General features: G+C 71.5%; 410 protein-coding genes, 4 tRNA genes and 2 pseudogenes (2 of these 416 cut by a window edge). 162 read left to right on the forward strand and 254 right to left on the reverse strand.

All coding sequences use genetic code 11. The annotated features are described in order from the left end of the window. Positions 1–432, reverse strand: partial view of a gamma carbonic anhydrase family protein gene (locus tag H4696_RS24540; RefSeq protein WP_086858655.1) — the 5' portion only. The gene continues 99 nt to the left of window position 1, outside the view; only the first 432 of its 531 coding nucleotides appear in the window; it begins with the start codon at positions 430–432; the stop codon falls past the left edge of the window. A 57-nt stretch (positions 433–489) separates the two neighbouring features. Here H4696_RS24540 and H4696_RS24545 point away from each other — a divergent pair, with 57 nt between their 5' ends. After that, a complete protein-coding gene (locus H4696_RS24545; RefSeq protein WP_249026953.1) occupies positions 490–1668 on the forward strand; it encodes a glycoside hydrolase family 27 protein in 1179 nt (392 codons plus the stop codon). Here the strand turns inward: H4696_RS24545 and H4696_RS24550 are convergent. Both H4696_RS24550 and H4696_RS24555 read right to left on the reverse strand, forming a co-directional pair. After that, positions 1655–2134 carry a GNAT family N-acetyltransferase gene (locus H4696_RS24550; RefSeq protein ID WP_086858653.1) on the reverse strand — a complete coding sequence of 160 codons (480 nt, stop codon included), beginning with the start codon at positions 2132–2134 and terminating at the stop codon, positions 1655–1657. The genes H4696_RS24545 and H4696_RS24550 overlap by 14 nt on opposite strands. A 16-nt stretch (positions 2135–2150) precedes the next feature. Beyond that, positions 2151–3107 (reverse strand): thiamine-phosphate kinase, encoded by a 957-nt coding sequence (locus H4696_RS24555; protein WP_086858652.1) that lies wholly within the window; start codon positions 3105–3107, stop codon positions 2151–2153. 124 nt (positions 3108–3231) lie between these two features. Here H4696_RS24555 and H4696_RS24560 point away from each other — a divergent pair, with 124 nt between their 5' ends. Both H4696_RS24560 and H4696_RS24565 read left to right on the forward strand, forming a co-directional pair. Further along, positions 3232–3465: an Lrp/AsnC ligand binding domain-containing protein gene (locus H4696_RS24560; protein WP_086858651.1), complete on the forward strand. Its 234-nt coding sequence runs from the start codon at positions 3232–3234 to the stop codon at positions 3463–3465. Between the two features lie 19 nt (positions 3466–3484). Continuing rightward, positions 3485–4021 carry a DUF3515 domain-containing protein gene (locus H4696_RS24565; RefSeq protein WP_192782511.1) on the forward strand — a complete coding sequence of 179 codons (537 nt, stop codon included), beginning with the start codon at positions 3485–3487 and terminating at the stop codon, positions 4019–4021. On the opposite strand, the gene H4696_RS24570 is transcribed toward H4696_RS24565, so the two are convergent. Beyond that, positions 4018–5112: a D-alanine--D-alanine ligase family protein gene (locus H4696_RS24570; RefSeq protein WP_086858649.1), complete on the reverse strand. Its 1095-nt coding sequence runs from the start codon at positions 5110–5112 to the stop codon at positions 4018–4020. The genes H4696_RS24565 and H4696_RS24570 overlap by 4 nt on opposite strands. 507 nt (positions 5113–5619) lie before the next feature. Next, the gene (pdxR, locus tag H4696_RS24575) at positions 5620–6990 is read right to left on the reverse strand and encodes a MocR-like pyridoxine biosynthesis transcription factor PdxR (RefSeq protein WP_086858648.1); all 1371 of its coding nucleotides are present in this window, start codon (positions 6988–6990) and stop codon (positions 5620–5622) included. 80 nt (positions 6991–7070) lie between these two features. Between pdxR (H4696_RS24575) and H4696_RS24580 the strand changes: the two genes are divergently transcribed. Both H4696_RS24580 and H4696_RS24585 read left to right on the forward strand, forming a co-directional pair. Continuing rightward, the gene (locus H4696_RS24580; protein ID WP_086858647.1) at positions 7071–7712 is read left to right on the forward strand and encodes a pyridoxamine 5'-phosphate oxidase family protein; all 642 of its coding nucleotides are present in this window, start codon (positions 7071–7073) and stop codon (positions 7710–7712) included. 70 nt (positions 7713–7782) lie between these two features. Further along, complete coding sequence (locus H4696_RS24585) at positions 7783–8376, forward strand: dihydrofolate reductase family protein (RefSeq protein WP_086858646.1); 594 nt, start codon at positions 7783–7785, stop codon at positions 8374–8376. On the opposite strand, the gene H4696_RS24590 is transcribed toward H4696_RS24585, so the two are convergent. Continuing rightward, entirely contained in the window at positions 8342–9775 is a 1434-nt protein-coding gene (locus tag H4696_RS24590) for a sensor histidine kinase (RefSeq protein WP_086858645.1), read from the reverse strand. The genes H4696_RS24585 and H4696_RS24590 overlap by 35 nt on opposite strands. Next, a complete protein-coding gene (locus H4696_RS24595) occupies positions 9772–10482 on the reverse strand; it encodes a response regulator transcription factor (protein ID WP_086858644.1) in 711 nt (236 codons plus the stop codon). Before H4696_RS24595 ends, H4696_RS24590 begins: the two co-directional genes overlap by 4 nt. 147 nt (positions 10483–10629) lie before the next feature. Between H4696_RS24595 and H4696_RS24600 the strand changes: the two genes are divergently transcribed. The 6 genes from H4696_RS24600 to H4696_RS24625 all read left to right on the forward strand — a co-directional run bounded on the left by H4696_RS24600 (position 10630) and on the right by H4696_RS24625 (position 15414). Then, positions 10630–11976: a ferredoxin reductase family protein gene (locus H4696_RS24600; protein WP_086858664.1), complete on the forward strand. Its 1347-nt coding sequence runs from the start codon at positions 10630–10632 to the stop codon at positions 11974–11976. Between the two features lie 14 nt (positions 11977–11990). Continuing rightward, positions 11991–12425 (forward strand): FMN-binding protein, encoded by a 435-nt coding sequence (locus H4696_RS24605; protein WP_086858643.1) that lies wholly within the window; start codon positions 11991–11993, stop codon positions 12423–12425. Continuing rightward, positions 12422–13162 carry an FAD:protein FMN transferase gene (locus H4696_RS24610; RefSeq protein ID WP_086858642.1) on the forward strand — a complete coding sequence of 247 codons (741 nt, stop codon included), beginning with the start codon at positions 12422–12424 and terminating at the stop codon, positions 13160–13162. The genes H4696_RS24605 and H4696_RS24610 overlap by 4 nt, the downstream gene beginning before the upstream one ends. Positions 13163–13226: 64 nt before the next feature. Then, positions 13227–13607: a VOC family protein gene (locus tag H4696_RS24615; RefSeq protein ID WP_086858641.1), complete on the forward strand. Its 381-nt coding sequence runs from the start codon at positions 13227–13229 to the stop codon at positions 13605–13607. Continuing rightward, positions 13604–14425, forward strand: a complete 822-nt coding sequence (locus H4696_RS24620; protein WP_086858640.1) for a class I SAM-dependent methyltransferase — start codon at positions 13604–13606, stop codon at positions 14423–14425. Before H4696_RS24615 ends, H4696_RS24620 begins: the two co-directional genes overlap by 4 nt. A 14-nt stretch (positions 14426–14439) precedes the next feature. Further along, a complete protein-coding gene (locus tag H4696_RS24625; protein WP_086858639.1) occupies positions 14440–15414 on the forward strand; it encodes an asparaginase in 975 nt (324 codons plus the stop codon). Between the two features lie 146 nt (positions 15415–15560). On the opposite strand, the gene H4696_RS24630 is transcribed toward H4696_RS24625, so the two are convergent. The 4 genes from H4696_RS24630 to H4696_RS24645 all read right to left on the reverse strand — a co-directional run bounded on the left by H4696_RS24630 (position 15561) and on the right by H4696_RS24645 (position 19000). After that, entirely contained in the window at positions 15561–16451 is an 891-nt protein-coding gene (locus H4696_RS24630) for a transposase family protein (RefSeq protein ID WP_192782512.1), read from the reverse strand. A gap of 146 nt (positions 16452–16597) precedes the next feature. Then, positions 16598–17077 (reverse strand): cysteine dioxygenase, encoded by a 480-nt coding sequence (locus H4696_RS24635; protein ID WP_086865486.1) that lies wholly within the window; start codon positions 17075–17077, stop codon positions 16598–16600. A gap of 187 nt (positions 17078–17264) precedes the next feature. Further along, positions 17265–18281 (reverse strand): NAD(P)H-dependent glycerol-3-phosphate dehydrogenase, encoded by a 1017-nt coding sequence (locus H4696_RS24640; protein ID WP_086865485.1) that lies wholly within the window; start codon positions 18279–18281, stop codon positions 17265–17267. After that, positions 18281–19000, reverse strand: coding sequence for a lysophospholipid acyltransferase family protein (locus H4696_RS24645; RefSeq protein WP_086865484.1), 720 nt, complete (start codon positions 18998–19000; stop codon positions 18281–18283). Before H4696_RS24645 ends, H4696_RS24640 begins: the two co-directional genes overlap by 1 nt. A 348-nt stretch (positions 19001–19348) precedes the next feature. Between H4696_RS24645 and cofC the strand changes: the two genes are divergently transcribed. From cofC to H4696_RS24660, 3 genes are read left to right on the forward strand one after another with little or no spacing between them, the layout of a single operon-like run. Further along, complete coding sequence (cofC, locus tag H4696_RS24650) at positions 19349–19969, forward strand: 2-phospho-L-lactate guanylyltransferase (protein WP_086865483.1); 621 nt, start codon at positions 19349–19351, stop codon at positions 19967–19969. 55 nt (positions 19970–20024) lie between these two features. After that, on the forward strand, positions 20025–22388 hold the full coding sequence (locus H4696_RS24655; RefSeq protein WP_192782513.1) for an RNA degradosome polyphosphate kinase: 2364 nt from the start codon (positions 20025–20027) through the stop codon (positions 22386–22388). Continuing rightward, positions 22385–23338, forward strand: coding sequence for an NUDIX hydrolase (locus H4696_RS24660; protein WP_086865482.1), 954 nt, complete (start codon positions 22385–22387; stop codon positions 23336–23338). Before H4696_RS24655 ends, H4696_RS24660 begins: the two co-directional genes overlap by 4 nt. 79 nt (positions 23339–23417) lie before the next feature. Here the strand turns inward: H4696_RS24660 and H4696_RS24665 are convergent, their stop codons facing one another. From H4696_RS24665 to leuC, 4 genes are all read right to left on the reverse strand, one after another. Continuing rightward, a complete protein-coding gene (locus H4696_RS24665) occupies positions 23418–26228 on the reverse strand; it encodes an AfsR/SARP family transcriptional regulator (protein WP_338078700.1) in 2811 nt (936 codons plus the stop codon). Positions 26229–26802: 574 nt separating this feature from the next. After that, positions 26803–27495, reverse strand: a complete 693-nt coding sequence (locus tag H4696_RS24670; RefSeq protein WP_086856806.1) for an HU family DNA-binding protein — start codon at positions 27493–27495, stop codon at positions 26803–26805. Positions 27496–27722: 227 nt separating this feature from the next. Continuing rightward, entirely contained in the window at positions 27723–28325 is a 603-nt protein-coding gene (gene leuD / locus H4696_RS24675; protein WP_086856807.1) for a 3-isopropylmalate dehydratase small subunit, read from the reverse strand. Positions 28326–28346: 21 nt separating this feature from the next. Then, complete coding sequence (gene leuC, locus H4696_RS24680) at positions 28347–29780, reverse strand: 3-isopropylmalate dehydratase large subunit (RefSeq protein WP_086856808.1); 1434 nt, start codon at positions 29778–29780, stop codon at positions 28347–28349. Between the two features lie 143 nt (positions 29781–29923). On the opposite strand from leuC, the gene H4696_RS24685 reads away from it, so the two are divergent. The 3 genes from H4696_RS24685 to H4696_RS24695 all read left to right on the forward strand — a co-directional run bounded on the left by H4696_RS24685 (position 29924) and on the right by H4696_RS24695 (position 31657). Continuing rightward, positions 29924–30625, forward strand: a complete 702-nt coding sequence (locus H4696_RS24685; protein ID WP_163046815.1) for an IclR family transcriptional regulator — start codon at positions 29924–29926, stop codon at positions 30623–30625. Between the two features lie 150 nt (positions 30626–30775). After that, entirely contained in the window at positions 30776–31021 is a 246-nt protein-coding gene (locus H4696_RS24690; protein WP_086856810.1) for a hypothetical protein, read from the forward strand. Between the two features lie 57 nt (positions 31022–31078). Beyond that, positions 31079–31657: a hypothetical protein gene (locus H4696_RS24695; protein ID WP_192782514.1), complete on the forward strand. Its 579-nt coding sequence runs from the start codon at positions 31079–31081 to the stop codon at positions 31655–31657. A gap of 132 nt (positions 31658–31789) precedes the next feature. Here the strand turns inward: H4696_RS24695 and H4696_RS24700 are convergent, their stop codons facing one another. Then, positions 31790–33841 carry a glycoside hydrolase family 3 C-terminal domain-containing protein gene (locus tag H4696_RS24700; protein ID WP_086856811.1) on the reverse strand — a complete coding sequence of 684 codons (2052 nt, stop codon included), beginning with the start codon at positions 33839–33841 and terminating at the stop codon, positions 31790–31792. A 130-nt stretch (positions 33842–33971) separates the two neighbouring features. On the opposite strand from H4696_RS24700, the gene H4696_RS24705 reads away from it, so the two are divergent. Next, positions 33972–34457, forward strand: coding sequence for a hypothetical protein (locus H4696_RS24705; protein ID WP_086856812.1), 486 nt, complete (start codon positions 33972–33974; stop codon positions 34455–34457). Positions 34458–34518: 61 nt separating this feature from the next. Here H4696_RS24705 and H4696_RS24710 read toward each other — a convergent pair whose 3' ends face one another. From H4696_RS24710 to H4696_RS24725, 4 genes are read right to left on the reverse strand one after another with little or no spacing between them, the layout of a single operon-like run. Beyond that, positions 34519–35490, reverse strand: coding sequence for a hypothetical protein (locus H4696_RS24710; RefSeq protein ID WP_086856813.1), 972 nt, complete (start codon positions 35488–35490; stop codon positions 34519–34521). Further along, complete coding sequence (locus H4696_RS24715; RefSeq protein WP_192782515.1) at positions 35487–38888, reverse strand: AAA family ATPase; 3402 nt, start codon at positions 38886–38888, stop codon at positions 35487–35489. The genes H4696_RS24710 and H4696_RS24715 overlap by 4 nt, the downstream gene beginning before the upstream one ends. A 1-nt stretch (position 38889) precedes the next feature. After that, complete coding sequence (locus H4696_RS24720) at positions 38890–40050, reverse strand: exonuclease SbcCD subunit D (RefSeq protein ID WP_086857248.1); 1161 nt, start codon at positions 40048–40050, stop codon at positions 38890–38892. 35 nt (positions 40051–40085) lie between these two features. Then, complete coding sequence (locus H4696_RS24725; RefSeq protein ID WP_086857247.1) at positions 40086–41834, reverse strand: ATP-binding protein; 1749 nt, start codon at positions 41832–41834, stop codon at positions 40086–40088. Between the two features lie 542 nt (positions 41835–42376). On the opposite strand from H4696_RS24725, the gene H4696_RS24730 reads away from it, so the two are divergent. Together H4696_RS24730 and H4696_RS24735 are read left to right on the forward strand one after the other, a co-directional pair. Then, positions 42377–43036: an HU family DNA-binding protein gene (locus H4696_RS24730; protein WP_086857246.1), complete on the forward strand. Its 660-nt coding sequence runs from the start codon at positions 42377–42379 to the stop codon at positions 43034–43036. Positions 43037–43585: 549 nt separating this feature from the next. After that, a complete protein-coding gene (locus tag H4696_RS24735; protein ID WP_086857245.1) occupies positions 43586–43999 on the forward strand; it encodes a histone-like nucleoid-structuring protein Lsr2 in 414 nt (137 codons plus the stop codon). A gap of 253 nt (positions 44000–44252) precedes the next feature. On the opposite strand, the gene H4696_RS24740 is transcribed toward H4696_RS24735, so the two are convergent. Beyond that, positions 44253–45386, reverse strand: a complete 1134-nt coding sequence (locus H4696_RS24740; RefSeq protein ID WP_169734858.1) for an iron-containing alcohol dehydrogenase family protein — start codon at positions 45384–45386, stop codon at positions 44253–44255. After that, positions 45374–46483, reverse strand: a complete 1110-nt coding sequence (locus H4696_RS24745) for a mandelate racemase/muconate lactonizing enzyme family protein (protein ID WP_086857244.1) — start codon at positions 46481–46483, stop codon at positions 45374–45376. Before H4696_RS24745 ends, H4696_RS24740 begins: the two co-directional genes overlap by 13 nt. A 122-nt stretch (positions 46484–46605) precedes the next feature. Here H4696_RS24745 and H4696_RS24750 point away from each other — a divergent pair, with 122 nt between their 5' ends. After that, the gene (locus H4696_RS24750; RefSeq protein WP_086857243.1) at positions 46606–47379 is read left to right on the forward strand and encodes an IclR family transcriptional regulator; all 774 of its coding nucleotides are present in this window, start codon (positions 46606–46608) and stop codon (positions 47377–47379) included. Positions 47380–47443: 64 nt separating this feature from the next. Here the strand turns inward: H4696_RS24750 and H4696_RS24755 are convergent, their stop codons facing one another. Further along, positions 47444–48115: an HU family DNA-binding protein gene (locus H4696_RS24755; protein ID WP_086857242.1), complete on the reverse strand. Its 672-nt coding sequence runs from the start codon at positions 48113–48115 to the stop codon at positions 47444–47446. Between the two features lie 405 nt (positions 48116–48520). On the opposite strand from H4696_RS24755, the gene H4696_RS24760 reads away from it, so the two are divergent. Genes H4696_RS24760 through H4696_RS24785 form a run of 6 tightly spaced genes read left to right on the forward strand, consistent with a single transcriptional unit; the run spans position 48521 to position 65108 of the window. After that, positions 48521–49507: a hypothetical protein gene (locus H4696_RS24760; RefSeq protein ID WP_086857241.1), complete on the forward strand. Its 987-nt coding sequence runs from the start codon at positions 48521–48523 to the stop codon at positions 49505–49507. 6 nt (positions 49508–49513) lie between these two features. Then, positions 49514–53920: a DUF6603 domain-containing protein gene (locus H4696_RS24765; RefSeq protein ID WP_086857240.1), complete on the forward strand. Its 4407-nt coding sequence runs from the start codon at positions 49514–49516 to the stop codon at positions 53918–53920. Between the two features lie 20 nt (positions 53921–53940). After that, positions 53941–55098, forward strand: coding sequence for a Kelch repeat-containing protein (locus H4696_RS24770; protein WP_086857239.1), 1158 nt, complete (start codon positions 53941–53943; stop codon positions 55096–55098). After that, positions 55095–58145, forward strand: a complete 3051-nt coding sequence (locus H4696_RS24775; RefSeq protein WP_086857238.1) for a hypothetical protein — start codon at positions 55095–55097, stop codon at positions 58143–58145. The genes H4696_RS24770 and H4696_RS24775 overlap by 4 nt, the downstream gene beginning before the upstream one ends. After that, a complete protein-coding gene (locus tag H4696_RS24780) occupies positions 58142–63361 on the forward strand; it encodes a hypothetical protein (RefSeq protein ID WP_086857237.1) in 5220 nt (1739 codons plus the stop codon). Before H4696_RS24775 ends, H4696_RS24780 begins: the two co-directional genes overlap by 4 nt. Continuing rightward, positions 63354–65108 (forward strand): hypothetical protein, encoded by a 1755-nt coding sequence (locus H4696_RS24785; RefSeq protein ID WP_086857236.1) that lies wholly within the window; start codon positions 63354–63356, stop codon positions 65106–65108. Before H4696_RS24780 ends, H4696_RS24785 begins: the two co-directional genes overlap by 8 nt. A gap of 358 nt (positions 65109–65466) precedes the next feature. On the opposite strand, the gene H4696_RS24790 is transcribed toward H4696_RS24785, so the two are convergent. The 14 genes from H4696_RS24790 to H4696_RS24855 all read right to left on the reverse strand — a co-directional run bounded on the left by H4696_RS24790 (position 65467) and on the right by H4696_RS24855 (position 81008). After that, positions 65467–66309, reverse strand: a complete 843-nt coding sequence (locus H4696_RS24790) for a transposase family protein (protein WP_086864916.1) — start codon at positions 66307–66309, stop codon at positions 65467–65469. A 212-nt stretch (positions 66310–66521) separates the two neighbouring features. Beyond that, on the reverse strand, positions 66522–67646 hold the full coding sequence (locus H4696_RS24795; RefSeq protein ID WP_225955797.1) for an MSMEG_0565 family glycosyltransferase: 1125 nt from the start codon (positions 67644–67646) through the stop codon (positions 66522–66524). Further along, positions 67646–68476, reverse strand: a complete 831-nt coding sequence (locus tag H4696_RS24800) for a carbon-nitrogen hydrolase family protein (RefSeq protein WP_086865663.1) — start codon at positions 68474–68476, stop codon at positions 67646–67648. The genes H4696_RS24795 and H4696_RS24800 overlap by 1 nt, the downstream gene beginning before the upstream one ends. Next, positions 68477–69307 carry a carbon-nitrogen hydrolase family protein gene (locus H4696_RS24805; RefSeq protein WP_086865664.1) on the reverse strand — a complete coding sequence of 277 codons (831 nt, stop codon included), beginning with the start codon at positions 69305–69307 and terminating at the stop codon, positions 68477–68479. Next, positions 69304–70674, reverse strand: a complete 1371-nt coding sequence (locus H4696_RS24810) for an MSMEG_0567/sll0787 family protein (RefSeq protein ID WP_086865665.1) — start codon at positions 70672–70674, stop codon at positions 69304–69306. Before H4696_RS24810 ends, H4696_RS24805 begins: the two co-directional genes overlap by 4 nt. A 1-nt stretch (position 70675) precedes the next feature. Next, positions 70676–71746, reverse strand: a complete 1071-nt coding sequence (locus tag H4696_RS24815; protein WP_192782516.1) for an MSMEG_0568 family radical SAM protein — start codon at positions 71744–71746, stop codon at positions 70676–70678. Between the two features lie 9 nt (positions 71747–71755). Continuing rightward, positions 71756–72268: an MSMEG_0572/Sll0783 family nitrogen starvation response protein gene (locus tag H4696_RS24820; RefSeq protein WP_086864132.1), complete on the reverse strand. Its 513-nt coding sequence runs from the start codon at positions 72266–72268 to the stop codon at positions 71756–71758. A 4-nt stretch (positions 72269–72272) separates the two neighbouring features. Further along, the gene (locus tag H4696_RS24825; protein WP_086864133.1) at positions 72273–73109 is read right to left on the reverse strand and encodes an amidohydrolase family protein; all 837 of its coding nucleotides are present in this window, start codon (positions 73107–73109) and stop codon (positions 72273–72275) included. Continuing rightward, the gene (locus H4696_RS24830; RefSeq protein ID WP_086864134.1) at positions 73109–74431 is read right to left on the reverse strand and encodes an MSMEG_0569 family flavin-dependent oxidoreductase; all 1323 of its coding nucleotides are present in this window, start codon (positions 74429–74431) and stop codon (positions 73109–73111) included. Before H4696_RS24830 ends, H4696_RS24825 begins: the two co-directional genes overlap by 1 nt. Positions 74432–74561: 130 nt before the next feature. After that, entirely contained in the window at positions 74562–79418 is a 4857-nt protein-coding gene (locus H4696_RS24835) for an RHS repeat-associated core domain-containing protein (RefSeq protein ID WP_086864135.1), read from the reverse strand. 181 nt (positions 79419–79599) lie between these two features. Next, on the reverse strand, positions 79600–79806 hold the full coding sequence (locus H4696_RS24840) for a hypothetical protein (RefSeq protein WP_143265351.1): 207 nt from the start codon (positions 79804–79806) through the stop codon (positions 79600–79602). A gap of 170 nt (positions 79807–79976) precedes the next feature. After that, positions 79977–80052, reverse strand: a tRNA-Glu gene (locus H4696_RS24845). A gap of 100 nt (positions 80053–80152) precedes the next feature. Further along, positions 80153–80224, reverse strand: a tRNA-Gln gene (locus H4696_RS24850). A gap of 49 nt (positions 80225–80273) precedes the next feature. Further along, positions 80274–81008 carry an HAD family hydrolase gene (locus H4696_RS24855; protein ID WP_169735150.1) on the reverse strand — a complete coding sequence of 245 codons (735 nt, stop codon included), beginning with the start codon at positions 81006–81008 and terminating at the stop codon, positions 80274–80276. A gap of 480 nt (positions 81009–81488) precedes the next feature. Here H4696_RS24855 and H4696_RS24860 point away from each other — a divergent pair, with 480 nt between their 5' ends. Then, positions 81489–82730 (forward strand): FAD-dependent oxidoreductase, encoded by a 1242-nt coding sequence (locus H4696_RS24860; RefSeq protein ID WP_211299800.1) that lies wholly within the window; start codon positions 81489–81491, stop codon positions 82728–82730. Here the strand turns inward: H4696_RS24860 and H4696_RS24865 are convergent. The 6 genes from H4696_RS24865 to H4696_RS24890 form a co-directional block, all read right to left on the reverse strand. Next, positions 82727–83497 carry a fumarylacetoacetate hydrolase family protein gene (locus H4696_RS24865; RefSeq protein ID WP_086864138.1) on the reverse strand — a complete coding sequence of 257 codons (771 nt, stop codon included), beginning with the start codon at positions 83495–83497 and terminating at the stop codon, positions 82727–82729. The two genes, H4696_RS24860 and H4696_RS24865, sit on opposite strands and share 4 nt — an antisense overlap. Before the next feature lie 31 nt (positions 83498–83528). Beyond that, on the reverse strand, positions 83529–85133 hold the full coding sequence (gene cimA / locus H4696_RS24870; RefSeq protein ID WP_192782517.1) for a citramalate synthase: 1605 nt from the start codon (positions 85131–85133) through the stop codon (positions 83529–83531). A gap of 750 nt (positions 85134–85883) precedes the next feature. Next, on the reverse strand, positions 85884–86924 hold the full coding sequence (locus H4696_RS24875; RefSeq protein WP_192782518.1) for a 3-isopropylmalate dehydrogenase: 1041 nt from the start codon (positions 86922–86924) through the stop codon (positions 85884–85886). A 229-nt stretch (positions 86925–87153) separates the two neighbouring features. Further along, positions 87154–90507: a S8 family serine peptidase gene (locus H4696_RS24880; RefSeq protein ID WP_169734884.1), complete on the reverse strand. Its 3354-nt coding sequence runs from the start codon at positions 90505–90507 to the stop codon at positions 87154–87156. Between the two features lie 230 nt (positions 90508–90737). Further along, entirely contained in the window at positions 90738–92336 is a 1599-nt protein-coding gene (gene serA / locus H4696_RS24885) for a phosphoglycerate dehydrogenase (protein WP_086857534.1), read from the reverse strand. Between the two features lie 125 nt (positions 92337–92461). Next, the gene (locus H4696_RS24890) at positions 92462–93025 is read right to left on the reverse strand and encodes a TetR/AcrR family transcriptional regulator (RefSeq protein WP_086857533.1); all 564 of its coding nucleotides are present in this window, start codon (positions 93023–93025) and stop codon (positions 92462–92464) included. Positions 93026–93114: 89 nt separating this feature from the next. Between H4696_RS24890 and H4696_RS24895 the strand changes: the two genes are divergently transcribed. The 4 genes from H4696_RS24895 (at position 93115) to H4696_RS24910 (ending at position 97226) form a co-directional block, all read left to right on the forward strand. After that, on the forward strand, positions 93115–94014 hold the full coding sequence (locus H4696_RS24895; protein WP_086857532.1) for a TIGR03620 family F420-dependent LLM class oxidoreductase: 900 nt from the start codon (positions 93115–93117) through the stop codon (positions 94012–94014). Beyond that, a complete protein-coding gene (locus tag H4696_RS24900; protein WP_086857531.1) occupies positions 94011–94823 on the forward strand; it encodes a TIGR03620 family F420-dependent LLM class oxidoreductase in 813 nt (270 codons plus the stop codon). Before H4696_RS24895 ends, H4696_RS24900 begins: the two co-directional genes overlap by 4 nt. A gap of 146 nt (positions 94824–94969) precedes the next feature. Next, positions 94970–96286: an ankyrin repeat domain-containing protein gene (locus H4696_RS24905; protein ID WP_086857530.1), complete on the forward strand. Its 1317-nt coding sequence runs from the start codon at positions 94970–94972 to the stop codon at positions 96284–96286. A gap of 70 nt (positions 96287–96356) precedes the next feature. After that, positions 96357–97226 (forward strand): nuclear transport factor 2 family protein, encoded by an 870-nt coding sequence (locus H4696_RS24910; protein ID WP_086857529.1) that lies wholly within the window; start codon positions 96357–96359, stop codon positions 97224–97226. Here the strand turns inward: H4696_RS24910 and H4696_RS24915 are convergent. The 4 genes from H4696_RS24915 to H4696_RS24930 all read right to left on the reverse strand — a co-directional run bounded on the left by H4696_RS24915 (position 97223) and on the right by H4696_RS24930 (position 101021). After that, on the reverse strand, positions 97223–97477 hold the full coding sequence (locus tag H4696_RS24915; protein WP_086857528.1) for a DUF397 domain-containing protein: 255 nt from the start codon (positions 97475–97477) through the stop codon (positions 97223–97225). The two genes, H4696_RS24910 and H4696_RS24915, sit on opposite strands and share 4 nt — an antisense overlap. A gap of 94 nt (positions 97478–97571) precedes the next feature. Further along, a complete protein-coding gene (ilvC, locus tag H4696_RS24920; RefSeq protein WP_086857527.1) occupies positions 97572–98585 on the reverse strand; it encodes a ketol-acid reductoisomerase in 1014 nt (337 codons plus the stop codon). Between the two features lie 37 nt (positions 98586–98622). Further along, a complete protein-coding gene (gene ilvN, locus H4696_RS24925; protein ID WP_003080760.1) occupies positions 98623–99129 on the reverse strand; it encodes an acetolactate synthase small subunit in 507 nt (168 codons plus the stop codon). A gap of 2 nt (positions 99130–99131) precedes the next feature. Beyond that, a complete protein-coding gene (locus H4696_RS24930) occupies positions 99132–101021 on the reverse strand; it encodes an acetolactate synthase large subunit (RefSeq protein ID WP_169734883.1) in 1890 nt (629 codons plus the stop codon). A 335-nt stretch (positions 101022–101356) separates the two neighbouring features. Here H4696_RS24930 and H4696_RS24935 point away from each other — a divergent pair, with 335 nt between their 5' ends. Together H4696_RS24935 and ilvD are read left to right on the forward strand one after the other, a co-directional pair. Continuing rightward, positions 101357–101788 (forward strand): PH domain-containing protein, encoded by a 432-nt coding sequence (locus H4696_RS24935; RefSeq protein WP_249026889.1) that lies wholly within the window; start codon positions 101357–101359, stop codon positions 101786–101788. A 95-nt stretch (positions 101789–101883) separates the two neighbouring features. Beyond that, positions 101884–103728 (forward strand): dihydroxy-acid dehydratase, encoded by a 1845-nt coding sequence (ilvD, locus tag H4696_RS24940; RefSeq protein WP_086857524.1) that lies wholly within the window; start codon positions 101884–101886, stop codon positions 103726–103728. Between the two features lie 375 nt (positions 103729–104103). Here ilvD and H4696_RS24945 read toward each other — a convergent pair whose 3' ends face one another. Further along, on the reverse strand, positions 104104–104679 hold the full coding sequence (locus H4696_RS24945) for a DoxX family membrane protein (protein WP_086857523.1): 576 nt from the start codon (positions 104677–104679) through the stop codon (positions 104104–104106). Between the two features lie 45 nt (positions 104680–104724). Next, a complete protein-coding gene (locus tag H4696_RS24950) occupies positions 104725–105633 on the reverse strand; it encodes a 2-hydroxyacid dehydrogenase (protein WP_169734882.1) in 909 nt (302 codons plus the stop codon). A 65-nt stretch (positions 105634–105698) separates the two neighbouring features. On the opposite strand from H4696_RS24950, the gene H4696_RS24955 reads away from it, so the two are divergent. Further along, the gene (locus H4696_RS24955) at positions 105699–106907 is read left to right on the forward strand and encodes a PQQ-dependent sugar dehydrogenase (protein WP_086857521.1); all 1209 of its coding nucleotides are present in this window, start codon (positions 105699–105701) and stop codon (positions 106905–106907) included. A 23-nt stretch (positions 106908–106930) separates the two neighbouring features. On the opposite strand, the gene H4696_RS24960 is transcribed toward H4696_RS24955, so the two are convergent. The 8 genes from H4696_RS24960 to gatC all read right to left on the reverse strand — a co-directional run bounded on the left by H4696_RS24960 (position 106931) and on the right by gatC (position 115004). Beyond that, complete coding sequence (locus H4696_RS24960; protein ID WP_086857520.1) at positions 106931–108073, reverse strand: Gfo/Idh/MocA family protein; 1143 nt, start codon at positions 108071–108073, stop codon at positions 106931–106933. After that, positions 108073–108786, reverse strand: coding sequence for a cupin domain-containing protein (locus H4696_RS24965; RefSeq protein WP_086857536.1), 714 nt, complete (start codon positions 108784–108786; stop codon positions 108073–108075). The genes H4696_RS24960 and H4696_RS24965 overlap by 1 nt, the downstream gene beginning before the upstream one ends. After that, on the reverse strand, positions 108783–109703 hold the full coding sequence (locus H4696_RS24970; RefSeq protein ID WP_086857519.1) for a DUF6807 domain-containing protein: 921 nt from the start codon (positions 109701–109703) through the stop codon (positions 108783–108785). Before H4696_RS24970 ends, H4696_RS24965 begins: the two co-directional genes overlap by 4 nt. Further along, complete coding sequence (locus H4696_RS24975; protein ID WP_086857518.1) at positions 109700–110782, reverse strand: Gfo/Idh/MocA family protein; 1083 nt, start codon at positions 110780–110782, stop codon at positions 109700–109702. The genes H4696_RS24970 and H4696_RS24975 overlap by 4 nt, the downstream gene beginning before the upstream one ends. A 361-nt stretch (positions 110783–111143) precedes the next feature. Then, positions 111144–111680 carry a hypothetical protein gene (locus H4696_RS24980; protein WP_086857517.1) on the reverse strand — a complete coding sequence of 179 codons (537 nt, stop codon included), beginning with the start codon at positions 111678–111680 and terminating at the stop codon, positions 111144–111146. Positions 111681–111688: 8 nt separating this feature from the next. Then, entirely contained in the window at positions 111689–113194 is a 1506-nt protein-coding gene (gene gatB / locus H4696_RS24985) for an Asp-tRNA(Asn)/Glu-tRNA(Gln) amidotransferase subunit GatB (protein WP_086857516.1), read from the reverse strand. Next, on the reverse strand, positions 113191–114708 hold the full coding sequence (gatA, locus tag H4696_RS24990; protein WP_192782519.1) for an Asp-tRNA(Asn)/Glu-tRNA(Gln) amidotransferase subunit GatA: 1518 nt from the start codon (positions 114706–114708) through the stop codon (positions 113191–113193). Before gatA ends, gatB begins: the two co-directional genes overlap by 4 nt. Continuing rightward, positions 114705–115004 (reverse strand): Asp-tRNA(Asn)/Glu-tRNA(Gln) amidotransferase subunit GatC, encoded by a 300-nt coding sequence (gene gatC, locus H4696_RS24995; RefSeq protein WP_003080804.1) that lies wholly within the window; start codon positions 115002–115004, stop codon positions 114705–114707. The genes gatA and gatC overlap by 4 nt, the downstream gene beginning before the upstream one ends. 236 nt (positions 115005–115240) lie before the next feature. On the opposite strand from gatC, the gene H4696_RS25000 reads away from it, so the two are divergent. Then, positions 115241–115894, forward strand: coding sequence for an ACT domain-containing protein (locus H4696_RS25000; RefSeq protein WP_169734881.1), 654 nt, complete (start codon positions 115241–115243; stop codon positions 115892–115894). Between the two features lie 64 nt (positions 115895–115958). On the opposite strand, the gene H4696_RS25005 is transcribed toward H4696_RS25000, so the two are convergent. From H4696_RS25005 to H4696_RS25020, 4 genes are all read right to left on the reverse strand, one after another. Continuing rightward, positions 115959–116453, reverse strand: coding sequence for a GNAT family N-acetyltransferase (locus tag H4696_RS25005; protein WP_192782520.1), 495 nt, complete (start codon positions 116451–116453; stop codon positions 115959–115961). Next, positions 116446–118626, reverse strand: coding sequence for an NAD-dependent DNA ligase LigA (gene ligA, locus H4696_RS25010; RefSeq protein WP_086861582.1), 2181 nt, complete (start codon positions 118624–118626; stop codon positions 116446–116448). The genes H4696_RS25005 and ligA overlap by 8 nt, the downstream gene beginning before the upstream one ends. A gap of 11 nt (positions 118627–118637) precedes the next feature. Beyond that, on the reverse strand, positions 118638–119342 hold the full coding sequence (locus tag H4696_RS25015; protein WP_086861583.1) for a hypothetical protein: 705 nt from the start codon (positions 119340–119342) through the stop codon (positions 118638–118640). An 83-nt stretch (positions 119343–119425) separates the two neighbouring features. Beyond that, complete coding sequence (locus H4696_RS25020) at positions 119426–120463, reverse strand: uroporphyrinogen decarboxylase/cobalamine-independent methonine synthase family protein (RefSeq protein WP_086861612.1); 1038 nt, start codon at positions 120461–120463, stop codon at positions 119426–119428. A gap of 134 nt (positions 120464–120597) precedes the next feature. On the opposite strand from H4696_RS25020, the gene H4696_RS25025 reads away from it, so the two are divergent. From H4696_RS25025 to H4696_RS25045, 5 genes are all read left to right on the forward strand, one after another. After that, a complete protein-coding gene (locus tag H4696_RS25025; RefSeq protein WP_086861584.1) occupies positions 120598–121422 on the forward strand; it encodes an LURP-one-related family protein in 825 nt (274 codons plus the stop codon). A 104-nt stretch (positions 121423–121526) separates the two neighbouring features. After that, a complete protein-coding gene (locus H4696_RS25030) occupies positions 121527–122570 on the forward strand; it encodes an MBL fold metallo-hydrolase (RefSeq protein WP_086861585.1) in 1044 nt (347 codons plus the stop codon). Between the two features lie 79 nt (positions 122571–122649). Beyond that, positions 122650–123051 carry a GNAT family N-acetyltransferase gene (locus H4696_RS25035; RefSeq protein WP_086861586.1) on the forward strand — a complete coding sequence of 134 codons (402 nt, stop codon included), beginning with the start codon at positions 122650–122652 and terminating at the stop codon, positions 123049–123051. Between the two features lie 10 nt (positions 123052–123061). Beyond that, positions 123062–123514: a GNAT family N-acetyltransferase gene (locus H4696_RS25040; RefSeq protein WP_086861587.1), complete on the forward strand. Its 453-nt coding sequence runs from the start codon at positions 123062–123064 to the stop codon at positions 123512–123514. A 230-nt stretch (positions 123515–123744) separates the two neighbouring features. Then, a complete protein-coding gene (locus H4696_RS25045) occupies positions 123745–125019 on the forward strand; it encodes a DUF222 domain-containing protein (RefSeq protein WP_086861588.1) in 1275 nt (424 codons plus the stop codon). Between the two features lie 7 nt (positions 125020–125026). Here the strand turns inward: H4696_RS25045 and mnmA are convergent, their stop codons facing one another. From mnmA to H4696_RS25065, 4 genes are all read right to left on the reverse strand, one after another. Then, entirely contained in the window at positions 125027–126118 is a 1092-nt protein-coding gene (mnmA, locus tag H4696_RS25050) for a tRNA 2-thiouridine(34) synthase MnmA (protein ID WP_086861589.1), read from the reverse strand. 4 nt (positions 126119–126122) lie between these two features. Then, positions 126123–127319 (reverse strand): cysteine desulfurase family protein, encoded by a 1197-nt coding sequence (locus H4696_RS25055; protein ID WP_086861590.1) that lies wholly within the window; start codon positions 127317–127319, stop codon positions 126123–126125. Positions 127320–127383: 64 nt separating this feature from the next. After that, positions 127384–128751, reverse strand: coding sequence for an MFS transporter (locus H4696_RS25060; protein ID WP_086861591.1), 1368 nt, complete (start codon positions 128749–128751; stop codon positions 127384–127386). A 44-nt stretch (positions 128752–128795) separates the two neighbouring features. Next, positions 128796–130079, reverse strand: a complete 1284-nt coding sequence (locus tag H4696_RS25065; RefSeq protein ID WP_086861592.1) for a helix-turn-helix transcriptional regulator — start codon at positions 130077–130079, stop codon at positions 128796–128798. 151 nt (positions 130080–130230) lie between these two features. Between H4696_RS25065 and H4696_RS25070 the strand changes: the two genes are divergently transcribed. Continuing rightward, on the forward strand, positions 130231–131133 hold the full coding sequence (locus H4696_RS25070; protein WP_086861613.1) for an NADP-dependent oxidoreductase: 903 nt from the start codon (positions 130231–130233) through the stop codon (positions 131131–131133). 48 nt (positions 131134–131181) lie between these two features. Here H4696_RS25070 and H4696_RS25075 read toward each other — a convergent pair whose 3' ends face one another. The 4 genes from H4696_RS25075 to H4696_RS25090 form a co-directional block, all read right to left on the reverse strand. Further along, positions 131182–132066: a lysophospholipid acyltransferase family protein gene (locus tag H4696_RS25075; protein WP_086861593.1), complete on the reverse strand. Its 885-nt coding sequence runs from the start codon at positions 132064–132066 to the stop codon at positions 131182–131184. Next, positions 132063–132845 carry a GNAT family N-acetyltransferase gene (locus H4696_RS25080; RefSeq protein WP_086861594.1) on the reverse strand — a complete coding sequence of 261 codons (783 nt, stop codon included), beginning with the start codon at positions 132843–132845 and terminating at the stop codon, positions 132063–132065. The genes H4696_RS25075 and H4696_RS25080 overlap by 4 nt, the downstream gene beginning before the upstream one ends. A gap of 159 nt (positions 132846–133004) precedes the next feature. Next, positions 133005–133964, reverse strand: a complete 960-nt coding sequence (locus H4696_RS25085; protein ID WP_086861595.1) for an electron transfer flavoprotein subunit alpha/FixB family protein — start codon at positions 133962–133964, stop codon at positions 133005–133007. Positions 133965–133993: 29 nt separating this feature from the next. Further along, positions 133994–134779, reverse strand: a complete 786-nt coding sequence (locus H4696_RS25090) for an electron transfer flavoprotein subunit beta/FixA family protein (protein ID WP_086861596.1) — start codon at positions 134777–134779, stop codon at positions 133994–133996. A gap of 243 nt (positions 134780–135022) precedes the next feature. On the opposite strand from H4696_RS25090, the gene H4696_RS25095 reads away from it, so the two are divergent. Further along, positions 135023–135868 (forward strand): DegV family protein, encoded by an 846-nt coding sequence (locus H4696_RS25095; protein ID WP_086861597.1) that lies wholly within the window; start codon positions 135023–135025, stop codon positions 135866–135868. Here H4696_RS25095 and H4696_RS25100 read toward each other — a convergent pair. Further along, positions 135846–136271, reverse strand: a complete 426-nt coding sequence (locus H4696_RS25100) for a hypothetical protein (protein ID WP_169735025.1) — start codon at positions 136269–136271, stop codon at positions 135846–135848. The genes H4696_RS25095 and H4696_RS25100 overlap by 23 nt on opposite strands. 53 nt (positions 136272–136324) lie before the next feature. On the opposite strand from H4696_RS25100, the gene H4696_RS25105 reads away from it, so the two are divergent. From H4696_RS25105 to H4696_RS25120, 4 genes are all read left to right on the forward strand, one after another. After that, complete coding sequence (locus H4696_RS25105; protein WP_086861599.1) at positions 136325–137098, forward strand: class I SAM-dependent methyltransferase; 774 nt, start codon at positions 136325–136327, stop codon at positions 137096–137098. Continuing rightward, positions 137095–138600: a 1,4-alpha-glucan branching protein domain-containing protein gene (locus H4696_RS25110; RefSeq protein WP_192782521.1), complete on the forward strand. Its 1506-nt coding sequence runs from the start codon at positions 137095–137097 to the stop codon at positions 138598–138600. The genes H4696_RS25105 and H4696_RS25110 overlap by 4 nt, the downstream gene beginning before the upstream one ends. A 9-nt stretch (positions 138601–138609) precedes the next feature. Continuing rightward, positions 138610–139098 carry a glutathione peroxidase gene (locus H4696_RS25115; RefSeq protein WP_086861601.1) on the forward strand — a complete coding sequence of 163 codons (489 nt, stop codon included), beginning with the start codon at positions 138610–138612 and terminating at the stop codon, positions 139096–139098. Positions 139099–139316: 218 nt separating this feature from the next. Next, positions 139317–139526, forward strand: coding sequence for a hypothetical protein (locus H4696_RS25120; RefSeq protein WP_086861602.1), 210 nt, complete (start codon positions 139317–139319; stop codon positions 139524–139526). A gap of 50 nt (positions 139527–139576) precedes the next feature. Here the strand turns inward: H4696_RS25120 and H4696_RS25125 are convergent, their stop codons facing one another. Continuing rightward, entirely contained in the window at positions 139577–140806 is a 1230-nt protein-coding gene (locus H4696_RS25125) for a YbiU family protein (protein ID WP_086861603.1), read from the reverse strand. An 86-nt stretch (positions 140807–140892) separates the two neighbouring features. Between H4696_RS25125 and H4696_RS25130 the strand changes: the two genes are divergently transcribed. Continuing rightward, on the forward strand, positions 140893–142008 hold the full coding sequence (locus H4696_RS25130; RefSeq protein ID WP_086861604.1) for an ROK family transcriptional regulator: 1116 nt from the start codon (positions 140893–140895) through the stop codon (positions 142006–142008). Positions 142009–142035: 27 nt separating this feature from the next. On the opposite strand, the gene H4696_RS25135 is transcribed toward H4696_RS25130, so the two are convergent. Beyond that, positions 142036–143799 (reverse strand): glycoside hydrolase family 2 protein, encoded by a 1764-nt coding sequence (locus H4696_RS25135; RefSeq protein ID WP_086861605.1) that lies wholly within the window; start codon positions 143797–143799, stop codon positions 142036–142038. A 112-nt stretch (positions 143800–143911) separates the two neighbouring features. Between H4696_RS25135 and H4696_RS25140 the strand changes: the two genes are divergently transcribed. Then, on the forward strand, positions 143912–145189 hold the full coding sequence (locus H4696_RS25140) for a glycosyltransferase family 4 protein (protein WP_086861606.1): 1278 nt from the start codon (positions 143912–143914) through the stop codon (positions 145187–145189). An 11-nt stretch (positions 145190–145200) separates the two neighbouring features. Here the strand turns inward: H4696_RS25140 and H4696_RS50890 are convergent, their stop codons facing one another. From H4696_RS50890 to H4696_RS25150, 3 genes are all read right to left on the reverse strand, one after another. Further along, the gene (locus H4696_RS50890) at positions 145201–145329 is read right to left on the reverse strand and encodes a hypothetical protein (RefSeq protein WP_264086328.1); all 129 of its coding nucleotides are present in this window, start codon (positions 145327–145329) and stop codon (positions 145201–145203) included. Between the two features lie 118 nt (positions 145330–145447). Beyond that, positions 145448–146227 (reverse strand): class I SAM-dependent methyltransferase, encoded by a 780-nt coding sequence (locus tag H4696_RS25145; protein WP_086861607.1) that lies wholly within the window; start codon positions 146225–146227, stop codon positions 145448–145450. Between the two features lie 56 nt (positions 146228–146283). Beyond that, on the reverse strand, positions 146284–146742 hold the full coding sequence (locus tag H4696_RS25150) for a nuclear transport factor 2 family protein (protein WP_086861608.1): 459 nt from the start codon (positions 146740–146742) through the stop codon (positions 146284–146286). A 90-nt stretch (positions 146743–146832) separates the two neighbouring features. On the opposite strand from H4696_RS25150, the gene H4696_RS25155 reads away from it, so the two are divergent. After that, a complete protein-coding gene (locus H4696_RS25155; RefSeq protein ID WP_086861609.1) occupies positions 146833–147366 on the forward strand; it encodes a TetR/AcrR family transcriptional regulator in 534 nt (177 codons plus the stop codon). Here H4696_RS25155 and H4696_RS25160 read toward each other — a convergent pair. Beyond that, positions 147357–148214 (reverse strand): hypothetical protein, encoded by an 858-nt coding sequence (locus tag H4696_RS25160; protein WP_086861610.1) that lies wholly within the window; start codon positions 148212–148214, stop codon positions 147357–147359. The two genes, H4696_RS25155 and H4696_RS25160, sit on opposite strands and share 10 nt — an antisense overlap. Positions 148215–148224: 10 nt before the next feature. Next, on the reverse strand, positions 148225–148716 hold the full coding sequence (locus tag H4696_RS25165) for a SigE family RNA polymerase sigma factor (RefSeq protein ID WP_086861611.1): 492 nt from the start codon (positions 148714–148716) through the stop codon (positions 148225–148227). A 143-nt stretch (positions 148717–148859) separates the two neighbouring features. On the opposite strand from H4696_RS25165, the gene H4696_RS25170 reads away from it, so the two are divergent. After that, entirely contained in the window at positions 148860–152438 is a 3579-nt protein-coding gene (locus H4696_RS25170; protein ID WP_192782522.1) for a S8 family serine peptidase, read from the forward strand. A 118-nt stretch (positions 152439–152556) separates the two neighbouring features. Here H4696_RS25170 and aceB read toward each other — a convergent pair whose 3' ends face one another. Both aceB and aceA read right to left on the reverse strand, forming a co-directional pair. Beyond that, positions 152557–154164: a malate synthase A gene (gene aceB / locus H4696_RS25175; RefSeq protein WP_086863669.1), complete on the reverse strand. Its 1608-nt coding sequence runs from the start codon at positions 154162–154164 to the stop codon at positions 152557–152559. Between the two features lie 93 nt (positions 154165–154257). After that, positions 154258–155538: an isocitrate lyase gene (gene aceA / locus H4696_RS25180; protein ID WP_086863668.1), complete on the reverse strand. Its 1281-nt coding sequence runs from the start codon at positions 155536–155538 to the stop codon at positions 154258–154260. A 228-nt stretch (positions 155539–155766) separates the two neighbouring features. Between aceA and H4696_RS25185 the strand changes: the two genes are divergently transcribed. Next, positions 155767–157191, forward strand: coding sequence for a short-chain fatty acyl-CoA regulator family protein (locus H4696_RS25185; RefSeq protein ID WP_086863667.1), 1425 nt, complete (start codon positions 155767–155769; stop codon positions 157189–157191). Between the two features lie 42 nt (positions 157192–157233). Here the strand turns inward: H4696_RS25185 and H4696_RS25190 are convergent, their stop codons facing one another. Further along, the gene (locus H4696_RS25190) at positions 157234–158214 is read right to left on the reverse strand and encodes a hypothetical protein (RefSeq protein ID WP_086863666.1); all 981 of its coding nucleotides are present in this window, start codon (positions 158212–158214) and stop codon (positions 157234–157236) included. Next, a complete protein-coding gene (locus tag H4696_RS25195) occupies positions 158211–158699 on the reverse strand; it encodes a SigE family RNA polymerase sigma factor (RefSeq protein WP_086863665.1) in 489 nt (162 codons plus the stop codon). The genes H4696_RS25190 and H4696_RS25195 overlap by 4 nt, the downstream gene beginning before the upstream one ends. A gap of 88 nt (positions 158700–158787) precedes the next feature. On the opposite strand from H4696_RS25195, the gene ilvA reads away from it, so the two are divergent. Then, positions 158788–160044, forward strand: a complete 1257-nt coding sequence (gene ilvA, locus H4696_RS25200) for a threonine ammonia-lyase IlvA (RefSeq protein WP_192782523.1) — start codon at positions 158788–158790, stop codon at positions 160042–160044. A 21-nt stretch (positions 160045–160065) separates the two neighbouring features. Continuing rightward, complete coding sequence (locus H4696_RS25205) at positions 160066–160635, forward strand: NADAR family protein (protein WP_086863663.1); 570 nt, start codon at positions 160066–160068, stop codon at positions 160633–160635. A gap of 1 nt (position 160636) precedes the next feature. Here H4696_RS25205 and H4696_RS25210 read toward each other — a convergent pair whose 3' ends face one another. Beyond that, the gene (locus tag H4696_RS25210) at positions 160637–162067 is read right to left on the reverse strand and encodes an alpha/beta fold hydrolase (RefSeq protein WP_192782524.1); all 1431 of its coding nucleotides are present in this window, start codon (positions 162065–162067) and stop codon (positions 160637–160639) included. Between the two features lie 361 nt (positions 162068–162428). Further along, the gene (locus tag H4696_RS25215; protein WP_086863088.1) at positions 162429–163133 is read right to left on the reverse strand and encodes a FadR/GntR family transcriptional regulator; all 705 of its coding nucleotides are present in this window, start codon (positions 163131–163133) and stop codon (positions 162429–162431) included. A gap of 75 nt (positions 163134–163208) precedes the next feature. On the opposite strand from H4696_RS25215, the gene H4696_RS25220 reads away from it, so the two are divergent. Further along, positions 163209–164084: a carbon-nitrogen hydrolase family protein gene (locus H4696_RS25220; RefSeq protein ID WP_086863089.1), complete on the forward strand. Its 876-nt coding sequence runs from the start codon at positions 163209–163211 to the stop codon at positions 164082–164084. Beyond that, positions 164081–165406, forward strand: a complete 1326-nt coding sequence (locus H4696_RS25225; protein WP_192782525.1) for an APC family permease — start codon at positions 164081–164083, stop codon at positions 165404–165406. Before H4696_RS25220 ends, H4696_RS25225 begins: the two co-directional genes overlap by 4 nt. A gap of 1 nt (position 165407) precedes the next feature. Here H4696_RS25225 and H4696_RS25230 read toward each other — a convergent pair whose 3' ends face one another. The 3 genes from H4696_RS25230 to H4696_RS25240 are packed head-to-tail and all read right to left on the reverse strand — an operon-like array spanning position 165408 to position 166961. Continuing rightward, complete coding sequence (locus H4696_RS25230; RefSeq protein WP_192782526.1) at positions 165408–165785, reverse strand: DUF6234 family protein; 378 nt, start codon at positions 165783–165785, stop codon at positions 165408–165410. Positions 165786–165787: 2 nt separating this feature from the next. Further along, positions 165788–166165 (reverse strand): hypothetical protein, encoded by a 378-nt coding sequence (locus tag H4696_RS25235; protein ID WP_086864486.1) that lies wholly within the window; start codon positions 166163–166165, stop codon positions 165788–165790. 43 nt (positions 166166–166208) lie between these two features. Beyond that, positions 166209–166961, reverse strand: a complete 753-nt coding sequence (locus H4696_RS25240; RefSeq protein ID WP_086864487.1) for an acyltransferase — start codon at positions 166959–166961, stop codon at positions 166209–166211. Positions 166962–167014: 53 nt separating this feature from the next. Here H4696_RS25240 and H4696_RS25245 point away from each other — a divergent pair, with 53 nt between their 5' ends. Then, a complete protein-coding gene (locus tag H4696_RS25245; protein ID WP_086864488.1) occupies positions 167015–167977 on the forward strand; it encodes a nucleoside hydrolase in 963 nt (320 codons plus the stop codon). Positions 167978–167994: 17 nt separating this feature from the next. Continuing rightward, on the forward strand, positions 167995–169113 hold the full coding sequence (locus H4696_RS25250) for a C40 family peptidase (protein ID WP_086864500.1): 1119 nt from the start codon (positions 167995–167997) through the stop codon (positions 169111–169113). 10 nt (positions 169114–169123) lie between these two features. On the opposite strand, the gene H4696_RS25255 is transcribed toward H4696_RS25250, so the two are convergent. Then, positions 169124–169939, reverse strand: a complete 816-nt coding sequence (locus H4696_RS25255; protein ID WP_086864489.1) for an MBL fold metallo-hydrolase — start codon at positions 169937–169939, stop codon at positions 169124–169126. 69 nt (positions 169940–170008) lie between these two features. Here H4696_RS25255 and H4696_RS25260 point away from each other — a divergent pair, with 69 nt between their 5' ends. After that, entirely contained in the window at positions 170009–170536 is a 528-nt protein-coding gene (locus tag H4696_RS25260) for a hypothetical protein (protein WP_086864490.1), read from the forward strand. Here the strand turns inward: H4696_RS25260 and H4696_RS25265 are convergent. Continuing rightward, positions 170521–170904 carry a VOC family protein gene (locus H4696_RS25265; protein ID WP_086864491.1) on the reverse strand — a complete coding sequence of 128 codons (384 nt, stop codon included), beginning with the start codon at positions 170902–170904 and terminating at the stop codon, positions 170521–170523. The genes H4696_RS25260 and H4696_RS25265 overlap by 16 nt on opposite strands. A 59-nt stretch (positions 170905–170963) precedes the next feature. Between H4696_RS25265 and H4696_RS25270 the strand changes: the two genes are divergently transcribed. After that, positions 170964–171593 (forward strand): winged helix-turn-helix transcriptional regulator, encoded by a 630-nt coding sequence (locus H4696_RS25270; protein WP_086864492.1) that lies wholly within the window; start codon positions 170964–170966, stop codon positions 171591–171593. On the opposite strand, the gene H4696_RS25275 is transcribed toward H4696_RS25270, so the two are convergent. Continuing rightward, the gene (locus tag H4696_RS25275) at positions 171570–172727 is read right to left on the reverse strand and encodes an MFS transporter (protein WP_086864493.1); all 1158 of its coding nucleotides are present in this window, start codon (positions 172725–172727) and stop codon (positions 171570–171572) included. The two genes, H4696_RS25270 and H4696_RS25275, sit on opposite strands and share 24 nt — an antisense overlap. A 204-nt stretch (positions 172728–172931) precedes the next feature. On the opposite strand from H4696_RS25275, the pseudogene H4696_RS51295 reads away from it, so the two are divergent. The 4 genes and pseudogenes from H4696_RS51295 to H4696_RS25290 all read left to right on the forward strand — a co-directional run. Further along, a pseudogene (locus H4696_RS51295) lies at positions 172932–173117 on the forward strand (maleylpyruvate isomerase family mycothiol-dependent enzyme); the annotation flags it as partial. 121 nt (positions 173118–173238) lie between these two features. Then, complete coding sequence (locus H4696_RS50280) at positions 173239–173538, forward strand: hypothetical protein (protein WP_249027214.1); 300 nt, start codon at positions 173239–173241, stop codon at positions 173536–173538. A gap of 27 nt (positions 173539–173565) precedes the next feature. Continuing rightward, positions 173566–174138 (forward strand): PadR family transcriptional regulator, encoded by a 573-nt coding sequence (locus H4696_RS25285; RefSeq protein WP_086864494.1) that lies wholly within the window; start codon positions 173566–173568, stop codon positions 174136–174138. 10 nt (positions 174139–174148) lie between these two features. Next, the gene (locus H4696_RS25290) at positions 174149–175573 is read left to right on the forward strand and encodes an FAD-dependent monooxygenase (protein WP_086864495.1); all 1425 of its coding nucleotides are present in this window, start codon (positions 174149–174151) and stop codon (positions 175571–175573) included. Between the two features lie 3 nt (positions 175574–175576). Here H4696_RS25290 and H4696_RS25295 read toward each other — a convergent pair whose 3' ends face one another. Genes H4696_RS25295 through H4696_RS25305 form a run of 3 tightly spaced genes read right to left on the reverse strand, consistent with a single transcriptional unit; the run spans position 175577 to position 177979 of the window. Continuing rightward, positions 175577–176095 carry a GNAT family N-acetyltransferase gene (locus tag H4696_RS25295; protein ID WP_086864496.1) on the reverse strand — a complete coding sequence of 173 codons (519 nt, stop codon included), beginning with the start codon at positions 176093–176095 and terminating at the stop codon, positions 175577–175579. Between the two features lie 10 nt (positions 176096–176105). Then, positions 176106–177035, reverse strand: coding sequence for an SDR family NAD(P)-dependent oxidoreductase (locus H4696_RS25300; RefSeq protein WP_086864497.1), 930 nt, complete (start codon positions 177033–177035; stop codon positions 176106–176108). A 38-nt stretch (positions 177036–177073) separates the two neighbouring features. Next, positions 177074–177979 carry a TetR/AcrR family transcriptional regulator C-terminal domain-containing protein gene (locus tag H4696_RS25305; protein ID WP_249027213.1) on the reverse strand — a complete coding sequence of 302 codons (906 nt, stop codon included), beginning with the start codon at positions 177977–177979 and terminating at the stop codon, positions 177074–177076. Between the two features lie 138 nt (positions 177980–178117). On the opposite strand from H4696_RS25305, the gene H4696_RS25310 reads away from it, so the two are divergent. Beyond that, entirely contained in the window at positions 178118–178828 is a 711-nt protein-coding gene (locus H4696_RS25310) for a DUF2306 domain-containing protein (RefSeq protein ID WP_086864498.1), read from the forward strand. Positions 178829–178831: 3 nt separating this feature from the next. Here H4696_RS25310 and H4696_RS25315 read toward each other — a convergent pair whose 3' ends face one another. The 9 genes from H4696_RS25315 to H4696_RS25355 all read right to left on the reverse strand — a co-directional run bounded on the left by H4696_RS25315 (position 178832) and on the right by H4696_RS25355 (position 186745). Then, positions 178832–179767: a hypothetical protein gene (locus H4696_RS25315; RefSeq protein ID WP_192782527.1), complete on the reverse strand. Its 936-nt coding sequence runs from the start codon at positions 179765–179767 to the stop codon at positions 178832–178834. A 198-nt stretch (positions 179768–179965) separates the two neighbouring features. Next, a complete protein-coding gene (locus tag H4696_RS25320) occupies positions 179966–180718 on the reverse strand; it encodes a GNAT family N-acetyltransferase (protein WP_158104273.1) in 753 nt (250 codons plus the stop codon). 107 nt (positions 180719–180825) lie between these two features. Then, a complete protein-coding gene (locus tag H4696_RS25325) occupies positions 180826–181668 on the reverse strand; it encodes a LysR family transcriptional regulator (RefSeq protein WP_086857607.1) in 843 nt (280 codons plus the stop codon). A gap of 1 nt (position 181669) precedes the next feature. Beyond that, positions 181670–182050 (reverse strand): DUF427 domain-containing protein, encoded by a 381-nt coding sequence (locus tag H4696_RS25330; protein WP_086857588.1) that lies wholly within the window; start codon positions 182048–182050, stop codon positions 181670–181672. 61 nt (positions 182051–182111) lie between these two features. Next, positions 182112–182876 carry an HAD family acid phosphatase gene (locus tag H4696_RS25335; RefSeq protein ID WP_086857589.1) on the reverse strand — a complete coding sequence of 255 codons (765 nt, stop codon included), beginning with the start codon at positions 182874–182876 and terminating at the stop codon, positions 182112–182114. 80 nt (positions 182877–182956) lie between these two features. Then, positions 182957–184117, reverse strand: a complete 1161-nt coding sequence (locus H4696_RS25340; protein ID WP_086857590.1) for a class I SAM-dependent methyltransferase — start codon at positions 184115–184117, stop codon at positions 182957–182959. A gap of 1 nt (position 184118) precedes the next feature. Continuing rightward, the gene (locus tag H4696_RS25345) at positions 184119–185084 is read right to left on the reverse strand and encodes a class I SAM-dependent methyltransferase (RefSeq protein WP_086857591.1); all 966 of its coding nucleotides are present in this window, start codon (positions 185082–185084) and stop codon (positions 184119–184121) included. 4 nt (positions 185085–185088) lie between these two features. After that, positions 185089–185868: an enoyl-CoA hydratase/isomerase family protein gene (locus H4696_RS25350; protein ID WP_086857608.1), complete on the reverse strand. Its 780-nt coding sequence runs from the start codon at positions 185866–185868 to the stop codon at positions 185089–185091. Positions 185869–185923: 55 nt separating this feature from the next. Continuing rightward, positions 185924–186745 (reverse strand): ABC transporter ATP-binding protein, encoded by an 822-nt coding sequence (locus H4696_RS25355; RefSeq protein WP_169734885.1) that lies wholly within the window; start codon positions 186743–186745, stop codon positions 185924–185926. A 332-nt stretch (positions 186746–187077) separates the two neighbouring features. Between H4696_RS25355 and H4696_RS25360 the strand changes: the two genes are divergently transcribed. Both H4696_RS25360 and H4696_RS25365 read left to right on the forward strand, forming a co-directional pair. Beyond that, entirely contained in the window at positions 187078–187623 is a 546-nt protein-coding gene (locus H4696_RS25360) for a cysteine dioxygenase (RefSeq protein WP_086857592.1), read from the forward strand. After that, entirely contained in the window at positions 187620–188015 is a 396-nt protein-coding gene (locus H4696_RS25365) for a rhodanese-like domain-containing protein (protein ID WP_086857593.1), read from the forward strand. Before H4696_RS25360 ends, H4696_RS25365 begins: the two co-directional genes overlap by 4 nt. Here H4696_RS25365 and H4696_RS25370 read toward each other — a convergent pair. Further along, positions 188012–188998 (reverse strand): LLM class F420-dependent oxidoreductase, encoded by a 987-nt coding sequence (locus H4696_RS25370; protein ID WP_086857594.1) that lies wholly within the window; start codon positions 188996–188998, stop codon positions 188012–188014. The genes H4696_RS25365 and H4696_RS25370 overlap by 4 nt on opposite strands. A 184-nt stretch (positions 188999–189182) precedes the next feature. Here H4696_RS25370 and H4696_RS25375 point away from each other — a divergent pair, with 184 nt between their 5' ends. Further along, entirely contained in the window at positions 189183–189377 is a 195-nt protein-coding gene (locus H4696_RS25375) for a hypothetical protein (protein ID WP_086857595.1), read from the forward strand. Between the two features lie 10 nt (positions 189378–189387). Here H4696_RS25375 and glgP read toward each other — a convergent pair whose 3' ends face one another. Beyond that, entirely contained in the window at positions 189388–191919 is a 2532-nt protein-coding gene (gene glgP, locus H4696_RS25380; protein ID WP_086857596.1) for an alpha-glucan family phosphorylase, read from the reverse strand. A 132-nt stretch (positions 191920–192051) separates the two neighbouring features. Between glgP and H4696_RS25385 the strand changes: the two genes are divergently transcribed. Then, positions 192052–193485, forward strand: coding sequence for a neutral zinc metallopeptidase (locus tag H4696_RS25385; RefSeq protein WP_192783069.1), 1434 nt, complete (start codon positions 192052–192054; stop codon positions 193483–193485). A gap of 72 nt (positions 193486–193557) precedes the next feature. On the opposite strand, the gene H4696_RS25390 is transcribed toward H4696_RS25385, so the two are convergent. Then, complete coding sequence (locus H4696_RS25390) at positions 193558–194532, reverse strand: tetratricopeptide repeat protein (protein ID WP_086857598.1); 975 nt, start codon at positions 194530–194532, stop codon at positions 193558–193560. Between the two features lie 92 nt (positions 194533–194624). Here H4696_RS25390 and H4696_RS25395 point away from each other — a divergent pair, with 92 nt between their 5' ends. Then, positions 194625–195032 (forward strand): hypothetical protein, encoded by a 408-nt coding sequence (locus tag H4696_RS25395; protein ID WP_086857599.1) that lies wholly within the window; start codon positions 194625–194627, stop codon positions 195030–195032. Here H4696_RS25395 and H4696_RS25400 read toward each other — a convergent pair whose 3' ends face one another. Then, positions 195033–195335, reverse strand: coding sequence for a thiamine-binding protein (locus H4696_RS25400; RefSeq protein ID WP_086857600.1), 303 nt, complete (start codon positions 195333–195335; stop codon positions 195033–195035). 78 nt (positions 195336–195413) lie between these two features. Here H4696_RS25400 and H4696_RS25405 point away from each other — a divergent pair, with 78 nt between their 5' ends. Then, positions 195414–195914: a MarR family winged helix-turn-helix transcriptional regulator gene (locus H4696_RS25405; RefSeq protein ID WP_086857601.1), complete on the forward strand. Its 501-nt coding sequence runs from the start codon at positions 195414–195416 to the stop codon at positions 195912–195914. 48 nt (positions 195915–195962) lie between these two features. On the opposite strand, the gene H4696_RS25410 is transcribed toward H4696_RS25405, so the two are convergent. From H4696_RS25410 to H4696_RS25465, 12 genes are all read right to left on the reverse strand, one after another. Continuing rightward, the gene (locus H4696_RS25410) at positions 195963–196328 is read right to left on the reverse strand and encodes a DUF3817 domain-containing protein (RefSeq protein WP_086857602.1); all 366 of its coding nucleotides are present in this window, start codon (positions 196326–196328) and stop codon (positions 195963–195965) included. Between the two features lie 214 nt (positions 196329–196542). Next, entirely contained in the window at positions 196543–198930 is a 2388-nt protein-coding gene (locus tag H4696_RS25415; protein WP_249026894.1) for a GH92 family glycosyl hydrolase, read from the reverse strand. A 103-nt stretch (positions 198931–199033) separates the two neighbouring features. Continuing rightward, the gene (locus tag H4696_RS25420) at positions 199034–199468 is read right to left on the reverse strand and encodes a hypothetical protein (protein ID WP_086857604.1); all 435 of its coding nucleotides are present in this window, start codon (positions 199466–199468) and stop codon (positions 199034–199036) included. After that, positions 199465–200577 (reverse strand): hypothetical protein, encoded by a 1113-nt coding sequence (locus H4696_RS25425; protein WP_086857605.1) that lies wholly within the window; start codon positions 200575–200577, stop codon positions 199465–199467. The genes H4696_RS25420 and H4696_RS25425 overlap by 4 nt, the downstream gene beginning before the upstream one ends. Positions 200578–200586: 9 nt before the next feature. Continuing rightward, positions 200587–201531: a hypothetical protein gene (locus H4696_RS25430; RefSeq protein ID WP_086857606.1), complete on the reverse strand. Its 945-nt coding sequence runs from the start codon at positions 201529–201531 to the stop codon at positions 200587–200589. A 22-nt stretch (positions 201532–201553) separates the two neighbouring features. Continuing rightward, positions 201554–202423, reverse strand: coding sequence for a phage distal tail protein (locus H4696_RS25435; protein WP_192782528.1), 870 nt, complete (start codon positions 202421–202423; stop codon positions 201554–201556). Next, complete coding sequence (locus H4696_RS25440) at positions 202405–204042, reverse strand: phage tail protein (protein ID WP_086855845.1); 1638 nt, start codon at positions 204040–204042, stop codon at positions 202405–202407. The genes H4696_RS25435 and H4696_RS25440 overlap by 19 nt, the downstream gene beginning before the upstream one ends. 4 nt (positions 204043–204046) lie before the next feature. Continuing rightward, on the reverse strand, positions 204047–204367 hold the full coding sequence (locus H4696_RS25445; RefSeq protein WP_249026804.1) for a hypothetical protein: 321 nt from the start codon (positions 204365–204367) through the stop codon (positions 204047–204049). Between the two features lie 47 nt (positions 204368–204414). Beyond that, on the reverse strand, positions 204415–204723 hold the full coding sequence (locus tag H4696_RS25450; protein ID WP_086855846.1) for a hypothetical protein: 309 nt from the start codon (positions 204721–204723) through the stop codon (positions 204415–204417). Between the two features lie 23 nt (positions 204724–204746). Next, positions 204747–205325, reverse strand: a complete 579-nt coding sequence (locus H4696_RS25455) for a phage tail tube protein (protein WP_086855847.1) — start codon at positions 205323–205325, stop codon at positions 204747–204749. 32 nt (positions 205326–205357) lie between these two features. Next, positions 205358–205789, reverse strand: coding sequence for a hypothetical protein (locus H4696_RS25460; protein WP_211299581.1), 432 nt, complete (start codon positions 205787–205789; stop codon positions 205358–205360). A 153-nt stretch (positions 205790–205942) separates the two neighbouring features. Then, on the reverse strand, positions 205943–209173 hold the full coding sequence (locus H4696_RS25465; protein ID WP_420831512.1) for a GH92 family glycosyl hydrolase: 3231 nt from the start codon (positions 209171–209173) through the stop codon (positions 205943–205945). Positions 209174–209482: 309 nt separating this feature from the next. Here H4696_RS25465 and H4696_RS25470 point away from each other — a divergent pair, with 309 nt between their 5' ends. The 12 genes from H4696_RS25470 (at position 209483) to H4696_RS25525 (ending at position 221318) form a co-directional block, all read left to right on the forward strand. Next, the gene (locus H4696_RS25470) at positions 209483–210466 is read left to right on the forward strand and encodes a LacI family DNA-binding transcriptional regulator (protein WP_086855848.1); all 984 of its coding nucleotides are present in this window, start codon (positions 209483–209485) and stop codon (positions 210464–210466) included. Further along, positions 210463–211500, forward strand: a complete 1038-nt coding sequence (locus H4696_RS25475) for a class I mannose-6-phosphate isomerase (RefSeq protein WP_086855849.1) — start codon at positions 210463–210465, stop codon at positions 211498–211500. Before H4696_RS25470 ends, H4696_RS25475 begins: the two co-directional genes overlap by 4 nt. Further along, positions 211497–212261, forward strand: a complete 765-nt coding sequence (locus H4696_RS25480) for an ATP-binding cassette domain-containing protein (RefSeq protein WP_086855850.1) — start codon at positions 211497–211499, stop codon at positions 212259–212261. The genes H4696_RS25475 and H4696_RS25480 overlap by 4 nt, the downstream gene beginning before the upstream one ends. Next, positions 212258–213301: an ABC transporter permease gene (locus H4696_RS25485; RefSeq protein ID WP_086855851.1), complete on the forward strand. Its 1044-nt coding sequence runs from the start codon at positions 212258–212260 to the stop codon at positions 213299–213301. Before H4696_RS25480 ends, H4696_RS25485 begins: the two co-directional genes overlap by 4 nt. Before the next feature lie 29 nt (positions 213302–213330). Beyond that, positions 213331–214329: an ABC transporter substrate-binding protein gene (locus H4696_RS25490; protein ID WP_086855852.1), complete on the forward strand. Its 999-nt coding sequence runs from the start codon at positions 213331–213333 to the stop codon at positions 214327–214329. 201 nt (positions 214330–214530) lie between these two features. Further along, positions 214531–215244: a hypothetical protein gene (locus H4696_RS25495; protein WP_086855853.1), complete on the forward strand. Its 714-nt coding sequence runs from the start codon at positions 214531–214533 to the stop codon at positions 215242–215244. 45 nt (positions 215245–215289) lie between these two features. Then, positions 215290–216342, forward strand: a complete 1053-nt coding sequence (locus H4696_RS25500) for a sensor histidine kinase (protein ID WP_169734782.1) — start codon at positions 215290–215292, stop codon at positions 216340–216342. Further along, positions 216339–217094 (forward strand): LytR/AlgR family response regulator transcription factor, encoded by a 756-nt coding sequence (locus tag H4696_RS25505; protein WP_086855854.1) that lies wholly within the window; start codon positions 216339–216341, stop codon positions 217092–217094. The genes H4696_RS25500 and H4696_RS25505 overlap by 4 nt, the downstream gene beginning before the upstream one ends. Then, entirely contained in the window at positions 217091–217438 is a 348-nt protein-coding gene (locus H4696_RS25510) for a hypothetical protein (protein WP_086855855.1), read from the forward strand. Before H4696_RS25505 ends, H4696_RS25510 begins: the two co-directional genes overlap by 4 nt. A gap of 127 nt (positions 217439–217565) precedes the next feature. After that, positions 217566–219290: a sodium/solute symporter gene (locus H4696_RS25515; RefSeq protein WP_086855856.1), complete on the forward strand. Its 1725-nt coding sequence runs from the start codon at positions 217566–217568 to the stop codon at positions 219288–219290. Positions 219291–219360: 70 nt separating this feature from the next. After that, positions 219361–219711: a DUF485 domain-containing protein gene (locus tag H4696_RS25520; RefSeq protein WP_086855857.1), complete on the forward strand. Its 351-nt coding sequence runs from the start codon at positions 219361–219363 to the stop codon at positions 219709–219711. After that, positions 219708–221318, forward strand: coding sequence for a solute symporter family protein (locus H4696_RS25525; protein WP_086855858.1), 1611 nt, complete (start codon positions 219708–219710; stop codon positions 221316–221318). Before H4696_RS25520 ends, H4696_RS25525 begins: the two co-directional genes overlap by 4 nt. A 77-nt stretch (positions 221319–221395) precedes the next feature. On the opposite strand, the gene H4696_RS25530 is transcribed toward H4696_RS25525, so the two are convergent. Together H4696_RS25530 and H4696_RS25535 are read right to left on the reverse strand one after the other, a co-directional pair. Continuing rightward, on the reverse strand, positions 221396–222133 hold the full coding sequence (locus H4696_RS25530) for an isocitrate lyase/phosphoenolpyruvate mutase family protein (RefSeq protein WP_192782529.1): 738 nt from the start codon (positions 222131–222133) through the stop codon (positions 221396–221398). Continuing rightward, positions 222130–222591, reverse strand: coding sequence for a carboxymuconolactone decarboxylase family protein (locus H4696_RS25535; protein WP_086863573.1), 462 nt, complete (start codon positions 222589–222591; stop codon positions 222130–222132). Before H4696_RS25535 ends, H4696_RS25530 begins: the two co-directional genes overlap by 4 nt. Positions 222592–222636: 45 nt before the next feature. Between H4696_RS25535 and pdxR (H4696_RS25540) the strand changes: the two genes are divergently transcribed. Next, on the forward strand, positions 222637–224007 hold the full coding sequence (gene pdxR, locus H4696_RS25540; RefSeq protein ID WP_086863572.1) for a MocR-like pyridoxine biosynthesis transcription factor PdxR: 1371 nt from the start codon (positions 222637–222639) through the stop codon (positions 224005–224007). Between the two features lie 39 nt (positions 224008–224046). Here the strand turns inward: pdxR (H4696_RS25540) and H4696_RS25545 are convergent, their stop codons facing one another. The 3 genes from H4696_RS25545 to H4696_RS25555 all read right to left on the reverse strand — a co-directional run bounded on the left by H4696_RS25545 (position 224047) and on the right by H4696_RS25555 (position 227211). After that, on the reverse strand, positions 224047–224772 hold the full coding sequence (locus H4696_RS25545) for a peptidylprolyl isomerase (RefSeq protein WP_086863571.1): 726 nt from the start codon (positions 224770–224772) through the stop codon (positions 224047–224049). A gap of 285 nt (positions 224773–225057) precedes the next feature. Further along, a complete protein-coding gene (gene meaB, locus H4696_RS25550) occupies positions 225058–226023 on the reverse strand; it encodes a methylmalonyl Co-A mutase-associated GTPase MeaB (protein ID WP_086863570.1) in 966 nt (321 codons plus the stop codon). Then, positions 226024–227211 (reverse strand): acetyl-CoA C-acetyltransferase, encoded by a 1188-nt coding sequence (locus H4696_RS25555; RefSeq protein WP_086863569.1) that lies wholly within the window; start codon positions 227209–227211, stop codon positions 226024–226026. It abuts the gene before it with no gap. A gap of 137 nt (positions 227212–227348) precedes the next feature. On the opposite strand from H4696_RS25555, the gene mce reads away from it, so the two are divergent. Then, on the forward strand, positions 227349–227804 hold the full coding sequence (mce, locus tag H4696_RS25560) for a methylmalonyl-CoA epimerase (protein ID WP_086863568.1): 456 nt from the start codon (positions 227349–227351) through the stop codon (positions 227802–227804). 89 nt (positions 227805–227893) lie between these two features. Here mce and H4696_RS25565 read toward each other — a convergent pair whose 3' ends face one another. Together H4696_RS25565 and H4696_RS25570 are read right to left on the reverse strand one after the other, a co-directional pair. Then, positions 227894–228466 carry a TetR/AcrR family transcriptional regulator gene (locus H4696_RS25565; RefSeq protein ID WP_086863567.1) on the reverse strand — a complete coding sequence of 191 codons (573 nt, stop codon included), beginning with the start codon at positions 228464–228466 and terminating at the stop codon, positions 227894–227896. Positions 228467–228483: 17 nt separating this feature from the next. Then, positions 228484–228852, reverse strand: coding sequence for an SPW repeat domain-containing protein (locus H4696_RS25570; protein ID WP_143265305.1), 369 nt, complete (start codon positions 228850–228852; stop codon positions 228484–228486). Between the two features lie 196 nt (positions 228853–229048). On the opposite strand from H4696_RS25570, the gene ccrA reads away from it, so the two are divergent. The 4 genes from ccrA to H4696_RS25590 all read left to right on the forward strand — a co-directional run bounded on the left by ccrA (position 229049) and on the right by H4696_RS25590 (position 233418). Then, positions 229049–230389, forward strand: coding sequence for a crotonyl-CoA carboxylase/reductase (gene ccrA / locus H4696_RS25575; protein WP_086863566.1), 1341 nt, complete (start codon positions 229049–229051; stop codon positions 230387–230389). A 164-nt stretch (positions 230390–230553) separates the two neighbouring features. Continuing rightward, complete coding sequence (locus H4696_RS25580) at positions 230554–231732, forward strand: coiled-coil domain-containing protein (protein WP_086863565.1); 1179 nt, start codon at positions 230554–230556, stop codon at positions 231730–231732. Positions 231733–231825: 93 nt separating this feature from the next. Continuing rightward, positions 231826–232278, forward strand: a complete 453-nt coding sequence (locus H4696_RS25585; protein WP_086863564.1) for a universal stress protein — start codon at positions 231826–231828, stop codon at positions 232276–232278. Between the two features lie 3 nt (positions 232279–232281). Next, positions 232282–233418 (forward strand): adenylate/guanylate cyclase domain-containing protein, encoded by a 1137-nt coding sequence (locus H4696_RS25590; protein WP_192782530.1) that lies wholly within the window; start codon positions 232282–232284, stop codon positions 233416–233418. Between the two features lie 6 nt (positions 233419–233424). Here H4696_RS25590 and paaE read toward each other — a convergent pair whose 3' ends face one another. The 6 genes from paaE to paaZ form a co-directional block, all read right to left on the reverse strand. Beyond that, positions 233425–234474: a 1,2-phenylacetyl-CoA epoxidase subunit PaaE gene (paaE, locus tag H4696_RS25595; protein WP_086859445.1), complete on the reverse strand. Its 1050-nt coding sequence runs from the start codon at positions 234472–234474 to the stop codon at positions 233425–233427. Position 234475: 1 nt separating this feature from the next. Continuing rightward, positions 234476–234964, reverse strand: coding sequence for a 1,2-phenylacetyl-CoA epoxidase subunit PaaD (paaD, locus tag H4696_RS25600; RefSeq protein WP_086859447.1), 489 nt, complete (start codon positions 234962–234964; stop codon positions 234476–234478). Beyond that, a complete protein-coding gene (paaC, locus tag H4696_RS25605; protein WP_086859449.1) occupies positions 234958–235815 on the reverse strand; it encodes a 1,2-phenylacetyl-CoA epoxidase subunit PaaC in 858 nt (285 codons plus the stop codon). The genes paaD and paaC overlap by 7 nt, the downstream gene beginning before the upstream one ends. Further along, positions 235812–236096 carry a 1,2-phenylacetyl-CoA epoxidase subunit PaaB gene (gene paaB / locus H4696_RS25610; protein ID WP_169734966.1) on the reverse strand — a complete coding sequence of 95 codons (285 nt, stop codon included), beginning with the start codon at positions 236094–236096 and terminating at the stop codon, positions 235812–235814. Before paaB ends, paaC begins: the two co-directional genes overlap by 4 nt. 68 nt (positions 236097–236164) lie before the next feature. Continuing rightward, a complete protein-coding gene (gene paaA / locus H4696_RS25615; protein ID WP_086859453.1) occupies positions 236165–237097 on the reverse strand; it encodes a 1,2-phenylacetyl-CoA epoxidase subunit PaaA in 933 nt (310 codons plus the stop codon). Next, positions 237094–239124 (reverse strand): phenylacetic acid degradation bifunctional protein PaaZ, encoded by a 2031-nt coding sequence (paaZ, locus tag H4696_RS25620; protein ID WP_086859454.1) that lies wholly within the window; start codon positions 239122–239124, stop codon positions 237094–237096. The genes paaA and paaZ overlap by 4 nt, the downstream gene beginning before the upstream one ends. 167 nt (positions 239125–239291) lie before the next feature. Here paaZ and paaI point away from each other — a divergent pair, with 167 nt between their 5' ends. Genes paaI through H4696_RS25635 form a run of 3 tightly spaced genes read left to right on the forward strand, consistent with a single transcriptional unit; the run spans position 239292 to position 241575 of the window. Beyond that, on the forward strand, positions 239292–239702 hold the full coding sequence (gene paaI / locus H4696_RS25625; protein WP_086859456.1) for a hydroxyphenylacetyl-CoA thioesterase PaaI: 411 nt from the start codon (positions 239292–239294) through the stop codon (positions 239700–239702). A 2-nt stretch (positions 239703–239704) separates the two neighbouring features. After that, on the forward strand, positions 239705–240982 hold the full coding sequence (paaK, locus tag H4696_RS25630; RefSeq protein WP_086859458.1) for a phenylacetate--CoA ligase PaaK: 1278 nt from the start codon (positions 239705–239707) through the stop codon (positions 240980–240982). After that, positions 240979–241575 (forward strand): TetR/AcrR family transcriptional regulator, encoded by a 597-nt coding sequence (locus H4696_RS25635; protein WP_086859459.1) that lies wholly within the window; start codon positions 240979–240981, stop codon positions 241573–241575. Before paaK ends, H4696_RS25635 begins: the two co-directional genes overlap by 4 nt. Before the next feature lie 10 nt (positions 241576–241585). On the opposite strand, the gene H4696_RS25640 is transcribed toward H4696_RS25635, so the two are convergent. Continuing rightward, positions 241586–241954, reverse strand: a complete 369-nt coding sequence (locus tag H4696_RS25640; protein WP_086859461.1) for a VOC family protein — start codon at positions 241952–241954, stop codon at positions 241586–241588. Between the two features lie 61 nt (positions 241955–242015). On the opposite strand from H4696_RS25640, the gene H4696_RS25645 reads away from it, so the two are divergent. Then, positions 242016–242462: a MarR family winged helix-turn-helix transcriptional regulator gene (locus tag H4696_RS25645; protein WP_086859463.1), complete on the forward strand. Its 447-nt coding sequence runs from the start codon at positions 242016–242018 to the stop codon at positions 242460–242462. A 3-nt stretch (positions 242463–242465) separates the two neighbouring features. On the opposite strand, the gene H4696_RS25650 is transcribed toward H4696_RS25645, so the two are convergent. Further along, positions 242466–242777, reverse strand: a complete 312-nt coding sequence (locus H4696_RS25650) for a hypothetical protein (protein WP_086859465.1) — start codon at positions 242775–242777, stop codon at positions 242466–242468. A 193-nt stretch (positions 242778–242970) separates the two neighbouring features. Here H4696_RS25650 and H4696_RS25655 point away from each other — a divergent pair, with 193 nt between their 5' ends. After that, on the forward strand, positions 242971–243642 hold the full coding sequence (locus H4696_RS25655) for a TetR/AcrR family transcriptional regulator (protein WP_086859467.1): 672 nt from the start codon (positions 242971–242973) through the stop codon (positions 243640–243642). Here H4696_RS25655 and H4696_RS25660 read toward each other — a convergent pair. Beyond that, the gene (locus H4696_RS25660) at positions 243533–244618 is read right to left on the reverse strand and encodes an AraC family transcriptional regulator (protein WP_086859469.1); all 1086 of its coding nucleotides are present in this window, start codon (positions 244616–244618) and stop codon (positions 243533–243535) included. The genes H4696_RS25655 and H4696_RS25660 overlap by 110 nt on opposite strands. Before the next feature lie 79 nt (positions 244619–244697). On the opposite strand from H4696_RS25660, the gene H4696_RS25665 reads away from it, so the two are divergent. After that, the gene (locus H4696_RS25665; RefSeq protein ID WP_338078701.1) at positions 244698–245792 is read left to right on the forward strand and encodes a winged helix DNA-binding domain-containing protein; all 1095 of its coding nucleotides are present in this window, start codon (positions 244698–244700) and stop codon (positions 245790–245792) included. Here H4696_RS25665 and H4696_RS51300 read toward each other — a convergent pair. After that, positions 245770–246369 (reverse strand): barstar family protein, encoded by a 600-nt coding sequence (locus H4696_RS51300; RefSeq protein WP_086863258.1) that lies wholly within the window; start codon positions 246367–246369, stop codon positions 245770–245772. The genes H4696_RS25665 and H4696_RS51300 overlap by 23 nt on opposite strands. A gap of 87 nt (positions 246370–246456) precedes the next feature. Between H4696_RS51300 and H4696_RS25675 the strand changes: the two genes are divergently transcribed. The 3 genes from H4696_RS25675 to H4696_RS25685 all read left to right on the forward strand — a co-directional run bounded on the left by H4696_RS25675 (position 246457) and on the right by H4696_RS25685 (position 250124). Then, on the forward strand, positions 246457–247920 hold the full coding sequence (locus tag H4696_RS25675) for a flavin-containing monooxygenase (RefSeq protein WP_086863257.1): 1464 nt from the start codon (positions 246457–246459) through the stop codon (positions 247918–247920). Continuing rightward, positions 247920–249578, forward strand: coding sequence for a GMC oxidoreductase (locus tag H4696_RS25680; protein WP_086863256.1), 1659 nt, complete (start codon positions 247920–247922; stop codon positions 249576–249578). Before H4696_RS25675 ends, H4696_RS25680 begins: the two co-directional genes overlap by 1 nt. A gap of 63 nt (positions 249579–249641) precedes the next feature. Beyond that, a complete protein-coding gene (locus H4696_RS25685) occupies positions 249642–250124 on the forward strand; it encodes a pyridoxamine 5'-phosphate oxidase family protein (protein ID WP_086863255.1) in 483 nt (160 codons plus the stop codon). Here H4696_RS25685 and H4696_RS25690 read toward each other — a convergent pair. Both H4696_RS25690 and H4696_RS25695 read right to left on the reverse strand, forming a co-directional pair. Then, positions 250121–251833, reverse strand: coding sequence for a BTAD domain-containing putative transcriptional regulator (locus H4696_RS25690; RefSeq protein ID WP_158104386.1), 1713 nt, complete (start codon positions 251831–251833; stop codon positions 250121–250123). The genes H4696_RS25685 and H4696_RS25690 overlap by 4 nt on opposite strands. A gap of 177 nt (positions 251834–252010) precedes the next feature. Then, positions 252011–253510, reverse strand: a complete 1500-nt coding sequence (locus H4696_RS25695) for a glycosyl hydrolase family 18 protein (RefSeq protein WP_192782531.1) — start codon at positions 253508–253510, stop codon at positions 252011–252013. Positions 253511–253652: 142 nt separating this feature from the next. Here H4696_RS25695 and H4696_RS25700 point away from each other — a divergent pair, with 142 nt between their 5' ends. Continuing rightward, on the forward strand, positions 253653–256031 hold the full coding sequence (locus tag H4696_RS25700) for a Tex-like N-terminal domain-containing protein (protein ID WP_192782532.1): 2379 nt from the start codon (positions 253653–253655) through the stop codon (positions 256029–256031). A gap of 240 nt (positions 256032–256271) precedes the next feature. On the opposite strand, the gene H4696_RS25705 is transcribed toward H4696_RS25700, so the two are convergent. From H4696_RS25705 to H4696_RS25720, 4 genes are read right to left on the reverse strand one after another with little or no spacing between them, the layout of a single operon-like run. Then, positions 256272–256682, reverse strand: coding sequence for a hypothetical protein (locus tag H4696_RS25705; protein ID WP_086855766.1), 411 nt, complete (start codon positions 256680–256682; stop codon positions 256272–256274). Next, positions 256679–257443, reverse strand: coding sequence for a 2-keto-4-pentenoate hydratase (locus tag H4696_RS25710; RefSeq protein WP_086855765.1), 765 nt, complete (start codon positions 257441–257443; stop codon positions 256679–256681). The genes H4696_RS25705 and H4696_RS25710 overlap by 4 nt, the downstream gene beginning before the upstream one ends. Beyond that, positions 257440–257886 carry a nitroreductase family deazaflavin-dependent oxidoreductase gene (locus H4696_RS25715; protein ID WP_192782533.1) on the reverse strand — a complete coding sequence of 149 codons (447 nt, stop codon included), beginning with the start codon at positions 257884–257886 and terminating at the stop codon, positions 257440–257442. The genes H4696_RS25710 and H4696_RS25715 overlap by 4 nt, the downstream gene beginning before the upstream one ends. Further along, on the reverse strand, positions 257886–259592 hold the full coding sequence (locus H4696_RS25720) for an acyl-CoA dehydrogenase family protein (RefSeq protein WP_086855763.1): 1707 nt from the start codon (positions 259590–259592) through the stop codon (positions 257886–257888). The genes H4696_RS25715 and H4696_RS25720 overlap by 1 nt, the downstream gene beginning before the upstream one ends. A 234-nt stretch (positions 259593–259826) precedes the next feature. Between H4696_RS25720 and H4696_RS25725 the strand changes: the two genes are divergently transcribed. Further along, positions 259827–261392: a DEAD/DEAH box helicase gene (locus tag H4696_RS25725; RefSeq protein WP_086855762.1), complete on the forward strand. Its 1566-nt coding sequence runs from the start codon at positions 259827–259829 to the stop codon at positions 261390–261392. 77 nt (positions 261393–261469) lie between these two features. Here the strand turns inward: H4696_RS25725 and H4696_RS25730 are convergent, their stop codons facing one another. The 8 genes and pseudogenes from H4696_RS25730 to H4696_RS25765 form a co-directional block, all read right to left on the reverse strand. Beyond that, positions 261470–262411 (reverse strand): acyl-ACP desaturase, encoded by a 942-nt coding sequence (locus H4696_RS25730; protein ID WP_086855761.1) that lies wholly within the window; start codon positions 262409–262411, stop codon positions 261470–261472. A 105-nt stretch (positions 262412–262516) separates the two neighbouring features. Next, a complete protein-coding gene (locus H4696_RS25735) occupies positions 262517–262732 on the reverse strand; it encodes a hypothetical protein (protein ID WP_086855760.1) in 216 nt (71 codons plus the stop codon). A 287-nt stretch (positions 262733–263019) separates the two neighbouring features. Beyond that, positions 263020–263559: pseudogene (locus H4696_RS50290) on the reverse strand (helix-turn-helix domain-containing protein); the annotation flags it as partial. A 38-nt stretch (positions 263560–263597) separates the two neighbouring features. Beyond that, positions 263598–263939 (reverse strand): PadR family transcriptional regulator, encoded by a 342-nt coding sequence (locus H4696_RS25745; RefSeq protein WP_225955805.1) that lies wholly within the window; start codon positions 263937–263939, stop codon positions 263598–263600. A 42-nt stretch (positions 263940–263981) separates the two neighbouring features. After that, the gene (locus H4696_RS25750; protein ID WP_086855757.1) at positions 263982–264350 is read right to left on the reverse strand and encodes a DUF1761 domain-containing protein; all 369 of its coding nucleotides are present in this window, start codon (positions 264348–264350) and stop codon (positions 263982–263984) included. An 84-nt stretch (positions 264351–264434) separates the two neighbouring features. Beyond that, positions 264435–265319, reverse strand: a complete 885-nt coding sequence (locus H4696_RS25755; protein WP_086855756.1) for an ABC transporter permease — start codon at positions 265317–265319, stop codon at positions 264435–264437. Then, the gene (locus H4696_RS25760; protein WP_086855755.1) at positions 265306–266097 is read right to left on the reverse strand and encodes an ABC transporter ATP-binding protein; all 792 of its coding nucleotides are present in this window, start codon (positions 266095–266097) and stop codon (positions 265306–265308) included. The genes H4696_RS25755 and H4696_RS25760 overlap by 14 nt, the downstream gene beginning before the upstream one ends. Before the next feature lie 19 nt (positions 266098–266116). After that, a complete protein-coding gene (locus tag H4696_RS25765; RefSeq protein ID WP_086855754.1) occupies positions 266117–267175 on the reverse strand; it encodes an ABC transporter substrate-binding protein in 1059 nt (352 codons plus the stop codon). A 314-nt stretch (positions 267176–267489) separates the two neighbouring features. On the opposite strand from H4696_RS25765, the gene H4696_RS25770 reads away from it, so the two are divergent. Next, a complete protein-coding gene (locus H4696_RS25770) occupies positions 267490–267879 on the forward strand; it encodes a hypothetical protein (RefSeq protein WP_086855753.1) in 390 nt (129 codons plus the stop codon). Positions 267880–267942: 63 nt separating this feature from the next. On the opposite strand, the gene H4696_RS25775 is transcribed toward H4696_RS25770, so the two are convergent. From H4696_RS25775 to H4696_RS25785, 3 genes are read right to left on the reverse strand one after another with little or no spacing between them, the layout of a single operon-like run. After that, complete coding sequence (locus H4696_RS25775) at positions 267943–268947, reverse strand: S-adenosylmethionine:tRNA ribosyltransferase-isomerase (RefSeq protein ID WP_086855752.1); 1005 nt, start codon at positions 268945–268947, stop codon at positions 267943–267945. Then, entirely contained in the window at positions 268944–269615 is a 672-nt protein-coding gene (locus tag H4696_RS25780) for an SDR family NAD(P)-dependent oxidoreductase (RefSeq protein ID WP_192782534.1), read from the reverse strand. Before H4696_RS25780 ends, H4696_RS25775 begins: the two co-directional genes overlap by 4 nt. Before the next feature lie 44 nt (positions 269616–269659). Further along, complete coding sequence (locus H4696_RS25785; protein WP_086855750.1) at positions 269660–271027, reverse strand: purine-cytosine permease family protein; 1368 nt, start codon at positions 271025–271027, stop codon at positions 269660–269662. Positions 271028–271175: 148 nt separating this feature from the next. Between H4696_RS25785 and H4696_RS25790 the strand changes: the two genes are divergently transcribed. Beyond that, entirely contained in the window at positions 271176–272702 is a 1527-nt protein-coding gene (locus H4696_RS25790; RefSeq protein ID WP_086855767.1) for a sensor histidine kinase, read from the forward strand. Positions 272703–272754: 52 nt separating this feature from the next. Here the strand turns inward: H4696_RS25790 and H4696_RS25795 are convergent, their stop codons facing one another. After that, positions 272755–274686 carry a S53 family peptidase gene (locus H4696_RS25795; RefSeq protein WP_086855749.1) on the reverse strand — a complete coding sequence of 644 codons (1932 nt, stop codon included), beginning with the start codon at positions 274684–274686 and terminating at the stop codon, positions 272755–272757. A gap of 298 nt (positions 274687–274984) precedes the next feature. Then, positions 274985–276127 carry an ROK family transcriptional regulator gene (locus H4696_RS25800; RefSeq protein WP_086855748.1) on the reverse strand — a complete coding sequence of 381 codons (1143 nt, stop codon included), beginning with the start codon at positions 276125–276127 and terminating at the stop codon, positions 274985–274987. A gap of 59 nt (positions 276128–276186) precedes the next feature. Between H4696_RS25800 and H4696_RS25805 the strand changes: the two genes are divergently transcribed. The 5 genes from H4696_RS25805 (at position 276187) to H4696_RS25825 (ending at position 282760) form a co-directional block, all read left to right on the forward strand. Next, positions 276187–277404, forward strand: a complete 1218-nt coding sequence (locus tag H4696_RS25805) for an MGH1-like glycoside hydrolase domain-containing protein (RefSeq protein ID WP_086855747.1) — start codon at positions 276187–276189, stop codon at positions 277402–277404. 155 nt (positions 277405–277559) lie between these two features. Next, entirely contained in the window at positions 277560–278732 is a 1173-nt protein-coding gene (locus H4696_RS25810) for a hypothetical protein (protein ID WP_086855746.1), read from the forward strand. After that, positions 278722–280413 (forward strand): hypothetical protein, encoded by a 1692-nt coding sequence (locus H4696_RS25815; RefSeq protein WP_086855745.1) that lies wholly within the window; start codon positions 278722–278724, stop codon positions 280411–280413. Before H4696_RS25810 ends, H4696_RS25815 begins: the two co-directional genes overlap by 11 nt. Next, a complete protein-coding gene (locus tag H4696_RS25820) occupies positions 280410–281495 on the forward strand; it encodes a hypothetical protein (protein ID WP_192782535.1) in 1086 nt (361 codons plus the stop codon). Before H4696_RS25815 ends, H4696_RS25820 begins: the two co-directional genes overlap by 4 nt. A gap of 59 nt (positions 281496–281554) precedes the next feature. Continuing rightward, positions 281555–282760 (forward strand): adenylate/guanylate cyclase domain-containing protein, encoded by a 1206-nt coding sequence (locus tag H4696_RS25825; RefSeq protein WP_086865233.1) that lies wholly within the window; start codon positions 281555–281557, stop codon positions 282758–282760. A 1-nt stretch (position 282761) separates the two neighbouring features. Here H4696_RS25825 and H4696_RS25830 read toward each other — a convergent pair whose 3' ends face one another. Further along, complete coding sequence (locus H4696_RS25830; RefSeq protein WP_086865232.1) at positions 282762–284522, reverse strand: alpha-L-fucosidase; 1761 nt, start codon at positions 284520–284522, stop codon at positions 282762–282764. 360 nt (positions 284523–284882) lie between these two features. Here H4696_RS25830 and H4696_RS25835 point away from each other — a divergent pair, with 360 nt between their 5' ends. Then, positions 284883–286070 carry a glycoside hydrolase family 88/105 protein gene (locus H4696_RS25835; protein WP_086865231.1) on the forward strand — a complete coding sequence of 396 codons (1188 nt, stop codon included), beginning with the start codon at positions 284883–284885 and terminating at the stop codon, positions 286068–286070. Between the two features lie 55 nt (positions 286071–286125). Here the strand turns inward: H4696_RS25835 and H4696_RS25840 are convergent, their stop codons facing one another. The 4 genes from H4696_RS25840 to H4696_RS25855 form a co-directional block, all read right to left on the reverse strand. Next, positions 286126–287589 carry a glycoside hydrolase family 28 protein gene (locus H4696_RS25840; RefSeq protein WP_086865230.1) on the reverse strand — a complete coding sequence of 488 codons (1464 nt, stop codon included), beginning with the start codon at positions 287587–287589 and terminating at the stop codon, positions 286126–286128. A 235-nt stretch (positions 287590–287824) separates the two neighbouring features. Beyond that, positions 287825–288451: a TetR family transcriptional regulator gene (locus H4696_RS25845; RefSeq protein ID WP_086865229.1), complete on the reverse strand. Its 627-nt coding sequence runs from the start codon at positions 288449–288451 to the stop codon at positions 287825–287827. A 25-nt stretch (positions 288452–288476) separates the two neighbouring features. Continuing rightward, positions 288477–290048: an alkaline phosphatase D family protein gene (locus H4696_RS25850; RefSeq protein ID WP_086865228.1), complete on the reverse strand. Its 1572-nt coding sequence runs from the start codon at positions 290046–290048 to the stop codon at positions 288477–288479. 33 nt (positions 290049–290081) lie between these two features. After that, on the reverse strand, positions 290082–290738 hold the full coding sequence (locus tag H4696_RS25855; protein WP_169735217.1) for an SH3 domain-containing protein: 657 nt from the start codon (positions 290736–290738) through the stop codon (positions 290082–290084). A gap of 122 nt (positions 290739–290860) precedes the next feature. Between H4696_RS25855 and H4696_RS25860 the strand changes: the two genes are divergently transcribed. The 3 genes from H4696_RS25860 (at position 290861) to H4696_RS25870 (ending at position 296721) form a co-directional block, all read left to right on the forward strand. Further along, complete coding sequence (locus H4696_RS25860; RefSeq protein ID WP_192782536.1) at positions 290861–293794, forward strand: AfsR/SARP family transcriptional regulator; 2934 nt, start codon at positions 290861–290863, stop codon at positions 293792–293794. A 242-nt stretch (positions 293795–294036) separates the two neighbouring features. Next, complete coding sequence (locus tag H4696_RS25865) at positions 294037–295260, forward strand: hypothetical protein (RefSeq protein ID WP_086864102.1); 1224 nt, start codon at positions 294037–294039, stop codon at positions 295258–295260. Between the two features lie 231 nt (positions 295261–295491). Beyond that, positions 295492–296721 carry a glycoside hydrolase family protein gene (locus H4696_RS25870; RefSeq protein WP_086864101.1) on the forward strand — a complete coding sequence of 410 codons (1230 nt, stop codon included), beginning with the start codon at positions 295492–295494 and terminating at the stop codon, positions 296719–296721. A gap of 39 nt (positions 296722–296760) precedes the next feature. On the opposite strand, the gene H4696_RS25875 is transcribed toward H4696_RS25870, so the two are convergent. Beyond that, complete coding sequence (locus H4696_RS25875) at positions 296761–297216, reverse strand: DUF4396 domain-containing protein (protein WP_086864100.1); 456 nt, start codon at positions 297214–297216, stop codon at positions 296761–296763. A 233-nt stretch (positions 297217–297449) separates the two neighbouring features. Between H4696_RS25875 and H4696_RS25880 the strand changes: the two genes are divergently transcribed. Then, positions 297450–298466 carry an autoinducer 2 ABC transporter substrate-binding protein gene (locus H4696_RS25880; protein ID WP_086864099.1) on the forward strand — a complete coding sequence of 339 codons (1017 nt, stop codon included), beginning with the start codon at positions 297450–297452 and terminating at the stop codon, positions 298464–298466. On the opposite strand, the gene H4696_RS25885 is transcribed toward H4696_RS25880, so the two are convergent. The 3 genes from H4696_RS25885 to H4696_RS25895 form a co-directional block, all read right to left on the reverse strand. Further along, positions 298463–300031 (reverse strand): esterase-like activity of phytase family protein, encoded by a 1569-nt coding sequence (locus tag H4696_RS25885; protein WP_086864098.1) that lies wholly within the window; start codon positions 300029–300031, stop codon positions 298463–298465. The two genes, H4696_RS25880 and H4696_RS25885, sit on opposite strands and share 4 nt — an antisense overlap. A 92-nt stretch (positions 300032–300123) precedes the next feature. Next, positions 300124–301401: a DUF6923 family protein gene (locus H4696_RS25890; protein WP_192782537.1), complete on the reverse strand. Its 1278-nt coding sequence runs from the start codon at positions 301399–301401 to the stop codon at positions 300124–300126. After that, complete coding sequence (locus H4696_RS25895; RefSeq protein WP_086864351.1) at positions 301398–302162, reverse strand: bestrophin-like domain; 765 nt, start codon at positions 302160–302162, stop codon at positions 301398–301400. The genes H4696_RS25890 and H4696_RS25895 overlap by 4 nt, the downstream gene beginning before the upstream one ends. Before the next feature lie 410 nt (positions 302163–302572). On the opposite strand from H4696_RS25895, the gene H4696_RS25900 reads away from it, so the two are divergent. Genes H4696_RS25900 through H4696_RS25910 form a run of 3 tightly spaced genes read left to right on the forward strand, consistent with a single transcriptional unit; the run spans position 302573 to position 306374 of the window. Next, positions 302573–303976 (forward strand): family 2B encapsulin nanocompartment shell protein, encoded by a 1404-nt coding sequence (locus tag H4696_RS25900; RefSeq protein ID WP_192782538.1) that lies wholly within the window; start codon positions 302573–302575, stop codon positions 303974–303976. Between the two features lie 2 nt (positions 303977–303978). Then, a complete protein-coding gene (locus H4696_RS25905; RefSeq protein ID WP_192782539.1) occupies positions 303979–305367 on the forward strand; it encodes a family 2B encapsulin nanocompartment shell protein in 1389 nt (462 codons plus the stop codon). Beyond that, positions 305364–306374 (forward strand): polyprenyl synthetase family protein, encoded by a 1011-nt coding sequence (locus tag H4696_RS25910; RefSeq protein WP_086856419.1) that lies wholly within the window; start codon positions 305364–305366, stop codon positions 306372–306374. Before H4696_RS25905 ends, H4696_RS25910 begins: the two co-directional genes overlap by 4 nt. 182 nt (positions 306375–306556) lie before the next feature. Here the strand turns inward: H4696_RS25910 and H4696_RS25915 are convergent, their stop codons facing one another. Next, positions 306557–307681, reverse strand: a complete 1125-nt coding sequence (locus tag H4696_RS25915; RefSeq protein ID WP_086856420.1) for a CapA family protein — start codon at positions 307679–307681, stop codon at positions 306557–306559. Between the two features lie 368 nt (positions 307682–308049). Between H4696_RS25915 and H4696_RS25920 the strand changes: the two genes are divergently transcribed. From H4696_RS25920 to H4696_RS25940, 5 genes are all read left to right on the forward strand, one after another. Then, positions 308050–309024 (forward strand): substrate-binding domain-containing protein, encoded by a 975-nt coding sequence (locus tag H4696_RS25920; protein ID WP_086856421.1) that lies wholly within the window; start codon positions 308050–308052, stop codon positions 309022–309024. Positions 309025–309092: 68 nt separating this feature from the next. Further along, complete coding sequence (locus H4696_RS25925; protein WP_086856422.1) at positions 309093–310631, forward strand: sugar ABC transporter ATP-binding protein; 1539 nt, start codon at positions 309093–309095, stop codon at positions 310629–310631. Further along, the gene (locus H4696_RS25930) at positions 310628–311653 is read left to right on the forward strand and encodes an ABC transporter permease (RefSeq protein WP_086856423.1); all 1026 of its coding nucleotides are present in this window, start codon (positions 310628–310630) and stop codon (positions 311651–311653) included. Before H4696_RS25925 ends, H4696_RS25930 begins: the two co-directional genes overlap by 4 nt. Positions 311654–311668: 15 nt before the next feature. Then, positions 311669–312337: a FadR/GntR family transcriptional regulator gene (locus H4696_RS25935; RefSeq protein ID WP_086856424.1), complete on the forward strand. Its 669-nt coding sequence runs from the start codon at positions 311669–311671 to the stop codon at positions 312335–312337. Between the two features lie 133 nt (positions 312338–312470). Continuing rightward, positions 312471–313487 (forward strand): glycoside hydrolase family 88 protein, encoded by a 1017-nt coding sequence (locus H4696_RS25940; protein WP_225955807.1) that lies wholly within the window; start codon positions 312471–312473, stop codon positions 313485–313487. A 60-nt stretch (positions 313488–313547) separates the two neighbouring features. Here the strand turns inward: H4696_RS25940 and H4696_RS25945 are convergent, their stop codons facing one another. The 6 genes from H4696_RS25945 to H4696_RS25970 all read right to left on the reverse strand — a co-directional run bounded on the left by H4696_RS25945 (position 313548) and on the right by H4696_RS25970 (position 319180). Further along, positions 313548–314861, reverse strand: coding sequence for a DNA polymerase IV (locus tag H4696_RS25945; RefSeq protein ID WP_086856426.1), 1314 nt, complete (start codon positions 314859–314861; stop codon positions 313548–313550). Between the two features lies 1 nt (position 314862). After that, entirely contained in the window at positions 314863–315174 is a 312-nt protein-coding gene (locus H4696_RS25950) for a transcriptional regulator (RefSeq protein WP_086856427.1), read from the reverse strand. Then, the gene (locus tag H4696_RS25955; protein WP_086856428.1) at positions 315171–315791 is read right to left on the reverse strand and encodes a hypothetical protein; all 621 of its coding nucleotides are present in this window, start codon (positions 315789–315791) and stop codon (positions 315171–315173) included. The genes H4696_RS25950 and H4696_RS25955 overlap by 4 nt, the downstream gene beginning before the upstream one ends. Positions 315792–315837: 46 nt before the next feature. Then, the gene (locus H4696_RS25960) at positions 315838–316569 is read right to left on the reverse strand and encodes an ABC transporter permease (protein WP_086856429.1); all 732 of its coding nucleotides are present in this window, start codon (positions 316567–316569) and stop codon (positions 315838–315840) included. Further along, a complete protein-coding gene (locus tag H4696_RS25965; protein ID WP_086856430.1) occupies positions 316566–317465 on the reverse strand; it encodes an ABC transporter ATP-binding protein in 900 nt (299 codons plus the stop codon). Before H4696_RS25965 ends, H4696_RS25960 begins: the two co-directional genes overlap by 4 nt. A 143-nt stretch (positions 317466–317608) precedes the next feature. After that, entirely contained in the window at positions 317609–319180 is a 1572-nt protein-coding gene (locus H4696_RS25970) for an alpha/beta hydrolase (RefSeq protein ID WP_249026841.1), read from the reverse strand. Positions 319181–319313: 133 nt separating this feature from the next. Between H4696_RS25970 and H4696_RS25975 the strand changes: the two genes are divergently transcribed. After that, positions 319314–319718 (forward strand): hypothetical protein, encoded by a 405-nt coding sequence (locus tag H4696_RS25975; RefSeq protein WP_143264920.1) that lies wholly within the window; start codon positions 319314–319316, stop codon positions 319716–319718. On the opposite strand, the gene H4696_RS25980 is transcribed toward H4696_RS25975, so the two are convergent. Genes H4696_RS25980 through H4696_RS26000 form a run of 5 tightly spaced genes read right to left on the reverse strand, consistent with a single transcriptional unit; the run spans position 319703 to position 324433 of the window. Beyond that, positions 319703–320092, reverse strand: a complete 390-nt coding sequence (locus H4696_RS25980; RefSeq protein WP_086856438.1) for an effector-associated constant component EACC1 — start codon at positions 320090–320092, stop codon at positions 319703–319705. The two genes, H4696_RS25975 and H4696_RS25980, sit on opposite strands and share 16 nt — an antisense overlap. Before the next feature lie 53 nt (positions 320093–320145). Continuing rightward, complete coding sequence (locus H4696_RS25985) at positions 320146–321864, reverse strand: aminotransferase class V-fold PLP-dependent enzyme (protein WP_086856432.1); 1719 nt, start codon at positions 321862–321864, stop codon at positions 320146–320148. Then, on the reverse strand, positions 321861–322628 hold the full coding sequence (locus tag H4696_RS25990; protein ID WP_086856433.1) for an amino acid ABC transporter ATP-binding protein: 768 nt from the start codon (positions 322626–322628) through the stop codon (positions 321861–321863). Before H4696_RS25990 ends, H4696_RS25985 begins: the two co-directional genes overlap by 4 nt. Beyond that, positions 322621–323499, reverse strand: a complete 879-nt coding sequence (locus tag H4696_RS25995) for an amino acid ABC transporter permease (RefSeq protein WP_086856434.1) — start codon at positions 323497–323499, stop codon at positions 322621–322623. Before H4696_RS25995 ends, H4696_RS25990 begins: the two co-directional genes overlap by 8 nt. Further along, a complete protein-coding gene (locus tag H4696_RS26000; protein WP_086856435.1) occupies positions 323486–324433 on the reverse strand; it encodes an ABC transporter substrate-binding protein in 948 nt (315 codons plus the stop codon). Before H4696_RS26000 ends, H4696_RS25995 begins: the two co-directional genes overlap by 14 nt. A gap of 96 nt (positions 324434–324529) precedes the next feature. On the opposite strand from H4696_RS26000, the gene H4696_RS26005 reads away from it, so the two are divergent. Further along, complete coding sequence (locus H4696_RS26005; RefSeq protein WP_086856436.1) at positions 324530–325513, forward strand: Gfo/Idh/MocA family protein; 984 nt, start codon at positions 324530–324532, stop codon at positions 325511–325513. Here the strand turns inward: H4696_RS26005 and H4696_RS26010 are convergent. Continuing rightward, on the reverse strand, positions 325474–326055 hold the full coding sequence (locus H4696_RS26010; RefSeq protein ID WP_086856439.1) for an NADAR family protein: 582 nt from the start codon (positions 326053–326055) through the stop codon (positions 325474–325476). The genes H4696_RS26005 and H4696_RS26010 overlap by 40 nt on opposite strands. A gap of 189 nt (positions 326056–326244) precedes the next feature. Then, a complete protein-coding gene (locus tag H4696_RS26015; RefSeq protein ID WP_192782540.1) occupies positions 326245–327450 on the reverse strand; it encodes a family 8 glycosyl hydrolase in 1206 nt (401 codons plus the stop codon). Between the two features lie 156 nt (positions 327451–327606). Here H4696_RS26015 and H4696_RS26020 point away from each other — a divergent pair, with 156 nt between their 5' ends. Beyond that, entirely contained in the window at positions 327607–328002 is a 396-nt protein-coding gene (locus H4696_RS26020) for a TIGR03618 family F420-dependent PPOX class oxidoreductase (RefSeq protein WP_169735219.1), read from the forward strand. Here the strand turns inward: H4696_RS26020 and H4696_RS26025 are convergent. Next, complete coding sequence (locus H4696_RS26025) at positions 327999–328967, reverse strand: alpha/beta fold hydrolase (protein ID WP_086865264.1); 969 nt, start codon at positions 328965–328967, stop codon at positions 327999–328001. The genes H4696_RS26020 and H4696_RS26025 overlap by 4 nt on opposite strands. Positions 328968–329050: 83 nt before the next feature. Here H4696_RS26025 and H4696_RS26030 point away from each other — a divergent pair, with 83 nt between their 5' ends. Continuing rightward, complete coding sequence (locus H4696_RS26030) at positions 329051–330001, forward strand: WYL domain-containing protein (RefSeq protein WP_192782541.1); 951 nt, start codon at positions 329051–329053, stop codon at positions 329999–330001. Between the two features lie 18 nt (positions 330002–330019). Here the strand turns inward: H4696_RS26030 and H4696_RS26035 are convergent, their stop codons facing one another. From H4696_RS26035 to H4696_RS26045, 3 genes are all read right to left on the reverse strand, one after another. Beyond that, entirely contained in the window at positions 330020–330577 is a 558-nt protein-coding gene (locus H4696_RS26035) for a TetR/AcrR family transcriptional regulator (protein ID WP_086865261.1), read from the reverse strand. Continuing rightward, the gene (locus H4696_RS26040) at positions 330577–332121 is read right to left on the reverse strand and encodes a long-chain-fatty-acid--CoA ligase (protein ID WP_192782542.1); all 1545 of its coding nucleotides are present in this window, start codon (positions 332119–332121) and stop codon (positions 330577–330579) included. Before H4696_RS26040 ends, H4696_RS26035 begins: the two co-directional genes overlap by 1 nt. An 81-nt stretch (positions 332122–332202) precedes the next feature. Then, positions 332203–332598, reverse strand: coding sequence for a Rid family hydrolase (locus tag H4696_RS26045; protein WP_192783072.1), 396 nt, complete (start codon positions 332596–332598; stop codon positions 332203–332205). A 94-nt stretch (positions 332599–332692) separates the two neighbouring features. Here H4696_RS26045 and H4696_RS26050 point away from each other — a divergent pair, with 94 nt between their 5' ends. Then, positions 332693–333658: a WCX domain-containing protein gene (locus H4696_RS26050; protein WP_192782543.1), complete on the forward strand. Its 966-nt coding sequence runs from the start codon at positions 332693–332695 to the stop codon at positions 333656–333658. A gap of 111 nt (positions 333659–333769) precedes the next feature. Here H4696_RS26050 and H4696_RS26055 read toward each other — a convergent pair whose 3' ends face one another. From H4696_RS26055 to H4696_RS26065, 3 genes are all read right to left on the reverse strand, one after another. Next, a complete protein-coding gene (locus H4696_RS26055) occupies positions 333770–334972 on the reverse strand; it encodes a GTPase (protein ID WP_086865468.1) in 1203 nt (400 codons plus the stop codon). Continuing rightward, positions 334969–336747 (reverse strand): dynamin family protein, encoded by a 1779-nt coding sequence (locus H4696_RS26060; protein WP_169735238.1) that lies wholly within the window; start codon positions 336745–336747, stop codon positions 334969–334971. The genes H4696_RS26055 and H4696_RS26060 overlap by 4 nt, the downstream gene beginning before the upstream one ends. Before the next feature lie 101 nt (positions 336748–336848). Further along, entirely contained in the window at positions 336849–337859 is a 1011-nt protein-coding gene (locus tag H4696_RS26065; protein WP_192782544.1) for an IniB N-terminal domain-containing protein, read from the reverse strand. Positions 337860–338160: 301 nt separating this feature from the next. Here H4696_RS26065 and H4696_RS26070 point away from each other — a divergent pair, with 301 nt between their 5' ends. After that, on the forward strand, positions 338161–339303 hold the full coding sequence (locus H4696_RS26070; protein WP_192782545.1) for an Hsp70 family protein: 1143 nt from the start codon (positions 338161–338163) through the stop codon (positions 339301–339303). Beyond that, a complete protein-coding gene (locus H4696_RS26075) occupies positions 339300–341708 on the forward strand; it encodes a helix-turn-helix transcriptional regulator (RefSeq protein WP_192782546.1) in 2409 nt (802 codons plus the stop codon). The genes H4696_RS26070 and H4696_RS26075 overlap by 4 nt, the downstream gene beginning before the upstream one ends. A gap of 232 nt (positions 341709–341940) precedes the next feature. On the opposite strand, the gene H4696_RS26080 is transcribed toward H4696_RS26075, so the two are convergent. From H4696_RS26080 to H4696_RS26090, 3 genes are read right to left on the reverse strand one after another with little or no spacing between them, the layout of a single operon-like run. Beyond that, complete coding sequence (locus H4696_RS26080; protein WP_086865580.1) at positions 341941–342684, reverse strand: ferredoxin reductase; 744 nt, start codon at positions 342682–342684, stop codon at positions 341941–341943. After that, positions 342654–343253, reverse strand: coding sequence for a sulfite oxidase-like oxidoreductase (locus tag H4696_RS26085; RefSeq protein WP_086865579.1), 600 nt, complete (start codon positions 343251–343253; stop codon positions 342654–342656). Before H4696_RS26085 ends, H4696_RS26080 begins: the two co-directional genes overlap by 31 nt. A gap of 29 nt (positions 343254–343282) precedes the next feature. Then, complete coding sequence (locus H4696_RS26090) at positions 343283–343891, reverse strand: pentapeptide repeat-containing protein (RefSeq protein WP_086865578.1); 609 nt, start codon at positions 343889–343891, stop codon at positions 343283–343285. 17 nt (positions 343892–343908) lie between these two features. Here H4696_RS26090 and H4696_RS26095 point away from each other — a divergent pair, with 17 nt between their 5' ends. The 3 genes from H4696_RS26095 to H4696_RS26105 all read left to right on the forward strand — a co-directional run bounded on the left by H4696_RS26095 (position 343909) and on the right by H4696_RS26105 (position 346111). Beyond that, complete coding sequence (locus H4696_RS26095; RefSeq protein ID WP_086865577.1) at positions 343909–344814, forward strand: ornithine cyclodeaminase family protein; 906 nt, start codon at positions 343909–343911, stop codon at positions 344812–344814. A gap of 148 nt (positions 344815–344962) precedes the next feature. Beyond that, the gene (locus H4696_RS26100; protein WP_086865576.1) at positions 344963–345217 is read left to right on the forward strand and encodes a hypothetical protein; all 255 of its coding nucleotides are present in this window, start codon (positions 344963–344965) and stop codon (positions 345215–345217) included. Between the two features lie 81 nt (positions 345218–345298). Continuing rightward, a complete protein-coding gene (locus tag H4696_RS26105) occupies positions 345299–346111 on the forward strand; it encodes an LmeA family phospholipid-binding protein (protein WP_192782547.1) in 813 nt (270 codons plus the stop codon). A gap of 123 nt (positions 346112–346234) precedes the next feature. On the opposite strand, the gene H4696_RS26110 is transcribed toward H4696_RS26105, so the two are convergent. From H4696_RS26110 to H4696_RS26135, 6 genes are all read right to left on the reverse strand, one after another. Next, positions 346235–346801: a hypothetical protein gene (locus tag H4696_RS26110; RefSeq protein WP_086862711.1), complete on the reverse strand. Its 567-nt coding sequence runs from the start codon at positions 346799–346801 to the stop codon at positions 346235–346237. Further along, positions 346798–348411, reverse strand: coding sequence for an extracellular solute-binding protein (locus H4696_RS26115; RefSeq protein ID WP_192782548.1), 1614 nt, complete (start codon positions 348409–348411; stop codon positions 346798–346800). Before H4696_RS26115 ends, H4696_RS26110 begins: the two co-directional genes overlap by 4 nt. Next, positions 348408–349535, reverse strand: coding sequence for a toxic anion resistance protein (locus H4696_RS26120; RefSeq protein WP_086862710.1), 1128 nt, complete (start codon positions 349533–349535; stop codon positions 348408–348410). The genes H4696_RS26115 and H4696_RS26120 overlap by 4 nt, the downstream gene beginning before the upstream one ends. Before the next feature lies 1 nt (position 349536). Next, positions 349537–350610 carry a hypothetical protein gene (locus H4696_RS26125; protein ID WP_086862709.1) on the reverse strand — a complete coding sequence of 358 codons (1074 nt, stop codon included), beginning with the start codon at positions 350608–350610 and terminating at the stop codon, positions 349537–349539. Between the two features lie 82 nt (positions 350611–350692). Next, positions 350693–352186, reverse strand: a complete 1494-nt coding sequence (locus H4696_RS26130; RefSeq protein WP_086862708.1) for a carboxylesterase/lipase family protein — start codon at positions 352184–352186, stop codon at positions 350693–350695. Then, the gene (locus H4696_RS26135; RefSeq protein WP_086862707.1) at positions 352186–353604 is read right to left on the reverse strand and encodes an ATP-binding protein; all 1419 of its coding nucleotides are present in this window, start codon (positions 353602–353604) and stop codon (positions 352186–352188) included. Before H4696_RS26135 ends, H4696_RS26130 begins: the two co-directional genes overlap by 1 nt. Positions 353605–353648: 44 nt before the next feature. On the opposite strand from H4696_RS26135, the gene H4696_RS26140 reads away from it, so the two are divergent. Beyond that, positions 353649–354857, forward strand: coding sequence for an RNA-guided endonuclease InsQ/TnpB family protein (locus H4696_RS26140; RefSeq protein WP_086862706.1), 1209 nt, complete (start codon positions 353649–353651; stop codon positions 354855–354857). 14 nt (positions 354858–354871) lie between these two features. On the opposite strand, the gene H4696_RS26145 is transcribed toward H4696_RS26140, so the two are convergent. The 4 genes from H4696_RS26145 to H4696_RS26160 form a co-directional block, all read right to left on the reverse strand. Beyond that, positions 354872–356524, reverse strand: coding sequence for a response regulator (locus H4696_RS26145; protein WP_086862705.1), 1653 nt, complete (start codon positions 356522–356524; stop codon positions 354872–354874). Positions 356525–356534: 10 nt separating this feature from the next. Next, complete coding sequence (locus H4696_RS26150; RefSeq protein ID WP_086862704.1) at positions 356535–357461, reverse strand: ribonuclease Z; 927 nt, start codon at positions 357459–357461, stop codon at positions 356535–356537. A 14-nt stretch (positions 357462–357475) separates the two neighbouring features. Next, a complete protein-coding gene (locus tag H4696_RS26155; RefSeq protein WP_086862703.1) occupies positions 357476–358030 on the reverse strand; it encodes an HdeD family acid-resistance protein in 555 nt (184 codons plus the stop codon). Positions 358031–358174: 144 nt separating this feature from the next. Next, entirely contained in the window at positions 358175–360352 is a 2178-nt protein-coding gene (locus tag H4696_RS26160; RefSeq protein ID WP_225955809.1) for an RICIN domain-containing protein, read from the reverse strand. Between the two features lie 274 nt (positions 360353–360626). Between H4696_RS26160 and H4696_RS26165 the strand changes: the two genes are divergently transcribed. Then, positions 360627–360699: transfer RNA gene (locus tag H4696_RS26165), tRNA-Ala, on the forward strand. A 272-nt stretch (positions 360700–360971) separates the two neighbouring features. Here H4696_RS26165 and H4696_RS26170 read toward each other — a convergent pair. Continuing rightward, complete coding sequence (locus H4696_RS26170) at positions 360972–361622, reverse strand: response regulator (protein ID WP_086862702.1); 651 nt, start codon at positions 361620–361622, stop codon at positions 360972–360974. Then, entirely contained in the window at positions 361610–362857 is a 1248-nt protein-coding gene (locus H4696_RS26175; protein ID WP_086862701.1) for a sensor histidine kinase, read from the reverse strand. Before H4696_RS26175 ends, H4696_RS26170 begins: the two co-directional genes overlap by 13 nt. A 373-nt stretch (positions 362858–363230) precedes the next feature. Between H4696_RS26175 and H4696_RS26180 the strand changes: the two genes are divergently transcribed. Continuing rightward, positions 363231–363653, forward strand: a complete 423-nt coding sequence (locus tag H4696_RS26180) for a hypothetical protein (RefSeq protein WP_143265236.1) — start codon at positions 363231–363233, stop codon at positions 363651–363653. Between the two features lie 46 nt (positions 363654–363699). On the opposite strand, the gene H4696_RS26185 is transcribed toward H4696_RS26180, so the two are convergent. The 4 genes from H4696_RS26185 to H4696_RS26200 all read right to left on the reverse strand — a co-directional run bounded on the left by H4696_RS26185 (position 363700) and on the right by H4696_RS26200 (position 371395). Further along, positions 363700–363771, reverse strand: a tRNA-Glu gene (locus H4696_RS26185). A gap of 176 nt (positions 363772–363947) precedes the next feature. Then, the gene (locus H4696_RS26190; RefSeq protein WP_086862699.1) at positions 363948–368813 is read right to left on the reverse strand and encodes a DNA repair ATPase; all 4866 of its coding nucleotides are present in this window, start codon (positions 368811–368813) and stop codon (positions 363948–363950) included. Next, positions 368810–370819 (reverse strand): flotillin family protein, encoded by a 2010-nt coding sequence (locus H4696_RS26195; RefSeq protein ID WP_086862698.1) that lies wholly within the window; start codon positions 370817–370819, stop codon positions 368810–368812. Before H4696_RS26195 ends, H4696_RS26190 begins: the two co-directional genes overlap by 4 nt. Positions 370820–370825: 6 nt before the next feature. Further along, the gene (locus H4696_RS26200; RefSeq protein WP_086862697.1) at positions 370826–371395 is read right to left on the reverse strand and encodes a hypothetical protein; all 570 of its coding nucleotides are present in this window, start codon (positions 371393–371395) and stop codon (positions 370826–370828) included. A gap of 162 nt (positions 371396–371557) precedes the next feature. On the opposite strand from H4696_RS26200, the gene H4696_RS26205 reads away from it, so the two are divergent. Further along, positions 371558–372037: a hypothetical protein gene (locus H4696_RS26205; protein ID WP_086862696.1), complete on the forward strand. Its 480-nt coding sequence runs from the start codon at positions 371558–371560 to the stop codon at positions 372035–372037. A gap of 70 nt (positions 372038–372107) precedes the next feature. Here the strand turns inward: H4696_RS26205 and H4696_RS26210 are convergent, their stop codons facing one another. Both H4696_RS26210 and H4696_RS26215 read right to left on the reverse strand, forming a co-directional pair. After that, the gene (locus H4696_RS26210; protein ID WP_158104368.1) at positions 372108–372302 is read right to left on the reverse strand and encodes a hypothetical protein; all 195 of its coding nucleotides are present in this window, start codon (positions 372300–372302) and stop codon (positions 372108–372110) included. Between the two features lie 168 nt (positions 372303–372470). Continuing rightward, on the reverse strand, positions 372471–372716 hold the full coding sequence (locus H4696_RS26215; protein ID WP_086862695.1) for a hypothetical protein: 246 nt from the start codon (positions 372714–372716) through the stop codon (positions 372471–372473). Between the two features lie 526 nt (positions 372717–373242). Between H4696_RS26215 and H4696_RS26220 the strand changes: the two genes are divergently transcribed. Beyond that, positions 373243–374016 (forward strand): DinB family protein, encoded by a 774-nt coding sequence (locus tag H4696_RS26220; protein WP_338078702.1) that lies wholly within the window; start codon positions 373243–373245, stop codon positions 374014–374016. A 185-nt stretch (positions 374017–374201) separates the two neighbouring features. Here H4696_RS26220 and H4696_RS26225 read toward each other — a convergent pair whose 3' ends face one another. Then, on the reverse strand, positions 374202–374402 hold the full coding sequence (locus H4696_RS26225) for a hypothetical protein (RefSeq protein ID WP_086862692.1): 201 nt from the start codon (positions 374400–374402) through the stop codon (positions 374202–374204). A 128-nt stretch (positions 374403–374530) separates the two neighbouring features. On the opposite strand from H4696_RS26225, the gene H4696_RS26230 reads away from it, so the two are divergent. Then, entirely contained in the window at positions 374531–374806 is a 276-nt protein-coding gene (locus tag H4696_RS26230) for a hypothetical protein (protein ID WP_143265235.1), read from the forward strand. Here H4696_RS26230 and H4696_RS26235 read toward each other — a convergent pair. Together H4696_RS26235 and H4696_RS26240 are read right to left on the reverse strand one after the other, a co-directional pair. Further along, positions 374785–375372: a GNAT family N-acetyltransferase gene (locus H4696_RS26235; RefSeq protein WP_086862690.1), complete on the reverse strand. Its 588-nt coding sequence runs from the start codon at positions 375370–375372 to the stop codon at positions 374785–374787. The two genes, H4696_RS26230 and H4696_RS26235, sit on opposite strands and share 22 nt — an antisense overlap. 30 nt (positions 375373–375402) lie before the next feature. Further along, complete coding sequence (locus H4696_RS26240; protein ID WP_225955810.1) at positions 375403–376011, reverse strand: TetR/AcrR family transcriptional regulator; 609 nt, start codon at positions 376009–376011, stop codon at positions 375403–375405. A gap of 89 nt (positions 376012–376100) precedes the next feature. Between H4696_RS26240 and H4696_RS26245 the strand changes: the two genes are divergently transcribed. Continuing rightward, complete coding sequence (locus tag H4696_RS26245) at positions 376101–377264, forward strand: epoxide hydrolase family protein (protein ID WP_192782549.1); 1164 nt, start codon at positions 376101–376103, stop codon at positions 377262–377264. A gap of 33 nt (positions 377265–377297) precedes the next feature. On the opposite strand, the gene H4696_RS50295 is transcribed toward H4696_RS26245, so the two are convergent. Further along, positions 377298–379790 carry an AfsR/SARP family transcriptional regulator gene (locus H4696_RS50295; RefSeq protein WP_225955811.1) on the reverse strand — a complete coding sequence of 831 codons (2493 nt, stop codon included), beginning with the start codon at positions 379788–379790 and terminating at the stop codon, positions 377298–377300. Positions 379791–379951: 161 nt separating this feature from the next. Here H4696_RS50295 and H4696_RS26255 point away from each other — a divergent pair, with 161 nt between their 5' ends. Then, a complete protein-coding gene (locus H4696_RS26255) occupies positions 379952–381331 on the forward strand; it encodes an FAD-binding protein (protein ID WP_086855818.1) in 1380 nt (459 codons plus the stop codon). 39 nt (positions 381332–381370) lie between these two features. Here H4696_RS26255 and H4696_RS26260 read toward each other — a convergent pair whose 3' ends face one another. Both H4696_RS26260 and H4696_RS26265 read right to left on the reverse strand, forming a co-directional pair. After that, positions 381371–382117 (reverse strand): GAF and ANTAR domain-containing protein, encoded by a 747-nt coding sequence (locus tag H4696_RS26260; RefSeq protein ID WP_086855823.1) that lies wholly within the window; start codon positions 382115–382117, stop codon positions 381371–381373. Positions 382118–382137: 20 nt separating this feature from the next. Beyond that, the gene (locus tag H4696_RS26265) at positions 382138–382884 is read right to left on the reverse strand and encodes a GAF domain-containing protein (protein WP_086855817.1); all 747 of its coding nucleotides are present in this window, start codon (positions 382882–382884) and stop codon (positions 382138–382140) included. Between the two features lie 291 nt (positions 382885–383175). Between H4696_RS26265 and H4696_RS26270 the strand changes: the two genes are divergently transcribed. After that, positions 383176–384717, forward strand: coding sequence for a B12-binding domain-containing radical SAM protein (locus tag H4696_RS26270; RefSeq protein ID WP_086855816.1), 1542 nt, complete (start codon positions 383176–383178; stop codon positions 384715–384717). Between the two features lie 61 nt (positions 384718–384778). Continuing rightward, positions 384779–385843 (forward strand): fatty acid desaturase family protein, encoded by a 1065-nt coding sequence (locus tag H4696_RS26275; RefSeq protein WP_086855815.1) that lies wholly within the window; start codon positions 384779–384781, stop codon positions 385841–385843. Between the two features lie 48 nt (positions 385844–385891). Here H4696_RS26275 and H4696_RS26280 read toward each other — a convergent pair whose 3' ends face one another. The 5 genes from H4696_RS26280 to H4696_RS26300 all read right to left on the reverse strand — a co-directional run bounded on the left by H4696_RS26280 (position 385892) and on the right by H4696_RS26300 (position 389700). Then, the gene (locus tag H4696_RS26280) at positions 385892–386209 is read right to left on the reverse strand and encodes an STAS domain-containing protein (protein WP_158104255.1); all 318 of its coding nucleotides are present in this window, start codon (positions 386207–386209) and stop codon (positions 385892–385894) included. 108 nt (positions 386210–386317) lie between these two features. Further along, positions 386318–387070 carry an ATP-binding protein gene (locus H4696_RS26285; protein WP_086855813.1) on the reverse strand — a complete coding sequence of 251 codons (753 nt, stop codon included), beginning with the start codon at positions 387068–387070 and terminating at the stop codon, positions 386318–386320. Then, positions 387057–387812 (reverse strand): ATP-binding protein, encoded by a 756-nt coding sequence (locus H4696_RS26290; RefSeq protein ID WP_086855812.1) that lies wholly within the window; start codon positions 387810–387812, stop codon positions 387057–387059. Before H4696_RS26290 ends, H4696_RS26285 begins: the two co-directional genes overlap by 14 nt. Then, the gene (locus H4696_RS26295; protein ID WP_086855811.1) at positions 387809–388039 is read right to left on the reverse strand and encodes a hypothetical protein; all 231 of its coding nucleotides are present in this window, start codon (positions 388037–388039) and stop codon (positions 387809–387811) included. The genes H4696_RS26290 and H4696_RS26295 overlap by 4 nt, the downstream gene beginning before the upstream one ends. A 197-nt stretch (positions 388040–388236) precedes the next feature. Next, on the reverse strand, positions 388237–389700 hold the full coding sequence (locus H4696_RS26300; protein ID WP_086855810.1) for an amidase: 1464 nt from the start codon (positions 389698–389700) through the stop codon (positions 388237–388239). Between the two features lie 125 nt (positions 389701–389825). Here H4696_RS26300 and H4696_RS26305 point away from each other — a divergent pair, with 125 nt between their 5' ends. After that, on the forward strand, positions 389826–390860 hold the full coding sequence (locus H4696_RS26305) for a helix-turn-helix transcriptional regulator (RefSeq protein WP_086855809.1): 1035 nt from the start codon (positions 389826–389828) through the stop codon (positions 390858–390860). Here the strand turns inward: H4696_RS26305 and H4696_RS26310 are convergent. Then, positions 390847–394548 carry a S8 family serine peptidase gene (locus H4696_RS26310; RefSeq protein ID WP_086855808.1) on the reverse strand — a complete coding sequence of 1234 codons (3702 nt, stop codon included), beginning with the start codon at positions 394546–394548 and terminating at the stop codon, positions 390847–390849. The genes H4696_RS26305 and H4696_RS26310 overlap by 14 nt on opposite strands. A gap of 130 nt (positions 394549–394678) precedes the next feature. Between H4696_RS26310 and H4696_RS26315 the strand changes: the two genes are divergently transcribed. Further along, a complete protein-coding gene (locus tag H4696_RS26315) occupies positions 394679–394975 on the forward strand; it encodes a hypothetical protein (protein ID WP_192782550.1) in 297 nt (98 codons plus the stop codon). Positions 394976–394978: 3 nt separating this feature from the next. Here H4696_RS26315 and H4696_RS26320 read toward each other — a convergent pair whose 3' ends face one another. The 3 genes from H4696_RS26320 to H4696_RS26330 all read right to left on the reverse strand — a co-directional run bounded on the left by H4696_RS26320 (position 394979) and on the right by H4696_RS26330 (position 397374). Then, a complete protein-coding gene (locus H4696_RS26320) occupies positions 394979–395503 on the reverse strand; it encodes a TetR/AcrR family transcriptional regulator (protein ID WP_086855806.1) in 525 nt (174 codons plus the stop codon). A 72-nt stretch (positions 395504–395575) separates the two neighbouring features. Beyond that, complete coding sequence (locus tag H4696_RS26325) at positions 395576–396178, reverse strand: response regulator transcription factor (protein WP_086855805.1); 603 nt, start codon at positions 396176–396178, stop codon at positions 395576–395578. A gap of 71 nt (positions 396179–396249) precedes the next feature. Continuing rightward, entirely contained in the window at positions 396250–397374 is a 1125-nt protein-coding gene (locus tag H4696_RS26330; protein ID WP_086855822.1) for a sensor histidine kinase, read from the reverse strand. A gap of 109 nt (positions 397375–397483) precedes the next feature. Between H4696_RS26330 and H4696_RS26335 the strand changes: the two genes are divergently transcribed. From H4696_RS26335 to H4696_RS26345, 3 genes are read left to right on the forward strand one after another with little or no spacing between them, the layout of a single operon-like run. Next, positions 397484–398368 carry an ABC transporter ATP-binding protein gene (locus H4696_RS26335; RefSeq protein WP_086855804.1) on the forward strand — a complete coding sequence of 295 codons (885 nt, stop codon included), beginning with the start codon at positions 397484–397486 and terminating at the stop codon, positions 398366–398368. Between the two features lie 11 nt (positions 398369–398379). Then, positions 398380–399099 (forward strand): ABC transporter permease, encoded by a 720-nt coding sequence (locus H4696_RS26340; RefSeq protein ID WP_086855803.1) that lies wholly within the window; start codon positions 398380–398382, stop codon positions 399097–399099. Positions 399100–399125: 26 nt separating this feature from the next. After that, a complete protein-coding gene (locus tag H4696_RS26345; RefSeq protein ID WP_086855802.1) occupies positions 399126–400559 on the forward strand; it encodes an alpha/beta hydrolase in 1434 nt (477 codons plus the stop codon). Between the two features lie 63 nt (positions 400560–400622). Here H4696_RS26345 and H4696_RS26350 read toward each other — a convergent pair whose 3' ends face one another. The 7 genes from H4696_RS26350 to H4696_RS26380 form a co-directional block, all read right to left on the reverse strand. Continuing rightward, a complete protein-coding gene (locus tag H4696_RS26350; RefSeq protein ID WP_086855801.1) occupies positions 400623–403748 on the reverse strand; it encodes a TIM-barrel domain-containing protein in 3126 nt (1041 codons plus the stop codon). 393 nt (positions 403749–404141) lie between these two features. Further along, on the reverse strand, positions 404142–404927 hold the full coding sequence (locus H4696_RS26355; RefSeq protein ID WP_086855800.1) for a DeoR/GlpR family DNA-binding transcription regulator: 786 nt from the start codon (positions 404925–404927) through the stop codon (positions 404142–404144). Positions 404928–405005: 78 nt separating this feature from the next. After that, positions 405006–406859: a DUF5107 domain-containing protein gene (locus tag H4696_RS26360; RefSeq protein WP_086855799.1), complete on the reverse strand. Its 1854-nt coding sequence runs from the start codon at positions 406857–406859 to the stop codon at positions 405006–405008. Next, a complete protein-coding gene (locus H4696_RS26365) occupies positions 406856–407902 on the reverse strand; it encodes an ABC transporter ATP-binding protein (RefSeq protein ID WP_086855798.1) in 1047 nt (348 codons plus the stop codon). The genes H4696_RS26360 and H4696_RS26365 overlap by 4 nt, the downstream gene beginning before the upstream one ends. A gap of 6 nt (positions 407903–407908) precedes the next feature. Next, entirely contained in the window at positions 407909–408814 is a 906-nt protein-coding gene (locus H4696_RS51305; protein ID WP_086855797.1) for a carbohydrate ABC transporter permease, read from the reverse strand. Further along, positions 408795–409751, reverse strand: a complete 957-nt coding sequence (locus H4696_RS26375) for a carbohydrate ABC transporter permease (protein WP_086855796.1) — start codon at positions 409749–409751, stop codon at positions 408795–408797. Before H4696_RS26375 ends, H4696_RS51305 begins: the two co-directional genes overlap by 20 nt. Next, positions 409751–411145, reverse strand: coding sequence for an ABC transporter substrate-binding protein (locus H4696_RS26380; RefSeq protein WP_086855795.1), 1395 nt, complete (start codon positions 411143–411145; stop codon positions 409751–409753). The genes H4696_RS26375 and H4696_RS26380 overlap by 1 nt, the downstream gene beginning before the upstream one ends. A gap of 273 nt (positions 411146–411418) precedes the next feature. Between H4696_RS26380 and H4696_RS26385 the strand changes: the two genes are divergently transcribed. Genes H4696_RS26385 through H4696_RS26395 form a run of 3 tightly spaced genes read left to right on the forward strand, consistent with a single transcriptional unit; the run spans position 411419 to position 414050 of the window. Then, positions 411419–412300 (forward strand): SIS domain-containing protein, encoded by an 882-nt coding sequence (locus tag H4696_RS26385; protein WP_086855794.1) that lies wholly within the window; start codon positions 411419–411421, stop codon positions 412298–412300. Next, complete coding sequence (locus H4696_RS26390; protein WP_086855793.1) at positions 412297–413199, forward strand: 1-phosphofructokinase family hexose kinase; 903 nt, start codon at positions 412297–412299, stop codon at positions 413197–413199. Before H4696_RS26385 ends, H4696_RS26390 begins: the two co-directional genes overlap by 4 nt. Then, entirely contained in the window at positions 413199–414050 is an 852-nt protein-coding gene (locus tag H4696_RS26395; protein WP_086855792.1) for a class II fructose-bisphosphate aldolase, read from the forward strand. Before H4696_RS26390 ends, H4696_RS26395 begins: the two co-directional genes overlap by 1 nt. Position 414051: 1 nt before the next feature. On the opposite strand, the gene H4696_RS26400 is transcribed toward H4696_RS26395, so the two are convergent. The 3 genes from H4696_RS26400 to H4696_RS26410 form a co-directional block, all read right to left on the reverse strand. Beyond that, complete coding sequence (locus H4696_RS26400) at positions 414052–416193, reverse strand: RICIN domain-containing protein (protein WP_249026801.1); 2142 nt, start codon at positions 416191–416193, stop codon at positions 414052–414054. Positions 416194–416380: 187 nt separating this feature from the next. Further along, complete coding sequence (locus H4696_RS26405; RefSeq protein WP_086855790.1) at positions 416381–416956, reverse strand: RNA polymerase sigma factor; 576 nt, start codon at positions 416954–416956, stop codon at positions 416381–416383. Between the two features lie 54 nt (positions 416957–417010). Continuing rightward, positions 417011–417715: a flavodoxin family protein gene (locus H4696_RS26410; RefSeq protein ID WP_086855789.1), complete on the reverse strand. Its 705-nt coding sequence runs from the start codon at positions 417713–417715 to the stop codon at positions 417011–417013. Positions 417716–417793: 78 nt separating this feature from the next. Here H4696_RS26410 and H4696_RS26415 point away from each other — a divergent pair, with 78 nt between their 5' ends. Further along, positions 417794–418417, forward strand: a complete 624-nt coding sequence (locus H4696_RS26415) for a hypothetical protein (protein WP_086855788.1) — start codon at positions 417794–417796, stop codon at positions 418415–418417. Here the strand turns inward: H4696_RS26415 and H4696_RS26420 are convergent. From H4696_RS26420 to H4696_RS26435, 4 genes are all read right to left on the reverse strand, one after another. Beyond that, entirely contained in the window at positions 418401–419294 is an 894-nt protein-coding gene (locus tag H4696_RS26420; RefSeq protein WP_086855787.1) for a TIGR03619 family F420-dependent LLM class oxidoreductase, read from the reverse strand. The genes H4696_RS26415 and H4696_RS26420 overlap by 17 nt on opposite strands. Before the next feature lie 95 nt (positions 419295–419389). Beyond that, a complete protein-coding gene (locus H4696_RS26425; protein WP_225955812.1) occupies positions 419390–420550 on the reverse strand; it encodes an MFS transporter in 1161 nt (386 codons plus the stop codon). Continuing rightward, positions 420543–421817 (reverse strand): glycosyltransferase family 2 protein, encoded by a 1275-nt coding sequence (locus tag H4696_RS26430; RefSeq protein WP_086855786.1) that lies wholly within the window; start codon positions 421815–421817, stop codon positions 420543–420545. The genes H4696_RS26425 and H4696_RS26430 overlap by 8 nt, the downstream gene beginning before the upstream one ends. 10 nt (positions 421818–421827) lie before the next feature. Further along, the gene (locus H4696_RS26435) at positions 421828–423732 is read right to left on the reverse strand and encodes an alpha/beta fold hydrolase (protein WP_086855785.1); all 1905 of its coding nucleotides are present in this window, start codon (positions 423730–423732) and stop codon (positions 421828–421830) included. A gap of 236 nt (positions 423733–423968) precedes the next feature. On the opposite strand from H4696_RS26435, the gene H4696_RS26440 reads away from it, so the two are divergent. The 3 genes from H4696_RS26440 to H4696_RS26450 are packed head-to-tail and all read left to right on the forward strand — an operon-like array spanning position 423969 to position 428295. Next, positions 423969–425339, forward strand: coding sequence for an FAD-binding oxidoreductase (locus H4696_RS26440; RefSeq protein WP_086855784.1), 1371 nt, complete (start codon positions 423969–423971; stop codon positions 425337–425339). Beyond that, positions 425336–426721, forward strand: coding sequence for a carboxylesterase/lipase family protein (locus H4696_RS26445; RefSeq protein ID WP_086855783.1), 1386 nt, complete (start codon positions 425336–425338; stop codon positions 426719–426721). Before H4696_RS26440 ends, H4696_RS26445 begins: the two co-directional genes overlap by 4 nt. Further along, positions 426721–428295, forward strand: a complete 1575-nt coding sequence (locus H4696_RS26450; RefSeq protein ID WP_086855782.1) for a helix-turn-helix domain-containing protein — start codon at positions 426721–426723, stop codon at positions 428293–428295. The genes H4696_RS26445 and H4696_RS26450 overlap by 1 nt, the downstream gene beginning before the upstream one ends. Before the next feature lie 143 nt (positions 428296–428438). Here H4696_RS26450 and H4696_RS26455 read toward each other — a convergent pair whose 3' ends face one another. The 3 genes from H4696_RS26455 to H4696_RS26465 all read right to left on the reverse strand — a co-directional run bounded on the left by H4696_RS26455 (position 428439) and on the right by H4696_RS26465 (position 433747). Beyond that, on the reverse strand, positions 428439–431180 hold the full coding sequence (locus tag H4696_RS26455; protein WP_086855820.1) for an alkaline phosphatase family protein: 2742 nt from the start codon (positions 431178–431180) through the stop codon (positions 428439–428441). 5 nt (positions 431181–431185) lie between these two features. Further along, on the reverse strand, positions 431186–432535 hold the full coding sequence (locus H4696_RS26460) for an ABC transporter permease (protein WP_086855781.1): 1350 nt from the start codon (positions 432533–432535) through the stop codon (positions 431186–431188). 294 nt (positions 432536–432829) lie between these two features. After that, the gene (locus H4696_RS26465; protein ID WP_169734780.1) at positions 432830–433747 is read right to left on the reverse strand and encodes an ABC transporter ATP-binding protein; all 918 of its coding nucleotides are present in this window, start codon (positions 433745–433747) and stop codon (positions 432830–432832) included. A gap of 344 nt (positions 433748–434091) precedes the next feature. Between H4696_RS26465 and H4696_RS26470 the strand changes: the two genes are divergently transcribed. Continuing rightward, positions 434092–434304: a DUF5988 family protein gene (locus H4696_RS26470; protein ID WP_086855779.1), complete on the forward strand. Its 213-nt coding sequence runs from the start codon at positions 434092–434094 to the stop codon at positions 434302–434304. Positions 434305–434428: 124 nt separating this feature from the next. Next, entirely contained in the window at positions 434429–434608 is a 180-nt protein-coding gene (locus H4696_RS26475) for a hypothetical protein (RefSeq protein ID WP_086855778.1), read from the forward strand. Positions 434609–434612: 4 nt separating this feature from the next. On the opposite strand, the gene H4696_RS26480 is transcribed toward H4696_RS26475, so the two are convergent. Beyond that, positions 434613–435284, reverse strand: a complete 672-nt coding sequence (locus H4696_RS26480) for a response regulator (RefSeq protein WP_086855777.1) — start codon at positions 435282–435284, stop codon at positions 434613–434615. A gap of 76 nt (positions 435285–435360) precedes the next feature. On the opposite strand from H4696_RS26480, the gene H4696_RS26485 reads away from it, so the two are divergent. After that, on the forward strand, positions 435361–436032 hold the full coding sequence (locus H4696_RS26485; RefSeq protein ID WP_086855776.1) for a hypothetical protein: 672 nt from the start codon (positions 435361–435363) through the stop codon (positions 436030–436032). A gap of 6 nt (positions 436033–436038) precedes the next feature. Here the strand turns inward: H4696_RS26485 and H4696_RS26490 are convergent, their stop codons facing one another. Together H4696_RS26490 and H4696_RS26495 are read right to left on the reverse strand one after the other, a co-directional pair. Then, positions 436039–436701, reverse strand: coding sequence for a polysaccharide deacetylase family protein (locus tag H4696_RS26490; protein WP_143264896.1), 663 nt, complete (start codon positions 436699–436701; stop codon positions 436039–436041). Between the two features lie 2 nt (positions 436702–436703). Continuing rightward, positions 436704–437369: a glycoside hydrolase family 11 protein gene (locus H4696_RS26495; RefSeq protein ID WP_086855774.1), complete on the reverse strand. Its 666-nt coding sequence runs from the start codon at positions 437367–437369 to the stop codon at positions 436704–436706. 206 nt (positions 437370–437575) lie between these two features. Between H4696_RS26495 and H4696_RS26500 the strand changes: the two genes are divergently transcribed. Further along, positions 437576–437902 carry a hypothetical protein gene (locus H4696_RS26500; protein ID WP_086855773.1) on the forward strand — a complete coding sequence of 109 codons (327 nt, stop codon included), beginning with the start codon at positions 437576–437578 and terminating at the stop codon, positions 437900–437902. A gap of 41 nt (positions 437903–437943) precedes the next feature. Here the strand turns inward: H4696_RS26500 and H4696_RS26505 are convergent, their stop codons facing one another. Further along, positions 437944–440484: an ABC transporter permease gene (locus tag H4696_RS26505; protein WP_249026800.1), complete on the reverse strand. Its 2541-nt coding sequence runs from the start codon at positions 440482–440484 to the stop codon at positions 437944–437946. After that, positions 440478–441212, reverse strand: a complete 735-nt coding sequence (locus tag H4696_RS26510) for an ABC transporter ATP-binding protein (protein WP_086855771.1) — start codon at positions 441210–441212, stop codon at positions 440478–440480. The genes H4696_RS26505 and H4696_RS26510 overlap by 7 nt, the downstream gene beginning before the upstream one ends. A 271-nt stretch (positions 441213–441483) precedes the next feature. Between H4696_RS26510 and H4696_RS26515 the strand changes: the two genes are divergently transcribed. The 3 genes from H4696_RS26515 to H4696_RS26525 all read left to right on the forward strand — a co-directional run bounded on the left by H4696_RS26515 (position 441484) and on the right by H4696_RS26525 (position 443584). Continuing rightward, positions 441484–442683 (forward strand): sensor histidine kinase, encoded by a 1200-nt coding sequence (locus tag H4696_RS26515; protein WP_086855770.1) that lies wholly within the window; start codon positions 441484–441486, stop codon positions 442681–442683. Next, positions 442671–443327 (forward strand): response regulator, encoded by a 657-nt coding sequence (locus H4696_RS26520; RefSeq protein WP_192782551.1) that lies wholly within the window; start codon positions 442671–442673, stop codon positions 443325–443327. Before H4696_RS26515 ends, H4696_RS26520 begins: the two co-directional genes overlap by 13 nt. A 71-nt stretch (positions 443328–443398) precedes the next feature. After that, positions 443399–443584 carry a hypothetical protein gene (locus H4696_RS26525; RefSeq protein ID WP_086863277.1) on the forward strand — a complete coding sequence of 62 codons (186 nt, stop codon included), beginning with the start codon at positions 443399–443401 and terminating at the stop codon, positions 443582–443584. On the opposite strand, the gene H4696_RS26530 is transcribed toward H4696_RS26525, so the two are convergent. From H4696_RS26530 to H4696_RS26580, 11 genes are all read right to left on the reverse strand, one after another. Further along, positions 443560–444588, reverse strand: a complete 1029-nt coding sequence (locus tag H4696_RS26530) for an MFS transporter (RefSeq protein ID WP_086863280.1) — start codon at positions 444586–444588, stop codon at positions 443560–443562. The two genes, H4696_RS26525 and H4696_RS26530, sit on opposite strands and share 25 nt — an antisense overlap. Positions 444589–444763: 175 nt before the next feature. Next, positions 444764–445390 (reverse strand): suppressor of fused domain protein, encoded by a 627-nt coding sequence (locus H4696_RS26535; protein ID WP_086863276.1) that lies wholly within the window; start codon positions 445388–445390, stop codon positions 444764–444766. A gap of 16 nt (positions 445391–445406) precedes the next feature. Next, positions 445407–445802 (reverse strand): HPF/RaiA family ribosome-associated protein, encoded by a 396-nt coding sequence (locus H4696_RS26540; protein ID WP_249027141.1) that lies wholly within the window; start codon positions 445800–445802, stop codon positions 445407–445409. Positions 445803–446110: 308 nt separating this feature from the next. After that, positions 446111–447049, reverse strand: a complete 939-nt coding sequence (locus H4696_RS26545; RefSeq protein WP_086863275.1) for a GlxA family transcriptional regulator — start codon at positions 447047–447049, stop codon at positions 446111–446113. A 22-nt stretch (positions 447050–447071) separates the two neighbouring features. Next, complete coding sequence (locus H4696_RS26550) at positions 447072–447638, reverse strand: TetR/AcrR family transcriptional regulator (RefSeq protein ID WP_086863274.1); 567 nt, start codon at positions 447636–447638, stop codon at positions 447072–447074. Positions 447639–447698: 60 nt separating this feature from the next. Beyond that, on the reverse strand, positions 447699–449012 hold the full coding sequence (locus H4696_RS26555; protein WP_086863273.1) for an ABC transporter substrate-binding protein: 1314 nt from the start codon (positions 449010–449012) through the stop codon (positions 447699–447701). Continuing rightward, complete coding sequence (locus tag H4696_RS26560) at positions 448999–450075, reverse strand: branched-chain amino acid ABC transporter permease (RefSeq protein ID WP_086863272.1); 1077 nt, start codon at positions 450073–450075, stop codon at positions 448999–449001. The genes H4696_RS26555 and H4696_RS26560 overlap by 14 nt, the downstream gene beginning before the upstream one ends. Continuing rightward, positions 450072–450923: a branched-chain amino acid ABC transporter permease gene (locus H4696_RS26565; protein ID WP_086863271.1), complete on the reverse strand. Its 852-nt coding sequence runs from the start codon at positions 450921–450923 to the stop codon at positions 450072–450074. The genes H4696_RS26560 and H4696_RS26565 overlap by 4 nt, the downstream gene beginning before the upstream one ends. Before the next feature lie 29 nt (positions 450924–450952). Then, positions 450953–451660 (reverse strand): ABC transporter ATP-binding protein, encoded by a 708-nt coding sequence (locus tag H4696_RS26570; RefSeq protein ID WP_086863270.1) that lies wholly within the window; start codon positions 451658–451660, stop codon positions 450953–450955. After that, entirely contained in the window at positions 451653–452444 is a 792-nt protein-coding gene (locus H4696_RS26575; protein WP_420831513.1) for an ABC transporter ATP-binding protein, read from the reverse strand. Before H4696_RS26575 ends, H4696_RS26570 begins: the two co-directional genes overlap by 8 nt. A gap of 322 nt (positions 452445–452766) precedes the next feature. Further along, a complete protein-coding gene (locus H4696_RS26580; protein WP_086863268.1) occupies positions 452767–453747 on the reverse strand; it encodes an ABC transporter substrate-binding protein in 981 nt (326 codons plus the stop codon). 300 nt (positions 453748–454047) lie between these two features. Between H4696_RS26580 and H4696_RS26585 the strand changes: the two genes are divergently transcribed. Next, positions 454048–454962, forward strand: a complete 915-nt coding sequence (locus H4696_RS26585; RefSeq protein ID WP_086863267.1) for a Kelch repeat-containing protein — start codon at positions 454048–454050, stop codon at positions 454960–454962. On the opposite strand, the gene H4696_RS26590 is transcribed toward H4696_RS26585, so the two are convergent. Beyond that, positions 454925–456184 (reverse strand): MFS transporter, encoded by a 1260-nt coding sequence (locus tag H4696_RS26590; protein ID WP_086863278.1) that lies wholly within the window; start codon positions 456182–456184, stop codon positions 454925–454927. The genes H4696_RS26585 and H4696_RS26590 overlap by 38 nt on opposite strands. Before the next feature lie 99 nt (positions 456185–456283). On the opposite strand from H4696_RS26590, the gene H4696_RS26595 reads away from it, so the two are divergent. Beyond that, complete coding sequence (locus H4696_RS26595; protein ID WP_169735105.1) at positions 456284–456712, forward strand: hypothetical protein; 429 nt, start codon at positions 456284–456286, stop codon at positions 456710–456712. Here the strand turns inward: H4696_RS26595 and H4696_RS26600 are convergent. Beyond that, complete coding sequence (locus H4696_RS26600; RefSeq protein WP_086863265.1) at positions 456649–457275, reverse strand: thioesterase II family protein; 627 nt, start codon at positions 457273–457275, stop codon at positions 456649–456651. The genes H4696_RS26595 and H4696_RS26600 overlap by 64 nt on opposite strands. Positions 457276–457362: 87 nt before the next feature. Here H4696_RS26600 and H4696_RS26605 point away from each other — a divergent pair, with 87 nt between their 5' ends. Continuing rightward, on the forward strand, positions 457363–458538 hold the start of the coding sequence (locus H4696_RS26605; RefSeq protein WP_086863264.1) for an AfsR/SARP family transcriptional regulator. Its footprint extends 1914 nt past the window's final position; the window shows 1176 of its 3090 coding nt (coding positions 1–1176); its start codon is at positions 457363–457365; its stop codon lies beyond the right edge, outside the window.

Raw genomic sequence — 458538 nt, forward strand, 5'->3', positions numbered from 1 at the left:
CTTGTTCTCCCGCACCTTCGCCGGCACGCCGAGGGCGATCTCGCCGGTCTTCACGTACGAGCCGTACGACAGCACCGCGCCCGCGCCGACCATGCCGCCGTCCTCGATCACCGAGCCGTTGAGCACCACCGAGCCGGACGCGATCAGGCACCCGGTGCCGATCGTCGCGCCCTCGACGTGCACCGCGTGCCCGATCGCCGACGACGGCCCGAGGATCGTCGGGTGCCGCTCGGTGCAGTGCAGGACGCAGCCGTCCTGGACGTTGGAGCGCTCGCCGATCTCGATGTAGCCGTGGTCGCCGCGCAGCACGGTCTGCGGCCACACCGACGCGTGCGCGCCGATCCGGACGTCGCCGATCACCGTGGCGTCGGGGTGGACGTAGGCGTCGGGGTGGATCGTCGGCTCGAGGGATCCGAGTGCGTAGATCGGCATGCCGCCTCCGGGGTGACTGCGGTTTCACTTCCCGTGCGATTGGATCACGGCATCGCCGTGAAGCCGAAAACCAGCCCGCTCGTACTCGTCCTCGTCGTGCTGACGTGGCTGCTCAGCCTGCCCGTCGCGACCCCGGCGCTCGCGAACGGCCTGGCCGGGACGCCGCCGATGGGCTGGAACAGCTGGAACCAGGTCCGCTGCTACGACCTCACGGAAGACGTCGTCAAGAAAGCGGCCGACGCGCTCGCCGACACCGGGCTGCGTGACGCGGGTTACAAGTACGTCGTCGTCGACGACTGCTGGCAGGCCCCCGCGCGCGCCTCCGACGGATCACTGCAGGCGGATCCGAAGCGGTTCCCGCACGGCATCGCCGACCTCGCCGACTACGTGCACTCGCGCGGCCTGCTGTTCGGCATCTACGCGGTGCCCGGCAGCCGGACGTGCGCGATGGCCAACGACGCCTACCCCGCGTCCGGCATCGGCTCGCTCGGCCACGAACGCCAGGACGCGGAGACGTTCGACGTCTGGGGCGTCGACTACCTCAAGTACGACTGGTGCAACGCCGACACCGTCGACGGCCTCGACCGGAAGGCCGCGTTCGAGAAGATGCGCGACGAGCTCGCCGCGCTGCCCCGCCCGATCGTCTACGCGATCTCCGAATACGGCGTCTCGAGCCCGTGGACCTGGGCACGGCCGGTGGCGAACCTGTGGCGGACGACCTACGACCTCGTGCCGACCTGGGACTCCGTGCTCGCGACGATCGACCAGCAGGCCACCGTCGCCGTGCACAGCGGCTCTCCGGGCGGGTGGAACGACCCGGACATGCTGCAGGTGGGCAACGGCACGCTGACCACCGACGAGTCCCGCGCGCACTTCAGCGTCTGGGCCGTGCTGAACGCGCCGCTGTTCGCCGGCACCGACCCGGCGAAGCTGGGTGACGCGGATCTCGCGACGCTCGCCAACGCCGAGGCGATCGCGGTCGACCAGGACTTCGCGGGCGGCCAGGGCCGGCGGCTCGAGGCGGGCCCGGGCTACCAGGTGTGGGGAAAACCCTTGTCCGGCGGCGGTTTCGCGGTGGTGCTGCTCAACACCGGCAGCACCACCGCGACCGTCTCCGCGTCGCTGCCCGGCTCGTGGACCGTCCGGGACCTGTGGGCGCACCAGGACACCGGCACCGACGTCTCGGCGTCGCTGCGGCCGCACGCGGCGGCCTTCCTCAAGCTCACACCGAGGTGAGGTCCTTGCCGTAGCAGCGGCTTTCCGGCTCGTCCTTGTACACGCCGAACTTCGGGATTTCGGCGTAGCCCGACGAGGTGTACAGCGCGATGGCCTCGGGCTGCTTGGTCCCGGTTTCCAGGATCGCGCGCTTGCGGCCGCACAGCGCCGCCGTGCGCTCCAGCTCGGACAGGATCATCCGCGCGAACCCGCGGCCGCGGGCGGAATCGGCGACGTACATCCGCTTGAACTCGGCGTCGCCGTCCTGGAAGTCCGGCGCGGGGCCGTCGTGGGCGCGCCACGCACCGCACGCGACCGCTTCCTCACCTTGGTAGCCGACGAGGAAAACGCCCTGCGGCGGGTCGAAGTCGGCCGGGCTCATCGGGGTCACGTCCTCGTCGCCGTAGCGCTCGACGTACACCTGCTGCACCGCGGCCATGAGCTTGGCCGCGTCGGGGTGGTCGTAGGGGACCGGAACGATTCTCACGCTTCCGGAGCCTAGATCAGCGCCAGTGCGTCCAGCCGCCTTCTCGCGAAAACGGTTTCCCGTCCACGGTGATCCCGGAGTCGGCCATCGTGACCACGCCGATGGTGCGCCAGCCCTCCGGCAGTTCGGTGAAGGGCGGGAAGGTGGCCACGAGGGCGTGGTCTTCGCCACCGGTGAGGACCCAGTCGAGGGGGTCGGCGCCCAGCGCGGCGCCGACTTCGGTGAGCCGGCCGGGGATGTCGAGGTCGGCGGTGCGGACGTCGATGCCGACACCGGAGGCCTCGCCGATGTGCCCGAGGTCGGCGAGCAGGCCGTCGGAGACGTCGATCATGGCCGTGGCCCCGGCCAGCGCCGCGCGCGGACCGGCTTCGTACGGCGGTTCGGGGCAGCGCTGGGCGTTGACGACGCCGACCGGGGACCGGAACCCGCGGCCGAGCACGGCCAGGCCGGCGGCGGCCCAGCCGAGCCGCCCGCACACCGCGAGGAGGTCGCCAGGCCGGGCGCCCGAGCGCGTCACCGGTTCGCGGTCGCCGAGGTCGCCGAGCGCGGTGACGCTGATCACGAGCTGGTCGGCGCGCACCATGTCGCCGCCGGAAACACCGATGCCGGCGCGTTCGGCTTCGGCCCACATGCCGTCGGCGAGGCCGGTGACGACCTCGCGCGGGGTGTCGGGCGGGCAGGCGATCCCGACCAGGACGGTGGTCGGGGTGGCGCCCATGGCGGCGATGTCGGCCAGGTTGACCGCGACGGCCTTGCGCCCGACGTGCTCGGGCGGCGACCAGTCGAGCCGGAAGTGCACGCCCTGCACGAGCACGTCGGTGCTGGCGACCACGCGGCCGTCGGGGGCGGCGACGACGGCGGCGTCGTCACCGGGGCCGAGCAACGTGCCCGGCGGCTGGCGCCGTCCTTCGGTGACGGCTCGGATGAGCGCGAACTCCCCGGTCTCGGCGACCGTTCCGTCGTTCGGTGACACCGGTCACCTCTGCTTTCTCTACCGGGACAAAGGTCGATCACCGATAGTCGGATGCCCTATGTTTTTCGATGAGCTGGCGATACGTTCCTACCTGAGCTGACCGATCCCGACGAAAGGGCGCGCCGTGGTCCACGCATACATCCTCATCCAGACCGAGGTCGGCAAGGCGGCCGCGGTGGCGGCCGAGATCTCCAGCATCGCGGGCGTCACCAGTTCGGAGGATGTCACCGGGCCGTACGACGTCATCGTCCGCGCGGCCGCCGACACCGTCGACCAGCTGGGCCAGCTCGTGGTCGCGAAGGTGCAGAACGTGGAAGGCATCACGCGGACGCTGACCTGCCCGGTCGTGCACCTCTGAGCAGTGGTGTAGTGGTGTCGTGCCTGAATCCGACACCGGTGCACCGCCCAAGGTGGTCCTCGTCACCGCCGCCGCGCTCGCCGTGGCCCTGGCGGTCGCCGTCGCCGTCTTCGCGCTGACCCAGCGCTCCGCCTCGGACACCGCGGGGCCACTGCCCTTGGTCCCGGTACCGGCGCCCGCCGCGGGCTCGCCCGGGTGCACGACGCTGCTGGGCGCGGTCCCCACGGAACTGACGTCCAACGGGGCTTCCTTGAAGGTGCGGGCCTTGGCGGACCCGGCCCCGCCCGCGACGGTGGCCTGGGGCACGACCGACCCGCTGGTGCTGCGCTGCGGCCTGGACCGTCCCCCGGAGCTGACCCCGACCGCGGCGCTGCGGCTGGTGAACAAGGTGCAGTGGCTGCAGGTGCCGGGCGAAGGCGCGTCGACGTGGTACGTCGTGGACCGCGAGGTCTACGCGGCGCTGACGGTGCCGGACAGCGCCGGCACGGGCCCGCTGCAGCAGATCTCGGACACGGTGGCCGCGAAACTCCCGCCGCGGCCGCTGCGGTTCTCCTAGCGGAGGCCGGTGCCGCGAGCGACGGCCGTGTCGATGAGGGTGCTCAGCAGCGTCGAGTAGTCCACGCCGGTGACCTCCCACATCTTCGGGTAGGCGGACTTCGTCGTGAAGCCGGGCATGGTGTTGACCTCGTTGATGGTCAGCTCGCCGTCTTCACCGACGAAGAAGTCGACGCGGGCGAGGCCCTGGCAGTCGAGTGCTTTGAAGGCTTCCACGGCCATGGCGCGGAGCTTCTCGGTCAGCGCGTCGTCGAGCTTGGCGGGGATGTCCAGCTCGGCGTCGTCCCCGAGGTACTTGGTTTCGAAGTCGTACCAAGCGTTTTCGTCTTCGGAGAGCACCCGGATCTCGGCGGGCAGCGACGCCTCGACGCGGCCGTCCGGGAACTCGAGCACCCCGCACTCGACCTCCCGCCCGACGACCGCGGCTTCGACGAGCACCTTGGGATCGGTCGCGCGCGCCAGCTCGATGGCGGCGTCGAGGTCGTCCCACGTGGTCACCCGGCTGATGCCGACGGACGACCCGGCGCGCGAGGGCTTGACGAAGACGGGCAGCCCGAGCTTGGCCCGCTCGCCGTCGTCCAAAGTAGACTGATCGCGCTTCAGCGCGACGAAGGTCCCGACCGGAAGCCCTTCGGCGGCAAGGAGTTTCTTCGCGGTTTCCTTGTCCATGGCGGCGGCACTGGCGAGCACGCCGGGCCCGACGTACGGGATGCCGGCGAGTTCGAGGAGGCCCTGGATGGTGCCGTCCTCGCCGAAGGCGCCGTGCAGCACCGGGAAGACGACGTCCACCTGCGAGAGCAGCTCGCTTTCCCGCCCGGCCTCGACGGCGACGAGCCCCTGGCTGGAGGGGTCACCGGCGAGCACGAGCCCCTTGCCGTCGTCCACGGAGGGCAATTCCCGCCCGCGGATGGCGAGCTGCGCGGAGTCCCCGGTACCCAGCACCCAGCGGCCTTCGCGGGTGATCCCGACCGGCACGGCCTCGAACCGCGCGGGGTCGAGGTGACCCAGGACGCTGCCGGCGGACAGGCAGGAGATGGTGTGCTCACTGCTGCGCCCACCGAACACGACCGCCACCCGGATCTTCTCGCTCATGGTGAGCCACCGTACCCGGTGACCTCGCGGAACAGCCCAGCCCCGTACGCCGGGCGGCGCCGGGTGAGCGACGAACGCAACCGGTGAGGGGCGTGGGGCGTCCGGTACATCGAGGGACTCGTGGGCCCGGGGCCGGGCCCCGCCCTCCCTGGGGGCTCACCGCCACTTCGAGCGTATCGGGGTGGGGTGACGGGAAAGTGGCGAAGGCCGCTGTCGGGGCGGGATTGTCCACAGGGCGGCTGGGTTGTGGACAATGTTTGGTGCGGGCGGTGGCCTGGCCGGTGCTGTGGGCAGGCCAAAGCCGCAGCCAGCAGCTGAATCGGCACCCCAAGTCAGCGCCCGAACACGGCACCGCAACCGAGGCTGCAGTTCAGGCCTGACCGGGATCGCCGCCTACCACCGCGACCAGCACTCGACCTGCACCACAGCCAGCGTCTTGAATGAGTCATTCAGGTCCCCGGAAGTCCTGAATGACTCATTCAAGACACGCCGCCGCCCCCAAACCCCTCAGCGCAGCAAGGACACCAGTGTCGGCAAAGCCGCCGCCAAAGCCTCCCGCGAACACCCCGCGTACCCGATCGCCACCCCGTGCGCGGACGGCGTCCCCGCGAAATGCCGCGCCAGCCCATCCAGCCGAATCCCCCGCCGCTCGGCCGAAGCGATCACCGACGCCTCCACCTCGGCCGACGAAAACGGCACCACCAGATGCGCCCCGGCGTCATCCCCCCGCACCGGGATACCCGCCGCCGCCAACGCCCCCGCCAGCAAAGTCCGCCGCTCCGCCATCTCCCGGCGCAGCTTCCGCAGGTGCCGCCCCAAATCCCCGTTCCGAGCGAACTCGTACAACACCCGCTGCCCCGCCGGCGACGGCCGCGTCCCCGTCGAATCCCGGTACGCCAGCACCGCCGAAGTGATCGCCTCCGGCGCCACCATCCACCCCGCGCCCAGCGTCGGCGTGAGGATCTTCGACGTCGTCCCCAGGTGCGCCACGACGTCCGGGGCCAGCGAAGCCAGCATCGGCAGCGGCGCCACGTCGAACCGCAGCTCACCGTCGTAGTCGTCCTCGATGACCAACATGGACGAAGAACGCGCGCGCTCCACCAGCGAGACCCGCCGGGCCGCGCTCAGGCGGCTGCCCATCGGGTACTGGTGCGCCGGCGAGCAGTACACCGCCCTGGCGTCCGCGGGGATCGCCTCCGGCCGCAGCCCCTCGAGGTCCACCGGCACCCCGACGACCCGCATGCCCGCGCGGCGGAACGCCTGCACCGCGCGCTGGTAGCCCGGTTCCTCGACGGCGACGACGTCCCCGCGCTCCAGGACCGCGGCCGCCAGCTCGACCACCGCCGCCGTCGTGCCGCCGGTCGCCAGTACCGAACCGGCGGCGAGACCGCGGTGGCGCAGCAGGTGCTCCGACACCGCCGCCCGGTACTCCGGGAGGCCCGCGCGGTGGGCGCGGACCAGGGGATCCGGGTCGGCCGCCGCCCGCCAGGCGCGGCGCCAGGCCGCGCGGTCCAGGCCGTCCGCCCACGGTGTGCCGGGGCCCAGGTCGAGCAGCGAAGGTGCCACCGCCTCGGGCGCCGGCACCGCGGGCGCGGGGACCTGAGAGGCCGAAAAGGACGGCGGCGTCGTCACGTACGTGCCGGAGCCGTGCCGTCCGGCGATCCAGCCCTCGGCGTGCAGCTGCTCGTAGGCCGCCGACGTCACCGTGCGGCTGACGCCGAGGCGCCCCGCCAGCGCCCGCGTCGACGGGAGCCGGTCGCCGCCCCGGAGGTGGCCGGAAGCGGCCGCTTCGCGCAGTGCGTCGGCGAGCTGGACGGCCAGCGGCGTGACGGCGGCGCGGTCGAGGCTGACCGGGAGCGCGGTGTCGGCGTGGGACACGGGACCTCCAAGAGTGGACTTCCCAAGTGTACGAGAAGTGGATGTTTTCCGATGCCACTGCGCCAGGAGACGCTGGTCGCATGCTGTCCACCACGCCCCGCACCACGCTAGGCCGCAAGAAGCACCGCGCCGTGACCGACCGCTCGGCGCTGTACGCGGTCCTCGACGAAGGGCTCATCTGCCACCTCGGCGTCGTCCGCGACGGCGTCCCGCTGGTCCTGCCGACCGGCTACGGACGCGACGGCGACACGCTCTACCTGCACGGTTCCACCGGCGCGGCCAGCCTCCGCACGGCGGCGCAGGACCTCGAGGTGTGCGTCACGGTGACGCTCCTCGACGGCATCGTCTACTCGCGCTCGGTGAACAACCACTCGATGAACTACCGCAGCGCGGTCATCCTCGGGCAGGCGAAGCCGGTCCTGGACGCCGAAGCGAAGATGCACGGCCTGAAGGTGCTCACCGACCACCTCGCGCCGGGTTCGTGGGAGCACGCGCGCGAGGTCAACGCCAAGGAGTTCGCCGCGGTGAGCGTGCTCGCGCTCGACCTCGCCGAGGCGTCGGTGAAGATGCGCGCCGAGGGCCCCGGCGACGAGCCCGAGGACGTCGAGGCGGACGCGGCCTGGGCCGGGGTGCTGCCGGTCCGGACGGTTTTCGGCACGCCCGAGCCGTCCGAGGACCTCTCCCCCGGCTGGACGATCCCGGAGCACGTGACCGGCCGGTGAGCCGGTGTCGATCCGCGCGGCTGCCGTTCGTGTAGCGGGTGGCAGATCCACCGAAGCGGAAGGACCCCCGATGCGCTCGCTCACCGTCACCATGAACGTCACCCTCGACGGCGTCGTCCAGGGCCTCGGCCGCCCCGACGAGGACACCCGCGGCGGCTTCCGCCACGGCGGCTGGGGCACCCGGTACCAGGACGACGTCCTGGCCGCGGAGATGGGCCGGGGCATGAGCCGGGCCGGCGACATGCTCTTCGGCCGCCGCACCTGGGAGGACTTCACGGCGGTGTGGAGCCGGCGCGAGGACGGCAACCCGTTCACCACGCACATGGACGCCGTCACCAAATACGTCGCCTCGACCACCCTCGAAGACGCCGCCGCGTGGCGGAACTCGGTGCTGCTGCGCGGAGCGGCCACCCGGACCGTCACCGAACTGAAGGCGCGGCCCGGCGGCGACCTGTCGGTCGTCGGGAGCGCGTCGCTGGTGCGCGCGCTGCACGCGGCCGGCCTGGTCGACCGCTACACGCTGGTGATCCACCCGCTCACGCTCGGCACCGGCGCGCGCCTGTTCGACGAAGGGGCGCCGCTCACCGAGTTCACGCTCACCCGCAGCGTCACGACCACGAAGGGCGTGCTCATCGCCCACTACGACCGGCGAGCGGGAGCCTGACCGTGAACGTGGTCCGGCCCGGTTCCGAGGCGACCGAGACCGTCCCGCCGTGTGCCGTCACCAGGGACTGGACCACCGAAAGTCCCAGCCCGGTGCCGCCGTTGCCGCGGGTGCGGGAGTCGTCGACGCGGAAGAAGCGGTCGAAGATCCGCTCCCGGTCGGCCGGCGCGATGCCGGGTCCGGCATCGGTGACCGCCACGACGGCCTCGCCGGGGGAAGACCCCACCGCGAGGTGCACCGCGGTCCCGGGCGGGGTGTGCACGGCGGCGTTGGCCAGCAGGTTGTCGAGCACCTGCCGCAACCGCACGGGGTCGGCGTCCACGAAGGCCGGCTCGAACGACGACGTCAGCGGGTGGTCCGGCCGCCCGGCGGCGAACGCGTCCGCGGCGTCGCCCGCCAGCTCGGCCAGGTCGACGCGCTCGGGCCGCAACGGCGTCTCGGCGGCGCGCGCGTCGAGGCGGGCCAGCAGCAGGAGGTCGTCGATCAGCACCGTCATCCGCGCGGTCTCCTCGCGGATCTTGGCCAGGTGGGCCTCACGCTCGGCCGGCTCGTTCGCCGCGGCGTAGCGGAAGAGGTCCGCGTAGCCGCGGATCGACGTCAGCGGCGTGCGCAGCTCGTGCGAGGCGTCCGCGACGAACCGGCGCAGGCGCTCGTTCGCCTCGGTCTTCGCCGCCAGGGAGGTGTCGATGTGCGCCAGCATCACGTTGAACGCCGTCCGCAGCTCGTCGACTTCGGCGCCGCCGCCGGTGCCGGCCGCGCGCACCGGCAGAGCGGCGTTCGCGGTGAGGTCGTGGGAGGCGATGTCGTGCGCGGTCCCGGCCATGTCGGCCAGCGGGCGCAGGCCGCGGCGTAGCACCAGCCGTCCGACGACCACCAGGACGCCCAGCGCGAGCGAGAAGGCGGCCACCTCGACCCAGATCAGCTGCTGAACGGTCCCGTCGAGATCCTTCTGGGGCGCGGCCGAGAGCAGCACCGACCCGTTGTCGACCGGGCAGGCCCGGACCCGGTACGGCCCGTCCTCGTGCAGGTAGATCGTGCGCGTGACGTCGCCGCCGACCGCGTCCGCGGCGATCTTCGCCAGCTGCTCGGCGTCGTCCGGCAGCTTGCCGCCCGGTTCGGGCGTCGCGATGCCGCCGCGCACCTTGTACAGCGCCGAATACCAGGAGTACACCGACTGCGGCGAGCCGTGCGTCTCGCGCAGCTGCGGGAGCTGGGTGTTCTGGCTCTTGGACAGCTGCTCGTCGAGCCGGCGGTCGAGGTAGCCGTGCATGATCCCGACCATCGTGACGCCGACGGCCGCGAACACGACCAGCGCGAGTGCGCCGAGCCCCAGCGTGATCCGGGTGCCCAGCCGCGTGCGCTGCCAGGCCCCGTACCACTTCGCGAAGCAGCGCTTCACCGGTTGACCTGGCGCACGACGTAGCCGACGCCGCGCACGGTGTGGATCAGCGGTTCGCCGCCACCCGCGTCGACCTTGCGCCGCAGGTGCGAGATGACCAGTTCGACCACATTGGACCGGCCGCCGAAGTCGTACTCCCAGACGTGGTCGAGGATCTGCGCCTTCGTCAGCACCGCGGGCGAGCGGCGCATGAGGTAGCGCAGCAGCTCGTACTCGGTCGGGGTCAGCTCGGCCAGGCGGTCGCCGCGGCGGACCTCGCGGGTGTCCTCGTCCAGCGTGAGGTCCCCGACCCGCAGCACGGCGCCGCGCGCGGCGGTCTGGACCCCGCCGTGGCTGCGCCGCAGCACCGCGCGCAGCCGCGCCATCAGCTCCTCGACGGAAAACGGTTTCACGAGGTAGTCGTCCCCGCCGCGGGTGAGCCCGGCGATCCGGTCGGCCGTCGCGTCCTTGGCCGTGAGGAACACCACGGGCACCGCGTTGCCGTTCTCGCGCAGGCGGTCGAGCACGGTGAAGCCGTCGAGGTCGGGCAGCATCAGGTCGAGCACGACGATGTCCGGGCCGAACGCCGCCGCCTCGGTCAGCGCGGCCTTGCCGGAGCCCGCGGTGACCGCCTGCCAGCCCTCGTACCGGGCGACGGTGGCGACGAGGTCGGCGATGTGCGGCTCGTCGTCGACGACGAGCAGGCGCACGGTCTCGGAGCTCTGCACTCCCCCATCCTCTCCCGGCGCGCGCGGTGCGGGCGAGCCGTGGCGCGGGCCGACAGGAATCCGACAGCCCGCACCCAGCCCCGCCACAGGCTCCGTGGCGAGTCTGGCCTTCGTGAACCGAAACCGAAGGGGATCCGTGTGACCACCATGACGCAGACCGCCGAGGCCACGCGCCCGGCGATCCGCCCCCGGATCGCCGCGAAATCCGGCCTCTTCACCTTCCTGGGCGCCAACGTGGCGGCCGTCACCGCGCTGTTCGCGGAGGCCGGCCTGTCGCCGAACGTGCTGATCAGCATCGGGCGGCTCGCCGGGATGTACGGCGCGCTGGCCATGGCGTTCCAGCTGCTGCTCGTGGCGCGGCTGCCCTGGCTGGACCGGCGGATCGGGATGGACCGGCTCACCACGTGGCACCGCTGGACCGGCTTCACGATCCTGTGGACGCTGCTCGCGCACCTGGTGTTCATCGCGTTCGGCTACGCGGAGGTGTCCGACAAGGGCGTGGTCGACGAGCTGGTCGAGATGGCGAACACCCTCGAAGGCATCCTGCGGGCGCTGGTCGCGTTCGCCGTGATCCTGATCGTGGGCGCGGCTTCGGCGAAGTTCGCGCGCAAGCGGCTGGCCTACGAGACGTGGCACTTCATCCACCTCTACACCTACGCCGCTATCGTGCTGGCGTTCACGCACCAGATCGCGCTCGGCACGTCGTTCGCGAGCGCGCCGACGGCCAAGGCGTACTGGTGGACGATGTGGCTGGGCGCCGGTGCCGCCGTGCTCGCCGGGCGCGTCGTGCTCCCGCTGTGGCGCAACGTGCGCCACCGGCTGCGCGTCACCGCGGTCGTTTCCGAGGCCCCGGACGTCGTTTCGGTGTACATGACCGGCAAGCACCTGGACAAGATGCCGGCGCGGGCGGGGCAGTTCTTCCTGTGGCGGTTCCTCACGAAGGACCGCTGGTGGCAGGCCAACCCGTTCTCGCTGTCCGCCGCGCCCGACGGCCGCACGCTGCGGCTGACCGCGAAGGCGCTCGGCGACTCGAGTGCGTCGCTGCGGAGCCTGCGCGTCGGGACGCGGGTGTTCGCCGAAGGCCCGTACGGCGCGTTCACGACCCTCCACCAGCGGCGGCCCAACGCGCTGCTCGTCGCGGGCGGGGTCGGCATCACGCCGATCCGCGCGCTGCTGGAGGACATCGAGGGGCACGTCGTCGTGCTGTACCGGGTCCGTTCCCAGGCCGACGCGGTGCTGCTGCCGGAGCTGAACGGGCTGGCCAAGGCCCGCGGCGCCGACATCAGCGTCCTCACCGGACCGGACCAGGCGGTCGGCCCGCGCGGGGCGATGCTCGGGCCGGCGAACCTGCACATGATGGTGCCGGACGTGCACGACCGGGACGTGTTCGTCTGCGGCCCGCCGGGGATGACGTCGGCCGTGCTGCGCAGCCTGCGCGAGCTGAAGGTGCCGAAGACCCAGGTCCACGCCGAACGCTTCAGCCTCGCGGCCTAAGGGGATCTTTCAAGGTGAAGAAGACCATTTTCGTCGTCGCGCTCTCGATCGCGGGGTTCATCGCGGTCTGGCGGTTCGAGCCGGGGCCGCTGCACAACGCCGCCGCCGTCGCGCAGGCGCCGCCCAGTACCAGCGCACCGGCCGCGCCGTCGACCGCACCCTCCACTTCGGACGGTGGGGACCCGACGGTGACCACGCAGGGCACCGCCGAATCCAGCAAGTACGGCGTCGTGCAGGTCCAGGTGACGTTCACCGGTTCGCGGCTCACCGCCATCACCCTGCTGCAGGCGCCGAACGAAGGCCGGGCGCTGACCGCGTTGCCGCGGCTGCAGGACGAAGCGATGCAGGCCCAGAGCGCCGACATCGACACGATCACCGGCGCGACCGAGACCAGCGAGTCCTACAAGACCTCGCTGCAGGCCGCGATCGACCAGCGGGGGAACCGATGAGCGTCCGCGTCGAGCAGATCATGGGACTGCCGATTTCCCTGGACCTGCGCGACGATGCGGACTTCGCCGAGGCCGTCGACGACGTCTTCGCCTGGTTCCACGACGTCGACGCCCGGTTCAGCCCGTTCAAGGAGGACAGCGAAGTCAGCCGGTACGACCGCGGCGAGCTCGCGGCCGCCGAGCTGAGCGACGACCTCCTGGAGGTCCTGGAGCTCTGCGCGTACTACGAGCAGCTTTCCGGCGGCGCGTTCCGGGCGCGGCTGCCCGGACGCGGCCTCGACCCGTGCGCGGTGGTGAAGGGCTGGGCGGTGCAGCGCGCCGCGGACATGCTGAAGGCCGAGGGCGCGACGACGTTCTGCCTCAACGCCGGCGGCGACGTCGTCACCGCGGGCGAGCCGGAGCCCGGCCGCCCGTGGCGGGTCGGCGTCCGCCACCCCGAGCAGCCACTGGCGGTGTGCGCGGTGCTGGAGTCGCGCAACGGCGCGATCGCGACGTCGGCGGCGTACGAGCGCGGTTCCCACATCCTCGACGGCCGGTCCGGGACACCCGCGACGGGCCTGATGAGCGTCACCGTCGTGGCCGGCGACCTGGTCACGGCGGACGCGCTGGCCACGGCGGCGTTCGCGATGGGCGAGGAGGGCATCACGTGGGCGGCCGACCGGCCGGACTGCGAGATCCTCATCGTCGACGACAGCCGCCGTGTGCACCGGACGGCGGGTCTCGCGCTGGCGTCCTGAAATCGGCTCGCCCCGGCGCTTCGCCTGAGCCAGACTCGGCGGCACCCGTCTGCCGAGGAGTGCCATGCCTTCGTCCGTCCTGCACGTGTCCGTCGACTGCGCCGACCCGTACCAGCTGTGCCAGTTCTGGAGCCAGGTCACCGGGAAGCCGGTTCCCGAGGAGGACCAGCCCGGCGACGACGAGTGCGGCATCGCCCTCGAGGGCGGCATCGACCTGCTGTTCCTGCGGGTCCCCGAGCCGAAGACGGTGAAGAACCGGCTGCACGTCTGCCTGCAGCCGGACGTCCCGCGCGACGAAGAGGTTTCCCGGCTCCTCGGCCTGGGCGCGACGCTGGTCGACGACCTGCGCAAGCCCGACGGCACCGGCTGGGCGGTGCTCGCGGACCCCGAGGGCAACGAATTTTGCGTCCTGCGCAGCGCGGCCGAACGCGCGGCGACGTCGTGACGGACTCGTTCGCCGTCAACAAGGCGAACTGGGACGAGCGCGCGGTCCTGCACGCGGCTTCGCCGGACTACAACTTCGCGGACTTCGCCGCGGATCCCGCGTACCTGAGCGCTGTCGTGCGGTTCGACCGGCCGCGCCTGGGCGACATCGGCGGGCTGCGCGCGGTGCACCTGCAGTGCCACATCGGCACGGACACGGTGTCGCTCGCGCGGCTCGGCGCTTCGGTGACCGGCCTGGACTTCTCGGGTGCGGCGCTGGCGGAAGCCCGGAAGCTCGCCGCGGCGGCCGGCGCGTCGATCGACTTCCGCGAAGCCAATGTGTACGACGCCGTCGAGGTGCTGGGCGCCGGCGAGTTCGACCTGGTCTACACCGGAATCGGGGCGCTGTGCTGGCTGCCGTCGATGGCGCGCTGGGCGTCGGTGGTCGCGGGCCTGCTGCGCCCGGGCGGGCGGCTCTTCGTCCGGGAGGGTCATCCGATGCTGGGGACGCTGGACGAGAACGACCCGGCGGCGCCGCGCTACCCGTACTTCGAGCACGCCGAGCCGCTGGTGTTCGACGAGCCCGAGACCTACGTCGCCACCGACCGGCCGCTCACCCACAGCGTCAGCCACTCGTGGAACCACTCGCTGGGCGAGATCATCACCGCGCTGCTGGACAACGGCCTCACGCTGACCGCGTTCACCGAGCACGACAGCGTGCCGTGGAACGCGATCCCCGGCCAGATGACGCACGACGAAGCCACCGACGAGTGGCGGCTGAAGGACACGCCCTCGCGGCTCGCGGCGAGCTACACGCTCCAGGCGGTCAAGCACGGCTGAATAGGGTGGGCCGCATGCCCTTGATCGCGGTCGCCACCCTCGGCGGAACCATCTCGATGGCCCCGGCTCCCGGGTCCGGCGCCGTCCCGCGGCTGGGTGCGGCCGAACTGATCGGCGCGCTCGGCGACCTGCCAGTGGACGTCCTCGCCGAAACCCTGGCGGGGATCGGCAGCGCGTCGATGGACTTCGCGACGCTGCTGCGGTGCCGCGACTGGGGCCTGCGCCAGGACGCCGACGGGTTCGTCGTCGTGCAGGGCACCGACACCCTCGAGGAGACCGCGTACTTCCTCGACCTGTGCTGGCCGTCGGAGATCCCCGTGGTCGTCACCGGCGCGATGCGCAACGCGGGCCTGCTCAGCCCGGACGGCCCGGCGAACCTGCGGAACGCGCTGACCGTGGCGGCCGATCCCCGCAGCCGCGGCCGGGGCGCGCTGGTCACGCTGAACGACGACGTCCACGCGGCGCGCTGGGTGCGGAAAGCGCATTCGAGCCACCTGGAGGCGTTCACGTCGGCGCCCGCGGGGCCGCTGGGCATGGTCGTGGAGCACGCGGTGCACTACTTCCACCCGTCGCCGCCGCGGCCCCCGGCGCTCAGCGGCGAGGACTTCGGCGGGCTGGTCCCGGTGGTCGAAGCCGGTCTCGACGACTCGGGCGCGGTCCTCGCGCACGCGGCCACGCAGCCGGGCGTGCGCGGGATCGTGCTGGCGGCGACGGGCGCGGGCCACGTCTCGTCCGGCACCGCCGACGTGGTGGCCCGGCTGCTGCCTTCGCTGCCGGTGGTCGTCGCTTCGCGGACCGGCGCCGGGCCGACGTTGCGCTCGACGTACGGCTTCCACGGTTCGGAGTCGAGCCTGATCGCGATGGGCGCGACGATGGCGGGCTGGCTGGACGCGCGGAAGTCCCGGATCCTGTTGCACACGCTGCTGGCTTCCGGTGCCGGCCGCGACGTGATCGAGCGCGAGTTCCGCCTACGCGGCGACCTGGACTAACCGGCCCAAAGCACCCCAATGTGGCGTTCGGTGCGTCCAGCGCACCCAATGTGGCGTTCGGTGCGTCTGACGCACCCAACGCCACATTGGGGTTGTTTCATCGTGATTTGCGCTGGTCAGGATGGGCTGATCAGGTCTGGTAATGCTCAGGCTTCTGCTGTCCGGGCGGTGTCGCGGACGCTCTGCTCGTGCTGGGTGAGCACGAGCAGAGCGCGCAGCAGGGTGGTGGCGTGGCGGGTGTCGAGGCGGAGTTTGTCGAGGATGTGCCAGTGTTTGAGGGCGGCGAAGCCGCCTTCTACCGCACACCGCATCGCCGCGAACACCGCGTTGGCCTGCTTCTGCGTCTTGGTCAGCGGTCGGCGGGCTTCGGCTTTGTAGGGAGTGAGCACGATCTGCTCACACGGTCCCTCACAGTCTGGGCAGTCGCGGGTGGTGCGGACGTCTTTGTGCCAGCCGTGGAAGCCTTTGTCTCCGGCCGGGGTCAGGCCGTGGGCGTGCAGGTGCTGGCGGATGCGCAGCCGGCGGGCGGCGGTGATGTCGGCGGTCTTGCCCGGCAACGCTGCCGAGACCCACAGCAGCCGGCCGGTCTCGTCGGTCAGGGCGAGCACGACCAGGCCGTGGTGTTTGTGCTTGCCGTTGTAGTGGGCCCGGTTGGCTTTGCCGGTGCGGCGGCGGGTCCGGATCAGGGTGCCGTCCACCAGCACCACCGTCGCGGCCTGGGCGGCCTGGCGGCGCAGGACCCGGTTCAGGCGAGTGGCGCGGGCGGCGAGCAGGGTGATGACTTCCAGCACCCACCGCCGGACCGTGGCCGCGGAGACACCCATGCCGGCTCCGAGGTGGGCCAGACGCGGGTCGTCGCGCAGCACGGCGAGTACGACCAGAGCCTGGCCGGCGGGGCCGGCTTTGCGCCAGCGCGACCGCAACCGCCGTCGGTGGGCACAGATCAACCCCGCGACCAGTTGCAGGGTCTGCCGGGACAGCGGAAGGGCGACCTGGTAGGAAAGAGGACCGAAGCCCTCGGCGGATGGTTGACTCACATCTCGATCCTGCCGAGGGCTTCACCCATCTCCAGGTTCGCCACGCTGGTCCCAGCACCACTTCCTGTCACGACAGGAAACCACCACAAAACCGACACCCTGACCAGCCACAACCAGGATGAAACAACCCCATTGGGGTGCTCGGGTCAGTCCAGGACCGGGCCGCCCAGCGGGTCGAGGTGGTAGGAGCGCATCGCGCGGGCCGCGTCGCGGTAGACGTGGACCGACACCGCCGGGTCCGGGCCGTCGTTGCGCACCTCGTGGACGTACCCCGGGCCGAACACCCGCGACTGCCCCGCCGCGAGGGCGTGCAGCTCGGTGACCGCGCGGCCGCCCGGGGCCCGGCGGGCCACCGCCTCCGTCAGGTGCCCGCTGACCACGGTGAACGCGCCGCTGGCGAACGCGTGGTCGTGCAGGTCGGTGCGCTGGCCGGGCAGCCAGCTCATCAGCCAGACCTCCTGCCGCTCGTCCTTCTCGACGAGCGCGGCGAAGCGCTCGTCGGGGTCGTAGCGCAGCAGGTGCTTCCAGCGGTCACGGTCGGCGGCGACCTCCAGCGCGACGCGCACCGGGTGGCGCAGCGCGGGGTTTTCGGGACGCAGCAGGGTGTTGTCCGGAACGGCGAACATGGAGGGTCCTCACGGAAGAAAAGGGGTGTCGAGCTGGGCCGGGGCTGGGTTCACCGACAACAGCGACACGCGCACACGACGGCGCGGAAGCCCATGCGGCCCCGCGGCTCGGTCATTTCGTGCGCGAACATGCGACCAGAGTCGCAGCCGCTCCCCGCCCGGTCAAGAGCTCCCACCTGCCGGGAGATCAGGACCACTCGTGCTTTTGCGACCGCCCCAGCAGCTCGGCGCCCGCCCGCCGCGGGTCAACGCCCTCGTGGCAGACGCGGTGCATCGCGTCGGTGATCGGCATGTCGACACCCAGGCTCCGCGCGAGCGCCCGGATCGACGAGCAGGACATGACACCCTCGGCGACCTGCCCGCCGGCCGCCGCCTGCGCCTGTTCGAGCGTCTCACCGCGGCCGAGGCGCTCGCCGAACGTCCGGTTGCGCGAAAGCGGCGACGAGCAGGTCGCGACCAGGTCGCCGACGCCGGCGAGCCCGGCGAACGTCAGCGGGTCCGCGCCCAGCTTCGCCCCGAGCCGGGCCATCTCGGCGAGGCCGCGCGTGATGAGCGTCGCCATCGTGTTGGTGCCCAGGCCCAGCCCGGCGGCCATGCCGGTGCTGAGCGCGATCACGTTCTTGCAGGCGCCGCCGAGCTCGCAGCCGACGACGTCGGTGTTGGTGTAGGGCCGGAAGTAGGAGTTGGCGCAGGCGCGCTGGATCGCGACGGCGCGCTCGTGGTCGGCGCAGGCCAGCACGGACGCGGACGGCTGCCCGGCGGCGATCTCCTTGGCCAGGTTCGGCCCGGTCACGACGACGACCTCGTTCGGATTCATCCCGACGATCTCGCCGATGACCTCGCTCATCCGCTTGAGCGTGCCGAGTTCGACGCCCTTCGCGAGGCTGACGAGGATCGCGTCCGGCGGCAGCAGATCGCGCCACGACGTCAGGTTGGCGCGCAAGCTCTGGCTGGGCACGGCGAGCACGACGGCTTCGGCGCCTTCGAGCGCCTTCGCCGGGTCGCTGGTGGCGGTGATGTTCTCCGGCAGCTCGACGCCGGGCAGGTACGCGCTGTTGGCGTGCCGCTCGCGGATGTCCTCGGCGACCTCTTCGCGGCGCGCCCACATCGTGACGTCGCGACCGGCGTCCCCGAGGACCTTCGCGAAGGCGGTGCCCCACGACCCGGCCCCGAGCACGGTGACCCGCTGCACGTCGGCGCGCATCAGGCGGTTTCCCCCGGCTTCTCCGACGGCGGTTCTTCGTCCCGGATCTCGGCGAGCAGCCGGGTCACCTCGTCCATCATGACCTTGGTGACCTCACGCAGCTTGGACGCGCTGCGGACGCTGCCTTCGCGGTAGACCGACAGGTCGAGCGGGTCGCCGACGCGGTGGGTGATGGTCTTGCGCGGGAACGGCTTGAACTTCTTGGTGTAGCCGTTGAAGAGCTGGCTGGTGCCCCAGCGGGCGATGGGGATCACGGGGACGTCGTTCTGGATCGCGAGCCGCGCGGCGCCGGTGAAGGACTCCTTCGGCCAGCCGGCCGGGTCCTTGGTGATGGTGCCCTCGGGGTAGATCACGACGACCTTGCCCGCCTGCAGCGCCTCGTGCGCGGCCTTGAGACTGTCCCCGGCGGCGGCCGACCCGCGCGAGACGGGGATCTGCCCCGAGCCGACGAAGATCTTCCCGAAGATCGGGGTCCGGGTCAGGCTCTCCTTGCCGAGGAACCGCGGCACCCGCTTCGCCCGGTGCACGAAGACGGCGTCGACGACCGGGTCGAGGTGCGAGATGTGGTTCAGCACGAGCAGCGCGGGCCCCTGCCGCGGCACCTTCTCGTCCCCGACGTAGACCCGCCGCGCGATCCCGGTGATCGGGTAGAACAGTACGGCGGCGAGCCCCACCCAGAAGCCACCCTTTTCACGCCGGGCCACGATCTCCTCCTCCACGTCTCACGTCCGGTGCTGATCCTGCCGCGCCGGGGTCGGGGCAGTCCAGGGAGGGTGCGTTCAACCGGCGGCGAGGCGGTCCGGGCCGGCTGGGCGCCCTGGTCCGGGGCCGGACGCCAGGGCCCCGGCAAAGGTGCTGCGGCTCGCTCGGCGGCGGCTTCGCCGACGTCTTGAATGACTCATTCAGGTCTTCCGAGGTCCTGAATGAGTCATTCAAGACACCACCGGCCCACCCGTCACGAGGATCGCCGAGCCCACCACCCCCGAGTTGTCCACAACTGCCCTCACCTGTGGACAACCCGCCCCACTCCCCGACACCAGCCCGACCTTTCCGGTAAAGATGGACACGTGGACGTAGACCTGGTCGTGCCGATGAAACACCCCCGCGACGGCAAGTCGCGGCTGCGTGGCGCGGTCGAACCGGACCACCACCCGGCCCTGGTACTGGCCCTCGCCGCCGACACGCTCGCCGCCGTCGTCTCGGCCGGGCGGGTGCGGCGCGTCCTGCTCGTCGCCGCCGACCCCGAGGCCGTCCGGGAACTCGCGGAACTCGGCGTCGAAATCATCCGCGAACCCCCGCACGGAGGTCTCAACGAAGCTTTCCGCCACGGCGAAGCCCAGCTCCGCAAGGACGACCCCGCGGCCATAGTGGGCGCCCTCCAAGCCGACCTCCCCGCCCTGCGCGCCGGCGACCTGACCGAGGCGATCACCGAAGCGGCCGGGAACCGGGCCTTCGTCGCCGACCGGCAGGGCACCGGCACCACCCTCCTGCTCTCCGCGCCGGGTGCTCCGCTCGAGCCGCGGTTCGGGCTGGGGTCGGCGGCCGCGCACCGCCGGTCCGGGGCCGTTCCCCTGCGGGCGCCGCTCGCCACCCTCCGCAGCGACGTCGACACCGCGGACGATCTTGCCCACGTCCGCGCGCTGGGTGTCGGAAAACACACGGCGGAAGCGTGTGCGGGACCGCGCTGAGCTGTTCATCTGACCTTCACCACGCCCTGCGCAATTCCGCGTGGCTTGGTGAAGAATGGGGGCCGTGAGCACAGACGACGGCGGCACGCCCGCACCGCGGAGGCGACGGAACCCGGCAAGCGGATCTTCGGAGACGGCGAAGAAAACCACCAGCCGGGCGAGCACGGCCAAGAAGGTCCCGTCGAAGGCCACCGCACGCGACACCGCCGCCCGGGCCACCGCCGGGAAACCCCGGGAGCGCAAGGCCACCCCGGCGACCACCCGCCGCCGCAGCGCTTCGCACGGCAACGGGCGCAACGCCGAGGAGTTCCGCTCCGTGCCGTCGGCGCCGCCCGCGGTCACCGCCGCGCCGGCCGCCGTCGAGACGCTGCCGGACGACCGGTACTTCAACCGCGAGCTGTCGTGGCAGGACTTCAACGCGCGGGTGCTCGCGCTGGCCGAGGACGAGTCGCAGCCGCTGCTGGAGCGGACGAAGTTCCTCGCCATCTTCGCGTCCAATCTGGACGAGTTCTACATGGTCCGCGTCGCCGGCCTGAAGCGCCGCGACGAGACCGGCCTGCTGGTGCGCAGCGCGGACGGGCTCACCCCGCGCGAGCAGCTCGGCTACATCGCCAAGCGCAACCAGGACCTGGTCGAGCGCCAGACCGGCGCCTTCGAAAAGCACCTGCGCCCGCAGCTGGCCGAGCACGACATCCACATCGTCGGCTGGGCCGACCTGCCCGGCGCCGACCAGCTGCGGCTGTCGAGCTACTTCTCCGAGCAGATCTTCCCGGTGCTGACGCCGCTGGCCGTCGACCCGGCGCACCCGTTCCCGTACATCTCGGGCCTGTCGCTCAACCTCGCGGTCACCGTCCGGGACCCGGAGGGCGGCACCGAGCGGTTCGCCAGGGTGAAGGTGCCGAGCAACGTGCCGCGGCTGATGCGCGTCGAAACCGACCGCGCCAGCCGCACCGCGACCTTCCTGCCGCTCGAGGAGCTCATCGCCGCGCACCTCGGCGAGCTGTTCACCGGCATGGACGTCACCGAGCACCACGTCTTCCGCGTCACCCGCAACGCCGACTTCGAGGTCGACGAAGACCGCGACGAAGACCTGCTGCAGGCCCTCGAGCGCGAGCTGGCGCAGCGCCGGTTCGGGCCGCCGGTCCGGCTCGAGGTCGCGCAGGACATGAGCGAGCACATGCTCGAGCTGCTGCTGCGCGAGCTGGACGTCGACCCGGCGGACGTCGTCGAGGTGCCCGGCCTGCTGGACCTGACCTGCCTGCACCAGCTGTCCGGTGTGGACCGCAAGGAGCTCAAGGACCGGCCGTTCGTGCCGGCGACGCACCCGGCGTTCGGCGAGCGGGAGACGCCGAAGAGCGTCTTCGCCACGCTGCGCGAGGGCGACGTGCTGGTGCACCACCCGTACGACTCGTTCTCCACCAGCGTGCAGCGGTTCATCGAGCAGGCGGCGGCCGACTCGAAGGTGCTCGCGATCAAGCAGACGCTGTACCGGACCTCGGGCGACTCCCCGATCGTCGACGCGCTGATCGACGCGGCCGAGGCAGGCAAGCAGGTCGTCGCGCTGGTCGAGATCAAGGCGCGGTTCGACGAGCAGGCCAACATCACCTGGGCGCGGACGCTGGAACGCGCGGGCGTGCACGTCGTGTACGGCCTGGTCGGGCTGAAGACGCACTGCAAGGTGTCGATGATCGTGCGCCAGGAGGGCTCGACGATCCGGCGCTACTGCCACATCGGCACCGGCAACTACAACCCGAAGACCGCGCGGCTCTACGAGGACATCGGCCTGTTCACCGCCGACCCGAGCATCGGCGCGGACGTCACCGACCTGTTCAACGTGCTCACCGGCTACTCCCGCCAGGACACCTACCGGACGATCCTCACGTCGCCGCACGGCATCCGCCGGGGCATCGTCCGCGCGATCGGCGAAGAGATCGAGCTGGCGCGGGCCGGGCAGCAGGCCGGGATCCGGATCAAGTGCAACTCGCTGGTCGACGAGCAGGTCATCGACGCGCTCTACCACGCGTCGCAGGCCGGGGTGCCGGTCGAGATCGTGGTGCGCGGCATCTGCACGCTCAAGCCCGGCGTCGAAGGGCTGTCGGAGAACATCCACGTCCGGTCGATCCTGGGCCGGTTCCTGGAGCACTCGCGGGTCTTCCACTTCCGCGCGGGCGGCACGCACTGGATCGGCAGCGCGGACATGATGCACCGGAACCTGGACCGGCGGATCGAGGCGCTGGTGCGGGTGAAGGACCCGAAGCTGACCCGGCAGCTCGACGACATCTTCGACTCGGCGCTCGATCCGGCGACGCGCTGCTGGGTGCTGACCGACAGCGGCGAGTGGGCGCCGTTCCCGGCGGACGGCTCGCGGGTGCGTGACCACCAGCTGGAGCTGGCGAAGCTGCACGGGGCCGCCGGATGACCCACGAGGTACGGGCGGCCGGCGCGGTGCTGTGGCGCGTCGCCGGCGGGGTGACCGAGGTCGCCCTGGTCCACCGCCCGCGGTACGACGACTGGTCGCTGCCGAAGGGGAAGCTCGACGCGGGCGAGACGATCGCCGAGGCCGCCGTCCGCGAAGTACGCGAGGAGACCGGGTTCGCCGCGGTCCTGGGCCGGTACGTGGCGCGCACGACCTACGCGGTGCCGTCGCGCACCGGGTCCGGGACGGTGCCGAAGACGGTCGACTACTTCGCCGCGGAAGCGGTTTCCGGCGAGTTCGCGGCGAACGACGAGGTCGACGAGCTGCGCTGGCTCGCCCCGCAGGCCGCGGAAAAGCTGCTGACGCGGCCGGGGGACGTGCGCGTGCTGCGGGCGTTCTGCGAGCTGCCCGTCGGCCTGTCGACGGTGTTGCTGGTGCGGCACGCGAAGGCGGGCAAGCGCGACGAGTGGACCGGCGACGACGACCTGCGCCCGCTTTCCGAAGCGGGCCAGCGGCAGGCGGCCGGGCTCCGGCGCGTGCTGGCGCTGTTCGGGCCCGCCCGGGTGCTGTCCGCGCCGCGGCTGCGGTGCGTGCAGACGGTGCACGGGATCGCGGACGACCTCGGCGCCGAAGTCCGGCACGAACCGCTGTTCTCCGAGGAGGGCTACTGGCCCGACCCGGTGCTCGGCGTGGCGCGGCTGCTGGCCGTGGCCGGCGACGCCGGGACGCCGGTGGTGTGCAGCCAGGGCGGCGTGATCCCGGACCTGGTGAGCGCGCTGGCCGACCGCGACGGCGTGGAGCTTTCCGCCGCGCGCGGCGGGGTCGTGCCCAGCAAGAAGGGCTCGTTCTGGGTCCTGTCGTTCCGCCCGCCGACGGCCGAGGAAGGCCCGCTGCTCCTGGCGGCGGACTACTACCCGAGCGCGCTTCCCGCGCCGGCGCCCACTCGCTCCTGACTCGGGGCCGGACAACGAGACAGCGTCCTGACAGTAGATCTTGGTGTACTGGTCCCGGGTCCCGCTGGGCTGCGCCGGGCTAGGGGTACGGCGCATCCCCGGGCGAGGGCTCGTCTGTCGGCACCGTGGCCAGCAGGGCTTGGATCTCCGTGACCCGGGGGTCGCCGAGGCGCTGGCTCACGGTCAGCGCCTCGGTCCAGTGTCCCCCTGCCTCGCGGCCGCGGCCGGTTCGCTGTTTGAGCCGGCCCAGGGTGATCTGGACGTCGATGGTGCCGTAGTCGGCGTTCAGCTCTTTCAGCTCGGCGAGCGCGTCGAGTCCCGCCTTCTCCGCTTCGTCGTGTCTTCCCGCCCCGGCGAGCGCTTCGGCGACGTTCCCTAGGGCGAGCGCCGCGTGGTAGCGGTCGCCCAGCTCGGCGAAGGCTTCGTGCGCGGCCTCGGCGGCTTCGGCCGCGTGGTCGTAGTCGTGCAGGCCGATGCGGCTGGCGCTGACGTTCAGCAGCGCGTGCGGGACGAAGGTGCGCTGCCCGTGGTCGCGCGCGAGGTGGACGGCTTGGAGGGCGTAGCGCTCGGCTTCCGCGTACTCGGCGCGGACGTAGTAGGCGCCGGCGAGGTTCGACAGGATCGCCACGGCCAGCGCGGTGCCACCGCCGGACTCCGAGGCCGCGCGGGCCTCCTCCAGCGCTTCCAGCGCCTGGTCGGGCTGGAGCGTGCGCAGGTAGGCCGAGCCGAGGTTGTTGGCGCTGTACTGGAGACCGGTGTTGTCGCCGGCGTCGCGGGTGACGGCGACCGCCGCGCGCGCGGTGGTGATCCAGTCGTCGCGGTCGTGGCGTTCGGCGAAGAAGCCGCGCAGGAGCCACGCGAGCTTCCAGGCGTGGGCGGTCCAGCCGCGGTCGGCGGCGATGCCGACCAGCGCGGTGAGGGCCGGCCGTTCCGTGGCGTACCAGGCGATCGTCTGCTCGTGCTGGGTGAAGTGGACGGCGGGCACCGGCGGCGGGCCGAGGGTGATGTCCTCGGTGAGCAGGTCGGGGCGGACGAGCTTGTTCGCCTCCGCGACCGTGGCGAGGTACCAGTCGAGGAGCCGGCGCAGCGCGGCTTCGCGGTCGTCCGCCGTCGTTTCGGATTCGACGAGTTCCGCGGCGTAGACGCGCAGGAGGTCGTGGAACTGGTAGCGGTCGGTGCCGGGCTGGTTGAGCAGGTGCGCGGCGGCGAGCTGGTCGGCGAGTTCGCGGGCTTCACGCAGGTTGGCACCGGCGAGCGCGGCGGCCGCGGACAGGCTGAAGCCGTGGCCGGGGTGCAGGCCGAGCAGCCGGAAGAACCGCGCGGCGGCCGGGCGGAGGGCCTTGTAGGACCAGGAGAACGCGGCGCGGAGGTCGGTGCCGGCGTCCTGCGGGTCGCGCAGGGTGTCCAGGCGCAGCCGCTGGTCGCGGAGTTCTTCGACGATCCCGGCGAGCGAAACGCCGGGAAAGCGGGAAGCGCGTTCTCCGGCCAGCGCGAGCGCGAGCGGCAGGCGCCCGCAGAGCTGGACGAGTTCGGCGACGGCATCGGGTTCGGCGGCCAGGCGCCGCGGGCCGACGCTGCCGGCGAGCAGCGCGGCGGCGTCCCCGTCGTCGAAGGACCGTAGCGCGATGCGGCGGGCGCCGTCGCGCGCGACGAGGCCCCGCAACTGGTTTCGGCTGGTCACGACGACGAGGTTCCCGGAACCGGGCAGCAACGGGCGGACCTGGTCGGCGTCGCGGGCGTTGTCGAGCAGCATCAGCGTGCGGCTGCCGTCGAGCCGGCTGCGCAGCAGGGCCGAGCGTTCCTCCACTGTGGAAGGCACGGACTCGGGCGGGACGCCGAGGGCGCGGAGGAAGCCGGCGAGCGCGGCGTCCGGCGTGACGGGGGTGCCCGCGGAGTGGCCGCGCAGGTCGAGGAACAGCTGGCCGCCGGGGAAGCGATCGCGGACGCGGTGCGACCAGTGCACGGCCAGCGACGTCTTCCCGACCCCGGCGGTGCCTTCGATGACGACGATGCCGGAGGCGCCGCCGGGCGGCAGCCGGTCGAGCTCGGCGAGTTCGGCACCGCGGCCGGTGAAGCCGGCGACGTCGAAGGGCAGCTGCCGCGGCACGGTGGGCACGGCGGGCCCGGCGTCGGCGGCGAGCAGTTCGGCGTGCAGGCGCCGCAGGTCTTCACCGGGTTCGACACCGAGTTCGTCGGCCAGCAGCGCGCGCAGGTTGGCGTAGCGCGCGAGTGCTTCGGCGCGGCGCCCGGACCGGGCGAGGGCACGGACCAGCCGTTCCCACAACGACTCCCGCAGCGGGTGCTGGGCGACGAGGTCGGTCAGCTCGGCGACGAGCCGCGCGTCGGGGACCAGCCCGGTGTCGAGGTCGATGCGCTGCTCCACGGCGAAGAGGTGCCGTTCGGTGAGCAGCGGCTCCCATTCGGCGGCGAGCGCGGGCGAACCGACGCCTTCCAGCGGCGTCCCGCCCCAGGTGGCGAGCGCGGCGGTGAGCAGCGCCCGCCGCTGCGCGGGATCGGTCGTGGCGGCGGCTTGGTCGAGGGCGCGCAGGAACCGCAGCGCGTCCACCCGGGACGGGTCGACGACCAGCCGGTAGCCGTCCGGTTCGGTGACGACGGTGTCCTCGCCGCAGAGCCGGCGCAGGCGCATGACGTAGGTCTGCAGGCTGCCCCGGATGTGCGCGGGCGGCGTCTCGCCCCAGACCCCGCGCGCGAGCGCGTCGATCGACACCAGCCGGCCCGCGGCGAGGGCGAGGGTGGCGAGCAGCGCGCGCTGGCGGGAACTGGTCAGCACGACCGGGGAACCGCCGACGAGCACCTGGAACGGGCCGAGCAGCCGGATGTCGATGGTGGTCGCCCCCAGGTTAGCCGTCGCGCGCCGCCGGGCCCGCACCGCACGCGGGCCCCGAGGAACGCAGCGTGGCACCACTCGGCCGGGCGCTCAAGCAACTTTGCGAAATTGAGCGGAACCGGTCCCGGGCGCGGGGTTGGGCCGGGCGGGTGGGGTGCGGGTCCCGTGCGGGATGGGGAAGTTGGCGGTGAGTGACTTTCGGGAGTGGGCGGGTTCGGGAGCGGGCTTGCGGTTGCGGGCGCGGGCGGGATCGCTTCTGCCGCACCGGTGCGGGCAGGGTCCGGGCAACGCCGCGCCGGTGCAGTCCACAGCATCCCGCCGACGTCTTGAATGACTCATTCAGGTCTTCGGAGGTCCTGAATGAGTCATTCAAGACGTTGGGCGAGCCGATCACGCGCGGCAGAGTGGCCTGGCCGAGCGGCGACAACCCACCCTCGGCCGGTGCGGCAGGCTCCTGCCGGCCCGGATCGCTCCTGCCGCACCGGCCCGGACATGCGGCAGGGCCCCACGCACTTCGCGCGGGGCCCTGCCGGAAAAGTCGCTCACCTGACCAGAGGTCGCCCCCTGGGGACCCCCTGATTTCACGTTACCGCAGGGGTCCGACAGTTTTCGGAGGTCAGCTCTTCTTCGCCGCGGTCGAGGTCCGCCTGGCCGGGGCTTTCGCCGCGGTCGTCTTCCGGGCCGTGGTCGTCTTCGCCGCGGCGGGCTTCGCCGCCGTGGTCTTGGCCGCGGCCGGCTTCGCCGCGGCGGTCTTGGCCGCAGCAGGCTTCGCCGCGGTCGTCCTCGCGGCCGGCGCCTTCGCGCGCGTCGTCGTGGTCTTGGCCGCGGCCGCCTTCGGGGCCGCCGCCCGGGTCCGCGTGGTCGCCGGCTTCGCCGCGGCCGGCTTCGCCGCCGTCGCGCGGGTGCGCGTCGCCGTCGCGCGGGCCGTCGCCGGCTTGGCCGCCGCCGCGCGCGGGGTGGTCGCGCGCGTTGTCGTGGAGGCTCGCGTGCCAGCCGCCGCGCGCTTCGCCGGCGTCGCCTTGGCCAGCTTCTTCGCGCCGGAAATGACGTCCTTGAACGTGGTTCCGGCGCGGAACGCCGGCACGTTCGTCTTCTTGACGCGCACGGCCTCGCCGGTGCGGGGGTTCCGGGCCGTCCGGGCCGCGCGGGCGCGCTTCTCGAACACACCGAAGCCGGTGATGTTGACCTTCTCGCCCTTGTTGACCGTCCGGATGATGATGTCGACCAGACCGTCGACCGCCTCGGAAGCGGCCTTCTTGTCGCCCAGGCGCTCCGACAGCGCCTCGATCAGCTGGGCCTTGTTGGCCATTCCAGTCCTCCAAGAAGGGAGTACCCGTCCTCGGCCCGGTCGGCCGACCAGCACACGGTATTACCAAGGCAGCACAAATTCCAAACGGCACGCGAACCCTTTCCCTTGCCCCGGGGCGGGTTCCGCCTCTCGAAGAGAGGCTCGCGAGGGCCGTCCGGCATTGTTCGGAGCGGGCACAAAAAACGGCGGGATCCCTTGCCGCACAAGAGATCCCGCCGTGAAACGAACTAGCCCGCGGTGATCGGCGTCGTGGTCGGCTTCCAGGACGGGCGGTCACCTTCGAAGGCATCGATCTCACCGGCATGGCGCAACGTGAGAGCGATGTCGTCGAGGCCCTCCAGCAGCCGCCAGCGGACGTAGTCGTCGATCTGGAAGGGCGCGGTGAAGTCCTTGGCCCGCACGGTCTTGGTCTCGAGGTCGACCGTGACCTCCGTGCCGGGCTCGTTCTCGAGCAGCTTCCAGAGCAGTTCGACGTCGTGCTGCTCGCACTGCGCGGCCACCAGGCCGCCCTTGCCGGAGTTGCCGCGGAAGATGTCGGCGAAGCGAGCGGAGATGACGGCCCGGAAGCCGTAGTCCATCAGCGCCCAGACGGCGTGCTCGCGGGAGGAACCGGTTCCGAAGTCCGGTCCCGCGACCAGCACGCTGCCGTTCTTGAACGGCTCCTGGTTCAGGATGAAGTCCTCGTTGCCGCGCCAGGCGGCGAACAGGCCGTCTTCGAAGCCGGTCCGGGTGACCCGCTTGAGGTAGACCGCCGGGATGATCTGGTCGGTGTCCACGTTGGACCGGCGCAGCGGGACGCCGACGCCGGTGTGCTGGGTGAACGGTTCCATGGTGGGAGCTCCTCGGGTGGGTCAGCGGGCGGCGGTCAGCAGGTCTTCCGGCGACGAAAGCGTCCCCCGGACGGCCGTGGCGGCGGCCACCAGCGGGGACACCAGGTGCGTCCGGCCGCCCTTGCCCTGCCTGCCCTCGAAGTTGCGGTTCGACGTCGACGCGCTGCGCTCCCCCGGCTTCAGCTGGTCCGGGTTCATGCCCAGGCACATCGAGCAGCCCGCCTGCCGCCATTCGGCGCCGGCCTCGGTGAACACGGCGTCGAGGCCCTCGGCCTCGGCGGCCTTGCGGACCCGCATCGAGCCGGGGACCACCAGCATCCGGACCGAGTCCGCCACCTTCCGGCCGCGCAGCACCTCGGCCGCGGCCCGCAGGTCCTCGATCCGGCCGTTGGTGCAGGAGCCGAGGAAGACGGTGTCCACCGCGATCTCCCGCAGCGGCGTGCCGGGCTTGAGATCCATGTAGGACAAGGCCTTCTCGGCCGCGACGCGGTCGTTCTCGTCCGGGATCTGCTCCGGGTCGGGCACCTCGGCGCCCAGCGGGAGGCCCTGGCCGGGGTTGGTGCCCCAGGTCACGAACGGCGTCAGCGCGCTCGCGTCGAGGTGCACCTCGGCGTCGAACTCGGCGCCTTCGTCGGTGCGCAGCTGCCGCCAGTTCTCGACCGCCGCGTCCCAGTCGGCGCCCTGCGGCGCGTGCGGGCGGCCCTTCAGGTACTCGAACGTCGTCTCGTCCGGGGCGATCATCCCGGCGCGGGCGCCGGCCTCGATCGACATGTTGCAGACGGTCATCCGGGCTTCCATCGAGAGCGCCTCGATAGCCGAGCCGCGGTACTCCAGGACGTAGCCCTGGCCGCCGCCGGTGCCGATCTTGGCGATCACCGCGAGGATGATGTCCTTCGCCGTGACCCCCGGGCGCAGCTCGCCGTCGACGGTGATCGCCATCGTCTTGAATGGACGGAGCGGCAGCGTCTGGGTGGCCAGGACGTGCTCGACCTCGGACGTCCCGATGCCGAAGGCGATGGCGCCGAACGCGCCGTGCGTGGAGGTGTGGCTGTCGCCGCAGACCACGGTCATGCCGGGCTGGGTCAGGCCGAGCTGCGGGCCGATGACGTGCACGATGCCCTGCTCGGCGTCACCCATCGGGTGCAGCCGGACACCGAACTCCTTGCAGTTGCGCCGAAGGGTGTCGACCTGGGTGCGCGAGACCGGATCGGCGATGGGGAGCTCGATGTCGACGGTCGGGACGTTGTGGTCCTCGGTCGCGATGGTCAGGTCGGGGCGGCGCACCGGCCGCCCGGCCAGCCGGAGGCCGTCGAAGGCCTGCGGGCTGGTCACTTCGTGCAGCAGGTGGAGGTCGATGTAGAGCAGGTCCGGTTCGGCGCCTTCCCCTCGGCGCACGAGGTGGCTTTCCCACACCTTCTCCGCCAGTGTGCGGGCCTTGCCGGTCGGGCTGGTCATCTCCGGCTCCTTCCACGGTTCGACGTCGGAACTCGGGCGCGCACCGGCGGAACGGATGCGAGCCGCGAAGGAAGGGCGCAGCTCGAGTTCAGGGTTTTCCCAGATGCTGGACTTCCCAAAGTGCGGGACGCTAGTATCGGGTCGTGGGACAGCATAGCGGTATCGGAGTACTGGACAAAGCAGTGGCCGTGCTGCAGGCGGTCGCGGACGACCCCTGCGGCCTGGCGGAACTGTGCACGCGGACCGGTCTGCCGCGCGCCACCGCGCACCGGCTCGCGGTCGGGCTCGAGGTGCACCGGTTGCTGCGCCGCGGTCCGGACGGGCGCTGGCGCCCCGGTACCGCACTGGCCGAACTGGCGGGCGGCTCGACGGACCCCCTGCTCGACGCGGCGGGCGTGGTGCTGCCGAAGCTGCGGGACGTCACCGGCGAAAGCGTGCAGCTCTACCGGCGTGACGGCGTCCAGCGCGTGTGCGTCGCGACGGCCGAGCCGCCGAGCGGCCTGCGCGACACCGTCCCGATCGGGTCGCGCCTGCCGATGACGGCCGGCTCGGGCGCGAAGGTCCTCGCGGCCTGGGCCGACCCGCACACGCAGCGCACGATCCTGGCCGACGCGGTCTTCGGCGAGCGCACGCTCCTGGAGGTGCGGCGGCGCGGGTGGGCCCAGAGCGTGGCCGAGCGCGAACCCGGCGTGGCCAGCATTTCGGCGCCGGTGCGCGATTCGGCGGGCACGGTCGTGGCCGCGGTGTCGGTGTCCGGCCCGATCGAGCGCATCGGCCGCAAGCCCGGCGCCCGCTGGGCGGCGGACCTCCTCGCGGCGGCGGACGCGTTGCAGGAACGGCTTTAGCAATCGCGCCGGTGCCCCGGCTTGACCGGTTTCGACCGCTGTCGTGCTCGTGTTGTCGTGGTGGACCGTTCGGGGGAACCTCGCGGAATCCGCGTATTCGGTGACGGCGGTCACGTCTCCTTCAAGACAGCTCCACGGAGGGGGACCACGATGTTGAACAGACGGGCATTGGCGATGTTGCGGGCGGTCGGCGCCGGCCGCGCGGAACTGACCTGCAGCTGCGAACCGGACCTGCGGGTCGACGGCCTGCCGTGCTGCGACCAGGCGACCGCGCACGAGCTGGCGCGGGCGGGTCTGATCCGGCCGGCACGGGTCGTCGCCGTCGGGCAGTGGACGCGGGCGGAGCTCACCGACGACGGGCAGCGGGCGCTGGGCGGGACTCTCGCCGCGGCCTGAAGCAACCGTCCGGCAGGCTCGCGCGTGTACCCGCCGAGGACACCGCGAGGGGGACCCATGAAATTCGCTCCGGGGCTGCTCGGCGCCTGCCTGCTGCTGACCGCGTGCTCCGGCGCGCCCCCGGCGGCGCCGCCGACCGTGACCGTGACGGCACCCGCGACGCCGTCGGCGCCCGCCACCGCCGACCCGGCCGTGCTCGGCTGGATGGACGGATTCTGCGCCGTGATCCACGGCTACCGCGAACGCACCAACGACGAAGCGGGGGCGCCGAAGCCCGATCCGGGCTCGGTGGCCGAAGCGCAGCAGGTGCTGAGCGCGACCCTGGGCGGCATCGCGGCCCGCACCGGCGAGGTGGTCGACAAGCTGACGGCCCTGCCGCCGGCCCCGGTCCCGGTCGCCGAGAAGGTCCGGCAGGCATTCGTGACCAAGTACACGACGGCCCGCGACCGCGCGGCGGAGGCGAAGAAGGCCCTGGACGCCGCCAAACCGGGCGACGGCGCCTCCCAGGGGCCGGCCGCGGACGCTGTGAAGCAGGCACAACAGGACATCGACGGTACTTACGACCCGGTCGCGCCGATGGCGGAATCGCCGGAGCTGATGATGGCCGCGGCGACGGCGCCGGGCTGCAAGGGCTGACGCGCGCCGCGACCGAGTGCCGCAGCCCGGCCAGGCACCCGCCGCCTCATCTCGCCCAACGTCTTGAATGACTCATTCAGGTCCTCGGAGGTCCTGAATGACTCATTCAAGACGTGCGGTGAGGAAGCCGCCTCACCGCACCAGGGACGCCCGCAGCGGCAAGGACCGCGAAGAGTCACCGACCGACACCGTGAACCCGCCGCGCACCGGCTGCCACGCGTGCCCGGCCGTGTCCCACACCGAAAAGTCGCGCGCGTCCAGCCGGATCGTCACCCGCCGGGACTCCCCCGGCGCCAGCGAGACCCGCGAGAACCCCTTCAGCTGCCGAGGCGGTTCCCCGGCCGCCGCCGGGAAGCCCAGGTACAACTGGGCCACCTCGGCACCGGCCCGCCGCCCGGTGTTGCGGATCGTGAACGTCGCCGTCGCGCCGTCACCCGTGTTCCGCACCGACAGACCCGAGAACGCGAACGTCGTGTACGACAGGCCGTACCCGAACGGGAACAGCGGCGCCCGGCCCTGCGCGTCGAACCACCGGTACCCGACCTGCAGCCCCTCCGAATAAGTCGCGACCCCGTCCACCCCCGGGAACTGCGAAACCGTGTTCGCCGGGGTGTCCGCGTCCGCCGCCGGGAACGTGATCGGCAGCTTCGCCGACGGGTTGACGTCGCCGAACAGCACGCTCGCCACCGCCGCGCCGTCCTGCTGGCCGGGGTACCACGCCTGCAGGATCGCGGGCACCGAAGCCGCCCACGGCATCAGGACCGGGCCACCGCTCTTCACCACGACCACCGTGTGCGGGTTCGCCGCGGCGACGGCGGCCACCAGCGCGTCCTGGTCGCCCTCCAGCGCCAGGCTCGGCCGGTCCTTGCCCTCGGTCTCGTTGTCGCCGACCATCACGACGCTGACGTCCGCGGTGCCCGCCAGCGCGGCCGCCCGCGCGACGTCGCTGCCGTCATCGAGCGTCACCGCCGCACCCGGTACACGCTGCTGGAGGCCGGGTAATGGGTCCACTGTGGACGTCGGGATGACGGCCGAGCTGCCGCCGCCCCCGGTCTTGGCCCGGGTGGCGAACGGGCCGATGAGCGCGATCGACTTCACCGAAGGATCCAGCGGGAGCTGGGCGTGCTCATTGCGGAGCAGCACCATGCCGCGTTCGGCGAACTCCTTCGCGGCGGCGTCGTGCCGGTCGGTCGGCAGCGGCGAGAGCACCGGCGGGTGGTCGAACTGCCCGAAGGCGAACATCGTGCGGAACCGCGGCAGGAGCAGCTCGTCCACGCGCTGTTCGGTGACCTGCCCGGCGAGCACGGCCTGCTTCAGCTTGTCGCCGTACCAGGTGCCGTCGATCATCTCGAGGTTCATGCCCGCGGCCGCCGACCCGATCGTGCTGTGCGCGGCGCCCCAGTCCGACTGGACGAAGCCCTCGAAACCCCAGTCATCGCGCAGCTTGCCCTGCAGCAACGCCGGGTTCTCGCACATGAAGACGCCGTTGATCTTCGGGAACGCGCACATCACCGAGCCGGCGCGGCCTTCGACGACCGCCTGCTCGAAGTGCGGCAGGTAGATCTCGTTGAGCGTGCGCTCGTCGATGTGCTCGTCGATGCTGAAGCGCTGGGTCTCCTGGTTGTTCGCCGCGTAGTGCTTGACCTCGGCGATGGTGCCGTTCTCCTGGATGCCGCGGATGTCGGCGGCGGCCAGCGCGCCGGCGAGCACCGGGTCCTCCCCCGTGCCTTCGAACGTCCGGCCGTTGCGCGGGACGCGGGCGATGTTGATGTCCGGCGCCTCGGACACGTTGTGCGCGAGCGCGCGGGTTTCGGCGCCGATCAGCCGGCCGTAGCGGCGTGCGACGCCGGTGTCGAACGTCGACGCCAGCGCCATCGTGGCCGGCAGCGCGGTCGCCGGTTTCTGCGGTTTGTCGTCGGCCGGGCCCATGCCCGCCGGGCCGTTGGCGATGCGGAAGCCGGGCACGCCCAGACGCGGGATCGGCGGCACGAACCGCTGGTGCTCCGCGTCCGGCTGCAGGTGCAGCTGGGAGATCTTCTCGTCGAGGGTCATCGCCGCGATCAGCTCGGCGGCCCGGCGATCCGGTGCCTGCCGGGCATCGCGCCAAGGCTGCGTATCGGCCGCCGCCGGCGTCGCCAGCGACAAACCCAGGACCACCGCGAGAACGAGCCGTCCGGTGCGCATCGGCCAAGCTAACCCCATACGTGACCGGGAAACACAGCCACGACGATGTTCACGTACATGAAATTTCCGGCGGACTCAACCGTTTCCCCGGCTCAAGCGTGGGAGGAGCACGAAGGAGAGGGGACGAACCATGGTCAAGAAAACCCTGATCGGCCTAATGGCGGCGAGCGCGGCGACGGTCGCGCTCGCGGCCCCGGCGAGCGCGTCCGACGTCGGCTGGGGACTGACCCAGCAGGTGGAGCCGGGCGGCCGGGTCGACGCGGAAACCCACGCGGCGCTGGGCGGCTGCTCGCCGAAGACCGCGGTCACGTCGAAGGGATTCGCCGCGCCGCTGGTGTTCACCGAGGGCGGCAACTGGGGCCGCGCCGGCGGCCACACCACGGCGATCATGACGCCGGGCAAGTACACCGCGCAGTTCACCTGCTCGGACGGGCGCGTGGCCACCGGCAGCTTCACCATCCTCGGCACGCCGCCGCCGAGCAGCTCGGCGCACCCGAAACCGCCCACGACGAAGCCGAAGCCGCCGGCGACGTCGAAGGCCCCCAAGCCGGCGAAGCCGCAGGTCGCGGTCAAGCCGGCCGGTGCACCGCAGACGGGGGACGGCTCGCTGAGCTGATCCCCACCCCGGACACCCCGGGCGGCGCGTGCTCCCCAGGCCCGCCGCCCGGGGCCCGGCGTCAACGGACCGCGGCCAGCCGCAACGCCCGGTACACGAACTGCTGGTCCCCCAGCCGGTGCCGCAGGTCGCGCTCCAGCCCCGCGATCGGGTACAGGTTCTGCGGCGCCCGCGAATCCTTGTAAGCCACCGAAGCGAACCGTCCCAGCACCGCCTGCGTGAGGTTCGCCAGCCCGGCCACCTCGGCGCGCCCGAGGTGCGGCGCCGCCTCCACCCGCACGACCCCGGACCACGGCGGCCCGCCCACCGACGGCAGGCGCAGGTACCAGGAGTGCCGGACCCAGGTGGTCCCCATCAGGAACACCGGCGTGCGCTGGTGCGGCCCGAGCGCGCCGACCATCGCGTTGAGCTCGCCGGGCAGGTACGTCGTCTGGTGGCTCTTGATGAACCCGACCGCCCGCTCGAGGTGCGCGCGCCCGCGCAGCGGACCGTCCACGACCAGCAGGTCGCCGCGCACGTGGCTCGCCGTGCGCGCCCGGACCGCCGTCTCCTCCTCGACCAGCGCCAGCTGTTCCTGCAACGCCGAGGACAGCACCACCGGCAGCGGCTTGTCGTCCTTGGCCGCCGCGCGGTGGGCCGTGTAGAGGCCGGCCGGGGTCGCGATGTCGTCGGCCTGCGGGGCCACCGTGAACAGCCCGCGCCGGACGTCGGTGCCGACGACGTGCGCCTGCCCCTCGCAGCAGCACACCACGCCGGCCGCGTAGGAGGCGCAGATCCCGATCGACGCCGAGTTCGTGCCCGCCGGGTCGTCGATCCAGACGCGCGCGTCGATCCGCCGGACGCCGTCGACGAACAGCACGGCTTCGGGCGGTGTCACCGGCGAAGGGTCGATCGGCGCCCACTCGTCTTCCGGGACTTCGACGTCGAGCTCGACCTCGGCCTGGGAGCGGCCCAGTTCCTCGGCCTCCATCGAGCTGCCGTAGCCCGGGTCCCAGGTGTCGATGCTGAAGTTCATGCCTGCCACGGCGGTCATGCGCCCTCCCTGCCGATGTGCGAGCCGGAACCGTCGCGGGTGACCAGGAACCGCACCGGGACGCGCTCGGCCAGCGCGGGCACGTGCGTGATCACCCCGACCATCCGGGAGCCGGTGGCGGCGAGGTTCTCCAGCGTGGACGCCACGACGTCGAGGGTGGCTTCGTCCAGCGTCCCGAAGCCTTCGTCGAGGAAGATGGACTCGAGCCGGGTCGCGCCCTCCGCGGCCATCGCGCCGAGCTGGGACGACAACGCCAGCGCCAGCGAAAGCGACGCCTGGAACGTCTCCCCGCCGGACAGCGTCTTGACCGGGCGCCGGGCGTCGGCCTCGTTGTGGTCCACCACCAGGAAGTCGCCCTTGTCGTGGGTGAGCTCGAACTGGCCGCCGGAGAGTTCGAGCAGCGACGCCGACGCCTCGGCGACCAGCGTGTCGAGCGCACCGGCGATGAGCCAGCGCGGGAACTTGTCCGAGCGCAGCAGATCCGCGAGCAGCCGCGCGACCTGCGCGTCGGACTCGGCGGCCGCGATGTCGCCCTGCAGCCCGGCCACGTGCGCCACGCGCCGCTTCATTTCCGTGTGGTCGGCTTCGGCGCGGGCGCGGGCGGTCGCGAGGGCCACCGGGGCCCGGTCCCGCACCGATCCTTCCGGCAGCGGGACTTCGAGCGCGGTGATGTCGTCGGCGACCGCGCGTTCGGCCGCCCGCAACGCTTCGGCGGCTTCGTCCTCGGCTTTTCCGGCGGCGGCCAGCCGGGTGCGGTGCTCGGCCGCCTGCCCGGCTGCCCAGTCCGTGAGCGCGGTCCAGGCGCCGAGGAGGCTTTCGCCGTCGATCGGCGGCGCACCCAGACCGACGAGGGGATCGCGTGCGCGGGACAGCCGCTGCCGTTCCGCCGCCACCTGCTCGGCGACGCGGGCCTGGGCTTCCGCCGCTTGTTTCGCGGCCGCGCGGGCGGTCCGCAGGCCGGCGTCGGCGGCTTTCGCGGCTCGTTCCAGTTCGGCGACCCGCGCGAGCTGCTCGGTGACGGCTTCGGCCGACGGCGCGTCCTTCAGCGTTTCGACCAGTTCACCGTGCCGGCGCCGGGTCGTGGTCAGCGTGGTGCTCGCCGACTGTTCGGCCAGTGCCGCTTCTTCCGCTTGCTTCCGGCGCTGCTCGGCGGTCCGTTCCGCGGAGGCGAGGTCGTCCGCCGCGACGACGGCTTCCTTGCCCGCGGCTTCGGCGGCCGCTTCGAGCGCGGCCAGCGCGGTCCGCCGTTCCTCGAGCGCCGACGCCGCCCACGACGTCAGCAGCCGCCAGCCCGCCGGGACGTCGCCGGTGTCGACGGCGGGCGCGCCCAGTTCCACCAGCGGATCGCGGGCCGCGCGCAGGGCTTCCTTGGCCGCGGCGAACGACTTCTCGACGACCTCCGCTTCGCGCTGCGCGGCCGCGCGGTCGGTGCGGGCCGCCGCCAGTTCCTTGTCGGCGGCGTTCGCGGCCTCGGCGACGCGGGTGCGGGCGTCGATCGTCTTCGACAGCCACTCCCCCCGCTCGCGCACGGCCGTGACGAGGTCCGCGTAGTCCTGCTCGGAAAACGCCGCTTCGACCGGGCGGCGCAGAACCACCGACTCGGGTGGTCCGGCCACTTCCGCGAGCACCACGCGCAGTTCTTCCGCCTGCGCGGCCGCCGTCGCGGCCGAGTCGGCGTCGCGGTCCACGGCCCGCTCCAGCTTGCGCAGCGCGGACTCCGCGGTCGCGCGGCCGGCTTCCGCCCGCTCGAGGCGTTCGCGCGCCTCGGCCAGGTGGGCGTGCCCGCCGGCGTCGGGCAGGGTCGCGACTTCCTGCTCGCACACCGGGCACGGGTGCCCGACGGCGAGCCCGGCCCGCAGGCCCAGCGCCTGCCCGGCCCGTTCGGCTTCGGTGACCGCAGCCTTCGCCGCGGTGACTTCGGCGTCGGCGTGGGCGAAGGCGCTCCGCGCCGCCTCGAGTTCCGTGCGGCGCGCGGCCTGCTCGGGCGCGGCCTTCCGCTGGGCTTCGGCCACCGCGTAGAGCGTCCGGGCGTCGGAACGCGCGGCGGCGAGCGGGGCGACGTCGGGCCGTGCGGCCAGCGCCGCGCGGGCTTCGGCGTCGGCGGCCTCGGCGGCACGCAGGCGGGCATCGGCTTCGGCGGTGCGCTTCGCCACCCGCGCCGCCTCTTCCGACAGGTCCCCGAGATCCGCCGGCGGCCGCACCCCGGCCAGCCGGTCGCGTTCCCGGCGTGCGACGTCGGCCCGCGCGGCCGCGTCTTCGGCGGCCCGCGCGGTGGTGTCCCGGGTCTTGCGGGCCGTCTCGACCGCCGCCACGGCTTCGGCGACCGCCGCCGACGCGGCCGTCTTCGCCTCCGTCGCCGCTTTCGCCGCTTCTTCCAGGCCCGGGAGCGCCTTCTCGGCTTCGGCGAGTTCCGTGCGCGCGGCGCGGATCCGCTCCAGCCCGCTCCGGTCGGGTGCGGCGGCCAGCGCGGCACGGGCCGCTTCGTCCGCCGCCTCGCCGGTTTCCAGCCCGGCCTGCGCGGCCGTCACGGCGTCGGCCGCGGCCTGGCGCCGGGATTCGAGGTCTTCGACGCCGTCCGGGCGTTCCAGCGCGTCGAGGACGCCGAGTTCCTTGGTCAGCGTGGCGACGCGTTGCCGGGCTTCGTCGTGCGCGCGGGTCGCGTCGTTCAGCCCCGGCAACGCCGCGGTCACGCGCGCGTCCAGCTCGGCGAGGGCGGTCATCCGCGCGGCGAGCGCTTCGACGGCTTCCTCGGTCGCGTCGGCGTAGCTGCCGAGCTGTTCGGTCAGGACGGCGGCCCGCAGCTTCTGCTGTTCGGCGGTGACCCCGGCGCGGCGGCCGATCCGCTCGTAGACCTCCAGGCCCAGCAGCTTGATGAGGATCTTCTGCCGGTCGGCTGCCTTGGCGTGCAGGAACTCGGCGAAGTCGCCCTGCGGCAGCGCCACGCAGGTGCAGAAGTGCTTGAACGTCAACCCGAGCAGGCGTTCGACCGCCGGGGTGACCTCGGAGTCCGCGGCGACCGGGTCGGCGTCGTCCTCCGGGCCGCCGAGCGCGGTGGGGTCGATCAGCCGTTCCAAGCGGACGTTCTTGACGCTGACCGTGGGTTTCTTCCCGCCGCTGCGCCGGACTTCCCGCACGACGTGGTAGCGCGCGCCGCCCGCGTCGAAGACCAGCCGCACGGTGGCGCGGTTCGCCGTCGGCGCGAGCGCGGGCGAGACCAGGCCTTCGTGGTCCCAGCGGGCGACGGAGCCGTAGAGGGCGAAGGTGAGCGCGTCGATCACGGTGCTCTTGCCCGCGCCGGTCGGCCCGACGAGCGCGAAGTAGTCCGTGTCCGCGAAGCTGACTTCGGTCTTCTCGCGGAAGGACGCGAACCCGGTCATCTCCAGCAGCACTGGCCGCATGTCACACCCCGCTCGTCTCTTCGTCGTGCAGCCGCGCGAAGAGCGACTGGACGCGCTTGTCGTCGACGGTCCGCTCCTCGCAGTAGGACGCGAACAGCTCCCCCGGTGAGCGGTCCGCGATCGCGCGGTCGCCGCCCGCCGCCGTCACCGGCGCGGCGAACTCCGGGTCGATGCGGATTTCCAGGGCGTGGGGCAGGACCTCCTGGATTTCCTCGCGCAGCCCGGCCCTGGTCGCCTCGCGGACGTAGACGCGCAGGTAGTCCTCGCCGAACTCCGCCGCGCGGCCGATCAGCTCGGCCACCGTGCCGTGGACGGTCCGCAGCCGCCGCCCCGAGGTCAGCGGGATGTCGGTGATCTTCGCCGGCGTCGACGGCGAAACCTCGACCGCCAGCACGACGCTCTTGTTGTCCTGCTCGCCGAAGTCGACGGCGAACGGCGAACCGCTGTAGTGCACCGGGCACGCGGCGGGCAGCGACTGGCGGCGGTGCAGGTGGCCGAGGGCGACGTAGTGCGGGTCGGCGCCGAACGCCGTGGCCGGCACGTGGTACTCGAAGATGGACTGGGCCGCGCGTTCCCCGCCGCCCATGGCGCCGCCGGTCACCGTCAGGTGCGCCATGACGAGGTTCACCGCGCCGGGCGTGAAGCCGCCCTTGAGGTGCTCCAGGATGTCGCGCACGCGCTGGTCGTACTCGCCGACGTTGTCCGCCGGGGTCCCGGTGAGCAGCTCGGCGGCGCGGACCGCGTAGCGCTGGGAAAGGAACGGCAGCACGGCGACGTTGACGCGCTCACCCGTCGACCGCGCGTCGAACGACACGACCCCGCCGTCGGTGGCCGGGCGCGGGTTCCCGGTGAGGTGGATGCCCGCTTTGCGCAGCAGCGGCCGGTAGGCCTCGAACGTCGCGGCGTGGTCGTGGTTCCCGGCGATGGCCAGCACCTCGGCGCCGGTGTCGCGCAGCGCCATCAGCGCCTGCACCACCAGCTCCTGCGCGGCGGCCGACGGCGCCGACGTCTCGTACAGGTCGCCCGCGACCAGGATCGCGTCGAACTCCTCCTTCCGCGCGATCCGGACGATTTCGCCGAGCACCGCGCGCTGCTCGTCGAGCCGGTTGCGGCCCTTGAGCGTCTTGCCGACGTGCCAATCGGAGGTGTGCAGGAACTTCACACTTCGTCCTTCCGTTCGGATAGCGGGCGGCGGGCTCAGAAGGGAGGCGGGTCGTCACCGAACGGATCGGCGCTTCCGCTTCCCGACGGCAGGCCGGCGAAGGGATCGGCCTTCTTCGCCGTCGCCGTCTTCACCGGCACCTGGCCGGCCTCGGAAAGCCGCGTGGCCCAGGCCGGGAACGGGAAGCCGACGGCGATCGGCACCGGGATCTCCGGCTGGCTCACGAACATCGTGCCCGGCGTGGCGAGCGTCGCGCGGACCCGCTGGCTCTGCGGCAGGAAGCCGTACTCGGGCCGGGACGCCTCGGCGGCGTCGAGGCGCCCGACGATCCGCACCGAGCTGTTGCTGACGATCCGGCGCTCGACCTCGCTGGCGGTCTGCTGCGCGCCGATCAGGATGACGCCGAGGGAGCGGCCGCGCTCGGCGATGTCCAGCAGCACCTCCTTGATGGGGCTGCTGCCTTCCCGCGGCGCGTACTTGTTGAGCTCGTCCAGCATGGTGAACAGCAACCCGCCCGGGCCGGCGGCTTCCTTGCGCGCGGTCTCCGCCGCCAGCGTCACGCCGACGACGAACCGCTGCGCGCGCTCGACGAGGTTGTGGATGTCCACCACGGTCACCTGCTGGTTCTCCGTGGACAGCGAGCGGGCGGGGTGATCGGCGAGGTCACCGCGGATGAGGCCGGACAGGGCACGCTGGCTGGAGCGCAGGCGGCGGATGAAGGCGTTGACCGTGCCCGCGCCGGTGACCGCGCCCGCCCAGCTCGCGCGGGTTTCCTCGTCGGTGACCCGGTCGCAGATGACGTCGACGAGTTCGGCGTACGTGCGGCACAGCACGCCGTCGACGTTGGCGGCGCCGTCCTTGCCCGCGGGGGTGCTGTCCAGCCGCAACCGGTTCGCGACCTGGTGGATGACCATCGTGTACTGGTTGCGCTCGTCCTCGGCGTCGGCGAAGACGTAGGGCAGCAGGTCCTTCGCGCAGAACTCCGCGATGGTCCACCAGAACGCGCCAACGCCGGACGTGCGCCCGGTGACGTAAGGCTTCCCCGTGGTGTCCGACGGCGTCGGCGGCGCGTAGAACCCGACGGAGGCGAACGGCTCCGCGGGCAGGCCGAGCTTGGCGTACTCGGCCTTGAGCTTCTCGTCGAGGTGGACGTTCGGGGTGTCGAGGAACAGCAGGTCCTCGCCCTTGACCGAGAAGACGAGGGCCTTGGCGTTGTGGGCGTTCGGCAGCGCGCCGCCGCGGAAGATCGAGTGCAGCAGGAACAACGCGAACGACGTCTTGGTGGCCACGCCCGAGACGCCGCTGATGCTGACGTGCGCACCCCGCGTGCCGTCGAGGAAGTCCATGTTGAGGTAGACGGGTTCCCCGTCCCGGCCCAGGCCCACCGCCACTTGGCGGGTCATGTTGTCGAAGTACAGCGCCTGCGCGCGATCTTCTCCCACGGCCCGCGAGACGACGGCGCCCGGCTTGGGCGGCACGTAGCACTCGGGTTCGACGCGGGTGGTGGCGATCTCGGCGATCTCCTGCACCTGCGCGGGCAGGACGCCGTCGGAGATCAGGAAGACGTCGCTGCCGAAGCTGGCGCCTTCGTGCCGCGCGCTCACCTGCGTGACCACGCCGTAAGAGGTGACTTCCCCGAGCCCCGGCAAGTCCCGCCGGGTCACGACGACGTCGTCGAGCTGCAGATAGGCTTCCGGGTCGATGGCCACGCAGAACTGCAGCGGCGTCGAGTCTTCGGTGCCTGCCACCCGTCCGACCACGGTGGTGAGCGTCTCCTGGTCCACGGTTCTCCCTGTCCGCGCGGGTGTTCCTCCCGCGGCAGACTAGCCCGCCGCACCGACAGTCCCGCGGCCAACACGGCCTTGACCCCGGGATGTCACGACCGGACAAGACTGCGCCGAACGAGTGAGTTCACCCTTCGGGGAAGATCCTTTTCCCGCCGCAGAACCTTTTCCGGCGCCGGGCGGCCCCCGGACGGGCCCCGAACCCCGGCCGCCGCGCGGGATCGGGACGTGGGCCCCCGGCACACGTCGGGGAAGGGTGACTACCGGCGTGTCGCGGCGAAAGTTCTCCAAAAGGGCCTCGGGTCCTATATGGACGACCACAGTGGACGGCGCCGGACCATTGTTTTCCCTGCTCAGAGCCGTGCACGGAGTCCGGGATGCCATCGGGTGACTCTCCGGCGGAGGCCGTCCGGGAGGCGGAACTCGCCCCCGCACAAGGAAATATTTCACCCCCCGGTTGGATTTTGTGCGGTATTGGTAATACCGTGTGCAGTGTCGGCCGAGATGGGCCGTGACTAGTAGTTCCACTATGGAGGACTGGAATGACGAACAAGGCCCAGCTGATCGAGGCGCTGTCGGAGCGCCTGGGCGACAAGAAGGTGGCTTCGCAGGCCGTTGACGGTCTGGTGGACATCATCATCCGGACGGTCAACAAGGGCGAGAAGGTCAACATCACCGGCTTCGGTGTGTTCGAGAAGCGCGCCCGCGCCGCCCGTACCGCGCGCAACCCGCGTACCGGCGAGGCCGTGCGCGTCAAGAAGACCAACGTGCCCGCCTTCCGCGCCGGAACCACGTTCAAGGACGTCATCTCCGGCTCGAAGAAGCTGCCGAAGGCCACCCCGGTCAAGCGCGCCACCGCCGCCACGGCAACCCGCGCGACCGCCACCAAGGCCGCCGCGGCCCCGGCCAAGGCCACCACCACCCGCACCACGCGGGCGGCCGCCGCCAAGCCGGCCACCACGCGCGCGACCACGACGCGGACCCGCGCCACCGCGGCGAAGCCGGCCGCCAAGGCCACCGCCACCAAGGCGGCCCCGAAGACCGCGGCGAAGACCACCGCGGCCAAGGCCACCACGGCGAAGGCCACCACCACCCGCGCCAAGGCCGCCGCCAAGCCGGCCGCCACCAAGACCGCCGCGGCGAAGAAGCCCGCCGCCGCCAAGGCCCCGGCCAAGCGCACGTCGGCCGCCAAGAAGAAGTAACACCGGCCTCACCGCCGGAAGGGCCCCGCACCGGGATCGGTGCGGGGCCCTTCCGCGTTCCAGGCGCCCGAAACCGGTCCCGGCCCGCACGGCCAGGCCACTCCGCCGCCGGTGACCGGCCCGCCCAACGTCTTGAATGAGTCATTCAGGACCTCCGAAGACCTGAATGACTCATTCAAGACGTTCCCGGCCCACCCGTCAGGGTGAACGCCCCGGGGTTGCGGTTCCCGCTTCCGGGGTAGCCGCCGGAAGCAGACCCGGCGACAGGACCCCGAAGCGGACCTCGCCCACAGCCGGCAGTCCATCAAGGAGGCCAAGGAGGCCGCCGAGGAGGCCCACCTGGCCGACGCGGACGACGGCGAGACGCCGGGCGAAGCGGGCTTCGATCCGGGAATGCGAGCCGATTAACCCCGCCGGACGTCGGCTAAGTGGACGGGAAATTGCCGTACCGATCCTCGACTGGATACACTCCACCGAAGAACGTCGACCATTGTGCAACTTGTCACACGTCACGTTCGCCGAGCGCACATCCAGCTGAGGAGCATTCCCGTGGCCCAGAAAGTCCTCGTCGAGATCCTGGACGACATCGACGGCAGCAAAGCCGCCCAGACCGTTCAGTTCGGCCTCGACGGCGTCACCTACGAAATCGATCTGTCGGACGACAACGCCGCCGCCCTGCGCGACGAACTGGCCCGCTACGTCTCCGCAGGCCGCCGCATCGGGGGCCGCAAGGTCCGCGTGGCCACCGGCCAGTCGACCACGACCAGCACGACCGACCGCGAGCGCAACCAGCAGATCCGCGCCTGGGCCAACGCGAACGGCTACGAGGTCTCCGAGCGCGGCCGCCTTTCCTCCGAGGTGATCGCGGCTTACGAGCAGGCCCAGGTCGAGGAAGCGGAAACGCCCGCGGCCGCCCCGCGCAAGCGTGCCCCGCGCAAGAAGGTCGCCGCCGCGAAGAAGTAAGGCGGTGGCCGGCAGTTTACTGAGGCTTATTCTGGTCAGGCCGCCGCGCCCCGCGCGCAGACCGCCGGGGCAGTGCGGATGTCATGCGGCGGCCGACGGCTGAATAAGCCTCACTGGGGAACCGGCCCGTTGGCGGCAAGGACTGAACACCCTCGCCGCCGACGGAGGCCATTCCCCCGGTACGGGCAGCGACCGGTTCGTCACTTTGGCGCTAGCCCGAATTCCGGGCGGCATTCTTTTCCTCGCGAGCCCGTCAGTAAACCGACCGGAGCAGCGAGACCACCTCGGCTTCCCGGGGCAGGCGCGGCGCGTTCTTCGTCACAGCGTCGGCGACGGCATCCGCCGCGATGACCGCGATCCGGTCCCGTTCCACCCCCAGCTCCCGCAACGGCCGTTTGATCCCGAGTGCCCCGGAAATCTCCCGCACCGCGCCGATCGCCGCGCCGGGCGGCACCCGCAGCGCCCACGCCGTGCTCTCGTAAGCCGAAGCCGCGGCCTCCGCGCTGAACTCCATCACCTCCTCCAGCACCGCCGCCAGCGCGACGCCGTGCGGGGTTCCGGTGTGCGCGGTCAGCGCGTGGCCGATGCCGTGGACCAGCCCGAGTCCCGACAGCGTCAGGGCGTGCCCGGCCAGGTGGGCGCCCAGCATCAGCCGCGACCGCGCCTCGAGGTCGCTCCCGTCCCGGAACGCGGCCGGCAGCCAGTGCCCGACGAGGCTGATCGCCTGGGTGGCGTACGCGGCGGAGATCGGGCTGGAGCCGCGCGAGGACAGCGACTCGATGCCGTGGACCAGGGCGTCCAGGCCCGAAGCCGCGGTGACCGCCGCGGGCAGGCCCAGCGTGAGCTCGGGGTCCAGGACGGCGATCCGCGGCCGGACCGACGGGTGTCCGATGTAGACCTTGCGGCAGGCGCGGACGTCCTCGGTGACGCCGAAGCCGTTGGTTTCCGCGCCGGTGCCCGCCGTCGTCGGGACGGCGATCAGCGGCAGGCCGTCGGCGGCGTCCCACAGCCGGTCGGCGTCCGCGGCGACGGCCGGCGGGTTGCCCGCGAGCAGGGAGATGCCTTTCGCCGCGTCCAGCGCCGAACCGCCGCCGAGCGCGAGCACCACGGCATCGCCGAACGCGCGCAGGCGGGCGGCACCGCGGTCCAGCTCGGCCGTCGACGGGTTCGGGCCGACGTCTTCGTGCACGGCGTACTCGATCCCGGCCCGCGCGAGGATCTTCTCGACGCGGCCGACGATCCCGGTGGCCCGCAGCCCGCGGTCGGTGACCACGAACACCCGGGTGCGGCCCAGCTGGTCGACGAAGGCGGGCAGTTCGGCGACGACGCCGGGGCCGTATTCGGTGCGGCCGCCCGGCTCGACGGACAGCCGGGTCAGATCCGCCACCGTCGCACCGCCTCTTCGTCCAGTTCGACGCCGAGCCCGGGCCGGCGCGGCACCTCGACCTCGCCCGCCGCATTGATCGTCACGGGCTCGGCCAGCATGAAGTCGCGGCGTTCCGGCGTCCACCCGGGCGGGTCCCAGGGGAACTCGAAGTACGGCCCGCCGCCGACGCCGGCCGAGACGTGCAGGTTGGCCAGCACGCCGATGCCGTTGGTCCAGCTGTGCGGCGTGAACGCGCGGTGCTTGAGCAGCGCCAGCTCGGCGAGCGTGCGGGCGCGGTGCATGCCGACCGCGAGCACGACGTCCATCTGGTAGACGTCCAGGACGTCCTCTTCCAGGTAGCGCAGCAGTTCCGGCACCGAGTGGTGCATTTCGCCCGCCGCGATCCGGACGCCCGGGTTCTCCGCGCGGAGGGTCTTGAACCCGGCCAGGTCGTGGTAGGGCAATGGTTCCTCGACCCAGAGCACGTCCAGCTCGGCGAGCAGGCGCACCAGTTCCCGCGTCTTCACCAGGTCGGCGGCTGTGCTCGTGTCGCCGGCCATCCGCCAGGACTGGTTGAGGTCGACCATGATCCCGAAGTCCGGCCCGAGCGCGTCCCGCACGGCCGCGACGGCGGCGACCCCGTCGGCCACGCGGTCGCGGTCGATGCGGATCTTCATCGCCCGGAACCCGGCCTCCCGGGCCCGCAGCGCGGTTTCGACACGTTCCGGCGGCGGCTTCAGCTCGGCCGAAGAGGCGTACGCGGGCAGCGCGCGAGCGGCGTTCCCGAACAACGCCGCCACAGGCAGGCCCGCGACCTGCCCGATGACGTCCCAGAGTGCGGCTTCCAGCGGCCAGAAGCGCCCGCCGTGGAAGTTGGCCGTCTCGATCGCCTTGACGTGCCGGACGATGTCCAGCGGGTCCGCACCGAGGAAGAGGTGCTCGACGGCGGCGAACCCGGCCATGGTGTCCCCGGAGCCGATACCGGTGACGCCCTCGTCGGTGTGCACGCGCACGATCGTGGCGTCGAAGTGCCGCCGCGGCTCGGGGTCCCAGGCCGCGCGCAGCGGCGGGTCGAGCGCGAGCCGCAGCCGGTCGAGGGTGATGGCGGTGATCTTCACGGGCGCTCCAGTCGAAGGCGGTACGGCCGACGTTAAGAGCACGCGAAAACGGTGGGCAAGGATCCCGGGGACATCGCAACGCCCGTTGCGCTGACGCCAACTCCCGCCGTACTTTCCGTGCCATGCCCACCCCGGACGGCGGCGCGCGGCACCAGGGCCACGGCCTGCGCCGCGACCTGGACCTGCTGGAAGCGCTGGCCTCCCCCGAGGCACAGCGCGCCGGCGGGCTGGGGGTGGTCCGCCTCGCCCAGCTCACCGGCCGCGAGAAGAGCCAGGTGTCCCGCGCTCTCAAGGCGTTGGCGGAGGAGGGCGTCGTCGAGCGCGACCCGGACACCCTCGGCTACCGCCTGGGCTGGCGGCTGTTCTCCCTGGCCGCCCGCACGGTCGAGGACCGCCTGGTGCGCGCGGCCGAACCGGTGCTGCGCGAGCTGGCGGCCGAACTCGAGGAGACCACGCACCTCTGCGTCCTGCGCGACCAGGAGGTCCTGACGCTGCTGTCGGTGTCGGGGCATTCTTTCCGCGTCCCCGACTGGGAAGGCCGGGCCGTCCCGGCCCCCTGCACCTCGGCTGGCCGCGTCCTGCTGCTCGACGCCACCCCGGACGAGCTTTACATCCGCTTTGCCGCGTCCGAAGTTTCGTCGTTGCCGGAGCTGTGGCTGAAGATCCAGGAAGCCCGCCGGGACGGCTACGCCCGCGTCCGCGAGGAGTTCGAGGCCGGGTTGGTGGGGGTATCGGCCCCGATCCGCGACTTCCGCGGCCGCGTGGTCGCGGCGGTGAACGTCTCGGCCCCGGCTTCCCGGCTGGGCGAAGGTCTCGAGGCAGCGGGCCGGGAGACGGCAAAGGCGGCGGCGAGCATTTCCGCCCACCTCGGCTGGGTGATCAACCATCCGGCGTGAGGCCGGCAGCGGAAGGGCCCCGCACCGAGTTCGGTGCGGGGCCCTTCCGGCAGTGAAACCGGTGTTACTTCTTCTTCGCGGCCGACGTGCGCTTGGCCGGGGCCTTCGCGGCGGCGGGCTTCTTCGCCGCGGCCGTCTTGGTCGCGGCCGGCTTGGCGGCGGCGGTCTTCGCCCGGGTCGTGGTCGCCTTCGCCGTGGTGGCCTTGGCCGCCGTGGTCTTCGCCGCGGTGGTCTTCGGGGCCGCCTTGGTGGCGGTGGTGGCCTTGGCGGCCGGCTTCGCCGCGGTGGCGCGGGTCCGCGTGGTCGTCGCGCGCGTGGTGGTGGCCGGCTTCGCGGCCGCGGCGCGGGTCGTGCGGGTCGTGGTCGCCTTGGCCGGAGCGGCCGCGGCGGCGGTCTTCGTCGCCGTCGCGCGGGTCGCGGTGGCGCGCTTGACCGGGGTGGCCTTCGGCAGCTTCTTGGTGCCGCCGATGACCTCCTTGAACGTCGTGCCGGCGCGGAAGGCGGGCACGTTGGTCTTCTTCACCTTCACGGCCTCACCGGTGCGCGGGTTGCGCGCGGTGCGAGCGGCGCGGGCGCGCTTCTCGAACACACCGAAGCCGGTGATGTTGACCTTCTCGCCCTTGTTGACCGTACGGATGATGATGTCCACCAGACCGTCGACAGCCTGGGCAGCCACCTTCTTGTCGTCGCCCAGACGCTCCGACAGCGCCTCGATCAGCTGGGCCTTGTTCGTCATTCCAGTCCTCCATAGTGGAACTCACCACGGCCCATGACGGCCGACGTCACACAGAGTATTACCAAGACGCCGCAAAACCAAACGAGGGTGACCACGAACTCTCTTGTGCCGCCGGGGAAACCGTGGGCACGGCGCCCCCACCGAGTCCCACCTGGACACACACGCGCAGCGAGAACATCGGCCTGACCTGCACATACGTCGTCGAAGGCGAGCCATAGTCCATAGAGGACACAGGCCGCCCGGTCGCTCACCTGTTCGACGCGAGGGTCGGGAAATCCCTGTCCGCTCAACGAGTCCCCACACCTGTTCGGCGCCGGAACTCCCCTGTCGCCGGATTGTCGACGGGCTGTCGACGGCCCGTGCGAGCGTCGGTCAGACACCGAACGGGTTGGAGGTCCACGGACGATGCTTGATGTTTCGACGGCGTCCCGGTACATCGCGGTCGCCGCCCCGGGGACGATCACCGACGGCGAGTGGAAGGACAGGCATCCCGACGAGCCGCTGTCGCCGCCCGTGTACCAGGACTACGCCCTGATGAAGGTCCTGTACACGCTGCGGAAGAGCAGCCGGGCGTTCGGCATCCCCGTCCACTCCTTCCAGCACACCGTTCCGGTGACCCCGCTGGACTTCTCCGGTCTCCGGGACTCCGACGTCATCTTCGTCGTCGGCCACGGCAGCGACGAAGGGCTCTACGACATGGGCCCCCGCGCGGACGAGGGGATGGACCGGTTCATCGACATCCTCACGGCGGACGGCAACCTGAAACGGCGCCGTGAGGGCAAGGGGGTCACCATCCTCATGCTGTCCTGCCGCGCCGGGTTCGGCTACCACAAGGCGCTGGCGTTCCGGCTCTCCCAGAAGCTGTCGATCGACGTCACCGTGGGCGGGGCGCTGGGCTTCACCTTCGGCTCCGTCAAAACCTCGAAGACGGCCCGCAACGAAGTCCTCATCCGCGGCATTCCCTGGGACATGGAGTACCCCGACACCATCCCGCGCGCGGAGGCCGAGGACGAGACCTCGGCGCGGGAGGGCAGGCGCATCACCGTCGCCGGGAAGCAGGCCGACATCACCCGGTTCCTGGACACCAAGACGCCACTGGAGAAAGCCATGAACGCGATCGTCCAGCAGCTCACCAGCAAGGAAGTCAACCAGGCGCTGATCGAGCTGGACCTGAGGTTCGGCCGGCGGCGCTGGGACCCCTTGCTCCGGGCGCAGTTCGAGCTCTACTCCCAGGCGAGGACGCGCAGCAACCTCGAGTTCGACATGTGGTTCCCCAACGTCGTCGACGGCTACGTCTGGACCGACGGGCGGAAGGTCACCGCGGCCGAGGCCGACGCCGCGCTCAAGGGCGAGCTGATCCCCGTCGCCCCCGGATACACCTCGACGAGGTGAGCGGCGATGACCACACCGGATGACACCTTCCAGCAAATCCTCCTGCGCGAGGTCCGGCTGCTGCTCGTGCCGTTCGCCGGCACCATCGAAGGCGGGACGACGGCGAAGCTGCTGTCCGACACCACCGGCTGGGACCTGCTGAGCGGCACCGATCCCGCGAACGACGTCCGGGTCCTCGAGCTGTCCAACGCCTACCAGGCGCTCGACGCGCTCGTCGAAGACACGCCGCACGCGCTCGCGGACGTCGTCGAGGCGTTGCGGCGGCTCACCGAACTCTGGGCGACCGCCCGCGAGCTGCCGGTCCAGCCGCTGCCCGGTGGCGAAGCCGCCGGGGTGCTCGGCCGTGACCTCGCCGAGGGTCTCGTGCTCGACGACCTGAGAACCTGGCACCCGCTCGTCCACGACATCCTGGCCCTGCTGACGATCATCCGGCTGCCCGGCGGGATTTCCCTCGACCGCGTCGTCGACCTGTTCACCCACCCGCTGACCGTGCTCGGCGACGAATACCTCGGGCCGGGCGGGCTCACGACCGCCGACGACGCGCGCGTCGCGGCGGGTCGGCTCTTCCCCCGGCTCGCCTCCCTGCTCCGGCACCTCGGGCTGCACGCCGAGTTCGGCACCACGTCCCTGGGCGGGCCGCTACCCGCCGACGCCGCCGCCCGCGTCGCCGGCGGCATGCTTTCGGTCTACCTCCAGCCCGACTTCGAGGACCCGGACCGGTACGGCGTCACGCTCGCCCTGTCCCCGCGGGACCTCGGCGGCCCCGGGCTCGTCGTCGTGCCCTTCGGTCAGGTCTCACCGTTCTGGGACGCCGACATCGATCTCCGGCCCGCGGCCGACGGGTTCGCCATCGGCCCCGCCGGAGTCACGCTGTTCGGGACGTCGGGCCCCCTCCACACCGCGCTGACCATCGCCGAACTGCCCGGGCAGGTCATCGGCGCCGTCGACGCGACGAGGCTGGAACTCGGGACCGTCACGGTTTCGGCCACCCTCGCCCTCGACCCCAAAAACCCCGAGTACGGGCTGACCGTGGACCTGGGCGAATCGTCCCTCGTGATCGAGGCCAGTGACGGCTTCCTCGCGTCGATCCTGCCCGCCGACGGGCTGCGGACCACGTTCGACCTCGGCGTCGCCTGGTCCAACACCAAAGGCCTGCACTTCACCGGGAGCGCCGGGCTCGACGTGTCGCTGCCGGGCTTTTCGGTCGGCGGCGTGCTCAGCGTCCCGTCCGTGGACCTCTCGCTGCACGCCGTCGACGACCACCTGGCCGCCCAGGCGTCGGCGGCCCTGTCCGTCTTCCTCGGCCCGGTGCACGCGACGGTCGTCGGCGCCGGTTTCGGCACCAAGCTCACTTTTCCGGCCGAAGGCGGCAACCTCGGCGTCGCCGACATCGAGCTCGCCGGGAAACCGCCGACCGGGGTCGGTCTCACCATCGGCGCGAACGGCGTCTCCGGTGGCGGGTTCCTGTCCTTCGACGCCGAACGCGGCGAGTACGCGGGCGCGGTGGAGCTCGAGCTCGCGGACTTCCTCGCGGTCAAGGGCATCGGGCTCATCACCACCCGCCGTCCCGATGGCTCCCCCGGCTTCTCGCTGCTGGTCGTGCTCACCGCGGAGTTCCCGGCCGGCATCCAGCTCGGCGCCGGGTTCACGCTGCTCGCCGTCGGCGGCCTGATCGGGCTGAACCGCGGGATGAACCTGCAGGCGCTCGTCGAAGGCGTGGCGAACGGGGCGATCGAGTCGGTGGCGTTCCCGAAGGACGTCGTCGCGAACGCGCCGCGGATCCTCTCCGACCTCAACCGGTTCTTCCCCGTCGAGGAGGGCACTTTCCTCGTCGGCCCGATGGTGAAGATCGGCTGGGGAACGCCGACGCTGATCAGCGTCTCGCTCGGGGTGATCGTCGAAATCCCCGGCGACATCGCGGTGCTCGGTGTGGTGCGGGCGGCGCTGCCGACCGCGGACCACCCGCTTCTGCTGCTGCAAGCGCAGTTCATCGGCGCGCTGGAGCTGTCGAAGTCGCGGGCGTGGTTCTTCGCCAAGCTCTTCCGGTCCCGGATCATGGGGATGACCGTCGAAGGCGGCATGGGCGTGCTGACCGCCTGGGGCAGCGCCAGCGATCTGATCATCACCGTCGGCGGGTTCCACCCGTCGTTCCGGCCGCCGCCGCTGCCTTTCCCGGTGCCCGACCGGCTGGCCGTGCCGCTGCTGAACCGCAGTGGCCAGCTGGTCCGGTTGACCGGCTACTTCGCGATCACCCCCAACACCGTGCAGTTCGGCGGCGACGTCGAAGTCCGGCTCGGGTTCAGCGCGTTCCGCGTCGAAGGCCACCTCGGCGTCGACGGGCTGATCCAGCGCTCCCCGTTCCGGTTCACCGCGCACACCGGCGGCGACGTCTCGCTCAAGGTGTTCGGCATCGGCGTGTTCACCCTCGGCCTCGACTTCACCCTCGAAGGGCCGGCGCCGTGGCGGGCGCACGGGCGCGGGTCGATCGGGTTCCTGTTCTTCTCCGTCTCCGCGGACTTCGACCTGACCTGGGGCGAGGCGCTGGACGTCTTCCTCCCGCCGATCGCCGTGCTCGACCTGCTGGCGAGCGAGCTGAACAAGCCGGAGGGCTGGGAAACCCGGCTGCCTTCGGGCGGGAAGCAGTCGCTGGTCAGCCTTCGCGTGCTGCCCGGCACGGACGACCTGGTGCTGCACCCGCTCGGCACGCTGGTGATCACCCAGCGGGCGCTGCCGCTGAACGTCCGGGTGGACCGGGTCGGCGGGCAGCGCGCGAGCGACGGGAAGCGGTTCAGCGTCGAGCCGGTGGCCGGCACCGGGCTCAAGCGGGCCGCGATCACCGGCGACCGGTTCGCGATGGCCCAGTACCAGGACATGTCGGACGCCGCGAAGCTGTCCCGGCCCTCCTACGAAACGCAGGACGCCGGCCTCGAGCTCACCGCCGCCGACGGCGCGCTGGCCACGGCTCGCGTCGTCCGCCGCTCGGCCCGCTACGAACTGCACGTCATCGGCGACGACGCCCCGGTGACCGGGTTCGCGGCCGCCCCGCCGGTCAAGCGCTTCCACAGCGTCGCCGCGCCGGTGTTCGAAGAACTGCGCAAGGGCGCCAGCACGAGCCGGGCCCCGCTGTCCGCGCGGCAGGCCCGGCAGAAGCAGCCGTTCGCGGCGCAGGACACGGTCCGGATCGACGAGCAGCGGTTCGTCGTGGCCTACGTCAAGAGCAACCGGCAGGCGTTCCCGCGCAGCAAGCCGGGCCGGCCCCGGGTGGCGGCGACGTTCCGCAGCCGCGCCACGGCCGAAGACGCGCTCGCCGGGTTCGTCGCCGACGACCCGGCACTGGCCGGCCGGCTGCACGTGATCCCGGCGGCCGAAGCGGCCATCACGCCGGGCGTGCCCGGCACGTGGTCCCCCGCCGGCACCCTGCCGACGCCGGTGTCCACTGTGGACATGGCCGCGCTGCCCAGCGGCGCGGTGCTGATCGCGGGCGGTACCGACGATTCGGGTGCGCCGGTCGCCGCGACCGCGTTGTTCGATCCGGCCGGGGACTCGTGGGCGGCCGGCCCGGCGCTGGCGAAGCCCCGGCAGCAGCACACGACCACGGCCCTGCTCGACGGCCGGGTGCTGGTCGCGGGCGGCGCGGAAACCGCGTCCGCGGAGCTGTTCGACCCGGCGGGCCGCCGCTGGACGCCGACGTCGTCGATGACCGCCGTCCGCCACGGCCACTCGGCGACGCGGCTGGCGGACGGCCGCGTGCTGGTGGCCGGTGGCCGCGGCGCGCTCACCACCGCCGAGGTGTACGACCCGAAGACCGGGACGTGGACCGCGACGGCTCCGATGACCGACGCCCGCGCGGACCACCAGGCCGTGCTGCTGAACGACGGGCGGGTCCTGGTCGTCGGCGGCGCGCTCCCGACCGGCGACGGCGGGGCCGCTCCCCTCGCGTACTGCGAGCTCTACGACCCGGCCACTCAGGAATGGACGCCGACCGGCACGCTCCACCAGCCCCGCGCGGGGCACCAGGCCGTGCTCCTGCCGGACCACCGCGTCCTGGTCACCGGCGGCGACCCGGTCCTCGCGCCCGACCGCACGCTGGACCCGCACAGCCTCGCGACCGTCGAGCTGTACGACCCCAAGACCGGCGGTTGGCAGGCCGGGCCGTCCATGCCGGGCGGCGGCCGCAGTAGGCACCGCGCGCTCACGCTGCGGTCGGGCACCGTGCTCGTGACCGGCGGTACCGGCGCACCGGAACGCACCGCGGGCTACCGGTCGGTACTCACCTTCGACCCCGTCGCGGACGCGTGGTCCCCGCTCGGCGGCCTGCTCACCGGCCGCAGCGCCCACGCGATGACCGAACTCCCCGACGACCGCGTGCTCCTCGCCGCGGGCGCCGGCCCCGGCGAGGTGCTCATCCCTTGACCAGCAAAGGAAATCCAGCCATGGCCGCGCCAACCGTGACACCCGTCGGGACGTGGACGCCCGCCGGCACCCTGCCCGCCCCGGCCGCCTGGTACGGCCAGCACGACGGGCCCGTACTCCTCGCCGGCGGGGACGTCCTCGTGGCCGGCGGCGCGGACGCCGGCGGGGCCTCGGTCCCGGACACCGCCGTCTTCGACACCGCGCACACCCAGTGGCGCCCGGCGGCCGGCGGCCTGCACACGCCGCGGCGGCTGCACACGCTCACCCGCCTCGCGAACGGCAAGGTCCTCGCGGTCGGCGGGCTCAACGGCTCGACCGGCCTCCCTTCGGCCGAGCTGTTCGACCCCGGAACGGGCTCGTGGACCCCGACCGCGTCGCTGGAGACGGCGCGCTGGGGGCACACCGCCACGCTGCTCGACGACGGGACCGTCCTGGTCACCGGCGGCAGCACGGCCCGCGCCGGCGACGGCACGACCGCCCTGCGGTCCGCCGAGCGGTTCGACCCCGACCCGGACCACCCCGCCTGGCACCCCGCGCCGGCGATGACCGACGCGCGGACCGCCCACACCGCGGTCCGGCTCGCGAACGGGCTCGTCCTGGTCGTCGGCGGGGTCGCCCCGGTCGGCGCCGCCGACGACCCGGCGCTCGCGTTCTGCGAGCTGTACGACCCCGGGCACGACAAGTGGACGACGACCGGCAGCCTCCGGCACGGCCGGCGCCACCACCGGGCGACCCTGCTGTCCGGCGGTGCCGTGCTGGTCACCGGTGGCACCGCGCCCGGTTCGCCGGGCACGACGCCGTTCGACCCGTTCAGCCAGCGGACCGTCGAGCGGTTCGACCCGGGCGCCGGCACGTGGACGGAAAAGGAGCCCATGCCCTCGGGCCGGGCGTTCCACCGCGCCGTGGCGCTGCCGGACGACCAGCTGCTGGTGGTCGGCGGCGCGCCGGGCGACCGCGACGAGTCCGGCTTCCGCAGCGCGCTCGTCTACGACGCGGGCAAGGACAAGTGGACGACCGCGCCCGGGCTGCGGGACGGGCGCTGGTCGTTCGGCGCGCTGGCGCTGGCGGACGGCCGGATCCTGGTCGCGGGCGGGGTCGCCCGGTCCGGCCTGGCCGCCGCCGACCCCGGCGTCACGGAATTGATCGCGACCGCCGAGGTTTCCGGGGAAACACCGTGACCACCAACGCCTACACGTTCCTGCCGTGGCTGCGGGCCGGCATCAGCGCCCGCGTCGGCACCGACCCCGGCACGGCACAGCGGGCGAGCGTGCCCGTCGAACTGCTCGTGTCCGGTGACGCGAGTTCCACGCCCGTCACGAAGAACGTCCAGCTGTACGGGCCGGGAGACGTCATCGGGGTGGACCCGCGGGCGATCTCCCGGGTCGAGCCGCGGCCCGGGGTCGCGGGCGTGGAGCCCAACTTCCTGGCCCACATCGAGTTCTCCGAGGAGGACTTCCCGTGGCGCTACAGCCCGGCGCCGTCCGGCCCGGCGACGCAACGGCTCGCGCCGTGGCTCGCGCTGGTGGTCCTGGCGACCGGCACCGAGTTCACCGACGCGCCGGGCACCGGCCCGCTTCCCGCGATCGACGTGGCCGACCCGGCGGGCACGCTGCCGCCGCCGGACCAGCTCGGCGCGTGGGCGCACGTCCACGTCGACGGCTCGCTCACCGATCCGGTCGCCAGTGACAGCACCGGAGACGCCCTCGCCGCGCTGGAAGAAGTGCTGCGGGCCAACCCGGACAGCGCCTGCTCGCGGCTGGTCTGCCCGCGCCACCTCGGGCCGGACACCGCGTACGAGGCGTTCCTGGTGCCGGCCTTCGAAACCGGCAGGCTCGCCGGGCTCGGCTTCGACCCGGCGGCTTCGCCCGGCGCCCTGTACGCCGCGTGGGGCCCGCACTACCCGAACCGCCCGGCCGAAAACCGGCTGCCGTACTACCACCGCTGGGCGTTCCGCACCGGCACCGCCGGCGACTTCGAGTTCCTCGTGCGCCTGCTCACCCCGCGCAAGGCCGACGCGTCGGTCGGCAGGCGGCCGATCGACGCGCACCGCTCGCCCGGCTTCGACGTCCGCGGCATCGAAGAGCAGAACGGCGTGCTGCCGTTGGGTGGCGCCCTGCGCGTCCCGAACGTCACCGACCCCGCGGACGACTGGGACAACTTCTCCGGCGACCCGGACCGGCCGCCCTACCCGCGCCCCTTCCAGCAGGACCTCGCCGCCCTGATCGACCTGGCCGACGACTACCAGCGCCGGTCCCCGGGCGAGGCCCACGCGGCCGCCGGTCTGGCCCCCGGACCCGACCCGATCATCACGCCGCCGCTCTACGGGCGCTGGCATGCGCTGACGTCCCGGCTGCTGGACGACGAAGACGGCCACCCGGTTTCCCCGGAGCTGAGCCACAACTGGGTGCACCGGCTGAACCTCGACCCGAGGTTCCGGGTCGCGGCCAACCTCGGCGCGCAGGTCGTGCGCGACCGCGAGGAAGAGCTGATGGCGGCCGCCTGGGCCCAGGTCGGCGACGTGCTCGTGGCCAACGGCCGGATCCGCGCCGCCCAGCTGGCCCGCGAGGTCGGCCACGTGCTGCAGACCAAGCACGTGGACCCGCCGGCCGGGACGGGTTTGCGCGCCCTCGCCGCGTCGCCGGAGCGGTCCGGCCGGGCGCTCACCCTGACCGCGCCCGCTCACCCCCGCGTGACGACGACGTCGGCGGACGGCGGCACGGCCGGGCTGGTCGCGAGCACCGCCGACACGGTCGCCGTCGGGTTCCGGGTCGCGTCGAGCCGGGTGGCCGCGGCACCGGTTTCGCCCGGGATGCGGCGGATCATCCGGCCCGGCGCCCGGCTCGTCAAGACGCTGGACTTCCCCGAAGGCCGCCGCCCGGACGGCCTGCTGTCCAGAATGGACGATCCGGTGGCCCCGGTGGCGGCCGCGCCGGTCAAGGTCACGCCGGGCGCGCTCGTCACGCCGCGGGACGTGACCGCCGTCCTGCACCCCGAGCGGCCACCGGACGCCGACCCGGTCGGCGTCCTGCCGCTCAGTCCCGACTTCGTGCTGCGGGCGCCCGGCGACCCCGTCGTGCCGCACCCCGGCACGACGGACAGCGCCGAGGCGCAGCGGTTCAAGGCCGCGCTTCGCGAGCTGCACCAGGGGTTCGACGCCGGCCGGGCGGTGGGCGAGACGCCCGAGCCGCCCGCGCTGAACCTGGCCGGCACGACCACCGACACCCTCGCCGGGCTGCGGTCCGACGACACCGTGCCGCGGGCGCTGCTCGACGGCGTGGTGAGCCTGCCCGAGCGGTTGCGCCCGTTCGCCGAGCAGTTCACCGAAGCCATGGCGTACCCGGTGTTCGACGTCCCGATGTTCCGGTCGCTGCTGGACGTCTCCCTGGACGCGTTCGTGCCGAACCTGGGCCTGCTGCCACCGAACTCGCTGACGCTGCTGGAAAACAACTACGAGTTCATCGAGTCCTACCTCGCCGGGCTCAACCACGAGATGGCCCGCGAGCTGCTGTGGCGCGAGTTCCCGACCGACCAGCGCGGGACGCCGTTCCGCCAGTTCTGGGACGCGCTCTCGCCCGCCGGGGACATCCCGCCGATGCACGAGTGGTCGACGGCCACCCGGCTGGGCGACAACGCCCACCGGCGCGGCGACCTCGTCTTCGTCGTGCGCGGCGACCTGCTGCGCAAGTACCCGACGACCGCCGTCTACGCGCAGCGGGCGGAGTGGCCGCCCGGCCCGGACGGGCTTCCCGACAAGACGAAGCCGCGACGGCTGGTCGAACCGCCGTCCGCGGCGGACATCCAGCTGCCGCGCTACGAAGCCACCGCCGGCCCGGACATCTACCTGCTCGGATTCGACCTGACCGCCGAACGGGCGGTCGGCGGTCCGGACGACGCCGGCTGGTTCTTCGTGCTGAAGGAACGTCCCGGCGACCCGAGGTTCGGCGTCGACGACGGCCCGCCGGGGCCCGTCGAGGTGTGGAACGACCTCACCTGGTCCGATGTGGACCCCGCCGGCCGCGGCTTCCTCGTGCTCGACCCGGCCGTCACGGTGGCGCTGGGCGGGTTCGACGGATCCGATGACGACGCCGAAAAAGCCGATCAGCGCGCCGAAGACGAGAACCTGCCGCCCTGGTCCGCGGGGCTGTCCTCCGCCGACCTCGCCTACCTGCTGTTCCAGGTGCCGGTCATGGTCGCCGTGCACGCCAAGGAGATGGTGCCCCGATGACCGCGCTCAGTGACGACTTCCCGGTGCTGCTCGCCCCGGTCCGCGTCGAGACCCGGTTCACCCCGACGGAACTGCTGGTCCGGGTCTTCCCGGACGAGTGGGCGGTCGACAAGTCCGAGCCGAAACCCGCCGACGCCGAGATCGCGGCGCTCGACGCGTACTGGACGGCCCGCTGGGCCGCCGGCGGCCGGGAGGCGCCGCTGCGGGCGGCGTGGCAGGAACTGGCGGCGCGGGTGCCACCCGGCCGGGCGGACTGGCTGCTGCGCACCCGGGTCCCGGCCAACCCGGCCGACGAACCCGCCGGCGTGGCGGCCGGCACCGTGGTGCTCGTCATCCGCACCGCGACGGCGGTGGCCGCGAACGACCGGGCGCCGTCGGTCGCGTACTGGACGGCGGTGTGGCGGGCGCACGGCGACCGCACGCTGCTGCGCCAGGCCGACGCCGCGCTCGACAACGCCGTGAAGAACGCCGGCCGCGCCGCCGGGATCCGTGCCCGCCGTCCGGCCGGGGTGGACGCCGCGGCCGCGACACCGCCGCCGGCGAACTCGACCCCCGAACCGGTGGTGGTCGCGTTCCTCGTCCTGCCCGCGCCCGCGACGGGCACCGTCGCGACCGCCGCGTGGACGCAGGGCGCGCGGGCGCGGCTGCTGCCGGACAAGTTCCAGGTGCTCGGCTTCACCGGCGGGCGGCAGGTGGTGTCGGTGACCGGCGCGGCCGTGCCGGCCACCCTGGCGGTGAGCCCGGACCCGGCCGCGGTGGACCAGATCAGCGTGAACGAGCAGACCGGCGTGCTGCACGTCCCGGACGACCTGCGCTGGCTCGTCGACTTCGACCGCGCGGTCGCCGTCGGGATGGGCATGCGGATCCCGCTGACCGACGAGATCCGCGACGGTCTCGAGCGGCTCGTCGTGCTCGGGTTGCGAGAACAGGCCACCCCGGCCCAGTCGGCGACGGCCCTCGCCGACCTGATCACCCGGCAGCTGCGTGGCCCGGACGGGTTTTCCCTGCTGCCGCAGGGAACTCCGACGAACAACTCGGAGGCGGCCGACGCCGGCCGGCCCGCCGAGGCCGAGGCGGACTCCGTGCGCGCCGGCACAGCGGCTCCGGCCGCGGCGGCCGCGGACTGGACGACCCGGACCGACGGGCAGCAGCTCGCCGACCTGCTCGGCATCGGCACGGGCGTGCTGGCCGGGATGCCGAACGCGAACAGCACGGACGTCCGTGACGCGCGCGCGGCGAACACCGCGCTGTGGCCGGCGACCTGGGGCTACTTCCTGCAGACGGCGCTGCACCCGCTGCTCGGCCCGGCCGCGGTCACCGCGACGCGGGACTTCTTCCTGAAGTACGTGTCCGGGCGCGGCCCGCTCCCCGCGGTCAAGATCGGGCGGCAGCCGTACGGGATCCTGCCGACGACCGCGTTCTCCCGCCTCGCCTTCCCGGCCACGGCCACGCACCGCCGTGCGCTCAACCGGGTGCTGACCGAAGCGGGCCTCGACTGGGCGACGGCCGCCGAGCAGGTCCCGCACCTCGGCGGGGCGGCCGACGACGCGCACCAGCACCTGCTCGACCTCCTCGCCCTGCACCCGACCTCGGCCGAACACCACCAGCGGTACGCCCAGAGCGTCGAAGACCTTTTCAACCGGGAGAACCTCGGCGGGCTCGGTGCCACCGTGCCGTCCACAGTGGAGGCACTGGGACTGCCCGGCCCGGTGCGGGAGCTGCTCGGCCGGTTCGGCGCGGGCCAGGACCCGGACCTGCTGCGCCGGCTGTTCACCGACTTCCAGCAACCGCTGCTGGCGCCGCTGGTCGACGACCGGCCGCTGTCGGAGACCGACCCGATCCGGCCATACACGACCGACGGCCGGGACTACCTGAGCTGGCTGGCCGGCCTGGCCCGCACGGACCTGAACGGCATCCGGCTGGAGTCGGGTTTCGCCGAGGACGCGCGGCCCGCGGCGCTGCTGTACCTGTTGCTGCGCCACGCTTTGCTGCTCGGCTGGGACGACGCGGCCCGCGCGCTCACGGCCGCCGCCGGCGTCCCGGCCGGCCCGCCCGTCGACCCGCCGTTCATCCACGTCCGGCTGCCCGGACCGGACGAGGATCCGGCGAGCGAGAGCCGTTTCCGGCTGCTGTACTCGCCGAACCCGCCCGTCACCGGGCACGCCGACCAGCTGCTGGTGGACTTCATCCCGGGCGCGCTGTCGTCGTCGGGGCCGACCGCCGCGCTCGACGAGCAGGCGCGCTCGCTCGACGTGCTCAAGACGTTGCCGACCGCGAAGCTGGAGCGGGTCCTGGCCGAGCACCTCGACCTGGCCACCTACCGGCTCGACGCGTGGCGGCTCGGCCTCGCGAACGAACGGCTCACCGAGCTGCGGTTCGCCCCGGACGGCACGGCCAAGCCCGGGCTGCACCTCGGCGCGTACGGCTTCCTCGAGAACGTCCGGCCGCACGCGGCGAACCTCGAGCCGGTCACGCTGAGCGGCCCGCTGGCGACCGTCTTTGCCGGTACCAAGCCCTTGCTGCACGACCCGGAAAACAAGGGTTTCGCGCACGCACCCTCCCTCAGCCACGCCCGCACGGCCGCGGTGCTGCGCGCCGGCCACGTCGCGAACGAGACACCGGGGAACGCCGATCCGTTCGCGGTCGACCTCAGCTCCGCCCGGGTCCGGGTCGCACTGTCCATCTTGGACGGAATGCGCCAGGGCCAGTCGCTCGGGGCGCTGCTCGGCTACCGGTTCGAGCGCGGCCTGCACGACCGGGACGCCGAAGCCGAAGTGGACGAGTTCATCGCGGGCCTGCGCCTGAAGTTCCCGTTGCGGGCGGCCAAGATCCCGCAGACCGCGGGCGCCGCCCCGGACGAGATCGGGCAGGTGGAGGCCCGCAACGTCGTCGACGGTCTCGCGCTCGCGCGGCACCTGAGCCGCAACGACGTGTCACGGCGCTACCCCTTCGACCTCGACGGGCTCCCGGAAGCCTCGCCGGCGCAGGCACAGGCGATCGGCGAGGAGGCCGAACGGCTGCTCGACGCCAACGACGCCGTCGCCGACCTCGCCGTCGCCGAGGCGACCCACCAGGCACTGGGCGGCAACCCGGAACGCGCGTCCGCGACCCTCGACGCGTACGCCAAGGACGGCCTGCCGCCCGACCCCGCCGTCATCCGGACCCCGCGCGGCGGAACCACGCTCACGCACCGGTTCGGCCTGCGCCTGCGGACCGGCCTGCACCCGAACGGCGGGGCGAGCCCGCGCGCGAAGGCCGAGCCGGCGGTGGACGACTGGCTGCCGTCGCTGTTCCCGCCCGCGCGGTCGGTCGCCGCGGTCGTCCGGTGGACCGACCCGGTGAACGGGCACGAGCGCCGCGAGGAGATCACCCAGGACGACCTGGACCTCTCCCCGATCGACCTGCTGTGGCTGGTGCGGCCGGTCGGGGACGCAAGCCGGACCGACCTCGACGACCGGATCATCGGCGCCGTCGTGGACCGGTTCCACCCGCGCCCGGACGCCGTGCCGTCGATCCGCTACACCGAACGCTCCGCGGACGACGACACGATCACGTTCTTCGAGCTGTCCCCGCTGATCGCCGCCCTGCGGACGCTGCTGACCACGGCCCGGCCGCTCACGCCGACGGACCTGGTGCCGCCGGCCGGGCCGGTCACCGTGGACCGGTCGCTCGACGACACCATTTCCGTGTCGCGGCAACGTCCCGACGCGGTCCGCGACGCGCTCGACGATCTCGCCGACGACGTGGCCGACTACATCCGCGACCTGGAACGGCTCTACCCGCCGGCCCCGGCCGTCCCCCGGCGCCACGACATCGCCGAGGACATCGACACGCTCCTCACCCGCTACGGCGGGCTGGCGACCACGGCGGGCGGGTTCGGCATGCTGCGCAGCGGCTGGGGCGAGCTGACCGCGTGGCGGCGCGGGGTGTTCACCGGCGTGCTGGCCGACGTCGCGGCGACCGCCGACCGGCTGGCCCGGGCGCTCACCGAAGCCGACACGCTGCTCGCGCTGTACGACCTGCTGCCGAACACCACGCCGGACGCCGAACGCTTCCGGCAGCTGCGGGCGGCCGAACGGCTGCTCCGGACCACGCCGGATCCCGACCCGCCGGACCGCCCCAGCGGCTTCCGCGGTGACCTGCGCCGGGCCCGCAACGACCTCGCCGGCCGGATCGACGACCTGCGGGAGGTCGCCGGCACGAGCCGGACCACGCTCAGCGGCCTGCTGGACGAGGTCGGCGACCTGCTTCCGCTGTCCGATGTGGACCCGGTCGGGCTGGACCTGAACCCGGTGCTCGACCAGGTGGTCGCGTTCGGCGCCGAGCTGCTCTCGCGGGCCCGCGCGCTCGCGGCGGAGGTCGCCGCGCGGATGACCGCCTCGGCCGCCGCGCTCGCGGAAGCGGACGCGGCCCGCACCGATCCGGACGAGGCACGGGCGACGCTCGACGCGCTGCGGGCCCTGCTCGGCGAGGACGTCCTCGTGGTGCCCGAGTACACGCTCCCGGACGACCTCGGCGACGGCCTGCACGACGCGTTCGACGACAGCGACGACCTGGTGCGGCACCTGACCCAGGCCCCCGTGCTCCGGGACTTCCCGGTGGACGACTGGCTGCACGGCGTCGCCCGGGTCCGGGAGATGCCCCGCCTGTGGGAGCGGGTGGTGCTGCTGAGCGACGCGCTGCGCGATCGCGACGGCCTGCTCGGCGACGACCCCGGCGACGACGGGCCGGTGCTGCACCCCGTCCAGCTGCCGTTCCGGGCGGACGACCACTGGCTGGCCATGGAGCTGGCCGCGGGCGCGACGGTCGACGAGGACCGCCTCCTGTTCACCGCGCACTACGCCGACGAGCCGTCCCGCGGCGACGGGCCGTCGTGCGGGCTGCTGTTCGACGAGTGGACCGAGGTCCTGCCCGCCGACCGGGAGACCACGGGGATCGCGGTGCACGCCGACAGCCCGGACTCCGAGCCGCCGCAGAGCATGCTGCTGGTCGTGCCCCCGGTCCGCACCGGGACGTGGCAGACCGCCGACCTGGTCGCGGCGGTGACCGAGACGTTCGACCTGGCCCGCACCCGGCTGGTCGAGCCGGCCCAGCTCGACGGCACCGGGTACGCGCAGCTGCTCCCGGCGACCGTGCTGTCCGCGACGCGGCGGCCCATCACGATCAGCACCGACCTGGCGACCGCCACCACGCGCTGGAAGGCAGACCATGACTGAGCCCATCACCGACCTGGCCGGGGCGCTGTCCCGCCGCGAGTTCCCCACCGTCGGCGTGTGGAACCGCCTCGAGGGCCGGCCGCGCACCACCGACTTCGCGCGGGCGCTGCGGGCCGAGGTGCGGGACCCGTTGTGGCTGCTGGCGAGGCAGTGGCAGCTCGGCGAGTTCCGGGCCACCGACGGCGGTTCCCCGGTGACCGCGACGTACTCCGTGGTGGCGAGCCCGCTGACGCGGTTCCGGCCGGACCCGGGCGGCACCCCGGGCCCGCTGCCGGCCGACCGTCCACTGGAGACGGTCGTGGAACGCCGGCCGCTGCCGTTCTCCTTCGGCGACGAACCGATTTCGTTCGACCTGCGGCTCGCGTTCGGCCGCCGCTGGCTGAAACTGGTCGGCCGGACATCGGTGCAGCACCGGCGGGACGTCCTGGCGCACTACGTCGACCGGTACCCGATCGCGCTGCCGGACCCGGCTTCCGACGTCCAGCAGGTGGCGCACCCGGAGGTGTGGGCCGGCCTGCAGGCGGTCGCCGGCCGTCGGATGGACGGCTACCTGCTGTACCAGCATGTCAAGGGCGGCGGGAAGGCGTCCGACGGGATCGCCGGCCTGGTCAAGAAAGATCGTGACGCGCTCGACGCGCTCGGCCCCCGGCTCACCGGCTGGTTCGACCAGCTCATCGACCAGCCGGACGGCGCGGGCGCGTGGGACCCGCGCCGCCTCGAGCACCGGTTCTCGGTGGCGGCGCCGACCCCTGCGGGCGAGCAGGTGCTGACCGCGCCCGAATACCCGGGCGGCGAACTCGACTGGCACGCGTTCTCCACCGGCGACGGCTCGCTGGGCGGCGCGGGCACCGCGCCGGCGGCGCTGAACCGCACGGTGTTCCCGGCGCCGGTCCGGTTCTCCGGCATGCCGCTGCCCCGGTGGTGGGCGGTGGAGGACGGCAAGACCAACTTCGCCGCGGTGACCCCGGACAGCACCGACCTGGCCCGGCTGATCTTCCTCGAGTTCGCGCTGGTGTACAGCAACGACTGGTACCTGCTGCCGTGCGACGTCCCGGCCGGGACCTTCGCGTCGGTCCAGGGCCTGGCCGTCACCGACGTCTTCGGCGAACGCCGCTGGATCACCCCGACCGGCACGCCGCAGTGGCAGATGTACACCCTCGGCGACGACCCCGGCCTGCTCCTGCCGCCCGGCACCCCGAAGGTGGCCACCGGCCCGGCGCTGGAGGCGGCCGAGCTGGTCCGCGACGAGAGCGCCAACATGGTCTGGGGCATCGAAAAGACGGTCCGGCTGGCCACCGGCGAACCGCGCTCCGGCGCGGAGGCCGCGTCCGAGACCTTGGCGTTCCGCCGCCGCGGGCACACCCCGCCGGTCCAGGACGATCCCCGGGCACCGCTGGCGTACGAGCTGATGACGTCGGTCCCGGAGAACTGGATCCCGTTCATCCCGGTCCACGTCCCGGGCGACAACCGGTCGGTGCAGCTGCGCCGGGCCGCGATGCCCAGCGAGGTCGACGCGGCCCCGGTCCGCCCCCGGACGGCGATGCTGCGCGAAGGCTTCGACGCGCGTCAGGCGTACTACATCAACGAGGAGGAGGTCCCCCGGACGGGCACCCGCCTGACAGCGGCCTACAACCGCACCAGAACCCGCTCCGGCCGGGTGGCGGTCTGGCTCAGCACCCAGCGGGAAACCGGCCGCGGCGAACGCACCAGCGGCCTGGCTTTCGACACGCTGACCGACAATTCGTGAACCGCCCGCTCACGGCATCCGGTCCCAGCGCTCCGGCAAAGTCGGATCAGCATGGCCGATCCGGCTGCCCGCACGTCATGAACGGGTCGTTCACCTCACCAGACGACCTGAACGAGTCGTTCACGACATCACGGCCGGGGTCCCGGCAAAGTCACGCGGCCGGGCCACCCTGCCGTCGATGATCCGCTCGCCCCACGTCTTGAATGACTCATTCAGGTCTTCGGAGGTCCTGAATGAGTCATTCAAGACGATGGGGCAACGCTGCGGGCTGCACCAACGCGACTTGCCGGAGCCCTGGCGTCCTCCCAAGGCTCCGGCAATGTCAGGCAGCCGGCGGATGCGCCCCAATGAGGTTTTCTCAGTAGCGTCCGTGGTGTTCGTGGTGGGTGAGGACGAGGGCTGCTTGGACGATGGTGCCGATGCGGTGTGGGCAGAGGCTGATGCGGTGTAGGGCTGACCAGCGGGTTTTGAGGATGGCCATGGCGCGTTCGCCGAGGGCGCGGGCTCGGGATTGCAGCTGGTTGTAGACCCGTTGGCGGAGGTGGAGGGGTGGTTGGCCGGCGGCTTTCTTGACCGGGGTGTAGATGCCGATGCCGGCGGAGTGGTAGGCCTTGTCGGCCAGGGTGGGCAGGCCGTGGGCTGCGGCGGCGGTTAACGCGCCGATGATGTCGAGGTCGCGGGCGGCGGAGAGGTCGTTGCGGGAGCCGGGCAGCACCGGGGAGACCCACAGCGGGAATCCGTCGGCGCTGGCCAGGAACTGGATGTTTCCGCCGAAGGCTCGGTGTTTGCCCGAGTACCACAGGTGCACGGTCCGGCCGCGGTTCTTGCCTTTGGTTTTGGTCGTGGTCGCCGCGACCCGGTCGCAGGAGATGAGGCTGCCGTCGAGGATCACGTGGGTGTCACCCCGGGCGCGGCGGTCGGCCAGGACTTGGTGCAGGTCCGGGGCTTGGGCGGCGAGGGCGGTGATGGCTTCGTGCAGGTAGCGGTAGGCGGTGGCGGTGCTGATGTGGTGGTCGGTGGCCAGCCGGTGCACGGGGGTGGCGTCGCGGAACCAGCGCAGCGCCAGGACCGCGTGCCGGTAGGGGGTCAGGGCGCGCCGGCCGCGGCGGGTGCCGCGCCGCAGCCGCTCGGTCTGCAGGACACGGGCAACGAACCAGACCAGCTCGCGCGCCACGTCGAGGGTGGCGCCATAATTGATCACGTGGGGCCTCTGGAACCTCGGACTTGATCTTCGCAAATCCAGTCCTACCAGGGGCCCCACGCCTATTCGCGGAACCACACCGCTACTGAGAAAACCTCAATGTGGCGTTGGGTGCGTCCAGGACCAGAACACCAGACCCAGCAGCCACATCGGCCACCGCCCGCACGTCATGAACGAGTCGTTCACCTCGCCAGACGTCATGAACGACCCGTTCATGACGACCCGCGCCCCCGGTCAGACCACGCACGACTTTGCCGGAGCCCTGGCGTCCGGTCCGGAAGGGTCGCCGGCTTGAGGGCGGTCAGGCTCCGGTAGAAATCCCGGTGGGCTCCGGCGGCCGCGGCCCACGTGTAGCGCCGGGCCAATGCCCGCCCCGGCGCGGGATCGGCGCCGTCGAGCGCGCGTCGCAGCTCGCGCGCGAAGCCGGGCGGGTCGGCAGCGAACCGCGCGGCCCCGCCGAAGACCTCCCTCAGCACGGGCAGGTCACGGGTCACCACCGGGACGCCCGCGGCGAGGGCCTCCATCGCGGCCAGCCCGAAGCCCTCCTTGGTGGACGGAAAGGCGAACACCGCCGCCGAAGCCACGAGCGACGGCAGCTCGTCGTGGGCGACCGGGCCCAGCACGACCGGCGAGACGCCCAGCTCGGCGGCGCGTTTCTCCCAGCGCGTCCGGTAGTCGCGGTAGTCGAAGAGCGTTTCACCGCCCGCGATCAGCAGGCGGAGGTCCGATTCGGCCAGCAGCGCGTACGCCTCCAGCAGGTCCAGCGACCCCTTCCGCGGCTCGATCCCGCCGACGGCGAGCACGTACCGCCCCCGCGAAGAAGTACGCGGCGCGGTCGCGAAACGCTCGTAGTCGACGCCGTTGGGGATCACCGCCGCCTCGATTCCCCAGCCGTCGCGGACCTCGGTGGCGACCGACGCCGACACGCAGATGTGCGCGTACGGCCGGACGATCGCGCGCTCGTGGCAGGCCGCCAGCTCCGGCGTGGTGAAGGTGTCGAGGTGGTGGATCGTGCGGACGCACGCGTCGACGGCGTTCGCGCTGATGCAGTCCTGCGCGTGCACGATGTCGTAGGCGTCCGGGGTGAACGCGGCACGCAGCACGGCGATGGACCGCAGGATCCGCTCGCCGACGGACTCGTCCGGGACGTCGGGGAACGGGACGATCGCCAGCCGCACCCGCGGGTCGACCGGCCGGTAGAACCCCGCGTCGCCGCCGCGCCCGAGTGTCCACACGGTGACGTCCTCGCCGAGTTCCGCCAGCGCCTCGGCGAGGGCGAGCGTGTGCACGACCCCGCCGCGGGGCTTGGTCGAGTAGCTCAGCAGGGCGATACGCATCAGGCCTCCCGGTACACCGACGGTTTCCGTTCCCCCAGGTGGTGCAGCACGCGCCGGGCGTTCGCGAGTTCCTGCTCGACGTCCAGCTCGGCCACCGCGATCCCGGCCTTCGACCAGGTGCGGGCGAGGATCTCGCCGCCGGGTCCGACGACCTTCGCCTGGCCGAGGAACCGCATCCCGCCCATCGCGCCGGTCTGGTTGGACGAGACGAGCACGACCTGGTTCTCCGCCGCCCGAGCCTGGTCGTAGAGGTCGAACAGGCGGGACTGGCGGTCCTGCGCCATCCGCGGCGCGCGGTTGGTGATGCTGGTCGGCCACGCGCTCAGGCAGGCGACGATCTCGGCACCGTCGACCGCGAGGGAGCGGGCCGACTCGGGGAACGTCTTGTCGTAGTCGATCAGCATGCCCAGCCGCCCGACCGGGGTGTCGAACGCGGCGAAGCGGTCACCCGGCTCGTAGGCGACGCTCTCCCCCGGCGGCTGGTGGACCTTGCGGTGCCGGCCGAGCACGCCGTCACCGGTGACGCACACCGCGGAGTTGTAGCGCCGCGGCCCGTCGGCCTCGCAATAGCCCACGCAGACGACCATCTCCCCCGCCAGCGACGCGATCGTCTTGAGCTCCGCGCAGTCGGGGTCGAGCGCCGGGGGCAGCGCGTCCGGGTCCGGGTGGCGCAGGTCGGCGAGGTAGCCGCCGAGGGCCGCGTCCGGCAGCACCAGCAGCGCGGCGCCGGACGAGCGCGCGTGGTCGATCAGCGTCGCGATGCGCTGCAGGTCGAAGTCGAGGTCGCGGCCGAAGTGCGCGGCAACGGCGGCGATCCGGGTCTGCCCCATTCACGGGACACTAACCGGGTAGGCGTCGGGCCGTCTGTCCGCCAGGTGTCCCATGGACCGCCGGGCGGTGGCCAGCGCCGCTTGGACATCGATCTCGGCGATCGCCATCCCCTCCGCGACGCCGGTGTCGGCGAGGACCTCGCCGCCCGGGTCGACGACCTTGGCGCTCGCGACGAACCGCAGGTCGCCGAAGGTGCCGGACTGGTTGGCCGAGAGCCAGACGATCTGGTTCTCCAGCGCGCGGGCCCGGTCGAACAGGTCGAACCGGCGCTTCCAGCGGTCTTCGGTGAGATCGGCGGCCGGGTTCGTCCGGCTGCCGGGCCAGGCGCTCATGCAGACGACGATTTCGGCGCCGTCGAGGGCCAGTGCCCGCGCCGACTCCGGGAATGCCTTGTCGTAGCAGATCAGCATGCCCAGCCGCCCGGCCGGCGTGTCGAACGCGGCGAACTCCCGCCCCGCGCCGTAGCTGGCGTTCTCCGCGAGGGGCTGGTGGACCTTGCGGTGGTGGCCGAGGACGCCGTCGCCGGTGACGCACACCGCGGAGTTGTAGCGGCGGCCGCCGGCGAGTTCGCAGTACCCCGCCGTGACCACCAGGTCGCCGGCCAGCGCGGCCAGCCGCTTCAGCTCCGGGCCGTCGGCCGCCAGCGCGGGCGGGCCCTCGGCACCACCGCCGAGGTTGGCCAGGTAGCCGCCGAGCGCCGCCTCGGGCAGGGCCAGCAGCCGGACGCCTTCGGCCTTCGCCTCACCGATCAGCTTCTCGATGCGGGCGAAGTCGGCTTCGAGGTCGCGGTCGAACGGCGCGGCGACCGCGGCCATCCTCAGTGTCGTCATGAGTTCCCCAATCCGGTGACGCCGCCGTCGATGGCGGTCGTCGATTCGCCGTCGGGCCAGCGCAGCGTGACGCCGGTGCCCGCGACCAGCTCGCCGCAGGCCGCGGTGACCGCGGGCCCGGCGGGAGCCGGGGCGCCGGTGGTCAGCATCGCGAAGCCCGGGAAGCAGGTCAGCCAGTCCCCGGTAGACGCTCCCCGCGGCCGTGGCACCTTTTCGACGTCGAGCACCGCGCCGCAGCCGGACGCCTCGGCGAGCATGCCGAGCGTGCCCGCGATCCCGGCCATCGAGACGTCCTTGGCCGCGGCCGGTCTCGCCTTCGCCACGGAGCCGAGCAGTTCGCGCAGCTCGGGCGTGCGGCGGAAGCTCGTCGAGTCCCATTGGCGGCCGGTGTACCCGGGCCGCCAGCCGCCGCCGAGGTCGGCGGTGAGCCAGACGCGCTGCCCGGGCTGTCCGCCGCCGCCGGGGACCGGGTCGGTGGTCCGGCCCAGCGCCGTCACCGACAGCGAAGCCGGGACGCCGAACTGCGTGTGCCCGCCGAGCACCGGCACGCCGTACGCCCGGCTCGCCTTCCGCAGTCCACTGAGGACACGGGCGGCGAAGGACGCGTCCCGGGCGCCGAGCGCGTCGAGCAACCCGGTCGGCGTGGCGCCCATCGCGGCCAGGTCGTTGAGGTTGACCAGCACCGAGCACCAGCCCGCCCACTCCGGGTCGCGCTCGACCATGGCCGGGATGATCGCGTCGCAGGCCGCGACGACGTCGGTGCCGGGCAGCGGGACGCCGTCGTCGCCGACGAAGCCGGGCACGCCGGTCAGCCCGCGCAGCAGCGGCCCGAGCGCGGCCTTCGTCGACCGGGCCAGCGCGGCGATCCGGCCGATCGGCCAGCGCATCAGCACGTGGTCGTGCCCGGCCACGACCACCGGCCGGACCCGCTGCCAGCCGAGCCGGGTGAACAGCTTCTCGGTGCGGGTCTGCACGGTCGCTTCGAACCGCAGCGCGCCTTCGGCCTCGGCTCGCGCGCAGGCCGCGCGGACCAGCGCCGAACCGATCCCGGGTGGCGAGCCGGGTGCGACGACCAGCCGTCCGCCCCGCCACCAGCCGAGGTCGGGCCCGTCGGTCGCCGGGCCGAGCCGGACGCCGCCGAGGACGTCTCCGGCGGTGTCCCGCGCGACCAGCACGATCGTGCGGGGGTCGGTGTCGTGGTCGTCGAGGTCGTGCCCGGCGAAAAGCCCTTGCCGCGCCACGAAAGCCTCGTGGCGCAACGCGCGGTACGTCGTCAGTCCACTGTGGCCGGCTTCTTCGACGTGGAACGCCGGGCGGGCGGCGACGCTGCGGACGTCACCGAGCAGCGCGAGGATGTCGTGGTCCACGTCAGCCTCCCGCCGCGCTGAGCAGCCCGCAGGCACCGCACGCGGCGCAGCCCGCGCCCTGGTCGGCGCCGGTCATCCCGGCGGCCCGCAGCAGCGCCGCGACCCGGCTGGTGAGGTCGGCGACCAAGGCCGGTGAAGGCGCGGTGGCACCGTCGCGGCGGGCCAGGGTGCCGAGCATCGGCCGCATCGGGACGACGAACGGGTACACGCCCGCGTCGATCAGCCGTCCGGCACCCTCGACCAGGTCGTCCGGGTCCTCGCCGAGCCCGATCAGCAGGTACGTCGACACGCGGTTGCGGCCGAACACCCGGACCGCCTCCGCCCACGCGGCCTCGTACTCGGCCAGCGGCACGGTCGACTTCCCCGGCATCCAGCGCCGCCGGACGTCGTCGTCGAGCGACTCGACGTGGATGCCGATCGACGTCGCCCCGGCGGCACGCAGTTCGGTGAGCACGCCGAGGTCGCCCGGTGGTTCGATCTGCACCTGGATCGGCAGGCCCGGTACGGCGTCGAGCACCGCACGGACGCACCGGACGAGGTGCCGGGCGCCGCGGTCCGGCCCGGCCGTGGTGCCGGTCGTCATCACCATCTGCCGGACGCCGTCGAGCCGCACCGCGGCTTCGGCAACCTCGGCGAGCTGTTGCGGTGTCTTTGCGGCCACAGTGGACTCCGCCCGCAGCGACTCCTCGATGGTGCAGAACCGGCAGCGCTGGTCTTCGGCGTACCTGATGCACGTCTGCACGACGGTCGTCGCGAGGACGTCCTTGCCATGCAGCAGCGCGATCTTCCGGTACGGCACTCCGTCCGATGTGGACAGGTCGTAGAACCGTGGCCGCGCCACCGGTGTCACGCTCAGGCCGAGATCGACCGTCCCGCGGTGGATCCGGCCGTCCCGGACCTCGTAAGGGCTGTCGTCGTTGAGCGGCAGCGTGGCGTTGGCACCGTCGACGACCAGGTGGCCGTCGTCGCTCGGCCCGGCGCCCTTGCTGCGTTGTACGGGTGCGTCCACCCGCACCCCGCGGACGGCGATGTCGGCGCGGGTGTCCAAATCCTCTTCGATGCCAACGCGCACGGACCGCTCCTAGAACATGTAGGTGGAGTTGATGATGGCGCCCTTGCGCGCGTAGTGGATCAGCGCGTCCTGCACGTCGAGGGGGTGCGTCGGGATGACGCCCTCGATGAGGTCCTCCTCGCGGGCGCCGTGCAGCGACAGCCCGAACCGGCAGCAGTAGGCCTTGCCGCCCTCGGAGATGAACGTCTTGAGCTGGTCGTTGATGTTCAGCTCGCCCGGGAACGCGGCGTTGCCGGTGGTCGGGAAGCCGCGCGTGGCCAGGCAGTTCAGCGAACCCGGGCCGTAGAAGTAGATCGCCGCCTCGAAGCCCTTCCGCAGCGCGCGGGTCGCCTGCAGGATCGCCACGAAGCTCACCGACGACTCGTGCGCGATGCCGTGCACGAGGGTGAAGTAGCTCTGGCCCGGTTCGGCCTGGTAATCGGGGAAGACCTTGGTCCCGCCGTAGAGGCTGGACCCCTGCGGCAGCGACGGGTGCGGGATCTCGTCGAGGCTGGTCTTCTCGGTCTCGGTCAGCTCTGCCATCGGTCTATTTCCCTTTCTTCGATCCGTACAGCACGTCGAACGTGCCGCGGAAAACCAGGTCGGCGAGCTCGCCGTCGCCGGCCGCGGCGGCCAGCTTGGCGAGTTCGCCCTCGTGATCGCCCCACGGCTGGTCGGAGGCGAACAGCACGCGGTCGTGGCCGAGGCCCCGCCGCGAGATCTCTTCGACGAGCCAGCGCGGGGTGAAGCCGATCGCCCACGACAGGTCGGTGTAGACCTGCTTGCCGGCGGCGATCCAGTCGAAGAAGCGGCCGCCGACGAGCTTGATGTGCCCGCTCATCCCGCCGCCGAAGTGGACGAGGTGCAGCTTGACGGCGTCGGCGTAGGTGTCGACGAGCTTGCCCACCTCGTCGATGTCGGACGCCGCCCCGGGCGAGGTGTGGACGTGCACGACGAGGTCGTGCTCCCGCGCGGTGGCGAAGATCCGGTCCAGCTGGGGTTTGCAGGCGGGATCGGACGCCCGGCCGCCGAGCAGGAAGCTGAGCTTCAGCGCCCGTACGCCTTCTTCGCCCGCCAGCTTCAGAGCTTCTTCGGTCCGGTCGGCGTCTTCGGCCCGCGGGGACACCCAGAGCGCGGCGCTGATCCGGTCGTCCTTGCTCGCCGCCTCGACGCAGAGTTCGTTGAAGGAGAACGCGATCGCCGGGTCCGGGACGCCGTAGTTCGGGATCACCAGCGCGCGTTCGGTGCCTTCACGGTCCAAATCGGACAGTAGCTCGCCGATCGTCGCGCGGCTGCCGATCGCGGGCGCGACCGGCGGGCCGCCGTAGAACGGGTACGCGGGCAGCACACCCAGGTGCCGGTGGGCGTCGTTGGTCCAGCGCATCACGCCACCGTCCGCGGCGCGACCCAGTCGTCGTCGGCGGGGTAGGTGCTCACCGGCGTGCCGGAGAGCCACCGGACATCGCCGCCGCGGCCGACGTCGGTGATCCGCCGGGTCAGGTACTCGGCGTCCGCGGCGACCCCGCAGAAGCGCCCGGAGCCCCAGGTGTGCTGCCACGGCAGGCCGAGGAAGTACAGCCCGGGACAGCTGGTGACGCCGCGGTGGTGGGTCGGGTAGCCCTTGCCGTCGAACACCGGGACGTCGATCCAGCGGTGGTCGCGGCCGAACCCGGTGCTCCAGACGACCGCCGAAAGCGCTTCCCCGTCGAGGGTGCGCGGCCCGTCCGGCGGCTCCCACACCGGCTGGTAGCGCGGTTCCCGCGGCGCCGCGATCCCGCGCTGGGCGATGAAGGCGTCGATCGAGTCCTTGATGCCTTCGGACACGGCGTCGGCGGCGTCGAGGTTGCGGCGCAGGTCGTCCGCGAAGCCCAGCTGTCCACTTCGGACGGTATCGAGCCGGCCGTAGAGCTGCATGCCGTCCGCGGCGAACGCGCGCAGGTCGATGTCGTGGCCGCCGTCGCGACCGGTGACGTAGTGGTTGGCCCGGAACCGCACGGCGTCCGCGTCGGCGAACTCGTCGATCCCCCGGGCGTAGTAACCCATCTCGTCGAGCCAGGCGACGACGTCCCGGCCGCGGTAGCGCCGGGCCACCCGCGGCGCCGACCCGACGGCCAGGTGCACCCGGCGCCCGGCCAGGTGCAGGTCCTCGGCGATCTGGCAGCCGGACTGCCCGGTGCCCACGACCAGGACGTCCCCGTCGGGCAGCTGGGCGGGGTTGCGGTACTCGGCCGAATGCAGCTGGACGACGTGCTCGGGCAGCCGCTCGGCCAGCCGCGGCTTCAACGGCACCTGGTACGGGCCGGTGGCCAGCACGACGTGGTCGGCGGTCAGCTCGCCGGCCGACGTCGTGAGCCGGAACCCGCCGCCGGGCAGCTGCCGCAGCCGCGTCGCTTCGACACCCTCGTGCAGCGGGACGTCGAATGCCTTCACGTAGTTTTCGAGGTAGGCGACGATTTCGTCCCGGACCATGAACCCGTCCGGGTCGTCGCCCGCGTAGGGGAACCCGGGCAGCCGGCATTGCCAGTTCGGCGTGACCAGGCAGAAACTGTCCCAGCGGCGGGTCCGCCATTCGTGCCCCGCGCGCTCGCGTTCGAGCACCAGGTGCCCGACTCCGGCCGCGGTCAGGCAGTGGGACATCGACAGTCCCGCCTGGCCGCCGCCGACCACGATCACCGGCCGGTGCAGGCCGTCGAGCTGGAAGTTCATGCCGATCAGTGCACCGGCGAACCATGTCCGGACGGTTTCATCCGGAACACTGGCGTGTTACCGCGCCACCGCCGCGTGACAACTTTTCCCGGGCGCGGCTTAACATTCGCGCCCGGCCGGCGTCAGGCCGTCAGAGCCCGTACTCCTTCGCGATGTCCTTCCCGTGCGGCTGCCACCAGTCCTTTTCCACGCTCCCGCCCTTCGGCACCGCGGGGTTGCAGTGGTAGGTCGTGACCCAGTTGCCGCCGCCCTGGCCGTCCGGTTTCCAGTACGAGGTCATGTCGTACTGGACGCCGTCGTCCTTGGCGTCCTTGTCGTACTGGACGGACTTGCGGTTGCCGTCGTAGCTTTCGCGCTCCGCCTTGGCGCTGTCGTAGTCCGACTGAGCCTTGTCCCGGTCGGCCTTCGCGTCCTTGAACTCCTGGTTGAGCTTCTTGCCCTCGTCCATGATCGCCGCCTTCTCCTCCGGCGGCGCGTTCTTGTAGGCGGCCTTCTTCGCGTTGAGTTCCGCCTCGAGCTCGTCGACCTTTTCCTGGCGCGCGTCGAGATCGCTCTTCTTCGCGTTCACGTTCTGGTCGATCGACCCGGGGTTCTTGCCCTCCGTGCCGTGCTTGGCGTATTGGGGGTCGTTGCTGTACTTGGCGACTTCCTTGGAGAAGTAGTTCTGGTGCCACTTGTCGTTGACGTTGTCCGGGAACTTCGTCCCCGAGCCGCCTGTGTACTTCATGCCGAAGCTCTGGTTGCCGCCCTGGTGCTTGCCCTGGTGGGAGTCGACCTGGACCTCGGTGCCGTCGTGCTTGCCCAGCGAATGGGTGTCGGTCTTGCCGCCACCGCCGGAGCTGCTGGCCTGCGTGTCGTCGGTGTTCTTGCCCTTGCCCTTCTTGCCACCGCCGCCGCGAGGGATGTTGCCCGCGTTGTCGCCGCCGCCCGGCTGGTCGTTCGTCTTGTTCTTGCCGCCCTTCCCGCAGGGGGCGAGGCCGAGCAGGTCGCGCTCCGCCAGCGGGTTGTCGACGTAGGCGGCCGGGTTGGGGGCCGGGCCGAGGCCGAGCGGGTCCTGGCTCAGGTAGCGGCCGGTCGACGGGTCGTAGTAGCGGAAGACGTTGTAGTGCAGGCCCGATTCGGCGTCGGCGTACTGCCCCGGGAACCGGAGCGGGGTGGCCGCCGCGCCGGTCTCGCGGCCCCACAGGCCCGCGTTCCCGCGCCAGACCGGCGTGCCCGCCGCGTCGACCAGCTCGGTCGGGCGGCCGATGAGGTCGGTGACGATCGCGAAGAACCGGTCCTGCAGCGTCGCCGAGCGCTCGACCTGGACGACCGGCCGGTCGTCGCCCGGGTGGTATTCCCAGACCGTGAGGTGCCGGGTCTGCGCGGCGTCCACGTGGACCTGCTCCACCAGCAGCGCGCCGCTCCAGGTGAACTCGTAGGACTCGGCGACCGCGCGGGCGCCGGTGGCCGAGGTGACGACGCGCTGCTTGGCGATCCGGCGCCCGATCGGGTCGTACCGGTACCACCACTGGTCGCCCTCGGGCGTCGTGACCGCGAGCAGGCGGTCCTGGGCGTCCCACAGGTACCGCCAGACCCGGGCGCCTTCGTGCCGCGCGACCACCCGGCCCTGGACGTCGTGGTCGAAGGTGACGGCGCCGGCGGCGACCAGCCGGTTGTCCGCGTACCGGCGCGGCCCCGCGCTCGGCACCTGGCCGGGCTCCCTGGTCTCCACCACGTTCCCGGCGGGGTCGTAGCGGTAGGCCTCGCTGCCGGCCGCGCCGTGCACCTCGGTCACCCGCCCGGTGGCGTCGAGCACGAGCCGGGTCGGCCCGGCCACGTCGTCGTCGATCCCGGCGAGCAGCCCGTCGGTCCGGTAGCTGAACCGGCGGTGCCGCGACGGCGTCCCCGCGGCCAGCACCGACTGGCCGACCAGGTTGTCGTCGACGTCGAACGTCTGCGTCAGCGCGACACCGCCCTCAACGGTGCGCGCGATCTCCCGGCCGCCCGCGTCGTGCTCGAAGCGCACGGTGTGCCCGGCGACGGCGAGCGACACGGGCCGCCCGTCGCCGTCGAAGCGCCACACGCTGTCCACTCCGGACGGGGTGCGCCGCCGCACGGTGCCGTCGGCCTCGTAACTGCTGGTCAGCGTCCGGCCGTCGACCGACTCGCTGAGCACGTTGCCTTCGCCGTCGTAGGCGACGCGCAGCTCGACGTCGCCCATGACGGCGGCGGTCATCCGGCCGACGGCGTCGTAGGTGAACCGGGTCGTGCCGGCCGGAGAACGGCGTTCGACGACGTTGCCGAGCACGTCGTGGACGTAGTCGGTTTGCTCGCCCGCCCCGTTCACCGACCGGACGAGCCGGCCCGCCCGGTCGTAGCCGAAGCGCAGGGTGCGGCCGTCGAAGTCGGTCTGCTCGATCAGCCGCCCGGACGGGTCGTAGCGGTAGGTCCAGGTCTGCCCGAGCGGGTTGGTGACCGTGCTCGGCCGCAGCTCGGTGTCGTAGGTGTACGTCGTCCGGGCGCCCGAGGCGTCGATCGTCGCGGTGACCAGGTCGAACGGGCCGTACTCGAGCCGTTCGGCCAGTCCCGCGCCGTTGACGCGTTCGACCTCGTTGCCCTCCGCGTCGTAGCCGCGGGTTTCGCGCACCCCGGAGGGCCGCACCCGCAGCCGTTCCTGCCCGTCGGGGGTCCAGCCGAGCACGACGTGCTGCCCGGACCGGTTGAGCACCGACTTCGGCCGCCCGAAGACGTCCCGGTCCACCGGCGGCGGCTCTTCGTCCCCGCGCGTCCAGGCGGCCTGCTCGGAGGTCAGCGGTTTCGCGGTGCCGAGCGTCTCGGTGAACGGGTCGGGCGCCTCGTCGCGCGGGTAGAAGCGGGACAGCACGGTGCCGTCGTCCGCGGTGGCCTCGATCGTCAGCCCGGCGTCGTCCTGCGTGACCCGCAGCACCGAGCCGTCCGGCCGGGTCACCGACCGCAGCCGGCCCCGCTCGTCGTAGGCGAACGCCGTCGTCTGCCCGAGTGGGTCGGTGCGGGACAGCAGGCGGTCGTCGCGGTCCCATTCGGAGGTGGTGACCTGGCCCAGCGGGCCGACTTCGCGGACGAGCTGGTAGGCCTCGTTGAAGTGGAACTCGCCGGTGTGGCCGAGGGAGTCGGTGAAGGTCGTGACGCGCCGCTGCGTGTCGTAGGTGAAGGCGGCGTCGTAGAAGCCGCGGTCGCCGATGGTGCGGACGCAGCGGCCCTCGCCGTCGTAGACGTAGCGGAACCAGGTGCCGTTGCGGTCCTGCCAGCCGGTGACGCGGCCCGCGGGGTCGTAGTCGTAGACCTGCGCGCGGCCGGAGGCGTTGAATTCCTGGGTCAGGCGGCCCTGCGGGTCGTAGCCGAACCGCCGGACCAGGACCGGGGACCCGCCGGCCGGATCGGTCACGTGGACGGTGGTGACGCGGCCGCTTTCGGTCTCCAGCTCCACCCGGTACCCGGCGGAGTGCCGCAGGGTCCGCGGCGCGCCGAGGGCGTCGTAATCGACGTCGACCCGGGCGCCATCGTCGTCGGTGATCGACTGCAGGACGAGCTCGGCCTGGCCCCGTCCCGGCAGCGCGGCGAACCGGAGTTCCCGGCCCCGCAACGGGTCGGACTGGGTGTAGCTGCCGTCGGCGTGCCGGGTCAGCGGGCGCCGGGGCCCGTCCGTGGGCAGCACCGGCACCCCCGGCGCGGCCGGCGGGTAGACCAGGGTGGTGCCGTCCGCGGCGTAGCACCGGACGTACTCGCGGCCCACCGCCAGCCGCTGGTCCACAGTGGACACCCAGGTCGGGCCGAACCACCGGCCGGCGCGGTAGGAGGACACGTGCAGCCGCTCGAGCACCAGCGGCGACGGCAGCTCCAGGTCGAGCTGGTCGATCACGACGTTGCCGCGCGCGATGTCCACCGGGTCGGTCTTGCACTCCCAGGTGTCCTTGCCCCCACCGCCGTTGTCGCCGTTCTTCCCGGTGTCGCCCTTCGCCGGCGGCGGGTCGCCCGGGGTCCCGTTGCCGTTGCCGTTGCCGTTGCCGGACGAGTGGTCACCCGAAGTCGTGGTGGAGTCCTTGCCCCCGCCACTGCTGGAGTGGTCCCCGGATCCCGGCCCGCCACCCTTGCCGCCCGAGTGGTCACCGCTGGCGGTGGTGGAGTCGCCGTCGCCTTTGCCGCCGCCCTTGACGTCGGGAGCCTTCGGACCACCGTCGATCTTCCCGGGCTTGGGCGGCGGGCCGACCTTGCCGCCCTTGATGTTCTTCAGCCCCTTGGCGGCATCCTCGAACAGGGTGCCCGCCTTCTTCAGCAGCGGCACCAGTCCCTTGAGCGCCTTGACGAGCTTGGTGGTGAGGCTCGCGATCTTCGAAGCCGTCTTCGCGACGGCGGCGACGACCTGCGGCACCACCCAGGTCAGCCCGATGCCGAGGGTGAACACGACCTGCAGCGCCCACGAGATCAGGTGCCCGACCAGCTCGGCGATGATGTCCCGCACCAGCGTGCGAACGGCGGCGACAACTTCACCGGCGGTCTTCACACCGCTCCCGGCGCCTTCGCAGCCCTTCTGCGCGGCGGCCAGCAGCCCGGAAGTGTCATCGGCCCGCTTGCGGTAGTTGTCGGCGGCGGACCCCTGCCAGCTGACGAGGTCGGCCTTGACGGCGTTGGTCAGCTCGGTCGAGACGTCCCCGAGCTCTTTGGCGATGTTGTTCCAGGTCTGCGACTGCGCGGCGATCTCATCGGCGTTCCCGGTGAGCGCGTTGAGCGCTTCCTTGAGCGGCCCGACGTGCTCGATCAGCCACCCGACACCGGCGGCGAAGATCGCACCGAAGGGGTCCATCACCGCGGTCAGCGCATCCAGCGCGGTGCCCACCGCGCCCATCGCCACCGAGGCCCAGTCACCGCTCTCGATGGCGTCCTTCAGGCCGATGGCGTCTTCGAGCAGCGGCACCCCGGAGTACGACTTCGTCGAATCCTGCGCCTGCGCGACCAGCGGGTTACCCACAGCGACCACCCCCTACGACAAGATCCACCATTCGGTCGACCTTAGTGAGGCGCCCGGACGCGGGCCGCGACACCGCCAGGGCCTGCCCGTTCGACTCCCCGGGACTTCCCCAACGGGTCAGGGTTCACGGAAACGCGCAACCCATCGCCGTGCCAGTTCGCGACTTATTTGTTCGAAGATGTCAGGTGCAGACAGTTCCAAAAGAACCTGCGTCAACCTCGCCGGATAGGTATCCATCGAGAACACGGACCACATGCGCAGGCGTCAGCGTCACAAGCTCGTCATCACTGTCGTACCCGAGACGCGACAGGTCACAGGCCGCCTCAGCCACCGAAGTACGCAGTTCGAGCAGGCGCTGAAGAACCGCTATGCGTTCTTGACGTTCCATCAGCAGCCTCCCGGAATGTTCCTTCGCTTCGACCTGAAGCGAACGACCCACAGCTCCCGCGTCGGCGGCTCACCCCTCCGACCGAGCGGTCAAACGACCTCCGACGCCCCGGCATCCACACAGCAAAAAGCCGTGTCGACCTCGGTCGACACGGCTTCCGTGACTACTGCTGGTACCCCCGATGGGATTCGAACCCACGCTACCGGCGTGAGAGGCCGGCGTCCTAGGCCGCTAGACGACGGGGGCTAGGAACTTCCCTGGTTTCCCAAGGGCTTTTCTGTTTTTCTTGCTGGAGAGAACTTACCAGAGGCGATTTCTCGCTCCGCAGGGGGGTCACTCTCCGCAGCTGGGGTACCAGGACTCGAACCTAGACTAACTGGACCAGAACCAGTCGTGCTGCCAATTACACCATACCCCAGTGAGGTACTTTCCCGGCTTGCCGGTCCAGCACCGCACGAGGAGAAATACTAGAGCACGCCGTTCCCGACGGTGAACGCGGGGGTCTCCCCGCGGCGCTGGGCGGGGACGCCGATCGTCGCGTACTCGGAAACCAGCAGCTCAGGCAGCTCGGCGAGGCCGGCCACCGTGTGGACGCCCGCCGGGGCGCGCTCGCCGATGCCGTCGCGGTCGAGCCAGATCGCGCCCAGGCCCGCGTCGCGGGCGCCGATCGCGTCCGTGTCCAGTTTGTCGCCGACGTGGACCGCCTGGGCGGGGGCGCAGTCCATGCCGAGGCAGACCGTGTGGAACATCACCGGATCGGGTTTGGCCACCCCCAGTTCGCCCGCGATGGCCACGTGGTCGAAGAACGGGGCCAGGCCCAGGTCGGCGATCTTGCGCCGCTGGTGGACCCCCGAGGCGTTCGTCACGGCGGCCAGCGCCAGGCCCGCCGCGCGGAGCCACTCCAGGCACGGGAGGACGTCGTCGAACAGCTGCCACGAATGGTCGAGCAGCTCTCTTCGGCGGCGTTCGAACGAGAGCACCTGCTCGGCGTCGGCGAGGATGCCGATTTCGGCGAGGAAGCAGTCGGTGCGCCGCTGGTGCATGGTCGCGTAGTCGAGTTCGCCCGCGACGACGAGGGCGACGTGCTCTTCGGTGATCAAGTCCCACAACGGCCACAGGTCGCCCCGGCCGGTGAGGATGTGGAGGCTGCGGCGGATCGCGGCGGTGCAGTCGATCAGGGTGTCGTCGATGTCCAGGCACACCAGCCGCAACTCGGGCGGCGCCCAGGGCTCGGACGCTCCCGCGGTGGGCGAGGCGGTTCGCGGAGGGGTCCGGGGTGCCAAGGCGAAATCCACCCAGTGAGGCTAGGGCAACCGCCGCGTTCGCGACGCTGCCAAAAAGGTGATTGGCGCTCCCCTGTTCCGGCGCACCGGCTCTACTCCCAGTTGGCGAACCGTCTTCCGATGGTTATCCGGCGCCGCGTCGACTCCTCCGGTGCGCACCGTTCCCACCCCGTGAAAACCGTTGCGGCGCCGGGAGATCCGCTCGGTCCACAAGCGCGGAGTGGCGAACCCCCGACAGGTCCGAACAAATTCGACCAACTGTCGCGTGTGGACGGTCTCCGGCAACGGAGCGGGCTCGCCCGATCAGCGTATCCCCGGTCACACCCCTTGACGCCGGGGTCGGGCGAGTGCATCCTCGAGTTATTCAACAAGCGATGAATAGACGGGGAGATGGTCGAGATGACCGAGCGCACGAGCTGCGTCGTCATCGGTGGCGGGCCGGCCGGGATGGTCACGGGGCTCTTGCTGGCCCGGGCCGGCGTCGAGGTGACGGTGCTGGAGAAGCACGCGGACTTCCTGCGCGACTTCCGCGGCGACACGGTGCACCCGTCGACGCTGACCCTGCTCGACGAGCTGGGCCTCGGCGAGCGGTTCCACGCGCTGCCGCACAGCGAGCTGACCGCGGCGGGGTTCCCGCAGGAGAACGGCGAGATGATGAAGCTGGCCGACTTCACCCGGCTGAAGGTCCCCCACCCGTACATCGCGATGGTGCCGCAGTGGGACTTCCTCGACCTGCTCGCCGAGAGCGCCCGCAAGGAGCCGACGTTCGTCCAGCGGATGGAGACCGAATGCACCGGCCTGGTCCGCGAGCACGGCCGCATCGCGGGCATCACCTACCGCACGGCGGCCGGTGAGACCGGGGAAATCCGCGCGGACCTGGTCATCGCCGCCGACGGTCGCTGGTCGCTGGCCCGGCGCGAAGCCGGCCTGGTGCCGCGCGAGTACGACTGCCCGTTCGACGTCTGGTGGTTCCGGCTCTCGCGCCACGAGGGTGAAGAGGGCGGCATGCTGCTGCCGAAGATGCGGGACCGCCGCTTCGCCGTGCCGCTCCCCCGTCCGGACTTCTACCAGGTCGCCTACCTCGCGCCGAAGGGCGACGACCTGCGGAAGCAGGGCATCGAAGCCTTCCGGGAGAACGTGGCGCAGATCTGCCCCGAGTTCGCCGACCGGGTCCACGAGCTGAAGACGATGGACGACGTCAAGTTCCTCGACGTGCGGCTGAACCTGCTGCGCGCGTGGAACACCGACGGCCTGCTCTGCATCGGCGACGCGGCACACGCGATGTCCCCGATCGGCGGCGTGGGCATCAACCTCGCGGTGCAGGACGCGGTCGCGGCGGCGACGCTGCTGGCCGAGCCGCTGCGCCGGGGCCGTCCGACGAACGCCGACCTGGCGAAGGTGCGCTCGCGGCGGCTCGCGCCGACGCTGCTGGTGCAGGGGCTGCAGCGCCTGCTGCACCGGACCGTCGTGCGCGGCGTGATGAGCGGCAAGCGCAACGGCCCGCCGGAACCGCTGATCAAGGCGTTCGCGCGGTTCCCGCGGCTGTCGTACTTCCCGGCCCGGCTCCTCGGCCTCGGGCTGCGGCCGGAGCACGCTCCGGCGTTCGCCCGGCGGCCGATGGAGCCGGTGGCGCGGGACTAGACGTTCTCGACCGGGTTGGTCAGGGTGCCGATGCCTTCGATGGTGATCGAGACGCTCTGGCCACCCTCGATCGGGCCGACGCCCTCGGGCGTGCCGGTCAGGATGACGTCGCCGGGCAGCAGCGTCATCACGCCGGAGACGAACTCAACCAGCTCGGGGATCTTGTGGACCAGGTCGGACGTGCGGCCGTCCTGCTTGAGCTCGCCGTCGACCTCGGCCTTCAACGACAGGTCGGACGCGTCGAGCGACGTCTCGATCCACGGGCCGAGCGGGCAGAACGTGTCGAAGCCCTTGGCGCGGCCCCACTGGCCGTCGGACTTCTGCAGGTCGCGCGCGCTGACGTCGTTGGCGATCGTGTAGCCGAGGATCGCGCTCGCGGCGCGAGCGGCGGGCACGTTCTTCACCGGCTGGCCGATGACGATGGCCAGCTCGCCCTCGAAGTCGACCCGGCCAATGCCCGACGGGCGGCGGATCGGCGCGTTGGGGCCGACGACCGTGGTGGACGGCTTGAGGAACAGCATCGGGGCGCTGGGCACCTCGTTGCCGAATTCGGCCGCGTGCTTGGCGTAGTTCCGGCCGACGGCGATCACCTTCGACGGCAGGATCGGCGCGAGCAGCCGGACGTCGGCCAGCGGCCACCGCTTGCCGGTGAAGTTGGGGGTGCCGAACGGGTGCTCGGCGATTTCCAGGACCTGGGCGTCGTCACCGTCCCCTTCGACCGAAGCGAACGCGACACCACCGGGATGAGCAATACGGGCTAGGCGCACGCGGCCAGTCTACGTGCGCCCAGCGCGTGACTCAGGCCACGGTGCTGCTCTTGTGGACCAGCGCGTCGCAGAGGGCCAGCCAGCTGGCCTCGACGATGTTCCCGTGCACGCCGACGGTGGTCCACTCGCGTTCGCCGTCGGTGCTCTCGACCAGCACGCGCGTCACCGCGTCGGTGCCCGGGTGGCCCTGCAGGATGCGGACCTTGTAGTCGGCCAGCTCCACACTGTCCAACCAGGACAGGTGCGGGGAGAGTGCCTTCCGGAGCGCGGCGTCGAGGGCGTGCACCGGGCCGATGCCCTCGGCGGTGGCGATGACGCGCTGCCCGCCGACGTGCACCTTGACCGTCGCCTCGGCGACGACCTCGGCGTCCGCGCGGTGGTCCAGGACCACGCGGTAGGACTCGAGCTCGAACGGCGCCTCGGCGGGCACGTCGGCCTCTTGGCGCAGCAGCAGCTCCAGGGAGGCGTCGGCGGCTTCGAAGGACCAGCCTTCGGATTCGAGGCGCTTGACCTTGGTGATGGCGCTCGTCAGCGCCTCGGGCCGGCCGGCAAGGTCGACCCCGAGCTCACGTCCCTTGAGCTCGAGGCTGGCCCTGCCGGCCATCTCGGTGACCAGCACCCGCATGTCGTTGCCGACGGAAGACGGATCGATGTGGTTGTACAGCAACGGATCCACCTTGATCGCGCTCGCGTGCAGTCCTGCCTTGTGGGCAAAAGCCGACGCCCCTACGTAAGCCTGGTGGGTGTAGGGGGCGATGTTCGCGATTTCGGCAAGGGCATGGGAGACCCGGGTCAGCTCGGCCGCTCCTCCGGTCGGGAGGACGTCCATGCCGAGCTTGGTCACGAGGTTCCCTGTCACGGCGAAGAGGTCGGCGTTGCCGGCCCGCTCCCCGTAACCGTTGGCGGTGCACTGGACGTGCGTCACGCCGGCCTGCACCGCGGCGACGGAATTCGCCACGGCGCAGGAAGTGTCGTCCTGACAGTGGATCCCGAGGCGGAATCCGGTCTTTTCCTTGATTTCCGCGACGGTCCGCGCGAGATCGAGCGGCAGCTGCCCGCCGTTGGTGTCGCAGAGCACGAGCACGTCGGCGCCCGCGTGGGCGGCGGCGTCGATGACCTTCAGCGAGGTCTCGGGCGAAAACGCGTAGCCGTCGAAGAAGTGCTCGGCGTCGAGGAAAACCCGCCGGCCTTCCTTCGTCAGGAACGCGACGGTGTCCCGCACCATGGCGCAGGCTTCGTCGACGTCTACGCGGAGAGCGCGTTCGATGTGCCGCAGATCGGACTTCGCCACGAGCGTGATGACCGGCGCTTCACTGTCGAGCAGCGCGCGAACCTGCGGATCGGCGTCGGCGGTGGTGCCGGCCTTGCGCGTGGCCCCGAACGCGACGAGGGCGGCGTGGCGCAGCTTGAGCTCGCCCTTCGCCGCGCGGGCGAAGAATTCCGTGTCCTTGGGGAGCGCACCGGGCCAGCCGCCTTCGATGAACCCGACGCCAAGCTCGTCCAGCAACCGCGCGACAGCGAGCTTGTCCTGGACCGAGTAGGTGATGCCCTCGCGCTGAGCGCCGTCGCGAAGCGTCGTGTCGTAGAGGTGGAAGGCATCACCCAGCGGCGTATCGGCGGGCTCCTGGCGACTCACGGTCATCTCCTAGCGTTTCGAGGCAACAAAAAAACCTCCCGCAGGGGTGCGAGAGGTTGCGCGCCGGGTGCTCTTGTGGAGCTACCGTCCGGCGCGCTCGGCGATAATGATCGCGAAGCTGGTCACGTTCGCATCATGCCACAGCGATTCGGGAGAAGTCCACAAGCTGGGTCAAGCTCCCACGATCCGGGAACACCCCCACCCCGCAAGCCCCACCCGTCCCTGGGGGCTGACCCCGGTCCAGTCTATCGGCGGCTGCCGACAAAACCGGCCGGGAAGCCTTTCGGGCACTGGTTTGTCCACATCACGGCGGTCCTGTGGACAAGGCGCCGGCGGGGTCGCGAATGACTCATTGGGGACGTCTGAGGTCCCGAATGAGTCATTCGCGACCTTCCGAGACCGGGTCATTCGAGACCGAGCAACCCCAGACCGGAGCACCCCCAAGGGCTCCGGCAAAGTCGCTTCGGTGCGGTCCGCCGCAGCGTTTGCGCCGAGGTCTTGAATGACTCATTCAGGACCTCCGAAGACCTGAATGAGTCATTCAAGACGTGGAGCGAGCGGGTCACCGGCGGCGGAGTGACCTGGCCACGCGGCTTTGCCGGCCCCCGGGAGCACCCCCAAGAGCGGGCCGCCCCAAGCCCGAGCCACCCCGCACCGGGCCACCCCAAGCCCGAGCCCGGCCGCCCACCAACCCCCGCGCGCACGAAAAAGCCCCGCGCCGAAACGCGGGGCCTTCCCAAAACCAGAAACTCAGCCGGCAGTCCGCACATTCGACGAAACCAACGCCGCCAACCGATCCCCGATAGCCTGCGTAGCCCCCGGCGAAGCCTGATCCCGCGTAGCCAGATCGAACGCCACCGACGCCTCGATCCGCCGCGCGGCCTCCTTCTGCCCCAGGTGATCCAGCAGCAGCGAAACCGACAACACGGCCGCGGTCGGATCCGCCAGCCCCTGCCCGGCGATGTCCGGCGCCGACCCGTGCACCGGCTCGAACATGCTCGGGTTCCGCCGGGTCATGTCCAGGTTGCCGCTGGCCGCCAGCCCGATCCCACCGGTCACCGCGGCCGCCAGGTCCGTGATGATGTCGCCGAACAGGTTGTCCGTCACGATCACGTCGAACCGGGACGGGTCCGTCACCAGGTGGATGGTCGCCGCGTCCACGTGGGAGTACGCGACCGTCACTTCCGGGTGCTCCAGCGAAACCTCTTCGACGATCCGCGACCACAGCGAACCGGCGAACGAGAGCACGTTGGTCTTGTGCACGAGCGTCAGGTGCTTGCGCGGCCGGGCCTCGGCCCGGTTGAACGCGTCCGCCACCACGCGCCGGATGCCGAACGCCGTGTTGACGCTGACCTCCGTCGCGATCTCGTGCTCGGTGTCCTTGCGGATCAGGCCACCAGTACCCGCGTACGGGCCTTCGGTGCCTTCGCGCACGACCACCATGTCCACGTCGCCCGCGTCGGCGAGCGGGCCGCGCACGCCCGGGTACAGCCGCGCCGGGCGCAGGTTGACGTGGTGGTCCATCTCGAACCGCAGGCGCAGCAGGAGGCCGCGCTCGAGGATGCCGCTCGGCACCGTCGGGTCGCCGACCGCGCCCAGCAGGATCGCGTCGTGCTGGCGGAGCTCGCCGAGGACCGACTCGGGGAGCAGCTCACCGGTCGAGTGCCATCGCGCCGCGCCGAGGTCGTAGTTCGTGATCTCCGCCGAAGGTACTACCTCGCCGAGCACCTTCAGCGCCTCGGAGACCACCTCGGGCCCGATCCCGTCACCTGGGATCACCGCGAGCCGCATCCACACACCTCCGTCGACCGGACCACCGGCCGCACCGATGGCCCACCGCAACAAAACGCCAGCAGCCGGAAGGTTACCGGCCGTAGACAAACGGCCGTAGCCGCACCACCCTTATGCCGCATCCTCCCGCAGGGTGAGACACCCAATCGGGTGAATGCGGGCAGGGGCGCCCCCGGTGGGAACCCACCGGAGACGCCCCTGTTCCTGCACAGATCGATCTTGCCACGGCCTAGCGGCCACCGCCCCCGATCGGCTGACGGCCACGAGCCGCCTGGGCGGCGTCCACCTTGACCACGTTCGCCCGGTTCCCCGCGGCGTTGTGGTGCTCGATGGCGAGCAGCCCGAGCGCCTTGTCCGCCGCGGCCGAGGCCGCGTTCCGGGTGACGACCAGCGCCGTGCCCGGCTTCGCGACGTAGCCCAGCGCGGCGTCGCCGCCGCCCTGCACCGAGTAGCCCGGGGCGAGCGCGTCGAACGAAAGCGGCGTGCCGACGTAGTCGATCAGCCCGTTCGTCGTGCCCGGCGCGACGTAGAAACCGCTCACGCCCACCGTGTAGGAAATCCGGTGGCTGTCGGCGTTGGCGTCGATGCCCAGCGCCGCCAGGGAAACCGGCAGGGTGACCACGTTCGTGTCGAACACGTTCGTGTCGACGTCACCGAGCTGGCCGTTGACCGCCTGGACGTCGACCGTCGGGAAGCCCGCGGTCAGCGCCACCGTGACGGCCAGCAGCACGTCCGTGGACGTCGCCTTGGTCACGTAGGTCTCGAAGTCCGGCTGCCCGTCGCCGGTGGTGTCGATGTCGACGAACGGCGAGGTGTTGCTGCCGATGTTCGCCCAGTCGCCCCACGTGGAGAGGCCGAACGCGAGGATCGCGTTCTCCGGCTGGCCCTGCGCCTTCGCCAGCGGAGCGGTCGAGGCCGCGCCGATGTAGCGGAGGTCGCCGCCCTTGGCCGTCTTGTTCAGCGTGCAGTCGGTGACCACGTCCGCGTCGCACTCGGGCAGCTGCGGGGACTCCGCCTGCAGCTCGAGCACGCTGATCAGCGAGCGGTACCGCTGCGCGCCGGCACCCTGGTCGACGCCCTTGCCTGTCAGGTTCAGCACGGCCTGGGTCGCGTCCGCCCCGAACTTCACCGACGGCGGCGTCGAAATCGTCGACACCGGCTTCGGCGCGGAGTAGACCGAAACCCGCAGCGGCACCTTGGCGCCGCTGGTGGGCGTGAAGGCGACGCGCCCGGAGGCGTCGGCGACGAACTGCCGGGCCAGGCCGGCCTGGGTGGCCTGCATGGTCGGGTCCATGACCTTGCGCAGCGCCTTCGGGTCGGTGATCTTCAGCGTCACCTTGACCTTGGCGGTGCCGCGCGGAGTCAGCTTCACCGTCGGCTTGTCCACTGTGTACTCGACGCCGGGCAGCGCGGTGACCGCCTGGTAGGCCACCGAGTACTCGGCGGGCGTCACGCCCTTGTTGACCAGCTTGATCGTCTTCGACAGCGTCACCGGCCCGGCGGCCTCGACCGTGCCGAAGCTGACGCTCACCGCGCCCGGGTCGTCCTGGACGTAGGCGAGCACCTGGTTGTCCAGCGCCGCCTTGGCGTCGATCCGGCCGCTGCCGACGCGCTGCGGCGCGTAGGTGTGGCCCGCGCCGTCGGAGACGTCGTGGCCGGCGGTGTCGATGACCGAGGCCTTGACCTCCTCGACCGACCAGTCCGGGTGGGACTGGCGGACCAGCGCGGTGATGCCCGCGGTGTGCGGCGCCGCCATCGACGTGCCCGACAGGACGGTCCGGCCGTTGCCGCTGCCGCGGAACGCCGAGGTGATCGTGTCACCCGGCGCGGCGACGTCCGGCTTGACGGCCGGGCCGCGGGTGCCGCGCGAGGTGAACGAGCTCGGGGTGTCCACGATGGTCTTGTCGTAGGTCTGGATCGACGCGCGTCCGGTGCCGTAGAGCCGGATCTGCAGCGTGCCCGCGGTCAGCGCCGCGCGCAGCGTCTTCGTGGCGGAGCCGGTGAACTGGAACATCGGGATCGCCGCGTTGCCCGCGATGCCCGCGCTGAAGTGCTCCAAAGTGGACGAAAGCAGTGCGCCCTTCGCCCCGGCCGCCTGTGCGTTGTTCGCCCGGGCCGCCGAACCGCAGGCGCGGGTCGAGTCGTTGTCGTCCCACTCCAGCCAGACGAACTTGCCGGCGGCCTTCGCCTTGTCCTCGGCGGAGTACGGCGCGCAGCCCGCGCTGTTCGCCGCGGAGAGCGCGACGACCGGCGCGGTCAGGTTCAGCGTGTCGTAGCCGGTGTAGTTCTGGCTGTACTGGCCGGTCTTCTGGCCCTTGGCCGCGGTCGGCGCGGTGGCCTCCGCGGCGTCGCGCAGGATGCCCGCGTCGCGCGTGGAGGCGACGGTGAGCGCCTCCGGGGTGTTGCCCGGCGAGCCGGCGATGTCGTTGATGTCGCCGCCGTTGCCCGCCGAGATCACCGGCAGCACGTTGTTCGCGGCGAGCTTGCGCACGAACAGCGAGTCCGGGTCGTCCGGGGCGCCGAAGTCGGAGCCCAGCGAGAGGTTGACGACGTCGAGGTGGTCGGTGAAGTCGCCGTCGCCGTCCGGGTCGAGCGCCCAGTCCAGCGCCTGCGAGGTGACGTTCGTCGAGCCCGCGCAGCCGAACACCTTGATGGCGTAGAGGAGCGACTTCGGCGCCGTGCCCGGGCCGATCTGCATCGCGTCGACCTTCTTGGCGTCCAGCTTCTTGTAGTCGCCCTTGAAGGTCTTGCCGTCGGCGGTGACGCCGAAGCCGCCGATGGTGCCGGCGACGTGCGTGCCGTGCTCACCGCAGGCGAGCGGGTTCGGGTCCGGCTTCGGGGTGGTCTTCCCGGCGGTCGCGGCGTCGTACTCGTCGCCGACGAGGTCCGTGCCGCCCACGACCTTGGCGCTGGGGAACAGCGGGTTCGGCTTGGTGCTGTCGACGCTCTTGTACGCGGCTTGGGTGCCGGGGCCGCCGAAGTCGGCGTGGGTGTAGTCGATGCCGTCGTCGATCACGCCGACGCGGACGCCGTCGCCGAACTTGCCGGTCTGCTGCCACGCCGCGAGGGTGTTGGTCAGCTGCTCGGCGCTGGCGTTGGTGCGGGTCTTCGGCACGACGGTGCGGACCGCGACGACGTCCGCCCGCTTCGCGACCTCGCGCAGCTTGGCGGCGTCGGCGGTGACGACCACGCCGGGGACCGCGTTGGCGGTCTGGGTGACGACCTGCGGCTGGGCGTTGCCCGCGCGCAGCTGGCCGACGACGGATTCGACCGCGGCGGCGGTGTCGGCCTTGGCGGCTTTCGCGGCCCGCTTGGCCTGGTCCTTGCCCTGCGGCTGGGCGGCGGTGAACGCGTCGACGGCGGGCTTCTTGGCCAGCTCGACGAACGCGGTGACGCGGCCCTGCGCGGCGCCCAGGCGCGGCGAAAGCTTGCCCTGGAGCTGAGCGTCGTCGATCTTCGCCGGTGCGACGCCGTCGGCGAGCGGAGCGTCCGCCGCACTCGCGACCGGCGCCCCCAGCGCGGCCGCCAGCACGACGGCGAAGAACGCCGTCGTGACGCGAGCGGGCAAGCGGGATCTGCTCATGAGTCGGCCCCTTACTCGAGGTCTGGACCCGAACCTGCCTGCCGCTCCTGACACCCCCGACGGTGAAGCGCGGCACAGCGCCGTGCCCTCGACGACGCGTGGTTCAACCTCGCGGGGAGAACCTAATGCCCCAAAACACCTACTTACGTAGGCAAAGGACTCCGTTACGTGAATGTGATTGCGTACGAAGGCCCCCTGCCGGGTGGCAGGGGGCCTTCGAAAGGCTTACGTCAGGAGAAGTCGACGGCGCGAATCGTGTGCGCCCCGACCGCGGCGCCGATCGGCTCCAGCAGGTGCGAGTCGATGTGACGGTCGACGCGCAGCAGCATGACCGCGTCGGAGCCGTCGGTGGTCTGGCTGATCTGCGCGGCCTCGATGTTGATGCCGGCCTCGCCGAGCAGCGTGCCGACGCGGCCCATCACGCCCGGGCGGTCCGGGTACTCGACCAGCAGGACCGTGCCCTCGGCGCGCAGGTCGAACCCGCGGCCGTTGACCTCGACCAGCTTCTCGACCTCGTCCTTGCCGGTGACCGAACCGGACACCGTCAGCACCTGCCCGTCCGAGTGCACCGCGCGGACGGTGACCAGGCTGCGGAACTTCGGGCTCTCCGGCTCGGTGGTGAGCTCGACCTGCACGCCCAGCTTCTCCGCCAGCTGTGGCGCGTTGACGAACGTGACCTGGTCCTCGACCACGCCGGTGAACACCCCGCGCAGCGCCGCCAGCTGCAGCACCGCGGTGTCCTCGTTGGAGATCTCGCCCTTGACCTGCACGGTCACCGACGTCGGCGCCTTCGGGTTGAGCGCGGTGAGCAGCGTGCCGAGCTTCTGGGTCAGCGACAGGTACGGGCGGACGTGCTCGCCGACCGCGCCGCCGCCGGAGACGTTCACCGCGTCCGGCACGAAGTCGCCGCGCAGCGCCAGCAGCACCGACCTCGCGACGTCGGTGCCCGCGCGGTCCTGCGCTTCCGCGGTCGAGGCGCCCAGGTGCGGCGTCACGACGACGTTCTCCAGATTGAACAGCGGGCTCGACGTGGTCGGCTCGGTGACGAAGACGTCGACACCGGCGCCGCCGACGTGGCCGGAGCGCAGCGCCTCGGCCAGGTCTTCCTCGACGATCAGCCCGCCGCGGGCGGCGTTCACGATGATGACGCCCGGCTTGGTCTTCTTCAGCGCCTCGGCGTCGATGAGGCCCTTGGTCTCCGGCGTCTTCGGCAGGTGGATGGAGATGGCGTCGGCGCGGGTCAGCAGCTCGTCGAGGGTGACGAGCTCGATGCCCAGCTGCGCGGCGCGCGCGGCCGAGACGTAGGGGTCGTACGCGATCAGCTTGGTGTCGAAGGCGGCGAGGCGCTGGGCGAACAGCTGCCCGATCTTGCCGAGGCCGACGACGCCGATGGTCTTGCCCTGCAGCTCGACGCCGGAGAACGAGCTGCGCTTCCACTCGCCGCCGCGGAGGCTCTGGTCGGCGGCCGGGACGCGGCGCGCGACCGACAGCAGCAGGGCGACGGCGTGCTCGGCGGCGGAGACGATGTTGGACGTCGGGGCGTTGACGACCAGGACGCCGCGCTCGGTGGCGGCGGGGACCTCGACGTTGTCCAGGCCGACACCGGCCCGGGCGACGACCTTCAGCTGCGTGGTGGCGGCGAAGACCTCGGCGTCGACCTTGGTGGCGGAGCGGACCAGGAGCGCGTCGGCGCTCTTCACCGCCTCGAGCAGCGCGGACCGGTCCGTGCCGTCGACGTGCCGGACCTCCACCTCGTCACCGAACACACTCAGCACGGAGGGGGCGAGCTTCTCCGCGATGAGGACGACGGGCTTGCTGGGCTTGCTCACGATGCGGCTCCCACTATCTGGTCACTTCCAGGACGCTCTGTGTCGACAGACGGATTCAGCACGTCGTTGTGCCCCGGTCGTGGCGGAGTTTAACCCGCTGGGCGGCCCCCTGGCTTCCCATGGTGTTAACTCGCTCGTAATCCTTCGAAAACAAGAGCCAGCAGGCGCTGCATGCCCCCGTCGCCGGGCAGGTGCCCGCCCGCCCAGGATGCCGCGTGCAGCAACAAAAGGAGCTCGTGCGCGGTGACGTCGGCGCGGAGCTCGCCCGCTTCTTTCGCGCGTTCCACTAGTTGGGAACCGGCGTCGCGCATCGCGTGGCACGACGCGTACAGCCGGGACGTCTCGTCGCTCAGCGCGTCGGCGGTCAGTTCGACCAGACCGCGGTAAGTGCCCGTTGCGTCGCCGAGGCCGGTCAGCCAGGTCTGCAGGGCGTTCAGCGGTTCGGGGTGGGTCAGCAGTTCGCGCGCGCGGTCGGCCTGGCCGTCGAAGCGGGCGCGCAACAGCGTTTCGAGCAGGGCTTCCCGGGTCGGGAAGTGCCGGTAGAGCGTGCCGATGCCGACCCCGGCGCGGCGCGCGATGTCTTCCAGGGACGCCTCGACGCCGTGTTCGGCGAAGGCGCGCTGGGCCTCCTGGAGGAGGCGCTCGTAGTTGCGGCGGGCGTCCGCGCGCATCGGTTTCACGTCGGTCATCGCCCTCCCGACCTTACCGGGTAGCCAATCGGAGGCTGCCTCCGTATATTAACCGGAGGCAGCCTCATCTTACTGGGAGGATTTCGGGGATGACCCTGATCGAAGACACACGAGCTCGGCTGGGCGCGGTCGGCGCCTGGTTGCCCAGCGCACCACTGGCCCCGCCGCCGGACGTCGAACGCGCGGCGACGCGGCGGCTCGCCGAGGCCGGCTACGGCTCGGTCTGGAGCGGCGAAGGCCCCGGCGGCCGCGAACTGTTCGCCACCTTCGGCGACCTGCTCGCCTCGGTACCGGACGTCGTGCTCGGCGCCGGCATCGCCAACACCTGGGCGCGGCCCGGGCGGACCGCCGAGAAGGGCGGCGCGACCCTCGCCCACGCCCACCCGGGCCGGTTCGTGCTCGGCGTCGGCATCGGGCACGCGTTCCAGGCCGCGAAGTACGGCGAGGAGTACCGGCCACTGGACCGGATGCGCGCCTATCTGTCCGAAATGGACGCCACGGCGGCGGAAAACCCGGCCCCGGTGGCCTTTCCCCGCGTACTGGCCGCGGTCGGGCCGAAGATGCTGGAGCTGGCCCGCGACCACGCCGACGGCGCGCACCCGTTCGCCCAGCCGGTCTCGCACACGCCCTACGCCCGCGAAATCCTCGGGCCGGACAAGCTGCTGATCCCCCACCAGACCGTCCTGCTCGGCAGCCGCGAGGACGCCCGCGCGAGCGTCCGGCGCAGTGTGGCCCAGTCGCGGGAGTTCCAGGTGAAGGCCTACCTCGCGGGCTGGAAACGGCTCGGCTACACCGAAGCCGACATCGACGGCCCGAGCGACCGGTTCGTCGACGACCTCGTCCTCTGGGGCGACGCCGCGACCATCGCGAAACGCGTGGGGGAAGTGCTCGACGCGGGCGCGGACCACGTCCTGCTGACGCCGTCCGCGGCCACGTTCGAGTCCACTGTGGATGTTCTGGTCGAGCTGGCCCCGGCGGTGCTCCGGTGAGCGTCGGGATCTGGCGGTTCTTCGACGGCGCCCCGGTCGGCGAACTCCGCGAAACGGCCGCCGAGGTCGAAGAACTCGGCTTCGCCGCGATCTGGTTCGGCGAATACGCCGGCCGGGAGGCGTTCACCCAGGCCGCGCTGCTGCTCGCGGCGTCGTCGAAGCTGACCGTGGCCACCGGGGTCGCGCGGTTCGACCAGCGTTCGCCGCTCGCCGCGGAAGGCGCCATCCGGGCGCTGGGCGAGGCCTACCCGGGCCGGTTCATCGCCGGGCTGGGCGGGCACCGGCCCGGCGCGCGCCCGCTGACGGCGTTGCGCGAGTACCTGGACGGGATGGACGCGGCCGAGCTGCCGGGCCTGCCGCCGCCGTCGCCCCGCCCGCGCCGGCTGCTCGCCGCGCTCGGCCCGAAGCTGCTGGACCTGGCGGCCGAATGCGCCGACGGCGCCCACCCGTACTTCGTCCCGCCGGAGCACACGGCGATGGCGCGCGAACGGCTCGGCCCGGGCAAGTACCTCGCCGTCGAGCAGGCGGTGGTGCTCGACGCCGCCCCGGAGGCGGCCCGCGAGCACGCCGGTCTCTACGTGCGGCAGGCACCCCACCACCGGACGAACCTGCGCCGCCTCGGCTTCACCGACGACGACCTCGCCGACGGCGGCAGCGACCGGCTGATCGGCGCCGTCGTCGCGACCGGCGAGCAGCAGATCGCCGACCGGATCCGCGCGCACCTCGACGCGGGCGCCGACCACGTCTGCGTCCAGGTCCTCGCCCGGACGAAGGACTCCTACCGCCGCTTGGCGGATCTCCTGCCCTGACGGGGGTACGCTGGCGGGGCGCGGTGCGGGCCGCGCCCCGTCCGCGGAAAGGGCCGAGCCCACCCCTGCAGCACCGCACCACCAGCTTCGCACCTTCTTTCCTGCCCGGTGCCGGCGGACCACGGGCGACGAGGGAAGGAGGCACCATGGGCGTGCTGCCCGCCAAACCCAGCCTGGACCAGCTGCGCAAACGCGCGAAAGAACTCGCGCGCGCCGAAGCCGTGAAGCTGTCCGAAGCGCAGTTCCGCATCGCCCGCGACCACGGGTTCCCGAGCTGGCCGAAACTGCGGGCCTACGTCCGGCGCGTCACCGAACACGGCGAAACCCTGCAGCACCCGTACCACCAGGAAGTCGGGTACTACGCCGAGCGCGCGCTCGGCCTGCTCGCGTCGGCCGAGGACGAGACACCCGGCGCCCGCGAGCCGTTCGACCGCTGGGGCCAGCCGCTCACCCGCGACGGTGCCCGCGTGGTCGTGGCACGTGAGCACGGATTCGGCTCCTGGAAGGCACTTCGCGCACACATCGAGTCCCTTGTGGACAGCGGGGAGCCGTTCGCCCGCGCGTACCGGGCGGTCGAGGCGCGGGACGTCGAGCAGCTCGAAACGCTCCTCGGCGAGTTCCCCGGGCTGGTCACCGCCCGCGGCACCAACGGCAACGACCTGCTCGGCATGGCCGGCGCGACCTGCGACGAGCGCCTGAGCCGCGTGCTGCTCGCCCACGGCGCCGACCCCGCCCGCGGGAACGTCCACGGCTGGACCCCGCTGCACCAGGCCGCGTACAGCAACCTGCCGCTGCTGCTCGACCTGCTGCTGAACGCGGACGCCCCGGTCGACGTCTCGGCCCGCGGCGACGGCGGCACTCCCCTGGTCGTCGCCCTGTTCTGGGGGCACCGCGAAGCCGCGCAGATCCTGGCCGCGCACAGCCGGGCGCCGGGCAACCTGCGGGTCGCGGCCGGGCTCGGCGACGGCGAACTCCTCGACGAGCTCCTGACGTCGGGCCGCGGCGGCGAGCACCGCGGCTTTTACCGGCCCCACAGCGGTTTCCCGGCCTGGCAGCCGGGGGACGACCCGGCCGAAGCCCGCGACGAAGCGCTCGCCTGGGCCGCCCGCAACGACCGCACCGAGGCCCTGCGCACGCTGGTTTCGCGCGGCGCCGACGTGAACGCCGACGTCTACCGCGGCACGGCGCTGGCGTGGGCGGCGGCGAAGGGCAGGCTCGCCGCCGTCCGGACGCTCCTGGACCTCGGCGCCGCCGTGAACCACCCGGGCACGTTCGGCGGCCCGAAGCACGGCGAGGGCGTGACGGCCCTGCACCTGGCCGCGGAGTCCGGGCACCTCGACGTCATCCAGGCCCTCCTCGACGGCGGTGCCGACCGCGGCGCGCGCGACGCGAACTTCGGCAGCACCCCGGAGACGTGGGCGGAGGTGTGCGGGCAGCCGGCGGCCCAGGAGCTGCTTCGCTAGACAAGCGGAGTCCGTAGTCCGTATCGTCAGAGACGGACTACAGACTCCGTTTTATCTTCCGGGAGGACCCATGACCACACCGCGCGACGTCTTCACCGCGTTGTCCGACGGGATCAGCGAAGGCCGTTACGGCGAGCTTTCCGCGCTGTACGCCGAGGACACCGTCGTCGAGCACCCGCAGGCCGTTCCCCGGCCGACGCGCCTGACCGGCCGCGACGCGGTCCACGAGCGGTTCACCGGCCTCTTGGCGGGCGCGTACCGGCTCAAGCGCGAGAACGTCGTCGTGCACGAGACGACGGACCCCGAGGTGATCGTCGCGGAGTACGACTACGCCGCCGAGTCCGTCGAAACCGGCCGGACGATCTCGGCGGCCAACATCCAGGTGCTGCGCGTGCGCGACGGCTTGATCGTCCATTCCCGCGACTACCACGACTACCTGAAGCTCGCCGTCATCCGCGACGGCGTCGGCCAGCTGGTGAAGGCGTACGAGCAGGCGCCGCCGCGCGAGCTGTCACCGGCCACGCCGGAGAGCGCGGGCACGGTGTTCGAGCGGCTCGTGCACGGTGTCGCGGGCGGGCGCTGGGACGAGCTGCCGGAGCTGTACGCCGCGGAAACGCACGTGACGCACCCGTTCCTGCCGGGTTCCGGAGTCCTGCGCACGCGCGACGAGCTGCGGGCGCACTTCGCGGCGGGCAAGGCGCTGAACCCCGGGTTCACCGTGGCGGACCTGGTCACCCACCGGGGCGCCGACCCGGAGGTGCTGATCGGCGAGTTCGCCTACCAGGGGGAGTACGGCGGCCGCCCGGTGCGGCTCGCCAACATCTTCGTCATGCGCGTGCGCGACGGGCTCATCGTCGAATCCCGCGACTACGGCGACCACCTCGGCGTCGCCGGCGAGCTCGGCAAGATCCCCGAACTGGCCGGGCATCTGGGTTCCTAGCGGCCCAGGTCGTCGAACTCGCCGCCGTCGACGCCTTTGACGAACGCGTCCCACTCCGACATCGTGAAGACCATGATCGTGCCGTCGACGTCCGGCGACCGCCGCAGCGCGACGTAGGTGGCACCGTCGGTGTGCTCGACGAACGCGTACTCGACGACCTCGTCGAGGGTGACGCCCGCCGGCTCGCCCCGGATCCACTCCGCCCCGGAAAGATCGAGCCGGTGCCGGATATGCGCCTTGTCATCGGTCATGCGACCAGCGTAACCACGCGCCCCGGAAAGCCGTGAAGGCCTCCTTACCGGCGTTTTCGACCGGTAAGGAGGCCTTCACGGAACTCGCGGGAAATCAGGCGGTCTCGGTGATCGGCCGGTCCACCCACGACATCAGGTCGCGCAGCTTCTTGCCGGTCGCCTCGATCGGGTGCTGGTTGCCCTGCTCCTCGAGCTTGGTGAAGTTCGGCCGGCCGGCCTCGTCCTCGGCGACCCATTCGCGGGCGAACGTGCCGTCCTGGATCTCGCCGAGGATCTTCTTCATCTCTTCCTTGACCGCCGGCGAGATGACGCGCGGGCCGCGGGTCAGGTCGCCGTACTCGGCGGTGTCGGAGATCGAGTAGCGCTGGCGCGCGATGCCGCCCTCGTACATGAGGTCGACGATCAGCTTCAGCTCGTGCAGCACCTCGAAGTAGGCGATCTCCGGGGCGTAGCCGGCCTCGGTGAGCACCTCGAAACCGGTCTGCACCAGCGCGGACGCGCCACCGCAGAGCACGGCCTGCTCGCCGAAGAGGTCGGTCTCGGTCTCTTCCTTGAACGTCGTCTTGATGACGCCGGCGCGGGCGCCACCGATGGCGGCGGCGTAGGAGAGGGCGAGCGCCTGGGCGTTGCCGGAGGCGTCCTGCTCCACGGCGATGAGCGCCGGGACGCCCTTGCCGTCGACGAACTGGCGGCGCACGAGGTGACCCGGGCCCTTGGGGGCGACCATGGCGACGTCCACGTTGGACGGCGGCTTGATCAGGTCGTAGCGGATGTTGAAGCCGTGCCCGAAGAAGATCGCGTCGCCGTCCTTGAGGTTCGGCGCGATGTCCTGCTCGTAGATGAAGCGCTGCTTGGTGTCCGGCGCCAGGATCATGATCAGGTCGGCCTCGGCCGACGCCTCGGCCGGGGTGAGCACGCGCAGGCCCTGCTCCTCGGCCTTGGCCCGCGACTTGGACCCCTCGGGCAGGCCGATGCGGACGTCGACGCCGGAGTCGCGCAGGCTCAGCGAGTGGGCGTGGCCCTGGCTGCCGTAGCCGATGACAGCGACCTTGCGCCCCTGGATGATCGAGAGGTCGGCGTCGTCGTCGTAGAAGATTTCCACTGCCATGGGGGTGTTGCTTCCTTTCCTGACTTACAAAGACTTCTTAGCGCGGTGAAGTGGCGGTGATCGAACGGGCGCCGCGACCCACCGCGACCATGCCCGACTGCACCAGCTCGCGGATGCCATACGGCTCCAGCATCCGCAGCAGCGCACCGATCTTGTCGGACGTCCCGGTGGCCTCGACGGTGAGTGCCTCGGGAGAGACGTCCACCACCTTGGCGCGGAAGAGCTGGACGGTTTCGAGGACCTGGCTGCGCACGGTGTTGTCGGCGCGCACCTTGACGAGCAGCAGTTCGCGCTGCACGGCGGTCGACTGCTCCAGCTCGACGATCTTGATCACGTTGACCAGCTTGTTGAGCTGCTTCGTCACCTGTTCGAGCGGTAGCTCTTCCACGGCGACCACGATCGTCATCCGGGACACCTCGGGGTTTTCCGTGGGCCCGACGGCAAGGGACTCGATGTTGAAACCGCGGCGGGAGAACAGGCCGGAGACGCGCGCGAGCACACCGGGCTTGTTCTCGACCAGGACACTCAGCGTGTGGACGCTCATGATCAGCGCTCACCTTCCGCGGCAGCTTCCACGGCTTCGGTCGGCTCGACCGAAACCTCGTCGTCGTCGAACAGCGGCCGGATGCCCCGGACCGCCATGATCTCGTCGTTGCCGGTGCCCGCGGCGACCATCGGCCACACCTGGGCATCCTTCCCGACCACGAAGTCGATCACGACGGGGCGGTCGTTGATCTCCATCGCGCGGCGGATGGTGGCGTCGACGTCTTCCTTGGTCTCGCAGCGCAGGCCGGCACAGCCCAGCGCCTCGGCCAGCAGCACGAAGTCCGGGATGCGGTGCTTGTGCGTGCCGAGGTCGGTGTTGGAGTACCGCTCCGAGTAGAAGAGGTTCTGCCACTGCCGGACCATGCCCAGGTTGCCGTTGTTGATGACGGCGACCTTGATCGGCGCGCCCTCGATGGCGCAGGTGGCGAGCTCCTGGTTGGTCATCTGGAAGCAGCCGTCGCCGTCGATCGCCCAGACCTGCGTGCCCGGGACGCCGAACTGCGCGCCCATCGCGGCGGGCACCGCGTACCCCATGGTGCCGAGGCCGCCGGAGTTGATCCAGGTGCGCGGGTTCTCGTACTTGACGAACTGCGCGGCCCACATCTGGTGCTGGCCGACGCCGGCGGCGTACACCGCGTCCGGCCCGACGATCTGGCCGATCCGCTCGATGACGTACTGCGGCGACAGCGAACCGTCGTCGGGCCACTCGTAGCCGGCCGGGTACCCCTTGCGCCAGTCGTCGGCCTGGGTCCACCAGTCGGTGAGGTCCGGCTTGCCGCCGTGCTCGAACTCCGTGGTGACGGCGGTGATCAGCTCGCCGATGATCTCCTTGCAGTCCCCCACGATCGGCACGTCGGCCTTGCGGTTCTTGGAGATCTCGGCCGGGTCGATGTCGGCGTGCACGACCGCGGCGTCCGGCGCGAACGACGACAGCTGGCCGGTGACCCGGTCGTCGAAGCGGGCGCCGAGCGCGATGAGCAGGTCGGCCCGCTGCATCGCGGCGACCGCGGCGACCGAGCCGTGCATGCCCGGCATGCCGAGGTGCTGCGGGTGCGAGTCGGGGAACGCCCCGCGCGCCATCAGCGTGGTGACGACCGGGATGTTCGTCAGCTCGGCGAGCTGCTTCAGCTGCTCGTGCGCCTCGGCCTTGATCACGCCGCCGCCGACGTAGAGCACCGGGCGGCGCGACTTCGCGATCAGCTTCGCGGCTTCGCGGACCTGCTTGCCGTGCGGGCGCAGCGTCGGGCGGTAACCCGGGAGGCGCAGCTCGGTCGGCCAGGAGAACGAGGTCATCTCCTGCAGCACGTCCTTGGGGATGTCCACCAGGACGGGGCCGGGTCGGCCGGTCGCGGCCAGGTGGAACGCCTCGGCGATGGTCCGCGGGATCTCCGCGGGGTCCGTGACGAGGAAGTTGTGCTTGGTGATCGGCATGGTGATGCCGCAGATGTCGGCTTCCTGGAACGCGTCCGTGCCGATCAGCGCCCGGGTCTGCTGGCCGGTGATGGCCACCACCGGGACGGAGTCCATGTTGGCGTCCGCGAGCGGCGTGACCAGGTTGGTCGCGCCGGGGCCGGACGTGGCCATGCACACCCCGACCTTGCCGGTGGCCTGCGCGTAGCCGGTCGCCGCGTGCCCGGCGCCCTGTTCGTGGCGCACCAGGACGTGGCGGACCTTCGTCGAGTCGAGCAGCGGGTCGTAGGCGGGCAGGATGGTGCCGCCCGGGATGCCGAAGACCACCTCGGCGCCGACGGCCTCGAGCGAGCGCACGAGCGACTGGGCGCCGGTGACGCGCACCGGCGTTCCCGCCGGGGGCGCCGGCTTCGGACGAGCTCCGGACGTACCGGGCGTCGGCCCGGGTTTCGCGTCGCTGCGCGACGTGGCACTGGTCATCGGTTCTGCCTCGTGGGTCTCGGTGTCACTCGTTCGGGTCAGTTTGATGCGGTACGGCGAAGAAGCTCTTCTCCTCGGGCAACAAAAAACCCTCGCCGACCGTAAGGTCGCACGAGGGTCGCGCGTCGACGCAGCGGAAGGACTTCCCTAAGCGTCGACGCGCTTGGGAAGTACGAGGCCGGTCAGCGGTGTCACGGCGATGACGCTAGCCGCAACGCCGCGCGGGTGTCAACTCTGCGGGATGGTGTGTCCGGATGCTGGACACCGGGGCGACGCGTGTCACGCCCCGCCGACCCGGGTTCGGGCCGGTCGGGGCGGCGGTGCACCATTTCGGGGTGGCCGAAAAAGCTCAGCAGGACGAGGGCCGGAAAGCCGTCTTCCGCGTCCCCCGCACGTCGTTCATGGCGATCGCGCTCCTGACCGTATGCGTGACGCCGATCGCGCTCGGGGAAATCCCGTACCTGCAGTGGCTCTACATCTTCCCGATCGCGCTCGCGGTCTTCGTGGTCCGCCACCGCACCATCGCCACGCGCGAAGGGCTCGCGATCCGGACGATGTTCGGCAAGCGCGACGTGCCGTGGTCGGCGCTGAAAGGCCTCGCGATCACCAAGAAGTCCCGCGTCCAGGCGGTGCTGAAGGACGACACGAAGGTTCCCCTGCCGACGGTCCGGACCCGGCACCTGCCGGTGCTGTCGCTGGTGAGCGAAGGCCTCGTCGCCGATCCGAGCGGCCTGCTCGAAGAGGAAGACCTCAAGCCCGGCTCGTAGCACCCTCGATGGACGGGCTCCGCCCCGCTGGCCTAAATTGGTAGGACCAGTTTAGGCGGAGTGTTCCCGCCGACCATCCGACCTGGGAGTTCGCCGTGCCGCCTCTCCGTTCCCGGACCACCACCCACGGCCGCAACGCGGCGGGCGCGCGCTCGCTCTGGCGCGCCACCGGCATGACCGACAGCGACTTCGGCAAGCCGATCGTGGCGATCGCCAACTCCTACACGCAGTTCGTGCCCGGCCACGTGCACCTCAAGGACCTCGGCGAGATCGTCGCCGGCGCGGTCAAGGAAGCCGGCGGCGTCGCGCGCGAGTTCCACACCATCGCCGTCGACGACGGCATCGCCATGGGCCACTCCGGCATGCTCTACTCGCTGCCCTCGCGCGAGATCATCGCCGACTCGGTGGAGTACATGGTCAACGCGCACCAGGCCGACGCGCTGGTGTGCATCTCCAACTGCGACAAGATCACGCCGGGCATGCTCAACGCGGCGATGCGCCTCAACATCCCGGTGGTGTTCGTCTCCGGCGGGCCGATGGAGGCGGGCAAGGCGGTCGTCGTCGGCGGCGTCGCCCAGGCCCCGACCGACCTGATCACCGCGATCGCCGCGTCGGCCAGCCCCGACGTCGACGAGGACGGCCTCTCGATCGTCGAGCGCTCGGCGTGCCCGACCTGCGGTTCGTGCTCGGGCATGTTCACCGCGAACTCCATGAACTGCCTCACCGAGGCGCTGGGGCTTTCCCTGCCGGGCAACGGCTCGACGCTGGCGACGCACGCCGCGCGCCGCGCGCTGTTCGAGGAGGCCGGCCGCACGGTCGTCGAGCTGTGCAAGCGCTGGTACGAAAACGACGACGACTCGGTGCTGCCGCGCTCGATCGCGTCGAAGGCGGCGTTCGAGAACGCGATGGCCCTCGACATGGCGATGGGCGGCTCGACGAACACGGTGCTGCACATCCTCGCCGCCGCGCAGGAGGGCGAGGTCGACTTCACGATCGCCGACATCGACGCGATCGGCCGCCGCGTGCCGTGCCTGTCGAAGGTGGCGCCGAACTCGGACTACCACATGGAAGACGTCCACCGCGCCGGCGGCATCCCGGCGATCCTCGGCGAGCTGTACCGCGGCGGCCTGCTGAACACCGACGTGTGGTCGGTGCACTCCAAGGACCTGGAATCCTGGCTCGCCACCTGGGACATCCGCGCGTCTTCGCCGTCTCCGGTCGCGCTCGAACTGTTCCACGCGGCCCCGGGCGGCGTCCGCACGACCGAGGCGTTCTCGACGTCGAACCGCTGGTCGTCGCTGGACACGGACGCGGCCGGCGGCTGCATCCGCGACGTCGAGCACGCGTACACGAAGGACGGCGGCCTGGCCATCCTGCGCGGCAACCTGGCGGAGAACGGCGCGGTCATCAAGGCGGCGGGCATCGACGAGGACCTGTGGCACTTCGAAGGCCCGGCGCGGGTCCTGGAGAGCCAGGAGGAAGCGGTCTCGGCGATCCTCAAGAAGGAGATCCAGCCGGGCGAAGTCCTGGTGATCCGCTACGAGGGCCCGGCGGGCGGCCCGGGCATGCAGGAGATGCTGCACCCGACGGCCTTCCTCAAGGGTTCGGGCCTCGGCAAGAAGTGCGCCCTGATCACGGACGGCCGCTTTTCCGGCGGCTCCTCGGGCATCTCGGTCGGCCACATCTCCCCGGAGGCAGCGGCCGGCGGCCTGATCGGCCTGGTGGAGAACGGCGACCGCATCCTCCTGGACATCCACGAGCGCCGGCTGGAGCTGCTGGTGGACGCGGAAATCCTGGCGGAGCGCCGCGCGAAGATGGAGGCGTCCGAGCGCCCCTGGCAGCCGAAGGACCGCCAGCGCCCGGTGACGGCGGCGTTGCGCGCGTACGCCCGGATGGCGACGTCGGCGGACACCGGCGCGGTCCGCGACGTGAACAAGTAGCCCGCTCGACGCGAAAAGGGCCGCCCCGGTCAGCCGGGGCGGCCCTTTTCGCGTTGTCGACCCCTGGCCCGTGAGGGGGACCCCCGGTTTCAACGTTACCGGCGAGCACCGACAATTCCGGGCCCGGTGGTTGCCGCGGCCCCGAGTTGTCCCCAGCCCGGCCGGCACGACCGAGTTGTCCCCAAGGGCCCCGCGCGCCCGCCGAGCCGATCTCAGGCCCGTCTCTCGCTGCCCGAGCCGCCGCCGAGTCTCCCCAGCTGCCCGCCCCGCCGAGTCCCAAGCCCACGGCCGAGTCACACCTGCACGCCCCGCGGCGCCCCGTCGCAGCCCGTCGAGTCGCCGCGTCGCAGACCAGCCCGACGCGCCCCAGCCGCCTCAGCGCGTCAGGACGATGACCACCACGGCCGCCGCCGCGGCCAGCAGCAGCGACACCAGCCCCAGCGGCAGCGGCCGCTTCCGCCACGGCGTGTTCCGCTCCAGCGAAATCGGCCCGGCCCCGGTGAACAGCAGACTCAGCGCGGAAGCCCCCAGCAGCAGCTCGAACTCGAACCCCTGCCCCTGCTGCTCGAAGAACCCGCCGTGGAACTTCGCATACACGGCGTTCGCCGCCACCCCGAGCAGCGCGGCCGCCGCGAGCGGCGTGAACAGCCCGACGACCACCAGCACCCCGCCGCCGAGCTCGGCGATCCCCGTGATCCACGACAGCAGCGTCGTCTGCTTGTGGTAGCCGAACGTCTCCAGCACCCGCGCGAACCCGCCGATGCCCGGCCCGCCGAACAGGCCGAACAGGTGCTGCAGACCGTGCGCGCCCATGGTCACGCCGAGCGCGAGCCGCAGGATCAGCAGGCCGAACCCGAGGCCGCCCTGGCGCGGGGTGTCGTCACCCCCGTCGTCCTCGACGCCGGACAGGAGGCTGGTGGGCTGCTGCGAAAAATCGTCTCCACTGCTCACGCGCGAAGGGTAGGGGATCCACCCGGGCCTGGCGAGCCGCCGCGCTCAGTACTCGCCGTGCACGAGGTTGTCCGGCAGCTCGCCGCCGGCGTACCGGGCGATCTCCGCCGCCGCGACGGCGTACGACCGGCCCCGCACCCCGCGCACGGCCCCGCCGATGTGCGGCGTCAGCAGCAGCCCCGGCACCGTCCACAGCGGGTGCCCGGACGGCGGCGGCTCGGGATCGGTAACGTCGAGCGCGGCGCGCAGCCGTCCCGCGGTCAGTTCGGCGACCAGGGCGCCGGTGTCCACGACCGGGCCGCGCGAGACGTTGACCAGCACGGCGCCGTCGCGCATCTCGGCCAGGAACTCCGCGTCGACCATCCCGCGGGTGCGCGAGGTCAGCGGCACCATCAGCACCACGACGTCGTGCAGCCCGAGCAGCGACGGCAGCTCGCGCACGCCGTGCACGCCCTCCCGCGCGGTCATCCCGACCATGGTGCACCGCGCGTCGAACGGCTCGAGCCGGCGCCGCAGGTGCTGCCCCAGGTCACCGGCGCCGATGACGAGCACGCGCTTGCCCTGCAGCGTGTCGGCCGTCTGCCGCTCCCACCGGCCTTCGCGCTGCCCCGCCGCGAAGACGTCCAGCCCCCGGTACATCGACAGCAGCACCGCGACGACCCACTCGGCGGTGCTCCCGCCGTGCGCGCCGCGGCAGGTGGAGAGCAGGACGCCGTCGGGCACCTTGCCCACCCAGTCCTCGGCGCCGGCGGACAGCAGCTGGATCAGCTTGAGGTTCGGCAGCGTGCGCCAGAGCTCTTCGCCGGGCGGGTGCTTGCCGGGGATGAGGACCTCGGCCTTCGCGGCCTCCGGGGGCACGGGCTCGCCCCACTGGTAGCGCACGGGCAGGACCCGCGGGACCTCGGCGAGCACGGACATGCCCTCGTCGTCGGGAACCAGCACGGTCAGTGTCATGATCTCCAACGTAATCCAGAAGGTCTCACCCATGGTTCACGCGGCGGCCCCTAGGCTGGGGGATCATGCGCACTCGGTACCGGTCGGCCCTGCTGGCGATCCTGGCCTGCGGTGTCCTGCTGCCCGCCGGCTGCGCGCGGTTCGACGACACCGCGGCCGGTCAGTCGTTCAGCCCCGCCCCCGTCCCGAGCCCCGAATCGCCGCCCCAGGTCCAGGGCCCCGGCGCGGATTCGGGCGATGGCGGCAAGCAGGCGCGTCCCGGCCAGTCGGCCACGCCGGTGCCGCCGCCCCAGGGCTGCAAGGACTTCGACCCGTCGGTGATCTCGACCTGCCTGGACACCGTCGCCGCGGTGGCCGGCCTGCCGGGCGACGGGTCGGCGCCGAGCGCGCTCGCGGGCGAGCGCAAGAGCGGCCGCGTGCTGCTGGCGACGGCGGGCAAGGACGCGGCGGACTTCGCGAAGCTAGACGTCCAAGCGGCCGGGGACGGCGGCCTGACCGGGCTCGCGCTCTCGCCGTCGTACGTCGAAGACCAGCTGGTGTTCGCTTATGTGACAACGGCGACGGACAACCGCGTGGTGCGCTTCGCGAAGGGCCAGGCCGCGAAGCCGGTGCTCACCGGCATCCCGAAGGGCGCGTCCGGCAACCGCGGCACGATCGCGACCGACAACCGCGGCGCGCTGCTGGTCGCGACGGGTGACGCGGGCAGCCCGAACGCCGCCGCCGACCCGAACTCGCTGGCCGGCAAGGTGCTGCGCATCGACACGTCCGGCAAGGCCGCGGCGGGCAACCCGAACGGTTCCCTGACCGTGGCCGCCGGCCTCCACGCCCCCGGCGGCCTGTGCGCTTCGGCCGACGGCAGCCGCGTCTGGGTCACCGACCGGCTCGCCGACAAGGACGCCCTCTACCGCCTGCAGGCCGGCCAGCCGCTGACGACGCCGGCGTGGACGTGGCCGGACAAGCCGGGCGTCGCGGGCTGCGCCGACTTCGTCGACGCCAACGGCTCGGTCTCGGTCGGCACGTCGCTGGCCGGGAACCTGCAGAACCTGCCGGTCACCCCGGAGGGCGCGGTCAGTGGCAAGCCGACGGTCAGCCTCGACGGCAAGACGGGCAAGCCGCCGGTGACGTACGGGCGCCTCGCCGGGATGAGCATGATCAACCCGCAGCTCGCGGTGGCCGGCACGGTCAACAAGGACGGCGGCGCGCCGGTGTCGAGCGACGACCGCGTCGTCCTGATCACCCCGGCGACCTCCGGCGGCGGCAACGGCAAGGACTGACCGGACACCCACCCGTCGGCGGCTCAGCTCAGCGGCTTCAGCTCCACTCGCCGCCCTTCCGCCGACGACGTCAGCCCAGCTTCGGCGAGCTGCAGCCCCCGGGCCGCCGAGAAGAAGTCGTAGCGGTGTTGCCGCCCGGCGACCACGTCCCGGACGAACTCCTCCCACTGCGCCTTGAAGCCGTTGTCGAACTCGGCGTTGTCCGGCACCTCCTGCCACAGCTCGCGGAACGGCTCGGTCGCGGGCAGGTCGGGGTTCCACACCGGCTTCGGCGTCGCGGACCGGTGCTGGACCCGGCAGCGCCGCAGCCCGGCGACGGCGCTGCCCTCGGTGCCGTCGACCTGGAACTCGACGAGCTCGTCGCGGAACACCCGCGTCGACCACGACGAGTTGATCTGCGCGACGACCCCGGATTCCAGCTCGAAGATCCCGTACGCGGCGTCGTCGGCCGTAGCCGCATAGGCGTCACCCTGCTCGTCCCACCTGCGCGGAATGTGCGTTGTCGCTTTCGCGGTCACGGCCTCGACGCGGCCGAAGAGGTTCTCGAGGACGTAGTTCCAGTGGCAGAACATGTCGAGCACGATCCCGCCGCCGTCCTCGGCGCGGTAGTTCCAGCTCGGGCGCTGCGCCTCCTGCCAGTCGCCCTCGAAGACCCAGTAGCCGAACTCGCCCCGCACCGACAGGACCCGCCCGAAGAACCCGCCGTCGATCAGCCGGCGCAGCTTCCGCAGCCCGGGCAGGAACAGCTTGTCGTGGACGACGCCGTGGCAGATCCCGGCGTCCCGCGCGAGCCCGGCCAGCTCCAGCGCCGATGTCAGTTTTTCGGCAAGGGGCTTCTCGGCGTAGACGTGCTTGCCCGCGGCGATGGCCGCCCGCACCGACGGCTCCCGCGCCGACGTCAGCTGCGCGTCGAAGTAGATGCCGACGTCCCCCAGCGCGGAGTCCGGGTCGGTGGTCCACGCGGTCAGCCCGTGCCGCCCGGCGAGGTCCTTGAGCTTCCCGGCGTTGCGCCCGGCGAGGATCGGCTCGAGCTGCACGCGGCTGCCGTCCGGCAGGGCCACGCCACCCTGGTCGCGGATCGCCAGTACCGACCGGAGCAGATGCTGCCGGTAGCCCATCCGGCCGGTGACCCCGTTGAGCAGCACTCCGATACTGGGCTGGTTCATCACTGCCGGCCTTCCTGGTCGATGTCGTATTCCGCGCGACGGCCGCACATGCCGTAGCCGTCCGGGTTCGAAGGTGCCGCGACCCGGACCCCAGACTGCTCGAGGTGGCTCCCGTCGCCGCCGGCGAGCGCCGCGAGGTGCGCCCCGGTCAGCTCGGCGGCCCGCAACGCCCCGGCCCGCCACCGCGGAACCCAGTCGCCGATTTTCGGCGAAACGAGCGCGACGGCCGCCCGGTGGAACTCCCGCAGCGGCCCTGGGTCGCCGTCCCGCAGCGCCTCCCGCAGCGGCAGGTAGCCACGAATCGCCAGGTCACGGCGTCGGCGAGCGGCGTGGTCGGTTTTCGGCAACGCCGCGGCCTCGGCGTAGGCGGCCGGGTCGGCGAGCACGTCGGGCGGAAACGTGAACACCGCGTCCCCCGCTTCGGGCAGTCCGCTGTTCTGCATCAGCACCGTGACGCGCAGCCCGTCTTCCTGGACCATCCGGTGCACGGTCCCCGGCGCGAACCACGCGATCACGCCGGCTTCCAGCGGCGTCTCGTCGTAGCCGCCGACGCTCAACGTCTGGACCGCCCCGCGGCCGCCGGTGACGACGTACGCCTCGGTGCAGGCGAGGTGCAGGTGCGGGCTGCCGCCGCACACCCCATCCTCCGCCGCCCAGTCGTAGGCGCGCAGGTGCGAGACCCCGATTCCACCTGGAAGTGGGAACGCGTTCATGACCACCCGTGCCGATCGAGGTAGCCGGTCACCCGATCGCGGTCCCACGCCCCATCGGCGACGACGATCCGGTAGCGGTAGGTGAAGCTCTCCCCCGGCTCCAGTGTGAATTCGTCGAAAAACGCCCACGAGAAAGCGACCATGGGTGTCTCCCGCGAGCGGACGAACCAGTGGGACTCGTGGATCGCCTGGTCGTTTTCCGGCGAATGCGCGAAGACCAGCGTGGAGTGCGCGTCGACGTCGTCGTGCTCGCCGACGAACGCCAGCCACGGCGCCTGCGCGCCCATCATGTCTTCGCCGCCGAGCCCGCCGGGCCCGAGGACGCGCCCGCCGCTGAAGTCGCGCGGCCCCCGCCAATGCAGCCCGGTGTACCCGGCCAGCTCGCGACCGGCGGTCGTCGGGCTGCCGAACTCGAGCGGGGTGTCCCGGACGTTGGTCAGCTCGATCCCCCAGTCCAGCGCCCAGGCCCCTTCGTCCGGCTCGACCGAGTGGACGACGAGGTCGCGCCGCTCCCGCGCCCACTCCGCACCGCCGTTGGCGACCCAGGTGAGCCGTTCGGTGAAGCCGAGCCGGTCGGGGTCGACGCTGAAGGCGGCGAAGTCGTCGTGCCGCATCGAGCCGATGCGGTCGGGCAGGTCCCGGTACCAATCGCCGGGAACGTAGGTGTGACCGCCCCAGAAGTTCTGCCCGGACAGGTGGCTGGACGTCATCTGCAGCCCCTTGTGCCACCGGTGGTCGGCTGGTCGGTACCCGCTGACGCGGCGGCCGCCGAGGGTCCGCAGCGGGTGGGTGTAGGGCTTGCGGGACTCGAAGGCCACCGGGTCGGGCTTGTACACATAGGACATCAGCTGGACGCCGCCGGCCTCGACGCTCACGCGCTCCCCGTGCCGGTGCGTGACGGTGATCGCCGCGCTCACGCCGGCGCTCCGGCCATGGACCGGTGGAAGGCGTCACCGGGACCGATCTCCCCGCGGCGCACCCCGAGCCCGGTGGCCGCGGACTTGTACAACGCGGCGACGAACTCCAGCACCCGCCGCCCGTCTTCCCCGCTGCACGGCGGCCGCCGCCCGGCCCGGTGGGCGGCGAGGACAGGAGCGAACGCGGCGGCGTGCGAGCTGACCACGTCGTCCGACGGCACTGACCAGCGCTTCGTCGTTTTTTCGGCAACGTGCGGCGCCGGCGTGTAGCGCCAGTCCTTGGCGCCGTGGCCGTAGAGGTGGGTGAGCTCGACGGTGGCGTTTTCGCAGTCGACCCGGATCCGGCTCACTTCGTCCGGCGACAGGACGCTGTTGACGACGGTCGCGAGCGCCCCCGACTCGAACCGCACGAGCGCGGTGGAGACGTCCTCGGTCTCGACGTCGTGCACCAGCCGCGCGGTCATCGCGCGCACCTCGGCCCAGTCGCCGAGCAGGTGGAGCAGGAGGTTCATCTGGTGGATGCCGTGCCCCATGGCCGGTCCGCCACCCTCGGTCTCCCAGCGCCCGCGCCACGGAACCGCGTAGTAGGTGGCATCGCGGTACCAGGTGGTCTGGCAGTGCGCGACGAGCGGGCGCCCCAGTTCCCCGTCCGCGAGCAGGCTCCGGAAGTGCGCGGGACCGGACCCGAACCGTTGCTGGAAAACGAACGAAACGTAGGGCCCGCCGTCCCGCTCGGCGGCGGCCATCTCGTCGTACTCGGCGAGCGACCGGCACGGCGGCTTCTCGCACCAGACCCAAGCCCCGCTCTCCAGCGCTTTCGTGGTCTGCTCGACGTGCAGCCCCGGCGGCGTGCAGATCGAGACGAGATCGGGTTCCTGCTCGGCGAGCAAGGTATCGAGATCGCCGTACGGCTTGGCATTCCCGGCCGCGGCACAAAACGCGACAGCCCGGGCTTCATCGACGTCGGCGGCGGCCACGATGTCGACGTCGTCGCGGTGTGCCTGGAAGGCAGTCCGGTGACTGGCCGCGATACCGCCGGCCCCGACAACGGCGACCCGTAAGCGCTTTCCGTGAGTCAACCCAGGTCTCCCTCCTCGGTGACACGCCTCCCAGCGGCCGTCCCCGCAGCCGGACCACTGCTGCCGACCGTTCCAGAAAGCGCTTTCTCACGCAACGCACCAGCCGGATGTCAACGTTGTCAGCAATGGTGGTCAACCGGAACGGACGACAGCCTCAACGGCCCCCGCGGCCTCGCGACTTCAACGCCACCAAGGCTTCACGCCCTCAGCACCGACGCCCGGCCGACTTCACGAAGGTCCGACGCCGCCAGCCACCGGTCTCCGACTCGGAGCCCCGGCGCCATCAGCTTCTATCCCCCAGCGCCGCCGCGTCGAACGGCAGCACTCCCGCCGAGCGCCGCCGGATTCCGGCAGCCGTCGATCAGCGGGTCTTGCTCCTGGGCCCCCGCTTCCGCGGCTGCCGGCTCTCGGCGCGGACCGCGCGGATGTCCAGAAAAGCGGCAACACCCGAAACGACCGCGGCGAACAGCCCGAGGAACCGCCCGAAGCCCGCACCGATGGCGATCCCGGCGGCGTCGAAGATGCCGCGCTGGTCGGCGTCGAACTCCCAGTCGAGCGTGAACCAGCCGAGCACCATCAGCAGCAGCGACGCCGCGGCCACCACCAGCCACAGGTGCGGCAGGCCGCTGACTCGCACTTTCCGGATTCGCCCGAAAACGACCACGACCAATCCGGCCAGCACCAGCGGCAGCGGCGGGCACCAGGCGAAGAAGCTCGATTGCCACGCGTTTCGGATGACGTCACTGTGCGGCAAGGACGAGAGGATGACCTCGATGTCCGGCTTGTTGGTGCTCAGCGTGGTCCACGGCAGGAACGTCGACCCCAGCGCGAGCAGCCCGGCCGCCAGGCCAAGCCACTCGCGCCAGGTGACGCTTTTGACGGAAAACGGCGATGTCATGAAACCGGTCAGGAGCCGACGCGCTCGATGATCAGTTCCCGGACCCGCTTGGCGTCGGCCTGCCCCTTGGTCGCCTTCATGACCGCACCGACGATCGCGCCGGCCGCGGCGACCTTGCCGCCGCGGATCTTCTCGGCGACGTCCGGCTGCGCCGTCAAGGCCTCGTCGATCGCCGCGAGCAGAGCCGAGTCGTCCGAGACGACCTTCAGCCCGCGCTTCTCGACGACCTCACGCGGCTCGCCCTCACCGGCGAGCACGCCCTGGACGACCTCCTTGGCGAGCTTGTTCGTCAGTTCACCGGACGAAACCAGCCCGATGACCTCCGCCAGCTGCTTCGGCGTGATCGGTAGGTCGGCCAGCTCGACCTCGCGGGAGTTCGCCTCCTGCGCGAGCGTGTTGACCCACCAGCCGCGCGCCTCGTCCGGCGACGCACCGGCTTCGACGGTGGCCGCGACGAGGTCGACCGCACCGACGTTCAGCAGGTCACGCAGGGCCTCGTCGGAAAGTGACCACTCCTGCTGGATCCGCTTCCGCCGCTCCGACGGCATCTCCGGCAGCGTGCCGCGCAGCTGTTCGACCCACTCGCGCGACGGCGCGATCGGGACCAGGTCGGGCTCCGGGAAGTACCGGTAGTCCTCCGCGGTCTCCTTCGTCCGGCCCGACGACGTCGTGCCGTCGGCCTCCTGGAAGTGCCGCGTCTCCTGCTTGATCGAACCGCCCTCGGCGAGGATGGCCGCCTGCCGCGTCATCTCGTAGCGAACGGCCCGTTCGACGCTCCGCAGCGAGTTGACGTTCTTCGTCTCGGTACGGGTACCGAACTCGGTCGCGTCCTTCGCCATCAGCGAAACGTTCGCGTCGCACCGCAGCGAGCCCTGGTCCATGCGGACGTCCGACACGTCGAGCGCGCGAAGCAGGTCACGCAGCGCGCTCACGTACGCCCGCGCGACCTCGGGAGCCCGCTCGCCGGTGCCCTCGATCGGCTTGGTGACGATTTCGATCAGCGGAACGCCGGCCCGGTTGTAGTCGAGCAGCGAGTGCTCGGCACCGTGGATCCGGCCGGTGGCGCCACCGACGTGCAGCGACTTGCCGGTGTCCTCCTCCATGTGCGCGCGCTCGATCTCCACGCGCACGACCTCACCGTCGTCGAGCGTGACGTCGAGGTAGCCGTTGAAGGCGATCGGCTCGTCGTACTGCGACGTCTGGAAGTTCTTCGGCATGTCCGGGTAGAAGTAGTTCTTCCGGGCGAACCGGCACCACTCGGCGATCTCGCAGTTCAGCGCGAGACCGATCCGGATCGCGCCCTCGACGGCCTTGCCGTTGACGACCGGCAGCGCGCCGGGCAGGCCCAGGCAGGTCGGGCACACCTTCGTGTTCGGCTCCCCGCCGAACTCGTTGGCGCAGCCGCAGAACATCTTGGTGTTCGTGCTGAGCTCGACGTGCACCTCGAGCCCGAGCACGGGGTCGAACCGCTCGATGACGTCGGCGTAGTCCATCAACTCGGCCACGGCAGTCACTTCGTTCCTCCCAGCTCCGGGACCTTGTGGATGAGCGCCCCGCCGGCGGCGGCGTCGCGAGCGGCCTCGTAGGCGGCGCCGACCCGGTAGAGCCGGTCGTCGGCGAGCGCCGGGGCCATGATCTGCAGGCCGACCGGCAGCCCGTCCTCGTCGGACAGCCCGCTCGGCACGCTCATGGCGGCGTTGCCGGCGAGGTTCGACGGGATCGTGCACAGGTCCGCGAGGTACATCGCCATCGGGTCGTCCACGCGCTCGCCGATCTTGAATGCCGTGGTCGGCGTCGTGGGCGAAACGAGGACATCGACCTTTTCGAAGGCGGCCGCGAAGTCGCGCGTGATCAGCGTGCGCACCTTCTGCGCCGAGCCGTAGTACGCGTCGTAGTAGCCGGACGACAACGCGTAGGTCCCGAGCATGATGCGCCGCTTGACCTCGGCTCCGAAGCCCTTTTCCCGCGTGAGCGACATGACCTCTTCGGCGCTGTGCGTGCCGTCGTCGGCGACGCGCAGGCCGTAGCGCATGGCGTCGAACCGGGCGAGGTTCGACGAGCACTCGCTCGGCGCGATCAGGTAGTAAGCGGGCAGCGCGTAGACGAAGTTCGGACAAGAGACCTCGACGACCTCGGCACCCAGCGCGCGCAGCTGCTCGACCGCGGCCTGGAACGACCGCTCCACGCCCGGCTGGTAGCCCTCGCCGCCGAACTCCTTCACGACGCCGACCTTGACGCCCTTGAGGTCGCCCGTCATGCCCTGCCGGGCGGCGGCGACCACCGGCGGCACCGGCGCGTCGATGGAGGTGGAGTCCAGCGGGTCGTGCCCGGCGATGACCTCGTGCAGCAGGGCCGCGTCGAGCACCGTCCGCGCGCACGGCCCGGCCTGGTCGAGCGACGACGAAAACGCGACGAGCCCGTAGCGCGATACCCCGCCGTAGGTCGGCTTGACCCCGACGGTGCCGGTCACGGACCCCGGCTGCCGGATCGAGCCACCGGTGTCGGTGCCGATCGCGATGGCCGCCTCGAAGGCCGCGATCGACGCCGACGAACCACCACCCGACCCGCCCGGGATGCGGGCGTGGTCCCACGGGTTGTGCGTCGGGCCGTAGGCCGAGTTCTCCGTCGACGACCCCATGGCGAACTCGTCCATGTTGGTCTTGCCGAGGATGACGACGCCGGCCTCGCGCAGCTTGCGCGTCACGGTCGCGTCGTACGGCGGGATCCAGCCTTCGAGCGTTTTCGAACCACAGGTCGTCGGGATGCCCTCGGTGGTCAGGACGTCCTTGAGCGCGAGCGGCACCCCGGCCAGCGCCGACGCGGGCGCCTTCCCCTCGGCGATGCCCTCGTCGACGGCCTTGGCCGAGGCCAGCGCGCCCTCGGTGTCGACGTGCAGGAACGCGTGGATGTGGTCGTCGACCTCGGCGATCCGGTCCAGGTGGGCCTGCGCGACCTCGACCGCGGACACCTCACGCGTGTGGATCTTCTCCGCCAGCTCCGCGGCGGTCAGCTTGATGAGCTCGGTCACTGCTCTTCCCCCAGAATCCGCGGCACCCGGAAACGCCCGTCCTCGGCGGCCGGCGCACCGGCCAGCGCCTGCTGCTGCGTGAGCCCGGGAACGACGACGTCCTGCCGGAAGACGTTCGTCAGCGGCACGGCGTGCGACGTCGGCGGCACGTCGTCGGCGGCGACCTCGCTCACCTTGGCCACCGAGTCCAGGATCTGGTCGAGCTGGCCGGCGAAGACGTCGAGCTCGTCGTCGGTCACGGCCAGCCTGGCCAGCTTCGCGAGGTGCGCGACCTCGTCTCGGGAAATGTTGGGCACGCGGGTGACTCCCGGGTTGTGCTGTGCGGGTTGTCTCGGAAGCTGCAAGTCTATGGTGACGGCGCGGGCGGACTCGACTGGGTTACGCCCGGCGCAAGCCGGGTGCCGTCCGGCGACGCTCGCATCCCGCCCGCCGGACAGCAGGTCCCGCGAGCCGGGCGCGTCTGTCACAATCGGCGACCGGCATTCAGCGTCCCACGGCAAGGCTGGGACGCCAGAGGTGAGAGGGGCGCGTGGTGTCGTTCCTGATCCGGGTCCTCCTTCCGGACAGCCCGGGGACCCTCGGCGCGGTCGCCACGGCGCTCGGCACAGTAGGCGCCGACATCTTGAGCGTGGACGTCGTCGAACGCGGCACCGGAGTGGCCGTGGACGACCTGGTCGTCGAACTCCCGTCGGGCCGGCTGCCCGACGCGCTGATCACGGCGGCGGAAAGCGTCGAAGGCGTCGAAGTGGACGCGGTCCGGCCCTACGCGGGTGTCCTGGACACCCATCGCGAGCTCGAGCTGGTCGAAGAGATCGCCGCGCAGCCGAAGTCGGGCCTCGACATCCTGGCCGAGGGCGTGCCCCGCATCGTCCGCGCCGGCTGGGCGATGGTCGTCGAGCACGCCGAAACCGGCGCGGTCCGGCTGGCGTCGTCGAGTGCCGCCCCGGAGACGCCCATCACCGACCTGCCCTGGCTGCCGCTGGAGCGCGCGACGGTCCTCGACGGCGAAGAGGCTTGGATCCCGGAGACGTGGAAGGAGCTCGGCACCGAGCTGGCCGCCACGCCGCTCGGCAAGCCGGGCAAGGCACTGCTGGTCGCCCGCCCGGGCGGGCCCGCCTTCCGAGCCGCCGAAGTCGCCCGGCTCGCCCACCTCGCGGGCATCGTCGCGGTCGTCCTCGACGGCTGACCCGGAGCGGATCGATCAGGGGACGAGCCCGCGCAGGCTCGTCCCTTTTTCGACCTACCCCAGGTCAGACGTCGATTTGGTAGGCGATCAGGCTGATGTGCGGGAACGGCCGCCAGTCCCGCTCGGGCAGACGCGCGAACCCGAGCCGCTCGTAGAGCCGGTGCGCGCTGCGCATGCCTTCGAGGCTGCTCAGCACGACCTTGGGAACGCCCAGCGTCCGGGCGCGGTCGAGCACCGCCTTCGTCAGCGCCTCACCAATGCCCCGGCCCCGAGCCGACGGCGCCACCGCCAGCATCCGGAACTCCAGTTCGCCGGGACGCGAAATCTCGGCGAAGCCAGACCCCGGGAGCACCACGGTCACGGTCCCGAGCACCTCCCCCGCCCCATCGACGGCGACGAGGACCTCGGCCTGCTCGGCCCGCCGCGCGACGTCACGCAGCACGGCGTCGTACCCGACATCCCCGGCCAGGTGACCATCGACGTCGTAAGCCCGGACCGTCACCTCCCCCGCCGCGGCGTACTCCTCGGGCCGCGGCGGCCGGATCTCGACATCACTCATCCGTCTCCCCGGACTCGCCTTCGGAGGTCTCGTCCCCGGTCGGCAGCGCCACCTCCTGAGCCGCCTCGGGCCCCCGTTCCAGGAGGACGCGGAAGCCGCCTTCGTCGAGCACCGGAACCTTGAGCTGCACGGCCTTGTCGTATTTCGAACCAGGCGAATCCCCGACGACGACGAACGCCGTCCTCTTCGAAACCGACCCGGCGGCCTTGCCACCGCGAGCCATGATGACTTCCTTCGCCTCGTCGCGGGAGAAGCCGTCGAGCGAGCCCGTCACCACGATCGAAAGCCCTTCGAGGTTGCGCGGGATCGACTCGTCGCGCTCCTCTTCCATCCGGACGCCGGCGCGTCGCCATTTTTCGACGATCTCGCGGTGCCAGCCGACCTCGAACCATTCCTGCGTCGCATGAGCGATGGTCGGGCCCACGCCATCGACGTCGGCCAGCTCCTCCTCGGTGGCCTGCTCGATGCGCTCGATCGACCCGAACTCGCGAGCCAGCGCCTGCGCGGCGGTCGGCCCGACGTGCCGGATCGACAGTGCGACCAGCACTTTCCACAGCGGCCGGTCCTTCGCCGCGTCGAGGTTCGCGATCAGCTTTCGCGCGTTCGCCGACAACTCGCCGGCCTTCGTGCGGAACAACTCGACCTCGGCGAGGCTCTCCTCGTTCAAATCGAAGACATCGCCCTCGTCGGCGACCACCCGGGCGTCGAGCAGCGCGACCGCCGCCTCGTACCCGAGAACCTCGATGTCGAAGGCACCGCGCCCGGCCAGGTGGAAGAGTCGCTCGCGCAGCTGCGCGGGACAGAACCGCGTGTTCGGGCAGCGGATGTCCTTGTCGCCTTCCTTCTGGTAGGCGAGCTCGGTGCCGCATTCCGGGCAGTGGGTGGGCATGACGAACTCGCGCTCGTCGCCCGTGCGTGCGTCCACCACCGGCCCGAGCACCTCGGGGATGACGTCGCCGGCCTTCCGGATGACGATCCGGTCGCCGATCAGCACGCCCTTGCGCTTGACCTCTTCGGCGTTGTGGAGCGTGGCCCGCGCCACGGTCGACCCGGCGACCTTGACCGGCTCGGTGACCGCGAACGGCGTCACCCGCCCGGTCCGCCCGACGCCGACCTGGATGTCCAGCAGCGTGGTGATGGCCTCTTCCGGCGGGTACTTGTACGCGATCGCCCACCGCGGCGCGCGCGACGTCGTGCCCAGCCGTCGCTGCAGCGCCACTTGGTCGACCTTGATGACGACGCCGTCGATCTCGTGTTCCGCGTCGTGCCGGTGCTCGCCCCAGTAGACGATGTGGTCGGTGAGCTCCTCGGCCGTGGACAGGACTTTGCTGTGCGGCGACACCGGCAGACCCCACGCCGCCAGCGCGTCGTACGCCTCCGACTGGCGCTGCGGCTCGAAGCCCTCGCGCTTGCCGAGCCCGTGGCAAATCAGCCGCAGCCGCCGCTCACGGGTGATCTTGGGGTCCTTCTGCCGCAGCGAGCCGGCCGCGGTGTTGCGCGGGTTCGCGTACGGCGGCTTCCCCGCTTCGACCATCTTCGCGTTCAGCTCGAGGAAGTCCTCGACGCGGAAGTAGACCTCGCCGCGCACCTCCACCAGGGCGGGCACCGGGAACTGATCGGTGCCGGTCAACGTCTCCGGGACCTGGTCGAGCGTGCGGACGTTGAGCGTGACGTCCTCGCCGGTCCGGCCGTCACCCCGGGTGAGCGCGCGGGTGAGGTGGCCGTTTTCGTACAACAGGTTGATCGCCAGGCCGTCGATCTTCAGCTCGGCGAGGAACTCGGTGCGCCCGACCTCCTTCTCGACGCGTTCCACCCAGGCGAGGAACTCGTCCCGGTCGAACACGTTGTCCAGGCTGAGCATCCGCTCGAGGTGGTCGTACGCGGTGAATTCGGTCGAGAACGTGCCGCCGACCCGCTGGCTCGGCGAATCGGGCGTGACCAGCGCGGGGTGCGCTTCCTCGAGCTGCTGGAGCTCGCCCAGGAGCTCGTCGAACTGCCCGTCGGAGATGATCGGCGAGTCCAGGACGTAGTAGCGGAACTGGTGGTTCCGCAGCTCCTCGGCGAGGGCGCTGTGCCGCTCACGCACGTCGGCCGGGACGTCGGTGACGTCCTCGGCGGTCGCCGGAGCGTCGACCGCCGCGATCTGGTCCTGGGGGAGTTCGGTGCTGCTCACGGGTGGTAACCCTAGCCGGGGGTACCGACAATTTCGCCCGGGCCGCCGGCCAGCCCGCGGACCAGTTCACGGAACTCCAGAAGGGTGATCGCACCGGCCGGTTCGACCTCCGCGGTCTCGACGCGCCGTAGTCGTTCGGCGGCGAGCCGTTCACCCAGTGTGGCGTCGAGGGGCAGGAACGTCATGGTCCGCCGGGTGACGTCGTCGAGGTCGCCGAACCCCGGGTGGTAGACGGCGACGTCGACCACGCGCTCGTCGGCGTCCACCTGCGCGACGACCCGGACGTCGGCCAGCGCGATCCGGCGCTCCCCGAGGTTCACCGTGACCTCCGTCGGATCGGGCACGGGCGGGACCGAGTCGTGGTACTCCCAGATCGCGTCGTCCGGCGGCGCGGCGGCCCGCCACGCGTCGGTGAACGGCCGCACCTCCGGATCCTCCTGACCGGTCACGACCAGGGCGTAGATCGCCTGGCGACCGCGTTCGAGCGAGAAGTGCAGCCGCGGGTGCAGCGCCTCGACCAGCTGGCAGAGCTCGTGCTCCACCCGGTGCGGTTCACCCTCGCCGAGAGCGGCGCTGACCAGCGGGAGCAGCTCGAACCATCCCTGCCAGAACACCTCCGCGGCGGCCGCCGGGTCGTCCGGCACGTGCTGTTCGGGCCAGGCGGTGCGAGGGTCGGGTGGGTCGGCGACGGCGTTCTTGCGGCGAAACAGGCGCATGGTTGCGGACGGTCCTCGTTCGGTCGGCTACCCGACACGCTACTGGCCGAGCGGAGCCGACGTCCGCGAGTCGCCGGATTCCGTCACCAGCCTTCCGGCGGCTCCACGAAGGCTTTGCCCAGATCACGCGTCAGGGAGAGCGCCCGGCGCATCCAGTCCGGCGTCGCACCGGCGAGGCCGCAGGCGGGTGTCGGCACGGCACGTTCCGCGAGGACGCTGCGGTTGAAGCCGAGCCGGTCGGCCAGCCGGAACGCGGGCTCGCCGACCTCCTTGAGACTCAGCGGGGACGCTGGCGCCGTGGTGGGGACTGCTCCCAGGAACAGGGTCGCTCCGCCGTCCCACACCTCACCGATCTCGTCCAGGAAAGCGGCGGACGCACCGTCGAGCGCGGCGAGGTCGAAGGCCAGCGCGTCCGCACCGGCTTCGCGCAACAGGCCGAGCGGCGGCTTCCCGGCGCAGCAATGCAGGATCACCGGCCGCCCGGTGATCCGCCGGGCGCCTTCGATCACGGTGGCGAGCAGGTCACGCGCCTCGGGCTCCGGCACCGCCGGGACGTTCCCGTAGCCGGACGGCGTCGACAGGCCACCGCTGAGCACCGTGGGCAACGACGGCTCGTCGAACTGGACGACCACCGGCGCCCCGGTCCTGGCCTGCACCTCCGCGACGTGGCCCGCGAGCCCATCGAGCAGGGACGACGTGAAATCCCGCAGGGCGCCGCGATCGGTGAGCACCCGGTGGCCCCTGGGCAGCTCGATGCCGGCGCCGAGCGTCCACGGCCCGGCGAGCTGGACCTTGAAGACCGGCGGGATGGCCCCGGCCTTCTCGCGCGCCTCCTGGAGGGCGTCGAGATCCCAGCGGAGCAGGTCGACCGCCCGGCGGTGGTCGTGACCAGGCCGGGTCACGACGCGATAGCCGCTCGGGACGACGTCGACGGCCAAGTCGACCAGCAGCGCGGCGGTCCGGCCGAGCATGTCCGCCCCGACACCGCGAGCCGGCAACTCGGGTAGATGGGGGAAGTCGGGTAGCTCGCCGAACACGACCGCTGCCGCTTCCGCGGGGTCGGTGCCCGGCATCGAACCGATCGCCGTCGCGGCACCGATGGGCCAAAGTCGCTCAGTCACGACCACCGATTCTGGTCGACCACCCGCCGACGGCGCCGACCGGGCTGCCCCGGCGGCCGGCGCCGATGCGGACATTCACCGCATTTCCGTTTACCGACGCCACGAGCTGGTCCGCACGGATAAGCTGACCGGCCATGACGAGTTCGCCACCGCAGCCGGGCTGGTATCCCGACGCGCGGGACCCCCGTCTGCACCGATGGTGGGACGGCCAGGCCTGGACCGCCAACACCCGGCCCGCCCACCAGGCACCACCACCGAGCGACTCGACGCCGATCGAGCTGGACATCGAACGCGGCCACGACCCCGCTCGGATCCAGGACCAGGTCACCCGTGCGACGCGCGGCCGCAGCGCGGCGCGCAACGGCGGCGGAACCCTGTTCACCGAGCCGGTGCTGGTGGTCAACCAGCGCGCCAAACTGATCGAGATGGCCAACGAGTTCGGCGTTTTCGACCAGAACGGCAACCGCCTCGGCGGCGTGGTGGAGGTCGGCCAGAGCACGCTGAAGAAGGCGATCCGGCTCCTGACCAAGTACGACCAGTTCCTGACCCACAAGTTCGAGGTCCGCGACGCCAACCACAGCACCGTGCTGAAGGTGACCCGGCCGGCGAAGGTGTTCAAGTCACGATTCCTGGTCACCCGGGCCGACGAGAGCCCGATCGGCGAGATCGTGCAAGAAAACGTCTTCGGGAAGATCCGATTCGGCTTCGTCGTGGACGGCCGTTCGGTCGGCGGGATCTTCGCCGAAAACTGGCGAGCCTGGAACTTCTCGATCCGCGACCACGCCGGGACGGAGGTCGCCCGGGTGACGAAGACGTGGGGCGGGTTCATCAAGGCCGCTTTCACGACGGCTGACAACTACGTCGTGGAGATCCCCCACCCCCTGCCGGATCCGCTCGCCAGCATGGTCGTCGCCGCGGCGCTCACGATCGACACCGCGCTGAAGCAGGACACCGACTGATCGAGTGACCGGCGTCTCATCTTCTCCAGGTGGACAGCGGGCCCGGCACGGCTCAATGTGAAGAAGGGCCGGGACGCCGCAGTCTCGCCGGGACGGAGGTCACCGTGGAACCGTTGCCGGAAAACAGCGACAGGAGCTGGACAGAGCCCGGGATCTACGAGGTCTCGGCCGGTGTCTATCGAATCCCGTTGCCGCTGCCGAACGACGGTCTGCGCGCGGTCAACGTCTACGCGGTCACCGATGGCGAAAAGCTCGTCCTGGTCGATTCGGGCTGGGCGCTGAGCGTGGCCCGCCAACAGCTCGCCGATGCCCTGGGTGGCATTGGCGCGGAACTCGCTGACGTGAGCGAATTCCTGGTCACCCACGTGCACCGGGACCACTATTCGCAGGCTGTCGTCCTCCGCCGCGAATTCGGCTCGAAGATCGCCCTCGGCCAGGACGAGGAACCCTCGCTGAAGGCGTCTGGCAATCCCGACCGGTTGCCGATGGAGGCCCAGGTCGATCTCCTGTTCCAGGCCGGCGCCGGCGAAGTCGTCGAGGCGCTCGCTCGGGAATTCGGCACGAACCGGCGCCACACGGAGGCCGATCTCTGGGAGGCGCCCGACGAATGGCTGACACCAGGCCGGCGGCCGATCCTGCCCGGCCGCGAGTTCGACGTCGTCGCCACCCCCGGACACACGGCCGGGCACGTGGTCTTCGTCGACGACACCGCCGAACTGTTGTTCTCCGGTGACCACGTGCTGCCGCACATCACGCCCTCGATCGGCTTTCAGCCCGTTCCCGCCGAGTTGCCGCTCAACGACTTCATCGGCTCCCTCCGCCTGGTGCGCGCGATGCCGGACCGCCGCATGCTTCCCGCGCACGGCCCCGTGTCCGACAGCGTGCACACACGAGTCGACGAACTGCTGGAACATCACCGGCAGCGCCTCGAAACGATGGGCTCCCAGATCGCAGCCGGAGCAACCACGGCCAACGAAGCCGCACACCGGGTCGGCTGGACCCGCCGGAACCGCAAGCTGTCCGAAATGGACTCGTTCAACCAGATGCTCGCGGTGCTGGAAACCGCTGCCCACCTCGACCTGCTGGCGTCGCAAGGAAAACTGACCACGCACATCGTCGACGGCGTTCGGCACTACACAGTAGCTTGATGATCGCCTGGGCAGCACCGGGAGTAGCCGCCCCGTAACACTGACAGCCAACCACCGGGCATCCTGCATACTGGGTGAAATGGATGTCATCAGACGCGCCCGCACTACGGACGTCAAGGCGCTTGAGCGCCTGTTCGGCGCGCCCGATGAGCCGTTGGCAGCGACACTCCGTGAGCTCATGAACACCCCCCATGTCTCGCTGGTCGTGGCCGAGGACCACAACGGTGTCGTCGGGACCGCACAACTGACAGTGCTCCGAGGACTCTCGTGGAACGGCGCGACCCGCGGCCTGCTCGAAGGCATCCGCGCCACCCGACGAGGCGTGACGAGCGCGCTCCTGACCTGGGGCATCGACGAAGCTCGCCGGCGAGGGTGCGCTCGTGTCCACCTGGATTCCGGCCTCACCCGCGGCGATCTGCGGGAGTTCTACGCACGCTTCGGTTTCGAGCACAGCTATCAAGGCTTCACCCGCGCGCTGTGATACTGGCGCCGTGACCGAATACGTGATCCGCAGGGCACGACGCGAGGACATCGATGCGATCGTGCGCATGCTGGCGGACGACCAGCTGGGCGCCACCCGAGACGCCCCTGACGACCTCGACCCCTATCTGCGCGCTTTCGACGAAATCGTCAAGGATTCCAACCAGTTGCTGGTCGTCGTCGCGTTCGACGACGAACCGGTCGGCACCCTGCAACTGACCATCATTCCCGGCCTCGCCCGGCGAGGCGCGCTTCGCGGTCAGGTCGAGGCCGTACGGGTCCACGCGGACCACCGCGGCGCCGGACTCGGCGCCGACCTCATGCACTGGGCGATCGCCGAGTCACGGCGGCGCGGGTGCGCACTCGTGCAGCTGACGTCCGACACCTCCAGGACGGACGCGCACCGCTTCTACGAGCGCCTCGGTTTCACCCCGAGCCACACGGGATTCAAGCTCAAGCTCTGAGCTGTACCAACCACACCGCTGACCGATCTCCATTCTGTCCACTTCGGACACCAAGTCACTCAAGTCACCTCCTGCACGTCCGGACACGAACGTCCGCGCACGCGAACCATTCCCAATGAATTGCGCTTCGTCAAGCCACGAAGGGCGCGAACGGACCGTTCGCGCCCTTTCGCCACCCATTCCTGCGAATCTCGATGACTTTTGTTGCGAGCCGTCGTACGGTCGGGCTCATGGCACCTTCACAACCAGTACGCAAGCTCGTCCCTGCAACCGGCTCCACGAGCAGCGACGACAGACTCCCCACGAAGCTGCGCTCGATCCGATGTGACCCGGAATCGTTGCAGCGCATGAAAGATGACCAAGTCGTCGACCTCATCCGCGATACCGACGCGGAGATCTCCAAGCTGCAAGCTGTTCAGCTGAGAGCTATCGCAGATCTGAGTGTGCGGCGGAGACGGGAGCCCAGCGCGGCTTCGGAAGTAGCACTTGCCCTGTCCATAACCGAACATCGCGCCAGAGCCATCGTTTCGGCGGCCAGCGCACTGATCGTCCGACTCCCCCGCATGTTGAACCTCATGGACGACGGCAGGCTCGACCTGTACCGCGCCATGAAGGTCACCGACGCGACGGCCTGGCTGTCCCAAGAACACGTAGGCGCCGTCGATGCGACACTCGAGGACCGAGTCCCGGGACGGAACGCCACTCAGGTCCGCCGAGCGGCGACCTACGCCGCCGCGCAAGCCGACCCGGAAGGTGCGGCGCTCCGCACCGAGCAAAAGCTCATCGAGCGGCGACTCGCGCTGCATCACCACGACACCGGCGTGACCCACATTTCGGTCAACAACGCGCCTACCGAGAAGGCGACCGCTGCGTACGCCCGCATCGATCGGGCCGCGCGAGCGCTGAAGACTCCGCAAGAGGCTCGCACCTTGGATCAGCTCCGCGCGGATGTGGCCATGGATCTGTTGCTCAGCGGCGCGGGTGGCCCGAGCGAGCGCACCGAGGTCTTCCTGCACATCGACCTCGACACCTACCTCGGCCTCAGCGAAACACCAGCGGCCTTGGCCGGCCGCGGGCCGATCGCCGCCGCGGTGGCCCGCAACATCATCGGCGGGCCCAACACAGCACTGCGACGCGTTCTCACCGACCCTCGTACCGGTCAGGCCCTCGAACTTTCTCCGACGCGCTATCCCCTCCACCAGGACGAGTTCATCCGGGTCCGGGACCAGGAATGCCGGCAGCCGGGATGCACACGTCCTGCACAGCATTGCGGGATCGAAGCGACGCGTCCTGTGGGCGGAGCCGAAGGTACGGCGGATCAGCCCGTCACCTATTGCGCACGGCATCGCAGGCTGAAGAGACAACCCGGCTGGGACTACGAAGTCGCCTCGGACGGCACGGTGAACGTCGCTACGCCGGCGGGGCAGGTGCATTCGACGACGCCGCCGTCGATCCAGCCAGAGCAACGGCGGGGTAACCGAACCCGAAAGAAGGGTCGGAAGTAATGGTTGATCAGCGAGTACCCGAAATCTTCGCGCTACCCAAGACGATGTCCCCACCCTCGGAATCCGGCCGGTAGAGAACGACGACCTGGCCCGGAGCCACTCCACGCAGCGGCTCACGCAGGTGCACCGTCATGGTGTCGGAATCCACGTCGGCGACCGCGTCGACAATGCCTCCGTGGGCCCTGACCTGGACCACGCACTCGGTCGGTTCGGTCAGCGGGCTGCCGCTGGGCCAGATCGCCCGATCAGCCTCGATCACCTTGACACCGAGCTCGGCGGCGGGACCGACCTTGACGGAGCCGGACACCGGTTCGAGCGACAGGACGTACCGCGGACGACCGTCCGGTGCCGGAGCATCGATCCCCAGGCCTTTGCGCTGGCCGACCGTGAATCCGTGCACTCCGGTGTGCCGGCCGAGGACCGCACCCGTCTCCGCGTCGACGAGTTCGCCGGGGCGCTGCCCCAAACGGTCTTCCAAGAACTTCTTGGTGTCGCCGTCCGGGATGAAGCAGATGTCATGGCTGTCGGGCTTGTTGGCGACGGACAGGCCTCGCCGCTCTGCCTCGGCCCGAACATCGGACTTCCAGGAGTCGCCGAGGGGGAACATGGCGTGGCTGAGCTGTTCCGCGGTGAGGGAGGCGAGCACGTAGGACTGGTCCTTGCCGCTGTCCGCGCTACGGCGCAGCTCAGGCACACCGTCAACGACCGACAGGCGCGCGTAGTGGCCGGTGGCGACCGCGTCGAAGCCGAGCGCCATCGCCTTCTCGAGAAGAGCTTCGAACTTGATCTTCTCGTTGCAGGTCACGCACGGGTTAGGGGTGCGTCCGGCGGCGTATTCACCGACGAAGGTCTCGACGACCTCTTCGGTGAATCGCTCGGCGAAATCCCAGATGTAGAAAGGAATGCCAAGAATATCCGCGGCTCGCCGGGCATCGTGCGAGTCTTCGATCGTGCAGCACCCGCGCGAGCCGGTCCGCAATGTTCCCGGTTTGGCCGACAGCGCCAAGTGCACGCCGACGACGTCGTGTCCGGCGTCCACCGCGCGCGCTGCGGCGACTGCCGAGTCCACTCCTCCGCTCATCGCGGCCAATACCCGCATTGCCTTACACCTCTTGCTTCTGGGTCTGCTTGCGCATTCCGGCGAGGCCGGCCTGCCGTGCGCGCAGGACGACTCCGCCGATCTCGGCGGCCACTGCCTCGACATCGGCAGCTGTGGATGTGTGGCCGAGAGAGAAACGGAGAGAACCGCGGGCCGCGGCCGGATCGGCTCCCATGGCGAGCAGCACGTGGCTCGGCTGGGCGACGCCTGCGGTGCATGCCGATCCCGTCGAGCATTCAATGCCCTTGGCATCGAGCAGCATCAGCAGGCTGTCACCGGCACATCCGGGGAATGTGAAATGAGCGTGGCTGGGCAGCCTCTCGCCGTCTCCACCGTTGAGGACGACATCGGGGACTTCGCGCCTAACAACCTCGACGAGCTCGTCCCGGAGTCCCTCGACGCGCTTGGCGTAATCAGCTCGGGTGGTGACGCTGGTTCGAACTGCGGCCGCGAAACCCACGATCGCCGGAACGTCCAAGGTGCCGGAACGGACGTTGCGTTCCTGGCCGCCACCGTGCAGCAGGGGCACGCAAGTCACGTCCCGTCCGAGCAGAAGTGCTCCCACTCCGATCGGACCTCCGAGCTTGTGCCCGGTCAGGCTCAGGGCGGCTGCGCCGCTGGCGGCGAAATCCACCGGAACGGCGCCGACAGCTTGAACCGCATCAGTGTGGAAGGGGATTTCGAACTCGGCGCATACCGCCGCCAGGTCAGCGATCGGGTTGATCGTGCCGACCTCGTTGTTGGCCCACATCACGGTGGCCAGCGCCACGGTCTCGGGCTCCGCGGCGATGGCTGCGCGAAGGACGTCGGGGGAAACGCGTCCCTGGTCGTCCACGTCGAGCAAGACGACCTCGGCGCCGCCGTGGGCTTCGAGCCATTCGACAGTGTCGAGCACTGCGTGGTGCTCCGCGGCACCGCACAAGACGCGACGGCGCTGCTCTCGTTCTTCGTGGCGGGCCCAGTAGATGCCCTTGATCGCGAGATTGTCGCTCTCGGTGCCGCCGCCGGTGAAGATGACTTCGGAGGGGCGAGCGCCCAACGCGTCCGCGATGGTCTCGCGGGCTTCCTCGACCATCCGCCGCGCTCGGCGGCCCGAAGAATGCAGCGCGGAGGCGTTGCCCACGGTGGACAGCGCCTCGGTCATCGCCGTTATGGCTTCGGGCAACATCGGAGTGGTCGCCGCGTGGTCGAGATAGGTCATCGCTCTACCAGGGTAGTCCGCTTCAGCGCGTGACCAAGCCCACCCTGGCCCTCGAAGTGGGCTGTCACACCTTTGACGGCCACCGCCCCGTCAGCCGGACGCCCAGCAGCGCCAACGCCGTCAATGCGACGGTGAGCAGGGCCATCGCCGGCGACGGGGCCAGAACCGAGCCGACTACGCCGAGCAGGACGCCGCCCAGGCCGATCAGCAGGGCGGAGCCCACCCAGTCCGCGAGTTGCATCGCCGACGTGTTGAATCCGCGTTCACCTTCGGGTGAGTAGCGCAGCAGGAGGACCGAGATCGCGGGCATCGCGATCCCCATGCCTGCGCCACCGACTGCGCAGGCAGCGAACGCCAGCCAGCCGGTGCACCAGGGTTGCGAGACCAGGCCGAAGCCGACGAGCCCAACTGCGACCAGCCAAAACCCGGTGCGCAGCGAGGCCTCCCTCGACCAGTTGAGGAAGCGGCCTTGGGCTGCCGATGCCGCGGACCAGCCCAGCGCCGTGATCGTCAGGGGCAGGCCGGCGAGAGCCGGGCTGTAGCCATGGACGGCGCTCATCGTCAGCGGCAGGTAGGCCTCCATCCCGGCGTACGCCCCCGCGATCAGGGCGCGCGAAGCGACGACTGTCGGCAGGCCCGGGCGGGAGGTCAGCGTGCCGGCTGGCAGGAGGGTTCGCAGGGCGTAGCCCAGGGCTACGAGGCCCAGCGTGCCGTAGCCGAGGGAAAGGAGGGAGTGGTGCTGGGCCGCCCACGTCAGTGCCGCTACGCCGAGTGCGGCGATGATCGCCTGGGGCACGCTCGCGCGGCGGCCGTCGAGGGTCGGCGTGTGCGTGGGCAGCCGTCGGACGACCACGAGCAGCATGACCGCTCCGACGGCCACGAGCGGGACCAGGCCGAGGAAGATCCAGCGCCAGCCGATGCTGACCGTCACCAGGCCGGCGACCGAGGGGCCGATGACCGCCGGCAGGACCCAAGCTGCCGCGTTGGCCGCGTAGATGACCGGGCGTTCGTGGTCGGTGAATGTCAGCGCGATCAGGAGTGAGACCGACACCAGGAGCAGGCCGGAGCCGAAGCCCTGCAGGGCGCGGCCGAGGAGGAAGACCGGCATGCCGGTCGCCGCTCCCGCGACGATCAGGCCGGTCGCGAACAGCGCGGGGCCTGCGAGCAACGCCGGTGCTGGGCCGCGGCGGTCGCCGATGCGGCCGGACAGGACCGTGGCGACCACGCTGGAAATGAGGAAGGTCGTGAACGGCCACGAGTACAGGGCCAGACCGTCGAGGTCGGCGACCAGGGTCGGCATCGCCGTCGCCACGCCCATGTTCTCGAAAGCGACCAACGTGACCACGAGCAGCAGGGCGATCGTGGTCATCCGGTGTTCCGCGCTCCACAGCACACTTCGGCGGCGGGGTGCGGAGTCGATCGTCGAGGCCATGATCAGCAGCGTGCAACCTCCAGCCCGCTGGAGGTCAAGCCGCCTCAGGCGGTGCGGTGGGTCACCGGTTCCAGGGGCAGGTCGCGGGCCAGGGCGGCGGCCTCGCCGCGGGACGTGACGCTCAGCTTGTCGAGGATGTTGCGGACGTGGAACTTGACCGTGTGCTCGCTGAGCTGCAGCTGTTCGGCGATCTGCCGGTTGCGCAAGCCCTGGGAGATGCCCGACAGCACCTCGAGTTCGCGCGGGTTGAGGCGGTCCAGCGGGCGCAGTTCCGGCGGTTCGGCCACGCCGAGCGGGAGGACCGCCGTGATCGTCGTGCCCCAGCCGGGTACCGCGTCGACCTCCCAGCGGCCGCCCAGGGCTGTGAGGCGGTCGGTCAGGCCGCGGGCAGGGAGCGCGTCGGCGACCTCCGGGCAGTCGTCACGGACGGTGATGCGGAGCGTCGTTCCGTCCAGCCGCCAGGACGCTCGGAGGCGGGTGGTCGCCGGGCGGTCCAAGGCGGCGAGCACCAGGCCGCGGGTCAGGGTGCGGGCCGTGTGGGCGATGTCCTGGGGCAGGGACGCCTCGCCGATCGGGTCGGCGAGGTCGACGTCGACCTCGGTGTGCCGCACCAGGTCGGCCAGCTGCGTCTTCAGGACCGCGAAGGCCGCGTCGGCCTGCTCCACCGACAGGACCTGGTCGCGGTCGACCACGCCCTTGAGCGCGAGCATTGCGTCGGCCGCGAGGTCGACCGCGGTGCGGCGGGCGACGGTGTCGGAGAGGCGTCCGGAACGGAGCACCGCCAGGAGCGTGGTCAGCGTCGCCGCGTGGGTCTGGCCGAGGTCGGTGATCGCCTGGGCTCGTGCGGAGGCCGCGGCGAGGCTGCTGGCCAGGACGTCCGGGCCCGGGTCCGTCGCGCGCTGGGCCGCGTCCGTGCTGACGATGTGCCACAGCTGCGAGGCCAGCTCCAGATCAGCGGCGTCCAGCTCCCCGGCCTCCGGCACCACTGCGAGCACGGCGCTCTGGCCGATCGCTGGCGTCGATGCGAGCAGGACGATGCGGCGTTCGGTGCCGCCGAGGTCGCCGTCGATGACCAGGGCTTTGCCCGGCTCGCTGCGGTCGACCAGGCGCTGCAGCTCGACGCTGGTCACGGCGCCCGTGATCGCCTCGTCGCCGATGACCTTGAGCGGGCTGCGGGGGCAGTCGCCCGTCTGCATCGCGGCGGCGCGGTGCGGGATCAGCCTCCCCAGTTCCGTGGAGAATCGGCCGAAGAACTGGGGCCGGGGAGCCGACAACAGCCGGTCGACGACGTCGAGCACGTGCCGCGGGTCCGACCAGGAAGCGTCCATGGCGTCCAAGGTAGGCGCGTCCGTCGCCGGGCGGCCTGCTCGTCCGGCTAGTGAACACTGCTCGTCCGAGTGGTTCGGCGGGGCCGCCAGGGCGAGTTGACTGCGTGCAGAGGACATTCGAAGACCCACGATCCGAGGAGTGCCGAACACCATGCGAGCGATCACCTTCTCCGCTTACGGCGGGCCGGACGTCCTGCAGCTATCCGAGGTGCCGGTGCCGGAGCCCGGCCCGGGGCAGGTGCGGCTGGCCGTGCGGGCCGCCGGTGTCAACCCGATCGACTGGAAGATCCGCAACGGCTTCATGCGGCAGAACTTCGAGGTCCCCTTCCCGCACACGCCCGGCCTCGAGGTCGCCGGGGTCGTCGACGCCGTCGGTGAGGGGGCGGACTTCGCCGTCGGCGACGAGGTGTTCGGCTGGTCCGAGACCGGCGCTTACGCCGAGTACGCGCTGGCGAAGACGCTTGCGCCGAAGCCGACAGGCCTGTCGTGGGCGGACGCCGCGGCGTTGCCGGTCGCCGGGGAGACCGCGCTTCGCGTCCTCGGGCTACTGGGCGTCGGCGAGGGCGAGACGCTGCTGCTCCACGGCGCCAGCGGCACGGTCGGGCGGTTCGCCGCTCAGGTCGCCGTCGCGCAGGGGGTGACCGTCATCGGGACCGGCGGGAGCCGGAGCCTCGACGACCTGAAGTCGCTGGGCGTCGTTCCCGTGCTGTACGGCGACGGCTGGGAGGAGCGCGTCCGCGCGTCCGCGCCCGGGCCGGTCGACGCCGTGTTCGACGCCGCCGGGCACGGGGTGCTGCCGGGGTCCGTCGAGCTGCGGGGCACGAAGGAGCGGGTCATCACCATCGCCGACGCCGCCGCCTTCGAGCTGGGGATCCCGTTCTCCAGCGGGGGCGAGCAGAGCCGCGAGGTGCTGACCGGGATCGCCGGCTGGGTGACCGACCGCGGGGTCGGTCTCGCGCACGGCAAGAGCTACCCGCTCGCCGAGGCCGCCGCCGCGCAGGTCGAGAGCGAGGGCGGGCACCCCGGCGGGAAGCTCACGATCACCGTCGGCTGAGCCCGGCCGACCCGGGCCTGTCGCCGGATCGCGGCGACAGGGCCCGGATCACTTCGCGGGAGGCGAAGCCAGGGGCGCCGGCTGACGGCGTGCGGTCCGGCGGCGCCGCTGGGCCGGGATCTGGACCGTGCCCAGCGCGGAATGGACCGCCGCCTCGGCGAGGGCCGCCAGCTCACGGCGGTTTTCCGCGCGGCCGGGGGCGATCTCCGGGCAGATGTGGACTTCCAGGACCAGGCCGCGCAGCGCGGCGACCCGGCGTAGCGATGCGATCAGCGACTCCGGGCCGATGAACGCCGGGCGGCTGGTCTCGCGGCCGTCGGCGAGGCGGTACCGCAGCGCGATCGGGCGCACCGGGACACCGCCGTCGATGGCCGCCTGGAACGTCGCCGTCGTGAACTGGCCCGACGCGAGGCCGCACCAGGTTGTGCCCTCCGGGGTGACGCTCACCAGCGAACCCGTGCGAAGCGCGTCGGCGAGCGACGCCATCGTGGCGGGCAGCGTCGTCAGCCGCTCGCGGTCGAGGAAGATGCTGCCGCCGCGGCGGACCAGGCCGCCCAGCACCGGCCAGCCCGCGATCTCCTTCTTGGCCAGCGCGCGCATCGGGCGCAGGGCGTTGATCGCGACGATGTCCAGCCACGAGATGTGGTTGTTGACGACCAAGGCGCCGCGGCCGGCGGGCGCGGTCAGGAAGTCGGCGCCGCCATGGACGTCCAGGCGGACGCCGAACGCCCGCAGCACGCCGCGGAAGATCAGCCGGATCCGGCGTTCGCGGCCCCACGGCACCAGCAGCAGCGGCGCCGACAGCAGCGCCGCGAGCACCGCGGTGATCGCCGCCGCGAAGCGCAGGACCCGGCGCGGGAAGCCGACCACCGCGTCGCCGTCGGTCAGGCAGCCGTCGCCGCAGGGCGACGTCGGCATCCAGGCGTGGCTCATCCCTGGGTCCCGAGGAAGAACTTCAGGTAGCGCTCGTCGACGTTGTGCAGGTCCAGCACGACGAAGAAGTCCGCGACGCCGAAGTCGGCGTCGAGCGCGGGCGGCCCGTGGACCTTGGCGCCGAGGCGGACGTAGCCCTTGATCAGCGGCGGCAGCGTGGCGCGCGCCGGGCGTTCGATCTCCGAGGAGTCCCATGGGATCAGTGGCGAGACGCGGGTGGTCTCGTCCGAGTAGTGCTTGGTGCGCAGCAGGTCCCACACGCCGGCGGCGAAGGAACCGCCGTCGACCAGCGGGACGGAGGCGCAGCCGGCGAGGTACCGGTGGCCGGAAAGCAGCATGTAGCGGGCGATCCCGGCCCAGACCAGGCTGACGACGGCGCCGCTGCGGTGGTCGGGGTGCACGCAGGACCGGCCGGTTTCGACCAGGTGCGGCCGGATCCCGTCGAGCGCGCCCAGGTCGAACTCGCTGTCGGCGTAGAGCTTCCCGGCCCGCGCGGCGCGTCCGGGCGGCAGCATCCGGTAGCAGCCGACGATGTCGCCGGTGTTGTCGTCCCGGACCACGAGGTGGTCGCAGAACTCGTCGAACTCGTCGACGTCGAGACCGGGCCGGAGCGAGTGCAGCCGCGCCCCCATTTCCTCGGCGAAAACGCGGTGCCGGAGGCGTTGCGCGGCGACCACTTCGTCGTTCGCGTGGGCGACGAGGAGGGAGTACCGAGGAGCGTCCGCGGGGAGCTCGACACCCGCCTGATCAGTGCTGACGAGGAGCTGTGACGTCGTCATGGTCAAGGTGTACCCGCGCGTAGGAAGCCGCGGAGAGTGCCATCCGATGACCGATTAGTGCACGTTCAGTTAATGGCGGGTTCTCAGGCTTCTCTCAGGTCCCGAAATGCGGGAAGGGCCTCCCGGGGATATCCCGGGAGGCCCTTCCGGCGGGCTGGATCAGCCCTTGCGCTTCTCGACCGCTTCGGTCAGCTGCGGCGCGACGTTGAACAGGTCGCCGACGATGCCGAAGTCGGCGATCTCGAAGATCGGCGCCTCCGGGTCCTTGTTGACGGCGATGATCGTCTTCGACGTCTGCATGCCGGCGCGGTGCTGGATCGCGCCGGAGATGCCGAGCGCGATGTACAGCTGCGGCGACACGGTCTTGCCGGTCTGGCCCACCTGGAACTGCGCCGGGTAGTAGCCGGAGTCGACGGCGGCACGCGACGCGCCGACGGCCGCGCCGAGCGAGTCGGCCAGCTTCTCGACGACGTCGAACTTCTCCGCCGAGCCGACACCGCGGCCACCGGAGACCACGATCGAGGCCTCGGTCAGCTCCGGACGGTCACCGCCGGTCACCGGCTCGACGCCGGTGATCTTGGTGGCTTTCGCCGCGTCGACGGCGGGGATCTCGACGGTCTCTTCGGCCGCCGCGCCCTCGGCCGGCTCGGCCTCGACCGCGCCCGGGCGGATGGACACGACGGGCGCGCCCTTCGCGGACTTGGACTTGACGGAGAACGCGCCCCCGAAGATGGACTGGTCGATGACGCCGTCGCCGTTGACGCCCACGGCGTCGTAGATCAGGCCGGAGCCCAGGCGCACGGCCAGGCGGGCGGCGACCTCCTTGCCCTCACCGCTGGCGGTGACGAGCACGGCGGCCGGGGACGCCTGCTGCGCGAGCGCGGCGAGCACGTCCACCTTCGGGGTGACCAGGTAGTTCGCGGCGTCGTCGCCTTCCGCGACATAAACCTTGGCGGCACCGTGCGACGCCAGCGCCTGCTTCGCCTTGGCGGCGGTCCCGGTCGGGCCGACGACGACGGCCGACGGCTCACCGAGCGCGCGGGCGGCGGTCAGCAGCTCGAGCGTGACCTTCTTGACCTCACCGTCGACGTGGTCGACGAGGACGAGTACTTCAGCCATTGTTCTACTTCCTCCTCGAAGAACCGTTGTCAGATGAGCTTCTGGCCGACCAGGTACTCGGCGACCTTGGTGCCACCGTCGCCCTCGTCCTCGACCTTCTCGCCCGCGGTGCGCGGCGGCTTCGGCGAGGCTTCGGTCACGGCGGACCACGCGTTGCCGAGGCCGACCTCGCCCGCGTCGACGCCCAGGTCGGCGATGGTGAACGTCTCGACCGGCTTCTTCTTCGCGGCCATGATGCCCTTGAAGGACGGGTAGCGCGGCTCGTTGATCTTCTCGCCGACGCTCACGATCGCGGGCAGGCTCGCCTCGAGGTGCGTGAGGCCGTCCTCGGTCTCGCGGGTCGCCTTGATCGTCGAACCGTCGACGGTCAGCTCGCGCACGTAGGTGACCTGCGGCAGGCCGAGCAGCTCGGCGAGGATCGCCGGGACGGCGCCACCGCGGCCGTCAGAGGACTCGTTGCCGGCGATGACCAGGTCGAAGCCCTCGACCTTGCCGATCGCGGCGGCGAGCACCTTGGCGGTGGCGATCGCGTCGGAGCCGTGCAGCGCCTCATCCGAGACGTGGATGGCCTTGTCGGCGCCCATGGACAGCGCCTTGCGGATGGCGTCGGTCGCGCGATCCGGGCCCACCGAGATCACGGTGACCTCGCCCTCGCCGGCTTCCTTGATCTTCAGCGCCTCTTCGACGGCCTTCTCGTTGATCTCGTCGAGCACGGCGTCGGCGGATTCGCGGTCAAGGGTGTGGTCGGACCCGTTGAGCTTCCGCTCCGAGTAGGTGTCCGGTACCTGCTTGACCAGGACGACGATGTTGGTCATGGGTCTGCTTCGACCTCCCGGTTCGTGGCCCGCGGAAGACCACGGGACAGTGCTCTACTGGCCGGTAGATTAGGGCCAATCGGGGCGCAGGACACCCCGAGGTGACGCCATTCACCTGGATGCGCAATCTAGTGGGACTATCGTCCCAGTAGTCGACCGGTTACCCCACTTGAACTGCCGTTCGTCCGATCGGACCAACCACGGCCTACTCGCAGTGGATGTCAGGCATTAACCTTCCCCAGCATGCCCGCGCGCATCGCCGTCATCACCGACTCGAGCTCCTGCCTGCCCGACATCGTCGCCGCCCGCTGGGCGATCGGGGTCGTCCAGATCCAGCTGAACCTGGGTGGTCACTTCGACGACGAAAACCGCTTCGACCGCGGCGAGGTCATCGACGCGCTGAGAGCGGGGCAAGTCCTGACCACTTCGCCCCCGGATCCGGGGGCGTTCTTCTGGACCTACCAGGAGGCGGCCGCCGCCGGCGCGACCGCCATCGTCAGCATCCACATCTCCGGCCGCATGTCCGACACCGTCCGCGCGGCGCGGGACGCCGCCCAGCAGGTCCGCATCCCGGTGCACGTCCTCGACAGCCGCACCACCGGGATGAGCCTGGGGTTCGCGGTGGTGTCGGCGGCCCGGGCGGCCGCGGCGGGCGCGGACGCCGCGCGCGTCATCGAAGCCGCCGAACGCCGGTGCCACACCAGCACCGAGTTCATCTACGTCGACACGCTGGAGTACCTGCGCCGGGGCGGGCGGATCGGCGCCGCGCAGGCCATGATCGGCACCGCGTTCTCGATCAAGCCGCTGCTCACGGTCAAGGACGGCGAGGTCGCGCCGCTGGCCAGGGTCCCCGGCACGCGGCGGGCGCTGGCCAAGATGGTCGACCTCGCGGTGAAGAAGTCCGGCGGGTTCCGCGCCGACATCGCGGTGACCCGGTTCGGCGCCAGCGACCACGAGCTCGAGATCGGCAGGCAGATCGAACGCCGGGTGCCCGCGATGGCCGAGAGCATGGTCGTCGAGGCGAGCACGGTCATCGGCGCGCACCTCGGCCCGGGCGCGCTCGGCATCACGGTGTCACCGGTGGGCTGACGTGCCGCCCCGGGACCAGCAGGACCACGAGCGGGACCAGGACGCCGAGGCCGGTCGTTGCGATGATCAGCACCTGGTCGATCGGCTCGAAGTGCGCCACGTGGCCGAGGTGGTGGAGGAAGTGCGGCAGGCCGAACAGCAGGCCCGCCACGCCGGCCAGCCGGGCCACCGCTGTGGTGCCGATCACGGCGACGCCGACCAGCAGCGCCGCGAGGGCCAGGTTGAGGCCGCCGAAGTCGCGCAGGAGGTGCTCGTTGAAGGCGCCGTCCATGGCCACCCAGCCGGTGCGAAAACCGGGAAAGTCCTGGTAGAAGCCGGTGGGCGAGACCAGTGGCCAGATTCCGACCACGGCCTCGACCAGGCCGAAGACGACGAGCAGTACGCGGGTGCTGGTCCGTTGCATGACCACGGAACGAGGCGGCCGGGCCGGACGTGACACCCGCTAGGGTCGCGCAGGTGACCACCCCAGCCACCCGGGCCGAGGCGCTGCACCTGACCGGTGAACGGACCGTCCCCGGCATCGCCGAGGAGAATTATTGGTTCCGCCGCCACGAAGCCGCGTATGCCGCCCTGCTCCCCCACTGCGCGGACGCGACGGTGCTCGAAGCCGGCTGCGGTGAGGGCTACGGCGCGAGCCTCCTCGCGACCACGGCCCGCCGGGTGCTCGCGCTCGACTACGACGTGCCGACCACCGAGCACGTCGCCCGCCGCTACCCCGAACTCGCCGTCGCGCGGGCGAACCTGGCGTTCTTGCCGGTGCGCGACGGCGCGGTCGACGTCGTGGCCAACTTCCAGGTCATCGAGCACCTGTGGGACCAGGCGGGCTTCCTCACCGAGTGCCGGCGGATCTTGCCGGAAAACGGCAAACTGCTGGTCACGACGCCGAACCGGCTGACGTTCACGCCGGACAGCGACACGCCGCTGAACCCGTACCACACCCGTGAGCTGGCGCCGTCCGAACTGGCCGGGCTGCTCGACGACGCCGGTTTCGAGGTCGAGACGCTCCACGGGCTGCACCACGGCGAGGCCGTGCGCGCGCTCGACGAGCGGTACGGCGGTTCGATCATCGACGCCCAGCTCGACGTGGTCATGGGCGAGCTGCCCGGCCAGGCCGTCTGGCCGGCTGCGCTGCTCGCCGACGTCGCCGCGATCGAAGCGTCCGGGTTCGCCATCCACGGGGACGACCTGGACGCGAGCCTCGACCTGATCGCCGTGGCGGTGCGCCGATGAGTGAAGGGACGTTCTGCCTCGTCGTGCACAGCCACCTGCCGTGGCTGCCGCACCACGGGACCTGGCCGGTCGGTGAAGAATGGCTGTACCAGGCGTGGGCGCATTCGTACCTGCCGATGGTCGACCTGCTCGAACGGTTCGCCGCCGAAGGACGCCGGGACGTGCTGACGCTGGGCGTGACGCCGGTGCTGGCCGCGCAGCTCGACGACCCGTACAGCATCCGCGCGTTCCACGACTGGCTCGGCCACTGGCAGCTGCGCGCCCAGCACGCGGCGACGTTGTGGCGCGGCGACCCGCTGCTGCGCGAGCTCGCGGCGGCCGAGCACCGGACCGCGGTCCGCGCCGCCGAAGAGCTGGGCACGCGCTGGCGGCACGGCTTCTCCCCCGTGCTCCGCTCCCTGGTCGAAAATTCGACGATCGAGCTGCTCGGGGGCCCGCTGGCCCACCCGTTCCAGCCACTGCTGGACCCGCGGGTGCGCGAGTTCGCGCTGAACGCCGGGCTCGCCGACACGGCGCTGCGGGTCGGGTCGCGGCCCGAGGGGATCTGGGCGCCGGAGTGCGGCTACGCGCCCGGCATGGAAAACGACTACGCCGCCGCCGGCGTGCGGCGGTTCATGGTCGACGGCCCGTCGCTGCGCGGGGAGACCTGGGCCGCGCGGCCGGTCGGCACCAGCGACGTGGTCAGTTTCGGACGAGACCTCGAAGTCACCTACCGCGTCTGGTCGCCGAAGGCCGGGTACCCCGGGCACGCCGCGTACCGCGACTTCCACACCTGGCAGCACGAAGTCGGGCTGAAGGCGGCGCGGGTCACCGGCAAGACGGTCGAGCCGCAGGACAAGGCGCCCTACGACCCCGCGCTCGCCGCGGACGTGCTGCAGCAGCACGTCAAGGACTTCGTCGAAACGGTCGTGACGCGGCTGCGGTCGCTGAAGGCGCAGCACGGGCGTGAGGCGCTCGTGGTCGCCGCGTACGACACGGAGCTGTTCGGGCACTGGTGGCACGAAGGACCGGCCTGGCTGGAAGGCGTGCTGCGGGCGCTGCCCGAGGCCGGCGTCCGGGTGACGACGCTGAAGGGCGCGGTCGAAGCCGGGCACGTCGGCGAGCCGATCGACCTGCCGGCCTCGTCGTGGGGATCGGGCAAGGACTGGCGCGTCTGGGACGGCGAGCAGGTCAAGGACATGGTCGAGGCCAACTCGGCGCTGCAGCGGCGGCTGCTCGACCTCGTGGCCGATTTGGGGACGACGGCCCGGGACACCGTCGCCGACCAGGCCGTCGCCGAGGCGATGCTGGCGCTGGAAAGCGACTGGGCGTTCATGGTCACCAAGGACTCCGCCGCGGACTACGCGCGCCGCCGCGCGGCCGTCCACACCGAACGCTTCGACGCGCTGGCCGGGCTGCTGCGCCGCGGCGACCGCGCGCGGGCCGAAGAACTCGCCGCCGCCTACCGCGCCGACGACGGACCGTTCGGGCACCTCGACGCCCGGGCGCTGAAGCACGACTGAAAGGGACCCATGGGAATCCACGAAATTCCGGTCAAGACCCTCGACGGGCAGGACAGCTCGCTGAGCTCCCTCGCCGGCAAGGCCCTGCTCGTGGTCAACGTCGCGTCGAAGTGCGGCCTGACCCCGCAGTACTCCGGCCTCGAGCGGCTGCAGGAACGCTTCGGCGGCCAGGGCTTCTCCGTGGTCGGCTTTCCGTGCAACCAGTTCGCAGGGCAGGAACCGGGCAGTGCCGAGGAGATCCAGACGTTCTGCTCGACGACCTACGGCGTCGCGTTCCCGCTGTTCGAGAAGATCGACGTCAACGGCGAGGGACGGCACCCGCTCTACGCGGAGCTGACCAAGACCGCCGACGCCGAGGGTGCCGCGGGCGACGTCCAGTGGAACTTCGAGAAGTTCCTGGTCGGCGCGGACGGCGAGGTCCTGGCGCGGTTCCGGCCGCGCACCGAGCCCGAGGACGAGACGGTCGTCAAGGCCATCGAAGCGGCGCTGCCGGCCTGACACCGCGGCGGGGGACGCCGGTCCCCCGCCGTCGCCGGAATTCACCGGATCGGCGGGAAACAGCGGCCGTCCGGGTATCACGCAAACGCAACCGAAAATGGTTGTCGTGATCCGGACGGGCGGTTCAGGGGTGATCAGCCTGCCCTTTTCCCCTCTCCGCACCGAATAATTTTCCCGACGCCATTCCGGCGTCGACGTGCGGGAGAAGGGACCACCCCATGATCACCACCAGACGCCGGGCCGCGCTGGCCGCGTTCCCCGTGGCACTCGGGCTGCTGCTGGCCGGCCCCGCGGTGGGGACCGCGTCGGCCGCGACGGCGTCCACCACGGACGTCCAGGCCCGCCACTGCCTGCTGCTGTGCGTCGGGCACCACCATCACCACGGGTACGTCAACGTGCTCGGCCTGGGTCTCTGGCTGCACCTGTAGCGGGCCCGCCGCGCCGGGGGCGATGGCCTCTGCCCCGGCGCGGCGCCCGGTCACAGCCCGAGCTGGGCGCGCCCGACGGCGTTGAGATCGTCCATTGTGGCCCGGCCGGTCCAGTTCACTTCGTAGTCTTCGGGCGCGAAATCGCCCGGGCTCGCGCCGGCCAGGAAAGCACGGCCGCATTTTTCGGCGTACGCGGCGTTTTTCGCGCAATGCGGGCTCGCCGGGATGTACATGACGTTTCCCCACCGGTCCGGATTGGTGCCGTCGGCGACCGCGTGGACGACGTCGCCGTGCCACCACACCGTGTCGCCCGGCTCGACGTCGGGGATCGACGTCAGCGCCGGCAGCAGGTCGTCGTGGTACTTGTCGTTGACCGGCAACGCCTGGCCGTTGGCCGCGCCGCAGAGGTCGTCGTCGGGGATGTCGTCCTGAAGCGCGCGAAGCAGGACGTACGCGATCGCCGACGGGATCGGTACGACGTGCAGCACGCCGTCGCCTTGCCGCATTTCCGACAACGCGGTCCAGCCCTGGAAGGTGCGGAAGGCCGAGCACATCACCGTCGACGGGTACTCGTCGACTTCGGTGCGGAGGGCGCCGTCCCACGGGTCGTAGGCACGCCAGTCGCCGTCGAAGACGTGCCGGAAGACCCGCTGATAGGCGGGCAGCAGCCAGCGTTCGACCGAGCCGGAGTCGGTGTGGGCGGACAGGCCGAGCGACGCCGAGCCGGGCGCGCGGCGGCGGATGCGGTCGGGATAGGCCGTGTCGCGATCCGGGTCGAACCAGACGCGGCCCTCGGATTCGTGCCGCCAGAAGGAGTTGAGAAAGCGCCGGACGGCGACCATGTGCTCGTGCTGGCGTGCCTGGATCTGCGGCTTCGACCAGTAGACGGGGTAGATCTGCGGCTGGCCGGAGGCGAGTCCGGCGAAGACGTCGTCGGCCGGGCCCTGGTAGGTACCGGCGAAGTCGTTGTCCGCGAGGTAGGTGGCGAGCTCGGCGTCCCAGGTTTCGGCCGTCTCGCGCGGGAAGGTGCCTTTGACGACGGCGCAGCCGCGGCGCCGGATCGCGTCGAGCGTCCGCTGCGGCACGGTTCCTTCGGCGATGTCGCGAAACCGGACCACGGGAAAGGCGTCCGGATCCGCGGCGACGGCGTCGACCTCCCGGCGCATCCACTCCCGGACGCCGGCGAACGCGCCGACGACGTCGCCGATCCGGGCGCGCAGGTCCTGTTTGGTGCGGGTGACGGCCTCGGCCATGTTCGCGGGCAGTTCGGTGGTGGTCATCGGCGTCCTCCGTTTTTGGTTAGGACTCCTTACTAGAATGTCCCCGCTACGGTAACCCCAGTTCCTTCCCCGCCACAAGAGGTGCGATGTCCGACCCCGACCGGCCGCTCCCGCGCCTGGCGATGCTGCGGGCCATGACCGACCGCGCGGTGCTCGACCAGGTCTTCGGCCACGGCCGGACCACGCGTGCCGAGCTCGCCGCGGCCACCGGGATCTCGAAGCCGACGATCTCGGAGTCCGTCCGGCGACTCGAAACGGCGGGTGCGCTCCGGGCCACCGGCACCGACCCGACCGGCCGCCGCGGCCGGATCGCCACGTTCTACGAGCTGGCCGCCGACGCCGGGCGCGTCGTCGCCGCGGAGGTGAACCAGCAGGGCGTCCGCACGGTGACGACCGATCTGACCGGAGCCGTCCTGGCCACCGAGCGGAACGCGCCGGACGGGCGGCCGATCACCGAGGCGGTCCGGGCGGCCGTCGCCGCCGCGAGCGCCGCGGGGACGGGGCCGGTGCGAGCCACCGCGGTCTCGGTGGCCAACCCGGTGGACCCGGTCACGCACGAGGTCGTCGCGCTGCCGGGGTCACCGTTCCCCGAGGGCCGGCTCCGGGCCGAGGAGGTCGGTTCCGGCGTGCTGCTCGACAACGACGTCAACTTCTCGGCGCTCGCCGAACGGCGGGAGGGCGCCGCTCGGGAGGCGAAGAGCTTCGCCTACGTCTACGTCGGCGCGGGGCTCGGCGTGAGCCTCTACGTCGGCGACCAGCTCGTCCGCGGCGCGCACGGGCTGGCCGGTGAGATCGGGTACCTGGACAGCTCGGGCTCGACGCTGGCCGCCGCGCTCGCCGACCAGGGGTTCGGCCGGGCGGATGCGCCTTCGCTCGACGTTGGCTCGATTTTGACCACGCTCGACCGGGTCGCCGAAGACGCCGTCGCCGCGGAACGGCTGAAGCTGCTCGGGGCGACGCTCGGCCGGGCGGTGGCCGCGATCTGCACCATCGTCGACCCGGACCTCGTGCTGCTGGGTGGGCCGGCCGGGAGCCGGGCGGAGCTCGTGGCCGAAATCCGGCGAACCGTCCGCGCGATGACGCCCGGCCCGGTCCGGGTCGAAGCCGGCGAAGTGACGGACTCGGCGGCGCTACGCGGGGCGCTGTTGTCGGCGCTCGACCACGGCCGGGACAGCCTGCTCAAGGCGGTTGCCGAAAGTTGACCACGCCGCTGACCAGCGTAAAGCCGGTCAACGCGAGCCCGCCTCGATCACCGCTTTCGCGCATTTCGCGACCACGGCCGGGTCGGCTTTGACCACCCAGCGGTCGTAGGTCAGCAGGCCGTTGACCTCATTCTCGACATCGGTCGTCTGGGTGTAGACGGCACCGGACAACCCGCGCTCCGCCACCACGCGCTCGAGGGCCGCGCTCACCTCCGCGTAGCGCTCGGTGAGCCGCTCGCGCGTGGGCGTCATCTCGTACGCGTTCGGCGGGCCCGGCCAGCGGTGGTCGTCCAAGACCAGGCCGAGGCCGCCGTACTCGCCGTCGACAAGCGCGCGGGTGTCGTGGACCGAAGGGTCGCCGGGGCCGACGTACGTGTGGTCGTCGTAGACGTCGCCGGCACCGGAGTCCGGGCGGGAGAAGCAGCAGTTGACGCCGCTGTTCGCGATCACCAGGCGCGTCGGGTCGAGGGCTTTGACCAGTTCCGCGACACGGGCCGTGTCGAATTCGCCCCAGCCCTCGTTGAACGGCACCCAGCCCACGATCGACGGGACCGCCCGCAGCTGTTCGATCATTTTGATCAATTCCGCTTCGAACCGTTCGCGGGCCCGCGGGACCGGGTCCGGCGCGATCCCGGGCGGGCCGTCGAACGACACCGTCAGCGACGGCATGTCCTGCCAGACGACCAAGCCCAGCGTGTCGGCCCAGAAGTACCAGCGGGCCGGCTCCACCTTGACGTGCTTGCGGACGAAGTTGAAGCCCAGCTCCTTGGTCTTTTCGAGGTCGAAGCGCAGGGCTTCGTCGGTGGGCGCGGTGGAGATGCCGTCCGGCCAATAGCCCTGATCGAGCGGTCCGTGCAAAAAAGTGACACGGCCGTTGAGGGCGATCCGCGGGCGACCCTGCTCGTCCGGGACCAGGCCGATCGTCCGCAGGCCCGCATAGCTGCCGACCTCGTCGAGGAGCATGCCGTGCCGGTCGCGGAGTTCGACGCGCAGGTCGTAGAGGTGCGGGTCGTCGGGCGTCCAGAGGCGCGGCGAGGGGACGTCCACGCGGACCGACGTCCCGGCCGCACCTGACGCGCGGGCCACCTCCTCGCCGTTTGCCGAAAACACGACAACGACCTCGGCGCCGCCGGTGACCTGCGGGAACACCGTCACGCCGGTCAGGTCCGGGGTCAGGTCGAGCCGGTCGACGCGGTGGTCGGGCACCGGCTCCAGCCAGACCGTTTGCCAGATTCCGGACGACGCCGTGTAGCAGATGCCGCCGGGGGTGTTGCGCTGCTTGCCGACCGGGAAGGTCTCGATGTCGGTGCGGTCCTCGGTCCGCACGGTCAGCTCCTGCGGCCCCGACGCGCGCAGGACGTCGGTGATGTCCGCGCTGAACGCCGTGTAGCCGCCTTCGTGGGTCGCGACGAGCTGGTTGTTGACCCACACCTTCGCCGTCTGGTCGACCGCGCCGAAGTGCAGGAGGATCCGCGAGCCGGTCCAGTCCGGCGGGACGTCGAAGAGCCGCCGGTACCAGAGGACTTCGTCGCGTCGTCCGATTCCGGACAACGCCGACTCCGGCGGGAACGGCACCAGGATCCGCTCGGCGTACCCGGACGGCCGTGGTTCGTCCGGCGACGACGGCCAGCCCGCGTACTCCCAGACGCCGTTCAGGTTCAGCCAGCGGTGCCGCGTCAGCTGGGGCCGCGGATACTCGGGCAGCGCGTTCCCCGGAGCGACGTCGCCGCTCCACGGGGTCGGCAAGGGCGGGTCGAGCCGGCGCCAGCCGGTGTCGTCGGGAGAAGTCATCCCGGCCGATGGTGGCAGAGTTCGGCGGGCCCGCCAGTGATCGGGATCACATGTGAACACTTCGCGAGTACGGGCGCGTCGGAGCGTTCTGACTCGCGAGTAACCTCTGCCCATGCGTGTGCTGATGCTGTCGTGGGAGTACCCGCCAGTGGCCATCGGAGGCCTGGCCCGGCACGTGCACGCGCTCGCCACCCACCTGGCGCGCCAGGGCCACGACGTCGTCGTGCTGTGCCGCCACGCCGCCGGCACCGACGCCGGGACGCACCCGCGCAGCGACCGCGTCGTCGAGGGCGTGCGGATCATCCGGGTCGCCGAGGACCCGATGCACGTGACGTTCGAGCGGGACCTCGTCGCCTGGACGCTGGCCATGGGGCACGCCATGATCCGCGCGGCCCAGGACCTGCTGCGCACCTGGCAGCCCGATGTCGTCCACGCGCACGACTGGCTGGTCGCGCACCCGGCGATCGCGATCGCCGAGGCCGCGCGGGTGCCGCTGGTCGGCACGATCCACGCGACCGAGGCCGGCCGGCACTCGGGCTGGCTGTCGCACCCGCTGAACCAGCAGGTGCACTCGGTCGAGTGGTGGCTGGCGAACCGCGCCGACGCGCTGATCACCTGCTCGCAGGCCATGCGCCGCGAGGTCGCGTACCTCTTCGAGGTCGAAGCCGCCGACGTCACGGTGATCCACAACGGCATCGAGGAACGCGGCTGGCAAGTGCCGGCGAAGGAGATCGCCCGCGCCCGGGAGGTCTACAGCCCGGCCGGCGCGCCACTGTTGCTCTACTTCGGACGGCTCGAGTGGGAGAAGGGCGTGCAGGACCTGCTCGCCGCGCTCCCCCGCATCCGGCGCCGTCACCCCGGCACGCGCGTGGTCGTGGCCGGAAAAGGACGACACTTCGACGAGCTGGTCGAACAGTCGCGGAAGCTGCGGGTGCGGCGCGCGGTCGACTTCGTCGGGCACCTCTCCGACCGCGACCTGCGTGCGGCGCTGGCCGCCGCCGACGCCGTCGTGCTGCCCAGCCGGTACGAGCCGTTCGGGATCGTCGCTCTGGAGGCCGCGGCCGCGAAGGCGCCGCTGGTGGCGTCGACCGCCGGCGGGCTCGGCGAGGTCGTGGTGCACGGCGAGACCGGGCTGGCGTTCAGCCCCGGCGATGTCGCGGAATTGACCAACGCCGTGACGGCGGTGCTCAGCGACGCGCCGGCCGCCGCGAAGCGGGCGAAAGCGGCGCAGTCCCGGCTGGCCGCGGACTTCGACTGGAGCCGGATCGCCGAGGCGACCGCCGACGTCTACCGGCGGGCGAAGCCGGCCGAACCGGTGGAGCTGCCACGGCCGAAGATCGCCACCGGCAACGCGTTCGAGCCGGTCCCGGCTGGGATCCCGGAACTGTAGGTAGCGACCGCTCAGAAGCGGCAGGGCCGGACGCAGTCCCGCTGCGCCGCGACGGGTCCGGCCGGGGTCACCACGGCACCGTAGGAAAACGACAACACGACGAAGAGCGCGGCGACGGCCGTTCTCAACCTGCTGGTCATGGGGACTCCTCGGGGGCGACGGCGCGACGGGCGCCTCGCAGTGAGCATCCGCGCCGCTGTCCGGGGAAACAACGAGCGGAACAGTAGGGGTGCCTACGCAATCGCGATACGTGACCGGTCAGCGGGTTCCGGTGAGGATCCGCACCCGGACCGCCTCGCGGAGCGGCCCGTGCGGAGCTACCGCCGTCCGGACCCGGTCGGTGAACGCCGGCCGCGCGCCGGGGGCGGGCAGTTGCTCGGGGCTCATGGCCGAAAAGACGCCACCGACGATCTCTTCGACGGTCAACGTGGTCGCGTATTCGACAACCCGCTGTTCGACGGCGTACCCGGCGGCCGAGAGTGCCGCCGCGTAGCGCTCCTGGCTCGCCTCGTCCGTGCCGCACGTGCTGTGCAGCGGCGTCCCCAGGTACGCCGAAACGACGCCCCGCAGCGCGGCCGACCACGCGGTGTCCTGAAGCCACAGCGGTTCGCCGTTCGTGACCACCGCGATCCCGCCGCCGGGACGCAGCAGCGGGCGCGCGTCGGAAAACAGCCGTTCGTGGTCCATCCAGTGCAGCGCTTGCGCGACCGTCACCGCGGCCAGGCGGCCCTGGCCGAAAAGCGGCAACAGCGCGCTGACGTCGGCGTCCGCGCCGAGGAGCCAGCTGACGTTCGGCAGCGAGGTGGCCCGGCGGGCCTGGTCGAGCATCGCCGGCTCCGGGTCCATGCCGAGCACCGCGCCCGCCCGGCCCGCCAGGACGCGGGTGAGCTGGCCGGTGCCGCAGCCGAGGTCGAGGACGACGTCGTCGCGGGTCAGCGCGAACGCCGCGGCCAGCTCGTCCGCCGCTTCGGGCGGGTAGCCGCGGCGGAACCGCTGGTAGAACTCGCTCACTTCGCCGCCGAACGCCGGTGTCGTCATTTTTCGACCATGCCCCCGGCGCCGGAAGAAAGGGGCGCGTTCCGCTCAGGGCGGAGCTAGAACACCGGCAGCAGGACGCCGTGTTCGGACTCCAGGCGCGGGCCGAAGATGCGGCGGTCGGCCTCCTCGATCGGGACGTCGTTGATGCTCGCCTCTCGCCGGCGCATCAGGCCCTCGTCGCTGAACTCCCACAGCTCGTTGCCGTAGCTGCGGAACCACTGGCCCGCCGCGTTCCGGGACTCGTACTGGAACCGGACGCCGATGCGGTTGCCGCGGAAGCCCCACAGCTCCTTGCGCAGCGCGTAGTCCAGCTCGCGCTCCCACTTCGCGGTCAGGAACCGCACGATCTCGGCGCGGCCCACCACGTGCCGGTCGCGGTTCCGCCAGACCGAGTCCTCGGTGTAGGCGAGCGAGACCTTCTCCGGATCGCGGGTGTTCCACGCGTCTTCGGCGGCCTGGACCTTCTTCCGGGCGGTGTCCTCGTCGAAGGGCGGGAACGGGGGTCGCGGGGTCATGACAGCTCCTTCCGGACGCGGAGAACGTGCGTTCTCCGGTACGTCCGCTACCGTAGAGAACGCTCATTCTCCGCGCCAGGGGCAGGTGACATGAATTCCACGGAGGCGACCGGCCGGCTGCTCGAAGCCGCCGAAGAGCTCTTCTACGCGCACGGCGTGCAGGCGGTCGGGATGGACGCCGTCCGCGAGCGCTCCGGCGTCTCGCTCAAACGCCTCTACCAGTGCTTCCCGGCGAAGAACGACCTGGTCGAGGCCTACCTGCGACGCCGGGACGAGCGCTGGCGGAAGTCGTTGCGCGATTTCGTCCACGACCGCGGCGACGACCCGCTCGCCGTCTTCGGTTGGCTCGCGAACTGGTTCGCCGAACCCGGCTTCCGGGGTTGTGCGTTCATCAACTCCTTCGGCGAGTTCGGCGAACCGGCGCCCGGTATCGCCGCCGCGATCCGGCTGCACAAGGACGAAGTCCGGGCGTACCTGCGTGGTCTCGTTTCCGACCACCGGCTCGCCGACCAGCTGTTCGCGCTGGTCGAGGGCGCGACCGTGCTCGCCGCGATCACCGGTGACCCGGGCGAGGCGAACACGGCCCGCGAAGCCGCGAAGGTGCTGCTGGCCGCTCAGGGGTAGAGCGTCAGGCCCGGGTCGAGCGCGATCTCCGTGAGCTGCGCGAGGCTCAGCGGCGGCGACGGCATGTCGGGCGGGCCGCCCCGCTTCGCGTCTCCGGCCACGTTCTCCGCCGAGAGGATGATGCCGGTGCCGTCGGGTTTGGTGACGTCCGATTGGTACATCGTCGGGCCGCCGGGCAGGAGCAGCGTCGACTCGACGATCGTTTCACCGTGCGGCCCGGTCCGGCGCTGGCACGACCCCTCCGTGCGCTCGGGCGGGGGCGTGCACTCGGTGCTGGGCGTCGCGTTGCCGCCCAGCCGGGTGACGATCGCCATGACGTTGCCCTTGCGCTCCCCCTTCGCCGTCGTGGCCGCCGACATGAAGTAGTCCTCGCCGCCGCTGCACGTGCTTTCGTGGGGCACCGGCGCCGAAAAGACGTGGAAGAAGGCCAGCGGCCCGTGCGCGACACCCTTCGGGTAGACGCCGTGTTCGTGGGGACCGAGCGTCGAGCCGGCAGTCAGCCGCTGCTCGACGGCGGCGGTCAGCACCGTCGTGAGCCGGCTCGACGCGGCCGTCGAGGTCTCCGGGATCGGCGCGCCGGTCTGCGGCGGGTAAGGCAGCACCGCGCAGGGATTCTCCGACGGCGGCTTGCTCGCCGCCGGCGGCACGAGCTCCGGCGCGGGATCCCCGGGCAGGAACGCCAATGCCGCCCCGACGGCGACCGCCGCCACGCCCGCCCCCGCGGCGGTCCACGGGTTCGCCACGCGGCGCACCCGCGCCCGGCGGCGTTCCCGGTCCAGCACCGCCTCGACGTCCACTGTGGACGGCGGCACGACGCCGATCGCCGTGTCGAACTGGTCCTTGCTCATAGCGCCTCCTTCAGCTCTGGCTCGCGGCGACGAGCGCGCGCAGCGAGTCGAGCCCGCGCGCGGTCTGGCTCTTCACGGTTCCGGGTGAACACTCGAGGACCTCGGCGGTCTCCTCGATCGACAGGTCGCAGTAGTAGCGCAGCACCACGGCGGCCCGGCGCCGCGGCGGCAGCGCGTCGAGCAGCTCCAGCAGGCCGAGCCGCTCGACGACGTCGTCGGTCGGCAGCACCGCCGGCTCCGGCAGCGTGTCCGCCGGTTCCTCGCGCCGCCACGCCCTGGCCTTCTCGTCCAGCCACGTCCGCACGAGGATGCGGCGCACGTACGCGTCGAGGTGCTCGACGCGCCGGGCGCGCGGCCAGTGCCGATACAGCTTGCCGATCGTGATCGACACCAGGTCGTCGGCGAGGTGCCAATCCCGGCACAACAGGTAGGCCGTGCGGCGCATGACCTCCATCCGCGCCGTCACGTAGTCGCGGTACCCCGCTTCTTCGGATCGTTTCACCGATTCCTCCTCGTCGCCCCCAACACCCGGTGGAACGGGGTGCGCGGCCCCCGGGGTTGCTCCGGGATCGAAATCCGGGCAACCCGCGGGCGCGCCGGGGCCGTTCCACGAGCCGAGGGACCCCGACAGTGAGGAACCATCCCATGAGGAAACCGATCACCGCGGTCGTCGCGGTGACCCTGGCCGCGGGCGTGCTGACCGCACCCGGCGCGGCGGCCGCCCCAGCGGACCGGCCATCCGTCGCGCCGACGCGGATCACGCTGGTCACCGGCGATCAGGTGCTGGTCAGCGGCGCGGACGTCCGCGTGCTGCCCGCCCGCCGCGACCGGCCGGTGCCGATCCGGCAGTACGTCCGGCACGGCGACCAGTACGTCCTGCCCGGCGACGCCGCCGGGCTGGTTCGCGCCGGGCGGCTCGACGAGCAGCTGTTCAACGTCACCGGCCTGCTGCGCCAGGGCTACGACGACGCGCGCACCCCGCACATCCCGCTGCTGGTCCGTCAGGCCGGCCCGGCGCTCGCGGCGCGGACCGGCGTCACCACCCGGGCCGCCGCGCTCGGCTACACCGCGCTCGACGAGCCGAAGTCCGGCGCCGCGGCGTTCTGGAACCGGCTCGCCACCGAACCCGCCACGCTCGCGGCGGGCGGCGCGAAGGTGTGGCTGAACGCGAAGGTGCACACGAGCCTCGACCAGAGCGTGCCGCAGATCGGCGCGCCCGCGGCGTGGCAAGCGAGCCTGACCGGTCGCGGGGTGCCCGTCGCGGTGCTCGACACCGGGATCGCCGGCACGCACCCGGACCTGGCCGGCCACGTGGTGCTGAGCAAGGACTTCACCGGCAAGGGCAGCGTCGAGGACGGCGCCGGGCACGGCACGCACGTCGCTTCGACGATCGCCGGCACCGGCGCCGCGTCCGGCGGGAAGTACAAGGGCGTCGCACCCGAAGCGTCGCTGGCCGTCGGGAAGGTCCTCGACGACTACGGCGACGGCACGCTCGACATGGTCCTGGCCGGCATGCAGTGGGCGGCGGCAGAAGCGCACGCCCGCGTCGTGAACATGAGCCTCGGCGGCGGGCCGTCCGACGGGACCGATCCGCTGTCCGAAGCCGTGAACACCTTGTCCCGGCAGTACGGCACGCTCTTCGTCGTCGCCGCGGGCAACTTCGGCTCGGACGAATCCGTGTCGAGCCCGGCCGCGGCCGACGCGGCGCTCGCCGTGGCCAGTGTGTCCAAAAAGGACGTCCTCAGCCCGTTCTCCAGCCGTGGCCCGAGGATCGGCGACGGCGCCGCGAAGCCGGACGTCGCCGCGCCCGGCGAGGCGATCACCGCGGCCTGGCCCGGCGGCGGCTACCAGGCGCTGAGCGGGACGTCGATGGCGACGCCGCACGTCGCGGGCTCGGCCGCGATCCTCGCCCAGCAGCACCCGGACTGGACGGCGGACCGGCTCAAAGCGGCCCTCACCAGCACCGCGGACCAGGTCGACGCCGGACCGGCCGCGGTCGGCACCGGCCGCGTCGACGTCGCCCGCGCGACGGCCACGACGGTCACCGCCACCGGCAGCGCGTCGGCGTACCTCCCGTGGCCCAACCGCGGGATGACGAAGAAAGCCACTGTCACCTGGTACAACTCCGGCGCCACCCCGGTCACGCTGACGCTCGGGGCGTCCGTCGAGGGCGTGAGCTTCCCGGCGAGCGTCACCGTGCCCGCCGGGGGCAGCACCCCCGTCGAGCTGACCTTCACCGCGCAGGACGGCCACCCGGGCACCCGCTCCGGCATTCTGACCGCGAGCGGCGACGGCGTCACCACCCGGACCGCGCTGTCGCTGCAGCAGGAAGCCGAGACCTACGACCTGACCGTCGGCCTCGTGGACCGCGACGGCAAACCGTGGGCGCCGACGGGCTACCCGCCGGTGACGATCATCGACCTGGACACCGGCGCGCTCACCCAGGGCGAGCCGGGCACGTTCCGGCTGCCGCGCGGCCGGTACGTCGTCAACGGCGTCATCGAAACGCCGCGGCCGGGCCAGGAGCCGTCGTACAGCTTCCTCACGCACCCCGAACTGGTGCTGGACCACCCGGTCACGCAGACCTTGGACGCGCGCGACGGCAAGCCGGTGTCGCTGGAGCCGGACAACCCGGCCGCGCGCGGTGGCACGCAGAGCGTCCAACGGCTGAGCCGGATCACGAGCTGCGCGTGCGTCTTCGCCGACGGCTTCGACCTCGATCCACGGTTCCACGAGGCATTCGCCGCGACGGTCCCGGGTACGTCGTCGGCGACTTTTGCCTTCAGCCAGGAACGCCGGGCCACCGAGCCGGACCTGGAACTGACCGCCGACGACGGGCAGCCGTTCGCCGTCCGGGGTGTCTGGCTGGATTCGGCCGCGCCGGCCGGAACCAGCACGCTCCCGGTCCTGTTCGGCGGTGGGGGCACACCCGAGGACCTGGCCGGGATCGACGCGCGCGGCAAGCTCGTGGTCGTCCGGCTGCCGCTCGGCATCCGGATCGACGAGGCGTACCAGCGGCTGGTGAACGTCGAGAACGCCGGCGCGAAACTCGGCGTGGTCACGCTCGACGGCGGCGCGGCCGGGACCACGGTCCTCGGCGGCGGGTTGCCGACGCTGCACCTGCCGGTGGTCTGGGGCGGGTTGAGCGTCACCGCGCGGCGGTTCACGGAGCTGGCGAAGACAGGCCACGCCTCGGCGACGGTCGTCAGCCGGCCCTTTCCGCGCTTCCGCTACGAACTGGGCGACGGCATCGAGGGGCAGGTGGCGGCCCCGCGGGTGCAGCGGCCGAAGACCGGCGACCTCGCCGAAGTGCGCACCGCCTACCACGACAACGTCCCCGGCGAGGTCCGGTACGTCGCCGGGCGCGAGTTCTTCGGCCGGCTGGTCGGGTACGGCTACACCGAACCTGTTGCCGCGCAACAGGAACGCGTCGAGTACTACTCCCCCGGCAAGTGGGACAGCGTGTGGACGTCCGGGTTCCGCGGTGAGCTGACCGAGAACCTCGACCTGGCCGCGGGAAAGAAGTACCAGCTCAGCTGGAACAAGGCGGTGGCCGGGCCGTCGCTGCGCGGGCTGACCGTGACGCACACGGGCGAGCAGCCGCGGCCGTGGGCGTGGCGCAAGGACGGCGTCTTCGACCTGTGGCTGCCGCTGTTCGGCGACGCCGCCGGCCGTCCCCGCAAGCCCGAATCCAGCGCCGGGGACACGGGTTCGGTGACTCTCACGAAGGACGGCGTCGCGATCCCCGTGGAGCCGACGGGCGAACCGACGCTGGCGAGGATCCCGGTGCCGGACGCCGACGGCGGCTACCGGCTCACCGCCGAGGTGCACCGGCACCAGGACTGGTGGCCACTGTGGACGGATGTCGCCGCGGAGTGGGGGTTCCGTTCCGCGGCCGCCGCGGACGGCCAAGCCTTGCCCCTGCTGACGGTCCGGTTCGCGCCGGCGGTCGACCTGCGCAACAGCGCCCCGGCCGGCCGGGTCTTCACGTTCCCGGCTTTCGTCGAGCGGCAAGGCGGCGGCACCGGGACGAAGCTGGCCGTCGAGGTCTCCACCGACGACGGACGCACCTGGCAGCCTGCGCCGGTGCTCCGGACCGGCGACCACTGGACGGTCGCCGTGCGGAACCCGGCGGGCGGGTTCGTCTCGCTGCGGGCGAGCGCGGCCGACGAGCGCGGGAACACCGTGCGGCAGACAGTGATCCGGGCGTACGCGGTGGGCTGAAAATGAACCGGTCCCGGTGGCGGGGAGCCGCCGCCACCGGGACCGGTCCGGACCCACACCATCCCAACAGTGTGGAATCCGCCCGCCCCTCGTCAGGTAGGGGCGGGCGGGGCCCCTGCTACCGGGCGTCCGTGAGGTACCGCGCGTAGGCACCCGTGGTGAGGAAGCTCGGCAACTTCTCGCCCAGCGCGGTTTCGGTGAAGATCTCGTACGCGTCGTCGAGGCGGTTGCCCGCGCCCAGCTCGGCGCGCACCGACGCGAGTTCCTCGTCCAGGTACTCGACCGCCAGCTCGCGAGTCAGCGCGGTGCCGTCCTCGAGCTTCGTGCCGTTGCGGATCCACTGCCAGACCTGGCAGCGCGCGATCTCCGCGGTGGCCGCGTCCTCCATCAGGTTGTGGATCGCCGCCGCGCCGGTGCCGCGCAGCCACGCGTCGACGTACCGCAGCGCCACGTTGATGTTCGCGCGCACGCCCGCTTCGGTGACCTCACCACCGGCGCTGGCCACGTCGAGCAGGTCCTCGGCGGTGACGTGGACGTCTTCGCGCAGCTTGCCGAGCTGGTTGGGCCAGCCGCCGAGCACGTCGTCGAAGACCTCGCGGCAGATCGGGACCAGGCCGGGGTGCGCCACCCAGGAGCCGTCGAAACCGTCGCCGGCCTCGCGTTCCTTGTCGGCGCGGACCTTCTCGACGGCGGTCGCGTTGACCTCCGGGTCCTTGCTCGGGATGAACGCGGCCATGCCGCCGATGGCGTGCGCGCCGCGCTGGTGGCAGGTGCTCACCAGCAGCTCGGTGTAGGCCCGCATGAACGGCACGGTCATGGTGACCTGCGCGCGGTCCGGCAGCACGAAGTCGGCGCCGTGCGCGGCGAAGTTCTTGATCATGCTGAAGATGTAGTCCCAGCGGCCGGCGTTGAGGCCCGCCGCGTGCTCGCGCAGCTCGTAGAGGATCTCGTCCATCTCGAACGCGGCGGTGATCGTCTCGATCAGCACCGTGGCGCGGATCGTGCCGCGCGGGACGCCCAGCTCGCGCTGCGCCATCAGGAAGACGTCGTTCCACAGCCGCGCTTCGAGGTGGTTCTCCAGCTTCGGCAGGTAGAAGTACGGGCCGACGCCGCGGGCGAGCAGCTGGCGCGCGTTGTGGAAGAAGTACAGGCCGAAGTCGACCAGGCTCGCCGACACCGGGCGGCCGTCGATGCGGATGTGCTTCTCCACCAGGTGCCAGCCGCGCGGGCGCGCGACGATCGTCGCCGGGTCGTCGCCGATCGTGTAGTGCTTGCCGGCCTCGGTGGTGAAATCGATGTTGCGGCGGATGGCGTCGAAGAGGTTGAGCTGGCCGTCGATGACGTTGTGCCACGTCGGCGAAGTCGCGTCTTCGAAGTCCGCCAGCCAGACCTTCGCGCCGGAGTTCAGCGCGTTGACCGTCATCTTGCGGTCGGTCGGGCCGGTGATCTCGACGCGGCGGTCTTCCAGGCCCGGCGCCGTCGGGGCGACCTGCCACGACCGGTCTTCGCGGATGTGACGCGTCTCGGGCAGGAAGCCGAGTGGCTTCTCGCCGGACTGAAGTTCCTCGCGCCGCGTGCGGCGGGCGTCGAGCAGCTCGCGCCGGCGACCGGCGAACGTGTTGTCCAGCTTGGCCAGGAAGTCGAGTGCCGCCGGGGTGAGGATCTCCGCGAACCGGCCCTCGACCGGCCCGGTGACCTCGATGCGGTAGTTCAGCCGATCAACCATGGGGTGCCTCCACGAGCTGTGCAGGAAGGAAAGAAGGGAGGGACGCGGCCTGACGACGGGAGGGGGGGTGCCGCCGTCAGGCCGCGGCCGGGATCAGTGGAACTGGGCTTCTTCGGTGGAGCCCTTGAGCGCGGTGGTCGAGCTCTCCGGGTTCAGCGCCGTCGCGACGTTGTCGAAGTAGCCGGTGCCGACCTCGCGCTGGTGCTTGGTGGCGGTGTAGCCGCGGCTCTCCGAAGCGAACTCGCGCTCCTGCAGGTCGACGTAGGCGGTCATGCCCTCGCGGGCGTAGCCGTGCGCCAGGTCGAACATCGAGTAGTTCAGCGCGTGGAAGCCGGCCAGCGTGATGAACTGGAACTTGTAGCCCATGTGGCCGAGCTCGCGCTGGAACTTCGCGATCGTCGCGTCGTCCAGGTGCTTCTTCCAGTTGAACGACGGCGAGCAGTTGTAGGCCAGCATCTGGTCCGGGAACTTCGCCTTGATCGCCTCGGCGTACTTGCGCGCCACCTCGAGGTCGGGCTCCGAGGTCTCCATCCAGAGCAGGTCGGCGTACTGGGCGTAGGCCAGGCCGCGCTCGATGCAGGGCTCGATGCCGTTGCGGACCTCGTAGAAGCCCTCGGCGGTGCGGCCGCCGGTGAGGAACTGCTGGTCGCGCTCGTCGACGTCGCTGGTCAGCAGCGTCGCGGCCTGCGCGTCGGTGCGGGCGACGATCAGCGACGGCACGTTCAGCACGTCCGCGGCGAGGCGGGCGGCGTTCAGCGTGCGCTCGTGCTGCTTGGTCGGGATCAGCACCTTGCCGCCGAGGTGGCCGCACTTCTTCTCGGACGCGAGCTGGTCTTCCCAGTGCACGCCCGCGGCGCCGGCCGCGATCATGCCCTTCATCAGCTCGAACGCGTTGAGCGGGCCACCGAAGCCGGCCTCGGCGTCGGCGACGATGGGGGCGAACCAGTCGATGTCGGTGTTGCCTTCGGCCCAGTTGATCTGGTCCGCGCGGCCCAGCGCGTTGTTGATGCGGCGGACCACGGCCGGCACCGAGTTGGCCGGGTAGAGGCTCTGGTCGGGGTAGGTCTGGCCGGAGAGGTTGGCGTCGGCCGCGACCTGCCAGCCGGACAGGTAGATGGCCTGCAGGCCCGCGCGGACCTGCTGGACGGCCTGGTTGCCGGTGAGGGCGCCGAGCGCGTGGATGTAGTCCTCGGTGTGGAGGAGCTTCCACAGCTTCTCCGCGCCGCGGCGGGCCAGGGTGTGCTCCTCGACCACGCTGCCGCGCAGCTTGACGACGTCCTCAGCCGAGTAGGAGCGCTGCACGCCCGCCCAGCGCGGGTCGTTCGCCCACTGCGCCGCCAGCTCCGCGGCCGCCTGCTTGGCCTGTTCCGTCATCGGATCTCCCGGTGTTGCGAAGTTTGCGATTGCTCGCCTTGCCTGGTCTGACCCTCACATGCCAGGGGAAATCTGGTCCAGCTGTCCAATTTGCCAATTTGTGCGAAGGGTACGTACGCTCTTTGCAAAGGTTGCGAATCGCCCGGTTCGCAAGTGATCGAAAATCCGCGTTCTTGACCGTTCACGTAACCGTTCAGGGCCGGAAACCTTCCGGGAAGGAGGGCTCGAATGGAGAAGACTTTCGCCGGCGCGCGGTTGCGGCACCTCCGCGAAAGCCGCTCGATGAGCCAGGCCGATCTGGCCCGTGTGCTGGAGATCTCACCCAGTTACCTCAACCAGATCGAGCACAACTCACGTCCGCTGACCGTCCCGGTGCTGCTGCGAATCACGCAGGCCTTCGGCGTCGACACCGAGTTCTTCGCCAACAACGACACCTCCCGGCTGGTCGCCGACGTCAAGGAAGCGCTGCTCGACGAGGTGCTCGGCGTCGACGTCACCACCGGCGAGCTCAACGACCTGGCCACGAACCTGCCGGCGATCGCGCAGGCGCTGGTCAAGCTGCACCGCAGCTACCGCAACGCCGTCGAAAGCACCGCCGCGCTGACCACGGAAAACGGCCTGGGCCTGCACGGCAGCGCCGCCGCGCCGCTGCCGCACGAGGAGGTCCGCGACTTCTTCTACGAGCGCGAGAACTACGTCGCCGAACTGGACGACCGCGCCGAGAAGATGGCCTCGGAGATCCCGCTGCAACGCGGCCAGGTGCTCAGCGCGCTGAAGGAACGGCTCTGGCAGCGCTACGGCGTCGAGGTGACCAGCGACGGCATCGACGAATCGGCCGGCCAGCAGCACCGGTACGAGCCGGTGACGCGGGTGCTGCGGCTGGCGCCGAGCCTGCGGGTCGGGCAGCAGGCGTTTCGCATGGCTTCGCAGATCGCGCTGCTCGAGTACGACGACCTGATCACCGAGCTGGCCGACTCGTGGGCGTTCTCCGGCCCGGCGGCCCGCTCGCTCGCCCGCGTCGGCCTGGCGAACTACTTCGCCGGGGCGCTGATCCTCCCTTATGGACCGTTCCTCGCCGCGGCCGAACGCTTCCGCTACGACATCGAGCGGCTGTGCGACCACTACGGCGTCGGCTTCGAGACCGTCTGCCACCGGCTGTCCACCCTGCAACGCCCCAAGCAGCGCGGGGTGCCGTTCTCGTTCGTGCGGGTGGACCGGGCCGGGAACATGTCGAAGCGGCAGTCCGCGGCCGGGTTCCACTTCTCCCGCGTCGGCGGCGCGTGCCCGCTGTGGAACATCTACGAGGCGTTCACCCAGCCGGGCAAGATCCTCACCCAGATCGCGACCCTGCCCGATGGCAAGAGCTACTTCTGGGTCGCGCGCACGGTGTCGCGCAACATCGGCGGCTACGGCAGCCCCGGCAAGACGTTCACCGTCGGCCTGGGCTGCGAACTGCGCCACGCCGGGCGGCTCGTCTACTCGACCGGCCTGGACCTGGACGAGCCGGCCGCGGCGACGCCGATCGGGATGGGCTGCAAAGTCTGCGAACGCCCGGCGTGCTCGCAGCGCGCGTTCCCGACGATCGGCAAGCAGCTCACCGTGGACGAGAACACCAGCACCTTCGTCCCCTACCCGGCGGTGCCGAAGGGCTGACGACGGCGGCCGCGGCGAGCACACCGCGGCCGCCGGCCGGGCTCAGCCGATCACGTGCGGGGTCCACGTCTTTTCGTCGGGGCCCAGCAGGGTGATCCGGCTCAGGAGCTCCTGCGCCGTGATGCCCGCGGCCTTCGCCTTGTCGATCCCGACGCAGGCCTCGAGCCCGTTCTTCTTCACGCACTTCGGCACGCCGAGGCCGTCCTTGCGGCTCGCACCCGGCGGGGCGACGTTGATCGTCACCAGCGCCCCGTTCGCCGAGTACTGCAGCACCAGCTTCCAGGGGACGCCGTCCTGGTCCGGCCGCCGCGACGTGTAGGCGTCGGACAGGTGGAACGACGGCGGCAGGCTCGTGATGCGCAGCGGCAGCGGCACCCCCTGGTTCGCGAACGTCGCCCCCTCCGCCACCCGCGTCAGCACCTGCTGCAGGTCCGGCCGGGCGAGGTAGTAGGCGTGCAGCTGGGCCCAGCGGCCGTCGGCGGTCGGCCAGCGCAGGTAGCTGTCGCCGTGGTTGAGCGGGTCGTTCGCGTCCGCCGTCACCCAGTGGCCGTCGCGGTCGCCCACGCGCTGCGGGATCGTCTTCGGCTCGCCGCTCAGATCGCGCGGCGGGGCCGGCTCCCGGTCCGAGACCGAAAGCCAGAGCATCGGGGGCAGCTCGCCCCGGCCGATGGCCAGCGTCGTGTCGCCGTGCCCGCCGGCGGCGTATTCGACGCCGGTGACCTCCTCCGGCAGCCAGCCGAAGCTCGACTTGGCCACCAGCGGGTTGTCGGTGGGCGCCGGCGCGACGGGCGCGGGCTGGGGCACCACGGCCGGCGGCGCGGGCGCGGGGTCGGGCCGGAACAGCGACACCGCCGTCAGCCCGCCGGCCGTCACCACGGCGGCGCAGCCCACGACCAGCGCCGTGGTCCGCATCCGGCGGCGGCGTCCCCCGGCCTGGCGCGCGCGGCCGACGTCGATCCGGGACGGCGGGGCGGGCACGTCGGCGAGTTCCTTCAGCTTGGTGGCCAGCTCGTGATCGGTCATGCTCGTCCCTCCCGGATCGGTTCGCCCAGCAGCTCGCGGAGCGCGTCCACGGCCTTCGAGGTCTGGCTCTTGACGGTGCCTTCGGAACAGCCCAGCGCCCGCGCGGTCTCCGCGACCGGGAGGTCGCAGAAGTAGCGGAGGACGACGGTCGCGCGCTGCCGGGCGGGCAGCCGGTCCAGCGCGGCCCGCAGGTCGAGCCCCGCTTCGACGTCCGAGCCGGGCACCGGGCGTTCGCTCTCGGTGCCGCGCAGATCCACCCGCCGCCACCACGACGTCCGCTGCTCGGCGAGGAACGTGTTGACCAGCGTCCGGCGCGCGTAGCCGTCGAGGTTGTCCGCGCGGGAAGCCCGTGGCCAGTTCGCGTAGAGCCGGGTGATCGCCGACTGGACCAGGTCGTCGGCCCGGTGCCAGTCGCCGCAGAGCAGGTACGCGACCTTGCGCAGCCAGCCCGCGCGAGCGGTCACGTACTCGGTGAAGTCGTCCACCGGCGTCCCCCATCCTGTTCGTCACCCCTCTGATGCGCCCGGGAGCCCGGCAGGTTGCCCGGGACGCGCGAGTCGTAGATTCATCGGGGTGCACGACATCGACACGGTGACCGCGGCGACCATCGAAAAGGCCGCCGAGCGGCTGGCCGGGGTGGTGACCCGGACACCGCTGGAGCCCAGCGCGCGGCTGTCGTCCCGGGTGGACGCCCAGGTCTGGGTGAAGCGCGAAGACCTGCAGACCGTCCGGTCGTACAAGATCCGCGGCGCCTACAACTTCATCGTCCAGCTCGACGAAGCCACCCGCGCGCTCGGGGTCGTCTGCGCCAGCGCCGGCAACCACGCCCAGGGCGTCGCGTACGCGTGCCGGCGGCTCGGCGCGAACGGCCGCGTGTACGTCCCGGGCACCACGCCGCGGCAGAAGCGCGAACGCATCGCGACGCTCGGCGGCCCCCACATCGAGGTCATCGTCGTCGGCGAGACGTACGAAGACGCCTTCGCCGCGGCCAACGAGGACGCCCAGCGCACGGGCGCGACGCTGGTGCCGGCGTTCGACGACGTCCGCACGGTCGCCGGCCAGGGCACGGTCGCGTCCGAGGTGATCGAGCAGCTCGGCTTCGTCCCCGACGTCGTGGTCGTCCCGGTCGGCGGCGGCGGGCTGCTCGCCGGCGTCGGCAGCTGGCTGCGCGAACGGCACCCCGACGTCCGGGTCGTGGGCGTCGAACCCGCGGGCGCGGCGTGCATGGCGGCGGCGCTCGCGGCCGGGCACCCGGTGCGGCTGCCCGAGCTGGACTCGTTCGTCGACGGCGCCGCGGTGCGCGAAGCGGGCGCGGTCACCTACCCGCTGATCCGCGACAGCGGCGCCGAGCTGACCGCGGTCGCCGAGGGCGCCATCTGCACCGAGATGCTGGCGATGTACCAGTCCGACGGCATCATCGCCGAGCCCGCGGGCGCCCTGGCCGCGGCGTCGCTCGGGTCCGTGGTCCAGGTGGAGCCGGGGCAGACCGTCGTCGTCGTGGTCTCCGGCGGCAACAACGACGTCAGCCGCTACAGCGAGATCCTCGAACGCTCGCTGATGCACGAAGGGCTGAAGCACTACTTCCTGGTCGGCTTCCCGCAGGAGCCGGGCGCGCTGCGGCGGTTCCTCGAGCAGGTCCTCGGGCCCGAGGACGACATCACCCGCTTCGAGTACGTCAAGCGCACCAACCGCGAGATGGGCCCGGCGCTGGTCGGTATCGAGATCGCGCGGCCGTCCGACCTGCCCGGACTGCTCGCCCGGATGGCCGCGAGCCCGCTGCAGGTGGAGCGGATCGAGCCGGGCAGCCCCCTGTTCCACTTCCTGCTCTGAGGGTTGTGGTCCACTAGGCGGATGGTGAAGGTCGACGGGATCCGCAGTGTCGAGGCGTTGCGCGAAAAGGTCCACGAGGGTGCGGAGCCCGAATACCTGCTGTTCTACGGGCACGCGCCCTCGACGTCCGGGCGGGTGACCGCGAGCTGCCTGAGCCAGTGGTGGCTCGACCCGTTCGAGGACGACGGCGTCGTCTACCCGACCGCCGAGCACTACCTGATGGCCGGCAAGGCCGAGCTGTTCGGCGACCACGAGAAGGCGGAGCTGATCCGCTCGGCGCCCGACCCGAAGACGGCGAAGGTGCTCGGCCGCGAGGTCGCCGGCTTCGACGCGGCCGTCTGGGACCGCCACCGGTTCGACATCGCCGTCGACGGCAACCTGGCCAAGTTCCGGCAACACCGCGACCTGCGCCGGTTCCTGCTCGGCACCGGGGACGCGGTCATCGTCGAGGCGTCGAAGAAGGATCTCGTCTGGGGCTCGGGCCTGGCCCGCGAGGAGAAGAACGCGACCAAGCCGGACTACTGGCGCGGGCTGAACCTGCTCGGCTTCGCGCTGATGGAGGTCCGGGAGCAACTGCGCGCCCGCATCTGACTCAGGGTGTGGGCACGGGCGCCCCGGGGCAGGATTCCGACGTCGTCTTGCCCGTGTCGAAAAAAGCGACAGCGGCGTTCGCGCAGGTCAGCGACGACAGCGAGCCGTGGACGTCGTCCTCGATCGTCATGAGCTCGCCGCCGATCCGCTGCCGCATCGCGAGCGCCCAGCCGATCGGCGTGACGGGTTCGAAGGCGTGGCCGACGAGCTGCAGCGGGCTCTTCCCGGCGGTGAGCGCCCACGGCCGCGCGGGCAGCGGCCAGCCGACGCAGAGCTGCTCGTAGAGGCCGTAGCCGCCGGCGACCGGCAGCCGCTTCATCCGGTCGAGGCGGTGCTGCCAGACGGTCTCGAAGTCCCGCGGGCTCGGCGACTCGTTGCACAGGAGCGCCGTCTGCTGGAAGTGGTTGAACGCGTGCGGTTCGCCGTCCCAGCCGAGCTGCCCGGGTTGCTTCGCACTTTCGGGTGAAGCCGGGCCGCCGTCGCGAATCTGCGCGAGTTGCCGCGCCAGGCCCGCCCATTCGCGGCGCGGGTTGGCGAGCATGCCGTTGACGGTCGCGCCGTCGACGTCACCACGCGGGTGCGCGGTGAGTTCGGCCCGCAGGTCCAAGAGGGCTTTCGCGACGGCCGGTTCCGTGGTCCCGAATCGGTAAATGCTGTCGTACCTGGCGATCCACGAGGCGAAGTCGTGGAAGGTGTTCTCGCCGACGGTCGCCTGTCCGTCGTCCATCGCGGTGACGTTCAGGTCGGGCGGCATGACGGAGTCGAGCAGCATCTTGTCGACGTGGTCGTCGAAGAGCGTCCGGTACTGCGCGCCGAGCGCGGTGCCCCAAGAGACGCCGTAGTAGCCGATCTTGTCCTCGCCGAGCGCGAGCCGGATGCGGTCGAGATCGCGGGCGATGGTGGGCGTGGTCAGATTCCGGACGAACTCCGGGTGCGCGGCGACGCAGCGCCAGTTGGCCCGGGCCGCCCGCTCCGCGGCTTCGCGGGCCTTCGCCTTGTCGGGGACGCCCGGGTCCGGCTCCTGGACGTCGGCGGAACAGGGCACGTCGGCGCTGTAGCCGACCCCGCGGGGATCGAACCCGACGAGATCGTGGTGGACGCCGATGCCCCCGGCGTGACTGTCGGCGATGCTGCGCGGCATGTCGAGCCCGGACTGCCCGGGACCCCCGGGATTCAGCAGCACGGCCCCGTCCCGCGCCCCGCTCGCCCGGATCCGGCTGACGGCGATGTCGATTTTCGGACCACCGGGGTCGGCGTAGTCGAGCGGAACCGGCACGAGCGCGCACTCGGTCCGGCGGTCCCCGGGATCCCACCCCTTCGCGACGGTGGCACAGAGCTGCCACTCGACTTCGCCGGCGGCGGCGACCGCCGGGACGACGGGAAGCAGCGCCACGGCGGCGAGCAGCGGGACGGCGAACCGGGTGATCGACATGGGGCTCAGGCTGCCGGGCGGGGGTGGGAGGGGAGATCGGCCGATCAGCCGATGCTCGCCGCCGAACGGCCGGGATGGGGCGTGGACGGATTTCGACCAGGGCTCGCGCGGGCCGGGCTGGACGATTTCCGGCCAGCGCTGACGCAGCCGGGCCCGTGGACGGAAATCGACCAAGGTTCTGCGAGTCAGGCTGCGGGCGAACTGTCGACCGGGGCTCGCGCGGGCCGGGCTGGCGGTCGGGTTTCGGCAACGCCGCGCGCGGAGTCGGGCAGTGGTCGAATTCCGACCAGGGCCGGTGCGCGGGCCGAGGCTCGCGTGCGGCCGGACCGTGGGCGAAATTCGACCAGCCCGCTCGCTCAGGTCAGGCGAGGCCGACGAACATCGTGCGGTGGAGGCCGCCGACGTGCTTTCTCGTCACTCGCGCCGCCGCGTTCGGGTCGCCGGCCGCCAAGGCCTTCACCAGGCTCGCGTGTTCGCGGTTCGACTCGCGCAGTTTCTCCATCGGGTACGGCAGGTAAAACCGGTACAGCTCGGCCAGCACCGTCTCGTACTGGGCGACCGCGGCCGCGGGGCCGGGGGCCGCCACCGTCCGGTGGAACTCCGCGTCGAGTTCGTGGAACTCCGCCCAGTCCCGCACCGTGTCCATCCGGGCGACCAGCGCCCGCAGGCGCACGAGGTCCGGGGGCCGTTTGGCCACGAATTGGACCAAGCCCGACTCCAGCACCAGGCGGTGGTCGATCAGCTCGCGGACCTCGCCGGCCGACTCGCGGTAGGCGCCGACCTCGCTGACGCGGGAAGCCGGTGGGTGCTCGGCGACCAGAGTTCCGCCCGCGCGGCCACGGCGGCGTTCGATCAGGCCGTCCTCGGCCAGGGACTCCAGGGCCCGGCGCACGGTGATCTCCGCGACGCCGAGGGCCCGCGCGATTTCGCCGTTCGGCGGCAAGCGCTCCCCCGGCTTCAACAGCCCGAGCTCCACCGCGAGGGCGATCCGGGCGCGGACGGTGTCGAGCGCCGACAGCCGCCGGATTCCGGTCAGCGCGGGGGCGCTCAGGTCTGCCGTCGCCATGAAACGACCGTACCGCACAAACTGCTCATCTTGAGCACTCTTGTTTAACTGTTCAAGATGGACTATTTTTCGCCCATGCCGCGACCACTGCCGATCGCCCTGGTGCAAGCGCCGCCCCGGCCGGCCGGGGACTCCGGGTTCACCGGCGAGGTCGAGGACGTCCTTCGCGGATTTCCGGACACGCGCCTGGCCGCCTTCCCCGAGCTGCACCTCTGCGGCGTCGACGGCGAGGGCGACGAGCGCACCGCCCGGCTGCGGGCCGCCGCCGAGCCACTGCACGGGCCGCGGACGCGAGAGCTCGCCGAACTGGCCGGTGACCTGGGGATCTGGCTCGCGCCCGGCACCGTTTGCGAAAAAGGTGACCACGGCGAGCTCTTCAACACCGCCCTGGTCTTCTCCCCACAGGGCGAGCTCGCCGGCTGGTACCGCAAGGTCTTCCCGTGGCGGCCGCACGAGCCGTACGACCCCGGCGACCGGTTCGTCGTCGCCGATCTGGCCGACGCCGGGCGCGTCGGGTTCTCCATCTGCTACGACGCCTGGTTCCCCGAGGTGACCCGGCACCTCGCCTGGATGGGCGCCGAACTCGTGCTTAACCCCGTGCAGACGACGACGCCGGACCGCGCCCAGGAACTCGTGCTGGCCCGGGCGAACGCCATCGTCAACCAGGTCTTCGTCGCCAGCGTGAACACGGCCGGGCCGGTCGGGATGGGCGACAGCCTGCTCGTCGGGCCCGAAGGGGACGTCCTCGGCGCGTTGCCGGGAAACGACCACGGCGTCCTCTCCCACACGATCGACCTCGACGAGGTGGCGCGCGTGCGCCGTGAGGGCACCGCGGGCACCAACCGCGTGTGGGCGCAGTTCACCCCGGACGACGCGCCCCTTGACCTGCCGCTCTACCAGGGCCGGATCGAGCCGGACCGCTGGCGCCCACGAGGAGGAGACGACCGATGACCACCACAGCCGCGGCCCCGGCCGCGCTGCAGCGACGGCTCGGGCTGCCCGGCGTCGTCCTGTTCGGGCTCGCCTACATGGCGCCGCTGATCGTGCTCGGCACCTTCGGGATCGTCGCGACGACGACCGAGGGCACCGTCCCCTCCGCGTACCTGCTGGCACTGGTCGCCATGCTGTTCACGGCCGCGAGCTACGGGAAGATGGCCGCCACGCACCCGGTCGCGGGCTCCGCCTACACCTATGTCCGGAAATCGGTCGACGCGCGCGCCGGCTTCCTCGTCGGGTGGGCGGTGCTGCTCGACTACTTCTTCCTGCCGATGGTGATCTGGCTGATCGGCGGTGCCTACCTCTCGGCCGAGTTCCCGTCGGTGCCCAATTGGATCTGGTTGATCACTTTCATCGCGCTGACCACGATCCTGAACGTCCTGGGCATCAAGATCGCGGAGAAGGCCAACTTCGTCCTGATGGCCTTCCAGCTGCTGGTGATCGGCTTCTTCGTCGTTCTTTCGGTCAAACAGGTGCTGCACCTCGGCGGCTCGCTCGCGAGCACGCAGCCGTTCTTCCACCCCGGCAGCACGCTGGGCACGATCTCCGGCGGCGCCGCGCTCGCGACGTACTCGTTCCTCGGGTTCGACGCCGTGACGACGTTGACCGAAGAAACGACCGAGCCGCGCAAGACGATTCCCCGGGCCATCCTGCTGACCGCGCTGATCGGCGGGGGCATCTTCATCGTGCTGGCCTACTTCACCCAGCTCGCGCACCCGGGCAGCACGTTCGGCGACGAGTCGTCCGCCGCGTTCGAAATCGCGACGACGATCGGCGGGAACCTGTTCGCGTCGTTCTTCCTCGCCGGGCTCGTCGTGGCCCAGTTCGCGTCGGGGATCGCCGCGCAGGCGAGCGCGTCGCGGCTGATGTTCGCCATGGGCCGGGACGGCGTGCTGCCGCGGGTCTTCGGGAAGCTGCAGCCGCGGTTCGCGACGCCGGTGTTCGGGATCGTCCTCACCGGACTCGTGGGGCTGGTCGCGCTGTCGCTGGACGTCAGCACCTCGACGTCGTTCATCAACTTCGGCGCGTTCACCGCGTTCACGTTCGTCAACGTCAGCGTGCTGGCGACGTGGCTGCGCGACCGGTCGGGAAAACGCGTGCTGACCTGGGTGGTCTTCCCGGTGATCGGCGCCGTGGTCGATTTGTGGCTACTGGTCAACCTCGACGGCATCGCGCTGGTGTTCGGCCTGGTCTGGCTGGCGATCGGCGTCGTCGTGCTGGCCGCGATCACCCGCGGCTTCCGGCGGCCGCCGCCGGAGATGACGTTCGAGGAGTGACTCAGGGACAGTCGCTCTCGCCACCGCTGCGCTCGACGCAATGGGTGGGCTCCGGCGGCGGGGGCGGCGCGTGGTGGGTCTGGGCCCACCGCACCGGCGCCACGACGGCGACCACCGCGAGGCAGACTCCGTAGAACCAGGTCCAGCCCCGCCGCCGGGTGGTCGCCGAAATGACCACGCCCAGGACGGGGATGCCCGCCCCGAGCCAGGACGCCCAGGTGAAGGTCGCGCTCGCCGCCGCGGGGTCGCCGGGGCCGAGCCCGATGCCGTACGCCGTCGCGGCGCCCAGCAAGAACATCAGCGGGACGAGGATCAGCCACACCACCGCGCCCACCGCGAGCAGGACGGCCGCGGCCATGTCGCCGAAATCGCGCCACACCGTCAGCCGCCCGGGCAGTCGTTGCCGCCGCCGCTGTGCTCGACGCAGTGGCGCGGTCCCGGGGGTGGTGGCGGGGCGTGCCGGAGGTCGTCGGCCCACGAAAGCAGCGCGATCGCTGCCGCCAGGGTGAGGCAAATGCCGAAGAACCACGTCCAGCCACGACGTCGCGTTGTCGCCGAAACGACCACGCCCACCAGCGGGAGTCCCGCGCCGAGCCAGGACGCCCACTTCAAGTAGCCGCGGGCGCCGTCGCCGACCTCGCCGAACGCCGGGATGCTCGCCAGGAAACCCAGCAGCACCAGGAACGGGACGACGAGCAGCAGGCCCACGGCGCACACCGCGACGACGAGCGACGACCACGCGGTCCGGATCTCCCCCACCGGATCAGTATGTCCGGGAAAGCGACGAACGACTTGAGTAGATCTACTGCTCGAGGGTCTTCTGCAGCGCCTTGTTCGCCTTCCGTGCCATGTCGGCGACGGCTTCCCGCCGGGCCGCGTCGGCCGCGTAGTCCTCTTCGCGGTTGCGCACCACACGGGCCGGCGCGCCGACCGCGATGGAGTAGTCCGGGATGTCACCGCGGACGACCGCGTGCGCGCCCAGCACCGAGCCGCGGCCGATGCGGGTGCCCTTCAGGACGCTGACCTTGGTGCCGAGCCACGTGTCCGGGCCGATGCGGACCGGCGACTTCACGATGCCCTGGTCCTTGATCGGGACGTGGATGTCGGCGATGACGTGGTCGAAGTCACAGATGTACACCCAGTCGGCGACCAGGGTGGCCGCGCCGAGCTCGATGTCGAGGTAGCAGTTGATGACGTTCTGGCGGCCGAACACGGACTTGTCGCCGATCCGCAGCGAACCCTCGTGGCAGCGGATGGCGTTGCCGTCGCCGATGTGGACCCAGCGGCCGATCTCCAGGCGCCCGTAACCCGGGCGGCAGTGGATCTCGACGTTCTTGCCGAGGAAGAGCATCCCGCGCAGGATGATGTGCGGGTTGGCGAGCCGGAACTTGAGCAGCCGGTAGTACCGGACGAGGTACCAGGGCGTGTACGCGCGGTTGCGCAGCACCCAGCGCAGCGAGTCGGCGGTCAGGAACTTCGCCTGCCGCGGGTCCTGCCGGGCACGGCGCCAGGCCCGCACCCGCGACAGCGCGGGCGCACCCCACATCGACGTCATGCCCGTGACCGTAACCTGTGTGCGGGACGGGTTCACAGGCAAGGGGAGCGTGGATGGGCACGAAGCTGATCATCGACACCGACCCGGGCGTCGACGACGCGCTGGCGATCGCGCTGGCGGCGCTGTCACCGGACGTCGACCTGCTGGGCGTCACGTCGGTGTTCGGCAACGTGCCCCTGGACCGCACGACTTCGAACGCGCGACGGCTGCTGGAGCTGTTCGGCCGCGCCGACGTGCCGGTGGCCGCGGGGTCGGCGCGCCCGCTGGTGTACTCCAAGCCGCGCGACGCGAAGGAGGTCCACGGCGGCGACGGCCTGTCGGGGCACTCCTACACGCTGCCCGAGGCGAGCCGTCCCCTCGAGGAACGCGACGCCGTCCGCCTCATGCTGGACCTGCTGGACTCCTCGGACGAGCCGGTGACCATCGCCCCGATCGGCCCGCTGACGAACATCGCCGCGCTGCTCGCGGCCCACCCGGGCGCGGCGGCGAAGATCGCGCGGCTGGTGATCATGGGCGGCGGGGTGACCTTCGGCAACAGCACGACCGCCGCCGAGTTCAACATCTGGAGCGACCCCGAGTCGGCGCGGCGGGTGCTCGTCGAGGAGGACGTGCCGGTGGTGCTGGTCCCGCTCGACCTGACCCACCGCTGCGCCGTCGACGGCGAATGGCTGGCGAAGCTCGCGGCGTCGGGCCCGGTCGGCGCCACTCTCGAAGGCCTCACCTCGACCTACCGGCAGCACTACACGCGCGTGTTCGGCGAAGACCGGATGGTCATGCACGACGCCGTCGCGGTCGCCGAGGCGATCTCGCCGGGCATCCTGCGGACCGAGACCTACCGCGTCGACGTCGACTGCGGGCTCGGCCCGGCGCGCGGGCAGACCCTGGTCGACCGGCGGCGGCTCGGCGAAGACGATCCGCAGTTCTCCCCCGGCCGCCCGATCGAGGTCGCGGTGGACACCGACCTCGACGGCCTGCGCGGCTTCGTCCTGGACCGGCTCACCGGAGCCGCGCGGTGAGCGACGAGCCCGAGGTCGTGCCGGAAGAGACGCCCGAGCCCCGCCGCCGGAAGGCCGCCGTCGTGGTGGCCGCCGTGGTCGTGGTCGCCGCCGCGCTGGTGGTCGGCGTGCAGTTCGCGCCGAAGCAGCAGGAGACGACGAACGCGGCCGCGACGGCGACGCCCACGCCGTCTGTCGCGAAAACGACCACGCCGCCGCAGACGTCCGCGCCGCCGAAGGTGCCGGAGGCGAGCGAGTTCGACGCCTGGGCGTCCAAGACCAGCCAGTGGCTCGACATCCCGCTGCGCGCGATGGTCGGCTACGCGAAGGCCACGACGAAGCTCGGCAAGGACGTCCCGGGGTGCCACCTGTCCTGGGTGACGCTGGCCGCGGTCGGAAAAGTGACCACGGACCACGGGCGGGCGCAGGGCGGGCAGTTCGGCACCACCGGCGTGCTGGACAAGGCGCTCGGCACCATCGAGGTACGCGACTTCTACAACAAGGTCGTCTCGACGGCGAACGCCGCCGGGCCGATGCAGCTGTCGCCGGCGATCTGGGGCAAGTACCAGGCGAGCTACGCGGGCGGGAAGCCCGATGTCCAGAACATCGACGACGCGGCGCTGACCACCGGCCGCGCGCTCTGCGCCGACGGCCACGACCTGTCCCAGGGCCAGGTGTGGTGGGACTCGGTCAGCACGCTGCAGGCGGCGCCGCTGTTCCTGCACCGCACGCTGGCGACCGTCAACGTCTACGGGACGGTCGGCCAGGGCGCGGCGGCGCCGAACGCGGCGGTGCTGAGCGCGGTGAACTTCGCCATCGACAAGATCGGCCTCCCCTACATCTGGGGCGGCAACGGCACCGGCGGCAACGACCCGGGCTTCGACTGCTCGGGCCTGACGACGGCGGCGTACGCGAGCGCCGGGGTCAAGCTGATGCGCACGGCCGACACGCAGTTCCGGAGCGTCCCGCACGTGACGGACCCGCAGCTGGGCGACCTGATCTTCTACGGCGAGCCGGCGACGAAGATCCACCACGTCGGGCTGTACATCGGCAACCAGCAGATGATCGACGCGCCGCAGACGGGCCAGGCGGTCCAGGTGCACTCGTACCGCAAGGAAGGCGACGACTACGCGGGAGCCGGCCGCCCGACGGCCTGAGTCCCGCGGGTCAGCCGAGGTGGTCGTTGGCCCCGCTGACCCAGGCGATGTACCGCTCGGCCGACCGGCGCACCGCGTTCTTGGCGTCGTCGAGGACCGTCGCGCCCAGGAGGCTGTAGAGGCGGTCGAACTCGTAGGGCTCGAGGCGGTCCACGATGCGCCGCACCAGGCCCGCGGAGAGCGGGATCCGGTTGGGGTAGCTGCGCATGAACGTCACCCAGCCGGCGGCGGGGACCGGGACGATGGTGTCGCCGGTCAGCAGGACGCCTCCGGTTTCGGTCACGACGTGCGCCACCGCGGCGCCCGGGAAGTGCCCGCCCGCCTCGACGAGGGTGACGCCGGGCAGGACTTCTTCGGTGCCGGACCACTCCCGGATGACGGGGTCTTCGCGCCGCACCCACGCCCGGTCGGCGGTGTGGACCAGGACGGGGACGCCGCCCAGCCGGTGGCTCCAGCCGACCTGCGAGCCGTACATGTGCGGGTGGCTCGCGACGATCACGGCCGCGCCGCCCAGCTCCTCGAGCGTCGTGGCCAGCGCCGGGTCGAGGTGGTTCGGCGGGTCCCAGAGCAGGTTGCCGCGGGCGGTCCGGACGAGGTGCGTCCACTGGCCGATGCCGAACGGGGGTTCGCGGTTGAACCGGTGCAGGCCGGGTTCCGGTTCCTCGTGCACGATCGCGTGGCCCTCGAGCTCGCCGGGGGTGGTCCACACCTGCCCCGAGGCGGGCACCCACTGCCGCTCGTCGGCGCAGATCGCGCAGTCGCCGGGCGGGGGTTGTTCGGTGTCGGGGTGTTCGACGCCGCAGGTCCCGCAGATCCAGATCGTCATGACGCCAGTCTCGAAGCTCCAGCATGGTGGAGGTCAAGGCGGCCGCGGGCGGGCTGGGAGAATCCCGTCATGGACTCGGGGACGACCACGCAGCTGATCACCGTGGGGGCCACGCTGGGCGGCGTCGTGCTCACCTTGCTGACCACCACGTTCGTCGAAAGCCGCAAGCTGAAGGCGGCCCAGCGCATCGAAGAGCGCAAGCGCGCGGCGGACCACGCCGACTGGCTGCGCGACGAGCGCGTGAAGGCCTACGCGAGCTTGTCGACGGCGAGCGAAGAAGCCTTCCAGCTCGTCAGGTCGGAATTCGTCAAGCTGCCCGCGAACCGGGCCGAGATCGAGACCCGGTGGCGCGAGCGGCGCTCCGAGCTGCGCAAGGCGCACAACCAGGTGGCGTTGCTGGGCACCGAAGAGCCGCGGCGGCGCGGCAAGGAGCTGTGGAAGGCGGCCCGCAACGGTGCCAACGACGTCTTCGCCGAACTGGACGCCGGAGCGTCGGCCGTGCCGCGGGAAAGCCTCGATCGGGTGCTGTCGGGGATCAGCGACGCCGGTGACCGCTTCCTGGAGGCGTGCCGCGCCGACGTTCAGGGAGCTCGCTGAACGTCGGCCGGGCCCGCCAGGCCCACCAGGTTGCCCTGCGGGTCGGTGAACTGGGCGACCACCAGGTCGCGCCCGGGTGCGCGGTCCGGGCCCAGCCGGCGGGTGCCGCCGAGGCGCTCGGCCTCCGCCAGCGCCGCCGCGACGTCCGGGACGCCCACGTAGAACACCACGTGGCTCTCGTACCCCGCACCGCCGCCGACGCCGCCGGGGATGGTTCCGGATTCGACGAAGCCGTAGCCGGGTTCCGACACCTGGGCCGACACCGGCGCCGAGGTGTCGAATTCCCAGCCGAACAGCTCGCCGTAGTACCCGCGCAGGCTCGCCGGGTCGGGTCCGATGATCTCGAAGTGCACGACAGGTCGGCTCATACCGGCACCGTACGCCCGGCTAGTTGTTAAAAACAACCACTGAGTTGTATTTTGAAAGCATGCCGACGAGCCGCAGCTACGGGGACGCCTGCACGATCGCCCGCGCGCTGGACGTCGTCGGGGAACGGTGGGCCCTGCTCGTCGTGCGCGAGCTGCTTCTCGGGCCGCAGCGGTTCTCCGACGTCCGGCGCGCGCTGCCGGGCGCGAGCACGAACCTCGTCACCGACCGGCTACGGGAACTCGAAGGGCACGGCGTCGTCGCCCGGCGGAAGCTGCCGCCGCCGGCCGGGTCCACCGTCTACGAGCTGACCGGCTGGGGGCGCGAGCTGGAACCCGTCGTGCTCGCCCTCGGGGCTTGGGGTGGCGGCATTCCGCGACCACCGGACGCACACCTCGGCACGACGTCCGTGCTGCTGTTCCTCCGCGGCGGCGCGCAGCCTCGCGGCGCCGCCTGCTACCGCGTCGAACTCGACGCTCGCGTGTGGACGGTCCGCACCGAGCCGGGCCGCCTCACCGTCGAGCCCGGCGCGCCCGAGTCGCCGGACGCCACGATCCGCACCGACCCGCCGACGCTGAACGCGCTGCTCGAAAAGCCGTCGGACCTCGACGCCGCGATCGCGGACGGCCGCGTCGCAGCGAGCGGCGACCGGAAAGCCCTCCGGCGGCTACTGCGCGAGCGGCTGACGTGACCGGACCCGCAGCGACGGGGCGAGGAAGACGATCCCGAAGGTGACCACGACCGCCGACGACAGCGCCCAGTGCAGGCCGACGCGGGTGGCCAGCGCGCCCACCAGCACCGGCTCCACCAGGAAGCCCAGGTAGCCGCACGCCGCGACCGCGGCGACCGCCCGGCCCGGCGCGTCCGCCTGCTTCCGGCTCGCCGCGCTCCACGCGATCGGCACGATCCCGGCCACGCCCAGCCCCACCACCGCGAAGCCGAGCACGCCCATGACCGGCCACGGCACGGCGAGGACCACGGCGAACCCGAGCACCGCGACCGCGGCCGCCACGCGGACGAACGCGACCGGCCCCGTCCGCGCCACGACGCGGTCGGCGACCAGGCGGACCGCGATCATCGTCGCCGAGAAGGCGAAGTAGCCCAGGGAAGCCAACGCGGGCGTCGCGCCGGTGACGTCGGCGAGGTACACCGCGCTCCAGCTGTTGACCGCGCCTTCGGCGACGAACCCGCAGAACGCGATCACGCCCAGCGGCACCAGCGCCCGGCTCGGCCACGCGAACGCCGCGTCGCCCTGGCCGCGGTCGGCGCCGGTCAGGAACCGGGTGCGGGCCGCCCACAGCGCGAGCGCGAGCAGCGCCGCGCCGGCGAGCGGGAAGTGCACCGACACCGGGACGTGCGCGGCCTCCATCAGCGCGTCGACGCCCGAACCGGCGAGGCCGCCGATGTTCCAGAACGCGTGGAAGCCGGCGAAGATCGGGCGCCCGTAGCCCTCCTCGACGCGGGCGGCGTGCGCGTTCATCGCGACGTCGAGCAGGCTGTTGCCGACGCCGAGCACGACGAGCGCGGCGACGAACACCGGCGCCGACCAGGCGAACGCGACCAGCGGCAGTCCCGCGCACAGCACGACCGCGCCCAGGACGACGGCCGCGCGGCTGCCGATCCGGGTCAGCAGCGCGCCCGCGCCCAGCAGTGCCAGCACCGACCCGGCGGCCAGGCCGAAGAGCCCGGTCGCCAGCGCGGCCGTACTCAGCCCCAGCTGCTCCTGCACCGCCGGCACCCGGGCCAGCCAGGTCGCGAACGCGGCGCCGCACACCGCGAACACGACCGAAACCCCCAGGCGGGCACGTTTCAAGTCACCCGTCACCCCGCCACCCTACGGACCGGGCCGCCCTTCGGGGCAGCGGAGCGTGACCCCATGGCCGCCGCGTGCCGGGCTACCGTGGCGGGGTGAAGACGTTGAGCCACGACCGGCCGGCCGTCGCACTCCTCGGCGAAGCGGACCGGTTCGCCGGCGACGATCGCGGGCGCCGCGCCGGATTCGCGCGCCCCCACTTATCCTGAATGGACAGTGCGCAACCTGGCCCTGCACGTCGGGGTGGCGTACCACAAGTCGGCCACGATCATCCTGAGCCGTCCCACGGGTTACGTGCCGTTCGAGGCCGTCACGATCGACGAGCCGCCCGGGTTCGCCGGCCTCGGCGACTGGCTCCGCGACGGCGCCGCACGGCTCGTCGCCGCGGTGACCGAGGTCGGCCCCGAGACGCCGACGTCGACCTGGACACCCGATCGCCACCGGCACGCCGTACGACGTCGACGCCGAGCTCGCCGCGGACGGCATCGCCGAAGGCCTCGGCCTGATCACCGTCTTCTCGCGGCTGCGGCACCCGGCGCTGGACCGGACGCCGCTGCGGGGCACCGGCGAGACGCTGCTGTTCCACGCGACCGACCCGGATCTCGCGTGGCTGGCCCGGCGGACGCCGTCGGCGGTCGAGGTGAGCGACGGGCCCGGCGCGGCCGACGTGGTCGTCGAAGGGTGGGCGGCCGACCTGCTCCTCGCGCTGAACGGACGGCTCGCCGCGGACGACCCGCGGATCCGCGTGTCCGGGGACGCGGCGCTGTTCCGGCACTGGCTGGCGCACACGCGCTTCCAGGCGGGCTTGACGGCGGGCATATAGTCGGTTCCGACTGATAGGGAGCGACTAGTGGCGCGCAAGATCCGGAACACCCTCGCCCTGGCGCTGCTCGGCCTGCTGCTGGAACGCCCGATGCACCCGTACGAAATGGCGTCCACGCTGCGCGAGCGGTACAAGGACACGAGTTTCAAGATCAACCCCGGTTCGCTCTACGACACCGTGGAGTCGCTGGCGAAGCACCGCTGGATCGAGCCGGTCGAGACGGTCCGGGCGGGCAACCGGCCGGAGCGGACCGTCTACGCGCACACCGAACTCGGCCGCCAGGAGTTCATCGCGTGGCTCGACGAACTGGTCCGCGAACCGGTCGCGGAGTACCCGAAGTTCGTCGCGGCAGTGAGCTACCTCGGCGCGCTGGGGCCGGACCGCGCCGCCGACGCGCTGGAGGAACGGGCTCGTCATCTGGCCGAACGCATCGAGGGCGCGGACACCGCGCTGGCCGAGACGGTCGGCAAGGGCGCGCCGCGGCTGTTCATGATCGAGGTCGAGTTCGTCCGGCACGCCTGGCAGGCCGAGCTCGACTGGGCCCGCCGCACGGCCGCCGAAATCCGCGCCGGCTCCCTGCCCTGGCCCGAACACCCCTGAGGGGAAGACCATGCTCGAAACCGACGTCCTCATCGCCGGTGCCGGCCCGGCCGGCCTGCTGCTCGCCGCGGAACTCGCGCTGGCGGGCGTCCGCACCACGATCGTCGAACGCCACCCGGAACGCCCGCCGTACTGCCGCGGGTTCAACCTGAATTCGCGCGCGCTGGACCTGCTGGCCCGGCGCGGGCTGGCCGGCGGACTGGTCACCGAGGGGCACCGGGTCCCGCACGCCCCGGTCACCGGCCTGCCCGGCCCGCTGCTGCTCGACGGCGTGGCGACCGATCACCCGTTCTCGCTGGGCATCCCGCAAACGCGCGTCGAGGAGGTCCTGGAGGCGCGGGCACTGGAGCTCGGCGCCGAAATCCTGCGCGGCCACGAGCTGCTTTCCTTCACCCAGGACGATTCCGGGGTCACCGCGTCGATCCACAATGGACTTTCTGTCCGAGCGCGGTACCTGGCCGGCTGCGACGGCGGGCGCAGCACGGTGCGCAAGCAGGCCGGGATCGGTTTCCCCGGCGTGGCCGCGCGCTGGTTCGCGCTGCTCGCCGACGTCGAATGCGAGCTGCCGTACGGGCCTTCGGCCGGTCCGGACGGCCGGACGGTGTTCGTCATCCCGCGGCCCGGGTACGTCCGGATCGTCGTCCGGGAGGACGAGCCGCCCGCGGACAAGGACACGCCGGTCACGCTGGAACTGGTGCAGGCCCAGGTGGACGCGGTGCTGGGACGGCACGTTCCGCTGCGCGCACCGCGCTGGCTGAGCCGCTTCGGCGACGCGGCGCGCCTGGCCTCTCGGTACCGTGAAGGCCGCGTGCTGCTGGCCGGGGACGCGGCGCACATCCACCCGCCGGCGGGCGCGATCGGGGTGAACGTGGCGCTGGACGACGCGTTCAACCTCGGCTGGAAGCTCGCGGCGACGGTGCGCGGGACGGCACCTTCGGGGCTCCTCGACACGTACCACGCCGAGCGGCATGCCGCGGGCGAACGGATTCTGGCCAACACCCGGGCGCAGGTCGCTTTGGAGGAGGCGGCCGGGGAGCCGTGGGCCGATTTGCTGCGGCGGGTGGCGGCGCACCCGGCGGGGAACCGGGCGCTGACCGAGATCATCACCGGGTTGGACGCTTGTTACGAGACCGGTGGGCATCCTTGGCTGGGGCGGTTGGCGCCGGATGTTTCGCTGACCGTCTCGGGTCGATCGACGCAGTTGGCGGCGCTGCTGCATTCCGGGCGGCCGGTGCTGGTGGATTTCGCCGGGGCGTTCGGTGGCTGGTCGGCGGGGGTCGAGGTGGTGGCGGCTTCGTCCGGTTTGGACATTGGTGGGGTGCTTCTGCGGCCGGATGGGCATGTCGCCTGGGTGACCGAGGGTACGGACGACAGCGGGCTCGCGGAGGCTTTACGGCGGTGGGTCGGCGATGTGCCGGTCCCGGCGTCCGCTTAGCGGTCAGCGCGGGCGGTCCAGCACCGCCCGCTGCTCGACCCGCCCGTCCAGCGTGAACTTGCTGTGCGGTGTGAACCCCAGCTTCGCCACCACCCGGGCCGACGCCGTGTTCGCCGGTTCGTACACCGCCAGCAGGCGGTCCGCCCAGCCCGAGGCGAAAGCCTTGTCCCGCACCGCCGAAGTCGCCTCGGTGGCGTAACCCCGGCCCCAGCCCGAGGGGGCGATCCACCAGCCCATTTCCACCGCCGGTGTCCCCAGGCCCGACTCGACGGCACCGCGGCGGACCAGGGAGACCACGCCGTCGAACGATCCCGGGGTGACCGAAACCGCGAACCAGCCGAAACCGTGGGTTTCCCAGTGGGCCAGCGTCGCGCGGTGCTTGCCCAGGGTGTATTCGTGGCTCCACGGCTCGCCGGTCCCGACGTAGCGGACCGTCTCCGGGAGCTGGGCCAGCGCGAACAAGCCGTCGAAGCAGGCTTCGGACCACGCGTGCAGCGTGAGGCGTTCCGTGGTGATCAGCACCGGCCCGAGTTTAGGCGTGCGCCGTCTTCCCGCCATCGATCACCAGCTGCGCGCCCGTCATGTAGGGGAAGTCGCCCGAGGCCAGCGCCAGTGCGAAGACCGCGATCTCGTCCGCCGTCGCCATCCGCTTCAGGCCCGGCACGTTCGACAGCGCCCAGTTCGCCGCCGTCGCTTCCCAGACCGGGTCCGGGAGGGCCATCGCGCCGCCGGCCCGGCGCACCAGTTCCGTGTTCGTCGTGCCCGGGACCAGGGCGTTGACGCGGATCCCGTCCGCCGCGTAATCCAGCGCCGCCGTCTGGACCAAGCCGACCAGGCCGCGCTTCGACGCCGTGTACGCCGCGCGACCCGCGTCCGTGGCCAGCGCGTTGGACGACGCCGTCACCACCACCGTGCCGCCGCCCGCCGCCTTCAAGTGCGGGACCTCGTACTTCAGCGCCAGGAAATTGCCGCGCAGGTTGGTGCCCACGACGTCGTCCCACTCCGCGGCGCTGTACTCGTGCAACGGCTTCTGGACGGTCACGCCCGCGTTGTTGAAGCACACGTTCAGCCCGCCGTACTTCGCCGCGATCGTGTCGACAAATCGCTTCACGTCGGCTTCCGACCGGACGTCGGCGCGCACATACGTCGCTTCGCCGCCCGCCGAACGGATCTCGCGCTCGAGCGCGGCGCCGAGGTTCTCGCGGCGCCCGCAGAAGCCGACCTTGCCGCCTTCGGCCGCGAACCGCAGTGCCGCCGCGCGGCCGATGCCCGAAGTCGCGCCGGTGATCAGCACGGCCTTGCCCGCGAACCGGCGGGCCGCCGACGGCCCGATCTGGGGCGTCTTCGCCCCGCCCTGCACCAACCCGACCCCGGCGACCGCGCCGACGCCGGCCGCGATGCCGCTGGTGGCCAGCAGGCGGCGACGGCCGTAGCGGCGGGGTTCTTCCTTGCTCTCGCTCATGCTGCCAGCGTGGCGGCGCCGGCCTGCGCGGCCATCCGTCAAAGCGACTGGTGTTCGCCCAGCAGCACCGCGATGCCGTCGAGCTGGTGGCGCAGCCCGAACTCGAACGCCTCGTCGAGGCCGACGTCCGCGACGCCGGTCATCACCTCGGCGAGCACCGGGAACCGGCCCGACTCCAGGTAACCCGCGAGCAGCGCCATGTCCGCCGCCAGCCGCTGGTCGCCCGTGATGCCCGTGTCCTGCTCGGCCTGGACCTCGAACGCGTTGCTCACCGCCAAGCCGCCGACCCAGCCGTTGAGCGTCATCACGACCTGCAGCTTCACCCGCCGTCGCAGGCCGGTGCCGGCCAGTGCGCGCAGCGACCAGTCGAGCAGGCGGAGCCCCGCCGCCAGGACCGGCGGCCGGACGAGCGAGTTCAGCAGGATCGGCGCGAGCCAGGGGTGCCGCCGGTACGCGCGCCACTGCGCGCGGGCGGCCAGCTCGAGGCGCGGCCGCCACGGCGCCGGGCCCGGCTCCGGCAGCTCCGCCTCCCCCAGCGCCGTGTCGGCCATCAGCCGGAGCAGCTCGTCCTTGTCGGGCACATGCCGGTAGAGCGCCATCGGCCCGACGCCCAGCTCCGCGGCGAGCCGCCGCATCGACAGCGCGGACAGGCCCTCGGCGTCGGCGAGGGCGATCGCCGCGCGTACCAGGCCGTCCCGGCCCAGCGGCGCCTTGACCGGCGTCCGGTCGGCGACGACGGTGCCGCTGCCCGGGACCGCGCGCACCCAGCCCTGGTCCCCCAGCGCGGACAGCGCTTTCGCGGCGGTCGCCATCGCGACACCCCACTCGCGGACCAGCGCGCGCGTCGACGGGACGCGGTCGCCGGGCCGCAGCTCGCCGGCGGAAATCCGGCGGCGCAGGTCCGCCGCGATCCGCAGGTACGGCGCCTGCTCGGCCACGAACACCTCGATCCGTACTAGAACACTTGCCCCAGCCACCTAGAACGGTTTCAGGGTACTCCCCCAATGTCCGCACGAAGGATTGCCGCGGTCACCGGCGGCTTCATACGGTGCGGATACAGCGTAAGAGAAACAGGGGGATCCATGACCACGACCGAAACCACGGCGAGCATCGGCGACGTCCGGCGGGCCACGCCGTGGTGGCGCCGCCCGTGGGTGTTCCCGCTGGGACTGCTCGTCACGGTGTTCCTGGTGTACTCGCTGCCGCCGTACCTCGGGCTGAACCCCGCGGAGTCGCGGATCCCGGCCCCCACCGGCTGGTACTACCCGGTGCTGGTGACGCACATCGGGTTCGCGACGGTCGCGATCGTGACGTGCGCGCTGCAGATCTGGCCGTGGCTGCGGCAGAAGCACCCGGTGGTGCACCGCCGCACCGGCCGCGTGTACGTCTTCGCCGGCGCGCTCCCGGCGTCCATCGGCGGGTTCGCGATCGCGCTCGCGGCGCCGTTCGGGCCGGTCGGCGCCGTCTCGAACGTCCTGCTGGCGACGCTCTGGTTCACCTGCACCGTGCAGGGTTTCCGGACGGCGCGGGCGCGGCGGTTCGGCGAGCACCGCCGCTGGATGGTCCGCAGCTTCGCGCTGTGCATGTCGATCATCAGCAACCGGGTGTGGGCGATCGTCTGGGCCACTGTGCTGCCCGGGCAGCTGGACACGACGTTCGGCGGCAGCGAAGTCGCGCTGGGGCAGGCGATCGCCGGCCTGACGACGTGGACCGGCTGGGTGCTCCCGCTGCTGTTCGCGGAATGGTGGCTGACCCGGAGCCGGGGACGCCGCCGCGCGCCGTCCCCGGCCTGAGCCCTACAGCCCGGAAACCTTGCCCTTGTGGAGGTTCCGGATGATGTTGCGCGGGTTCTTCGCGACGTACTGCGCGGCACCCGATTCGAAGACGAGGTAGGCGTACCCGCCCGACTCGGTGATGCCCTCGTTCATGCTGGGCGAGCGGAAGCACCGGGTCGAGGCCTTGTCGATGTCCCGCGAGCCCGCGTCGACGACGTAGAGGTTGCCGCGGTTGTCGTTGCCGTACGAGGTGCTGAACACGAAGCGGGACTGGGTGACCATCAGGCCCTGCGTCTTCGTCGGCACCTCGTACGCGCCGGACTGCGTGGTCAGCGAGCCGTCGGTGCCCACTTTGTACCGGTACATCTTGTCGCGGCCGGTCTCGTTGAACTTGCCCGAGTACAGGTTGTCGCCGTAGCTGGTCAGGAAGGACGCGCCGTAGACCTTGCGCGCCTCGCCGACCTGCTTGAGGTACGGCGTGCCGGACTTCTTCATCGCGGCCTTGAGCTCGGACAGCTTGTACTTGCGGATCGTGTCGCCCTCCCCCGCGACGAACGCCCAGCCCTGGGTGATCGCGACGCCGCCGGCGTGGGTGGCGGCGATCGCGACCGTGCCGACGTGCTTGCCGGTCTTCGCGTCGATGCCGATCAGGTGGGCGTCGTGGCCGGCGCGGTAGGCGCCGATGACGAGCAGGTCGCCGCCGCCGTCCCAGCTGTACCAGGTCGCGATGCCCTGCGGCGTGTACGTGTCCAGTTCCGGGACCGCGGGCCCCTTCGCGAAGCGGCTGTCGTAGGCGTAGGACGCCGAAAGACCGGAATAGAACGAAGCGAGCTTCCCGCTCGACGTCTCCGAGCAGCTGATCGCGGCGGCGGCCGGTTCGGCGGCGGCCACGGTCGTCCCCAACGCGACCGCGATGCCCGCGGTGACCGTCGCGGCCTTCCTCTTCCAGGTGTTCATCGAGCTCCCTCAGTCGGCTCTGCCTTGCCGGACTGGGACTCGCGGGGATGATCTCCGGTTCCCTCCGTCACCTCGGGCGACCGGAGTTACCGGTCTATACCAATGGGGACAGATTCCCGCTGCTACCTGGGGATCGACACCTCGAATTCATGGGTACCAGCGGCCCACGCCCTCGTGGGCCTCGCGCCGGCATCGATGTCACGATCGGGGGCTCATCGGGTGCTGCATCCACACGTTCCACTCCTCGTACCTGCCCAGGTCGCGTTCACGATCGATATCCACCAGGTCGAGCGCTCCGGGGACGACATACCGGCCGGTCTGCGGAAAGGCCATGCCTGTCCACTGCTCCCATTGAGCGACGGTTCCGGACACGACCATGGACCGGGAGGCCGGGGCCAGGATGGCGGCTCCGAGGCGTTGATGCGTGCGGATCCAGGGATCCAGGTGCAGCCCGTCCTCGCGGGTCCAACACAGAAAGTCCGTCATCGGGGTCAGCGGGTAGCTCGCCTTCAGCGTGGGTCGCACCGGCACGATGACTCGGTGGAGGCCGGCGTCCGCCGCGCGTTCACGAAGAGCGGTCAGCACCTGCCCGGCCAGGCCACCACCCGAGCGGTCGGGCCGGACCGTGGCGGACATGATGCACAGCGTGTTCGGTTCCACCTGGTTTTCATGCCCCGTCACCGCGGCAATGAGGGCGCCGTCATACCCGTCCGGGAGCGTGCCCGGTTCGCCATCCCAGTGCAGCGTCACCGCGACCGCGTTGGCCAGCACCTCTCCATTGTTGACCAGGAGCACGTCGAACTGCGGAAAGTACTCTCCTGCGGCTTCACGGTGAGCGTTCGACACCGCATCGTGGAGCACGAACTCCGGCCACGCCGCACGCAACGCCGCCGCGGCACCGGCTTTGAGATCACGATTCTCAGCGGTGGTCACGATCTTCGATTTCTGCACCACCAGAACCTAAACCGCGCCACAGCCACAGGCCCAGCGCCAGTGCACGAACGTGCCGCAGGCGAAGTACGAGTTCGGCAAGATCTTCGCCGGCTACACGGGCTGAGTCACCACCGGGCGGCGTCCGCGAGCAGTGCGTCACGCACCGCCGCGGGCCCCGCCCGGCAGGGCTCGGCGCGGGTGACCGCGAAGAGCGTGTTGATCGGTGGCTCCTCCGGCTCCAGCAACGCGATCAGCGAGCCCGCGGCCAGCTCGGCGGCGCACAGGTACCGCGGCAGCACGCTCACGCCGAAGCCGGCGAGGACGCACGTCAAAATGGCCCGCAGGTCCGGGACGACCACCGCGGGGCCGGGCGGTGGGCGGACGCCCAGTACCGAACGCCAGTAGCGGCGGATGATCGGCAGGTCCTCGGCGTAGGCCACCAGGGGTGCGGTGCGGGGGTCGCCGTCGAAACCGCGGGGGCCGACCAGGACGAACTCCTCGTCCGTCAGCGGGGTGGCCGCCAGGCCGCGGCGGCGGGGGCGGATCGTGGAGACGACCAGGTCGTAGCGGCGCTGGGCGAGGCCGGCGAGGAGGTCGTCGGCCAGGCCGAACGTCACGCGCAGGCGGAGCCCGGACGCGACCAGACCGGCCAGCGCCGGGAGGACCCGGGTCGTGGTCAGCTCGGCGGGTCCGGCCAGGTGCACCGGCGCCGCGAACAGGTCGTCGCCGACGGCGACCACGGCCAGCGCGTCCACATGCGGGGCGATGCGGGCCGCCAGTTCATCGGCGGCCGACGTCGGGGTCACGCCCCGGGCGCGGCGGACGAACAGCTGGTGCCCGAGCTCCTCCTCCAGGGCTCTGACCTGCGCGGTCACCGTCGGCTGGGACAAGCCCAGCGACGGTGCCGCGCCGGTCAGCGAACCCGCCCGGTGGACGGCCAGGAACGTCCGCAGCAGGTCGAGGTCCAGCTCAGTCCTCGACCAGCTCGATGGAGTCCACGACGTTCGGGTAGAACGCGACGTGGTCCTTGATCGCGGCAACCGGCTCGTACGGCTTCTCGTACGTCCAGACCGCGTTCTCGCCCTTCACCTCGCCCGCGTTGAGCGAGTAGTAGCTGGCCTCGCCCTTGTACGGGCAGTACGTCTCGTGGTCGGTCCGCTCCAGCACGCCCGCGTCGACGTCCGCCAGCGGGATGTACTGGACCGCCGGGTACGTGGACTCCTGCAGGGTGAACGCGTTGCGGCTGTCCGCGATGACGCGCCCGCCCGCCTTGACCACCACTCGGGCCTTGGTGGGCTCGACGGTGATCGGGTGGTCCGGGCCCGGTACCAGCACCTTCTTCTCCGGCATGTCCGCTCCTCGAAAAGGTCGTGTACAGGAGCAGCACCCCGGGCCCGGCGGTTATTCCACCTCAGGGCAGGTAGTACATCGGGTTCGGCAGCTTGATCGGGCGCAGCGCGTAGCCACCTTCGAGGTCGCTGAACTGGTCGCCGACGTTCAGCACGATCTTCGCGCCCGTCGCCTCGATGTGCGCCCGCGTGCCCGACTTGTACTGGACGGTGTTGCAGGTCAGGCCGCACGGCAGGTAGTCGGGCGCGGTGGTCTTCGGCTTGAAGAACGCCCCCGCCGGCGCCGGGTAGCCCTCGTTGGCCAGGTTCTTGAGCGACTGCGGCCCCTGGAACTCGTTGCGGCCGGTCAGGAAGTACACCTTGACGCCGTGCTGCACGGCCCAGTTGGCCAGCTCCAGCACCGGCTTGTTGGCGACGAACGTGCCGTTGTCGATCGCCTGCTGCTGCTTGACCGGGTCGAAGCCGAAGTCGTTGTCGGCTTCCCAGCCGAAGGTGATCTCGGAGGTGTCGTCGACGTCGAGCACGATCGCCGGGTCCTTGACCTTGCCGAGCTGCTGCTGCAGGTAGCGCTTCGCGTCGGAGACGACGCGGTTGCTGTCCTTCGCGAACTGGCTGGTCTCGGAGTAGTGGTGCTTGCCCGAGGCGTCGAGGTAGTCGCCGTAGTACGCCTTGACGTCGTTCTTGACCTGGCCGATGTTGGCCGGCTCCTTGGCGCGGGCGGCGGTCGCGTCGTCCGACCCGGCGAGCGCGGTCGCCCCCGAGGCGACGGTGGCGCCGATGGCCGCGGCGGCGGCGAGCTTGACGAGACCTGACCATTTTCCGGACACGGCGACCCTCCAGTGAAACTTGGCAACTGGGGGAACCTACGTCACGTCCACCCGGAGTTCCACCCCTCGAAAGTTTCCGTTCACCTCTCGGCGCGGCAGAGGAACGCCACCGGCGACCGGCCGATCCGCGTCAGCACCACCGAAGCTTCCGCGCCACCACGGGGTTTCAGCCGCCGCCGCAGGGCATCCGGGTCGACGTCCAGGCCGCGCACCAGGATTTCCAGGCGCCCGACGTCGTGTCGCTTGAGGACGGCTTTGAGCGCCTTCTCGCTGTAGGGCCCCTGCTCCAGCACCCGGAACGCCCGCACGCCCGGTGGCGGGGTGTCGCCGGTCAGGTACGCGATGCGTTCGTCCAGCTGCCACAACCCGTGCCGCGCCGCGTAGTGGCGGACCAGCCCGGCCCGGACCACGGCGCCGTCGGGGTCGACGATCCACTCCCCCGGCGCCCGCGTGGGCAGTTCGTCCGGTTCGGCGTCGGTGACCGTCCACTGTGTCCCGTCCGAGCGCAGCACGGTCGCCCGGCGGGTGACGCCTTCGCCCAGGCCGCGCCAGAGGCAGGATTCGCGTACCTGGCCGTCCAGGGACACCAGCTCGACCTCGTCCGCCCACGGCGTGAGCGCGAAATCGAGGCCGGGCGCGCACTTCACGGACAGCGCCCGCCCCGGGTAGGCCTCGACCAGCCCGCCGAGCGGCGGGGCGAAGTCCGCGGGCTTCCACGCCCGGCGCCCGGCAGAATCACGCCGGGCCGGGTCCGCCACGACGACGCCGGTACGGCTCACCGGGCGCAGCGCGTCGGCACGGGACAGTCCGAACGCGACACCGGCGGCACTTCCGTTGTGCCGGGCCATTTCCAGCCGGACCGGGTCCAGATCGGACCCGAGTGCGCGCCGCGCCACCCGGGCGATTTCGACGAGGTCGGCGCCGACCGAGCACGTGACGTCGTGGACGTCGAGTCCCGCCAAGCGGGCGGCCCGGTGCCGGGCGACCGGCGTGGCGCTGGCCTGCTGGAGCGCGTCGGAGGTGAACAGCCAGTCCACACCGGACAGCTTGCCGACGGCTTTCCGCCGCAGCAGCACGGTTTCCAGCACCGCGGCCGCGTGCTCCTCGCCCACGAGACGGCGCACTTGAGCGACCGAAGCGATCCGGTCGGTCAGCGGCAACGACGCAACCTCGGCGAGCGCCGCGATACCCGCGCCGGAACGCAGGTAGGCGACGTCGCCGAGGCTGAACGAATAACCCAATTCAGGACGGCCGCTTGGTCCCGGTGATCATCACGTTGTAGAACAGCTCGCGCGGCAGGATCTTCGCGAGCACCTTCTTGTCCACAGCGGACAGCCGCAGCCACAGGCGGTAGGCGAACAGGCGCCAGCGCACGGTCAGCTTCTCCTGCGGCACGGCGGCCTCGAACGTCCGGATCGGCCAGCCGGCCAGCGCCGCGGCGAACTCCTCGGTGACCGCGTGGACGTCCTGGGCGCCGGCGCCGCGGGCCCACGACTCCAGCTCCGACGGGTCGAACGTGTGGATGTCGACCACGGCCTCCAGCGCGGCGGCGCGCGAGGACTCGTCGAGCTCCTCCTGGGGACGGCGCCAGCCGCTCAGCACGGGCAGCTTCGTCACCCGCGTGGTCAGGAACCAGGTGAACTGGCCGAGCTTGCGGGCGTAGAAGTCGCCGATCTTGGTCGGCTCGCCGGCGAAGACGAACCGGCCGCCCGGCTTGAGCACGCGCAGCACCTCGCGGAACGCCGCCTGGACGTCCGGGATGTGGTGCAGCACCGCGTGCCCGACGACGAGGTCGAACGTGTTGTCCTCGTACGGGATGCGCTCGGCGTCGGCGACCCGGCCGTCGACGTCGAGACCGAGCTTCTCGGCGTTGCGCAGCGCGACCTGGACCATGCCGGGCGAGAGGTCGGTGACCGAGCCCTTCTTGGCGACGCCGCCCTGCATGAGGTTCAGCAGGAAGAAGCCGGTGCCGCTGCCCAGCTCCATCGCGTGCTGGTAGGGTTGGCCGTCGTCGCCCGCGACGGCGTTGAACACGTCGGTGGCGTAGGAGATGCAGCGCTCGTCATACGAGATCGACCACTTCTCGTCGTAGGTGCCGGCTTCCCAGTCGTGGTAGAGCACGTTCGCCAGCTTGGGGTCGGCGTAAGCCGCCTGGACCTCTTCGGCGGTGGCGTGCGGGTTGGGCGCCGGGTCGTTCACGTCGGTCAAGGCGTCATTTCCCTTCGAAAGTGGCCTTGCCGGGCCCGTTTTCGATGAACGACTTCATGCCGTTCCGCTGGTCTTCGGTCGCCCAGAGCGCGGCGAACAGGTGCGATTCGAGCTTGAGCGCGTTGGGGAGGTCCATGTCGAGACCGCCGTCGATGGCCGCCTTCGCCGCGCGCAGAGCCACGGCGGGGCCGTTCGCGAACTGGGCCGCCCACTTGTGCGCCGCCGCGTAGACGTCGTCCGGGGCGACGACCTGGTCGACGATCCCGAGCTGCAACGCCTCTTCGGCCTTGACGAACCGTCCGGTGTAGACGATGTCCTTGGTCTTGCTCGGGCCGATCAGCCGGGCCAGGCGCTGGGTGCCGCCCGCGCCGGGGATGACGCCGAGCTGGATCTCGGGCTGGCCGACCTTGACGTTGTCGCCCGCGACGCGCCAGTCCGCGGTCAGCGCCAGTTCGAGGCCGCCGCCGAGGGCGTAGCCGGTGATGGCCGCGACGACCGGCTTGGGGATGTTCGCGATCGCGGCCAGCGTCCCGGTGAGGTTCGCGCCGAACTTGGCGATCTCCGGGTAGGTGCGGGTGGCCATCTCCTTGATGTCCGCGCCGCCCGCGAAGGTCTTCTCGCCGCCGTAGAGGATCACCGCGCGGACGTCGTCGCGCTCGGTGGCCTCCTTCGCCAGCTCGGCGAGCTCGGCGGTGACCTGGGCGTTCAGGGCGTTGACCGGCGGCCGGTCGAGCCGGATCGTGCCGACCCCGTCCTTGACCTCCAGCGATACGAACTCTCCCACGCCCATCCTCCTCGTTGACGAAGTGCCAGCAGGCTACCCGCCGGTAAGCGACAGCTTAGCGACGGCGGGCGAAGAAGCGATCTCCGGAACGCTCCAGCACGAGGTCCTGGTCGAACGTCTTCGACAGGTTTTCGCTGGTGATGACGTCGTCGACCAGCCCGGAGACGACCGCGCCACCGTCACGGAGAAGAAGCGCGTGGGTGAATCCCGGCGGGATCTCCTCGACGTGGTGGGTGACCAGCACGAGCGCCGGCGCGTCCGGGTCGAGGGCCAGCGCCGAGAGCCGCGCGACCAGGTCTTCGCGGCCGCCGAGGTCGAGCCCGGCCGCCGGCTCGTCGAGCAGCAGCATCTCCGGGTCCGTCATCAGCGAGCGCGCGATCAGGGCCCGCTTGCGCTCGCCCTCGGACAGCGTCCCGAAGGTGCGCTCGGCCAGGTGGCCGATGCCCATCGCTTCGAGCAGCTCGGTCGCGCGGGCGGTGTCGAGGGTGTCGTATTCCTCACGCCAGCGGCCGAGCACCGCGTAGCCGGCGCTGACCACGACGTCCTTGACCAGCTCGTCGCCCGGCACGCGCTGGGCGATCGCCGCCGACGTGAAGCCGATGCGCGGGCGCAGGTCGAAGATGTTGACCCGGCCGATGCGCTCGCCGAGCAGGTCGATCTCGCCTGCCGTCGGGTGCAGCTCGGCCGCGGCGAGACGCAGCAGGGTGGTCTTGCCCGCGCCGTTCGGGCCGAGCACCACCCAGCGCTCGTCCAGTTCCACGGACCAGTCGAGGCCCTTGAGGAGGTCGTTGGTCCCCCGGCGGACGCCGACACCGGCCATCCGGACCACGAGGTCGTCAAGTTCGCTGGGCTGGATCGGCTCGCTCACGAGCCCCATTCTGTCTGTCGTCGCGCGCGCGTGCGCACCCGCCCGGGTGAGTGGGCGATCCGGCAGGTCGGGGCGTGTCCACGTCGTGGAACGCCGCACCGCGGGAGAGCAGCTCGGGGCCGGGTTGTGGCACGATCGCAGACATGTCAGCCGACGCGCCCGCCACCCCGGTCACCCGGGGCTCGTTCTGGCGCCGTCGCACGATCGACCTGCTCCTCGTGGCCTCGGCCGGGTGTACGCGGGCGCGGCTTCGCTGATCCCCCGCGTCCTCTGCGTGACGCGTGCGCGTGCCGCGCTGCCCCCGTGTCCCGAATCACTTTCGCGCCCGAGGAGCACTCGCGTTGACCACTTCGATCGTCCGCCCGCCCGTCGAGATCCACCCGCGGCTGACCGACCCGCTGCTGCCCGAGCTGCTGCACCCGTCGCGGCTGCTCTGGACCCCGCGTGAGCTGGCCGAGCTGACCGCCACCGTCACCACCGAGCTGACCGCGAACCTGCGGAGCATCCTGCGCTTCGACGAAGACCGGCGGTGGTGGGCCCGGCTGGCCCTCACCGACGGCGTCGAGCTGTGGCTGCTGTCGTGGCTGCCCGGCCAGCACACGAAGCCGCACGACCACGGCGGCGCGTCCGGCTCGTTCACCGTGCTGCAGGGCGAGATCGGCGAGGAGTACCGCTATCCCGGCGGGCCGATCCGGCGCCGCACGCACGTCGCCGGCCAGGGCCTCGGCTTCGGCGCCGGCCGCGCCCACCAGGTCACCGGCATCGGCGACCGGCCCGCGGCGAGCGTCCACGCGTACTCGCCGCCGCTGGTGGCGACGCGCGAGTACGCCACGCTCGCCGACGTTCCGCCGGAAATCCCGCCGCTGCCCGCTATCGTCCGGCCATGAGCGCTGTCGATACGTTCCTGGCCGCGGCCCGCTCCGGCCTGGACCGGGTTTCTCCCCCGCGCGCCCGCGAGCTGCAGGAGGCCGGCGCGTTGCTGGTCGATATCCGGCCGCATCAGAACCGGCAGACCGAGGGCGAGATCCCGGGCGCGGTGATCGTCGAGCGGATCCACCTGGAGTGGCGGCTAGCGCCGGACAGCGAATGGCGGCTGCCTTCGGTGACGGCGGACTCGACGGTGATCGTGCTGTGCAACGAGGGCTACTCGTCGAGCCTCGCGGCCGCCGACCTGCAGCGGCTGGGGCTGCCGCACGCGACCGACCTCGAAGGCGGCTTCCGCGCCTGGGCTGCCGCCGGCCTGCCCGTGCAGACCGGCGGCAGCCCCGCGGTGCCCTAGGCGAGCGCGGGCGCGACCTTCTCGGCGAACAGGTCGATGCCGGAGCGGTCGTACGCGGCTTCGGGGAAGTTGAAGATCGCGTACGACATGCCCAGCTCGCCCATCGCGGCGAGCTTCTCGGTGACCTGCTCGGGCGTGCCGGTCGTCGGGCTGTTCACGAAGACGCCGTGCCACCGCTCCGCCGCGTCGGCCGGCGCGTACTTCTCGAGGTGCGACTTCAGCCAGGCCAGCTTGTCCTGGACGTCCTTTTCGGTCTCCCCGAGCACGACGTTGTGGTTGGCCGAGCGCACGATGGCGTCGTAGTCGGTGCCGACGTCCTTGCAGTGCTGCGCGAGGATTTCCGACTTGCGGGTGAACGTCTCCGGGTCGGCGGCGAAGTTCGTGTACTTCGCGTACTTCGCGGCGATCTTGAGCGTCTTCTTCTCGCCACCACCGGCGATCCAGAGCGGGAGCCCGCCCTCCTGCGGCGGCAGCGGGCGCAGGATCGCGCCGTCCGTCTTGTAGTGCTTTCCGTCCAGTGTGGACGTTCCGGTGGTCCAGAGGTCGCGCATGATCTGCACGCCTTCGTCGAGCTGCCCGAGCCGGTCACCGGCGCCCGGGAAACCGTAGCCGTAGGCCCGCCACTCGTGCTCGTACCAGCCGGCCCCGATCCCCATTTCGACGCGCCCGCCGGCGATGGTGTCGGCGGTGGCGGCGACCTTCGCCAGGTAGGCGGGGTTGCGGTAGCCCATGCAGGTGCACATCTGCCCGAGCCGCACGGTCTCCGTCGCGGCGGCGAAGGCCGAGATCAGCGACCAGGCCTCGTGCGTGGCCTCCTCGGTCGGGACGGGCACGGTGTGGAAGTGGTCGTAGACCCAGATCGATTCGAAGGGCCCGGCTTCCGCGTGCTTCGCGAGGCCGAGCATGGTCTTCCAGTGGTCCGCGGGGTCGATGCCGGCGAGGTCGAGCCGCCACCCCTGCGGGACGAAGATTCCGAAGCGCATGCAGCCAACCTAACGCCGCGCGGGGCGGTGTGCGCAGCGATTTCCCGGCTGGAGCAACTCCAGGTCAGGGGCCCTTCGAAACGTTCTGGGGTGCCTTCCGGCCCTCGTGGTCACGACGTTGGGCCATAGCGGGCCGGCCCGGCGGGCGCGATCGTCGGGCCCACGAGGAATCGAGGTGGACCCCATGACCGAGCCACACGGAGTTCCGAAGCAGTACCGGCCGCACGACCACAGCTGGATGGTGGGAGCTTGGGTGTTGCCGCTGGCCGTCGCCGCCGCGCTGACCGCGGTGAGCGGCGGTCTGCTGGCGATCACCCTGCCGGTGGCGCTGGTCGTCGGCATCGCGGCGACCGTGCTGCACCAGCGCGACCGGACCTGACCCGCGCGGGTCAGGCCAGGACGACTCGGGCCAGCTCCGCCGGCGTCGCCAGCAGCCCGTGCTTCGGCAGCACCCGCACGGTGTACCCGATCGACCCCGGCCGTGGCAGCTTCAGCCTCGCCGCGAAGGCGCCGATGCCGTCGGCCGTCATCGGGACCGTGACCGCGTCGCGGAGCTCGTCGTCGTCGGCGACCTGGCCGACCACCGCCTGGATGTCCACTTCGGACGGATCGAGGCCGGCCAGGTCGATGCGGGCGCGGATGGTCACCTCGGTGCCGACCACCAGTGGCTCGGTCTGCTCCACCAGCAGCTCCGAGTCGAAGATGCGCAGCCGGGGCCAGGAGACCTCGAGCTTCGTGCGGTAGTCCGCCAGGGACAGCGCGCCGCGGTAGCCGTCGCCGGTGGCCGCCGCGACCATGCGGGATGCCGGGAGGTAGCCGTTGTCGACGTACTCGCGGACCATGCGGGACGCCTGGACGCGCGGGCCGAGCGTCTCCAGCGTGTGCCACACCATCGACAGCCAGCCGGTCGGCACGCCCCCTTCGCCGGAGCGGTCGTAGAACAGCGGGGCGATCTGCTGGCCGAGCAGCTCGTACAGCGCCGCCGCCTCGAGGTCGTCGCGGCGCAGCGGGTCGGTGACGCCGTCCGCGGTCGGGATCGCCCAGCCGTTGCTGCCGTCGTAGCACTCGTCCCACCAGCCGTCGCGGATGGAGAGGTTCAGGCCGCCGTTGAGCGCCGACTTCATGCCCGACGTCCCGCACGCCTCCAGCGGGCGCACCGGGTTGTTCAGCCAGACGTCGCAGCCGCGATAGAGGTACCGCGCCATCGACATGTCGTAGTCCGGGAGGAAGACGATCCGGTGCCGCACGTCCGCGCCGTCGACGAAGCGGACGATCTGCTGGATCAGCTGCTTGCCGTTCTCGTCGGCCGGGTGCGACTTGCCGGCCACGACGACCTGGAGCGGGCGGTCCTCGTTGAGCAGCAGGGTGCGCAGGCGGTCGGGGTCGCGCAGCATCAGCGTCAGGCGCTTGTACGTCGGGACGCGGCGGGCGAACCCGACCGTGAGCACGTCCGGGTCGAAGACCGAGTCCACCCAGCCCAGCTCCAGCGGGGACGCGCCGCGCTGCAGCCACGCCGCGCGCACCCGGCGGCGCACCTCGTGCACCAGCTTCTCGCGCAGCTCCCGCCGCAGCGCCCACAGCTGGGCGTCCGAGACGCCGTCGCGCAGCGGCCCCTCGCCGACGTCGAGGCCCCATTCGCGGCCGAGCAGCGTGCTCAGCTCGCGCGCCACCCACGTCGGGCCGTGGACGCCGTTGGTCACCGACGAGATCGGCACCTCGTCGTGGTCGAACCCGGGCCACAGCCGCGAGAACATCCGGCGCGTGACGCGCCCGTGCAGCTGCGAGACGCCGTTCGCGCGCTGCGCCAGCCGCAGGCCCATGTGCGCCATGTTGAACAGGCCGGGGTTGTCCTCGGCGCCGAGCGCGAGCACGCGGCGCGGGTCGATGTCCGGAACGAGCCTCCCGTCGGCGAAGTAGCGCTGGACCAGGTCCACCGGGAACCGGTCGATGCCCGCGCTGACCGGCGTGTGCGTGGTGAACAGCGTCCCGGCGCGGACCGCGGGCATGGCCTCGTCGAACGCGAGGCCGTCGGCCTGGACGATCTCGCGGGCCCGCTCCAGCCCGAGGAAACCCGCGTGGCCTTCGTTCGTGTGGAACACCATCGGCTGCGGGTGGCCGGTCAGCTCGCAGTACTTCCGGACCGCGCGGAACCCGCCGATGCCCGCCAGGATCTCCTGCCGCAGCCGGTGGTCGGCGTCGCCGCCGTAGAGGCGGTCTGTGACACCGCGCAGGTCTTCGTCGTTGGCCTCGACGTCGGTGTCGAGCAGCAGCAGCGGCACGCGCCCGACGCGGGCCTGCCAGATCTGCGCGCACAGCTCGCGCCCGCCCGGCATCGCGACGCCGATCAACACCGGCCGCCCGCCCGCGGTCAGCAGCTCGAGGGGGAACGCGTTCGGGTCGATCACCGGGTAGTGCTCGACCTGCCAGCCGTCCAGCGACAGCGACTGCCGGAAGTAGCCGTTGCGGTAGAGCAGCCCGACGCCGACCATCGGCACGCCCAGGTCGGACGCGGCCTTGAGGTGGTCGCCGGCCAGCACCCCGAGGCCGCCGGAGTAGTTCGGGAGGGCCTCGGTGACGCCGAACTCCATCGAGAAGTAGGCGACCGCGGGCGGCAGCTCGGCGTCGTCACGCTGCTGGTACCAGCGCGGTTCCGAGAGGTACTTGTCGAGGTCCTCGGCCGCGGCTCTCGCGCGTTCGAGGAAGTCGTCGTCGACGGCGAGCTCGTCGAGGCGGGCGGGCGGGAGCGCGGTGAGCATCCGCAGCGGGTCGCGCACGGCGTTGAACAGCTCGGCGTCCATCGACGCGAACAGGTCGCGCGTCGGCGGGTGCCACGTCCAGCGCAGGTTGGTGGCCAGCGCGCCCAGGCCGGACAGGGACTCCGGGAGGCTGGCGCGGACGGTGAACCGGCGGACTGCACGCATGGGAAGCGACGATATCGGGCCGCGGCCCGTCGTGCGCAGGGAGTAGTTCGGGGATAACGTGCACGCTCCGCGTAAGCCCTGGGTATGGTCCTGCCCGTCGGGTACGGGTGGGCACGAGAGCGAGTGAAGAAGATGATCCCAGGGGGAGGACGGCGCGCGCTGGTCGCGTTGCTCGCCGTCGCGGCCGTGGCCGTGAGCGGGTGCAACGACAAGGGCGGTGCGAGCGGGGACCCGGCCAAGGACAACGGCGCCGGGTCGGTGTCGGGCCTGCCGGTGACGCACTTCGAAAGCGGCCTCAAGCCGGACGCGCCTTCGCCGGACCTCGACGTCCGCAACGCCGACGGCGGCGAGGACGACAAGCTCGCCACCGCCGCGATCGCCGACGTCCAGACGTACTGGGCCGAGCACCTGCAGGCCGACTTCGGGCAGCAGTTCGAGCCGGTGAAGTCGCTGCTGTCCTATGACGCGCAGACCGACACCGAAGAGACCGGCTGCGGCAGCGTGAAGAAGCTCGTGAACGCGTTCTACTGCCCGGTCGACGACTCGGTGGCGTGGGACCGCGGCGTGCTGCTGCCGATGCTGCGCCAGCGGTTCGGGCCGATGTCGGTGGTCGTCGTGCTCGCGCACGAGTTCGGCCACGCCGTCCAGTACCGGCTCGGCGACAAGGCGGGGATCACCAAGAGCACCCCGACCGTGGTCAAGGAGCAGCAGGCCGACTGCTTCGCCGGCGGCTACTTCCGCTGGGTTGCCGAGGACAAGAGCAAGTTCTACCGGGTGTCGACGTCCGAGGGCCTGAACCAGGTGATGGCGTCGATGTTCCTGATCCGCGACCAGGCGGGCACCAGCGCCGCCGACAAGGGCGCGCACGGCACGGCGTTCGACCGCACGTACGCGTTCCAGGCCGGGTTCGAGAAGGGCCCGAAGGAGTGCGCGGCGATGAACAACGAGAACGTCAAGGCCCGGCTGACCGAGCGCCCGTTCGACAAGGGTGACAAGGGCAAGGGCGACGCGAAGTTCAACGAACAGGCCGTCGAGCTGCTGAAGAAGAGCCTCGACGAGGCCTTCAAGGGCGCCGGCGTCGCCGCCCCGGAGATCACCGACGGCGGCAGCTGCCAGACCACGCCGCCGGCGTCGTACTGCCCCGGCGACAACACGGTGAGCATCGACCTGGCGAAGCTGTCGGCGCTGGCCCAGCCGATCGACCGCGAGGCCGAGATGAAGGGCGAGGACCCGGGCGGCATGGGCGACTTCGCGGCGTTCTCGGAGGTCGCTTCGCGGTACGCGCTGGGCATCCAGAAGGGCGTCGGCGCGTCGATCGACAACGCGAACGCGGGCCTGCGCACGGCGTGCCTGGTGGGCGCGTGGGCGGCGTTCACGAACCGGCCGGGCGACCTGCGGCTGTCCGCGGGCGACCTCGACGAGGCCATCGCGGACCTGCTGCTGCCGGAGAGCCTGGTGTCGGCCGACGTCAACGGGAAGCGCCCGGACAGCGGTTTCGATCGGGTCGAGTCGCTGCGGAAGGGTTACCTCGAGGGCTCGTCGGTCTGCTCGAAGCAGTACGGCTGAGCTGAAACGCCGTGAAGGCCTCCTTACCGGCTTTTTTGCCCGGTAAGGAGGCCTTCACGGCGTTCGGGGGGGTTAGAAGAGGGCGGAAGCCAGGTCGCGGCGGGCCTTCATGACGCGGTCGTCGGCCGGGTCGAAGAGGTCGAACAGGGCCACCAGGTGCTCGCGGACCTTGTTGCGGTCCTCCCCCGCCGTGCGGCGGACCGCGTCGATGAGGCGCTTGAAGCCCGCCTCGACGTCGTTCGCCGCGATCTCCAGGTCGGCCGCGTCGAGCTGGGCCGCCAGGTCGGACGGGTCGGCGTCGGCCTTCGCGAGTGCCTCCGGGTCGGCGTTCTCCGCGCGGGCGGTGAACTTGACCTGGGCCAGTGCGTTCTTGGCCAGCTCGTTGGCCGGTTCGACGTCGAGGATGCGCTCGTAGGCCGCCTGGGCCGCGGCGAAGTCGCCGCGCTCGAAGGCTTCCTCCGCCTCGGTGAAGCGGGGGTCCTCGGGCTCCTCGATCGGGCCGCCGCCGTTGGCCTCCGCCTCGGCGATCGACGGCAACTTGTCGCGCAGGGCGTCCAGCAGCGCGTTGATCCACTTGCGGATCTCCGGCTCGGGCAGCGCGCCGGAGAACGCGTCGACCGGCTGGCCGCCGGCGATGGCGACGATCGTCGGGATGGACTGCGCGCCGAACAGCTGCGCGATCCGCGGGTTGGCGTCGACGTCGACCTTCGCCACCACCCACGCGCCGCCGGACTCGGCGGCCAGCCGCTCCAGCACCGGGGACAGCTGCTTGCACGGGCCGCACCACTCGGCCCACAGGTCGACGATCACCAGCTGGCGCAGCGACCGCTCCACGACCTCGGCCTGGAAGGTGGCCTCGGTGACATCGATCACGGCGTCGGTCGAGACGGGCGGCGGCGGCCCGTCGCCGCCGGACGGGCCGGCCTGCGGGGCCGGCTGCCGCTGCGCCGCATCGGCGCGCGCCTTGAGCGCGGACAGGTCGACCGCGCCGGACAGGGCGGCGGACAAGGCCGCTGACTTCGCTGCAGATCCGCGTGGCTGTGTCACGGTTCCATCCTGGCACGCGCGCCGGACGGTTTCACCGGGTCCCCCGGCCGGTCCGCTTGGCAGGACGGCGCCGCTGGGGCAGGCTCGGCCGGGTGCACATCCGGCGTGACGTGAAGGTGGGGCTGTCGGTCGCCGCCGCCGTCACGTGGATCGGCGCGGTGTCGCTGCTCATCGGGCACCAGCCGGATCCGGGCGCGGCGTCGCCCGGCGAGCTGCGCGATCGCCTGGCCACCGCGCTTTCCGCGCACGACGCCGACGCCTTCGCCGGCCTCCTCGACTACCCCGGCTCCGGCGGCGGCGACTTCGCGAAGGACTACGTCGCGGTGCTGACCGACCACGGCGTCCACGACGTCCGGGTGGCGCTCGGACCGGACGCCGCCGCGCCCTCGCGCGCCACGGTGACGGGCACGCTGGGAGACGGGCGGCCGTTCAGCTACCCGCTGACGGTGACGAGCGAAGACGGCCGGTGGACGGTCGCCTTCACCCCGCCGCTGCCGTAGTCACGACTCGCGCAGGTGCGCTTCCACGCGTTCGACCTTGGCCTCCAGCTGGCCTTCGAAGCCCGGCCGGATGTCCGCCTTCAGGACGAGCCCGACGCGGGCCGAGCCCTCGCCCGCGGCTTCGACCGCGCGCTTCACGACGGCCATCACCTCGTCCCACTCGCCCTCGATGTTGGTGAACATCGCGTTGGTCGAGTTGGGCAGCCCGGACTCGCGGACCACCTTCACGGCCTTGGCGACGGCTTCGCTGACTCCGCCGTCGGGGTCCCCGCCGGACGGGCTCACGCTGAACGCGACGATCATGGTCGGAAGTCCCTTCTTCGGTGCTCTTTCCGCCGGTCGTGGGACACGCGCCGGTACCCGCTGGTAACTTCGCGTGTCATGAACCGTCCGCTGCCGTTCGACCCGATCGCCCGCGCGGCCGCGCTCTGGGAGGACCGGATCGGGCCCTCCGGGACCATGGCCGCGGTGACCGGGGTGATGCGGGTCCAGCAGATCATCCAGTCCGCGGTGGACGGCGCGCTCAAGCCGCACGGCCTGACCTTCGCCCGGTACGAAGCACTGGTGCTGCTCACCTTCGCCCGCAGCGCCAGCCTGCCGATGCGGGTGATGGGCGAGCGGCTCCAGCTGCACCCCACCAGTGTCACCAACATAGTCGACCGGCTGGAGCGCGACGGGCTCGTCAAGCGCGTCCCGCACCCGACGGACCGGCGCACGACGCTGGTCGAGATCACCGACGAGGGCCGCAAGCGCCGCGAGAGCGCGACCGAGGCCGTGACGACCATCGACTTCGGACTGTCCGGGCTCACCGAGCGGCAGACCGAGCAGCTGACCGACCTGCTGACGAAGGTGCGCCGGGCGGCGGGCGACTTCACCGAATGACAAGAAAGGCCCGCTCCGGAGGGCGCGGGCCTTTCTCACGTCGTGGGATCAGACGGCGACGGGTTCCTGCGCCTGGAACAGGCCGACACCGCCGTGGGACAGCCGCTGCGGGCCGTCGAGCTTGCCGTTGCGCAGCGCCCACTTCTCGAACAGCCACGTGAACAGCGGCGGGATGCTCGCGAGCAGGGCCAGGACCAGCGTCTTCGGGCGCCAGCCGAGCGGCTTCGCCACGGACAGGGAGACGACCACGTAGAGGACGAAGATCACGCCGTGCACCATGCCGATGACGGGCACGCCGCCCTCGCCGGAAGAGTGGACGACGTACTTGAGGAACATCCCGACAAGCAGCGCCGCCCAGGAAAGGGCTTCGGCTACTGCGGCCACGCGGAACACTAGAGCGGCCTTGCTGGACACTGCTTCCTCCTGTGGGGTCTCACCACGTTGGTCCATGACATGCAAAACGCCCGACACACCGTCCAAGGCGGACTTGCCTTGTACGTCAACGGCGTCGTCGGACGTGCTGATACCAGTGTGAGGCGTGACGGCCCTCACCGGAACACCGGGTCCCGTGACGATGCTCACGAACGTGGTCCACTGTGGTCAGGACCACGTCCGTGAGCGCCGCTATCTAGTCGGAACACGGGGAAATCGGTGCTGCGGAGGGCGAAGTGCCCCATGTCGCCTTCGCGACATCCGCAGTCAAGGAGAAGTCCAGCGTCGCCCCGCGCTTGAGCTGGTCGACGCCGACGTAAACCTTGTCACTGGGCTTCGAGCCGACCTTCAGGCCCGAGACGTACTGCAGCTTCGAGCCGTCCGCGCCGGACGCCTTGATCGTGATGTCGCGCCCGTTCTCCAGGTGCAGCACGGACTTCTCGAACCGCGGCGCGTTCAGCACGAAGTTCCCAGTCCCTGGGACGGCGGGATAGAGGCCGAGCGCGCTGAAGACGTACCAGGCCGACATGGTGCCGAGGTCGTCGTTCCCGGTGACGCCGTTGGGCGCGTTGGTGAACAGCGTGTGCGCCGCCCGCACGACCGTCGACGTCTTCGCCGGCTGCCCGGTCAGCGCGTACATCCACGGCGAGTGCAAGTCGGGCTCGTTGTTCGGGTTGTAGCGGAACTGGTCGTAGTAGTCGTACGGGCCGACCACCCAGTTTTCCCGGACCGCCGTCGCCGGGTTCTTCACCAGCTCGTCGTAGGCGAAGAAGTCGTCGAGGCGCTTCCCGGTGGCCGCCGGGCCGCCCATCCGCTGGACCAGGCCGGGGACGTCCTGCTGGACCAGCCACTGGTACTGCCAGGCGGTGCCCTCGTGGAAGCCGTCCTGGCTCTGCGGGCTGTACGGCTTGTCGGCGGGGCTGAACCAGGCGCCGCCGAGGACCTTCGGCCGGAAGAAGCCGGTGAAGCCGCGGTCGGTCTGCGTTTCGTCCCACAGCGTCCGGTAGGTCCGGCCCTTCTCCTTCAGCGCGGCGGCGTCGTCCTTCTTGCCGAGCGCGGCGGCCATGACCGACAGCGAACAGTCACCGAGCGCGTACTCCAGGGTGGCCGACGCGCCGTGGTTGGGGTCGGTGTCCTGCCCCTTCTTGGGGAAGTCCGGGTCGTACTGGACGAAGCCGTCCTGCTGGTAGCTCGCGTTGCCCGAGCGGCCCTGGAACGGCGACGCCGCGGGCGGGATCTGCGTCGAGTTCTGCAGGAGCGCCTGGTAAGCGTGCGCTTCCTCGCCCGACAGCGCGCCGAACCGCCAGAGGTCGACCAGGAACGGCGTGACCGGGTCGCCGGTCATCGTGTTCGTCTCCTGGCTCGCGTACGCCCACCGCGGCAGCCAGCCGCCCTGGTCGTGGATGGCGAGGATGCTCTTGGCGATGTCCTTCGCGCGACTCGGCCGCAGCAGCGCCAGGAGCTGGTTCTGGGACCGGTAGGTGTCCCACAGCGAGAAGAAGTCGTAGTACGTCCAGCCGGTCGCGCGGTGGATCTTCTTGTCGAAGCCGTAGTAGCGGCCGTCGGCGTCGTTCGCGGTCAGCGGCTGCAGCAACGCGTGGTAGAGCGAGGTGTAGAACACCGTGCGGTCGTCCGTCGTGCCACCCTTGATGTCCACAGTGGACAACTCGTGCCGCCAGGTGCGCTCGACCGCGTCCTTGGCCGCGTCGAACGACCGGATCTTCTCCGACGCCAGGTTGACCCGCGCGCCCTGCGCGTCCACCTGGGAGATCGCGGTGGTCGCGGTGACCTGGCCGCCGCCCGCGAACGTCAGCCACGCGCCACGGAGTCCCGCGCCACCGCTCGACTCGCGGCTGCCCGGGGTGCCGCCGGTCGGCGACCAGGTGCCCGAGGACTTGAACGGCTTGTCGAACTTCGTCGTGAAGTACGTCGTGTAGGCCTTGCCGCCGCAGAACGCCTGGGACTCCACGGTTCCTTCGACGGTCCGGTCGTCGACGACGCGGATGCTGCTGCCGGTAACCGGTTCCTTGTCGTTCGCCTGCCCGACGTTGACGAAGACGTTGGCGTCGCCCGGTTTCGCGAACGTGTACCGCTCGACGCCCGCGCGGGTCGCCGCGGTCGTCTCGACGTCGACGCCGCCGTAGCCGGTCAGGCGGACCTTGTAGTAGCCGGGCTTGCCGACCTCGCCGTCGTGCGTGAACGGCGACGCGTACAGCTTCTGGTCGAAAGTGGACGCCTTCGTCGTGTCGAACGCCTTGCCGGGGCCCACTTCCCCGGTCGTCGGCAGCGTCGAGACCAGGCCGCCCTGCTCCCAGCAGCCCGCGCCGGACAGGAAGAAGTGCCCGAACCCGCGGATGGCCGTGTCGGTGTAGCGGTACCCGGCGTAGTGCGAGGTGATCGGGCTGACCTGCGTCATCCCGAACGGCGCCGAGGCACCCGGGAAGGTGTTCCCTTCGTCCTGCGTGCCGATGAACGTGTTGACGGCGCCGAGGGCGTCGCCCCCGGCCGCCGAAGCGACGACGGGACTCACCCCCGTCGCCACCACGGCGAGCGCCAATGCGCCCGCCAGGACCTTGCTCTTCACTGAGCTTCCTCCTGCCAACGATGTCATCCCCGAGCACACCTTCGGCAACGCCCGACGAACCGGTCAAGAGGGCGGTGAATACCTGTCTCGTTCCGGACAGCGCTCAGCCGGCGAGCGCGAACGCCGTCACCCGCACCGTTCCGGTGTCGCCGGTCCGCCGGGCCTCGACCACCAGCTCGGCACTCGGGGCGACGGCGACTTCGTGGCGGCCGACGTCGCCGGTGACCGCGAAGGTTTCGGCCACTTCGCCGTCCACGACCACCCGCACCTCGCCTTCGCTGTCGCCCACGGCCTCGAGCACGACCACGAACGCGCCGGGCCGGGTGAGCAGCCGGACGAGCGGGGTCCAGCTCGCCGAGGCCGTGCCGGGCCAGTCCTGCGGGCGCGCCGGCTGGAAGGCCACCGCGGAGCTGGGCGCGGCGGCCGACGCCGCCGTGAACGCCGCGGCGGCGTGGCGGGTGCCTTCGAGCACGCGCAGCCGCCGCTGGATCTCCCGCAGCAGCGTGACGAGGGTGTCCGGCTGGTTGACGCGGCTCACGACGGCTCCAGGAACGGTTCGACGGTCAACACGACTTCTTCCTGCCCGGCGTCGTCGCCGGGCGTGACCGACAGCCCGAGCAGCCGGACGGTGACGTCGAGCTGGTCCCCGGCGAAGAACGGGTCGGCCACAACGATCCGCGCGTCGTCGCCGACCGAGTACGACCCGACGACCGGGTCGAGGTCGGCGCGCACGGTCAGCTCGGGCAGCACGACCGGCCGCCGCCGCGCGGCCAGCTCCCCGGCGACGTGCGCGGCGAGCATGGCGGCGTCGGTGGTGTCCACCGGCGCGGCCGCGGCTTCCAGCAACGGCCAGCCGCCCGCCGTCGCGCCCGGATCCGACCGCACCACCGGCACGCCCCCGCCGCCGGCGTTCCCCATCCCGAGCACCCGGGTCGCCATGCTCGCGGCGTCGCTCGGCCAGACGAAGTCGACCAGGTTCGCGCCGTACTCCCAGACGAACGCGCGCTCCCCGCCGGGCAGGCCCAGGCGCGGGTACCCCAGCCGCAGCAGGCGTTCCGGCTGGCCGCTCTCGTCGTAGCGGACGTCGAAGGCGAAGTCGAACCCGGTGTCGGTGTTGGCGAGGTCCCGCAGGACCTCCGCGACCGACTTCAGGTCGGCCGAGGCGTAGCTCACCGTGCGCAGGACGCCGGAGCTCGCCGAGCCGGTCACCACCACCCCGAGGTCGCCGCCGTCCGCCGACTGCGCGAGGTCGAGCAGCCCCCGCACGATCGCGAGCTGGTCGGTGGCGGTGAACGAGACCGGCTTGGTCAGGTCCGCGGGGTCGAGGACCAGCCGGTGGTCGAAGTAGGACGCGAAGTCGGCGGCGGTCAGCTCCAGCACCCCGCCGGCCGCGCTGTAGCGGCTGGTCCAGACGATGCCGCCCCACACGAGGTCGCCGTCGCGGTCGACGTAGACCGCGGTGCGGCCCGGCTCGGCGAGCAGCCGCGGCTCCCGGATCCGGATCTCCGGGTCGTCGACCCGCAGCTGCCCGCGCAGCGTGCCGGTGTCGTTGAGCTTCTTGTCGAACTGCACGCCGGACAGCGGGAGCTCGTCCAGGACCGCGCCGGTGCGCAGGTCCGCGATCAGGTAGGTGTACGACGTGCCCATCCGCTGCGCCTAGTAGGTGGAGAACGTGAGGCCGTCGAGGGACAACCAGCCGGCGTTGCCCGTGGTCGCCATCACCTCACCGGTCGGCAGGATGTCCACCCGGCCGTGCGCGTCCGGGTTGGTGGAGACGCCGAGCAACCAGTGCGCGACCGGCCGGTAGCCGACCGGCAGGGTGAAGATCGCCTTGTCGAGCAGGCCGTTGCGGACCAGGCCGCGCAGCCGCACCCAGCCGTCGTCCATCAGCGTGTAGGCGGCCGTGGTGAACCCGCTGCCGTAGTTGACCCAGCTGTTCTGCAGGGTCGGCGCGTGCCAGGTGTCGCCGCGCGGCGGGCGGTAGGGCGCCCACACGCCGCCGCGCTTGCACAGCAGCACCCCGGTGTCGAGGCGGTAGACGAACTGGCTGCTGTGCGTGGTCGCGACGGGCGGGAGATCGGTTTCACCGCGCACCGGCAGGATCCCGCTGAGGGCGGAGGTGAACTGGCGGCGGTCGACGACCGTGGGCGCGGTGCCCGCCGGGGGCACCTGGACCTCGGCCAGCACGAGCACCGGGGACCCGTTCGGCGTCGGCCGCACCGGGCTGGCCGCGTTCTCCCCCGCGTAGACGTTCACCGCGAACGCCCCGCCGACGATCTCCGCGACCACCAGGTCCAGCCGGGACAGCGACGCGTGCGCCGCGCCGAAGGGCAGCTCCTTCACCGCGTCCAGCGTGACGATGTAGGGACCGTCGCCCGGCCGGGCCCGGTCGGTGAGCACGGCCTGGAACGGGTTGACCCGCAGCTTGTTCGACGCGATCGCGACCGACCCGGGCGTACCCGGCGCGTCCCGGATCCCGGGGCGCGCCCGCAGCGGGTCGAGCGCGTCGCCGGTCGCGTCCGCCTGCACCAGTGCCCCGGTGATCAACCGCGCTTCGGCCGAGTCGACGCCGTCGACCCACCCCGCGTGCCGTTCCGCCATCGCAGCTCCCCCTTCTCGCTCTTCAGATCCACGCGTCCCGCCAGCGGGCGGTCAGCGTGCCCGCTTCGGCGTCGTCGAAAGCCTCGAACCCGATCGTCGTGCTGCCCGGCGGGAGCCCGAACCAGCTCGACCGCGGCTGCAGCACCGAACGGCGCGAGGCCGTGCCGAGGAACACCGTGCGCGCGGCCGTGTCGACGGTCAGCACGTCACCTTCGGCGAGGCTCAGCGAGAACGCGAGCCGTTCGCCGGTCGAATCGTTGCGGATCACCGGCTGCGTGCACGGGCCGGTGATCGTCCACACCGGACGCGTCGTCGCCGTGCCGGCGTTCACCAGCGCCAGCGCGCCGCCGTCGGCCTGCCCGAACACCAGCGGGAAACCGAGCGGGAAGGTGATGCCCTGTCCCGGTTTCGGCAGCCCGCAGGACAGCTCGTGGACTTCTTCGCCGTAGCGCAGCGGGTCGGGCGCGGTGAACTGCAGGGACCAGTCGAAGCTCACCGGTGTCGTGTCGGAGACCTTCGTGCCGGCCGAGAGCCGGACCAGCGCGCGGCGCGTCACGGTGCGCTCCCGCACGACGAACTCCGCCGGCGCCGAGCCGTCGGCGAGCACGGCGGCGATCCGGTCCTTCGCCCGCTCGCGGCTGTCCTCGTCGGGCGCGACGGCGGTGCCCTCCAGGGTGATCACCCGCGCCGAGCGGAACGACGGCGCGTCGAAGGCGCCGTCGCGCTGCGGCCGGTCGGCCAGCTCGAGCCGCACGCCGGGGCCGGCCGACCAGCCGTCCTCCTTGGTGACCCACCACTCGACGCCGTCGGCGTCCACGGTGTTGCCGGCCCAGCCGTCCAGCTCGTACACCGGCAGCGCGAGCGACACGGCACTCAGCGTTTCGCCGCCCATGCCACCTCCCGGGCCGCGACGCGGCCGATCTCGTATTCGGACTGGCCCGCCCGCGGGTGCACGTTGACCGTCACCGCGCCCGAACCGGCCGGCGTGGAGCGGGCCACCGGGCCCACGGCGGACGCCGCGACCGCCTTCGTCAGGTTCGCCACCGCCGGCCGGATGGTGGCCGAGCCCGGCAGCGGCACCAGCCGGGTCATCGCGCCGGAGACCTGGTCGCCGCTCGCCTCGATGCCGACCGTCAGCCCGGCCCCGATGTTGCGGCCGATGTCGGCCATCACCTGCGACGGCGAGAAGATCTTGAGGACGTTCTTGATCGGGCCGGGGATCTTGTCGACGATGAAGTTCTTGATCGCCGAGACGATGTTGCCCGCCATGTCGCGGATGCCGCCGATGAACCCTTCGATCAACGACTTCCCGGCGCTGTAGAGCGTCTTCCCGATGTTGCCGAGCGCGCCGACGACCCGGCCGGGCAGCCCGCGCACGAACGAAACGACCCCGGAGATGGCGTTGCTCACCGCGGACTTGGCCTGGTCGAAGGCGTTCCGCACGATGCCGACCACCTGGCTGACCCCGCGGATCGTCGCGACGACCGTGTGGATCGCGCCGGTGACCACCGCCTTGACCGCGTTGAACACCGCCGTCACCACGGTCTTGACGATGGTGAAGTACGTGGTGACGTAGGTGCGGATGACGGTGACCGCGACTTGGATGACCTTCGCGATGTAGGGCCACACCACCGCGACGACGCCGCGGATCGTGTTCACCGCCCCCAGCACGACGTTCTTCACGGCCGTGAAGACGGCGTTGACGATGTTCCGGAACGTCGTACTCCGGTTGTAGGCCAGCACGACCGCCGCCACGAGCAGCGTGATCGCGGTGATGATCAGGCCGATGGGGTTCAGCCGCATGACGACGTTGAGCAGTGCCTGCGCGATCGACCAGAGCCGGGTCGCCACGGCGACGACGCGTTGCGCGACGGCCATCGCCACCGTCCGCGCGGTCGCGATCACCGCCTGGACCGCGGTTTTCGCGTAGGCGACGGCGAGCTGCGCCAGGTTCCGCACGGCGCCCGCGGCGGCCAGTGCCGTGCTCCGGGCTTGGGCCGCGAACCGGCCGATCGCCTCCCCCGCGCTCGTCGCGGCTTGGCGGGCGGCGGCGAGCCCCTGGCTGAGCGAGCCCCGCAGCGACGTCCCGAGGTCGCGGATCGCGCCCGGGGCGCTCTTGACCATGTTCTTGAGGTCGTTGCCGAGCTTCTGCACTTCGGCCGCGCTTTCGCGCAGCCCGGTGCGCAGGTCCTTGATGGCGCCCGGCAGTTCCTTCATCGCGGCCGCGGCGTCCTTGACCTGCCCGACGGTGTTCTGCACGGCGGTCGACGCGGTGTTGATCGCGTCCGCGAAGCCCACCACGTCGGTGACCGCCGCGGTCACCGCCGGATGCGTCTCCTTGAACTTGGCGGTCATCTCGCCGAGTTCCTTGTTGACGTGCTCGGTGAACCCTTCGGTCAGCTTCGTCGCCGCGTCGGAGACGGCGCTCGTGATCGACTCGCGGATGCCGTCGATCAGCGCCGTCACCTGGGCCTGCGCCGCGTTGGTGATGGCCGACGTCGGCTGCGTCACGGGCTCACCTCCCTGGAGTGCCGAAGAACGCGGCGATCTCGTCGGTGCTCGCCGCCGGGTCGGGTTCGGGCGCCACACCCGGGCGCGGGACCGGCCGCGGCCGGTCGGGCTGGTCGGCGCCCTCGGCGGAGTTGGCCGCGACGAACAGCCAGTTGCCCACCGCGAGCTCGTCGACCGCGCCCGCGAGCAGGTGCTCGGTCAGGCCCCACTCGGCCGCCTCGCCGTGCAGGGCGCGCACCAGCGCCGACTCGCGGGGCAGGTGCCGGATCAGCACCCGCAGCCGCCTCGGCGTCAGCTTGCCGCGGTAGTAGTCGAGCAGGTCCACCCGGTAGAACCGGAGCAGGTCGGCTTCGACGGCCTCGCCGTGCTCGCTCAGGAGCGCGTCGAGGCCGAGGATTCCCCCAGCGCCATACCGGTGTCCCGGCCGTAGGCCTCCAGCAGGGCCTGGACGTCCTGCACGCTCACCGCGTGCCGGCCGAGCTTCTCGAACTGCTCCGCGCCGAGCAGTACCTCGAGCAGACCGTCCAAATCGGACGGATCGAGACCGGACAGCCGCGCCACCGCTTCCCGGGGCAGCTCGGTCGGCAGGCTGAACGTCTCGCCGTCCAGCTCGAACTCCCAGCGCTCCCCCAGGGCTTCCAGACGCTGCGCGCGGACGGCGTTGACGTTGTACTTCGCCATTTCGTGCGTTCCCCCTCGCCCGCTCACGCGGACTTTTCTTCGGCGGCGGCGGCACCCGCGGCCGGGTTGATCGACCACTGCGCGAGCGGCTCGGACGTGCTGTTGATCGGTGTCATCGCGGTGAACGTGACGCCGAGCTTGATCGCCGACGTCCGGGTGATCGCGGTTTCGTCGGTCTCGGTGACGACCCCGCGCGGGATGTAGAACCGGTGCTTCACGTTCGGGCCGTCGCTGAACTCGATGCCGAGCGCGCGTTCGTCGACCCGGGGCGCGGCGGCGATGTTGTAGACGCCGTTCGTCCCCGCGGGTGCGCTGAAGAAGAACTGCAGGGTGTCGCTGTTGATCTGCAGCAGCGAGAACTTCGCGGAGAAGTCGCGGTCGCTGAAGACGTACCGGATCGCGGCCACCGACTGCCAGGTGTCCACCGGGTCCAGCTTGTCCTTCTTGACGAACTTGACGCCGTCGGCGGTGGTGTAGCCGAGGTCGACCCACGGCGAGGCCCACGGCTTGGTGAAGTCGGCCGGTGCGGCGGTGTGCGCCGGCGCCACGTAGATGGCCCCGGTTCCCGCCACCCGGATTTCGCTGGCGTTCAGTCCTGGCATGAGCAGCCCTCCCACTGCACCGCCGGCCCGGTTCAGGCCGGTCTGGATACGACTAGCGCGACGAACCGGTACCGCATGACGTACCGGTTCGCGTCGGAATGCCTTCGGTCGAGCACGAAGCACGGCCCCTGGAGCTCGGTCACGTCGGGGAACACGGTGCCGCCGGAAGCGCTCAAGATCGGCAGCACACCCCGCACGGCCAGCGCGACCGCGTGCGCCGCGGGCTTGTCCGGACCGTAGGAATCCAGCCGCACCTCGGCGTTGTCGAGCCGGTCGTCGTCGAGGTAGACGCCGCCGAGCCGGGTGAGCACCACGGCGCGCTGCGTCCCGTCGAAGCCCGGCGGCACCGAAGTTCCCACCGGCACACCGGACAGTTCCGGCCGCGCGCGCACGAACTCCGCGACGGCCTGCTCGACATCCGGGAACACCAGCGGTTCCTGGGCGATCGGCACGATTTCCCCCACCTCCCCACTCCCCTTGGGGTGTGACCAACCTAACGCACCCGTCAGCACCCGCAAGCGGCCGAACGGGCGATGACACTGGCCGGATCCGGCCAATCCGCCTGCAGCGGAACGGCCCCCTTCCCGTGCGCGGGAAGGGGGCCGTCGCTCTGTGGGCTACGCGCCGATGCCGATCGCGAACACGTGCAGCGCACCGCCGTTGACGTTGTCCGGCAACGTCACGCTGGCAACGGTCTTGCCCGCGTCCAGGGTGATCGGGTTGGTGCCGAACACCATCGTGCGGATCTGCTGCGGGTCGCCGCCCGAGGCGTTGCGGTACGGCGTCGACAGCACGATCCGGTTGCCGAACGCCGGCTGCGCGCCGCCGCCACCGAGGGTCCAGTCGGAGAACCCGATGGTCGCGGTGGACGTCGTGCCGTCGGTGTAGGTCACCGTCAGCGTGCCGGACGCGTTGCCGTTGGACGCCGAGCCGAGCAGCGCGAGCCGCCCGGAACCGGTCACGTTCACCTTCTGACCGGACGCGATCACGTTGTCCGGATCGCCCACCGGGAACGACGGCCAGGTGAACTTGATGCCGTCACTGGTGACCGTGCCGCCCGGGGTGGCGCCGGCCGCGGCCAGCGCGTCGGCCGAGTAGCTCCAGCCGCCGCCGTCGAAGTTGGCCGCGCCCGAGTTCGCATCCGGGGAGATGCCGGCGTTGTTCACCGTGGCCAGCCAGCTGTTCGGCTGGGCCACCAGTACCGTCAGGACGGCCTGCGTCGAGGCGAGCCCCGGCGACGAGAACGTCACCGGGATGCGGCGGGCGCCGTCGGCCAGCCCGGCCGGGACGCTCACCGTCAGCTCGGCCTTACCCTTGCCACCGGCCGGAACCGCGATGCTGCCCGACGCGGGGGTCAGCGTGATCCCGTCGACGCTGCCCGCGCTGTAGGTCCAGGTCCGGGCGACCCCCGAAAGGTCCTGGACCCCCACCGACGCCTGCGACGTCGACCCCGCGGGCGTCACCGCGCGCGCCGGGTCCACAAAGGACAGGCTGGGCTTCTCCTGCTCTCGGAACGACGGCGGTGCGTCGGCCGCCGCGCTGCCCCACGCGGTCGCCGTGGCGGACCGGGTGTAGTCGAGCGTGCCGCCACTGGAGATCAGCGCCTCCGGCAGCCACGCCTTGGCGGCCGCACCGCCGTTGACCTTCAGGCTGCCCACGTAGTCGCCGGTGCCCGGCGCGTTGACGGTGACCTTCTTGCCCGAGCCGGTGGTGAGCACGGCGTGCTCGAAGCGCGGGGTGACGAGCAGCGTCTCGGCGCGGCCCGGGATCTCCGGGTAGAGGCCGAGCGCGGACCACACGTACCAGGCCGACATCTGGCCGAGGTCGTCGTTGCCGATCAGGCCTTCGGGACGCGGGTTGTACAGCTGGTCCATCGAGCGGCGCACGATCGACTGGGTCTTGGCCGGGGCCCCCGCGTACGAATACACGTACGGCGCGTTGGAGTTCGGCTCGTTGCCCATGAACGCGTACGGCTCCTGCGTGCCCGCGTTCAGGTCGGTGAAGAAGGTGTCCAGCCGCGACTGGGTCGCGGTGTTCCCGCCGAACGCCGTGACGACGCCGCCGAGGTCGTAGGGCACCATCCACTCGTACTGCGCGCCGTTGCCCTCGACCCAGCCCTCCGAGCTGGCGGGGTCGTAGGTGCCGGCGAACGAGCCGTCCGCGTTGCGCGGCTGCAGGTGCCCGGTACCGGGGTTGTAGAGGTTCTGCCAGTTCTGCGCGCGCTTCATGAACGTCGTGTACGTCGCGCTGTCGCCGAGCCGCTTCGCGAACTGGGCGATGGAGAAGTCGGCGCTGGTGTACTCGAGCGTGTCCGCACCGGCGCCGGGCACGTACCCGAGCTTCTGGTAGTCGTCGAGGCCCGGCCGCTCGGTGTAGCCCTGCGTCGGCTGGGTGGCGCCCTTGATCATGAGCAGCAACGCCTTCTGGGCGTCGAAGTCACGGGCGCCGAACGCGTACGCGCTGGAGACGATGATGTGGTACGGGTCGCCGTTCATGACGCCGGTGTAGTCATTGGCCACGGTCCAGCGGTCCCACGAACCGCCCTGTTCCGCGTAGGCCATCATCGACCGGACGATGTCCGACGTCTCGTGCGGCGCGATCGTCGCCAGCAGCGGGATCTCCGAGCGGTAGATGTCCCAGCCGGAGAAGTTCGTGTACATCGCGTGGCCCTTGCCGGCCGTGTGGATCCGGCCGTCGAAGCCGATGTACTGGCCGTTGACGTCGGAGAACACGTTCGGCTGGATCAGCGAGTGGTACAGCGAGGTGTAGAACGTCGTCATGTCGGCGTCGGAGCCACCGGTGACGGCGATCTTGCCCAGCTGGGCGTTCCACGCCTTGCGCGCGCCCGCCGCGACGGTGTCGAAGGACTTGCCGGTGTTTTCGGCCTTCAGGTTGGCCTTCGCGCCGTCGACGGACACAAAGGACAGTCCGACCTGGACGTTCACCTGGGCGCCGTTGAGGTTGGCGAAGGTGACGTACCCGCCGCTGCCCGGGCCGGACACGGTGGTGTCCTGCTGCTTGGCGGTGGTGGTGCGCGCGATCGAGGCGTTGACGCCGTTGGGCTGCGCGACCTTCGCCTTGGCGCCACCGGTCTCCGCGGCCTTGTTCGGCGTCACGGCGCCGTTCTTCCACGTGCCGATCGAGGCGAACGGCGTGTCGAACTTGGCCGAGAAGTAGACGCGGTAGCTGTTCTGCGCGCCGCAGAAGCGGCCGCTCGTGGCCCAGCCGCTGATGGTGTCCTTGCCGATGCTGATCGACGCGTCGTCGGTGCCGTTGACCGAGCCGGAGGTGTTGACCAGCAGCGTCGAGGACGCGCCGGCCGGGTAGGTCAGCCGCGCGGAGCCGGTGCGCTGGGTCGCGCTCAGTTCGACCTTCGCGCCGCTGTCGAGGGTGACGTCGTAGGCGCCCGCGGTCGCGTGTTCGTTGGTGTGCGAGAACTTCGAGGTGTAGTGCGACGGGTCGGTCGCCGGGGAAGTCGTCACTTCGCCGACATAAGGGATGAACGGGATGTCCTCATAGGTCGAACAGCCCGCGCCCGAAAGGTGCGTCAGACTGAACCCGGTGAGGGCATTGTCGTCGTAGAAGTACCCGCCCGGCTGGGATTTCACCGTGTCCGGGCTCCACTGGACCATGCCGAACGGCGCCACCGCGCCCGGGAACGTGTTGCCGGCCCCGCCCCCGGTGCCGTGGTCGGCGCCGCCGGGCCGGGTGCCGACGAAGGGGTTGACCCACTTCGCGAAATCCGTGCTCGTGGCCGCCGAGGCGGGGACAGCGGGAGCCACCGCTGCCGTCACCGCCAGTGTCAAAAAGGTCAAACCGGCTCTGAAGCGCAATCGCGCCATGGCCATCGCCTTTCACCTCGTCAGCGCGACCGGAAACGCCTGTGATGACAACCTTGTCGCGCAGTCGGTCGAACCGGGCCACCTTGGGCAGCCTCTCACCAAGTCGTCAAGAGGGCTCGTCAAGACCTGTCCACTTCGGGACAGCGTGATCAGCCATCTGCCTTACGACGTCGGTAGCCGAATCGGCACAATCCACGCAGCAGGCGTTGACAAGCCACCGGGTCGTGGCGTTCAATCCCGGTCACTATGACAACGTTGTCTCCACCCGGCCGGGACCGGGACGGCGCCACGCGCACCGCGAGCAGGCGAGCCACGATGAGCGACGTGGCCCGCCTGGCGGGCGTGAGCATCAAGACCGTTTCGCGCGTGGTCAACGACGAACCGGCGGTGCACCCGGACACCGCCGAGCGGGTCATGGCGGCCATCGAGCAGCTGGGGTTCCGGCGCAACCTGGGCGCGCGCAACCTGCGCCGCGGGTCGACGACCGGCACCATCGGGCTGATCGTCGAGGACGTCGGCAACCCCTTCTACTCCGAGCTGAACCGCGCGGTCGAGCGCATCGCGACGTCGTTCGGGCGCCAGGTGCTCACCGGCTCGTCCGAGGAGAACTCCGACCGCGAGCGCGAGCTCGTGCTGGAGTTCTGCGCGCGGCGGGTGGACGGCATCCTCGTCGTCCCCGCCGGCCTGCAGCACGGCTACCTGGTGCCGGAGATGCGCGCGGGCACGCCGGTGGTGTTCATCGACCGCCCGGCCGGCGACATCGTGGCCGACACGGTGCTGGTCGACAACCTCGGCGGCACCATCGAAGCCGTCACCCACCTGGCGAAGCACGGGCACCGGCGGATCGCCTTCCTCGGCGACAGCCCGGACATCTTCACCGCGGCCGAGCGCCTGCGCGGCTTCCGCGAAGGCTGCGTCCGCAACGGCATCTCCTACGACGAGTCGCTCGTCTCCATGCGCACGCCGACGCCGGAGTACATCGGCGACGTGGTGAAGCGCCTGCTGCACGGGCCGGACGCGGCCACCGCGGTGATCGCGGGCAACAACCGGGTCGCCGTGCACGTGCTGCGCGCGCTGGCCCACGCCGAGCACCGGCCGGCGATGGTCGGCTTCGACGACTTCGAGCTGGCGGACCTGCTCGACCCGCCGGTCACCGTGATCGCGCACGACGTGAGCGCGCTCGGCCACGCCGCGGCCGAGCTGCTCTTCGCCCGCGTCCAAGGAGACCAGTCCCCGCCCAGAAAGGTAGTCCTGCCCGTGCATCTCGTCGCCCGTGGTTCCGGTGAGGTCGCCCCGTGACCCTCGAACCGATCCGCCTCCCGGCCAACCAGCCACCGCAGTTCTACCGCGGCGGCGACGCCATCGCCGCGCTGCGCGGGGCGTCGTCCGGCAAGAAGTTCGGCCCGGAGGACTGGGTCGCGTCGGTCAGCACCATGTTCGGCCAGGACACCAACGGCCTCACCCGGCTCCCGGACGGCGCCTGGCTGCGTGACGCCGTTCTCGCGAACCCGAACGGCTGGCTCGGCGCCAAGCACGTCGAGGCGCTCGGGACGTCGACCGGCCTGCTGGTCAAGCTGCTCGACGCGGGCCAGCGGCTGCCCGTGCACTTCCACCCGGACGACGCCTTCGCGAAGCAGCACTTCGATTCGCACTTCGGCAAGACCGAGGCGTGGATCGTGGTCGGCAGCTACGGCGACGACCCGCGCGTCTACCCCGGGTTCAAGGAGACGCTGTCGAAGGACACCGTGTCCGAGTGGACGCGCGAGCAGGACGTGCCGTCGATGCTGGGCGCGCTGAACAGCGTCCCGGTCACCGCGGGCGACACCGTCTACATCCCGGCCGGCCTGCCGCACGCGATCGGCGAGGGCGTGTTCGTCGTCGAACTGCAGCAGCCGACGGACTTCTCGCTGACCATCGAGTGGCGTGATTTCCTCGCCTCGCCCGAAAAGGGCCACCTCGGCCTGGGCTTCGACACCGCGATCGAGGCGCTGGACACCTCGGGCTGGGACGCCGAGCGCCTGGACACCATCATCAAGCGCACGGCCGGCGACGCTTCGGCCACGGTCGACCTGCTGGCCGCCGGTTCGGAGCGGTTCTTCCGAGCCGAGCAGCTGCGCACGGACAAGATGACAACGTTGTCAACGGATCCGTCGTTCGCGGTCCTCGTCATTCTCGACGGCGAAGGGACGCTGCGCACCGAGCACGGCGGCGAGTACGCGCTGGCGAAGGGCGACACCTACGTCGTCCCGTTCGACGCCGGCCAGACCGAGCTGTCCGGCACGGTGACGGCGATCCGCTGCCGCCCGCCGGCGCCGGAAGAGAGGAACGGATGAGCGAAATCCTCCTGGAAGCGGTCGACCTCACCAAGCACTACGGCTCCGTCGAAGCGCTGCGCGGCGCGTCTTTCCAGGCCCGCGCGGGCGAAGTGACCGCGCTGATCGGCGACAACGGCGCCGGCAAGTCCACTTTGGTCAAATGCCTCTCCGGTGCGGAGCAGCCGACGTCGGGGAAGATCCTCCTCGACGGCGCCGAGGCGCACTTCGACTCGCCGACCACCGCGCGGCGCCTAGGCATCGAAACCGTTTACCAAGACCTCGCCGTCGCCCCCGAGCTCGACCCGGCGGCGAACCTGTTCCTGGGCCGCGAAATCCACCGCAAGGGCATCCTCGGCAAGCTCGGGATGCTCGACAAGGCTGAAATGCGCCGCCAGGCCGTCGAGGAGTTCCAGCGCCTCGGCGTGACGCTGCAGAGCACCGACGTCCCCATCGGCTCGCTGTCCGGCGGACAGCGCCAGAGCGTCGCGGTGGCGCGGTCGGTCGTGTGGGCGTCGAAGGTCGTGTTCATGGACGAGCCGACCGCGGCGCTGGGCGTCGTGCAGCGCGAGCGCGTGCTCGACGTCATCAAGAAGGTGCGCGACAAGGGCATCGCCGTGGTGCTGATCAGCCACAACATGCCGGAGGTGCTGTCGGTGGCCGACCGCGTCGAGGTGCTGCGGCTCGGCAAGCGCGTCGCCCGGTTCAGCGGGCCGGACACGAAGCTCGAAGACCTCGTCGCCGCGATGACCGGGGCGCTCGTGCAAGAGGAGGCCGCGTGAGCGCGCCTACGAAGGACATCCAGGAAACACCCGAGGCGGGGTTCGGCAAGCGCCCGCTGGGCAAGCGCCTGGTCGGCGCCAACACTTTCTGGATCGCGCTGGTGCTGCTGGCGCTGATCATCGTCTTCAGCGCGATCGCCCCCGGTGAGTTCCCGACGCTGTTCACGTTCCAGACGCTGCTCATCGAGACCGCGGTGCTGCTGGTGCTTTCGGTCGGGATGACGTTCGTGATCATCACCTCCGGCATCGACCTGTCCGTCGGCTCGGTGCTCATCTTCGCCGGCATGGTCGCCGGCAAGGTGATGGAGGCGATGTCCGGCGGCAACGCGTCGGGCGCCGGCTGGGGCGTGATCACCGTCGGGCTGATCGCCGCCGTGGTCGCCGGCACCCTGTGGGGCCTCGTCAACGGGTTCCTCATCGCCGTGGCTGGCATCCCGCCGCTGATCGTCACCCTGGGCACGATGGGCGCGGCGCTCGGCGCGGCCTACCTGCTCAACAACGGATCGGACGTGCGCAGCGTCCCGGTCGCGCTGAACCAGACCCTCGGCTACGGCACGTCGTTCGGCATCGTGCCGAACCTGGTCATCGTCGCCGTCGTGATCACCCTGATCGGCGCCTGGCTGCTGCACACCACGAAGTTCGGCCGCTACACCTACGCGGTCGGCTCCAACGCCGAGGGCGCGCGCCGGGCGGGCATCGGCGTCACCGCGCACCTGCTGAAGGTGTACACGCTGACGGGGTTCCTGGCCGGGATCGCCGGGTTCCTCTCGCTGGCCTACTACGCGTCGACCACGATCTCGGCGCACACCACCGACAACCTCAACGCCATCGCCGCGGTCGTGATGGGCGGGACGAGCCTCTTCGGCGGCGTCGGCACGGTGCTGGGCACGGTGATCGGCGTGTTCATCCCGGCGGTGCTGAAGAAGGGCTTCAACATCACGCACGTCCAGGACTTCTGGCAGATGATCGCCGTCGGCGCGGTGCTCATCGCGGCCGTCTGGTTCGACCAGCGGCGTCGCCGTCGCCGCAACTCCCGCTGAGTTCCCCCGAGTACGAAGAGGTGCTTGTCATGAACTTCTCCAAGACGCTCGTCGCGGTCGGCGCCCTGGCCTCCGCCGCCGCGCTGCTCACCGCGTGCGGCTCCGGCACGGTCGGGCAGACCGGGTCCGGTGGCAGCCAGGCGAACTCGGCCGGCTCGAAGAAGCTCGCGCTCATCCCGGGCGTGCAGGCCGAGCCGTTCTACATCTCCCTGCAATGCGGCGCGGAGGCCGAAGCGAAGAAGCTCGGCTACGAGCTGACCACGCAGGCCCCGCAGAAGTTCGACGCGGCCATGCAGACCCAGCTCGTCAACGCGCTCGGCTCGAACCCGCCGGCCGGGCTGCTCATCGCCCCGACCGACGACACGGCCATGCTCGCGCCGATCCAGCAGGTCAAGAACCGCGGCGCGAAGATCGTCGAGGTCGACACCTCGCTGAAGGACACCGGCGTCGCCGTCTCGTCGGTTTCCTCCGACAACGCCGCGGGCGGCAAGCTCGCCGCGCAGACGATGGCGAAGCTGGCGGCCGGCAAGAGCGGCTCGGTCCTGGTACTCGACACGATCGCGGGCACGTCGACGACCGCGGCGCGCGCGAAGGGCTTCGAGGACGAGCTGAAGAACACCCCGAACCTCAAGTCGATCGGCGTCCAGTTCACCCAGAACGAGCCCGACCAGGCGGCGTCCAAGGTGACGGCGGCCCTGTCCTCGACGCCGGACCTCATCGGCGTCTTCGCGACCAACCTCAACACCGGCGAGGGCGCGGCCACCGGCCTGCGCAACGCGGGCAAGGTCGGCGCGGTGAACCTGATCGGCTTCGACGCCAGCCCGTCCGAGGTCGAGGGCCTGAAGAGCGGCCAGTACCAGGCCCTGATCGCCCAGGACCCGGCGTCGATCGGCACCCAGGGCGTGCAGCAGGCCGTGGCGGCGATCGAGGGCAAGCCGGTGACGCGGAACCTGACCGCGCAGCTGCACTCGATCACCAAAGCGGACATGGAAGCCAACTCTCAGTACTTCTACAAGCAGTCCTGCTGATCCGTCCGTCAGGGCTCTGTGAGGGGTGTGTGCGCCCCCTTACAGGGCCCTGAACAGCACGTTTCACCCCCAGTGATCGGTCACTGCCGGTCACCGCGGTGAGGCAACCGCTCACCGCACGACCCGTTCCCCCGGACGGGTGTCCACCGTCACACTCATCTGCACATGCATTTACACATGCATGATCGCAGGGAGGGTGCGATGAACTACGAACGATCGGCCGTGCACCGGACGATCTTCGCCGTGGACGTCGAGGGCTACGGCGACCGGAGCAGGACCACACCACACCGCTTGGCGCTGCGCGACGGCCTGTACCGCGCGCTCGGCCGGGCGTTCGACGACGCGGGCGTCCCGTGGACGGCCTGCCGGAGCGAGGACTGCGGCGACGGCGTGTTCGTCCTCGCCCCGCCGCAGATCCCGAAAGGACTCTTCGTCGAGTTCTTGCCCAACGCGCTCGCCGTGGCGGTGCACCGGCACAACCTGACCCACCACGCCGGCGCCCGGATCCGGCTCCGGATGGCGCTGCACGCGGGCGAGGTGGCCTACGACGACCACGGCGTCACGGCGCCGGCGATCAACCACGCGTTCCGCCTGCTGGACGCGGCTCCGCTGAAGGAGGCGCTCAAGGCGTCGCCCGGCGTGCTCGGGCTGATCACGTCGGCGTGGTTCTTCGAGGAGGTCGTCCGGCACAGCGAAGGGCTCGACCCGGCGACGTTCCGGCCGGTGCGGGTGGCGGTGAAGGAGACCCGCGCGACGGGCTGGATCTCGCTGCCCGACCGGCCCTACCCGGCCGACGCGAGCCTGCTGGTGCGGCTGCCGGAACCCGCCAAGGTCACCGGGCTCGACGACTACCGGACCTGGCGCCGGTTCCGCCGCCACGCCCAGGTGCTGGCCGATCACCAGGAGCCCGGATAGCCGTAGGATCTGTTCCCCTGGACACCGTCGCCGAGGGGAGGCCCGATGACCGTGCACCTGCGCCCGGCGTCCCGCGCCGACCCGCTGCCGGTGCTCGCGGCCGCCCGCCGGATCACCGACGACCTGCGCGACGGCCTCGCCGGCACCCGCGCGCGCCGCGCCGCACACCGCCTGCGCCGGCTCTTCGGCTTCCCCGGGCTCGGCCTCACCGACCTGTCCGGTTCGCTGCTCTGGTCGGGGCGGCCCGGGCCGGACGCGGTCGTCGCGACGGTGCTCGACGGCGTCCTGCACACCGAGGAAACCGGCTCGGCGCCGGACGTCCTGGTGCTCCCGCTGCACGTCCGCGACGAGCTCGCCGGCGCGCTGCTGGTGGTCGGCGACGTCCGGGACGCGGTCGCGGCCCAGGCCGCCGACCTGGTCGTCCAGGCGCTGGAGCGCGGCCGGCTGGAGGCGTCGGCGGAACAGGCGGCGCAGGCCGAGCTGCGGGCGCTGCGGGCGGAGATGTCCCCGCACTTCGTCTACAACGCGCTGACGGTCATCGCGTCGCTGGTGCGCTCGGATCCCGACCGCGCCCGCGACCTCATGCTCGACTTCGCCGACTACACGCGCTACAGCCTGGCGCGCCACGGCGAGTACACGGTGGTGGCCGAGGAGTTCCGCGCGATCGAGACGTACCTGGCGCTGCAGCGGGCGGTGCTCGGCGAACGGCTGCGCGTCCAGGTGCGGGTGGCCCCGGAGGTCCTTGCCGTCGCCGTGCCGTACCTGGTGCTGGAACCGTTGGTGGAGAACGCGATCCGGCACGGCATCGAGCCGCGGTCGGGCACCGGGCTGGTCCAGGTGCACGGCCAGGCGGAGGGGAACGACTGCGTGATCTTCGTCGAGGACGACGGCGTCGGCATGGACCCGAAGCGCGCGGCGGACCTCCTCGCCGGCCGCACCGGCGACGACGACCCGGCCAGCCTCGGCCTGGCCAATGTGGACCGGCGGCTGCGGGACGTCTACGGCGCCTGGTACGGCTTGACGGTGGAGACCGAGGTCGGCGCCGGCACCCGCGTGATCGTGCGGGTGCCGCGGTTCCAGCCGGGGGTGCTGCCGTGACTCCGCTTCGCGTACTCGCCGTCGACGACCTGCCGCCCGCGCTGGACGAGCTGTGCCGCATGTTGGGCGAAGCCCCCGAAGTCGGCGAAGTCGTCGGAGCGGGCGACGCGCTGAAGGCGTTGAAGCTGCTTCAGGCGGACAGGTTCGACGCCGTCTTCCTTGACATCTCGATGCCGGGCCTCGACGGCCTCGAACTCGCTTCGCTGCTGGCCCGCTTGAACGAGCCGCCGGTGATCGTGTTCGTCACGGCGCACGACGGCCACGCCGTGGCGGCGTACGGCATCGGCGCTGTCGATTACCTGCTGAAGCCGGTCCGGGCGGAGCGCCTTTCGGCGGCGCTGGCGAAGGTCCTGCGGATGGCGACACCGGCTTCACGCTCGACACCGGACGCGATGGCCGCCCTGCCGGTGGAGTCCGGCGGCCGCACTCGCTACGTCCGCCGCGACGACGTGCTGTTCGTGGAAGCCCACGGCGACTACGTCCGCTTGCACACCCGCGGCGGCGTGCACCTGGTGCGGATGCCGATTTCACGGCTCGAGGAGTATTGGGAGGGAACGGGGTTCAGCCGGGTGCACCGCGGGTTCCTGCTCGCGGTGGGCGCGGTGCTGGAGCTGCGGAGTGACAGCGCGGGCGGACTGCTGGCGCACACGGAGGCCGGGGACGTCCCGGTGAGCAGGCGGCACGCGCGGGATCTGCGAGACCGCCTGCTGGAGGCCGCCCAGCGTGGCCAGCTCGGCCCGGGCTCGCGATGAGCAAGATCCGCCGGGTCGCCGTCACCAGCCCGCAAACCCGGCTCGCCCACGCCCGCCGCCGGTCCCACCACCGCTGGCGCCAGACCCGCCTCCCCGTGTCCGACGCCCAGCGCGCCACCGCCCTCTACACCGCGCAACGCCGCCGCGGCGTCCCCGCCCTCGTCCTGATGTTCGCGCTGCTGCTCGGCCTCCCCGGCGTCTTCGCGCTCTTCCCCGCCCTGGACACCGTGCGGCTGCTGGGAATCCCGCTCTCCTGGCTGATGCTGGCCGTCCTCCCCTACCCCGCGATGGCCCTCCTCGCCCGCTGGCAGCTGCGCCGCGCCGAGCGCCTCGAGGACGACTGATGCGCCCCGGTCAGCCCCGAACGCCCCAATGTGGCGTTGGTTGCGTCCAACGCACCCAATGTGGCGTTCGGTGCGTTGGACGCACCGAACGCCACATTGGGGCGCTCGAGATCGGCGGGCCGCGCTAGTGGGCATCGCGCTCGCCGTCGCCCCCGTCGTGCTCGTGACGCTGCTCATCGGCGTGCGCGGGGTCGCCGCGATGCGCACGACGTCCGACTTCCTGGTCGCGTCCCGCCGGATCTCGCCGCTGGTCAACTCCGCCGCCGTGTCCGGTGAGTACCTGAGCGCGGCGTCGTTCCTCGGCGTCGCGGGGCTCGTCGTCAAGGACGGCATCGGCGCACTCTGGTACCCGGTCGGCTTCACCGCCGGCTACATCGCGATGCTCGTCCTGGTCGCCGCCCCGATGCGCCGCTCGGGCGCGCTGACCGTGCCGGACTTCGCCGAGGCGCGGCTCAACTCCCCCGCGCTGCGCCGTCTCACCGCCGTCGTGGTCCTCGTGATCGGCACCATCTACGTCGTCCCGCAGTTCCGCACCGCCGGGCTGGTGCTCACCGCCGTCGGCGGCACGCCGTACTGGGTCGGCGTCGTCCTGGCCGGCGCCGCGGTCAGCGTCACCCTCGCGCTCGGCGGGATGCGCGCGGCGACGTACGTCCAGGCGTTCCAGTTCGTCCTCAAGCTGCTGCTGTTCCTCATCCCGGCGATCTGGCTCGTCCTCCAGGCGGGCGCGGTCAACCGGACCGACGCGCTCAACCCCGTCGAGTTCACCCACTTCGCCCGCGAGACACCGGTGCGCTTCGAAGTCGACGTCACCATGGAGATCCGCGAGCCGACCCCCGTGCGGCGCAACGGCGTCGCCGAAACCCTGCCGCCGGGCGAATTCACCGCGCACAGCCAGGACGAGGTCGTGTTCGGCGCGGGCGCGGCGGTCCCGGCCGTCCGCGGCGGCGCCCCGCTCGGCGGCGCCGACTGGCAGCGGCCGCTGCTCGACCTCGGCGACCAGGGCTACCCGCTGCTCGGCACCTGGGCCGTGCTCATCGCGACCATGCTCGGCACGATGGGCCTGCCGCACGTGCTCATGCGCTTCCACACCAGCCCCGACGGCCGCGCCGCGCGCCGCACCGCCGCGATCACCGTGGCCCTGCTGGGGATCTTCTACCTCTTCCCCGGTGTCTACGGCGTGCTCGGCCGGGTGCTCGTGCCCGGGCTCTACCTCTCCGGCGCCACGGACACCGTCGTCGTCGCGCTGCCGTACCAAGTGGACCGCGGCTGGGCGGGCGGCCTCTTCACGGCGTTGCTGACGGCGGGCGCGTTCGCCGCGTTCCTGGCGACGTCGCTCGGGCTGCTGCTGGTGATGTCCGGCGCCATCGCGCACGACCTCGTGCCCGGCGGGCTGCGGCGGCTGCGGATCGCCGTGTTCGGCGTCGCCGCGATCATGGTGCTGCTGGCGCTGCGTTCGGCCGAGCTCGACGCCGGGGTGCTCGTCACGTGGGGCTTCACCGTGGCGGCGTCGACGTTCTGCCCGCTGCTCGTGCTCGGCATCTGGTGGCCGCGGCTGACCGCGACGGGCGGCATCGCCGGGGTGCTGACCGGGCTCGTCGCGTCGTCCGGCTCGATCCTGTTCGCGCTCGCCGGCCCGGAGCTGCACGGCTGGGTGGCGATCTTGGTGCAGCAACCGGCACCCTGGTCGGTACCGCTGGCGTTCGGCGTAATGGCGTTGGTCTCCCTGCGGGGCAGACCCCCCACCTGGTCGACGGCGGCGATGCTCCGGTTGCACCTGGACGAACCCCGTTCGACGGGACCGCGCGACCGTTCGTCAACCGTTCGTCGTCTGGCGAGGCTGTTGAACCGCTGAATCTTCACACGAGACTCACACGTCCCTACGGTGTCGCAGGTCACTTTCCGCAGCGTCGCGAGGAGCAGCGATGAGCACGACGGACACCGGCGGCGGGCCCCCGGAAACGTCTGAGACCGTCTGGGAACACGCCCACGACAGCACGGAGTTCCGTGAGCTGCGCAGCCGGCTGCGCCGGTTCGTCTTCCCCATGACGGCGCTGTTCCTGGTCTGGTACCTGCTGTACGTGCTCCTCGCGGACTACGCGCACGGCTTCATGAGCACCAAGCTGTTCGGCAACATCAACGTCGGCCTCGTCTTCGGCCTGCTGCAGTTCGTCTCGACGTTCGTCATCACCGGGCTGTACGTGCGCTACGCCAACCGGAAGCTCGACCCGGTCGCCGAGAAGATCCGTGAGGACATCGAGAAGGAGCAGGCATGACCGCGACACTTGCCGCGAGCGTCGAGGGCAGCAACTCGCTCCTCAACATCGGCATCTTCGCCCTCTTCGTGATCATCACGCTGGTGATCGTGTTCCGCGCCAGCCGCAACTCGAAGACGGCGTCGGACTACTACGCCGCCGGCCGCGCGTTCACCGGCCCGCAGAACGGCATCGCGATCTCGGGTGACTACCTTTCGGCGGCGTCGTTCCTCGGCATCGCGGGCGCCATCGCGATCAACGGCTACGACGGCTTCCTCTACTCCATCGGCTTCCTGGTCGCGTGGCTCGTCGCGCTGCTGCTCGTCGCGGAGCTGCTGCGCAACACCGGCAAGTTCACGATGGGCGACGTGCTGGCGTTCCGCATGAAGCAGCGCCCGGTGCGGGCCGCGGCCGCGACGTCGACGCTGGCCGTGTCGTTCTTCTACCTGCTGGCGCAGATGGCGGGCGCCGGTGGCCTCGTCGCGCTGCTGCTGGGCGTCGAAGGTTCCGGGGCGCAGGCGCTGGTCATCGCCGTCGTCGGCGTGATCATGATCGCCTACGTGCTGATCGGCGGCATGAAGGGCACCACCTGGGTGCAGATCATCAAGGCCGCGCTGCTCATCGCCGGCGCGCTCGCGATGACGCTGTGGGTGCTGGGCAAGTACGGCTTCAACTTCTCCAGCCTGCTGCAGGCCGCCGTCGACAAGGCGGGCAAGGCCGGCGAGACGCTGCTCGGCCCGGGCAAGCAGTACGGCGCCACCGGAACGTCCAAATTGGACTTCCTGTCGCTCGGTATCGCGCTGGTCCTCGGCACGGCCGGCCTGCCGCACGTCCTGATGCGCTTCTACACGGTGCCGACCGCGCGCGACGCCCGTCGCTCGGTGGTCTGGGCGATCGTGCTGATCGGCGTGTTCTACCTGTTCACGCTGGTGCTCGGCTACGGCGCCGGTGCGCTGGTCGGGCCGGACGCGATCAAGAAGGCGCCCGGCGGCGTGAACTCCGCGGCGCCGCTGCTCGCGCTCGAACTGGGCGGGCCGGTGCTGCTGGGCCTGATCTCCGCGGTCGCGTTCGCGACGATCCTCGCGGTGGTCGCCGGCCTGACCATCACGGCGTCCGCGTCCTTCGCGCACGACGTCTACGCGAACGTCGTCAAGCGGGGCAAGACGTCGCCGGACTCCGAGGTCAAGGTCGCCCGGATCACCGCGCTGGTGATCGGCGCACTCGCGATCGGCGGCGGCATCCTGGCCAACGGGCAGAACGTGGCCTTCCTGGTGGCGCTGGCCTTCGCGGTGGCGGCGTCGGCGAACCTGCCGACGATCCTCTACTCGCTGTTCTGGAAGCGGTTCAACACCCAGGGCGCGCTCTGGTCGATCTACGGCGGCCTGGCCATCACGATCGTGCTGATCGTCTTCTCGCCGGCGGTGTCGGGGAAGAGCACGTCGATGTTCAAGAACGCCGACTTCGCCTGGTTCCCGCTGAGCAACCCGGGCATCGTCTCGATCCCGGCCGCGTTCATCCTGGGCTGGCTGGGCACGGTCCTGTCCAAGGAGCACGACGAGAAGAAGTACGCCGAGATGGAGGTCCGGTCGCTGACCGGCGCGGGTGCCGAGAAGGCCGTCGCGCACTGACCCCCCCCCCCCCCCCCCCCGAGACACCGAAGGCCGTCGTGAGTCACCCTCGCGGCGGCCTTCGGCCATGCTCGGGGTCAGTACGGCAGCTTGCCTCCGGCGACCCCGGCGAGCGTCGCTTCGAGCTGCTTCCGGAGGTGCTGCCACAGCCCGCCGCCGAGCGAGATCCTCGCCACCCCCAGCTCGGCGAGGCCGTCGAGACCCGGGCCGCCCGGCCAAGCGGGCGCGTTGACGGCGCCGCCGACGCCCTGCACGAACTCCGCGATCAGCTCGGGTGTGCGCAGGTGGATCGGGTAGACGCAGTCGGCGCCCGCCGCGAGGTAGGCCTTCGCCCTGGCGATCCCGCCGGCGAGCCCCTCCTTCGGATCGATGCCGCGGAAGGAGTCGACGCGGGCGTTGATCACCAGGCCGTCGCCCGCCGCCTCCCGGAGGGCGGCGATCCGCTCGGCCTGTTCGGCGACCGGCCGCACCCCACCGGTGGCGTGGTCGGTGTCCTCGAAGTTGCAGCCCACCGCGCCGGCGTCGGACAGCCGTCCGGCCAGCTCGGCGCCGGAGAGGCCGTAGCCCGACTCGGCGTCGACGGTCACCGGCACGCCGACCGCCTTGGCGATCCGCGCGGCGGCGGCGAACATCTCGTCCGCCGGCGCCTGCTCCCCGTCGGGGAACCCGAGCACGGCCGCGACGGCGACCGAGCTGGTCGCCACGGCCGGGAACCCGGCGGCTTCGACGAGCTTGGCGGTGTCGGCGTCCCAGACGTTCGGCAGCACGAGCGGCTTGCCGGGGACGTGCAGCGCCTTGAGGGCCGCGGCGGTCACGAGTCCCGTTTCGGCAGCGGCGTGTGGCTGGTGATGGTCATCCGGTTCCAGCTGTTGATCGCGATGATCTCCCACGCGACCGCGCGGTACTGGTCTTCGGTGAACACCTTCACGGCCTGCTCGTAGACGTCGTCCGGCACGGTCTGGGTCGCGGACAGCTTGGTCATCGCCTCGGTGAGGGCGAGCGCGGCCTGCTCCTGCTCGGTGAACAGGTCGGTCTCGCGCCAGCCGTCGAGGACGAACAGCCGCCGCGGCGACTCGCCCAGCTCCAGCGCGTCGCGGGAGTGCATGTCGAGGCAGAACGCGCAGCCGTTGATCTGGGACGCGCGGGTCTTCACCAGTTCGAGGAGCTTCGGGTCGAGCCCCGCGTTGGCCCCGGCCTTGTTCACCTCGGCCTGGAGGTTCGCCATCGCCTGGTAGAGCTCGGGGGCGCCCCCGAGTCCGATTCGCTTGGTCATGTCTTCACGCTAGCTCGAACTGGTCCACGGGTATGGTCCAGTGACATGGCAGATCCGTGGTCCAGTTCCGGCCTCGACGTCCACCTCGACTGGCAGCCTTCGACCGGCCGGCGCGGCCTCGCGGCGGCGATCCGCGCGGCCATCCGCGAGGGCCGCTGGCAGCCGGACGCGGCGGTGCCCTCGACCCGCGCACTGGCCCAGGACCTGGGGATCGCCCGCGGCACGGTCACCCGCGTGTACGCCGACCTCGCCGCCGAGGGCTACCTGCGCACGGCCCAGGGCGCCCCGACCCGCGTCGCGACGGCGGGCTCGCTCCCCCAGTCCGCCCCGCGCCAGGCACCGCGCGACCCCGCGCCCCGCTGGGACCTGCGCCCGGGCCGCCCGGACCTGACGGCGTTCCCCCGCCAGGCCTGGCTCACCGCGACCCGCCGCGCCCTCCTGCGCACCCCGGCGGCGGCGTTCGGCTACGAGTCGGAGCTGGGCGCGCCCGAGCTGCGCGCCACCCTCGCGACCTACCTCGCCCGAGCCCGCGGGGTGGTCGCCGACCCGGCGCGGATCGTCGTGTGCCACGGGTATTCCCACGCGATCGCGGTGCTGTCCCGGGCACTTTTCGGGCTGGGCATCGGCGAAGTCGCGTTCGAGAACCCGTCGTTCGGCTTGTACCGCTCGATCGCGGCGGCCCAGGGCCCCCGCGTGGTCGGCGTCCCGGTCGACGAGCACGGCCTCGACGTGTCCGCATTGGACAGTCCGGCGGTGGTCGTGACGGCGGCCCACCAGTACCCCACCGGCGTCACCCTCGCCCCGCACCGCCGAGCCGCCCTGACCCGCTCCGGCGCGATCGTCCTGGAGGACGACTACGACGGCGAGTTCCGCTTCGACCGCCAGCAGGTCGGCGCGCTGCAGGCACTGGCTCCGGAGCGGGTGGTGTACGCGGGAACGGCGAGCAAGACCCTCGCCCCGGCCCTGCGCTTAGCCTGGCTGGTGCTGCCGAGGTCACTGGTGGAGCCGGTCCGCGCGGCCATGGCCGACAGCGGTTCCCACCCGGCGTTGCTGAACCAGCTGGCCCTGGCGGAGCTGATCGACTCGGGCGCGTACGACCAGCACGTCCGCCGCAGCCGGGCGGAGTACCGTTCCCGCCGCACCCGGCTGCTGGCCGCGTTGCCGGATTCGGTGCGCCCCCAAGGCATTTCGGCGGGCTTGCACCTCCTGCTGATGCTCCCATCGGACGGCCCGACGGAAACCCAGGCCCTGGCGGCCTGCCGCCGCCGCGCGATCGGCATCGAGGGCATCGGCGGGTATTGGATGGACGCGAACCGCCCGGGCGGCTTGATCGTGGGCTACGCGGCCCCGGCGAAGCACGCTTTCGCCGGGGCCACGCAGACGTTGATCGAGGCGCTGCACGAGATCACCAGCTGAACTCGCACGTCCCCGCCGCTCGATCAGCTTTGTCCGTGGTCAGAACCAGCAGTCCGGCCGGACCCGCAGAAGCTCGGTCCGCAGCACGGGCGTCCCGTCGACCGGCGCGGGATCGTCGGCCGTCGGCTGGATCCCGCCCGCGGCCACCCGGTCCAGGGTCTTCAGCCCTTCGGCCCCGACCGTCCCGAAGACGGTGTAGTTCGGCCGCAGCGCGGAATCGCCGTACACGACGAAGAACTGCGACCCGTTGGTGTCCGGCCCCGCGTTGGCCATCGCCAGCAACCCGCGCGCGTACACCCGCCGGGCACCGGTCGGGTCCGTCGGCGCCGGCGGCAGGTCCACCGGCAGCTCGTCCTTGTACTTGTAGCCCGGCCCGCCTTCCCCGGTCGCGCTCGGGTCGCCGCACTGCAGCACCTTCAGCGTCGGATAAGCGGTGAGCCGGTGGCAGACGGTGTGGTCGTAGAACCGGTGTCGCGCCAGGTGCAGGAAGCTCTGCACGGTGCACGGCGCCTTCGCACGGTCGAGCGTCAGCGGCAGCGCACCCTGGCTGGTCGGAATCGCGACGTCCACCTTGCCGTGACTCGGCGTCCACCGCGGATCGGGCGGCAGCGGCACCGGCCGCGAGGCCGGCTCATCCGGCGTCTCGGTGTACTGGCACGGCCCGTGCGTCGTCTTCGGCGGCGGCGCATCGGCCGCGGTGGCGACGCCGTTGCCCGCCGCGAACAACGCGCCCACCGCCAGCGCGGTGACGAGTGTTTTCTTCATCCTGCACGCCCTCCCAGTGATCGCCCGCTTCCGGAGCGTCCCGCAGTCTAGGGCCCGGCACCGACAGGAATAACCGGCGAAAGTCGCCCGTGTCAGCCCATCGGGTGAACCCGGTCGCGGGCACCCCGGAAATTGTCGGACCCCCGGCGCACGATGGTGATCACGCGGCGAACCGGTCGCACCAGAGGAGGGGAAGTCATGGAGTTCCGCCGAAGAACCATTGCGGTGGCGCGGTTTCTGCTCACCCGCTTCACGCGGACGGCCCGGACCACGCCGCACGCCACGTCAGCCCCGCAGATCCGCGATCAGCTCCTCGGCGGCGGCGAACGGGTCAAGCTCCCGCGCCACCACCCGCTCGGCGACCTCACCCAACCGCCCGCCACCCCGCAGATCGGCCAGCTCCGCCCGCAACTGCCGCACCGCGATAGCTTCGACCTCGTCACGCGCGCGGGCCGCCCGGCGCCGGGTCAGCTCGTCGTGCGCGACCAGCCACTCGTGGTGCGAAGCCAGCGCCCGCACCACCTCGTCGACACCCTCGCCCTTCGCCGCCACGGTCCGCACGATCGGCTGCCGCCAGCTCGCCCCTCGAAGCTCCCGCCGGGCCAGCGAAATCATCTGTTTCAGGTCGTGCACCGTGGCGTCGGCACCCTCCCGGTCCGCCTTGTTCACGACGAAGACGTCGGCGATCTCGAGCACCCCGGCCTTCGCGGCCTGGATGCCGTCCCCCATCCCCGGCGCGAGCAGCACCACGGTGGTGTCGGCCAGCTTCACGACGTCCACTTCGGACTGCCCGACCCCGACGGTCTCGATCAGCACCACGTCGAAGCCCGCGGCGTCGAGCACGCGCACCGCCTGCGGAGTCGCCCACGAGAGCCCGCCGAGGTGCCCGCGTGTGGCCATCGAGCGGATGAACACGCCCGGGTCGGTGGCGTGCTCGGTCATCCGGATCCGGTCGCCGAGGAGCGCGCCGCCCGAAAACGGCGAAGACGGGTCGATCGCGAGCACCCCGACCCGCTTGCCCTCCGCGCGCAACGCGGTGAGCAGTGCCGAAGTCGAGGTCGACTTGCCGACGCCGGGCGGCCCGGTGAGCCCGACGACCCGGGCCCGCCCGGTGTGCGGGGTCAGCGCCCGCGCGATCTCGGCGACCCGGGGGTGGGCGTCCTCGACGAGCGACAGCAGCCGCGCGACGGCACGGGGCTGCCCGTCCCGTGCGCGGCCGACCAGGTCGTCGAGGTCGAGGGAACCGGCCACTTACGCGGACGGCACCCGCAGCAGCAGGGCGTCGCCCTGGCCGCCACCACCGCACAGCGCGGCCGCGCCGAGGCCGCCGCCGCGGCGGCGCAGCTCGTGGATCAGGTGCACGGCGAGCCGGGCCCCGGAGGCGCCGATCGGGTGGCCGAGCGCGATCGCGCCGCCGTTGACGTTGACCTTCTCCGGGTCGAGGCCGAGCTTCTCGGTCGAGACGAGCCCGACCGCGGCGAAGGCCTCGTTGATCTCGACGAGGTCGAGCGCGTCGGCGGTCAGCTTCTCCTTCGCCAGCGCGGCGAGGATGGCGTTCGACGGCTGCTCGTGCAGGCTCGCGTCCGGCCCGGCGACGACGCCGTGCGCACCGATCTCGGCGAGCGGCGTGAGGCCGAGCTCCTCGGCCTTCGCCTTGCTGGCCACGATGACCGCGGCGGCGCCGTCGGAGATCTGCGAGGCCGAACCCGCGGTGATGGTGCCGTCGGAGGCGAACGCCGGGCGCAGCTTGGCGAGGCCCTCGGCGGTGGTGTCGGCGCGGACGCCCTCGTCGGTGTCGAAGACGACCGGGTCGCCCTTGCGCTGCGGGATGGAAACCGGCGCGATCTCGTCGGCGAAGTAGCCGTTCTTGATCGCTTCGGCGGCGCGCTGGTGGGAGCGGGCGGAGAACGCGTCCTGCTGCTCGCGGGTGAGGCCGTAGCGGGAGTTGTACTTCTCCGTCGAGGCCCCCATGGCGACCTGGTCGAAGGCACAGAAGAGGCCGTCGTAGGCCATGTGGTCGACGAGCGTGGAGTCGCCGTACTTGAAGCCGGAGCGGGACTTGGGCAGCAGGTGCGGCGCCTGGGTCATCGACTCCTGGCCGCCCGCGACGACGAGGTCGAACTCGCCGGCCCGGATCAGCTGGTCGGCGAGCGCGATGGCGTCGAGGCCGGAAAGGCAGACCTTGTTGATCGTCAGCGCGGGCACGCTCATCGGGATGCCCGCGGCGACCGCGGCCTGGCGGGCCGGGATCTGGCCGGCGCCGGCGGTGAGCACCTGGCCCATGATCGTGTACTGGACCGCGTCCGGGGAGACCCCGGCGCGTTCGAGTGCCGCCTTGATCGCGAACCCGCCCAGTTGGGCTCCCGTGAAGTCCTTGAGGGAGCCGAGCAGGCGCCCGATCGGCGTACGGGCGGCACCCAGGATCACGGAACCGGACACGGCGTCCTCCAAGCATCGGCGCATGGGCAGTTTCGCCGACCATACCCGGGAGACGGCCTTCTTGATGGAGCCAGTGTGAGGCGGGGCACGCGACGATTCCGCCTCGACGGCGAACCACGGCCCCCTATCCTGCCTCCATGAATGACGCCCTGCGGCCGTTCGTGACGGCCATCGACCACGTCGGCATCGCGGTCCCGGACCTGGACGCGGCCATCGAGTTCCACCGCGCGCACTTCGGCCTGGAGGTCGCGCACGAGGAGGTGAACGAGGAGCAGGGAGTGCGGGAGGCGATGCTGCGCGCGCCCGGTACGGCGGGCACGGAGACGCAGATCCAGCTGCTGGCCCCGCTGCGCGAAGACTCGGCGATCGGCAAGTTCCTGGCCAAGAGCGGCCCGGGCCTGCAGCAGCTGGCGTACCGCGTGTCCGATGTGGACGCGGCGGCGGCGGCCCTGCGCGAGCAGGGGCTGCGCCTGCTCTACGAAGCGGCCAAGCGGGGCACGTCCAACAGCCGGGTGAACTTCGTCCACCCGAAGGACGCGGGCGGTGTCCTGGTGGAACTGGTGGAGCCGGCGAAGGACGGCGCCGCGCACTGAACGGCGGACCCGTTCCGGGGTACCGATTCCGGAGCAGCGGAGCCGCACGCCCGTGACAACGGACGGGCGAGCGGCACCGCCGTCCCGGGCTAAGCCGGCGCCGACTTCGACGAGAGCGCGTCGGCGATGAAGGTCAGCTCGCCGTCGAACTCGGCGGGCAGGTCGTCGTCCGAGTGGCGGGCCGTCGCGTGGCGGTGGCTGACCGCGCGGGCCAGCAGGCCCGAGGCGCGCTCGACGTCGGCCGACGGGAGGCCGCCGCCGGTGGCCGCCAGGATCACCGCGCGGACCTGGCGGACCAGGACCTGGAAGCGCTCGTGGAGGGCGTCGCGGACGACGTGGTGGGTGTCGGCCTCGCGCCACAGCAGGTGCGAGAGGCCCAGTGACCGGCTGAAGCGGTGGTCGAGTTCGCGGACGAGCCGCCGCAGGCTGCCCGCCAGGTCGCCGGGGACGACGACCACGGCCGGCTCGATGCGCTCGTCGGGCAGCCGCTCGACGAGCGCGGTGAGCAGGTCCGACTTGTGCCGGAAGTAGTAGTGCACCAGCCCCTTCGGCACCCCGGCCCGCTCGGCGATGCGAGAGGTCGGGGTGGCGTCGAAGCCGGACTCGGCGAAGAGCGCCTCGGCGGCGCAGAGGATGCGCTCCTTCGCCGAATCCTCGGTCATTCGTGCCTCCTACAGCGTCAGTGCTGACCGGCCGTGCGGTGCGCGGCGTTCGCGACGGGCATCGCTGCCGCGCCGGCGATCACCGTCAGCACCCCGGCGATCCAGGACGTCCAGGAAGCGCCGTTGAACTCGGTGTACCCCATCACCCACGGCGCGATGAACAGCAGTACGCCGAGCGCGATCTGGATGCCTTCGCCGTAGACCATGCCCGGCATGGCCAGCGAGACCAAGCCGTCGAGTGCGATCAAGACGCCCAGGACGACCATCGTCCACATCGCGGTCGAGTCCGTGCTCAGCCAAAGGGGTGAAAGAGCGGCGACCACCCCGATGACGACCTCGGCCCAATCGTGCGGCCGGGCCCAGGCGCGCGTAGAGACTTCACTCATTCGTGCTCACCTCCGTCGGTGAAACTGCTGGTCGGGTGGGTGTACCCGAAGTCGATGTTCCCCTTGACTGGCCAACCGGTCAAGATGCTTTGGTCACAAGTCGAGGTGTAATCGTGCCCTGCGTCTCGTACAGTTGTGGCGCGAGTTACCGGCGAGTAATTTCTGCCGCCAACGCCGTTGACCCCGGAGGAAATCAATGACGCAGCTCGGCGAGATCCAGCAGGCCATCCTGAACGGCGAATCCGCCGCGCTCGGTTCGTTGCCCGTCCCCGAGAGCTACCGCGGGGTGACCGTGCACGCCGACGAGGTCGACATGTTCGAGGGCCTCGAGAGCCGGGACAAGGACCCGCGCAAGTCGCTGCACGTCGACGAGGTCGCCGTGCCCGAGCTGGGTCCCGGTGAAGCGCTGGTCGCGGTGATGGCGAGCGCGATCAACTACAACACCGTGTGGACGTCGATCTTCGAGCCGATCCCCACGTTCAAGTTCCTCAAGAAGTACGGCAAGCTCTCGCCGCTGGCCAAGCGGCACGACCTGCCGTACCACGTCGTGGGGTCGGACCTGTCCGGCGTCGTGCTGCGCACCGGCGTCGGCGTGCACAACTGGAAGCCGGGCGACGAGGTCGTCGCGCACTGCCTGAACGTCGAGCTCGAGAGCCCGGACGGGCACAACGACACGATGCTCGACACCGAGCAGCGGATCTGGGGCTTCGAGACGAACTTCGGCGGGCTCGCCGAGATCGCGCTGGTCAAGGCCAACCAGCTGATGCCGAAGCCGGACCACCTGACCTGGGAGGAAGCCGCCTCGCCCGGGCTGGTCAACTCCACCGCCTACCGGCAGCTGGTCTCGCGCAACGGCGCGGACATGAAGCAGGGCGACGTCGTCCTGATCTGGGGCGCTTCGGGCGGCCTCGGCTCCTACGCGACGCAGTACGCGCTGAACGGCGGCGCGATCCCGGTGTGCGTCGTGTCCAGCCCGGAGAAGGCCGCGATCTGCCGCAAGCTCGGCGCCGAGCTGATCATCGACCGCAGCGCCGAGGGCTACAAGTTCTGGAAGAACGACACCGAGCAGGACCCGAAGGAGTGGCAGCGCTTCGGCGCCAAGATCCGCGAGCTGACCGGCGGCGAGGACCCGGACATCGTGTTCGAGCACCCGGGCCGGGAGACCTTCGGCGCGTCCGTCTACGCCGCGCGCAAGGGCGGCACGATCGTCACCTGCGCGTCGACGTCCGGGTACATGCACCAGTACGACAACCGCTACCTGTGGATGAACCTGAAGCGGATCATCGGCTCCCACTTCGCGAACTACCGCGAGTCCTGGGAAGCGAACCGGCTGATCGCGAAGGGGCTGATCCACCCGACGCTGTCCAAGACCTACCCGCTCGAGGAGACCGGGCAGGCCGCGCTGGACGTGCACCGCAACGCGCACCAGGGCAAGGTCGGCGTGCTCGCGCTCGCCCCGCAGGAAGGCCTCGGTGTCCGGGACGAAGAGAAGCGCGCGAAGCACCTCGACGGCATCAACGCCTTCCGCGGCGCCTGAAACCGGCCGTACGCAGGCGATCCCGGGCCAGGGGTCGTCTGCGTGCGGCAAGATCCTCTCGCCGCACGACGCGGCTCGTTCGGCGCACCGCACGGGTGCTCACCCTTCCGTGACCCGGCTGCGACTACGGTAGGCGCATGAGCCTTGGCGATGAACGGGAGCTTGTGCCGCTGGGAGCCGGCTTCGACGTGGCGAAGCGCGGGTACAGCCGAGCACAGGTCGACGAGCACCTCGAACGGCTGGACGCCGACCTGAAGATGCTCACCGCGGACCGGGACGCCGCCATCGCGCAAGCCGGCGACCTCGCGCGCCAGCTGGAGATCGCGCGCGGCGAGATCGCGGACCTGCGCGGGCAGGTGGACCGGCTCGCCCAGCCGCCGACGAGCGTCGAAGGCCTCTCCGAACGTCTGCAGCGGATGCTGCGCCTCGCGCAGGACGAGTCCGCCGACACGCGCGCCCGCGCAGAGGCCGAAGCCGGCCACATCCGGGCCAAGGCCGAGACGGACGCGAGCGCCATGCGCGCCCGCTACGAGCAGCTGCTCACCGAGCTCGACCTGCGCCGCAAGGAGATGGAAGCCGAGCACCGCAAGGTGCTCGAGGACGCCCGCGCGCAGGCCAAGAAGATCACCGACGAAGCCGAGGCCGAGCGCAAGCGGCTCGACACCGAGTCGTCGGACCGCCGCACGAAGGTCGAAGAGGACTTCGAGATCGCGATGGCCTCGCGCCGCACCGAGGCGATGCGGGTGCTGGCCGAGCAGGAAGCCGCGAGCAAGGCCGAGGCCGCCCGCCGCGTCCAGGAGGCCACGCAGGACGCCGCCGACATCCGCGCGAAGGTCCTCGAAGAGGAGAAGGCGGCGAAGGCGGACATCGACCGCCGTCAGCGGGAGTCGGTCGCGGAGGCGAACAAGCGCCGTCAGGACTCGATCACCGAGGCCAACGCCCGGCTCGCGGAGGCCGCCGACGAGGCGCGCCGCCGCGTGACGACGGCGACCGACGAGTCGAACCGGCGGATCACCCAGGCCAACGAGCGGGTCGACGCGCTGCGCAAGGTCCGCGGCGGGCTGGCCGAGCAGGTCCGCGCGGCGCGGGCGGTGCTGGCCGAGGCGCACACCGTCCTCGGCGACGAGGTCAAGGTGCCCGCGGACGTCACGGCCGACCTGAAGGCGTCCGACCTGAAGCCGGAGAAGCCGGCGGCCGACACCGGGAAGACGGCGCCGGTGGGCGACGTCGAGGAAACGATCCGGATCAAGGCGTCCGACGTGCCGAAGCCGAAGCAGGCCCCCAAGCCGGCGCCGAAGCCGACTCCGCGGGCAAGCGGAGCGCGGAAAGCGACTGGCGAGTAACCTTCCACCCGACACGGGCGCGGACGAGCCTGCGCGGTCGCTGCCGACCGGTTATCGTCCCTGCTCACGCGGGATCACGTGGAGGTTTTGCGCATGGGTGCGGCATATCGGACCGTGGTGGTGGGCACGGACGGCTCGGAGTCATCGTTCGCGGCGGTGGACCGCGCGGCGGCGGTGGCCGGCGACGCGGGCGCCACGCTCGTCATCGCGTGTGCGTACTACCCGGCCAGTCAGTCCGACGTCGACAAGGCCCAGGACGCCCTCGGTGAAGAGGCGTACCAGGTCGTCGGCTCGGCCCCGGCCGAAGACACCCTGCAGTCCGCGCGGGACCGGGCGGCGCGCGCGGGTGCGGAGAAGATCGACACGATCGCGGTGAAGGGCGACCCGGTCGACTCGCTGCGCAAGGTGGTCAAGGAGCGCGAGGCCGACCTGCTGGTCGTCGGCAACCGCGGGCTGAACACGATCGCCGGCCGGATCCTGGGCTCGGTGCCGTCCGAGGTGGCGCGCAAGTCCGGCGTGGACGTGCTGATCGTCCACACGACCTGAGCCGTGACCGATCCGAGCGAGGAGCTTCAGCAGCGGCTCGAACGCGTCCTGCTCGGCGGCAGGCGGAAGTACACCCGGCTCGAAGTGGCGGAGAAGGCCGGCGTGCCCGAGGAACGGTCACGCCGGCTCTGGCGCGCGCTGGGCTTCGCGACCGTCCGCGACGACGAGGTGGTTTTCACCGACGCAGACGTCGAAGCCATGCGGACGGCCGACCAGCTGGTCGGCTCGGGGCTGATCGACCCGAGCATCGAGGTGTCGGTGACGCGCGCGCTCGGCCAGCACCTGTCGCGGCTGGCCGAGTGGCAGGTCGACATGCTGTGGGAGCTGATCCGCGAGCAGCCGGACCTGGGCCGCAACGAGCGCCAGGTGACCCGCCTGGTCGACCGGCTGCTGCCGGAGCTGGAGCAGGTGCAGAACTTCGTCTGGCGCCGCCACCTGGCGGCGTACGCCGGCCGGGCGTTCGCGGCGGCGGGCGACAACGTCGAGGCGCGCACGGAGGTCGTCGGCTTCGTCGACATGGTGGGCTACACGCGCCTGACCCGCCAGATCGACGAGGAGGAGCTGAGCCGCGTCCTCGACGCGTTCGAGACGCTGGCCACGGAGGTGATCGCCGAGCACCACGGCCGCGTGGTGAAGATGATCGGCGACGAGGTCCTGTTCGTCGCGGACTCGGCGGTCGACGCGGCGGAGATCGCCCTGGCCCTGACCGAACGCACCTCGGCGGACGACAGCCTCCCGGCGGTCCGCGCGGGCATGGCCTCGGGCCGCATCCTGTCCCGCTTCGGCGACGTGTACGGCTCGGTCGTCAACCTGGCGGCCCGCCTGACGTCGGTGGCGCGCCCGGGCACGATCCTGGTCGACCGCGAACTGGCCTCGGAGCTCGCGGACGAGAAGGCGTACGAGCTCCGGATGCGCCGCCCGGTGACGGTCCGGGGCTACAACCGCCTCCGCCCGGCCGCCCTCCGGCGGTCGAGCGAAGCCCCGACGGGGATGTTCGCGAGTTCGCAGCAGCTGGCGGCGGAGATGCTGGGCCTGACGGATCCGATCGCCCGCGAAGCGGCGCCGGAGGAACCCGGCACGCCACCAGAGGACCAGGTGACGGAGCCGAGGCCCCGACGCCGCCGGCGGCGCATCCGCTGACCGGGCTCAGGCGTCGAAGTCGACCGTGAGCTCCTCCGAGACCGGGTACGACTGGCACGTCAGCACGAAGCCCGCCGCCACCTCGGCCTCCTCCAGCGCGAAGTTGCGCCGCAGGTCCACCTTGCCCTCCGTCACCCGCGCGCGGCAGGTGCCGCACACGCCGCCCTTGCAGGCGAACGGGAGGTCCGGCCGGAACTTCTGCGCGCCGTCCAGCACCGACGATGTCCGCGGCAGCGTCATCGTCGAAGCGCGGCCGTCCAGCACGACACGGACCTCGGACGACTCCCCCGCCACGGCCGGGTCCAGGTGTTCCACCGGCGCGGGCGGGGTGTCGACGTAGAACAGCTCCTGGTGGATCCGCGCCCGCGGTACGTCCAGCGACGTCAGCAGCTCCTGGGCACCGGAAACCATCTCGAACGGGCCGCACAGCCACCAGTGGTCCACCGACGACACCGGCACCAGCGAGGAGAACAGCGCGCGCAGCTTCGGGACGTCCAGGCGCCCGGTGAACAGCTCCGCCTCGCGCGGCTCGCGGGAGAGCACGTGGATCAGCTCCAGGCGCGCGGGCGCGCGGTCCTTCAGGTCGGCCAGCTCGTCCGCGAACATCACCGTGTCCGTGCGGCGGTTGCCGTACAGCACCGTCACCGTCGCGTCCGGCGTGTCCAGCAACGACGCCACGATCGACAGCACCGGGGTGATGCCCGAGCCCGCCGCGATCAGCACGTGGTGACCGCCCGAAGCCAAATCCGGGGTGAACGACCCGGTCGGTGTCGCCACCTCGATCGTGTCGCCGGGACGGACCTCGTTGACCAGCCACGACGAGAACAAGCCGTCCGGGACCAGGCGGACGCCCACCCGGGGCGCCGCGCCCGCCGGCGCGCAGATCGAGTACGACCGGCGCTCGTCGCGGCCGTCGATCGAACGCCGCAACGTCAGCGACTGGCCCGGTTTGAAGGCGAACTCCGATGCCAAAGACGCGGGCACGTCGAACGTCACGGCGACCGCGTCGTCGCACAACCGGCTGACGCCCGCGACCTTCAGGGGATGGAACGCCACCTCAGATCTCCTTGACGTGTTCGAACGGCTCCGCGCACGACCGGCAGCGCCACAAGGCTTTGCACGCCGTCGCGCCGAAGCGGGACTGCTCTTCCGTGTCCGGCGATCCACACAGCGGGCAGGAAACGCGCGTGACCGGGGCCGACAGCGTCAGCGGGATCGGGCCGGAACGGCGCGGGGCGGCCCCCGGGGGCGCGATGCCCGCCGCGGCCAGCTTTTGACGTCCGGCAGAAGAAATCCAGTCCGACGTCCACGCCGGCGACAGCTGCGTCCGGATCTCGACGTCGGCGAAGCCCGCCGAAACCAGTGCGTGCTCCAAGTCGTCGCGCATGGTGTCCATCGCCGGGCAGCCGGTGTACGTCGGGGTGATCGCGACGACCACCCGGCCGTCCTCCTCGGCCACCGAGCGCAGCACGCCCAGGTCCGCCAGGGTCAGCATCGGCAGCTCGGGGTCGGTGACCGTCGCCGCGACCGCTTCCGCCGTCACCATTTCGCGTCCGGCATCGCCCGGGCGACGCTCTGCAGCTCCGCCAGCAGGAACCCCATCTGCTCGGTGTGGACGCCGTCGCGGCCCGTCCGGCCCGAGACGCCCGCCAGCTCGCCGGCGGTGGGCAGAACAAGCGTCGCCGCGGAAAGGGCCTGGTCCAGCACCGCATCGAACTCCGGCCGCAGCGAAGCCGCGTCCACCAGTTCGAGCGGGTGCGTGCGGAACAGCTCCCCGACGTACGGCCAGACCGCGTCCAGCCCCTCCTGCATGCGCGAGTGGGACAACTCAGTTCCGTCGCCGAGGCGGACCAGCCACTGCGCCGCGTAGTCGCGGTGGTAGGTCAGCTCCTTGACGCCCTTGTCCGCGATCGCCGCCAGCACCGGGTCGGCCGACGACACCAGCCGCTGCAGCAGCGCCAGCCGCCACGTCGAGAACACGAACAGCCGCGCGATCAGGTGCCCGAAGTGGCCGCCGCCCAGCTCGGCGAGCCGGACGTTGCGGAACTCGTTTTCCGCGCGCAGGAAGGCGAACGAGTCCTCCGTGCGCCCCGAGCCGTCGGCCTTGCCGGCCCGCGCGAGCAGCAGCCGCGCCTGGCCGAGCAGGTCGAGGCCGATGTTGGCGATCGCGACCTCGTCCTCCAGCTCGGGCGCGTTGGTGCACCACTCCTGCAGCCGGTGGGAGAAGATCAGCGCGTCGTCGCCCAGCATCAGGCAGTAGGCGGCCAACGAAGCACCGTCCACCCCGGCCGGGACCGAAGTGTCCACTCCGGACAGTGGGTCCTCGAAGCCGGTGCCGAACGCCCAGCGGGCGTCGTTCTCCTCGGTCAGCGACTCGTAGACGTTGTCGAAACTCATATGTGCGGCACCTCCTCGGGGATGTCGTAGAACGTCGGGTGCCGGTACACCTTGTCGCCGCTGGGCGCGAAGAACGGGTCCTTCTCGTCCGGCGACGACGCCGTGATGTCCGCGGCCTGCACGACCCAGATCGACACGCCTTCGTTGCGGCGCGTGTAGAGGTCGCGAGCGTGGTGCAGCGCCATCTCGTCGTCGGCCGCGTGCAGCGAACCGACGTGCACGTGGTTCAGCCCGCGCTTGCCGCGGACGAACACCTCGTACAGCGGCCAGTCGTGCTTCACCGGTCCCGGGGCGGCGGGCACGCCTTCGAGCGGGACGGCGCCGTGGCCGCCTTCGGCCGTCAGGTCGCTCACTTGCGCTCCTTCTTCTTCGCGTGCGCCACGGCGGCTTCCCGCACCCACGCACCGTCTTCGTGCGCACGGCGCCGGTGGGCGATCCGCGACGCGTTGCACGGGCCGTTGCCCTTCAGCACGTTCTTGAACTCGTCCCAGTCGACCGCGCCGAAGTCGTAGTGCCCACGCTCGGGGTTCCAGCGAAGGTCCGGGTCCGGGAACGTGACACCCAGCGCGGCGGCCTGCGGGACCGACATGTCGACGAAGCGCTGCCGCAGCTCGTCGTTGGTGTGGCGCTTGACCTTCCACGCCATCGACTGCGCGGTGTTCGGCGAGTCGGCGTCCGGCGGGCCGAACATCATCAGCGACGGCCACCACCAGCGGTTCACGGCCTCCTGGACCATCTCCCGCTGCTGGTCGGTGCCCTTCATCATCGTCATCAGCAGCTCGAACCCCTGCCGCTGGTGGAACGACTCCTCCTTGCAGATCCGGATCATCGCCCGCGCGTACGGCCCGTACGACGACCGGCACAGCGGCACCTGGTTGCAGATCGCCGCGCCGTCGACCAGCCAGCCGATCACGCCGACGTCGGCGAAGGTCAGCGTCGGGTAGTTGAAGATCGACGAGTACTTCTGCCTGCCCGTGATGAGCTTGTCGGTCAGGTCCGCGCGGTCCGCGCCCAGCGTCGCCGCCGCGGAGTACAGGTAGAGGCCGTGGCCGGCTTCGTCCTGCACCTTCGCCAGCAGGATCGCCTTGCGCCGCAACGACGGCGCCCGCGTGATCCAGTTGCCCTCCGGCTGCATGCCGATGATCTCCGAGTGCGCGTGCTGCGCGATCTGCCGGATCATCGTCTTGCGGTAGCCGTCGGGCACCCAGTCGCGCGGCTCGACGCGCTGGTCGCGCTCGATGGTCGCCTCGAAGTGCTCTTCGAGCGATGCCACAGCGGTCACGGCTGCTCCTTCGAAACCAGGGTCAGGACGTCGTACTTGGCCACGGACTCGCCCTCGGCGTTGGTCACGTCGGCGTCCCAGCGGACCTCGCCGTACTCCTGGTCGATCCGCGGGGTGATCTGCTTGGCGGTCAGGGTCACCGTCAGCGCGTCGCCGACCTTGACCGGCGTGAGGAACCGCAGGTTCTCCAGGCCGTAGTTGGCCAGCACCGGGCCGGGCTCGGGCGAGACGAACAGGCCCGCCGCGAACGAGACGACCAGGTAGCCGTGCGCGACGATCCCGCCGAACAGCGGGTTCGCGGCCGCGGCTTCGGGGTCGGTGTGGGCGTAGAACGTGTCGCCGGTGAACTCGGCGAAGTGGTCGACGTCCTCCTGCGTGACCGTGCGCGGCCCGGCGACGACCGAGTCCCCGATGCGCAGCTCGGCCAGGGACTTGCGGAACGGGTGGACTTCGCCCTCGGTCCGCGGCGCGCCGGTCACCCAGCGGCCGGTCACCGCGGACAGCACCGCGGGCGAGCCCTGCACGGCGGTGCGCTGCATGTGGTGCAGCACGCCGCGGATGCCGCCCATCTCCTCGCCGCCACCCGCGCGGCCCGGGCCGCCGTGGACCAGCTGCGGCATCGGCGAACCGTGGCCCGTGGACTCCTTCGCGTCTTCGGCGTCCAGCACCAGCAGGCGGCCGTGGAACGGCGCCGCGCCCAGCACGACCTCGCGGACGAACTCCTTGTCCGCGCTGACGATCGACCCGGCCAGGCTGCCGCCGCCGCGCGCGGCGAACTCGACGACCTGCTCGGTGGACGTGTACGGCATCAGCGTCGAGACCGGGCCGAACGCCTCGACCTCGTGCGGCTCCGAGCGCTCCGGGTCGGCCTTGAGCAGCACCGGGGAGATGAACGCGCCGCGCTCGGCGTCGGCGTCGACCACGTCGACCTGCTCGGGGTCCCCGAACACGACACTGCCGGCGTCCAGCAGCGCCTTCAGCGACCGCCGGACCTCCTCGCGCTGCTCCAGGCTGGCCAGCGCGCCCATCCGGACGCCCTCGGCGGCCGGGTTCCCGACGGTCACCTTCGCGAGCCGCTCGGCCGCGGCGGAAGCGACGTCGTCCAGCAGCGAAGCCGGGACGAACGCGCGGCGGATCGCGGTGCACTTCTGGCCCGCCTTGACCGTCATCTCCGTGGTCAGCTGCTTGACGAACAGGTCGAACTCGGTGGTGCCCTTGACGGCGTCCGGGCCGAGGATCGAGCAGTTCAGCGAGTCGGCCTCGGCGTTGAACCGCACCGAGTTCCGCACGATCGCCGGGTGCGCGCGCAGCTTCTGCGCCGTCGACGCCGAGCCGGTGAACGACACCAGGTCCTGCGCGGTGACGTGGTCGAGCAGGTCGCCGACGCTGCCGGCGACGAACTGCAGCGAACCCTCGGGCAGGATCCCCGACTCGACGATCAGCTCGACCAGCCGCGCGGTCAGGTACGCCGTCGAGCTGGCCGGCTTCACCAGGCTCGGGACGCCGGCGAGGAACGCGGGCGCGAACTTCTCCAGCGGGCCCCAGACAGGGAAGTTGAACGCGTTGATCTGCACCGCCACGCCCCGCAGCGGGGTCGCGATGTGCTGGGCGACGAACGTGCCCCCACGCGACAGCGGCTCGACGGCGCCCTCGACGTAGACGGTGTCGTTCGGCAGCTCGCGCTTGCCCTTCGAGCCGTAGCTGAACAGGACGCCGATGCCGCCGTCGATGTCGAACTTCGAGTCACCGAGCGTCGCGCCGGTGCACGCGGAGAGCGCGTACAGCTCCTCGCGGTGCTCGCGCAGGTGCGAAGCCAGTGCCTTCAGCAGGGCCGCGCGCTGGTGGAACGTCAGTTCGCGCAGGGCCGGGCCGCCCACGCGGCGGCCGTACTCCAGCGCGCCCGCGAAGTCGACACCCTTCGACGAGATCCGGGCGACCTCCTCGCCCGTGGCCGCGTCGTGCAGCGGGACGCCCTCGTCCGCCGCTGTGTGCCAGCTCCCGGAGACGTAGCTGCGCAGCAGTGCCATCAGGTCCCGACCTCCACCGAATTACCTACCGGACGTTCAGTTATTTGCATGGTAGCCGCCGTACTCGGAGATCGGAAGGGGCGACGCTTGACACGGCCCCGGCCACTGCCTTTACTGAGCGAAACCGCGAGGTGACCGTCCATTCGGTCAGTCGGATCGGAGGGTCGATGACCAACGCCGCGCACACCATGTTCGCCGCCGACGAGGCGTCGCGCGCGCTGGGCATCGAACTCGTCGAAGCGGGCGACGGCCGGGCCGTGGCGACCATGACGATCACGCGCGAAATGGTCAACGGCCACGACATCGCCCACGGCGGGTACGTCTTCCTGCTCGCCGACACCGCGTTCGCCTGCGCCTGCAACACCCACGGCCCGGTGACGGTCGCCGCGGGCGCCGAAATCTCCTTCGTCGCGGCCGGCCGGCTCGGCGACCACCTGGTCGCCACGGCCACCGAGCGCACCCGCTACGGCCGCAACGGCATCTACGACGTCACCGTGCACCGGGAGACCCCCGCGGGGCCCGAGGTCGTCGCCGAATTCCGCGGCCGCAGCCGCACCATCTCCGCGAAACGGGACTGAGCATGATCGAGACGGACATCGGCGCGGACGAGCTGGCCGCCCGGCAGCTGGAGCGGCTGCAGTGGACGCTCCGGCACGCCTACGCGAACGTGCCCGCGTACACGCGGAAGTTCGACGAGGCCGGCGTCCACCCCGACGACTGCAAGGAGCTCGCCGACCTGGCGAAGTTCCCGTTCACCACCAAGCAGGACCTGCGCGAGAACTACCCGTTCGGGATGTTCGCCGTGCCGCAGGAGCAGGTCCGGCGCATCCACGCCTCCAGCGGCACCACCGGCAAGGCCACCGTCGTCGGCTACACCGAGCAGGACATCGACACCTGGGCGACGGTGATGGCCCGGTCCATCCACGCCGCCGGCGGCCGGCCGGGGCACAAGGTGCACGTCGCCTACGGCTACGGCCTGTTCACCGGCGGGCTCGGCGCGCACTACGGCGCCGAAAAGCTGGGCTGCACCGTGATCCCGGCGTCCGGCGGCATGACGGCCCGCCAGGTGCAGCTCATCACCGACTTCAAGCCCGAGGTCATCATGGTCACGCCGTCGTACATGCTGACCCTGCTCGACGAGTTCGAGCGCCAGGGCGTGGACCCCAGGACGAGTTCCCTCAAGGTGGGCATCTTCGGTGCCGAGCCGTGGACCGAGCAGATGCGCGCGGAGATCGAGGAGCGGTTCGCGCTCGACGCCGTCGACATCTACGGGCTGTCCGAGGTGATGGGCCCGGGCGTCGCCCAGGAGTGCGTCGAGACGAAAGACGGCCTGCACATCTGGGAGGACCACTTCTACCCCGAGGTGATCGACCCCTTCGACGAGCACGTGCTGGAAGCCGGCGAAACCGGCGAGCTGCTGTTCACGTCGCTGACCAAGCAGGCGCTGCCGATCATCCGCTACCGCACCCGCGACCTCACGGCGTTGCGCCCCGGCACCGCGCGGCCGGCGTTCCGGCGGATGGACAAGGTCACCGGCCGCACCGACGACCTCATCATCCTGCGCGGGGTCAACGTCTTCCCGACGCAGATCGAGGAGATCGTGCTGCGGACCGAAGGGCTGAGCCCGCACTTCCAGCTCGTCCGGTCCACGCGCGGGCGCCTCGACCACCTGACCGTGCTGGTCGAGGCGCGCCACGACGCTTCCGCCGCGCTGCGGGAGTCGGCCGCCGCCGCACTGGTCACCGGCGTGAAGGACGGCGTCGGCGTCACCGTGTCGGTGGACGTCGTCGACCCGGACACCCTCGAGCGCTCGATGGGCAAGATGCGGCGCATCGTCGACCGCCGGGAGAAGCCGTGACCGCGCCCCGCCGCGGGCGCCCCGGCTACGACCTCGAATCGCTGCTGCGCGTGGCGGTGAAGCTGTTCAACGAGCGCGGCTACGACGGCACGAGCATGGAAGACCTCTCCCGCAAGCTCGGCATCACGAAGTCGGCGATCTACCACCACGTGCCCAGCAAGGAGGAGCTGCTGCGGCTGTCGGTGGACCGGGCGCTGGACGGCCTGTTCGCCGTCGCCGCGGAGGCCACGGCGCTGGACGGCCGCGCGATCGACCGGCTCGAACACCTCGTCCGCGGGAGCGTCCTCGTCCTCGCCGACCAGCTCCCGTTCGTCACGCTGCTGCTGCGCGTGCGGGGCAACACGAAGGTGGAGCGGGCGGCGCTGACCCGGCGGCGCGAGTTCGACCGCCTGGTGACGGACCTGGTGAAGCAGGCGGCGGCGGAGGGTGACATCCGCCCGGACGTCGACCCGGCGGTGACCGCCCGGCTCGTGTTCGGCATGGTCAACTCGCTGATCGAGTGGTACCGCCCCCGGCGGGGCTCGTCGGCGGAAGAAGTCGCGGACGCGGTGTTCAAGGTGGCGTTCGAAGGCCTGCGCACCGCGTCGTCCTGAGCCCGGCGGCTCAGCCGCGGTCGTGGAGGGTGATCCGGTAGCCGTCGGGGTCGGCGAAGGTGAACGTCCGGCCGAAGGGGCCGTCGATCGGGGCGGAGACGATGGTCTGCCCGTCGGCGGCCAGCGCGTCGTGGATGGCCTGGACGTCCGTGGCGTGCAGCCAGATCGCGGCCCCGATGCCCGGCTGGGCGACCGAGTCGAGGTCGGTGCCCGGAATGACGTCGCGGAGCGCGAACGCGATCGGCTTCGTCTCGAAGACGACGGCGTGCGGCGGTCCGGCCGGCGAGCGGACGAGGCCGAGGTACTTCTCGTAGAACGCCTGCGACGCGTCGAGGTCGCGTGCCTGCAGCGAAATGAAGTCGGGGCCGGTGGCGGGCATGATGGTTCTCCTTCTTCGTGTCAGTCTTCTGACACGTCGAACTCTATGTCAGAATGCTGACATGAGTCAAGACGGGGTCGACCTGAAGACGTCGCTGGGCTACCTGCTGAAGGAGGCGTCGAGCACGCTGCGCGCGGCGATGGAGGAGGTGCTGCGGCCGCTCGGGATGAGCGTGACGCACTACTCCTGCCTCGAACTGCTGGCCCAGCGGCCGGGCTTGTCGAACTCCGAGCTCGCGCGGGGCGCGTTCGTCACCCGGCAGACGATGAACGTGCTGCTGCAGGCCCTGGAACGCGACGGCTACGTGAGCAGGCCGGCCGAGGCACCCGTCGGAAAGGTTCTCCCCGCCCGGCTCACGCCCCGCGGACGGCGGAGCCTGGAGAAGGCGACCGCGGCGGTCCGGTCCGTCGAGGTCAGGATGCTGGCCGGGATGACCGAAGCCGAGCAGGCGGCCGCGTTCCGGAGCCTGCAGAGCATGATCCGCTCCCTGCGCGACGGCGACGCGTAGCCGTCACTCCCCCGTGGTCTGCGGGGGACGGCGCGCCTGCCAGAGCAGCGCCTCGCGCAACTGCTCGATCAGCCGTTCGTCGTCCGCTTCGGACGGGTCGACGCCGAGCGGGATCCACTGCTCGGAGACTTTCTCGCCCTCGTCGTAGCCGGTGATGACGATGCCGGAATAGGACAGCGAGTCCTCGTCGGCGCAGTCGCCGTCCGGTGGCGGCTCTTCGACCTCGAAGCCTTCGTCGAAGCTGACGTGACGATGCTGCAGGCGAACGCTCACCCAGCGTCCGGCCTGCCGGATCGGCGCGTCTTCTTCGGTCATCTGCTCCTGCCCCGGTCGCGGGTCTCTGCCGTCTCGTCGCATCCGGGCGCCGGGGAGTTACCAGCGGGTTGTTCCGGTTGCGTAACGACAAAGGTTGGCCTGAAACACCCCCGGCCCGCCACCGGAGCCACCGCTCTTGACACCAGGTCAACTACTTGTTGACAGCGTGCCGATCCCCCGCGAGGCTGAGCGGATGACCAGTGGGACCCGGCCGCGGCGCCGCCGCCTCGAACCGGCCGAACGGCGGGCGGAGATCCTCGCCGCCGCGCGGCACCTGTTCGGGGCGGGCAGCTACGCGTCGGTGTCCACTTCGGACATCGCCGAGGCGGCCGGGGTGGCGCGCCCGCTGATCAACCACTACTTCGGCGGGAAGCGCGAGCTCTACCTGGAAGTCGTGCGGCAGCTGATGATCGTGCCCGCGCCGGTCACCGAAGCGTTGCCGGACACCACGATGGAGCAGCGGCTGGCGATCGGCGTCGAACGCTGGATCGAGGTCGTGGACCGCAACCGCGACGCGTGGCTGACCGTCATCGGGCCCGAGTCGGCCGGGCGCGACCCCGAGATCGAGCGGATCATGCTGGAGGCCGACGAGATCGCCGCCGACCGCGTGCTGGAGGCCGCGCTGATGAGCGGCGTGACCGAAGGCCGCGAAGAGCTGCGCGCGATGATCCGGTCGTTCGGCGGGATGCTGCGGGCGGCGTCGCGCGAATGGCTGATCCGCGGCACGCTCGACCGCGCGGCCCTGCGGACCTTCCTCACCGATTCGATCCTGAACCTGCTGAAGGTGACCTACCCGGCGGTGCTTGCCGAGCGGCGCGGAACCGACGGGCGAACGCCGCCGGCGTCATCCCGGTCCAGCGCTTGAACGCGTAGATGAAGCTCGACGCCTCGGCGTACCCGAGCCGGTAGGCGACGTCCTCGACCGACAGCACGCCGGTGTCGAGCAGCTCCTCGGCCAGCGTGTGGCGGACTTCGTCGACCAGCGCCCGGTAGCTCGTGCCCGCTTCGGTCAGGCGGCGGCGCAGCGTGCGCGTGCTGAGCGTCAGCTGACGGGCGATCTCGTCCATTCCGGCGTCGACGCCGCCCAGGCGCACCAGGCGTTCCCGGACCTGCTGCGAGATGCCCGAACGCTGCCGCCGCCGCGCGACGAGCGCCTCGCACTGCGCCGCGCACAAGGCGACGGTCTGGTCGTTGGCCTGCGGCAGCGGGAGCGTCAGCAGCGCCGGGTCGAGCGTCGCGCGGCAGGCGTCGGCGCCGAAGCGGGGCCGCAGCCCGAACGCCGCCACGTAAGCGTCCACCGCGGCCGGCTCGTGCCGGAAGCTCAGGTCGTCCAGCGCGATCTCCGGCAGCAGGTCGCGCATCACCGTGAAGATGGCGGCCAGGTCGCGCAGCACGAGGAACCGGGCGACGTCGGCGGGGACGCGGGTGTCGTCGAGCTCGAGCGTCAGCTGGTCGCTCTCGAGCGTGACGCGGGGGATGCAGAAGGCGAAGCTGAGGTCGAAGTAGCGCAGCGCGAACAGCATCGCGTCGCGCAGCGTCGGGCTGCTGATGCAGGCGAAGCCGAAGATCCCGAAGGTGGTGACGCGGTAACGGCTGCCGAGCTCGAGCGCGGTCGCGTCCGAACCGTCGAGTTCGATCAGCGCCCGGACGACGGCGAGCTCCTGGCGCGCGTCGACCTGGACGCCCGCGTCGGTGAGCAGCTCCGGGGACAGCGACGTCGCGGCGAGCAGCTTCTCGGCGGCCAGCCCGCGCTCGGCGGCGAACCGGGTCATCAGTTCGATGCTGGCGGTGCCGCGCGGGAAGTCCCAGTCCCCGACGGCGGGGGCGGCGAGCTCGGCCATGGCCGGAAGTATGGATCACGGGCTTTCACCGTGCAATCGAGGACCGGAACTGTCCGGGGTGATCGTTAGGGTGAGCGGCGTGGAGACGTTGAGCCGACGGGCCTTGAACCGGGCGACGCTGGAGCGCCAGCTGCTGCTCCGCCGCGCGAAGCTGTCCGCTTTCGAGGCGGTCGAGCACCTGGCCGGGCTCCAGGCACAGGCGCCGTTCCCGCCGTACTACGCGCTGTGGCCGCGGCTGCACGGGTTCCGGCCGGCGGACCTGGCAGCGCTGCTGGAGAGCAGGCAGGTGGTCCGGATCGCGCTGATGCGCGGCACGGTCCACCTGGTGACGGCGGTGGACGCGCTGGCGTGGCGGCCGGTGGTCCAGGTGCTGTACGAACGCGACCTCAAGGCGAACACCCAGCACGCGGCTCCGCTGGCCGGCCTGGACCACGACGAGGTCGCCGCGGCGGCGCGTGAACTGCTTTCGCGCTCGCCGTTGTCGAGCACCGCGCTGGGCACGGAGCTGGCCCGGCGGTGGGACGCCCCGGCGGCGTCCCTGACCCACCTGGCCCGGGCGCGGCTGCCGCTGGTGCAGACCCCGCCGCGGGCGATCTGGGGCAAGGCCGGGCAGACGACGTACGCGTGCCTGGAGGACTGGGTCGGCTCCCCGCTCTCGCCGCCTTCGCCCGCTTCGCTGATCTCGCGCTACCTGCGCGCGTTCGGCCCGGCCTCGGTGGCGGACGTCCAGGCGTGGGCGGGCATCACCCGGCTCGGCGAGGTGGCCGCTTCGATGGACTTGCGGCGCTACCGCGACCCGGATGGCCGCGAGCTGATGGACCTGCCGGAGCTCACGGTGCCGGACCCCGACGTACCGGCCCCGCCGCGGCTGCTGGGGCCGTTCGACCAGACGATCCTGTCCTACGCCGACCGGACGCGGGTGATCTCCGACGACTACCGCAAGCGAGTCATCACGCAGAACGGGCTGGTCAAGGGAACCCTGCTGGTGGGCGGCTTCGTCCGCGGGTTCTGGGAGATCAAGACGGCGAAGAAGGCGGCGGTGGTCGAGCTGAAGCCGTTCGAGAAGCTGCCGAAGCGGGACTTGGCGGCGCTGGAAAGCGCGGCCGGGCAGCTGATGAGCTGGGCGGAGCCGGGCGCGGAGACCCAGGAGGTCAGGGTGCTGCCCGCAGCGTGACGCCGGCGGCTTCGAGCACTTCGCGGACTCGCGGCACCTCGGGACCCACGACGGTGAACGGGGCGGTCGCACCGAAACCGCCTCTCAGGCAGTCGGCGAGCGCGTCGAGGTTCCGGCCGAAGTACCCGCCCGGGCCATTGACCGCTTCGCCGAGCGCGCAGTAGAAGCTCGTCACGTCGGCGACGTGCGTGCCATCGACCTGGTAGCAGGCACCCGGTGGCCGGTCGGGGCCGTCCCCGGTGCGGTGCGCCAAGGCCGCGCGGAGCCATTCGACCCGGTCGTGCCCGGCCCAAAGGTTCTTCACGGCCGGCGGTCCGGCCGACCACAGCTCCCAGATCGGCCGCGCCGCCGGTGCGGGCGGGTCGTGGAGCGGCTCGCGCAGCACAAGGTCCGCGAGGTGGCCACCGCGCGGGAACCACTCGGCGATGTCGAGCCGGACCAGGCTCACCTCGGCCTCGATCCCGAAGCGGTCGACGGCGGCCAGTGCGTACAGCGCCGGGCGGATCTCGCGCCCGGCCGCCGCGCAGGGGATGCGCCGGTCGCCGTCGTCTTCGACCAGCACACACCGCGGGAGCACGTGCCGACCTTATCGTGGCCGGAAATCTCGATCAGGTGACCGATCGTGTCCTGTTGTCACAGCCCCTCGGTGCGTAGCTTTTTCCGCATGAGTAGTTCGGCGAAGGGGCCGTCGGTGCTGATCGTGGGCACCGGGTTCGGCGGCATCGGGACGGCGATCGAACTGAAGCGCGCCGGGTTCACCGACTTCACGATCCTGGAGAGCGCGGCCGAGGCCGGCGGGGTCTGGCGCGACAACACCTACCCCGGCGCCGCCTGCGACATCCCGTCGCCGCTGTACTCCTTCTCCTTCGAGCCCAACCCGCGGTGGCCGAAGCGGTTCTCGCACCAGCCGGACATCCTCGCCTACCTGCGCGGCGTCATCGCCAAGTACGGCCTCGAGCCACACATCCGGTACCGGACCGAGGTCACCGGGGCCGCCTTCGACGAAGCGCGCGGCGTCTGGCGCGTCGAGACGAAGGACGGCGAGACGTACGAAGCGAACGTCTTCGTCCCCGCCGTCGGGCAGCTGTCGCGGCCGGTGCTGCCGAACATCCCCGGCCGCGAGAACTTCGCCGGCGACGCCTTCCACTCCGCGCGCTGGGACCACGGCGTCGAGCTGGCCGGCAAGCGCGTCGCCGTGATCGGGACCGGGGCCAGCGCCGTGCAGTTCGTGCCCGAACTGCGCAAGCACGCCCAGCACGTCACCGTCTTCCAGCGCACGCCGCCGTACGTCATGGCGAAGTCCGACCCGACCTACCGGCGGTGGCAGCACTGGCTGTTCGAGCACCTGCCGCCCACGCAGCTGCTCGGCCGGCTGCGGATCTTCCTGCTCGCCGAGTACGCGACCTACGCGATGACGAAACACCCCGTGCTGGCCAAGATGTTCGAGCTGCGGACCGCGCAGCTGCGCCGCCGCCACATCAAGGACCGCGAGCTGCGCGCGAAGCTGACGCCGTCCTATCCCCTGGGCTGCAAGCGGATCCTCTTCACCAACGACTACCTGCCCGCGCTGGCCCAGCCGAACGTCGACGTCGAGACGCGGCGGATCACCGAGATCACCGAGAAGGGCGTCCGGGTCGAGGGTGGGACCGAGCTCGAAGCGGACGTCCTGGTCTACGGCACCGGGTTCGCCGCGACGGAGTTCCTCGGCCGGATGGAGGTGACCGGCCTCGGCGGGCGGTCGCTGCGGGACGAGTGGTCGGGCGGCGCGCGGGCGTACCTCGGCATGGCCGTGCCCGGGTTCCCGAACCTGTTCTGCGTCTACGGGCCCAACACCAACCTCGGCGCCGGGTCGATCATCTACATGATCGAGCGCCAGGCCCGCTACATCCGGCAGGCGGTGGAGCGGCTCGCCCGCCCCGGCGTGTCCTATTTGGACGTGCTGCCCGAGGTCGAGCAGCGCTACGACGAAGAAGTGCAGAACCGGCTGGGCCACAGTGTGTGGAGCGCGTGCACGAGCTGGTACCGCCAGGCCGACGGCCGCGTCACGACCAACTGGCCCGGGCTGGTCACCGAGTACGACCGCCGAACCCGGCGGCTCGACCCCGCGGACTACCGGGTGGTGGCGTGATGGACTACGACGTCCTGGTGATCGGTTCGGGCTTCGGCGGCAGCGTGACGGCGTTGCGGCTGACCGAGAAGGGCTACCGCGTCGGCGTGCTGGAAACCGGCCGCCGCTTCGCCGACGACGAGTTCGCCAAGACGTCGTGGCGGCTGCGGAAGTACCTGTGGGCGCCCGCGCTGGGCTGTTTCGGCATCCAGCGGCTGACGCTGCTGAAGAACACCTTCGTGATGAGCGGCTCCGGCGTCGGTGGCGGTTCGCTGGTGTACGCGAACACGCTGTACGAGCCCCCGGACAAGTTCTACGAAGACCCGCAGTGGGCGCACATCACGGACTGGAAGGCCGAGCTGGCGCCGTACTACGACCAGGCGAAGCGGATGCTCGGCGTGGTCGAAAACCCGGCGACGACGGCCGCGGACCGGGTGCTCCGCGAGGTGGCCGACGACATGGGCATCGGGCACACCTACCGCCGCACGCCGGTCGGTGTCTACTTCGGACAGTCCGGAGTGGACCCCTTCTTCGGCGGCGCGGGCCCGGCACGGCAGTCGTGCACCCTGTGCGGCGAGTGCATGACCGGCTGCCGGGTCGGGGCGAAGAACACGACCGTCAAGAACTACCTCTACCTGGCCGAGCAAGCGGGGGCGGTGGTGCACCCGCTGACGACGGCGGTGTCGGTGCGGCCGGTCGACGGCGGCTACGCGGTGGACACGGTGCGCACCGGCCGCCGCTCGCGCCGGACGTTCACCGCGACGCAGGTGGTGTTCTCCGCGGCCGCGCTGGGTACGCAACGGCTGCTGCACCGCCTGCGGGACAACGGAACCCTGCCGGACGTGTCGCCGCGGCTCGGCCTGCTGGCGCGCACGAATTCCGAGGCCGTGCTGGCGGCGCGGTCGTTGCGGAAGGACACGGACTACACGCGCGGCGTCGCGATCACGTCGTCGATCCACCCGGACGAGGTGACGCACGTCGAGCCGGTGCGCTACGGGCGCGGCAGCAACGTGATGGGCCTGATGGCGACGGTGCTGGTGGACGGCTCGCCAGGCCGCCGCCGCTGGGTGCTGGGCCTGCGCGAACTGTGGCGGCGACGCCGTGACCTCGTGCGGATCCACAACCCGCGGCACTGGTCGGAGCGGATGATCGGGCTGCTGGTGATGCAGACGCTCGACAATTCCGTGACGACGTACACGAAACGCGGGCTGTTCGGCCGCCGGATGACGACCCGCCAGGGTGCGGGCTCGCCGTCGCCGGAGTGGATCCCGGCCGGCCACGAGGTGACGCGCCGGGTGGCGGAGAAGATCGGTGGCCTCCCGCAGGGCGCGTGGACGGACATGCTGAACATCCCGATCACCGGCCACTTCATCGGCGGCTGCACGATCGGCGACTCCCCGGCGACGGGTGTGGTGGACCCGTACCAGCGGCTGTACGGCCACCCGGGCCTGCACGTGGTGGACGGCTCGGCGATCACGGCGAACCTGGGCGTGAACCCGTCACTGACGATCACGGCCCAGGCGGAGCGGGCGATGGCGTTCTGGCCCAACCTCGGCGAGGCCGACCCTCGTCCCGAACTGGGCGCGGAATACCGGCGGGTGGCGGCGGTGGCCCCGAAGAACCCGGTGGTGCCGTCGGACGCGCCGGGAGCGCTGCGGTTGCCGGTGGTGCCGCGGTGAATTCCAGGCAGCCACAAGCAATTCTCCAGAAGCCGCCCGCAGGTTCTCGCTAAGCTCGCCTTCGTGCAGCCCAACGAGGTCACCGACGTCCTGAACCGCCCCGCCAGCCAGGAACTCCTCGCCCGGAACATCGCGCGCCTCGGCTACGTCGCCGGAGACGGGACACCGCGGACGGTTCCGATCGGGTTCAGCTGGAACGGCACCGAAATCGTCCTCTGCACTGCGAAAAACGCCGCGAAAGTCAATTCGCTGCGCAAGAACCCCGCCGTCGCGCTGACGATCGACACCGAGGCCCATCCGCCCAAGATCCTGCTCCTCCGCGGGACCAGCACACAAGAGACCCTCGACCACGTCCCCGACGAATTCCTCCAGCAGGCAAAGGGAATGCCGCCCGAGCAGGCCGCCGCCTGGGAAGCCGAGGTCCGCGGGCTGTACGAAGACGGCATGGTGCGGATCAAGATCACCCCGTCCTGGGCGAAGCTGATCGACTTCGAAACCACCCTGCCCAGCGCGGTCGAAGAGCTGATCCGCCGCAAGAACGGCTAACCCGCCGTCAGTTCCGTGGCCACCGAGACGTACGCGCGGATCGCTTCGTTCTCCTCCGACGCGCGCCACACCGGGACCGCGAGCATCGGCGGGATGTCTGCCACCGGGATCACCCGCAGGCCCGGGAACGGGTAGCGCTCCAGCAGCGACACCACCGAGATGTGCAGGCCGATGCCGCGCGCCACCAGGGAAAGCATGTCCTCGGCGCCGATGCGGGTGCGGCCGATCAGCTGGGGGACGTCCTCCTCGGTGCGCGGGATCGGGCGGCCCGACGGCGTGACCGGCGGGGCCCACAGGTCGCGCGCCACCGGGTGGAGCGCCTTGCCCGGGTCGAGCAGGCGGTGGTCCGCGAGGTCCTCCAGGCTGACCGTCGCGCGCGCGGCGAGCGGGTGGTCGTCGCGCAGCAGCAGGCCGCGGGGCACGGTCAGCAGGGCCGGGCCCGTGCGCAGGTTCGGCTGCGCGAACGAGCGCGTGTCGCCGCCCGGGGACCAGTGCAGCACCAGGTCGAGGTCGCCCTCGGCGAGCAGGTCCGTTTCGTTCCAGCGCTGGCCGATCCGGGTCGGGGTCAGGGTCACGCGGCACGCCGGGTGGCGGCGCTCGAACTCCGTCGTCACGCGCGTCACCAGGTCGCCGCCGAGGCTCGCCACGTAGCCCACGCGCAGGCGGCCGCCGATGCGGCGCTCGGCCATCCGGGTCTCGGTGAAGATCGCCGCCAGCTCCGCCACGCCCGCGCGGGCGCCCGCGCGCAGCCGCTCCCCCAGCTCCGTCAGCCGGACGCCGCCTTCGCCGGACACCACCAGCGCGCCGCCGATCTCGGCCTCCAGCTCGCCGATCTCCTTCTCCAGCGCGTCGGCCGTGCTGCGGACGCGCCACGCCGCGGCTTCGAAGTCGCCTTCGCGCGCCACGATCAGCAACGTCGCGACCGCGCGGATCGCGGCCAGCTCGATCAGGGACCCGGTCCGGGCGCCGGCGCGCGCGAGCGGCGCGTCCAGCTCGGGGTCGCCGGCCAGGATCCGGCGGTGCAGCTCCCGCAGGGCCGGGCCCGGGTCGGCGCCGAGCGAGCCGGCCAGCCGCCGCCGGACGCGCTCGAAGTGCGCCAGCGCGTCCGCCTGCCGTCCGCTGCGGTAGTAGGCGAGGATCAGCTGGCCGGCGAGGCGCTCGTCGAACGGGTGGTCCGCGGCGACCCGGGGCAGCTTCGCCAGCAGCGCCGCGTGCCGCCCGAGCCGCAGCGAGACGTCGTTGCGGTCCAGCCGGGCCGCGTGCCGCTCGGCTTCCAGGCCCGCCCGGATCTCGGTCAGCCACGGCGAATCCAGCCCGGCGAACGGTTCTCCCCGCCACAGCGCCAGCGCGTCGTCGAAGAGCGCGGCCGCGGTGACGTCGCCGGCCGCGGCGCGGGCGAGCGCCACCTTCTCCCGGAACCGGTGCAGGTCCAGCGCGTCCAGGTCGACGCGCAGCAGGTAGCCGTGCGCGGTCCGCTCGATCACGCACCCCGCGGCGCGCAGCCGCGAAACGTAGCTCCGGACCGTCGCGGCCGCCCGGTGCGGCGGGTGCGCGCCCCAGACGCGCGTGACGAGCTGCTCGAGCGGCACCGGCCGGTTCGGCTCGGCCAGCAGGGCCGCGAGCACGTACCGGCGCCGCACGTGGCCGACGTCGAGGAGGGCGCCACCGGACTCCGCTTCGAGGGTGCCGAGCACGCGGTACCTGACCACCGCACTCCCTCCCCGACCTGCGGATTCCACGTTTCCGCAACGTTCGCACACACCTGTTCCGGCAGTGTAAGCGGCGCAGGCGCGTGTGCCGCGGGGGACGGCGCGCGCCCGGCTGGGGGTGTCATGAAGGGGCCCTTCCGGACTCGGTCCGGAAGGGCCCCTTCATGACGAGGACGGTTACGGCAGGCCCGCGAGCCCGGCCGACACCGTGTTGGCGAACCCGTACCCGTTCGACGCGTCCCAGTTGATCGACCACGTCATCGCGCCGCGGATCGCCGGGTAGGTCGCCGACGGCTTGAACGAGCCGCACGACGTGCCCTTGGCCAGGCAGTTCAGCGCCGAGACCGTGTTGGCCGGTGCCTGGTAGCCGCCGCCCGCCGCCTGCGACGACGCCGGCAGGCCGAGCCCGACCTGGTCGGCGCGCAGGCCGCCCTGCAGCTGGATGCAGGCCAGCGCGGTCAGGAAGTCGACCGTGCCCTGCGCGTAGACGCTGCCGTTGCAGCCGAGCATGGTGCCGGAGTTGTAGTACTGCATGTTGACGACCGTCAGGATGTCCTTGATGCCGAGCGCCAGCTGGAAGTAGCCGCCCTGCGTGGACTGCATGTCGATCGTCTGCGGCGCCATCGTGATGACCTTGCCGCCGCCGTTGTAGATGCTGCGCAGCGCCTGGCCCATGTAGGTGGCGTTGATGCCGTTCTCGAGGTCGATGTCGACGCCGTCGAAGCCGTAGTTCGCGATCAGCGACTTGACGCTGTTCGCGAAGTTGTTCGCCGAGGTCGAGTCGCCGACGCTGATCGTGCCGTTTTGGCCGCCGACGGAGATGATGACCTTCTGCCCGCGCGCCTGTACCGTCTTGACGTCGGCCTTGAACTGCGCGTCCGTGTAGCCGCCGAGCTGCGAAGACAGGCCCGAGTCGAGCGTGAAGCTCACCGCGCCCGGCGTGCCCGTGGCGTCGGCGAACGACACCGCGATGATGTTGTACTTCGTCGGGACGTCGGCCAGCTTCAGCGCCTTGGCGCCGTTGTAGAAGTTCTGCCAGTAGCCGGTGAGGACGTGCTTCGGCAGGTCACCCTGGGTCGGCGGCGGCGTGGTCGTCGTCGGCGGGGTGGTCGTGGTGGGCGGGGTCGTCGGCGTCGTGGGGGTGGTCGGCGTCGTCGGGGTCGTCGTCGGCGGGGTCGTCGTCGGCGGGGTGCCCGGGCCGTCGAGGCTGACGTCGTCGGCGTAGTACGTCGGCTGGGCGTACCAGCCGTGCAGGTACACCGTCAGCGACGTGCTCGAGCCGGTGGTGAAGCTCAGCGACAGCTGCTGGTAGCCGCTGGTGCCCGGCGTCCACGTGCTGGTCGTCGCGGAACCGGAAACGCCCAGGTAGACGTAGCTGCCCTGGACCCACGCCGAGAGCTTGTACGCCGTGTTCGCCGAAACGGTGAGCGTCTGCGAGCACTGCGCGGTGTCCGACGACGACGGCGACGCGCTCAGCGCGCTGCTCCCGCTGTGCACCGGCGTGCTCACCGCGGTCGGCGCGGTGGTGCAGGTCCAGCCCGAAGTGCCGGCTTCGAAGCCGGGGTTGGCCAGGATGTTCGCCGCCGAAGCGCTGCCGGCGAGCACGAACGTCACGCCGAGGCTCAGCGTGACCACGGAAAGTAACGAGAGCAGAGCGATGCGAACCTTGGGGACCACGGAAGACCTCCGCTGTGGTGAGGCAGGTCACCACAAAATGGACTAGACCAATCTGATTGTCAAGGAGCCCCATCCGAAAGTCGGGGCGGTGGAAACGGCAGAATGTGACGATCGGAGCCAGGCGAAGCGGGAGCGTGTTGGAGTGAGCGTGTCGGTCGAGCAGAAGATCGCCGAAGAACTGGGCGTGCGCGAAGGACAGGTCAAGGCCGCCGTCGAGCTGCTCGACGGCGGGTCGACCGTGCCCTTCATCGCGCGCTACCGCAAGGAAGTCACCGGCATGCTCGACGACGCGCAGCTGCGCACGCTCGAAGAGCGGCTGCGCTACCTGCGGGAACTCGACGAGCGCCGGCTCGCCGTGCTCGAGTCGATCCGGAGCCAGGGCAAGCTGGACGAAGCCCTCGAGGCCTCGATCCTCGCCGCGGACACCAAGTCGCGGCTGGAGGACATCTACCTCCCGTACAAGCCGAAGCGCCGCACGAAGGCCATGATCGCGCGCGAAGCGGGTCTCGAGCCGCTGGCCGACGGCCTGCTGAACGACCCGACCACGGACCCGCAGGCCGCCGCGGCGGTGTTCGTCGACGCGGACAAGGGCGTCGCGGACGCGCAGGCGGCCCTCGACGGCGCCCGCGCGATCCTCGTCGAGCGCTTCGCCGAGGACGCCGACCTCATCGGCGAGCTGCGCGAGAAGATGTGGGGCCAGGGCCACCTCGTCGCCAAGGTCCGCGCGGGCAAGGAGGAGGAAGGGGCGAAGTTCTCCGACTACTTCGACTTCTCCGAGCCTTACACCAAGCTCCCCTCGCACCGGATCCTCGCGATGCTGCGCGGCGAGAAGGAGGAGGTCCTCGACCTCACCATGTCGCCGGCCGAGCCGACCGACGAGCCGCAGGTCGGGCCCACCGACTACGAGCAGCGCATCGCCGCGAAGTTCGGCATCTCGCAGCAGGGCCGCCCGGGCGACAAGTGGCTCGGCGACACCGTGCGCTGGGCCTGGCGCACCAAGATCCTCCTGCACCTGGGCATCGACCTGCGGATGCGGCTGCGCCAGGCGGCCGAGGACGACGCCGTCCGCGTGTTCGCCTCCAACCTGCGCGACCTGCTGCTCGCCGCGCCGGCCGGCACCCGCGCCACGATGGGCCTCGACCCGGGCTTCCGCACCGGCGTCAAGGTGGCCGTCGTGGACGCGACCGGCAAGGTCGTCGACACCCACGTCATCTACCCGCACCAGCCGGCGAACAAGTGGGACCAGTCGATCGCCGAGCTCGCGGCGCTGTGCGCGCGGCACAAGGTGGACCTGATCTCGATCGGCAACGGCACGGCGTCGCGCGAGACCGACAAGCTGGCGCAGGAACTGATCAAGAAGCACCCCGAGCTGAACCTGACGAAGGCTGTGGTTTCCGAGGCGGGCGCGTCGGTGTACTCGGCGTCGGCCTTCGCTTCGCAGGAACTGCCGAACATGGACGTCTCGCTGCGCGGCGCGGTCTCGATCGCGCGGCGGCTGCAGGACCCGCTGGCCGAGCTGGTGAAGATCGACCCGAAGTCGATCGGGGTCGGGCAGTACCAGCACGACCTGTCCGAGGTTTCGCTGTCGCGCTCGCTGGACGCGGTGGTCGAGGACTGCGTGAACGCGGTCGGCGTGGACGTGAACACGGCTTCGGCGCCGCTGCTGACCCGTGTCTCGGGCATCACGACGGGCCTGGCGGAGAACATCGTTTCCCACCGCGACACGAACGGCCCGTTCCGCTCGCGGATGGCGCTCAAGGAGGTCGCGCGTCTCGGCCCGAAGGCGTTCGAGCAGTGCGCGGGCTTCCTGCGGATCCCGGACGGCGACGACCCGCTCGACTCGTCGTCGGTGCACCCGGAGGCCTACCCGGTCGTCCGGCGGATCCTGTCGAAGACGGGCACGGACCTGCGTTCGCTGATCGGCAACACGCGGACCCTGTCGGCCTTGAAGCCGGCCGACTTCGTCGACGAGACGTTCGGTCTCCCGACGGTCACGGACATCCTGGCCGAGCTGGACAAGCCGGGCCGCGACCCCCGCCCGGCGTTCAAGACGGCGACGTTCGCGGAGGGCGTGGACAAGATCGGCGACCTCAAGCCGGGCATGCGGCTGGAGGGCGTGGTGACCAACGTGGCCGCGTTCGGCGCGTTCATCGACGTCGGCGTGCACCAGGACGGGCTCGCGCACGTTTCGGCGCTGTCGAAGAACTTCGTGAAGGACCCCCGCGAGGTCGTGAAGCCCGGCGACATCGTGAAGGTGAAGGTGCTGGACGTCGACGTGCCGCGCAAGCGCATCTCCCTGACGCTGCGCCTGGACGACGAGCCGGGCGCCCCGTCCGGCAACCGCGGCGGCGGTGGCGGCGGCCAGCGCGACCGCGGCCAGGGCGGCGGTGGCCAGCGCCGCGGCGGCTCGGGTGGCGGCGACCGGCGCGGCGGCGGTGGCGGCCGCGGCGGCAACTCCGGCGGCGCCGGCGCCAGCGGCTCGATGGCGGACGCACTCCGCCGGGCCGGGTTCGGCAAGTAACGCGGTAGTTCGTGAGGGCCACCTTCCTCAAGGTGGCCCTCACGGCGTTTCAGCCGCACTGGAGCGTGCATCTCGCCCGGTCGAAGCGGCCCGCGCCCCGGCCACTCGGGCCACGGCGTGCCCCCGATCCGGCCGACGGGCGGGCCGTCGCCGCCGGGCACCAGGCGGATGCCCGGCCGGAACAGCCCGGCCCACGCGGAAGCCAGTTCGGCGGGCAGGTGTCGGCGGGCGAAAAACGGCTCAGCGGAGCGCGAAGAGCCCGATCGCGAACAAGGCCACCGGGACGACGGCCGCGGCCGAGCTGATCACCCCGGTCCCGTCGCGCCACCCGGACGGCGAGTCGTCCACCACCAGCCGGCGGACCAGTGCCGCCTCGATGACCGCCAGCAGCAGGAATCCGAAGCCGACGCTGAAGATCGCCGCCGCGCCCACGAACAGCAGTCCGGACGTCGACGCCGCCCCGAGTGGCACCGCGACTTCCCAGCGCACCAGCCCCGCGGCCACCGCGAGCAGGGCCAGCAGCGCCACGAAGGCGACGAGGAAACCGATCCGCGCGGTCGATTGGTGCTGCCCGCGCGCGAACCACCAGAAGCCCACGTCGAGCGCCCCGACGAGCACGGCGAGCACCAGGAATCCCGGCCGGATCCTCATGCGGCGAACCGCACTTCGACGCTGCCCAGCTCGCCGAAGTCCGCCACCACTTCGCCGCCCGCGTGGATCGGGCACGGCGGGGTGGCCGTTCCCGTCGTCACGATGTCGCCCGGGCGCAGCGAACGGCCGTGGCGGGGCAGCTCCATCGCCAGCCAGTGCAACGCCAGCCGCGGGTCGCCCAGGACCAGGCTTCCGCTGCCGCGGGAGAACTCCTCGCCGTCGGCGTGGAGGACCACCGGGCGGCGCGGGAGGTCGAGGTCGCGCCAGGCCGGGACCGCGCGGCCCTCGACGAAGCGGCCCGCGCAGGCCAGGTCCGCCAGCAGCTGCGGGCCGCCCGCGTGCTGGTGGTCGGTGTAGCGGCTGTCCGGCAGCTCCACCGCCAGGAACATCGTGTCGACCGCGTCGAGCACCCCGGTCAGCGACGGCGACGGGCCCGGGTCGGCCTTCAGCCGGAACGCGAACTCGGGTTCGGCGACGCCCATGGTCATCGTGTCGGCCGGGACCGGTTCGCCCTCGGTGTGGTGGAACCGCTCGAACATCGCGCCCGGCAACGGACCCGGGACGTCGAGGTACTGCCGGGCGTACACCGTGGTCGCGGCGATCTTCCAGCCCGACACCGGGCCGGCCAGCTCGGCGAGCGCCGCCTGGGCCGCCATGCCCTCGGCGGTGTCGCGCGGGCGGGCTTCGGGCGGCAGCCCGTCCAGGCGCTCGCCGGTCTGCCACGCGTCCCAGATCAGCTCCGCCGCCCGCTCTCGGTTCACGCTCGTGATCTTGCCAAGCGGAACACCGGGTGTCGATCGGCTTCCGCGGCGAAGGTCTCCGCAGGGTCGCTCAGCTTCGCGTCGAAGAACGGCGCCGTCACCGGGATCTTGCGGACGTAGGCGCGCAGTACCGGCCCCGCCGTGGCGGCGTCGGCCTCCTCGACCTCCCACGTCTCCCGCGTGCGGCCGCGCCGGAGCCGGGCGGCCGGGTCGGCACGCAGGTTGTGCACCCAGCCGACCTGCCCGTACGGCGAGACGAGCCAGCGCTCGCCGTCGACCTCGAGGACGTTGACCGGAGTGGTCCGGTCCACTCCGCTGCGGCGCCCGCGCGTGGTCAGCAGGAACCCGGTGCCGCCCGTGACCGGGATCCCGCGGGCCAGCAACGCCGTCACGACGACGTTCGCGGCCTTCCGCGTCACGCCCAGCCGGTACTTCCTCGCCATCACGGGGTCATAGCGTAGACCCCGGAAAGCTCCCGCACCCGCGCCCAGACGTTCTCGAACCGCGCGGCGTCCACGACCGGCTTCCGCAGCGCGGCCAGCGCGATCGCCTGCTGGGCCTCGGTCGAGCTCGCCTTGCCGTTGAGGTCGACCGCGGCGGCGCTGAAGTCCTGCACCAGCACCGCGAAGATCTGGTCGGCGACCTCGTCGTCGAGGCCGGTGATCCGGGCCTGCTCCAGGACCAGCTGGCCGTACACGATCAGCGTGAACAGCTCGGTCAGCGCGAGCCCGAAGTCGAGGTCGGCCTGCTGCGCCTCGTCCGGCGCCGCCTCGGTGAGCAGCTTGACCAGGTAGCCGGCCTGCTCGGTGAACAGCGCGACGTTCGGGATGTGCGCGGCTTGCGCGTACGCGGTCTTCCAGTCGTGGAAGCGGACCTTCGACAGGCCGCGCGCCGGGCCCTGGCGGAAGAGGAACTCGTCGTCCGCGGCGTCGGTGCGCGTGCCGACCGGCGCGTACTCCTGCGGCGCGAACAGGTACGCGGGCATGAACTTCGCGATCAGCGCGAGGTTCACCGCCACCGTGCCTTCGAGCTTCGGCAGGCCGTCGATGTCGTTCTTGGACATCGCCAGGTAGGTGTCGGCTTCGAAGCCCTTGGCCGCCACGACGTCGGCGACCAGGCCGATCACCTTCTGCGCCTCGGTCGTCACCTTCATCTTGGTGATCGGGTTGAACAGCAGGTAGCGGCGGTCTTCGGCGTTCGCGCTGCGGAAGTAGTCGACGGCGCGGTCGGAGAACAGCTTCATCGCGGTCAGCCGCGCGTAGGCCTCGACGAACTCGCGGCGCACGTGCGGGAAGTCCGTCACCGGCTTGCCGTACAGGACGCGGTTGTGCGCGTGCGTGATGGCTTCGTACAGCGAGTGCGTCGCCATGCCGATGCCGCCGAAGCAGAGGTTGAACTTGCCGATGTTGACCGTGTTCAGCGCGGCGCTGAAGGCTTCGGCGCCGACGTGCAGGATGTCCTCGGCGCGCACCGGGTAGTCCTCGAGCCGGAACTCGGCGACGTACATCTGCGACGGCACCACGTTCTTGACGACGTGGTAGTTCGGGTGCTCGGAATCGGCGTAGAAGAAGACGTACTGGTCCGGGCCCTCGACGCCGTCGATCCGGCCGAAGACCGACACCGTGCGCGCGCAGTTGCCGTTGCCGATGTAGTACTTCGAGCCGGTGGCGCGGTAGCCGTCGCCGTCCTTGGTCAGGACCATGTCGGACGAGTAGATGTCGGCGCCGTGGTCCTTTTCGGACAGTCCGAACGCGCCGACGCCGCCGGCGTCGAGCGCGGCCGCGGCGCGCTCACGGGCGTCCGCGTTCGCGCTCTGCCACACCGGTCCGAGGCCGAGGACGGTGACTTGAAACGGGTACCAAAAATTCAGGCCATAGAACCCGAGGATTTCCGCGAGGGCCGCGATGCGGCTGGTGTCCCAGCGCTTGTCCGGGTTGCCACCGGCGTTCGCCGACGGCGTCAGGAAGGTCGAGAACAGGCCTTCCTTGCCCGCGAACTCGAGGAAGTCCGCGTAGAAGGTGCGGTTGTGGTAGTCCTCGGTCAGCTTCGCCTTGCCGCGCTGCTCGAACCAGTCGATCGTGGCGCGCAGCAGGCGCCGCGTCTCGGCGTCGAAGTGCGCCGGGTCGTACTCGCGCGGGTTCAGCAGCATGGTGGTCCTCCTCAATTACCGACCGGTAACTTAGCAAGGTCACGCGAGTGCGGGCAATCTCACTGGGGATAGGTCACTCTCGTTGGGTACACTGATCATGCGGGCCGCTCAGTTCTGCCTCGGCCCGCTGCTGTTGTCGACTACCACGCGCCGCGGCCGTTGACCGGTCTGCGCCGGGCAGGACAACCCTTCTCAGGTTACGGAGACCAGGGCACACCCGTGCCCGCACGACTTATGAGTACTTTCGCTGAACTCGGCCTGCCCACCCCGCTCGTGGCGGCGCTGGCCTCCCAGGGCGTCACCGAGCCCTTCCCCATCCAGGCGGCGACCCTGCCGCACACCCTCGCCGGCCGGGACGTCCTCGGCCGCGGGCGCACCGGCTCCGGCAAGACGTACGGCTTCGTGCTGCCCGTGCTCACCCGCCTCGCCGCGGGCCCGACGCGGCGCAAGCCGGGCCGTCCCCGCGCGCTGATCCTGGCGCCGACCCGCGAGCTCGCGACGCAGATCGAGGCGTCGATCCTGCCCCTGGCCAAGCCGCTGGGCCTGAAGGCGACCACGATCTTCGGCGGCGTGAGCGCGAACCCGCAGATCACGAAGCTGCGCGACGGCGTCGACATCGTCGTCGCCTGCCCCGGCCGGCTCGCCGACCACATGCGCTCCGGGCACGTGAAGCTCGACGCCGTCGAGATCACCGTGCTGGACGAGGCCGACCACATGGCCGACCTGGGCTTCCTGCCCGAGGTCCGGCGGATCATGGACGCCACCCCCGAGCGCGGCCAGCGGCTGCTGTTCTCGGCGACGCTGGACAACGGCGTCGACGTGCTGGTCAAGCGGTTCATGGACGACCCGGTCACGCACAGCGTCGACTCGGCCCAGTCGCCGGTTTCGACGATGGAGCACCACGTCCTGCACCTGGAGGAGACCCACCGGCTGCCGGTGCTGGTCGACCTGACCGCGGCGCCGGGCCGCACGCTGGTGTTCACGCGGACCAAGAGCCGCGCGAAGGCGCTGACGCGCAAGCTCGTGGCTTCCGGCGTGCCGGCTGTGGAACTGCACGGCAACCTGGGCCAGAACGCGCGGACGCGCAACCTCGAGGCGTTCTCCTCGGGCACGGCGAAGACGCTGGTCGCGACGGACATCGCGGCCCGCGGCATCCACGTCGACGACGTCCGGCTGGTCATCCACGCGGACCCGCCGGTCGAGCACAAGGCGTACCTGCACCGCTCGGGCCGCACGGCGCGCGCGGGCGCGTCGGGCACCGTGGTGACGCTGATGACGGACGCGCAGGTCCGCGACGTGCGCGACCTCACCCGCAAGGCGGGCATCAAGCCGACGACCACCCAGCTCGGACCGGGTCACCCGCTGCTGGCGGAGCTGGCGCCGGGCGAGCGCACGTTCTCGAAGGCGCCCGCGGTCGACAACCGGCCGAAGAAGGTCACGGCGTCCGGCGCGGCGCCGGGTGGCGGCCGCGGCCGTCGGGGCGCGGCGCCGAAGGAGAACCGCGGCGGCCAGCAGGCTCGGACGCGACGTGAGGACCAGCCCCGCTCGGGTGGCTCGCGCCGCTCGGGTGCTCCGGCCGCGGGCGGCTCCCGCCGGTCGGACGCCCCCGCTTCGGGTGGTTCCCGGCGCTCGGGCGCTCCGGCTTCCGGCGGCGCCGCTTCGGGCGGCTCCCGCCGGTCCGGCGCTCCGGCCGCGGGCGGTTCACGACGCTCAGGCGCCCCGGCGACGGGCAACCGTTCGGGCGGCGCGGCGGCGTTCTCGTCGGGCACCCGCGCGGGCGCCCGGCGCACCGGCCGCTGACCCACCCCCGCCAAGGCCGTGAATGCCACATCGAGGGACTTTAGGTCTCTCTATGTGGCATTCACGGCTTTTTGCCGTCAGAGAGCGGGGAGACCGCGGGCGGCGGCCCGGGCGGCCGCGGCGTCGCGGCGCTCCTCGAAGCGCGCGGCCTGCGTGTCCAGGGTCTTGATGAACGTGGCGAGCTCCTGGCGCGCGGTCTCGCCGACCTCGCCGAACCCTTCGCGGTCGAACACCTTCCAGTACCGCAGCAGCGGCATGACGACGTCGTCGTGGTGGATGCGCAGGTCGTAGATGCCGGCCTTGGCGATGATCGCCGCCTTGCGGGCGAAGCTCGGGATGACCGCGCCGGGCATCGCGAAGTCGAGGACCTCGTCGGTGATCGCCCGCATCGTCGCGTCCGGCGAGATCTCGAACGCCGCCTTCACCAGGTTCCGGTAGAAGACCATGTGCAGGTTCTCGTCGGTGGAGACGCGCGTGAGCAGCTTCTCGGCCAGCGGGTCCTGCGTGTAGCGGCCGGTGTTGCGGTGCGAAAGACGGGTCGCGAGCTCCTGGAACGAGACGTAGGCGCAGACCCGCAGCAGCGGCTTGTCCCCGGTCTCGTAGCCGGCCTGCATGGTCGCCATCCGCATCCGCTCGAGCTCGACCGGGTCGACCGCGCGGGTGACGAGCAGGTAGTCGCGGATGCAGATGCCGTGCCGGCCCTCCTCGGCCGTCCAGCGGTGCACCCAGGTGCCCCAGGCGCCGTCGCGGCCGAAGGCGCGCTCGATCTCGCGGTGGTAGCTGGGCAGGTTGTCCTCGGTGAGCAGGTTGACCTCGAGCGCGGTCCGGGCGATGGGCGAGACCCGCGACTGCTCCGGATCCCACGCCTCCCCGCCCAGATCGGCAAAGTTGCGTCCCTCGCTCCAGGGCACGAACTCGTGCGGCATCCACTCCTGCGCGGCGGCGAGGTGGCGGTTGAGGTTCTCCTCGACCGTCCCCTCGAGCTCGTACATGAGTGCGGTGCTCTCGGGAACGGTCATGCGCGCGTCCTTCCGGGGATCGGGGGCGTGACCTACGGAACCGTAACTTACGGAGCCGTAGGTAACGTCAACGAACACCCGGATGGCCGTGTTCCGCGACCTGCGTCACTGCCGCCGGCTTTTGACCCACCACCAGGCCCCGGCACCCGGCACGACGGCGAGCAACCCGGCCCCCACGCCGGCCGGCAGGAGCGCGACCGCGGCACAGAATTCGGCCATGAGCAGGGCGGCACCGAGGATGACGATCCGCAGGAGGCGGATGGTGTTGCGGGTCCGTTCGGCGGAGGAGACCACCCGAGCGAAGGCGTCGGCCACCTTCACCGGGCCAGCTCCCGGGTCTCGCCGTCACCGCGGAGCGCGAACCTGAGGAGCGGGACGCGGACGACCAGCCGGAGCACGTACGCCAGCTGGGCCCGGCGCGGGTGGGGCGCCTGGGCCAGGTCGTCGAGTTCGCTCAGGTACTCGTCGCAGTAGCGTTCGCGGTCGATGACGGGGAGCACCCGGGAGGCCCGCCTGATGACCCACTGGGACGCCGGAGCCGCCTGCCGCCTGGCCGCGCGTTCCGCAGCCGCCGCCGGTGGCTCGTGGCTTTCGACGAGCGGGGGCTCCGCCAGCGACCGCAGGTTGCCGACCGCCGCCTCGAGCCGCTCCTGGACCGGCACCGCGGCTTCGGCCTGCTGCAGACTCTCCGCCCAGGACAGCTCCGAGGCGACGGCGTCGCGGCAGAACCCGCCGCCGTACTGGTAGTCCAGCTCCCGCAGCGCGCGTGTGGCGGCCTCCACCTGGCGCACGTCGGTCATGCCGATCCGGGCGGGCGCCGGCGTGCGCGCCCGTCCCGCCGACCAGGTGCCCGATTCCGGACCGAACACCGCGGCGGCCATCGTGACCTGGGTAGCGTGCGCGAGGAACCTCCGTCGCTTGGCGGACTCGTCGGCGTCCACCCGGCCCAGGTGCCCGTACGGAATGCCCAATCGGCCGACGATCTCGGCGAACGCGTTGCCCCCGACGGCCTGGCGACCGGTCAGGATCGCCGCGACCTCGGGCTGGGACTGACCGGTCATCATGGCGATCTGCCGCCGCGAGACGCCGCGCCCGCGAAGCAGGCGATAGACGGCGCCGGTATCACGGGCGGCGAGGGCCCTTCTCATCTCCGGCTCGTTCCAAGCACCCGCGGGGATGTCCCTGCTCACGAGACGCCACCCGCCTGCCCGGGACGCAGCCGGGCCAGCGCTTCGACCGCCGGAGCCGCCCGGTGGAGCGCTGCCCGAACGGTCGCCAGGCTGTTTGGGTCGAGCCGGTAGTACCGCCTCCTCGGCCGGCCTTCCTCGCGGGCGTCGATCTCCTCCCAGCGGCTCGTCAGCCACCCCGCCTTCTCCAACCGGGCAAGAATCGGGTGGATCGTGCCGCTCGGAAGGCCGGCCGCCTCACCGAGCTGGAGGCCATACATCTCGCGGTTCGGGTCGTCGATCAGGACGTGCAGGACCAGCTGCGTGGGCAGCGTCATGCGGGGTCTGCGGTCACCAGCCATGCCAGAACTCTACCTAGCCCCTAGATAGAGTTCTAGGCAGGGTCAGGCGCCCACGATCACCGCCACGAGGACGATCTTCAGCAGCCAGTCGCCCGCGTGCAGGGCCGCCAGCCGGACCGGGACGCGCTCGTGCAGTACCGAGCCCGCCAGGATCACCGCCGGGAAGGCCGCCCACAGCAGCAGTGCCAGCCCGACGGAACCCGGCACCCCGCCGACCCCGACCGCCGCCGACAGAGCCGCGAACGCCGCCACCAGGACCAGCGTGCGGCCGAACTCCGCGCCGGCGCGCCAAGCCGATGGTCGGGACGGCGCCGCGGCGGGGGTGAGGCGGGCCCGGAGCCCGCCGAACGCCGTGTACCAGACCGAACTCGCCACGAACGCCGCCACCGACGCCACCAAGACCGCGATCACAGACCTCAACTCCTTCGCCGGGGACCCTTGCGAAGGAGACGTCGAGGCCGCGAAGCCGGCTTCGACACCGGGGCGAAGAAACTTTCAGAGCGACGCGGTGAGCCCCCGCGCCCGCAGTACCGCACGTTCCAGCGGCCGGAACACCACCAGCTCGATCCCCACCCCGACCAGCAGGATCAGGAAGATCGCCGCGATCACCGTCTCCATGCTGTTGAACGACGACCCCTGGTTCAGGTACGCGCCCAGCCCGACCCCGAGCTGCGGCGACAGCGCGATCAGCTCCGCCGCCATCAGCGAGCGCCACGAGAACGCCCAGCCCTGCTTCAGCCCCGCGAGGAAGCCCGGCAGGGCCGCCGGCAGCAGGATGTGGCGGGCCGATGACAGGCGGTTCGCGCCCATCACCTGGCCGACCCGGGGCAGGATCGGCGGGATCTGGTCGATGCCGGACACCAGGCCGTTCGCGATGGACGGGACCGAGCCCAGCAGGACGACGAAGTAGATCGCCGCGTCGTTGATGCCGAACCACAGGATCGCCGCCGGGACCCAGGCCACCGACGGGAGGCTCTGCAGGCCCGTCAGCAGCGGGCCGATCGCCGCGCGGACGACGCGGACCTTCGCCACCACCAGGCCCAGCGGGGTGCCGATCAGCACGCCCGCGAGGAAGCCGAGCGCCGCGCGGTGGACCGACGTCCAGACGAAGCCGAAGACCTTGCCGTCGACGACGTTGCTCCAGAACTCGTCCCACACCGCCAGCGGCGCCGGCAGCTGCGACTCCGGCCAGAAGGCCGCCGCCCAGAGGATCTGCCAGACGACGACCAGCACCACCAGCGCGCCCAAGGGCGGCAGGAATCCCCAGGCGAAGCGCTTCCAGAAGCTCGGACGGCGCTCCCCCACCGGGGCGTCGAGGGCGTCGAGGCCGGAGCCGACGGCCTCGAGGTCCTCGACCTCCGACCGGTCAAGCTGCGGCATGGGTGCTGATCACCTCGCGCAGGTGGCCTGTGATTTCCTCGGTCAGCTCCTCGGGGTCGGCCAGCGGCACGTCCGTCCACTCGCGCACGACCCGGCCGGGCCGCGACGACAGGAGCACGACCCGCTGCCCGAGCCGGACCGCTTCGCGCACGTCGTGCGTCACGAACAGCACCGACGTGCTGGTGCTGCGGTAGACGCGCAGCAGTTCGCCCTGGAGGCAGTCACGGGTGATGGCGTCGAGCGCGGCGAACGGCTCGTCCATCAGCAGCAGCGACTGCTCCGGGTCGCCGCCGACGCGCAGGGTCGCCGCCAGCGCGCGGGCCAGTGCGACGCGCTGGCGCATGCCGCCGGACAGCTCGTGCGGCCGCTTGTTCGCCGCGTCGGTCAGCCGGACCAGTTCCAGCAGCTCGGCGGCCTTTTCGCGGCGCTCGGTCCGGCCGAAGCCGGCCAGCCGCAGCGGCAGCTCCACGTTGCGGGACGCGGTCAGCCACGGCATCAGCGCGGCTTCCTGGAACATGACCGCGGGCCGCGACGTGTTCAGCGTGATCTCCCCGGCCGACGGCGCGTCCAGCCCCGCGACGAGGTTCAGCAGCGTGCTCTTGCCGCAGCCGGACGCGCCCAGCAGGCAGACGAACTCGCCGGGCGCGACCGTCAGGTCGACGCCGTCGAGCGCGACGACCGCGCGGCCGGTCGGGCCGAACGTCTTGCGCACTCCGTCGAGACGCACCGCGGTCGTGCCGGTGAACCTGGCCCGGCCACTGGGGAGGGTCGTGGTCATCGCTGGCAGCCTCTCCGGATCACTTGGTCAGTTCGGAAGCTTCGACGGCGGGGAGGTTCTTGGCCTTCAGCACCTCGTTGAGCGGGCCGAAGTCGGCGAAGCCCTTCAGCGCCACCGCCGACTTCACCACGCCTGCCGTCACCGAGTCCTGCGCGAGCTGCGGGAATTCGGCGGGGATGGGATCGGTGGTCAGCTCGATGCCGGAGAACGCGCGGTCCAGGACCGCTTCGCTCAGGGTACTGCCGGCCAGCTCCTTGAGAGCGCCGTTGACCACCGTCTTCGCCTCCGCCGGGTTGGCCTTCGCCCAGTCGATCGCGGCCAGCTCGCCCTTGAGCAGCGCGCGGACGGTGTCCGGGTGCTGCTGCAGGAACTCGCTGCGCACGATCACGACGGTGGTCGGGAAGCGGCCGCCGGGCCACAGCGTCTTCTCGTCGACGAGCACCTTCGCGCCGGCGTCGAGGACCAGCCGGGACGCCCACGGTTCGGGCAGCCAGCCGCCGTCGACCTCGCCCTTCTTGAAGGCGTCGAGCGTCTTCGGGTTGTCGAGGTTGGTGATCTTGACCTGGTCGGTCAGGTTCTTGCCGGCCAGGAACTTCTTGAGCGCGACGTCCTGGGTGTTGGCCAGCTGCGGCGTGGCGATGTTCTTGCCCTTGAGCCCCTCGACGCTCGTGATGTCCGGCTTGACGACCAGCTGCGCGCCGCCCGAGACGGCGCCGGAGACCAGTTGGATGGCGCCCTTGGACTTGGTGAAGGCGTTGATCGCCGGGCCGGAGCCGAGGAAGGCGACGTCGAGGGAGCCGCCGAGCAGGGCGTTGACCTCTTCGGGGCCGGCGTTGAACGTCTGGGTGGTGAGCTTGGTCGAGCCGAGCTCGTTCTTGAAGAAGTCCTTTTTGGCGCCGATCAGCGCGGGAGCGTGGGTGACGTTCGGGAAGAACCCGACCCGGACCTCGCCGGCGGCACCCTGGTTGGCGGCCGGCGCGGCGCTGCTGTCCGCGCGTGAACAGCCGGCGAGCACGCCCACGACGGTCAGGGCGGCCAGCGCCGAGGCCAGGAGGCGGGTTCTGTGGTGGGTGCGCACGTCGGTGTCGCCTTTCGGGATCGGTGTTCGGGGCGAGGTTCGCACGGTCACCCACTGGGGCGCATAGCCATCCGCATCCCGGGAAACCTCGTGAGATTCCTTGACATCGGCGGCACGTGCCCCTAGTGCGGGCCGTTCGACCAGGTGAAGCGTGGTGCGGCACGAGCATGCGGGGTGAACCGGCCGGACGCGAGCATCCGCGGGGCGGTCCCGGCATCCGGGAAGAAGGCCGTTTCGGAGAAACCCGGTACCGCGGGCAACCACCGGCGTCACCCGGACGTGGTATGGGTGACGACCGATCCGGGAGGGAAGAGATGACGAGCACCGCACACCGACGGGGCCGCGGGGCCGCCGGCGTCCGAGTGGCGCTGGTCGTGCTGTTCATCGGGCTGGGCCAGGCGTCCTTCGAGTGGCTCCGGTCACTCGGCATGGACGCGGTGACGAGCCTGGTCGTCTGGGCGATCCCGGTCGCGACGGGTGCGGCCGTGGCGCTGGTCCTGTGGCTGGCTTCGGACCGCGCGTTCTCACTGCGCGTGTGGGGCCCGGTGGCGATCTGCATCCCGGTCTACATCGGCGGCGCGTTCGGCCTGGCCACGGCGACGGCGAGCCTGGTGGCTTCGATCGTGAGCGGCGTGGGCCTGGGCATCGCGGCGGTGGCGGTGGCGGGACTGGTGCGGTCCCGGCGGCAGGCGACCAACGCTTGAGACCAAGTCCGTGAATGCCACATCGAGGGCCTTTACGTCCCTCGATGTGGCATTCACGGACCATCAGCGGCGCAGCAGGAGCGACACGTCCCCGAACTCGTGCCACAGGTACCGCCGCTCCACCGCCGCGTCGTAAGCCCGCTGGACCCGCTCACGGCCCACCACCGCCTCCAGCAGCAGCAGGTGCGACGCCTCCGGGGCGTGCAAGCCCGTCACGATGCCGTCGACCACCCGGGCCGGGCGGTCCGGGCCCAGCACCAGGTCCGTCCAGCCTTCGGCCGCGCGGACTTCCCCCGAAGAGAACGCCGACTCCAGCGCACGAGCCGCCGTCGTGCCCACCGCGATCACGCGGCCTCCCCGGGACCTGACCCACGACACCAGCGCCGCCGTCGTCGCCGGGACGCGGAAACGCTCCGGCTGGGGTGGCTCGTCCGCCTCCGGCGACGACACCCCCGTGTGCAGCAGCAGCGGCGCGAACAGCACACCATCCGTCACCAGGCGGGTCACCAGCCCGGTCGTGAACGGACGGGCCGCCGAGGGCATCTCCGCGCTGCCCGGCTCGCGGGCGAACACCGTCTGGTAGTCCGACAGCGGCCACGCGCGCGGGACGTACCCGTAGCGGATCGGGCGGCCCGCCGCGGCGAGGAAGCCCGGGACCGGGCCTTCCACCGCCACCGAAGCCCGCCACAACCTCGGCGTCGTCGACGACAACAGCGTCAGCGACGCGCCGCCGGGCAGCTCCAGGACCTCGCCCGGGCGGCCGTCGAGCAGCGGGCCGCCGGGGGCGCGCAGCTCCACGATCCAGTCGCCGTCGTCCAGGGGCGTAGCGAAGTGGACGACCACCGGGCGCCCGGACCGGACCGCGTCCACCGCCGCCGGCAACGTCCCCGAGGTGTTCACCACCAGCAGGTCGCCCGGCCGCAAATGCTTGCCCAGTGCCGAAAACACCGTGTGGTGGACGCCCGACGGACCGGCGACCAGCAGGCGGACCTCGTCCCGTGCCAGGCCGCGGGCCTCAGGTGGGGCCGACGCCGACAACTCCGAAGGCAGGTCGAACCGGACGTTCATGCGTTCACCAGCAAATCCGCGACCCGGTAGCGGCCGCTCGGCGGGCGTTCGCCGAGCAACCGCAAGAACCCCGGGACCGCCGACGACGGCAGCGGGCGGTCCGAGATGTCCTCGCCCGGGAACGCGCGCTGGTGCATCGCCGTGCGCAGGTCGCCCGGGTCGACCGCGTACACCGCCAGGTCCGGGTGCTCCGCGCCGAGCACGGCCGTGAGCTGGTCGAGCGCGGCCTTCGCCGAGCCGTAGCCGCCCCAGCCTTCGTACGGCTCGACGGCCGCGTCCGAGCTGACGTCGATGATCGTCCCGCGCGAAGCCGTCAGGGCGGGCAGGAGCAGCTGCGTCAGCGCCAGCGGCGCGAACACGTTGACGCGGTAGACGTTTTCCAGTTCCGCCACGGGATAGTTCTTCAGGGACGGCAGCGGGCTGACACCCAGCGAGCTCGCGTTGTTGACGAGCAGGTCGAGCGAAGGGCAGGCTTCGGCCAGCTGAGCGCGGTGCGCCGGGTCGGCGACGTCGCCGGGGACGGCCGTGAAGCCGATTTCCCTTGCGGCTTCGGACAACGCGGTCGCGTCGCGGGCGTCGCCGACGACCGTCCACTGGCGACTCACCAGAGCCGCCGCGAGGGCGCGGCCCAGACCGGCGGACGCGCCGGTCACGAGTGCGGTTGGCATGGTTCCTCCTCCGAGGGGTACCACACCATCGTTAAACCTCTACATTACTTGAGGTCAACCGTGCGCCGCAGCGGGAAGTACGCCGCCAGCGAAACGACGAACCCGACGTAGTAGGCGAGATCCGCGCCGTGCAGCGCCGCCGCGACCGGTCCGGTGTAGAGGGACGTGTTCATGAACGGCACCGCCGCGCCGAACCCGAGCACGAACGCCACCACCGCCGCCCACGGCCGCACGGACACCGAAGCCAGGACGTCCACCCGGCGGCCGCCGCGGGTGCGCGCGAGCCAGTCCGGGACGACCACGCCGAGGAACGGCGGGATCCAGTAGCTGACGAACAGCAGCACGTTCTCGAACTTCGCGGACAGGTCGCCGCTGTGCATCCAGAGGATCAGCGCGAACGCCAGCACCGTCACGACCACCGCCGACACCGGGCGCCGCAGGCGGACGCCGACGGTCTGCAGGGCCAGTGATCCGCTGTAGTCGTTCATCGCGTTCGACGACACCGCCGCCAGCGCGATCACCGCCAGCGCCAGCGCGCCCAGGAACCCGCCGCCGAGCAGCTTCGCGACGCCGGACGCCGTCTGGTCGCCCAGCGACGACCCCAGCGCGAGGCCGAGGCCTTCGCCGATCGCGTACGACACGACCAGGCCGAGCAACGTCGCCCAGAAGACGCTGCGCGACGACGTCGACGCGGGCAGGTAGCGGCTGAAGTCCGAGGCGTAGGGCGCCCAGGAGATCGCCAGCGACAACGTGATCGTCGTGAACAGGACGACGCCGCCGGCCAGGTCGGCGCCCGAAGCCGTGTCCGCCGTGGCGATCGGGTGTCCGGAAAGGACTTTCACGGCGAGCGCGGCGAACGCGAGCACCAGCAGCACGCTCATCACCGCCTGGACGCGGTGGATCAGCGCGTAGCCGAACACGCCGAGCGCGCACTGCAGCACCAGCACGATCAGCACCGCCGCCCAGAACGGCAGCCCGGTCAACTCGGCCAGCGCCTCACCGCCGAACAACCCGACCAGCGCGTCCCACGCGATCGAACCGAGCCACTGCACCAGGCCGGGCAGGACGACGCCGCCGCCGAACGGCAGCCGGGCCAGCGGCAGCTGGCCGGTGCCGGTGCGCGGGCCCCACGTCGACAGGTACGCGACCGGCAGCGACCCGAGTACGGTGCCGGCGAGCATCGCGGCCAGCCCGGTCCAGAACCCCAGGCCGAGCGACGCGGCGAGGGTGCCGGTGAACACCGCCGTCATCGTCAGGTTGGGGGCGAACCACACGCTGAACAGTCGCCACGGGCGGCCGAACCGGTTGCCCTCCGGCACCGGCGCGATACCGTGGGTTTCGATCGCCAGGTCGCCGCCACCGGCGGGCATCCGCCCGCCGAAGACCTCGGCGTCCAGACCACGTCCGCTCATTTCCTGCCTCCCGTTCGCCCCGGGGTTCACCCTAAGGCGCCGCCGCCCGGTGTAACGCGAGAGCCCGAACAGGCGAATCACGGTGTGCGTGGCCGGGAGCACACCGGGAGGGGTGGGCGTGGCGCAGCAGCACCCGCGGACGCTCGTGATGACCGGCCTGCTGGTCGCCGGCCTGGCCCTCGGCGTCACCGCGCTGACGCTGAAGGTGGCCGACGGCGGGCATTCCGCGCTCGACACCGCGCTCAGCACCACGACCGGCTTCCTGTTCCTGCTCGCGGGCGCGGTCGCGCACGTCCGGCGCCCGGCCAACCCGATCGGCGTGCTCATCGCGCTCGCCGGCGTCGCGCTGTTCCTCGAAGACCTCCAGTTCGCCCGGAACCCGGTGCTGTACACGATCGCCGTGCCGCTGCGCGCCGCGTCCAGCCCGGTGATCGCGCACCTCGTGCTCGCGTTCCCGCACGGCAGGCTGCGGTCGCGGTGGGAACGGCTGCTGGTCGCGGCGGCGTACCTGGTGGTGCTCGGTTCGGGCGTGGTCGGGCTGCTGGCCGGCGACGACCCGCGCGACCTGCTGGCGATCCGGCCCGGCGCGGACGGCGGCGCGTTCGCCGACCGCGCGCTCGAGCTCGCCGCCACGGCGATCAGCGCCGGCGTGGTCGTCGTGCTGCTCTACCGCTGGCTGACCGGGCGGCTGCCGCAGCGGCGCCTGCTGTCGCCGGTGATCGCCATCGCCCTGCTGGGCGCGCTCACGTCGGGCGCGGGCACGGCGCTCGGCGACGGGCACCCGCTGTCCCACCCGCTCCTGCAGGCGTACCGGATCCTGTTCTGCCTGTGGCCGCTGGCGTTCCTGACCGGGGTGCTGCGCGCCCGCGTCGGCAACGCCGAGATGATCCGGCTGCTGCTGGAGCGCGACGGCACCGGACTGGCCGCGCTGGTGCAGGACGACGAGGTCTGGAAGGACAGCCGGTCGATCGACGCGCTCGACGCCGCCGCCGGGCTGGTGCTCGACAACCAGCGGCTCACGGCGGAACTGGAACACCGGCTGGCCGAGGTGCGCGCGTCGCGGGCGCGGCTGGTCGAGGCCGGGGACGAGGAGCGCCGCCGCCTGGAACGCGACCTGCACGACGGCGCCCAGCAGCGGCTGGTGAGCGTCGTGCTCCTGTTGCGGATGACCGGCCGCCGCTACGGCGACAAGCTGCCACCCGAGGTGCGTGCCCTGCTCAGCGGCTCGGTCGACGAGCTGCAGACGGCGATCACCGAGCTGCGGGAGCTGGCCCGCGGCATCCGGCCGGCGATCCTCACCGAAGCGGGCCTGGTCGCGGCGGTCCGGTCGCTGGCCGACCGCAGCCCGATGGACGTGGCGCTGTCGGTGGGCACGGTGCCCCGCCTCGACGCGGCGGTGGAGGCGACGGCGTACTTCGTGACGTCGGAAGCGCTGACGAACGCGTTGAAGCACGCGCGGACCGAGCGCGTCGGCGTCCGCATCACCGTCGAAGGGGCCGAGCTGCGGGTCGCGGTGACCGACGACGGCGTCGGCGGGGCGTCCCTGGACGGCGGGACCGGGCTCGCGGGCCTGCGTGACCGGGTCGAGGCCCTCAGTGGCGAGCTGACCGTCGCCAGCGGCCCCGGCGGCACCGCCGTCAGCGCGGTCATCCCCCTGGTCGCCGAAAAGCCGTGAATGCCACATTGAGGGACGTAACGTCTCTCAATGTGGCATTCACGGACTTGGACTAGACGAGCAGCAGGAAGAGCAGGCCGTTGGGCGTGCCCAGACCCGTCACGTCGTCGTAGCCGGGGGTGGTGTGGATGGTCAGGCCCTGGTAGTCGAGCGTGCGCACCGAGGTGAGCAAGCCGCCCGAAGCGTCGACCGAGTTCGCGTAGTCGACGCGCTCCACCGCGGCGTCCACGTGCTTCACGTCGCTGATCGCCGAAGTGCGCGAGGTCAGCTTGTAGATCACGGGGTTGATGAAGCCGTGGTGGAAGTGGTCGAAGCTGTCGGCCACCGCCATGATGCCGGCGAACACCGGCGACGCGAGGCTCGTGCCGCCGATCCGGTACTGGTCGTAGTAGGCGCCGTCCGGGAAGGTCTGCGTCTGGCCGACCAGGAAGCCGGTGTTCGGGTCGCCGACCGCGGAGATGTCCGGGACGACCCGGCCCTTCTTGTGGCCGACCTGGTTCTTCGTGGACAGCGCGTCCGGCACGACGCCCTTCTGGTAGAAGGGCTGCTCGAACAGGCGGCTCGTGCCGCCACCGGACCCGCTGGTGTAGTTGGCCGGGCCGTAGACACCGTTGGTCAGCGAGGACTTGCTGGTCTCCCAGCCGGTCTCGAAGATCCGCTTGCCGTCCTTGCCGATCGCGACGGACGTGCCGCCGACCGCGGTGATCCACGGTGCCGAGGCGGAGAAGTCCGGCGACGGCGTGCCGAGGCGCGCGACCTCGTCGCCGTTGTCACCCGAGGAGAAGTAGACGCCGATGCCCTCGAGCACCGCCTGCAGCGAGATCTGGTTGAACACCTTGACCTCGTCGGCCGGGATGTCCTCGCCGGTGTCACCGTAGGAGTTCGACACGATGTCGGCCTTGTGGCCGGCGATCACGTAGTTCAGCGCCACGTCGAGGGCGTTGTCCTCACAGGACTCGCCGCCGACGTACAGGATGTCGGCACCCGGCGCGAGACCGTGGGCGGCCTCGACGTCGAGGGTCTCCTCGCCGTACCAGCCCGCCGCGTCGCACTGGTCCGGCGGCTCGAGGACCGGGTTCGCCGGGAAGATGTGCTGCTTGAACTGGCTCTGCTTCAGCGGGTGCGCCGGGTCGTTCTTCTTGGCGTACGTGCTCGCGTCGGCGTAGATCGTCGGCGAGGCGAACGCGTCGACGATGGCGATCGTGGTGCCCTTGCCGTCCGCGCCGACCTTGTCGACGCCGTAGGCCGACCGCAGCTGCGCCGGGGTGTAGCCGCAGGGGGCGTAGGGCAGGTGCTGTCCGTTGTAGGCGGGATCGGTGGTGTCGATCTTCTCGCCGTAGTAGGCACTGCACGGCCGCGCGTTGCGGAAACCGGGGCCGGGGGCGACGTCGGACGGCGTCCCGGAACCGGTGGCGTGGTCCGGCTTGAACAGGTTGGTCGCCTGGTCCACGCCGACGACGCCGAGGACGTCGCCGGCCAGGTTCGCCGGCACCGACAGGTTCTTGTCGGCGGCGCGGAGGGTCTGGCCCTTGACCTTGTACTTGCCCAGCTTGACGCCGAACGCGTCCTGCGTCTGGCCGGCGGTGCCGGTGGCCTCGACGTAGGCGCGGTTCGACGGCACCTCGCCGATGCTGAAGCCGTTGCCGGTCAGCCAGGACTTGACGGCGTTGACCGTGGCGTCACTGGCGGCGAAGCGGTCGCGCACCTGGTCCGGGCTGAGGTACTGGCGGTAGGTCGCGCTGTCCGGATCGGACACGGCCTGCGCCAGCGCTTCGGCACCGGCGTTGTCGCGCTGGTTCAGGTAGACCCGGAAGCTCAGCTTCGCGGCGGGCGCCGTGTCGGCGACCTTCGCCTGCGCGTTCGCCCACAACGGGTGCGACTGCGGAATGTCCTGACGCCCCTGCGCGGACGCCGTGGCCGGCAGGGCGCCGGTCAGGCCACCCACCACCGCGAGCGAAAGGAGCAGGGTGGAGCTTCTTCGCACAGAAATCTCCCTCTTCGAAAGCGGCCCCCAGAAAACGGGCCTTGGAACACCGGGTGAGACTAGATCGGTGTTCCGCTCGCGGGGAAGTACTTGCGGAACCGTTATCTCGTCGCGAATTCACGTCCCGCTGGGCGTGGTGCGGAAATCCGATTTGTCGGACGAAAAACGCGAGGAATGCTCCTCGATGCGCGGTAAGTCCGGTTTCCCGGACCAGGTGCGACGTCGGCGCGCCACCTACTAAAGTCGGATGGTCTGTCCACTCGGGACAGTCCACGCTGTGACGGCACTTCGGCCGTGGTCAAGGACGTGCGGCCAGCCTTCGATCCACTTCGGCCACGGAGAACACCGTGTCCACGACCAGTGCCACCGCGCCGCCGAGCGCGTCGCCGCGGCCGCCGATCGCGACGCGCAGGTTCTGCGTCGCCCGCGGGAGGGCCCGGCGGTAGAGCTCCTCGCGGACCCCGGCGACGAAATGCGGTTCGGCGAGGTCCCCGGCGACCACCAGCACGCCCGGGTTGACCACGCACACGAGCGTCGCGAGCACCTCCCCCACCTGACGGCCGGCGATTTCGGCGAGCCGGACCGCTTCCGGGTCGCCCGCCACGAGGCGGTCGCGGACGCCCGAGCCCGACGTCGTCGGCAGGCCCAGCTCGGTCAGGCGCGCGGCGAGGGCACCCCCGCTGGCCACCGCGGCCAGGCAGCCGAACGAGCCGCACAGGCACCGGGCGTCCGGGTGGCCGGGCAGGCGGATGTGGCCGATGTCGCCCGCGCCGCCGTCGACGCCGCGGTACACCTCGCCGCCGATGACGATGCCGGCGCCGATGCCGGTGGACACCTTGACCACCACCAGCGCGGCCGAGTCCGGGTAACGGGCGCGGTGCTCGCCCAGCGCCATCAGGTTCGCGTCATTCTCGACCAGCACGGGGGCGTCGAAGCGGGCGCCGAGGTGGTCGCCGATCGGGTAACCGTCCCAGCCCGGCATGATTGGCGGCTGCGTCACGCGGGCGCGGCCGGGTTCGACCGGGCCCGGCACCGAAACGCCGACACCGCAGACCGGCCGCCCGGCTTCGGCCAGCATCGCGTCGAACCATCCGGCGATCGTGTCGAGCACCGGTTCGGGGCCGTCGGCGACGCGGACCTCGCCGCCGCGGTGGGCCAGCCGCCGTCCCGCCAGATCGGTGACCGCGGCCTCGGCGTGCGTGGTGTCGATGCTCGCGGCGAGGACGACGGCGTGCTGCTCGTCGAAGCGCAGCTGCCGCGCCGGGCGGCCGCCGGTGGAGTCCTCCTGGCCGCCCTCGGCGAGCAGACCGGCCTCCTGGAGCCGGTCCAGGCGCGCGGTGAGGGTCGAGCGGGACAGGCCGCTGCGGGTCAGCAGGGCCTTCCGCGTGGTCGCCTCCCCCGTCTTGACCAGCTGGAACAGCTCGCCGGCACTGGTCGGCATCCGGCTCCTTCCCCACTTTTGTCTATTGACAATACACAAGTTGGAGATAACTTGGACATATGGATGTAACACGAGCCGCGGCCGTACTGTCGGGCAACTGGCTCGGCTCGTCGACCGTCCCCTCGCGCGGGCTGTACCCCCACCAGTGGAGCTGGGACTCCGCGTTCATCGCGGTCGGCCTGCGCCACCTGGCGCCCGAGCGCGCGCGGCGCGAGCTGCTGACGCTGTTCTCCGCGCAGTGGCGCGACGGCCGCGTCCCGCACATCCTCTTCAACCCGGACACCCCGCCCGAGGCGTACTTCCCCGGCCCCGGTTTCTGGCGCGCCGGCCGGACGTCCGGGCTGATCCAGCCACCGGTGCACGCGCGCGCGGTGCTGGCGGTGCACGAAGCCGAGCCGGACCGCGAATTCCTCGCCACGCTGTACCCGAAACTGCGGGCCTGGCACGAATACCTGCTGGGTTCACGCGACGCCGGCGGGCGCGGGCTCGCCGCGATCGTGCACCCGTGGGAGTCCGGAATGGACAACAGCCCGGCGTGGGACGGCCCGCTGGCGCGCGTCACGCCGTCGACCGGGTTCGTCCGCCGCGACCTGGCGCACGGCACGGCCGCCGACCGGCCGAGCGACGAGGACTACGGCCGGTACGTCCGGCTCGCCGCGGACTACCGGGACAGCGGCTACCGGGCCTTCGGCGAGTTCGTCGTGGAAGACCCGGGCTTCAACGCGCTGCTGGCCGACGCCGAACTGGCGCTGGCCGCGATCGCGGACGAACTCGCCCTCCCGGCGGCCGCCGCCACCCACCGCGAATCCGCGGCGCGCGTCGCGAAGGCGTTGCAGGACACCCTGTGGGACAACGGCTTCTTCTTCGCCCGCGACGTCCGCACCGGCGCGCTGACCCCGCAGCACACGTGCGCGGGCCTGCTGCCCCTGGTGCTGCCGGACCTGGCGGTCGCCCCGGCCCTCCTCGCCACGGCGACCGGCCCCCGTTTCGGCCTCGGCCGCGTCCACGGCGTCCCGAGCTACGACCTGACAGCCCCGGACTTCGACCCGGCCCGCTACTGGCGCGGCCCGTCCTGGGCCAACGTCGGCTGGCTGCTCCACCGCGGCCTCCTCGCCCACGGCGAGCACGCACTGGCCGAGCACCTGCGCGACGACCTGCTGACGACGGCGGCCGACACGGATTTCGCGGAGTACTGCGACCCGCTGACCGGCTCGGGTCATGGCACCCGCATGTTCAGCTGGACGGCGGCGCTGGCCGTGGATCTCCTGTTTTCGTGATTCATTAACCCGATCGAGTTGACATATTCTGGACAATTAGAGCCCAAAATCGTCGAATCGATTCCTGTCACTCATTCGGGTGGTTGTTGCCGGCTTAAGCTCCGGGGAGCATTTGAAACTCCGGAGCCAGCCGCCGCAACCGAAGGGGTACGCCGATGTCGGTCGAGATCACGTCCGGCGAATGGCTGAGGGTCCGGCTACCCGAGCAGATCGACACCGCCTCGGTTTCGGCCACCTTGGCGCGACTGGCAGCGGCCGGGCACGACGCGCCCATCGATCTCGACCTCGCCGACGCCACCACCGTCGACATCACCGGCTTGATGGTCTTGCTTTCGGTGCTCGACGAACGCAGCGCGGCCCGCCAGGAGACCTTGATCTCCTTGCCCCGGAATCCGGTGATGACCGACTTCCTCTTGGAGTGCGCGTTTCCTTCGGCAGCCGCCATGGTCTCGCGGTCGCAGTTCGGAACACTTCATTGGGCGGACGGCGCCTTGCCGATCCGCGATCAGGTGAGACTCCTGCGCCCCGTGCCGAACCGGCCCTCCGGCACCGCGTACGAACGCCTGCGGGACGAGCGTTTCTTCGGCTTCTTGACCTATTCCTTCCAAGCGGAGCCCCAGATCGCCTCGATCGTCGCGACCGAATGGTCAAGGTGGCGAGGACCGGTCGTTCTCAGCTTCCTCGACACCGCACTCAGCCACCGAGGAGCGGAAGTCGCGCGTGTGCTGATCTACGAGTTGCTGACGAACGCGGTGTTGCACCCGGGCGGCGATCTGCTGACCGTCGGTTCCTGGGTCACGGAAACCGAATCCGGCGACCCGGAACAACTGGTGATTTCGTTGTGGGACAACGGCGACAGCATGGTGCGGACGCTCCGCACGAGCCTGTCGGCGAACCAGCCGATCAGGGTCGCCGAGGCGGCCGTCGACGATGCGTTCACCGTCGAACCCCTGGATTGGCACCCACGCTCGGCGAAGTACACGGCCCGGTGGACCCCCGGGGCGGACGCCACCGACGAAGAGCTGCTGCTGGCCTCGGTCTTCCCCGGAATATCCCACCGGACGACCAAGGCGCCGCCGCACTCGATCACGCGCACGCGCGAGCTTCCGCAGGAGTACGGTCTCCACGCTTTGTACCGGTGCGCGATCGACCTCTTCGGCGGTTCGCTCGAGATCCGCACGGGCAACCAGCAGCTGAACCTCGCCAGCGCACCCCACCAGCGGCGCCGCGGCCCCCGCCGCTACCGGGCGCGCCTCGCTCACGTCACCGGTCAGCCGTTCCACGGGAACCTGCTCACCGTGCGCCTGCCGTTGCGCCATGCCCGGTAGTCCACGGCGTCCCTGGCAGCTGGAAACCGAGGTTCTGCGGGTCGGCGCCCTGGCCTCCGAGCCGGTCGAGGAGGCCCGCCGCAAGTTCCACGAGTGGCTGGCGCGAAGACTGGTCACACCGGTGGCGGTCAGCCGCCCGGCGAGCTTCACGCGCTACATCCCGGCGGACGACATCCGGAACTCCGTCCTGCCGTCGACGGAAATCCTGGGCTTCACCACATCCGGCACGGATCGCGAAGTGAAGATCATCGACTGCTCCGGCAACCGCTACGGCGACATGGGAGAGAACTTCCTCCACTGGGTCGCGCTGTGCGCCGCGAAGTTCGCGACCAGGCCGGAGCAGCTCAGCGTGGTGTTGCTCCCGAACTTCCCGCACAACACGTTCAGCCCGTTCTGGACGCCGATACTGGACATGCCGGCGGATGCCGGCACTGTCGTCGTCGTGAACAAGGCCGGGCAGCTCGAGCCGCACGGCCATCCCCTGCCCCTGTCTTCCCCCGATCCCGAAGGCTTCCAGGCCAAGTACCGGAGCATCAACGGAGCACCCCGGCAAGACTTCGAAGACAAGGTGATCCGGCGCATCGGGCACTTCGAGATCAGCGAACAGTACTGCAGCCACTTCTTCTTCGACGGCTCCCGTGCCGTCACGGAACTGGCCGAAGTTCTCCACGACACGATCGTCGACGTGGCGGGTAAGCGAATCGGCCGGACGGCGTTGATCGTCCCGGCGAAGACCGACTCCTGGATGGAAGGAGCCGTCACCGCCGCGGCCAACCGGCTCAACGTCCCTTGGAGCAAATGGCCCGAGGACCCGGCGGACATACCGAAGCCGACTTCGGGGACGACCTACATGTTCCTCCTCGACTTCATCAACACGGGCGCCACCTACACGCGGGTCGTGCAGGAAGCGGTCGAGGCGGACTACAAGCTGCACCGGTACTCGATCGCGGCCTTCAAGTCCTCGGACTTCCACACGGAGGGCAACGGCCTGCCCGCGGTGCAGCACGTCAAGGCGGTCGTCGCCGAGAGGGTCAGCCGGGAGCAGTGCGACCAATGCGCGCTGAGGCTGCCGCACACCGACAAGCAGCGGAACGACTTCGCCGGGCTGCGATCGTACGACGCGTGGTACATCCTCACGAGTGTCGAGTGGAAGCCGGAGGTGTACGGGCCGCCCGAAGCGCAGCGGCTGCTCCACTTCCCCCCGTTCGCGACGATCTTCGCCCGGTTCGGCGACTGCTTGGCCTACAAGCTGGAGAAGGTCATGCAGGGCGTGGCACCTCCCGGCGTGGTGATCGTCTGTCCGGAGGAACCCGCCGTCCAGCTGCTGATCCGCCGGATGCAGCATTGGGCGGACGACCGGATGGTCGCCGTCCCGCTGCCCCGTGACGCGTTGACCGGAGCCGAGGGCCGCACCATCGCCGAGATCCGGCACCTCGCGGACGGCACCGGGTGGGGACGGCAGCTGGAACACCTGTCGCACCACCAAGCGAGCGTGGTGATGCTCGACGAGATCAACGCTTCGAACGCGACCGCCCAGCAGATGTTGCGCGTCCTCAAGGCGTTCCAGATCCAGCCGCACGCCTACACACCCATCTTCAACTTCGTGCCGGCGGACCAGCTCGACGGCGTGCAGATCCATTCGCTCTACGAAATTCCCAGCCCTCGCCGGGTGTGGTCATGACGCGGCCGCGCCGGCAGCGAGAGCGCGCCGAGGAGTCGATGGCGTCGATCGCCCACTTCCTCCTCCGCGATCCGGAAGGGATCCAGCGCATCCTCATGATGCGCGACTACGCGAGCCGAGCGGCGACGCTGCCGGCCCGCGAACGAGCGGAGCTGGACATCGCCGTGATCGAGTCCTTCCTCCCGCCGATGCCCGGCAGCGCCCCGGCACGACGTCATCCCGCTCCGGCCGAGGAGGTCCAGGACGTCGACGTCTTCATCCTCACCGTCCAGCCTGTGGAGCTCCAGGCGACCCTGGCCGCGCTGCGCATCGAAAGCGGGCCCGACGCGGTGCGCCGCGACCGCCCCTACTACCACAAGAAGATCCCCTACACGGCGGCCGGACTGGCGGTCCCGCCGGCGGAACTCACCGTCGCGGTGACGGCGATCGGTGAAGCGTACGGTCTCCACACCCAGCACGCCGTCGACGAAATCGCCACCTTCTACCGGGCGAACGTGTGGATCCTCGCCGGCATGGCGGCCGGTCTCCCCGGCCACACCAGGAAAGGCGATGTCCACCTTCCGAAGACCGTCTGGTGGTACGAGCCGGGCCGGCTCACCCCGGACCGCTTCGAACCGCGGCCGGAAGTAGCCAGCCGCGGCCCGATGAACTTGCAGCTCATGCGTTTCGATCCCACCGGCGCCAAGCTTCACGACCGGCTCGCGGCGGCGATCGCCGAGCTGCCCGGCCGCCACCGTCCCCCCGATCTGCCCCCGGACTTCGAACCGCGGGTGTCCGTCTTGTCCGACGCGGTCGCCTCCGGGGACAAACTGCTCCGGGACGGTGCGCACCTGCTCACCCTGCACGAGAGCAATCAGCGGATCGTGCTGGGCGATCAAGAGTCCTACGGCTTCGCGTTCGCCTGCCGGGACGTGGACTGGATCATCGCGCGGGGAGTGGCCGACTTCGGCGATCCGGAGAAGGACTCCTCCTACCAGTACCTCGCGACGCTGCTGGCCGTGCACACCGTGCTGGAGTTCTTGGAGAGCATCTACATCCCGCCCGTCTTCGCCATCCCGGGCCAGGCGGACGACCAGCCGTGAAGGGCGGTTCACGCGCCGATGGCAAGACACGACCGTGCGGTCTGTGGTGTGCTGGGTAGATGGACGCGGATCAGTTCAAGGCCGACGTGACCTACGACGACGTGTACGTCTTGTTCCTCGACGCGTCGGGTTACTCCAGCATCGTGCAGCGCAACCCCCGGGACCGGGCCGCGCACGCTTTCGACCTGCTGCGGGTGCGACTGATCGCCAGAATCGAGAAGGTGGCCCGTGACCTCGGTTGCGCTCGTGCCGAGCTGTGGAGCTGGCGCGGCGACGGTGGCTTCTTCATCTTGCACGACGACAACGAGAGCGTGACGCGGGACGTCACCCTCAGCGCCGGCCGGGCGATCCTCACCGAGGACGTCCCGCAGTTGCGGGAAGAGCTCGCGAAAGCGGAATTCGCCGGTGAACTGCGACTCCGGCTGGCCGTGCACAAGGGCCCGATCCGGCTGCCCGCCGATCGGCTCGCTTCGATCCATTCCCCGCACATCAACTTCGCAGCCCACCTCGAAGAAGCGGTCCCGCCGGACAGGTTGGCCATCTCCGATGCCGTGCACCGGGTGGCAGGCCCCTTCACCGGCGAGTTCGAGTGGGTCGGCGTATTCGAAGAGCAGCAGGTCCACCTCATGCAGACTCCCGGCGAACGGGAAGCGGGCCGACGAACGTGGCTGCGGTCGACCGGTCTTCCCGGCGGGGTGCGGATACACGGCTACCCCCGCCGTCCCAGCCAACAGGACAAAGCCCATCTGGTCAGCACCGCATCGGAGCACCTGCTGGATCTCGGAACGACCCTCAATTCCTGCTCCAACCGGCTGGTCACGACCGACCGTCCCGCGGTCTACCGGGATGCGGTGCTCGACTTCCTCCGACGAGGCGGCAGGTACCGGTGCGTCCTCCTCGATCCGGCCGGCGAGGCGACAGTGATCTTCTCCCGGCTCCGCGGCGAACAACTCGCCCCGAAGATCAAGGAATCGCTGCTCAGGTTCAAGAAGTTCAAGCAGCGCCACGCCGCCGACACCGAGCGCTTCGAGGTGCACCAAGCGGCCGAGTTCCCCGGGATGGCCGCGCTCTGCGCCGATCCCGGGCCGCACTCCTTGATCCTCTACTCGCCCTACCTGCTCGGCATCGGGCCGGCCGCGGCGGCGCTCGACCGGGCCGACATGCCGCACTACTTCGCGACTCCCGATTCCGGTGACCTGCACCGGACCCTCGACGCGGCCATCACGCGGGCGACCCGGCCCGAGGTGCTGGAACGGGTCCTGTAGCTCAGCCCGCGGTCGCGTAGGCCGAGCCCAGCCAGGTTTCGTCGATGCGCAGCCGCTTGTAGCGGGTGCTGTCGCTCGATGCCGCGTACGTGCTCGTGATTCGCAGGCGGACGTACCTCGTCGTCACCGCCGTCAGGTCCGCGAACTGGACGCCGCGGTGGCTCGGGAGCGTGCCGGACTTCACCGCGCTCCCCCAGTTCTGGCCGTCGGCCGAGACGAATACCTGGTAGCCCTTGATCCGCGCCGACTGCTCGGTGTCCGACCGGGCGTAGCTCACCGAGTCCTCGCGCTGGTTGAGGGCGAGGTACTGGACCGGCTTGGCCGACCCGAGGTCGTAGTCGAGGTCGACCGGGAGCTTCTTGCCGTTGTCGAAGTACGTCAGGTAGTCGCCGTCGCTCGCCGACTGTCCACTGTGGCCGCTGGCCGACGTGCTCGCCTTCAGCGTCACGGTACGGGGGTCGTAAACCCCGGTGCGTCCCGTCGTTTCGACCTTGAACACCGTGTCGTAGGCGTCCCAGCCCGACAGACCGGTCAGCGTGAGACTTCCGTTCCCTTGGCCGAAGGAGACGGCCGCGCCAGTACGGAGGTTCGTGACGCGGGAGACGCGGTAGCCGTTGTCGCGGATCTTCACCGTGCTGCCCGACGGCTTGGTCAGCACGTGCAGGTACTGCGTCGCGCCGCGGATGGTGATGACGCCGTGCGCGCCGTCGTTCCAGAAGCCCGGCTGCATCCCGCCGTACATGTAGCCCGCGCCCTCGGTGCCGTCGAGGGATTCGCGGATCGCGCCGAGGTAGCCCGCGGCGAAGTTGTTGAACGCCTCCTGGTTCGCGGGGAAGCGGCCGTTCACCATCGCCGTTTCGGCCATCAGGGACTTGATCGACGAGCCTGCGTTCGTCACCAGCCTGCCGAGGTTGAGCGCCTTGTTCACCGGCGGGTTCGAGCCGCCGTACCACCACGATCCGGTGTCGGGCAGCTTGAAGCACGCTTCCGTCAGTCGCGGCATCGCCGTGTACGTCGCCTGCGGGTAGTCGTACGACGGGGTCATGCCGGTCTTCTGCTCGTTGCTGATCGTGTCCATGATCGGCGTGTCTTCGTTGTTGTTGCTCAGCAGGTAGTCCGGGCGCTGCTGGTAGATCTGCTTGTACAGGTCGTGGGATTCCCAGTAGGCGTTGTCGTTGTCGATCCAGAAGCCGCCGAGGTCGGGGTAGTTCTTCATGACCTCGAAGAAGTTGTCGTAGCTGAACTGGCCGAAGCCGTCCTGGCTGTCGAGGTTCACGGTCTTGCCCTTGTACTTCGAGTAGCCGGCCGAGTCGAGCCACTCGTGGCCGCCCTCGTCGTGCCACTGGGCGTCGTTGGTCATGTAGAGGATGACCTTGAGCCCCTCGGCCTTCGCCGCGGCGACCAGCTCGCCGAGGAAGTCCCGCTTGGTGCTGCAGCTGCCGGGGATCTTCGACGGCCAGGCCCGCGAGTAGCCGAGGCGGCTGTGGAAGGAGGCCAGCACCAGGTACGACGCGTGCAGCTTCTTCGCTTCGCCGACCCAGTAGCCGGGACTCCAGCCGCCGTCGGTGATCGCCTTCTCCCAGGCGCTGCAACTGGTGTAGCCGGGCGAAGTGCGCATGCCCCAGTGCAGGAACAGTCCCGCCTGGCTGTCGCGCAGCCACTGCTGGGAGGGTTTCTGCAGATCGGCCGACGCCGGCGCGGTGGCGAGCCCGGCGGCCGCCAGCAGCGAAGCGCACACGATACCCAAACGACGCAGGAACATCGACGACCTCCAGTGGTCTGGTCCACCCGGAGTGGTACTCCTGCCCCGCACCTCCGGTCAAGGCTCAGGTCCGACCTTTGGCACACGTTTCGGCCATCGGTACACCGTTCTGCCCGCCATCCGAGTTAAATATCTGATATATGACGTGAGAGATCGGATCTCTCTTGACCGGGAGTACGCGGGGCGAGTAGATGTTCTCCCAGGGAAGCGCTTTCGCTCCCCGACCACCGCTCCGGCGAAACGGGTAGCACGCCGCGCCCCAAGAGCCGGCCGGGATGCCGACGGACGGCGGATCGGCATCCCGGCCACCTCTTTCGCACCACCCGCGTCGCGGGGGCCAGTGCACGAAAGGGACGCAGCATGTCCGAGCACCCCCTTCGCCCGACCCGGCGCGCGGTCCTGGCCGGCTCCCTCGGCGCGCTCGGCGCCCTCGCCGCGGCGGGCCCCGTCGCGCGGGCGGCCGACCGGCTTCCCCCGATCGGCGGGGCCGCGCCACCACCGGACTGGTCGCGGGCGGTCATCGACTCGACGATGACGCGCTACACCCCGGACAAGATCGGCGGCTGGGGCTACACCCTCGGCCTGTACCTCTACGGCCAGTACCTCTTCTTCAAGCGCACCGGGGAGCGGAAGTACCTCGACTACATCGTCGCCTGGTACGACCGGTTCATCACCGACAGCGGGATCTCCAACAGCTTCACCAACCTCGACTCGATGCGCTCGTGCCAGCTGCTGCCGCTGCTGTACGCCGAAACCGGCCGCAAGAAGTACAAGACGGCCGCCGACCAGCTGCGCAAGCGGTTCCCGGCCTACCCCCGCACGTCCGACGGCGGCATGTTCCACGCCACGAGCAAGGTCGGCCAGCTGTGGGGCGACGGCGTGTACATGGCCCAGCCGTTCCTCGCGCTCTACGGCGCCGCGTTCGGCGACGGCGCGTACTGCTTCGAAGAGGCGGCGAAGAACATCTCCGTGTACTTCGGCCACCTCCGCGAACCCGCGAAGGGCCTGCTGTACCACGCCTACGACGAGGACGGCTCCGAGTCGTGGGCGTCCGGGAGCGGGCACCACTCGAAGTACCACTGGGCCCGCGCGATCGGCTGGTTCGGGATGGCCGCCATCGACATCCTCGAGGTGCTGCCGGCGGACCACCCGCGGCGGGCCGCGCTGATCGACGTCGTGCGGTTCCTGGCCGCGGGCTACCAGCGGTACCAGGACCCGGCCACCGGCCGCTGGTACCAGGTCGTCGACCGCGGCGGCGACGCCAAGAACTGGCTGGAGACGTCGGCGTCGTCGATGTACACGTTCACGATCGCCCGCGGCGTCCAGCGCGGCTACCTGCCCTCGACGTACCAGGCGGTGGCGGACAAGGGCTACGCCGGCGTGCTGAAGAAGATCTCCGTCGGCGCCGACGGCCTCACGAACATCACCGACATCTGCGAGGGCACCAACGTCGGCGACCTGTCCTACTACTACGCCCGGGCCCGCAAGACCAACGACTTCCACGGCCTCGGCGCGTTCCTGATCATGAACGAGCAGTTCCACCACTGACCACGAGGCGCGCCGCAGGAGGGGCCCCGGCTTTCCGGCCGGGGCCCCTCCGTCGTCAGCAGTCCGAAGTGGACTCGGTCGCGTTCACGCGCAGCGCGGAGTCCTTGACGCAGTAGCCCGTCACCGACTGGAAGCCGATGTCGTACGGGCTCTTCGCGCCCTTCTCCGCGGTGAAGTGGTCGAAGGTGATGTCCGAGCTGTTGTTCACGATGCTCGCCGGGCGGCCGTCGTCCTTCGCGAAGTCCACGGAGCTGTTCACGAACCGGATGCCGGCCGCGTAGTGCAGGTACCAGCCGTAGGACGGGCGGGTGCCGATGCTCTTCGGGTTGTAGTCCGTCGCGTTGTTGCTCGGGACGCCGGTCGACATGGTGCCGTTGCCGCCCGGCACGGTCAGCTTGACGCCGGTGAAGGTGACGTCGGAGACGCGATGACCGCTGTCCGCGCCCCAGAGCGTCGGGCTGAAGTTGCTGCCGGTGTGCGTGCCGGTGACGTTGTCGAACGTGATCCCGCTGATCGAGCCGACGCCGGGATCGTTGCCGCACCGCTTCCGCGTGCCGATCTTCATCATGACCGGCGAATACGTCCCCGACATCGTGATGTCGCGGTAGTGCACGTCGGAGATCTTCGCGCCGTCCATCGAAACGATCCCGATCCCCGATTTGTGCGCGCCGGTGATCGCGATCTCCGAGAACCGGTAGCCGGTGAAGTCACCGCAGGTCTCGGACCCGAACATCAGCGCGTTGCAGCACACCGCCGAAAGTTTCGCGCCGGTCACCGTGACGTTCCCGTTCGGCAGTTTGGCGCCGAGCGCGTAATCGCTCTTGAACACGAGCGCGTCGTCGTTCGCCGCGATGCTGGCGTTGGTGATGGTGACGTTCGTGGTGCTGATGATGTTCCAGCCGTCGCGGTCGCTCGCCGTGTCGATGGTCAGGTGGTCGGACACGACGTTCTTGCACCCGTTGATCAGCGCCGCGAAGTGCCCGCCGCGGCGCAGCTTGATGCCGGACAGCGTGAGCCCGTCGCACCGGGTGAGCGACAGGATCTTGTCCGCCTCACCGGATTTCGGGTTGCCGGTGATCAGGTTGCCGCCGCCGTCGATGGTGCCCGCGCCGGTGAAGCCGATGTTCGTCAGCTTGTCGCCGGTGAACATCGCGTTGTGGAAGTGGCTGTGGCCGTAGTCCTGGTAGGCGTCCCACGGGTTCGCTTCCGGCTTGTCGTAGGTGTCCGCACCGGACCCGGCGATCGTCGCGCCCGCGTCGAGCTGGATCGTCACGTTGCTCTTGAGGTGCACCGTGTGCGCCGACTTGTAGGTGCCCGAGGTGAACCGGACGGTACCGCCGCCCGCGGCGTTGGCCGCCTTGATCGCCTTGTCGACGGCGGGAGAATCGTCGGCGGAACCGTTGCCCTTGGCGCCGTAGTCCTTCACGTCGTAGACGCCGCCGGGTGCGGCGGCAGAGATTCCGGTACCGGCCATCACCAGCCCGGCGATCGCCAAGCTGACCAGCAAAGATCTTTTCACCGTGAGACCGCCTTGTCATGGAATCGGGAAATTCGGCATGACGGCGGAAAACCCAGGTTACGAGTGACGCGAAGGGACTGTCAAGATCGGCAGGATCGGGGGACCCGCGCCACCCCCAGCCGGACGCGGGTCCCCCGGGGTCCGTTCGGGATTTCCGCAGTCTACCTTCGGAGAGCCCGGCGATAACGTGCGTTTCTCACGGTCCTGCCAGGAATCCCGCATGGTCGCGCGAAGGTCAGGCGAACCCTACTCCGGACGACAGCAGGGTGAACGCCCGTTCGGCGGCGGCGACGGCCGCGGGAAAGCGCTGTCCCGCGGGGACCCCGGCCGCGACCGCGTCCATGTTGGCCGTGGCCAGGGTCCGGCGGACCGCCGAGATCTGCGCGGCCGCGAGGCTCGCGTCGAGGAGCGGGACCCCGGCCTTTTCGAGCTCGGCGGCCAGCGCCGCCTCCCCCGCGGAGGTGAACCCGGCCAGCCGGGCCACCAGCGCGGGGGTGCCGGTGACGAGCCGGAACACCGCGAGCACGGCGGGCTCGTCGCACAGCCCGGTCACCGGTTCCCGTGCGTCGAGCCCGCGCAGGAACGCCTCCCGCAGCGCTTCGAGCGGGCCCTGGCCGGGCCGGCGCGCGCGGACGACGTCCGCCGCGTCGGTCTCGTGGTCGGCGAACCGGTGCAGCACCAGGTCCTCTTTGGTCGGGAAGTAGGCGAAGAGCGTCCGCTTGGACACCTCGGCCGCGCTCGCCACTTCGGCGACCCCGACGGCGTCGAACCCGCGCTCGAGGAAGAGCCGGATCGCCGCCGTCGAGATCGCCGTCCGCGTGCGCAGCTTCTTGCGCTCCCGGAGGCCTGGTTCATCGGTCACGTCACGCAGCGTAGCGCTCCCGGCGTCACACCTGCTGGAGGCCGGGCTTGCCCGCTTGCACTACGTAGCTGCGGTCGTTCTTGATCACGACCGACGCCGGGTCGTAGACGCTGGTGTCGGACGTGGTCATGAAATCCGCTCGCGTCTGCGTGGGTGTCGTCGTGACGCGGACGTAGCCGCGCTCGCCCTTGCAGTACTTGACGTGCGGGTTGTTCGCGTACCAGGTCGAGCTGGGCGCCGTCGCGGTGTCGCTGTTGCTCGTCACCGACGTCGTGACCAGCTCGGAGCCGATGACCGGGTCGCTGTGGTCGAAGTAGTCCAGGCGCAGGTCGGCGGCCCAGTGCCGGTGGACGTCGCCGGTGAGCACGACCGGGTTGGCGACCTTCCGGTCGACCCAGCCCTGCTGGATCCGGTTGCGGGAGGCCTCGTAGCCCTGCCAGGAGTCGGGGCTCTCGCAGGTGGCCTTGTCGCCGTCGCCGTCCCGCGTGGCGAAGAAGACCTGCTGGCCGAGGAAGTCCCAGGTCGTCGGGTGCGATTCGAACTGCTTGAGCAGCCACGCTTCCTCGGTGCTGCCGAGGATGCTGCGCGAGGTGCTGCGCATGTCCGTGCAGGCCGGCCCCGCGTCGCCCGACGGGTCGGTGACCTGCGCGCTGCGGTACTGGCGCGTGTCGAGCATGTGGAACCGGGCGAGGTTGCCCCAGAGGAACTGGCGGTACAGCTGGATCGACGAGCCGTTCGGCTTGGCCGTCGAGCGGATCGGGGTGTTCTCGTAGAAGGCCTGGAAACCGTTGGCCTTGCGCGTGGCCGACGCCGGCGAGGTGGTGCCGTTCCAGTTGTTCATCACTTCGTGGTCGTCGAACACCACGATCCACGGCGCGATCGCGTGCGCGGCCTGCAGGTCGGCGTCGGTCTTGTGCTGGGCGTGGCGGGCGCGGTACTGCGCGAGCGTCGTCACGTCCTCGGTGAAGGCCAGGCTGCGCGGGTTACGCTCCTGCGCGGTCCGGCCCGACTTCTTCTCGTAGATGTAGTCGCCGAGGAACAGCACCAGGTCCGGGTCGTCGGCCACGATCCCCTTGTACGCGTGGTAGTAGCCCTCCTCCCAGTGCTGGCAGGAGCTGAAGCAGTACTTGAGCTGGTTGACCGCGGCGCCGGCGGCGGGCGCGGTGCGCGTGCGGCCGACGGGTGAGATGTAGCCGCCGGTCTTGAAGCGGTAGAAGTACTCCCGCGCGGGCTGCAGCCCGGCCGGTTCGATGTGGACGCTGTGCGCGGCCGCGCGGACCGCGTCCGCCGAGCCGCGCTGCACGATCGAGGTGAACGCCTCGTCGTTCGCGATCTCCCAGTCGACCGCGTAGGTGGCGTCCGGCATGCCGCCGAAGCCGTCCGGGTTGAGCGGCGCCGGCGCGAGTCTCGTCCACAGCACCACGCTGTCGGGGAGCGGATCGCCGGACGCGACCCCGAGCTGGAAGGGGTCGTGGATGGTGGGGGCGGCGGCCGTGGTGCGGGCGTTCGCCCACGACGGCAGCGCCGCCGAAGCCGCGGTTGCGGTGACCGCGGCGAGCCCGCCGAGGAGCACCTTGCGCCGGTTGACCTGACCCATGGTGGAAAGCCCTTTCTTTCGGGGTGGACGCGGTCAGGCCGCGAAGTCGGTGAGGCCGTCGCTGCAGGACTTCAGGTCCGGCTTGCCGGTCGTGTAGTTGGCGACGCAGACCTTGTAGAAGACCCAGCCGCCGGCCGGGACGGACACGGCCTTGTCGACCTTCGTGCCCTCGCCACCGGAGTTCCAGACGTAGAACGGCCCGGCGCCGCCCTTGAGCCAGTAGGCGACGACGGCCGAGTAGCCGTCGGCGTTCGTGTCGTAGACCAGGAAGTGCGAGTCGGACGAGCGGTACTGCCCCTCGCCGGCGCAGGCGTCGGCGCACTGGGCGCTGCCCGTGCCGACCCCGCAGTCCGGCGCGATCCGCGTGTCGGAACCGGTGTAGACGTAGGTGTCCGAGATGTACCCGCCGAGCGCGGGCACGTAGTCCCAGAGCGTGCTGGTGCCGTAGGTCCCGGTCACCGAGGAGCCGGTGAGCTGGCAGTCGATGGCCACGGTCGCGCCGTTCGCCACGGTCTTCACGGCCGTGGCGCTCGCGGTCGGTGCCCGGCGGACGTTGAGCGGGTCGCCCGCGGTCTTCACCGTGCCGCTCGCCGCGGCGGACGCCTCGAGCGCACCACCGACCGCGAGCCCGCCGACCGCCGCCACGATCACCCCGAGTCCGGCGATACGCCGGAGGTTCAAACGCTTCATGGCGGGAGCGTGACCGCGCCCCGTACACGTCTCGTACAAAGCCCGTCCTCGCGCGCACGCGCGCGCACAGACACTCCGAATGGATCTATCGCCCGAGGTCGGAGCGGTCATAGCATCCGGTCATGGGGGAACTCATCGGGCAGGTTGAGACCACCTCGCTGACCATCCGCGTCCTCGGCCCGCTGGAAGTCACCGCCGCCGGGCAGGTGATCGCGCTGGGCGGGCCGAAACCCCGGCTGCTGCTGGCCGCGCTGGCGCTGCAGCCGAACGTCGTCGTGTCCACCGACGTGCTGGTCGAGGTGCTGTGGCCGGAATCCGCCCCCCGGTCGGCGGCGGCGAACATCCGCACGTACGTCCATTCGCTGCGAAGGCGCTTCGCCGAAATCGACCCCGGTCTCGGCGAGCGGATCAGCAGCCGCGCGTCCGGCTACCTGCTGACCGCGTCCCCGGACGAACTGGACCACCTCGCCTTCGCCGCGCTGGCGGCCGAGGCGCAGGAAGAGCTCGACGGCGACCGCGCCGAGAGCGCTCTCAAGCTCCTCGACCGGGCCGACGCGCTGTGGCGCGGCGAAGTCCTCGAAGGACTCCCGCACGACCACAGCTGGGGCGCGACCGTCGCCCGGCTCGCCGAACTCCGGCTTTCGGTGCAGGAACAGCGCCTGCGCGCGCGGATCGGCCTCGGCCGCTGCGGCGAGGCCGTCGCCGAGCTGCGTGGGCTGGTCACCGAGCACCCGCTGCGCGAAGAGCTCTGGGCGCAGCTGATCGTCGCGTTGCAGGCCGCCGGCCGGACCGCGGACGCGATCGAGGCGTACGAGTCGGCCGAGCGCGTCCTGCGCGAAGAACTCGGCGCGCAGCCGGGCGCGAGGTTGCGCGAGCTGCGCGCGACGCTGGTGCCCGAAAGCATCGCCGCCCCGCGTCCCGCCGACGTCGCCCCGGTCTGCCAGCTGCCGCTCGACCTGCCCGACTTCACCGGCCGCGACGACGTGATCGGCGAAGTCACCGCCCTGATGCGGGAGCGCGCCGACTCCGGCGCCCCCGCCGTGATCGTGCTGTCGGGCGCGCCCGGGGTCGGGAAGTCCGCGGTCGCCGTCCGGGTCGCGCACGCGGTCCGCGAGGAGTTCGCCGACGGCCAGCTGCACGTCGACCTGGCCGGCACGTCGTCGTCGCCGCGGGCGCCGATGGGCGTGCTCGCCGAGCTGCTGCACGCGCTCGGCGTCCCGGACGCGGGCCTGCCGCGGGAGCCGGCCGAGCGGTCGGCGCTGCTGCGGTCGCGGCTGGCCGGGCGGCGGATGTGCATCGTGCTCGACGACGCCGGGAGCGCCGCCCAGGTGCGGCCGCTGCTGCCCGGGGCCGGCGCGTGCGCGGTGCTGGTGACCAGCCGGATCCGGCTGCCCGACCTGGCCGGCGCGCGGGCGGTCGACGTCGACCTGCTGCCCGAGGCCGAGGCCGCGCGGCTGCTGCAGGGCATCGTCGGCGCCGAGCGGGTGGCCGCCGAGCCGGAGAGCGCGGCGGCGATCCTCCGCCAGTGCGGGCACCTGCCGCTGGCGATCCGGGTGGCCGGCGCGAAGCTCACGCACCGGCCGGGCTGGACGCTGAAGCTGCTGGCCGACCGGCTGCGCGACGAGCGCCGTCGACTCGACGAACTGCGCGTCGGCGACCTCGCCGTCCGGGCGAGCGTGACGCTGTCCTACGACCTGCTGCCGATGTCGGCGGCCACCGCGTTCCGCGGGCTCGGGCTGCTCGGGCCGGTCCAGTTCCCGCCGTGGGCAGTCGCGGCCGTGCTGGGCCGCAGGGATGCCGAAGACGTGCTCGACGTGCTGGTCGACGGCCACCTCGTCGAGCTGGTCGGCTCCGATTCGGCCGGGCAGCCGCGCTACCGGCTCCACGACCTGCTGCGCGTGTACGCCGTCGAGCTGGCCGAACAGAGTGACGCGGCCAAGACGCGGGCCGGGCTGCGCCGGGTCCTGACCGGCTACCTGGCGCTGGCGCTGGAGGCCGCGCGCCGGATGCCGCTGCACTTCTTCGGCATGTACCGCGACGAGGAGCTGCCGCGCCCGGAGGTGCCCGCCGACGTCCTGCCCGACGACCCGGCGGCGTGGTTCGCGGCCGAACGGCACACCAGCGTCGCGGCGGTTTCGCTGGCCGCGGAGAACGGCTTCGACGACCTGGCCTGGCAGCTGGCGTCGGCCCTGACGCCGTACTTCGACCTGCGCGGCCACCAGGACGACTGGCACAGCACGCACCTCATCGCCCTGGCCGCGGCCCGCCGGACGGGCTCGCTGCGCGCGGAGGCGATCGTCCAGCGCAACCTCGGGCAGTACCTGCTCTACCAGGACGAATACGCCGGTTCGCGGGTGGCGTTCGAGGAGTCCCGGACGTTGTTCGAGCGGGTCGGCGACTCCCAAGGCGTCGGCATCGCGCTGACCGGGCTCGCGACGATCCTGCGCATCGAGGGCGAGGACGACCGCGCGCTCGACCACTGTCACGAGGCACTGAAGCTGTTCGCGGAGGCGGACGACCCGCACGGCGAAGCGGTGGCGCGCATCGGCGCGGGCGCGGTCTGGATGTCCCGAGGCTGCTACGCGGCGGCGAAGCGCTGGTTCACCGACGCTCTCGAGCTGTCGGCGTCGATCGGCGACCGGCACCGCGAGGCGCACGCGTTCAAGCGCCTGGGCCTGCTGTTCCAGCACCAGGGCAACCTGGCGGCGGCCCGCGAGCACGTCGACCGCGCGATCGCGATCTTCACCGACCTCGGCGACGACCATTGTGTGGGGTACGCGAACCAGAACCTGGGTGAGCTGTGCCTGCACAGCGGGGATTTCGCGCACGCTCAGCTGCTGCTGGTGAACTCGCTGTCGGTGCACCGCCGCAACGGGGACCGGCGGTCGGAGGCGGAGGTTTCGCAGCTGCTCGGTGAGCTGCACCGGGCGCTTTCGCAGCCGGAGCGGTCGAGGGATTACTCGGAGCGCGCTCTGGCGATCTGGCGCGAGCTGTCCTCGGCCCGCCCCGCGGAGCCCGCGGTTCCCGCCGAGCCCCCGCACATCGTTTCCGCCTGACGCAAGGGTCTTGCGGGGCGCCAGATGCCCCCTCCCGGCGGCCCTGATCTCGCGGCGGCGAGCCCAGCCGGATGTCTTGAATGAGTCATTCAGGTCGTCGGAGGTCCTGAATGACTCATTCAAGACATCCCGAGGTCGCCGCGAGCCGCACAAAGGCGCGGCTGTGCTTGTACGGATCATGTACGCCGCCCGGCCAGTCTTTCGCCACGTTCGAGTGAACAGGTGCGAAGGGAGAACCGGGGATGATCCGGATCAGGAAGGCCGGCCGCGTGACCGCGGCGGTTCTGGCCGCGGGGGCGGTGACGGCGCTGGCCGGAGCCCCCGCCCAGGCCGCGACGAAGGCCGACGGCGCGAGCTGGACCGCCGATGTGTCCACTGTGGACACCGATGACGTCAACGTCGCCGCCGCCGGCGGAACGCTGACGCTGGCCGATGCCGCGTGGCACAGAACCGCGCGGGTCTTCGCCGGCAGCGAAGGCAGTCTCACCACCGCCGAGCACGCGCTCGGGTCGGCCGCCAACCGCGTCAGCGCGGAGCTGGCCGCCGACACGCCGAAGGGCACGTCGATCGACGTCGACGTCCGCGGCCGGACCGGGGTGAACGACTGGACCGAGTGGACGCCCGCGGGCACCACGCTCAAGAGCGCCGTCAGTTCCGTGCAGGTGCGCATCAGCCTGCACAGCACCACCGACGGCGTGCGGCCGTCGGTGCGGAGTGTCAAGCTCAGCGCCGACAACGCCCCGCAGCTCAACGCGCTGGCCGAAACCGCCGCGCTGACGTACAAGGTCTACGGCACCCGTGAGGGCCTGATCGGCGGCACCACCGCCAACGGCCACGTCATCACCAGCCGGGACCACTTCGTCGCGCTGCCGTCCGGGAAGGGCTTGTCCAGCAAGGGAACCGGCACCTACTCCGTGCGCGTCTGCCGCACCGACGGCAGCAAGTGCGAATACGCGCCGGTGTGGGACATCGGCCCGTGGAACGAGCAGGACGACTACTGGAACCCGGCGGCGGAGCGGACCAAGTTCAAGGACCTGCCGCAGGGCCAGCCCGAGGCGTACGCCGCCTACTACAACGGTTACAACGGCGGCAAGAGCGGCCTCGGCTACAAGGTGGCGAACCCGGCAGGCATCGACCTCGCCGACGGCGTCTTCTGGGACGGGCTCGGCATGTCCGACAACGGCAACGTCAACGTCACCTACCTGTGGACCGGCTCCGGCCCGACCGGCGTCGTCAGCACCGCGGGCGACCCGATGAACGTCCGGGCCAGCGCGAGCACCACGGCCGCCATCAAGGGCCTCGCGGCGAACTACGCCAAGGTGAACATCGAGTGCTACGTCGAGGGCGACACCGTCACCGGCAAGTTCGGCACCAGCAACATCTGGGACCGGATCGGCCCCGGCCACTACGTGTCGGACACCTACCTGCAGACCGGCTCCGACCTCCCGGTCGCGCCCAAGTGCTGAAGCACTGAACGCGGCTCGAGCGAGCCTCGATCATCGCGTGGTTGACTGCCCTCACCCCCGCGATAACAGCGAAGGCCCGGTGTCCCCCACCGGGCCTTCGCCCTTTTCTCCGCCATTCCGCTCACCGGGACCTCAATTCACAACCATGAATGCCGATCCGCCGGGTGTACAACGTCCGGGTGCCCGTGCAAAAATTCCGGGCACTTTCCCCACACGGAATGGCGGTCCCCTGTGAGCGTTTCCCGGAGAACCCTGCTGACGACCGCGGCCGGTGCCGCGGTGGCCGCGAGCACGTCGACCCCTGCTTCCGCGGCCACGCCCGAAGTTCCCGACCAGGCCACGGTGACCCGGACGCTCCGCCAGGCGGCCGATTACGCGGTGGCCAAGCTGCGCGCGGTGGCCCCCGGCGTCACCGCGTTCCCGGTCGGCACGAAGTTCGAGAAATGGACCTATTCGCAGAATGGCGACTGGGTCGGCGGATTCTGGCCCGGGCAGTTGTGGCTGGCCTGGCTGCACAGCGGCGAGGACCAATTCAAGACCCTCGCACTCGCGTCCGCGGAGAAACTCGCGCCGCGCCAGAACGACACCGGCACGCACGACCTCGGTTTCCTCTTCTACCCCTCCTGGGTGACCTCGTGGCGGCTCACCGGCGAGGAGAAGTGGCGCGCCGGCGCGATCCAGGCCGCGTCCTCGCTGATCAAGCGCTACAACCCGACCGGGAAGTTCATCCGCGCCTGGGGTGCGCTCACCGACCCGAACAACGCGGGCCGGGTCATCATGGACACGATGATGAACCTGGACCTGCTGGCGTTCGCGAGCGCGCAGACCGGGGACCCGAAGTACCTGGACATCGCGGTGGCGCACGCCAAGACCGCGCAGCGGAACTTCCCGCGCCCGGACGGTTCGACGCCGCACGTGTTCGACTTCGACCCGGTCACCGGCGCGCCGATCGGGCCGAACACCGTGCAGGGCTACAGCCCCACGTCGTGCTGGTCGCGCGGGCAGGCCTGGGGCGTCTACGGCTTCACCACGATCCACCGCCGCACCGGCGACCCGGAGTTCCTGGCCACGGCCCGCCGCCTCGCGGACTACGCGCTGTCCCGGCTGACCGCCGACCACGTGCCGGTGTGGGACTACCTGGCGCCGCAGGCCCCCGACGACGTCAAGGACGCCTCCGCCGGCGTGATCATGGCGTGCGGCCTGCTGGACCTGGCGGAGCTCACGCACCGCCCGCAGTACCGGGAAAGCGCGCTGCGGATCCTGACCGCGGTCTCGCGGACGTGCCTGACGACGAAGTCCGCCCGCGCCGAGGCGAGCGTCGCCCGCTGCACCCGCAACCGCCCGGCCGAGGACGGCGTCGAGGTGTCCCTCCCCTACGCCGACTACTACCTGCTGGAAGGCATCCTGCGGGTGCTGGACCGGCGGAAGGTCGACCGCGCGGTCGACCTGTCGAGCGTGTAGCGGCGTCCGGGGAGGCCGCCACCTCCCCGGACGCGCTTTTCAGTGGTGGTGGTGCGCGTGCACCTTGGCGTGCCCGAGCCCCCGCCCGATCATCCACTTGTTGACCGGCACCGTGACGACGAACGCGATCGCCAGCGACAGCGCGAGAGCCAGCCAGAAGAGGAAGCTGGCCAGGCCCGCGTCCATCGCCCCCGGGATCGCCACGACCACGGTGTTGTCGATCAGCTCCATGACGGCGATCGACACGGTGTCCGCGGCCAGCGCGACCTTGAACGCGGCCTGCAGGTTCAGCCCCGACTTCAGGACGCCCCGCATGGTCAGGCCGTAGCCGAAGACGAAGGCCAGCGCGATCGAGAGGACCACGGTCGCCGCGTTGTGCAGGCCGAAAGCCGTGCCCAGCACCATGCCGAGCACCTCACCGATGGCGCAGCCGGTGAGGCAGTGCAGAGTCGCCTGGATCGCCGTCGCCCACGAAGCCCCGTGCTGTTCGTTCATGCCGGTGACTATACCCCCCAGGGGTACTTGGAGCACGTTGCGCGCGTCACAGTCGTCACCCACTGTGGTGAATACCGCCGAGCAGGCGATCTCCCCCGCGTTCACCCCGGAGCAGAACTCACTTCCGTAACCCTTTGCGCACATCCCGTTGACCTCCGTTACGCGGGGCCTTACCGTTCGCCCTTGGTCTCCACGGTGCGCAGGCCGTCCGAAAGTCGTGAGGAATGGGTGGGATGCGAGGGCCGACGAAGACCTTCCGGCTGGTCGCGACGCTGGTGCTGGGTGCCGTGCTCGCCCTCGGGGGCTGCTCGGACCAGCTGAAGAGCGCGCCCGCGCCGGCCCCGGCCCGGATCGCGTTCGTCCCGAAGATCGGCCGCATCCCGTACTTCGAGGCGATGGACACCGGCGGGCAGGAAGCCGCGAAGCAGCTGGGCGTGACGTGGTCCACGACCGCTCCGGCCAGCGTCGACCCGGCCGCCCAGGTGAGCATCCTGCGCGAGCTGATCGCGCAGAAGGTCGACGTCATCGCCGTGGCGCCCAACGACCCGGCCGCGCTGGCCGAGGTCATCGGCGAGGCCAGGGCGAAGGGCATCCACGTGCTGACCTCCGACACCGACGCGCCGGGCACGCAGCGTGAGGTGTTCGTCAACCAGGCCACCGCCAAGGGCATCGGCACCGCGCTCGTCGACGCGCTGATGAAGAAGACCGGCGGCGCCGGCCAGTACGCGATCGTCTCCTGCGGCCCGGCCGCGGCGAACCTCAACGCGTGGATCGCGGTCCAGAAGGACTACGCGGCCGCGCAGTACCCGAAGGCCCAGCTCGTCGAGACCGTGTACGCGGGCGAGGACCAGGACACCGCGACGAACCTCGCCAAGGAGCTGATGGCCCGCCACCCCGGCCTAAACGGGCTGATCGGCGAGTGCACCACGTCGGCGCCGGGCGTCGCGAAAGCCGTGCGGGACACGGAGAAGATCGGCCAGGTGTTCACCGTCGGCGTCGGGACGCCGCAGGCGATCAAGCCGTACCTGCTCGACGGTTCGTGCTCGCAGTCGGTGCTGTGGAACGTCGAGTCGCTCGGCTACCTCACCGCGTGGACGGCGAAGCAGGTCGCCGACGGCAAGCCGCTGCAGCCGGTCAACAAGGTGAGCCTGGAGTTGCCGGCGGTGAAGTTCGACGCCCCGTCGAAGACCGTCCTGCTGGGCGATCCGCTGCTCATCACCGCCGACAACGTCGACCAGTTCAAGTACTAGCGCACGTCGATGGTGACCGTGGCGGTGCTCGTGGCCGCCGGGAGCCGGGTCGTGTCGACGGCCAGATACTCGCCGTCGTCCTGACGGCCGTCCGGCAGCGTCTTCGGGTGCAGCGCGTACGGCGGCGCCGTGTTCGTCACGCCGTCGATGCCGAAGTCGTTGTCGTTGCTGATCACGAGCGTGCGGCCGCCGTCGGTGGTCGCGACGCCTTCGACCTTGTCGTGCCCGAAGAAGCCGCCGCTGGGGTCCAGTCCGGTCACCAGGGCGCCGAGATCCAGGTAGAGCTTCTTCGAAACCGGCTTGATGCCGGCGGCGGCCAGGTCCGCGGTCGCCTGGGCCGTGGTGTCCTTGCCGACGTAGGCGTCGATGCTCTTGCCGCCGACGAGCACCCCGCCCTTGACGGCGTCGTAGCCCGCCGCCCGCGGGCCGACGTCGGTCGCGCCGGTCAGGTCGATCTCGTACAGCTTCTTGAAGGCGCCCGGTTCCGGCTTGCCGTCGCGCTCGTCCACCAGGAACCGCGTCGCCGACAGCGCGGTGATCTCGCTGACCGCCGTGCTCGTCGTGTCCGGGTCGTCGAGCAGGTAGAGGTATTCGTGCGTGGCGCGGGTCGGCAGGTCGACGGTGACGATCCGCAGCGTGGTCACGTTGCCCGGCTTCTTCGTCAGGTCCGGCTGCTGCAGCGCCGACTGCATGACGCCGACCAGCGTCCGGCCGTCCGGGGTGAGCGCGAGCCCTTCCATGCCCTTGTTCGGGACGCGGTACTTCAACTCGCCCGGCAGCGAACCGTCATACGGGGAAAGGCGTTCGAGCGCGCGGCCGTCACGGCCGAAGTGCGTGAGGAAGGGGCCGTACTCGTCGGACACCCAGAACGTGCCGTCGCGCCCGGCGACGAGACCTTCGGAGTCGTAGCCGTTCGCCGACTTCGGCAGGACGTTGCCATCGAGGTCGACGATGGTCTCGCCGGTGTCGGCGAGCGGGCTGACCTGGCCGTTGTACGGCGTGCCGTCGGCCGCGCGCAGCGGGATCGCCTGCTCCAGCACGGCTTTCCCGCCGCGTAACCGGAACTTGCCGATCGCGGGCGTGAACGCGGGCAGCGGCTCGATCTTGCCGCCGCCGGGCGCGTCGACGTTGGGGCCGCGGTCGGCGAGGCCGTAGAACTCGTCCCGGGAGCCGGGCACCGGTGTCAGCGCCGAACCGTAGGCGCCGCCCTTGATCTCGACCCCGCCGATCGTCGCCAGCGGCGGCAGGGACGTCGGGTAGAGCTTCACCGCGTCGGAAACGGTGTAGGTGAAGGAATCCCGGCCGGTGAAGCCGGGTGCCGGGGTGTAGCGGAAGGTCCCGTCGGCGCCGATCGACACCGTCCCGTGCGCGGCCGGCGTGTGCCGCACCACCGCCGTGGCGGACCGGTCGTTGCCGAGCACCTCGCCGCGCAACGGCTGTCCCGCGCGGACGCGGTAGTGGTCGTCCTTCGCCCGCGGGCCGTGGTCGTGGGCCGCGGCCGGTCCCGCCGCCACCAGCGGCAGCGCCAGGACCCCGGCCACCAGGGCGATTCGTACCCGCTTCATCCGGTTTCTCCTCCTCCGGCGCGTGGATCGCGCCGGAGGAGGAGTCTGAGCGGCCGAAGTGGACAACGGCCGTCTTCGAGAAGGCCGTGGCGTTAACGGTGCCGCCGCCCGTGCGCGGCCGCCGCTCCGCCGCCGAGCACCAGGATCAGGGCGGTCAGGCCCCAGCGGCGTTTCTCCTGGGTCCGCTGCCCGGTGTCGTCGACCACGGGTTCCGGTTTCTCGGTCGGCCGCGCGTGCGGTGTCGTCGGCGGCGGCTGTTCCGGTGCCGGGGTCGACGCCCGGGGCCGGACCACCGGCGCCGGAGCGGGTGTCGGCGTCGGAGCCGGAGCGGCGGGCTGCTCGACCGGGGGTGGTTGCGACGGCGGCGGCGGTTCCGGCGCCGGAGTGGTCGGTGACGGTGTCGTCGGGGGCGGGGCCGGTGTCGTGGACGTGGCCGGCGGGGGTGACTCCGGGGACGACGTCGTGGGCGGCGGGGGCGGTGGTGGCGGTGGTGGCGGTGCTTCGGCGAAGCAGCCGGCCGCGTCCCCGCTCACCAGCACCGGCCCGGTCGCGACCTCGACCGCCGGGCCCGAGCCGTCGCGCGGCAGCCGGTAGGTGACGCTGCGCTGCCCGTCGCGGTTGGCTGTGGCGTAGATCGCTCCGGGCCCGAGCACGACCGACCCGTACGCACCGCCCTGGGGGAACCGCAGCCCGGGGACCGGCACGACCTTCCCGGTGGCCGGGTCCAGCGTGACGACCGAGGTGCCGCCGCGCGACGTCGTCGAGACGCCGTAGAGCAGCCCGTCCGCCGGGTCGTAGGCGAAGTCGTCGACGCCGACGGCCAGCGAGACCGGCCGCAGTGGGGTCCGGTGCACCACCCGCAGGTAGTCCTGGGTCGCCGGGCTGATGTCCACTGTGTACAGATCGCTGTCCTGCCGGACGTACCAGCGGTTCCCGGCGATCGCGCCGGCGGTGGCGCCGGTGACCAGGCTCCACACCGGACGCGTCGCGCCCGCGCGGCCGATCACCCCCAGATCGGTCACGGTGCCCTGGCCGTCGATCCGGACGGCGTGCGCGCCGTGGTCGTACCGGCCGCGGCGGGTGCCGTCGGCGACGCCGTAGACGACGTCCTGCGCGGCGGAGTAACCCATCGCGTTGATCCAGTACCCGGCCTGGGTCAGGCGTTTAGTCGCGCCGCCGGGCAGTTCCAGCAGCCGCAACCTCGTCGGGGCGCCGCCGCGTTCGTTTTCCGCCTGCAGGATCGTGCAGCGGTCCGGCGCCTGGGCCACCGGCCGCCGGGACGGCGCGAGCCAGCCCGTCGCCGCCAGCAGCGCCGAGACCGCCGCGGCGACGCCGAGCATCGCCGCCCAGCGGGCTCGCGAGCCGGTCAAACCAGCCGGTCCAGCACCGTCGTGAACGCCTCCGGCGACACTTTCGCCCCGCCGCTGAACGGGTTCTGCAGTTCGTGGATCGCGAAGAGCAGCAACGTGATCGTGCCGGCCAGGGTCGACACGATGATGACGTGCGCGGCCAGCCGGGTGCCGCCGAACAGGTTGGGCAGCAGGATCGCGGTGATCAGGCTGCCGAGGATCAGCGCGAACCAGACGACCGCGCCGACGCCGCCACCGCCGGAGTTGGCCAGCCGCTGCTGGCGGGCCTGGTAGACCGACCAGAGCTGGTTGCTCGCCTCGGTCTTGCGGTCGATTTCCCAGTCGCCGTCGACTTCGGCGGCCGCGACCGCCTGGCGCATCTGGTCGAGCTGCGTCCAGCCGGTCGCCGGGATCGCGCCGCCGTCGGCCAGGCGCGGCCACTCCTGCTCCTCGACCGTGCGCGCGTAGGCGACGGCGAGCTGGTGCACCCGGTCCTTCGTCTCACCGGGCAGCGCGTCGGCCGCCCAGGTGGCCGCGACCAGGCTGTCGGCCTCGGTCTGCGCGTCCCGGCTCGCGGAGCCGACCGAGTCGAACAGCGAGATGAGCACGAACGCGACCAGCACGGCGTGCAGCCCGCCGACGATGGTGAACACCTGGCCCGCGGCGTCGTTGTTGTCGGGCCGGCCTTCGTCCCAGCCGAACCGGCGGACCAGGTAGGCGATCAGGCCCCCGACCAAGGCCGCGCCGGCCACCCAGAGCGCACCGGCCACGAAGATGTTCATCCACGTCCTTTCCCCACCGGGGTTTTCCACCACCGGAGCCGCCCAAGTTAGTCACACGTTTACGGCCCGACAACCGTACATTGTTCGATTCATCCGGGTGGCCTCACCCTGGCCCGGTTTGTCGCCGATTCGGCCCAGTTCGCACCTCCCGGACCGCGGCGTTCACTGCGCCCGGCAACCGGCATTTCCCCTTACGAGCTGGGCACTTCCCGACCGGGTGACGGCCGCACACCCGGGGTGACCAAGCCTCCGCCGCCGGGTGGCGGAAATGGCGAAGCCCGCCGCGTCAATCGACCCCGGTGACCCGATCGTGGCATTGTGCGGTGGCACGGCGTTGCTATGTTGATTTCGCGACTTTCGCTTGACCGCGCGAATTTGGCTCCGACGCGAATGATGGGTGGTTTTTCGTTGTGACTGTCACCGACCCGGTGGAATCCGAGCAGGCACCCCTGAGCCTGGGCCGGGCCGCCGCCCGCACACTGGCGACGACAACCAAGTCCGTCCCCCAGATGCAAGGCATCTCCACCCGCTGGCTGCTCAAAGCCCTCCCCTGGGTCGACGTCGCCGCCGGCTCCTACCGCGTCAACCGCCGCCTCTCCTACTCCGTCGGCGACGGCCGCGTCACCTTCACCACCACCGGCGCCACCGTCCGCGTCATCCCACCCGAACTCGGCGAACTCGCCCCCCTACGCGGCTACGACAACGAAGACGTCCTCACCGAACTCGCCGGCCGGTTCACCCAGCAGCACTACGACCCCGGCGACGCCCTCGTCGAATTCGGCTCCCCCGCCGACCAGGTCTTCCTCATCGCCCACGGCAAAATCACCAAAACCGGCACCGGCGCCTACGGCGACCACACCGTCCTGGGCACCCTCGCCGACGGCGACCACTTCGGCGAAACCACCCTCACCCACACCGACGGCATCTGGGAATTCACCGCCAAAGCCGTCACCGCCTGCACCGTCCTCACCCTCCCCCGCGCCGCCTTCGACGACGTCCTCACCCGCGCCGAAACCCTGCAAGCCCACCTGGAGTCCTACCGGGCACGGGGGTCGGCGGCCAGCAACGACCACGGCGAAGCCGAAATCTCCCTCGCCTCCGGCCACGACGGCGAACCCCACCTGCCCGGCACCTTCGTCGACTACGACACCCAACCCCGCGAATACGAACTCTCCGTCGCCCAAACCGTCCTGCGCGTGCACTCCCGCGTCGCGGACCTCTACAACCAGCCGATGAACCAGATCGAACAACAACTCCGCCTCACCGTCGAAGCCCTCCGCGAACGCCAAGAGCACGAGCTGGTCAACAACACCGACTTCGGGCTGCTGCACAACGCCGACTTCGCCCAGCGCATCCCCACCCGCACCGGCCCACCCACCCCCGACGACCTCGACGAACTGCTCACCCTGGTCTGGAAAGACCCCGGGTTCTTCCTCGCCCACCCCGCCACCATCGCCGCGTTCGGCCGCGAATGCACCAAAGCCGGCATCTACCCCGCCTCCGTCGACCTGGGCGGGCACCAGGTCCCCGCCTGGCGCGGGGTCCCGATCCTGCCCTGCAACAAGATCCCGGTCTCGGACACCCGTACCAGCTCGATCATGCTGATGCGCACCGGGGAGCAGGCCCAGGGTGTGGTCGGGCTGCACCAGACCGGGTTGCCGGATGAGTACCAGCCGGGGCTGAACGTGCGGTTCATGGGCATCAGCGAGCAGGCCATCATCTCCTACCTGGTCTCGGCCTACTACTCCGCCGCGGTGCTGGTCCCGGACGCGCTGGCGGTGCTGGAAAGCGTCGAACTCGGCCGGGAGAGCTGACCGTGACCCTCACCGACGAACCGTCGGTGCAGCTGTCCCTCGGGGTTGCCGCGGCGCGGACCCTGGCCACCACCACCAAAACCCGCCCGCAGATGCGGAGCATCACCCCCCGCTGGCTGCTCTCGCAGCTGCCGTGGGTCGAGGTTCCCGCGGGGAGTTACCGTGTCAACCGGCGCCTGACCTACACCCTCGGTGACGGGAAACTCTCCTTCTACACCACCGGCACCCGCGTCCACGTCGTGCCCGCCGAACTCACCGAACTCGCCCTCCTGCGCCACTTCAGCGACGAGGCCGCGTTGGGGGCGCTGGCGGAGGCGTTCGAGCAACGCGAATACGACCCCGGCGCGACCCTGTTCACCGAGGGCAGCCCGCTGGACATGGTGGTGCTGATCGCGCACGGGAAAGTCACCCGTCACCGCACCGGCCCCTACGGCGACGAGGCCGTCCTGTCCACCGCCACCGACGGCGACCACCTCGGCGCCGACCTCCTCACCCGTGACGACGCCACCTGGGACTTCACCGCCCGCGCCGCCACCCGCGTCATCGCACTGGTGTTGCCCGCCCCGGTGTATGCGCGGCTCAACGGGCGGCTGGAATCGTTGCGCACCCACGTCGCCGAAGCAGCTACCCGGCCGCGGAAGCCGCAGAACACCAAAGGCGAAGCCAGCATCGACCTGACCGCCGGGCACGACGGGGAACCGCTGCTGGCCGGGACCTACGTCGACTACGACCCCGCACCCAGGGAGTACGAGCTAGCGGTCGCGCAGACCGTCCTGCATGTCCACAACCGGGTCACCGACCTCTACAACCAGCCGCACAACCAGCTCGAGCAACAACTTCGGCTGACGGTGGAAGCGTTGCGGGAACGCCAGGAACACGACCTGATCAACAACACCGACTTCGGGCTCCTGCACAACGCCGGACTCAAACACCGACTCACCACCCGCAGCGGCCCACCGACACCGCTGGACATGGACGATCTGCTGTGCCGGCGGCGGAAAACCAAGTTCTTCCTCGCCCATCCGCGGGCGATCGCCGCGTTCGGGCGGGCCTGCACCGCCCACCGGGTCTATCCGGACACCGCCGTGCTGGACGGGAAACGCGTGAACGCCTGGCGCGGGGTGCCGATCCTGCCCTGCGACAAGATCCCCGTCACCGACACCGGAACCACCTCGATCCTCGCGATGCGCACCGGGGAAGACGACGCCGGGGTGATCGGGTTGCGGCCCAAGGAACTCCCCGACCAGCACCAGCCCGGGTTGAACGTGCGGCTGATGGGGACCGGCGACCGTGCCGTGACCTCCTACCTCGTCTCCGCCTACCACTCCGCCGCCGTGCTCGTCCCCGACGCGCTCGGCGTGCTCGACGACGTGGAGGTCGGGCTCGCATGACGACGATGGACGCACGTACCGCGGCCCGTCCCCTCGCCGACGTCCTCGCGTGGAGCAAGGGGCTGGTCGACCCGGCGCTGCGCGCCACCGCGGACCGGCTGCCGGAGGTGATGCGGCGCGTGGCCGGCTACCACTTCGGCTGGTGGGACGCCCAGGGCACGCCGTCGGTGGCGGACGGCGGCAAGGCACTGCGGCCCGCGCTGGTCCTGCTGTGCGCGGAGGCGGCGGGCGGCGATCCGGCGGACGCCCTGCCCGCGGCCGTCGCGGTGGAGCTCGTGCACAACTTTTCGCTGCTGCACGACGACATCATGGACGGCGACACGACCCGCCGTCACCGCCCGACGGCGTGGACGGTGTTCGGCACCGGCCCCGCGGTGCTCGCCGGGGACGCGTTGCTGAGCCTGGCGTTCGAGGAACTCACCCCCGACGGCGCGAAGCTGCTGTCCCAGGGCGTACTCGCGCTGTTGGAAGGCCAGGCCGCCGATCTGGACTTCGAGCAGCGCGACGACGTGACGCCCCCGGAGTGCGTCCGGATGGCCACCGGCAAGACGGCGGCCCTGATCGGCGCGGCCTGCGAACTCGGCGCCCACCACGGCACCCGGGCCCCGGACCCGTTCGGCGCGTTCGGCCGCGCGGTCGGCCTGGCGTTCCAGCACGTCGACGACCTGCTCGGCATTTGGGGCGACCCCGCCGAAACGGGCAAGCCGGTGTACTCGGACCTGCAGAACCGCAAGAAGTCCCTCCCGGTGGTGACGGCCCTGTCGTCGGGCACCGAGGCGGGTGCGGAACTGGCGTCCCTCTACGACGGCACGGATCCCTTGGACGACGCGGCCCTGACCCGCGCGGCTTCGCTGGTGGAGTCCGCGGGCGGCCGCCAGTGGAGCCAGGCCCAGGCGTCGGCGCTGGTGGCGAAGGGACTTCGGGAGCTGGCATCGGTCAACCCGGTCCCCCGCCCGGCGGCGGAGCTGGCCGCACTGGCGCGGCTGATCACGACCCGGACGCACTGAGAACACGGGAGGAATGGCTCGGCGCGCGGGTTGGGCGCGCCGACGGGGTAGCACGTGCGGTCGGCGCGGCCGCACGTGCGAGCGGCCCGGCCCAGGCGACGGGGTGCCGCCTGGGCCGCGCCGACGCGCGAAGTCAACGAGGCTGCATCCCGCCGCAGTGGCGAAGCCCGGCCCCGCCCACGTCACTTGCCCGGGCGGGTCAAGCCGTCCTTGTCCGCGGCCAAGCTCAGGATGTTCTTGTCCGTGTCCGACAGAGCCTTCGTGACCTGCGCCGATACCGGAGCAGTCGACAAGTCGACCAGCCGGATCGGATCGTCCAGCTTGATCAACGTAGGCACATACTCCGCCTTGTCGACCTTCCACCGATCCCCGTCACGCACGAACCGGAACCGCGCCGCCGCCCCCTCCTCGGTGTCGCCGCGAGGCTCGGAATGCCGGGCGATGCTGTTGCCCAGCCCATAAGCCACCCACTTGTCGCCGAGCTTCTCGAACGGCTGGACCACGTGGGCGTGGTGACCGATGATCAAGTCGACGTCGTCCGACGCCAGGATCTTCTTGGCCTGCGACCGCTGCTCCGCCGTCGGCTCGTGCTGGTACTCGACACCCCAGTGCAGGCTCGCGATCACGACCTGCGCCCCCGCCTCGCGCGCCTTGCGCGCCGCCGACAGGACGTCGTCCACGTCGATCTGGTTGGCCAACCACGGCTTGCCGGCCGGGACCTTGATGCCGTTGAAGCCGAAGGCGTACGACACCTGCGCCACCTTGACGCCGTGGACGTCCATGATCAGCGGTTTCGCCGCTTCCGCCGCCGACCGCGCCGAGCCGGTGTGCTTGATGCCGGTGGCGTCGAGCTTGTCCAGCGTCCGCTTCACCCCGTCGGCGCCCTGGTCGATCGTGTGGTTGGACGACGTCGAGCACGTGTCGTAGCCGGTGTCCTTGAGCGCGTCCGCTATCTCCGGCGGCGCGCTGAACGACGGATACCCGCTGTAGGGCCCGCCTTCCGGCGCCAGCGGCGTCTCGAGGTGGCAGATCCCGAGGTCGGCGCCGGAGATCAGCGGCTTGATCCCGGCCAGCAGCGGCCGGTAGTCGATCTTGCCGCCGCCGTCGGCCTGTGCCTGCTCGGTCAGCGCCGGGTGGATCAGGACGTCGCCGGTCGCGACGACGCTGAACGAACCGTCCGGGGCCGCGGCCGACGATGACGCCGTCTCCGGGAACGGTGTCGGGGCCGGGCCGGATTGCGGCGGGCTGCTGCAGCCGGCCACCAGGACGGCGAGCCCGGCGAGCGCGGCGACGCGGTGCTTCGTCATCGGTCCCCTCCTGATGTCGTCCGGCCATCCTGCCAGCCGGGCGAAACCGGCAGAGACGGCATCCCGGTCATCGACAACTCCCACCACAGTCGACAACACCGATCAGAACATTCGCACAGGACAAAACCGGACAACGCGCAGCCCAGCAGGGAAAAAATACGATAAATGACCCCTGCTAATGCCACGATGCAACTACGGAGAGTAGGTCTCGCTCCGCTAACTGCGCCTTGACGCTCCACGAACGGGTGTTTTGTAATACCAGTCACTCGGAAGTAACCGAGCCGCAACACTCGTCCCCGGTCCCATGGGAGCACTCGATGTCCACATACCCGCACAGGTCTCGGACCTGGAGCGCTGTTGGTTGTTGTTTGATTTCCGGTGTCCTGATGGCTTCGTGCTCCTCCGGCAAAGACACGGCGGCACCGCAGCAGCAGGCTCCGGCCACCGGCAAGATCACGCTGTACTACCTGCAGAAGCAGGGTGACCAGCAGTACTTCGTCGAGCAGGCGCAGGGGGCACAGGAGAAGGCGAAGGAGCTCGGCGTCGAGCTCAAGGTCGTCAACCTCGGCCAGGACGCCAACAAGGCGATCACCGAACTCGACGCCGCGGTCGCCCAGGGCGCCAACGGCGTCGCCATCGTCGTGCCGGACCAGGCCATCGGCCCGCAGGTGATCGACAAGGCCAAGAGCGCGGGCATCCCGCTCATCGCCTCCGACGACGTCATCAAGGACGGGACCGGCGCGAAGGCCCCGTTCGTCGGCTTCAACGGCAGCCAGATGGGCGACTCGGTCGGCACCGAGGCCGGGAAGCTGTTCAAGGCCGCCGGCTGGACCGCCGCCGACACGAAGATCATCAGCGCGTACAAGCAGGATCTCACCGTCTGCACCGACCGCGTCAACGCCGCCAAGGCCGCCTTCCAGAAGTCCGGCGGCGCGGACGTCCCGGTGATCGACGTCGGCACCGACAACTCCCCCGTCGACGCGCAGAACCGCTCCGGCGCGGTGATCGGCTCCAACCCGGGCGTCAAGCACTGGGTCGTCTGGGGTTGCAACGACGAGAACGAAACCGGCGTCGTGACCGCGCTGGCCAACTCCGGCGTGCAGGCGAACAACATCATCGGCGTCGGGCTCGGCGCGTACCTCACCTGCAAGGACTGGGCCGCGGGCAAGGACACCGGCAACAAGTCCGCGCTCTACATCTCCGGCGCCGAGGTCGGCCGCTCGGCGATCCAGGTGCTGGTGGACAAGGTGAAGAACGGCAAGGAGCTGCCCGCGGAGACGATCGCGAAGACCACGATCGTCAACAAGGACAACTACAAGCAGGCCGGCGTCAACTGCACCTGACCGAACTCCCGGACCCGGCACTTTCACGTGAAAGTGCCGGGTCCGGGCTCGACCGCCGAAGGGCGACCATGTCCTCCTCTTCACCCGCGCTCGCCGTCGAGGGCATCGGCAAGCGCTTCTCCGGGGTCACCGCCCTCGACGACGTCTCGCTGGAGTTCCGCGCCGGCGAAGTCCTCGCGCTGATGGGCGAAAACGGCGCCGGGAAGTCGACGCTGCTGCGCGTCCTCTCCGGCGACCAGGGCCCCGACGACGGCCGGCTCCTCCTCGACGGCACCGAGGTCGCGTTCGACACCCCGCGCGCGGCGATGGCCGCCGGGGTCCGCGTGATCTACCAGGAACCCGAGATCATCCCGCACGTTTCGGTGGCGGAGAACGTCTTCGTCGGCGAACTCCCCGCGAAGGGCCGGGTCTTCAACCGCCGCACGCTCTTGAAGGCCACGCACGACGCCCTCGTCGAGTACGGCTTCGAGGGCGTGCTCAACCCGGCCACGCTGGGCGTCGCGCTCTCCGCCGCGCAGCGCCAGCTCGTCGAGATCCTGCGCGTGCTCACCGCGGCCACGCCGCCGAAGGTGATCGCCTTCGACGAGCCGACGTCGTCGCTGTCGGAGCACGAGGTCGAGGCGCTGTTCCGGCTGATCGGGCGGCTGCGCGACAGCGGGGTCGCGGTCGTCTACGTCTCGCACCGGATGAAGGAGATCTTCCAGCTCGCCGACCGCGTCGCCGTGCTGCGCGACGGCAAGCTCGTCGGCGTCCAGCAGGTCGCCGAGACCGACGAGCCCGGCCTGGTCCGGATGATGATCGGCCGCGACCTCTCGGCGCTGGAGCGCCGCGTCACCCAGGACACCGGCGACGTCGTGCTCAAGCTCGACGACGTCACGACCGACGACGTCACCGGCATCTCGCTGCAGGTGCGCGCGGGCGAGGTCGTCTGCCTGGCCGGGCTGGTCGGCGCCGGGCGCTCGGAGCTGGCCCGCGCGATCGTCGGCGACCTGCCGATCCGGTCCGGGACGGTGGAACTCGCCGGGAAGCGCCTTCGCGCGCACAACCCGGGTGACGCCGTGAAGGCGGGCATCGGCTTCGCGCCCGAAGAGCGCAAGACGGACGCGTTGCTGATGCAGCGGTCCGTGCGCGACAACATCTCCATCTCGGTCCTGGACCGCCTTCGCCGCTTCCGCGTCGTGAAGCGCGCGAAGGAACGCGCGCTCGTCGAGGAGTACGTGCGCGAGCTTCGCGTGCGAACGCCGTCGATGGAGCAGGAAGTCCGGAAGCTCTCCGGCGGCAACCAGCAGAAGGCCGTCCTCGCGCGCTGGCTCGCGCGGCGGCCGAAGCTGCTGATCCTCGACGAGCCGACGCGCGGGGTCGACGTCGGCGCGAAGGCCGAGATCTACCGGATCATCGACGGCCTCGCCGCGGAAGGCATCGCGCTGCTGGTCATCTCGTCCGACCTGCCCGAGGTGCTGACGCTCGCCGACCGCATCCTCGTGATGCGCGCCGGGCGCCTGGCCGGTGAGATCGGCCGCGAAGAAGCGACCGAGGAAGCCGTGCTGACCCTCGCCATCCCCGAAACCGAACCAGCCGTGGAAGAAGCCCAGGAGATCGGCGCATGACCACCCCCACCAAGGAAACCTCGGCCCCCGCCGCACCCGCGCAGCCGAGCGCCGCACGCCGGGTGCTGACCGGCATCGGCGTGCAGAACTCGAGCCTGATCATCACGCTCATCGCGCTGGTGATCCTGCTGAGCGTGCTGAACGAGAACTTCTTCCGCACCAACAACCTGCTGCTGATCGGCAGCGCGATCACCATCATGGGGCTGCTGGCCCTGGTGCAGACCCTGGTGATCATCCTGGGCGCGCTGGACATCTCGGTCGGCTCGATGGCCGGGCTCGCCTCGGTCGTCTCGGCGATGGTGTTCACCTCGACCGGCAACTCCGAGGTCGGCATCCTCGCCGCGGTCGGCGTCGGCATCCTCTGCGGCCTGGTCAACGGCATGATCATCATCTTCGGCCGGGTCAACCCGGTGGTCGCGACGCTGGCGATGCTCGCCACCTACAAGGGCATCGCGCAGGTGATCTCCGACGGCAAGGCGCAGGGCTACACCGGCGGCGACGACCTGTTCATCTTCCTGGCCAAGGGGTCCGTGCTCGGGCTGCCGTCGCTGGTGTGGGTGTTCCTGATCGTCGCGGCGCTGCTGCACTTCCTGCTGAAGTACACCGACATCGGCCGCAACGTCTACGCCATCGGCGGCAACGACACCGCCGCGCGGCTGGCCGGCATCAACATCAACCGGTACATCATCGGCGTGTACGCGCTGGTCGGCGTGGTCGCGGCGATCGCGGGCGTGCTGATCACCGCGCGCACCGGCTCCGGCCAGCCGACGTCCGGCTCGGAAGGCCTGGAGCTGCAGGCCGTCACCGGCGCCGCGCTCGGCGGGACGATGCTCAAGGGCGGCCGCGGCTCGATCATCTCCACCGTGCTCGCGGTGATCATCCTGGGCGTGCTCGACAACGGCATGTCCGGGCTGGGCATCAACCCGTTCTGGCAGAACGTCGCGCACGGCGCCCTGCTCGTGATCGCGGTGGTGCTGCAGCAACTGCGCAGCGGGGAGCGCCGCGTCGGCCTGCCCGAGTAGCGCGGGCGGGCGGCGGTGAGCGGTCCACGGAGCCTGCACGCGCGCATCGTCGACGAACTGGGCAGGCTCATCGTCGAAGGCGTCCTCGGGGACGGGCAGCCGCTCGTCCCCGAGGAGCTCGGGCGGCGCTTCTCGGCGTCCCGCACGGTGGTGCGCGAGGCGCTGCGCGTCCTGGAGTCCAAGGGCATGGTCACCGCGCGCCCGCGGGTCGGCACGTGGACGCTGCCGCCCGAGGCGTGGGACGCGATCGACCCGGACGTCATCGCCTGGCGCGTCAACGGTCCCGACCGCCTCCGCCATCTGCGCGAACTGCTGGAGCTGCGGCTGATGCTCGAGCCCCAGGCGGCGAGGATGGCCGCACAGCACCGGCGTCCGGACGAGCTTTCGGCGATGGCCGCGGCGTACGAACTGATGGCGGACGCGGTCGAGCGGTCCGACGCGGTGGCGTTCCGGGACGCCGACTCGCGGTTCCACGCGGCGCTGATCCGCGCGTCCGGGAACGCGTTGATCGCGCAGCTGCAGGTGCCCGTCGTGGCGGCGTTGCGGGCGCACGGCGAACCGATGGAGCTGGTCGCGCATTCCCGCGTGCTGACGCTGGTGCTGGCTAAGAACGCCGACGGGGCCGAAGCCGCGTCGCGCAGATTGCTGGAAACCGTTGCGCCGTACCGCTCACCGGCACCTTGACACGTCCACCGGGAAGCGCTTCACTCGCTGCGGATGACCGCCGCCATGACGTGCTGAGGAGGACGCTTCCATGCGTTTCCCGGGAATTCGCGGCTTTGGCGTGCTCGCGGCCGCGGCCCTGGCAGGCGGTCTGTTGACGGCCCCCGTCGCTGCCGCTGCCGTTTCCTGCGCCGTTTCGGACGAGATGGTCGCCGCGGGCAACTACTGGGCCGCGAACGGGACGAACCCGGCCCCGGCCGACTGGCAGAACGCGACGTTCCACGTCGGCAACCTGGCCCTGGTCCGGACCACCGGCCAGTCCAACCACAAGACGTACCCGTGGGCGCAGGCGAACGGCTACCAGCTGCCGTCCGATCCGAAGCGCCCGTTCTTCCCGGACAACCAGGCAGCGGGCGAGGCGTACCTGGACCTGTACACCTACTTCCACCCGGAGATCCCGCTCGACTCGATCCGCACGCGGATCCGTGACGAGGTGGCGTCCGTGCAGGCGGGGCACCGCGATTACTGGAACTACGTCGACGCGCTGAACATGGCGATGCCGTCCTTCGCCCGGATGGGCCTGATCGACCACGATCCGTCCTATTTGGACGCGATGGACCGGCTCTTCCGGACGTCGGAACACAAGCTGTACCACGAGTTCACCGGGTTGTGGTACCGCGACGAGCGGTTCAAGGGCTCGGGCGTGTTCTGGTCGCGCGGCAACGGCTGGGCGCTGGCGGCGCTGACGAAGGTGCTGCAGGTCCTGCCGTCCGACGACCCGCGACGGCCGGAGTACCTGCGGGTGTTCAAGAAAATGGCGTCGACGCTGGCACTCGCCCAGCGCCGCGACGGCTTCTGGAACGCGGACCTGCTGAACCCGTGGAACCACGGCGGCCCGGAGACGAGCGGCACGGCGTTCTTCACGTTCGGCATCGGCTGGGGCATCACCGCGGGCATCCTGGACGCGGCGCGGTACCGCCCGGTGGTGGACAAGGCGTGGACGGCGCTGTCGACGAAGGCGTTGCAGCCCAGCGGTTTGGTCGGCTACGTCCAGCCGGTGGGCGACCGCCCGGCAACGGCGAAACCGACGGACACCGCGGCCTACGGCGTCGGCGCGTTCCTGCTGGCGGGTCAGGAAGTGGCCAAGCTCCAGGGCTGCCCGGCGGAGTAGACCAAAGTCCGTGAATGCCACATCGAGGGACTAAGTGTCCGTGAATGTGGCATTCACGGACTATCGACGCAGGCAGTCGCCGGGGTCGCCGCGGGTCAGGGCCGGGTCGGACTGGGGGAAGGTGCGGGCCACGCCGGGGCCGGACGAGCGGTGCTCGAACCGGACCGTCACGCGGCCGTGGCCCGCGCCCTGGACCCAGCCCGTGCCGAACTCCTCGTGGACCACGTCATCACCCTGGCGCCACTCCGAAGGGGCCGTGGGCGCCGGGGTCGCCGCCGTGACCACCGTCGACGTCGAAGGGACCGGAGGGGCGGCCAGGGTGAACAGGGCGTCCTGGTGCGGTACCGAAAGGCCGCTGTAGGCCACGCCCGCCAGCCGGATGCCGCCGAACTCCGCCGGGTCCAGCAGCAGGCGCTCCGCCGTCGCCGCCAGTTCGGCCAGGTCGTCGGTCGGGGCGGAGATCGTCTCCGACCGGGTCACCGTGTGCATGTCCGTGTGCCGCAGCTTGATCACCACCGTCCGGGCCACGCGCTCGGCCTTGAGCAGCCGCTGGTGCGCGCCGGCGGCGATGCGCCGGACCTCCGCTTTCAACGACGGCAGGTCCTTGATGTCGGTGTCGAACGTCGTCTCGGCGCTGACCTGCTTGGTCTCGGCGCGGCCGGCCACCGGGCGGTCGTCAGCGCCGGTCGCGAGGCGGCGCAGGTCGCGGCCGACCACGCCGCCGAGGGTCGCGACCGCGTCCTGTTCGGACAGTGCCGCCAGCTGCCCGAGCGTCTGGACGCCGATGAACCGCAGCTTGCCTTCGGCGACCGGGCCGATCCCCCACAGCGCGCGCACCGGCAGCGGCGCCAGGAACTCCCGCTCGGTGCCCTGCGGCACGACCAGCAGCCCGTCCGGCTTGGCCTCGTCGGACGCGATCTTCGCGATCTGCTTGCCGTTCCCCGCGCCGATCGACGCCACCAGGCCGGTTTCCGCGCGGATCCGCGCGCGCAGCGAGGCGCAGAACTCCGTGACCTCGTCCAGCGAAGCACCGACGAGCGACGGCGGTTCGGCGAAGGCTTCGTCGAGCGAGATCTTCTCCAGCACCGGCGCCACCGCGGAGACGACGGCGAACACCTCATGGCTGAGCCGCTCGTAGACGCGGAACCGCGGCGGCACGATGACGCCGTTCGCCGGCAGCAGCCGCCGTGCCTGCGCCATCGGCATCGCCGACTTGATGCCGAACGCGCGGGACTCGTAACTGGCGCCGGCGACGACCCCGCGCGGGCCGAGGCCGCCGACGAGCACCGGGCGCCCGGCCAGCGTCGGACGGGTGAGCTGCTCGGCCGAGGCGTAGAAGGCGTCCAGGTCGAGGTGGATCACCCAGCGGGCCACGTCAGTCCCCGCCGGTGGCGTCCAGCAGCTGGTGGAGCGCCTTGGTGTAGCTCTCGAACGCCGCGCGCCCGGCCGCGGTGAGCCGGACCAGGGTGACCGGCGTGCGGTGCTCGTAGGCCTTGGTGATCTCGACGTACTCGGCGTCCTCGAGCTTGCGCAGGTGCGTCGAAAGGTTGCCCGCCGTCATGTCCAGGAGCTGCTGCAGCCGCGGGAAGGTGATCTGGTCGCCGGTGCGCAGCCCGGCCAGCGCGACGGTGACCCGCAGCCGGGCCTGGGCGTGGATGACGGGGTCGAGCTGCGGCAGTTCGCTCATCGGCGCCGCTCGCGGGCGAAGTACACGATCGAGGCGAGCAGGAACCCGCCACCGCCGCAGATCGTGAGCACGAGGAAGTTGTGCGGGTAGCCCACGAGCACGCTCAGCGCGGCCGACACGATCATCCACGCGCCGAGGCCGTACATCAGCTTGTCCTGCCAGACCATGCCACCCGCCAGGTACATCACCCCGGTGAGCAGCAGCCAGGTGCCCGACCACAGCAGCGACACCTGGTCCGCCGAGAGCACCTGGAACCACGTGATCCGGATGTCGACGACCATCAGCCCGAGCGCGGAAAGCGCCCAGCCGTAGCCGTACATCGCGCCGACCGTCCGGGACGGCCCGCGGATGCCGCGGCCGGAGCGGATGCTGGTGTAGGTGGTGTAGGCCATGGCCCCGAGGAACAGCACCGGGACGACGACGGCGCCGGCGACCCAGCCGGGCACCGCCGTCCAGAACCGCGTGGTGCCGTAGGTGAAGCCCCAGCCGACGATCCAGGCGAAGGCCCAGGCCGCGAGCATCCGCGCCGGTCCCCCGCCGAATTCGCGCTGGTTGCGCCGGGACTGCCGGGCGATCAGGTCCAGCGACTCCTCGGCCGACATCGGCTCGTCTTCCACCCGCTCCGCCCTCCTCCCGTGCACCTGCACGGAAGCTAACACGCACTCAGAGCCGGGCCGTGTCCAGCCGGAACCGCCGCACCACGATCAACGCCGGGACGACCAGCCAGCCCGCCAGCACGAGCACCGCGACCCACGTGCCGGACGCGTGCGTCAGCGGGTCGAGACCGACCCGGCGCAGCCAGTAGGTCGGCACGAAGTGCGCCACCGTCGCCATCCAGCCCGGCAGGATCTCCAGCGGGATCCACAGCCCGCCGAGCATGCCCAGCGGCATCATCAGGGCGCCGGTGACCGCGCCGACCGTGTCGCCCTTGCCGAACAGGCCGATGGCCAGGCCGAGGACGGCGAACGGGAGGGTGGCCGCCCACAGGAACACCAGCTGACGGCCCCATTCGGCCGGGGTGAGCGGTTCCCCGCGCAGGAAGCCGACGAAGAAGATCGCCAGCAGCACCGGCAGGGCGACGGCCATCGCCGACGCGACCTTGACGGCGAGGTAGCCGGGGCCGCGCATCGGCGTGAGCCGCAACTGCCGCTGCCAGCCGTCCGTGCGTTCCTGCGCCACCCTCGTGCCGGTGAACAGGGCGCCGCCGCTGGCGCCGTACGCGGCCATGCCGATCATCGTCTGCGTGCTCGAGTGCAGGCCGTTGTCCAGGACGTAGTCGCCGAAGATGGCCCCGAAGAGCAGGTACATCGCGACCGGCATGCCGATGGTGAAGATCGTGAACTGCGGGCTGCGGACGATCCGCTTGATCTCGAGGCTCAGGTAGGTGGTGTTCACGCGGCGGCCTCCTCGGCGGTGAGCGCCAGGAAAGCCTCTTCGAGGCCCAGCGCGGTGATTTCGATGTCGGACGCCGCCGGGTGCGCGGCGAGCAGGGCGCGGACGGCGGCGTCGGAGTCGGCGCAGGCCAGCTCGGAGCGGCCGGCGCGCAACTGCACGCTCGTGACGCCGGGGAGCGCGGCCAGCTCGGCTTCCGTCGCGCCGGGCACGACGGCCTTGAGCACGCGGCCGGACACCGCGGCCCGGACCTCGGCGACCGGCCCGTCGGCGACGACGAGGCCGTGGCGCATCAGCACCACGCGGTCGGCGTAGTCCTCGGCTTCGGCGAGGTAGTGCGTCGCGAACAGGACGGTCCGGCCGGTGGCGGCGAACTCACGGATGGCCGCCCAGAACGCCCGCCTGCCGTCGACGTCCATCGCGGCGGTGGGCTCGTCGAGCACGAGCAGCTGCGGGTCGCCGGCCAGCGCGAGCGCGAACCGCACGCGCTGCCGCTCGCCGCCGGAAAGCTTGCCGCAGCGGCGTTTGACGAGGTTCGTCAGGCCGGCGCGGGCGAGCACCTCGGCCGCGGGCAGCGGCTTCGCGTGCGTCGAAACGATGAGGTCGACGAGCTCGCCGACCGTGGCGTCCGGCAGCAGCGCGCCGTTCTGCATCATCGCGCCGACCAGCCCGCGGTCGACGGCCTCGCGCGGGCTGCCACCCGCGACGGTCACCTCCCCCGCGTCCGGCTCGGTCAGGCCGAGCAGCATGTCGACGGTGGTCGACTTGCCCGCGCCGTTCGGCCCGAGCAGCGCGACGACCTCGCCGCGCGCGACCTCGACGGACACGCCGCCGACCGCCGTGACCCGGCCGAACCGCTTGGTCAAGCCGTGGAGTGCGAACGCCGGTCCCCCAGTCATGGCGTCCTCCTTTCGTGGACTTTGCGTTTCAAACTCGATGGTGCACTTTGTAACACAAAGTCCACGGACCTTCAAAGCCCGTGGCACGAAAACGGGGTGCCGGGCAGTGTGCCCGGCACCCCGTTCCTCAGGGTTTCCGCAGGTCAGCCGGCGAACCGCCCGGCGACCAAGCCCTGCGTCGCGGCGACGTCGGCCTTCGCGGCGGTCGGCGCCGGCGGCGTCGGCTGCGGCAGCGGCGCGCACTCGACGTCGGCGGTGCGGCCCGGCTTGCGGGCCGGGAGCGCGCCCGTCGCCAGGTAGTCGGCGATCTTGGTGTCGACGCAGGCGTTGCCGCGCGGGGTGATCGCGTGGCTGGTGCCGCCCGGCTCCGCGATCAGCGAAGCACCCGGGAACCGGCTGCGGACCTCGAGGCTGCCCTCGTACGGCGTCGCCGCGTCGAGCGTCTCGTCGATCATCAGCACGCTCTGCACACCGCGGCCGTCGACCTTGGTCGGCTTGCCTGCCTTCGCGGGCCAGTACAGGCAAGGCGCGTTGAACCAGGCGTTCTGCCAGGTGAAGTACGGCGCCTTGGCGAAGGTCTTCCAGTTGTCGCGCTTCCAGGTGTTCCAGCTCTGCGGCCACTGGACGTCGGTGCACTGCACGGCGAGGTAGACCGCGTAGCCGTTGTCGTCGCCGCGGCCACCGAAGGCCTCGAACAGCGTCTTCCAGTTCTGCCAGTCACCCTTGTTCACGAACCGGGACAGCGCGTCGCCCAGCAGCGTCCACCGCAGCTGGTAGTAGCTGGCCTGCTGGATGACGTCGAGGATCTCGTCCGGGCCGATCACGCCGCCGGCCGGGTTGAACGACGTCTTGAGCAGCTGCTCGTTGACCACGTGCTGCACCGCGGACTGCGTCTTGCCGAGGTGGTAGACGTCGTCGTGCTGGGCGAGCCAGCCGAACCAGATGAGGATGTTCTGGTCGAAGGCGATGTCCTGGTTGAGGTTGTCGCCGTACCAGACGCCGCGCGGGTCGACCGTCGAGTCGAGCACCATCCGGCGCACGTTCTGCGGGTACAGCGTGCCGTACACCTGGCCGAGGTAGGTGCCGTAGGAGTAGCCGTAGAAGTTGAGCTGCTTCTGGCCGAGCGCCTTGCGGATGGAGTCCATGTCCTGGACCGTGTCGGTCGTCTTCATGTTCTCCAGCAGGGCCTTGGAGTTGTTCTTCGCGCAGGCCTCGGCGTACCCCTTGGAGCGATTCAGCCAGGTCTTCTCCAGCTGCGGCGTGAACGGCACGTACTGGGGGCGGTTGTAGTCCATGTAGTTCGGGTCGCAGCTCAGCGCCGGCTTGCTGGCGCCGACACCGCGCGGGTCGAAGCCGACCCAGTCGTAGGCGTCCCCGGCGTGGTTGGGCACGCGCGGCCCGCGGGTGGCCAGCAGCAGGCCGGACCCGCCGGGCCCGCCCGGGTTGGTGAGCATGACGCCCTGGTACTGCGCGTCGGCGACCTTGTGCTTGACCCGGCTGACGGCGAGCTGAACCTGCTCGCCGTCCGGCTTGCGGTAGTCGAGCGGCACCCCCAGGAACCCGCACTCGGCACCGGCGGCGACCAGCGTCGGATCGGTGCACGCACCCCAGGCGATCGACGCCGCCTTCGCGGGCGCGGCACCCGCGGCCGGCGCGGCCACGAGCGTCGACGCCACCGCGGCGGCGGCGACCAGGGCAAACCTGGCACGTCTCACTGTTTTCTCCCTTTCCCCTGCGACTTCGGGCGGGTGAACCCTAGTCCCGGACGCGCTTTTCGGGCAGGTACGAAGGGGCAGGGCCCTACTAAAGGCGGAAATCGGGTGCACCGGACGACCGGGGTGCCGTACGGTGGCCGGACAGTCCTTTGTGGAGCAACGGGAGGAGCGCCGGATGCTCGCCCCGGACGACGTGGTCCGCGACTTCGCCGCCGGTGCGCCGGATCGGGAAGCCGTCGCGTGGATCGGCGCGGTGACCTGGTCGATGTCGGACGATGGAGGCGCGTACCGGGTACTGGTGACCGCCGCCGACGGGACCGCCTTCGGCTTCGCGGCCCGGCGCGACAGCCCGGCGCTCGCGCTGTGCGACGTGGCGGACCGGTTCCAGGACTTCGTGGCCGACAACCTCCGGGTCGGGCTCCCGCCGGTCCCGGGCACGGCGCGGCCCGCCGTGCCGGCCGTCGTCGGCGGCGAGGCGTGCTGGACCGACGCCAAGACCGGCTGGCGGTGCCCGATCGGCGCTTACGCGGCCCCCTGAGCGTGCCGCCGGACGAAGGCGTCGATCAGCTCCTGCCGCTCCGCCGACGTGGCCCGCTCCAGCTCCACCGTGTCCCCGTCGATCGTCACCTTGATCCGGTGCTTGCCCGCCTGGCGGCCGAGCCACTCCTTCAGCGTCTCCACCAGTCCCGGGAACACGCCGCCGGCCGCGCTGAACGCCACCACCAGGGAACCGATCGTCACCGGGTCCGCGGCTTTCGCGCCCGGCGGGAGCTCGCCGGGCGCGGCCAGCAGGTCGACGTCCAGCTCGCCCAGCTCGGCGCGCAGCCGGCGGGCGAGCCGGTCGAGTTCCTCCTCGTCGGCCCCGCCCTCCCCTTCGAGCCGCACCAGCGCCCGGGTGTCCGGTTCGGTCATGCGCGCCATGGTGCGCCCGGCCGGATCCCGAATCAAGGTCCGTTCGGGCAGCGTCAGGCGCGGATTTCGTTGAGGTAGTTGTAGATCGTGTAGCGCGTGACGTCGAGCCGCCCGGCCAGGTGGTCGACCGCGTCCTTGATCAGGAAATAACCGGCTTCGTCGAGCTCACGGACCACCGCGGCCTTGTGCCGCTTCTTCATCAGGTCCACCGGGATCCCGGCCTTGGTGACCGCCCGGTCGACGAGGAACCGCTGCAGGCTGTCGACGTCCGGTGGGAAAGTCTCCGGCTCGCCGTTGCCGCCGGCCGACGCCGACGCGTCCACGCTGTTGACGCAGAGACAGCCGACCGCGATGCCGTCGGCGTCGCGCAGGAACAGCGTCGACGAGCGGATCGGGCGGCCGTCCGGGCCGTGCGTGCGGTAGTTCGTCAGGTCCTGCGTGGTGCCGCGGCGGACCAGGCCGAGCAGCAGGTCGGTCATCGGCCCGCCGACGCTGCGGCCGGTCAGGTCGCCGGCGATGGCGACGATCGAGTCCGGGAGCCGGCTCAGGTCGTGCAGCAGCACCTCGTTGCCCGGCCCCAGCATCGCCGCCAGTCCCGGGATCGCCGGGACCAGCGCGGTGAGCACCTCGTGCGTGGTCGCGCCCGCGGCCGGGACGACCAGGGGTTCTCGCGGCTTGGTCAACGTCTCCAGCGCGGAACGCAGCAAGTCCGCCGCGGCCGCCGGCGTCGAGGCGTGCGGCGAAAGCCGGACGTGCTCGGGCCGCACGGTCGCCGCGATCCCGGCGTTGGCCAGCGCCGCGCCGACCTGCTCGGCGGGGTGCCCGGGCAGCGTGAACGCCAGGATCCCCGCCCGCCGGTCCACCGCGGACACCACTTCGGCGCCGCACGAGGCCAGCACCTCCTCGAACGACCCGATCCGCTCGGCGATCCGCGCCGCGATGGCGGGCACGCCGGCGTCCTCGACGAGTTCGAGGGCCTCGGCGAACGCGCCGGACGTGATCGGGCTGAGGTTGGAGATCGACCAGGCCTGCGCGGTGGCGTCGGGCGCGTGGATCTCGTCGTCGAACAGGCCGGGGTCGCGCGCGCCGGTCCAGCCCGACAGCACCGGGTCCATCCGCTCCAGGGCGGTGTCGGACAGCACCGCGAAGCCGGTGCCCCAGCCCGCGCGCAGCCACTTCTGGCCGCCGACGACCAGCACGTCCGCGACCTCCCACGGCGCCTCGATCACGCCGAAGCCCTGGATGCCGTCGACGACCAGCAGCCGGTCGCCGACGACGTCGCGCAGCCCGGCCAAGTCGGCGCGGAAGCCGGTGCGGAAGTCGACCGCGCTGACGCTGACCGTGGTGATCTCCGGTGTCAGCGCTTCCGCGACCCGCTCAGGCGTCACGTAACCGCTGCCCAGCCGGCGGACGCGCAGCCGCCCGGCCTGCTCGGCGCGCGCCCACGGGTAGGTGTTGGCCGGGAACTCCGACGCCGACACCAGCACTTCGCCCGAGCTGTGGAACGCGGCCTGGAACAGCCCGAGGCTGGTGTGCGGGAGCAGCACGGTGTGGTCGGTGTCCGAACCGGACAGCCGCGCCGCGGCGGCCTTGGCCCGGATCTCCTGCCGCATCAGCTCGTCCACAGTGGACGGACCGGCCGTGGTCGCCTGGTGCAGCAGGGCGGCGGTCGTGTCGAGCACCGCGTGCGACGGCGGGCCGAACCGGGCGAAGTCGAGGTACCCGGCGGGCTCGTCGAACTGCAGCAGGTACCGGGGCGAAATCCGCGTCACGCGAGGATCCTCGCCAGGAACTGCCGCGTCCGCTCGTGCTTCGGCGCGCTCAGCACCTCCGACGGCGGCCCGGTTTCGACCACGGCGCCGTCGGCCAGGAACACCACCTCGTCGGCGGCCTCCGCGGCGAAACTCATCTCGTGCGTCACGACGACCATCGTCATCCCCTCCCCCGCCAACGTACTCATCACTTCCAGCACTTCACCGACCAGCTCCGGGTCGAGCGCGGACGTCGGCTCGTCGAACAGCATCAGCTTCGGCTTCATCGCCAGCGACCGCGCGATCGCCACGCGCTGCTGCTGCCCGCCGGACAGCTGCGCCGGGTAGGCGTCGGCGCGGTGCGCGAGCCCGACCCGGTCGAGCAGCTCGAGGCCCTGCTTCCGCGCGTCCTCGGGCTTCAGGCCGAGCACCCGGATCGGGCCCTCGACGACGTTCTCCAGCGCCGTCCGGTGCGCGAACAGGTTGAACCGCTGGAACACCATCCCGATGTCCCGGCGCTGGCGGGCGACGTCGCGTTCGCGCAGCTCGTACAGCTTGCCGCCGCGCTGCCGGAACCCGATCGGCTCGCCGTCGACCCAGATCTGGCCGGCGTCGATCGTCTCCAGGTGGTTGATGCAGCGCAGGAACGTGCTCTTCCCGGCGCCGGACGGGCCGAGCAGGCAGACGACCTGCCCCTTGCGGACTTCCAGGTCGATGCCGCCGAGGACTTCGGTGTGGCCGTAGGACTTCTTGACGCCGACGGCGCGCAGCAGTGGCTCAGACACGGGCACTCCTCACCAGCGGCACGCCGCGCAGAGCCTTGCCGGCGCGGGCGAGCGGCCCGCGGTCGGCCTGCCCGAACGAGCGTTCCAGGTAGTGCTGGCCGACGCCGGCGACGGTCACGACCACCATGTACCAGACGGCCGCGGCCAGCAGCGTCTCCATGACCAGCAGGTTGTTGGACGAGATGTTGTTGGCCGCGTGGATCAGCTCGGTCACGCCGATCACCGACGCCATCGACGTGCCCTTGAGCATGTTGATGAAGTCGTTGCCGGTCGGCGGGATGATCACGCGCATCGCCTGCGGCAGCACGACCCGGCGCAGCGTCGCGGCCGGCGTCATGCCGATCGACTTCGCCGCCTCGGTCTGCCCGCTGTCCACACTGTTCAGCCCGGCGCGGACGATCTCGGCCATGTACGCGCTTTCGTTGAGCGCCAGGCCGAGGAACGCGGCGGTGAACGCGCTGATCAGCACGTTCGTCTGCTCGTGGACCAGGAACGGGATGTCGATCACCGGGAAGACCAGCGCCAGGTTGTACCAGAGCAGGATCTGCAGCAGCACCGGAAGCCCGCGGAAGATCCAGATGTAGCCGGCGGCGAACCACCGGGCGACCGGGTTGGCGCTGCGGCGCAGCAGGGCGATGACGATGCCGAGCACGATCGCGACGGCCTGGGACAGCACCGCCAGCACGACGGTGTTGAGCAGGCCGGTCGCCATCACCTTGTAGAACACGAAGTCCGGGACCTGGTTCCACTCGATCTGCGCGTTGCCGAGCGCGATGCCCAGCAGCACGAGCAGCGCGAGGATGATCGCGGCGGCGACCCACCGGCCCCAGTGCCGGAGCCGGACGATCGGCAGCGGTTCAGGACCCGCCATTGACCGCGGCCTCCTTGATCGCGCCCTGCTCGACGCCCCAGGCCTGCAGGATCTTGCCGTAGGTGCCGTCGGCGATCAGGGCCTGCAACGCCTTCTGCACGGAGTCGCGCAGCGCCGTGTTCGCCTTGTTGACGCCGATGCCGTACGGCCCGCCCTCGATCGGCTCGCCCGGGACGACCTCGAAGAACTTGCCGTCGCCGGCCGTCCGCGAGATGTAAACCGCGCTCGGCAGGTCGTTGAGGATCGCGGCGACGCGGCCGGTGCGCAGCTGGTTCTGGTTCTGGTTGTCGCTGTCGGTCGCGGTGACGTTCACCGCGGGCTTGCCCGCCTGCGTGCACTTGGTGCTCTGCGCCTCGGCGAACTTCTGGTGGCTGGTGCCCTGCACGACGGCGACGTTCTTGCCGCAGAGCGTGTCCGGGCCGGTGATGCCGTCCGGGTTGCCCTTGCGGATCATGATCGTGATGCCCGAGGTGAAGTAGTCGACGAAGTCGATCTGCGCCTGGCGGGCCTTGGTGTCGTTCATGCCGGCCATGGTCAGGTCGATGCGGCCGGACTGGAGGCTGGTGATGAGCGAGCCGAACGCCATGTCCTGGTGGGCCACCGTGACGCCGAGCTTGGCGGCGATCGCCTTGGCGAGGTCGACCTCGTAGCCGATGGGGGTCTTGCCGTCGGCGGCGTAGAAGTTGTTGGGCGCGGACTGCAGGTTCGACGCCAGGTGCAGGCCCGCCTGCTTGACGTTGGCGGGCAGGGCCGCGTTGAGCTGGGCGTCCTTCTGCACGCCTTGGACGATCGCGGCGGTGTCCGGGATGCCGGACGCGGGCGCGCCGGCGGCCTGCGACGTCCCGCCCGCGCCGTCCGGACCACCACCGCACGCCGTCACCAGCACGGCCAGGCTCGCGAGCAACACCGCCTGCGCGGCACGGGAACGGGACATAACGGACCTCCACTGTTCGACTGGCCGGAACGGTACAACCCGTTGTTGAAGAGGTCAACTGGCTGTTGAAATCTTGATTGGTGCTAGCTTCGCGGCATGAGCCTGCGGATCGGCGTCCTGGGAGCGGCTCGCATCGCCCCCGCCGCCCTGGTCAAGCCCGCTTCTTCGCACTCTTCGGTCTCGGTCGACGCCGTCGCGGCGCGCTCCCTCGAACGCGCGCAAGCGTTTGCGACCAGGCACGGAATCCCCCGGGCTTACGCCGGGTACGAGGATTTGCTGGCCGATCCGGACATCGACGCCGTCTACAACCCGCTCCCGAACGGCCTCCACGGCAAGTGGACGCGGGCGGCACTGGAAGCCGGCAAGCACGTGCTGTGCGAGAAGCCGTTCGCGGCCAACGCGGCGGAGGCCCGGGAGATCGCCGCGCTGGCTTCTTCGTCGGACCGCGTCGTGATGGAGGCGTTTCACTACCGCTACCACCCACTGGCGCTGCGGGTGGAGGAGATCGTCGCGTCCGGCGCGCTGGGCACGCTGGAGCGCGTCGAGACGGCGTTGTGCTTCCCGCTGCCGAAGTTCTCGGACATCCGCTACGACTACGGGCTGGCGGGCGGCGCCACGATGGACGCCGGTTGCTACGCGGTCCACATGGCCCGGCTGTTCGGCGGCGAGACCCCTTCGGTGGTCTCGGCCACGGCCCGGTTGCGGTCACCCAAGGTCGACCGTGCGATGACGGCGGAGCTGGCGTACCCGTCGGGCCACACGGGCCGGGTGACGTGCTCGATGTGGTCGTCGTCGGTGCTCCGGATCAGCGCGAAGGTGACGGGCTCACGCGGCTCGATCAGCGTGCTCAACCCGCTGATGCCCCAGGCGTACCACCGGGTGTCGATCCGGGTGGACGGCGTCCACCGCACGGAGAAGTTCCCGCGCCGGGCCACGTACGCGTATCAGCTGGACGCGTTCGCGGCGGCGGTGCTGGAGGGCGCGCCGGTGAAGACGTCGGCGGCGGACGCGGTGGAGACGATGACGGTGATCGACGAGATCTACCGCGCGGCCGGGCTGCCGGTGCGCGAACCGAGCTGAGCCCGGACGTCCGCCAGGGCGAAGCCGAGGAGGTTGAGGCCCCGCCACGCGCGCGGCTTCTCCGCCCGAGGGTCGTCCGCCCCCAGGCCGATACCCCACACCCGGTCGACCGGACTCGCTTCGACGAGCACCCGGCCGCCCGTACCGCTCAGGTACCTCCCCAGCTCGGGGTGCTGGGCGAACTTGGCGGCGTTCCCCTCGACCACGATCCCGAAGCGATGGGCGACCCAAGCCTCTTCGTCGAACCGCCGCACCCGGCGGCCGAAGTCCTTGGCCTGCTTCGGATACACGGCGGTGAGCACCTGCGCGGCTACCTCTTCGTCGCCGAAGAGCAGCGCCTTGCGCCACATCATGTAGTGCTCGGCGGTGGCGAACCGGACGCCGTCGACTTCGAACGGCGCCGGCCACCACTGACTGAAGCACCCTGAGCCCACCCCTCCGCCGCGCGGTGGCTGGTGGCCCCAGAAATAGACGTACTTGAACCGCTTCCCCGCGTCGAGCGCGCGGGTCAGCTCCTCGACGCTGCGCGGGTGACCGGTCATGCCGCCAGTCTCGCCGACCGCTCCGCCGTCCCGCACGCGCTTTTCCGCGTGCCGGGAGGGGCACCTTCATGGCTTATGAAGCCGTGGCGAGTGGCGCCGCGCGGACCCGCGATGTCTTGAATGAGTCATTCAAGACATCCGAAGACCTGAATGAGTCATTCAAGACGCCGGTGAGGTCCGGTGACACCGCTAGGCAGCCACGTAATTGCCGCTCAGGATGAGCAGGACCTGGATCGTGATGCCCGTGCCGTAGTAGTCCGTCGAGTCCGGGGACCACGACGACACCGCCGTCCACAGCTTGTCCAGCCAGGCCTGGCTACCCGGGTCCGCCATCGCCGCCACCGCGAACGGGGCCGTGAAGCACGGGTGCTGACCACTCTCGGTCTTCGAGCCCGACAGCGAGTAGCCGCTCTGGATCTTCGCCGGGTCGCCGCCTGTGGTGGACTTGATCCACGTCGTCATCTTGCGGACCTGCGCGGCCGCCGCGCTGTTCGGGGCCGTGATCGCGTCCACGCCGAGGCGCCACGGGTCGCGGCAGGCGTTCCAGCTGTACTTGCCGTCGTACGGACCTTCCAGGAAGTCCGCCGGAGCCGGCTTCGGGGTCGTGTTCGTGCTGACCACGAAGTCCGGCAGCAGGCCGGTGTTCGGCGCGTACTGCGACTGCAGCTGGCTCACCGCCGTCTCGGAGCGGGTCCGGACCGAGTCCCAGAAGCTGTCGCCGGTCGCCTTCGCGAAGGCGCGCAGGTGCCCCGGCATCCAGTCCGACGAGCGCGAGCTGTTCTTGTACTCCGCGTCGTTGCCCCAGTCGCCGAGCAAGGTGAACTTCGTGGTGCCGTTGACCTCGCTCTTCTTGATCGCGTTGATGATCCGGACGGCCTCGGCCTTGTAGTTCACCGAGCCGGCGCTGCCCCACTTCTGGTCCGCGATCAGCAGGCCGTAGGCGATTTCGAGGTCGCCGTCAGTCGCGGAGTCGCTGCCGTTGACGCTCCGGCAGTTCGAGTCCTGCTCGGCCGCGTGCAGGTCCTTGTTGTTGACCGACGGGTGCGCCTTCACGAACTTCAGGATCCCGTCGACGATCGAGCGCGCCTGCGAGTCCTTGTCCGCCATCATCGCCGAGATCGTCAGGCCGTAGCCCTCGCCCTCGGCGACGAACGAGTGGTCGGCGTCCTTCGACAGCACGGCGTAGGTGCCGCTGCCGCACTTGGTCGTCAGGAAGTTCTGCTTCCAGAAGGCGTAGTACTTCTGCAGCGCGGCATCCTGCGTGGCCTGCGAGACGGACGGCCGCAGCGTGCCCGGCACGTACGGGGTGCCCGCCGCGGCCGCGGTCGTCGGCACGCTCAGCAGCCCGGCGGCCAGCGCGGCCGAAGCCACCACCGCCCGGACGATCTTCTTCATCGGTCCTCCGTAAAGACATCGTTGGCTGCGGCGACGGCGATGTGAGCGTGACAGAAGGTTCAAGACCGGGTCAAGACTGTTAGGAAACTTTCCTTACTATGACCGTGAGTGGTCTCACCAGGACCCGGGCCACCCGGACGGACTAGCGTGGACCCCATGAAGATCGACGACCGCGGCCCCGACTTCCGGACGTTCTGGACCGAGCGCCGGCTGGCCACCCTCACCACGGTCCGGCCCGACGGCACCCCGCACGTCGTCGCGGTCGGCGTCACGGTGGACTTCGACGCCGGTGTCGCCCGCGTGATCACGTTCGCGACCTCGGTCAAGGCGCGGCTGATCCGGGCCGCGGGCGAGGCAGGCGTCCCCGTCGCCGTCTGCCAGCTCGAAGGACCGAAGTGGTCCACTTTGGAGGGACGCGCGGTGCTGCGCGACGACCCGGAGTCGGTGCGGGACGCCGAAAACCGCTACGCCGCCCGGTACCGCCAGCCCAAGCCGAACCCGCAGCGAGTCGTCCTCGAGATCGCGGTGACCCGGGTGCTCGGCAACGCCTAGGCGCCGACCCCGGGCACGCTTCCGACGGCAGCTCGCCGCTCCAGCCAGTCCAGGATCGCCTGGTTCGTTTCGTCCGGCAGTTCCTGCTGGATCCAGTGACCGCAGTCCAGGCCGGTCACTTCCACGCCGGGCACGAACTCCGTCAGTCGTTCGGACCTCGGGATCGGGTCACGGTCGCCGTAGATCATGAGTGCGGGCTGCCGGATGACCGGGTCCGCGTCGGCCAGCAGACGCCAGTTGAGGTCGAGGTTCCGGTACCAGTTGATACTGCTCGTGAAGCCGGTCGACTCGAAGGCGGAGACGAAGACGGCCAGTTCGCGGTCGCTCATGACGGGCTCGCCGAGGGGTGTCGCCGCCCGGGCGAGCTCGATCATCGCCATCCCCGGCCGAGGCGGTTCCGGGGGCTGGTTCTTCCGGAACACGTTGCGCAGGAACCGGGCCGTGTGCTCGTCGAGCACGGCGTCCGCGACGCCCGGCTGCCGGTTGAAGTGGACGAAGTAGAAGTCGGCGCCGAACACGGCCTCCATGAACTCGATCCAGGGCAGCTCTCCGCGCTCTTGGTAGGGCAGGCTCAGCGCCGCCACGCCGTTCACCCGGTCCGGGTGCAGCAAGGTCAGGCCCCAGACGACGAACGCGCCCCAGTCATGGCCGACGAAGGTGGCGTCTTCGTAGCCGTAATGATCGAGGAGTGCGACGAGGTCACCCGACAGGTGCTCGATGTCGTAGTCCGTCACTTCGGCGGGACGGGACGAATTGCCGTAGCCGCGCTGGTTCGGGACGATGACGTGATAGCCCGCCGCGGCCAGGGCCGGCACCTGGTGGCGCCAGGAAAAGGCGTGCTCCGGCCAGCCGTGGCAGAGCACGATGGGCTTTCCCGCGTTCTCCCGGCCCGCTTCGAAGACCTCGAGTTCCACACCGTTGACGGAGACGAGCGTGGGTTCGGGAAAGTCGGTCGGATCGAACATCTGGTTCCTCTCGGTCGGTTGGCGCCATCGTGCCGACCGAAACCGGTCATCCCGTGACCGGTTTCCTGTGGGAGTGTTGGCGGGTGCGAGCCGACCGGCTGATGGCCATCCTCCTGCTGCTGCAACAGCGCGAGCAGCTGACAGCGGCGGACGCCGCCCGGGAGCTGGAGGTGTCCGAGCGCACCGCCCGCCGTGACTTCGACGCCCTGGCCATGGCCGGCGTGCCCGTCTACTCCATCCAGGGCCGGGGCGGCGGCTGGCGCCTCGTGGGCGGCGCCCGCACCGACTTGTCCGGGCTGACCGCGGGTGAGGCACGCGCCCTGTTCCTGGTCGCCGGCCCGGCCTCGGCCGCGACGCCGGCTGTGAAAGCGGCGCTGCGCAAGCTTGTCCGTGCCCTGCCGGAGCCGTTCCGGGTGCAGGCCGAGGCGGCGGCGTCGGCGTTGGTCGTGGACCCGCAACGGTGGGGAGTGAGCCGGGTCGAGCACCGGCCGCCGCCTCGCTTCCTCGACGAGCTCCAGGACGCGGTGATCCGCGGCGTCCAGGTGCGGCTCGGCTACGTCGACAGCGACGGCGCCGAAACCGAGAGAACCATCCACCCGCTGGGCATCGTCGCCAAGGGCCCGTCGTGGTACCTCGTCTGCACCACCGACGCGGGCCGGCGGACCTTCCGGGTCGACCGCGTGTCCTCCGCCCTCCCGACCGGCGATCCCGTGCGGCGGCCCGGCGGATTCGACCTCGCCGAGAGCTGGCGCGAGATCGCCGACGAGGTCGACCGCAGGCGGACTCCCCTCGAGATCCAGGCGGCCTGCACACCCGACGGGCTGGCCCGGCTCCGGATGGTGCTCGGCGACCGGCTCGAGGTCGGCGGTGCCATGACCGACGGCCGCATCGAGGTCGTGATCCGGGGGTACAACGAGTACGCGCTCGCCGGCGAGCTCGCCGGGCTGGTCGAATGGCTCGAGGTGACCGGCCCGGCGGGGGTGCGAGACCACCTGGCCTCGATCGGCACCGCACTCGTCGACCGGTACGGCTGAGACGATCTCATGGTGCCTTCAGAGCGCTGTACGCCGACCCGCGCGCGAGTGCACCAGCCGGGTGTACTCCGCCAGCAGGGTGGCCAGCTCGCTGTGCTCCCCCGCCGAGGCCAGCTGCTGGTGGCCCACCAGCATCGCCATGCCGAGCGAGGTCAGCGTCCGCGCGAGGTCGCCGTCGCCGACGATGCCCTTGACCGCCTTGCCGACCGTCCGCACCCGCGCGGAGTCGACGCGCTTCTGCGCCGCCCGCACGGTTTCGTCGTTCGCCGCCCACGCCCGGATGGCCGCCTCGGCCTCGTGCGGCAGCCCGAGCGTCAGGTCCATCAGCGCGGCGAAGTCCGCCGCCGGGCCGCCGCGGCCGAAGTTCCGTTCGCGCAGGATGCGCACCTGCCGGTGTTCCCAGTGCTCCAGGAGCTGCTCGACGAACCCCGGCCAGCCGCCGAAGTGGTGGTAGAACGACCCGCTCGTGACACCGAGGCCGCGGCACAGCCGGCCGACGTTCAGCTCGGTGAACCCGTGTTCCGCCAGCACGTCCAGCGCGGCCGCGAAGTACGCGTCCCGCGTCACCGAGGGCATCAGACGTTCCGGTCCCGGTCCCGCCAGTACGGCTCACGCAACGAGCGCTTGAGGATCTTGCCGGTCGCATTGCGCGGCAACGCTTCCACGACGTCGACACTGCGCGGGCACTTGTAGTGGGCGAGGCGCTCGCGGCAGAACTCGATGAGCTTGTCGGCGTCGAGCTGGTCGCCGGCGACGACGGCCTTGACCTGCTCGCCCCACCGCTCGTCCGGGATGCCGATCACGGCCACCTCGGCGACGCCGGGGAACTCCGCCACCACGCGCTCGACCTCGGGCGAGTAGACGTTCTCGCCGCCGGTGATGATCATGTCCTTGACGCGGTCCTCGAGGAACAGGAACCCGCCGTCGTCCAGGCGCCCGACGTCGCCGGTGCGCAGCCAGCCGTCCACGATGGTCTCGGCGGTCGCCTCGGGCTTGCCGAGGTAGCCGGCCATCCGCTGGTCGGTGCGGATCCAGACCTCCCCGACCGCGGTGTCCTCGGCCGTCACCGGGTCGACGATCCGGATGTCCACTCCGGACAGTGCGGTGCCCGCCGAGGCCAGCCGTTCGGGGCGGGACGCGTCGCGGTGCGCCGCCGGGTCCAGCGCGGTGACCGCGCCGGACAGCTCGGTCATGCCGTACACCTGCGCGAACTTCACGTCGGGCCAGGCGGCGAGCACGGTGCGCAGCAACGGCAGCGGCATCGGCGAGGCGCCGTAGCAGAGGTACTTCAAGCGCGAAAACGCCTTGAGCGCGTCTTCGCCGGCCTGCGCGATCCCGGCCACGACGGCGGGCACCAGGAAGGCGTGCGTGATCCCGGCCCGCAGCGCCGCGAACAGCGACGCCGCATCGGGTTCGCGGGTCAGGTAGGACGGTTCGCCGTAGAGGAACCCGGAAACCGCGTAGCAGCTGCCGCCGACATGGAACAGCGGCATCGCGACGAGGTTGACGTCACCGGGGCCGATCGGGAACGCGGTGCCGGCGGCGAGGCCGTGGGCGAGGACGCTGCGGTGGGTCAGCACCGCGCCCTTCGGGAAGCCGGTGGTACCGCTGGTGTACATGATGAGCACGCCGTCGTCTTCGTCCACATCGGACGCGGTGCGTGGCTCGGCGGCGGCCAGGAGGGCTTCGTACTCGTCGTCCTCGCCGCCGACGACGACCACGCGCTCGAGCGCGGGCAGCCGGTCGCGGACCGCGTCGAGCGCCGGCCGCAGTTCGGCGCCGACGAAGACCACCTTCGCACCGGAATCCTTGAGTACGTAAGCGAGTTCGTCCCCGGACAGCCGCCAGTTGACCACGGCGTTCGCGGCGCCGAGCCCGGCCGCGGCGAACGTCGTCTCCAGGCAGGCGGGGTGGTTCTTGTCGACGAACGCGACGCGGTCGCCCCGGCCCACCCCGGCCGCCGCGAGCGCGCCCGACAGCCGCCGGACGCGCTCGTCGAACTCCGCCCACGTCCACGACCGGTCACCGAAGCGGAGCGCGGTGTCCGCGGGGCGTTCACGCGCCCAGTGCGCCAGGAGTTCGCCGAACAACCGGACCCGGGGGCGGACGTCGTGGGGCATGGCGGATTCCCTCCGGCCGGCGCTGGACCATAGACCGGTCTATGGTGCGCCGCGGCCGTCCGCCCGTCAATACCGGGCTTTTCAGGCGACAGCAGTACCTTCCAGCTCGACCAGCAGCGTGGGAATCGCCAACCGCGTGACGCCGAGCATCGTCGTGGCCGGTGCGGCCCCGGCCGCGCCCAGCCGTCCCGCCAGTACGCCGTAGTGCCGGAAGAGCAGGTCGACGTCGGTGGTGTAGACGGTCAGCCGGACGAGGTCGGCCAGCGACATCCCGGCCGCGCCGAGGACGGCCTCCAGGTTGTCGAGGCTCATCGCCAGCTGCGCCGCCAGGTCGCCGGTGTGCTGCGGCTCGCCGTCGGCGCTCATCGCGGTCTGCCCCGCGCAGTACAGGGTCCGGGTCGGCTCGGAGACGACTTCCCCCTGGTGGTACCCCAGTTCGACCGACCAGTTCCACGGGTTGACCGCGGTTCGCCGCACAGCCACTTCAGCTCCATCCGTTTGATCGACAGTGCGGAGAGCCTCGCAACGAATCACGACACCTTCTGTCGTGTTTTCGGCTACGGTTTTCCCCGTGCGCGCCGACCGGCTGGTCTCGCTGGTGCTGCTGCTGCGCCGGCGCGGCCGGTTGTCCGCGGCCACCCTCGCGCGCGAGCTGGAGGTGTCGACCCGCACGGTGCTGCGCGACATCGAGGCGCTGTCCGCGGCGGGCGTCCCGGTCTACGCCGAACGCGGCCGCCACGGCGGGTTCGAGCTGCTGCCCGGGTTCCACACGGAGCTCACCGGCCTGAACCACGACGAGGCCCTCGCCCTGCTGATCGCCGGCTCCCGCCCCGGCGCGCAGGCGTTCGGCCTCGGTTCGGCACTCGCCTCGGCGATGCTCAAGGTGCTCGACGCGCTGCCCGAGAGCCAACGCGAGGCCGCGGCGGGCGTGGCCGGACGGCTGCTCGTCGACCCGGAGACCGACCTCCTCGCCCGCCGGGTGCCCGCCGACGAGGTCCCCGGCGAGATCGCGGCCGAGGTCCGCCGCGCGGTGCTGGCCGGGCACCGGCTGCGCCTCCACTACGCGGCCGCGGAGCGTTCCCCGGAGTGGCGCACGGTGGACCCGATCGGCCTGGTCACCGTCCGCGGCCAGGGTTACCTGCTGGCCACGAGGTCGGGCGCCGACCGCACGTACCGGCTGTCCCGGGTGCTGGCCGCCGAGGCCCTCGACGAGCCCGCGCGGCGAGCGGACCACGTCGACCTGGAACGTGCTTGGCGGGAGCGCAGCACGCGTTTCCGCACCGGCGGCGACCAGGTGACGGTGCTGGCCCGGGTCTCCCCTGCTCGACGGGATGAGCTTGCGGGGACCGCACTGGCCGCCGTCGAGTCGACCGACGCCGACGGGTGGCTGCGGCTGTCGACGACGTTCCAGGACGCCCGGCACGCCGAGTGGGCCCTGTGGCAGCTCGGCGCGGACGCGGAAGTCCTTGCGCCGCAATGGCTGCGCACGGCGTTGCGCGACCGGGCCGCTGCGATCGCCGCCCGCTACGAAACCTAGGCGCGAGCGCCCCAATGTGGCGTTGGTTGCGTCAGACGCACCGAACGCCACATTGGGTGCGCTGGACGCACCGAACGCCACATTGGGGCGCGTCGCCGGACCGAGCGGCCGCTAGGCGAACAACGACAGCAGTCCCTCGGTCGACCGCACCACTACGTGCGCCGCCGTCCGCTCCGCGTGCGGCCGATCAGGTCGCTCCGCCTCATGACGCCACCGCCGCAACGCGTCCAAGCCCGCGTCGTAGATCTCGCCCGGATCCGCGTCCGGCTCCAGGCCCAGGCGGTCGGCGGGGGCCGTGCCCTGGGCACCGAGCAAGCGGACCGCCTCCTCCGCGGGATCGCCGGACAGCGCGGTGCGGCCGCCGCGGATGTCCGCGATCAGGCGCAGCTCGCGGAAGTCGTGGGCGGCCGCCGCGAAGCGCTCGACCCGGGACACCAGGCGGTCGCCGCCCGGGCGAGGCTGGGCCGCCAGCAGTGCTTCCAGGCGGATGATCGCCGTGCGGGCCTTCAGTGCCTCCGCCCGCGCGACGAAACAGCCCGCGAGGGTGTCCCGCAGTTCGCCGAGACCGCTGCGGCGCACCAACTCCGCCGAAAGCTTGATTCGGTCGTCGCAGCCGGTGCGGATCAGCGTCAGCGCCAGGCGGACGCCGAACATCCCGAAGCGCACCACCAGCGAGCGCCGCGTCTCGACCGGGATCGGGCCGGGGAACGCCGGGTCGGTGAACGAATCCACCGACAGCACGTGGCGTTCCAGCTCCTCCCGCGGCACGGCGGCGAACGCGGCCAGGAGGTCGAATTCGTCGTCGCGCAAGGACCGGCCGCCGTACGCCAGCTGGCCGGCCACCGCGATCACGCCCAGGAACCCCGTGCACAGCGGGTCTTCGCGCCAAGCCCGGCGCGCGAGCTGCTTCGCGGTCAGCAGCGCGTCGATCCGGCCCGCGCCGACCTCGTCGGCCCGCGACAGCACCAGCACCGAGTTGACCGCGCTCTGCCGCGCGAACGGCGAGCCGCCCGGCGGGTGCGCCGCCGCGAGTTCGTCCGGTTCCAGGTGGCGGACCAGCCGGACCGTCGCGTCCGGGACGTCGTCGGCCGGGCCGGGGTCGTCGAGGAGCACGAGGTCGCGCAGCGCGCGCGTCGGCCATTCGCCGAGCGCCGCGGCGAGCGTCGACTTGCCCGACGACGGCGCGCCGGTGAACGCGACGCGCAGCGGCTGGTCCAGCCGGTTCAGGCAGTCGTGCAGCAGCGCCGAAGCCCGCGGGTCGTCCCGGTAGAGCCCGGCCGCGGCGGCCAGGAGGTCGCGGACGTCCCGGGTCACGCCGAAAGCTCCCGCCGCTGCCGTCCGGCGATCGTGCCCAGCTCGCCCGCGCGCTGGTGCAGGCCGGCCAGCCGGTCGATCTCGCGTCTGATGTGGACGGTCCGGCGCTCGCGTTCGGCGGTGCCGGCCATGATCGTCTCGCGCTCGCGCGTGAGCTCGTCGGCGAGTTCCTCGGCCAGCGCGGTGAAGTGGTCGCGCAGCCGCCGCTGGACGACGCGGATCGAGTCGCGGCATTCCTTGCTGAAGCGCAGGAACACGTCGTCGACGTGCCGTTGCGCCGCCTGCTTGGCGACGGCCTGACGGCGCTGCAGCCGCATCCCGCCTTCGTCCTTGATCGTCTTCGCGGCGAACGCCGCACCGGCGCCGATCGAGACCGGGTTGATCAGCGGCAGCCCGGCGAGGCTGGTGACCAGGCCGAACATCAGCACGCCACCGTAGGACCCGCGCAACCCGGTGAAAGCCTGCTGCCCCACCTTGAACTTCTCGATCTTCGGGCGCCGGACGTCGTCGAGGCCCTCCACCCCGGAGCCGTCGAGCCTCAGGTCCGGCAGCGCGCGGTCGTACTGGGCGCCGAAGCACTGGGCGACCGCCTGCGCGATCCACTCCGCGCGGTCGGCGAGCCACGTGTAGTTGACGTCGACGGCTTCGGCCAGCGCGTTGTCCAGCCACGGCGCGAATTCGTCCCACACCTTGGCCGGGTCGCCCTCGTCGAAGGTGCGGTCGATGGTGTTGACGATCTTGCGGGTCCGCTCGCGCAGGTCGTACTCGGCGTCGGACAGCAGATCGGTGATCTCGTCGGACAGCAGATTCTGCCACTTGGTGTTCTGCCGCCGCAGGTCGTCGGCGCGGCGCTGCGCACGCTGCAGCAGCGCGGCCTGCCCGAGCCCGGCATCCTGCCCGGCCGCCTCGACGCGATCACGCAACGACTCCACGAGCTCCGCGGCGGCGGCGCGCACGCCCACCGCGGCGAGCAGCGCGCGGGACTGCTCCGGCGGGCGCGCGGCCTGTTCGGCGATCCAGTTCAGCAGCTCGGGAAAACCGGAGCGGGCGTTGAGATCCGCGTCACCGGCCTTCGCGGCGGCCTGGCGCACCACGGCGGAAACCGGCTGGACGGGCGCGTCGATCCCGGCCTCGGCGAGCATCGCGCGGTTGCGCTCGGCCACCGCGCGCCAGCCCGGGGAGGCGTCGATCTTGGTCAGCGCGACCAGCACGTGCGGGCACCAGGTGCGCACGTGCCGGGCGAGCGCGAGTTCGGCGGGGCTCAGCGGCGCGGTCGCGTCGGAGACGAGGATCACGGCGTCCGCTTCGGCGAGCAGGTCGAGGGCGGCGGCGGTCCGCGGTGACCGCGGGTCACCGACCGGCGGGGTGTCGACGAGGACGAGGCCGGCCGACAGGAGTTCGCGCGGCACACCGACTTCCACGCGGCTGAGCGTGCCGGCGGGGCGGGCGCCGAGTTCGCCGGTGAGCCGTTCGACCGCGACGGGGATCCGTTCGCGGGACCGGCCGACCAGGGTCGCGGCGGGTTCGGCGGAGTAGGCGATTTCGGTGGGCACGGCCGGGGTCGGGGCGTCGCCGACCGCGCAGACCGGCGCGTTCAGCACCGCGTTGAGCAGGTAACCCTTGCCCTGTTTGGGAAAGCCGAGCACACCGAGCCGGATCTGCCCGGCCGGGGCGTCACGGCGTCTGCGCAGGCGCTCGGCGAGATCGGCGCGGCCGTGCGTGCGGCACGCGTCCATCGTCTCGTTGAGCACTTCGAGCCATGCGGGGGCGGTCACAGCGAAGGAGTGTCCCCGGTTTACTCCCCGTGCGCACACCGGGTGCCCGTCCCGCGGTCGCACCCAGACCGCGGGACGGGCACCGGTGACCGGTTCGGGGCTCAGTGCCCGATGTGGATGTCGTTGTTCGACGCGATGTCGCCGATGTGCAGGTTGCCCAGCGCGTTGTGGCTGACGTCGGAGACGTCGGAGACGACGTCGTGGACGGCCGAGCCGTTGCCGCTGGCCAGCTCGCCGACCTGGCCGAGCGCGTTGTGGTCGGCGCTGATGCCGGTGGCGTTCGTCACGACGGAGGTGACCTCGCCCAGCGGGCCGTGGCCGGCGCCGTGGTGCTCGCCACCCTCGGAGCGGGCCGAGGCGAGGTCGCCGGCGCCCTGCAGGATGCCGGTGAAGTCGCCGACCTGGCCGACGAGGCCGTTGACCGTGTGGGTCAGGTCACCGCTGACGTCGCCGACCTGCGACGCGCCTTCGTAGACCGGGGCGGTCACGTTGTTGGAGACGTTGCCCACGACGTCGCCACCGAGGTGCGAAACCTCGCTGGTGGCGCCGACGACCGAGCTGTGGTCGACGTCGGTGACCGAGTACACGAGGTTGCCCGCGACCTGGACCGCGTCGAGGCTCGAGCCGAGGTCGCCCGCGGTGCCGAAGGCGCCGGTCGGGTCGCCGGCCAGCGCGGTGACGCCGGCGGCCGTGGTGGTGAGGTCGTTCACGCCGGGCAGGCTGCCGACGCCCGGGACGGCGGGCAGGCCAAGGTCGCCGATGGCGGGCAGCTCGGAGCCGAGGTCGCCGACGCCCGGCAGCGCCGAGGTGGCCGGCAGGCCGAGGCCCGCGGTGAGGGCGGTGAGCTGGTCGATCGCGCCCTGGATGCCCGGGGCGTCGGTGCCGACCGAGGACAGGCCGCCGACGGCCGGGAGGCTGTCCACGGCGGGGAGGCTGTCGACCGGCACGAAGTCGAGCACCAGCGGGATGACCTCGTGCACGTCGGCGGCGCTGACGTCACCGAGACCGGCGGCGGCGAGGGCGCCCTGCGGGTCCGTCCCGAAGGCCGCGAGCGCGGTCGGGTCGTTGAGCAGGTTCAGGGCGAAGTCGTGCAACGTCTGCACGGAGTCCATGGGTTCTCCTGGTCCGGTGGTTCTGGGGGACAGCACCGGCCGCAAGGACCGGTGCTCCGTGATCAAGGTAGGGAGACGACCCCCCAGCGCACATCGGGGATCACTCCGAGTCGCGGGCCGGTCAGCCGATAGGGGATCGATATGTCATCGTTAGGGAGTTAGGGGCTCATCCGAGACGCGCTCAGTTGGGTTAAATCCCTCCAGCCCCTTGATTGACTAACCCGTTTGGGTGAGGATGCCCCGAGCCCTAGGGGGATTCCGTACCCCTGTTCGGCCCCCGCGAGGTGAGGAGGAACCGCCGTTGCCCTACGTCCTCGGGATCGATGTGGCACAGGGGCGGACCCACGCCGCGACCTGCCGCCGTCTTGGCCCCGGCTGGGGCGAGCCCGAACCCCTCTGGCTGGGTGAGCGGTCCCCGGCCGCCGCGTCCGCGCTCTTCCTGGACGACGAGGGCTACCTGCTCACCGGCGACGCGGCCGCGCAGGCGGGCGCCCGGGTCCCGTCCCGGCTGCTCACCGGCTTCCACCGGCGGATCGGCGACGACGTCCCGATGCTCGTCGAAGGCGAGGCGTTCCCGCCCGAGACGCTGACCACCGTGCTCGTCGAGGGGATCGCCGAGCACGCCGCGAACGTCCTCGGCGGGCCCCCGGAGCACCTGGTGCTGACCCACCCCGGCGACTGGGGCGGCTACCGCCGTGACGTGCTGCGGCGGGCGCTGGCCGACGCCGGGTTCCCCGCCGTCACGCTGGTCCCCGGCGCGATCGCCGCGCTCGGCGCGCACCTGGCCGTCCCCGGGCCCGGCGCGACCGCGGCCGGGGTGTGCGAGTTCGGCGCCGACGGCGTGAGCGTCACGCTGGCGACGGCGACCGCCGCCAGCGGCTGGCAGCTCGGCACGAGCGCCGAGGGCGTGGCCCCGGCGGCCGCGCTGAGCACGCTGTTCGCCCTCGCCGGCGCGGCGACGACGTCCCCCAAGGGCCTGGCCGGCGTGGTGTTCTGCGGCGACGTGCCCCCGCACGCGCTGCCCGCCCGGCCGCCGTGCCCGATGTTCGCGGGACCGGTTCCGCCGGCGACCGCCGCACTCGGCGCGGCCGCCCTCGGGGCACTGCGCGCCGAGGGCCGGGGTGGCCTCCAGGAACCCCCGGCCGTCGAGACCACCTTGCTCCCCCAGGTGGACACGCTCGGTGAGCTCGGCGAGCGGCCACCCCGCCCGCCCGTCGAGATCACGCCGTTCGAACTGCCCGAGCGCGTCACCCCGATGAATCTGTTCCGGCGGCGGCGCCCCCTCGCCGCCGCGATCCTGGTGCTCGCCGCGGCCGTCTCCGCCGGGGCGATCACCATCACCGCCCGCGAAGCCACCGCAGGCCCCAGCACGACCCCCGCTCCCTCCCCCGCCCCGAGCCACTGCGCCCGCCCCGGCGCCCCCTCCGGTGAAGGTCACTGTTGAACACTCTGCTCACGCAGGTTCCCCCGCTTCACACCGTCCCCGCGCACCCGGCGGCCCGGCAGCTCCTCGACCGGGTCGCGGCCGAACCCGCCGAACCGCTGCGGCTCGCCGTCGTCGCCCCCGGTGGGTACGGCAAGAGCGTGCTGCTCGCCGCGCTCGACCGCTGCTACCGCGAAGCGGGTGTCGACGCCGTGCTCGTCGACGACGCCGACCGGCTCGGCCCCGACCAGCTCGAGGAGCTGCTCGCCGGCGCGGACGGCCCGATCGTCGTCGCGCACCGGCCGGCCCCGGTGGCGCCCGGCTGGACGCTGCTGCAGCTCGGCCCGCTCGGCGTCGAGGACATCGCCCGGCTGATGACGGCGGTGACGGGTTCGCCCACCGACCCGGCAGAGGCGGCGGACCTGCACGCGCGCAGCGGCGGCGTGCCGAGGCTGGCCGAGCGCGCGCTGCTCGGGCGGCTCGAGGAGTTCCGGCCGGAACTCGACGAGCTCGACGACGCCGTGCTGCGGTACCTGATCGCGGCCGAAGCCGGGGCGGGCCGCAACCTCGACCTGTTGTCCGCGCTGCTCGACCGCGAACCCGACCAGCTGCCCGCCGTCGTCGACGGCGCCCGCGCGACCGGCCTGCTCGCCCCGGACGACACGCTGCTGCCCCTGGCCGCGGCCGCCGTCCGCGACTTCGGCCCGCCCGCCCGCCGGCTGACGACGGTGCAGCGGCTGGTCGAGCTGCAGCTGGCGAACGGCCTGCCGGTGCTCGACCTCGCGCGGTCCCTGCTCGGCACGGGCAGCTCCGGCGCGTCCGCGGCGGCGGCCTTCGCGGCGGCGGCCGGGGAAGCGCTGTCGTCAGACGCGCCCCTGGCGGCCCGCCTGTTCGAAGCCGCCGCCGAAGCGGGCGACCGCTCCCCAGCCGCGACGGCGGGCTGGGCGCGCGCGGCGGCGCTGTCCGGCGACCTCGACACGGCACTGCGGCTCGGCGACGGCATGCTCGGCGCGGAGGACGCCCAGACCCGGGCGGCCGGCGCCGCGATCGCCGCGACGGTGCTGGCCCACCGCGGCGAGCTGGCCCGCAGCGCGGAGCTCTACCACTGGGCCTCCCGCACGGCCGACCTCCCCGCGACGAGCTGGGCGGGCGCCGACGCGTTCGCGGCCATCGCCCTGGTCGGCACCGGCGACCTCCCCAGTGCCCGCCGGTTGCTCGAGACCCCCTCCCCCGGCGTCGCCCCGACGTTGTTCGCGGGCGCGGCCACCCGGATGGCCGGCGGCATCGCGGATTCGGTGTCCGGCTGCGCGACGGAGACGTTGTCGACGTTGCTGGGCGCGGCGGCGATGCTGGAGCCCGCCCTGGGCGGCACGCTGCTGCCCGACAGCCCGGCGGCCCTCGCCGCGCTGGCGGCGTTGCACACCGGCGAGCTGGCCTTGGCGGAGTCGGTGTTGACCCGCGCCTTGGAGGGCCGCACGGGCGGAGACCTCCTGGCGACGCGCCACCGCCTGCTGCTGGGCTGGGTGGCCATGACGGCCGGCGACCTGGCCACGGCGGCCGAACACCGCGACGCCGTCGCCGGCCGGACGCTGGAGGCGCGCGACGAGCTGTTCTTCGCGACCCTGGACCTCGGCCTGGCCCGCCGGGCGAGTGATCTGGTCGGGCTGCAGCGGTCGTGGAACCGCGCGTACCAGGCGTCGATGCGGTACCAGACGGACCTTTTTTCGTTGCTGCCGTTGGGTGAGCTGGCGATCGCGGCGGCCCGCACGGGCGCGTTCGCCAAGCTGGCTCCCCAGCTGGAGCGCGCCCACAACCTCCTGTCCCGCCTCGGCGAACCTCCACTGTGGACGGTCTCGCTGGTCTGGCACGAGCTCCACGCGGCGATCACGCTGGAGGACGCCGAAGCCGCGAAGGCCCACCTGGCGACGTTGACCACCCACGCCCACTGCGGCCGCCACCCCCGCGCACTGGCCACGGCGGCCCAGTGCTGGCTGGCGGTCCTCAGCGGAACGTTCGCCCCCGACCCGATCGCGGCCGCGGCGGCGGAACTCCACGACCTCGACCTCCGCTGGGACGCGGCCCGCCTGGCCGGCCAGGCGGCGATCCGCACGTCCGACCGCAAGGCGATGGTCCGGCTCCTGGAGGCGGCCCGCCAGTTCCAGGGAACGGCGGCCCGCCGCGAGCAGGGAACGACGGAACCGGCCGCGGCGGGAACCGGCCTGGCGGCGTTGAGCGAGCGCGAGCTGGAGGTCGCCCGCCTGGTGGTGGAGGGGCTGACGTACAAGCAGGCGGGCAGCAAGCTGTTCATTTCCGGGAAGACGGTGGAACACCACATGGCCCGGATCCGAGGGAAGCTGGGGGCGGCGGACCGGCGGGAGCTGCTGGCGACGCTGCGGGAGCTGCTTTCTCGGCCGGACGCCCCCTGACCTGTTTCGGGCGGCTTCGGGTGGCTCCGCCGCTTCGGCGCACCTGGCCGGGCCGCGGGGCGCGCTGAACCGGGCTCGAGACGCGCCCGGCGGCCGACCTGCGGTGCGGGCAGGCGCGGCGCGGGTGATGCAGGCGGGCTGCGCGCAGGGCGTGGTGCGGTGGGCTGCCGCGCGGTGCTGTGCGGTGGAAGACGGCACAGTCTGGCCGGCCGAGCGCGCGGGCGTCGTGGGGTCAGTCGCGGCTGGGGCCGAAGCGTTCTGTGCGGATGCGGTGCGGGTCGTGGCCCAGGGCCAGCAGGATGTCGGCCGCGGTTTCGACGAAGGCTGTCGGGCCGCAGATGAACGACGTCGCGCCGAACTCGGCGGGCCAGGCTGCCGTGTTCAGGGTGGCCACGTCGATGCGCTTGGGGATGCCCGGGCGGCCTTCGGGGAGCTCGCGGGTGTAGACGTACGTGATGTCCAGGCCCGCAACCGGGGTGCGGAGCTCGTCGGCGTAGTACCGCTCGGCCGGGCTGCGCAGGGAGTAGATCAGCTTGAACGGGGTGCGGACGCCCGCCGCGCGGCGGGCGCGGATCATCGCCATCAGGGGGACGATGCCCGAGCCGCCCGCGATGAGGAGGACCGGTTCCGGGTTCGTGGGGCGCCAGGCGAACCAACCACCGATCGGGCCGCGGATTTCCACCGGGTCGCCGATCGCGTACGGGCCGGTGAGGTGCTCGGAGACTTCGCCGTCGGTCACGCGCTGGACCGTCAGCTCCACCCGGTCGCCGTCCGCGGGGGCGGCGAGGGAGTAGCTGCGCTGGGCGCGGTAGCCATCCGCTGCCGTGAGGCGGACGTCGACGTGCTGGCCCGCCAGGTGTCCCGGCCAGCCGGGCAGGTCGAAGACGAGCGTGCGGGCCGTCGGGGTCTCGTCACGGAATTCGGCCAGGCGGGCGACCCGCCAGGCTAGTCGCCCTGATACCGCTGTTCGCGCCATGGATCCCCGTAGTCGTGGTAGCCGGCGTTCTCCCAGAAGCCCGGCTCGTCCCGGGTCTTCAGCTCCAGCCCGCGCACCCACTTCGCGGACTTCCAGAAGTACAGGTGCGGCACCAGCAGCCGCGCCGGGCCGCCGTGCTCGGGGGTGAGGAGCTTGCCGCCGTACTCGTAGGCGATCCAGGCCTGGCCGTCGAGCAGGTCGGCCAGCGGCAGGTTCGTCGTGTAACCGCCGTAGGAGTGGACCATGACGTAGTCGGCTTCGGTGTCGAGCCCGCCGACCAGCGTGTCGATCGAGACGCCGCGCCACCGCGTGTCCAGTTTGGACCACTGGGTGACGCAGTGGATATCCACCGTGGGCTTTTCGCTCGGCAAGGCCATCAGCTCGGCCCAGCTCCACGTGTGCTTGTCACCCTTTTCGGTGGTGACCGCGAACTCCCACGTCTCGGTCCGCACGCGCGGCGTCGGCCCCGCGGACAGCACCGGGAAGTCCTCGGCCAGGTACTGACCGGGTGGCAGGCGCGGGTTGCCGCTGCGGGCCCGGCCCTGGAAACCCGGTGTCACGACACCCATGCGGCACTCCCTTCGCGGTCCCGCCGAGCCTACGCCCGGACCCGCAGCCCGAGCGACGTGACGAGCACCGCAGCCTGTTCGGGTGACACGATCGCGCCCGCCAGCTCGGCGTTCAGCGGGTCGAGCGCCGACAGGTCGCTGCCCCGCAGCTCGGCGCGCGGCAGCTTGACCGCGTGCAGCAGCGCCGCGGACAGGTCGACGTCGGCGAACACCGCACCGCCGCAATCGGCCCCGGTCAGGTCGGCTTCCCGCATCCGCACGCCCTGGAAGCTCACCGAACGCAGGTCGGCACCGGCCAGCCCGGCGAACGACCAGTCGCCGCCGACGACCCGCAGCGGGCGCAGCTCGCACTCGGTGAAGGTGGCGCCGACGAGCTTGCAGCCGGTGAACTCGGCGTCGAAGAAGTTGCACCGCTTGAAGGCGCAGCCGGCGAACGACGAGTCCAGGTGCCGCGACGCGTTGAAGCGCACGTTGCCGAACACGCAGTCGGTGAACACGGAGTTCCGCGTGACGGCCTCCGAGAAGTCGACCTCCAGGAACTCGCACCGCACGTAGTGCCGCCCGGTGATCTCCTCTCCGTACCAGTCGTCGCGGGAGAACCTCTGCTCTTCGACGGGATCTTGCGCGGCCTCGGACACCCCGCCAGGCTAGCGGCATGCTCGACGCCGACGAGGTCCGGAACGCCGTGCCGATGAGCGCCGCCGTCGACGCGGTGCGGGAGGCGTTCCTCGACCTCGCCGCCGGCCGTTTCGCGGTGCCGCAACGGTTGTCGTTCGGCGGCGGCACGACGCTCGTGATGAGCGCCTGCCACACCCCGTCGTCGACGACCGTCGTGAAGACGCTCAACCTGGCCGCCGGGCGGACCCCGATGATCCTGGGCACGCTGGTCTGGAACACCGCCGAGGGTCAGGTGGTCGCGGACGCGGTCGAGATCACCACGCTGCGCACCGGCGCCGTTTCCGGTGTCGCCACGGACCTGCTGGCCCCGGCCGGCGCGAGCAAGCTCGCCCTGCTGGGCACCGGAGCACAGGCCGCCGACCAGGTGCGCGCGGTGGCCGCGGTGCGCCCGGTGCGGCACTTGGCCGTGTTCGGCCGCGACCGGTCGCGCGCGTCGGCCTTCACGGCCCGGTTGGCCGCCGAGTTCCCGGAGGTGACGACGCGGGTCGCCGCGAGCGCGGAAGACGCGGTTTCCGATGCGGAAGTCGTTTGTTGTGCTACGTCGTCGAGTACTCCTCTCTTCGCTGCCGATGCCTTGCCCGAACGGGTTCACGTCAACGCGATCGGGTCCTATCTACCGTCCATGCGGGAGCTTCCCGCGGAGCTGCTCGCCACGGCGACGTGCGTGGTGGTGGATCAGGTCGAAGCCGCTCTCGAGGAAGCCGGTGAGGTGATCCACGCCGTGGACACCGGACTTCTCGGCCGTGGCGAGCTGGTCGAGCTGGGACACGCGCTGCGCGAGCACCCGGCGGTGGGCGGGCGGACGGTGTTCAAGTCCGTCGGGCTCGCCGTGCAGGATTGGGCCGTGGCCCGGCTCCTCGGTGCCGCGCTTGACCGGAACTAGCTCACCGCCCGTGTCCGGAGCGAGGCGGAGAGCAATAGTGCGCGGCCAAACGGCGCAATCTGCACCCTGGAGCGTTTGATCGGTCACCCGATCCGGGAATTTTCGCGGCATGTCTCCTTGGCGAACCACCACCAGACGGAACACGGCCGTGCGAGTCATCACGGCGATCGGCGCGATCTTCGCGGGGATCGAAGTTCTCTACATGATCATGGTGCTCGCCGGCGCCAACGCCGGCAACGCGTTCTTCGTCTTCATCAAGTCACTGGCGGTTCCTCTCGCCTTGTTCTTCCCGGGGCTCTTCCCCGTGAGCAACCCGAGCCTGGCCGTCATCCTCGACTTCGGCTTGGCCGCGGTGTTCTGGCTGGTCGTGACCGGCATCATCGCCCGCTTCGCCGGCCGGTGACCGGCTGCGGCCCGCCGCTTCGCACCACCGTCGGGCCACCCGCCCTCGCCATCCGCAGCGTCCTTCGGCGACACTGGAGAGATGAGCGACGGCAGGTGGTTCGACGGCTGGTCGCCCTGGCCTGAGCTGGCCGGGCTGGCCGCGGCCGGGCGTTCGCTGCTGCCGAACGTCCCGGTCACGCCGGCCGCGCTGGCGCGGACCGTCACCGAGCAGCTCGTCGGACGGCGGCTGACCGCGAAGGTCGACGACCGCGAGGTCGGCCTGACGCTCGCGGAACTCGACTACCCGGCCGGCAGCCTCCGGCTGGCCACCGGACGGATCGGCGACGTCCGGATCGTCGCCGAAGACGTCGACTGGCCCGAACCCGAAGGCGGCAGCATTCCGCTGCGCCGGGTCACCGTGCTCGCCGAAGACGTCCGCCTCCGCTCACTTCCCACACCGGCCGCCAAGCCCGCTCGCGTCGAGCTGCAGATCGCCGTTTCCGCAGATGTCCTGCGGGAACGGGTGGCGAAAGTCCGCCCCGGGATCGTTGCGGCCCCGGCCGGCAGCGGGCTGCTGCAGATCCACTGGGCGAAGCGCCCGCTCTGGGGCCACTTGACCCTGCGCCCCGAGGTGGGCGACGACGCCGTCGTGCTCGTGCCGCAGACCCTCCACATCGGACAACGGCGACTACGGCCGCCACGCCGCTTCCAGCCCATCGTGCTTCCGCTGCCGGAACTTCCGCCGGGCATAAGGCTGACGAAGGTGGAGCCGCGGCACGACGAACTGGTGCTGCACACCGTGGCGGAGGAATGGCCGGAACGCCTTTCGCGCATCCCGCTGCCCGACCTGCTGAGCTGGCTGACCACGGCCGCGGTGACGCTGACACTGCCCAAACTCGGCGCTCGTTCATGACTCTCCCTCGCGTGCGGTGAGCCGGTAGTGGCTCACACCAGCCAACGTACTCGAACGCCCGTTCGAACACATCACTCACACGGGTAGAGCCGGGAAGGTGTTGCGCGGCAACGGAAACCCGGATCAGGCGTCCCGGTCCCGCAGGTACCGGGTGTGGTCCGCCTGCCGGTCGATCTCCGTCGCGTAGAACCGCTCGGCCACCCGGTGCGCCTCCGTCTCCAGCAAACCCAGCTGGGCGACCAATTCCTCCCCCGCACTCGCCCGGCGGGCCGCGAACCACCACGGCAGGTTCAGGTACGTCTGCACCGACAGCGGCAGGTCTGTCCCCGCCAGCCGGACCACCGCGTGGTGCAGGTCGGGGTCGGCCGCGAGCCGGTCCGGCCGGGAAAGCAGGTCGGAAAGCACCTCCGCGATCCGCCGCACAGCGTCCACAGAGGACGAAGGAAGCCGCGAAGACTGCGCATTCACCGAAGCGACCAGCGTCTCCAGCGAAGACCGCAGCGAAGCGGAAGTGTCCGGGACCAGCCGCACCTTCTCCCCCGGCGCGAGCAACGCCCCCGCCAGGTACAACGCCACGACGACGAACGGCCAGAACCACCCGACCACCCCGGTCAGGTACAGCACGACACCGAGCAGGCCGCCGACGCAGCCGGCGAGGTTCTTGGTCGAGCCCAGATAGCGCAGCATCATTGGTACCCGCGGATCTCCTTGAACACATCGGACAGCTGGACCTTGCGGGCGTCGAACACCTTCCCGCCGGTCATCGTGGCGACGTCGGTCAGCTCGTCGCCGCTGCCCTCGCCGAACAGCACGGTGAACACCGGGACCTGCTTCACCGACGGCGGCATCGTCCCGAACGCGAGCTTGAAGTCCGAGAGCGACGAGCCGTTCGCGTTCTCGCCGTCGGTCATCAGCACGATGGAGGTGAACCGGTCGGGATCGCGCGCCTGCAACGGTTCCAGCTCCCGGTATGCCTCCGACAGGCTGTCGTAGATCGCCGTCCCGCCGCTCGCCGACAGGCCCTCGGCGAACGCCTTGATGCGCGCCAGTTCGCCCGACGGGTCCTGTTCCGGCACGGTGAACGTCGTGGCCCCCGACGGCCGCGTGTTGAACGGCAGCATCAACACCTCCTCTCGGCTCCGGAAACGCCGGTACCGCCCGGTGAGCGAGTTGTCCGCCCCGGTCAGCCCGGCCAGCGCCGACCGCAGCGACTCGATCCGGTCCCCCTTCATCGACCCGGAAGTGTCGAGCACGTACAGCGTCCGCGACGGACGGCGGATCTTGTCGAAGTACGCCTGGAGCAGCGCGTCCACGGCCTGCTGCGTGGCCGGGAACGGCAGTTCGACGAGGTCCCGCTGCGTGAACTGCGCCCCCAGCGCGACACCCGGGACGACCGGACGCCGTTGCGTCGTCTCCATGATCCGCTTCTGGACGTCGGGAGTGCGCAAGTAGTCCGACAGCTTCTGGTGCGCCGAGCGCGCGTCGGAATTGGCGTCCGCCAGCAGGGTCAGCGGGTAGTCGGCCGTGACGACGCCGTCGCTCGGGTAGACCAGCGTGAGCGGCTCGGGCAGCTTCCCGGACGCGTTCGCCGACAGCAGGACGGACTCGTAGTTGATCAGCCCGTCGACCTTCTGCCCGGGGTCCTGCCCGGTCGCGCGCCGCGTGTAGGCGTCCGACAGCCAGCCCGACGAACCCGCCGAAAGCGCCTGCGCGCCGAAGAACTGTGTCAGCTGCGGCGTCACCGAGGCGATCTGCCGGGCGTCGATCGCGTTGCCCGCGCCTGCCAGCGCCGAAGCGACACCGACCAGCGCGGAGAACCCGGAGTTCGACGCCGACGGGTCGGTCATCCCGTAGCTGAACGCCTTCTTCCCCGCCTGCGCGGCGATTTCGCCCCAGCTCACCGGCTTCCCGGCCCAGCCGAGCCGCTGCACCACCGACGTCGCCAGCCCGAGCACCACCGGCGAACTCATGATCTTGACCTGGTTCCCCAGCCGCTTCGCCGCTTCGGGAATGCCTGCCGGGTACCGGTTCGACGAGAACCACACGGCGTCGTACTTCCCGTCGACGCTGCCGTTCGCCAGCGCTTCGGCGCCTTCCAAGGTCCCGGTGAAGGTGAACTTGACCTGCACCCCGGTCGCCTTCGCGGCTTCGTCGAGCACCGGCTGCAGATCCGCCAGCTCACTCCCCGCGAGCACCCTGAGCACCCCCGGCTCAGGATCCCCCAACGGGGCGGACGACGAATCCGAACACCCCGCCAGCAGCAACACCCCCAGGGCCAGCGCCCCCAGCTTCCTGATCATGCTTCCCCCTCGTGCGAACGGCGCAGGTGGTCTTCGGCACGGCGGATCTCGCCGGACAGCGACTCGACGGTCGCCGCCATCGACCGGACGGCGTCGGCGCGGAACCCGTCGATCGCGTCGATCGAGGCGTAGATCCGGTCGAACGACTGCCGGATCGTCTCGGTCGCGACGGCCGGGTCGCTGCTCGCCTTCCGGATCTCCGCGGACTGCAGGTCCAGCAGCTCAGTGTTGGCGCGGATCAGCCCGTCCGTGGTCGCCTGCAACGCCGCGACCTCGTCGAGGACGTCCCGCTGGCTCGCCAGCGCACCACTGACCAGCAACGCGACCCGCAACGCCGACACGGTCGTCGACACCGCCCGCTCGACGCCGCGGATCAGCTCGTCGTTGTTCTTGCGCACCAGGTCCAGCGCGAGGTAGCCCTGCGCGCTGACCGCGAGCTGGGTGAGCAGGTCCTGGTGCCGCTGCCGGATCGGGTACAGCACGTCCCCGCGCAACGCCTGCGCGCGCACTGGGTCCGTCAAGTCGAAGACGGAGGCCTGCCGCTCGATGGCGCCGTCGACGGCCTCGGCGAAGGCAGCCGCCTCGGCGAGCTTCCCCATCACCTTCCACAGCCGTTCGCGCTCGCCCTTGATCGCGGCGTTGTCGCGGCGCAGGACGTCCTGGCGCCCGCGCAGGTCGACGACGAGCGCGTTGACCGGCTCGTTCGCCGCCCGGTAGCGGTCCAGCGCGCGCTTCGCGCCGGCGGCGACCGGGAACATCCCGAGCAGCTTCCGTCCGGTCAGCGGCAGTTTCGCGGGGTCCAGCTCGGCGACCGTGCGGCGCAGGCTCGTCAGGCTCGTCGTGACCCCGTCCTGCGGGGACGCCACGCTGCGCAGGGACCGGTCGAGCATCGTCCCGGCGACGCCCGCCGCGGCCCGCATGTCGGCCTCGCCGACGGCCAGCAACTCGTCCAGCAGGTCGGTGAACTCCGGCGACCGGACGTCCAGCTCCGCCAGCCGCGTCGCGAACCCGTCGGCGCGCGCGGTCACGTCGGCGCGGGTGTCTTCGCCGAGCGTGATGAGCCCGGCGGCGCGCTCGACGGGGATCGCGGCGACCGGTTCGGGTGGGGTGAGCGCGAAGTCCATGTCAGTACTGCTTGCCGACGGCGTCGAGCAGCCGCTCGAGCGTTTCGAACGACGGCGGTTCGACGGCGTCCACCAGGTCGGCCGGCGCGTGCGCCGGCGCGGCGACCTCGGCGAACAGCTTCGGGTCGGTCGTGCGGAAGCCGAAGGTCGCGGCGAGCTTGCCCAGCTCGGGGTCGGTGGCGAGGAGCTGCCCGACCTTGTCGCCGTCCGCGGTCAACGGCACCAGCGTGTGCTTCGAATACACCGTCGGCGCGGTGTAGAGCAGGCGCATGTCCGGCCGGATCGAGCCGTCGCCGCGCACCACCCGGTCCACGAACTGCGACTCGTAGATCAGCGCCAGCGGCGTCTTGCCCATGCCTGCCGACAGGTAGTCCTCGAACGGCCCCTCGGTGCTGTTCTGCGTGTACCCCTGGTCCAGGAACAGCTTCGACACCGACGGCAGCACCGCCGCCTCCTGCGCGGGCGTGCTGACGACGGTGTTCCCGTTGGCCACGAAGGAAACGATCGACAGGTACATCGCCGCGGAGTTCGACTCGCGCGGGTCGGTCGTCGTCACGAGGACGTTCTTGCGGGCCGGGTAGGCGGTGTTGCCGGGCAGCTGGTCCCAGCGCGTCCCCGCCTTCGCCAGCTCCAGGTACTTCGCGATGTCGAGGACGTCGTAGTCCCCGGCCCCCTTGTGCACCACGCCGTTCGCGCGCAGCAGCGCCACGACCGGCTCGAAGCTGGCGACCGCCATCGGCGACTGGAACGGCGTGTACACCGTCGTCACCTTGCGGTCGCGCTGGATCTTCTGCGCCGCGGGCGAGGACGACGGGAACGCGAACGCGTACTTCCCGAGGTCCACGGTCGTCGCGAGCTGCCGCGAACCCGCGGTGTCCACTTCGACCTTCAAGCCGTGCCGCGCGAAGGCGTCGACGACGCGCTGGTCCCCGAAGAAGGCTTGCTTCTCCGAACCGATCACCCCGCGCACGGTCACTACACCGGACGCGGTGCCGCCGTCGCGCCCCCAGACGATCACCCCGACCACGGCCAGCACGAGCACCACGGCCAGTCCGATCGACACCCGGCGTTTCACGAGCCACTCCCCTCGACGGGCTTTCGCTCATTGGACGCGGGAGCGAGCCTGTTCGAAGTGAACAGCGGGTGAAGGAACGGTCTCAGGTCACCGGGAACCAGGTCCCGGACGCCCATTCCGTGTCGCCCCAGACCTTTCGCTCGTCCGGCCGTGGGTCGAGCACCAGATCGGTGTCTTCCCGGAAAACCAGCACCGGGCGCAGTTCGGGTCCGTAGGAAGGCCATTCGGGGCCGTCCGCGTCGGCGACGCCGTCCCGGATGAAGCGCACCCAGGCGCGGTGGATGAGCAGCGCGGCGCGCTCGCGCTTCGGGTTGACCGCGATGGCCTGGTCGAACAGCGGCATCGGGACCTTCCACGCCATCGTCGTTTCGGTGCCGTGGCCGCCGTCGAGCTGCTCGGGCACGCCGGGCGCGGCGATGTCGATGCGGTAGCGGAAGACGGGCGCGTGCACCGACTGCGCGTCGGCGAGGCGCTGCGTCGGGATGCCGTAGCGCTCGTCGCCCATCGCGGCGATCTTGGCCGACTTCAGGTCGGGGACGCGGCGGAGGTAGGTCTCGAGGAGGTGCGAAGCGCGCTCCTCGCCGAGGATGCCGTTCAGGACGGCGCTCGCGGGCGCCGTCGCGACGTCGTCACCGAGCATCATGGCGTACGTGCTGCCTTCGTTGCTGTTGCAGCCGATCAGCAACGGGATCCCGGCCGCGCTCCCCCGCCGGATCGGCTCGATCGGCACCTCGGGCAGCACCCGCGGGTGCAGGGTCGGGCGCCAGAGCCACAGCGCCTGAAGCCCGGTGAGGATCCGTTCCTGCGCCTCGATGAACTCCTTGGCCGGCAACGCCCGCAATGCGTCGGCGTCGTGGCAGCCGACCTCGTCGAGGAGCCGCCGGGCCAGCGCCGTGCCGGCTTCCGGCGTCGCCACGTGGTCGGCGCCGCCGCTGCTGCTGATCCCCTGGGCGAACAACCCGGCGGAAAGCGGGCTGCCCATCAGGTTCCCGAGGCTCTTCGCGCCCGCCGAGACGCCGTAGACGGTGATCCGCGCCGGGTCGCCGCCGAACGCGGAAACGTTGCGGCGTACCCACTTCAGAGCTTCGATCTGGTCGAGCAGGCCGCACACGCCGGCGTCCGCTTCGGAGTCGCCGAAGATCCCGGCGAGGTGCAGGAAACCGAGCGAGCCGAGCCGGTAGTTGATCGTGACGACGACGATCCCGGCACGCGCGAACTCCTCGCCGTCGCCGAGCTGCTCGCCGTGCCCGACGCGGTAACCGCCGCCGTGCAGCCAGAACAGCACCGGCCAGCCGCCGTCGGGCGCGGGCCCTTCCGGGGTGCAGACGTTGAGGTACAAGCAGTCCTCGTCGCACACCGCGGACGGGTTCATCGGGTCCGGCGCCTGCATCGCGTGCGGCCCGTGCTCCGTGGCGACGTGCACGCCACCGGACAGCGCGGGCGGCCGCGGCTCCTTCCACCGCAGCTCGCCGACCGGCGGGCGGGCGTACGGGATCCCGCGCCAGACGCGGACGCCGTCACCCGCCAGCCCCACCAGCGCCCCGAGCTCGGTCGTGACCGTCGGGACGGAGGCCATCAGAGCGAGGCCTGCTCGACCGTCGGCAGGCAGACCTCGAACCGGGTGTTCCCGGGCTCCGACTCGACGCGCAGGTCGCCCTGGTGGCGTTCGACGACGATCTTCCACGAGATGTCCAGGCCGAGCCCGGTGCCTTCGCCGACCGGCTTCGTGGTGAAGAACGGCTCGAAGATCCGCGGCTTGATGTCGGCCGGGATGCCCGGGCCGGTGTCGCCGATCTCGACGCGGACCTGGTCGTTCTGGCCCCAGGTGCGCAGGGTCAGCGTGCCTTCGCCCTTCATCGCGCCGATGGCGTTGTCGATGATGTTCGTCCAGACCTGGTTCAGCTCGCCCGGGTACGCGGGGATCTTCGGCAGGCTGCGGTCGTACTCCTTGACGACGCGGAGCGCGCCGATCTTGCCGGAGAGCATGACCAGCGTGGAGTCGAGGCCGTCGTGGACGTCGACCCACTGGTGCGGCGCGCGGTCCATCTGGGAGTACTGCTTGGCCTTGCCGACCAGCGCCGAGATGCGCGTGGTCGAGTCCTCGATCTCGCCCATCAGCATCTCGGTCTCGAGCGCGTAGGCGAGCCAGCGGACGGCGCCGTCGATGAAGGTGTCGCCGACCTGCTCGAGGACGTTGTCCAAGTCCGTCGTAGTGAGCCCGGCGCGGACGTAGATGTCGGCGAGGTCCCAGCCGCCGTCGATGCCGCGGTCGTCGAACCAGTCGCCGATCTCGTCCTCGCGGTCGGACTGCTGCATCGCGGTCAGCTTCGGCACCTGCGCGACCTGCTTGACCAGGCGTTCCTGGACGTCGATGAGCTGGTAGAGCAGCTCGGGGTCGATGTCCTTCTTCGCCAGGAAGGCCAGCTTGTGCCGCATGCCGGCGACGCGCTCGCGCAGGGACGCGGTGGCCCGCACGGCCGCGGCAGCCGGGTTGTTCAGCTCGTGCGTCAGCCCCGCGGAAAGCTCGCCGAGGGCGAGCAGGCGGCGGCGCGAGCCGATCACGGTGTCGCTGTTGCGCCAGCCCAGGTACATGCCTTCGAGCAGGTGCGTCGCCATCGGGAACCACTTGCGGAACTCGACGGAGAACTCCTTCGACGGCAGCGCGAGCAGCGTGACGTCGGACAGCGCGCGCACGGTCGCGCCGTAGGTGTGCTCAGCCTCCTGGTGGACGAAGAACTGCGTCGCGCCGAAGTAGGCACCGCGCTGGTCGGACCGGTTCGTCTCGACCTCGGTGCCGCTGACCAGGCGCGTCATCCGGATGGCGCCGTTCAGGAGGACGTAGAAGCAGGTCGCTTCGCCGCCTTCGCTGATGACGGTGGAGTCGCCTTCGTACTCCTCGAGCACGGCGTTGGCGGCCACCCAGTCGAGCTGTTCTTCGGAAAGGTGTTCGAACAGGAAGAGCCCGCGAAGCTCTTCCCGCGGCAGTGCGCTCATTCCTGCACCCCTGTTTTGTCGGTGGTCGGGGCTACGTTCGCCGCATGTCCCGCTTTCGCTTGACACCCACAGCCGAACAGGAGGCCCGGCTGTTCGTCCACTGCGCCCACGCGCGGTTCGTCTGGAACCTCGCCGTGGAGCAGCACTCCCACTGGCGGCCCGGACGGCCGCTCCCTCCAGGTTACGTCGACCAGGCGCGGCAGCTGACCGAGATCCGCGCCGAACACCCCTGGTTGCGCGAGGGTTCGGTCACCGTTCAGCAGCAGGCCCTGCGCGACTTCGCCCAAGCCGTGCGGAACTTCTTCGGCGGCACGCACGGCAAGCCGACCTGGCGCCGCGCGGCGGTCCACCAGGGTTTCCGGCAGGTTGCCGTCCGGCCCGAACACGTGCGCAAGCTCAACCGGCGCCGGGGCGCGGCGTGGATCCCCAAGGTGGGCTGGGTCCGCTTCCGCTGGTCGCGGCGCCCGCCCGTGGCGGCCAAGTCCTACCGAGTCACCCGCGACCGCGCCGGCTGGTGGCACATCGCGTTCGCGGCCGTTCCCGCGGCGGTATCGGCGCCCGGCGACGGCAAGGTGATCGGCATCGACCGCGGTGTGGTGGTGTCCGCCGCGTTGTCGACCGGTGAGCTCCTGCGCTGCCCCGGCCTGTCCCACGTGGAGCGGACACGCGCTCGCCGGTTGCGACGGCAGCTTGCCCGGGCCACCCGTGGGTCGCACCGGCGCGCCCGGCTGGTGCTCGCGGTCGCGCGGCTCGCCGCCCGTGAGTCCGCCCGCCGTAAGGACTGGGTGGAAAAGGTGACGACGCGGCTCGCCCGCGAATTCGCCGTGATCCGGGTCGAAGACCTGCGCATCACCGCCATGACCCGGTCGGCGAGGGGCAGCGTCGGCTCGCCGGGACGGCGAGTGCGTCAGAAAGCCGGCCTGAACCGGGCGATCCTGGCCCAAGGATGGGGGCTGCTCGTCTCGCGCCTGGAGGACAAGGCGCCCGGCCGGGTCGAAAGAGTCCCTCCCGCGTTCACGTCCCAGCGCTGCTCGGCCTGCGGGCACGTGGCGCCGGAATCCCGCGAGAGCCAAGCGGTGTTCCGGTGCGCCGCCTGTGGGTACCACGACAACGCCGACGTGAACGCGGCCCGGAACATCGCCGCCGGACGGGCGGTGACTGCGCGGGGAGGCGGGACAGGAGTCCGGCCGGTGAACCGCGAACCTCGGCGGCCGGCCCCCGCGGCCGGTGGCCGGCATCCCCCGGTCGGCTGACTGCGGGGAGGACGTCAATGTTCCTCCAGGTACCGGTGTACCAGCGTCACGGCCATCGCGCCCTCGCCGACCGCGGAGGCCACCCGCTTGACCGACTGGGACCGCACGTCGCCGGCCACGAACACGCCGGGGATGGACGACTCGAGGTAGTGCGGATCACGGTCGAGCGGCCAGCCGGCCGGGCGCTGTCCGGCCGTCAGCAGGTCCGGGCCGGTGCGGACGAAGCCGTGGTCGTCGCGGTGGATCTCCTCGCCGAGCCAGTCGGTGCGCGGCGCGGCGCCGATGAAGATGAACAGGTGGCCGGAGTCGACCGTCTCGGTGACGCCGTTCTCGCAGAGCGTGAGGCGTTCGAGGTGCTCGTCGCCGTGGGCCTGCTTGACCGTCGTGTGGGTGCGGACGTGGATGTTCTCGATACCGGCGATCTGCTCGATCAGGTAGTGCGACATCGACGCCTCCAGCGACGAGCCGCGCACGAGGATCGTGACGTCGCTGGCGTGCCGGGAGAAGAACACCGCGGCCTGCCCGGCGGAGTTGGCGCCGCCGACGATGTAGACGTGCTCGCCCTTGCACTCGGGGGCCTCGGTCGCGGCCGAGCCGTAGTAGACGCCCCGGCCGGTGAGTTCCGCGATGCCGTCGGCTTCCAGGGCGCGGTAGGTGACGCCGCTGGCGAGGATCACCGAATGCGCGGCGATCTCGCTGCCGTCGCCGAAGGTGATCACCCGCTGCGAACCGCGGGCCTCCAGGCCCACGACGTCGCGGGCGGTCAGCACCTCGGCGCCGAACTTCTGCGCCTGGCGCCGCGCCCGGTCGGTCAGCTGCGCGCCGGAGACGCCGTCGGGGAAGCCGAGGTAGTTCTCGATGCGCGAGCTCGTGCCGGCCTGGCCGCCGGTGGCCTTCTTCTCGACGAGCACCGTGCGCAGGCCCTCCGAAGCGCCGTACACCGCGGCGCCGAGGCCGGCCGGGCCGCCGCCGATCACGACGAGGTCGTAGAACTCCTGCGCCGGGCGGGTCGACAAACCGACCGCGTCGGCGATCTCGCCGCCGGTCGGGTTCTTGAGGACGGTGCCGTCCGGCGTGACGACCACCGGGATGTCGGTCGCGGTGGCCTCCGCGGCCTGCAGGATCCGGCCGCCTTCGTCGTCGTCGACCGAGTACCAGCGGTACGGGACGGCGTTGCGCGCCAGGAAGTCCCGCAGGTGGAACGACGGCGAGTTGTACCGGTGGCCGATCAGCTTGACCTCTTCGACCGGCTTGTCGCCGACCGCGCGCCACGTCTCGACCAGCGCGTCGATCACCGGGTAGAGCTTCTCCTCCGGCGGGTCCCACGGCTTGAGCAGGTAGTGGTCGACGTCGACGACGTTGATCGCCTGGATCGCGGCGTCGGTGTCGGCGTAGGCGGTCAGCAGGGCGCGGCGGGCGTGCGGGAACAGGTCCATCGCCTTCTCGAGGAAGGCGATCCCGTCCATCTGCGGCATCCGGTAGTCGGCGAGGATGGCCGCGACGGCGTCGCCGCGCAGCTTGATCTCGCGCAGCGCGTCGAGGGCGTCCGGGCCGGAGTCGGCGCGGATGACGCGGTAGTCCTTGCCGTAGCGGCGCCGCAGGTCACGGGCGACCGAGCGGGACACGGCGGGATCGTCGTCGACGGTCATCAGGATCGGCTGGCTCACGCCTTGCAGCCTACGGCGCTCCGCGGCCGGCTGGGGAGGACCGCCGTTTCGGCACCTGGACCCGCTCCAGGTCCTCGGCCACGACGATCTCGCCGTCGAACTCGGCTTTCGCTTCGGCCAGGAACCGCTCCGGCTCGGGGTAGCGCTGCGAGAAGTGGGTCAGCACGAGCTGCCGGACCCCGGACTCGGCGGCGACGCGCGCGGCCTGCTGCGCGGTCAGGTGACCGAAGTCTCGCGCCAGGTGGGTGTCTTCGGCCAGGAAGGTCGACTCGATCACGAGCGTGTCGGCGTGCTCGGCGAGCGCGTACACGCCGTCGCAGAGCCGGGTGTCCATCACGAACGCGAACCGCTGGCCGGGCCGGGGCGTGCTGACGTCTTCGAGTTTCGTGCCGCCCAGGTGTCCTTCGCGCTGGAGCTGGCCGACGTCGGGGCCGGTGATGCCGCGTTCCTTCAGCCGTTCCGGCAGCATGGTGCGGCCGTCGGGCTCGGTCAGGCGGTAGCCGAACGCCTCGACGGGGTGGCTCAGGCGCCGCGCCTCCAGGGTGAACTTCCCGGTGGCGATCGGCCCGTCGGCGGCGATGGGGTGTTCCCGCAGGTCGGCCTGCTCGTAGAACGCCGTCGCGTGCCGCATCCGCTCGAAGTAGTGCGCGCCGGACGCCGGGAAGTGGGCGTGGACCGGGTGCTTCACGGCGTCCAGCGACAGCCGCTGGATCACCCCGGGGAGGCCGAGGCTGTGGTCGCCGTGGAAGTGCGTGACGCAGATGCGGGTGATGTCGGTGGCCGCGACCCCGGCCCGCAGCATCTGGCGCTGGGTGCCTTCGCCGGGGTCGAAGAGGATGCCCTCGCCGTCCCAGCGCAGGAGGTAGCCGTTCTGGTTGCGGTGGCGCGTGGGCACCTGGGACGCGGTGCCCAGCACCACCAGTTCGCGGGTCGACACCCCCGCGACGCTACTCAGCCGGCGAGTTTCCGGAGCCGGAACGCCAGAACCAGGAGCACGATCCCGTAGATCAGCGCGTAGATGCCGACGAGCAGCGCGATGCCGTACGCGCCGGCGATCGGGTTGATCACGATGAGCACGCCCGCGATCACCGAGATCGCGCCGGCCAGGATGAGGAAGGCCTCGCCCTGGATCTGCTTGCGCAGGCGGATCGCCGCGGCGATCTCGGCGATGCCGGTGACGATCGCCCACAGGCCGACCAGCAGGGCCAGCAGCAGCACCGTGATGCCGGGCCAGACGAGGACGAGGATCCCGGCGACGATGCCGAGCACGCCGAGGATCCCGTAGGCGGCGCGGTGCCCGGCGTCACCCGGGCGGAAGGCCTGCATGAGGCCGCCGACGCCGTCGATGATCGCGTACACGCCGTAGAGGATGGCCAGGACGAGCACGGTGGCGCCCGGCCAGATCAGCGCGAAGAGCCCGAAGAGCACGGCGAACGCACCGCGGACGGCCACCAGCGGCCAGGCCTTGCGGGGTTCGACGACGGAGAACGCTGCGAAGGAGGTCATCTGCCGCTCCCGGATCGAAGGGAGCACCCAGTATCGCGACGTTCACCCGCCATCGGCTCCCCGAACAACCCGTTCGGGGGTATCCACTGTGGACTTGAAGGACCGGCGTGCGCCGCGGCCGCCACCACGGCGCACGCCGGTTGCTCAGGGGTAACTCACCAGGTTGACGGCTTTGGTCCCGGACGGGGTCCCCGGACCGGTGTTGTTGATGACGTGCGTGATCGTGCCCTGGTAGTTGAGCGACACGGTCACCATGTCGTGGAACCGGACACCCGCGGTGTTCGGCGCCTCGTACGCGTGCGCGCTGGCCACGGACGGGTTGGTGCTGAAGTAGCAGTAGCTGCCCAGGCCCCACGCTTCGTGACTGGTGACGTTCGGGCTCACCTTGTAAGCGGAGTAGCCCGGCGTGGACCCGTTCATCCAGCTCGCCTGGTCCGGCACGTCGTAGGGCATCTCGTTCTGGAAGAAGTAGGTCCGGCCGCCGTTGCCGTTCCAGACGACCTGCGTCTTCTGGTAGTGCTCGACGAACAGGCCGTACATCGTCACGTCGTTGCCGTTGACGACGAGCCCGGTGTCGGCGGTGTTGGTGGTCCAGCCGACGTACTCGTTGCGCTCCGCGTGGTCGGCGCGCCAGATCCACATGTGGTCGCCGATCACGTTGCTGCTGTTGACGACCAGGCTGGTCGCCGCCTTGCCGACGGCGGCGCCGCCGATCCGGAAGAACACGTCGTGCAGCGACGTCGGGTCGGCCGCGTGGTTCGCGGTCGAGCCGGCCGGGCCGACCTGCACGAGCGTGTCCGAGCTGGTCGTGCCGGCGTCGATCAGCAGGCCGGCGAGCTTGACGCCGTCGACGTCGGCCACGGTCATCGCGGTGATGCCGTTGTCCGGGACCAGCGTGGCGATGCCGAGCCCGAGCACGACGGTGTCCGGCCGGGTGACGCGCAGCGTCTGGTCGAGGTGGTAGACACCGGGCGTGACCAGCAGGTTCTTGCCGGCGGCGAGCGCGGCGTTCATGTCCGCGGCGGTGGCGCCGGGCTTGGCGATGTAGAACTGGTCGATCGGCAGCGACGTACCGGGCGCGGCGCCGTTCGCCCAGCTCGTGCCGGACGCGTTGGTCTTCAGGCCGGGCACGAAGACCTGGTAGCCGCCGGCGCCGTCGACGTAGAGGAACGGCTTCTCGCGCACGACCGGCGTCTGGGCGACCGTGGTGTAGGGCGGCGTCGGGAAGGAGTTGGCGGGCGCGCCCTGGACGCCGGCGAAGACCATGTTCCAGTTCGAGCCGTTCCAGCTGCCGAACTGCGAGTTGCGGGAGATCCACTGCTGCTGCGAGCCGGAGCGGACCTGGCCGTCGATCTTCGTGTCGGAGATCCAGCCGCCGCTGGCCCAGCCACCGTCGTCGAGCTGCAGGTCCCCGCGGACGTGCATGCGGCGGTACGGCGCGGCCTGGCTGACCGCCCACCGGTCGGCGCCCCCGTTCGGCGTCACGGACAGGTTTTCCGCGCCCCGCCAGAAGTTCTGGGTGGCGTTCTGCGGCGGGAACCAGTCGGCCTCGACGTGCACGGCGCCGTTGATGTTGACCGCGTCGGGGCTCAGCCCGAGGCCGAGGACCTGCGTGTAGAAGCCGACGTTGACGTCGTTGGCGTAGGTGCCCGGCTTGAACATCACGGCGTAGCGCTGGCTGCCGAACTGGTTGCGTTCCTGCTGGCTGAAGATGCTGTTGAGCCGGCTCTGGATGGTCGAGCTCGGCATCGACGGGTCGAAGATCACGACGTTCGGCCCGAAGTCCGGCTGGCCCGGCTGGCTGGTGTTCACGGGGGTCAGCATGAAGGACTGCGCGCCGGTGCCGTTGCAGGCGTACTGCTGGAGCTGCACGGAGTCGGCGGTCGAGGCCCCGGGGACGTCGAGGCACTTCCCGCTGTTGCGGCTGACGAAGTGGTACCGGCCGGTGCCTTCGTCGACGGCCTGCCACTGCTGGTTGGCCCCGTTCGAGTAGGACCACAGCTGGACCAGACCACCATCGGCGGTGGAGACATCGGTGACATCCCAGGCGGCGGCCGGGTTGGTGCGGGCGTTCACCCGGAAGTAGCCGTCCCCGGTGGACTGGAACTGCCACTGCTGCGAGGTGCTCTGGTTGCAGGAGTACTGCTGGACAACGGTCCCGTTGGCGGTGCCCGCGGCCCGCGCGTCCACGCACTTCCCGCTGTGGGCGGCGGTCACGGTGTACCAGCCGTCGGGGGTGATGGCAGCGTCGGCCGGCCTGGCGACCACCGCGCTCCCGACCAGGACCAACGCCGCGGCGAGCAGCGTCGTCACCCTCTTCATGCGAAACCTCCTCTGCCGCGTTCGCGGCGTCCATCGAGCAGGAAACGGCAGAGGCGTGCCCGGTCTTGGTAGACGCGGCGTAACGGGCGGGGACCTCGGCGTCACAACCGCGCAAAATGTAACGGCGGCCACACCGGGAGTCAATACACGACTAAAAATAAGGTGTGAAAGTGCAGGTCAGCGGGTTGAGGTGGGTGTAGGTACCCCCGCGCAAAGGGGGTCGGGGCGGGGTGTAATGTATGGGCATACGAGATGCGGAGTTCACCTTCGCCTCGGGGCTATGGCGCAGCTGGTAGCGCACCTCACTGGCAGTGAGGGGGTCAGGGGTTCGAGTCCCCTTAGCTCCACATCGTAAGAAACCCCTTCGTTTCAGCCTTCTTGGCTGGTCGGAGGGGTTTTCTGTGTTCCGGGTTCGATCTTCGGTGATCGTTGTGCGCCGTGATCTTGTGCTGCTGCCGGGGCAAAACTGGAGCACTTCCCCGCCGCCCACCCTTGACCACAGTCGGTGACGGTGTTGGTGGTGGCGGGGCCGCCCGCGATCAGCCTGGTCTTGGGACTTCGGCCAGCGCACCCCGCGGCTTGGTACTCCAGCCGTAGATCGTGATCACGGAAGGGAAGGTCACGACCGGGACGCTCCGAGGAACCGCAGCACGGCCAGGACGCGGCGGTGGTCCGCGTCGACCACGGGCAGGTCGAGCTTGGCGAAGATGTTGTTGATGTGCTTCGCCACGGCGCTCTCGCTGACCACCAGCGCCTGCGCGATGCCGGCATTGGAACGCCCCTCGGCCATCAGGCCGAGCACCTCCCGTTCGCGGGGAGTCAGCCGCGCGAGCGGGTCGCTGTCGCGCCGCAGCAGCAACTGGGCGACGACCTGCGGGTCCAGGGCCGTGCCCCCGTCCGCCACCCGCCGGACCGCCGCCACGAAGTCGGCGACATCGGCGACCCGCTGCTTGAGCAGGTAGCCCACACCGCTGGTGTTCGCAGACAGCAGGTCAGCCGCGTACCGCTCCTCCACGTACTGCGAAAGCAGCACCACCGGCGTCCCCGGCCAGCGCCGACGGATCTCCATCGCCGCACGCACCCCCTCGTCGGTGAAGCCGGGCGGCATCCGGACGTCGATCAAGGCGAGTTCGGGCCGGTGCTCCGCCACTGCCGCCAACAGCCCCTCCGCGTCGCCGGCTTCCGCGGCGACCTGGAACCCGCCCATCTCCAGCACCTTGATCAGGCCGACCCGCAACAACACCGAATCCTCGGCGATCACCGCGCGCACGGCAGCTCCGCGGTGATGGTGGTGGGGCCGCCAACCGGGCTGCTGACCTGGAAGGCCCCGTCGAGGGAGCCGACCCGCTTGGCCAGCCCCGTCAGCCCCGTGCCGGCGGCGGCGTCGGCACCGCCCAGCCCGTCGTCGGTAACGCGCACTCGCAGCACCTCGCCGACCTGACGGACCATCACCTCTGCGCGCATCGCGTTGGCGTGCTTCGTTGCATTGGTCAGCGCCTCGGAGATCACGAAGTACGCGACCGACTCCACCTGGGGCGCCACCCGCTCCTCCAGATTGACCCGCAGGCGCACCGGCAGAGGCGTGCGGGCAGCCAGCCCGGACAACGCCGCGTCCAGACCTCGGTCTTCGAGCACGGCCGGGTGCAGTCCCCGCACCAGGTCATTGAGTTCGGCGATCGCCTCCTTCGCCTCCAGGTGCGCTCTCGCGATCACCTCGCGGGCATCACTCGGCAGGTCCGGGCGGGTGGCAATGGCCAGACCCAGGTTGACCGCGAGGGACACCAACCGCTGCTGGGTGCCGTCGTGCAGGTCGCGCTCGATCCGGCGGCGCTCCGCGTCGACGGCCTCGATCAAGTCGGTCCGGCTCACGGCCAGCTGATCGACCCGCTCCTGGAGCCGCTGCGCCCGGCTGGGCCCGAGCAGGACCGACGCCAGCCGCGCCTCGGCCCGGGCTACTGCCCGCGTGGTCCGGGGCAGGGCGCACAGGAGGAGGAGTCCGGCCGCTGTGTAAGCCGGCAGCTGGGTCAGGTAGCCGAACCAGTCCTGGCGGATTCCGGTTGGCAGCGCCCATGACCAGGCGTAGGCGACGACGCCCGCCAGGCACGCCGCTGCCACCGCGAGCACGAGCAGCTCCAGCAGCGCGAGCAACGGGCCCAGCAGGAGGTGGTAGCCGATCTTGCGCCACGGCCGCGTCGCCGCGAGCCACCGGGCGGTCGAGGCCCACGTCCGTTGTTCCGGCGCGGTGGGGGTGCGCCGGGGGACGTCCACACCGATGAGCACCCGGTAGCGAGCCCGCTGGACGGCCGTCAGCACCGGGGTGCCGAGCAGGACCAGGGCGGCCGACACGGAACCCGCAAGGAGCCAGTTCCCCGTCCTGGCGGTGGTCGTCGCCGCCCAGGCCCACACGGGCACCAGCGCCAGGTGCGGCAGCACACCGGCGGCAAGAAAGCCGGTGTCCCGCCGCGCCCGGAGGACCGTGCGTCTCAGTCCGGCTGGAATCGTCATGGCACGACGCTAGGGCACCGCAGGAGGACGGTGCCATGAAACCTGTACCCGATCCCATGGTGAACCTAGTGCCAGCTGTGGCTCTTGATCTTGGCCTGTGGGCGGACAGCAGCACGAGAGCCGTGAAGACCACGCGACGAACCTGAAAGCCGCCGAACCACTGGCCCGCGCGCGTCGTGCCGTGTCCACGATCCAACGCTGATCGAGACCGGGCCGACGGCACCATCATGCAGGCACCCGGTCAGTGCGGTAGCAGGCACCACCACGAAGTCGGAACCACGGGCTACTGATCTCGGCAGGCCGCGGCGGCAAGGTTTCGCCGCAGGGCCGCCGGCGCCGGCGGCATCACCACGACTTCGGTGGAGGGATTCTCATGACCGTTCGGACGATGCCCCGGCCGCCACGCACGGCGAGGTCGCCGGGTGCCCGGACCAGCTGGGCGCCCAGGGTGCTCGGCGCGGTCGCCGCGGGCATGGTGCCGTGGGTGTTCGTGCTGGGCCGGTCCCTGCCCGAGACCACGCAGGTACGGCATTGGCCGGCCGCGTGGATCGGACTCGACCTGGCTGTGGCGCTCGGCTGCGCGACCACCGCGCGCTTGTTCCACCGCGGCGATGACCGCGCCCGCCTGTCGGCATCAGCCGTCGCGGCGCTCATGGTGATGGACGCTTGGTTCGACGTCCTCACCGCCCAGGCCGGCACCGAATTCACCCAGGCCATCGGCTGCGCGGTTCCGGAACTGACCTTGGCCGGCCTGTGCACGTGGCTCGCCCTGCGCAACGCTGAAAGCGGGTCATGACGATGAGGGCACCAGCGGCGGCAGCAGCCGTACCCCGTCGACGAAGTAGCGCGTCCGGGAGTCGAACCCGGGTCTCCCGGGTGAGAACCGGGGATCCGTTCCGCTGGACCAACGCGCCGAGCGCACTCGCATCCGCGCACTGACTGCTGCGGAAACGAGTGCAGGGGAAAAGTTTCGCTACCCGAAAAGAAAGCCGCGGCTACGCCATGACGGGAACGTGCCGCCATTCCATGGTCACTCCTCGGTTCGGGTGGCACCCATCATCGCTACGGCTCCGAGCAGGCGTCAAAGCAATTAAGCCTCTTCCCGCGCCAGCCGCTGGGCCGCGCGACCGATGGCCGTCTCGACCGCGCCCACCCGGTCGGCCAGCAGGCCTACCGCGCCGACCGCGCGGCTCAGCGGGTCCTCGCCGTCGCCGCCCAGGGCCTGTTCGCGCAGGTACGCGGCCTTCACGTCGGCCCACCGCTGAGCCTGCGAAGCGGTGAGCCGTCCTCGCAGCTCGGCCAGCTTGAGCAGGTTGGCCTCGGCTCCTGAAGTCAACGTCTGCGCCTCGCCGGCGTAGTGGTCGTCGATCAGGGCCTCGAGCTCCGCGTCGTTCATCGCCGGCACGATGCGCTCGGCGAGCTTGTTCATGTTCCGGTACGAACCCTGCAGCCGGAACGGCGGTTCGGTGCGCGAGGCGTCCGCCTGCGCCGCCGAGGCGATGTAGGCCTGGTTGTTCGCCAGTACCGTCCGCTGCACCCGCACCAGCTTGCGGAGCACCGCGAGGATCTGCTCCAGCTCCGTGGCCGAATACGCGTGCGAAAGCTGGTCGGCACGCACCGACCCGTCGCCGCGGGCCATCCGGACCAGGACGTCCACATCGGACCGCTCCCGGGACACCAGCGGCGCCAGCACGGCGTTCGACGTCAACGCGTTCTCGATGTAGCTGAGCGCGAAGAGCTCTTCCTTGCCGGACAGCACATCGCCGAGGTTCCACACGTCCGCGCGGTTGGCGAGCATGTCGGGGATGCGGAACAGCTTGCCCTGCTCGGTGTACGGGTTGCCGGCCATGCACACCGCGAACCGCTTGCCGCGCAGGTCGTACGTCCGCGTGCGGCCCTCCCACACGCCTTCCATCCGCCGCTGCGCGTCGCACAGCGAGATGAACTTCTGCAGCAGCTCCGGCGACGTGTGCTGGATGTCGTCGAGGTACAGCAGCACGTTGTTGCCCTGCTCCAGCGCGAACGAGATCTTCTCGACCTCCTGCCGCGCGGTCGCGTTGGGCGCGTCCGCGGGATCCACCGAAGTGACGTCGTGGCCCAGCGCCGGGCCGTTGACCTTCACGAAGACCAGCCCGAGGCGGCTGGCGACGTACTCCATGAGCGTCGTCTTGCCGTACCCCGGCGGCGAGATGAGCAGCAGCAGACCGGACTGGTCGGTGCGCTTGGCTTCGCCGGCCGCGCCGAGCTGCTTGGCCAGGTTGTCGCCGATCAGCGGCAGGTAGACCTCGTCGAGCAGCCGGTTCCGCACGAAGGCGCTCATCACCTTCGGCCGGTACTCGGCCAGCCGGAGCCGGTCGCGTTCGGCCGCCACCAGGTCGTTGCGCAGCCGCTGGTACGCGCGGAAACCCGGCACGCGGTCGCGCCGGAAGCGGTGTGTCCTGGCGAGTGTCTCGTCGAGCCGCACCGTCAGCGACCGGCCGGTGAGCCGCGGGTGCGCGCCGAGCAGACCGTCCACAGTGGCCGTCAACGTCGCCGACGAGTCGTACCGCGGCAGGTCGCACAGCTCGATCACGACGGCCTCGGGCAGCTCGTCGGCCGGCAGCCCGGCCGAGTCCGCAAAGGACCGCAGCCACGCGTCCGCGAGCTGGTACCGGTCCGCCAGGTCGTCGAGCGAACCCAGGTCTTCGGCGAAGCTCCGCCGGTCGAGCCGGAACTTGTCCAGCACCGCCCGCGCCCCACCGCTGGTGACGAACCCGGCCGGGGCGACGGCGAGCTCCTCGACCAGGTACTCCCCGGCGAATTCGGTGTCGAGCGCGAGCCCGTCCAGGAACGCCGTCGTCGCGTCCGTGAGCTCCCGCGCCAGCTCGTCCAGCGCCGGAGCCGGGCCGAACGCCTCGCGCACCCGCACGAGCGACGCGGCCCGCGTCGTCCAGGCGGCCTTGGCCCGCTCGTCGGCGCCGAACGCCCAGAACAGCTGGGCCGCCGCCCGGGCCGCGGGCGGGTAGCGCAGCAGGCCGGCGGCGGACCGCAGGCGCAGCAGGGCGCCCAGGATCGCGGCGGCGTCGTGGTCGTGCACCCCGCGCGCGTAGCCCTCGTCGTACCGCTCCCCCGCCACGCTCCGGACGACGTCGAGCAGATCGGCTTCGACCAGCTCGGCCGCCGGCCGGTCGGCGAGGATCGACGTCGCGAGGTACTCGGCCCGGTAGACCTCCGGCGACTCCGAGACCAGCAGCTGGTCCCAGTACGGCCGCGTCGCCTCGAACGCGGGGTCGCGCACCGGCGCCCGGTAGTCGGTGCCGGTGATCGCGAACTTCATCGAGCCGTCGTGCGGCACCAGCGTCAGGTCGATGTCCTGGGTGTTGACGGCGAAGGTGTTACGGCCGAGGCGGATCGTCGCGCCGCCTTCGCCGTAGAGATCGAGGCGGTCGCGCAGGGCCCGCCCGGCCTCCTGGCGAGCGGCCTTCACGCGGCCCTCGAGCTCCTCGGCCCGCACCTGGTCGCCGAGCGCCCGCAGGTCCTCGACGACGCTGCGCAGCTTCGAGACCATCGGGTCGGCCGCGAAGTAGGTGTTGATCTCCTCGGCCGAGCCGAGCGAAGCGACCCGGCGCGTCACGCTGCCGAGGATGCGCCCGGCCGACTCGACCAGCCGGTCCGCCCGCCGCGCCCGCTCGTCCAGCAGCGCCTGCTTGCGCGAGGAGAACGCCTCGTAGACGTCGGTGCGCTTCTCCCCCAGCGAGGTCAGGAAGTCGTCGAACTCGCCGAACCGCGATTCGAGGTTCTCCAGCTGCAGCAGCAGCCGGCCCAGCTGCTCGTCGCAGCGCTCCGGCGTGTCCGCGACCGCGAGCCCGCCCGTGATGGCCTGCGCGAGCAGCGCGAACTCGGCCGCGAACTCCGCCCGGCCCTCGGTCTCCAGCAGTTCCTTGCGGCGCGCGTCGAGCGTGGCCCGCGCGCGGTTGACGGCGCCGATCACCTCGCCGACGCGCTCCAGGATCTTCGTCCGGACGACGGCGTCGGCGATGTCCAGCCCGCCCACGACGTCGGTGAGGACCTCCAGGCCGGCGGACTGCTCGTCGAGCCGTTCGGCGACCGGGCCGGCCTCGGCGACCGTCTTGATCGCGCCCGCGGCGGCAACGAGCCCGTCCACCTCGGCGTGGTAGCCGGTGAACGCCTCCTCGCCCTGCAGGAACCGCACGGCCCGTTGCGCGGCCTCGGAGAACTCCGTGTCCAGCTCGGCGATCAGCGTGTCCACCCGCGAGGTGTCGGCGTACCGCAGCTCCCGCACGGTGACCAGGCGCCCGCGCGCCCGGTGCATCTCGGCGAGGCGGCGCACCCACGCGTCCGCCGCGTTCAGCGCCTCGCCCCGCACCCGCCGCACGAGCGACGCCGTGTCGGCCGCCGCCGTGTCGACGGCCTCGGCCGCCTGCGCGGTGAGCGTGGTGACCGTCTCGAACTCGTCCAGCACCTGCTCGGCGGTGACGCGGACGTCGGACAGCGGCGAGCGCAGGTCGCCCAGCTCGCTCTCGCCGAGCCAGTGGTAGTGGTCGAAGACCCGCGCGCAGGCGGCGATCAGCGCCTCGAAAACCGCCGCCGACGGCGCCATGTCCCCGATCATCCTGGTGATCGACAGGCAGTCCGAGATCCCGCGCACGAGGTCGGCGTTCCCGATCCGCTCGAGCGGTCCCGTGCCGGCCGGCTGCGACGCGGCGTAGGTGTCCGACTGGAACGGCGTCCGCCACACCTGCATCGGGTGCACCCGGCTCGGTTCGTCGGACAGCGCGCGGAACAGGATCATCGTGCCGTCGTCGAACAGCGAGTACCCGTGGCACGGGATCGGGCTGGCGACCTCCTTGCGGATCACGTTGTACGGCAACAGGAGCGTGCGCCCCTCGGCCCGCGCGTGGAAGACGTACAGCACGTCCTCGCCGTTGGGCGAGCGGATCACGCGCTCGAACTCGAGACCGTCCACAGTGGTGTCGAACGTCTTGCTGACGCCGGTGTCGAGGTAGTAGCCGCCGGGGAAGATGATGCCGTGGTCCTCGGGGAGCCGCTGGCACGCCTGCCCGATTCCGTCGAGCCGCACGACGTGCTGGGTGCGCGTGTTGAACACCAGGTAGCGGTACGTGGTTTCCTTGTACGGCAGCATGCGCAGCAGGATCAGCGGGCCGATCCGGGCGTAGGAGACCTCGGCGTCGGCGAGGCTCTGCAGCGGCTCGTCCACCGGCTCGGCGTACACCCCGGCGCCGGTCTCGGTGTTGTTCTCGACCTTGACCGTCAGGTTGCCGCCGACGGTTTCGACGAACACCTCGTCCTCGATCGAGATGTGCGGGTGCCGGCCGAGGACGTGGTCTTCGCGGGTCGTCTCGATCCACTCGAAGTCGTGCGACGGCGGGAAGACGTGGTCGCGCTCGCCGCGACTGTCCAGATAGGACACGGTGCCGTCGGCCGCGATCCCCCACCGCAGCACCCGGATGTCCTCGGTGCGCGGGCCGATCTGGAACACCGCGAGCAGCTTCCCGTCCAGCCGGCGCAGCTGCAGCAGCTTCGCCTGCCGGTAGTACCGGTACAGCTCGCCGAAGTCCCGCCCGAACTGCTCGTCACGCAGCAGTTCGGGCAGCTCGTCGTTGCTGACGTCGTCGAAGCGGAACGCGTCTTCGCCGCGGCTGAAGCGCTGCAGCGAGAAGACGTCGTCGATAGCCGTCTCGGGCTTCAGCCCGATGAAGACGTTGTAGCCGAACAACATCCGGCCGTCGACCGCGACGATGTCCCGGGGCACGCAGTTGTTGGCGGTGCGGATGCGTTCGGTGCCGACCAGCGCGAGCTGTGCGCTGCCGAACACCTCGAGCCGCCGCGCGTTGAGCTCGTCCGCGCGCTTCGCCAGCTCCGCCGCCTGGGCGGCCAGCCGGACGCGGAGCACGTCATAGGTGCCCGCGTCCAGCTCCGTTCCGGCCGCCGTCACTGCTTCGCGGCGACGACGGTGGCGACCGACGTCTCGGCGAGGCCGAGCCGCTGCGCCGTGGTCATCAGCTCACGAAGCTTGTCGCTGTCCGGCCCGCCGGCCTGCAGCTGCTTCGCCAGGAAGGCCGACAGCGTCACGTTTTTCACGTCTTCGGTGCTCACTGCGCCGATCAGCTTGGCGAGGTCGTCGGTGAAGCTGGCCGACCCGTCGAGGTAGGGCCGGGCGAGCCCCCCGACGACGTCGGAGTGCTGCACGAAGCCGTCCACGCTCTTGCCGAGGCCGATCGAGCCGACGATCCGGTCGAAGAACGTGGTCTCGCCGCCGACGATGTCGATGTCGGCCTTCTCCAGGCCGGCGCTGAGCACGACCGCCTGCGCTTCGGCGACGTCACGCTGCACGTCGAGCGCGGCCAGCCGGATCTCCTTCTCCGCGTCCAGCCGCAGCCGGTACTCCTCGTGCTCGCGGCTCGCGTTGTCGAGCGCGGCCAACGCGGCGGCCTTGTCGGTGAGGCCCTCGGCCTCGCCCTTCAGCTTGTCGCGCAACGCTTCGGCGACCACGGTCGCCTTCTCGCGCTCGACGATCGCCTCGGCGCGGCCGACCTTCTCCAGCGCGACGGCGTCGCGCTCCCGGACCTGCGCGGCGGCGAGGCCGGCGGCGGCCTCCTCGGCCTGGATGCCTTCGGCGAGCCGGATCTTGGCCCGCGTCTCCAGCTCGGCGGCCTGCTGGCGCGCCTCGGCGAGGGTCAGCTCCTCGCGGGCCTTGAACTTGGCGGCCTGCTCCGCGGCCTCGGCGGCCTTGATGCCCTTGACCAGGTTCTCCTGGGCTTCGGCCTCGGCGCGGATGACGACCGCCTCGCGGGTGCGCTGGGCCTCCTCGACCACGCGCAGCTTCTTGATGTTCTCTTCCTGCTCGGCGACGGTCTTCTCGACGGCGATCCGCTCGCGGATCACCTCGGCGATCGACCGCTTCTCGGTTTCGAGTTCCTTGTCCTTGGAAATCCGGGACAGCTCGGTCTCGCGCTCGCGGCCGATCACCTCGAGCAGGCGGTCCTTTTCGATCCGCTCGGACTCAATGGCGATCACGCGTTCACGGTTCTTGCCGGCGACCTCGATTTCGCGCTGCTGGTTCTGCTGCTGAATACCGAGTTGCTCGTCGGTGCGCAGCTGCGCGGCCTGCGACTTGAGCCGTTCCTCGGCCTGCACCTTGGCGATCTCGGCTTCTTCGCGCGCCCGCATGGTCTCGATTTCGCGGCGCTGCTTGATTTCCGCGTCGGCCTGGCGCCGCTCGAGTTCGAGGATCGCCTCACGCGCGTCGACGTTCTGGCGCGTGATCTCCTTTTCTTCGTGGCGGCGGAACTCGTTGGTGCGCACGTGCTCGATCGCCGTCAGCTCGGTGATCTTGCGGATGCCCTGCGCGTCGAGGATGTTGGCCGAATCGAGCGACGCCATCGGGGTCTGCTCGAGGTAGTCGATGGCCGCGTCTTCCAGGCTGTAGCCGTTGAGGTCGGTGCCGATGACGCGGATGATCTGGTCGCGGAACTCGTTGCGCTTGGTGTAGAGGTCGACGAAGTCCAGTTGCTTGCCGACGGTTTTCAGCGCCTCGGAGAATTTGGCGTTGAACAGTTCCTGCAGGGTTCCCTGGTCGCTCGCGCGTTCGGTGCCGATCGCCTGCGCGACCTTCACGACGTCCTCGACGGTTTTGTTGACACGCACGAAGAACGAGATCCGGATGTCGGCGCGGATGTTGTCGCGGCAGATCAGGCCTTCCTGGCCGGTGCGCTCGATGTCGATCGTCTTCACCGAGATGTCCATGACCTCGGACTTGTGCAGCACGGGCAGCACGACCGCGCCGGTGAAGGTGACGTCGACCTTGCGCACCTTGGAGATGATCAATGCCTTGCCCTGCGGCACCTTGCGGAACAGCCGGCTCACGACGAACAGCAGCACCAGGAGGATCAGGACCACGACGGCGATCAACACGCCGGCCCCCAGGCCGATGGCATCCATTCCAGTTCAGTCCTTTTCTGCTTCGAGTTCCACGGGGCTGACCCAGAAGAACTCACCCGCGGTGTCGTAGTCGTAGATGACAACGCGGCTGCCCACGCCGAGGTTGCCTTCGCCCGCCAGCCGGATTTGGATGATTGCGGACGAGCCGTCGGCCGCGGCGGCTTCGGCCTGCCCGAAGTCCTCGGTGACACTCGACGTCCGCACGACGGCGACCCGGCCGACGAAGTCCTGCCGCGTCGGTTCGGCCCCGGCGAACACGCGGCGCAACGGCACGATGACCAGCCGGGTGCCGAGCGCCCCGAGCACGAGCGCTCCAATCAGGACGCCGAAGCCGAGCAAGACTCGCAGGGGCGCGCCTTCGATGAGGACCGTGCCGACGAGGCTGAGGAACCAGCTGAAGGCGACGAGCAGCGACAGCGAGATGGACAGCGGGACGCCGCCGAAGAACCCGATGTCACCGTCTTCAACGTCGAGGACGCCGAGCAGGGCCAGCACCCAGTAGCCGATCACGACGACCAGCAGGAAGCTGAAGAGCACGGCAGGGAATGCCAAAGCCGCGGAGACGAACGCGCTCATCGGTTCCTTCCCCCCAAGGATGAGCCTGGCAGCGCGAGGCCCTGACCGGCGACTATATCCAGCGCGCGAGAGGGCGGGTGAACATTTCGGACACGAAGCGGTCACGCCTCCGTTCCCTGGTGGCGATCCCGAGACCTGGTGCTGCGGGGTGATAATGAGGCCGTGGGTTATCAACTGCAGGGGGTCATCGCCACCCGGCCTGTGCTCCGGAGCCTGGCGGGAACGGTGGAAGAAGCGTGCATCGTTCCGCTCGCCGGGCACCTCTGCTTGCTCCCGATGACCGACGCGTTGTTCGACGCGGTCACCGTCGCCGGAGCGGCCGGGCTCGATGGGTTCTGGAAGGCGCCGGCCGGGTTCGGCGACGCCTTGGCCGCTTGTTCGGTAGGCGGTCCGGTCACCTACGTCGAGGCTGATTACTTCGGTGGGAGGGGAACCCAGTCCGCGCAGGTGTGGGACGGCGGTCGGGTGGTGCTCGGTCTCCTGCACTTGGCCGAAGGAGAGCCGACACCGGCCGGGGGCAGCCCCATTTCCCGGGCGTTGCGGCGGCTTGGTGTGGCCAAGGGTGAGCACTTCGACGAGTTCGACGCGGTTGGGCTTGGCCGCCACCGCGAGACAGGCGGCTGGCTTCCGTCCACGGGTTGATCAGCGCAGGGCAAACGATGTCCGCTCACGCCGACGAGCGGTCGGTGCACTCCGAGGCGGGAGACGGCCTTCAGGGAGACCAGCGCCATCGGTCCAGGTCGGGCCAGAGGGTGGGCAGGGCAGCGGCGAGCCGGCCACCGAAGGCGACGGTTCCTTCGTGGGAGGCGTAAGCGACCCACGTGAGCGGGTCGTCGCTCCACACGCCTTCAGCACCGGTGTACCGAGGCGCGACCAGGTCCACGTCGATGAGGTCGCTGTGTGCCACGGCGGACAACCCGATCCAGGTGGTGTGTCCGGCATGCCAGGACCGCGCTGAGGTGGTGCCGTGGTTTGGTGGGCAACCGCTGTGGCTGCGAGCGGATTGCTGCGGGAACCGGACTCTGTGGGCGTTCAACGAACGCCACCGGTAGACGTTGGCCAAAGTGACACCTCGTCAACATTCTCCGCCGTCGATCGAGCGCAAAGCCTCGAACGGTGTACGGCCCGTTGCTTCGGCAAGGGCCGTGACAGCCGCTGCCGCCAACGCCGTCAGGTTCAACGCTGCCGTCATCGCGTCCTCCCGGACGGCGGCCTCGGTGATGTTGTGGACATCCGCGTCTTCGTCGGCAAGGTAGGCAGCCACACCTTCGACCGCGGCACTGCGCTTGGCTGCCCGCTTCCTTCGTCCGTTGCTCGGCACCCGGCCAGTATCCTCGCCGGCGTCCTCTCCTACCGTTGACCGGTCGTCCCGCGGACGCGCGATGTTGTCGCGGTCAGCCTGTTGCTGGAAGGCAACGACGATCCCGAGATCGCCGAGCTGGCCGGCCTGAGCTCTCGAGTGAACGGGTGGGACACCGAACCGTGGTGACCGCCGTTTACGACCGGTATGAAGTCCTGGTCCCCGGCCGGCGGCGGTCACCGCGCCGATGACTCGCCTCCTGGCCCGGATCGCACCCCCGGATTTCGAGTCGGACCTGGCCAACCGGTGCTTCGCCGCGGAGGAGTACTTGGATTGCGGGTGCGTCGAAGTCGATCTCGCCCTCGAGGCGGAACTGCAGTCACTGCCGTCGCTGGGGCTGTCCGCCACCGTCGGGCAGGCACTCGCGCGACCAATGCGCTCGGCCCTTCCCGCGACCCAGCCCCCTCACGGGCATCACGATCGCTGATCCGCCCCCTGACGAGGGGACGCAGCCGACGTCCGGTGCGGACGTGGCGAGGACAGGACGGTGAGCGAGACTGCTTCGATGGTTTCCGAATACGCCCGAAGCGACCAGTTCCGCGATGCTCGCATCCACCTGTGCGACCTCGCCGGCCTCGAGGTCCGCGATTGCGAAGTGACCGGCCTGAAGATCGTCGACTGCTACGGCAGCGACGTCTATATCGGTGGCTACTTCGAGCGCCTCGTCGTCAACGACGTCGACGTAACCGCCTACGTCGAAGCCGAACTCGACCGCCGGCACCCCGCACGGGCACTGGCACGGAACGCGGCATCCCCCGACGACTACCGGGCTGCTTGGGACGCCATCGAGAGCCTGTGGAGCGCGACGCTCGACCGGGCGAGGCTGCTACCCGACGCGAAACTCCACGAGAGGGTCGACGGTGAGTGGTCCTTCGTCGAGACACAACGGCATCTGCTGCTCGCCTGCGATGCCTGGCTCGGCAACGCCGTGCTCGAGGAGGAGACGCCCTATCACCCGTGGGGCCTCCCCCACGGCGGGATGCCGCCCGAGGAGGCAGCGAAGCTCGGGCTGACCCTCGACGCCACCCCGACACTCGACGAGGTACTCGCGCCGCGGCTCGCCCGCATGGCCGCGATGCGACGGGTCGTCGACGGGCTCACCGCGGCCGAGCTCGACCGGGTGTGCGGTCGCAAGCCGGCCGACCCGTATCCCGACGAGGAGTACGTCGTACGCCGCTGCCTCAAGGTCGTGCTGAAGGAAGAAGCCGAGCACCACCGTTACGCGGTGCGCGACCTCGCAGTGCTCGAGGCAGGTGCGTAGCCGCCGAGCGATTCCCCGGCCGATCGCAGGCCGTGGGGCGGGCGATCCGACCATCGCGTTCCGAGCGGACGAAGGCGATCCGCCTCGCCCGGCGGGTCGAGGGATGCGAAATACGCCTCGTCCGCGATCACCGCCTCCGACCGGCAGCAGGGCCGGCCTGGACTGTTCCAGGGCGCGTGCCGTGCTCAGCCGTCGCTCCGACCGCCGAGGAGCCACCGGCACCCGAACCCGACGATGGCGGCCAGCGCACCGGCCACGAGAGGCCACCACGTCCGGAGTGCCTCCTGGTGGATGAAGGTGACACCGGCGAACGAGATGACGAGAAACAGAAGAAAAGTGCCGACGGAGTACTTTCCGTTCCGCCTCGCCGATTCGCCTTCGCTCATCGCCTGCCTCGCTGTCGATCGGTCCCAACCCGGGCCCCGACGCCGCTTGCCTGCAGGCGGCAAGGGCCTGCGGTGCAAGCTTGTCACACTTGAGGCGCCTACCCCGCTACGCTCCCGAACGACCGCACATGCCGCACGAACGCCATCTCGGGCCGGTGCCCCACGGGCAGAGCCCGCAGGGGCCCGACGGACGCAACCGGGGATTCGCCCTCGGCTTCCACGCGCACCCGCGGCAGCGGATGGTCTCCGCGGTGACCACCGGGGTGCGGTTCCAGCGGATCGACGCCTCGTTGCCACAAGAGTTCGTCGTGTCCGCCGTGCCCGAGCACGAGGACGAAACCGGATATCTCGCGCACGTCATCGCCGGCGAGGAGTCCGACCTCTACCGGGCATCGGCCGTTTGACACTGGTCAGACACGCAAGGCGTGTCCTGGTGCGTCAACGCACTCTCATGCCGGTCGACGTCGACGTGGAGGAACCTGAAAGCGCGGCCGGTGTTGGGCGCCCGGCGGAGTTCCGACGTCCAGGTGTCGCCGACGACGTCGGTCGCCACCTGCCTCCAGAAGCGGGCCGCCGGTTCGTTCTCCTCCACGAACGCGATCGCCCACCGCCCGCGGCGTGAGCGCAGCAGGCCGGTGGCCGCCGCTCTTCCGACGCCTTGCTGGCGCAGGGCGCGGACGATGAAGAAGGCGTGGATGAAGTTGCTCCCACCATCGAAGGGGCGGGTCAAGCAGAAGCCCGCGAGCTGTTCGCCGGAGAGGATCAGGTCGGCGTGGTGGCCGGCTTCGGTGAAGAACCGTGACAGCCGCGGGAAGTCGAACTGTCCGTCCGGTCCTGGCAGGTCTCCCGTGAACTGCGACAGTTCGTGGCGTTCCAGCTGGGCCAGCCGTTCGACCACCGGGCGGGTGCCGGTGTCGGCCGGGCGGAGGGTGACGCTGCCGGGGTGAGACCTGCTGTCCTTTTTCTGCATGGTGCGACGGTAGCGATGACCGCGGGCGGATCAGGGCCGGTCGTCCACGAGAGTGATCGCACGGGACTCGGGAACTCCCAGCATCAGCAGGCTCGTGATCGTCGCCGCCCGGACACCGAGGGGCACGCCCGAGCGGTCGCTGTCCGCGATGGCGAACACGACGCCGTAGGCCAGCTGGCTCAGCACGCCCGCCGGCAGGTAGCGGGCGAACACGTCGCTCGCCTGGCCCCGTTCCACGAGGTCGGCGAGGAGTTCGTCGACCGGGCCGAACAGGCTGTGGATCGCCTCGCCGTACTCGCCGCGGCGCAGTGCCAGCAGCACCCGGTAGCGGTGCGCCACCGGCCAGAGGCGGGCGATGAATTCGACCCACGTCGCGTCCGCTTCCGCGGCGGAGGCGCCGGCCTCGGTGAGCACGGCGGTCATCTCGGCGACGGCCCGTTCCGTGAGGGTCCGGATCAGGTCGAGGCGCGAGGGGAAGTGGCCGTAGACGGTGCGGCGGACGACGCCGGCAGCGGCGGCGATCTCGCCCATTCCGGCGTCGGGGTTCTCCCCCAGGACGTCGAGGGCGACGTCGACGATGCGGTCGCGCGTCTCGTTCATCGAGCGGGCACGGGCGGACTCGGCGGGCACGAGCACCATCATTGCACACTGGTGTGCAATGAAGTACGTTGCACACCAGTGTGCAACGAAAAGTTGTGCCGCGCTTCGGAGCCCAGGAGAAGAACACGATGACCGCACTGACGCCGCCGGCCTCGACCCTCGTCCGCCCGTTCACCGTCTCGATCCCGGATGCGGAGCTCGACGACCTGAAGCGGCGGCTGGCCGGAACCCGGTGGCCGGATCCGGAAACGGTGGACGACTGGTCGCAAGGGGTTCGCCTGGCGAACGCCCGATCCCTGGTCGAGCACTGGGAGCGCCGTTACGACTGGCGGCGCTTCGAGTCCGAGCTCAACCGCTTCCCGCAGTTCCTGACCGAGATCGACGGGCTGGACATCCACTTCATCCACGTCCGGTCCGGGAATCCCGGCGCGCTGCCGCTGCTCCTCACGCACGGCTGGCCGGGCTCGATCGTCGAATTCCTGAAGCTGATCGGCCCGCTGACCGATCCCGTTTCGTTCGGTGGGGACGCCGCTGATTCCTTCGATGTCGTCATCCCGTCGCTCCCCGGGTTCGGGTTCTCCGGGAAGCCCACGGAAACCGGGTGGACGGTGTCGCGCATCGCAAACGCTTGGGCGGAGCTGATGAGGCGTCTCGGCTACCGGAAATGGGCCGCACAGGGCGGCGATTGGGGCGCCGTCGTCACCACCGCCCTGGGGGCGATGCGGCCTGAGGGGCTTCTCGGGATTCACCTGAACACCCAGTACGCCTTTCCCGCGCAGATACCCGCCACCTTGTCGCCCGAAGAGCGCTACGCCGTGGAGACCCTCGCCCGCTACACCGGCGACCTCGGTGGTTCGAACCACCTTCAGGGCACGAAACCGGAGACGGTCGGCTTCGCGCTGGCGGACTCCCCCGCCGGTCAGGCGGCCTGGATCTACGAGAAGTTCCAGTCCAAGACCGACAACCACGGGCTCGCCGAGGACGTCCTCGGCGTCGACGACATGCTCGACGCGATCTCCCTTTACTGGTTCACCAACAGCGCGGCGTCGTCGGGCCGCATCTATTGGGAGAACAAGTCGCTCACGTTCGCCGGGCCGAAGCTGACGCTTCCGGTCGCGGTGACCGTCTTCCCGGGCGACATCCCGCGCCTGCCGCGAAACTGGATCGAGGACACCTACCGCAACCTGATCCACTACGGCGAGGCCGACCGGGGCGGGCACTTCGCCGCCTTGGAACAGCCTGGGATCCTGGTCGGAGAAATCCGCGCCGGGCTGCGCTCCCTTCGTTCCTGACGGCAACGCGCGACGGCGATGCCGGCGTTTCCGCTACTCGCGGAGGAACAGTTCCGGCCGCCGCGGGGCCCACAGCTCGTTCTCCAGGTGGTGGTCCTGCCAGCGGGCCGGGGGCTCGGCGATCCAGTCGTGGCCGAAGATCGCGTACGGGTGGTCCGCCCCCGGGGCGCGCAGCTCGTGGTGGTCCAAGTACTCCAGCAGCGGCGCCCACAGCGGCCCGTTCGCGAGCACCAGGTAAGAGGCCGCCAAGCCCGGTTCGTGCAGCCAGCCGCGCATCATCCGGGCCAGGAACACGTCGGTGATCGGGTTCGGCTTGGCCTCGAAGTCGGGGCAGATCAGGTGCCGTGCGACGGCGAAGTGCCTGCCGGGCGGTAAATCCCGGCCGAGGTCGGCCCAGATGTCGGCCAGCACGGGGTCGGTGTCCAGCTCCTCCGGTTCCGGTTCGCGCACCGTCAGCCAGCTCATGAAGGCGCGCAACCGGTTGGTGTCGGCGCAGCGCAGGACGTAGAACGCCTCGGGACGGCGGTGCAGCCAGAACCGGACCGACGACGCGGTGAACTCGCCGTGGGTCTCGCGGGCCAGGCCGGCGAGCTCGTCGTGGTCGGCCGGGGTGACCCGGGCGGTGCGCACGCGCGCGCCGCCGGTCGCCGACACGTAGTGCCCGGCTACGCCGCCTCCGCGCCGCAGGTGGCTGATGGTCCGCATGACGGCCACGCTCGCCCCGGGTTCCGTGGCGTCGCGCAGCAGCGTGTTCAGCACGTAGTCCCGGATCCGCCGGTGCATCCGCTCGTAGCCGGCCGGGTCACGCCATCGCAGGTGGGCCTCCAGCGCCGCCCGCAGCACCCCGTTGACGTCCAGGCCACGACCGGGCGTCTCGGTGCAGGGCTGTTTCCGCAGCCAGTCGAACAGTTCCGCGGCGTCGCCCTCGGGGATCGCCGCGCGCAGGAGGTCTTCCGTGGTGTGGCGGGCGTGCGCGCACACGTGCAGCGCCATCCGGTGCCGCGGCGTCGGGACGTCGTCGAGCAGGGTGTCCAGCGCGGTGTCGACCACGAACCGCACGGCTTCCCGCCGCGGGGGCCGGCCCGTCGCCGACATGCTCCGGCCCACCTCGGCGGCCAGCGACAGCACGAGCGGGTTGCCCGCCGCGAAGTCCACAATGGACGGGACGAACCCGGGGTCGGTGCCCCGCGCTTCGAGCAGGGCCGCCGACTCCGCGGGCCCGAGGGCCTCCAGCTGCCGCGCCACGATCGCGCCGGACCACGCCGGGTCGGTGATCCAGGCGACGCCGGGGCCGGTCCGGCTCGCCAGGACGACGATCGAGTCGGCGGGCAGCGTGCGGAGGTACGCGGTGCGCAGCCACGGCTCGAGTTCGCCGTGCCGTTCGAAGGAGTCGACGAGCACGACCGGCCCCGCGGCCGTTCCCGTGAGCCCGCCGGCGAGCCGGGCCAGCCGGGTCCGCAGTTCCGCGGTGGTGAGATCGTGCAGGTGCCACACCGTCCGCCCGGCCGCCGCGGCGTCGTCGGCGTACCGGCGCAGCAAGGTCGACTTGCCGATGCCCGCGTGACCGCACACGAAGATCACGTCGAGCCCTTCGCCGCGCTTGCGCCGGAGGAGGGCCGCGAAGGCGGCGCGCTCGGCGTCCCGGCCGACGAACCGGGTGTCGACGGCGCGGTCCAGCGCGGCGCCGGCGGCCGGCACCCGCGGCCGCGGAGCGGGCGCGAACTCGTCCTCGGGATCGCCGTCGGCCCGCAGGATCTTCTCGTGCACGGCACGCAGCCGCGCCCCCGGGCTGACGCCCAGCTCCTTGCCGAGCAGGTCGTGGACCATCCGGTAGACCTCCAGCGCCTCGGCCCGCCGTCCGCTCCGGTAGAGGGCGAGGAGGTGGATCTCGTACAGCGGCTCCTCCAGCCGGTTCAGCTGGATGAGCAGCGGCACCTCGGCGGCGACCCCGGCGTGCTCGCCCAGCTCCAGGCGCAGGCGCAGCAGCTCCTGGGTGGCGATCAGCTTCAGCCGTTCCAGGCGGGAACGTTCCCGCTCGGCCGCCTCCCCCGGGACGCCGGCCAGCGCGGTGCCCGTCCACAGCCCGAGGGCCTCGCGCAGGTGCCGGGCCGCGGCCGGTACGTCACCGGCCGCACGCTCCTGCCGCGCGGTCTCGACCAGCCGCGTGAACTCGCTCGCGTCGAGCGCGAACAACGCCGGGTCGAGCAGGTAGCCCCCGGACCGCGAGCGGATCGCCGAGCCGAGGCCGTGCTCGGCGAGCAGGCGCCGGAGCCGTGAGATGTAGGTGCGGATGACTGCTTCGCCGGTGGCCGGGGCGCGATCGCCCCACAGGCCGTCGAGCAGCTCGCCGATCCGGACGAAACTGCCACTGCGTGACACCAGCAGCATCAGGACCGCCTGCTGCTGTGGCGCCCCGAGATCCAGCGAGGTGTCACCGCAGCGGAGGCCCGGCGGCCCGAGAACGGTGAACCGGCACGGGGTGGAGACCTCGTGCCGCGGTCCGGTCACGGCTGCCCGGTGGTGCATGCCCGGACGGTAGGCCTGCCGGGGCTGCCCCCGCGAGCGTCATCCGACGCAGTCCCCGTACGTCACCCGCAGCACGTCTGCGAAACGTCGACCGATCGTCTATTCGCGACGGTTACGGTCCGCGCTCGTCCATTGTGGAAAGGCCACGAACGGGAGAACCGATGACACAGCCGAACACCGCCGGGCTCGCCGAAGCCGTCCAGGGCCGGGTGTTCGTCCCGGGCGATGCCGGTTACGCGGAGGAATGCGCGAGCTTCAACCCGATCCACCCGCTGACGCCCGCGGTCGTCGTCGCGGCGGAGACCGTGGACGACGTGCGCCACGCCGTGGATTTCGCGCGCGAGAGCTCCCTGCCGATCGCGGTCAAGGCCACCGCGCACCAGGTGGTGAACCCCGCCGAGGGTGCCCTGCTCATCACCACGACCCGGCTCGGCGAGGTGACCGTCGACGTCGAGCGCCGGACGGTGCGGGCCGGGGGTGGCGCCCGCTGGCAGCACGTGCTGGACGAGACGACCAAGGCGGGGCTCGCGCCGGTCGCCGGGTCGTCGCCCGTGGTCGGCGTCGTGGGCTACACGCTCGGCGGCGGCCTGAGCCCGGTGCTGGGCCGGTCGCACGGCTACGCGGCCGACCACGTGCGGCGCATCGAGATCGTCACCGCCGACGGCGCGTTCCGGGTGGCGTCGGCCGAGTCGGAACCCGGCCTGTTCTGGGCGCTGCGCGGCGGCATCGGCAACTTCGGGGTCGTGACGGCCGTGGAGTTCGACGTCTTCCCGTACACCCGGTTCTACGGCGGCGGTCTGTACTTCCCCGGCGAAGACCTGTCCGCGGTACTGCGCACGTGGCAGGAGTGGGCACCCACGCTGCCGGAGCAGGCCACCACCTCGGTGATGATCCAGCGGCTGCCCCCGCTGCCCGAACTGCCGGCGCCCTTGCGCGGTGCCTTCGTGGTCCACCTGCGGTTCGCGCACCTCGGCACGCCGCAGGAGGCGGAGGCACTGCTGGCGCCGATGCGCGCCGCGGCCCCGGTCGTCCTCGACCTCATCGGCGACAAGCCGTTCAGCGCGATGGCGGAGATCCACCTGGACCCGACCGACCCGGTCCCGCACTTCTCCGGTGGCGTCTCGCTGGGCGAACTGACCGCCGAGACGGTCGGCACTTTGGTCCGGCTGACCGGTCCCGGTGCGGACTGTCCCCTCCTGGGGGTGGAGATCCGCTCGCTCGGCGGCGCCTTCGACCGCGAGCCGGTCACGCCGAACGCCGTGCCGAGCCGCGGTGTGCCGTTCACGGTGTACGCGCTGGGCATCGGCGGGCCGGCGGACATGGCGCGGATGGAGGCGTACTTCTCACGCCTGCTGGAAGCCCTGGCGCCGTGGACGCTCGACCGGCGCGCGCCCACGTTCCTGGTGGAGCGCGACGCCAGTCCGGAGGGGGTGCGTGCCGCCTACGGCGATGAACTCCACGACCGGCTCGCCTCGGTGAAGAAGACCTACGACCCGGCGAACGTGTTCCGCTTCAACCACAACATCCCGCCGGCGACGTGATCCGGGCACTGCCGGATCATCGGGTCCACTGTGGACGGATCAGGGCGAGTGGCTCGGCGCCGAAGGGGCGAGCACGACCGCGGGCGCGAGTTCGCGATCGGCCAGCGCGCGGGCCACGTCGCTGAGGCGGAGGTTGTTGCGGCGGGCGTAGCCGCGCAGGGTCGTGAAGGCCGCGTCCATGCTCAGCCGGCCGGTGATGGCGAGGACGCCCTTCGCCTGCTCGATGATCACCCGGCTGGTCAGCGCGGTTTGCAGTTGTTCCGAGAGGACTTCGCCCTGGCGGATGGCCCGTTCGTGGAGGATGCCGATCGTCGCGGTGTCGGCCAGGCCCTGCGCCAGCGCGACGTCGTCGGCGTTGAGCTCGCCCACCGCGTACCCGAACAGGTTCAGGGCTCCGATGGTCTGCTTGCGCAGCCGCAGGGGCAGGGCGTGCACCGAGGCGAACCCGTCCTTGGCCGCCTCGGCCGCGAACCGCGGCCACCGCCCCGCCGCCGCCGCGATGTCGGCCACCAGCACCGGGGTGCTGGTGGTGAAGCACTCGATGCACGGCCCTTCGTCGATGTCGAGCTGGAACAGCTCCAGCAACCGCGCCTGCTCGGTGGAGGACGCGAGCACCTGCAAGCCGCCCCGCTCGTCGACCAGCGTCAACCCGGCCGCGGCGACGTCGAGCAGCTCCACGCACTGCTCCACGAGGGTGTGCAGCAGGTCGGCGACGTCGTAGTCGTCCACCAGGGTGTCCGCCAGCGCGACGAACGCGCGAGTCACCTGTCGTTCACGGTCGGCCATGCCCACCATCTCCCGCATCGTCAGCTGCCTTCATGGTGTACCTCACCGAACTCCTCGTCCAACCGCAGCCGACCGGCCACGATGTCTCCCGCGACCTCGAGCAGGGAACGGCCGTGCCCGAACGCGTACGCCCGCAGTCGCGCCAGCGCGGCGGACGCGGACAGGTCCAGGTGCGCGATCAGCATCCCGGTGGCCTGGTGGACCTCCCGGAACCGCATTCCCGCGCCCGCCATCCACCGCCCGTCCCCGTCGAGCCACAGACCACCTCCGGCGCGCAGTCCCGAGAGGGCGAGCGCGGCGATGTCGGCCACCTGCAGCGCCGTCGACAGCTCGTCCGGGCTCAGCGAGCCCGGCGTCGACCGGTAGGTGTCGAGGGTCGCCACCCGGGCCGCCCCGATCTGCACCGGGAACGTGAACAGCGCGGCCACCGGCTGCGCCGCGGCCTCGGCCGCGAACACCGGCCACGCCGCAGGCGGCCCGGCGGCCAGATCGGGCACCAGGACCGGCCCACCGAGGACGTAGGCCTCGAAACACGGCCCTTCACCCAGGGAGAACTGCAGTTCCGCCAGCGCCGTGCTCACCGCGTCGCTGGCGTAGACGACCTCGCGGTGCCCCGCGTCGACCATCATCGAGACCGCCGCACCGTCCACCGGCAGCAGGCGCACGCACGCCCGGCACACCCGGCCGACGACGTCGACCCCGGTCCCGGCGCTGCCGTGGTCCAGCGCGGCCTGCACGCTCGCGCGCAGGATTTCGATCTCAGGCATCGCGAGCGCACGACCCACGAGCTTCGCATTCGCGCATCGGCCCCCTTCGGGTCGGTGTTCGTCATCGCCACACCAACTCGGACACGACCGGGGTCCGGATCAGCGCCGCTCCCGCGGCCGCGTCGACCCATCGTACTCACCGGCCCGTTCGCGCACGGTGATCGGCCGGTGCGCCGGGGGTATAGTCACGGATGATCGCCGCGTCCGCCCCAGTCCCCGGTGACGTCGCCATCAGCTCCTCGCTGATCGTCGTGACCGGCCGCCCGGCCGGCCCTCCGAGAGGACCGCGCGATGCGAATCGGAATCCTCGACATCCTCGGTCCGCCGGCCCGCAGACCGGTGGACCTCGCCTACCAGGTGCTGATCACCAAGCAGTACGCCAGTATCACCCCGCAGGCCATCTCGGTGTGGTGCCGCCGCAGCGGGCACGAGACCTTCTACGCCACCTACTACGGCGTCGGCCGGCCGCACCGCTTGCTGCCCGCCGACCTCGACGTGGTGTTCATCTCCTGCTACACGCAGGTCAGCCACCTCGCCTACGCGCTCGCGAAGATCTACCGCCGGGCCGGGATCCGCACGGTGATCGGCGGCCCGCACGCCAAGGCGTTCCCGGTGGACTGCCTGCGTTTCTTCGACCTGGTGGTCGGCGAATGCGATCCGGAGCTGGTCGCCGACATCCTGTCCGGGCAGTTCGACCCGGGCACGGTGATCTCGGCGGCCCGGCCGTTCGACGACGTGCCGACGGTGGAGGAGCGGATGCCGGAAATCCGCGCCTCCGCGTTCTTCTGGGGACGCAAGCCGCTGCTGCTGTCGGCGGTTCCGATGCTCGCGAGCATGGGCTGCCCGTACCGGTGCGACTTCTGCATCGACTGGAGCAGCACCTACCGGCCGCTCCCGGCCGACCGGCTCCGGGCCGACCTGCGGTACCTGGCCGAGCACCTGCCGGACCTGCTCATCGTGTTCCACGACCCGAACTTCGCGGTGAAGTTCGACGACGTCTTCGAGACGCTGGAGAGCCTGCCGCCGGGGCGGCGACCGCCGTACATCATCGAAAGCTCGCTCACCGTGCTCCGCGGTGACCGGCCGCGGCGGCTGAAGGAAACGAACTGCGCGATGGTCGCGCCGGGCGTCGAGTCATGGACCGGCTATTCCAACAAAGCCGGTGTCGGCCGGACCGGCGGCACCGAGAAGGTCGAGCGCGTCGCCGCGCACTTCGCCCAGCTGGCCGAAAACGTGCCCTACCTGCAGGCGAACTTCATGTTCGGGCTCGACTCCGACGAGGGCGACGAACCGGTCGAGCTGACCAAGCGGTTCATGGACCTGGCCCCGTTCGCCTTTCCGACGATCAACATCCCGGTGCCCTTCGGCGGCACCCCGCTGCACGGGGAACTCACCGCGGCCGGGCGGATCCTCGCCACCATGCCGTTCACCTTCTATTACGCGCCCTACCTGGTGACCACCATCAAGAACTACGACCCGGTGACCTATTACGAAAAGCTCGTCGAGCTCTATTCGCACGCCGCGTCGCCGTCGATGCTGAGCCGGCGGCTGCGGACCACCTCGCACCGCGTCGTCGGCTACGTCCACCGGGCCCGCACCGCGAGTTTCCGCTCCGACATCGCGAGCTTCCGCCGCATCCTGGACATGCTGCGCACGGACCCGGCGTTCCTGGCGTTCCACGAAGGCCGGAGCACCACCCTGCCGGAGTTCTACCGCCGGACCGGCGAACGCATGCTGGGCCGTTACGCCGAACTGCTCTCCCCGGCCGACCGGACGCCCGACCTGTCGCCGGCCGGTCCCCCGCGCCACCACCTCACCATCGAGAAGAAGTAGCCGCGGCCAGGTCGTCCGCGTCGAAGAACGGAACGCCATCCGATCCGAGGAGAAGTGCCTCATGGCCACGAAGACGACCGACCTGGAACCGGGAGCGATCGACCGGATCGGGGCGGAGCTGGACGCCCTGCGCCGCCGCGTGGCCGCCGATCTCGGTGCGGCCGATGCCGACTACATCCACAACGTCGTCGCGGTGCAAAGGCTGTCCGAAGCCGGCGGCCGGGTGCTGTTGTTCGCCGGGTGGTTCCCGCCCGCGTGGCTGGGCGGGGTGGCGGCGCTGGCGTTGTCGAAGATCCTCGACAACATGGAAATCGGCCACAACGTCATGCACGGGCAGTACGACTGGATGAAGGACCCCGCGCTGAATTCGCGGACCTTCGAGTGGGACATGGTCTGCCCGGGCGGGCAGTGGCGCCGCTCGCACAACTTCACGCACCACACCTACACCAACATCCTCGGCAAGGACCGCGACGTCGGCTACGGCATCCTCCGCATCACCGAGGACCAGCCCTGGCACCCGTACTACCTCGGCAACCCGCTCTACGCCGCCGCGCAGGCGGTGTTCTTCGAGTACGGCATCATGCTGCACGACCTGGAAATGGACCGGATCGTGCAGGGGAAGCGCGGCTGGGCCGACGTCCGGCCGCTACTGGGGCCGATGCTGCGCAAGACCGCCCGGCAGGCCGGCCGCGACTACGTCCTCCACCCGGTGCTCACCGGCCCGCTGGCCCCGTTGACGCTGACCGCGAACATCACCGCCAACCTCGTCCGCAACCTCTGGGCGTTCGCGATCATCTTCTGCGGCCACTTCCCGGACGGGACCGAAGTTTTCACCGAGGAACAGAGCCAGGACGAAAGCCGCGGGCAGTGGTACGTGCGCCAGCTGCTCGGCTCGGCGAACATCGACGGAAGCCCGCTGTTCCACGTGCTTTCGGGGAACCTCGGCCACCAGATCGAGCACCACCTGTTCCCGGACCTGCCCAGCCACCGCTACTCGCGGATCGCCCCCGAGGTGCGGGCGATCTGCGAGCGCCACGACCTGCCCTACCACACCGGATCCCTGTCGCGGCAGCTCGGCTCGGTCGTCCGGAAGATCTTCCGCCTGGCACTGCCCCGGTGGCGCTGAGCCGGGTCCCGCTGTGTCCACATCGGACACCCGGGCCCAGAGCCCCGGTCAGCTCTCCGTCGCGTCGGCCAGGGTCGGGTAGACGGCCAGCACTTCGTCCGACGCGGTGAGGGTGATGGTGCGCAGGGCCGCACCGCTCGCGACCACCCGCAGCCGGGTGTGCTCCCCGGCGGCGCGCCGCGCGCCGAGCAGGACGTGCAGGCCCGCCGCGGCCAGGAAGTCCACGCCGGTCAGGTCGACGACCAGCGTGGCCGGCCGCCGGTTCACGGCATCGACGACGGCATCGGACAGGCACGAGGCGGTGCGGAGGTCCACCGTCCCCACGGCCGCCACCACCAGCGCTCCCTCGAGCGTGCTCGTCGACACGACCAGTCTTTCGCGCAGGCCTGCCGGAGGCTCTTCAGGATCGGGACCGCGACGAGTCACGGCTGCCATTCTGACGCACGCGGCTGCCGACGGCGGTGCGCAGGAGCGTCAGCTCCCCCGCGGAGAGGAGGCGAGCGTCGCCCAGACGACCTTGCCGCCCGACCACCGGCGGCTGCTCCCCCAGGTCGTCGCGGCGTCCGCGACGATGTGCAAGCCGATCCCGGGGGCACGCGGATGAGTTCGTTCGAGGAGGACGGCGGGGCGGGGGTTCTCGTCGGCGACGGCGATGGAGAGCAAGCCCTGGCGGAGGTCGAGGCGCAGCTCGGGCGAGGACGTGGTGTGCCGGAGCGCGTTGCCGAAGAGCTCGTTCACGATCAGGATCGCGTCGTAGAACAGCTCCGGCACACCCCAGTTCGTCGTCCGGTCGCGGAGGAACGCGCCGGCCAGCTTCGTCGCCTCCCCCGTGCGGGGGAACTTCCGGTGGGCCCACCGGCGAGCGGGGATCCGCTGGTGGGTTTCCGCGACCTCGACGTCGTCGTGGACCGTGACGAACCGATCGAGCCCCCGGCGGCGGAAGGCCCGCAGGTGGGTCCGCTGGCGCGTGACCAGGGTCAGCGGGATGCCGGGCCAGTTCGCCATCCGGCGGCCCACCAGCGGGAACACCCCGACGGGGGACAGTTCGCCGATGACCAGCCCGTCGATGTCGGCGATCAGCGAGGGTGGTCCGTCGGCGGACACCTTCAGCAGGCCGTCACGCAGGAAGCCGTACCCGGAGAGGTCGAGCTCCCCGGTGGCGGTCACCACGGCGCTCGAAAGCCGGGGTGAGAAGGCCAGGGTGATACCGGCGTTACCCGGTGCCATGGCGGTACCTGGCCCGGCGCGGCACCACGGCCCAGACGACCTTGCCGCCGCCCCAGGAGCGGCTGCACCCCCAGGCGTGGGTGGTCCGGGCGACCAGCCGCAGGCCGAGACCGTGCTCGCTGGGGCGCTCGAGCAGCACGGCCTCGTGCGGGTCGTCGTCGGCCACCGAGATGATGAAGGTGTCCCGGCGCAGCTCCAGCCGCAGCCGGGGGTTCGACGTGGTGTGCCGGATCGTGTTTTCCACCAGCTCGGTCGCGACCAGGCGGACGTCGTCGGCGTACTCCGGCACCTGCCACTGCTCGCAGACCCGGCCGACGAACGCCCGCGCGACCGCGGAGGCCTCGGGCGACGCGGCCAGCAGCTGCAGGGCCCGTCGGCGGGGTGGCCGTTCGCGGGCCCGCTCGGCCGCCGGGACGTCGGCGTGGACCGGCACGAACCGGTCCGCAGCCTGCCTCGCCAGCTGCGCCACGTGGTCCGGGCGGTCGGTCACCACCGCGAACGGGATAGCCGGCCAGGCGTCGATCCGCACCGCGATCACGGCGAACACCGCCAGCAAGGTGGCGTCGCCGATGTCGAGGCCCCGGATGTCGGCGATGACGCTCGTCGGCGCGTCCGTGGCCACCTTGAGCACGCCGTCGCGCAGCGCGCCGCAGTTGGCCGGGGTCAGGGTGCCGGTCACCGTCGCCACGGTCGACTCCGCCCGGTGGTCCGGCACCAGGCACAGACCGTTTCCGCTGGTCATGGACTCGCCTCGGTCCCGCGAGAGGTGGGCGGGCGCGACCGGCCGGACGGCGTGGGCCGCGCACCGGCCACACCGTCGGCGGCTTCGAGCCCGAGCGCGTCGAGCAGGGACGCGCAGTCACCGGCGTCGCTCGCGAACGACGCCACCACGCGGGCCCCGCGATAGCGCTGCTCACGGGAAAGTCCGGGGGTACCGGCCTCCTCGGGCAACGCCGCGACGCGCCTCATCGGATCAGGAGCGGACGTGCGCCCCCTGGGCGCCCGGGCGTCACGACGATCATCAGGCCTCCGTCGGTAGCTGACCGCATATGGTCGTACCGCCGGGGTCCGGAGCGGGACGCGTCTCGGCAGCCGGCGCGAAACGGCCGCCGCCGATGCACCGAGTGTAGCCCAGAAGTCACGGGGCGAGCGGAGTAAAACCCCGGCTACCAGGTGCGATTTCCGGCTGGGGCGAACCCCCGTTCCGGGGCCCGGAAGCCGCCGATCTCCCGCTCCAGCAGTTCCGCCAGCCGCAGCGGGGTGCGGTCCTCGAACATCGGGCCGATGAGCTGGACGCCGACCGGCAGGCCCTCGGCGGACCGGCCCGCGGGTACGGCGGTGGCGGGCAGGCCGGGCATGGTGGCCAGGCCGGCCCAGACGAGCTGGTCGAAGTACGGGTACTCGGTGCCGTCGACGGCGATGCGGCGTTCCATCGGGTTGGGGTGGTGGTCGTGCGGGAACGCCGGTGTCGGCGTGATCGGGCACACCACCGCGTCGAACTCGGCGAACAGCCGCCGCCAGGCGTGGCGGTGGAGTTCACGGCCCTGGTTCGCGACCAGCCAGTCGCTGTGGCTGAACGCCATGGCGCGCAGCCGCACGGCGTCCAGGCCGGTGGCCCCAGCCTGCAGCCGCTCCAGTGATTCGATCGGGAACCGCGCGACGGTGCCCGAGATCAGCAACTGCATGTAGAGCGTCGCCGCTTCGGTCAGGTCGGGCAGCAGGGGGCTGTGGTGCTCGACGCGGGCGCCGCTGTCGGCGAGCGCGGCGGCCACCCGGTGCACGCCCGCGCGCACGGCGGCCCCGGTCGGGATGAGCGGGTGCTCGTCGAGGACCAGGACGCGGAAGTCCCCGAGCCGCTCGTGGCGGGCGGGCGGCAAGGTCACCGCGTGCGCCACGCCGGACGTCAGCGGGTCCGGGCCGGCCATGACGTCGAGTAGGAGCGTGAGGTCGCGGGCGGACCGCGCCATCGGACCGACTACGGCGAGGTCGAGCTCGACCGGCAGGGCCGGCTCGGCCGGCGGGACCATGCCGCGGCTCGCCGCCAGCCCGAGTGTCGGCTTGTGCGCGTAGACGCCGCAGAAGTGCGCGGGGGTGCGCAGCGAGCCGGCGATGTCGGAGCCGATGGACAGCGCGCCGAAGCCGGACGCCAGCGCCGCCGCCGACCCGCCGGAGGACCCGCCCGAGGTGCGATCGGGGTCCCACGGGTTGGTGGTGGTGCCGTAGATGTCGTTGAAGGTCTGGATGTCCTGCAGCCCCAGCGGCACGTTGGTCTTGCCGAGCACCACCGCGCCCGCGGCCTTGAGCCGCGACACCTGCACCGCGTCCTCGGCCGGCATGAAGTCCCGGTGCGGCGGCATGCCCCAGGTGGTGGGCAGCCCGGCGACGTCGTAGGACTCCTTGACCGTCACCGGGATGCCGAGCAGCGGCCGGTCCTCACCGCGTGCGCGTGCCTCGTCGGCGCGCCGGGCGGCGGCCCGCGCGCGGTCGAAGTCCGGCACACAGATCGCGTTGACAACCTCGTCGTCGCGCTCGATGCGGGCGATCGCCTCGTCGGTCAGTTCCGCCGACGTCACCGCACCGGCACGCATCGCGGTCGTGAGTTCCTCGGCCGTTCGAAAGCTCCAGTCCATGAACGCGAAGCTAGCGACGTGCCGCCGGGGGCACGAAATTTCTTTTCCCACAACGCCGCGCGCCGGGACGGATGTCTCAATTCCTGTCCGCCGGACGTCTGTGTCCGCGTTGTACGTTGTGCCTTGTGCTGGAAGCGCTGGGCATGACTCCCGACGAAGAACGGGTCTACCGCGTGATCGTCGGCGGCTACCGGACCGGCCCCGGCGAGATCGCCGGCAAGGCCGGGGTGAACCGCGCGGACGTGGACCCGATCCTGGAGGTCCTGCTGGCGAAGGGACTCGTCAGCAGGGCGGGCGAGCACTACGTGTCCGCGCCACCGGACGTCTCGCTCGGCCCGCTGCTGGTGCACGGCCAGGAGAAGCTGGAGGCCGCCCGTGCCGCGGTGTCGCAGCTCGCCGAGGAGTACCGCGGCAGCGTGCGGCGGCGGGACTCCGCACAGCTCGTCGAGGTCATCACCGGCGTGGACGCGATCCGGCGGCAGGCGCTGAGCATCCAGCGCGGTGCCCGCGAAGAGTCGCTGTGGTTCTGCCTGGAGGGCAACGTCGCGATGGCGGCGTCGGAGAACGTCGAGGAAGCGCTGGCGCAGGCTCGCGGCGTGCAGTACCGGGTGATCTACGAGACCGGCCTGCTCGAAGAACCCGGCCGGATCGCCAACGTCCTGGAGGGGATCGAGGGTGGCGAGATCGCCCGCTCGATCTCGAAGCTGCCGGTGCGCCTGGCCATCTCCGACCGCAAGGTGGCGCTGTGCCCGCTGGTCAGCCACGACAGCACCGGGGAGCCGACCGCCGCGCTCGTCCGGGAAAGCAGCCTGCTGTCCGCGCTGGTCGCGTTGTTCGAGGTCTACTGGGAACGCGCGTCGCCGCTGCGGATCGGCGACACCGCGCCCACCAGCCACCTCGACCCCGACGAGCGACGGCTGCTGTCGCTGCTCATCAGCGGGGTCAGCGACAAGTCGATCGCGACGCAGCTCGACGTCAGCTACCGGACCGTCCAGCGGCGCCTGCAGGACCTGATGCGGCGGGTCAACGTCCGGACCCGGATGCAGCTGGCCTGGCAGGCGAGCAAGCTCGGCTGGCTGGACGAGCCGAGCCCCGGGTACCTCCTGCCGCGAACCGGCGGAAGGCACCCGGAGCCCGTGCGCGACGCTATTTCGCGCTGAGCCCGTACGCCCGCAGCACCGTCTGGTCGACGGCGTCGCCCGCGCTGTCGGTGGCCAGCACCCGCAGCGCGACGTAGGAGTTCGTGGCGCCGAGCGGCGGGTGGTCGATCGTGGCCTCGTAGGACTTCCCGGTGCGCTTGACGTCGACCGCGCGCCAGGTCTTGCCGTCGTCGTAGGACGCCCAGGCCTTCATCGACCGCACGTCCGGCGCGGCCATCCCGTCCTGGAACCTTGCGGTCAGGCCGATCCTGGCCGTGCGGCCGGCCGGGAGCCGGTTGCCGGAGTCGGCGTCGACCGCGTAATCCAGCTGCAGCAACGGAAGCAGCGCCGGCGACGCCGACCGCGCCGAGCGGAACGTCCACGACGTCCGCGTGCTCGTGCCGAACAGCCACTCCGGCGAATCGCGCCGCACCGACAGGTCGAGCCGGTAGGTCGCCGGGTTCGCGCCGGCCGGGAAGGTGCCGAACGCGGCGGGCTGTTCCGACACGAGCTTGCCGTCGCGGAACAGTTTCGCCGACGTGACGGCCGGCCCGGCCTGGTCGTCGCCTTCGTTGAAGCCGTAGTGCCCCGCCTGGCTGTCGACGAACTCCGGAATCCGGATCTGGAGCTTGTCCCCGTCGCGGGTCGAGTCCATGCCGGGCACGCCGCGCGGGATGGCGGGCCGGACCACCGGCGCGAACCAGTCCTCGGTGATGTTCTCCTTGCCCGTGTAGGTGCGCGGCGCCGCGGTCATGCCGCCTTGGAGCGGCGACATCTCGTCCCAGATCAGGCCGTGCTTGACCCGGTGCTGCCACAGGACGTCCCCGGAGCTGACGTACTCCTCGCGGGTCGACGGCGTCGCCACGAGCCGCTGGTACTCGTTGACGGCGAAGTCCTGCCACGGCTTCCACGCGAACCGCTGTTCCTTGGCCTCACCGCCGCTGCCGGTCTGGCGGTAGTGGGTGGTGACGGTCGCGGTGTTCGCCGCGGTGACCCGGTGGACGATCTTCTCCGGGATCCGGTCACGCTCGGTCTGGACCACGTCGTAGAGGTACGGGCTGACCGCGATCCCCCGCAGGCTCAGGAAAACCGGCAGCCGCTTGAGCTGGGCCAGCAGCGCCACCCCCTCGTCCCGGTCGAGCTGGACGGTCGGGATCGGCAGGAACGGCGCCGCGCTGATCGACGGCACCGAGGCGGTGCTCCAGCCGTCCGGCACGGTGATGAAGACCATCGCCGCGCCGGCGGCCGCGGCGGCGCGGGAGACCTCGTCGCGGTTGTAGTCCGCCGGGTCCGGGTCGACGATCGCGACCTTCCCGCGCACGTCCGCCCGCTTGAAGTCCGCCGGCTTGCCCGCACCGGCCGAGACGGCTTGCAGCAGCCGCCAGCCGTCCAGTTTGGGCGACCCGGCGAGGTAGCGGGTCGTGAGCGGGGCACGGCCGCCCAGGACGTTCGCCGTCAGCGGTGGCGCGATCCTCGACCAGCGGGAGCCGAACTCGAAGGCGCCGGTGGTCACCTTCGGGGTCGGGGTGACGCGGAGTTCGCGGGTGTAGTCGAACTGCATGGCGTAGTTCGCGATCCGGCGCGGACCGAGTTCCCGGTAGGTGTAGTAGCTCCAGATCCCGGCCTGTTCGGACGGTTGCGGGGTCTGGATGTCCACCTTCACCGCCTTGCGGGCGTCCAGCACGACGGTCGTGTCACCGGTGATCCGCAGCTCCGGCAGGACGACCTGGGTGGCGGTGAGGCCGTCCCGGGTCCCGTCGACCTCGGCGGTCAGGTAGTAAACGCCCGCGCCGAGCTCGACGGTCAGGCTGTCGCCGCCCAGCCAGGTGTTCACGTCGAAGCGGTAGTCCTCGCCGTACATCAGCAGCCACGGCGCGACGGTCGGCTTGCCCCGCAGGTCGAGCGCGGAGATCTTGACCTTGTGCTTCGGCGCGGTCTTGTCCGCGCCGAGCGAGGTGTGCACGGCCACGCCGCCGGCGGTCGCGGTGAGCCGCCCGCTGTAGGTGCCCGCCGCCAGCTTCGCCGGGTCGCCGGTGAGGGTGACCGTCGCCTGGCCACCGGCCGGAACGTCCACAGCGGACTTGTCGAGCCGGATCCCGTCGGCGGCGGGCACGCCGGCGAGGGACTTGGCGTCGAGGGCCAGCTTCAGCGAGACCGGCGTGGTGCCGACGTTGGTGTAAGTGACCTGTTTGGACACCGGAGCTTTGCCGTCCTCGACGGCGCCGAGGTCGAGCGTGCCGGTGGCGAAGACCTTCTGCTTCACCGCGCGGGCCACGTCGACCCGGCCGCCACCCTGTTCGAACACCGAGAGTCCGGTGGCGGTCAGGGAAGTGCTCGCCAGCGCGTCCTTGAGCCGGCTGCCCGGCCAGTCGGGGTGCTGCTGGGCGAGGATCGCCACCGCGCCGGCGACGTGCGGCGTGGCCATGGACGTGCCGGAGGCGGCGGTGTAGTGGTCGTCGACGACGTCACCCATGGCGGTGCCCGCCGCGCGCGCGGCGACGATGCCGACGCCGGGCGCGGTGATGTCCGGCTTGACGGCGTTGTCGCCCAGGCGCGGCCCGCGGCTGGAGAACGACGCCAGGCTTTCGTCACGGCCGACGGCGCCGACGGTCAGCGCGGCGGCGGCGGTGCCCGGCGAGCCGATGGTGTAGGCGCCCTGTTCGCCGTCGTTGCCGCCGGCCACCACGAAGAGCGTGCCGGTCTGCGCGCTGAGCGCGTCGAGACCGAGGCTGAGCGCGTCGGTGCCGTCGGTCGGCCCGCCGCCGAGGCTCATGTTGACCGCCTTGGCGCCGGAGTGCGCCGCCCACTCCATCCCGGCGAGGACCCAGGACTCGTAGCCGGAGCCGTCGTCGTCGAGGACCTTCCCGACGAGCAGTTCCGCGCCCGGCGCGGCGCCCTTGAGCTTGCCGCCCGAAGCGGCGCCGGAACCCGCGATCGTCGAGGCGACGTGCGTGCCGTGGCCGAACCGGTCGGTGGTGTCGGGGCTGGTCGTGAAGTTGACCGCCTCGCGCACGCGCCCGGCGAGGTCGGGGTGGGTGGGGTCGTAGCCGGTGTCGAGCACCGCGACCGTGGTGCCGGTGCCGTCGTAGCCCGCGGCCCACGCCTCGGGGGCGCCGATCTGCGGGACGCTGCGGTCTAGGGTGGCGCGGACCTTGCGGTCCAGGGAGATCCGCTCGATCGCGGGGCTCGCCGACGAGGCCCAGAACGCGGCCGCGCCGGCCTTGCTGGCCCGCGCGGAACGGCCGTTGACGCTGGTCAGCGTCACGCCGAGCTCGGCAGCGGCCGGGGCGGCGGTGCGGAGGTCCGCGCCCTTGCGGTAGGTGAGGATCAGCGGGAGGGTCTTCGACTGCTCGTCGGCGTAGCCCTCGGCGATCAGCTCGGTGACGTCGAACAGGCTCCGGTCGACCTGCTTCGACCCCAGCCGGGGCGCGACGTCCTCGGGGAAGACGCTGAGGTGGCCGTCGATCTCCTGCTGGTGGAACCGGATCTTTTCCCGGCCCGGCGCGGGCCGCACGGTGGCGGCCTGCTTGCCGCCGGGCTGCCGCTCGACCTGGACGACGTCACCGGTGAGCAGGGTGACCGAATGCCGTTCGACGCCAGCGGGAGCCGGTGCCGCTTGCGGGCCGGTGGCCGCGCCCGCGACTCCGGCGGTGCCCGCGGCCAGTGCGCCGGCGCAGGTCAGGACCAGAACACGTGATCTCCAGTGCATCGCATCAGGCTTGCGCCGCCACCGTGATCCGTCACTAGGGCGGCCGCGTCCGAAACACGACACGTCGCAACTTCGTCAGCTCACCACGACCGGCCGCGCCGTCTGCCCGGCGGCAGATAGGTTGTCGCCCGTGCGAGACGACGGGCGTGTGGCGAGAGCGGTGGTCATGGCGCTGGGATGCGTCCTGATCGCGCTGGGCATCGCCGCCGGGGGTGCGCTCCTCCTGATCGCCGGGCTGGCGAGCGGGGGCCGTGACTGGGCCGGCTCCGGGCCGCTGTTCGCCTGGTTCGTCGCAGCCGTCGCGTGGACGGTGCTGGCCGGTGGGGCGGCCGTCTGGGCGGCGCGCCGGAAGAGCTGGCTCGCCGGGCTGCCCTGCGTCGTGCTCGGCGCGGTGCCCGCCGCCGTCGTGGCGGTGACCCTGCGCTGATCCTCAGCCTCTCAGGACCCACTCGATCTGCTCGACCGTCGGCGTCTCCACCTCGAACAGGCACTGCAGCTGGAAGCCGTCGGCGGTGGCGGCCAGGCGGGCGGCCTCGGCCGGGGGCAGGATCTCCGCCAGCCGTTCGCGCAGGCGGGCGTTCGCCAGGCGGCTGGCCTGGCGGAACTCCTCGTGGCGCGTGCCCAGCGCGTACAGCTCGTAGGCGACCACGCTCGTAGCGCGCTGCTCGGTCAGCTGGTGGTGGATCAGCTCCGCCAGCCGGGGCACGACGTTGTCCGGGCCGGTTCCGTCGAGCCACTCGCGCAGCGTGTCCGTCCGCAGCCGGAGGACGCGGGAGCCGACCTCGAGCAGCAGGGCCGGGACCGACGCGAAGTGTTCGGCGGCCGCGCCGGGCGGGAGGCCCGCCTCGGCCGTGACCGTCTCGGCGGTGATGCTCGCGAGGCCGCCGCGCTGCGCCAGCCGGACGGCGGCGTGCACGAGCAGCTCCCGCCACTCGGGGTCGATCGGCGTGTTCATCGGGCGCACCAGCAGCTCCCCCCTCCTGACCCCGAAAGCATGACACCGTCCCGTGTCAAGGGGCCGACCGGGCTAGAGCCAGTCGTGCTCGCGCGCGTAGCGGGCCGCTTCGTGGCGGGTGCGGGTCTGGGTCTTCTGCATCGCGTTCGACAGGTAGTTGCGGACCGTGCCCTCCGCGAGGTGCAGCTGCCCGGCGATGTCGGCCACCGCGAAGCCCTCGCGGGTCGCGCGCAGGACGTCCAGCTCCCGGTCGGTCAGCGGGCAGTCGTCGACGACGGCGAGGGCCGAGACGTCCGGGTCGATCCAGCGCTTGCCCGCGTGCAGGGTCTTGATCACCGACGTGATGTGGGCCGGTTCCGCCGACTTGCTGACGAAGCCCTGGACGCCGAGCTTCAGCGCCTTGCGGAGCACGCCGGGGCGGGCGTGCCGGGTCAGCATCAGGATCACCTGGTCCGGCCGGGCGCGGCGGATCTTCTCGACCGCGCCGAGCCCGTCCACGCGCGGCATTTCGAGGTCGATGACCAGCACGTCCGGCCGGTGTTCGAGGGTGGCCGCGACCGCCGCTTCGCCGTCGTCGGCCTCGGCTAGCACCGTGATCTCGCCTTCCAGCGGCAGCAGCGCGGCCAGCGCCTTGCGGAGCAGGGCCTCGTCGTCGGCGAGCACCACGGTTGTCATCGTCGGGCCTCCTTCGGCGCTTTTGGGGGTCCGGGTGGCGAAGCCCCCGGCCCGGGGCGAAGCCCCGGTTGTCACGGCGCGGGGAAGGCCGCCGCGGTGCGGAAGCGGCCGCCGGAGTGCGAGACGTCCAGCTCGGCGCCGTGCTCCGCGAGGCGCTGCCGGAGCACCGCGAGCCCGCCGAGTTCGAGCGGGCCGGTGTCCGGTGCGCCGTCGTTGACGATCGCGATCCCGCGGCGGGTGAGCGTGATCCCCACCTGGCGGGCTTCGGCGTGGCGCAGGATGTTGGTCGTCGTCTCGCGCAGGACCTGGCCGAGCAGCTCGCCCGCGGTGGCGTCCACTTCGGACTCGCGCTCGACGCGGACGTGGATGCCCGCGGCCTCGAAGAGGTTCTTCGCGTTCTCCAGCTCGGCGGACAGGTTGAGCCGCCGCTGGGCGTAGGCGAGTTCCTTGGTCCGGTCGATGGTTTCGCCGACCAGGTCGTGCACCTCCCGCAGTTCCTCGCGCGCCCGGGCGGGTTCGCGGTCCAGCAGCTTCTCGGCCAGTGCCACCTTCAGCTTGACGACGTGCAGCGTGTGGCCCTGGATGTCGTGCAGGTCACTGGCGAAGCGCACCCGCTCCCGGCTGACGGCCAGCTCCGCTTCGCGGTCGCGGGACTGTTCCAGCTCCGCGATCAGGTCGAAGAAGCGCTGGCTGACGAACATGAAGGCGGTCGAGACCAGCATGGCGGCCGCGGGGACGGCGGCGAACTGGAACAGCCGCCAGCCGAACCGGTCGTCGTGCACGAGCGCGTTCGTCGCGCCCAGGACCGCGATCAGGGCGGCCAGCCCGCCCAGCGCGGCGAGCCGGTGGCGCGGCAGCGGCGGGATGAGGTACGAACCCACGACGGACAGGCCGAAGAACGCGGCGGTGTCGTCGGTCAGCGCCCCGGCCAGGCAGACCACCGAGGCGACGACCAGGCTCGGGCGCGCGACGCGCAGGTAGTCGCCCGCGGTCCAGCGCTCGGCGGTCGCCAGCGCCGCGACCAGCCCGGCGACCTGGATCACGACGTGCCACCAGGACCGGGCGGTCAGGAACAGCAGCAGCACGCCGACGATCACCAGCGGCGGCACGGTCGTGATCAGGTTCAGCCGGCGCAGCCGCTCCTGGACGCCCCCGCCGGTCCAGGAGCTCCTTCGCGCGATCATCGGCACTTCCACGAACCCGAGCGTATCCGGCTGAGCGGGTTCCACCAGTGACACCACGTCACATCCCGGGGTGACGTCGCCACACTGCCGGGCCGCCGCGATCCACGCTGGAATCCGTGGCATGTCCACGACACCGGTCATCGACGTCGATCGCCTCACCCTCGCCTACGGCGGCTTCCCCGCCGTGAAAGACCTTTCGTTCCAAGTGGATCGCGGGGAGCTGTACGCCCTGCTCGGCACGAACGGCGCCGGCAAGACCTCGACCCTGGAGACGGTCGAAGGTCACCGCGCGCCGACCTCGGGGGCCGTGCGGGTGTTCGGCAAGGACCCCCGCGACCGCGCCGCCGTCCGCCCGCGGATGGGGATCATGCTGCAGGAGAGCGGGTTTTCCGCCGACCTGACCGTGCGCGAGACCGTCGGGCTGGTCGGGCGGCTCACCGAGCGGCACGACGACGTCGGGCGCGTGCTCGGCGTCGTCGACCTGACCCGCAAGGCGGGCACCAAGGTCGGGCAGCTCTCGGGCGGGGAGAAGCGGCGGCTCGACTTCGCCACCGCCGTCTACGGCACGCCCGAACTGGTCTTCCTCGACGAGCCCACCACCGGCCTCGACATCCAGTCGCGGGACGCGCTCTGGGACGCCGTCGACCGGCTGCGCGAGGACGGCGCCACCGTCGTGCTCACCACGCACTACCTCGAGGAAGCGCAGCAGCGCGCCGACCGCATCGGGCTCATGCACCAGGGTGCCTTCCACCGCGAGGGCACCGTCGCCGAGCTGACCAGGACGCTGCCGTCGACCATCCACTTCGGACTCCCGGCCCACGCGCCGTCGCCGCCACTGCTCGCCACGCGGGGCGTGGACGGCAAGTACCTCGTCGAGACCTTCGGCCTGCAAAAGGACCTGTACACGCTGCTGGCCTGGGCGCGGGACCAGGCCGTGGAGCTGCTCGACCTGCAGGCCGGGCCGACGCGGCTCGACGACGTCTTCCGCGCCATCGAGAACTCCTGAGAGAGGCAACCATGCTGACGATCGCCCGCGGCGAGCTGCTCCAGCTTTTCCGGAACCGGCTCGTCCTCGTCACCGCGCTGGTCCTGCCGGCCGCGCTCAGCGCGTTCTTCATCGCCCGGCACGACGTGTTCGCCGAGGTGGGCAGCCTCGGCTACATCGCGACGCTGACGTTGTTCTTCGTGCTGGGCATCGGCCTCTACACCACCGCGGTGACGACGCTGGCCGCCCGCCGCCAGAACCTGTTCCTCAAGCGCCTGCGCTCGACCGCGGCGAGCGACGCCGGGATCCTCGGCGGGCTGCTGCTGCCGGTCACCGCGATCGCGGTGGTCCAGATCGCCGTGCTGCTCGCCGTGCTGGCTGTGGTCACCGGGCAGCCGGCGAACCCGCTCCTGCTGGCCGCCGCCGTCGTGGCCACCGTGGTGATGATGCTCGCGCTGGGCCTGGCCACGGCCGGGCTGACGAACTCGCCCGAACACGCCCAGGTGACCACGCTGCCGATCAGCTTCGGCGTGATCGCGGTGGCCGGCTGGGTCGGCCTCACCGGCACCGGGGAGCTCACGCTGCTCAAGCGCCTGCTGCCCGGCGGCTCGGCGGCCGAGCTGGTGCTCGACGCGTGGAACGGCGGCCGCCCGGTCGCCGATTCACTCGTCCTCTTCGCCCCGACCCTCGCCTGGGTCTTCGTCGCGGTCGTGCTGGCGACGCGGCTCTTCCGCTGGGAACCGCGCCGCTGACCGCGGTGCGAACGAAAGGAAATCCGATGCGCAAAACCTTGCTGGCCGTCGCGATCGCCGTGGCCGGCGCGACGACCGTCGTCCCCGCGGCGTCCGCCGCACCGGCCACCCTGGACTGGGGACCGTGCCCGGCCGGGGCGTTCCCGACGCCGGATCTGCAGTGCACGACCATGAAGGTCCCGCTGGACTACCGGGATCCGGGCGGGCGCACGATCGACATCGCGGTGTCGCGCCTGCCGAGCAAGAACCCGGCGAAGCGACGGGGCGTGCTGCTGACCAACCCGGGCGGTCCCGGCGGCGGTGGCCTGGACTACCCGCAGCTGCTGAAGCTCGTGCGGATGCCGCAGGACGTGCTCGACTCCTACGACATCATCGGGTTCGACCCGCGCGGGGTCGCGCACAGCACGCCGGTGACGTGCGACCTGAAGCCGGAGCAGATCGCCGTCGGGAACCTGCCGTACGCGAACGGCCCGGCCGACGTCGTGAAGCAGGCCGCGCTGGCCAAGCAGGAAGCCAAGCAGTGCGCCGAGGCGAAGACCGGGTCGCTGCTGCCGTACGTCACCACGGCGAACACCGCGCGGGACATGGACCGCATCCGCGCGGCACTCGGGGAAGCGAAGGTCTCGTACCTCGGCGCGTCCTACGGCACGTACCTCGGCGCGGTGTACACGACGCTGTTCCCCGAGCGCAGCGACCGGTTCGTGCTGGACAGCAGCCTCGGGCCGGGCGGCTACGACATCGACGCGATGCACGGCTTCGCCCGGGGCATGGAGGACCGGTTCCCGGACTTCGCGAAGTTCGCCGCGGCGCACCCGGAGTACGGCCTCGGCACCACGCCGGCGCGGGTGACGGCCAAGTTCCACGAGCTGGCGGCGCGGCTGGACCGCGCGCCGGTCGAGGGCGTCGACGGCTCGGTCTTCCGCGGCCTGACGTTCGAAGGCCTGTACTCGACGGACCTGGCCCCCTTGGCCGTGAACTGGCAGGCGCTCGACCAGGGCCGGCCCCCGGCGCCGCCGGTGGAACCGGTGACCGGCGTGGAAAACCTGCTGGCGTCCCGGTTCGCGGTGATCTGCGGGGACTCGGCGTGGCCGCGGTCGATCGCGAGCTACCAGGTGGACGTGGCCGTCGCCCGGGTCCGCTACCCGCTGATCGGCGCGGGCGCGGCGAACATCGCGGCGTGCGCGTACTGGGCCCCGCCGGCCGAGCCGCGGGTGCGGATCACCGGCCACGGCCCGGCGAACGTGCTGATGGTGCAGAACCAGCGTGACCCGGGCACGCCGTTGTCGGGCGCCCGCAAGCTGCGCGCGGCGTTCGGCGAGCGTGCCCGGATGATCACGATCGACCAGGGCGGGCACGGGGCCTACCTGTTCACGCCGAGCAAGTGCGGGAACTCGCTCGTGACCGCGTTCCTGGTGAGCGGGCAGCGGCCGGCCGACACGTTCTGCGCCGCGGGAAGCTGACCGCAGGCCGGTCGTGAGTGTTCGGTCGGGTTGGAACCCGACCGAACACTCACGACCCGTCGGTCACGCGATGCCGGTGGCGAACACGTGCAGGGCCGAGTTCGACGGCAGCGTCACCGCCACCACCTCCTTGCCCGCGGTCAGCGGGACGGAGTTCGCGAACACCCGGTACGGCGTCGTCGGGTACGCCGGGCCGGTGCGGGTGTTCTTGCCCAGCACCGTCGCGACGGTGGTCGCGCCGTACTGGGCCGGGTCGGCGCAGCACCAGTTCGGGACGCCGACGTCGGCCTGGCTCGTGCTGCCGTCCGCGTACTGGACGAACACCGTGCCCTTGGCCGTCCCCGTACCGGTGCCCGCGAACACCAGCTTGGTGCCGGTGCCCCGGACGGCGATGGTCTGGCCGGCGGCCACGGCGTTGTCCGCCTTGCCGCTGCCCGCGTCCGGCCAGGTCAGCGTGGCACCGTTCGCGGTGAACGCCGCGCCCGGCTTGAGGCCCGCTTCCGCCAGGCCCTCCGCGCGGAAGCTGCTGCCGCCGCCGTCGAGGTCGCCCGCCGTCACGTGCGCCGCGTCCGTGACCCCGACGTTCCCGTACGCCGCGGCCAGCGAGGCGTACGGGACGGTGACGGTTGCCGAGTCGGTCACCTGGTGCGCCCCCAGCCGGGCTTGGTAGGACGCGGTGGCCGTGACCTGATAGTCGGCCGGCTTGAGCCCGGCGTCCGGGGTCAGTTTCACCGGAACCTTCACCGTCTGACCGGGCAGGACGAGCTTCGGCGTGGCCGGGACGTCGGCCCGGAAGCCGTTGCCCCGCAGAGAAAGCCGCACGTCCTGGACCGGCAGCGGGGTGCCGTTGGTGAACCCGAGCGTGCCGGTCACGGCCTGGCCCGGCGCGGCCACCGGCGGCACGGTCAGCGCGACCGAGCCGTTGTCGTCCTCGGGGAAGATGCCGCCGACCGCGCTGGTGCCGGACAGGCGGACGTCCTGCCGGTCGCCGGCGCCGAGCTGCCCGGTCTTGACGCGCACGACACCCTTGCCCGCGGGGTCGTACCACCAGCCCGACGACGCCTGGTCGAGTTCGGCCTTGCTGCCGTACTGGCGCAGCACCGAGGTGCCGGCCTGGACCACGCCGGGCTTCGATCCCGTGTGGACGGTCAGCAGGTAGTTTCGCGCGGCCGGCTTCCCCGGGTAGGTGCCGGTGCTCGCGCCGATCCCGACGGTCACCGTGCCCGGGCCGGACTTCGGCGCGTCGACGGTGAACGTCTGCTTCGCCTGCTCACCGCGCTGGTAGCCGCGGGTCACGCCGTCGTCCTCGGTGAGGGTGAAGCTCCCGTGACCCTGCGGGTAGACGTCGAGGTCGAGTTCGCCCTTGTCGCGGGTCTGCCACGACTTCGTGCCCTCGGCCCACATCGGGACGACGGCCCCGGCGCGGACGAACAGCGGCAGCGTGTCCAGCGGGGCGTCGTAACCGTCCACTGTGGTGGGACCGGTGTAGGTCTTGCCGCTCCAGTAGTCCACCCACGTGCCCTTCGGCAGGTAGATGCCGTTGCGCACGTTCGCCTTCTCGTAGACCGGCGCGACGAGGAAGTCCGTGCCGGACAGGAACTCGTACTTCGCCTTGTCGGTCCACACGTTCGGGTCGTCCGGGTATTCCAGCGCCAGCGGCCGGACCTGGCCGACGCCGGTCTGGTGCGCCTGCGCCGAATAGCTGTAGGTGTAGGGCAGCAGCCGTTCCTTGAGCAGCAGGTACTTGCGGTTGATCGAGGTGTAGGGCTCGCCCTGGCGCCACGGCTGCTTGTCCGACGACGCCCAGCCGTCCATCGTCATCGCCGCCGGCAGGAAGGTCTTCCACTGCAGGTCGCGGACGTAGGTCTGCGGGCTGCCGCCGAAGATGCCGTCGATGTCGCCGGTGTTGTAGGCGATGCCGGACGTCGTCGCGCCCGCGTACGTCGGGATCTGCCACTTGATGTAGTCGTAGGACCCGGCCTGGTCGCCGCTCCACAGCACGCCGCAGCGCTGCGCGCCGGCCCAGCTCACCGGCTGCCAGACGAACCCGCGGGCGTCGCTGTTGTCCTCGATGCCCTTGTAGGCGGTGTCGCAGGCGTCGAGCGCGAACTGGTAGCCCGGGCCGACCCAGGCGACGTCCAGCTTGCGCACGCGCACGCCGGCCTTGACCTCCTCGGCCTGGTTCGGCACGCCGTCCTCGGTCCAGAGGCCCAGCTGCATGTTGTTCTTGCGCAGGCCTTCCCCGGTCTGCTGCAGGTTTTCGTAGCCGCAGCCGTAGCCGTCGTTGACCAGCATCCAGCCGTTCGGCATGCCGCTGCGCGTGTACCCCTCGGCGATCTTCACCGCGTCGAGCGTGTGCCGCTCCCCGCGGTTCGCGTTGTGCAGGTAGCAGTCGGAATCCCCGGTTTCGAGGCCGTAGATGGGCGGCAGGAACGGCTTTCCGACGAGGTCGGTGTAGCCGGAGACGACGTCCTTCAGTCCGTTGCCGACGACGTAGGTGGCGTCGAAGCGGCGTTCGTCGTGCGTGGTCTGCACCGGGTCGGTGAAGGAGTAGCTGCCGGGCGCGAAGGTGTTGCGCAGCACGCCGTAGCCCGCCGTCGAGGCGTAGAACGGCTGCGAGTTGGGCGCGCCGCCGTCGTTCCAGTTGTCGTCGGCGAAGATCTTGATGGTCTGGTCGCGGTGGCTGAACCGGCCGTTCTGCTCGCCGCCGCCGACGAACTGCTCGGCCGCGGTGCGGGCCAGGGTCTGAGTGGTCGTGGTGCCGGTCCAGGACAGCGGCGCGGACTCGGCCCAGCGCCGCGTGCGGTCGGCGCCGTCGTAGAGGGCGAACGTCAGCGGGTGCTTGTAGGCCCGCAGCGTCGCCTTGGGCGTCGAAATGGCCCAATAGGCGCCCTTGTCGACGCGCTGGGGCGTCGCCGGGGTCGTGGACTTCGGCCGGACGATCTTGTCCCCCGCCGGGTCGGTGAACGTCCCGTCGGGGGCGAGCCAGATCCGGACGGCGCCTTCGGCCGGGAAGCTCACGCGCACCGCCGCGGCTCCCGACTTCAGCGTGACCACCGGCCCGTCGGCGGCGATGCCGGTCAGGTCGCCGAGGCGGCCCGACGGCGAGTCCGCGTACGCCGCGCTGGGCGCCAGCCCGAGGGCGGCGACTGCGGCGAGACAAGTGAGCGATTGCGCAAGTCTGCTCATTAATGACACCTTTCGCGCACTAACACGCATGATGTGCTCTGTATAGCGCACGCTTCGCGCAGTGTCACTGCCTGACCGGTTCAGAGACCCAATTGCCCTACTTCCGTCGCGGGCTCGGGATGTCATGAACGACTCGTTCATGTCGTCTGGCGACAGGGCCTCGGCAAAGTCGTGCGGCCAGGCCACTCTGCCGCCGGTGAGCCGCTCGCCCCACACGTCTTGAATGACTCATTCAGGTCTTCGGGCGTCCTGAATGAGTCATTCAAGACACTGGAGCACCGCTGCGGACCGCACCGACGCGACTTTGCCGGGACCTGTCGTCTGGCGCGGTGAACGACTCGTTCATGACGTCCGGCCGCCGCGGCCGGCCCGACCTCGCCGGGCCCCGGGGGCTCAGACGGCTTGGACCGCGACTCCGGCGGCTTCGAACGCGCGGAGGGCGTCCGGGTCGGCGTCGGTGTCCGTGACCAGCGCGTGCACCTGCGTCGTCTCGCAGATGCGCGCGAACGCGCGGCGGCCCAGCTTCGAACCGTCCGCCACCGCGACCACGCGCTCGGCGCGCTCGACCATCAGGCGGTTGATGCTGGCCTCGCCCTCGTGGTGGGCGAACGCGCCCGCGTCCGGGTCGAACGCGTCGACGCCGAGGAACAGCAGGTCGATCGTCAGTTCACTGAGGACCCGCGTGGCCAGCGGGCCGCTCAGCTCGAACGACTGCGGCCGCGCGACGCCGCCGGTGACCACGATCTTCACGTTCGGGCGGACCGCGAGCTCGTGCGCGATGTTCAGCGCGTTCGTGACGACGGTGAGGCCCGGTGCGTCGCCGCGGCCGGACAGGTCGGGGCGGATCGCCAGTGCCCGCGCGACTCCGGCGGTCGTGGTGCCGCCGTTCAGGCCGACCACCATGCCCTTCGCGGCGAACGCGGCCGCGGCGGTGCTGATCCGCTGCTTCTCCGGCACGTGCCGCGCGGTCTTGTAGCGCAGCGGCAGGTCGTAGGCGAGGTCGTTGGCGACCGCGCCGCCTCGCGTCCGCGTGAGCAGCTGCTGTTCGGCCAGGTGGTCGAGGTCGCGGCGGATCGTGGCGGCGGAGACGTCGAGCTCCGCGGCCACGTCCTCGACGTCGATTTTTTCCCGCTGCCCCAGCATGTCCAGCAGGGTGCTCAAGCGTTCGTGCCGGGCCATCGCGGTACTCCCTAGTTCACTCTCGGCGAGCAGTATGCTGCATCGCCGCCGTCCGCCGCGCCCCGGCACGCCGCGCCGCTACTTCATCCGGAAGTCGTACTCCGGCGGCATCGGGTCCGCCGAGAGCGCTTTCCAGGTGTCCGAAAGGGATGTCTCGCCTTCGCGGATGTTCGCGATCTCGAACCCCGCGTCGAACACGGCCTTCGCGCCCGCGCGGTCCCCCAGCGCGAGCCGGGTGAGCGCGGTCAGCAACGCGAGCCGGCCGTCGGCTCGCCCGGGCAGCAGGGAAACCGGGGCGTGCCCGGCCGCCAGCTGTGCCGAAACCGCTTCGACGAGCAGCGGCCGCACGTCCGGCGCCAGTTCCCGGGCACGCAGGAACAGCCTCGCCGACTCCCCGGCGTCCGGGGCGGCGACGGCGAGGTTGCGCAACGCCCACGCGTTCTCCTCCGCCGCCACCGAAGCACGCCACGCTTCCCGCGCCGCTTCCCGGTCACCGGCCGCCCACCGGGCGACACCGCGGTGGTACCACGTCAGCCAGGTGTCCCCGGTGTGCTCGAGCAGGTCGGCCCAGTAGCGGTTGACCAGGGTCGCGGGCGGCGCGGCGCGCGGGTCCGCATCCGGCACCTCGCCGTCCAGGAGGTCCAGCCACGGCTGCTGCTCCGGCCCCAGCGTCTCCTTCGGGAACGGCGTGCCCGGCAGGCACGCCACCATGCGCTGGGTTTCCAGCGCGCCCCAGCCCGAACCGGTGGCCAGCAGCCCGCCCGGCTCGGTGTCCGCGATCCCCCGCCACGCCCGGTGGCGCGCGTCGAGCACGGCCGCGGACGGCAAGCCCGCGACCGCGTCCGTGGCGGCCCCCCAGTCCTCGCCGTGCACCGCGGCCGGGTCCGCCGTCACCGGGCCGTACGCCTCCAGCCAGTCCCATTCTTCGCCCGGCGGGAGGCGCAGGTGCTCCAGCTGCGTGCGGGCCAGGCCCGCCTGGATCTCCAGGTAGCCCGTCTCCGCGCCCGGCGCGAGCCACTCCTGCCAGTGCCTGCCGCCCGCGGATTCGCCCCACAGGAACAGTTTCCGGCCACGCAGGCGGGCCGTCGAGGCCTGGCCGAGACCGGTACCCGTCTCGTCGACCGCCGCGATCCACGGGCGCTCCGAAGCCACCTCGAAGAAGTAGTCGGCGGCCGCGCCCGCGCGCGCCGGGTAGGTCAGCTCACCGGGCACGTCGACGAGGTCCAGCCGGCCCGAATAGCCGTAGTGCCAAGCCTGGTCCGCGGGCACGAGCACCCGCGTCGACGCCGTCTGCGGCACGGCGGTGTTCGACCACCAGTAGACCGGGACGTCATGGGAGTGCGGGTTGCGGATCCGCACCCCGACGAACAGGTGTTCCGAACCTTCGGGCAGCCAGAAGTCCAGCTGGTACGGCAGGTCCCGGGTGCGCTCCCACTCCCACAGCCGCAGCACAGGTGTCCCGTCCGGGCCCTCGACCTCGGCCGCGAACATCGGCGCGCAGGTCAGCGCCGTGTGCCCGGTGCTGCCCAGGTTCCACTCGACGCCACCGGCGAACCACGCGTCCCGCAGCGCGAGGTTCGCGGGCTGGAACACCGGGTTGCGGTACAGCAGCTCGCGCCCGGACGGCTGGTGCACCAACGACCAGAGCCGCCCGCCGAGCGACGGCAGGATCGTCGCACGCAGCAGGTCGTTCTCCAGCACCAGCGCGGGCAGCTCCCGGACAGCGCGTTCGCGCGTGTAGCCGTCTTGAAGCCGGTACGGCAGCACGGTGTCGAGCCGCCCGTACGCCAGCCCGGCGGCCAGGTCGGCGGGCAGCTCGTCCACATTGGACACCGACGCCACGGCTTCCGGCTTCACCAGCGGCGGCAGCGGGTTCTCCGGACCCAGCTCCGCCGCGGGCAGCGTGATCGACGTGCGGCGAAGCTCGGTCATGCGTCCGGCAGCCTTTCCCCGGTGGCCGCGTCGAACAGGTGGACCGCGTCCGGCTTCGGCGCCAGGGTGATCGGCTCGCCACGCCGCCACGGCGCCATGCCCGGCGTCCGCACGGTCAGCACCCGCTCCCCCGCCCGGCAGTACAGGTACTGGTCGCTGCCCAGCTCCTCCACCACCTCGACGACGGCTTCGTAGCCGCCCCCGCCGAGCGTCCAGCCCTCCGGCCGGACCCCCACGACGAGGTCGGGGCCGGTGAGCGCCGAGCGCTGCGCCGGGGTGAGCGGCACCGTCGCCTCGTCCACCTTCGTCTCCAGCAGGTTCATCGACGGCGAGCCGATGAACCCGGCCACGAACACGTTGGCCGGTCGCGAAAACAGGCCGATCGGCGTGTCGCACTGCTGGAGCACGCCGTCGCGCAGGACCGCGACCCGGTCGCCCATGGTCATCGCTTCGACCTGGTCGTGCGTGACGTACAGCGTGGTGATGCCCAGTCGGCGCTGCAGCGACGCGATCTGCGTCCGCGTCTGCACCCGCAGCTTGGCGTCCAGGTTGGACAGTGGCTCGTCCATCAGGAACACGCTCGGCTCGCGCACGATCGCGCGGCCCATCGCGACGCGCTGGCGCTGCCCGCCGGACAGCTTGGCCGGCTTGCGGTCCAGGTACTCCGTCAGGTCCAGCAGCGCCGCGGCCTCGCGCACCCGCCGCTCCCGCTCGGCCTTCGGCAGCTTTGCCAGCTTGAGGTGGAAGCCGATGTTCTCGCCGACCGACATGTGCGGGTAGAGCGCGTAGTTCTGGAACACCATCGCGATGTCCCGGTCCTTCGGCGGCAGCTCGGTGACGTCGCGGTCGCCGATGTGGATGGACCCTTCGTCGACGCCCTCCAGCCCGGCCAGCATCCGCAGCGTCGTCGACTTGCCGCAGCCGGACGGACCGACCAGCACGAGGAATTCGCCGTCCTGGACGTCGAGGTCGAAGCCGTCGACGGCCGGGCGGTCCACTCCGGCGTAGAACCGGGTCGTGTCCCGGAAACTCACGGTGGCCATCTGCTCCTACTTTCCGGCGCCGAGGGTCAGGCCGGTGATGATCCGGCGGGCGAGCACGAGGTACAGCACGAGCATCGGGAGCACGACGATCGCCACGCCGGCGATCAGGCCGCCGTACTCCGACTGGTAGCTCGCCGCGCCGTAGAAGGTGAACAGCGCGCGGGAAAGCGTGAAGTGGGCCTGGTCCTTGAGGAACACGATCGCCAGCAGCGTCTCGTTCCACAGGCCGATCGCGTTGAGCGTCAGCGCCGTGATCAGGCCGCCGCGGGCGAGCGGCAGCATGACCGAGAAGAACGTCCGGGCCGGGGAAGCGCCGTCCAGCGAGGCCGCTTCCTCGAGTTCGTCCGGCAGCGAGCGGAAGAAGCCGGTCAGCAGGAACACCGTGAACGGGATCGACAAAGCGACGTACAGCAGGAAGAGCCCGTACTCGTTGTCCAGGTGGATCCGGCTGAGCACCACGAACAGCGGGATGATCACGGTCTGGAACGGCACGCCCATGCCGATCGCGACGACGTTCGTCATCGGCCCGGAGCCGCGCACGCCGAGCCGGGTCAGCGCGTACGCGCAGGGTGCGGAGACGGCGACGGTCGCGACCGTCGCGAGGCCGACCAGGACCACCGTCGTCACCACCGCGTCGCCGAACCCGGCGTTGTTCCACGCGTAGACGAAGTTCCGGAACGGCTTGCCGACGTGGAACCACTGGTACGGCAGCGCGAACGGCTTGGTGAAGATCTCCACCGGCGTCTTGAACGCGGCCGTCAGCAGCCAGTACAGCACCAGGACGTTGCCCGCGGTGAACGCCCAGACGAACACCGAACCCAGCAGCCGCAGCGGGCTGAACCTGCGTGAGCCCGGAGCCGGCTTCGGTTTGCGCGGCGCTTGCCGCACGACGTCAGAACTGGATCGCGTCACGGCGCATCACCCGCCTCAGCAGCACGACCAGGATCGACACGAGCGCGATCATCGCCACCGCGCAGGCGCAGGCGGCGCCGAAGTCCGGCGTGCCGTTGGAGCCGAAGGTCCGGTCGAAGACGTAGATCCCGAGCGTCCACGCCTGGTTCGGCGGGGCGTACGTGCCCGGCCCGGCCAGCACGAACACCAGCTCGAAGATCTTCAGCGCGTTGATCGTCCACAGCACCCCGGCGACGCCGACGACGTCCCACGTCATCGGCAGCGTGATGTTGCGGAACTTCTGCCACGGCGACGCGCCACCGAGTTCCGCGTCTTCGTAGAGGTACGGCGGGATCCGGTCGACCGCGGCCATCAGGATGGTGATGTAGAAACCGGAACTGGCCCAGATCAGCGACGCCGTCACGACGCCGGTCACGTTGGCCGGGGCCAGGAACTTGGCCGCGTCCGCGCCGACGTGCTCCAGGACGTAGTTGGCCAGCCCCTGCTTGCCGGGCTGGTACTTGAACACGAACCCGAGGAACATCCCGAGCGCCACCGGCGCCACGATGTTCGGGAAGAACAGGATGGCGCGGACGACCTTGCCGCCGCGCATGTCCCGCAGCACCATGGTGAACAGGAACGCGAGCGCGAACGTGCCGATGCCGCCGGCGAAGACGTACACCAGCGTGTTGCGGAAGGCGTATTGGAACGAGTCGCTCGCCCACATCTGCGTGTAGTTGGTGACGCCGTTGGGCTTCGGCGTGTCCCCCGCGCCGGCCCAGCTGGTGAAGGACAGGACCACCGTCCCGACCGTCGGCAGCACCAGGAAAGCCAGGTACAGCACCAGCGCGGGCGCGGCGAACGGCCAGAACAGCCGCCGCTTGCGGCGCAGGTGCGCGCCGCCGGCGGCACGGTCCCCCTGAGCCCGTGCCGCCGTCGTCGTGGTGAGCGTGGCCATCAGCCCTGGTTCTTCCAGAAGCCGGCGCTCTTGGTGGCGAGCTGGTCGACGAACTGCTCCGGCGTCAGCTGCCCCTTGAGCAGCGCGGTGTCGGCCGGGTCGAAGACGTCGGTCTGCCACTTGCCGCCGGCGATGCCGTCGATCCCGTCGTACTGCAGGACGTGCTCCTTCTTCGGGTCGTCCAGCGCGGCCTTGACCTGCTTGAGGTCGTCCGGCACGGCGAGGTCGGCGCGCGGCACGAGGTTGTCGGCCACCGCCGGGATGCCGGAGAGGATGTCCTTGTTGAGGAAGTAGGCGATGAACGCCTTGGCGGCCTCGGCGTGCTTGGCCTTCTTGGTCACGGCGAAGCCGATCGACATCTGCTCGACGGTGTCGTGCGTGGCGCCGGCCGGCATCGGGAACTGGAAGGAGCCGTAGGCGATCTTCGTGCCCGCGCCCTGCTTGTCCAGGTACTCGCGCGTCTCGCTCGGCGCCCAGGTGCCGACGTAGAGGTAGCGCGAGTCGCCGTCCGCCCAGCGCTGCTGCACCTGCGGGAACTTCGCCGCGTCCCAGCCGTCGATGAAGTACTTGGGCAGCTTCGCGGTTTCGGTGGCGGCCTTGAGGAAGCCGGGATCGGTCTTCCAGGACTGGCCGGTCTTGTCGGTGGCGGCCTTGTTGAGCCCGCCCGCGCCGACGTACCGCTCGGCGAGCTGGGTGAAGAAGTACATGTTGTAGAACGGGATGTCGCCGTCCTGGCTGATCGCCGCCTTGCCGTCGGCCTTCGCCTTGTCGAACAGCGCGATCAGGTCGTCCATCGACTTGGGCTGCTGGACGTCACCGGCGGAACCCTTGTCGTACCACCACGCGCTGGACTGGATGGTGTACGGGACCATGAAGTTCTGGCCCGTCTTGTCCTTGTTCTGCGGGAAGTCGTAAGAGCTCTTCGAGAGCACGTCCCGGACCGTCTTGTCGCCCTCGCCGACCTTCATCGCGAAGACGTCGTCGAGGCCCTGCGTGCCACCGGGGGTCATGATGGCCGCGCCGACCTTGCTGACGTCCTGGTCGAACAGGTCCGGCACCGCGTCGGTGTTCAGCGCGGGCACCAGGTTCTGCGTGTAGGCCTTGCGCCCCAGCCACTGGACATTGACCTTGACGCCGGTCTTCTCCTGGAAGCACTTGAACGCCTTCTGCAGCACCTTCCCCTGCGGCTCATCGGCGGTCCACATGGCCCAGTAGGTGAACTCCTTGTCCGTGGCCGGCTTGACCGCGGCCTCCGGACAGGGCGCGTCGAGGTACTGGTCGACGCCGGGCAGGGCGTTCTCGCCGGTCCCGCTGCCGGTGTCCGCGCCCCCGCCGCACCCGGCCAGCAGGAGGGACACCCCCGCCGTCCACGCCATGAGCTTGCTCCGCCGCATATCGCCACCGCCCACATCGATGAGGAACACGCCTTCTGCGCGTTGCTGCGCAGTTTTAACAGCTTTCGAGCACTTGTCAACACCGAGTCGCCCTTGCCGCGCACCTGCCAAAGCCCGAGGTGCTCGGGTGATCAGGCACGTAACCACACCTCGGGACGTGCTCGCACCTCGACGCATCCGCTGCGCGCAAGTGATCGATTGATGCGTTGACGTTGCACAAAGTTGCATCTAACGTGTCGGGTGTTGCGCACAACCGGCACGGATGGGGAGTTCATGAGCGGGACCTTCATGGCTGCGGAGATCGCCAGCCAGCCCGGCTGCTGGCGGGAAGCGGGTGCGCTGGCCGCGGCGAACGACGGCCGGCTGCCCCCGGCGGGCGCCCGGGTGGCGATCGTCGGCTGCGGGACCTCGTGGTTCGTCGGCCAGGCCTACGCGGTGCTGCGCGAAACCGCCGGGCTCGGCGAGACCGACGCGTTCGCCGCGTCCGAGTTCCCGGTGGGCCGCGCCTACGACCACGTGCTCGCGCTGACCCGCTCGGGCACCACGACCGAGGTGCACACGCTGCTCGCGAAGCTGCGCGGCCGGACGAAGACCACGGTGATCACCGGGGTGCCGGGCGAGGTGGCCGGCACCGCCGACGCGATCGTCGACCTGTCCTCGGTGGACGAACGCTCGGTCGTGCAGACCCGGTTCGCCACCACCGCGCTGGCGATGCTGCGCGCGCACCTCGGCGAGGACCTGACCGAGGTCGTCGCGCAGGCCGAGCGGGTGCTGGCCGAGCCGCTGCCCGACGCGCTGACCGGCGCGGAGCAGTTCAGCTTCCTCGGCACCGGCTGGTCGATCGGCATCGCGAACGAGGCCGCGCTCAAGTTCCGCGAGGCGTGCCTGCTGTGGACCGAGTCGTACCCGGCGTGGGACTACCGGCACGGCCCGATCAGCATCAGCGAGCCCGGCCGGGTGACCTGGATGTTCGGCACCGCGCCCGACGGGCTCGCCGACGACGTCCGGCGCGCCGGGGGCACGTTCGTCGAAAGCGGCCTCGACCCGCTCGCCGACCTCGTCCGCGCCCAGCTCGTGGCCGGGGCGATCGCCCGGCGGAAGGGCCTCGACCCCGACAACCCGCGCAGCTTGACGCGGTCCGTCGTGCTCACGTGATCGTCACCGTGACGCCGAACGCCGCGCTCGACGTCACGTACACGGTGGACGGCCTGGTGCCCGACGCCGTGCACCGGGCGCGCGACGTCCGGCACCGGGCCGGCGGCAAGGGCGTCAACGTCGCCCGCGTGCTGCACGCGCTCGGCGTCGACGTGCACGCGATCGCCACCGCCGGCGGGGCCACCGGGTCCGCGCTGGCCGCGGACCTCGGCGCGGCGGGACTGGCCGCGGAGCTGGTCCCGATCGGCGGCGAAACGCGCCGGACGACCACGGTGCTGTCCGCCGTGGACGGTTCGGTCACCCTCTTCAACGAGCCGGGCCCGGCGGTGACCGCGATGGAGTGGGCCCTGCTGGCCGAGCGCGTCCGCCGCCGCGACCCCGAGGTGCTGGTCTGCTCCGGCAGCCTGCCGCCCGGGGCGCCGGCCGACGGCTACGCGCGGCTGATCGAGGGCCGGAAGTCCGTTTTGGACACTTCCGGACCGGCATTGCTCGCTGGGCTGGCCGGGCGGCCCGCCGTCGTCAAGCCCAACGCCGCCGAACTGCGCGAGGTCACCGGGCTCGACGACCCCGGGCGGGCGGCCCGCGAACTCATGCGGGCCGGCGCGGGCGCGGTCGTCGTCTCGCTCGGCGCCGACGGCCTGCTCGCCGTCACGCCCGCGGGTACCTGGCGCGCCACGCCGTCCGGCGCGCTCAGCGGCAACACCACCGGCGCGGGGGACGCCGTCGTCGCGGCCCTCGCGCTCGGGCTCAGCCGGCTCGAGCCGTGGCCGGAGATCCTGCGCAGGGCCGTCGCGCTGTCCGGCGCGGCGGTGCTCGGGCCGCTCGCCGGCGACGTCGACCTCGCGCACTACCACCGGGAGCTGGCCGCCGTGCGCGTCCGGCCGGAACAGGAGTCCTGATGCCGCTCGTGAGCACCGGGGAGATCGTCGCGGAAGCCGCGTCGGCCCGGCGGGGTTGCGGTGCCTTCAACGCGATCCAGCTCGAACACCTCACCGCGATCACCGAAGGCGCGGCCCTCGCGGGCGCGCCGGTGATCGTGCAGCTCAGCCAGAACGCCGTGCGCTACCACGGCGCGCTGGCCCCGATCGGCGGCGCCGCGCTCGCCACGGCCCGGGCGGCCGAAGCCCGCGTCGCCGTGCACCTCGACCACGCCGAATCCCGCGACCTGGTGCGGGAAGCCGTCGGGCTGGGGTTCGGCTCGGTCATGTTCGACGCGTCCAAACTGGACTATGCCGACAACGTGCGCGAGACGCGGGAAGTCGTCGCGTTCTGCCACGACCACGGCGTCTGGGTCGAAGCCGAGCTCGGCGAAGTCGGCGGTAAGGACGGCGTGCACGCCCCGGGCGCGCGCACCGACCCGGACGAGGCGGCCGAGTTCGCCGCGGCGACCGGCGTCGACGCGCTCGCCGTCGCCGTCGGCAGCTCGCACGCGATGCTCACCCGGGACGCCGCGCTCGACTTCGACCTCATTTCCCGGCTGCGCTCGCGAGTCCCGGTGCCGCTGGTGCTGCACGGCTCGTCCGGGGTGTCCGACGAAGGCCTGGCCGAAGCGGTGCGGGCGGGGATGACGAAGGTCAACATCGCGACCCAGCTCAACAAGGTCTTCACCGCGGCGGCCGCGGGCGACTGGCGCAGCCACCCTGAGCGCGTGGACCCGCGCCGCTACCTGGGCGCGGGCCGCGACGCGGTGACGGCCGAGGTCCGCCGCCTCCTCGGCGTCCTCGGCCTGTCCGCGCTTCCTCGCTCCTGACTCAGCCGAGCGACCAGTGCTGCAGTGCGGCACCGGAAGCGGCCTGCTGGGTGACCGCGGCACCGTCCGAAGTGGACGCCATGGTCAGCAGCAGGCCACTGTGGACGGCCGCGAACGCGTACGTCCCGTCGGCCTGCCGGGCGGCCTTCCAGTGCTGGTTGGCCCCGCCCGTGCAGGTCCACTGGATGACCGCCGCGCCCGCCGTGGTGGCGCCGCCGTCGACGTCCGCGCACAGGCCGGATTCGACGTTGCGCAGTTCGTAGGAGCCGTCCGGCTGCGCGGTGAAGGTCCAGCTCTGGTTGGCGCCGCCGTTCGCGGTCCACGTGACGAGGTGGGTGCCCTTGGCGGTGCTGTGGCTGGGCACGTCGAGCGCCTTGCCGCCCACCGCGAGGGTGTGCGCGCCGGTCAGGACGGGCGCGGTGCCCACCGCCGTGATGGCCAGCGTCTGCTGCGCCGCGGTGCGGCCGCCGCCGGCCGCGCTGCCGGTGGTGTCGGTCCAGTGGCGGACCGGCGTGGTCTCGGCCGGCCGGGCCGCGGACATGCCGAGCACCAGGCCGCTGTAGCGGTTGACCAGGCGGTACGTCCCCGAAGCGCCGGGGATGACGAACCACTGCTGCCCCACCCCGGAACTGGACGTCACCGTCGGCACGGTCCCCCACGCCCGCGTGGCCGAGGACGCGGACGCGACCCCGAGCAGCCCGCCGCTCGCGGCGTTGGTGATCCGGTAGGACCCGTCGCCGTTGCCGGTGAACGACCACGCCTGCGCGGCCGAGCCGTCGCCGGCCGCGACCGACGTCGTCGCGGAACCGCTCTGGGCGAGGACCCGGCCTTCGCCGGTAGCGATCCGGTAGGTCTTGGCCGGGTCGAACGGGACCGCCGCGCGGACCGGGTTGTCGATCGAGACGTTCACGTACTCGCCGGAAGCGCCGCCAGAGCAGCCGAACGAGCAGTACGCGCGGAAGTTCTTGCCCACGATCGCCGAGCCGGTCTTGTTCACGCCGTCGACGAACCACCGGTACCACGACGCCGTGTGGTAATTGCCCGTGCCGCCGATCGGGTACCACTTCTGCGTGGCCAGGTCGTCGGTCGCGTAGTACTGCTGCGGCGCGTTCCCGCTCTGGTCGACCGCCTGCGGCTCGCCGATGTAGAGGCCGAGGTAGGCGTTGTAGGTGATGTCCATGACGAACAACGGCGAGGTCGCGGGCATCGTGCCGGCCGCGATCTGCTGGTCCGCGGTGCCGGTGTTCGCGGGGCTGTACTCCTTCGCGGCCGGCGTGTAGCCGGTGGCGCTGTCCGGCCCGACCGGCACCTGGTTGCTTTCCTTGCCGCCGACGCCCGGCTCGGTCCAGGCGCCGTCGTACCACTTGCGCCACGACCCCGGCGCCATCTTGGCCGAGATCGGCGCCCGTGCGGCGTGCGCGTAGAAGGCCTTCCAGCCGCCGTTCTTGTCGACCACGCGCGAGCCGTAGAAGACGTAGAAGTAGCCGGACGCGGTGTCGACGTAGAGCCGCTGGTCGCCGTCGCCGTAGTAGTAGGTCTGGTTCGGGAAGGCGGCGGTGTCCCCGCGTTTCGTGCTGTACGGCGACGTCAGGACGTGCGCTTGGATCTTCCAAGTCTTGCCCTGGTCGGTGGAGACCGCGTAGTCGATGGCGTCGTAGTGCAGGCCGTCGCCGAAGGGCTGCGGGGTGAACTCGTTGTGCACCAGGCCGTACCAGTCGCCGGTGTCCGGGTCGACCCAGGTGCCGACGAGGTCGCAGAAGTTCTTCTGCGAGTAGCTCGAACCGGACGGCGGGTTCGTCGCTTCCACCCCGGTCGGGCTGGTGTTGCACCGCTTCGTCGTGTCGTTGTTGCGGTCTTCGGGGTCCGCGGGGTTCACGGCGTCGCTGATGGTGTTCTTGGTGAAGCTGTCGAAGTCGCGGCCGCTGTAGAACTCCCACTCGCGCGGCTGCGTGGCGCCGTACAGCGCGGCGGACTGCTGGAAGTAGAAGGTGCCGTCCTTGTCGAGGTACGGACTGGCCGGCGAGTCGGTCGGGGTCGACCACGCGCCCTTCGACTGGACCGAAACGGTGTAACCGCTGGTGGGCGGCGCGGCTTCGGCGGGCGTCGCGGTACTGACGAGCACCGCGACGGCGGCCGTCAGCACGACGGCGCGTCTGCGGCGTGAGCCTGATGACGAGGCAGGGGGCACGGGAACTCCTCGATCTCGACGTGGGTGGACTCGCCGGGCGCCGGGTGTTCGCAGTGTGCAGGATGTTGTTCGAAGTTGCAAGATACTGTGGGAGTTCGTTCAGGATCACGCACTAGCTCGGGTTCGGCGAACTCTTCGCCCGTCAGGCCGGTTTCGCCTCGGCGCCCAGGTAATCCGCGAGCCGGGCACGCACCACCGCCCGGGCGCGGTGCAGGAGGACCCGCTGGTTCGCCGCGGTGATCTCGAGCAGTTCGCAGACCTCTTCGGCGGTGTGGTCGGCGACGTCGCGCAGGCCGATGACCGCTCGCTGGCGGGCGGGCAGCTCGTCCAGCGCCTGGGCGATCACCCGGCGGATTTCCCCGGCCAGCGCCGTGGTTTCGGGAGAAGCCGCGGTGGGACCGTGGTCTTCGCCGTCGGGCGCGAGGCTCGCCCACGGGACGCTGCGGCGCTCGGCGGCGCCGCGTTTCTTGGCCGTGTTGACCAGGATCCGGTACACCCACGTCTTGACCGCCGACCGTCCTTCGAACGCGTCGAGGCTTTTGACCACGGCCAGCCACGTTTCCTGCACGACCTCTTCGGCCGACGCGTGGGTGGAAACGAACGAACGGGCGACCCGCAGCATCGGCGCCGACCACGCGGCGAGGACGGCGGCGAAGGTGCCTTCGTCCCCGCCGCGCAGCGCGGCGACCAGTTCGATGTCCGGCGGAAGCGGGCTCACCAGCCGAATATAAGCGCCGGAACGGGCGAAAACGGTGACGGTCGTCTTACGGCATCAGCGGTACTCGGGGTTGACGAAGTCGAAGCGGCAGCCGGCGTCCCATTCGCTGCGCTGGTTCCCGTGCGCGGGGATGCCGCCGGCGTCCTTGAGCAGCCGCGCGAGGTGCAGCAGGTTCCAGGTCATGAACGTCGTGTTGCGGTTGGTGAAGTCGTTCTCCGGGCCGCCGGAGCCCGGGTCCAGATAGGACGGTCCGGGGCCGGCCTCGCCGATCCAGCCGGAGTCGGCCTGCGGCGGGATCGTGTAGCCGAGGTGCTGCAGGCTGTAGAGGACGTTCATCGCGCAGTGCTTGACGCCGTCTTCGTTGCCGGTGATGAGGCAGCCGCCGACGCGGCCGTAGTAGGCGTACTGCCCGGCGTCGTTGAGCAGGTGCGAGCAGGCGTAGAGCCGTTCGATGACCTGCTTGGTCACGGAACTGTTGTCCCCCAGCCAGATCGGCCCGGCCAGCACGAGGATGTCGGCGGCCAGCACCTTTTCGTAGAGCGACGGCCAGGCGTCGGTGGCCCAGCCGTGCTCGGTCATGTCCGGCCAGACGCCGGTGGCGATGTCGTGGTCGATCGCGCGGACGACCTCGACCCGGACGCCTTGCTTCTCCATGATCCCGCGGCTGACGCCGATCAGGCCGTCGGTGTTGCTCGGCTCCGGGGAGCGCTTGAGCGTGCCGTTGAGGAACAGGGCGCGCAGGTCGTCGTAGCTCGGCATGGTTTTCCTCCCAGGCTCGGGGACACTGGGGACTCAGTGCCGGGCGGAGCGCCGGGCGTTACACGAGGAGCGAAACCGATGACCGACGCGAGCACCCGCCGGTTCCTGCACGGCGCGGCGGAACTGCTGCTGGCGGGCCCGCAGTGGCGGGCGGGCGAGCGGATCGACTTGCGCGTCGTCGAGGGCGGCTTCGCCACCGTCGTCGCGCCGGACCTGCGGGTGGTGGGCGGCGAACTCGTCGCGCCGGGCACGCGGGTCGCCCTGCACGGGCGGTCGTTCACCGAGGTCGCGGCCGAGGCGGGGATCGAGGCGGGCGGGCCGGCCGGGGTGTACGGCGACGGCCCGGGCGTCGGCGCCGACGAGGTCATCACGCTGGACCCGGCCGCCGTGACGGTGTTGATACGCGCCTTCGCCGACGGCGACCGCGCCTTGCGGGACTTCGCGCCGGACGTGATGCCGATCCTGTGGCCGGAGCACTTCGACGTCGCCATCACACTCGACGAGGTGAACTACGGCGTCTCACCGGGAGACGGCCACCTCGCGGAGCCGTACGCGTACGTCGGCCCGTTCGAACCGCGGGAGGGCGCGTTCTGGAACACGCCGTTCGGTGCCGCGCGGCCGCTCGCCGGACTCGGCGGAGCCCCCGCGATCAAGGCCTTCTTCGACGAGGGCCGCGCGGCGTCGCTCAGCCCCGGGCGGTGAGCTCCAGCAGGCGGCCGGTGAGGTCGAGGTGCTCCTCGACGCTGGTGCTCAGGTAGGTGAGGTCGACGAAGACCTCGTCCGGCTCGAGCACCGGCACGACCTTGAGGACGGACTCGGCGATGAGCTCCGGCTTGGTCTCCGGATCGGCGTTCACGCGCAGCGCGACACCCAGCGCCTGCGGGTCGCGGCCCGCCTGCTCGGCGCCGGCGCGCAGCTTGGCGAGGGTGTCGGTCAGGACGTTCGCCGGGAACTGCTCGGGCACCGACCAGACCGGCAGCCAGCCGTCGGCCCGCTCGGCGACGCGGCGCAGCGCCTTCTCCCCGAACCCGGCCAGGTGCACCGGCGGCTTCCGGACCGGCTTGAGGTCGACGTGGCTCTCGGCGATCGTGTAGCCGACCCCGGTGTGGGACACCACGTCCTGGGTCCACCACTTGCCGAGCAGGTCGAGCAGGTCGTCCAGCCGCTTGCCGCGTTCGGACATCGGGATCCCGACGGCGTCGTACTCGTCCGGCGACCAGCCGATGCCCAGGCCGGGCAGCAGCCGCCCGTTGCTGGCGACGTCGAGGCTCGTCAGCAGCCGCGCGAAGTTCGCGGGCTGGTACTGCGTGGCGTTGATGGTGCTGGACCCGAGGATCGCGGTTTCGGTCACCGCCGCGGCGACCGCCAGCGCGGTGAACGGGTCCTGCGCGGTGTGGAATTGCTCGGGCATGGTGTCGTAACCCGGGTAGGCCACGACCGGGGCGACCGGCGACAGCAGCCGGTCACCGACCCAGAGGCTGGCCGCCCCCGCCTGCTCGGCCGCCTTCGCGTACCGCGCGATCCCACCCGGTGTGGCCGCCGCCTTGCCGAAAACCGGAAGGCTGAAACCAAGACGCATGATTCTCCCCTGGAGAGCGAACGGACCGTACTGGCCCTGTAGCCACTAGTACTCGCATCTGGTTGCGCGTTCAAGCAGCTCGGGAGAATCCGCTTTCACCGCCGTGCCGTGGCCGTGGCGAGCGCGGCGATCGCCCCCAGCGGGACCACCAGCGAGGCCAGTGCCGTCCCGATCCCCATTGTCTGCGCCAGCCACCCGAACACCGCCGGGCCCGCCAGCACCCCCGCCTGGTGCAAGGTCGAATACCGCGCGATGGCCAGGCTCGTGTTCCCGGCCGCCCCGTGCCCGACCGCACCCGCGATGACCGGGATGACCACAGCGAGACCGCAGCCCTGCACCGCGAAACCCGCCAAGGCCACCCACGGGTCCGGGGACAGCACCGCGAGCAGCACCCCCGCCACGGTCGCCGCCATGCTCCAGCGCAGCAGGGCCGCCGGGCCGAGCACGCGGTGGCCGCGGTCGCCGAACACCCGGGTGAGGGTCTGGGCCAGCACGAACACGAAGTACCCGAGCGAAGCCACTTCCACGGCCGCGCCGCGCTGCTCCCGCAGGAACACGCCGCACCAGCTCGAAACCGCGCCTTCGCACAACGCCGCCGCCGCGCCGAGGGCACCCAGGACCAGCACCGCCCGCGTCCAGCCCGACCGCAGGCCGACGCGTTCGCCCGGACCGCGGCCCGCTGTCTCCGGCAAGGCGTGCCGTCCCGCGGCCGACGCCAGCACGCACAACACGGCCGCGACCACGGCGAAGTGCACGCCCAGCGGAACCCCGGCGCGGACCGCGGCCAGCGAGCCGAGGGAACCGGTCAGGGCACCGGCGCCCCACACCGCGTGCAGCCCGCTCAGGAACGGGCGCCGTCCCGCCCGTTCCAGCGCCACACCCTGGGCGTTCATGGCCACGTCGAGCAGGCCCGCCAGCAGGCCCCACACCAGCATCGCGGCTGCCGCGGCGAACGCGCCCGGCGTCACCGTGACCAGCACCGGGCACCACGGGACGACGGCCGCCGTCCAGCGCAGGACCGTGCGGCTGTCCAGGTGCGCGGACAGCTGGCCCGCGACCTGCATCGCGATCAGCACCCCGACCGTCTGGCACACCAGCACCGCGCCCAGCTCGGCGAAGTCCAGGCCCAGTGCCGTGCGCAGCTCCGGGACGCGCGTGAACCACGTGCCCAGCAGGACGCCGACGACGAAGAACACCGTGGCGACGGCGATCCGGTGCCCGCGCAGGCGCGGCAGCGGGAGGACGGTGCTAGTCATCGGTTCCGGTGGCGCGCGCCAGTTCGCCGTAGCCCTGCTCGCCGGTCCACGTGCCGACCGGGACGTGCGCGTTGAACGGGGCCCCGTCCGCGCGCCGCATCGCCGGGCGCCGGTGGGCGAGGTGCACGAACACGTCGTCGAACTGCACGACCGAGCCCGCGTTCGCTACGCGGTAGAGCATGTCCTCGTCTTCGCCTCCCCAGCCGCGGTAGCGCTCGTCGAGCCCGCCGACCTCGGTGAACAGCTCCGGCGTGAGCCACAGGCAGGCGCCCGGCACGTCCCGCAGCAGCAGCCCGCGCGCCCCGGCCAGCGGGACGTCGGGCGTGCCGTGGCCGCACCGCTGTTCGATGAGGTGGTCGCTCGCCTGCGCGTCCAGCGACAGCATTTCGGTGTGCGGCAGGTGCGCGCCGTGCCCGTGCTCGGCGAAGCGCGCGTGGTTGCGCGCCAGGAAATCGCGGTCCACCAGGATGTCCGCGTCGAGCAGGCACAGCGTGCGGGCGGCGCCGAGGGTGTGCCGGACGCCGGCGTTGACCGTCCACGACTTGTTGAACAGGCCGCTCCCCTCGACGTGCAGGTAGCGGTCGGCGAGCGGTTCGATCCGATCGCGCCACCGGGGTTTCTCGTCGAACTCCACCACCGTCACGCGGTAGTCCGACGCTGGCATCGTCTGGTCGCGCAGGGCGAGCAGGCACGCCATCAGGTTCCGGATCCGGCCGGCGCCGTCGCGGTCGGAGATCGGGACGACGACGAGCACTTCCTCGCCTCGCCCGTCCGGGTGGCTCGGCGCCTTCGCGGCGAGCCCGGTCAGCCGCTCGAGGTCCGCGGTCCGCGCACCGGGCCCGTACCCCGGGCCGCGGAAGTAGTTGATGTAGACGTTGTCGTCGGCGACGTCGGCGCGGGCGGCCAGTTCTTCCGCCAGCGCCGGGTCTGCTTCGAGCAGCTCCGCCACCCGGGCCGCCAGCGCGCGCTCGGCGTCGGCGTCGGTGGGGTGCGCGACCAGCCGCCGGTGGGCCAGGTCGCCGCCCAACCGGGCGGCGACGGGATCGGCGACCGCGCGGTAGAAGCGTTCGCTGTGCATCCAGTAGTCGGCGGCGACGTCGGGCACCGCCGGGTCGAGCGTCAGCACGACGTAGCTCGCGACGCGCGCGGCGAGGTCGCCGGTGGCCGGCACCGCCCGCCGGTAGGGCGAGACCGCCGCGAACGTGCCGCTGCCGCCCGGGCGCGTCGGCCGGATCCGCATCGGGTTGGCCGCCCGCAGCTCGCACATCGGGCTGCAGTCACAGGGGTGTGGTTGCACGGCTGAGCCGCCCTTCGGTGCCGGAGGTGTGCCGGACGAGGGCCGGAACGACCTCCGGCCAGTCCTCTTCGGACAGTTCGTGGCCCGCGTGCTCGAGGATCCGCAGCACCGCGCCGGGGATGGCCGCCGCCAGCGCGTGCGCGTGGGCGACGGGGTGGATCGGGTCGGCGGCGCCGTGGAGCACCAGCGTCGGCGCGGTGATCCGGCCGAGCCGGGGCCGCCACGGCCCGCCGTGGTCGAGGTAGGCGTGGTTGCCCGCGGACTCCAGCGTGCCGCCGGCGCGGTCGAACACCCGGCCCGCGACCCGCCGCCGCGCGTGCTCGTCCGCCGCACGCGACGGCCCGGACAGCGGCCGCGCCGCCGCCACCAGGTGGTCGACGACCGAGCCGCGGTCCGTCCAGTCCGGCGGTTCGACGTCGGCCAGCGCGGTCAGCACCCGCAACGCCGGCGGCGGCAGGTCGGGACCGTCCGCGCCTTCGCCGGGACTGGTGGCGACGAGGGTCAGCGACGCCACGCGCGCCGGCTCGGCCAGCGCGGCGACCTGCGCGATCATGCCGCCGAGTGAGATCCCGACGACGTGCGCCCGCGCGACGCCGAGCGCGTCGAGCACCCCGATCGCGTCCGCGGCCAGGTCCCGCAGGCCGTAGGGCGGCTCCCCCGGCGGGTAGCTCACCGAGCGGCCGGTGTCGCGGTGGTCGTAGCGGATCACGTACCGGGACTCGCCGGCGAGCAGCTCGCAGAACACCGCGTCCCAGGCGAGCATCGACGCCGACGCCCCGGCCACCAGCAGCACCGCCGGGTCCGCCGGATCGCCGAACGTCTGCACGCACAGGTCCACGCCGTTGGCGGTCACCACCCGGTCGCGCGAAGGCACCTCGGCCTCCGGCGGCAGGTCGTCGAGCAGGTCGCGGAACACCGCGGCGTAGTGCGCCCGCTCGGTCCGCATGCCGTGGCCGCGCCGCACGTGCTCCTGTCCGTTCCGCCGCAGCCGCCGGGCGAGCAAGTCGTCGTCGAGCAGCCGCCGCACCTGGGCCCGCAGGCCGTCGCGGTCGGCGAACACGAGTCCGGTGACCCCGTCCTCGACCAGGCACGTGTTGCCGGGGATGTCCCGCACGACGACCGGGCAGCCGACGTCCATCGCTTCGAGCAGCGAGTTCGGGCTGCACTCCGACGTCGAGGTGTTGAGCACCGCGGTCGCCTCGCGCATGGCGGCGTGCAGGTCGTCGCGGGGCAGCGCGCCGACGTACCGCACCGCGGGACTGCCGCCGCAACGCCGCCGCACCATGGCTTCGTAGTCCTCGTCGTAGGAAACGCCCGCGATGACGAGCCGGACGCGCTCGTCTTCTTCGTGCAGCCGCTTGACGCAGTCGATCGCGAACAGCGGGTCCTTGACCGGCCGCAGCCCGGCGGGCAGGAGCAGCAGCTTCGCGTCGGCACCGACGCCGAGTTCGCGGCGCAGCGAATACGCCGACGGGGTCGTGCGCACGCCCTGGGGGATGTACCGCACCTTTTCCGCGACCTGCGGCCACAGTTCCCGGGAGCGCCGCACGAAGTCGTCGTTGAACGCGACCAGCCCCGCGGCCCGCTCGACCGCGCGGGTCATCACCTGGTGGAACACCGGTTCCAGGGCGTACTCGTTGAGGTCGGTGCCGCCCAGGACGAGCACGTACGGCAGGTCGATCTCGAGGAAGGTGCTGCCGGACAGGAGCGCGTGCGTGCCGACCAGCGCGAGGACGTCGTGGTCCCCCGCGGTCGCGGTCACCGCGGCGGCGTGGGGTTCGAGCAGGACGGGATAGCCGCTCGCGGTCAGGTGCCCGGCGATCCGCCGGGTCGTCGTGTCGCCGCCGCTGGCCGCCGGGCTGTGCAGGAGGGCTAGCAGTTTCATGTCACCGACCTCGCCGGGATACGACGCCCGGAACGGCGTCTCGAAGGCTGTGAGATCAGCGTGGCAGCAGCTTGTCAAGATCAACGTCTCCTGCATTGCCGTGGATTTCGCAGGTCCTGCGCCGTGCACTGTGCGGTCCGCACACCACCCGGGGCGTCCGGTGGGGACTTTCCCCATGGCCAGACCTCGCCCGCCGTCCTAGCGTGGGGGCACGGTGACGAGGAGGTTCCCCGCGGATGCTGATCGACGACCTGCCCGCCGGCCGGGTGGTGCGCGACCCCGACGTACTCCGCGGGTTCGCGCACGACGAAGCCGAGTGGGCTCCTTTCGGTCTGCCCGCGCTCGTCGTCCGGCCGCACAGTGCCGAAGAGGTCCAAGCCGTGGTCCAGGCCTGCCTGGCGCACCGCACGCCGCTCGTCACGCGCGGGGCCGGGACCGGGCTTTCCGGTGGGGCCAACGCCGTCGACGGCTGCGTCGTCCTCGTGACCGACCGGCTCACCGCCGTCAAGGAGATCAACGAGCAGGAGCGGTACGCCGTCGTCGAGCCCGGGGTCGTCAACGACGACCTGCGCGCCGCCTGCGCCGAGCGCGGCCTCTGGTACCCGCCCGACCCGGCCAGCTCGCCGTGGTCGACCATCGGCGGGAACGTCGCGACCAACGCCGGCGGGATCTGCTGCGTCAAGTACGGCGTCACCCGCGATTACGTGCTGGGCCTGCAGGTCGTCACCGGCACCGGGGCGCTCGTCCGGCTCGGCCGCCGGACCGCCAAGGGCGTCGCGGGGTACGACCTGACCGGGCTGATGGTCGGCTCGGAGGGCACGCTCGGCGTGATCACCGAGGTCACCGTCCGGCTGCGGCCGGCCCGCGCCGCCGAGCGCACGGTCGCCGGCTACTTCGGCACCACCGTCGCCGCCGGGGAAGCCGCCGCGGCCGTCGCGGCCCGCGGGATCCTGCCTTCGGCGCTCGAACTGGTCGACCGGCACTGCCTCGCCGCCGTGGACCGGTGGAAGAACATGGGGCTGAGCGCCGACGCGGACGTCGTCCTGCTCGCCCGCACCGACGCGCCCGGTGCCCTCGGCGAGCACGAAGCCGCCGAGATCCTGGCGTGCTTCGAACAGGCCGGGGCGACCTGGGCCGCGCAGTCGACCGACCAGGCCGAGGCCGACGCGCTCTTCGCCGCCCGCCGCCTCGCCTACCCGGCGCTGGAACGGCTCGGCCCGCTGCTCACCGAGGACGTCTGCGTCCCGACGCAGGCCGTGCCGGAAATGCTCGCCCGGATCGACGCCGCCGGGCAGCGGCACGGCGTGCTCATCGCCAACGTCGCCCACATCGGCGACGGCAACCTGCACCCGCTGCTCGTCACGCCGGCCGGTGACGAAGCAGCGAAGAAGAACGCCCAGGCCGCGTTCGACGACATCATCGCCGGCGCCCTCGACCTCGGCGGCACGGTCACCGGCGAGCACGGCGTCGGCCTGCTCAAGCAGCCCGGCCTCGCCCGCGAGCTCGGCCCCGAGGTGCTCGGGCTGCACCACGCGGTCAAGGACGCGCTCGACCCGCACCACATCCTCAACCCCGGCAAGGTCTTCCCCGAAAGGAGCCGCGCATGATCGTCCGCACGCCCGACGGCCAGGTCCGTGGCGAACCGACCGCGACCGGCGTCCGGTTCCGCGGCATCCCGTACGCCGCCGCGCCCGAAGGCGCGCTGCGGTTCGCCGCGCCCGCCCCGGCGCCGTCCTGGGAGGGCGTGCGGGACGCGCGTGCCGCCGGGCCGACCGCCCCGCAACGGCGCCGCGAGATCCCGGGCCTCGACCTGTCGGCCCTGGTCGGCGACGGCTGGCGGCCGGGCCCGGAGTACCTCACCGTCGACGTGTGGACGCCGGACCCGGGCGCCGCGAACCTGCCGGTGCTGGTGTTCGTGCACGGCGGCGCGTTCCTCGGCGGCACCGGCTCGGCCCCGGTCTACGACGGGACCGCGTTCACCCGCGCCGGCGCGGTGCTGGTGACCGTGCAGTACCGGCTCGGCATCGACGGCTTCCTGCCGCTCGACGGCGGCGCGACCAACCTCGGCCTGCGCGACCAGCTCGCCGCCCTGCGGTGGGTGCGGGAGAGCATCGCCGCGTTCGGCGGCGACCCCGGCAACGTCACGCTCTTCGGCGAGTCCGCGGGCGCGATCAGCGTCGCCTGCCTGCTCGGATCGCCGCTCTCGCAAGGACTCTTCCACCGCGCGATCGTCCAAAGCGGACACGCGAACCTGGTGCGCGGGCGCGCGGAACTCGACCGCGTCGCCCAGGCGGCCGCGCACGGGCTCGGCGTCGAGCCGGCCGCCGAGGCGTTCCGGCGGCTGACCACCGAGCAGCTGCTCGACGCCCAGGACGCGCTCCTCAAGCCCGGCGGCGGGCCCGACCTGCGCGACACCGGCGGCCGGGACCGCGGTTTCGGCCTCAGCCCGTTCCTGCCCGTGGTCGGCGACGATGTCCTGCCGGAGCACCCGGGCGAGGCGATCCGGGGCGGCGCGGGCGCCGGCGTCGACCTGGTCGCGGGCACCTGCCGCGAGGAGATGCTGCTGTACTTCGGCCCCAGCGGCCTGCTCGACGTGCTCACCGACGAGCAGGCGGTGGCCATGCTGTCGGCGTCGCACCCGGACGCGGCGGGCGTCCTGGAAAGCTACGGCCTGGGCGGCGGCCGGAACACCGGCGAGGTGTTCGTCGAAGCCATGACCGACCTCGTCTTCCGCGACGGCGTCAAGGAACTGCTCGAGAACCACCGCGGCCGCTCGTTCGGGTACGAGTTCGCCTGGCGGGCACCGAAACTCGGCGCGTGCCACGGCATGGAGCTGCCGTTCGTGTTCGACTCCCTGGCCGCGTCGGCCGCGCTCGTCGGCGACGACGCCCCCGCGGAGCTGGCGCGCGAAGTCAACGGCGCGTGGGTGCGGTTCGCCGCCACCGGCGACCCCGGCTGGGCCCCGGGCACCACGACCACCCTGGGCTGATGGACACCCGCGGCCTGCGCGAGCTGTACGACCTCGTGCTGCGCCTGTCGGCGGTCCACGACCTCGACGCGCTGGCGCAGGAGGTCGTCGACCACGCGCGGCGCCTGCTCGGCGTCGACGTCGCCTACCTGGCACTGGCCGAACCGGACGGCTCCCTCGTCATCCGGGTCACCGACGGCTCGCTGGGGCCGCGGCTGCGCGGGGTGGTGCTGCCGCCGCACGGCGGGCTGGCCGGGCAGGTGGCGGACACCGGCGAACCCGTGCAGAGCGCGGACTACCTCGGCGACGCCGCGCTCACGCACCTCGGCGAGGTCGACCGCGTCGCCGAGGACGAGGGCCTGCGCACGATCCTCGGGGTGCCGCTGCGGTTGCGCGGCAAGGTGGCCGGGGTGCTGATGGTGGCGCAGCGCGCGGTCCGCCGGTTCACCGCCGCGGAGTCGTCACTGCTGACCTCGCTCGGCTCGTTCGCCGCGATCGCCATCGAAAACGCCAAGCTGGTCACCGCGCTGGCGGCGGCGAACGACGGGCTGCACCGCGCGGTCCGGCTGCACGACCGGCTCCTGGCGGTGGCGCTGGACGGCGGGGCGCCGGAAGACGTCGTGGTCTCGCTGTCGGAACTGGTGCCCGGCCTGGTGGTCGTCGCCGACGAGCACGACGAGGTCCGCGCGGCCGCCCGTGCCGGCTCGCCGGTGGCCGCCGGGCTCGGCGGCACCCCGTCGAAGCTGTTCGCCCACGCCCGGCGGACGCACGTGGCGGACCGGACGGTGACCGTCCCGATCGCGTCGGCCAACACGTACTTCGGGGCACTGCAGGTGGTTCCCGCCGAGCCGCTCACCGAGGCGGACGTGCGGCTGCTGGAGCGCTCGGCGATGACGGTCGCGCTGGTGGCGTCGGTCGAGCGGGCCGAACGCCGGACGGCGGAGGAGCTGGTCGAGCACGTCGTGACCCGCCGCGTCCGCGAAGCGCCGGCGTACGCCCGGTCACTGGGCCTGGACCTGCGGCGCCCGCACCTGGTCGTGGTGAGCGAAGACCCGCGGCTGCGCAAGCACACCGCGTTCAGCTCCACAGTGGACGGTCACGTGGTCGCCCTGGTCCGCGCCGACGAGGCCACGGTCCGCTCCTGGCCGCTGGGCACGACCGGCCTGGCGGGCCCGGCGACCGGGGTGACCGCGCTGGCCGACGCGTACGACGACGCTTCGGCGTGCCTGCGGGTACTGGCAGCGCTGGGCCGCGATGGCGCCACGGCCTCCCCGGCCGACCTGGGCCCGTACCGCTACCTGCTCAGCCGGGCCGGGCGCGAGGAAGCGAGCGCGTTCGTCACGCGCACCCTCGCGCCGCTGCTGGCCCACGACGAGGAACGCGGCACAGACCTGGTCCGCACCGCGGAGGTCTTCCTGCGCGACGGCCGCCGCAAGGCCGCGGCGGCCGAAGCGCTGACGATCCACCCGAACACGCTCTACCAGCGCCTCGACCGGATCACGGCGTTGCTGGGCGAGGACTGGCAGGAGGGCGACCGTGCCCTCGACGTCCACCTCGCCCTGCGCCTGCACCGCCTGGCCCGAGAACTGCCGTGAGCGGCGGTCCGGGCTCGGCGATGCGCCCCAATGTGGCGTTGGTTGCGTCGGACGCACCGAACGCCACATTGGGTGCGCTGGACGCACCGAACGCCACATTGGGGCGCTCGTCCCGAGCGTCGACCAACTTTCGACGCGTGACGCTAGCCGTCCGACTCGGCGGACGGGAGGTACGCGCCCGGAACCTGGTCGGGGGCGAACACCTGCGGCTCACCCGGGTAGGGCTGCGCCCAGCCGTGCGTCTGGTACCACGTGAAGTGGTTCATCTGCGCGGGATTGGCGTAGTCCGCGACGGCGTTCGGCCCGGTCAGCCGCTGGTGCGTCGTCCACTCCTGCCACTGCGCCGCCACCTGCCGCTTGTCCGCGGGCACCGCCGACGACGGCACCGGCGCCGCGGCCGGGTTCGCCGCGGCCGGGGTGTCCGGCCCGCACGACGGCTGGGTTGCCAGGCCGCCGGTCAGCGATGTCCGGTTCGGCAACGCGGTGAACGGCGTGAAGTCCGGCTTCCTGGTGAAGGCCGCGCTCATCGGCGTCGCCGCGCTGTCCTTCTGGTTCATCGGCTTGACCCCGAGGATCTGCTCGATCGTCCGGATCATCGTGATCTGCGAGTAGTAGTGGCTGTCGACGACACCGTGCTGGGCGTACGGGCTGATGATCTGCACCGGCGCCCGGTGCCCGTCGACGTGGTCGAGGCCGGCCTGGGAGTCGTCCTCGACGACGAAGATCGCCGAGTCCTTCCAGTACTGGCTGTGCGTGATCTCGTCGACGATCTTGCCGACGGCGAGGTCGTTGTCGGCGACCTGGGCGGCCGCGTTCGGCGGGCCGCCGGTGTGGTCGCTGGACAGCCAGAACATGTTCAGGTTCGCCGGCCCGTTCTTCTCGAAGTCGTCCTTCCAGATCTGGTACCGGTAGACGTCCGGCACGGCGGTGTCAAACTTCGGGAAGCCAGGCACGGAAACGTCGTTCAGCGACGGGATCGGCGACGACGACACCAGCGGGTACGCCGTCGGCTCACCCGTGGCCGCCATGTTCTTGGCGTCGCAGTACAGGTTCTGCCAGCTCGCCCCGGCGGGCTTGGTCAGGAACTGCTGGAACTCGCCGAAGTTCCGCACCGACTTGCCGGCCGCCAGCGCGCCGGTCCAGAGGAACCCGCTGCTCTGGTGGCCGAGGGCGTCGTCCTCGGTGTCGTAACTGCGCAGGTACTCCCCCGCCGAAGACTCGGTGTACTCGGGGTTGTCGGCCTGCATCAGCCAGTTGTGGCCCTCGGCGGAGTTCGTGCCGATGTCGTAGGTGTTGTCGTACAACCCGAACTGCTTCGCCAGCGCGTGCTGGTTCGGCGTCACGTTCTCGCCGAACTGCGTCACGGCCGGGTCGCCGTTGCCGCGCGCGTCGTCGCCCAGCACCTGGTCGTAGGTCCGGTTTTCCTTGACCAGCAGGAAGACGTGCTTGATCGTCGACGGGTCGCCGAGCCGCGCGGGCACCGGCACCGGGCTGCGGTGGCCGTTGTCGGTGGCCACCTGTACCGAGCCGTTCGTCCAGCCGTTCTGCTTGAACACCTGCGCGGTGTACCCGCGGATCGCGTGGTCGTCGGGCAGCCGGAACTTCTGCAGGCTCGACGTCGTGTCGTGGGTGCCGTGCCCGGCCGCGGTCGTCGGGCGGCGGGCGTCGATGCCGCGGGTGTTGGAGACGAGGACGTCCGGCCCCACCGTGGTGATCGCGGTCGGGAAGTAGTCCGTCGGCAGCAGCCCGACGTAGCTCACCGGTTCCTGCGCCCGGGTGTAGCGGTAGACGGCCACGGCGTTGGCGCGCCCGAGCGTCACCAGCAGGTGCCCGTCCGCGGTGAGGGTGACGCCGTCCGGCTCGTACCCGACCGACGCCTCCGGCCACGGCTGGGTCGCGATGGTCTGGACGACCTTGTCGCGGCCGGTGTCGATGACCGAAACGGTGTTGCTCGCGGTGTTGGTGACGAACAGGGCGCCGTCCTTGAAGTACACCGCCGTCGGGTGCAGGCCGACGTCGATGCTCTTCGGCGCCGCGGAGCTCGCCAGGTCGATGACGCTGACCGTGCCGCTGGTGGTGGCGCCGGTGAAGCCGCTGGCCGGCACCTGGGTGTTGTAGGAGTTCAGCGTCGGCTCGCCGGGCTGGGCCGGGTGGCCGCCTTCGTTGCCGACGTAAAGCTTGTTCCCGACGCGGACCAGGTCGCGCGGCGCGTTGCCGACGGCCCAGCTCTGCTTGATCGCGCCGGTCGCCGCGTCGAGGGCGACGACCCGGTTCTGGCCGTTGACCGCGGAGTACACAGTGGACCCGTCGGCCGAGAAGACCGCTTGCGCCACCAGGGCGTGCTTGGCGCCGTCGGCCGGGATCTTGACCGCCACCGGGGCCGCGACCGTGCCGTCGGGGTTCACCGTGAACTTCGTGTAGCCGTCGGTCTGGGCCAGCCACAGGCTCTTGCCGTCCGGCGAATACGACGGGCCTTCCTGCCCGACGTCGTTGCCGGCGATGCGCAGGTTCGCCGTCGCCGAGTTGCCGACGAGCTGCTGCACCTTCCAGCTCTTCAGGTCGGCGATCGTGAGCGCGATCCCGCCGTCGGCGGTCAGCGCGGCGAGGTGGGTGCCGTCCGGGCTGACCGCGGAGGCCATGATCTTGCCGTTGTTCACGACCAGCCGGTCGCCGATCGGCTTGATGTATTGATCGGCGGAGACGACCTGGCCGTTTTCCGTGACCTGGCCGACCTGGTCCTCACCGAACTGCTGCGTCGACGCGACACCGATTCCGGTGCCGGTGGCGACGAGCACGAGCGTGGCGGACCCGGCCGTCGCGAAGCGGAACCGGCGGCCGCCGGAGCGGCCCTTCCCGGCTCGCCGTCTGCGGCGGGTTACCTGCATCGGGATCATCCCTTCGTGGAGGAGAGCAATTCGACGTTGGCGTCGAACTGCCAGAGGGGGTTGGGTTGGTCCCCGTCGGGGGTCCGCACCTGGAAGTAGCCGTTGACTTCCTTCGGTCCGTCGCCGTCGGCGACGTACCGACCGTCCGAGGTGACGTCGAGCTGGTAGACGGCCGATCCGGTGGCGTCGACGCCGGGGAGGTGCCAGGAGACGACGCACCGCCAGTCGTTGCCGGGCCCTTCGGCCGCGACCAGGCCGTCGCCCTTGGTGCAGGCGGCGGTGGCCCCGAGCCGGTCTTCGGTGACGTCGGGGCGGTTGAGCTGCGCGGTCTGCAGGCGGTAGAGGTGGGCGAACGCCGTGGCGACCGACCGCTGCACGCCGTCCTGGCCGATCCCGGAACCGAGCGCGGGCGTCACCGCGGCGATGACGGCGGCGGTCACGGCGAAGAGCGCGACCGGCGGCAGGGCACCGACGGTGAACGCCCGGCGGCCGGCGCCGTCGTGGGCGGGGTTGGTGAAGTCCCGGCGGAGGAACAGCAGGTACGCGAGCACCGTCGTGAGCACGGCCCAGGCCAGGCCGACGCCGACGCCGATCAGCAGCGGGCCGAGCTGCCCGGGCTCGGTGAACAGGCCGTTCCACGCGACGAAGGCGTAGCTGGGCAGGGCCAGCCGGACGGCCACGGGCAGCGGCAGCAGCTGGGCGAGCGCCATCGCGAGCGCGACGAGGGCGGGCAGCAGCAACCCCAGCGGCGACCGGCCCCCGAGCACGGACCCGAGCAGCCCGACCCCGGCGAGCGCGAGCGTCGGGGCGAGCACGCACACCCAGGCGAGCAGCACCTGCCCGGCGGCTTCCCCCGAGGTCAGCAGGTGCCCGTCGAACCCGACGAGCGGCCGGCTCCCGACGGCGACGAGCCCGCCCACGGTGCTCGACACGGCCATCCCGGCGACGAGCACGAGGATGACGGTCAGGCTGGCGAGCGCCTTGGCCGCGAAGATCCGCCGCGCCGACCGCACGGCGACGAGCAGGTGCCGCCAAGTCCCGAGCCGATCCTCGGCGGCGAACACGTCCCCGGCGACGACGGAGGTGAGCAGCGGGAGCGCGTAGGTCCCCGCGAACCCGAGCATGACCAGCGGTCCGGCCCACCCGGTGGCGTTCATCCACCGCCCGAAGAGGGTGTCGACGGGCAGCGAGCTCTGTTCGCTCACGGCGGCGACGAAGACCGCGGGGGCGAGCCAGCAGGCGAGGACGAGGAGCCGGATGCGCCAGGCGGCGAAGAGCTTGACGAGTTCGAACCGGTAGCCGCGGGTGATGGGAACGGGCCGGGCAACGGGGAGGGAGGTGGTGGCAGCGGTCATCGGGTGCGCTCCTGCGGCAGAACGGGTTTAGGGCGACGGCGAGCGGCGGCGGTCAACGGGTGCGCTCCCAGGGCCTCGGCAAAGTCGCGCGGCCAGGCCACTCTGCCGCCGGTGAGCCACTCGCCCCACACGTCCTGAATGACTCATTCAGGTCTTCGGGCGTCCTGAATGAGTCATTCAAGACGCTCGAGCACCGCCGCGGACCGCACCGATGCGACTTTGCCGGGCCTCTGGGGCGCCCTCCCGTGAACAGGACCGGTCCGCAACGACGGCCGTCGAGCCGAGCGGCGGGGGTCATCGAGCGCCCTCCTGGTCCGTCAAGGCCAGGAACGCCGCCTCCAGCGGCGAAACCACCGGCGCCAGTTCCCGCACCGCGATCCCCTCCGTCACCAACCGGCGCACCAGTTCGTCCAGCGCCGGAACTCGTGCGCGGATCACCAGTACCTCGGCGTCGTGGCGCGGCCCGGCGTCCTCCGTGATCCCGCGGGTCTCGCCGAGCACCCGCCGGGCCGCTTCCCGGTCCGAGGTGCGCAGGCGGTAGGCCAGCTCCCGGTTCTCCGCGGCGAGCTTGGCCGGCGGGCCGGTGAACGCCACGCGGCCGGTGGCGAGGATCGTCACCTCGGAGCACAGCGCCTCGAGGTCGTCCATCCGGTGACTCGAGAGCACCACCGCGGTGCCCGCGTCCGCGAGCCGCTCGAGGACGCCGTGCACGTGCTTCTTGCCCGCCGGGTCGAGGCCGTTGGCCGGCTCGTCGAGGACCAGCAGCTTCGGCTCCGTGAGCAGCGCCGCGGCCAGGCCGAGGCGCTGGCGCATGCCCAGGGAAAAGCCCCGGACGCGGTCGTCGGCGACGTCGGCGAGCCCGACGCGGCCGAGTGTGTCATCGATGTCAGCGGACCGGCCGCCTCGCAGCGCGGCCAGTGCGGCGAGGTTCTGCCGCGCGGTCAGCGACGGGTACAGCCCGGGCCCGTCGACGAACCCCGAGACGCCCTCGGGCGCCCGCCCGGCCGGGGTGCCGAGGATCTCCAGGCTGCCTTCGTCGGCGACGGCCAGGCTCAGCAGCAGGCCGAGCAGCGTCGTCTTGCCCGCGCCGTTCGGGCCGACCAGCCCGTGGATCTCGCCCGGTGCCACGTCGAGGTCGATGCCGTCGAGCGCGACGACGTCACCGAAGCACTTGGTGATCCCGCGCGCCTGCACTGCCCAGGGTGCGTCCATGGGTTCCTTCCCTTTCGCGGCTGCGCCAGAAACTTAGGCACCGCAAATGAAGGGGGCAGGCGCGCCGGGTGAACCCTCGGCGAACGCGAGCCGACCGGCAGTCACCGGGCCGGTGAAATGTCCGAGTTAACCGTCCGCTTGCCCAGCACGGCGCGGCCGGCCGGGCAACCCCTGTCCCACGGGCCGGAAAACCCTTACAAAATAACCGTCAACCCCTGTTCTGGTGAATTCCGTGATAGGAGTCCGAAATCTTGACACAGCGATCGGCCGTCGGGCATCGTCGAGAGACGCAGGCCACATTTCCTGCTTTTCCTCCGCGCAGACGAACCCACGGAGAATGAATCATGACGCAGATCAAAGTGACGCTTTCCGGTGGTCCGGCCGAGCTGATCGAACGCCACCGCGAATGGACGGTCGGCAGCATCGGCGAAGTCGCGAAGGTCAGCTTCGGCGCCGGCTACGAGCACTTCTCCCACGCGGGCGAGTTCGCCACGACCAGCGGGGGCGACCAGGTACCGGTGTTCGCCTGGTGCGGGCGCACCAGAGTCGCCGAGTGACCGGCCGGTTCTCCACCCCGGTCTCCACCCCTCGACGGTCCTCCTCCACCCGGGCCCGGCGCTAGTTTCCTCGACGTCGGGCGCTGCGGGAAACGCGGCGCCGCCGTCCGGAGGGGAATCCGCCATGGGTGAAGTACTCGGTTTCATGCTGCTCCGTTTCGCCATCATCGGCGGCGGGATCGTGCTGCTGATCCTGCTGCTCGGCGTGGTCGTGTTCGCGCTCAAGAAAGCGGGCCGGTACGACCGCGCCAAGGAGGCCGGTACGAAAGCGCTCGATTACCTGAACGAGCGCGGCAAATCGTGACCGGTCAGCCGCGGTCGAGGCCGTGCCGCACGGCGTAGCGCATGGCCTCGATCCGGTTGCGGGCGCCGATCTTCGCGAACGCGTTGTTGATGTGCGTTTTCACCGTCGTCTCGGCGATGAACAGCGCGGCCGCGATCTCGCCGTTGCTCAGCCCGCCGGCGATCAGGCCGAGCACCTCGGCCTCCCGCGCGGTGAGCCCGTCCGGCACGCTTTCCCGGCGCGGGACGGCTTTCCGCGCGCCCGGGTCCAGCAGCGCGCCGGCCACCCGGTGCGAGACCTCGGCCCCGAACGTCAGCTGCCCGGAAGCCACGGCCCGCAGCGCGGCGCCGATCTCCGCCCGGCCCGCGTCCTTCGTGAGGTACCCGCGCGCCCCGGCGGCCAGCGCGCCGGTGATCGACGCGTCGTCGGCGTAGGTCGTCAGCACCACGACGGCGACGCCCGGGTGGTCCGCGGTGATCCGCCGGGTCGCGTCGACCCCGCTCAGCACCGGCATGTTCAGGTCCATCAGCACGACGTCGGGCGCCAGTCGCGCGACCAGCTCGAGCGCGCTCGCGCCGTCCGCCGCGGTCCCGGTCACGTCGACGTCGTCGAGCAGGTCCAGCAGCGCGGCCAGTCCTTCGCGCACGGCCTGCTGGTCATCGGCCACGATCACCCGGATCGGCCGCGGCTCGCCCATCGTCCCCTCCCGCGCGGTCACGACCGAGCACGCTACCACTCACCGAGGGTGGTCCACTGTGGATGACAATGACCGCGTGCTGACTCGTGAAGGCGTGCGGACCCGCTGGTGGCGTGCGGCGCTCGTGGTGGCGGCGATCGCCGTGGTCCCGTTCGCGCGGAACGACCCCCTCGCGGCGGTTTTCGGGCTGCTCCCGGTCTTCCTCTGGGCCTTCTCGCCCCGCTCGCCCTGGACCGGCGTGGCGCTCGTGGCCCTGCTGGCGTGGTTCGTGGTCCCCCGCGAACTGGACGCCACCGGACCGTGGGTCCCCGCCGCGATCGAGACCTACTGGCTCTACCCGCTCCTGGCCGCGGTCGCGTGGGCCGCCCTCGAACGGCGGCACTTCGGGCGCCTCGCGGTCCTGGTGCTCACCGGGTTCGCCGTCACCGGCGGCGTCCTGTTCTCCGGCTGGGAAGGCCCACCCGGCGACGAAGGCGTGTCCCCCGGCCCGCCCGGGCTGCGGATCGCCGAGGACATCGGCTGCGGCTCCGGCGGCTGCTGGCGGGTCCTGACGGCCACCGGCGACCGGGCCGCCGAAGTCGTGACCGGCTACCTGACCGCCAAGAACTTCGCGCCCGCGCCGCAGAGCGAGATCACGCGGGTCCCCCGCTTCTGCCGGACTACCGGGCTGCTGGTGAACCACCGGACGTGCGCCGAGGTCCGCCCGCTGGGGCCGGCCTCGGCGCGCGTCGAGTGGTACGTCGAATGAACCGGTTCAGCCCGGGGCCACCGCCCGTCCCGTCGAGGGCGAGATCATCCCCGCGCACAGGCCCCGGCTCGCCAGGTTCTGCGCGATGCGCGGGATCGCCGCCCGGGTGTTGGCCGGCCATTCGTGCATCAGGATGATCTGGCCGTTCTGCAGCCGGGCGTTGGCCGCGACGATCGCGTCGACGCTCGCGCCGTTCCAGTCCTGGGAATCGACGTCCCAGATGATCTGGCGGAGGCCGTACTTCGCCGCCACCGACTGGACGGTCGCGTTGGTTTCCCCGTACGGCGGGCGGAACAGCCGGGGCGTGCCGCCGCCCCCGGCCGCGATCGCTTGCTGCGTGCGGGAAATCTCCGAATCGACCTGCGCCTGGCTCTGCTGGGTCAGGTGCGGGTGGGTGTAGCTGTGGTTGCCCACCCACATGCCCGCGCTGACCTGCGCGCGGACCTGGGCCGGGTACGCGGCCGCGTACTGGCCCTCGTTGAACATCGTGGCGCGCAACCCGTTCTGCTGCAACGCACTCAGCAGCGCCGGGGTGTTCCCGGACGAGGGCCCGTCGTCGAACGTCAGGCCGACGTAGCCGCCGCACGCGGCCGCCTGCGCGGGCGAGGCACCGGTCACGGCCGCCGCGGCCAGCACCGCGGCCGTCAGCAAAACTCTCGAAGTGCGCATGGTCAGCCCACCGTCAGGCTCGAGTTGCCGCTGCTCTGGTAGCCCTCGGTCGCGAGGATCATGTAGTACTTGAAGCTGCCCATCGGCATGCCGTAGCGGGACCACGCGTCGAAGTGGTTCCCGGTGGTGATGGTGCCGCCGGTCTTCTTCTGCTGCCGGACGCTCCAGTACTGGTTGAACGTCTTGGTCCCCTCGACCGACGGCGCGTTGTACCGGGTCGTCTGGTAGACGTCGTACGTGCCGCCGTCGCTGGTCACCGTGCCCTTGTACGTCCCGGTGGGCCGGTAGGTGCCCCAGTTGTCGACGATGTAGTACTCCACCAGCGGGTTGGACGTCCAGCCGTAGAGCGCCAGGTAGCCGTTGCCGGACGGGTTGAAGCTGCCGGAATAGTTCACCGTCCGCCGGCTGCCGTTGCTCCAGCCCTTGCCGCCGACGAAGTTCCCGACGTTGCTCCAGTTCATCCGGTAGCTGCCGCCCGAGGCGAGCGTCATGCTGACCGAGCCGCCGCCGTCGGTCCAGAACGAGTAGTAGTACCCGCCGTTGTTGCCGGTCTGGCTGGTGGTGATGACGGTGTCGGCGTGGGCGACGCCGGGCACGAGCGTGGCGGCCAGCGCCAGGGCCGCCCCGGTCACGAAGACCCTGAAACGGCCGCGGTTCTTGGTGTGCATGCTTCCTCCTCGTCGAGGCTGGCAGGCGAGCCAGGATGGCGAAAGCATGCGTTTGGCTCGGGCGGTGGGGCAATAACTTTCGAAAAGTTTCGATGTTCCCGCGGTGCTCCCATTCCGTCAACCCCTATGAATTCAGGGGCAATTGCCCCGCGGGAAAGCGCTAGCGTTGGTACCGCACTGTTTCCGACCCAGGGGGGTTCACCACCATGAAACGCATCGCGGCCACGGCCGTGCTCGGCCTCGCCGTCGCGGCCCTGCCGTTCGCGACGGGCACCGCTTCGGCTTCGGAGTCGGTCACCTGCGGCAACTACGCGACGCAGGGCGCGTCCGGCCCGAACGCGCGCGACTACTACTGGGGCAACTGCGGTTCCGCCGCCACGAAGATCAACGTCTACGCCCTGACCTACGGCGGTGCCTTCAAGACGTTCTACGGCGAAAAGTGCGTCGCCGCGGGCACGGCGGCGCTGCTCGGCCGGACGACGCAGTACCTGGTGTCGTCCTACACCGGCGAGGACACCGGCACGGCCTGCTGAACCGGTGCGGGGTGGACCGCACCGGCCCACCCCGCACCCCGCTACTCCCGCAGCCCGATCGCGTCGATCGGCTTGGCGCGCAACGCGACCCGCGTCGCGACCCCGATCGCCACCATCCCCAGCAGCACCGCGCCGCCGGTGATTCCGAAGTAGACGGACCACGGCCCGGCCGGCACCGGCGTTCCGCGCAGCGCGGCGTTGAGCAAAGCCAGTGGCACCAAGGCAACGAGCGTGCCGAGCACCACCGCGATCCCGACCGTGGCCAGCGCCTCTAGCCGCATCATCCGGGTCACCTGGCGGCGCGTCGTGCCGACCAGCCGCAGCAGCGCGAATTCCCGGCCGCGTTGCGCCGTCGTCAGGACCAGGGTGTTGGCCACCGAAATCGCCAGGTACCCCACGATCACACCGACCGCGACGAGGTTCAGGTAGAACTGCGCCTGCCGGTCGCCGCCCTGGGGCGCGGACGCCGACGCCGCCGGCGCCACCACCAGGCCCGGGTACGGCAGCGCGCGCAACGCCGAAGCGACCGCGTCCGCGTCCGCCCCCGGTTCGCGCCGGACGAGCACGGAATCGTCGAGGCGGCCGCCGGTGTGCTGCCGCGCCAGCTCGACCGGCAGCACGAAGTCGCCGAACGCCAGGTCGCGGGTATAGGTGGCCACCAGCCGCAGTTTCGCGGGCACGCCGTCGCCGAAGTAGAACTCGACCTCGTCGCCGGGCTTCTTGTCCAGCCAGTCGGCTTCCGAACGGCTCAGCGCCACCGCGTCCCCGGTCAGGTCGGTGAGCCGCCCGGCGTCGACGCCGAGTTCCAGCGCGCCCCCGGCCTGATCGGCCGCCAGCCCCTGCGCCGGCTTCCGCTGGACCTCGACGCTGTCGCCCACGGTGGACGCGGTGAGCACGGAGGTCCGGACCACCGGCGTCGCCACGGCCACGCCCGGCACCCGCCGGACCGCCGCCGCGACCTCCGGCGCCACGCCCGCCGGGCCGGACAGGACGTAGTCCGCGGTCGTCGCCCGCTCCGCTTCCTGTCGTGCGGCTTCCGTGCTCGCCGTCTGGCTGTAGAACGTGGCCAGCGCGAAGGCCACCGCCAGCAGCAGCGGGGTGACGGCGGCGGCCACGCGCCGGGCGTTGGCGTGGGCGTTCGCGCCCGCCAAGTACCCGCTGATCCGCCAGACCCGCGCCAGCACCGGCGCCAGGAACCGCACCACCAGGCCGGTCACCTGCGGACCGACCACGGCCAGCCCGATGACCACCACGAGCGTCGCCATCGTCGACGTCGCGGTCGCCACGTCCCCGCGGAGGAACAACGGGACCAGCGCGCCGCCGAACCCGGCGAGCACCAGGGCCCAGCCGGTGATCAGCCGGCCGCGGCCGAGCTCCCGCCGTTCCACCGCGGCCTCGGTCAGCGCCTCGACCGGGTTGATGGTCGACGGCCGCCGCGACGCCGCCCAGGCCGCCAGCCGGGCCGCGCCCAGGCCGAGCAGGACCGCCGCGACCAGCGGGATCGGGCTGATCGCGAGGCCGAAGTCGGCCGGGACCACGCCGATCGCGGCGAAGGCGTCCCGCAGCCCGGACGCGACGGCGAGCCCGAGCACGCTGCCGAGGACGCCGGCGACGAGCGCGATCAGCGTCGTCTCGGTGCCGATGAGCTTGCGGATCTGCCGCGGGGTGGCCGCGACCGCCCGCAGCAGCGCGAATTCGCGGCGCCGCTGGTTGATGGTCAAGGCCAGGGTGCTCGCCACCACGAACACCGCGACGAGCAGCGCGAAGCCGCCGAACGAGCCCGCGATCGCGAACAGCAGCGTCCGTGTCTGGCTGACATCGAGGAACTCGATGCTGCTGCGCTCGACGCCGGTGGTCACCTCGGTGCCGGGCGCGGCCGCGCGCACCCGCTCGGCGAGGGTTTCCGGTGCGACGCCCGGGTCGGCCAGCACGCCGATCGCGTGCGCCTGCCCGGGCCGTCCGGCCAGCGCCACGGCCTGGTCCGGGGTGAAGAACAGCGCCGATTGCCGGGACATCGCGTCGACGACACCGCTCACGCGGAACTCGGCCGGCGTCGAGCGCGTCGCGATCCGCACCTGCCCGCCGACGCTGACGCCAGCATCCCGGGCCAGCGCGGCGTCGAGCACGACCTCGCCGGGTCCCGCCGGGGCCCGGCCCTCGCGCAGGGTGAAGGGCGTGAGCACGGCGGCGTCCCAGTTGTGGCCCAGCGACTGCGTGCCGCCGAGCACCCGGCCGTCTCCGGTCACGACCTGCGCCGGGAAGCTCTGCTCCGCCACGGCCGTGCGGACGCCGGGGAGCCCGGCGATCCGCCCGGCCAGCTCGGCCGGGACCGCGGGCTGCTCGCCGACCTGCTCGAACGAGAGCGCGTCGGCGCCGGGCGGGCGCACGGTCTGGGCGCCGCCGACGACGACGGCCGCGGCGGCGTAGCGCTGGGTGGGGACCCCGGCGCGCAGGCCGGATTCCATGAGGACCCCGCAGGCCGCCACGAGGGCGGTCCCGCACAGGATGGCGATGAAGGCACCGGCGAACCCGCCGAGCCGGCTGCGGATCGTCTGCCAGGCGAGGGACAGCACGCTCACCACTCCCCGAGGTGCGTCATCCGCTCCGCGACCCGCTCGGGGGTCGGGTGCGGGAGGTGGCCGGCCAGCTTGCCGTCGGCCAGGAACAGCACGCCGTGCGCCGCCGAAGCCGCGACCGGGTCGTGGGTGACCATCAGGACGGTCTGGCCCATGCCCTCGACGACGTCGCGGAGCAGGTCGAGCACCTGCCGCCCGGTGCGGGTGTCGAGGGCGCCGGTCGGTTCGTCGGCCAGCACCACCTCGGGCCGGGTGACGAGCGCCCGCGCGATCGCGACGCGCTGCTGCTGCCCGCCGGACAGCTCCGCCGGCCGGTGCTCCAGCCGCTTCGCGATCCCCACCCCCTCGACGACCTCGCGCAGCCACCGCGGGTCCGGCTTCTGCCCGGCCAGCCGTAGCGGCAGCGTGATGTTCTGCAGCACGTTCAGCGCCGGCAGCAGGTTGTAGGCCTGGAAGACGAACCCGATCCGGGTCCGCCGCAGCCGTGTCAGCTCGGCTTCCTTCAGCCGGCCGATTTCGGTGCCGCCCAGCAGCACCCGCCCCGACGTCGGCCGGTCCAGCCCGGCCGCGCAGTGCAGGAAGGTGCTCTTGCCGGAGCCGGACGGCCCCATCACCGCGGTGAACGTGCCGCGGGCGACCCCCGCCGAGACCCCGTCGAGCGCGGTGACCGCGCCGTCGCCGGAGCCGTACACCTTCCGCACGCCGGCCAGTTCCACGGCATACGCTGTCGTCATCGTGTTCCCCTTTTCTTGCGTCCCAACGAAAACTAGGCGTCCCGGCCCGGGGGTTCGATCCCGTTGACGGGTGGATCGGGGGTAGCGCCAGCACCACCACGGCGGTGGGGGTCCCGGCAAAGTCGCGGCGGTCTGCCCGGCGGCGGCTTCGCCGACGTCTTGAATGAGTCATTCAGGTCTTCGGAGGTCCTGAATGACTCATTCAAGACATCGCAGGCCCGCCCGCCGACCGTGCCGGGCCCGTGTGACGGTGGGGTGGGACACTGGCGGCGTGACGACCCGCCTGCGCGAGTGCTGGTCGGCGGCTCGTTACCTCGTCGTCGGCGCCGGCACCTCGCTGCTGTCGATCTTCGCCCTCGCGGGCCTCCTCGCCGTGCTCCTGCTGTGCCCGTTCGGCGTCGGGATCCCGTCGCTGGCCCCGGCGATCCGGCTGTCGCGGTGGCCGGTCGGGGTCGACCGCCGCCGGGCCGCGCGGGCGCTCGGCTCGCCCATCCCGGAGCCCTACCGGGACGGCTCCCCGCTGAAGGACCCGGCCACCCGCCGCGACCTCGCGTGGCTGGCGATCCACGCCGCGACCGGGGTGTTCCTCGGCTCGCTGGCGATCGGGCTGCCGCTCGGCGTGGTCCAGCAGCTCGTGACGGCCTTCGCGTGGCCCGCGGTGCCCGGCGGGATCGAAGGTTCGGTCGGGCTGGTGGTGAACTCGTGGCCGCGCGCCGGGCTGACGCTCCTCGTCGGCGCCGCCTTCGCCGCGTTGACCCTGCTGCTGCCCCGGCTCGCGCGCTGGCAGGCCCGGACCGCGCGGTCGTTGCTCAAGCCGGCCCCGGGCGTGGTCCTCGCCGACCGGGTCGCCGAACTGACCGCGACGCGGGCGGCGGCGCTGGAAGCGCACGGCGCCGAGCTGCGCCGCATCGAGCGCGACCTGCACGACGGCACGCAGGCCCGCATCGCGGCGGTCGTGCTGCAGCTGGGCGTCGCGGGCCAGCTCTACGACCGCGACCCGGCCGCGGCCCGCGAGCTGCTGGTCAAGGCCCAGGACACCGCGACCGACGCGCTGGCCGAGCTGCGCACGGTGGTCCGCAGCATCCACCCGCCCCTGCTGAGCGAGCGCGGCCTGGCCGGCGCGGTCCGCGCGCTGGGCGAACGCAGCCCGGTCCCGGTCACCGTCACCGTTTCCGACGATGCCGGGCGGCCCGCCGCGGTCGAGGCGGCCGCGTACTTCGTCGTCGCGGAGGCGCTGGCCAACGTGACCAAGCACGCCGACGCGTCCCAAGTGGACATCACGCTGAGCGGCCCGCCCGGGTTGCTGCGCCTGGAAATCCGCGACGACGGCCGCGGCGGCGCGGACGAGTCCGCCGGCAGCGGGCTCGCCGGGATCCGGCGGCGCGCCGAGGCCTTCGACGGAACGCTGACCCTGACCAGCCCACCCGGTGGGCCGACCGTGCTGCGAGTGGAGCTGCCATGCGGGTCGTGATCGCCGAGGACGACGCGCTGCTGCGCGAAGGTCTCGCGCTGCTGCTGAAGACGTCGGGCATCGAGGTGGCCGCCACGGTCGACAACGCCGAGGACTTCCTCGCGTTCGTCGAAACCGACCGCCCGGACGCCGTCGTGATGGACGTGCGGATGCCGCCGACCCACCGCGACGAGGGACTGCGCGCCGCCGTGCGGGCCCGCGAGATCCACCCGGGCCTGCCGGTGCTGGTGCTGTCCGCGCACGTGGAGACGAGCTACGCGGTCGAGCTGCTCGCCGACGGCGTCGGCGGGGTCGGCTACCTGCTGAAGGAGCGCGTCGGCAAGGTCGAGCGGTTCGTCGACGCGCTCCAGCGGGTCGCCAAGGGCGGCACGGCGATGGACCCCGAGGTGATCGGCCAGCTGATGGCCCGCCGCCGGGCCGCCGACCCGCTGGCCGCGTTGACCGCACGGGAGCGCGAAGTGCTGGCGCTGATGGCCGAGGGCTACAACAACGGCACGATCGCGGAGCTCCTCGTCGTCAGCGACGGCGCGGTGCTCAAGCACATCCGCAACATCTTCGCGAAGCTCGGCCTGCCCTCCGACGAAGGCGGCGGGCACCGGCGGGTGCTGGCCGTGTTGGCGTACCTGCAGCGGGACGCGGGGTAGCGCAGGCACCACCCCGCATCCGGGTGCTGACGGCATCGATCCGGCGGTCGCGCCGCTTTAGCGTTCTCCGCATGACGAACGAAACCCGCACCGCCGCTCCCGTCCTCCTCTGGCTCGTCCTGCTCGTCAGCGGGGCCGCGAACGCCGCCGGCCCGCTGATCGGGCTCGACTTCACCGTCCGGATGGTGGCCGGCGGCATCGCGATCGTGGCGATCGCGGGCCTGATCACCCACTACGTCCGGCGCAGGAAGGCGTAGGTCGTGAGCGCGCCGGCGACCAGAGCGGCGGCGGGCCAGAACGGGTTCGCCACCGCCCCGGCGAGCACCGGACCGGCCGTCGCCCCGACGTTGAGCGCGGCGGTCGCGTAGGACCCCTTCATCGTCGGGGCGCCCTCGGCCAGCCGCAGGATCCGGGCGATCACCGTGCCGCCGACGGCGAAGGACAGCGCGCCTTGCGTGAACGCGAGGGGCACGAGCACCGCCGGGACGTCCGCGGCCAGTGCCAGCGCGACCCACCCGGCGAGCAGCAGCGGACCCCCGGCGGCGACGACCCGGCCGGGCCACCGGTCGGCCAGCCGCCCCGCCGTGGTGATCCCGGCGAAGCACCCCACCCCGAAGGCGCCGAGCACGACCGGCACCGGCGCGACGCCCGCGGCCACCGGCGCCAGGTAGGTGAAGACGCCGAAGGTGGCCGCGTTGACGAGCGCACCGGCGAGGAGCACCCCGGCCAGCGGCCGCAGCACGGCGAGTTCCGCCCGCAAGCCGTCCGGCTTGGGGCCCGCCGCGGTGTCGGGGATCCACCACAACGCGGCGAACGCGGGCAAGCACAACAGCGCGACAGCCCAGAACGCCGGCCGCCACCCGAGCAGCGCCCCGCCCAGGACGCCGACGACGCAGGCCACGGTCGAGCCACCCAGCAGGACGGCGAGCGCCCGCCCGGTCCGCGCCAGCGCCGTGGCGGCGGTCAGCGCGACGGCGAGGAACCCGGCGTTCGCGACGGCGGCCACGAGCCGCGTCGCGACGAGCACACCGAACGACGTCGTGAGGCCACCGACGACGTGCATGGCGACGAAGACGGCGAGGAAGCACAACAGCGCGGTCCGCCGCCGCCACGACCGCGAAAGCGCGGCCATCACCGGCGCCCCGCCGACCATCCCGGCGGCGAAGGCGGAGGTCAGGTACCCCGCATGCGCCAGCGAGACGTCGAAGGCGGCGGCGATGCCGGGAACGAGCCCGGCGAGCATGAATTCGGACGTGCCCATGGCGAACACGGCCAGGGCGAGGAGGTACAGGGGCACGGAAGCTCCAGGGAACACGAGATCGACAGGACGATTTCGTGGTCACCCGGGGACCCGGGAACGCGCGGAGGGTTATCGGGCCACCGGGAAGACCGGCAGCCCGGTCCTGGACGCTTCGGGGCTCGACATGTTCGTGAGGCTACCCGACCCGAGTCCGCCGATGCGGATCGGTGACGAGCAACGGGTTGCCCTCGGCCAGCACGGCTAGGACGTCCGCAGTGGAGGTTTCCAGCATGGCGGCCTTTTCCGCGCTCGAGACACCCACGGCTTGGAGGAAGTCCACCTTGCCGTTGGCGGTGTCGATCCGCCCCAGTTGCGGGTCGAGCTTCAGCGCGTACACGGTCAGCTCAGTCGGCGGGGCGTCGGGCAGGTGCGGGTGGCCGGTGATCGGCTGCCGCAGGTCGATGCGGTGCCCGGGTTCGAGGAGGACCTCGTTGGCATTGACGTGCTTCGCCAGCTGGTTGAGCATCGCGAACGGCCACTGCGGGGGCTCGGCCTCCGTGCCCCGGGCGAGGCGGAACGTGAGCTCGAACCCCCACCCCGACCACTCCGGGTCGGCTTCGGCCCCGGGCCGGTACAACTCGCTCAAGCCGTAGGTGACGTAGTGCCAGTGCCCCTCGGCGGAGAACGCCGAGCACCCCTGGAGCCCCGCGCCCGCGAACCCCGGCGGCGGGTGGAACCCGGCGTGCCGCGGTTCGACGTCGGGGTACCACCGGGCGAGGGCCGCGTCGATGGCGTCCCAGCCGGGTGCGTCGGTCTCCGTCACCGCACCATTGTCGCGGTCAGTCCCGCAGCTCGTCCTCGAGCACCCCGACCTGATCCGGGTCGTCCGGCGCGGGCATGTGCCGGATGCTCTCGCTGCCCTTGTGGTCGTGGGCCCGGTCGTACCGGGAATCCAGTACCCGCCCCAGTTTGTGCGCGGCACCGGCGTAGGCATCGTCCACAGTGGCCGCGTGGTGGGTGACCGCCACCGGCTGCTTCCCGCCGGGCCGCGCCTCGATCACGCACTTCTTGTCTTCCGGTTTGCCGCCGCTGTCTTCGGTGAGGTGCACTTCCACCCGGGTCAACCACGCGCCGAACCGGGAGAGGCTGCCTTCCAGGTCGGTGGTCACGAAGGTGGCCAGTCGTTCGCCACCGTGGATGTTGTGGTCGGTGTTGACCTGGATCTGCACGAGCACCCTCCAAATTGGGCAATGGTGATTTCGGTCAGTACCACGACAGCGGAGGCGCCAAACGTCGCCGGGATGTCATGAAAGAGTCGTTCATGTCGTCGGGCGAGGTGAACGACTCGTTCATGACGTCGGGCGTGCGTCTTGAATGAGTCATTCAGGACGCCCGAAGACCTGAATGAGTCATTCAGGACGTGGGGCGGGCGGCTCATCGGCGGCAGAGTGGCCTGGCCGCGCGACTCTGCCGGGGCCTGACGCGGTGAACGACCCGTTCATGACGTCCGGGCGAGCACCGGCCAGAGCGCCACGGTGACCGGTCACGACCGGAAGCTCGCCCGGTAAGCCTGCGGGCTCCGGCCCACCACCCGCTTGAACCGCTCCCGGAACGCGGCCGGCGACCCGAACCCCACCTCGCCCGCGATCCGGTCCACCGGCTCCCCCGTCGCCTCCAGCAGGTACTGCGCCCGCCGCACCCTGGCCCGCAGCAACCACTGCAGCGGCGTCGTTCCCGTCTGCTCGCGGAACCTCCGGTTGAGCGTCCTCGTGCTCATCCCCGCGTGCCCCGCGATCCCCGGCAGCGTCAGTTCCGCCGCGCAGTTCTCCTCCAGCCACGCCAGCAGCGGCTCCAGCTCGGAGCCGCGCGGCGCCGGCGGGGTGTCGTGGACGATGAACTGCGCCTGCCCGCCCTCCCGTTCCAGCGGCATCACCGACATGCGGGCCGCGTCGGCGGCGACCGCCGAGCCGTGGTCACGGCGGATCAGGTGGAGGCACAGGTCCAGGCCCGCCGCCGCGCCCGCCGAACTCAGGAACTGGCCGTTGTCCACGTAGAGAACGTCCGGGTCGACCTCCACCGCCGGGTGCAGGCGGGCCAGTTCGGGGGCCGCCGCCCAGTGGGTCGTCGCGCGCAGGCCGTCGAGCAGGCCCGTTTCCGCCAGGATGAACGCGCCCGAGCAGATCGACGCGATCCGCGCGCCCCGGTCCGCCGCCGCGCGCAACGCCGCCACCACCGGGGCGGGGACCGGCGGGTTGGCCGAGCGGCCCGGCACGATGACGGTGTCCGCCCCGGCGAGACCGGTCAGGTCCCACGGCGGCCGCAGCGTGAACGCGCCCGCGTCGACCTCGGGCGCCGGGCCGCAGATGCGGACCTCGTAGGCCGGGGCGCCGTCCGGCAGGCGGGTTCGCGAGAAGGTCTCGATGGGCGTCGCGAGGTCGAACGGGACGACCTGGTCGAGCGCGAGGACCGCCACGGTGTGCATGGTCCCCACGATAGATCGTCCACTAAGGACGGAGGCTGCCCAGCATCAGGTTCGCGAAGTGCTCGCCGACCTGTTCCCCCGACAGCTCGCCGTCGGCGTGATACCACATGCCGAGGCGGTGGATGGCGCCGAAGTGGTAGTTGATCACCAGGTCGGCCGGGACGTCGGCGCGGAAGGCACCGGTGCGCTGCCCCTCCGCGACCAGGTCGCGCACGCGCTCGTGGTACGTCCGCCGCTCGGCGCGCACCTGGACCTGCTTGGACTTCTCCAGCAGCGGGAACGACTGGAAGAACACGGTCGCCGCGTCCAGGTCGGCGATGCTCGTCACCACGACGTCGACGATGATCGCGTGCAGCCGCTCCGGCAGCGGCAGCTCGGACTTCGCGATCGTCTCCATCCGCCGCGTCTGCATCCGCAGCATCGCCACGTAGATCTCGAAGAGCAGGTCGTCCTTGGACTCGAAGTAGTGGTAGAGCCCACCTTTGGTGACGCCGGCGGCTTCGACGATCTCGCGGACCGTCGTCGCCTCGAAGCCCTTCTCGGCGAACAGCCGGACCGCCGCCCGCACGACCTTCTCCCTGACCGTCATGCCGCCACCCTATGTGAGCGGGGGGCCGGTCCGCGGCACCGCCGCGAACCGGCCCGTTCCTCACTTGCTCAGCAGGTTCACCTGCTCCGGGGTGGCGCGTTCACCGGTGTACGCCGTGATGGCCCCGGTACCCCGGTCGGTGACCGACGGTGGCTGGATGACCGCCGTCGTGGTGTCCGGGTTGATCTTGAAGACGTACGCGCCGGTGTAGCCGGCGTGGGACTCCTTCGAGAACCCGAACGGCGTCAGGCCCGGCCCCTTGAGCGACCCGGAACTCATCGCGTCGACGAGCTTCTGCCGCGTCGGGTCCGGCCCGGCCGCCTTGAGCGCCTGCGCGAACGTGTAGGCCTGCACCATGCCGAACATGACCGTGTTGGTGAACGGCTCCTTCGGGATGTACTTGTCGTGGATACCCTTGAAGTAGGCGACCCACGGGTCCGACGTCTGGGCGACGTCCGGCAGGTACCCGGTGCCGATCAGGCCGGCCAGCAGCTGCCCGCTGGAGACGCTGGCGCCGCCGCGCTTGGCGAAGTCCTGCAGCAGCCCGGACAGCGTCGCCGGGTCCGCGCCGATGCTGCTGACCACGAACTGCGGCTTGTACCCGATCTTCGCCGCGGCCAGGATCGACAGCGCGGTGAACGCCGGGATGCACGCGCAGACGACGACCTCGGCGCCGGCCGCCTTCAGCGCGGACAGCTGGGGCGTGACGTCGGTGTTCGCGCTGTCGTAGCCCTGCCGGACGACGGCCTGGTCCTTGACGAACTGGTCCAGCCCGGCCTGGGTGTCGCGGCCGACGTCGTCGTTCTGCGTGAAGTAGCCGATCTTCTTGCCCGCGAAGGTGTCCTTGATGTACTTGCCCTGGATCTTGCCCTCGCGCGTGTAGTCCACCTGGTACCCGAAGGTCATCGGCGCCTTCTGCGGGTTGTCCCAGGCGAGCGCACCCGAGGACACCAGCAGGTCCGGCACGCCTTCGGCGTTGAGGTAGTCGACGACCTTGGAGTGCGTCGGCGTGCCCAGCCCGCCGACGATCGCGAACACCTTGTCCTGCAGGACGAGCTTCTTCACCACCTCGACGGTCTTCGTCGGGTTGTAGCCGTCGTCCTCGACCTTGTAGTCGATCTTGCGCCCGTTGACGCCGCCGCCGTCGTTGATCGCCTGGTAGACCGCGCGGGCACCGACGGAGATCTTGCTGTAGCCCGGCGCGGCCGGCCCGGTGAGCGGCTGGTGGGTGCCGATCACGACGGTGTCCTTGGTGACGCCGACGGCCGAATCCGCGGCCTGCTGACCGCCACCGTCGCTCTCCCCCGCGCCGCCGCACGCGGTCAGCGCCAAGGCGATGGCGAGGAAACCCGCGCCGTACCTACTGGTTCTCATGGTTCTCCTTCTTTTCGGCGGGCTTGCGGAGAAGTGTTCGGAGCCGCTGGAAACCACCCTGGATGCCGCGCGGGAAGGCGAGCACGACGACGATGAGGATCACGCCGTACACCGCGAGCGGGAGGTTGTTGGCCACGTCGGTGTTCAGGTGCAGGACGTCGGCGAGGTCCTCGGACCAGGCCTGGAAGTACACGAGCGCGACCGCGCCCCACAGCGCGCCCCACAGGGACCCGAGCCCGCCCAGCACCACGGCCGCCAGCAGGCTCAGCGACAGCGCGGGCGTGAACGACCCCGGCGCGGCGGTGCCGAGCAGGAACGCCTGCAGGCCACCGGCGAGCCCGCCGCACACCGCGCTGACCAGGAACGCGAGGATCTTGGTGCGCCCGACGGCGATCCCGCTCAGCGACGCGGCGACCTCGTCGTCGCGGACGGCGCGGAAGTCGCGCCCCAGCCGCCCGCGGACGATGTTGACCACCAGCACCAGCGCGATGAGCACGCTGAGCCAGACGATCCAGGTCTGCCACCGCAGTTCCGGCACCACACCGACCATTCCGGACGGTCTGCTGTGGACGGTGAAGCTCAACCCGTTGCTGCCGCCGAGGAAGTCCGGGAACTTGCGGGTCAGCGCGGGCAGGCCGACGGCCAGCGCGAGCGTCGCCCCGGCGAGGTACGGGCCGCGCAGCCGGGCCGCGGCGGCCCCGGCCAGCAGCCCGGCGAGCCCGCCCGCGGCCGAGGCCAGCAGCAGGTCGGCCCACAGCGGGAACGACGGCACCTTGTTCACCAGCAACGCCACCGTGTACGCGCCGATGAACATGAACGCGCCGTGGCCGAGGGAGACCTGCCCGGTGAGGCCGGTCAGCAGCGTCAGCCCGGCCACCGCGATCAGGTAGTAGCCGATCGTCGCGATCCGCAGGTTGGTGAACTCGTCGGTCACCAGCGTCAGCACCACGATGACGGCGAAGGCGGCCAGCGCGAAGAGAACATGGCGGACCACCGGCGGCAGCGCGCGCTTCTTTTCCGGTGCCTTGACGGTGGTCTGCGGAAGGCTGGTGCGCACGCTCATACCCGCCTCGCCTTCGCGCGGCCGAACAACCCGCTCGGGCGCACGGAAAGCACGATCACCAGGATCGCCAGCGCGGCGATGGTGACCATCTCCGGTCCGAAGTAGCCGGACACATAGGACAGTCCGACACCGAGGACGAACCCGCCGGCGATGGTGCCCAAGGGGTTGTCGAGGCCACCCAGCACCGCCGCGGTGAGCGCGTAGACGAAGACGCCGTCCAGGACGTTCGGGAAGAGGAACGGCGGCGTGGCGAGCAGCCCGGCCAGCGAACCGACGGCGGCTGCCATCCCCCAGCCGACGGTGAGCATCAGCCCGACCCGCACGCCGAGGGTGCGGGCGACGTCCGGCGCGAACGCCGCCGCGCGCATCCGCAGGCCCAGCGGCGTGTACTTGAACACGACGAGCACCAGCGCGGCAATGGCGAGCACGATCAGCACGACGAACAGGTCGTTGGCGGAGAACCGGCCGCGAAAGTCGAAGGCGTACGGGAACGCCAGCGGCTCGTTCGACCAGATCATGCCCGCGATCGCCTGCAGCACCAGCAAAAGCCCGAGCGTGACGATGATCGAGCTCAGCTCGGAGCGGTGCCGCAGCGGCCGGATAAGCAGCCGTTCGGTGGCGACGCCCAGCACGGTCCCGGCGACGATCGCGACGGCGAAGCCGAGCCAGTAGCTGCCCGTCGCCTTGGTCACCGAGTACGCGAGGTACGTCGAGATCAGCGCGAGGGCGGGCTGCGCGAAGTTCACCACCCGGGTGGCCCGGTAGATGATGACCAGGGCGAGCCCGAGCGCCGCGTACACCGCGCCGGCCGAGATCCCGCCGAGGGTCAGATCGAAGAAGTCCTGCATACCGGACCGGTCACCTCCATTGTGGACGGTCAGAACCCGAGGTAGGCGTGGCGGAGGCCGTCGTCGGCCAGCAGTTCCGCCGCGGTGTCGACGGCCACGACCCGGCCGAGCGCGAGGACGTAACCGCGGTCGGCGATGGACAGCGCGCTGTGCGCGTTCTGCTCGACGAGCACCACGGTCAGCCCGGTCGAGGCCCGCAGGTCCCGCAGGATCCCCATGATCCGCGCGGTGATCAGCGGGGCGAGCCCCAGCGACGGCTCGTCCAGCAGCAGGAGCCCGGGCCGGCTCATCAGCGCGCGGCCGATGGCCAGCATCTGCCGTTCCCCGCCGGACAGCGTCGACGCGGGTTTCGCCGAACGTTCTTCCAGCGGCGGGAAAAGTTCGTAGACCTCTTTGCGTGCGGCCGCGCGATCGGCGCGGTCCCGTCGCCACAGCGCGCCCAGCCGGAGGTTCTCGTCGACGGTCAGCTCGGTGATCACGCCGCCGCCTTCGGGCACGTGCGCGACCCCGCCGCGCGCGATCCGGTCCGGCGCCCGTCCGGTGAGTTCCGCGCCGTCCCAGGAGATCCGGCCGGCCCGGGCGGGCTGCAGGCCGCTGATCGTGCGCAGCAAAGTGGATTTCCCGGCGCCGTTCGCCCCGAGCACGGCGGTGATCCCGCCCCGCTCGACGGTGATGCCGACGCCGTCGAGCGCGCGGACGGCGCCGTAGGAAACGGAAAGCTCCTCGATCTCAAGCACGGGGCGCCTCCTCGGCGGGGTCGCCGAGGTAGGCCTCGGCCACGCGGGGGTCGGCCTGGATTTCGGCCGGCGCGCCCGCCGCGATCACCTCGCCGAAGTTCAGCACCACGACGCGGTCGCACACCTCCATGACCAGGTCCATGTGGTGTTCGACGAGCACGACCGCCATCCGCCGCCGCAGCGACAGGATCAGCGTCGCCAGCTCGGTGAGCTCGGCGGCCGAAAGCCCGCTCGCGGGTTCGTCGAGCAGGAGCAGATCGGGTTCCGCCACGAGCGCTCTCGCCAGCGCGACGCGTTTCCGTACCCCGTAAGGCAGAACCCCGGGCAGCCGGTCGGCGAGATCCGCGATCCCCAGCTCACCGAGGGTGGCACGCGCCCGCCCGGCGAGGTCGGCTTCGTCGCGCGCGGACCGCCCGGCCCCGACGAGCGCGGGGAGCACCCCGGTGCGAGCGTGCCGGCCCGCGCCGGCCATCACGTTCTCCAGCACCGTCAAGCCCGGGAACAGGCCGAGCCCCTGCAGGGTCCGCACGATCCCGAGGCCGGCCAGGTGTTCCGGGCGGTGCCGGACCAGCGGCTCCCCGCGCCACAGCACGCGCCCCGCCTGCGGCCGGACGAACCCGCAGACGACGTTGAAGAGCGTCGTCTTGCCCGCGCCGTTGGGCCCGATCACCCCGACGACGGTCCCGGCGCCGACGCTCAGCCGCACGTCGCGCAACGCGGTGAGGCCGCCGAAGCGCACGGTGAGGCCGTCGACCACGAGCAGGTCCTCGCCGGGAAGGGTCATCGTCGACTCTCCTTGTCTCACCATGTGGACCAGGCCGTACCGCGCGGTCGGTATGAAGAGGGTGGAGTGCGGCGGCGGTGAAGTCAAGGCGCGAAGCACCGAAATCGGGCGGTCCGGGAATTTTCACAAAGCGCGCGCTTACCGGGATTCAGCACCGAGGTGCGCGAGTTACCGGCTCGCCTGACGTCTTGAATGAGTCATTCAGGACCTCCGAAGACCTGAATGACTCATTCAAGACGTTGGCGGGACACGGGGATCCCCGGTGGGGCATGCCGAAGGGCGGGCACGCCGCAGCGCGCCCGCCCTTCCCCAAGCCCCAGCCTCAGCCCGTACTGGCCTGCGGAGCGATCATCGACGAAGCGTCGATCTTCGTCTGCACCACACCCAGCTGCTGCAACAGGTCCGGCACCCGCTGGATCCGCCGGGCGTCCAACGTGGACCCGAACGCGGGCATCACCATCAGGCTCGCGATGTCCTGGTCCACCCGGGCGTTGCGGACCACCAGCGGCTCCACCCGCGCACGGTCCACCGCTGCACGCGTCGCGTTGAGCATCGCGCGCTGGAACGCCGCCAGCGTCTTCGGGTGGTCGCGGGCCCACTGGGCGGTGGCGCCGTAGCCGGTCAGGGGGAACGCCTGCGTGCTGCCGCTCGCGGCGTCGATCACCGGGTACGCGCCGGCCGTCTTGGCGGACTGCGTCAGGAACGGTTCCGGCTGGTAGGCCGCGTCCACGCGACCCTGCGCCAGCGCCGCGCCCATCTCCGGCAGCGGCATCGGGACCCACGTCACCTTGGTCGTGTCGATGCCGTGGTCGCGCATCACCGACCGGGTCAGCACGTCGGAGGCCGCGTTCTTCGAGCTGATCGCGATCCGCTTGCCGTTCAGGTCGCTGATGGTCTTCACCGGCGAGCTGGGCACGGTGACGACCTCGTTGCTGCGCGGGCTCGCCGAGGTGGCGTCGGCGATCAGCTTCAGGTCCGCGGTGCCGCTGCTCTTCGCCAGGAAGAACAGGGTGTAGGTGGACAGCGCGAGGTCGTCCTTGCCGTCCACCATGCGGGTCAGCGTGTCCTGCCCGCTGGCGCCGATGTCGGTCTGGACCTCGAGGCCTTCGGCCTTGAAGTAGCCGCCTTCCTGCGCCAGCCACAGCGTGGCGAGGTCGACGGTGGTGAGGATCGCGACCCGGATGGACGGTTTTTCGACGCCGCCGGCGGTCTTCGTCCCGCCGAGCTGGCTGCACCCGCTCAGCAGCAGAGCGGCGGCGACGGCGAGGACGGCGAACCGGCGGGTCGAGGCGCGTCGGGGCATGGCACTCCTCGGAAAAGAATCCTTCTGCACGTGGAATCCGGCGGTTGAGCCGTGATTCGCCGGACTGTAGATGACGATTTCCGCGCCCGCAAACACGTTGCCGAGAATTGCCGGGACGATGATCACCTGGGGAAACAAACCAACGAGAAGCTCGCACACAGCGTGATCGTTGTACGCCATCCGGCCGAGCACACTGCGACGTCTGATCGTCACCGGCACTGCTCCGAAGGCGTAAATCGCGGACGCCGTAACGAACCGGATCACCGCGGAGACTCTGGGCGGCAAAAGAGGGTGGAAACGATGAACGAATGGAAGTACCGGCCGCCGCTGCTCTCGCCCCGGTTCGGGCACGAGGTGGCGGCCGTCGGGGACGACCTCTTCGTCCTCGGCGGCACCGACGGCGACGTCGGCTACAGCTCGGTCGAGACCCGCCACGCCCGCGGCGAGGGCCAGTGGCACTACGTCAGCCCGATGCCCGTGTCCCGCGGCAGCTTCGCGGCCGGCGTGGCGGGCGGGATCGTCTACGCCGCAGGGGGAATCGGCTCCGGCGGGGCCGTGCTGGACGCGGTCGACCGCTACGACCCCGAGCGGGACGAGTGGGGCCCGGCGCCCGCGCTGCCGGTCCCGCTGGCCGCGGCCTCGGCCGCCGGGCTGGACGGCCGGTTGTACGTCGCGGGCGGCGTGGTCGGGGACGCCGACCCGGCGGAGCACGCCACCGACGCCGTCCACGTGCTGGACCCCGCGGACCCCCGCCCGCACTGGGTGCCGGTGGCGCCGATGCCGACCCCGCGGGCACGGTTCCGGCTGGTGGCCACCGAAACGCACCTGTACGCGATCGGCGGCCTGCCGAGCCGGGGGCAGGACGCGCTCGCCTCGGTGGAGCGGTACTGCCCGGAGTCCGACCGCTGGGAAGCCGTGGCCCCGATGCACAAGCGCCGCGGCGCGCCCGGCGCCGCGGTGGCGGGCACCAGGATCGTGGTCGCCGGCGGCGGCCCCGCCCCGGTCGGGGACCCGACGGCCCGCGACCGCACGGCCGAGGTCTTCGACGCCGGCACGGGCTACTGGGTGCTGCTGGGCACCCTGCTCCCCCACGGCCGGTCCTCGCTGGTGTGCGCGGCGGCGTCGGCGCACCGGGTCCTGGCGATCGGCGGGAGCGCGAACACCTACGGCAGCGTCGTCACGATCCCGGACGTGCTGTCGCTGAAGCTGCCTTGACCGCGAACCGGCGCAGCCCCGGCGTCCCGGCGCCGACGGCCACCACCGCCGCCACGCAGAGCAGGCCGCCGCTGACGAGCGCGAACGTCCCCGACGTCACGCCGGCCACGAGGCCGCCGCGCAGGTTGCCGACGTCCGGGCCCGCCTGCCCGACGATCTGCTCCGCCGCCGCGACGCGGCCGAGCAGCGCGTCCGGCGTGTTGAGCTGGACGAGCGCCCCGCGCGAAACCACCGAAACCGTGTCCGCCGCGCCCGCCACGACCAAGCACACCAGCCCGAGCCAGGGGCCCGGCGCCAGCCCGAACCCCGTCAGCGCGACGCCCCACGCGGCCGATCCCGCGAGCATCACCAGTCCCGGCCGTGGGAGCCGGGTGAACGCCCCCGAGAACACCGACGCCGCCACCCCGCCGACCGCGATGGCGGAGAGGAACAGGCCCAGCGTGCGCGGGTTGCCGCCGAAGTGCTCCTCGTTGACCAGCGGGAACAGGCTGATCGGCATGGACAGGACCGTCGCGGCGAGGTCGGTCAGCAGCGCCCCGCGGACGACCGGGGTCCGCACCAGGAACGCGAGGCCGTCGAGCACGCCGCGCAGGCCCGGCCGCGACAGCTCGCCGCCGGGCCGCATCGACGGCAGGCCGAAGACGCCGTAGAACGCCAGGCCGAAGGTGAGCGCGTCGACGACGTAGCAGCCGCCGACGCCGAGCCAGCCGAGGAGCAGCCCGCCGAGCGCCGGGCCGAGCAGCATGGCGCCCTGGAAGGCGATCCGGTTCAGCGCGAGCCCCGCGGGCAGCTGCTCCGGCGGCAGCAGCCGGGGGATGAACGTGCGCCCGGCCGGCCCGCCGCCCGCAACGAAGCACGACTGGACGGCCACCAGCGCCAGCACCACCAGCACCGGTACCCCGCCCACGAACCCTTGGACGGCCAGCAGCACCGAGCAGCCGGCCTGCCCCGCCGTCATCACGAGGGCGAACTTCCGCCGGTCGACGCGGTCCACGAGCGTCCCGGCGAAGAGGCCGAACACGATGACCGGCAGGGCCTGCGCGAGCCCGACGGCACCGGTCCACACGGTGCTCGCGGTCTGCTCCCAGACCTGGAACATCACGGCGACCAGCGTCATCTGGCCACCGAAGCCGGAGAACACCCGGCCCAGCCAGAGCCGGCGGAAGGCGGGCGACGAGCGCAGCGGGGTGATGTCGACGAAGGCGCGAAGCACGGGGCGAATCGTAACAGTGCTTATACGTTTGCCGGGAGCGGCGAAGGAAGTGGTTTGGAAGTCGCCTCCGGCAGCATCTGCCGCACCCCGAACGCAAGAGGAGTCACCATGAGAGCCGGTGCAATCCAGGCCGTCATCGGCACGGCCGTCCTGGGGGCAGTCGTCCTCGCACCTCCCGCACAAGCGGCCGGAACCGGGGCCCAGACGGTGGCGGCGAGCTGCACCGCCGGCCCGTTCCGCGGCACCGTCTCGGTCACCTACCAGCTCGCGAGCCCCACCGAGTACCACCCGAGCATCGCCACCATCGGCGGCGGACCGTACATCGGCGACTCGGCGACGTACGTCCTCGACGTCTCCTACGCCGACGCGGGCGCCACCACGTCCGTCTACCGCGGGACGTTCACCGGCACGGCGGGCACGAAGCTCAGCGTGCACCTGCCCGACGACGTCAAGGTCCCGCAGGACGTCCCGAGCTACGCCTCCGTCGCGTTCGACGGCGGCGCGAGCCCCTGCACGGCCAGGGCGGAGATCAGGTAGGCCGAGCGCAGGACGGCGTCGCGCAGCAGCGCGGCGCTGTCCTGGGCCCGCGCCGGGACCAGCACGAACCCGGCGCCGGTGTGCTCGCCCCAGCCGGTCATCACGTGCGGCTCGCCGAACGCGCGGATCGGGCACGGCAGCGGCGGCGCCGCCGGCACGTGCGCGTCGCTCACCAGCAGGCTCACGTCGGCACGTTCCGCCTGCTCGGGCACCACGCGGGCGGCCCGGTCCGGCGGGGCCTGGTGCGCGACGACGAGTGCCCGCGGAACCCCCAGTCCCGCGGCCACCCGCCGCTGCGCCAGCCGGTAGGCGACCAGCGCGCCGAGCCCGGCGCCGAACAGCACGTGCGGCCCGGCGAGCACTCCGGCGAGTTCCGCGGACAGCGACTCGACGAGCAGCCACATGTCCCGGTACGGGTGCTCGTCGCGGCGCTCGCCCCGCCCGGGCAGCTCGACGACGTGCACCGCGATCCTCGGATCGCGCCAGGCCCGGTAGCGGCCGGCGGCTTCACCGGCGTCCGGGAAACAGACGAACAGCAAGCGCTCCGGATCATCGGTGTCCACCCGTGGCCTCCCTTCCCTTTCCGTCCAGGGTTAGGGTCGAGCACGGCACTTCCGTTCCGCTTCGGTCCGCCTTCTGGGGGGCAACACGTGCGCTACCGCCTGCTCGGGCCGGTCTCGGTCCTCGGCGACACGGGGGCGTTCCGGCCCGGTGGCCAGAAACAGACGTCCGTGCTGGCCGCGCTCCTGCTCAACCCGAACCGCGTGGTCACCGAAGACCGCCTCATCGACCTGACCTGGGGCGAGAACGCGCCGCCGAGCGTCCGCGGGCGGCTCCAGGTGCACATTTCGGAACTGCGGAAGCTCCTCGGCCGCGACGTCATCGTGCGGCGCGCGCCCGGCTACGTCATCGAGATCGGTCCCGGTGAGCGGGACCTCGACGTGTTCGACGACGAGGTCGCCCAGGCCAGAGCCGCCTCCGGCCCCGAGGCCGTCGCGCACCTGCGTGCCGCGCTCGCGCTGTGGGAGGGCACCCCGCTCGGCGGCGTGAGCGAAGCGCTGGCCGAGCACGAAGGCCCGGCGCTGGCCGAACGCCGGCTCGTCGTGCTGGAGGAGCTCTACGAGCAGGAACTGGCTTCGGCCCGGCACGCCGAAGTGGTCGGCGAACTGCGACAGCTCGTCGAGGAACACCCCTTCCGCGAACGGCTGCGCGCCGCGCTGATGCTCGCGCTGCACCGCTGCGGCCGCACCCCGGAAGCGCTGGAGACGTACACGCGGGCGCACGACCTGCTCGTCGACGAACTCGGCATCGAGCCCGGCCAGGCCCTGCAGGACCTGCGGATGCGGATCCTGCGCGGCGAAGGCGAACCGGCGCCCGCGCCCGTCGCGGCCCCGGTCGCGCCGCGGCCGGCCGAGCTGCCGCTGGACGTCCGCGGGTTCGCCGGCCGCGCCCCGGAACTGGCCACGCTCGACGAACCCGGCGACGTCTGGGTGATCACCGGCACGGCGGGGGTCGGCAAGACCGCGCTGGCCGTGCACTGGGCCCACACCGCGCGGGCGCGCTACCCCGACGGCCAGCTGTACGTGAACCTGCGCGGGTTCGACGCCGACGACGAGCCGCTCACCCCGGCCGCCGCGCTCGCGCAGCTGTTGCGCACCCTCGGCGTCGACCTGCGGGACGTGCCGCCGGGCATGGACGACCAGAGCAAGCTCTACCGCTCGCTGCTGGCCGACCGGCAGGCGCTCGTCGTGCTCGACAACGCCCGGGACGCCGCGCAGGTGCTGCCGCTGCTGCCGTCGTCGGGCCGGGTGCTGGTGACCAGCCGC

Source organism: Amycolatopsis lexingtonensis (assembly GCF_014873755.1).
Lineage (GTDB): Bacteria > Actinomycetota > Actinomycetes > Mycobacteriales > Pseudonocardiaceae > Amycolatopsis > Amycolatopsis lexingtonensis.

Excerpts from the sequence above, each read along its gene's own strand:
- H4696_RS25070 (WP_086861613.1), top strand. The coding sequence starts at position 130,231 with ATGCGAGCGATCACCTTCTCCGCTTACGGCGGGCCGGACGTCCTGCAG.
- H4696_RS25570 (WP_143265305.1), bottom strand. The coding sequence starts at position 228,852 with ATGAGTGAAGTCTCTACGCGCGCCTGGGCCCGGCCGCACGATTGGGCC.
- H4696_RS26435 (WP_086855785.1), bottom strand. The coding sequence starts at position 423,732 with ATGAAACTGCTAGCCCTCCTGCACAGCCCGGCGGCCAGCGGCGGCGAC.
- H4696_RS25060 (WP_086861591.1), bottom strand. The coding sequence starts at position 128,751 with ATGGCCTCGACGATCGACTCCGCACCCCGCCGCCGAAGTGTGCTGTGG.
- H4696_RS24805 (WP_086865664.1), bottom strand. The coding sequence starts at position 69,307 with ATGACGACACTGAGGATGGCCGCGGTCGCCGCGCCGTTCGACCGCGAC.
- H4696_RS24890 (WP_086857533.1), bottom strand. The coding sequence starts at position 93,025 with ATGACCGACGTGAAACCGATGCGCGCGGACGCCCGCCGCAACTACGAG.
- H4696_RS24710 (WP_086856813.1), bottom strand. The coding sequence starts at position 35,490 with ATGACCGCCGTGGCAGGCATGAACTTCAGCATCGACACCTGGGACCCG.
- H4696_RS26445 (WP_086855783.1), top strand. The coding sequence starts at position 425,336 with ATGATCGTCCGCACGCCCGACGGCCAGGTCCGTGGCGAACCGACCGCG.
- H4696_RS26065 (WP_192782544.1), bottom strand. The coding sequence starts at position 337,859 with ATGGACTCCGTGCAGACGTTGCACGACTTCGCCCTGAACCTGCTCAAC.
- H4696_RS25190 (WP_086863666.1), bottom strand. The coding sequence starts at position 158,214 with ATGACCGATCACGAGCTGGCCACCAAGCTGAAGGAACTCGCCGACGTG.
- H4696_RS25850 (WP_086865228.1), bottom strand. The coding sequence starts at position 290,048 with ATGGGTCAGGTCAACCGGCGCAAGGTGCTCCTCGGCGGGCTCGCCGCG.
- H4696_RS26035 (WP_086865261.1), bottom strand. The coding sequence starts at position 330,577 with ATGCCCTCGGTGACGCGGGACGCGTACTTCGCGGCCGCGCTGGACGTG.
- H4696_RS24930 (WP_169734883.1), bottom strand. The coding sequence starts at position 101,021 with ATGACCAGTGCCACGTCGCGCAGCGACGCGAAACCCGGGCCGACGCCC.
- H4696_RS26550 (WP_086863274.1), bottom strand. The coding sequence starts at position 447,638 with ATGACGGTCAGGGAGAAGGTCGTGCGGGCGGCGGTCCGGCTGTTCGCC.
- H4696_RS25435 (WP_192782528.1), bottom strand. The coding sequence starts at position 202,423 with ATGGGCGGCGAAACGCTGAGTGCCGTGTCGCTCGCGCTGCCGGTGTAC.
- H4696_RS26040 (WP_192782542.1), bottom strand. The coding sequence starts at position 332,121 with ATGCCCCACGACGTCCGCCCCCGGGTCCGGTTGTTCGGCGAACTCCTG.
- H4696_RS25085 (WP_086861595.1), bottom strand. The coding sequence starts at position 133,964 with ATGGCTGAAGTACTCGTCCTCGTCGACCACGTCGACGGTGAGGTCAAG.
- H4696_RS25910 (WP_086856419.1), top strand. The coding sequence starts at position 305,364 with ATGACGACGATGGACGCACGTACCGCGGCCCGTCCCCTCGCCGACGTC.
- H4696_RS25825 (WP_086865233.1), top strand. The coding sequence starts at position 281,555 with ATGGACGCGGATCAGTTCAAGGCCGACGTGACCTACGACGACGTGTAC.
- H4696_RS25645 (WP_086859463.1), top strand. The coding sequence starts at position 242,016 with ATGAGTCAAGACGGGGTCGACCTGAAGACGTCGCTGGGCTACCTGCTG.
- H4696_RS25055 (WP_086861590.1), bottom strand. The coding sequence starts at position 127,319 with ATGACCTATCTCGACCACGCGGCGACCACTCCGATGTTGCCCGAAGCC.
- H4696_RS25760 (WP_086855755.1), bottom strand. The coding sequence starts at position 266,097 with ATGACCACGACCCTCCCCAGTGGCCGGGCCAGGTTCACCGGCACGACC.
- H4696_RS24730 (WP_086857246.1), top strand. The coding sequence starts at position 42,377 with ATGACGAACAAGGCCCAGCTGATCGAGGCGCTGTCGGAGCGCCTGGGC.
- H4696_RS24800 (WP_086865663.1), bottom strand. The coding sequence starts at position 68,476 with ATGGGGCAGACCCGGATCGCCGCCGTTGCCGCGCACTTCGGCCGCGAC.
- H4696_RS25255 (WP_086864489.1), bottom strand. The coding sequence starts at position 169,939 with ATGACGATCTGGATCTGCGGGACCTGCGGCGTCGAACACCCCGACACC.
- paaD (WP_086859447.1), bottom strand. The coding sequence starts at position 234,964 with ATGGTGACGGCGGAAGCGGTCGCGGCGACGGTCACCGACCCCGAGCTG.
- H4696_RS25510 (WP_086855855.1), top strand. The coding sequence starts at position 217,091 with ATGAGCAAGATCCGCCGGGTCGCCGTCACCAGCCCGCAAACCCGGCTC.
- H4696_RS24860 (WP_211299800.1), top strand. The coding sequence starts at position 81,489 with ATGACCGAGCGCACGAGCTGCGTCGTCATCGGTGGCGGGCCGGCCGGG.
- H4696_RS26015 (WP_192782540.1), bottom strand. The coding sequence starts at position 327,450 with ATGAAGAAGATCGTCCGGGCGGTGGTGGCTTCGGCCGCGCTGGCCGCC.
- H4696_RS26455 (WP_086855820.1), bottom strand. The coding sequence starts at position 431,180 with ATGCAGGTAACCCGCCGCAGACGGCGAGCCGGGAAGGGCCGCTCCGGC.
- H4696_RS25310 (WP_086864498.1), top strand. The coding sequence starts at position 178,118 with ATGACCACGACCGAAACCACGGCGAGCATCGGCGACGTCCGGCGGGCC.
- H4696_RS25015 (WP_086861583.1), bottom strand. The coding sequence starts at position 119,342 with ATGCGCCTGTTTCGCCGCAAGAACGCCGTCGCCGACCCACCCGACCCT.
- H4696_RS24960 (WP_086857520.1), bottom strand. The coding sequence starts at position 108,073 with ATGAACCAGCCCAGTATCGGAGTGCTGCTCAACGGGGTCACCGGCCGG.
- H4696_RS25005 (WP_192782520.1), bottom strand. The coding sequence starts at position 116,453 with ATGAGTGATGTCGAGATCCGGCCGCCGCGGCCCGAGGAGTACGCCGCG.
- paaZ (WP_086859454.1), bottom strand. The coding sequence starts at position 239,124 with ATGGCACTGCTGCGCAGCTACGTCTCCGGGAGCTGGCACACAGCGGCG.
- H4696_RS24880 (WP_169734884.1), bottom strand. The coding sequence starts at position 90,507 with ATGAGCAGATCCCGCTTGCCCGCTCGCGTCACGACGGCGTTCTTCGCC.
- H4696_RS25110 (WP_192782521.1), top strand. The coding sequence starts at position 137,095 with ATGAGTGAAGGGACGTTCTGCCTCGTCGTGCACAGCCACCTGCCGTGG.
- H4696_RS25205 (WP_086863663.1), top strand. The coding sequence starts at position 160,066 with ATGGTGAAGGTCGACGGGATCCGCAGTGTCGAGGCGTTGCGCGAAAAG.
- H4696_RS25065 (WP_086861592.1), bottom strand. The coding sequence starts at position 130,079 with ATGGACGCTTCCTGGTCGGACCCGCGGCACGTGCTCGACGTCGTCGAC.
- H4696_RS24895 (WP_086857532.1), top strand. The coding sequence starts at position 93,115 with ATGACCCTGATCGAAGACACACGAGCTCGGCTGGGCGCGGTCGGCGCC.
- H4696_RS25210 (WP_192782524.1), bottom strand. The coding sequence starts at position 162,067 with ATGTCGATCACCCGGTTCGCCGTCCCGCTGCTCGCCGCCGTGGCGCTG.
- H4696_RS25745 (WP_225955805.1), bottom strand. The coding sequence starts at position 263,939 with ATGGCTGGTGACCGCAGACCCCGCATGACGCTGCCCACGCAGCTGGTC.
- H4696_RS25115 (WP_086861601.1), top strand. The coding sequence starts at position 138,610 with ATGGGAATCCACGAAATTCCGGTCAAGACCCTCGACGGGCAGGACAGC.
- H4696_RS24610 (WP_086858642.1), top strand. The coding sequence starts at position 12,422 with ATGAGCGTCCGCGTCGAGCAGATCATGGGACTGCCGATTTCCCTGGAC.
- H4696_RS26595 (WP_169735105.1), top strand. The coding sequence starts at position 456,284 with ATGAGAGCCGGTGCAATCCAGGCCGTCATCGGCACGGCCGTCCTGGGG.
- H4696_RS26155 (WP_086862703.1), bottom strand. The coding sequence starts at position 358,030 with ATGACCTCCTTCGCAGCGTTCTCCGTCGTCGAACCCCGCAAGGCCTGG.
- H4696_RS25500 (WP_169734782.1), top strand. The coding sequence starts at position 215,290 with ATGACCGTGCACCTGCGCCCGGCGTCCCGCGCCGACCCGCTGCCGGTG.
- ilvN (WP_003080760.1), bottom strand. The coding sequence starts at position 99,129 with ATGAGCGTCCACACGCTGAGTGTCCTGGTCGAGAACAAGCCCGGTGTG.
- H4696_RS26340 (WP_086855803.1), top strand. The coding sequence starts at position 398,380 with ATGCTGACGATCGCCCGCGGCGAGCTGCTCCAGCTTTTCCGGAACCGG.
- H4696_RS26430 (WP_086855786.1), bottom strand. The coding sequence starts at position 421,817 with ATGTGCGAGCTGCGGGCGGCCAACCCGATGCGGATCCGGCCGACGCGC.
- H4696_RS24770 (WP_086857239.1), top strand. The coding sequence starts at position 53,941 with ATGGCCGCGCCAACCGTGACACCCGTCGGGACGTGGACGCCCGCCGGC.
- H4696_RS25470 (WP_086855848.1), top strand. The coding sequence starts at position 209,483 with ATGAGCGACGTGGCCCGCCTGGCGGGCGTGAGCATCAAGACCGTTTCG.
- H4696_RS25545 (WP_086863571.1), bottom strand. The coding sequence starts at position 224,772 with ATGAAGAAAACACTCGTCACCGCGCTGGCGGTGGGCGCGTTGTTCGCG.
- H4696_RS26525 (WP_086863277.1), top strand. The coding sequence starts at position 443,399 with ATGACGAACGAAACCCGCACCGCCGCTCCCGTCCTCCTCTGGCTCGTC.
- H4696_RS26285 (WP_086855813.1), bottom strand. The coding sequence starts at position 387,070 with ATGGCACCGGGTAACGCCGGTATCACCCTGGCCTTCTCACCCCGGCTT.
- H4696_RS25025 (WP_086861584.1), top strand. The coding sequence starts at position 120,598 with ATGACGAGTTCGCCACCGCAGCCGGGCTGGTATCCCGACGCGCGGGAC.
- H4696_RS25215 (WP_086863088.1), bottom strand. The coding sequence starts at position 163,133 with ATGGCGACGGCAGACCTGAGCGCCCCCGCGCTGACCGGAATCCGGCGG.
- H4696_RS26260 (WP_086855823.1), bottom strand. The coding sequence starts at position 382,117 with ATGGCCGACCGTGAACGACAGGTGACTCGCGCGTTCGTCGCGCTGGCG.
- H4696_RS26495 (WP_086855774.1), bottom strand. The coding sequence starts at position 437,369 with ATGCACACCAAGAACCGCGGCCGTTTCAGGGTCTTCGTGACCGGGGCG.
- H4696_RS24965 (WP_086857536.1), bottom strand. The coding sequence starts at position 108,786 with ATGAACGCGTTCCCACTTCCAGGTGGAATCGGGGTCTCGCACCTGCGC.
- H4696_RS26095 (WP_086865577.1), top strand. The coding sequence starts at position 343,909 with ATGCTCGACGCCGACGAGGTCCGGAACGCCGTGCCGATGAGCGCCGCC.
- H4696_RS25780 (WP_192782534.1), bottom strand. The coding sequence starts at position 269,615 with ATGCCAACCGCACTCGTGACCGGCGCGTCCGCCGGTCTGGGCCGCGCC.
- H4696_RS25135 (WP_086861605.1), bottom strand. The coding sequence starts at position 143,799 with ATGACTTCTCCCGACGACACCGGCTGGCGCCGGCTCGACCCGCCCTTG.
- H4696_RS26345 (WP_086855802.1), top strand. The coding sequence starts at position 399,126 with ATGCGCAAAACCTTGCTGGCCGTCGCGATCGCCGTGGCCGGCGCGACG.
- H4696_RS25770 (WP_086855753.1), top strand. The coding sequence starts at position 267,490 with ATGACGAGCACCGCACACCGACGGGGCCGCGGGGCCGCCGGCGTCCGA.
- H4696_RS25755 (WP_086855756.1), bottom strand. The coding sequence starts at position 265,319 with ATGCCGCAGCTTGACCGGTCGGAGGTCGAGGACCTCGAGGCCGTCGGC.
- H4696_RS25140 (WP_086861606.1), top strand. The coding sequence starts at position 143,912 with ATGCGTGTGCTGATGCTGTCGTGGGAGTACCCGCCAGTGGCCATCGGA.
- H4696_RS26335 (WP_086855804.1), top strand. The coding sequence starts at position 397,484 with ATGTCCACGACACCGGTCATCGACGTCGATCGCCTCACCCTCGCCTAC.
- H4696_RS26530 (WP_086863280.1), bottom strand. The coding sequence starts at position 444,588 with ATGGGCACGTCCGAATTCATGCTCGCCGGGCTCGTTCCCGGCATCGCC.
- H4696_RS25035 (WP_086861586.1), top strand. The coding sequence starts at position 122,650 with ATGGATGTCATCAGACGCGCCCGCACTACGGACGTCAAGGCGCTTGAG.
- H4696_RS26130 (WP_086862708.1), bottom strand. The coding sequence starts at position 352,186 with ATGGCCTCCGTCCCGACGGTCACGACCGAGCTCGGGGCGCTGGTGGGG.
- H4696_RS26395 (WP_086855792.1), top strand. The coding sequence starts at position 413,199 with ATGCCGCTCGTGAGCACCGGGGAGATCGTCGCGGAAGCCGCGTCGGCC.
- H4696_RS26325 (WP_086855805.1), bottom strand. The coding sequence starts at position 396,178 with ATGACAACCGTGGTGCTCGCCGACGACGAGGCCCTGCTCCGCAAGGCG.
- H4696_RS25880 (WP_086864099.1), top strand. The coding sequence starts at position 297,450 with ATGCGAGGGCCGACGAAGACCTTCCGGCTGGTCGCGACGCTGGTGCTG.
- H4696_RS25495 (WP_086855853.1), top strand. The coding sequence starts at position 214,531 with ATGAACTACGAACGATCGGCCGTGCACCGGACGATCTTCGCCGTGGAC.
- paaK (WP_086859458.1), top strand. The coding sequence starts at position 239,705 with ATGATCGAGACGGACATCGGCGCGGACGAGCTGGCCGCCCGGCAGCTG.
- H4696_RS24840 (WP_143265351.1), bottom strand. The coding sequence starts at position 79,806 with ATGGAACGTCAAGAACGCATAGCGGTTCTTCAGCGCCTGCTCGAACTG.
- H4696_RS24600 (WP_086858664.1), top strand. The coding sequence starts at position 10,630 with ATGACGCAGACCGCCGAGGCCACGCGCCCGGCGATCCGCCCCCGGATC.
- H4696_RS26465 (WP_169734780.1), bottom strand. The coding sequence starts at position 433,747 with ATGGACGCACCCTGGGCAGTGCAGGCGCGCGGGATCACCAAGTGCTTC.
- H4696_RS24690 (WP_086856810.1), top strand. The coding sequence starts at position 30,776 with ATGTTGAACAGACGGGCATTGGCGATGTTGCGGGCGGTCGGCGCCGGC.
- H4696_RS26085 (WP_086865579.1), bottom strand. The coding sequence starts at position 343,253 with ATGGGTGTCGTGACACCGGGTTTCCAGGGCCGGGCCCGCAGCGGCAAC.
- H4696_RS26110 (WP_086862711.1), bottom strand. The coding sequence starts at position 346,801 with ATGATGCTGCGCTATCTGGGCTCGACCAAGAACCTCGCCGGCTGCGTC.
- H4696_RS26200 (WP_086862697.1), bottom strand. The coding sequence starts at position 371,395 with ATGAGCGCGTTCGTCTCCGCGGCTTTGGCATTCCCTGCCGTGCTCTTC.
- H4696_RS26500 (WP_086855773.1), top strand. The coding sequence starts at position 437,576 with ATGAAACGCATCGCGGCCACGGCCGTGCTCGGCCTCGCCGTCGCGGCC.
- H4696_RS25075 (WP_086861593.1), bottom strand. The coding sequence starts at position 132,066 with ATGAGCCACGCCTGGATGCCGACGTCGCCCTGCGGCGACGGCTGCCTG.
- H4696_RS24765 (WP_086857240.1), top strand. The coding sequence starts at position 49,514 with ATGACCACACCGGATGACACCTTCCAGCAAATCCTCCTGCGCGAGGTC.
- H4696_RS25080 (WP_086861594.1), bottom strand. The coding sequence starts at position 132,845 with ATGACGACGTCACAGCTCCTCGTCAGCACTGATCAGGCGGGTGTCGAG.
- mnmA (WP_086861589.1), bottom strand. The coding sequence starts at position 126,118 with ATGCGGGTATTGGCCGCGATGAGCGGAGGAGTGGACTCGGCAGTCGCC.
- H4696_RS26235 (WP_086862690.1), bottom strand. The coding sequence starts at position 375,372 with ATGCAGAAAAAGGACAGCAGGTCTCACCCCGGCAGCGTCACCCTCCGC.
- H4696_RS26520 (WP_192782551.1), top strand. The coding sequence starts at position 442,671 with ATGCGGGTCGTGATCGCCGAGGACGACGCGCTGCTGCGCGAAGGTCTC.
- H4696_RS25730 (WP_086855761.1), bottom strand. The coding sequence starts at position 262,411 with ATGACCGTTCCCGAGAGCACCGCACTCATGTACGAGCTCGAGGGGACG.
- H4696_RS24640 (WP_086865485.1), bottom strand. The coding sequence starts at position 18,281 with ATGCGCGCCGACGTGCAGCGGGTCACCGTGCTCGGGGCCGGGTCGTGG.
- H4696_RS24915 (WP_086857528.1), bottom strand. The coding sequence starts at position 97,477 with ATGACCGATGACAAGGCGCATATCCGGCACCGGCTCGATCTTTCCGGG.
- H4696_RS26375 (WP_086855796.1), bottom strand. The coding sequence starts at position 409,751 with ATGGCCACGCTCACCACGACGACGGCGGCACGGGCTCAGGGGGACCGT.
- H4696_RS50890 (WP_264086328.1), bottom strand. The coding sequence starts at position 145,329 with ATGACCAGCAGGTTGAGAACGGCCGTCGCCGCGCTCTTCGTCGTGTTG.
- H4696_RS24695 (WP_192782514.1), top strand. The coding sequence starts at position 31,079 with ATGAAATTCGCTCCGGGGCTGCTCGGCGCCTGCCTGCTGCTGACCGCG.
- H4696_RS25160 (WP_086861610.1), bottom strand. The coding sequence starts at position 148,214 with ATGAGCAAGGACCAGTTCGACACGGCGATCGGCGTCGTGCCGCCGTCC.
- H4696_RS26470 (WP_086855779.1), top strand. The coding sequence starts at position 434,092 with ATGACGCAGATCAAAGTGACGCTTTCCGGTGGTCCGGCCGAGCTGATC.
- H4696_RS26290 (WP_086855812.1), bottom strand. The coding sequence starts at position 387,812 with ATGACCAGCGGAAACGGTCTGTGCCTGGTGCCGGACCACCGGGCGGAG.
- H4696_RS26245 (WP_192782549.1), top strand. The coding sequence starts at position 376,101 with ATGACCGCACTGACGCCGCCGGCCTCGACCCTCGTCCGCCCGTTCACC.
- H4696_RS25480 (WP_086855850.1), top strand. The coding sequence starts at position 211,497 with ATGAGCGAAATCCTCCTGGAAGCGGTCGACCTCACCAAGCACTACGGC.
- H4696_RS26115 (WP_192782548.1), bottom strand. The coding sequence starts at position 348,411 with ATGATCAGGAAGCTGGGGGCGCTGGCCCTGGGGGTGTTGCTGCTGGCG.
- H4696_RS25170 (WP_192782522.1), top strand. The coding sequence starts at position 148,860 with ATGAGGAAACCGATCACCGCGGTCGTCGCGGTGACCCTGGCCGCGGGC.
- H4696_RS24980 (WP_086857517.1), bottom strand. The coding sequence starts at position 111,680 with ATGACATCGCCGTTTTCCGTCAAAAGCGTCACCTGGCGCGAGTGGCTT.
- H4696_RS25450 (WP_086855846.1), bottom strand. The coding sequence starts at position 204,723 with ATGGCGAAGTACAACGTCAACGCCGTCCGCGCGCAGCGTCTGGAAGCC.
- H4696_RS26410 (WP_086855789.1), bottom strand. The coding sequence starts at position 417,715 with ATGCCGAGCTACGACGACCTGCGCGCCCTGTTCCTCAACGGCACGCTC.
- H4696_RS25125 (WP_086861603.1), bottom strand. The coding sequence starts at position 140,806 with ATGACCACCACCGAACTGCCCGCGAACATGGCCGAGGCCGTCACCCGC.
- paaC (WP_086859449.1), bottom strand. The coding sequence starts at position 235,815 with ATGAGTTTCGACAACGTCTACGAGTCGCTGACCGAGGAGAACGACGCC.
- H4696_RS25245 (WP_086864488.1), top strand. The coding sequence starts at position 167,015 with ATGGGCACGAAGCTGATCATCGACACCGACCCGGGCGTCGACGACGCG.
- pdxR (WP_086863572.1), top strand. The coding sequence starts at position 222,637 with ATGGCAGATCCGTGGTCCAGTTCCGGCCTCGACGTCCACCTCGACTGG.
- aceA (WP_086863668.1), bottom strand. The coding sequence starts at position 155,538 with ATGACGGAACAGGCCAAGCAGGCGGCCGCGGAGCTGGCGGCGCAGTGG.
- H4696_RS25785 (WP_086855750.1), bottom strand. The coding sequence starts at position 271,027 with ATGAGCGGACGTGGTCTGGACGCCGAGGTCTTCGGCGGGCGGATGCCC.
- H4696_RS24750 (WP_086857243.1), top strand. The coding sequence starts at position 46,606 with ATGCCCACCCCGGACGGCGGCGCGCGGCACCAGGGCCACGGCCTGCGC.
- H4696_RS24820 (WP_086864132.1), bottom strand. The coding sequence starts at position 72,268 with ATGGCAGAGCTGACCGAGACCGAGAAGACCAGCCTCGACGAGATCCCG.
- H4696_RS24950 (WP_169734882.1), bottom strand. The coding sequence starts at position 105,633 with ATGACACTGACCGTGCTGGTTCCCGACGACGAGGGCATGTCCGTGCTC.
- H4696_RS26420 (WP_086855787.1), bottom strand. The coding sequence starts at position 419,294 with ATGCGTCTTGGTTTCAGCCTTCCGGTTTTCGGCAAGGCGGCGGCCACA.
- H4696_RS25705 (WP_086855766.1), bottom strand. The coding sequence starts at position 256,682 with ATGAGGATCCGGCCGGGATTCCTGGTGCTCGCCGTGCTCGTCGGGGCG.
- H4696_RS24625 (WP_086858639.1), top strand. The coding sequence starts at position 14,440 with ATGCCCTTGATCGCGGTCGCCACCCTCGGCGGAACCATCTCGATGGCC.
- leuD (WP_086856807.1), bottom strand. The coding sequence starts at position 28,325 with ATGGAACCGTTCACCCAGCACACCGGCGTCGGCGTCCCGCTGCGCCGG.
- H4696_RS25680 (WP_086863256.1), top strand. The coding sequence starts at position 247,920 with ATGGACTACGACGTCCTGGTGATCGGTTCGGGCTTCGGCGGCAGCGTG.
- mce (WP_086863568.1), top strand. The coding sequence starts at position 227,349 with ATGAATGACGCCCTGCGGCCGTTCGTGACGGCCATCGACCACGTCGGC.
- H4696_RS25810 (WP_086855746.1), top strand. The coding sequence starts at position 277,560 with ATGTCGGTCGAGATCACGTCCGGCGAATGGCTGAGGGTCCGGCTACCC.
- H4696_RS25375 (WP_086857595.1), top strand. The coding sequence starts at position 189,183 with ATGACCGAGCCACACGGAGTTCCGAAGCAGTACCGGCCGCACGACCAC.
- H4696_RS26320 (WP_086855806.1), bottom strand. The coding sequence starts at position 395,503 with ATGAACACGCCGATCGACCCCGAGTGGCGGGAGCTGCTCGTGCACGCC.
- H4696_RS25100 (WP_169735025.1), bottom strand. The coding sequence starts at position 136,271 with ATGCAACGGACCAGCACCCGCGTACTGCTCGTCGTCTTCGGCCTGGTC.
- H4696_RS26450 (WP_086855782.1), top strand. The coding sequence starts at position 426,721 with ATGGACACCCGCGGCCTGCGCGAGCTGTACGACCTCGTGCTGCGCCTG.
- H4696_RS24580 (WP_086858647.1), top strand. The coding sequence starts at position 7,071 with ATGCTGTCCACCACGCCCCGCACCACGCTAGGCCGCAAGAAGCACCGC.
- aceB (WP_086863669.1), bottom strand. The coding sequence starts at position 154,164 with ATGGTTGATCGGCTGAACTACCGCATCGAGGTCACCGGGCCGGTCGAG.
- H4696_RS26355 (WP_086855800.1), bottom strand. The coding sequence starts at position 404,927 with ATGGCCCGGCACGAACGCTTGAGCACCCTGCTGGACATGCTGGGGCAG.
- H4696_RS26230 (WP_143265235.1), top strand. The coding sequence starts at position 374,531 with ATGCCGCACGAACGCCATCTCGGGCCGGTGCCCCACGGGCAGAGCCCG.
- H4696_RS26120 (WP_086862710.1), bottom strand. The coding sequence starts at position 349,535 with ATGGACTTCGCGCTCACCCCACCCGAACCGGTCGCCGCGATCCCCGTC.
- H4696_RS25660 (WP_086859469.1), bottom strand. The coding sequence starts at position 244,618 with ATGGCCGAGCTCGCCGCCCCCGCCGTCGGGGACTGGGACTTCCCGCGC.
- H4696_RS26225 (WP_086862692.1), bottom strand. The coding sequence starts at position 374,402 with ATGAGCGAAGGCGAATCGGCGAGGCGGAACGGAAAGTACTCCGTCGGC.
- H4696_RS25240 (WP_086864487.1), bottom strand. The coding sequence starts at position 166,961 with ATGACGTCGATGTGGGGTGCGCCCGCGCTGTCGCGGGTGCGGGCCTGG.
- H4696_RS25465 (WP_420831512.1), bottom strand. The coding sequence starts at position 209,173 with ATGGCCATGGCGCGATTGCGCTTCAGAGCCGGTTTGACCTTTTTGACA.
- H4696_RS26080 (WP_086865580.1), bottom strand. The coding sequence starts at position 342,684 with ATGGCGCGAACAGCGGTATCAGGGCGACTAGCCTGGCGGGTCGCCCGC.
- H4696_RS25265 (WP_086864491.1), bottom strand. The coding sequence starts at position 170,904 with ATGAGCCGACCTGTCGTGCACTTCGAGATCATCGGACCCGACCCGGCG.
- H4696_RS25490 (WP_086855852.1), top strand. The coding sequence starts at position 213,331 with ATGAACTTCTCCAAGACGCTCGTCGCGGTCGGCGCCCTGGCCTCCGCC.
- H4696_RS24910 (WP_086857529.1), top strand. The coding sequence starts at position 96,357 with ATGACCACACCGCGCGACGTCTTCACCGCGTTGTCCGACGGGATCAGC.
- H4696_RS25430 (WP_086857606.1), bottom strand. The coding sequence starts at position 201,531 with ATGGCGGAACGGCACGCGGGGTGGGTCGACGGCGTCGACTCGGCCGAA.
- H4696_RS26175 (WP_086862701.1), bottom strand. The coding sequence starts at position 362,857 with ATGACGATTCCAGCCGGACTGAGACGCACGGTCCTCCGGGCGCGGCGG.
- H4696_RS50295 (WP_225955811.1), bottom strand. The coding sequence starts at position 379,790 with ATGCACCACCGGGCAGCCGTGACCGGACCGCGGCACGAGGTCTCCACC.
- H4696_RS26385 (WP_086855794.1), top strand. The coding sequence starts at position 411,419 with ATGAGCGGGACCTTCATGGCTGCGGAGATCGCCAGCCAGCCCGGCTGC.
- H4696_RS25950 (WP_086856427.1), bottom strand. The coding sequence starts at position 315,174 with ATGAGCGAACTGCCGCAGCTCGACCCCGTCATCCACGCCCAGGCCCGG.
- H4696_RS25790 (WP_086855767.1), top strand. The coding sequence starts at position 271,176 with ATGACCGGCCTGCTGGTCGCCGGCCTGGCCCTCGGCGTCACCGCGCTG.
- H4696_RS25130 (WP_086861604.1), top strand. The coding sequence starts at position 140,893 with ATGTCCGACCCCGACCGGCCGCTCCCGCGCCTGGCGATGCTGCGGGCC.
- H4696_RS24670 (WP_086856806.1), bottom strand. The coding sequence starts at position 27,495 with ATGGCCAACAAGGCCCAGCTGATCGAGGCGCTGTCGGAGCGCCTGGGC.
- paaI (WP_086859456.1), top strand. The coding sequence starts at position 239,292 with ATGACCAACGCCGCGCACACCATGTTCGCCGCCGACGAGGCGTCGCGC.
- H4696_RS26350 (WP_086855801.1), bottom strand. The coding sequence starts at position 403,748 with ATGAGCAGACTTGCGCAATCGCTCACTTGTCTCGCCGCAGTCGCCGCC.
- H4696_RS25535 (WP_086863573.1), bottom strand. The coding sequence starts at position 222,591 with ATGACCAAGCGAATCGGACTCGGGGGCGCCCCCGAGCTCTACCAGGCG.
- H4696_RS26240 (WP_225955810.1), bottom strand. The coding sequence starts at position 376,011 with ATGGTGCTCGTGCCCGCCGAGTCCGCCCGTGCCCGCTCGATGAACGAG.
- leuC (WP_086856808.1), bottom strand. The coding sequence starts at position 29,780 with ATGACCAGCCCGACCGGCAAGGCCCGCACACTGGCGGAGAAGGTGTGG.
- H4696_RS25855 (WP_169735217.1), bottom strand. The coding sequence starts at position 290,738 with ATGAAGCGTTTGAACCTCCGGCGTATCGCCGGACTCGGGGTGATCGTG.
- H4696_RS25860 (WP_192782536.1), top strand. The coding sequence starts at position 290,861 with ATGGGGGAACTCATCGGGCAGGTTGAGACCACCTCGCTGACCATCCGC.
- H4696_RS26140 (WP_086862706.1), top strand. The coding sequence starts at position 353,649 with ATGTCCCGCTTTCGCTTGACACCCACAGCCGAACAGGAGGCCCGGCTG.
- H4696_RS25830 (WP_086865232.1), bottom strand. The coding sequence starts at position 284,522 with ATGTTCCTGCGTCGTTTGGGTATCGTGTGCGCTTCGCTGCTGGCGGCC.
- H4696_RS26480 (WP_086855777.1), bottom strand. The coding sequence starts at position 435,284 with ATGGGCGAGCCGCGGCCGATCCGGGTGATCGTGGCCGATGACCAGCAG.
- H4696_RS25330 (WP_086857588.1), bottom strand. The coding sequence starts at position 182,050 with ATGCCGGAGAAGAAGGTGCTGGTACCGGGCCCGGACCACCCGATCACC.
- H4696_RS25290 (WP_086864495.1), top strand. The coding sequence starts at position 174,149 with ATGCTCGAAACCGACGTCCTCATCGCCGGTGCCGGCCCGGCCGGCCTG.
- H4696_RS26580 (WP_086863268.1), bottom strand. The coding sequence starts at position 453,747 with ATGCCCCGACGCGCCTCGACCCGCCGGTTCGCCGTCCTCGCCGTCGCC.
- H4696_RS26160 (WP_225955809.1), bottom strand. The coding sequence starts at position 360,352 with ATGAAGAGGGTGACGACGCTGCTCGCCGCGGCGTTGGTCCTGGTCGGG.
- H4696_RS24635 (WP_086865486.1), bottom strand. The coding sequence starts at position 17,077 with ATGTTCGCCGTTCCGGACAACACCCTGCTGCGTCCCGAAAACCCCGCG.
- H4696_RS26440 (WP_086855784.1), top strand. The coding sequence starts at position 423,969 with ATGCTGATCGACGACCTGCCCGCCGGCCGGGTGGTGCGCGACCCCGAC.
- glgP (WP_086857596.1), bottom strand. The coding sequence starts at position 191,919 with ATGCGTGCAGTCCGCCGGTTCACCGTCCGCGCCAGCCTCCCGGAGTCC.
- H4696_RS25915 (WP_086856420.1), bottom strand. The coding sequence starts at position 307,681 with ATGACGAAGCACCGCGTCGCCGCGCTCGCCGGGCTCGCCGTCCTGGTG.
- H4696_RS25640 (WP_086859461.1), bottom strand. The coding sequence starts at position 241,954 with ATGCCCGCCACCGGCCCCGACTTCATTTCGCTGCAGGCACGCGACCTC.
- H4696_RS24585 (WP_086858646.1), top strand. The coding sequence starts at position 7,783 with ATGCGCTCGCTCACCGTCACCATGAACGTCACCCTCGACGGCGTCGTC.
- H4696_RS26565 (WP_086863271.1), bottom strand. The coding sequence starts at position 450,923 with ATGCAGGACTTCTTCGATCTGACCCTCGGCGGGATCTCGGCCGGCGCG.
- H4696_RS25045 (WP_086861588.1), top strand. The coding sequence starts at position 123,745 with ATGGCACCTTCACAACCAGTACGCAAGCTCGTCCCTGCAACCGGCTCC.
- H4696_RS25150 (WP_086861608.1), bottom strand. The coding sequence starts at position 146,742 with ATGACCCCGCGACCCCCGTTCCCGCCCTTCGACGAGGACACCGCCCGG.
- H4696_RS25220 (WP_086863089.1), top strand. The coding sequence starts at position 163,209 with ATGCCGCGACCACTGCCGATCGCCCTGGTGCAAGCGCCGCCCCGGCCG.
- H4696_RS25090 (WP_086861596.1), bottom strand. The coding sequence starts at position 134,779 with ATGACCAACATCGTCGTCCTGGTCAAGCAGGTACCGGACACCTACTCG.
- H4696_RS24955 (WP_086857521.1), top strand. The coding sequence starts at position 105,699 with ATGCGCACTCGGTACCGGTCGGCCCTGCTGGCGATCCTGGCCTGCGGT.
- H4696_RS25715 (WP_192782533.1), bottom strand. The coding sequence starts at position 257,886 with ATGGCGAGGAAGTACCGGCTGGGCGTGACGCGGAAGGCCGCGAACGTC.
- H4696_RS24700 (WP_086856811.1), bottom strand. The coding sequence starts at position 33,841 with ATGCGCACCGGACGGCTCGTTCTCGCGGTGGTCCTGGGTTTGTCGCTG.
- H4696_RS24655 (WP_192782513.1), top strand. The coding sequence starts at position 20,025 with ATGGGGGCCGTGAGCACAGACGACGGCGGCACGCCCGCACCGCGGAGG.
- H4696_RS26105 (WP_192782547.1), top strand. The coding sequence starts at position 345,299 with ATGAGCGACGGCAGGTGGTTCGACGGCTGGTCGCCCTGGCCTGAGCTG.
- H4696_RS26310 (WP_086855808.1), bottom strand. The coding sequence starts at position 394,548 with ATGCACTGGAGATCACGTGTTCTGGTCCTGACCTGCGCCGGCGCACTG.
- H4696_RS26365 (WP_086855798.1), bottom strand. The coding sequence starts at position 407,902 with ATGGCCACCGTGAGTTTCCGGGACACGACCCGGTTCTACGCCGGAGTG.
- H4696_RS26135 (WP_086862707.1), bottom strand. The coding sequence starts at position 353,604 with ATGAGCGCACTGCCGCGGGAAGAGCTTCGCGGGCTCTTCCTGTTCGAA.
- H4696_RS25455 (WP_086855847.1), bottom strand. The coding sequence starts at position 205,325 with ATGCCAGGACTGAACGCCAGCGAAATCCGGGTGGCGGGAACCGGGGCC.
- ccrA (WP_086863566.1), top strand. The coding sequence starts at position 229,049 with ATGACGCAGCTCGGCGAGATCCAGCAGGCCATCCTGAACGGCGAATCC.
- H4696_RS24755 (WP_086857242.1), bottom strand. The coding sequence starts at position 48,115 with ATGACGAACAAGGCCCAGCTGATCGAGGCGCTGTCGGAGCGTCTGGGC.
- H4696_RS25260 (WP_086864490.1), top strand. The coding sequence starts at position 170,009 with ATGGACTCGGGGACGACCACGCAGCTGATCACCGTGGGGGCCACGCTG.
- H4696_RS26555 (WP_086863273.1), bottom strand. The coding sequence starts at position 449,012 with ATGAGAACCAGTAGGTACGGCGCGGGTTTCCTCGCCATCGCCTTGGCG.
- H4696_RS25120 (WP_086861602.1), top strand. The coding sequence starts at position 139,317 with ATGATCACCACCAGACGCCGGGCCGCGCTGGCCGCGTTCCCCGTGGCA.
- H4696_RS24760 (WP_086857241.1), top strand. The coding sequence starts at position 48,521 with ATGCTTGATGTTTCGACGGCGTCCCGGTACATCGCGGTCGCCGCCCCG.
- H4696_RS25525 (WP_086855858.1), top strand. The coding sequence starts at position 219,708 with ATGACCGCGACACTTGCCGCGAGCGTCGAGGGCAGCAACTCGCTCCTC.
- H4696_RS25650 (WP_086859465.1), bottom strand. The coding sequence starts at position 242,777 with ATGACCGAAGAAGACGCGCCGATCCGGCAGGCCGGACGCTGGGTGAGC.
- H4696_RS25655 (WP_086859467.1), top strand. The coding sequence starts at position 242,971 with ATGACCAGTGGGACCCGGCCGCGGCGCCGCCGCCTCGAACCGGCCGAA.
- H4696_RS26010 (WP_086856439.1), bottom strand. The coding sequence starts at position 326,055 with ATGACCGGTCACCCGCGCAGCGTCGAGGAGCTGACCCGCGCGCTCGAC.
- ilvC (WP_086857527.1), bottom strand. The coding sequence starts at position 98,585 with ATGGCAGTGGAAATCTTCTACGACGACGACGCCGACCTCTCGATCATC.
- H4696_RS25300 (WP_086864497.1), bottom strand. The coding sequence starts at position 177,035 with ATGAGCGAGAGCAAGGAAGAACCCCGCCGCTACGGCCGTCGCCGCCTG.
- H4696_RS26510 (WP_086855771.1), bottom strand. The coding sequence starts at position 441,212 with ATGACGACAGCGTATGCCGTGGAACTGGCCGGCGTGCGGAAGGTGTAC.
- H4696_RS26475 (WP_086855778.1), top strand. The coding sequence starts at position 434,429 with ATGGGTGAAGTACTCGGTTTCATGCTGCTCCGTTTCGCCATCATCGGC.
- H4696_RS25875 (WP_086864100.1), bottom strand. The coding sequence starts at position 297,216 with ATGAACGAACAGCACGGGGCTTCGTGGGCGACGGCGATCCAGGCGACT.
- H4696_RS26490 (WP_143264896.1), bottom strand. The coding sequence starts at position 436,701 with ATGCGCACTTCGAGAGTTTTGCTGACGGCCGCGGTGCTGGCCGCGGCG.
- H4696_RS25725 (WP_086855762.1), top strand. The coding sequence starts at position 259,827 with ATGAGTACTTTCGCTGAACTCGGCCTGCCCACCCCGCTCGTGGCGGCG.
- H4696_RS25885 (WP_086864098.1), bottom strand. The coding sequence starts at position 300,031 with ATGAAGCGGGTACGAATCGCCCTGGTGGCCGGGGTCCTGGCGCTGCCG.
- H4696_RS24615 (WP_086858641.1), top strand. The coding sequence starts at position 13,227 with ATGCCTTCGTCCGTCCTGCACGTGTCCGTCGACTGCGCCGACCCGTAC.
- H4696_RS25520 (WP_086855857.1), top strand. The coding sequence starts at position 219,361 with ATGAGCACGACGGACACCGGCGGCGGGCCCCCGGAAACGTCTGAGACC.
- H4696_RS25315 (WP_192782527.1), bottom strand. The coding sequence starts at position 179,767 with ATGAACACCTGGAAGAGGAAGGCCGCGACGGTCACCGCGGGCATCGCG.
- H4696_RS25835 (WP_086865231.1), top strand. The coding sequence starts at position 284,883 with ATGTCCGAGCACCCCCTTCGCCCGACCCGGCGCGCGGTCCTGGCCGGC.
- H4696_RS25995 (WP_086856434.1), bottom strand. The coding sequence starts at position 323,499 with ATGGCGGGTCCTGAACCGCTGCCGATCGTCCGGCTCCGGCACTGGGGC.
- H4696_RS25405 (WP_086857601.1), top strand. The coding sequence starts at position 195,414 with ATGAACCGTCCGCTGCCGTTCGACCCGATCGCCCGCGCGGCCGCGCTC.
- H4696_RS25355 (WP_169734885.1), bottom strand. The coding sequence starts at position 186,745 with ATGGGGCTCGTGAGCGAGCCGATCCAGCCCAGCGAACTTGACGACCTC.
- H4696_RS24905 (WP_086857530.1), top strand. The coding sequence starts at position 94,970 with ATGGGCGTGCTGCCCGCCAAACCCAGCCTGGACCAGCTGCGCAAACGC.
- H4696_RS26195 (WP_086862698.1), bottom strand. The coding sequence starts at position 370,819 with ATGGATGCCATCGGCCTGGGGGCCGGCGTGTTGATCGCCGTCGTGGTC.
- H4696_RS25185 (WP_086863667.1), top strand. The coding sequence starts at position 155,767 with ATGGAGAAGACTTTCGCCGGCGCGCGGTTGCGGCACCTCCGCGAAAGC.
- H4696_RS25370 (WP_086857594.1), bottom strand. The coding sequence starts at position 188,998 with ATGCGCTTCGGAATCTTCGTCCCGCAGGGGTGGCGGCTCGACCTCGCC.
- H4696_RS26560 (WP_086863272.1), bottom strand. The coding sequence starts at position 450,075 with ATGAGCGTGCGCACCAGCCTTCCGCAGACCACCGTCAAGGCACCGGAA.
- H4696_RS26255 (WP_086855818.1), top strand. The coding sequence starts at position 379,952 with ATGACACAGCCGAACACCGCCGGGCTCGCCGAAGCCGTCCAGGGCCGG.
- H4696_RS26380 (WP_086855795.1), bottom strand. The coding sequence starts at position 411,145 with ATGCGGCGGAGCAAGCTCATGGCGTGGACGGCGGGGGTGTCCCTCCTG.
- H4696_RS26300 (WP_086855810.1), bottom strand. The coding sequence starts at position 389,700 with ATGGACTGGAGCTTTCGAACGGCCGAGGAACTCACGACCGCGATGCGT.
- H4696_RS24715 (WP_192782515.1), bottom strand. The coding sequence starts at position 38,888 with ATGCGGCCAGTGCTGCTGGAGATGACCGGGTTCGCGTCCTTCCGCGAG.
- H4696_RS25145 (WP_086861607.1), bottom strand. The coding sequence starts at position 146,227 with ATGACGACACCGGCGTTCGGCGGCGAAGTGAGCGAGTTCTACCAGCGG.
- H4696_RS26025 (WP_086865264.1), bottom strand. The coding sequence starts at position 328,967 with ATGTTCGATCCGACCGACTTTCCCGAACCCACGCTCGTCTCCGTCAAC.
- H4696_RS25155 (WP_086861609.1), top strand. The coding sequence starts at position 146,833 with ATGAATTCCACGGAGGCGACCGGCCGGCTGCTCGAAGCCGCCGAAGAG.
- H4696_RS24705 (WP_086856812.1), top strand. The coding sequence starts at position 33,972 with ATGGTCAAGAAAACCCTGATCGGCCTAATGGCGGCGAGCGCGGCGACG.
- H4696_RS26270 (WP_086855816.1), top strand. The coding sequence starts at position 383,176 with ATGCGAATCGGAATCCTCGACATCCTCGGTCCGCCGGCCCGCAGACCG.
- H4696_RS26020 (WP_169735219.1), top strand. The coding sequence starts at position 327,607 with ATGAAGATCGACGACCGCGGCCCCGACTTCCGGACGTTCTGGACCGAG.
- H4696_RS25095 (WP_086861597.1), top strand. The coding sequence starts at position 135,023 with ATGCCCGCGCGCATCGCCGTCATCACCGACTCGAGCTCCTGCCTGCCC.
- H4696_RS24795 (WP_225955797.1), bottom strand. The coding sequence starts at position 67,646 with ATGCGTATCGCCCTGCTGAGCTACTCGACCAAGCCCCGCGGCGGGGTC.
- H4696_RS26425 (WP_225955812.1), bottom strand. The coding sequence starts at position 420,550 with ATGACTAGCACCGTCCTCCCGCTGCCGCGCCTGCGCGGGCACCGGATC.
- H4696_RS24780 (WP_086857237.1), top strand. The coding sequence starts at position 58,142 with ATGACCGCGCTCAGTGACGACTTCCCGGTGCTGCTCGCCCCGGTCCGC.
- H4696_RS24875 (WP_192782518.1), bottom strand. The coding sequence starts at position 86,924 with ATGCGGCTCGCGGTGATCCCAGGTGACGGGATCGGGCCCGAGGTGGTC.
- H4696_RS26180 (WP_143265236.1), top strand. The coding sequence starts at position 363,231 with ATGACCGTTCGGACGATGCCCCGGCCGCCACGCACGGCGAGGTCGCCG.
- H4696_RS25720 (WP_086855763.1), bottom strand. The coding sequence starts at position 259,592 with ATGCTGCTGAACCCGCGCGAGTACGACCCGGCGCACTTCGACGCCGAG.
- H4696_RS25675 (WP_086863257.1), top strand. The coding sequence starts at position 246,457 with ATGAGTAGTTCGGCGAAGGGGCCGTCGGTGCTGATCGTGGGCACCGGG.
- H4696_RS25805 (WP_086855747.1), top strand. The coding sequence starts at position 276,187 with ATGGATGTAACACGAGCCGCGGCCGTACTGTCGGGCAACTGGCTCGGC.
- H4696_RS26575 (WP_420831513.1), bottom strand. The coding sequence starts at position 452,444 with ATGACCCTTCCCGGCGAGGACCTGCTCGTGGTCGACGGCCTCACCGTG.
- H4696_RS26275 (WP_086855815.1), top strand. The coding sequence starts at position 384,779 with ATGGCCACGAAGACGACCGACCTGGAACCGGGAGCGATCGACCGGATC.
- H4696_RS25865 (WP_086864102.1), top strand. The coding sequence starts at position 294,037 with ATGATCCGGATCAGGAAGGCCGGCCGCGTGACCGCGGCGGTTCTGGCC.
- H4696_RS25565 (WP_086863567.1), bottom strand. The coding sequence starts at position 228,466 with ATGACCGAGGATTCGGCGAAGGAGCGCATCCTCTGCGCCGCCGAGGCG.
- H4696_RS25815 (WP_086855745.1), top strand. The coding sequence starts at position 278,722 with ATGCCCGGTAGTCCACGGCGTCCCTGGCAGCTGGAAACCGAGGTTCTG.
- H4696_RS24825 (WP_086864133.1), bottom strand. The coding sequence starts at position 73,109 with ATGCGCTGGACCAACGACGCCCACCGGCACCTGGGTGTGCTGCCCGCG.
- H4696_RS25585 (WP_086863564.1), top strand. The coding sequence starts at position 231,826 with ATGGGTGCGGCATATCGGACCGTGGTGGTGGGCACGGACGGCTCGGAG.
- H4696_RS25980 (WP_086856438.1), bottom strand. The coding sequence starts at position 320,092 with ATGACCGAACCGGACACCCGGGCGCTGGTGCGGCTCGAAGGGGAGGGC.
- H4696_RS26360 (WP_086855799.1), bottom strand. The coding sequence starts at position 406,859 with ATGACCGAGCTTCGCCGCACGTCGATCACGCTGCCCGCGGCGGAGCTG.
- H4696_RS25225 (WP_192782525.1), top strand. The coding sequence starts at position 164,081 with ATGACCACCACAGCCGCGGCCCCGGCCGCGCTGCAGCGACGGCTCGGG.
- H4696_RS25270 (WP_086864492.1), top strand. The coding sequence starts at position 170,964 with ATGCCGACGAGCCGCAGCTACGGGGACGCCTGCACGATCGCCCGCGCG.
- H4696_RS25895 (WP_086864351.1), bottom strand. The coding sequence starts at position 302,162 with ATGAACATCTTCGTGGCCGGTGCGCTCTGGGTGGCCGGCGCGGCCTTG.
- H4696_RS25775 (WP_086855752.1), bottom strand. The coding sequence starts at position 268,947 with ATGAACGTCCGGTTCGACCTGCCTTCGGAGTTGTCGGCGTCGGCCCCA.
- H4696_RS26585 (WP_086863267.1), top strand. The coding sequence starts at position 454,048 with ATGAACGAATGGAAGTACCGGCCGCCGCTGCTCTCGCCCCGGTTCGGG.
- H4696_RS26000 (WP_086856435.1), bottom strand. The coding sequence starts at position 324,433 with ATGTCCCGTTCCCGTGCCGCGCAGGCGGTGTTGCTCGCGAGCCTGGCC.
- H4696_RS25820 (WP_192782535.1), top strand. The coding sequence starts at position 280,410 with ATGACGCGGCCGCGCCGGCAGCGAGAGCGCGCCGAGGAGTCGATGGCG.
- H4696_RS25365 (WP_086857593.1), top strand. The coding sequence starts at position 187,620 with ATGAGCGCTGTCGATACGTTCCTGGCCGCGGCCCGCTCCGGCCTGGAC.
- H4696_RS24785 (WP_086857236.1), top strand. The coding sequence starts at position 63,354 with ATGACTGAGCCCATCACCGACCTGGCCGGGGCGCTGTCCCGCCGCGAG.
- H4696_RS25385 (WP_192783069.1), top strand. The coding sequence starts at position 192,052 with ATGATCCCAGGGGGAGGACGGCGCGCGCTGGTCGCGTTGCTCGCCGTC.
- H4696_RS24570 (WP_086858649.1), bottom strand. The coding sequence starts at position 5,112 with ATGAGCGAGAAGATCCGGGTGGCGGTCGTGTTCGGTGGGCGCAGCAGT.
- H4696_RS26005 (WP_086856436.1), top strand. The coding sequence starts at position 324,530 with ATGAGCCTGCGGATCGGCGTCCTGGGAGCGGCTCGCATCGCCCCCGCC.
- H4696_RS25930 (WP_086856423.1), top strand. The coding sequence starts at position 310,628 with ATGACCACCCCCACCAAGGAAACCTCGGCCCCCGCCGCACCCGCGCAG.
- H4696_RS26545 (WP_086863275.1), bottom strand. The coding sequence starts at position 447,049 with ATGCACACCGTGGCGGTCCTCGCGCTCGACCAGGTCGTCCCGTTCGAC.
- H4696_RS24830 (WP_086864134.1), bottom strand. The coding sequence starts at position 74,431 with ATGAACTTCCAGCTCGACGGCCTGCACCGGCCGGTGATCGTGGTCGGC.
- H4696_RS25965 (WP_086856430.1), bottom strand. The coding sequence starts at position 317,465 with ATGACTGGGGGACCGGCGTTCGCACTCCACGGCTTGACCAAGCGGTTC.
- H4696_RS25425 (WP_086857605.1), bottom strand. The coding sequence starts at position 200,577 with ATGGGCACGTCGTACACCTACCTGATCGCGGACCTGCGCACCGGCGCG.
- H4696_RS26460 (WP_086855781.1), bottom strand. The coding sequence starts at position 432,535 with ATGACCGCTGCCACCACCTCCCTCCCCGTTGCCCGGCCCGTTCCCATC.
- H4696_RS26295 (WP_086855811.1), bottom strand. The coding sequence starts at position 388,039 with ATGAGGCGCGTCGCGGCGTTGCCCGAGGAGGCCGGTACCCCCGGACTT.
- H4696_RS26265 (WP_086855817.1), bottom strand. The coding sequence starts at position 382,884 with ATGCCTGAGATCGAAATCCTGCGCGCGAGCGTGCAGGCCGCGCTGGAC.
- H4696_RS24660 (WP_086865482.1), top strand. The coding sequence starts at position 22,385 with ATGACCCACGAGGTACGGGCGGCCGGCGCGGTGCTGTGGCGCGTCGCC.
- H4696_RS25400 (WP_086857600.1), bottom strand. The coding sequence starts at position 195,335 with ATGATCGTCGCGTTCAGCGTGAGCCCGTCCGGCGGGGACCCCGACGGC.
- H4696_RS25925 (WP_086856422.1), top strand. The coding sequence starts at position 309,093 with ATGTCCTCCTCTTCACCCGCGCTCGCCGTCGAGGGCATCGGCAAGCGC.
- H4696_RS26415 (WP_086855788.1), top strand. The coding sequence starts at position 417,794 with ATGACCGACGCGAGCACCCGCCGGTTCCTGCACGGCGCGGCGGAACTG.
- H4696_RS25800 (WP_086855748.1), bottom strand. The coding sequence starts at position 276,127 with ATGCCGACCAGTGCCGGCGAGCTGTTCCAGCTGGTCAAGACGGGGGAG.